Source organism: Salmonella sp. SA15303, assembly GCF_029962125.1.
GTDB lineage: Bacteria > Pseudomonadota > Gammaproteobacteria > Enterobacterales > Enterobacteriaceae > Salmonella > Salmonella enterica.
Genome location: NZ_CP123924.1, coordinates 2014251 through 2475623, shown reverse-complemented (window position 1 = coordinate 2475623; position 461373 = coordinate 2014251). Strand labels below are relative to the sequence as shown.

Below are 461373 nucleotides of genomic sequence, written 5' to 3'. Positions count from 1 at the left end.
TTTCGATCCGCATGTCGGGACGGGCCTCTACGACGATATTCTCGGCCTGATGCGGCGCTATAACCTGTCGCCGACCATCACGCAGGAGGTTGGCGAGGCAATGACTATTATCGGTCTGGTGGCGGCGGGACTGGGCGTCTCGATTCTGCCGGCATCCTTTAAGCGTGTACAGATGAGCGAGATGCGCTGGGTCCCCCTGGCGGAAGAGGACGCCGTATCTGAAATGTGGCTGGTATGGCCAAAGCATCATGAACAGAGTCATGCCGTACAGCGGTTTTGCCAACTGCTATTACTGGCTGCCCGACGGGATTAATTACGCTTAAAAAGGGTGAAAATGTGCAGTTAATCACACGGCTAAGCAAAAAGTTGACGGCGAGTATTGAAGTGTTTCACCATAGCACACAGATTATTTCGGAGCGCGAAAATAAAGGGAGTGAGCGGTGGTTGCTGATAGTCAGCCTGGGCATATCGATCAAATTAAGCAGACCAATGCTGGCGCAGTGTATCGCCTGATTGATCAGCTCGGACCGGTATCGCGAATTGACCTGTCTCGTCTGGCGCAGTTGGCGCCTGCCAGTATTACGAAAATTGTTCGCGAAATGCTGGAAGCGCATTTGGTTCAGGAACTTGAAATTAAAGAGGCGGGCAGTCGCGGACGTCCCGCCGTCGGGCTGATGGTGGAAACGGAAGCCTGGCACTATTTATCTATTCGTATTAGCCGTGGCGAAATTTTCCTTGCACTGCGCGATCTTAGCAGCAAACTGGTGGTAGAAGAGTGTCTGGCGCTGCCGTTAACCGAAGCCACGCCGTTGCTTGAGCGAATTATTACGCACGTTGATCGGTTTTTTACCCGCCATCAGCAGAAACTGGAGCGTCTGACCTCCATTGCCATTACGTTACCGGGCATTATCGATACCGAAAACGGCGTTGTGCACCGGATGCCGTATTACGAAGATGTCAAAGAGATGCCTTTGGGAGATGCGCTGGAGCGGCACACCGGCGTACCGGTTTACATTCAGCATGATATTAGCGCCTGGACGATGGCAGAGGCGCTTTTTGGCGCCTCACGCGGCGCGCGCGACGTTATCCAGGTGGTGATTGATCATAATGTGGGGGCGGGCGTTATCACCGACGGTCATTTGCTTCATGCGGGTAGTAGCAGTCTGGTAGAGATTGGGCATACCCAGGTCGATCCTTATGGTAAGCGCTGTTATTGCGGTAATCATGGCTGTCTGGAGACCATCGCCAGCGTCGATAGCGTGCTGGAACTTACGCAGCTTCGGCTTAATCAGTCGATGAGTTCAATGTTGCACGGCCAGCCGTTAACGGTAGATTCACTGTGTCAGGCGGCGATGCAGGGAGATCTATTAGCAAAAGATATTATTAGCGGCGTTGGCGCGCATGTCGGACGCATTCTGGCTATCATGGTGAATTTATTTAATCCGCAAAAAATTCTTATTGGTTCGCCGCTAAGTAAAGCGGCTGATATCCTTTTTCCAGCCATTGCTGACAGTATCCGTCAACAGGCGCTGCCCGCCTACAGCAGGAATACGGTTGTGGAAAGCACGCAGTTTACCAACCAGGGTACGATGGCCGGGGCGGCGTTGGTAAAAGACGCGATGTATAACGGCTCTTTGTTGATTCGTCTATTACAGGGTTAACATTTTTTAACTGTTGTACAAAAATTTGCGCTAACTCAAGCTGATTGCCCTTGCCATATCTTAGACTTTCTCCACTGTATTATTTTCCTGGCTTATATTTTCGAAGCATAACGGTGGAGTTAGTGATGCTGAAGCGTTTCTTTATTACAGGTACAGACACTTCTGTTGGGAAGACGGTGGTTTCCCGCGCATTACTACAAGCGTTAGCGTCGAGTGGTAAGAGCGTTGCAGGGTATAAACCTGTCGCTAAAGGGAGCAAAGAGACTGCAGAAGGGATGCGCAACAAAGATGCGCTGGTATTGCAAAGCGTCTCTTCGCTGGAGTTGCCGTATGAGGCGATTAATCCGATCGCGTTAAGCGAAGAAGAAAGCAGCGTCGCGCATAGCTGTCCTATAAATTACACCTTGCTGTCCAACGGTCTGGCGAGCCTGAGCGATAAAGTGGACCACGTGGTTGTGGAGGGCACTGGCGGCTGGCGTAGTTTGATGAATGATTTACGTCCATTGTCCGAATGGGTGGTACAGGAACAGTTACCGGTATTGATGGTGGTAGGGATTCAGGAGGGGTGCATTAATCATGCGCTACTGACTGCGCAAGCTGTCGCTAACGATGGACTGCCATTAATTGGCTGGGTGGCGAATCGTATCAATCCTGGCCTGGCGCATTATGCTGAAATTATTGATGTGCTTGGGAAAAAACTGCCAGCGCCGCTGATTGGCGAGTTACCGTACCTGCCGCGCGCCGAGCAGCGTGAGCTGGGGCAGTATATTCGTTTGTCAATGCTCGGCAGCGTGCTGGCGGTAGATAGAATCATGGCGTAACGTTCGCGAGAGCACTGACGCGACTACACAGGCAATCAGCAGACCGGGGAGTAACTGATACTCGCCGGTCATTTCACAAATCATCAGGGTGGACATTATCGGCGCATGGGTTGTCGCCGCCAGTAGCGTCGCCATACCCGCCAGCCCCAATAAAATCGCTATTTCATCCGAGCCTGGCAGCCAGAATCCCCATATCCGACCCAGAAACATTCCAATGGATAATCCGACAAATAATGTTGGCGTAAAGACGCCGCCCGGCGCGCCAGACCCGCTGCTGGCGAGCACCGCCAGGATTTTGCACGCAAAAATTCCGCCAATCAGCGAGAATAGCGGTGGGGAGAGCAGAAATGATTGTACGACGCTATAGCCGTTTCCCCATACCGTGGGCGTGAGTAACGACAGTAATCCGACAATAAGCCCGCCCAACGCCAGTTGCCAGGGCGGCGACAGTTTTAAACGTAAGAAACTATTATGGCTGGCTGTCATCAGCCACATCAGCAACGGGCCGCACAGACCGGCGACCAGGCCGGTACTGACTATCATGACGTACTCCCGCGCGTGGAGATCAACGGTCAGATGTACGGTATAGAGTAGTGAATCGCTACCGTTTAATACATGGGTGGTTAGCAGGGCGACGACGGCGGAAACGACAACCGGGCCGAGGGAAGCCAGCATTAAGGTACCGAACAGGATCTCCGCGATAAACAGGCTGCCCGCCAGCGGCGCATGGTAAGCGCCCGCCATGCCCGCAGCGGCGCCGCTGGCGATCCATAATTTCCATTCCTCACGCGGCGTGAAGCGTCGGGCAAAGCTGGATGCCGCCAGCGCGGCGAGGAGGATCATTGCGCCTTCGCGACCAATTGCGCTGCCGCTGACCACGACCAGCAGCGAGGCCAGCGATTTCACCAGACTGGCGCCAACGTCAAATTGCCCGTCGGTTTGCAATGCTTCCATATAGTCAGTGGGCGCATGGGGACGCTGTTGGTTCATTTTTTGCCACCCCCACAGCAACAGACCAGCGGCCAGGCCGCCAAGCGCTGGCGTAATCAGCCGTCGCCAGGGCGAAAGCCCCTCAGCCGCATTCACCAGACTGCCGGTGTCATTACTCAGGAAAATCCACTCCAGCAATTGCATCGCATGACGGAAGGCGGCGACAGCCAGCGCCGCGAGAATACCGATGAGCGTAGCGATCAGCAGGCGACGAAACATCGCGCGCAGATCCGGGTAAGCGTGTAAACGATGCATGAGCGGGTAAACAGGGAGTTTCAGGATAGCCTATTCTGCGGGGAAATGGCGTCAGACGCAAAAGCACTATGTGCGATATAATATTGCGTACAATAATGATACTGCCGGATAGCGAGAGGCCATCCGGCGGTAGCGTTAGCTGCTTTCGTGAATATTTAGCGCCCGACGCGTGCGGCCTGAGCTGAGATAGTCGGCGATGTAATCCTGAGAGATTTCACCATTATAGCGCCCGTCTTCATCAACGATCGGCATCCAGCTGGTATTACTTTCGTACAATCTGGACAGCACAATACGCAGATTATCTTCCGCTTTGCCCGTAATACGGAAAGGATGGGTGATATCGGCGCAGATTCCGCTGGCGTTCCGCGCCTCCCGGCGCTTCACAAATCCCAGTGGCTTACCGTCGTTGTCAATGACGGTAATGGCGCGAATATCGTGATCATCCATAATGCCGAACGCCTCGCTTAACGGCGTGGAAGGCCGCGCGGTAATGGTTGGCTGTTGGTCGGTAACATCGCCTGCGGAGACCAGTAGCAAACGCTTTAATGTTCTGTCCTGACCGACAAACGACCCGACAAACTCGTTAGCCGGTTTGGCCAGCAGTTCATCAGGACTGGCGCACTGTACAATTCGCCCCTGACGGAACACGGCGATACGGTCGCCGAGTTTTAGCGCTTCGTCGATATCATGGCTGACCAGCATCACGGTCTTTTTTAGCTTACGCTGCATATCCAGAAACTGGTTCTGGATCACTTCGCGGTTAATGGGGTCCACCGCGCCGAAGGGCTCATCCATCAGCAGTACCGGCGGATCGGCGGCCAGAGCGCGGATCACGCCAATGCGCTGCTGCTGTCCCCCGGACATCTCCTTTGGATAGCGATGCAGAAATTTTCTGGCATCCAGCGCCACCATGTCCATCAACTCTTCGGCGCGTTGCTTGCAGCGCGCTTTGTCCCAACCCAACATGCGCGGCACAACGGTAATATTTTCTTCAATCGTCATATTAGGAAACAGGCCGATTTGTTGGATAACATACCCAATATTGCGGCGTAGCGTTACCGTATCCATATCGTTGGTATTCTCGCCGTTGATAAGAATATTACCGCTGCTGGGCGCGATCAGCCGGTTGATCATCTTTAACGTGGTGGTTTTGCCGCAGCCGGAGGGACCGAGTAAGACGCACATTTCGCCTTCCGGCACGTTCAGGTTGACGTTGTCGACGGCTTTTAGCGGCTGACCCTTTTTCTGTACAAATTGTTTGGTGAGATTTTCCAGTTTTATCATTATCGTATCCCCTTAGGTGTCAGTACGACTTGCAGACGATGCAACAGCCAGTCAAGTACAATTGCCAGTAGACAGATCATCAGTGCGCCGGCAATTAACATGCGAATATCGCTGCCGCTAATGCCGTTTAACAGTAGCAGTCCCAGACCGCCGGCGCCGATCACCGCGGCAATCGCCATCACGCCGATATTCATCACTACCGCGGTGCGGATACCCCCGAAAATAACCGGTAGGGCCATTGGGATTTCGACCCAGCGCAGCCGTTGCCAGAAAGTCATACCGATGCCGCGTCCCGCTTCACGCAGACCGGGCGGCAAACTATCAAGCGCAGTATGGGTATTACGGACAATCGGCAGTAAAGAGTAGAGAAAAACGGCCGTCACGGCGGGCAGAACGCCAATACCATGTCCGATCAGCGAAAAAAGCGGGATCATTAATCCAAACAGCGCGATAGACGGAATGGTAAGAAGTAGCGTGGCGGCGCCCAATACCGGCGTTGCCAGCCATTTGTGGCGTACAATCAAAACGCCTAACGGTACGCCGATGATAATCGCCAGACCGACGGCCAGCGCGACCAGCCAGAGATGCTGAAAGGTAAGGCTGGCGAGATAGCCTGCATTATCCAGCATATAATGTATCGTATCCATAGGCGCTCCTTACAGCAGACCTTTGTCCTGTAAAAATTGATGGGCTACCTGTTGCGGCGTGCGATGCTCGATATCGACCTGGGCGTTTAGGGTCGATATCACATCGTTATTGAGCAGGCCGGAAAGGGTGTTTAAGGCGTCATCAAGGCCAGGATTGGCTTCCAGCACTTCTTTACGCACCACCGGCGTGACAGCGTAACTTGGGAAGAAGCCTTTATCATCTTCCAGCACTTTCAGATCAAACCCTTTCACCCGTCCGTCGGTGGTATAGACCAGCCCGGCGTCAACCAGCCCATCCCGAACGGCGTTATAGACCAGCCCTGGGTCCATCTGTCGTATTTGCGGGCGATCGAGCTGCATCTGGTAGGCTTGCTGAAGGGGCTTCATCCCGTCGCTGCGCCCGGCAAATTCCAGATCGAGGCCGAGCATCCAGTTGTGGTCAGGATCGTTCTGCCGGACCTGTTCGATTTTTGCCACCATTTGCGAGATGGTGGTGATATTTTCCGACTCGGCGCGTTTGCGCTGCATCGCGAACGCGTAAGTATTGTTCATGTCAGCCGGTTTGAGCCATACCAGGCCCAGCTTCGCATCCAGGCGTTTTACCGTGTCGTAGGTTTCCTGTGGACTCATGCGCTTATCGATACGGTTGAAAATAATCAGCGATGTACCGGTGTATTCCCAGGTAATATCAATTTGTTTATTCACCATCGCATTACGTGAAATCACCGCGGCGATATTGGTTTGCGGCTGAACCTGAAAGCCTTTCTTCTGCAAATACTGAACGGTCATAGCGGAAAGAATATGCTGCTCGGTAAAGCTTTTGGTGGCGAGAACCAGCGGCGCGGCCTGCGTCTGGCTACTGAACAACAGCGTTGCGGCAAGCCATCCTAACAGGTGTTTTTTGAATCTCATTTAACGCTCCTTATTGTTATTTATGCGTTCAGACGGTATGAGGGCTAAGGCGTCGCCCAAACCAGGCAAGCAGAGTGTCAAGAATCAGTGCGAATAACGCCGTGGCCGTTGCGCCGAGGATCAACATCGGAAAATCGTTGAGATAAATTCCCGGGAAAATCAGCTCGCCGTAGCTGCTGGCGCCGATCAGAAAGGCCAGCGGCGCGGTGCCGACATTGATGGCGGTCGCGATGCGAATACCGGACAGCATCACTGGCCACGCATTAGGTAGCTCTACCTGGCGAAGCCGCTGCCATTTTGTCATCCCAATCCCGTTCGCCGCTTCAATCAGTGAGGCGGGAACGGAACAGAGGCCCGCATAGGTATTGCGGACGATAGGCAGAAGGGAGGCCAGAAATAGCGCGACAATGGCGGGCGTATCGCCGATCCCGATAATCACCATCGCTAAGGCCAGGACGGCCAGCGGCGGCAAGGTATTACCAACATTAAAGATTTGCATGACATATTCAGCAAATCCCTTTGCCGCAGGACGGCTGAGTAAAATCCCACTCGGGATACCGACCAGTAAAGCAAAAAACATGGACGTAAATACCAGCATCAAATGCCGTTGTCCGAGATACAGCAGATCGACCTGACGCGCTTTCAGCGTCTCCAGACCGATTCCCCAGATAAACAGCGCCAGTAACAGCAGAATGACGATAGTGAACCCAAGTACGCGTTTTAGGGTGTGGGTGTGCATTGCGGTGTGTCTCCCTGTTTGCATGTGTTATGGCGACGTTAAGAGTCGCGTGTTGTTATGCCATGTTCCGGCAGGGTACTTTGAGCTATAGCAACAGGTTGGGAAGGATTCCAGCGAAGCGTGATGTTTAATACTATTAAACATCTATTAACAATTATGCTTTGCCCTTATGCGGCTTAGCGTAAACATTCACGATAAAGAATTATCTTAAAAACAGAAACGTAGTGTGACGTTGTCACTTTTTGTAGATAAAAATAGGCCGCAATGGGAGAAAAGGCAGGTAAAATCCTGCCTTTTGTGGGGATTAACGGAATAACGGTTTTACAGCGACGGGAATAATAAGTTGAGCTTGCCATTGCGCCAGAGTCAGACGCGCCAGTTGCCCCAACGCCTGATAAAACGGATGCCCGGCATGATCGATAAATACGTCCAGAAAGCGGGACGACCACGGAAACAGATGCCAGGCCAGGAGTTGTTCGCATTCATGATGACGATCATTCTCGGCAAGCCAGGCCGCCAGCAGCAACAGCGACCCAAAATGATCTTCTGGCTCGTTTTGTTGCATTTCAAACTGAATCCCGTTTTCGCGCATCCACTGACGTAGCGCCAGCGTAGAATCGCCAAATAATACGCTCTCACGATCCAGCCAGACGGAACCCCACGGCGGAGACGGCAGAGCGTAAGGGCCGATAAACAGACGCTGCCAGGCCTGTGGCAACGACTCTTCGCTGTGGGTCTTAAACATAGCCGCCACAGGCGCAAGCGCCTCGGCATCAAGCGGCCACTGCGCCCGCCAGTCGTCGGTTAATAGCGCCTGAACCAGAGGAGCGGTTTCGTGGCTTTCCGGCGAATAATAAAACAACGCGCCAAGAACACGCGCCGTTACTGCAAAATCATCACGTTGTAAAAAAGTGGTCATTCAAACAATCCCGAAAGGTGCGGGTCGCCCCGCACGCATAAATTAACCTGCGACGGCCATACCTACGGTCATATGCAGGCCATAAAAAAGTCCGCGGCCAATAATTTCGCCCGCCAGCACCAGCACGACACCGAGCAGCAAACCAACGGTATGCGGTTCGCGGCGACGGATTAGTGGACATAGCCAGCAACCTAATCCGGCAGCAAGCAAGACAATGCGCCAGACCTGTAGCATACCGTAATCCGGTGCGAGATGGCTGGCCTGTTGCACGGAACTGTGAATAGCTGAGAGGGACAGTCCCTGTAGTACGATGACCGCCACGCACACCACCAACGCCAGGCCGCTAATACTGGCAAACGTCACGCTGCAAAATGGGACGCGCGCGATGCGTAGCAGTAACGCCGCAAACACCGGGCCGCACAGGAATGCCGTGAGGAAAAAGGCCAGCGTGGTGTAGCCATTATACCAGGTTGGCACGGTATCTATCTGATAAACGAGCGTCATTGCCCAGATGAATGCAACGCCGAGCGCCATACTGACCAGCAGCCACACTTTACCCAGCGCCGGGGGCATTTTACCGAGTACCGCCACCAGCCACCAGATGCCGCCTACGGCAAAGAACACCGATCCTGCGGCGATTTCATTACTCAGTGCGGAAGCGCCTACGCGGTTAAGCGAGTTAAACGCGCGCATCGGCGAGCCGAGATGCATAATCGACGCGAGGAATCCCAGTCCCATCACCAGCCACAGAAAAAACATGCTGCGCACGATGCGCTGACGGGCGATGGTATCGTCTTTTGCCGTCAGCCAGCCCAGTCCGCTAACGATTAACGCGCCGACCACGCACTGACCAAAGACCGTGAAGATCATCAACGGCCATTCATGCCATCCACTTCCCATCTTATACCTCCTTCGGATTGGCCAGATAACCGGTAGTGTCCCCGGTCGGGCGGCTGTTGGCGTTGGGTTTAATCACAATATTCGGCTTCGTGAAATGCGCGCGCGGCAACGGCGCGACGGCAGCCAGCTCACCGTGTTTTTTACGCAGTTCGTCTATCGGGCCAAAGTCCAGCGCCCGCAGCGGGCAGGATTCCACGCAGATCGGTTTCTTGCCGTCAGCGACACGGTCATAACAGCCGTCGCACTTGGTCATATGACCTTTGGCCGCGTTGTACTGCGGCGCGCCGTACGGGCAGGCCATGTGGCAGTAGCGGCAGCCGATACAGACCTCTTCGTTCACCACCACAAAACCGTCATCGCGCTTGTGCATCGCGCCGCTCGGGCAGACTTTGGTACAGGCCGGGTCTTCGCAGTGGTTGCATGAAATGGAGAGATAATAGGCAAAGACGTTCTGGTGCCAGACGCCGTTATCTTCCTGCCAGTCACCGCCCGCATACTCATAAATGCGGCGGAAGCTGACGTCGGGAGTGAGATCTTTGTAGTCCTTGCAGGCCAGTTCGCAGGTTTTGCAACCGGTGCAACGACTGGAATCAATAAAAAATCCATACTGGGTTGTCATCGGTTACTCCTTACGCCTTTTCAACCTGAACAAGATTACTGTGTGACGGATTACCTTTCGCCAGTGGGGAAGGCCGGTGCGACGTCAGAATGTTAATGGAGCCGCCGCGATCGACTTTGTCGCCAAACATGTCGGCATTTAACCAGGCGCCCTGGCCGATAGCGGTGACGCCGGGCAATATGCGCGGCGTGACTTTTGCCGGAATGAGCATCTCTCCATTCTGGTTAAAGACCCGCACGGTGTCGCCGTGCTGAATGCCGCGCGCTTGCGCATCAATCGGGTTGATCCAGATCTCCTGCGGACACGCCTGTTGCAGGACGTCGATATTGCCGTAGCTGGAGTGGGTACGCGCTTTATAGTGGAAGCCGGTTAGCTGTAGCGGGTAGCGCTGACGAAGCGGATCGTCCCAACCGTCAAAGCCTGGCGTATAGGCGGGTAAAGGATGGATAATCTCATCTTTCTTCAGCTCCCACGTGTTGGCGAGGGTTGCCAGACGCTCGGAATAGATTTCGATTTTACCGGACGGCGTTTTCAGTGGGTTGGCGGCAGGGTCTTCGCGGAAGGCGCGGAAAGCGACGTAGTGCTCCTCCGGGCATTTTTTCTTGAAAATCCCTGTCTGTTTCATCTCTTCGTAATCCGGCATTTCCGGGTTACGCGCTTTGGTTTTTGCGTGCAGGTATTTGACCCACTCATGCTGCGTGCGGCCTTCTGTGAAGGTCTGGTATACGTCCGGACCAAGCCGTTTAGCCACTTCACTGAGCGTCCAGTAAATGGGCTTTCTTTCAAATTTCGGCGAGGTGGCGGGCTGACCAAGAATGACATAGCCCATATTGCCTGCGGATTCGTGGGAAATCAGATCTTCCTGCTCGGTCGGCATTAAATCAGGCAGCAGAATGTCGCAATATTTTGCCGACGCGGTCATAAAGTGCTCGATACCGACGATCATTTCACATTTACTGTCGTCCTGAAGCACCTCGTGGGTGTGGGCGATATCGCCATGCTGATTGATCAGCGTATTACTGGCGTAGCACCACAAAAATTTGATCGGCACGTCGAGCTTGTCTTTTCCCCGCACGCCGTCGCGTGTGGCGGTCATTTCCGCGCCATGATCGATAGCGTCGGTCCAGGTAAAGACCGAAATCTGGGTTTTTACCGGGTTCTCCAGCATAGAAAACCATTCGACGCCCAGATCCCAGGTGCCTTCGCGCACGCCGGAATTACCGCCATTTATGCCGACGTTACCGGTGAGTACAGACAGCATGGCGATTGCGCGTGCGGTCTGCTCCCCGTTAGAGTGGCGTTGCGGTCCCCAGCCCTGGCAAATGTAAGCCGGTTTCGCCGAGCCGATTTCCCGCGCCAGTTGAATGATTTTTTCCGCCGGAATACTGGTAATCTGCGCGGCCCATTGCGGCGTTTTAGCAATACCGTCGTCGCCCTGACCCAAAATATAGGCTTTATAGTGCGCGTTACGCGGGGCCGAGGCGGGCAGAGTGGTTTCGTCGTAGCCGATGCAGTATTTATCCAGAAACGGTTTATCAATAAGATCTTCGGTAATCAGCACCCAGGCGATTGCCGCCGCCAGCGCGCCATCGGTACCAGGGCGAATCGGCAGCCACTCGTCTTCACGGCCGGCGGCAGTGTCGTTATAACGCGGGTCAATCACGATCATCCGGGCGTTGGAGCGCTCGCGCGCTTGTTCGACATAGTATGTCACGCCGCCGCCGCTCATACGTGTTTCCGCGGGGTTATTGCCAAACATCACCACCAGTTTTGTATTGGCGATATCATCCGGACTGTTGCCGTCGTTGCCGCCGAACATATAGCTCATGGCCGCGCTGATTTGGGCGGTGCTGTAGCTACCGTAACGGCTGAGATAGCCGCCGCAGGCGTTCATCAGGCGATACGGTACGTTAGAATTGGTAATATTGCCGCCGTCCACGCCGGTACCGTAAAGGACATGTACCGCTTCGTTGCCGTAGTCCTTGAGGATACGTTTCAGGTTATCGCCGATGGTATCCAACGCTTCATCCCAACTGATACGTTCGAATTTGCCTTCTCCTCGTTTACCAACGCGTTTCATCGGATATTTCAGGCGATCGGGATGATTCATCCGACGACGAATAGAACGGCCGCGCAGGCAGGCGCGTACCTGATGGTTGCCATATTCATCGTTGCCCGTGGTATCTGATTCAACCCAATATACGGTGTCATCTTTTACGTGCAGGCGCAGCAGGCAGCGACTGCCGCAGTTAACGGTACATGAACTCCAGACCGCTTTTTCTGCCACATTGCCGGATGCGAGGTCTGCTGCGGCGTGGGCGATGCGGGAGAACGGAAGGGTGAAAGCGCTACTGGCAAGCGCAAGGCTACCGATAGCGGAGGTTTTCACCAGGCTTCGTCGGCTGATACTGGCCGCCATTAATGCCTCAGGGTTGGTGATTTTCATAACAGCTCACTATGCTCATCCAAAAAAGAGTTTTAAATGTCGTTGTGTTCGCAAAACGGGGAGCTCCGGGCGCGTAAAAACGTCCCGGAGCAGGCGGCTTAGATTTTTTCGATTTCCACCAGATTTGTATGTTGAGGATTCCCTTTTGCCAGGGGGGAAGGACGCAGCGTCGTGAGCGTATTGATGCAGGCGCCGTGGTCAATTTTATCGCCAGCCATATCCGCATTATGCCATGCGCCCTGACCCATCGCGCTGACGCCCGGCAGAATACGCGGCGTGACTTTGGCGGGTAGACGCACCTCTCCACGATCGTTAAAGACGCGAACCTTATCGCCATTCGCGATACCGCGTTTTTGCGCATCGAGCGGATTTATCCACACCTCCTGGCGACAGGCGGCCTGCAGAACATCAATATTGCCGTAGCTTGAATGGGTACGGGATTTATAGTGAAAGCCAAACAGCTGTAGCGGGAAGGTGCTCCGCTTCGGATCGTCCCATCCTTCAAAAGTAGGGGTATAAATCGGCAGTGGGCTTATCACGTCGCCTTCCGCCAGCTCCCAGGTACTGGCGATGTGAGCGAGTTTGCTTGAGTAGATTTCGATTTTACCGGACGGCGTTTTTAACGGATTGGCCTGCGGATCTTCACGAAATTTTTTATAGGCGACAAAGTGGCCGTTGGGATCTTTGCGTTTATAGATGCCCATTTTTTTCAGATCGTCATACGCGGGCAATGCCGGATCTCTTGCCTGCATTTTGGCGTACAGATATTGCAGCCATTGCGCCTGGGTACGGCCTTCGGTAAACCGCTGATACACATCGTCGCCGAGGCGTCTGGCGATTTCGCTGAGTACCCAGTAGATGGGCTTGCGCTCGAACTTAGGCGTCGTCGCCGGTTGGATAAAAATCAGATATCCCATATTGCCGGCGTAATCATTGGGGATGATATCCTCCTGTTCGACGGTCATGAGATCCGGCAGTAAAATATCAGCGTACTTCGCGGAAGAGGTCATAAAGTTGTCGATGACCACAATCATTTCGCATTTCGCTTCATCCTGAAGAATTTCATGGGTTTTATTAATATCCGAATGCTGATTAATCAGGGTGTTGCCAGCGTAGTTCCATAGAAATTTGATCGGGACATCCAGCTTATCTTTGCCGCGTACGCCGTCGCGCAGGGCGGTCATTTCCGGGCCGCGCGCAATGGCGTCCGTCCAGCTAAAGCAGGAGATGGCGGTTTTAACGGGATTCTCCAGGACCGGCAGACGTTCAATGGTAATGGTGTAAGTGGATTCGCGTGCGCCGCTATTACCGCCATGAATGCCGACGTTGCCGGTCAGAATCGGTAACATGGCGATGGCGCGAGCGGTTTGTTCGCCGTTCGCCTGACGCTGCGGGCCCCAACCCTGACAGATGTAGGCCGGCTTGACGCTGCCTATCTCGCGCGCCAGTTTGATAATCCGATCGGCGGGGATGCCGGTAATATGCGATGCCCACTGCGGCGTTTTGGCGATACCGTCCTCGCCCTGGCCCAAAATATAAGCCTTATAATGGCCATTGGGGGGCGCGTCAGCCGGAAGGGTCTTTTCATCGTAGCCGATGCAATAGTTATCGAGAAAAGGCTGGTCAACGAGATTTTCGTTAATCAATACCCAGGCAATTCCCGCTACCAGCGCGGCGTCGGTGCCGGGGCGAATAGGTATCCACTCGTCTTCACGTCCGGCAGCGGTATCGGTATAGCGCGGATCTATCACGATCATGCGCGCATTTGAGCGTTCACGCGCTTGCTCCAGAAACCAGGTAATGCCGCCGCCGCTCATGCGTGTTTCAGCCGGATTATTGCCGAACATGACCACCAGTTTACTGTTTTCGATATCGGATGTGCTGTTGCCGTCGTTGGAACCATAGGTGTAGGGCATGGCGCAAGAAATTTGCGCGGTACTGTATGAGCCGTATTGATTCAACGAACCGCCGTAGCAGTTCATCAAACGCTTCACCGGCGAGGCGGCAGGCGACGAGCGGGTTATGTTGCCGCCTACGATGCCGGATGAATAGTGGATATAAACGGCTTCATTGCCGTAGGTCTCTACGGTCTTTTTCAGGCTGGCGCTAATGGTGTCCAGTGCTTCCTGCCAGCTAATGCGTTCAAATTTGCCTTCGCCGCGGCGGCCAACGCGTTTCATGGGATAGTTAAGGCGATCCGGATGATTAATGCGCCGACGGATTGAACGGCCCCGCAGACAGGCGCGAACCTGATGATTGCCGTAGACATCGTCGCCAGTGTTATCAGTTTCAACCCACCAGACTTCATTATCTTTTACATGCAGACGCAGGGCGCAGCGACTGCCGCAGTTGACCGAACAGGCGCCCCAGACAATTTTATCTTCTTCGTTGCGCATGGCCTGCTGCACCGCCGCGGCCGCGGTACGCATCCCAAACGGTAAAGATACGCCTCCGGCAGCCAGCGCCAGTGAGCCAAGCGCCGCTGATTTCACTAACGTCCTGCGGCTAACGCCTGTTTGTTGCTTTTCTCCGGGCATCACTCACTCCATTGTCGTTATTATTTCGCTATATATTGATAACTATAACGAAATTATTAACATGCTAATGATGTAATGAGTTTACCCCTTTGGGAGTAAGGATTATTAATCCATGTCAAAGAGCGTTACCCTCCGGACCCGGAGGGCAGGAGGAGGTTATTGCGGTTCGGCGGATGAACCGTCCTGAGCGGGAGAGGTATTGGCTGGCGCATTGCCGCTGTTGGTGCGGGTATAAAGAATTTTATGCGTGTCGTTCGCGCAATGGCCCACCACCTGTGAGTCCGGCTGATCGGCCTGGTCGTTAGGAACGATAGTGAGCGTAAAATTATCCGCCGGCACGCCGTTATTGATGATACGTTGTTCGATATCGCTTTTTACTCTCTCGCACGATCCCGGTGCCGCCATCACCAGCGAGGGGGCGCTAACTAACGCCAGAGCGGCTATTGCAGTTGCGATTTTCATCATGAACTCCTGTGATTAATGACGATGTTCTAAGCTTAGCATTTTTCGTGTAAATAACTGTATTTGCTAATATGATGATAAATATCTTTTCATCCTGGTGATACGTGTGAAGAAACCCCTTTTACTGACGTTATTGTGCATGATACTGGCAGGTTGTGATAACCCGAAATCCCTTGAGTCTTTTACGCCGGAAATGGCCAGTTTTTCGAACGAATTTGATTTTGATCCATTACGTGGTCCGGTAAAGGATTTCAGCCAGACATTGATGAGTGAGAATGGCGAAGTGGCGAAGCAGGTCACCGGTACGCTTTCACAGGAAGGCTGTTTTGATACGCTTGAGTTACACGATCTGGAGAATAATACGGGGCTGGCGCTCGTGCTGGATGCCAATTATTACCGGGATGCTCAGACGCTGGAAAAAAAGGTGCAGTTACAGGGGAAGTGCCAGCTGGCGGCGTTGCCTTCGGCGGGCGTGACCTGGGAAACGGACGACAACGGTTTTGTGGTATCGGCGACGGGCAAAGAGATGAAGGTCGAGTACCGCTATGATAGCGAAGGCTATCCGTTAGGTAAGACAACCATAAACTCGCAGAATACGCTCTCTGTGACGGCAAAACCCTCCGCAGACCCGCGTAAAAAGCTGGATTACACGGCAGTCAGCCGGGTGGATGATCGACAGGTCGGCAACGTCACACAGAACTGCGAATATGATGCGTACGCGAACCCTGTTGACTGCCGGCTTGTTATCGTCGATGAGAGCGTTAAGCCGGCAGTGTCCCACCATTACACCATTAAAAATCGTATCGATTACTACTAAACCGGGCGCGGTGCGACTCTCCGTGACTGCCGCGCCGCGTTTACTGCGCGGTGGGTTTCAGGAGCGTAGAACCGGACGTTTTATGTTCATCCAGATACTGCTGCTGGAAGATACACATGCGGATGGTGTTACGGTATTCGCCGTTAATGAAGAACTCATGAATCAGCTCGCCTTCTACTCTAAACCCGAGTTTACGGTAGATGTGAATCGCTTTTTCATTCTCTTTATCGACGATCAAATACAATTTATAGAGGTTGAGTACGGTAAATCCGTAATCCATCGCCAGTTTGGCCGCGCGTGACGCCAGGCCTTTTCCCTGGTACTCCGGCGAGATAATAATCTGAAATTCCGCCCGCCGATGCACATGGTTAATTTCCACCAGTTCTACCAGCCCGGCGTTTTCACCATCGCATTCGACGACAAAGCGCCGTTCGCTTTGGTCGTGGATGTGTTTGTCGTAGAGATCCGACAGTTCGACAAAAGCCTCATACGGCTCCTCAAACCAGTAACGCATAACGCTGGCATTATTATCAAGCTGGTGGACAAATCGTAAATCTTCACGCTCAAGCGGGCGCAGTCTGACCTTGTAGTCACTTGTCATACTGTATCCTTACACTTCCTTTTAGTTATCCTGCATCAGGGCGTAATAACGCGACCTGTACGACGATCCAGACACCGCAGCGTATTGGGCTCCCAATAGGCGTTGATGTTGGCGCTTTGCTCGCATTTATCGCGGTTATCAAAGGCGGCATCGGCTTTGTCCCACTCTTTTTCTGCGCGGGTATTCACTTTCTGGCGCAGACTGCGAGTGTCGTTCCATTGTTCCTTTTCCATCGCCGCTTCCTGACGACTTTGTGCGCTATCTCCCGATTCAATCACCAGTTTACTGGTTTCAGCGAATGCGGAAGTAGTATATACAACGGCCGCCAACGTAAGCATTGCCGTCAGGCACAGGCGTTTGCTCAGCGTATTGTTCATCACAACATCCTTTCATTAGAGGGGAAAAGCGGTAAACCACCTGTAAATTCTACACCAATCCTTATGCCTGGCATATACACAAGAATGGCCGGATAACCGTAACGATATTCTGTTGTATTATCACTTATCATTTCGTAACCAAATGAATCTCATGCTAAAGACGACTCTGCTTTTCTTTGTCACCGCCCTCTGTGAAATCATTGGATGTTTTCTTCCCTGGCTATGGCTTAAGCGCGGCGCCAGCGTGTGGTGGCTTCTGCCCGCCGCCGCGTCACTCGCGTTATTCGTCTGGCTTTTGACCTTGCATCCGGCGGCGAGTGGGCGGGTTTATGCGGCTTACGGTGGGGTATATGTCTGTACTGCGCTCCTGTGGTTACGTGTTGTCGATGGCGTCCGGCTCACGGTTTATGACTGGTGCGGCGCGCTGATCGCGCTGTGTGGAATGCTGATTATCGTCGTCGGATGGGGACGTACGTAACATTGCCGCGCGACCAGAACATTTTGTGATCTGGCAGCGCTTTTTACATCAATATACTTGTATGGTAGTAGCTCAGTTGGGTAAATTTCCTGCATCCCATAATGCGATGTAAGGAATAAACATGAAGATTGTAGGGGCTGAAGTTTTTGTTACGTGTCCAGGGCGTAACTTCGTCACCTTAAAGATAACCACGGAAGACGGGATCACCGGTCTGGGGGATGCCACCCTGAACGGACGCGAGCTCCCGGTGGCCTCGTACCTTACCGATCACCTGTGCCCACAGCTCATCGGGCGGGATGCTCGCCGCATCGAAGATATTTGGCAGTTCTTCTACAAAGGCGCGTACTGGCGCCGTGGCCCTGTCACCATGTCCGCCATTTCCGCGGTTGATATGGCGCTATGGGATATTAAAGCCAAAGCCGCCAATATGCCGTTGTATCAGTTACTCGGCGGCGCTTCGCGTGAAGGCGTCATGGTGTATTGCCATACCACAGGCCACACCATCGACGATGTGCTGGAAGACTACGCGCGTCATAAAGAGCAAGGGTTCAAAGCAATCCGCGTGCAGTGCGGCGTTCCGGGGATGAAAACCACCTACGGCATGGCGAAAGGCAAGGGGCTGGCCTATGAGCCCGCGACAAAAGGCCAGTGGCCGGAAGAACAATTGTGGTCAACGGAAAAGTATCTCGATTTTACGCCAAAGCTGTTTGACGCCGTGCGTAATACGTTCGGGTTTAATGAACATCTTCTGCACGATATGCATCACCGACTGACGCCTATTGAGGCTGCCCGCTTTGGCAAAAGTATTGAAGACTATCGTTTGTTCTGGATGGAAGACCCGACGCCGGCTGAAAATCAGGCGTGCTTCCGCCTCATCCGCCAGCATACGGTCACGCCGATTGCCGTAGGCGAAGTCTTTAACAGTATCTGGGATTGCAAACAGCTCATTGAAGAGCAATTGATTGACTATATCCGCACCACGCTTACCCATGCCGGTGGTATTACCGGGATGCGCCGCATTGCTGATTTTGCCTCGCTCTACCAGGTGCGTACCGGTTCGCATGGGCCGTCCGATCTGTCGCCGGTTTGTATGGCCGCTGCATTACATTTCGACCTGTGGGTGCCTAACTTTGGTGTGCAGGAGTTTATGGGCTACTCCGAACAGATGCTGGAGGTTTTCCCGCATAACTGGACGTTCGAGGGCGGCTATATGCATCCGGGCGACAAGCCAGGACTGGGCATTGAGTTCGATGAAAAACTGGCGGCGAAATATCCGTACGATCCAGCCTATTTGCCGGTGGCCCGCCTGGAAGACGGCACACTGTGGAACTGGTAAGGAGCGAAAAATGAAAAGCATCGTAATCGAAAAACCGAATACATTAACTATCGAAACGCGCGCGCTTCCGCAGCCTGCGCCGGGTGAAGTTCGTATTAAAGTGAAACTGGCGGGTATCTGCGGTTCCGACAGTCATATTTATCGGGGACATAATCCCTTTGCAAAATATCCCCGTGTCATAGGCCATGAATTTTTCGGTGTCATCGACGCGGTAGGCGACAACGTCAATCACGACCGGATAGGAGAACGGGTATCCGTCGATCCGGTGATCAGTTGCGGGCATTGTTACCCTTGTTCAGTCGGTAAACCCAATGTGTGTACCTCGCTGGTGGTGCTGGGCGTGCATCGTGACGGCGGTTTCAGCGAGTATGCGGTGGCGCCGGCCCGTAATGCTCATCGCATACCGGACAGCATCGCAGATCATCATGCCGTCATGGTTGAGCCGTTTACCATTGCGGCAAATGTGACGGGGCAGGTGAATCCGACCGAGCAGGACGTGGCGCTTATCTATGGCGCAGGCCCGATGGGACTGACGACCGTACAGGCGCTGAAGGGGGTTTATCAGGTTAAAACGGTCATAGTCGTTGATCGCATTGAAGAGCGTTTAGCGATGGCGAAGCAGAGCGGCGCTGACTGGACCCTCAATAATGGTCAACATTCACTGGCGGAATTTCTACAGCAGAAGGCGCTAAAACCGACCTTGATTGTCGATGCCGCCTGTCATCCCGCTATCCTGCAAGAGGCGATTACCCTTGCATCGCCTGCGGCACGCATTATCCTGATGGGATTTTCCAGCGACCCGTGTGAGATTGTACAGCAGGGTATTACCGGAAAAGAGCTGGCTATTTATTCATCGCGTCTTAATGCCAATAAATTCCCGGTCGTGATTGACTGGCTGAATAAAGGGCTTATTGATCCGGATAAGCTGATAACGCATACATTTGATTATCAACATGTCACCGACGCGATTGAGCTTTTCGAGAAAGACCAGCGTCAATGCTGCAAAGTCTTACTCACGTTTGCGAAATAATATAAATAATTGCGAGTAAGTGGTACGCATCTTACCTCTTAGAGATTGCCTATATGACACAAATAAAGCATGAACGATCGACTCAGGATTTAGTGCGCGCTGCCGTATCTGGCTGGTTAGGCACCGCGCTTGAATTTATGGATTTTCAGTTATATTCACTAGGCGCGGCTCTGGTCTTCCATGAGATATTTTTCCCGGAACAGTCTGCCGCGATGGCGCTTATTCTGGCAATGGGCACCTATGGTGCAGGTTATATAGCCAGAATTATCGGCGCCTTTGTTTTTGGTAAAATGGGCGACCGCATCGGACGAAAAAAAGTATTGTTTATTACTATCACCATGATGGGGATCTGCACCACGCTGATTGGCGTACTGCCGACGTATGCGCAAATCGGCATTTTTGCGCCAGTATTACTGGTAACATTGCGAATTATACAGGGGCTGGGCGCCGGGGCGGAAATTTCCGGCGCGGGTACCATGCTGGCCGAGTATGCGCCGAAAGGAAAGCGTGGCATCATTTCCTCGCTGGTCGCGATGGGCACCAATTGCGGTACGTTGAGCGCGACGGCGATCTGGGCGGTGATGTTCTTTGCGCTTGAACGCGAACAACTGATCGCCTGGGGATGGCGTATTCCTTTCCTGGCGAGCGTCGTTGTTATGATATTCGCGATCTGGCTGCGAATGAATCTGAAAGAAAGTCCGGTATTCGAAAAAGTAAGCGAAGGTGAAAAATCGCCAGCGTTAACGCCTGCGTCAGAAAATACATTGGGCGCGATGTTTACCAGCAAATCTTTCTGGCTGGCCACCGGTTTACGTTTTGGACAAGCGGGGAATTCAGGGCTTATTCAAACCTTCCTTGCCGGATATTTGGTTCAGACGTTATTATTTAACAAATCTATCCCAACCGATGCGTTAATGATAAGTTCCGTAATTGGTTTTATCACTATCCCACTCTTGGGGTGGTTGTCCGATAAATACGGTCGTCGGCTGCCGTATATAATATTGAATATCTCCGCGATTATTCTCGCCTGACCGATGCTGTCTATTGTGGTAGATAAAACGTATAGCCCTGGCGTAATTATGGCGGCGCTCATTGTTATTCATAACTTTGCCGTGCTGGGATTATTTGCGCTGGAAAACATCACCATGGCGGAAATTTTCGGATCGCGTAATCGCTTCACCCGGATGGCGATTTCAAAAGAGGCAGGGGGGCTGGTGGCGGTCGGTTTTGGCCCCGTCCTCGCAGGGATCTTTTGTAACATGACCGATTCCTGGCTGCCCATCTTAATTATGCTGGTGCTCTACTCGTGTATTGGTCTGATTTCTGCGCTGTTGATGCCGGAGGTCAGAGATCGCGACCTGAGTCTGCCTGAGGATGCGGCGGAAGCGACAGCGGCAGAGAAGTTACGCCACTCCGCAACCCAGACGAGTTAAATCGTGTCGACGGTATGGCCGGAACGCTAATGCGGTTTCGGCCATGCTGTCCGGTCACTTTTGTTTAATTAGCGTAAATCCAAATGCACCAGGGCAGGCGTTACTCTGCGACTGTTCCGCTTTCAGAATATAGAGGTTATAAAATGCAAAACAGGCTTTTATCGGCAAAGGCGACGCTTCCTGATTACGATCGCGCGGCGCTGGCGGCGCGGATGGTCCATCTCGGTTTTGGCGCGTTTCATCGCGCGCATCAGGGGGTTTACACAGATATTCTGGCTGCGGAGCAGCATAGCGACTGGGGCTATTATGAGGTTAATCTTATTGGCGGCGAACAGCAGATTGCCGATCTAAAGCAGCAGGATAACCTCTATACCGTGGCGGAGATGTCGGCGGAAGCCTGGACGGCGCGTGTGGTGGGCGTCGTCAAAGCGGCGTTGCATGTCCAGGTTGATGGTCTGGAACGTGTGCTGGCGGCGATGTGCGAACCGCAAATAGCGATTGTGTCTCTGACCATTACCGAGAAAGGGTATTGTCATTCGCCAGCCACGGGCCAACTTCTGCTGGAACATCCCATGATTGCCGCCGACCTGCAAAATCCGCATCAACCGCTAACGGCACCGGGTATTATTGTCGAAGCGTTAGCGCGTCGTAAAGCCGCAGGCTTACCGGCATTTACCGTGATGTCCTGCGATAACATGCCGGAAAATGGGCATGTGACGCGTCAGGTTGTGACGGCTTACGCCCGGGAGGTGGATGCGGAACTGGCGATATGGATCGAGCAAAACGTGACATTTCCGTCAACGATGGTTGATCGGATTGTCCCTGCGGTCACGCCGGAGACGCTGGATAAAATCGAACAACTGACCGGCGTGCGCGATCCGGCGGGCGTTGCCTGTGAACCGTTTCGTCAGTGGGTGATAGAGGATACGTTTGTGGCGGGTCGTCCGCTGTGGGAAAACGCGGGCGCGACGTTGGTCGCCGACGTGGTTCCGTTTGAAGAGATGAAACTGCGAATGCTTAACGGCAGTCATTCATTCCTGGCTTATCTGGGGTATCTTGCCGGCTATCAGCATATTAATGACTGCATGGCTGACGACAACTATCGTCTGACCGCGCAGGCGTTAATGTTACGCGAGCAGGCGCCCACGCTGAAAGTCCAGGGGGTAGATTTACAGCGTTATGCCGATCAGTTGATTGCGCGTTACCGTAATCCGGCGCTGCGTCATCGTACCTGGCAGATTGCGATGGATGGCAGCCAGAAACTTCCGCAGCGTATGCTGGACTCCGTTCGCTGGCATCTTGCTAATCATAGCGATTTTGATTTGCTGGCGCTGGGCGTGGCGGGGTGGATGCGTTACGTTGGCGGCGTGGATGAGCAGGGTAAGGCGATCGACGTCAGCGATCCGCTATTGCCGGTTATTCAGCGCGCCGTGGCAAACAGTGAAGAAGGCGCCAGTCGTGTTAAGGCGCTGCTGGGAATGGCTGAAATTTTCGGCAACGATTTGCCGCAGGCGGCGCGGTTTACGCAAAAAGTGCAAGAAGCCTATGACAGTTTACTGACATATGGCGCGAAAGCGAGTGTGGCGAAATATGCCGAGCGGTTGAAATAGCGTAACAGAGACCCGGTAGCATTATGCTACCGGGAAGGCCGGAGCGGTTCTTAGCGGCCAGTGGTATCAGTTCATGCCAAGACGAATCAGTTCGACCGGCGCGAATTTACCTTCACAACCTTCGACAATCACCGTTTTGCCGCGGCGAATTTGACCTGCATCCAGACCTTCGCTCTCAATGGCTTTGATAATCCCGGTATGACCCGTGCCGCTTATCATGACCCGGCTACCGGTAGTGATTGCGTTACGGTTACGATCGTATGTCATCATGGTGTTTTCTCCTTTCAAACTTACAGCCAAAGCCCGCAGGTTTCCCCGCATGACGGGCGACATATAAATACGCTTATCGTTGCGAATTTTTTTTGTTTTTGATCAAGCTCACGGCTTTTTAGGCGGGAATGTGCAGGGTGAGAAAGCGGAGAAGGCGTCTCACCCCGACGTTAAAGGGGGTTACTCTTCGCTAAACCAGCCGCTGTTTTCCTGACGGATAAGCTGAACGGATTCGCTAATTTCCTGCAAATGCTGGGTCATTGCGCTCTCAACCGCATTGCCGTCACGATTTTCCAGCGCGGAGAAAATATCATGGTGCTGGCGCAACAACATCTCCGGCGGAGAAACATGATCCAGACTCATATAGCGAACCCGGTCGATTGTCGCTTTGATATTTTCAATGGTATCCCACGCTAACTGGCAATCGGCGATCTGCGCCAGCTTTTGGTGGAAATCGTCATCAAGCTGGAAAAAATCATCAATCTGTTTGCGCTCGATAGCAATATGTTGCAGGTGCAGGTTTTGCGCCAGTTGATAGCACTGGTTGTCGGTGATCATCGCCGCCGCACGGCGGACCACCGCGCATTCGATCGCCTGCCGAACAAAGCAGCCATTCTGTACCTGAGAAAGCGAAATCTTATTCACATAACTACCGCGCTGAGGGCGGATCTGAATCAACCCATTTTCCGCCAGCTTTATAAAAGCCTCGCGCACCGGTTGACGCGAAACGTTAAAACGGGTTGAGACCTCTTTTTCTGATAGCGGCGTGCCAGGCGGGATAAGACAATGCACGATATCACGCCGAAGAATACGGTAAATTTGCTGGTTGACAGGCTGTGTAGGGTTAAGCTGCGTTTCGACGGTCATTCATTCTTACTTTTTAGGCGGTTGACCCGGATACTCTACCACTTTTCCGTGGTGGTCTATACCGATCATGTTTCTGGTTGCAGATACGTTTGCCAGGGATTACCCGGCCCGCAGACCGGGTATAACCCCTTAGCTACGGTGGACGCTGAGCCCTGCGAAGGATTGGGTAACAGGCATCATTTCAACGGTATTAATATTCACATGCGCGGGGAGCGTGGCCACCCACCATACCGCTTCGGTAATGTCTTCTGGCGTGAGCGCGGTGGTATTTTCGTAAGTTTTACCCGCTTTCTCATCGTCGCCTTTGAAACGGACGCTGGAAAACTCGGTACCGCCAACCAGACCCGGTTCAATGTCGGTCACGCGAACCGCCGTGCCGTGTAAATCCGTGCGCAAATTCAGGCTAAACTGGCGCACAAAGGCTTTCGTCGCGCCATAGACGTTGCCACCAGCATAAGGCCAACTGCCGGCGGTTGAACCGATGTTAATGATATGACCGCGATTACGTTCGACCATTCCTGGCAGCACGGCGCGGGTCATATAAATTAAGCCTTTATTATTAGTATCGATCATAGTTTCCCAGTCTTCTACGCTGGCTTTATGCGCCGGTTCAAGACCCAGCGCCAGACCGGCGTTATTGACCAGCACATCAATATCGCGCCACTGCGCAGGCAGAGAGGCCATCATCTCTTCGATGGCCGCGCGGTTGCGCACGTCCAGTTGGGCGGTCAATACGTTCTCGCCAAGCTCATCTTTTAACGCTTGCAGGCGTTCATGACGACGTCCCGTGGCAATGACTTTATGTCCATTCTCAACAAAACGGCGTGCAATGCACTCGCCAAACCCTGCGGTTGCTCCAGTTACTAAAACGATCATCACACAGTTCCTCAACGCTTTTTGTGTTGTATTACCATAGCACGCGGCGTTTATGAAAGGGTAATCCTGGTTAACACGGTTGCGGTCAGCATAGGGGGAAGCTTACTCTTATGATCAACCTATTTTCAGGAGTGAAAAATGTCGACGAATCCTTTGTTAGACCAGAGTATGTTGCCTTATCAGGCACCGCGTTTTGATCGGATCAAAGATTGCCATTATCGTCCTGCTTTTGATGAGGGCGTGCGGCAAAAACGCGTGGAAATCGAGGCCATCGTCAATCATCCGGCGGCCCCTGACTTTACGAATACGCTTCTGGCGCTGGAGCAAAGTGGGGCGCTTCTGTCACGCGTCACCAGCGTTTTTTTCGCGATGACGGCCGCGCACACTAACGATGAACTCCAGCGGTTGGATGAGGCCTTTTCTGCCGAGCTGGCGGCGCTCTCCAACGATATTTATCTGAATAGCGCGTTATTCGCTCGCGTGGATGCCGTCTGGCAACAGCGTCACTCACTGGGGCTGGATGATGAGTCGCTACGGTTGGTCGATGTGATCCATCAGCGTTTTGTGTTGGCAGGCGCGCAGCTTGCCGAAGAGGATAAAGCGCGACTGAAGGTATTGAATACTGAATCCGCGACCTTAATGAGTCAGTTTAATCAGCGTCTGCTGGCGGCAAGTAAAGCGGGCGGGCTGGCGGTAGATGACGCGCATTGCCTGGCAGGATTAAGCCCGGAAGAAATGACCGTCGCTGCTGAAGCGGCGCGTGAAAAAGGCCTGGAGGAGCGCTGGTTCATTCCGCTCCTTAATACGACGCAACAGCCTGCGCTTGCTACGCTGCGCGATCGCCAGACCCGCGAAAATTTATTCGCAGCGTCATGGACTCGGGCGGAAAAAGGAGATGCCCACGATACCCGCGCTATCGTTCAGCGTCTGGTAGAGATTCGTCGCTGTCAGGCAAAACTACTGGGTTTCCCCAATTATGCCGCATGGAAAATGGCCGATCAGATGGCGAAAACGCCGCAAGCCGCACTGAGCTTTATGCGTGGCATTGTGCCGCCAGCGCGTCAGCGGGTACTCAATGAACAGGCGGAAATTCAGAACGTCATTGATGGTGAGCAGGGCGGCTACACCGTTCAGGCCTGGGACTGGATGTTCTATGCCGAACAGGTACGGCGGGAAAAATATGCGTTAGATGAAGCGCAACTGAAGCCCTATTTTGCCTTAAATACGGTGTTGCAAGAGGGGGTTTTCTGGACCGCCAACCAGCTATTCGGCATCACCTTCGTCGAGCGTTTTGACATTCCGGTGTATCACCCTGATGTTCGGGTGTGGGAGATTTTCGATTCCGATGGTGTCGGCATGGCGTTATTTTATGGCGACTTCTTCGCGCGGGACTCGAAAAGCGGCGGCGCGTGGATGGGGAATTTTGTCGAGCAATCCACACTCAATGAAACCCGGCCCGTTATATACAACGTATGTAACTATCAGAAACCTGTTGATGGGCAGCCTGCATTACTGCTTTGGGACGACGTTATTACACTCTTCCATGAGTTTGGTCATACGTTGCATGGTTTGTTTGCCGTCCAGCGTTATGCCACGCTTTCAGGTACCAATACGCCCCGCGACTTTGTCGAGTTTCCCTCCCAGATTAATGAGCATTGGGCGAGCCATCCACGTGTGTTCGAACGCTACGCGCGTCATGTCGACAGCGGTGAAAAAATGCCTGCTGATTTACAGGAAAGAATGCGCAAGGCGAGTTTATTTAATAAAGGTTACGATATGACTGAATTGCTCGGCGCCGCATTGCTGGATATGCGCTGGCATATGCTGGAGGAGAGCGTAGCAGAGCAGTCTGTCGCTGAGTTCGAGCAGCAGGCGCTGGCCGCCGAGCATCTTGATTTACCGGCAGTGCCGCCCCGCTATCGCAGCAGTTATTTTGCCCATATCTTCGGCGGCGGCTATGCAGCGGGATACTACGCCTATCTGTGGACGCAAATGTTAGCGGATGACGGTTATCAATGGTTTGTAGAGCAGGGCGGCCTGACGCGTGAAAACGGGCAGCGTTTTCGTGATGCTATCCTTGCCCGGGGGAATAGTACTGATTTAGAAACGCTTTATTCAGCCTGGCGTGGACATGAACCGCATATTGACCCCATGTTGCAATATCGTGGGCTCGATCGCTAAGCTGATACGGTTGTTCGGCACTGTCGAACAACCGCCTGAAAATGAATCCTGAACTTCTGATGACAGCCAGTTAAATTTATGGGGTTAAGTTGTCTGAATATAAAGAGGGCGTGCATTCGGATTTTTCTACTTATTTTTCCGTGGTGGCTTGATTGCCAAAGATTTATTACCGCTTCGCTGTTGATGTTTTCAAAAAATATATCTTCCGCCATGTGATGGTATTATGTAAATAATGCAGAAATGAATTTGACACTGCGCACAGGGCGACTAGATTTAGAACTGTATCACATGATATGAGAAGACATATCATATTTAAAACGCAACATCATCATGAGGATTATATTATGGCAGAACATCGCGGCGGTTCCGGTAATTTTGCAGAAGATAAAGAGAAAGCCTCAGAAGCAGGTCGTAAAGGCGGCCAGCATAGCGGTGGGAACTTTAAAAACGACCCACAACGTGCATCTGAAGCGGGTAAAAAAGGTGGCCAAAATAGCCACAGTGGTGGACGGAAATCCGGCAATTAATTTTACTGCTGATATTTCATAAATATATTCTGAAATATTGCACATACGATGCGGGCCATAGGCTCGCATTTTTTTATTCTGACCGGGAGTTATTCTGACCGGTCAGATGAAATTATTGTTTATGCTTTCTTCGTTAACAGAAAAAGCAATTCAGCGAGGGCGAAGCGTACGCATTTTTCCAATACTTCCTGACAATCTCCGTTGAAATGTTGTCGGCTTGTAAAAGTTGTATTGTTAATATTCCAGGCAAACCAAACTGTGCCCGCCGGCGTGCCATCTTCGCCGCCTTCCGGACCGCCATAGCCGCTGATCGCTATGCTGATATTGACCTCAGCCTGATCCTTAGCGCCCTGTGCCATTTCAGTAACAACCGCTTCGCTGACGGCGGTATGTTCGGCAAGACTGTGGCGTTGTACGCGTAAGATTTTTGCTTTGGCTTCATCAGTAAAGGTGACATACCCCACACCGTAAAATGAGGGCGTATCTTCTGCTGCGCACAATGCTGAAGCCAGTTTCCCGCCAGTGCAGGATTCTGCAGTGGTCAGACGGAGTTTCTGGTTAACCAGTAAATCACCAAGTTTTTTTGTCAGGCTATCGACGGATTCGGCTTCATCAAGGGTGACAATATCGTGCTGTTCTAATCTCATCGTTTATTTTTCCGTTACAGAGACAAATGAAATCTGTTCGTTCTTCTCAAGTATGGCATATTTATTTTATGACATTGTCAGTGAATGATTATTTTATCCAGTTACCAACAAACCCGCTGTTGCATAACTTGCTTACTTTCTTACGGCGATGACTGTCATTGATTATGTGGAAGGCCATTATCCTCAAAAAATAAAGCCGATTATTCTGAATTGCTATCCAGACGTTGATGCATATGACTTCAGCTATGTGGCAAGTTAACTATTACGCCGTTACGCTTTCGCGCTCACTGGCGCTGATATCGGTTGCATATTAATCCGGATGGGTTGATTTTATTGCTTAATATTCTGCGGGTAAATTCATGTTTGTAAAAACTAAAAATAGCGGCCAGACTTAATACGTCAAATAGACGTTATTAAGGAGAGAGCATGAAACTACAGGTGGCTGCATTTTTAAGTTTTCTGATAATGCCTTACGCGCTAGCGGATGATCAAGGGGGATTAAAAAAAGACGTGGCACCGCCGCCGCCTCATGCTATTGAGGATGGTTATCGCGGTACGGATGATGCAGAAAAAATGACCATCGAACAGGCAAAAACCCTGCATGATGGCGCGACCGTTTCGCTGCGCGGCAACCTTATTGATCATAAAGGCGACGATCGCTATGTATTTCGTGATAAATCCGGCGAGATTAACGTGATAATTCCTTCCGCCGTATTTGATGGGCGGGAAGTTCAGCCGGATCAAATGATCAACATTAACGGTAGCCTGGACAAGAAAGCGAAGGAACCGCTTGTTCGCGTGAACCGACTGCAAAAATAACGCGCGCTAACCGGCAATCTCCAGGTCAGCCATACGGGGCACGCGGCTGGCCTGATACCATGGGTCTTGTAAAAGCGCCTGGGGGACAAAAGGTCCCATAATGTCTTATTCAGGTCTGGTTGCGTATCGTTTAAGCTTCATTGATATTGACGGTGCTACAGTCGTTAGCGATCCGTTATCCTCGCAAGAATTTGCCCGGTAGCGTATAAGCAAAACACAAATCTATCCATGCAAGCATTTACCGCTGGTGAACCGGCGGTTTTTTTTTGCCTGCCATCCAGACAAAAGCGGCCCCTTGCGCAACGATGCAGCAAGGGGCCGGCTCTGCGAGGGATTATCTCCGTTCATTAATCATCCCATTTGTGACTGAACCAGGCGGCCAGAAATCCGGAAAATAAAATAATTCCTAATACAACGATAAAAAGGTTAATACTGCCTAACATCTCGTTTCTCCTTATTTTAGTGTGCATCCTCTTTTTTAAAAAACCTCGTACAGACTATAGTACTAATTTATACTTAAGCAAAGTCTGAATTGCGTATTTATTTTACTGGAAGGGTAAAGCATTAGAATATTTTCGTCAGCGCCCAGGAATATTCCTGAATTACCGCAGTGACAGCAGATAATTAGCCTGCAATATATAGGGTTAACCCGGTGCGCCAGAAACTGCGCACATCACTGGCTGCAGATAATTAACAGGTAATAGCCTGTTGCGTAGGGGTAATCCGCATTCCTTTTAACATCAGTGCCCAGGCGAACACAATGGCGATTATCAGGACAACGAAAAGCGACCAGGCTGGAAGCGTCGTCAGGATGACGCCGCTGGCCAGCGGGTTTACCGCCGCACCCAGCCAGCCCAGCGATTGCGCTGAAAAATAGCTGGCTTTCATCCCGGCAGGCGCAATGTTGTCAATTAACATATATTCGCCGGGGGCATAAATAATTTCGCCAATCGTGAATACTGCCGCTGAAAGCCCCCAAAAAAACAGATTGTCGCCTGAAAAAATAAATCCGATGAGCCCGGCGATAAAAAAGACGGTGCCGGTCGTCATCATTGGTCGAATATTGACGGCGGTAAGTCGACGGCCCACGGCGTATTGCAAACTGACCACAATAACCGCATTAACCGGCAGGACGACGGCTACCACTTTTTCCGCGAAGCCGCTATCGGCAACGACCATAACGTACTGTGAAATACAGGACGCAAAGGCGCCCCCCACAAAGGAGGCCAGAAATGCCGAAAGCGTAAACCACAATAATGCTTTGTCGCGCAGCAGAACGGAGGGAGACCAGATAGCGGCATTTTTCCCCTCGCTGGCGGCAACCGATCGTGTCACCCATACCTGAATAAAGACCAGCGGGAATGCGGAGCAGATGGCGGCAAGCCAGAAGGGTAAATTGATGCTTTGCATCACCAGCAGCGTGCCGAGCGGCGGGCCAACCGTCCAGCCGATATTGAGTACGGTATAGTTGAGCGAAAAAATCCGTGTTTTTGTTGTCGCGGTGAGATTATCGGCGAACCAGGCCTTCAGGACGGTAGAAAAAACCGAATAGGCGCAGTTAATAAGCGCAAAAAGCAGGACAACCAGTACGACATTATGCACCATTGGGATGGCGATAAATCCGCAGGCGAAGGCGATAATCGCGAGTAACATGTAGCGCTTTTTATCAAACTTGTCCGCCAGAATCCCAAAGCCAAGACTAAAGATGACGCCGATCGTTAACGCGCTGGTCAGCGCGTAGCCAATCAGATCCACGCCTAAACCGTACTGACGGTTAAGATAGATGGTCATAAAGGGGAGCGTGGCGCCGCGTCCAATTGTCAATAACAGCGATGAGGCGAGTAGAGCCAACGTCGAACGTCTCAATCCTGGATTCATTTTTCCTGCCTGAAATGGAGGTTACGTATCGGGACGTTTTAATCTACCGTGCCCGCAAAAGCATGATGTCTATACGCTATAGCGTAGTCTTAACATACCATAACGCAGGATTTTGCCCATCGTGTGTTGTTCAATGCCATGCTCACGGTAAAAAGAAAAGTCCTGTTATGGCGCACTGATTTCCGATAACTTACCTTTTTACAAAATTTTAATAATGACAGGGGCCGATGATGTCGCGTAAAGACGGTTTTTTGGCGTTACTGGTGGTTGTCGTATGGGGGCTCAATTTTGTTGTCATCAAAGTAGGCCTGCACCATATGCCGCCATTATTGCTGGCAGGATTACGATTTTTACTGGTGGCGTTTCCGGCAATTTTCTTTGTCGCCCGGCCTAAAGTCCCGCTTACGCTGTTGCTGGGCTATGGGCTGACGATAAGCTTTGGGCAGTTCGCCTTTCTCTTTTGCGCGATAAAGTTTGGTATGCCCGCAGGACTGGCGTCGTTGGTATTACAGGCGCAGGCCTTTTTTACCATGGCATTGGGGGCGTTTGTTTTTAGCGAGCGGTTACAACGTAAGCAGTTGGCGGGGATCGCCCTGGCGATTATAGGTGTACTGGTATTGATTGAAGCCAGTCTCAACGGACAGCATATAGCGATGTCGGGATTTATGCTGACTCTGGCGGCGGCATTTAGCTGGGCCTGCGGCAATATCTTTAATAAAAAAATTATGCAACATAGTCCGCGCCCGGCGGTGATGTCGCTGGTGGTCTGGAGCGCGCTGATCCCGATCCTGCCGTTCCTGCTGTCATCGCTGCTACTGGAGGGGGCGGATCACATTACGCAAAGCCTTATTACCATCGATATGACGACGATATTGTCGCTGCTTTATCTGGCTTTTGTCGCCACTATACTTGGCTACGGCATCTGGGGCGCGTTACTGGGGCGCTATGAGACCTGGCGCGTGGCGCCGTTATCATTGCTGGTGCCGGTAGTCGGGCTGGCGAGCGCCGCGGTGTTACTCGGGGAAACGTTGACCGGGATGCAGCTTGCGGGCGCAGTACTGATTATGGCTGGACTCTATATCAATGTGTTTGGATTTCGTGTGCGCCGTACTGCGCGTGTCAGCGGATGAGGCATTATGTTACTAAGAAGACAAACGCTAATTTCAGACCATGCCGCGGGGTAATAGCGGCGGACTTGTCATAGCCAGACGGTACTAAAAAAATGCCCCGCAAAACGGGGCAAAGAGGTTAAAGGTGTTGGTCGTTATAATAGGGCACGCCTAATTCATCTGACTTATCGCTGTTCACGCTCACGGGGTGAAGGTCATTTGGCGGATCGCCTACACAGGGCAGCAGCATCACATCGCGGCTATTTTGCGCCACAGGTAACAAAGTTTGTTCTGCAATGCCATATCCGGAGGCGATAAGTAACAGACCCGGCAGGGCGGGAAACAGCATTTTCATGGTGCTCTTCGCGTGGCGCATAAACAAACTAGTAGTTGCCATGGTTCAGCGGCAGCATATACCGTGATTCGCCATGCATATTGGTGATCCGGTATTTGTGTGGCGGCACATCAAAATAGTTTTTGAACGTCCGGGTCAATGTTTGCTGTGACTCAAAGCCATAGCGTTCCGCCAGATAGAGAATGGGCTCGTTGCTCTCTTTTAATTTTTGCGCGATTTCCGTCATTTTACGGCTGCGGATGTATTGGCCTAATGAATGACCGGTCTCTTTTTTAAACATCCGTTGCAGGTGCCATTTGGAATATCCTGAACGCTCAGACACTTTTTCCAGTGAGAGCGGCGACTCCAGGTTATCCTCGATCCAGTCCAAAATGCTATGAATAGTAATAGCGTCAGTGTTGCGTCTGGACATCGTCATACCTCTTTTTTGTCTACGGCAGAATTTTCTTGAGCAAATACTCAAGCGTTGCCACTTCGTCCGCCGTTAAGTTTTTTGTTAATTCCTGATGCAGGTCTTGCCCTGGTCGTTGATGACATTGCTCACAAATTGCCGCGCCGTCCGGCGTTAGCTTCACCAGTACGCCGCGTTTGTCATTAGGATTCGGCAGTCTTTCGATCCAGCCTTTGCACAGCAGGCGGTCGAGCATCCGCGTCAATGCGCCGAGATCGACAGACAGCACTTTTTTAAGTTCAACCGGGGTAATACATCCCGCGCAGCGTATCGAGCAAAGCACTTTAAACTGTGTTGCGGTGATATCCAGCGGGGATAAATAGTTATTTAACAGGCGATCTTTTTTCTGATTTACCATGTAGATCAAGCGACCCAGCGGAATGATTTCATTGAACAGATCACTGGTGCTTTTCAAAATGGTTGCCCCGGCAAGTAATTAATTTCGTCAGATACTATTGCCCAGGCAAGTATAAGTCAACTAAATGAATTGGCCGATGCCACGATTTGCTAAAAGGCGTCCGGGGTATTGTGCTGTGATAACTTGTAACTAATTGATAATTACAGGTTATAGGTTGTAGAGGATATTAACTTGCACACTGGCGAAATGGCGCGCCTGGGCAATTTCACTTTATACTTCCGGTTCATGAAACGCTGATGGGTAAGAGATAGTATTATGATGGATTTGTTTAAAGCGATTGGATTGGGGCTGGTCGTACTGCTCCCGTTAGCCAATCCGCTAACCACCGTGGCGCTGTTTCTTGGCCTTGCGGGCAATATGAATAGTGCGGAACGCAACCGGCAGTCCTATATGGCTTCGGTTTATGTCTTCGCTATTATGATGGTGGCGTACTACGCCGGGCAGTTAGTCATGAACACCTTCGGTATTTCGATTCCAGGGCTACGGATCGCCGGGGGGTTAATCGTGGCGTTTATCGGCTTCAGAATGCTTTTCCCGCAGCAGAAGGCGCATGAGTCGCCGGAAGCGAAAAGCAAATCGGAGGAGCTGGCAGACGAACCGACGGCCAATATTGCGTTTGTTCCACTGGCTATGCCAAGCACCGCAGGACCGGGGACCATCGCAATGATCATCAGTTCCGCTTCCACGGTGCGTCATGGCGGCGAGTTTCCCGACTGGGTCATTATGGTCGCGCCGCCGATTATTTTTCTTGCCGTGGCGGTGATCCTGTGGGGATGCTTACGCAGTTCTGGCGCTATTATGCGGCTGGTGGGTAAAGGGGGGATTGAAGCGATCTCCCGCTTAATGGGATTCCTGCTGGTGTGTATGGGCGTGCAATTTATTATCAACGGCGTGTTGGAAATTATTAAAACGTACCACTAAGGCGCATTTTCGTCTGCCGGAAACCTGTTCCCGGCAGACGAATGTCTTAATGCGGTTGTTCTTCCAGCGTCACTGGCCATTTGCGGAATATGAGCACAGCCCATACCAGCGCGGCACAGGCGGGTATGGCGCCAATATAGCCGATGGCCGACATTGACCAGTGCAAACTCACCTGATTACCTACCAGCGCGCCAGCGCCAATACCAATATTAAAGATGCCTGAAAATAGCGCCATTGCGACATCGGTCGCGTCCGGGGCCAGCGCCAGTACTTTCACCTGCATACCGAGCCCTATCACCATAATCGCGATGCCCCAGAAAATGCTCAGTATGGCCAGATGCGCTTCGCTCTCCGCCGCGGGCAGCAGCAGCAGCAGACAGACAACCAGCAGGGCAATAGCGATACTGACGAGCGACGAGGCATGGCGATTACCCAGTTTACCAAACACGAGGCTGCCGATGATCCCGGCGCCGCCGAGGATCAGTAACAGGACGGTAGCAAAATTCGCACTGAGCCCGGCGACATTCTGAACGAACGGTTCAATATAGCTATAAGCTGTGTAATGCGCAGTCACCACAACGACGGTCAGTACATAGAGGCTCATCAGCGCCGGGCGTCGGAATAGCAAAGGTAAACTTTTTAGTGAGCCGGAATGCTCGCTCGGCAATTTCGGTAGAAGCTTAATCAGACATAGCAGCGTAATTAATGCGCCCATGCCGATGGCAAAAAAGGTGGTGCGCCAGCCAAAATACTGACCAACAACGCGACCTATGGGCAGCCCAAGCACCATGGCCAACGCGGTGCCGGTCGCTATCAGACTTAATGCCTGCGCGCGTTTCCCGGCAGGGGCCAGGCGGATCGCCAGCGAGGCGGTTATCGACCAGAAAATAGCGTGGGCGAAAGCGATACCAATACGGCTAATGACCAGCACGGTAAAGTTCCATGCCAGAAAGGAGAGCACATGGCTGGCAATAAACAAAACAAACAGATAAATGAGTAGCTTACGGCGCTCCATTTGACTGGTAAGAAGCATAAAAGGCAGCGACATGACGGCAACTACCCAGGCGTAAATGGTTAGCATGATGCCGACCTGCGCGGTTTGCATATGAAAGCTTTCAGCAATGTCTGATAGCAAACCAACTGGCACAAATTCTGTGGTATTGAAAATAAAAGCGGCAATAGCAAGCGTAACTACCCGTAGCCACGCGACCTTGCGGGAAACTGGATTGATTGTCATAAAAATATTTCGGGTTAGTTGCGAGAAGGTGAGACCGCGATCTTAAAACGTTTACTGGCGAAAAGACAATCATTTTGTGACCTGCTTCTCATTTACTTCGCAGGCCGTTTCGTCTTCAGTCGGTGCTCGCCAGTTGGGCGTTAAGTAACTCGATAAAGGCCTCAAGCTGACGCGTCATCGCCCCGCGCCGCCACATTAGCCATGTGTTAAGCCAGCGCCACTTCTCCGCCAACGGCCAGGCTTCCACCTGATGATGTCCTGGCATACTGTTGAGCATACTTGCTGGCATCAGCGCAATACCTGCGCCGGCAATTACGCACGCCAACATTCCATGATATGACTCCATTTCGTGAATCGTACCGGGGGTCGCGCCATCGGCATGAAACCAGCTTTCGAAATGCCGTCGGTAAGAACAGTTGGCGCGAAAAGCATAGATGTTATAACCATTCACCTCGCTGGCCCGCGAAACGACGGAATGGCCGTGTGGCGCGACGATCATCATCTCTTCCTGGTAAGCCGGTATACCTTCCAGCCCCGGATGCATTAGCGGGCCATCAATAAAGGCGGCGTTCAGCTTTCCCTCGAGCACGCCATCCAGCATGGCGCCGGAAGGACCGGTCGTTAACGCGAACTGAATTTTAGGGTAACGCTGGTTATAACCCGCCAGCAGCGCGGGGATACGTACGGCGGCAGTACTTTCTAACGCGCCGAGTGAAAACAGTCCTTGCGGTTCCTCTCCGGCAACCACCATGCGGGCTTCATCGACCAGCGCCAGGATCTGCTGGCTGTAACGTAAAAAGTTATGCCCGGCTGGTGACAGCCTGAGTCGCTGGTTTTCGCGAATAAACAGAGAGACGCCCAGGTCGGCTTCAAGCTGACGGATACGCGTGGTCAGGTTGGACGGAACGCGGTGCACTTTTGCCGCCGCCTGCGTAATGCTGCCCGTCAGAGCGACAGCGTTAAACATTTCCAGTTGCGTCAGGTCCATGGTTTTCTCAATTCGTGAATAGTCTGGTTAATATTATTCATTTTTCAGAAAGGGTAAAGGGCGTCATGATGGTACAACTCCCCTGATAACGAGAGAAAGAACATGACCATGATGACTGCAACACAGGCGTTATCCGTGAATCCTGCGACCGGCCAGACGCTGGCGGCAATGCCCTGGGCTAACGCGCAAGAGATTGAACATGCGCTGAGTCTGGCGGCGAGCGGTTTCAAAAAGTGGAAAATGACATCGGTAGCGCAACGGGCGCAAACATTACGCGATATTGGTCAGGCGCTTCGCGCTCATGCAGAAGAGATGGCGCAATGTATTACGCGTGAAATGGGTAAACCCATAAAGCAGGCGCGTGCGGAAGTGACGAAATCCGCCGCGTTATGCGACTGGTATGCGGAACATGGCCCGGCAATGCTGAATCCTGAGCCTACGTTGGTAGAAAATCAGCAGGCGGTGATTGAATACCGTCCGCTGGGCGTCATTCTGGCGATAATGCCGTGGAATTTTCCTTTATGGCAGGTGTTACGCGGGGCAGTGCCGATACTGCTGGCGGGGAATAGCTACTTGTTAAAACATGCGCCCAATGTCACGGGTTGCGCGCAGATGATAGCCCGAATCTTGGCGGAAGCCGGTACTCCCGCTGGCGTCTATGGATGGGTGAACGCTAATAATGAGGGCGTGAGTCAGATGATTAACGATCCGCGAATCGCGGCGGTGACGGTGACCGGTAGCGTGCGCGCCGGCGCGGCGATTGGCGCTCAGGCTGGGGCGGCGCTGAAAAAGTGCGTACTGGAACTGGGTGGCTCGGATCCGTTTATTGTACTCAATGATGCCGATCTCGAGTTGGCGGTAAAAGCTGCGGTTGCCGGACGCTATCAAAACACCGGACAAGTCTGCGCCGCCGCCAAACGTTTTATTGTCGAAGAGGGCATTGCGCAGGCGTTTACCGATCGTTTTGTGGCGGCTGCCGCAGCATTAAAGATGGGTGATCCTCTGGTTGAAGAGAATGACCTGGGGCCGATGGCGCGCTTTGATTTGCGTGATGAACTCCATCAACAGGTGCAGGCTTCCGTCGCCGAAGGCGCACGGCTACTGTTGGGCGGGGAGAAAATCGCCGGGGAGGGCAACTATTATGCCGCGACCGTTCTGGCGGATGTTACACCTGACATGACGGCATTTCGTCAGGAACTTTTTGGGCCTGTTGCCGCCATTACCGTCGCAAAAGATGCGGCGCACGCCCTCGCGCTGGCGAATGACAGTGAGTTTGGCCTGTCGGCGACGATCTTTACCGCCGACGATACGCTGGCCGCGGAGATGGCGGCGCGTCTTGAGTGCGGTGGGGTATTCATTAATGGTTACAGCGCCAGCGATGCGCGTGTGGCATTCGGCGGGGTGAAGAAAAGCGGCTTCGGTCGCGAGCTTTCGCACTTTGGTTTACACGAATTTTGTAATGTGCAGACCGTCTGGAAGAACCGCGTCTAATCGCCCTGACGTCGCGTGGCGCCCTCTGCTATACTCGCAGGCCTTTTCAGACCTGCGAGCAAGGAGCATGTTGTGGCCAGGGCCATGGATAATGCAATTTTAGAGACGATTTTACAGCGCGTTCGCCCCCTCATTGGCCAGGGCAAAGTCGCTGACTATATTCCGGCATTAGCGTCCGTCGAAGGTTCAAAGCTGGGGATAGCGATTTGTACCGTGGACGGGCAGCATTATCAGGCGGGCGATGCGCACGAACGCTTCTCTATTCAGTCTATTTCGAAAGTGCTCAGTCTGGTGGTGGCGATGCGTCATTATCCGGAAGAGGAGATCTGGCAGCGCGTCGGAAAAGATCCTTCCGGCTCGCCGTTCAATTCGTTGGTTCAGTTAGAGATGGAACAAGGCATCCCGCGTAATCCATTTATTAATGCGGGCGCGCTGGTGGTATGCGACATGTTGCAAGGCCGGCTTAGCGCGCCGCGTCAGCGGATGCTGGAAGTTGTGCGCGCGCTTTGCGGCGTATCGGATATTACGTATGACGCTACGGTCGCGCGCTCTGAATTTGAGCATTCCGCCCGTAACGCCGCTATTGCCTGGCTGATGAAATCATTCGGTAATTTTCATCATGATGTGCCTACCGTGTTGCAAAATTACTTTCACTACTGTGCGTTGAAAATGAGCTGCATGGAACTGGCGAGGACGTTTGTCTTTCTGGCGAATCAGGGCGAGGCGTTTCATCTCGACGAGCCGGTAGTGACCCCCATGCAGGCCCGGCAGATTAATGCGCTAATGGCGACCAGCGGGATGTATCAGAATGCCGGCGAGTTTGCCTGGCGGGTGGGATTGCCCGCTAAATCCGGCGTGGGCGGCGGTATTGTCGCCATAGTGCCGCATGAAATGGCGATTGCCGTCTGGAGTCCGGAGCTGGATCCTGCGGGAAACTCTCTGGCAGGTATCGCCGCGCTTGAGCAATTAACACAAACGTTAGGACGTTCGGTATACTGATGAATGCGCTTGAACCGCTCTTTGCCCGCCTGGCGCGATCGACATTTCGTTCGCGTTTTCGTCTCGGGATAAAAGAAAGACAATATTGCTGGGATAAAGGCGCGGAGGTGATTGATAAACACGCCGCCGATTTTATCGCCCAGCGACTGGCGCCAGCTCACCCGGCGAATGATGGTAAGCAAACGCCGATGCGGGGCCATCCGGTATTTATCGCGCAACATGCGACGGCAACCTGCTGTCGCGGGTGCCTGGCGAAGTGGCACCAGATACCTCAGGGAGAACCGCTGAGCGAAGCGCAGCAACAGTATATTGTCAGCGTTATCCATTACTGGCTGGTCATACAAATGAATCAGCGGTAGAGCAGCGCGTCGTTGCTGACGCTTTCCCTGATAAATTACCCTCATACCACTGATAGCAGCCGTTGACCGTCATATATCTCATGCGCTGAAGCGCATATTTAGTTACAACATACAGTTAGTTGTTTTTTTTCAACGCCTGTCAGCACTGTGCAAAAAAATGTTCTACAGGGCAGGGAACCCGTGTATCACCAGAAGCTTGCAACCTTGATCTGGATCACGTTTAATGACAGTGCTTTTTCACCAGCTGAAGATAATCATGATCGTTAGACCACAACAGCACTGGATTCGCCTGATATTTGTCTGGCATGGTTCCGTGTTATCTAAAATCTTTTCACGACTACTCCTTAACTTTCTTCTTTCTATCGCCGTTATTATCATGCTGCCCTGGTACACAATGCTGGGTATTAAGTTTACCCTTGCGCCGTTTAGCATACTGGGCGTCGCTATCGCCATTTTTCTTGGGTTTCGCAATAATGCCTGTTATGCGCGTTACGTCGAAGCCCGACATTTGTGGGGGCAGTTGATGATCGCTTCACGCTCAATACTGCGAGAGGTGAAAACAACCTTGCCTGATGAACGCGGTATCGAGGATTTTGTTCGGTTACAAATCGCTTTTGCCCACTGTTTGCGTATGACATTGCGTCGACAGCCTCAAACGCAAGTTCTGGGAAACTATCTTGACCAGGAGGCGTTACAGAAAGTTGTCGCTTCCCATTCCCCCGCTAACCGTATCTTATTGCTGATGGGAGAGTGGCTGGCGATTCGCCGCCGCAGCGGAAAGCTTTCCGATATTTTATTTCATAGCCTCAACAACCGCTTAAATGATATGTCGTCAGTATTGGCCGGCTGTGAGCGCATCGCCAACACGCCGGTGCCTTTTGCCTATACGTTAATTTTGCATCGTACGGTTTATCTTTTCTGCATTATGTTGCCATTTGCACTGGTGGTTGATCTGCACTATATGACGCCGTTTATTTCGGTGCTGATTTCTTATACGTTTATCGCGCTGGATGCGTTAGCAGAAGAGTTGGAAGATCCGTTCGGTACTGAAAATAATGATTTACCGCTGGATGCGATATGCAATGCGATAGAAATCGATTTACTGCAAATGAATGATGAAAGGGATATTCCGGCAAAACGGATACCGGATAAACGCTATCAACTGACCTGAGCTCGACTTAACTGGCGCAGAATGTTCATCTGCGCCATAACCTGAATAGCAAAGTTTAATAGCCTTCTCCAACGCCGGTTTTGGCTGGACCGGAGTAGTGGACATGAACGATTCGCCATCCTGTGTTTGGTATCTTCGCCCACACCTGGCTTTCGCGGCCTGTCGTGTGTTGAGTCTGCCCATTATCACGGCGTACCGCGGTAAAATGCCAGTCGAACTCTGCAACGGCGGCATTGCCATACACATGAATAGCAGGGGGAGCGTCCAGTTTTAATGTGCGTTTGCTGAAGGTTTTACCCATAGTGGTGCCATAAAAATTTTCAGCGATCTGCGACCATCCGCGTTCGTGACCGCGTGGATGAATAAAACTGGTTTCCGGTGAAACATAAAAGAGCTGCTTGCCTAACGTTGGGTCTGCCTTATCTATTGAATAAAGGTAACGGTTAATGCCTTCTGTAATTTCTTGTTTAACGGTCGACGTAGCTTCATTTTGTGCGGCGGTTGGCGTTGCCGCTGATGCCGATGACGCCATCAGAGTTAACGTTATCGCGGCGGCCGAAAACAATAGTGACGTTTTTTGCATAATAGTTATACCCATATGGTCTGTTTTTGAGACGCTTTATCTTTCCTGTTACGTTCACCTTTATACTAAAGGAGCATGGCTCACGAACAATAAAAAACATCCTTCTATAAAACTACCCCGAAAAGGGAGTAGTGCAATTAAGAATATCGTATTTGTTTGTAACGGCATGACTCAAAATATCAACATTTAGAGTTTCAGTATTGTTGTTGTCCATTGACTTACTTTTATTTTTATTACCACTGGTAAATAGTTAATCTTATGAATAGTGATACACAAATGACCGTTTGCGCTATGTGATAATTAACCATAGTAAAAATACACGAAGCGAAGAAGTGCTATTTCAGTAGTACTGATATTTTCATAACGCTAATTTAAAAATAAATGTAAACGTAACAAATTATACACAAAAATAAGAAGGGCTGTGGCCTCAACTGACTGGATTATGATTCCGTCTTACCGAATGTCAGCCGAATGTTCAGTGCCATTCTCGCCCTGGCATCCCCGACCGTAAGCCTGTTCTCTACTGGTAACCCCCTTGTTATTACAGCAGAAAACAGGGCATATCATTGATGTAGTCATGCTTAACTTGCATTTTAACATCACTAATACATAGCAAGCTAATATTACACTTTGAAACTTAACGCGCGGTAATTGTTAGTGATATTGTCCTGGACAGTTCCGCGAGCAGGCTTTGCGGAAAGTCCAAAAATAAGACAAATAAGGCATATAAAATGAAAAAAGTAGTGGTGTTATCTGCGGTAGCCGCAGCCGTAATGATGGCTGGAGCCGCCAACGCAGCAGAAATCTATAACAAGGATGGCAATAAACTGGATTTGTATGGCAAGGTCGACGGCCTGCATTATTTTTCCAGTAATCATAGTACGGATGGCGATCAATCTTATATCCGTATGGGTATTAAAGGCGAGACTCAAATTACCGATCAACTAACCGGTTTTGGACAGTGGGAGTATCAGGTCAACGCCAATCGTCCGGAAGATGGTGACTCCAGCGGTTCCCCGCAAAGCTGGACGCGTCTCGGTTTTGCTGGTTTGGCATTTGCCGATATGGGGTCTGTTGATTATGGTCGTAACTATGGCGTGTTATACGACATTGGTTCATGGACTGACGTACTGCCTGAATTTGGTAATGATTCGTATGAAGCTTCCGATAATTTTATGACCGGACGCGCGAATGGCGTTCTGACTTATCGCAATAATGATTTCTTTGGTCTGGTTGATGGTTTGAATATTGCGTTGCAGTATCAGGGTAAAAATGACGGCCTGTCGAAAGAAGGCGATCCTTTAAGTAATAATGCCAGAAAAAGTATCGCGTACCAGAATGGCGATGGTTTCGGGGCATCAGCGACATATGATTTGGGCATGGGGGTGAGCCTGGGGGCAGCCTATACCAGTTCCAAACGCACGCTTGATCAGATGACGCAAGATAAATACGACAATGGCGACCGCGCTGAAGCCTGGACTGGCGGCGTGAAGTATGATGCCAATAATATTTACCTGGCGGCAAACTATACCCGTACTTATGATATGACCTATATGGGCGATACATTGGGCGGCTTTGCACATAAAACCGATAACTGGGAAATGGTAGGGCAATATCAATTTGATAATGGCTTACGCCCGTCACTGGCGTTCCTGCAATCCAGAGCCAATGATGTTGATGGACTGGGTTCGTTCGACCTTGTGAAATATATTGATGTGGGTTCCTACTACTACTTCAATAAAAATATGTCCGCGTATGTTGACTACAAAATCAATCTGCTAAAAGATGGCAACCCATCGAATCCTAATACAGACAACACCGTGGCGCTCGGCTTAGTCTACGAGTTTTGATAAAACTTGCTGATTAAGACAGTTTAGGGATACCCTCCTTTTCCCAAAACTGTGTCACTGCTTAACCTTTATTATTGTTAATTTATTCTTTTATTATTTCAGGACGCTTCTGGCGTCCTTTTTTATTGACTATTCGTTGACTATTCGACTTCGATCTCGCGAATGCGCATTCTGCTACTGTCATCTATCTGCACTTTGCCTGAATGACAAAGGGGACAACAGAGTGTGGATGTTTGAGAGGTGAAGGGTTGATTACAGGACAGACACCAACCTTGCGCCGGTGCGATAGTAATGTGGAAACGCGCATTGTCAGCAAGGGTATGACGAGCGGCGACGTCCAGGCCAAAATGCAGCGCCGGCACCTCAACACAGGCCATAACGCCAATCTCCAGCCAGACTTGCTTTACCTTGCTGAACTGGTGATTTACTGCCTGTTCCTCCAGCAATTCGATAATATTTTGCGCCAGGGCTAATTCATGCATGGGCCAGCTCCTTCATTCAACAATATTTACGGCGACACAAGGATCAATTACCTGTAACTGTTGCGACCACAATGAGAGTGGAATAGTGGCCAGTTCGCGAGCAATGACGCCGTCAGGTTGGGCGTGACGTGTGGTAGGCGAGATAATACGGTAATCAAGAATATTGCCTGACGTCGTCAGTCTGGCCTGATGAACTAACCATCCTCGCGCGGTTTCCACTACCGCTATTTTCCATTCGCCATCATCAAAACGATTCCAGCGCAGGGTGGGAAGGGCGCTCAAACTTCGGGCGAGCGTAATGCAGCGGGCCAGCAGACGTAGCGCAGTCGTTTTACCGCTAAGACAACAGGCTGACAGCAGCGGATATTCGATAGCCAGAGGCGAGACATCCAGGGGACCATGGGTTATTAACGTATGGTCCGGGGACGATGCCATCGGTAGTGTAGGTGTAATGATATTCTGTACTGCCGCCAGCCAGCGGGCGGTTTCAGAACGCTCTTGCAAAAACCAGGCTTCCCAGCCCTTTACGCCAGCGGCAAGCCAGGTCTGAGGATCATCGTCAAAAAAGATTGTGCTTGCCAGCGGGGATAACTCTCCGCGACGTAACAACGCCCATTCTTCAGCGGTTGCCTGTCGGTGGCTAAACAGGGGGAGCCAGTCTGTCAACGCGCGACGGAGCGTTTCTCGCGCCAGCTCTTGTTGTGCGGCCTGCATATCTGGCTTCTTTTCAGGAAACAACAGTAAAGCCGCCGCCGCGCTGTGCGCCTGAGCGCACAACGTAAACAAACGTGAAATAAGCGTTTTTGCGTATACCGGCGTTGCGCCCTGTAACAAACGACCGATCGGCGCCTCCTGCCAGATAATCCGTAGCGGGTGAGAATAGACGGTCAATCTTTGCACGAACTATTACCTTCATCGATCACCATAAACCCGGACTTACTGGTTTCGCAAACCGGACAGCACCAGTAATCAGGTAACTGGTTGAAGGGCACGCCGGGTGGAATTTGCCATACATCATCGCCCAGCGCAGGGTCGTAAACCCACCAACATACTTTGCACTCCATGCGCACCACTGGCTCATTTTCTGTGACCGGGTATTCTTTCAACCATTCCAACGTATTTTTTAGCCCCGCGTAGGCATCTTCAATATCGTCGATGCCTGCAACGGCGATATCAGGAATGTCCGCTATCTCAATCATATCTTGCAGTAATGTATTCATATCATTGAAATAGTTGACCCGCCATACGCCGGGAAAATGCGTGCTTACAATCCGGCATTTACCATATCCGCGTGAAAAAATAGCGCTACAGCCTTCGCCTAAAAAATGATCCAGATACTCGCGATCGGCATCGTTTACTGGCAACAGCGTTAAGTTAATGATATGTGGCTCTTTTACCGGCTGTTTTACGCGCTCGGCTATTTCATGCGCGATAAAGGCGCCATTCATCAATCCCGCCGGTTGTGGCGGCAATTCTGGCGTAATCGGCGGCTGCGGATGCGTCTGCCAGATGCTCTCTGGGATCGGGCCAATGATAATTTCATCGGCAACCCGTTGCTGGTCAGCGTTATATTCACGCACACGCCAGACGCCCGTAAAAACCGTCTCCTGAATACGCTGTTCTTTTCCATCGGATAATAGTACCCGGGCGGAGATTTCACCTTCGCCGAGCAGTTGATCCAATAAACCGCTATTCTGTTGCTCAGTGGCATTCAGCTTATAGCTCAGGGGAAAGGGGAGCGTTGCCACCGGGTTATCCATATCGCGAATAAGCGTAGTCAGGATGTGTCTGGCAACACGGAGCTCAGCGGGCAGCGCCTGTTCCGGTAAAACCGGCGTCAGCGGGAGATTAATGCCGGCGGGGATGGGAAGAAAGTTAAAGTCTTCCTCTTCTGGCTGCGATCCTGGTCCGGCAATATTAACGACTGGAATAGTTCTGGAATGATTCACGTGTGTTACCTTTCATTCTATTGCGTGATAACGGGAATATCCTGACGATAGCCCGGTGTGGTCAGCAATGCGGCCACCCGCTGAGAGTATTCTTGCCAGCTATATAATCCCGCCAGACTGCCGACAAAACGGTGCTGGCGAAAGAAAAGCAGCGCCGGATATTTCAGAATGCGATACTCCCGGGCGATCAGTTCACTCTGTTCGCTATCCGCAAATGCCGCGGTATAAGACGTCGCCGGAAATTGCTTGAGGATCTCCGGGATGATGACCCAACTGTCGGCGACTTCCGGATGTTTGTTGGGGTCGCTTTGCAGCAAAACCAGCAGAGTCGGATGCGCATTAATCAACGACGGGAGCGTTTGCGCATCGGTAACCAGAAAGCCTTTATCCGCCAGTGGACAAACAGGATTTTGGGGTGAGATAGTCATTTTTTTAAATGCTCCGGTAATTCAGGCGTGCGAGACAATAAATCGGCAAAACCGGTCAGCGGATCGCTTTGCGTGAGCATGGCCTGTTCCAGTGAGTCCAGCGCCGCCAGTACCTCAGCGGCTTCCGCTTCGTCCATTTCTCGTCGTGCTGCGCCGCCAAATGTCAGCAGCCATGCGCCTGCTAAGGGGGGAGCCACAAGCCGAATATCAACGTCGATAAGCTCGCCGTGTCGGTCGCGGCATTTGGCGAACCACTGACCGGGTGAAATAACCTGCACAGGAACGCCAATACACATTATGATTTCTCTCTCTGTAGCACCCGAATATCGCCGACCCGGCAAGCGCTTTGCGCATCTGGGCGTTCATCTTCGTAGCGTTCCATACACAGGCTGTAATGATTGAGTCTTTCAGTGGGCAAGGCCGCTGAAGAGGCGGTGATACCCCATTGCGCCAGCACTTCCTGCGCGAGATAGACCGCAGGCATCAGTTGCGCCTTTACCTGCGGCGTAAGACTCCCGCCATAGTCATCCAGACATTCCGGCTGCACGCCAATCAGCACAATCTCCGATAACTGGCCGCCGGTTAATTGCAGCAATGCCAGCACTTCAGAAAAACTGGTCTGATGTAAACTGAGTTTTTTCGCCGTCAGATAGGCGGGAACCTGTTCATCACGAAACATCGCCAGCGAACCTGGCGCCATACCAAAATCGATAGCATCCATGATTAACAGTTTTTCGGTCTGTTGCAGCCAGGGCAGCAGCGCCAGCCCCTGCGTACCGCCATCAACAACGTCAACTTTCTCGTTATCGGCATACTGTTCAAACAGCTTTTCCGCCGCTCTGACGCCGAACCCTTCATCTGCCCAAAGCAGGTTGCCAAGCCCTAAGATTGTTACTTCTGCCATTGTTATCACCTGAACCAGCGCCAGCCGCTTATCATGACGGAAATCACGCTTTGTCGGCTCATAATGTCTTCGCGGATAGCGGTATAAACATGCGCAATGACGAAGGCGATAATGAACCACATGCCCAGCCGGTGCCAGAAATGCAGCGCGAGGCTATCGTTGCCAGTCAGGCGAATCATCCAGCCAAACCATTGATACGCCCAACTGTCTGTTCCAAGTCCTTCGCCATAGAGCGCAAAGCCGCTACACACCATCAGTACGGACATCCAGAAATAGAACATTACCGCCAGTCCCGCTACCGGATTATGTCCATAGTAACGATGGGCCTCTTTTTCGAGGAAAAAATACCAGCGGATTTCGCTGATAACGCCTTTGCGCCAGGCGCGGCGCCAGAACGGAACCAGAAACATCTCCCTGGCGTACTCATTGCCGACACATGCCCAGTAAATACGAAACAGCAGCGCGACAGTAAAAATATACGCCGTGGTAAAATGGATCAGTCGTATCCAGCCCATCCAAAACATAAAGGTCGCTTCACCTTGAATCGATGGCAGGGGGCGGCCAATGAAATATCCTGTAACAGCCAGGACGACAATGGATAACGCCGTGATCCAGTGCCATAAACGGACCGGCGCTTCATAGATATAGTACCCCTGGCTGGTTATTTCTTTGAGATGCATTGAGACCTCCGAATCGTCGTCATCGTACCTGAACCCTGACCAGCTCCCCTCCATGATTATCAATAACATGGGTGGAGCAGGCCAGGCAGGGATCGAAGCTGTGCAGAGTACGTAAAATCTCCAATGGTTGATCGGGAACGGCGAGTTTAGTCCCCATTAACGCCGCTTCGTACGCGCCAATTTGACCTTTATCGTCACGTGGCCCGGCATTCCAGGTTGTCGGTACCACACACTGATAGCTGTCGATTTTCTGATTTGCAATTTTTATCCAGTGCCCCAGCGCGCCGCGCGGCGCCTCGCTGAAACCAACGCCTTTTGCCGATGTAGGCCAGGTATCGGGTTCCCAGAGCGTGACGTTTGCCGTCGCCGTATCGCCGGACTTGAGGTTACGCATCAGACGATCGAAGAAATATTGCAGCGTATTGCCTGCCCATACGGATTCCAGCGCACGCGCGGCAGTACGTCCTAATGTAGAAAAGAGCGCTTCTTTAGGCAGCTTTAATACACTCAGCAGTTGATCCACGGGTTCTTTAAATTCCGGTTTATTTTGATGATATCCAATCAGATAACGCGCCAGCGGACCTACCTCCATCGCATGTCCCTTCCAGCGCGGCGATTTAATCCATGAATATTTAGCGGACTCATCCACCTGTTCGATAAAGGTTTTTGTGCCTTTATAGTGTTCGCCCATGACCAGTTGCGGTTCGGTCAGACCATCCCACGGATGCAGGCCCTTATCGTTATTGCCGTTACCATAGGTATACCAGGAGTGAGTGACAAACTCCTGAATCTCATCGGGGGCGGTTAAATCGACAGGATGAATTTCGTCGAAACGACCGTTAATGATAGCCCCACGCGGAAGCAGAAGATTACTGGCGGAATAATCGTTAGGGTTATCCGGAAACTCGCCATAAGCCAGCAGGTTCATGCTCGATAACCCGCCGCCGATTTTTGCCCAGTCTTTGTAATAACTGGCAATCAGCAAGACGTCCGGAAGATAAACCTGTTCGCAGAACTGGCGAGCTTTTTGGATGATGGAACTGACAAGGTTCAGGCGTTCCATATTCACTGCGCCGACCGCGCCCGTTTCGTCAAGGTTGATGGCGCAAGGAACGCCGCCCACCAGCCAGTTAGGATGCGGGTTTTTACCACCGAAAACGGTGTGAATTTTTACGATCTCTTTTTGAAAATCGAGCGCTTCAAGATAGTGGGCGACCGCCAGCAAATTGGCTTCCGGCGGAAGTTTCATCGCCGGATGTCCCCAGTAGCCATTACGGAAAGGGCCAAGTTGACCGGACTCGATAAACCGCTTCAGTCGATTTTGCAAATCGCGGAAATATCCCGGCGAGGATAGCGGCCATGCGGAAAGGCTTTGCGCGATGGCGGAGGTCTGATGCGGGTCGGCTTTCAGGGCGGCAACCACATCAACCCAGTCCAGCGCGTGCAGATGATAAAAATGCACCAGGTGATCGTGAACGTGTAGCGTAGCCTGCATCATATTACGGATACAGTTTGCGTTGTCCGGAATCGCGATTCCCAGCGCATTTTCTACGGCACGGATTGAGGTCAGAGCGTGTGTACCGGTGCAGACGCCGCAAATGCGTTCAACGAATGCCCAGGCGTCTCGCGGATCGCGACCTTTCAGGATAACCTCCAGGCCGCGCCACATGGTGCCGGTCGACACGGCGTTAGTAATGACATTATTACTGTCGATATTCACTTCGCAGCGCATATGCCCTTCGATGCGAGTAACCGGATCGACCACAATTCGCCGTCCGCTATTGTCCAGCGTAAAACCCTGAGTCTGATAAGGATATGCCATAATTATTTTTTCTCTTCCGGAGCGTTTTCTGATGACGTGTTGTTTTTATTGCGGGCATGTTTTATGGCGCTCACCGTGGCGTGAGCGATGGCGGCAGCGCCCGCGACGCCAGCAACGCCCAGTCCGATTTTATCGGCGGTAGCCTCAATGCCGGTTTGCGGAATGCCCGTTGCCCGGCTGTAAAAAGAACCGTAATCCCAGAATCCATCTTCCGAACATCCGAGGCATCCATGACCCGACTGGATAGGAAAAGACACGCCATCATTCCAGCGAACGGTTGAACAGGCGTTATAGGTGGTCGGGCCTTTACAGCCCATCTTGTACAGGCAATACCCTTTTCTGGCGCCTTCGTCATCCCACGCTTCCACAAACTGACCGGCATCGAAATGCGCGCGTCGGTAACATTTGTCATGAATTCGCTGGCCATAAAACATTTTTGGTCGTCCAAGACGATCAAGGGGAGGGATGCGATCAAATGCCAGCATATAGGTGATAACGGCGGACATCACTTCAGGTATAGGCGGGCAGCCTGGCACTTTAATAATGGGTTTATCGGTAATTAACTTGTGAACCGGCGTGGCTTTAGTTGGGTTGGGACGGGCTGCCTGCACGCAGCCCCATGATGCGCAGGACCCCCAGGCGATAATCGCTTTAGCATCCGCGCTGACGCGTTTTAACTTCTCCAGGAACGGCTCGCCAGCCAGTATGCAAAACATCCCATCTTCATTCAGCGGCGCGTTACCTTCCACAGCAACGATATAATTTCCTTTGTACTCACGCATCACATCCGCCAACGCCTGCTCAGCTTGTTGCCCTGCGGCGGCCATAATGGTGTCGTCATAATCCAGGGAAATGAGCGACAAAATGGCATCTTTTGCCAACGGGTGCGCAGAGCGAATGAAAGATTCGGTACAGCAGGTACATTCAAGACCATGCAGCCATATCACTGGCGTACGCGGTTTATTCTCCAGGGCATAAGCTATTTGAGGAATCATCGAACTGCTCAGGCCTAAAGACGTTGCGGTAAGGCTGCAAAACTTGAGGAAGCTACGCCTTGTCACGCCGTGTCTACGCATAACTTGATAAAATGTATCTTGTGTTTGCATAACGTTTATCCCAAACCACTATAGTTAGTGTGGGCATCATATGTTGCATTTCTTGTCTTTCTCAACGTGTTTTAGTAGCAATTATGTTTCTAATTCGTAACAACTGATTACATGTGTGCTACTCACATTACTCAAAAACATAAATTAATTTAATGTTATTGGTGATGTTGAGTAAATATAGCGTTGTGATGGCATCTCTTAATGTTGATAAGAAACCGTGTTTTTTATTTATAACATGATGGGATTTTTTTAAATGGTCACACGGATAACGCGTTTTCATGTTAGCTCGCTCTGTTTAACTCTCCTTTAAACCCGTCAGTTAAATTTATTAGCTTGTAAAATAAGATCACAATTAATTACGTGCTGCATAACCATTGATAGGTTTAATTTAATATATTCATCCAATCCATTTTACAAACAAGGAGAGCATGATGAAAAAAAGTAAAGCAATGTTATTTATCGCTCCGGCGCTGTTTTCATACGCCCTGGCGGCACAGGCCTGCACGACCCTTGCTATTCAGGATAAACAAGGCGATATTTTTCATGGGCGTACGCTGGAATATATGCAGGATTTACCCTCATGGTTAACGTATTACCCGGCGGGAACACAGTTTGATAAAAAAACGCCGGATGGCAGCCAGGGGATAAGCTATCAGGCGAAGTATCCGATACTGGCCATTACTTCCACCATTACTGATGGCGATAGCAGAGACATACTTGAAGGCATGAATAGCGCGGGATTGTCATTTAGTGAAAACATGATCATGAATGCGCAGTTGCCGCCATTGCCCGCGAGTGAATATAAACAGGCAATTCCTGTCACCTCGTTGGGAGAATGGGCGCTGGCCCGTTTTGCTACTGTCGGCGAGGTAAAACAGGCAATAAAAGAGGGCAAATTCTGGTCACCAGAACTGCATCGGTTTGGCGATCTGAAATCGCCATTTCATTACGCGTTTTACGACAAGAAAGGAGGAAGCATTGTCGTTGAAGTGGAAAATGGTAAATTCCATGTCTATGACAATCCCACTCGCGTGATGACAAATGGTCCCGCATTCCCCTGGCATCTGACAAATCTGAATAATTATACGCAATTAACCAATGTGGACCGCTCTTCAGGCACACTGGGCGGGATAAAAGTGATGCAGCCTGATAGCGGGATTGCTATTGCAGACTTGCCATCGTCCGATACGTCGGTTTCCCGTTTTATACGCGGCGTTTATTACACCACATATGCGCCGCAAGCGACATCCGCCCACGATGCAATGAATACGCTTGCGCATATTATGAGCCGTTTCGATCGTCCGAAAAATATTACGGTTGATTATATGGGGAGTGAAGGGGAAGGCAACGCCACCCGCAAACCGGTCTCAGAATATACGGTCTGGACAACGCTGTCTGACTTAATGCACGGTGAGATGATGGTGCGCGGCTACAATGATATCAACTATAAAACCTGGTCTCTTTCTCAGTTTAAGAACGCGACAGCGCCCGTGTTCGAGAAAATCAACGTCAAAGGATAAATAGCTCATCTCGGTTTAGTTTCCCCGGTAGTCTCGGCGAAGGTAATGGAGACTACCGGCGGTTGCTTCTCTTTATCATGCACGGTAATTAATTATCACGATCACCAGCGCCAGGATGGTATGCTAAATCCATTCAAAATCCCCTGGATATGGATTGGAGGGCGCATGGTTATACCTGAGGTCAGGCAGGAGAGGCTCTATCAGAAGATAGCCAACCTCATCATTAAGCTGATCAATGATAATATTTTTCCACCGGGAACTTTTTTACCGCCAGAACGCGAACTGGCAAAACAGCTTGGCGTGAGCCGCGCCTCCTTGCGAGAAGCCCTTATTGTACTGGAGATCTCGGGATGGATCGTGATTCAGTCCGGTAATGGGGTTATCGTTTCAGATAAAAAACACCTTGCCAGCGACTATACCATCGAAGAAATTCTCTCTACTCGCGAGCTGGTCGATAGCCATTGTGCGCGCTTAGCCGCACAAAACGATAACGTTGACGTCATCAACCAAATAGAGGCGATTTATCATCGTATGGATCAAGCCATTAACGATAATAACGTCCACGGCTTTTACTCGCTGGATAAAGAGTTTCACCTTGCGATCTCTGAGGCCAGCCGTAACCGGGTGTTGTTCGATATGTCCCGTATGTTATGGGAACAACGGATTAATATCCCTTATGCTGGGCTCGACGAGCAGTCTGGAGACAGAAATGTTTTACTTAATCTCAACAAACAACATAAAGCGATAGTGGATGCGATGCGACAGTCTGATGCTGACAGCGCCTATGAGGGATCGCTGGAACATTTACGCTATGTGAGAAAGATTGTCGGCGGCTAATTTTGTCGATGAATAACACCGCATGGCGGTCATGCCATGCGGTGGAGCTTGCCGTAAATCAATGGAAAACAGCATTAATCTTTAAGTAGCGCTCCGGATAGCGATCAAGTTCTTTAACTGCATCAGGGATCTCATCAAGATTGACGACCTTACTGACGACATCTTGCGGATTAATCTCCAGCGTAGACAGCATACGTAATGCCTCATCAAATTCACCGGCACTGGTGCGGGAACCGCGTAAATCCAGTTCTTTATAGGTGATCAGGTTCGTCGGCAGCGACGTTTCCTGTTTTGGCCATCCGGTAAACGAAATACGACCAGCAAACGATGCTAAATCAAGCGTATTTCGAATAGCGCTATTTGCGCCGGAAGCTTCTATCACGACCTGCGCCATGGTGCCGTGGGTGATATTTTTAATAGCGTCGATAACCTGATCGTCAGCGGCGTTCAGCACATAAGGAACGCCAAGCTTTTGCGCATAGCGTAGCCTTTCTTCCACAATATCGATCAGAATAGGCGTTGCCTTGTAATGACGCGCGCTTAATGCCGCCATAAGACCAATGGCCCCCGCGCCGATGATGGCAACATATTCCCCGGCCTTAACGTTTGCCCGATGCAACGCGTGCAGAGCGATGGTCAGCGGTTCTGCCAGCGGCGCCATTTCAGAAGGCACATTATCTGGTATTTTATGAATTAAATGTGCGGGATGAGTAACCACCTCCTGCATTGCGCCATCGACATGCACGCCAATGACGTTTAAATTTTCACAACAATTAGTTCTGCCGACAGAGCAAGGGTAGCAGTGACCACAATAAATATAGGGGTCAACAATTACGCGGTCACCTTCTTTAATATTGTCCGGCATTCCGGCGCCTTCCTGAAGAACAATTCCGGTCACTTCATGCCCAATAATTCTTGGGTAAGTAACCAGTGGGTTCGTTCCACGAAAAGCCCCGATATCCGATCCGCAAATGCCTGCAGCATCAACCTTAATTAATACTTCATTTTCTTTCTTATGGGGATAATCCACCCAGCGGGTTTCAACTTCACCAGGCTTATTAATGAACACAGCTTTGACTTTCATTGGCTTTGAATCCTTTACTTTTTACAAACACGAAGACCAACAGGCTTGAAACGATAGCGATAGCACCAGCCAGATAGAACGCATAGTCATATTTACCGCTAAATTGAACGATAAAACCGGTGACAAGCGGACCGATAATGCCGGATATATTAGCCAGGCCATGCATGGCTCCGCCGACGCTCCCTACCTTATCTTTATGAACAACATCCTGAATAACCGCCCAATAAATTGGGCCCGTTAAATAGAGCAGGAAGAGTGAAACTGACATGAGCGTAATTGCGCTACCAATAGTGCTAACAGTACCGGAAACGGCAACACATACCGCTGCGCCTGCCAGACATACGCCCAGAATAAGTCGACGTGAGAGCAGAGCATTACCGGTAATCCGATAAATTACATCGGAACAGACGCCGCCGAGTACCATACCAATGGCGCCGATGACCCAGGGAATTACCGTGGCGATACTAATTTCTTTAATATCGAGATGTAACGAATGGTTCAGGTAACTTGGGAACCAGGTCAGGAAGAAAAAAAGAATATAGTTGTAGCTGAAAAAAGCCAGAGTTGTCGCCCATACCATTGGTTGTTTCATGTAATAGCCGAGTGAAGGCGTAGCCCGGCCATCATCAGATAAAATAACGTCCTCATGATTTTCAAAATCAATGCGTTCTTCCGGCGCCAGGCGTTTACTCATTGTTGGCTTATCGCTAACGATAAAGTACCACAGTAGTACCCAGACCAGGCCAAATAAGAAAATAATGCCAAATGCGGGGCGCCAGCCTAAGGATAACGCCAACAGGCCCACAATCGGCCCGGACACCGCGCCGCCGAGCGGGGAACCGGCGCTAAAAATTCCGATCGCCGTGGCAGACTCCTTTCGGGAAATCCAGTTATTGATGATTTTATTTCCGGCAGCGCTGACCGGCCCTTCAGCCATACCGAAAAGAACGCGCACGATAAGCATTGTCCACAATCCGGTGACTAAACCAGTTAAGCCACAAAATACAGACCATAGTAACGCTGCGATGAGAAAAACCGTTTTTGGCCCAACTTTATCGCTGGCCCAGCCACCAATAAAATTAAACAGGGCGTATCCGATAAAAAACGCGCTGAAGATCATCCCCATCTCCGCGGCGTTAAATCCTAACTCCTTTTCGATCAAGGGGGCAGTTATCGACAATGCTGAACGATCCATATAGTTGAGCATGTAAACTATAAATAGAAGAAAAACGATAAGCCATCCCATTGTTTTTCTTTTCATGATTAATCCTCTTATTGTGGTCTAGCGGCCTGACCACAATATTTTAAGGTTATTTTCAAATCACCTCTCTTGTGGTTAGAACGTGATCAATATAACAAAAATTTATCACAGGGGATTTTTATCCATCGCAAGTGTGATGGATTAAATTCTTTAAAATCAGTTGATTAATTGAAAATTCAATCGGAGCTATCGTTTTCCCCTAATCCACGCCCCGGTAAAGTTTGACATGCGGCGTTAACGGAAGGTGGCGCTGTCTGTGGGTATTTTTCATCGGGCGTAATATAAACCTGACTCGTGGCGACATAGCCATCATTAAAAGTTGCTTCGATATAGGTAGCTTCCCAACCTGTCTTCGGTTCATTTAGCGTAATACTGATCTTATTGTTGACGGGACTATCTATTGTAAGCGGCTGATAGCGGATACCACAGGCATAACGAAAATCACGCGCATTTGGATTGTTGGCTGTCCAGCGAACGACTTTTACCGGCGCTTCTGAGAAATAGACCGTAAGAAGGTGGTGGTGAATAAGGTCGATCAACTGTGGTAATGTTTTTTTACTTTGAAACCGGTTAATAAATGGAACGAGGCTTCCTTCAGCGAACTGGTTAATTGAGTAGTGGTTCATATTAGGCACTATACGTAATGATTTTACGCCAGGAAGTTTGCTATAATAAAAGCGAGTGTTGTCTGGTACGAAAAAATCATCGCCACTTGCATTAATAATATATTTAGGTATTGCAAGGCGGGGTTGGTAAATAGTGTTGAGATATCTTAACGGATCTATTATTTGCCTTAGCTGGGTAAATGCGGGGGATTTTATTTTCTCATCTATGCCTTGCTGGTAGTAGGGGTAGAATGTAATGGGCCAATTTCCACCGTATGATTGATAAATATGCTCAAGTGAAGCATCAATATCAAGTAGATCAATGGCGAAGGGAACAATTGCTTCAACATCAGGATCGGCAATAGCTGACAACCAGGTGGTCCACCCACGCTTTGAAATACCTGTAATGATAAAGGAATTTATATTCCATTGCGTTAACTCCTTTTTTGCTAATCTCATCGCTTGCGATATGGCAGTGACCATAGGAATATTTAAAGGCATTAACTTACGTTGCTCCGGCGCTTCCATAAATAATGCCCAGCTTCGGGAAACGCTTTCGTCCTCTTTCAGTGGTTTTTTATCATCCTGAAAGGTTAAATATTGGTTAGGTATATCACTCACTGATATTACGATGGTATTCGTATCACGGGAGATGCTTGCCAGTGTTTCCTGGGGGAAATCACCGGGTTTACCAGTGATTTGTACGCCTTTATCATAATTAATTCCGTTGTTTACAACCACCAAAGCATGGTGCTCTTTTGCCGTTTCAGGGATATAAATATCAACGTTATGTCGCCATTGCGCAGGGGTTACCATGTCATCTGGCGACCAGTGTTGCGATAATAATTCATAGTGTCTGACTACCACCTGTGCTAATGGAGCTGTATTAATCAAGGTATATTTTAGCGGTGTGCCTGAAATCTGCTCCCGGTAGTCGGGGAGAACATGAGACAAATCACACTCCGGGCTGTTTCGACAAAAGAAGATGTTGTTATGAAGTAGTGTATAAACTTTTGTAGAAATGAAAAACAGTACGATAACAACGAGATATATTTTTTTCATGCTTTCCCCGCGCTTTACAAGGGCAAATGCCAGCCAGCATAATTTCCATAAATACCTCTTAAACATTCAATATAAGTACAATACTTTTGATAAATAACGGAAGAAGGGAACAATAATGTTTGTGACGTTGTCACATTATTCTGTTTCTGGTTTCACTATTAGCACTGAACTTTTTGAAAGGTAAATCATTGCCGTCACCAGACCAATAATGGCGACAGAGATAGCTATACCGATCCAGACGCCATACAGAGCATAACCCAGGACAAATCCGCCCAATACGGGGGATATAAAATCAGCGATTGCGATTAATGCCTGCGCCGTTCCGATGACGATACCTTGTCGGGCAGGCGATACATGGACGGACAAGGCGGCAAGATAAGTGGGTTTGGCTAGCGCATCAGCGATGCTAATACAAACGATAGCAAAAACAAGCACAGGTATGGTCGTGGCGATACCCGCAGTGAGAAATCCAGTACAAAGAAGGGCGAAGATGAGGATAATTAGCTTTCGCTCCGAAAAATATTGGCTCACCCAACCTAACAGAAATAGCTGAACGAAAATATTAATAACCCCATCCGCCATTAACAGATAGCTTAACGCTTTTGGCCCAAAGGGAAGCCCATTCCAGATGAAGGTGTCAGAAAGAAAAACAGGTAATTGTGAAGAGTACATGCCATAGGCGAAGAAATGACAAAGCATTACGATGATTAAGACGCGAAGGACAGGCATCTTTAAAATAGCGCGGGCAGAGAACGCCGCTATTTTATCTGTGGTACGTGATGTTGTGGAAGGGTCTTTTAACCCCCAAATCGCGACCAGGGCAGACCCAAGGACAAGTATAAAGGCGGCGTAGATCGGCGCGCTCAGACTGATACGCGATAACCACCCGGAAACGCCTGCCCCGACAATACCGCCTAAACCAATGCAGCCTGTGAGGATACCGATTGCCTGACGCCGATTTCTGACGTGCGTACAATCGGCAATATAGGCTGCGGCGGCTGACAAATTCCCGGCGCTAATGCCAAAAAGCGTGCGGGCGAGCAGGATAAACAGGATACATTGCGCGTTGGCGAGTAATAGTAAACTTATCGCCGCAATAGCCAGCGTGACAATCAGTATTCGCTTGCGGCCAACGCGATCGGAAAGGTGGCCAATCAGGGGCGCCGCACAAAATTGGCTAAAAGCTTCAGTGGCGATGATGATTCCAATGATAAGCGGCGAACCGCCCATCTCGCGGATATAAAAAGGCAGTACCGACATTACAGCCGCGGTACTGGCGGCGTAAAGGCCGACAAGCAGGAAAACAGGCAAAATACGCCGCTTGTTGAGCGGGGTGATAGTTTCGCTGTCGGTGTTCTCATAGACATTAGTATTCATCTTTAATCCCTATGGCAAAACGAGAGAGATAATTTTCAATATCGTTGCTCTGTTTGCCGTGAAAGAATGCGCCGACATAGCCATCGGGTCGGATCAGCACGCATTGACCCGGCGCCAGATGATAGGATTCCCGGAAGTGCCCCAGGGTATCGATGAGCTCGTCCTGCTCGCCAATGTGATGAATACGCAGTCCTCGCCGCGCATCGATGACCTTACCATGGGTTTCGTAGGCCAACAGATTCCAGTCCGGACCTTGTAGTAACTGAAATAATCGTAATGATTGGCCGCCGGCGCCCAAAAGAGGAGCATCCGGAGCTCTTTCTCCCGCTTGTAACCCATGCTGACGTTCGGGTAACGTGTGGGCTAAGGGGGAGTTGGTATACTGGATGTCAAGTTGTTGAACATCGCGTTCTCGTTTGATGCCTCTCTGTTTTTGAGAGTCAAGTAATCGGGTAGAAAGGTGGAGCAGTGATTCGGCTATCGGGCGGCGTTCCTGTTCATAGCTATCGAGAAGTTCTTCTCCTGCGCCCCGCAGCGAGGCTGCCATTTTCCATCCCAGGTTATAGGCATCCTGGATGCTGGTATTTAACCCTTGCCCACCCGTCGGCGGATGCACATGAGCGGCATCACCGGTTAAAAATACCTTACCCACACGGTAATGTTCCGCTATGCGCGCATTCATCTGGTACTTCGATACCCAGGGAATCGAATGGATGCGAACATCCGTCCGCCCGATTCGTTCAGTAAGAAAAGCCGTGAGCACGTCGGCTGAGAAATTCTGCGAGTCGTCCGGGGCCAACAACGCCTGGATTTGAAAGAGCTGCGTGCCGGCGAGAGGGCAAATCGTTATCATCCGCGCCATATCGCCATCGTTAAAATGGTGCCATACATCCCGGTTCAGACCGGAAAGTGAAGCGTCAGCCACAAGCGCATGGATTCCCAACGTACGACCGGGGAAGCTGACGCCTAATTTTTTTCTGACAAAGCTTCCGCCGCCATCCGCACCTATCAAATAATGCGCGATGATGACCTCTTCTCCAGCCGGCCCGGCAACATACGCGGTGACTGTGCGTGGGGTTTGCGCAAAATGTCGTAACTCGCAGCCGAACTCCACCCGATGTCCCCATGCTTTTAATTGCTCTCGCATAATCGTTTCTGTCACGTTCTGTGGAACCATCAATGGCAGATGGTAGGGTTCGGCGTGGGTCGGTTTTGTATGATGCGCAATATCTGAATCTACATAGCTTCCGTCGTGACGGTAGGTTCGTAGTCGGGGATAGAGCCCGCCGGCGGCGACCACTTTATTGAGTATTCCAAGATCCTCGAAGATTTCTTGCGTTCGCGGCTGAATACCTTTACCGCGGGAGCCGATAAAAGGCGTCGTTCTTTTCTCAATCAGGCGAAATGAGACCCCGTGACGCGCCAGTTCGATGGCTAAAGTAAGCCCGGTAACGCCAGCGCCGCAGATCAGTACATCTGTAGTGGTGTATCTTGTCATCGTCTCTCCGATATGTGTATTATGCACATAAGAGGAGACATGCTATGTCAGAAAATAAAAATGTGCAAGATACACATATTTCCGAGCAAATGAAGGCGCTTCACGGTGCGTTGATTCGCGTGGTGAGCGCGCTTAACCGGCCTCGTAATGATGAGAAATTAATTGCAGAGGCGGGGATACAACTCGATCGTGCGCTATTTTCGATCCTTATTAGTATCGAACGTTTAGGGCCGATTGGCGTTGTTGAGTTAGCCGAACGTGCCGGTCGTGATTATACGACGGTAAGCCGACAGGTCGCCAAACTGGAGAAGCTGGGGTTGATAATACGGCAGCATAATGCCATCGATCGTCGTATACGCGAGGCCGTTATCTCCCGTACAGGAAAGGCGATGACGGAGCGTATAGACGCTGCGCGAGAGCAAATGGGCAACGTTGTTTTTAAAGACTGGCCTCAGGATGAACTTGATGTCTTTGTTCGGCTAATGCAAAAGTTTGCCGATGCAATGGATAGCGATGCTTCAATGCCGGAATAAGCAAAAGAAAAGGGCGGTCAAATCCGATCGTCCAGGCTAATATCGGTATCTGACATTGATTAAATAGCCAGCAAAGTAAATATAACAACAACATTTATCGAGTTAATTTTCACCCTTTGAAAGGCCAACGTATACTGCAGAATACGGCTATATAACAATCGCCGTATCAATGGTTTTTCAAAGGGTAAATATATGCTTACCGAAAAATATGATTTTCGCATTACCGATCAGATGACTATCCCACTCAGACCTCATTGGATAGCCAATGATTCATACAGGGAAAAGTGTAAAATGCTTGTCCTCAACCGGAGTAAAGGGGAAATTCATAAGGTAGACTTTAGTAAATTAACAGATTATATCAAAGAAGGTGATGTAATCTGTTTTAACGACAGTACTATAATAAACCATATGTTTATCTGTAAAACAAGACAGAATAGGTTAATTAAAATTGTTTTAGAGGGATTTTTACCAAATAATAGAGTAATTATTTCCGGACTTTTAAAAGAAAGGCTTAACGCGAATGATGTTTTCTATTTGGTTGATAACCCTGAAATTTCCATTAAGATAGAGCAAAGGTTTAGCGAGGAGAGCCAGTACCGGGCCGTCGTGGAAAATCATGAGGCCTTAATTTGCTATTTAGCCAGTCATGGTGAGCGTCTTGATGAGTATGTGGACTCCAGCTTGTTTTATAAATATCCAGATGCTTACCGTTCCGTTTTTTCTAAAAAATATGGTTCTTTGGAAATACCTTCTGCCGGCATTCATTTTACCTGGGATCTTATCCAAAGAATCAAAGATAAAGGTGGGTTAATATCCTTCATCACTTTACATGTTGCATCAACAGAAATGTTGTCCAACAGAAAAATACAAACAAAATGTGTAGAGGAAGTGACTATCAACGAAGAATACTACGAGGTTCCACAAGCTACAGCGGATATCATTAATACTGCGAAGCAAAATGGCGGACGTATTTTTGCCGTAGGAACTACCGTTACACGATGTCTGGAATCTGCGTATTCGAGGGAACACAATTGCCTCAAAGCAAGTTCTGGCTGGACTGCGCTTTATATACATCCAGGCTATCAACTGAAAGTGGTTGACTGCCTGCTAACGAACTTACATCAGCCAAAAACGACGCATATGGTGTTAACTGGTCAGTTTGCTGGGGTTGATCTACTCATTAAGGCCTATACCTCAGAACATATCCAGTCATGTCAGTTCGATATGTTTGGTGATTGCATGTTAATCATACAAGATGAAGGGCAGGGATGAATAAAATAAAACCGGTACATATAATGCTACCGGTTTTACCGAGAATAAGCATCAGGGGATTCGGGCAATAACCTTTATTTCGAAATCAAAGCCGGCCAGCCAGGTAACGCCAACAGCGGTCCAGTTAGGATAAGGGGGATGGGCAAATATCTCCTGTTTCACCGCCATCACGTCGTTAAGTTGTTGCTCTGGATCGGTATGGAAGGTGGTGACATCCACTATGTCATCGAATGTGCATCCTGCTGCAGTCAGTGTTGCTTTCAGGTTTTCAAAAGCAAGCCTCACTTGTTTTTGAAAATCAGGCTCCGGCGTTCCGTCTGTGTGACTGCCTACCTGGCCTGAAACAAACAGTAAATCACCAGAACGGATGGCTGCGGAATACCCATGTTCCTCATACAGAGAATGGCGGTCAGCAGGAAAAACCGCGATACGTTGCGTCATAATGTTATCCTCAGATAGCGTAAACACTTCGGGCGGGAATAAAATGAATGTCACATACACAACGTAGGCCATAGTTTCATATACGTGGCATATGTCAAGGTGCCGTCACATAAAAGAACTGAGCCTGTTTGTCGTATCGTTTGACGGGAAAGAGAGCATTTTCTGAGTGATTAGCTTCTGTGTCGTGTCATTTTGTAGACGGCATCATTTTCACGCTTTCCAACACCAATGACAGTTACCGTGATAATTTCATCTTCGACGCTGTACACCAGCCTGTATCCTGCACCACGCAGCTTAATTTTGTACTGATCCTTTCTTCCATGTAATTGAGAAGCCGGAACCCGAGGGTTTTCAAGCCGTTCCCTTAGCTTTTTTTTAAACTGTTCCTGTATGGTATGACCCAGTTTTTTCCACTCTTTTAGTGCTGATTCGTTAAATGCCAGCTTATAAGTCATCAATGTTGACCTCAATGACGCGTTCATTCGCACGCTCATCGATAATACGACCGAGTTCTTCATCCTCAAGAATATCCATAAGATGAGCATAAAGTGCCGGAGGCACACAGTAGAAAGCCGGTTCATTGCGGTTAAGAATGGCAACTGGAGCGCCATCTCCGGCATTGAAAGTTCCCATTGGATCACGTTTCAGTTCTGTAATGCTTGCTGCAGTAGTCGTTAAAATTTGAAATGCCATAATTTACCTCCTGGTTGATGACTAAATATAGCACCTTTAATAGTACTAATAAAAGCATCCTTCACGAAGGGGATTCAGCTCCAGCCCGGTCAGTGATGCGGGCAGCTGACGGTTTTTTCAAGGCTAATTTCAGATGTCCAGAACCTAACTTATGACCACTGAAACCGGCGTCAATAACTCGCCAACCCTTATCAAGCGTGATGTAACAACCGAAGTCAGCCTTGCAGATGGTGATATTATTTTACTTGGTGGCCTTGCTGAACAGTCGGATGGATTATTCTGGCCTCTGACGTGTCGCAGATTGCAGATCGTACAGTCAGGGATTACAACCGTATTGCCAGAGGAAGCGATAAAATATGGTAAGTGATACTCTTGAACAGCGGATTTATGAACTGGTAAGAAGCCATGATGGAATTTACCTTTTTAAGAAAAAAGAACTGACACCGTCAACAGATTTGGATTCAGATCTACAGCTGGAAGATGATGAAGTACTGGCATTGATGGATGATTTTTTTACGACATTCAATGTAGATAAAGGGAATTTCTCGATCACAACATACTATCCGCCAGAACCACCGCTAAAACATTTGCTTAATCCGTTTCGCAAAAACGATATTCCTCAGGTGCCGGATTTCACGATAGGTATGCTCATTGCGTCTGCCAGGGCTGGTTGCTGGTTGTATGACTGATTCACGCTGGGGGCTGCTTTCCGCCCTCCGTCATTATTGTCAAGGCTATATGCCCTAACAAGTTATAGGCTCTATAAAGATATATATTGAACGCTAAAATAATGGACTATTAGGTGACACCATGCCCACTTATAAACAAGTTGTGAACCATGTTAAGAAACATGTATTGTGGAAAGATGAGTATTTTGAACGCTATTATCGGCTCAATCCTGAACTGGTTCAGAAGCGTTTGGATAAAATTTATCAAGCTGAAGATGATCTAATGGTGCTTATCAGTACTCAATTATTTTGTTTCTTGCAGGCTAATGGCACGCTCTATTTTGATGGTTGCTATAAAACAGGGAAAGCAGATAACTCATTGCTTTGTACTAATCTTGCTCTATGGAGTATCGAGCTAGCTTGTGATCATTTTGATATTCGGGAAGAGCGGGGACATACCACGAAGTTTAGCGAGCAGGGAGAGAGTTGGTTAACACTATTCGCCTGCAATCAATTCTCTTTAGTTCCTTATTGCTATCCGGCCATTCAGCGCGGGTTTCAAAGCGGCGTATTGAAAGAAATTGTTCCGTTTTATCGTGAACAGAAATTGGGTATCCTGGCGATGGAGATAATGGCGCGTGAACGGGGGGATACAATCAACTGGGAAGCAATGCAAGTGCGTGTTGATCCTGTCTATCTGGACTTTTGCCAAAACATTTTATTGTCATCAGATGATGAACTAGTCCGCACCGGATTAATTACGCTATGTGATAAGCATCTTGAGTGGACCGATTTTCATAATAGCGATAAGCATTGTTGCTTGACTGGCTATGAAATTCAGCGTCAGGATCTATTACTCTGGCCATTTGAATATCAGGCGGTAAAAAACTGGCGAGCACGTCAAGGGTTAAGTACACCAATGATTGAACATCCATTGATGAATAGCCCGATGACGACAGCGAATTGTCCTGACTTTTCGCAGTGGCAGCGTCCAGAGTGGTTCAATCCGTTAGTTGATTTTTTGGCGCAGCGCAGGCCTGAGCTGGCATTTTTACGACATCTCTTTATTTAAGTGAGCGATTATTGTCCAGTTTTCTCTGGGCCTGGCGCGCAACTCCAAGCACATGACCCAGTCTTTTATTATCAACAATTGCGACGGGGTCCACCTCCGACAACCGGTCGAAGGTGGAATAGGGGAGCAGAACGCCATTCAGCCGCAGTTCCTTATGCCCGTCAGGATAATGCCAGACTTCGATATATTTACCGATGGCCCGGCGACTGTGCTCGCTGTCCTCAATCTGTGGATTCAGATTTCACAAACAGTAGGTGCATCAGGCGACTGGTGGCATAGTCAACATAGACCAAAGCAGTACAGGGTCGACCCCAGCTTTCAAACCAGTGGTGGTCGCAGCCATCAATTTGTATCAGCTCGCCAGTACAAGGCCGCCTGTAACGAGGCTGATGAATTTTCGGCGCGCGTTATCTGCGAGGGATCCAGATTCCGGCTTTTATCATGAGGCGTCGGATAGTTTCCTTGCCAAGAACCAGACCGTGAACTTCCTCCAGATTTTCCAGCGCCAGCGTGGGGCCAAAATCACGGTAGTGCTCCCGGATTATACAGAGTGCCTGATCTATCAGTGAAGTTGGCAACAGATGGTTACCAACGCGGCCACGACTATGGTTGTTCATGCCAAGTGGTCCGAGTTGGCGATAACGTTTCAGCAGCCGTCTGCAATGGCGTGGCGTAATGCCGAGCATCTCAGCAGCCTGACCGGGATGTAAATTGCGGTCGATGGCATCCTGAAGGATTTTGAGGCGGTTGATTCCTTTCACGGTGAACATCCCGGCGTCATGTCTGAGAACTATAGTCTGGACAATATGAGCCACAAATAGACATTAGCATTGAGCCTCTACAAGATTGGTGCGCATAATGTATATTATGTTAAATTCACCAGAACATTTAAAAGACATGTTAAAGCGGCTGGATTCGTGTATGTCAAAAAACTTCTGGCCCATAAGTTTGATCCCTTCCCTGCCGTGACGCTGCGCGAATTCTGTTGATTTGCACCCGCTTATCCTGCACACGATTTCACGCAGCACACGCCACGCAGGCATAAAAAAACCGGCCACTGTGACCGGTTCGTCGCGCAGGTTTTTGGCTCAGTGGGTTTTACCCTGGTCCGCTGCTTTTTCTGACTGATGTTCTGCAGCTCTGACAACGGCTATAAACGCTTTGATACCCGGATCCACATCCGGCGACAACATGCGCATTGTTGATTTGGCATTCCTGCCGAACCTCGTCAAAAATCGCAGGATAACCGAACGTGACTTTAATCAGCGTGCGCAGCATCCCTTTGGCCACTTCCATTTCACCCGCCATAATTCGCCGGCGTCCAGGTCGTTATGATACTGACAATACACTGGAAAATCTGACGGTCAAAGCAGCAACCGGGGAAAAACAGTGGCCAGTTAGCACAGCGTTTGCATGAACTGGTGGATAGTTCGGGGAATCAGCGGAAGACCCCCTATTCTCAACCATCTCCTCATAGGCTTTCCTGAACAATGTGATTGTTTGAGTAACTTTACGACAATTGCTTCAAAAACTATCAAATGCCAGACTTCCGCTACCAGACGGTATACACAGTATTACTATTTCTTTTTATATGCCCCATACAAAAGCGATACGGGTGTTTTTTCTAATATCTGGATTTCATTTTTATGTGCTTTATGTTCACTAAAAATATCTGCCAGACTTTTACCTCCAAAGGCCAGGCCAATTCCCGTTGCTGCTGCTGAAAGTAATGTCAATTGCGGCATGGCAAGTGAAGCTATACCTAACGTGGCTGTTCCTGCAAAAATTAATCCAGATGAGATCTTTTTTTTCTTTGAATTCTTAATGGCTGATTCATGCGACTTTCCATACTCTTCGACCACATTGATTAAATGTTTTGAAAAATTATTTGCCGCATCTTGCATTTGATCTGGTGTTTTTCCTTGCAAGTCATGCCTTGAGATTCTTAGTTCATGCCTTAAGGATTCCAGTTGACCTCTTTCTCTAATCTTTTTTAATTCCAGATCGGAAAGCGCAGTAAGGAATTTTACTTCCGCGGCTGAAAGGCCCATTGTAATCGCTTGCTCTTCAGAAGAAAGAGGATTTAATTTACCATAATCCTTGACCAACTGCTCCGTAGTCCATTCATGTAAAAACATATGGTTACTATAAATAACCGGATCAATGCCTAATAGTGTTGCCGATAATTGAGTTGATCGTTGTGCATAAATTGCACCTTCAACCTTACCCAGTAAGGTTGCTATAGCTGACGGCAGATCGTAATCCAGAAGATCTACCTCTCTTGTTGTAAAACTCTTTAAATCTGTATCGTAAACCCAGACTTCTTTTTCGATGTTATTGAAATTATTAAGCAATGTTTTTAATAATTCTTTATTTGTTAGGATCTTCTGGAATGTTTCTTCGTTTCTCCCAAAGTGCTCAAGAAACGCTAAATAAGTAGCGTAATCCATTTTTCTATCTTTAAAAAAGAGCTGGCTTAGAAAAGCGGCAGATTGTTCATGATTGCGTTCTTTATCAAAATCCAGTAATTCAGGAACGATTAGAAAAATTGGATAATCATCATCAATAGTCATAAACGGGATGGCGCGAAATAGATTAGAAACATGTTCAAGTAATACCAACCTGCGCATGCGGACATAACTATTATCTGGTGGCAATGACAAAAATGAATGCAGAGAGCTAAGAGAAGGAAAATGTAATGGATCAACCATTATGATGCTATCAAAATAAATCCCCAGAGATCTAAGGTGATTAGATATGTTATAACCAAAGCGTTGAATCGGAAGTAATAATCGATAACTTTTAGACGCCCGCACTTCTGTTATAAGCGCCGCGGCGTGAGTATCCCAAAATTTATTTAGCAACACGATTAGGTTTGTAAGTTGATTATCTAACTCGGGAGAGCTAATTAGCTCTTTCAGGATGAATCTACGTAATTCTTTTAGTTCTAAATTTCTGAATGCATATTTATATTTTTCAGAAAAAGCGTTTTCCATCAATAAAACATATTCATTCTGTATGCTTTTTGTAATACTACTCATCATCTATCTCCGGAACCACCACGCAACGATTTCCCAGTGTAGTGGTTCTTATCATGTGTATATTGTTAGTCATGTTATCGTAGAAAATTCAGTGGTCAATAACTCATTGAGGTAGCTACTAAAATTTGCAGTTACCAGGATTTAGGATGATTTTAAAAATGTTTATAAATTCAGGCTGCGCCGCAGTGATTGCACTGATTTCCACGTAACATGATAATCAATGGCTTTGATACCCTTTAAACGAACAAATATGAGCTTAACATGGCGACAATAAAGGATGTTGCATCCATGGCCGGTGTATCAACCGCGACTGTATCACGCGTCATTAACCAGACCGCGTGGGTTGAACCCGTCACGCGCGAACGTGTAGAGAAAGCCATGCGCGATCTCAATTATCGCCGGAATGCCGCCGCTATCGCGCTGGCGAAACGCAGCGGCGATATGCTCGGATTGTTAACCGGCAATCTGGCTGATCCTTTTTTTGCCCGCCTTGCTCGCGGCGTAGAAGATGTTTCTCGTAAGCAGCAGTATCGCTTGATGGTATGTAGCGGCGGCCACGACGAAGAAATGGAAAAAGCGGGACTGGATTTTCTGGTTAATCAAGGTTGTGAGGCTATTGTTGTACACGCCAGCCGATTACCGGATAAAGAGCTGCTGCGCTACGCAGCCCACTTTCCAGCGCTGGTTGTTGTGAATCGTTATATAGCCGGTATGGCCAACCGGTGTATCTGGCTGGAAAATCGCAGCGCCGCCAGGGAAGCGACCCGATATCTCCTGGCGAACGGGCATCGGCGCATTGCCTGTGTGACATCTGACTTGCCAATTATTGATCGTCAGGAACGCCTTGATGGTTACCGTGAGGCGCTGGAAGAATATGGTATTTCTCCAGACCCTCGCTGGGTGATTAGCGTTCCGTTTAACGAAGAAGGCGGCGAGCGGGCCGCGCATCAACTTATTAATAGCGGGCTTCCCCTTACGGCAGCGGTCACGTTTAACGATGTGATGGCCGCTGGCATTATGCGTATTCTTCATCAACGCGGCGTTCAGCTTCCGCAACAGCTCTCTATTGTCGGCTTTGATGATGTGGTGCTGGCCCGGTATCTTTATCCGGCGTTAACAACAATGCATTATCCGGTCGAACAAATGGCGCGTTGTGCCGCGCAACTGGCGATACAGTTATACCAGGGCATTACGCCGCCGCCCAGCAGCAATCATTTCAATGCCGAACTGGTGATCCGCGATTCTGTCGCGCCCTATTTTTCACGGTGAATGCGTCGTCAACAGTAAAAACTGTGATGGCTATCAAATTAACCCTTCTCATGTAATCGGTTACATGGACGAAAGTAATGGATCACAGTAGTGGGAAGCGTATCCCCCTACCCTTGAGCTACCTTACTGACCGGAGCTCCATTATGAGTGCATCACAAAACAAGAAGAAAACGCTGTCATTGGGTTTAGCGCTAATCCCAGTCATCTCCATGTTGTTATTGTTGATTATCGGTTACGGCATTATGGGGCTACGTATCGAACCGCTCCTTCTGTGCTCTGCGGCGGTAGCGGCAGGCATTGCATGGTGGCAAGGATACTGTTGGGAAGACATCATCAACTCAGTGGTGGATAAGCTGGCTAAAGCAATGCCGGTTATCATGATCCTGATCTGCGTGGGCGGTTTGATTGGCTCCTGGATGTTTAGTGGCACCATTCCCTACATGGTGTACTGGGGGCTAAAACTCATAAGCCCGGAATATATTTTGATTGCAGCCTTCTTTTTAACCAGCGTGGTCTCCGTCTGTACCGGTACATCGTGGGGATCCGCCGGGACGGTTGGCGTTGCGTTAATGGGGGTTGCCGCCGGGCTGGACGTGTCTCTTGCAGCAGCAGCTGGCGCCGTTGTTTCTGGCGCTTATTTCGGCGACAAAATCTCACCGTTGTCCGACTCGACTAACTTTGCCGCGATTGTCGCAGACACTACTCTGTTTGAGCATATTCAGCATTTACTTTGGACGACCCTGCCAAGTTTCCTGCTTGCCGCCGTGGTTTATCTTATCGCCGGACACAGTAATATGCTGGGCGAGGTGGCTACGCCGCAGCGCGTTACGGACATCATCCACTCGCTGGAGTCGCTATACCATTTTAATATTGTTCTTATTTTGCCGCCGGTGATCGTACTGTGGGGCGCAATTCGCAAAAAGCCTGTCATCCCATTAATGTTAAGCGCCTGCGTACTTGCCTTGTTCCTCGGCGTCATCATGCAGGGACTGAGCATCAAACAGGGACTGGACGCTTTCATTGATGGATTTGATATCGCCATGTTCCCACAAGGCGCAGAAGGTGTCGTGGCCGATGTTCCGCGCCTGCTAAACCGGGGCGGAATGTTCTCGATGATGGGAACAATACTGTTAGTTTTCTGCGCTTTTTCATTTGCCGGAGCGCTAACGTTAACCGGCGCGTTAACAATCATCATTAACCGACTGCTGACCATTATTCATAGCGTTGGTCAACTCATTGCCGCCACTATCGGCACCACAATTTTGGTCACAGGAGCGACCAGCGACGGTAAACTGGCATTGTTAGTTCCCGCCGAACTGTTTAAAGATGCCTATCGTCGTATGGGGCTGGATACTAAAAACCTTTCACGGACGATAGAAGATGCCGGTACCGTTATCGAACCTCTCCTGCCGTGGACCTCGGCTGGCGTCTACATGGCAACCACGCTGGGCGTTAGCACGCTTGATCTTCTGCCCTGGGCTATCCAATGCTATGCGGCAATCTTCTTCGCATTAATTTATGGTTTTAGCGGAATTGGTATTGCCAGAACTGCCTCCGCCTCAGAAAAGTCGCCGCAATCGTCAGTGACGGAATAATAAGGAAACAAGATGGATTTTAACCAGATTATCAATCGCAACAATACTGGTTCGGTAAAGTGGGATTTTATTGAGCGTCACTTTGGCGATGGCGCAGGGAAACTGCTGCCGATGTGGGTTTCTGATTTCGATTTTGCCTGCCCGCCTGAGGTTCAGGCGGCATTGCATCAGCGAATCGAGCACGGCGTATTTGGCTATAGCGAACGCGATGAGGCCTATTTTAACGCCCTGCTTCACTGGTTTTCATCACGCCACCAGCTCACGTTAAAACAAGAATGGGTATGCAGCGTGGAAGGCGTCGTACCAGGGTTGGCGCTCTTAGTGCAAATGTTGACGCATCCAGGCGACGGCGTAGTGGTACAGGGGCCATACTATGGCTCCTTCGCCAAAATAATCACGCTTAATGGTAGAAAACTGCTGGAGAATCCCCTTAGCGAGTCGCCGGACGATGGCTACCAGATGGATTTTTGCCAACTGGAAAGGCTGTTTCGCCATGAGCGCCCTCCGCTGATGATTTTGTGTAATCCACATAATCCAACCGGGCGTTGCTGGTCGGCCAACGAGCTGGAGCAACTGCTTTTATTATGTGAAGCTTATGATGTCACTCTCATCTCGGATGAAATATGGGCCGATCTATTGCTGCCCGGCGAAACCTTTACCTCGGTACTGCATTTAGGGGTGCGCTGGCATAAACGGGTCATCTCCGCCACTGCGGCCAGCAAAACGTTTGGCTTATCGTCGTTGCGAATTTCTAATTTTCTCATTCCCGATCCTACGCTTCGCCAGCGTTTCCTGTCTCGTCTGGACGCTCATGGGCTGGATGTCTTTAACGCCCTCTCCGTTCAGGCGGCGACTACCGCATGGAATGAAAGCAGACAGTGGCTGGATTCGCTACTGGATTACCTGGCGGAAAACCGCCGCTGGTTTGTTGAACATGCGACAGAGCACCTTCCCTGGGCAAGAATTGTCCCGGCGCAGGGAACCTATTTATTATGGATGGATTGTAAAAAACTGGGACTGGATGACGAACAGCTAAAATGGGTAATGGCGGATGTCGCGGGTATTGCTCCTTCAATGGGCAGCGGCTTTGGCCCGGCGGGCAGCGGATTTATCCGTTTAAATCTGGGATGTCCACGTACCTACCTTGAAATGGCAATAGACGGCCTGAAGCGAATATCGGTGAAGACAATCAAAGGAATACCAACAGGCGGATGAATTTTTCGGGCGGTAAACTGACAACGGTGTTATTTCTGCGGCATGATATCGCCTGAGCGCCAGTAAAAAACCGGCCATCAAGGCCGGTTGGGTCCGGAGCGCGGTTTTACTATCAGGGGCGTCTGAATAACACGATACTGCGCCCGGCCAGATCGAAATCCATTTCTTCGGTAATCCGCATTCCCTGCTGCGCGTTATCGGCAGTCGTCAGTTCAAGTACCCAGCCGCCTTCTCCCCACATCGGAATACGGAACGGTACGCTGCCTTCAAACGGATTGAAAAGCAGTAAGGCGTCATGCCAGATCCCCGCTTCCGGCTGAAGATCGGGACGACTAATACATACGCCTATGGTCGATCCCTCATCCCATTGTTCGGATTGCTGCGCCCCTCCGCCGGCGTTAAACCAGCGGATCTCCAGACCGTCACGCCAGCTCTCCCGGCGCAGCAACGGTTGCGTGGCGCGCAGTTGAATCAGATGACGGGTAAACTCCCGTAGCGCATTGGCGGTTTCCGGCAAATTATCCCAGTGGACCCACGATATTTCACTGTCCTGACAGTAGCCATTGTTATTGCCCATCTGACTGCGGCCAAACTCATCGCCCGCTAATAACATCGGCGTGCCGTGCGAGAAAAGCAAGGTGGTCAGGAAATTACGTTTCTGTCGCTCGCGTATCGCATTGATGCCCTCGTCGTCGGTTGGCCCTTCTGCGCCATAGTTACAGGAGCGGTTATCATTATGCCCGTCATTATTATCTTCGCCATTGGCTTCATTATGTTTGTCGTTATAAGACACCAGATCGTTCAGCGTGAAGCCGTCATGGGCAGTAATAAAGTTAACGCTTGACCAGGGGCGACGGCCGCGCAAATCATAGAGATCGCCGGAACCCAGCAGGCGTGCGGCGAAATCATTTGTGACGTTGTCACCTTTCCAGTATTCGCGTACCGTATCGCGGTATTTATCATTCCATTCGCCCCACCCTGGTGGAAAGCCGCCAACCTGATAGCCGCCCGGTCCGATATCCCAGGGTTCGCCAATCAGTTTCAGTTTTGCCAGCACCGGGTCTTGCGTTACCGCATCAAAAAAACCGCCTCTCTGATCAAAGCCTTCCGGCTCACGACCAAGAATGGTGCCCAAATCAAAACGAAAGCCGTCGACATGCATTGACTCCGCCCAATAGCGAAGGGAATCCATCACCATTTGCAGTACCCGTGGATGAGAGGTATTGACGGTATTACCTGTCCCTGTATCGTTAATGTAATAGCGATGCTGATCGGGCATCGTGCGATAGTAAGAGAAGTTATCGATACCTTTAAATGACAGCGTGGGGCCAAGTTCATTCCCTTCTGCCGTATGGTTATAGACCACATCCAGTATCACTTCGATGCCGGCATCATGGAAAGCGCGCACCATATCGCGGAATCCCTGAATACCTTTTGGACCATAGTAGCGCGTCGCCGGCGCAAAAAAGCCCAGCGAGTTGTATCCCCAGAAATTTTTCAGTCCTTTATCGAGCAGATGCTGATCGTCCGGGAACCAGTGAACGGGTAAAAGCTCGACGGAGGTAATCCCCAGACTTTTAATGTAATCCACGCTGGCTTTATGCCCCATGCCTTCAAACGTACCGCGTAGAGGCTCAGGGATCGCGGAATTAAGCTGGGTAAAGCCTTTTACATGCGTTTCATAAATAATGGCGTTCGACCACGGTATGGAAGGCCGTTGTCTATCCTCCCAGTTAGCCTCATCCGGATCAATCACCCGGCATTTAGGCGTAAATGGCGCGCTATCCTGGTCATCAAAGGTCAAATCTTTATCGTCATGAAGTAATTGATACGCGAAATGCGCATCGTTCCACTGAATATCGCCCACCAGCTCACGGGCATAAGGGTCAATAAGCAGCTTGTTGGGGTTAAAACGATGACCATTTTCCGGGTCATAAGGACCGTAAACGCGGTACCCATACAGCGCGCCGGGCTGCAACTTCGGGACATAGCCGTGCCATATTTCGTCAGTATATTCCGGTAACTCCAGACGAGCGATTTCATGCTCCCCGCTCGGATCGTAAAGGCAAAGCTCGACGCGTTCCGCATGGGCGGAAAAAATAGCGAAATTCACGCCTTCGCCGTCATAATTTGCGCCAAGCGTATGGCTGTATCCTGATCTGATTTCAAAAGCCCTGTTTGTTGTCATTCTCTTTCTCCACCCACGGTAAACGTTGTCCTGTCACGGCACATCAACACATAAACTCAGTCGCTCATTAAAACCAGTACGCCGCCCTGGTGTGAGGCCAACGACAGGCGTTCACCAGGCATTAACCTCTCCTGGGTAAGCACATTGCGATAACGATGCTGATTAAGCTGTCCGGGTATAATAATGTCGGTTCCTGACCAGAAACCGCTATGCGATTGTGACAATAAGCCGTCACATTCGGCGAACACCAGTCGGGGCGCAACAACAATCAGCGCATCATCATGATTGACTCTGGCGTAAGCGATGACCTTGTCGGCACGCTGACCAACAGCCCGCAGCGGTATATAGTCGCCAAAACGGAAGAGCTCATGATTCTGCTGACGCAGACGCAGTAATGCGGCGGTGACATACTGATTCACCTGCCCGTTCAGCCAACTCTCTTCGCGCGAGAAAACTCCCGGCGTCAGTTGGTCTAACTGCTGCGCCAGCGTGGCGAAATCCGGTTCGCGGCGGTTGTCGGGATCGACAAGACTAAAATTCAACGCCTCGCTTCCCTGATAGATATCAGGTACTCCCGGCGCGGTTAATTTGATAACGGTCTGCGTCAGGCTGTTAACCAGTCCTGCGCGGATGAAGGGTTGCAAGGAACGATAAAAATCCTGCAAAAATGTCTGATTATCCGGCGCCAGTAAATAACGGGCGTAATCAAGCATTGCCGTTTCGTAAGCCTCATTACTGTCCACCCAATCGGTACGCAGCTTCGCTTCGCGTAGCGCTTTCTCCACAAAGGCTTCAAAGCGTGTTTTCAGCGCGTTTAGGCCTGTTTCATCCTGTGGTTGTAGCACCGGGGGCCAGACGCCGGTCAGCGCCTGATATAACATCCACGTATCCGCCGATTTTGGCGCAGTGCCATCATTCAAAAATTTGACATGGGTCTGGTTCATCTGCCGCCAGCGGGCAAGGCATTCGCTCCACTGCTCCGGCGCTTCGGTAAGCGTATACAGGCGTGCTCGCGCATCCTCGCCTCGCTTGGTATCGTGGGTCGACGTACCGGATAACGCATCAGGCTGTCGCGCCTGTCGGGTTTTCATCTCATGGTGAAAGCGTTCGATGGAGAAGTGATGCGTGACGGGCTCGGCGCCGACTTCATTTAACGCCAGTCCCATGTTTTGACGAAAGAAAAGCGTATCCTCTACCGATTTCGCCATCAGCGGACCGGTGAGTTGCTGGAACCGAACGCGAAACTGTGTCGCCTCCTCCTGGCTGGAGGCGGGAACATCGCCGGTAAGAAGACGGCTCAGAAATGTAAGCGCTTCTGGCTGCGGAGGGGTTTCAAGCGTCTTTACCCGTTCCACAATACGGTGTAACAGGCAAATATCGGTCGGTGGTAGCCCTTCTGCCGTGCCGTAAGTGCGATATACGGGAAAGGCAATTAATAACTCGCGTAACGCCTGCCGAACGACGCTCTCTTCCTGTGCGATCTGTAGCTCGCTGGCAATCGACAGCGCAAGCGCGAGCAGCCGGGTAAATTCCCCCTCGAAATTGCGATCGACCATCAGCAATTTAGCCGCCCGTAATTCCGCCCGCATATCCACTGGCGCGCCTTTTACGGTCTCGTAAGCCTGGCGCAGATTGTCTATCTGCTCATCGTCAACCAGCACCTCCGCCAGCGAGGCGATAAATTCATAGCCTGTGGTGCCGGAAACCGGCCAGTCATCAGGAAGTTGCTCGCCTTTAGCGAGAATTTTTTCCACGGTGATATAGCACGCCGGCCCCACTTCCTGACGTAAACGCGCAAGATAGGCTTTCGGATCGGCAAGGCCGTCGATATGATCGATACGTAAACCGTCAACCGCCCCCGTTCTGACCAGCTCCAGAATCAGCCGATGTGTATCGTCGAAGACGGTTTTATCTTCCACCCGCATTCCTACCAGCCCTGTGACCTCAAAGAAACGCCGATATGAAAGCGAGCGAGCGGCATCGCGCCAGGACATTAATTTCCACGGCTGGCGCTCATGCAAATCAGCAATAGCGGCTTTATCGGTAAGCGCCAGTATTTCAGCCTCGCGCCCCTGCCACGTCGCCGGCGCAAGCGGATAATAGTTATCATAATAGGCGAACGCGGGTTTACCCGTAGCGGGATCGGGCTTGATCGCAATTTCTCCGTTTTCCAGCACGGCGTCAAACGTGTCGCCTAAAAAAGGCAGCGTCAGTCGGCGCGACCAGTCAATATCGAAATGGCGCGCGTAACGGCTCTCCTTGCCATATTCAAGCACGTCGCGCCACCAGGCGTTTTCCAGCGAGCTGGCCATGTGATTAGGCACAATATCGATGATCAATCCCAGACCTTGCGCTTTAAGTTCAGCCACCAGTCTTTCAAATCCTTCGCGCCCGCCAATAGAAGGCTCAATCTCATTCGCATCGGTGACATCATAACCATGCGTTGACGCTTTGGTGGCGGTAAAGATGGGTGAGGCATAAAGATGGCTGATACCCAGATTTTTAAGGTAAGGCACCAGCGCCGCAGCGCGATCGAAGGTCATGCCATTGCGAAACTGAAGGCGATACGTTGCAGTTGGGATCATGATGCAGACTCTCCCTGGGCTAAGCGGACAATAAGAGAATGTTGGGAAAGCGACCCGGTGGATTCATTCGGCCAGGCGAAGAGAGTCTTACCCGGTAAATCGGGCAGCAATACCGTCGTGGCGCTAATATTCAGCGCCAGTGACAGCGTTCCTCCCGGAAAACGCCAGCTAACGGCAATAAACCCGGGCGCGGTTTGCAATACCGTTCCTGAGCTCTCACGGGCAGCGGACAACAGCGGCACGATATGCTTCTGGCGCAAAAGCAGTAGTTCGCGGGTAAACGCCAGCCACGCTTTACCCTCTTCACTGTGCTGTTGCTTCCAGTTAAGTTTTGAGCGTTGAAAGGTCTCTGGCGCATTCGGGTCCGGAACATTTTCCCCTGCATGATCGGCAAACTCTTTTGCGCGACCTTCACGAACGGCGCGGGCTAAATCCCCATGGAAATCGGTAAAAAAAAGAAAAGGACGGCTTTCGCCATACTCTTCGCCCATAAAAAGCAGCGGAATATGCGGTGAAAGCAGCAACGTGGCGAGCAATACTTTTGTTCGTTCAGCACCCGCCAGGGTTATCAGTCTGTCGCCCTGGGCGCGGTTACCGACCTGATCGTGATTCTGAATAAAATCCACAAAAGCGACCGGGGGTTGTCCGGTACTTTTTACGCCGCGAGGTTCGCCGGTTTGCGGTGAAATTTCTCCCTGATAAGCGAATCCTTCGGCCAGCGCTCTTGCGAGGTGTTTTTCCGGGGCATCAGCAAAATCGTTGTAGTAGGCCTGGGTCTCTCCGGTCGCAAAAACGTGGACGGCATTATGAAAATCGTCATTCCATTCGGCGGTAAACAGCGGCGCATTGCCATCCTGATCTCGGGGATGCAGAGAAATAATATTGCGGCTATCTTCGGTGGTCAGATGAATGGGCCTGTCGGTAATGTCTTCCCGAATACGTTGTGCGATTTCAACCAGCACATGCCTGGCGCTACTGTCCTCAATCTGATCGATAGCGTCAAAGCGTAAGCCGTCGAGATGGTATTCTGTCAGCCAGTATAACGGCGCCTCGATGATATAGCGCCGCACGGCGTCGACATCATAGGCGATACCATTTCCCCACGGCGTCATGCGCTCTTTGTGGAAAAACGCCGGCGCCAATAGCGGTAAATAATTTCCTTCCGGGCCGAAATGGTTCAGCACAATATCCAGGACGACGGAAAGACCATACCCATGCGCGGCGTCAATAAACGCCTTGAAATCATCCGGCGTCCCATAGGCAGAATGCGGCGCGTAAAGCAGTACGCCGTCATAGCCCCAGCCACGCTCGCCGCCAAATTGCGCAACGGGCATCACTTCAATAACGGTAACGCCGAGTTCAGCGAGATAAGGCAGCTTCGCTATTGCGGCGCGGAAGGTGCCTTCCGGAGTGAACGTGCCTGTATGCATCTCATACACCACGGCCTGCTCCCAACGGCTACCTTTCCACCCGGTGTTGCGCCACGTGTAGCTGCCTGGATCAACCACATATGACGGACCGTTGACGTCAGTTTTTTGGGCGCGGGAAGCCGGATCGGGGACCACCATGCCATCGCTGAGTACAAAGTTATACTCCGTACCTGGCGTCACCCCGGCGACGTCCAGCGTAAACCAGCCGTCACCGTTCGCCTGCATTTCCTGATCTTTACCCGCAAGCCTGAGCATAACCTTTTGCTGACCGGTGGCCCAAAGACGAAAGCGGACAACATCAGCGGCGATATATTCAGCCCCCCAGCTTTTGCAAAAAATTTTTGAACTCATTTGTCGCTCCGTTTAACCCATAACCTCTACAACATCCGAAGAACAAGCATAGACTATGGGGCTAATCTTTACGTGACGCTGTCACTTAACAGGCATTCTTTTTCGTATCTGCGTGTAAAACCGTGGAATTATTGTCGGGATTGCTCAGATGTACCGAAGTGCGCGGTATCGCCTCGCCCGTGTTCGCCAGAGCCCTGAACACGCTGTAGCTGGATAACCTCTCCCTGCTCCCAGGCGTTAGCCCCCTTAACAACGGGATGTTCAGGCAGATCCTGCCGCTCGCGTTTAATGGCTTGGGTATCAATTCCCAGACGGCGATCCCGATCGGCCAGCAGCGCGGGGTCAAGCTGCCCGTCGCCAGTAAAGCCCATCATCAGCGCAGGGATACCCATTGGCAGGGTTTTATCCCGGTCGGTATGCCAGGTGTGCCAGGTCTTGCCATAAGTATTAACAATCTTACTCATCAACGCTTTATCAGCGACCTGCGGTAAGCCAGGCGCCACCAGGCTACCGGATTTCACCTCGTACTGGTGGCTGTGCCACAGTTTTTTCTCCTCGGGAGGAAGCGTTTTAAATAAACGTTCGCTGATAATGTACTCCACCCCCATCAGGCGCGCGTTTTTCGTATTGCCGTCGTAAATCACCGCCTGCATGACATCTTCGTTCAGGACGGTAACGTAATGGTGCGCTTCCATCTGTCCGTTTTTATCACCGCTATAAAAATGGAACCCGTCAAGGTAGGTACTGATGGCATCGACAGGTGGTCTGGATTGAATAGCCGCCGCGCCTGTTTCCAGGGTACGTAATTTGGCAGAGGTTTTTTCCCCGGGAATAGGTGTTTGCGGCGGCGTATTATTGGCGCCGCATCCGGCCAGAAAAGGAATGATAAAGAGTGCCAGCGGTAAAATTTTCATTAGGTCTCCATATAGTGAAAGGGCTCTAATGAAAATAGTGCAATACCACGTGATTGGTAGAAGAAATGGAAGATGTTATTTGTGACGGTGTCACAAATAGTAAAACCCGACACACAGGCCGGGTTTTGATATCAGTTTACTCTTATTTTGAGAGTTCTTTCTTGATTTCGTCTTTTATTTTGCTTAATTCACTCTGCGGGTTTTTCTTACAAAGCTCAACGGCTAGCGGCACTGCTGTCGTCTCAGTTTCCTGGAAATCTACGTAGTCCCCGCCTTTAAAATCTTCATCTTCATTCAGCACCCAGAAAGCGACTGGCGCCATCGTCTGCGGATTGAGGTCAACAAACTCCTGGCAGCTCATACCTTTAGGCGTAACGTTTGTTTTAGTAGTATCTGTTGCCGCATTCACGCTAACACTGGTTACCAGCGCTGCCACGATAATACCTGCTGTAGCAAGGGAGAATTTATTCATTGTTGTTGCTCCAATAATTATATAAATAACCTCTACATCTGCGCGTTAACCCGTTAATGTAGAACACAGAAAATAATACCCCTCCTCTCTCAGGAATAAAGATCACCCTCCGTGATATGGCTATTATTGATATTTACGTTGACTGATTTTGATGTTTGATGAATAAAGCAACATGGCGAGCAGATTTTAAGGCGAAAAAGTAGGCCACGACAATAGCCGCAGACGTGGTCTACGGCGCGTTGAGGTGATAGAAATACGGCAGGATCTCAGATAGACCGGGAGCGAGTCCTCCGTCTGAAAGTATATTCATCAGCCCGATCAACCCATCGTTACCGGGCTGGAGAGGTTATCAGGCGTTAAGCTGGTAGTCGAGGGTGATTTCCGCATTCAGAACCTGCGATACCGGGCACCCGGCTTTTGCTTTCTGGATGATTTGATCGAAAGTTGAAGCATCAATATCTGCTACCGCGACTTTGCTTTGTAGCGCAATTTTGGTAATGGCGAAGCCCGCCTCCACCTTATCAAGCGATACGTCAGCGGTGGTGTCAATGGATGTCGGCGTAAATCCAGCCTCTCCCAGCATGAGTGATAGCGCCATGGAGAAACAGGCCGCATGTGCGGCGCCAATTAACTCTTCCGGGTTGGTTCCCTGCGCGCCTTCGAACCGGGTATTGAATCCATACGGTTGTTGATTAAGCACGCCGCTTTCTGTTGATACAGTACCTTTACCCCGTTTGATGTCGCCTTCCCAGTGTGCCTGACCTTTCTTATGGATTGTCATTTTTGCTCTCCTGTTGGCTCAAAAAATAAAGTATAGACCATGCTGCTAATCTGCGTTGTCCATGCCGATGGAGGTAGCATGTTGTCGATTACCCGCACTTCAGATATAGAAAATAGTTGTATGTTTTTTCAGTGATGAATATTAAACCAACAGGGCTCCCTTTCTTTAAAGAATATATCCCTCCTTTTGTCCTTACTTTTTCTTCTGGAGGCGTATTCCATTATGTATATTTTATATGTATATTGAGATTTATCCTATCCCATTGTAATAAAGGATAAAAATCACAATAAGTAGCCTTTTAAATGTATATTAATTGACCACTATTTGTATGAGGATATGTAATTGGCAAACGTAATATATTTTCTTCAGGGGTAAACAATTAGAGTTCCGCCTTGCGTTAAAATAACTCCAGGACTAATCTTAACCACAGCCGCAAAAATATTTGCCATGCTGAATACGAATTAATTTTCTGCGAGCCGTACTAAATAAATACATGTTCACGGAGGCATTATATGTTTACTTATCACTCAGCAAATACCTCAGCAGCACAACCGGCCCTGGTCAACGCGATTGAACAAGGATTACGCGCGGAGTTAGGCGTTGTCACTGAAGATGATATTTTAATGGAGCTGACCAAATGGGTTGAGGCTTCCGACAATGACATCCTCAGTGACATCTACCAGCAGACCATCAACTATGTGGTAAGCGGGCAGCACCCGACTCTGTAAAACCTGCTATGCTGTATCGGCAACCTTAGGGGTTACGTTTCTTTCGCGTAAGCGAATTTGTCCTTAAAACTAGCAACAGGATTGAGGAGTTAACATGAAATCGAACCGTCAGGCTCGTCATATACTTGGACTGGATTACAGAATTTCCAACCAGCGTAAGGTTGTTACTGAAGGCGACACCAGCAGCGTGGTGAATAACCCAACCGGCAGAAAGCGCCGCGCCGACAGCCAAAAGTAATCGTACAGTCCTGAAATGACGTTAAACACCATTGCATCTGCAATGGTGTTTTTGTTTATAGGAATGACCTTAACGTCTCACAATGCTTTATACTCAGGGTCGGTTCCCTGGTGGAAGGCAATATATGATGATAAACGACGGTGCCAGGGACAGTTATTCGAAAAAGAGTGAGTAACATGGAAACTACAACCAAGAAAGCACGTTCCCTTTATATCCCTTACGCTGGCCCTGTATTGCTGGAATTCCCCCTGTTAAACAAAGGCAGCGCTTTTAGCGTAGAAGAGCGCCGCAACTTCAATTTGTCAGGGCTGCTGCCAGAGGTCGTCGAGTCGATTGAAGAACAGGCCGAACGCGCCTGGCTCCAGTATCAGGGGTTTAAAACAGAAATCGATAAGCATATTTACCTGCGTAACATCCAGGATACCAACGAAACGCTCTTTTATCGACTGGTGCAAAACCATCTTGAAGAGATGATGCCGGTTATCTATACCCCGACCGTGGGCGCGGCCTGTGAGCGCTTCTCTGAGATTTATCGCCGGGCGCGCGGCGTATTTATCTCTTATCCGAACCGTCACAATATGGACGACATTTTGCAGAATGTGCCTAACCACAACATTAAAGTTATTGTGGTGACGGATGGCGAGCGGATTCTGGGGCTTGGCGATCAGGGCATCGGCGGAATGGGGATACCTATCGGTAAGCTGTCATTATACACCGCCTGCGGCGGCATTAGTCCGGCCTATACCCTTCCCGTTGTGCTGGATGTCGGCACCAACAATCAACAGTTACTCAACGATCCGCTTTACATGGGCTGGCGTCATCCGCGCATTACCGACGATGAGTATTATGCGTTTGTCGATGAGTTTATTCAGGCCGTTAAGCAGCGCTGGCCAGATATCCTGCTACAGTTCGAAGATTTCGCGCAGAAAAACGCAATGCCGCTGTTGACGCGCTATCGTGATGAGATTTGCTCCTTTAACGATGATATTCAGGGCACCGCAGCCGTGACCGTCGGTACGTTGATCGCCGCCAGCCGCGCTGCCGGCAGTCAGCTTAGCGAGCAGAAAATCGTTTTCCTCGGCGCGGGTTCCGCCGGATGTGGGATTGCTGAACAGATCATCGCGCAGACTCAGCGTGAAGGTTTAAGCGAAGATGCCGCTCGACAGAACGTTTTTATGGTTGATCGCTTCGGCCTGTTGACGGACCGGATGCCTAATTTATTGCCGTTCCAGGCAAAACTGGTGCAGAAATGCGACAATCTCCAGCACTGGGATACCGAAAATGACGTGTTGTCGCTGCTGGATGTGGTGCGTAACGTGAAGCCGGATATTCTGATCGGGGTTTCCGGCCAGACCGGGCTCTTTACTGAAGAGATCATCCGCGAGATGCATAAGCATTGCCCTCGCCCGATCGTCATGCCGCTCTCTAATCCCACCTCTCGCGTGGAGGCCACGCCACAGGACATTATCGCCTGGACGGAAGGCAACGCGCTGGTGGCAACCGGCAGCCCATTCTCGCCGGTCATCTGGAAAGATAAGGTTTATCCGATCGCACAATGTAATAACGCCTATATTTTCCCCGGCATCGGACTTGGGGTTATCGCTTCCGGCGCATCGCGCATTACTGATGAAATGCTGATGTCAGCCAGTGAGACGCTGGCGAAACATTCTCCGCTGGTGAATAACGGCGAAGGATTAGTGTTGCCAGCGCTTAAAGACATCCAGGTCGTGTCGCGCGCTATCGCTTTTGCCGTAGGTAAAATGGCGCAGCAACAAGGCGTAGCGGTGAAAACCTCTGCGGAAGCGCTGCAACAGGCGATTGACGATAACTTCTGGAAACCGGAATACCGCGACTACCGTCGGACTTCCATTTAATACGTACCCGGCGGTGAATGCCGCCGGATATCACTTTCTTCTTTAGTTTTGGTGAGTCTGTCGACACACCTGAATTCCTTTCCCTGCTTATTTGTCAAGCTACTAATATTAGCCACCTTTATGTATTGAACGGGGATTTATCAGGATAATCCTGGCTAAACTATTACATTGTATTTCTGCCGCCTTGCATAACTCATCAGAAATATTAATCCTAAAGAGGTAATAGCGCCTTACCTGCTATTACTTACCTGCTATGCAGTTCACTATTAATAAAAGGAGAAGGTTATGAAAGCTGCTGTTGTCACACAAGATCATCAGGTTGATGTTACTGAGAAAACGCTGCGTCCCCTTCGCCACGGTGAAGCTTTGCTAAAAATGGAGTGCTGCGGCGTATGCCATACCGATCTACACGTGAAAAACGGCGATTTCGGTGACAAAACCGGCGTTATTCTGGGACACGAAGGCATTGGCGTCGTGGCGGAAGTCGGTCCTGGTGTCACCTCGCTGAAACCCGGCGATCGCGCGAGTGTCGCGTGGTTTTATGAAGGATGCGGACACTGTGAGTATTGCAATACGGGCAATGAAACCTTATGCCGCAACGTGAAAAATGCCGGTTACACGGTAGATGGCGGTATGGCCGAAGAGTGTATTGTCGTCGCGGATTATGCGGTGAAAGTACCGGAAGGTCTGGACTCTGCAGCGGCAAGTAGTATTACCTGCGCGGGCGTTACCACCTATAAAGCGGTGAAGATTTCTCATATTAAACCTGGCCAGTGGATTGCCATCTACGGTCTGGGCGGTCTGGGTAATCTGGCCTTGCAGTACGCGAAAAACGTTTTCAATGCGAAAGTGATCGCCATTGATGTCAATGATGGACAACTGAAACTGGCCGAGGAAATGGGCGCAGATCTGACCATTAATTCACGTACGGAAGATGCGGCTAAAATTGTGCAGGAAAAAACCGGTGGCGCGCACGCAGCGGTGGTTACCGCGGTCGCTAAGGCGGCGTTTAATTCCGCAGTAGATGCCGTTCGCGCCGGAGGCCGCGTGGTGGCAGTCGGGTTGCCGCCAGAAGCCATGAACCTTGATATCCCTCGCCTGGTGCTGGATGGCATTCAGGTTGTCGGTTCGTTGGTGGGGACACGCCAGGATCTGACCGAAGCCTTCCAGTTTGCGGCGGAAGGAAAAGTCGTGCCAAAAGTCGCTTTACGTCCGCTTGAAGATATCAACGTTATTTTTAAAGAGATGGAACAGGGACAAATTCGTGGCCGTATGGTCATCGATTTCCGTCGTTAAACGATTTGCTGTGGTCGTCTGAGTATACAGACAGCAGATGAAAACAAGGCGCTACCAGGATAGCGCCTTGTTTATCAGATTGCGAAAGAATTACTGAATACCTTCTTCGCTCTCTTTTTTTGCTTCCGCCTTCTCGATTTCACGATACCAGCGTGGATGATGTTTCTTCGCCCAGCGACGGCTGACCTTCCCTTCGATCATGCCTTTAATCGAGCCTTTCACCCAAAATGCCATATACATATGGATGAGGATCGCGTGCATTAAAATAATGCCCGCCGCCGCATGAATCAACAGGCTATAACGCACCACCTGCATGGGGAAATACTGCGCGAAATACGGACGCCAGATAATCACGCCAGTCACCAGCAGCACAAAAATCATGCTCATAATGGACCAGAACATCATCTTCTGTCCGGCATTGTATTTACCGACATCCGCCACCTTATGCTCATTGCCTTTCAATACTTCGACAATATTTTTCAGCCACGGAATATCTTTTTTATCCGGGATGTTGTGGTGGACGAAACGCACGAACATAAACATCAGCGCGATGAAGATGGCAATACCGAAGAACGGGTGCAAAATACGTCCCATCTGCGGCGTGCCGAAAGTTTGCGTCAACCATTGTAGCGTCGGGAAGAAAAACGAAATCCCCGACAGCGCTACCAGGAAGAAGCAGATCACCACCGTCCAGTGACAGGCGCGGTCGACAAATTTCGTGCGCACAATCATTTTCGACTTACTCATGATGATCCTCCTCATCGTCGTCCGTTTCTTTATTCGGGCCAATACCGATGTAGTGGTAAATCAGACCGGCGAAAGTGGCGATAAAGCCCGCTGCGGCCAGCGGTTTTAGCGCCCCTTTCCACAGATTGATTGAGGTATCGATCTGCGGATCTTTCGGCAAGCCGTGGTACAACTCCGGCTGATTGGCATGGTGCAGCACATACATGACGTGCGTACCGCCGACGCCCTGCGGGTTGTAGATACCGGCATGTTCAAAGCCGCGCGCTTTTAACTTCTCCACGCGTTGCTCACCCAGTTCCAGCATCTCTTTTTTGGTGCCGAAGTGAATAGCCCCGGTCGGACAAGTTTTGACGCAGGCCGGTTCCTGGCCCACGCTGACGCGATCGACGCAGAGCGTACATTTATAAACGCGGTTGTCCTCTTTGTTGAGGCGCGGAATATTAAACGGACACCCGGCGATACAGTAACCACAGCCGATACAGTGTTCAGATTGAAAATCAACAATCCCGTTCGCGTACTGGATGATAGCCCCGGCAGATGGACAGGCTTTAAGACAGCCTGGATCTTCACAGTGCATACAACCATCTTTACGAATCAGCCACTCCAGCTTGCCGTTCTGCTCGGTTTCGGTAAAGCGCATCACCGTCCAGGACTTGGCGCTGAGATCGGCAGGGTTATCGTACACCCCGACACAATGACCAACGTTATCGCGAATATCGTTCCATTCAGAACAGGCTACCTGGCAGGCTTTACAGCCGACACAGGAGGAGACGTCGATCAGTTTCGCGACTTCGGCTTTGTAATCACGCGCCTGCGGAGGCGGCGTGATGGCGTTTGTTGCGGACCGTTTAATAATGTCCTGCGTTTCCATAGACATATGTTCGCCTCCCTTACGCCTTCTCGATGTTAACTAAAAACGCTTTGTATTCCGGCGTTTGCGAGTTGGCATCACCGACATTTGGCGTCAGAGTATTGGCGATATAGCCTTTGCGCGCGACACCCTCAAAGCCCCAGTGAATCGGGATCCCCACCGTTTCAACCTGCTGACCGTTGACATGCAGGGTGCGAAGACGACGAGTTACCACCGCGACCGCGCGAATAAACCCGCGTTTACTGCTCACCTTCACATAGTCGCCGTTAGCGATACCTTTCGCTGCCGCCAGCGTCTCACTGATCTCCACAAACTGTTCCGGCTGAGCGATAGCGTTAAGTAGCGCATGTTTGGTCCAGGTATGGAAATGCTCTGTGAGGCGGTAAGTCGTGCCCACGTACGGAAACTGCTCCTTCTTACCCATGCGCAGCGCATCTTCTTCATACAGACGCGCCGCCGGGTTCGAGACCACATTCGGGTGCAGCGGGTTAGTGCCCAGCGGCGTTTCCATCGGCTCGTAGTGTTCAGGGAACGGCCCTTCCGCCATTTTATCAATAGCAAACAGACGTCCCAGCCCTTCCGGCTGCATGATAAATGGATTGGTCCCGCTCCCCGGCGCCGCGTTGTTAAAGTCCGGAATATCGTTCCCTGTCCACTTCGCGCCGTTCCACTGGATCAGCATCCGTTTTGGATCCCACGGTTTACCCTGCGGATCCGCCGAAGCGCGGTTATACAATACGCGACGGTTTAGCGGCCATGCCCACGCCCAACCCAGAGTATTGCCAAGCCCTGACGGGTCGGCGTTATCACGTCTGGACATCTGGTTGCCCTGCTCCGTCCAGCTACCGGTATAAATCCAGCAGGAGGAGGATGTCGTACCGTCATCGCGCAGTAATGCAAAACTGCTCAACAACTGGCCTTTCCTGGCAAGCAGTGTACCGTTGGCGTCATAGAGATCTTCCAGCGCATAGCCGTTGTTCTCTTTCGCCACTTCTTCCGAATGCGGTTCATCCGGCTGCTTGTAGTTCCAGCTCATCTTCAATAGTGGTTCGGCGCCTTTACCGCCTTCTGCGCGATACATTTCACGCAGACGATGGTAAATACCGGCCAGAATCTCGCCGTCGTTACGCGCTTCGCCCGGCGCGTCCTGACCTTTCCAGTGCCACTGTAACCAGCGACCGGAGTTAGCGATAGAGCCATCCTCTTCCGCAAAACAGGTAGACGGCAGACGGAAGACTTCGGTCTGAATCGTTGTCGGATCGACATCATTAGATTCGCCGTGGTTCTGCCAGAACGTTGACGTTTCAGTCACCAGCGGATCGATAACGACCAGATACTTCAGTTTGCTTAAGCTTTGCACCACTTTGTTTTTGTCCGGGAAGGACGCCACCGGGTTAAAGCCCTGACAGAAATAGCCGGTGACTTTCCCGCTATCCATCATGTTGAAATATTTGATCACGTCATAGGACTGATCCCACTTAGGCAGCCAGGCAAAGCCCCAGTCATTCTCTTGCTGCGCCGCATCGCCATAGAAAGATTTCATCAGGCTGACGAAGAACTTAGGATAATTACCCCAGTAGTTGACCTGATCGGCCAGCGTCGCTTTGGGGGTATTCGCTGCCAGATAAGTTTGCAGATCGGCCTGTTTTTCCGATGGCAGCGTCAGATAACCCGGCAGGCTGGTGGAGAGCAGTCCTAAATCCGTTAAGCCCTGAATATTAGAGTGGCCGCGCAAGGCGTTCACACCGCCGCCAGCCATCCCCATATTGCCGAGCAGCAACTGGATCATCGCCATAGTACGGATGTTCTGCGCCCCGACGGTATGTTGCGTCCAGCCCAGCGCATACAGGAAGGTGGTAGTGCGATCCGGAACGCTGGTAGAGGCCAACACCTCACACACCTTCAGGAAATCCGCTTTCGGCGTACCGCAGATGTTTTCCACGACGTCCGGCGTGTAGCGCGAAACGTGCTGCTTCAGCAGATTCCACACACAGCGTGGGTGCGTCAACGTTTCATCACGTTTGGCATAGCCGTTTTCATCAAACTGGTAGTTCCAGGAGGATTTATCGTACTGACGCTTTTGGGCGTCATAGCCGCTGAAAAGACCGTCATCAAAGGCAAAATCATCCCGCACCAGCAGGCTGGCGTTGGTGTAATGCTTAACGTATTCAGCGTTGATTTTGTTATTTTCGATCAGGTACAGCAAAACGCCGGACAGAAAGGTAATGTCTGTACCGGAACGTATTGGCGCATAGATATCCGCCACCGACGCCGTACGCGTAAAGCGTGGATCAACGACAATCAGCGTCGCATCGTTATTGTTTTTCGCTTCCATCGCCCAGCGGAAACCCACCGGATGCGCTTCTGCGGCATTGCCGCCCATCACCATCACGACGTTGGCGTTTTTAATATCCACCCAGTGGTTGGTCATCGCACCGCGACCAAATGTTGGAGCAAGACTTGCTACCGTTGGTCCGTGTCAAACGCGCGCCTGGTTATCTACCGCCAGCATACCGAGAGAACGCGCAAACTTCTGCGTCAGCATACCCGTTTCATTGCTGGCCGCCGAGGCGCACAGCATTCCGGTAGAGAGCCAGCGGTTAACCGTGACGCCCTGCTCATTCTTTTCAATAAAGTTGGCGTCGCGGTCGGCTTTCATTAATTTAGCAATACGAGTGAAAGCGTCATCCCAGCTAATGCGCTGCCACTTGTCGGAACCCGGCGCGCGGTATTCCGGATAGCGTAGGCGATCTTCACTGTGAACATAGTCCAGCAAACCGGCCCCTTTCGGGCACAGCGCGCCACGGCTTACCGGATGATCCGGGTCGCCTTCAATATGGTAAATCGCTTCTTTCGCGTTTTTTGCCCCATCTCCCAGGCTATACATTAATAGCCCGCAACCTACGGAACAGTATGTGCAGGAGTTACGGATCTCTTTTGCGCGCAACAGCTTATAGTTTCGCGCCTGAGCCAGGGCCATTTTAGGGGTAAAACCCAGTGCGGCCACCGTTGTTCCCGCCATACCGCCCGCGCAGATTTTAAAAAATTGTCTGCGGCTGACGTCCATTGCTTTCCTCTTTTTTCCACGGATGCACGCCTCCTTCGAACTGCAGCAAAACCTCAGCCCAGGATGCGTGTATAACTTCGCGAGGAAACTAACAGCAAAATCGATAACTTTTTTGCGTCAAATCAATATTGAAACGGTTCCGCTATTAAATAGCCCTATTTTTAAACTGCAATAACTCCAGGGAGGTACTAAAAAATGACACTGCATGGCATCGCCCTCGGAAAAAGTGCTATAAGTGGCAGTTTATTTTGCGCGGTATTCAGGACAGTCACAAAGCATGACATCACAAAAAGCAACGCTAATAGGGCTTGTTGCCATCGTTCTGTGGAGCACGATGGTTGGGTTAATTCGCGGCGTCAGCGAAGGTCTCGGACCGGTAGGCGGCGCAGCCATGATCTATTCATTAAGCGGTCTGCTGCTGATTTTTACCGTCGGATTACCTGATATCCGCCGTTTCCCGGGGCGATACCTCATCGCAGGCAGCGTACTGTTTGTCAGTTATGAAATATGCCTGGCGCTTTCTCTCGGTTATGCCGCCACTCGCCATCAGGCTATCGAAGTCGGCATGGTTAACTATTTATGGCCCAGCCTGACCATTCTGTTTGCCATTCTTTTTAATGGGCAAAAAACTAACTGGCTTATTGTTCCTGGATTGCTTATTGCACTTACTGGCGTTTGCTGGGTTCTGGGGGGCGAGAATGGTCTTAATCCCGGAGAAATTATCAGCAATGTCGCCACCAGTCCGCTAAGTTATTTACTGGCATTTCTTGGGGCGTTTATATGGGCGACGTACTGCACGGTCACCAATAAATATGCGCGTGGTTTTAACGGTATCACCGTCTTTGTGTTACTCACCGCCGTGGCGCTGTGGTTACACTATTTTCTTACGCCGCAACCTGCCATGATATTTAGCCTACCGGTGATTGCTAAACTTTTTACCGCGGCATTAACGCTGGGGTTTGCCTACGCAGCATGGAATGTGGGCATACTTCATGGCAATGTGACTATCATGGCCGTAGGGTCTTATTTTACCCCCGTCATGTCCTCTGCTCTGGCAGCGCTGTTACTCAGCTCACCACTGTCATTCTCCTTCTGGCAAGGCGCAGTCATGGTTTGCGTAGGTTCGCTACTTTGTTGGCTGGCAACGCGGCGGCGCTAATAGCGACGGGCGGGCCGATATTGATATTAAATCGACCCGCTGTACCTTGACACTCTTCATAACACAACTACGCTTTTATCTATTGCCTGTGCGTATTTAACGATTTTCCATTTTCACGTGCTCCTCCTGCGCCATACCAGGATTGCGCTGGTAAAAATGAATTTTATAAAATCGTTAAATATGTTAATGTAATGATGTAATTATATTAACAAATATATAATTAACGTTAGCTTGCAACTGTTATTAGTGCATATAATAATCAGTGGTTACTACCAAAAATAAAACCATAAACAGCCCAATAGTCCCCTCCGAAAATATATCTTATTAGACAGTCCCTATTTGAATTAATACTCTCAAATGTATTAAGGAGATCTCGATCACACAAATTAAAATAATTTGTAATCTTATGAAACTTATTATTGAACTTATGCCACTCCGTCATTTAAAAATAGTCTGCCATTGACAAACGCCTCGTTTAACAATGGTTGAGGAAACACGCTAAGAAAATTATAAGGATTATTAAAATGAAACTTAAGTTAGTGGCAGTGGCAGTGACTTCCCTGTTGGCAGCAGGCGTTGTAAATGCAGCCGAGGTATATAACAAAGACGGCAATAAACTGGATCTGTACGGTAAAGTTCACGCTCAGCATTATTTCTCTGATGATAACGGAAGTGATGGTGACAAAACTTACGCGCGTCTGGGCTTTAAAGGCGAAACGCAGATCAACGATCAGTTAACCGGTTTTGGCCAGTGGGAATATGAATTCAAAGGCAACCGTACTGAAAGCCAGGGCGCTGACAAAGACAAAACCCGTCTGGCGTTTGCTGGTCTGAAATTCGCTGACTACGGTTCTTTCGACTACGGTCGTAACTACGGCGTTGCTTACGACATCGGCGCATGGACCGACGTTCTGCCAGAGTTTGGTGGCGATACCTGGACTCAGACTGACGTCTTCATGACTGGCCGTACTACTGGTGTTGCCACCTACCGTAACACTGACTTCTTTGGCCTGGTTGAAGGTCTGAACTTTGCCGCGCAGTACCAGGGCAAAAACGACCGTGACGGCGCGTACGAGTCTAACGGCGACGGTTTCGGTCTGTCCGCAACGTATGAGTACGAAGGTTTTGGCGTAGGTGCGGCCTATGCGAAGTCTGACCGTACTAACAACCAGGTGAAAGCAGCGAGCAACCTGAATGCTGCGGGTAAAAACGCTGAAGTCTGGGCTGCTGGTCTGAAATATGATGCGAACAACATCTACCTGGCGACCACCTACTCCGAAACGCTGAACATGACCACCTTCGGTGAAGATGCAGCGGGTGATGCGTTTATCGCGAATAAAACCCAGAACTTCGAAGCGGTTGCTCAGTATCAGTTCGACTTCGGTCTGCGTCCGTCCATCGCTTACCTGAAATCCAAAGGTAAAAACCTGGGTACTTACGGCGACCAGGATCTGGTTGAGTACATCGATGTTGGCGCAACCTACTACTTCAACAAAAACATGTCCACCTTCGTTGATTACAAAATCAACCTGCTGGACGACAGCGACTTCACCAAAGCGGCTAAAGTGTCTACCGACAACATCGTTGCTGTTGGTCTGAACTACCAGTTCTAATTTTGTTGTAGTCTGAATACAAAGCCAGTCCTTTCAGGGCTGGCTTTTTCTCTTGATGTAGACTCGGTCATAAGGAGTATGCCGTGCAGACGTTCACTGGTCGTTGTCTTTGCGGACAGAGCCATTTTACCGTTGACGTCGAAATGCTGGATGTCTATGCCTGCCATTGTACGCTGTGTCAAAAATGGTCGGGTGGAATAGCCATGTATCTGGAAGCCTGCGGGCAACCACAGCTAGCCCCCCTTTCCCCGGAACCGCCATACTTTTCATCCTCTTCGCGCGGCGAACGCTACTTCTGTTCCGGCTGCGGGTGTCCGCTGTGGTTTCGGCTTACCGATACCGATCGCTATTTTATTCCCTGGACCTTACTGGAACTGAACGAAGTTGATCGCCGTCGGCTGATTCTGGCTGCGGAAATTTATACCGAGACCCAACCTGCCTTCTGGCGACTGACGGGGCAATACGCACGCCTCAGCGGTAAAGAGGTTGAGGAAATGGACTCCCCCTGCCAGCTAGCGCATTAAGCGCTTATCTCACCAGGCGTTATGTTATCGGCGTTGGGCTTTTGCCAGGCTGAACCACATCCCTACCGCCAGCAAAAGAAGCATACTCCCGGCGCTGCTTAACGCCACGCTATGCGACCAGATAAAGGCATGTCTGGCGGCGTCCAGTATTGCCTGCCCCTGCGTGGGCGGTAGGCTATTCGCCAACTGCACGGCTTCTCCCATTGAAGATGACGCTCTGGCAATCTCTTGCGCCTCAAGCCCGGCAGGCAGACGGATAGACGCGGAGAAGCTACGGCTTAACAACAGACCGAAAATGGCAATGCCCAGTCCCGCGCCCAGTTCATAAGCCATCGTTTCTATCGCGCCGGCCGCCGCCGCTTTTTCTGCCGGCGCAGCGGCCATAATTGCCGACGTGGAAGCCAGCAATGCGCTGGCGGCGCTAAATCCCAGCAGCGCCATCAGCCCCCAGGCCTGCCATTGTTGGGTGCTGAAATCCGTCATCGCCAGGCCATAAAAACTCAGCGCGCTTAACGCCATGCCGCCCGTCGCGACCAGCCGTAGTCCCAGACGCGAGACCAGCACGCCCGCAATCGGCCCGCTGAATCCACTGGCGACCATTACCGGCAGCATAAATACCCCGGCCTCATAAGGCGATAGCCCGTGAACAAACTGCAGCTCTTGCGCCATCAGCAGCTCAAAACCCACCAGAGTGATCATCGCGGTCATCGCCATCACGACGCCGCTCAGGATAATGCGATGGGTAAATAGTCGCATATCAATCATCGGACGCGATGTCGCAAGCTGTGTGCGGATAAAGAGTCCCAGGAGCAGCGCGCCGGTAAGCAGGGTAAACGAGATAACCCACAGCGACAGATGCCCTTTCAGCGCGGTTTTAGCGCTATAGACCAACAGCAAAATGGCAATAATCAGCATCACCGCATGGCCAAGATTGAGCGGTTGATCGCGACGGCCCGCCTGGCGAGGAACATAGCGGGCGGTTAAGCCCATGACGACCAGCACAATCGGCACGTTGATCAGGAAAACCGATCCCCAGTAAAAATGCTCTAATAATATGCCGCCGATGAGCGGCCCAAACGCCGCTCCGCCCGAACCTACCGCTGCCCAGACGCCCAGCGCCATGTTGCGATGCTTCTCTTCACAAAAGGTAGCGCGTATTCCGGCCAGCGTCGCCGGTACAATCATCGCCGCGCCAATAGCCAGTAATACCCTGGTGGCGATAAGCCAACTGGCGGTATGCGAAAACGCTGCCGCCAATGACGCCAGGCCAAAGAGCGTCCCGCCCAGCATCAGCAGGCGTTTAAAACCGATACGATCGCCAAGTGCGCCCATCGGCAACACCATGCCAGCCATGACCAAAGAATAAATATCAATGATCCACAGCAGCTCGTTGCCGCTGGCCCCCAGTGTCATACTCAGTGTCGGCGCGGCGACATGCAAGACCGTGGCATCAATGGCGACAGGAATATAGACCAGCACAATAATGACTAACGTTAACCACTGACGAAACATAACTCTCCCTTCAAAAACTCAAATTTGGACGCTTGTCCAGCTTCAGGATCCTACGGTAAGTTGAACGAATGTCCAGCTTTTTGTTACACTGCGCGCATTGGCTAATGTGGGGAAAATATGAGTTACCTTAACCGGGATGAACGCCGCGAAGTGATCCTGCAAGCGGCGATGCGCGTGGCGCTGGCAGAGGGGTTTGCCGCCATGACGGTGCGACGAATCGCATCAGAAGCCGATGTCGCCGCCGGCCAGGTGCATCACCACTTCAGCTCGGCGGGCGAGCTCAAAGCGCTGGCCTTTGTCCATTTGATCCGCACCCTGCTTGATGCCGGGCAAGTTCCGCCGCCCGCCACCTGGCGTGCACGGCTTCACGCTATGTTGGGTAGCGAAGACGGCGGCTTTGAGCCTTACATAAAATTGTGGCGAGAGGCGCAAATTCTGGCCGACCGGGATCCGCACATCAGAGATGCTTATCTCCTCACGATGCAGATGTGGCATGAGGAAACGGTCACAATTATCGAGCAGGGCAAACAGGCAGGAGAATTTACGTTTACTGCTAACGCCACGGATATCGCCTGGCGGCTTATCGCACTGGTGTGCGGGCTGGACGGTATGTATGTACTGGGGATTCCGGAAATGGCCGATCCCGCGTTTAAATTCCATCTGGATCGTATGATTACGCTTGAACTCTTTGCGTAAAGTTACAAATAATTTAATAAAAATCGCTTTTAATTTACAAATAGTAACAATTAAGAAACATCATATCTCCTCATCGCGCCGCGCTGGCCTGGTTTTTTATCTATTCTTTCACTCAATATTCTAAAAAAACTTCAATAAGTTCTCAAAAGAGCGCGTGACGCTCTGTCTCTTTTTTGTGTTTTTCTTCAAATGATATGCGCATGTGAGGGGTAAAATGACACGACAAAACGAGAATTATAACCGTTATCTCTTGAGTGACTGGCGACCCGAAAATCCAGCCTTCTGGGAGAATAAAGGGAAAGGCATCGCCAGAAGAAACTTATGGATTTCAGTAAGTTGTTTGCTCCTGGCATTTTGCGTCTGGATGTTGTTTAGCGCTGTTGCCGTCAACCTCAATAAAATTGGATTTAATTTTACCACCGACCAACTCTTTTTATTAACCGCATTACCTTCTCTTTCCGGCGCAATATTACGCGTTCCCTACTCCTTTATGGTGCCACTGTTTGGTGGTCGTAAATGGACCGTATTAAGCACCGTAATATTGATTATTCCCTGCGCCTGGCTGGGATTCGCCGTACAAAATCCCGCCACCCCTTTCGGGGTATTTATGCTCATCGCTCTGTTGTGCGGTTTTGCGGGGGCAAACTTCGCGTCCAGTATGGGCAACATCAGTTTTTTCTTTCCAAAAGCCAGACAAGGTAGCGCGTTGGGTATTAACGGCGGACTGGGAAATCTTGGCGTCAGTGTGATGCAGTTGATTGCGCCGCTGGTTATTTTTCTGCCGATATTTACTTTTTTAGGCGTCCAGGGCGTGCCGCAACCTGATGGCTCCCTGCTCGCCCTCACTAACGCCGCCTGGATCTGGGTGCCGTTACTGGCTGTCGCGACGCTTGCCGCCTGGTTTGGTATGAACGATATCGGCAGTTCAAAAGCGTCTGTCGCCTCGCAATTGCCGGTGCTAAAACGTCTGCACCTGTGGCTGCTTAGCCTGCTGTACCTGGCGACATTCGGGTCATTCATCGGCTTTTCCGCAGGTTTCGCCATGCTCGCCAAAACGCAATTTCCCGACGTAAACATTCTGCAACTGGCGTTCTTTGGCCCCTTTATCGGCGCGCTGGCGCGATCGGCAGGCGGCGTGATCTCCGATAAATTCGGCGGCGTTCGCGTAACGCTCATTAATTTTATCTTTATGGCGCTGTTTACCGCCTTGCTATTCCTCACGCTGCCAGGCTCCGGCGCAGGCAGCTTTAGCGCGTTCTATCTTGTTTTTATGGGCCTGTTTTTGACAGCGGGTCTCGGCAGCGGTTCTACCTTCCAGATGATTGCGGTGATCTTCCGGCAGATCACGCTCTACAACGTCAAACTGCGCGGCGGGAGCGATGAGCAGGCGCAGCGCGAAGCGGTGACGGATACCGCCGCCGCGCTCGGTTTTATCTCCGCTATTGGCGCTGTGGGCGGCTTCTTTATTCCAAAAGCGTTTGGCACCTCTTTGGCCTTGACCGGCTCGCCGGTGGGCGCCATGAAAATCTTTTTGCTGTTTTACCTCGCTTGCGTCCTGCTGACCTGGCTGGTCTACGGGCGTCGTAAGCCTAAACAACAATAACAACATACGCACCTGTAGGACGGCCATCCGGTAATGGTTTAACGCCAAATCGACAGGATGGCGGAAAATTTATCGAAGCAGGAGAAATGTCATGAGTAAACTGTTGGATCGCTTTCGTTACTTTAAACAAAAAGGCGATACCTTTGCCGACGGCCATGGTCAGGTGATGCATACCAACCGCGACTGGGAAGACAGTTATCGCCAGCGCTGGCAGTTTGATAAGATCGTGCGCTCAACCCACGGCGTCAACTGCACGGGCTCCTGTAGCTGGAAAATTTATGTCAAAAACGGTCTGGTGACGTGGGAAACCCAGCAAACCGACTACCCGCGCACGCGTCCCGATTTACCGAACCATGAACCGCGCGGCTGCCCGCGCGGCGCCAGCTACTCCTGGTATCTCTATAGCGCCAATCGTCTGAAATACCCTCTGGTGCGTAAGCGGCTGATAGAACTGTGGCGCGAGGCTCTTTCCCGGCACAGCGATCCGGTGCTGGCATGGGAATCTATAATGAACGACCCGCAAAAATGCCAAAGTTACAAACAGGTGCGCGGACATGGCGGCTTTATTCGTTCGAACTGGAAAGAGCTGAATCAGCTCATTGCCGCCGCTAACGTCTGGACAATCAAAACCTATGGTCCGGATCGTGTGGCGGGGTTTTCACCTATTCCAGCAATGTCGATGGTTTCTTACGCCGCCGGAACACGTTATCTGTCATTGCTTGGCGGTACTTGTCTGAGCTTCTATGACTGGTATTGCGATCTTCCGCCCGCGTCGCCAATGACCTGGGGCGAGCAGACTGACGTGCCGGAGTCCGCCGACTGGTATAACTCAGCCTACATTATTGCCTGGGGCTCTAACGTGCCGCAGACGCGTACCCCGGACGCCCACTTCTTTACCGAAGTGCGCTACAAAGGCACCAAGACGATCGCCATCACCCCGGACTATTCCGAAGTCGCTAAACTGTGCGATCAGTGGCTGGCGCCAAAGCAAGGTACCGACAGCGCGCTGGCGATGGCCATGGGTCACGTTATTTTAAAAGAGTTTCATCTCGATAATCCCAGCGACTATTTTCTTAACTATTGCCGCCGTTATACCGACATGCCAATGCTGGTCCTGTTGGATGAGCGCGCAGACGGCAGTTATGTACCGGGGCGTATGATGCGCGCGTCGGATCTGGTGGATGGACTGGGAGAAGCCAATAATCCGGAATGGAAAACCGTCGCGCTCAACAGTACGGGCGAACTGGTCGCGCCCAACGGTTCTATCGGTTTTCGCTGGGGCGAAAAGGGAAAATGGAACCTGGAACCGGTGGCGGCGGGCGTCGAAACTGAACTGTCGCTCTCTTTACTCGGTCAGCATGATGACGTGGCGGGTGTCGCTTTCCCCTATTTTGGCGGCAACGAAAACCCACATTTTCGCAGCGTGCGGCAGGAACCGGTGCTGGTACGTCAGTTACCGGTGAAACGCCTGGCTCTGGCGGACGGTAGCGAGCGGATGGTCGTCAGTGTTTACGATCTGGTGCTGGCGAATTATGGGCTGGATCGTGGTCTGGATGACGGCCATAGCGCCAATAATTATAACGACGTAAAAGCCTACACGCCGGCCTGGGGCGAACAGATTACCGGCGTGCCGCGTCGACATATCGAAACTATTGCGCGTGAATTTGCCGAGACCGCCCATAAAACTCACGGTCGTTCGATGATCATCCTCGGCGCGGGAGTGAATCACTGGTATCACATGGATATGAATTACCGTGGGATGATTAACATGCTGGTGTTCTGCGGCTGTGTTGGACAAACCGGCGGCGGCTGGGCGCACTATGTCGGCCAGGAGAAGCTGCGGCCGCAAACCGGCTGGCTGCCGCTGGCCTTCGCGCTGGACTGGAATCGCCCGCCGCGTCAGATGAACAGTACCTCGTTTTTCTACAACCATGCCAGCCAGTGGCGCTATGAAAAACTGACTGCGCAAGAGTTGCTGTCGCCGCTGGCCGATCCGGCTAAATTTTCCGGACACCTGATCGATTTCAACGTGCGCGCGGAACGTATGGGCTGGCTACCCTCGGCGCCGCAGCTTAATCTTAACCCGCTCAGCGTGAAAGCGAGCGCCGATAAAGCCGGGCTGTCTGCGGCGGATTATACCGTGCAGGCGTTGAAATCAGGCGCTATCCGTTTTGCCTGCGAACAGCCTGACAGTGGTCATAATCACCCGCGAAATTTATTTGTCTGGCGCTCTAACCTGCTCGGCTCCTCCGGGAAAGGTCATGAGTACATGCTCAAATATCTGCTGGGCACAGACAGCGGTATCCAGGGCGAAGCGCTGGGTTCCAGCGAAGGAATTAAGCCTGAAGAGGTGGAATGGCAGTCCACCGCGATTGAGGGCAAGCTCGATCTGTTGGTCACGCTTGATTTCCGTATGTCCAGTACCTGTCTGTTTTCCGATATCGTTTTGCCGACCGCCACCTGGTATGAAAAAGACGATATGAATACCTCGGATATGCATCCGTTTATCCACCCCCTTTCCGCTGCGGTCGATCCTGCCTGGGAATCCAAAAGCGACTGGGAGATCTACAAAGGTATCGCCAGCGTCTTTTCTGAAGTGTGTGTCGGACACCTCGGACAGGAAACCGATGTGGTGCTACACCCGCTCCAGCATGATTCCCCGGCGGAACTGGCGCAGCCATTTGATATTCTCGACTGGCGTAAAGGCGAGTGCGAACTTATTCCGGGCAAAACCGCCCCCAATATCGTCGTGGTTGAACGCGATTATCCGGCCACCTATGAACGTTTTACCTCGCTGGGTCCCCTGCTGGATAAATTAGGCAACGGCGGTAAGGGGATTGCCTGGAATACGCAAGATGAAGTCGATTTCCTCGGTAAGCTCAATTACACCAAACACGATGGCCCGGCGAAAGGACGTCCGCGAATAGACACCGCGCTGGATGCTTCGGAAGTGATTCTTGCCTTAGCGCCGGAAACTAACGGCCAGGTGGCGGTGAAAGCCTGGCAGGCATTGGGCGAGATGACCGGGCGCGAGCACACCCATCTGGCCATCAATAAAGAAGATGAGAAAATTCGCTTTCGTGATATCCAGGCGCAACCGCGCAAAATTATCTCCAGCCCGACCTGGTCAGGACTGGAAAGCGAGCATGTCTCTTATAACGCCGGATATACCAACGTACATGAACTGATCCCGTGGCGCACGTTGTCGGGGCGGCAACAACTCTATCAGGATCATGCGTGGATGCGCGCTTTTGGCGAAAGCCTGGTGGCATATCGTCCGCCGATTGATACCCGCAGCGTCAGCGAAATGCGAGAAATTCCGCCCAACGGTTTCCCGGAAAAAGCGCTTAACTTCCTGACGCCGCACCAGAAATGGGGAATTCACTCCACCTACAGCGAAAACCTGCTGATGCTGACCTTGTCGCGCGGCGGGCCGATTGTCTGGATCAGCGAAGCCGATGCCCGTGAATTGGGTATTGAAGATAACGACTGGATTGAAGCCTTCAACGCTAATGGCGCCCTTACCGCTCGTGCGGTGGTCAGCCAGCGCGTCCCGCCGGGTATGACCATGATGTACCACGCCCAGGAGCGGATTATGAACATTCCGGGTTCGGAAGTGACCGGGATGCGCGGCGGGATCCATAACTCCGTGACCCGGGTCTGTCCAAAACCGACGCATATGATCGGCGGCTATGCGCAACTGGCTTACGGCTTCAACTATTACGGAACCGTGGGTTCGAATCGCGATGAATTCATCATGATCAGGAAGATGAAAAACATTAACTGGCTGGATGATGAGGGCCGGGATCAGGTACAGGAGGCGAAAAAATGAAAATACGCTCACAGGTTGGGATGGTACTGAATCTCGATAAATGTATTGGCTGTCACACCTGCTCCGTCACCTGTAAAAACGTCTGGACCGGACGTGAAGGGATGGAATACGCATGGTTCAATAACGTCGAAACTAAACCAGGCATCGGCTATCCCAAAAACTGGGAGGACCAGCAGGAGTGGCAAGGCGGTTGGGTTCGTGATGTTAATGGCAAGATAAGGCCCCGTCTGGGCGGCAAAATGGGGGTAATTAGCAAAATTTTCGCCAACCCGGTGATTCCGCAAATCGATGATTACTATGAACCCTTTACCTTCGATTATCAGCATTTACATAATGCGCCGGAGAGTAAGCATCAGCCCACTGCCCGCCCTCGTTCACTGATCGACGGAAAACGGATGGACAAGGTGATCTGGGGGCCAAACTGGGAAGAGCTGCTCGGCGGCGAGTTTGAAAAACGCGCCCGCGACCGCAACTTCGACAACATACAAAAAGAGATGTACGGTCAGTTCGAAAACACCTTCATGATGTACCTGCCGCGCCTGTGCGAACACTGCCTGAACCCCAGTTGTGTCGCCACCTGCCCAAGTGGCGCTATTTATAAGCGTGAAGAAGACGGCATCGTGCTAATCGACCAGGATAAATGCCGAGGCTGGCGTTTGTGTATCAGCGGCTGCCCGTACAAAAAAATCTACTTTAACTGGAAGAGCGGCAAGTCTGAGAAGTGCATATTCTGCTATCCGCGTATTGAATCCGGCCAGCCGACCGTTTGCTCGGAAACCTGCGTCGGGCGCATTCGTTATCTTGGCGTTCTGCTCTACGACGCCGACAGGATTGAAGAAGCGGCCAGTACCGAACACGAGACGGATTTGTATGAACGTCAGTGCGATGTGTTTCTCAATCCGCACGATCCGGCGGTCATCGAAGAGGCGCTTAAACAAGGCATCCCGCAAAACGTCATCGACGCCGCCCAACGGTCGCCGGTGTACAAAATGGCGATGGACTGGAAGCTGGCGCTTCCGCTGCACCCGGAATACCGTACCCTGCCGATGGTCTGGTACGTACCGCCGCTATCGCCCATCCAGTCATACGCTGACGCGGGCGGGTTGCCGCACAATGGCAATATTCTGCCGGCGGTGGAAACGCTGCGTATTCCAGTCCAGTACCTGGCCAATATGCTCAGCGCGGGCGATACCGGCCCGGTCATTCGGGCGCTAAAGCGGATGATGGCGATGCGCCACTACATGCGCTCGCAGACGGTTGAAGGCGTGACGGATACCCGCGCCATTGAGGAAGTCGGTCTGAGCATACAACAGGTTGAAGAGATGTATCGCTACCTGGCGATTGCCAATTATGAAGATCGTTTTGTCATTCCCACCAGCCACCGGGAAATGGCGCGCGATGCCTTTCCGGAGCGCAACGGCTGCGGCTTTACTTTTGGCGACGGTTGCCACGGGTCGGATACCAAATTCAACCTGTTCAACAGTAGCCGTATTGATGCCATCAATATCACCGAAGTACGTGATAAAGCGGAGGGGGAATAATGCAAATCCTCAAAGCGATTGGCCTGTTGATGGAGTATCCGGACGACGAGTTGTGGGAATGTCGGGATGAAGCGCTCACCCTTATCCAACACGATGCGCCAATGCTGGCCGACTTCACTCGCGAGCTGCTTTATGCGCCGTTACTGGATAAACAAGCAGAATGGTGTGAAGTGTTTGACCGCGGGCGCGCCACTTCATTGCTGTTATTCGAGCATGTTCATGCGGAGTCCCGCGATCGCGGCCAGGCGATGGTCGATTTGTTAAGCCAATATGAAACCGTGGGCCTGCACCTCAACTGCCGCGAACTGCCGGATCACCTGCCGCTCTATCTGGAGTACTTAAGCGTGTTGCCGGAAGCGGAAGCGCGCGAGGGATTACAGAATATTGCCCCTATTCTGGCGCTACTGGGCGGTCGCCTGAAACAGCGAGGAGCGCCGTGGTATCAACTGTTTGACGCCCTGCTGACGCTGGCGGGCAGCACGCTTACAAGTGACAGTGTCACCAAACAGATTATTCAGGAATCGCGGGATGATACCCGTCAGGCACTGGATGCCGTCTGGGAAGAAGAACAGGTGAAGTTTATCGAAGATAACGCCACGACCTGTGACAGTTCACCGTTACACCATTATCAACGACGCTTTAGCCAGGACGCGGCGCCGCAGTACGTCGACGTCAGCGCGGGAGGCCCGAAATGATACAGTACCTGAACGTCTTTTTTTACGACATCTACCCCTATATTTGCGCCACGGTATTCTTCCTCGGCAGTTGGCTGCGCTATGACTACGGACAATATACCTGGCGCGCGTCGTCCAGCCAGATGCTGGACAAGCGTGGGATGGTGATATGGTCGAATCTGTTCCATATTGGCATTCTGGGGATCTTCTTTGGCCATCTGTTTGGGATGCTAACGCCACACTGGATGTATGCCTGGTTCCTGCCGATTGCGGTAAAGCAGCAGATGGCGATGATCCTCGGCGGCGTGTGCGGCGTATTAACGTTGATCGGCGGCGCGGGATTACTGTGGCGTCGTCTGACCAATCAGCGTGTGCGGGCGACATCCACTACACCTGATATTATCATCATGAGCATTTTGCTGATTCAGTGCCTGCTTGGCCTGAGCACCATTCCGTTTTCGGCGCAATATCCGGATGGCAGCGAAATGATGAAGTTGGTGGGCTGGGCGCAAAGTATTGTCACCTTCCGCGGCGGGTCTTCGGAAATGCTGAGCGGTGTGGCGTTTGTTTTCCGCGTTCATCTGGTGCTGGGAATGACTATTTTCCTGCTCTTCCCGTTCACCCGTCTGGTTCATGTCTGGAGCGCGCCGTTTGAGTATTTCACCCGTCGCTACCAGATTGTTCGTACCCGCCGCTAATTCTCTTTGCCCGGGGATACGCTTACCGGGCAAAGAAAAACGCCTGGGCGTCGTCATTCGGCAACGCACAGGCTATGATGATTCTTCAGTCAAAGGAGAACATCAATGAAACCGCAGATTTACCATGTTGACGCCTTCACCGGCGACCCCTTTCGCGGCAACTCTGCTGGCGTTGTCTTACATGCGGATACGCTAAGCGACGCGCAGATGCAGCTGATTGCCCGTGAACTTCGTCACTCGGAAACCGCCTTTTTGCTAAAAAGCGAAGAGAGTGATGTGCGCATACGCTACTTTACACCGACAGTAGAAGTCCCCATCTGTGGTCATGCCACCGTGGCCGCGCATTATGTTCGGGCAACGGTACTGGGGTTGGGAAACACCACCGTCTGGCAAACCTCGTTAGCGGGCCGTCATCGCGTTGAAATTCATGCCGAACACAACGACTATCGCATCACGCTGGAACAAGGTCAGCCCTCTTTTGAACCACCGCTAGTCGGAGAGATTCGGGCTGCCATCATCACCGCACTGAACCTGACTGAAGATGATATCGTGCCGGGAGCGCCAATTCAGGTGGCTTCAACAGGACATGCAAAAGTGATGATCCTGCTCAAACCAGACGTTGATATTGATGCCCTTTCTCCTAATCTGGCAGCCCTGACGGCAATCAGCCAGCAAATTGGCTGTAACGGCTTTTTTCCTTTCCAGATTCGTCCGGGAAAAAACGAAACCGATGGGCGAATGTTTTCCCCGGCGATAGGAATTGTGGAAGATCCGGTAACGGGAAACGCCAATGGCCCGATGGGGGCATGGCTCGTCCATCATGGCCTGATGGCGCATGACGGTAAAACGCTGCAGATTCAAGGCCATCAGGGGCGCGCTTTAGGCAAAGAGGGTACTGTTGATGTTACCGTCACCATTCGCGATAACCAGCCGGAAAACGTCACCATCTCCGGCCAGGCGGTCATTCTGTTTCATGCCGAATGGGCCATTACTTTTTAATCTTTGTCAGGCCCGCAAATCCTCGCGGCAAAAAATTATTTTCCCGCCTCTGGATGGGTATCAAATGCAGCCATTACCGCGGCCAGCTCCGCCTCGGTAAAACCGTGCTTTACATCATTTACGCCGAGACCAAACTGCTGCTGAAGTAACTGATACAACGACGGTACATCCGGTACATTGACCTGTTCAACGGCATGTCCCTGGTGGTAACGCGTGAAGTGGAAATTCGTTAATGTCAGCTTGCCGCCATCAGGCAAATGGCGGCACATCAACAAATGATGACGAAAATGGGATTGCGGCCAGTGAGCCGACCAGAAATTGCCCATCACATGATCGCTCTGCTGCTGCACCCCCAGATCAAAACAGTACATCGACTGCCAGTGCTCATGGTGGCGGAATTGTAAAATCCATGTGCTTCCCTCCTGCATCAGGCGGTATTCGCCATGCGGCGTTTGCTGGGCAATTTCAGCCTGCAGACGAAGCGGTGCGGTTAGCGTTTGGCCGCCAAACCCCACGTCCGCGATCCACTGCTCATCCTCAACATCAACCAGCAGCAAACGGTGCGTGCGCGGCGGTAAACTGGCGGGATGAGACAGAATGACCCGCCCCAATAAGCTTCGGACGTTAAAACCGATGTCGCGTAACGCGCGTTCAAACAGGCCATTCAGTTCAAAACAGTATCCACCGCGTCGGGCATAAAGCAGTTTCTCCTCTAATGCCGTCTCATCGAGCTGTATTTCACGAGGCAGTAGCACATCCAGATTTTCAAAAGGAATCGCGCAGTTGTGCGCTAAGTGAAGCGTTCTGAGCGCTTCAACCGTAGGAACCCCCAACGGCTGACAATGTAATCGCGTAAAATAAGCATGTAAAAAAGAGGTCATCTGAGGCTTCCATTAACATTAATGCTTGCGTTCGGCACACAGGCTGAGGCGGATATCGCTGCGCAACAGGATACCCTATCCGTGGAATAGCGTTGGATACTTTTGAAAAAAATAAGACAGGCCGGCTGTCGCGCCGGAGGTACGTGGAATTTTGGCGTACAAACGGAAATCGGGTTCTGAGAATCTCTTTGCGACACGCCGCCAAAATAGCGGCGTGTTAAAATTTTTAACGCCGGCTCAGCGAGTCTGATTTCTAACAAAACTGGCTAAACATAAACGCTTTTTAATAATTGTCCAAATAGTTATGGTAGCGAGCTTTTATGTCGGCCGCCCATTGCGCTTTCGCCTCCTGCATGTTGCTGGCCCGAGCGATATAATATTCTAAACACGGAATGGCGCCTAATGCCTGAGGTAAGGCATTATATGCTGCCATTCGCTCTCTGACGGTTTTATATTTTTCATCAATATCATAATCATAGTACGCTGGCGCTTCAAAAAAGCCCTCTTCCAGTCTCATACAAATCTCTTCAAAGGTCCCCTCAACCTCAACGGTATGTTCCCCATCCGATATCCTGACGATTGGCTTACCTTCAGCTATCAGCGAGAGTTGTTCGAATGTTAACATCCGACCATCAGAAAGCTCGACATCTATAGTAAACAGTCCATCACGTACAGCATCAGCAAGGTGATTATGGATATTCCCTGCATTGGCACAGAACTCCGCAACTTTAGGCGTAACATTACAATAATGTTCAATTACTCGCGTAAATCCGTAGGCCAGTCCTGCGGTAAGCACATACAAGATGCCTTTCATGATTTTTGTTGATAATTTATTTTCATAATCTCCTGCAGCAACATGAGGTAGCTTATTTCCTGATAAAGCTCTGGCATAGGTAGAAACTGATGTATATGGCATATCCTACTCCTTCAAATTTTGCTCAATAGCTTTATATGTCCTACTCCTCTCTCATTATGACGATATGTCAATCAACAAAATTGCTCAAAGGCATACATTTTCAGGAGAAAATGAGAATAACAGGCGCAACGGCCTGATCTTATGCTGCTTCAATATCGTCAGGTGGTTTATCGTTCGAGGTCATATCTATGACCATAAATCCCTGCAGGGATTAACCCTGATTAATTATTGCGCAACGCAATCACTGCCGATTTGTGCTGGCGTCTTATCTGGCTGAATCGTGACCACACCGCACCACATCTGACCACACAAATAAACTCGACATCCTCATTTTGTTCTTTCCGTATGTTTTGCGTCATTTAACAATTGCAGGTAGGATGCTCCGCCGGCGGTTTTATCCCTGTCACAGAATCAGGGAAAAGCGGCATTCGCCATTGCAGGCAATCGATTGGTGAGCGCCCGTCGCGGCATAAGGAATTTTTCTGTCAGGACAGGCTATAACAGGTAACGTAATGAAAACACAGACTACGCACGCCGCAGAACAACATGCGGCGAAACGACGCTGGCTGAACGCCCATGAAGAGGGGTATCACAAAGCGATGGGGAATCGTCAGGTTCAGATGATTGCTATCGGCGGCGCGATTGGCACCGGTTTATTTTTAGGTGCAGGCGCCCGATTGCAAATGGCCGGACCGGCACTGGCGCTGGTCTATCTGATATGCGGCATTTTTTCTTTTTTCATTTTACGCGCGCTGGGCGAACTGGTATTGCATCGCCCTTCCAGCGGGAGCTTCGTCTCCTACGCCCGTGAATTTTTGGGTGAAAAAGCGGCCTACGTCGCAGGCTGGATGTACTTTATTAACTGGGCGATGACCGGGATCGTCGATATCACCGCAGTGGCGTTATACATGCACTACTGGGGCGCATTTGGCGACGTTCCGCAATGGGTGTTCGCGCTCGGCGCGTTAACCATTGTCGGTACCATGAACATGATCGGCGTAAAATGGTTTGCCGAAATGGAGTTCTGGTTCGCGCTGATAAAAGTACTCGCCATTGTTATCTTCCTGGTGGTAGGCACGATTTTTCTCGGTACCGGTCAACCGCTTGAGGGTAATGCCACCGGTTTTCACCTGATTACAGATAATGGCGGCTTTTTCCCGCACGGCCTGTTGCCCGCGCTGGTACTGATTCAGGGCGTGGTGTTCGCTTTTGCTTCGATTGAACTGGTCGGTACCGCCGCTGGGGAGTGCAAAGATCCACAGAAGATGGTGCCAAAAGCCATCAATAGCGTGATCTGGCGTATTGGTCTTTTCTATGTAGGATCGGTCGTATTGCTGGTTTTGCTGCTGCCGTGGAACGCCTACCAGGCGGGGCAAAGTCCGTTTGTCACCTTCTTTTCTAAACTTGGCGTGCCTTATATCGGCAGTATTATGAATATCGTGGTGTTAACCGCCGCGCTTTCCAGCCTGAACTCCGGGCTTTACTGTACGGGGAGAATTTTACGTTCAATGTCGATGGGGGGTTCCGCGCCGAAATTCATGGCGAAAATGAGCCGTCAGCATGTGCCCTATGCGGGTATTCTGGCGACTCTGGTGGTTTACGTGGTCGGCGTGTTCCTGAATTACCTGGTCCCCTCCCGCGTGTTCGAGATCGTTCTTAATTTTGCCTCGCTCGGCATTATCGCGTCGTGGGCGTTTATCATGGTGTGCCAGATGCGTTTACGCCAGGCGATAAAAGAAGGCAAAGCCGCAGACGTCAGTTTTAAACTGCCCGGCGCGCCTTTTACCTCCTGGCTAACACTGCTGTTTTTACTAAGCGTGCTGGTACTCATGGCGTTTGACTACCCGAATGGAACTTATACTATCGCCTCGTTGCCGCTGATCGCTATTCTGCTGGTCGCCGGCTGGTTTGGCGTGCGACGTCGCGTGGCGGAGATCCATCGCACTGCGCCAGTGACGGCGGATTCGACAGAGAGTGTCGTATTGAAAGAAGAAGCAGCGACATAACATTCCCCTTCCCCGGCAGCCCCAGGCCTGCCGGGTTTAATGCGCGTTGCCGCCAACACCGCATCGCGCCCAATGCTTAGTCAGCCTTAATCAACTGCGCCACATCATTGCTGTTAATTTCCCGCTGGTTGCCTTCCTGATCGGTATAACTGGTCATCCCCGTCTCTTTATCTAACTGCGGCTTACCCTGAGTTACGATCGTTTGCCCATTCTTCGTCGTCATCACATAGTTGGTTGTACAACCCGCAAGCATAAAAAACATCATGCCCAAACCTGAGCATATAAATAACTTTTTCATATTTTCCTCGTGAATATAATGAGTTAACTACAGCAAAAAGGCAGTGTAATTCTCACAGAATCATCAGGCTATCGGCGGGGTGTAACGAGGCGTATCGGTGCGTTTAAAGAGATGACTGGAGGGGTTTCCCCCTCCATACCCTATTTACAGAGCAATGCGAATAACATCATCCGGCTGCGTCGCTTCCTGTTCACGTGTCGATTTCTGCTTCACGCTGACGTAGAGCGTTTTACCGTCTGCCGATAGCGCCAGGCTATTCGGGTACGTCGGCGTATCGAACGTTTTAACAACGTTATAGGTCTTCGCATCGATCACGCTGACCTGACCTGCCTGACGATGTGTCACATACGCCTCGTTACGTGTCGGGTTAAACAGGACGGCCAAAGAAGCAGGCGCCGCGATTTTGGCAAGAATATTGCCATTACGGGTATCGACAACCAGAACCTCAGTCGCCTTCGAGTCGGTGATAAACGCGCGATGACCTGCGGTATCGAGACTCAGGTTAATAAAGAAGTGTTCTTTACCGTCATCCAGCAACTTCTTACGACTGAGAATTTTATTGCTGGCGGTATCGATAGTGATAAATTCGCCATCCGCATTGGTGGTGTACAGGCGTTGCGCTTTACTGTCGAGCGCCAGACCCGTACTCATTTTGCCGGTATTTTCGATCGTCGTTTTCAGTTTGATGGTTTCGCCATCCACTACCCAAATAGCACTCTCTTTACCAACACCGCTAATGTAGATCGTGTTGGTCGCCGCATCGGCAACCAGCTCACGGGGCTGTAACGGACGAACCTCTTCAGTACGTTTGCGCGCATCAAGTACCAGACGACCTTTTACATCACCCGTTTTGGCATCAATCGCGGTAACTGCGCTGTTAATGGTATTGCCAAACCACAGCGTTTGGGTCGCGGCATTGATGGTGGCGCCGAACGGCTTGAGATCGTTATGAATCGCTTGCGTGATTTCCAGCGTCACCGGGTCGAGACGATAAACTACGCCGCCTTTATCCAGTTTACGGCTTTGCGATGTAGCCAGCCAGAGCGCGTTTTCTTGCTGACTCCAGGCCATCTCATAAGCGCCTTTGCCTACCGCTTTACGCAGCATGTCTTCCGCCGCCAGCGTGCTAAATGAGGATGCGACGAGGAGCGAACCTAACAATAAAGAACCACGCAGGCGCGGCGAAAAAAGATGACGTAAGTGCATGACGACTCCCTTTGATAAAAACGTGTATAGCTGCTTCACACTACTTCGCTGCGCGGGATCTTCGTTCCGCACTTATTATAAGTTGAGAATAATAATCATTATTTATCAGAAAGTGGAGCTTTTCCTCGCCTGCGAATGTCATGGCTCTTAAATACCGCACATTTTCTTAACTTAATGTGCGATTAAAATTTCAAAACTTTACATATTGACTACCCTTAATGTCACGTTTTCCGTTGATACGCTTACATTTATCCGGCATTTTCATGAAAATTATTTCCGTTAGACAGCGACTTTATCCCGCCCTCTTATTGCCTCTGACCTTCTCCCCGGTCCTTCAGGCCGCCAGCGCGCCCAATGAACAAACCATGATAGTCACCGCAACGCCGCAAACCGTATCCGAGCTGGATACACCTGCCGCCGTTAGCGTCATTGAGGGAGAAGACATGCGTCTGGCGACGCCTCGCGTTAATTTATCTGAGTCTTTAACCAGCGTCCCGGGATTGCAGGTGCAGAACCGGCAGAACTACGCGCAGGATCTGCAAATCTCTATCCGTGGATTTGGCTCGCGTTCCGCCTTTGGCGTGCGCGGCATTCGTCTGTATGTTGATGGCATTCCCGCCACCATGCCGGATGGACAAGGCCAGATTTCGAATATTGATATTAACAGCATACAAGACGTTGAAGTGTTACGCGGCCCCTTCTCAGCGCTATACGGCAATGCTTCCGGCGGCGTAATAAATGTCACCACCGAAACCGGGAGACAACCGCCCACCCTTGAGGCCAGCAGCTACTACGGCAGTTATGGAAGCTGGCGCTATGGACTAAAAGCCACGGGCGCGATGGGTGACGGCACACAGCCAGGCGACGTGTATTACACGGTATCGACTACCCGTTTCACCACCCACGGCTACCGCGATCACAGCGGCGCGCGAAAAAATCTGGCTAATGCCAAACTGGGCGTGCGCCTTGACGATGTCAGTAAACTCTCGCTGATTTTTAATAGTGTGGACATTAAGGCGGACGATCCCGGCGGACTTACCGAATCTGAATGGAAAGCCGATCCGCAACAGGCGCCGCGCGCTGAACAGTACAATACGCGTAAAACCATCAAACAAACTCAGGCAGGATTGCGTTATGAACGTCAGCTCAGCGCGCAGGATGATATCAGCGTGATGGCCTACGCCGGAGAGCGGGAAACCACGCAATACCAGTCTATTCCCCTGGTGGCACAGCTAAAACCAGCCCAGGCTGGCGGCGTAATTACACTGCAACGCCACTATCAGGGCATTGATTCCCGCTGGACTCACCGGGGAGAATTAGGTGTGCCGGTCACCTTCACTGGCGGAGTAAATTATGAAAATATGAGCGAAAACCGCAAGGGTTACAATAATTTCCGTCTCAACAACGGCACCCCTGAGTTCGGGCATAAAGGCGATTTACGGCGGGATGAGCGTAACCTGATGTGGAATGTCGATCCTTATCTGCAAACCCAGTGGCAGCTTACGCAAAAACTCTCGCTGGATGCTGGCGTGCGCTACAGTTCCGTGTGGTTCGATTCTAACGATCACTATATCGCGCCCGGCAATGGCGATGACAGCGGCGACGCCAGCTATCACCACTGGCTACCCGCCGGATCGCTAAAATATGCGTTAACTGACGCCTGGAATCTCTATCTTGCTGCCGGTCGCGGATTTGAAACTCCCACTATCAATGAGCTTTCTTATCGCGCTGACGGCCAAAGCGGGTTCAACTTTGACCTCAAACCGTCGACCAATGATACGGTGGAAGTCGGCAGTAAAACGCGGATTGGCAACGGCTTGTTGACCGCCGCGTTATTTCAAACCGATACCGATGATGAAATTGTCGTCGCCAGCAGTATGGGAGGACGCACTACCTACAAAAACGCGGGCAAAACGCGCCGCCAGGGCGCAGAACTTGCGTTGGACCAGCGCTTCGCCGGCGACTGGCGGGTGAAAGCATCATGGACCTGGCTGGATGCGACCTATCGCAGTAACGTTTGTCAGGGGCAAAACTGTGATGGAAACCGGATGCCCGGCATCGCCCGTAATATGGGATTCGCCTCATTAGGTTTTATCCCGGATGAGGGGTGGTACGCCGGAACAGACGTTCGGTATATGGGCGATATCATGGCCAATGATGAAAATACCGCCAAAGCGCCTTCGTATACCGTTGTTGGACTAAATACAGGGTATAAATTTAATTACAGTCAGCTTACCGTCGATATTTTTGGGCGGGTAGATAATCTATTTGATAAAGAATATATAGGTTCGGTGATCGTTAATGAATCTAATGGCCGATATTATGAGCCAGCGCCAGGGCGTAACTATGGCGTGGGGATTAATCTGGCATGGCAATTTGAATAAATATCCGGCAAATATCCGGCAATAGCGGGGAATCCCCGCTATTGATAAGTCATAGTTTCATGAAAGTTACATGAAGTACTGATTTTTAATCGTCGCTACGTTTTGTTGCAAAACGTTCTGTAGGCAGTGGCGACTGGCTTCTTTATCACCAGTCACTAACGCATTAAGCAATTTTCTGTACAGATTAACGCCGTTTTGATAATCATCAAGTTTAAAATTATCATATAAAAAATGCAGACTTGGCCCCAGGCGTACCCATAATTGCTCGATCATGGCATACAGCGTTGGCATATCCGCGTAGTGGTAGATCTCAAAGCGGAATGCGCGGTTGGCCAAAAGAATTTTCTCCATAACGCCACTTTCCAGCGCCTGTTGAAATTCATCTAATAGCGCATTCAGCGTCTGCTCGCGATCCGGGGTAATCTTACCCGCAGCGGCGACCACCGCCATCTCCTCCAGGGCAGTACGAATCGTATTAATTTCCAGCAAACTTTCCAGCGAGATCTCCGGCACCATAAACGCCTGTGCTGGCGCCACCGCCAAAGCACTGGAAGAGACCAGCCTTAACAGGGCCTCACGCACCGGCGTAATACTGACGCCTAACTCTTGAGCGATATTTTTAGTGATAAGCCTTGCGCCTGGTTTTAATGCGCCAATAGACAATTGATGCTTTAACCGATTTTCAACCTGTGTGGTCAGGCTTATATGTTGTGTTTTTTCCGTACCCGGCATTTTCCTTCCTTCACCTCTTGGCAGAACAACATCGCAATCGAGTCCCGAAGAAGTTTCGGAACTTAATTGTAAAAAAGATAATCCAGGCCTGAACGGCCAAATAAATAAAAGTGATAATTTACTTGCGTGATATTCTCATCTTTTACAACAATACAGGTTTCTTTATGGCAACCGTTTTATCTCCGTCATTCCTTCATGTATCGAGATTTTTGACCGGTTCAGGCCGCTGAGGGAGATAAGCTGCCCCACCGCGATCTGAATGATGAATATAAGTAAAGCCGCAATTTTAAAATTTGCACATTTTTATGGCGACATAATGCCGCCATTTTTTCTTTACGCATCGTCCGCTAAACGTATCACGACTTTGCCAAAGTTCTTCCCCGCCAGCAGCCCCATAAACGCTTCTGGCGCATTTTCCAGCCCATCAGTAATCTGTTCCCGATAATGTATTTTCCCTTCTTTGATCCAACGCCCCATTTCTTGCTGAAACTCATGTATCCGGTGACCATAGTCCTGGTTGATGATAAAACCTTGCAGACGAATACGCTTTTTAAGTAATGTCGCCATCAGCAGAGGCAGTCTGTCTGGACCGTCCGGCAACGCTGTCGCATTGTAGCCGCTGACCAGACCGCAGAGCGGAATCCGCGCCGACGTATTCAGTAGCGGTAAGACGGCGTCAAAGACTTTACCACCGACATTCTCATAATAGATATCGATACCCTGCGGGCAGGCCTGCGCAAGCTGTTGTGGGAAATTATCAGCGTGATGATCAAGGCACAGATCAAATCCCAAAACGTCTGTCGCATGACGGCATTTTTCCGCGCCGCCAGCAATACCCACGACCCGGCAGCCCTTCAGCTTGCCAATTTGCCCAACCGTTGCGCCTACGGGGCCGGTGGCGGCGGCGACAACCAGCGTTTCGCCCTCTTTCGGCTGGCCGATATCCAGTAACCCCATATAGGCGGTAAACCCCGGCATTCCTAAAATACCCAATGACCAGGAAGGATGTTGCGGATTATCACCCAGCTTTACCAACCCTTCGCCATCTGAAATGTCATAATCCTGCCAACCATTGTAACTCAACACCCATTCGTCTGGTCGGTAATCAGGATGATTCGACGCGACAACGCGACTGACCGTACCGCCAACCATAACGCAGCCAGGTTCAACAGGCGGCGCATAAGAGGGTTCATCGCTCATGCGGCCACGCATATAAGGGTCGAGTGATAAAAAAACGGTACGCAATAGCACCTGCCCTTCACCGGGCGTCGCGACGTCATCTTCTTCGAGGCGGAAGTTATCCATCTGCGGCGCGCCGTGGGGACGCGAGGCCAAAACCCAACGACGATTTCGGTTGGTCTGTTGCTTCATTCTATTCTCCTCATGCCTGGCATAATCCATCAATAATAGTCGAACATTAGCTTTCTGAGGGAGTTAAACACTCTCAGATATCAGGCTGTGCGCTTTTATGAACGACTTTCTCCCCCTTCTCGCTAAATATGAATTCTTGCGCTAATTCGTTGATTTATGCCGCCTTCAATAGTATTTCTAACACTATCGTAAACATTCCCTGGGGTTCCCTATGACGATTCGCTTTGCCGATAAAGCAGACTGCGCCGCGATTACCGAAATCTATAACCATGCGGTATTACATACTGCGGCCATCTGGAATGATCGGACGGTCGATACGGATAATCGCCTTGCCTGGTATGAGGCCCGTCAATTACTGGGCTATCCGGTGCTGGTAAGCGAAGAAAATGGCGTGGTGACTGGCTATGCATCATTTGGCGATTGGCGCAGTTTCGACGGTTTTCGCTATACCGTCGAGCACTCGGTTTATGTTCATCCGGCGCACCAGGGGAAAGGACTGGGGCGAAAGCTGCTCAGCAGACTGATCGACGAAGCCCGACGCTGCGGCAAGCATGTGATGGTGGCCGGTATTGAGTCACAGAATGCCGCCTCGATACGCCTACATCATTCGCTGGGATTTACCGTCACCGCGCAAATGCCGCAGGTCGGCGTAAAATTTGGCCGTTGGTTAGATCTTACGTTTATGCAGCTCCAGCTTGATGAACACGCCGCGCCGGACGCCTGCTGATGAACCAGTCGCTGACGCTCATCTTTTTGATCGCCGCCGGTGTCGGGCTGGTGGTACAAAACAGTATTATGGTGCGTATTACGCAGACATCATCGACGATTCTGATCGCTATGCTGTTGAACTCGCTGGTAGGGATCGTTTTATTTGTGACGATATTGTGGTTTAAGCAAGGCGCTACGGGCTTCGGCGAGCTGGTCGCCAGCGTTCGCTGGTGGACATTGATCCCCGGTCTGCTGGGGTCATTTTTTGTATTTGCCAGCATTAGCGGGTATCAGAACGTTGGCGCCGCGACGACTATCGCGGTACTGGTCGCCAGCCAGTTAATCGGCGGACTGGCGCTGGATATCGCGCGTAGCCACGGCGTCACGTTACGCGCAATGGTCGGGCCGGCGTTTGGCGCGCTGTTGCTGGTCATTGGCGCATGGCTGATTGCGAAGCGCCAGTTTTAATGGGTTACAGGATCGTGCCGCCTTTGGTGAGCTGCTCGCGGCGCGCGTCCCGATCTTCTTGATATTGCCTGCCGTGATGCGCGATAGCCGTGCGTAAACGCTGCTGCTGCACATAACGATCTTCGCGACGTAATTCAGCGTCATCGCTCAAGGCAATCAGCAATTCATTCATATGGGCAATTACGCTCTCCGCGATGGCGGCATCCACGCGGGCGCTCACTTCCTCCAGGTGCGACATAAGCTCTCCTACTCTTTATTCTGTAACAGCATGATTCGCCTATTATACGCGTTATTGTCGCCCGATGCGGTAATTCGCCGCCGCCACCCTGATTTAACTTACGTCAAGTGGAAACACGGGGCTTAATAGACCGAGAATTCGCGCCTTTTTGCCTTTCTTCCGCCGTTTGCTTGCGTATAGACCCCGTAAAGTAGACGCGTGAAGAAGTCTAAGGGATAACAACGTGGCAAAATCTCTCTTGCGCAGCGGCAATCTGGATGATTATCAGGCCGTGGGCGGCGGCGGTCAGGCCGTATTTGAATCAGCATTGCAAATTCGCGAAACGCTTCGTCTGCGTAAACAGCAGGCGATGGTTGACTGTCTGGCGATTCCGCAACTTAACGATAATGGCGATCGGGTTGACTGGTATTCGCCGATTGAAGGTCAGGCGATAGCGTGGAAAGCGGCTGACGAAGAGACACGTTCTCGGGCTTTACGTTATTTAGCCAGCACTTTTGAAAGCGCGGCTGCACTCAGTCGCAAAAGTCTGCAATCCGGTAAAACAGCGCTCCAGCTATTTGGTTCGCTACTTGAGAAAGCGACGCAATTTCCCGGTGAAAATCATGTTTTCCTGGTTAACGGCAAACCGGTTATCACCTTCTGGGGATTCGTTAATCTCAACGAAAATACACGCGATGATGTGCTGGACTGCCTGCGGGTAACCGAGGCAATCCCCGACATCCCTCTGGTCGAGCCGGAGCCCGAAGAAAAGCCGCTGGTAGAGGCGGCATTTAGTCAGGCGGATGAACCTTTGTTAACGTCTGTCATTGAGCCGCCGAAAATGCCGGAGGAACCTGCTGCGCCGCCCGTTATCGTTAGCGAGCCGAAGCCTGCCGCACCTATCCCGGTTGCTGAGGCGAAAAGAGCTCGTCGTCTACCGCTGTGGAGCTTACCTGTCGCTGCCGTGGTTATCGCCGCCGTCGCCACGCCTTTTTTCTGGCCATCTTCATCCGTTGACGGGGCCTCTCCTGTTCGCGCCGCGCCTGTCGCTACCGCGAAAACTGACGTTACCCCCTTGCCTGAACTCACCGCGCATTTGCCGCTGCATCGCGCTGAGGTGACGCCCGCCCCCAAAGCGGCGCCGTTGCCGGAAGCGCCTGTTATCATTGCCGCTATCCCCAAAGACGCGCTGGTGATGGACAATACGCAGATGAAGCTTGGAACCACGCGCTTTTTAAACGGTAGCTGGCGCATCAGTGTGGATGTCAAAGATCCGATTACCGGCAAGCCGCCCTCTCTGCGTTATCAGATCCAAAATAACAAAGGCATCGCGCGCGTAGTACATGGCGATAACGTGGTTTGTCGGGCGGAAATTTTCTCTGGTCTGCATCAAACGGGCGAGCTGATGATTAAAAGTCGCGGCAATGCGCGCTGCACCGACGGTTCACGTTATCCGATGCCGGAAATTACCTGTAAAGCAGGCGTCAATGACGTCGCAACCTGTACCGCCCGTTATGGCGACCACGCGGCAATTCCGTTGACGTTTAAAAAGATAGGTGCCTGATTTTATGTTGGTCAATCTGTGTGATTACAAACAGAGCGTCACGCTCATTGCAAACAGCGGCGTCCAGTTTCTTGATTTTGGCTTAACGCCGCAAGAGTCGGCCCACTACGGACGTTTTGTGCGCAAAACGGCAAACGGCCCGCTACTGCGCCTCGATTTTGATCTGACCAGCGGGCGCTACACGTTGCCAGGACGTGCTGGCGGCCAACCCGAAGTCGTGAAACCGGAAAGCACTCAGACGCTGCACTATTCTCTGGATGTACTCGACGGAATCTGGCTCCCCCTGCCGTTCCTGCGTTTTAATCCGCCGCGTACCTTTATTGACGGGCCGGATAACTGGGCGCGCATTCAGGTACGTAAACTCAGCGAGCCAGATAGCGCCGGAAACACACACCGCATCACCCTCGCCTTCGACAGTCAGCTGGCAAAAAATATGCCTGCGGCGTTGGCGCCTTGCGAAAACGATCTGCTCAATGGCACACGTTTTGCGCTCGCCTGGCGCGATGAAGAAGTTGCCGATTTTCTTGACCAGACATGGATTGACGGCTGGCTGCGCGAGTCGTTTCTTCAGTATGCCTCACAGGTGGAAAACCGTTCGGAACAGGCCATTCAGCAAGCGCTGCGTAGTTTTGAGTATCAGGCGCACTGGTTGAATTTACTGACGCTGTTAGGCGAACAGCTTACGGTGCCGGAAGTGAAGTTTGTGACACATACGTTAAGCACGCCCGCAATCCCGGTCGATCTGATTCTGGATGTCGGCAATACGCATACCTGCGGCGTCTTGATCGAGGATCATGGCGATGCGAATGACGGGTTACGCCAGACGGCAGAGCTTCAGGTGCGTTCTTTAAGCGAGCCGCAGTATCTGAACGATCCTTTATTTACCAGCCGGGTAGAATTCTCGGAAGCACGCTTTGGCAAGCAACACTTTTCTGTCGAAAGCGGACGAGACGACGCCTTTGTCTGGCCTTCCATTGTGCGTGTGGGCGACGAGGCTCGCGCCCTTGCTATGCAGCGTGTGGGCACCGAAGGCAGCAGCGGTATCTCCAGCCCACGTCGCTACCTGTGGGATGAAACCCCCGCCTTGCAGGACTGGCGTTTTAGCCAGATCCACGGTAAAACGCAGCGCGAACCGCTTGCCACCGCGTTTCCGCTGATGAATCTGATGAACGATGACGGACAGCCGTTATTCCGCCTGCCGTATGAAGAAAGGCTACCGGTTTTTTCGCCGCAATACAGCCGTAGCACCTTGATGACGCATATGTTGTGCGAAATTCTGGCTCAGGCGCTGGGGCAAATTAACAGCGTCGCCACCCGGCTGCGGCTCGGCTTTCCCGCCTCGCCGCGCCAGCTACGCACCCTGATTTTAACGCTGCCTTCCGCCATGCCGAAACAGGAGCGAGAAATTTTCCGCCAGCGAATGTTTGAAGCGCTGGCGCTGGTCTGGAAAGCCATGGGCTGGCATCCGCAGGATGAGGATTTCACCACGCCTAAGCAGCGTGAAAAAAGCGTGGTGCCGGTACCAGAAATACAGATGGAATGGGACGAAGCAAGTTGCGGCCAACTGGTATGGCTTTATAACGAAGCCATTTCGCATTACGCCGGGCGTACCGAATCCTTTTTTAATGCGCTGGCCAGACCGGATCGCCAGCCTGAACCCGGCGTCGTCCCCGGGCGCGCGTTGCGCGTGGCATCGATTGATATCGGCGGCGGCACGACGGATATGGCGATCGTTCACTATCAGTTAGATGACGGCGTGGGGGCCAATGTAAAAATTACGCCTCATCTCCTGTTTCGCGAAGGTTTTAAAGTCGCCGGGGACGATCTGCTATTAGATATCATTCAGCGTTGCGTACTCCCTTCCCTGCAAACGGCGTTGCAACGGGCAGGCGTTACGGATGCCGCCGCCCTGCTGGCGACCTTATTTGGCGATTCGGGACGAATTGATACTCAGGCCATTTTGCGCCAGCAAACGGCGCTGCAATTATTTATGCCGCTGGGCCATGCGGTACTTTCCGCCTGGGAGCAAAGCGACATTAACGATCCGTTTGCCGGTTTACATGCGACATTTGGCGATCTGCTGATCCGCCGCCCAACGAGCAACGTGATGAACTATATCCAGCAGGCGATCGATCATGCCTTACCGTCTGGTTCGCCGACATTTGATATATTCAATGTGCCGTTGCAAATCCAGTTTAGCCAGCTTCAGGAGTCTCTGCTGGCCGGTCAGTTTACGCTGACAACGCCGCTTCATGCGGTCTGCGAAGCGATATCCCACTATCACTGCGATATCTTGCTGGTGACGGGGAGACCGACCTGTTTACCCGGCGTACAGGCGCTCATCCGGCACTTACAACCGGTGCCGGTTAATCGCATTGTGTGGATGGATAAGTATCAGGTACATGAATGGTATCCCTTCAGTCAACAAGGGCGTATCGGTAATCCAAAATCCACTGCCGCGGTGGGCGCGATGTTATGCAGCCTGGCGCTGGACTTACGTCTGCCGCGTTTCAATTTTAAAGCGGCTGATATCGGCGCGTATTCGACTGTACGTTATCTCGGCGTACTGGATAATACCGTTAATACCCTTCGCGATGAAAACATCTGGTATCACGAAATCGATTTGGATAAACCCGGCGCAACGCTGGACGCTCGCTTGCATTTTCCGCTACGCGGTAACGTGACGTTGGGCTTTCGTCAACTGGCGAACAGTCGCTGGCCAGCAACACCACTTTATTGCCTGAGCATTAATTCCGCCGAACTGGCGAAAACCATCGCTGGCGACGGCGTACTGAATGTGCGACTGAAATTACGCGGCAGTAGCAAAGATAGCGCCCCGGAATCGTTCATATTAAGTGATGCCTGGCTCCAGGACGGGACGCCGGTCGCCGCCGATGCGCTGACATTAAAATTGAATACGCTGGCTGACCGTCGCCACAGCGGCAGCCACTACTGGATAGATAGTGGGAGTGTATACCTGAAATGACAAAACCGTTAAACACCACCCAGGCTGTTATCGAGTGGGTTAACAACACGCGCCGTTACGCAACGCGACTGGATGACGAAGCCGACGCTCTGCTGGCGCAACTTACGCTTGCCGCGGCGGATGAGTCAGCGCTCAACGCCGCCTGCGCATCACATGGCTGCGTTGGTCTGTACGGGTATGCGCAATCCGCAAAAGCGCATCTGTTAACGACGCTATGCGGTAACGAGAATGGCAAGCTGGAAATTATCACGCCGGACCGTGACTATGATTATTTCAGCCACATCAATCCGGGTCATGCGCCAGCGAATATGGCTATTCGCTTTACGCGCGACATTTTTTCAAACGAGAGCGGCTGGCCGTTGCGCCTGCGCTTGATCAGTGAAGCCGAACTGGTGCAGATCTTTATTGCCTGGACCAGCTCGTCCCCCGTTTGTCGCCAGGTCGAAAAATCCATTATCACATCACGCCTGGAGAAATGGCAATCGCTTCGCCAACCGCAGCCCGTCCCCGGCGTTACCGCTGAAGAGGTAGCGACCATCGCGAGTTTCTGGCGCTCTTGCCTGCCGTCCGCCAGACAACATATTGATGATGCGACATGGCAACACTTTGCCTCGCTCTTGCCTGCGCTGGATCTCACGACACGGGCGCACGCCTGGGCATTACTGTGGGGAGAGCAACCGGAGATCACCCAGCAATGGCTGGCGCTGACGCATATGTTGCAACAAACCGGCCATGCCGGGGAACTGGCGGCGCCGCTCAGCCTGCTGGTCGATCATTTTGGCTTACCGGCGGAAAACTTCCTGACGCAAATGGCGCTAACCGCCAACGATACGCAAAGCGATGTGGTGGTGCATCCGGTTAAGGAAGGCCGACTGCTCAATGCGGTCAGCCTTTCGCTTGATTCTCTGGCGCTGCTTACCCGCGAACTGGTGCTAAGCGTTGAAAACAACGTACTGGATAACGTAGATTTACTGGATATTCCGGTCGCGCCAGACAGTCATCCTCATCCGTTATGGCGGGCGAAATTAGGTTGGATGCTGGCCCATTACCGCCAACAGGTACAGCCCGATGTTCTGGTGATTTGCAATGCTCTGGCATCTCGCTCGCAAACGTCCACTGCCGCCCATCACTTACTGGAGTGGGTTAACGCCACGCAGCCGCAGCATGAATCAGCGTTACCCGGCGTCGTCTGGGCTATTACTCCACAGGATGCCCGTTTTGCCACCCAGCAAAATCTGGATGAAGCCGTCCAGCAGTTGATGGGTAAACCTGGCGTGCATTGGGGAACGTTGCAGGCGCTGGATAAACACAGTATGCAGCGTTTGGTGGAATGGTTATCGCAGGCGACATCGGCACCACAGCGACAGGCGCGCTTACAGGCGTTACGCGAACAACTGCGAGGCCGCGTGCGCGATCTGTTACCGATGTTTGATGACGCGCGGCTACCGGTTGAAACCGTGATCCGGCGTCTTCAGGCCCAGGCCGCCAGACATGGCGACCTGCTGGCCGGGCTGTTACCGCCGGTACAGAACTTCGAAGCGTTGCTGAGCACCCGACAGTCACGAGAAGAACAGGTCTGCGGTTTATTTAATGACGCGATCGATCTCTTTGCCGACGAACCAACGCGCGCTTCAGCGTCAGAAGGTCACGAAACAGGCTACCAGGCGCACAAAATGTGGATCAATCATCTGCGCCAGTGGGCCCACTGCCGGGATAATGCGCAGCGTCTGGGACTGGAACCGCAGATGCTCAACGCCGTGGCGGAGATTTTAATTACCGCCAGCTATCGCCTCGGTTTACCTCAGCAGTTACAGAAAACCATGCAGCGCGAGGAGGTGAGCGGCGCGCAGCTTCATGCCATCATTGGTAACTTCATCGCCTGGCTCGGCTACGCCAATATCGAGGAGGCCCAACGCCCGGCCAGCCGCGTTCAGAAAGGCGCAGCCATTTTCGCCGCAACACCGCGTTCGACAATGTTGCGTCTAACAAAGCTTGACGAACAGCCCGTTCACGCCGCCAGCCGCTATGTCTATGACTGGCTTGTTGCGCTGTATACCCTGGCCAATGAGAACGCAGGATATCGGCATCCGCAGGACGTTACCGACGTAGACAGAGCGCAATTAATTGCCCTGATAGCCTGACCTGGCGGAAAAACCATGCCCGGTAACCTGTATCGGGCTTGAGGTCAGAAAAGCGAAAACAGCAATGCGACGGGGAAACTTATCGGCCATGTCGCGCCAACCAAAAAGGCGCTCAGGAAACGAATTCGTTTTTTGTCATGAGTCAAAAACCAGGTGATCAGGGATGATATCACCGCCATGACGGCGTAAAAAATTAATATCTTTTGAAAGAGGGTCATATCAGGCATCCACGCCAACCAGAGGAAAAAACGCGCGCAATATGCTCTTTTTATTTGACGCACATCAAGGTTTATCAGCCTTAACAGCAAAACGTTCTCAATGCACGGCTCCGCTCACAGAATATCCTGTTTAGGTATTATTGCGGATCTCGCCAACCCGTACTATACCCATAGGGGTTATGATGAAAGGTGGCGAAAATGAATGTTTCCAGTAAAACCGTCGTGCTGATTAATGTCTTTGCTGCTGCAGGACTTTTGGGTCTGATCTCGTTGAGATTCGGCTGGTTTGCTTGAGGTGTTCAACCTTTGAGTACTTGCTGCGCATGTTGGCGGGGAGGTCCCCCTCTCCGCCGACACCCGCCTATTTTTTCACGATTTTTCTGAACAGTAAATGATCCTTAATGCTTAACCATGATGTGGCGGACAAGGGTGTAGTCTTCCAGACCATACAATGACATATCTTTGCCGTATCCCGACTGTTTTTGCCCTCCATGCGGCATTTCGCTAACCAACATGAAATGGGTATTAATCCAGGTACAGCCATACTGCAATCTGGCGCTAAGCCGGTGCGCCCGCCCGACGTCCTGAGTCCAGACGGAGGATGCCAGACCATAGCGAGAATCGTTGGCCCACCTCAGAACCTGATCTTCATCATCAAAGACGGTTATACTGACCACCGGGCCGAAGACCTCGCGTTGCACGATGGCATCTTCCTGTTTTGCGTCTGCCAGCAACGTCGGAGCGAAATAGTAACCTTTACCTTCCGTTTGACTTCCGCCAGTAATCACACGGATATGGCTGAGGGCCTTCGCCTCCTCTACAGCCGCTGTGACGCGCTTCAGGTGCGCCAGCGAACTTAACGGCCCCAGCTCTGTCGACTCATCCTCCGGCGCGCCCATTTTCAGGCTGCTCACTGCGTTCCCTAGCTTTTCGACCAGCGCATCATAGATACCGCGCTGCGCGTATATACGGCACGCCGCAGTACAATCCTGTCCGGCATTATAGAAACCAAAAGTCCGGACGCCCTGCGCCACCGCATCCAGATCGGCGTCATCAAAAACAATCACCGGGGCTTTACCACCGAGTTCCATATGCGTACGTTTTATCGCTGGCGCAGTATGGCGCAGAATATGCTCCCCGGTCGCGATAGAACCGGTTAAAGAGACCATGCGTACTTTTTCATGGCCGGTCAATACATCGCCAACAGTTTGCCCTCGTCCGAACAGGACATTGAGCACCCCCGGCGGAAAGATATCCTTCGCCAGCACGGCAAGTTTAAGCGCCGTCAGCGGCGTGATTTCAGAAGGCTTAATCACCACGCAGTTACCTGCCGCCAGCGCTGGCGCCAGCTTCCAGGCCGCCATCATGAGCGGATAATTCCACGGCGCGATAGAGGCAACCACGCCAATCGGATCCCGGCGGATCATCGACGTATGTCCTTCCAGATATTCGCCCGCCGCCAGCCCACTCAAACAACGGGCCGCGCCGGCAAAAAAGCGAAAGACATCCACGATTGCCGGAATTTCATCATTAATTACGCAGTGCAAAGGCTTACCGCAGTTTTGCGATTCAAGCCGGGCGAACTCAAGGGCGTTTTGCTCGATGCTGTCCGCCAGTTTTAACAGACATTCCGCCCGTGCTTTGGGTGTGGTCTGCCCCCATTCGGCAAACGCGTTATCGGCGGCCTGCACTGCGGCGTCAACCTGCGCGGGCGACGCTTCCGCAATCTCAAGTATGACCTCGCCTGTCGCCGGGTTATAAACAGACTGCCTTTCTCCCTCGCCGTCCACCAGCACGCCATTAATCAGTAATTGATATTGCATAGCATTTTCCCATATCGTCATTAATCGATTTCCGGCGAACGGGCCGCCGCTTTCCTAAAAATAGACGGCGCGCCAGATGCTCACCCGGCACACTCGGGAAATTTAGTCAGGTTGTGAGCTGACACGCATTCCACCTCACACAAGGCTTTTAGCGCTCAGCATCTCGCGAATCAGGCTGCCAAGCTGTTTTACGGCCTGTTCTTCCCGTTCTCCCCAATGCCATGCGGTGTTAAAACGAAAGAAACGCGTCCAGGCGCCGGACGTTGAAAACATTTTCCCCGGCGCGATACTGATAAGGTGTTCAAGCGCTTTGGCGCTAAGTTCACCGGCATCAAGCTGCTCAGGTAGCTCCAGCCAAAGAAAATAACCGCTATCGTTATGGTGAATTTTTACTTCCGCCGGGAGATGGCGCAAAAGGGTTTGCCAGGCTTGCTGTTTACGTTCGGCAAGCTGCCTTCGCAATCGTCGCAGATGCGCGTCATATCGACGTGTCGAGAGATAATCCACTAACGCCAATTGCATGGGGGAACTGGTGGATAATGTGCTCATTAACTGCAAACGCTGAATTTGTCTGGCATGGCTTCCTCCCGCAACCCAGCCAATGCGAAAACCGGGAACCAGACATTTGGAAAAAGACGAACAATGCAACACGGTATCGTCGCGATCCCATGCTTTGGCAGGCAGAGGTTTCTCGCGGCCAAAGTAGAGTTCGCTATAAACATCGTCTTCAATTAGCGTCACGTTATGGTGCGTGAGTAACGCAACCAGCCGCGCTTTTTTCTCAGCACTCAGCGTGAACCCTAACGGATTCTGGCTGTTGGTCATTAACCAGCACGCTTTCACCGGATATTCCTGTAACGCCTGTTCCAGCGCCATAAGATCGATACCTTCTTTAACATCGGTAGGTATCGACAACGCTTTCAGGCGCAATCGCTCCAGGGCCTGTAGCGCACCGTAGAAACAGGGGTTCTCCACCACCACCCAGTCTCCCGGCGCCGTCACCGCCTGTAAACTAAGATTCAACGCTTCCAGCGCGCCGGCGGTAATGACAATCTCGTCAGGAGAAACGGTAATCCCCTGCTGCGCGTAACGGCGTGCTATCGCATAGCGCAATTCTGCATTACCTGGCGGCAAGTTTTCGATGACGCTCATTGCCGTCGCGGTTTTGCTGACCTGCGCCAGAGAGCGGTTCAATTGCGGCAAGGGAAACAGACGCGGATCGGGAAACGCTGAGGCAAAGGGCACCACAGAGGTATCACGGCTCGCCTGCAGCATCTCAAAAATATAGGTATTGATATCTACGGCTTCATCCCGAATAACGTGCGCTGCCGTCGCGACTGACCGACAAACCGGATGCGGCGCGACATAATAACCAGATTGCGGACGGGCGATAATCCGTCCCTGACTTTCCAGCAACTGGTACGCATGACCGACAGTCATAAAACTCATGCCGCTACTGGCGACCTGCTCCCTCAGCGAGGGTAATCGATCGCCGGGTTGCCAAACGCCAGAGGCGATTTGTTCTCTAATTTGCTCCGCCAGACGTTGATATTTTTTCATTATTCGATCTCATTGAGCGCTGCTTGCAGGTGGCAACCGCAGTGTATATCAGTTGTTAAAATTAACAATGATTTGCTAACTGTTATGGTGCTTTCCAACAGGCGTAATGATTAGATTTCGCAACAAAACGCCGTTTCAGGGTCTCTGCTTAACGGGAAAGTCAAACCAAGTGTTCGGGTATGGTTCATGAGTAAGAGAGAAGTGCCACCATTCAGTATCCAGTGGCGTAAAACCCGCATCACGCATCAATGTTTGTAATAACAACCTATTTGCGCGTTGCTGAGCGGTAAGTATGACATTATCGGGATGGGATAACGGACTAAAACAGTCAAAGCCGGTACCAAAATCCAGACTATTATCTGGCGAGCGCTGCGCCGCGGACGCAGTACAATTCACCAGTGGTCGTCCGGGATCGTATATTGGTATTTTACTGTCAAGTGGAACAATCGTTAGATCAAGCGTACTTCCCCGACTGTGGCCGGATCTGGCGGCAAGATAACCTTCCTCAAACAGACGATTTTTCTCTACCTGCGGATAAAATTCGTTTTTCATTTGGTTTTGAGAAGGATCTTTGGCCCACGCGATAAAGTCGTTCACTGCGCTTTGCGGACGGTAGCAATCATATATTTTTAAGGTAAGTCCGAAGGGGCGTAAACGATCGGCGACCTGCTTCACTGCGTTCGCGGCTGGTCGTGTTAACAGGCAAACAGGCGCGTTATAGCCTTTAATGGGGCGACCAATAAAGTTATGGGAACTGAAGTATCGCATGTCTACCTGTACGTCGGGGGCGACCGTAGTAATATCGACAAAGTCTTTTGGCTGGTGGAGATCAATATGGTTTTCAGCTGACATTGCCTGAACGGACAACAGGCTGAACAGGAGGAAAGAAGATACGCATTTTACCATATGTTACACCTCGCGAGAGTCACAGGGGTGATTATGTATTTGAGCAGGTAAAGATTAGCGGACACCGCTTAAACAGATGGTTAAAATAAACATCTTTCCCCCTGTAATCTGTGCCTTATCACAAACGGAGAGTTTATATTTTGCTTATACGACCACTGCGCCTCCTGTTCTATACCCAAAATAATTCGAGTTGCGTAAAGGCGGCAAGGGAGTGAGTCTCAGGAGCACAGATAACGATGTGTTTTCACAAAGGCGAGTCTACCTGACCAGAAAGGTCATTTGATAATCAGTAGTACAGTTGTTGTCGCCTTCCATAACTAAATAACATTGTTTCGCCAAAGATAAGACCACTATATAGTCAGGAAGGCAATTAGTGAGGAACACGTCGATTGTCGGCGATAATGCACTGAAATTACGATTCACTGCAGTTGTGCAAACACATAGAATCCCCCTCGAACCGAGATAATTCGGTCTGCTGGTCATAGCCATTATTCAGTAAGACCGCAGGTTGCAGCGGCGGATCACGGGCGTGAAGAAACATCCTGTGCCCCAAATTTTTTGGACAAGCGCTGAACCTGCCGTATACTTTTACTTAACGTACACTCCGCCATAAAAATAAACCCTGCGATGATACCGTAATGCCATAGGCATAACTTAAGGATATGCCATAAATCAAGCGAAGCATGATTTAACTTCTCAGTAATTGCGATAGTCTGTACAAATATTATGGGATGAAATAATAAGATGCCTAACAAAAATATCCCTACCACGATCATGGCAAGTAACTGAAAAAAAGCCCATCCGATAACGAAACGGTAAAGTAACAGCAATAATAGCCGTCCACATTTCCTTAGCCATTCTGACTGCAAAATGCCCCAGGATGCTGTCTTTTCGTGAATTTCACCATCTGATTTCTTCATTTTGAGCCTCCTCGCAGGTTTTTATAATTTTATCGCCCAACTGGAAACAAAGCCGTCAGCTAATCGTTACAACAAATATAATTAAGACAAAAACTAAAGAGTAAGATATTTATATCATAAGCACTATCAGTATTGGCCTTCTGCCCTACCGCTAAACATCTCATTGTTGTTAGCCTAATAATACTTTTAGTTTAACTTCTTATAAGACAATTTCTACACGGTTGAGCAACTATTTACTTTCTCTAAAAATAATATAGTGCGTAATTAATCATTACTCATAGTACATGATGATGTGAGAATTAAGAAAACCGTTTTACTTTCATTCGTTTTATCTGACATATTTCATGGCCAGGAGGCGTGGGCATGACTAAAGCTACGGGTCGATTTGAACAATTGAACAATAATGTTGACGGTTCAGGACAAAGCAAAAATCAGGTGTTTCACCGATAGGCAAACCGATGGGCAACATGGGATAATATTTCGAATACCACCTATTCCAGTAATGAAGTATCATATAATCACTTGTGGTCTACATTATGCCAATTACTATCGGGAGAGGATTTTTAAAGAGTGAGATGTTTTCTCAAAGTGCTATCTCTCAACGCTCTTTCTTTACGTTACTATGGGAAAAGATTAAAGATTTTTTTTGTGACACGCAAAGATCCACTGCCGATCAATATATAAAGGAATTATGTGATGTTGCCTCTCCGCCTGACGCGCAACGTTTATTTGATTTATTTTGCAAGTTATATGAATTATCATCACCGTCATGCAGAGGAAATTTCCATTTTCAGCACTATAAAGATGCTGAGTGTCAGTATACAAATCTCTGTATTAAAGATGGCGAAGATATTCCGTTATGTATTATGATACGTCAGGATCACTACTATTATGAGATAATGAATAGAACAGTGCTCTGTGTTGATACTCAGTCTGCCCACCTGAAAAGATATTCTGATATTAATATAAAAGCTAGCACTTATGTTTGTGAACCGCTATGTTGCTTGTTCCCTGAGCGGTTACAACTCTCGCTATCCGGCGGTATAACATTTTCCGTTGACCTAAAAAATATAGAAGAGACGCTTATCGCCATGGCAGAAAAGGGTAATTTATGTGACTGGAAGGAACAGGAAAGAAAAGCCGCCATCTCCTCCAGGATTAATCTGGGCATCGCCCAGGCAGGTGTAACAGCTATTGACGACGCTATCAAAAACAAAATAGCCGCAAAGGTTATTGAGAATACTAACTTAAAGAATGCAGCGTTTGAACCAAATTATGCACAAAGCTCAGTTACTCAAATTGTTTATTCATGTTTGTTTAAGAATGAGATACTAATGAATATGCTGGAAGAAAGTTCCTCTCATGGCCTGCTATGTTTAAACGAGCTTACTGAATATGTAGCGCTACAAGTTCATAACAGCCTTTTTTCTGAAGATTTATCTTCACTCGTTGAAACAACAAAAAATGAGGCTCATCACCAGAGTTGATCACACCATAAATAGTATGGATTTACAATCCCCTGGCAATACCAAAACCATCTAATACAATAACTTTAAATATATACTCCCAGGGAATAATGGATTTACTATGGAACGAATTGGCTCGTTATTTTTATAATTGACATACTGAGTATAAGTATATTTTCTCATACAACTTATCGCACTTATTGACAAACCGTTTTCGCTAATTTGAAGTGTGGAATAATAACTCAAAGAAATTATTGGCATCATAGCCTCACGACGTAACTGGAAGGTGGCATGATGCTTACAAAAACGTTATCAGTAGTTTTACTGACCTGTGCGCTGTTTTCAGGCCAGTTACTGGCGAAACAGCAAGACCACGCATTCGTATGGTTTGCGACGGGAGGGCACCAGCTTAGACACGAAGCCGACAGCGATGAATTACGGGCGGCAGCGGAAGAATCCGCGGAAGGCTTGCGCGAGCACCACAACTGGCAGAAATCGCGCAAACCAGAAAGCTATTTTCGTTAATTAAACGCCCCTGCGCTTCGGCAGCGTTTTCATCAGCGCTTCAGGGCTCACTGAAGCGACAACGCTGCCGGGCTGGGGCATTTTTAAGATGTGGTTTTTAATTTTGCCAATGACATGCATTTCGCAAGGGCGGCAGTCGAATTTTAGCGTCAGTACCTCATCGCCATGCACCAACTGCATCGGCGTGGCTTTCCAGCTCTTAATATTTCCTTTCGCCTGCTTTGGACAAAGGTTGAACGCAAAACGCAGGCAGTGTTTGGTGATCATGACCGGTACCTCGCCCTTCTCCTGATGCGCCTCATAGGCCGCATCAATCAATTGTACGCCGTAACGGTGATAAAATTCCCGCGCTTTGTGGTTGTAGACATTAGCGAGAAAGCTGAGATGCGTTTGCGGGTAGACCGGCGCAGGCTGCGCCACGGGTTTCCGACGACCTCGTTGATAATGGGCCAGCCGCGCCGCGTCAAGCATATCAATCGCCTCCCGACGGAACTGATTGAGCAGGCTATTTGGCACGAACAACGCCGCCGGTAATGTCACCTGCATATCACGCACGTAGTAAGGCGTCTGTCCCAGCTTCGCCAGTCCGGCTTTTAGGTTATTCAACGCTTTTTCAGAGTTGTTGGCTTCCTCAAATACCCCGTCAAGCGTATGCGTGATGCAGACACCGTCTTCACTGGTCAGCGTCAGAATAAGCTGTTCCTGCCAGCTGCCCAACATGATATCAACCGCCACACGGCGCTCACTGGAGGTTTTTGTCAGCGCTTGCTGCCAGTTATGATCCAGATTACGATTCAACGGATGATGCGGACGGACTTTATGCAGGTCGGCAGGCATATCATTTGGCCAAACGCGGTAGCGGTTATGACCGGTTTTCTCCACCGTATTGGCGCGAAAACCCACCACCTCACGCTTAATCAACACGTTCAGACCATCGCCATTCGCCAACGGCTCCGTCGCTTCTACGTCGAGATAATCCTTCGCCACATTCAGCACCTCGCCTACCGGCAAGCCAATAAATTTTGGTGAATCAAATGCGCCAATATCGCCTTTACGCGCGTTAACAAAATAGTCGGTGCTGCCGCGATGGAAGGTTTTCTCCGTGGAGGGAACAAAAAAGTGTTCGGTCCGACCAACCGACGCACGCGCCAGATCGCCACGTTGCTCGATAATCGCGTCCAGCATCTGACGATAATGCGCGGTGATGTTTTTGACATAGCTCATGTCTTTATAGCGCCCTTCAATCTTGAAGGAACGTACGCCTGCATCGATCAACGCGCCGAGGTTAGCCGTTTGGTCGTTATCTTTCATCGATAGCAAATGTTTTTCGTAAGAGACCACCCGCCCCTGATCGTCTTTTAACGTATACGGTAAGCGACAGGCTTGCGAACAGTCGCCCCGATTGGCGCTGCGCCCGGTTTGCGCATGAGAGATATAACACTGCCCAGAATAAGCGACACACAGCGCGCCATGAATGAAGAACTCAATCGTGGCGTCAGTAGCCTGATGAATAGCCGCTATCTGACTCAAATTAAGCTCGCGCGCCAGTACAATCTGTGAAAAACCGACATCGGCAAGAAACTTCGCTTTTTCCACGCTGCGAATATCACACTGTGTACTGGCGTGAAGCTCAATCGGCGGGATATCCAGTTCCAGAATGCCCATATCCTGCACAATCAGCGCATCCACCCCGGTGTTGTACAAATCGGTGATTAACCGCTGCGCGGGCTCCAGCTCATCATCATGCAGAATAGTATTCAGCGTGACAAAAATCCTGGCGCCGTAACGGTGAGCAAACGGAACCAGATCGGCGATATCGCGCAGACTGTTACTGGCGTTATGACGTGCGCCAAAACCGGGTCCGCCGATGTAGACGGCATCTGCGCCATGCAAAATCGCTTCGCGAGCAATTGCGGCGTCACGGGCCGGACTTAACAATTCGAGATAGTGAGGTTGCTGGCGCATACAGTCGTTCTTATCCAATAGAAGCGAAATGGCGGCTATTGTAGTCAGAAGCGCAAACTAACGAAATAGTTTTCCCGCTTAATCACGTGGGTAATGGATCAGCGAGTGAAAATGAACCGTCTGGTCACTGCTGTTGCGATAGGTATGCGCCGTATCGCCGGCAAAACGCAAACCTTTACCGGCGTCTATGGTTTGCCATACCCCACCAGTACACATGTCCAGCCGACCCTGAATCACCACCACATGTTCGATAACGCCGGCTTTATGCGGCGTTGATTCGCTGACCGTGCCAGGCGCCAGCAATAGGGAAAAATAGTCAAAACAGAGTTCAGGATCCCATGGAAACAACGGTGTGATTACCATCGCTTGCTGCTGGGGATCGAAGGTCGGAGGAAATTCGGCCTGCGGCGGCGAAATAAACACTGAGAATGGAACGTTCAGGCCCGTCGCAATTTTCCACAGCGTTGCGACTGTCGGACTGGATTCATTACGCTCTATCTGCCCCAACATGGCTTTTGAGACGCCGGAGATCTCCGCCAGACGCGATAAACTCCAGCCTCGCTGATGGCGTAACGTTCTTAACGTGGTCGCCAGATAGTGTGTCAGGTTATCCATTTTCCCCCCTGTAAGGCCATAGCGTATCACTTGTACGCTATAACGCACAATGCTACATTGACTGACCGTTATAACGCACAAGAGGCGATCATGCGTCTGTTATCACTGCCGTTACCTACTGTATTATCTGGTCTGGTCGCCGTTCTGGTCGGCTATGCGAGTTCCGCCGCCATTATCTGGCAGGCGGCGCTTGCCGCTGGCGCAACACCCGCAGAGATCGCCGGCTGGATGACCGCCCTCGGTATAGCCATGGGCATAAGCACACTAACGTTAACCTTGTGGTATCGTGCGCCGGTTTTAACCGCCTGGTCAACGCCTGGCGCCGCTCTGTTGGTAACAGGGCTTCAGGGATTATCGTTGCCAGACGCCGTGGGCATATTCATTGTCGCCAATGCCCTGATTGTGCTGTGCGGCGTCACGGGATTGTTTGCGCGTTTGATGCGGATAATCCCCCATTCTCTTGCCGCCGCAATGCTGGCGGGAATACTGCTACGCTTCGGCCTGCAGGCGTTCGGGACGCTCAACGGAGAGTTTGTCATGTGCGGCGGTATGCTATTGGCGTGGCTACTCTTTAAAGTATTCGCGCCCCGCTATGCCGTTATTGCTGCCATGGTAATGGGAATAACGGTGGCGCTCATCCAGGGTAAGGTGGCGATGAGCGGTATTCATTTCGCGCCGGTGTGGCCCACCTTCGTTCCCCCCCACTTTTCATTCGCTCAAAGCCTGAGCGTCGCGGTACCGCTCTTCCTGGTGACGATGGCATCGCAAAACGCCCCCGGCGTCGCCACAATGAAGGCGTCTGGCTATCAGCTTCCTGTCTCTCCGTTAATGATTTTTACCGGGTTGCTGGCGCTGCTGCTTTCGCCATTTGGCGTTTATTCTATCTGCATTGCCGCCATTACAGCCGCCATTTGTCAAAGCCCGGACGCGCACCCCGATCCAACGCGTCGCTGGTTAGCGGCCGCCGCCGCAGGCGTTTTTTATTTACTTGCCGGGTGGTTTGGCGGTTCGATAACCGCGCTGATGGTCGCCCTGCCGGTTAGCTGGGTGCAAATGCTGGCTGGTCTGGCACTGTTAAGTACGATTAGCGGTAGCCTGTATCAGGCGCTTACTCACGAAAGTGAGCGTGACGCGGCAGTTATCGCATTTCTCGTCACCGCCAGCGGGCTAACGCTGATGGGCATCGGATCGGCATTCTGGGGGTTGATCGCTGGCGGAATAGGCTACGCAGTATTAACGAGAACGCGCCGCCCATCGTTGTCTGGCTGATGGTGGCCGCTAATCTGCCGGGGTTTGCGCCATCTTGCGATGGCGCCGCAGAATTATTTTTTATTAACGTCAAACATAGAGGTATCCGTCGCCATATCATCCACGACCTGTTTCAACGTCTCAAACGCCATTGGCGTACTGGAATTGCTCAGGTCTTTACCTTCACCCTGGCGTACTACCTTGACGACCGGCTTGTTGGTCGCGGCATCTATCAGCTCACCTTCAAAATAGAGGTGGGTATCCATGGTCCGGTGGCCCGTCGCCATTTGCGTGCCCGCCACAATCAGCGCTACAGGGATCACCTCATAGAATTGCAGCCCTTCTTTGCTGGTATCCACGCCCGTAATCGCCCCGCGGAAAATCAAACTGCGCGGCCCTGGCGTCGTGACCAGCGGTTTGCGCTGTTCAATTGCTGATTTTACTTTAGTGTTCGTATAAGCCAGCAGTTTATCAAGAACTTGCTGCCCGACCTGGGTCGTTGGTTTGGGGACGGGATAGTATGTTATCGGATTGTAAACAATACTGTCATAGTTAGAGTCATTGAAATGTGGATCTACCCAGCGCAACACCGGTTTCCCCGTGGCGGAGGTAGTTTCCTGCAGGTCCGAATAATTTTTTAAGAATCCAGAATACTTATCCGGCTGTGTGACTTTAGACGCACAGCCGGATAACGCCAGCAAGCCAGTAAGCACTGCAACTTTAAATAAAGTATGAGTACGCATGAAACGATCCCTTTAGTCTTCGCAATGATGCAAAGGAAATAATAGCAAAACGAAATCATTCTGGATGCACTAAAAATGGTAACGACAGCACAATTTGAACGCGGCGCCCGACAAAAAAATGCCGAACGCAGCGAGACTTACAGAACTTGCATCGCTCAGGCCGTTTTTCTCGCCAGCATCGTAGCAAAGCGCAGTTTGATACGGTTGCCATTTTCGTCCGTGCGGTGAAGCTCGCCGACATCTTCGTTGTATTTCAGCATGTCCCATCCTTCGTAATAGCGGCGTAATTCGCCTTCTTTAAAAGCGAACGGGAATCCCACCGTACAGGGAAAGTCCGGCGTATCCATTGCCGCAACAATCAAATTATACCCGCCGGGTTTTGTGCAGCGTTGCATATTGGCAATTAAACCGGGAATGGTTTGCGCCTCAAGAAACATCATAACCACCGTCGAGAGAATAAAATCGTATTCGCCGTCAAAGGTCAATGTATTCAGATCGACAAGGTCGGTTTGCAGATTATCCAGCCCTTCTGCCGCTTTAATACGCTCAAGGTTAGCCATACTGGCCGGATTTTTATCCCACGCGGTAACGTCATAACCGTTCGCGGCCAGATACAGACTATTACGGCCATTGCCACATCCTAAATCCAGCGTTCGGCCTGGCGCGACAACCTTTGCCGCCGCCAGCACATCCGAATGCGTGCGGGTTAAACCGTATTTCTCAGTAAAGTAATTTTCGTCACGAACGGTCATTTTTTTCCTCCGTTTTCAACAGTGCAGCGCGCTCAGTGCGAATAAGCAACGTCCCCTGCACCAGCAATAGAAATGTACGAACCAGCAATAAAGCGATAATAGCGTTAGTGAAAATAAACAGCGGGACGGCCAGAATATGGAAAAGCCCTGATTCACTACCGTGACCAAGATGTAACCCCGTGGTCGCCAGCGCGGAAACGCCGAACGAAAAACTCCAGAAGGAAGCATTAAACGGTTGTGATAAATACCAGGGCATTAATCGCAGCATAAATAAAAGCTGTAACAGACCGTAGCCGAATAGCATTTTCGCCAGCGTGTCGCCCTCCCCGCCATTGACGCTCAGCCAGGCGCTACAGGCGACCAGCGCGGGCGCCAGTTGGATACCCAGCGACGTACGCAGCACCGCCGGTAATTCGCCGCAGCTACGCAGTCGCTGCAAAATAACCGGCTCCAGACTTAACCACGAAAAGACGCCTGCGCCTAAAAACACCAGTCCGGCATCATTGTAACCGAGCGCTCCACAGGCCATAGCGCTGATAAAATTATTCGCTACCGTGGGCAGATAAAGTCCTGGGGTTGTCGCTTCTTCCGGATGCGCTCCGCGCCAAAGTCCCGCCGTCTGCCAGGCGGCATACGCCAGTTGTATGACGACCCCCACGCTGAATAGCGCAACGGCCAACGGGCGATACCAGGGAACGAAACCGATCGCGACCAGCATCGTGGTGGCGGGAAACAGGCTGACAAAACTGCTCATTACCGGATGTCGCACTTCAGCCATCACGCTATGGGGAAAGCGCACCAGACGGCTAAGGAACGCCAGGGTCAAGAGTGCCCAAATAATCATCGCCAGGATCACCATGATGTCGCCGGGCCAGTGGCTTATTCCCCATATCTGGCTGGCATAACGCCAGGCGAATCCCATACCGATAGTGCCAAGGACGATGCCAAAATAGCCCGCAGGCAGATTGAGCACGCGATCGCTCTGCTTGTGATTACGCATTTTGTTTAATTTATAAAGTATATTTGAAATGCATTTTATGGAATTTCTGGTTGTTTCGCCAGTACCTTTGCTACGGTTATCTTAATCGTTCACACGGAATTTCCCTATGACCAAATATCGACTGAGTGAAGAACCTCGTGCTTTTACTTATCAGGTAGACGGTGAGAAGAAAAGCGTCTTATTACGACAAGTTATTGCCGTAACGGATTTTAACGATGTTAAAGCCGGAACCTCCGGCGGCTGGGTTGATGCCGGTAATGTGCTGTCACAACAGGGGGATTGCTGGATTTATGATGAAAACGCGATGGCCTTTGCGGGCACGGAAATTACGGGTAACGCGCGTATCACGCAGCCGTGCTCGCTCTACAATAACGTGCGAATAGGCGATAACGTCTGGATTGATCGCTCTGATATCAGCGATGGCGCGCGGATAAGTGACAACGTCACCATTCAGTCCTCTTCCGTGCGCGGAGAGTGTGCGATTTATGGCGATGCCCGCGTGTTAAACCAGTCAGAAATTCTCGCCGTTCAGGGACTAACGCATGAACATGCGCAGATTTTACAAATTTACGATCGCGCCACCGTGAACCATTCGCGGATTGTCCATCAGGTACAGCTTTATGGCGACGCCACTATCACTCTCGCTTTTATTGAGCACCGGGCGGAGGTCTTTGATTTCGCGCTCATCGAAGGCAACAAAGACAATAATGTCTGGATCTGTGACTGCGCCAAAGTCTATGGCCATGCGCGGGTTATCGCCGGCACAGAGGAAGATGCTATCCCTACCCTTCGCTACAGCTCGCAGGTAGCGGAACATGCGTTAATCGAAGGCAACTGTGTGTTAAAACATCATGTGCTGGTAGGCGGACATGCTGAGATACGCGGAGGCCCGATTTTACTGGACGACCGCGTGCTGATTGAAGGCCAGGCCTGTATACAGGGCGAAATTCTGATTGAGCACCAGGTCGAGATTAGCGGACGGGCGACGGTTATAGCCTTTGACGGCAATACTATTCACCTGCGCGGCCCAAAAGTGATCAATGGCGAGGATCGTATTACGCGTACCCCCTTAGTCGGTTCCCTTTAATCCGCATCAATAATGCGGGCATACATATTAACGTCGTGATAGTCGCCGTTAAGATACTCCGCCTGCTTCATACAGCCCTCCAGCGTAAAATGGTTGCGCCGTGCGACTGCGTTACTGGCCTGATTATCAACGCGGCATTTAATGACGAAGCGCCGAATATCGCCGCGCCGGGCATAATGTGTCATCAGCGCCTGTAATGATTGCGACATTATCCCTTGTCCCTGGAAGGACTCATCCAGCCAGTAACCGATATAGGCGGCTTTGTTTATCGGTTCGATGGCATTAAATGAGAGTACGCCTGCCATCTCATTCTGGCAGAAAATCAGGTACATTTTGGCGTAACCACGCTGGTGCAACAGTATATTACCCTGCACATGCTTACGCGTTTCCTCCTGCGACGTGACATATTGCGGCCAGTCGAGCGACTGTTGTAGCCACGCTTTGTTTTTGAGTACCAGTTGGTGCAGCGCCGGAACATGACTTTCATCTGCCGCTCGCAGTTCCAGCGTCGTGCTAACAGGAATAATTTCCACCATCGCGTTGCCCTTCTTCGTTGTTGGTCGTGATCACATAAATAGCCTGGTTTACCGATAACCCGCAGGTGATATGAGCGTTTTTATTGTATCGCCATCACATTATTTTTTATTGGCCATATTTAGCGTATTTCCGCGTGACACATTTCACACTTATCCAACCATTCTCCGCCTATAAAACGCTCAACGACTGATTGTTTTATCACCACGGAGACGCCAATGACCTTTTCTGTGCAGGAAACGCTTTTTTCTTTACTGCGGCTAAACGGGATTTCAGGACATGAAAACAGTATTGCAAACGTTATGCAGCACGCGTTTGAACAGCAGGCCAAAGACGTCTGGCGGGATCGCTTAGGCAATGTCGTCGCCCGTTATGGCAGCGATAAACCCGACGCGCTTCGCCTGATGATTTTTGCGCATATGGATGAAGTGGGTTTTATGGTACGCAAGATCGAACCCTCCGGTTTTTTACGTTTTGAACGCGTAGGCGGCCCGGCGCAAATTACTATGCCCGGTTCGATTGTGACGCTTGCCGGACGTTCAGGCGATATCATGGGCTGTATCGGTATTAAAGCATATCACTTCGCGAAGGGTGACGAGCGCACCCAGCCACCCGCGCTCGATAAACTCTGGATTGATATCGGCGCAAAAGATAAAGCGGATGCCGAACGAATGGGTATTCAGGTGGGGACGCCAGTAACCCTTTACAACCCGCCGCACTGTCTGGGCAACGACCTGGTATGCAGTAAGGCGCTGGATGACAGGCTGGGGTGTACGGCGCTACTGGGCGTCGCCGAGGCCCTCGCCTCCACACCGCTTGATATCGCGGTATTCCTGGTCGCGTCGGTACAGGAAGAGTTCAATATTCGCGGCATTATTCCCGTTTTACGACGCGTGCGCCCCGACCTGGCGATTGGTATTGATATCACCCCCTCCTGCGACACGCCTGACCTGCAGGATTACTCAGATGTGCGGGTCAACCACGGCGTCGGCATCACCTGTCTGAACTATCACGGACGCGGTACGTTGGCGGGACTGATTACGCCGCCGCGTTTGCTGCGGATGCTGGAGACCACCGCGCACGAAAATAATATTCCCGTACAGCGTGAAGTCGCGCCAGGCGTCATCACCGAAACCGGCTACATTCAGGTTGAACTGGACGGTATTCCCTGCGCCAGTCTTTCTATTCCCTGCCGCTATACCCACTCGCCAGCCGAAGTCGCCAGCCTGCGCGACCTGGCTGATTGTATCCGTTTACTGACTGCGCTGGCCAACATGTCGCCAGAACAGTTTCCCATTGAGCCTGAAACAGGCGCTACACAAGAGGCACGACCATGATGAAAAAGATCCTTGTGGCATGTGGTACCGGCATGTCGACATCAACCATGATTGCACAAAAACTGCAGGACTTTCTTGCGGAGCAAGGCATTGCGGCAACCACGGCGCAATGTTGTCTGAATGAGATCCCGTTGAACTGTAACGGTATGGATCTCATCGTAACGTCCATGCGTACGCACAGTGACTATGGCATCCCGACGCTCAACGGCGCCGCCCTGCTGACAGGCATCAACGACGACGCATTAAAACAAGAAATCAAGGCGCTGTTAACACAATAAAGGGGGCATTATGTTTGATTACATCCTGTCTCTCGGCGGCACCGTTTTTGTGCCCATCATTATGATTATCATCGGCTTAATCTTTCGTATTCCCTGGCTGCAGGCAGTGAAAGCCGGGGTGACGGTCGGCATCGGTTTTGTCGGCATGGGGTTGGTGATCGTCATGGCGATCGACAGTCTCAGTCCGCCGATTAAAGTGATGATTGAGCGTTTTGGCCTGACGCTGCATGTGTTTGACGTCGGCGCCGGGCCCGCATCCGGCGTCGGCTATGCGACGGCCATCGGCGCGATGATCATTCCCGTTATCTTTCTGCTCAACGTCGGTATGCTGGTGACTCGTCTGACCAAAACCATGAACGTTGATATTTATAACTACTGGCACTACGCCATTACCGGAACGGTCGTCCAGTTGATGACCGGCAGTCTGATTTATGGCGTACTGGGCGCGATTTGCCACGCCGCCTTGTCGTTGAAAATGGCCGACTGGACGGCGAAACGGGTACAGAACATTGTGGGTCTGGAAGGGATTTCTATTCCGCAAGGGTATGGCTCCAGTTCCGTGCCGTTGTTCGTATTGCTGGATGCGATATACGAAAAAATACCGTTTATGAAAGGACGCAATATTGATGCTCAGGAGATCCAAAAACGGTATGGGATGGTTGGCGACCCGGTGATCATTGGCGTTGTTCTCGGGCTGATCTTCGGACTTGCCGCAGGCGAAGGCTTTAAAGGGTGCGCAACCTTAATGATTACCGTGGCGGCGATTATGGTGCTGTTTCCGCGCATGATTCGCCTTATCGTTGAGGGATTAATGCCCATTTCCGACGGCGCGCGTAAGTTCTTCCAGAAACACTTTAAAGGGCGCGAAGTCTTTATCGGTCTGGATACCGCAGTGACGTTAGGCCACCCGACCACCATCGCGGTTGGACTGCTGTTAATTCCCATCATGTTAATTCTGGCGAGCATACTGCCGGGCAATAAAGTCCTGCCGCTGGCTGATTTACCGGTTGCGCCGTTTTTTATCTGCATGGCCACGGTTATTCATCGCGGCGATCTGATTCGTACTCTGCTCAGCGGCATCATTGTCATGATTACCGTTCTGCTGATCGCCACCCAGTTCGCACCGTACTTTACCGATATGGCGCTCAAAGGCGGCTTTAGCTTCGCCGCTGAAAACGCGCAAATTACCGCGCTGTCGGTGGGAAATATGTTTGGCTGGTCAATATCTGAATTGATGTCGCTGGGCATGATTGGCGTGGTTATTGTGGTCGGCATTGTCGCCAGCATCATACTTGTCTTACGTAAACGTGAACTACCGGAATAAGGAGCAACCCAGAATGAGTTGGCTAAAAGAGGTAATAGGAACAGAAAAAGCCGTTATCGCCATGTGCCATTTACGGGCGTTGCCGGGCGATCCCGGGTTCGATACCAGGAAAGGCATGAACTGGGTAATTGACCGCGCCCATGACGATTTAATGGCGCTACAAAATGGCGGCGTGGATGCGGTGATGTTCTCCAACGAATTTAGTCTGCCTTATTTAACGAAAGTCAGACCGGAAACGACCGCCGCGATGGCAAGAATCATCGGTCAGTTAATGAGTGAAATCCGCGTACCGTTTGGGGTAAACGTGTTGTGGGACCCTGTGGCCTCGTTTGATTTGGCGATGGCGACCGACGCAAAATTTATCCGCGAAATTTTCACCGGCGCTTACGCCAGCGATTTTGGCGTCTGGGATACGAATGTCGGCGAAACCATTCGCCATCAGCATCGCATCGGCGCAGGCCACGTGAAAACGTTGTTTAACATCGTTCCGGAAGCGGCGGTGTATCTGGGAAACCGCGATGTCTGTTCAATTGCGAAATCGACCGTATTTAACAATAACCCCGATGCCCTGTGCGTCTCGGGGCTGACGGCGGGCGCTCGCACGGATAGCGCCATACTGAAGCGAGTAAAAGAGACCGTCCCCGACACGGTCGTGCTGGCGAATACCGGGGTGTGTCTGGAAAACGTCGAGGAGCAGCTCTGCATTGCCGACGGATGCGTAACGGCAACCACGTTTAAAAAAGACGGCGTCTTCGCCAACTTTGTCGACCAGGCGCGCGTGGCGAAGTTTATGGAGAAAGTACGCCATATCCGACAATAAAATGGGGATAAGCAAAACGCTTATCCCCTGCAGAGAGCGATAACTCTTCTGCCGATCTCCGTCGCCTTCGCCAAAAGACACGCCGGGGATCGGTTCCAGAGTAACCCGAACCGGCAAGGAGTCAACGATCGATGATTAATGATGTTAAGTGGGTTCAGGCGCAACGCCATGCCAGCGACTGGCGACACGCGCTGGATATCGCCGTTCGTCCGCTGATTACGTTCGGCGCGGCGGCCCCCTGCTACCTGGACGGTATTATTGAGAACACCCTTAAATGGGGGCCATATTATCTTATCGCGCCGGGGATTGCGCTGCCCCATGCCAGACCAGAGCAAGGCGCCAACCATAATCAAATCAGCGTCACTACGCTATCAACGCCGGTCGCTTTCGGCAATGCGGATTGCGATCCCATCTGGCTGTTGCTTTGCGCCAGCGCCACGGATGCCGAAGCACATATTCGCACCATTCAACGCATCAGCCAGTGGCTCGACTCGCCGGAAAGCGTCGCGATGTTGCAAGATGCGCCAAATGATGCCGCGCTTTTCGCGCAATTAACCGCATTGCGCTGATGGAGGTTCCGATGATCCTGCACCCTTCACTGGCCTCCGCCGATCCGCTGCGCTATGCCGAGGCGTTGACCGCTTTACACGATGCGCCTCTCGGCTCGCTGCATCTGGATATCGAAGATACCAGTTTCATCAATAATATTACCTTCGGTATGAAAACCATTCAGGCGGTCGCACAATACACTCGCCATCCGCTCTCATTTCACCTGATGGTCTCATCGCCGCAACGCTGGTTACCCTGGCTTGCAGCTATCCGCCCCGGCTGGATTTTCATTCATGCCGAAAGCGTGCAAAACCCCCCGGAGATTCTGGCGGATATTCGCGCTATCGGGGCGAAAGCAGGACTGGCGCTTAACCCGGCAACGCCGCTATTGCCTTATCGTTATCTGGCATTGCAACTGGATGCGCTGATGATCATGACCAGCGAACCCGACGGACGCGGACAGCAATTTATCGCCGCGATGTGTGAAAAAGTGAGCCAGGGCAGAGAGCATTTCCCTGCTGCGGAATGCTGGGCGGACGGCGGTATTACACTTCGCGCCGCACGGCTGCTTGCCGCCGCAGGCGCACAGCATCTGGTGATTGGCCGGGCGTTATTCACGACGGCGAACTATGATGTGACGTTGTCACAATTCACCGCGCTATAAAGGAGTCATATGCTGATGAGCCAACAGCGCCCCGACCGTATCAAACAGATGTTGCATTACCTTTGGCAACACAGGCACCTCTCAACACAGCAAGCTATTGAGCTTTTTGGCTATGCAGAGGCAACCGTGCGCCGGGATTTTCACTATATTGCCAGCCGTTATCCCGGTATGGTTCGCGGCCATGGTTGTATTGACTTCGACGACAGTACGGAAGATAAAGAATATGTTTTCGACGTTAAGCGAACGTTACAAAGCGAGGCGAAACGCGAAATCGCCGCCCTCGCCCGCACGTTCATCAAGGATGGAGACTGCTTTTTTCTCGACTCCGGCTCCACCTGTCTGGAACTGGCAAAATGTCTGGTCGACGCCAAAGTAAAAGTCATTTGCAATGACATCAAAATCGCTAATGAACTGGGTGGCTTCCCACACGTAGAGAGTTACATTATCGGCGGACTGATTCGCCCCGGTTACTTTTCGGTGGGCGAGAGTCTGGCGCTGGAGATGATTAACGCCTTTGCCGTTGAACGCGCCTTTATCTCCTGCGATGCGCTGTCGATTGAAACGGGCATCACCAACGCTACCATGTTTGAAGTGGGCGTTAAAACGCGCATTATTCAGCGCTCACGCGAGGTCATATTGATGGCCGATCACTCAAAGTTTGATACTGTAGAACCCCATGCGGTGGCGACGCTGTCCTGTATTACTACCATTCTTAGCGACAGTGCGCTCCCGTCTGCTATCGCCCGACGTTATCAGCAGGCGGGATGCCGTCTCATCATGTCAGACCCCTCATCAGGAGCGCGTTAATGGACATCAGGCAAATGAACAGAACCCATCTGGATCACTGGCGCGGATTGCGAAAACAGCTCTGGCCTGGTCACCCGGATGACGCCCATCTGGCGGACGGCGAAGAAATTCTGCAAGCCGATCATCTGGCATCATTTATTGCGATGGCAGACGGGGTGGCGATTGGCTTTGCGGATGCCTCAATCCGCCACGATTATGTCAATGGCTGTGACAGTTCGCCCGTGGTTTTCCTTGAAGGTATTTTTGTTCTCCCCTCATTCCGTCAACGCGGCGTAGCGAAACAATTGATTGCAGCGGTGCAACGATGGGGAACGAATAAAGGGTGTCGGGAAATGGCCTCCGATACCTCGCCGGAAAATACAATTTCCCAGAAAGTTCATCAGGCGTTAGGATTTGAGGAAACAGAGCGCGTCATTTTCTACCGAAAGCGTTGTTGAGGGAAATCATACAGGAAAAGGTCGGGTATAGTACCCGACCTTTATATTACTGGGGCAGATCTTTTTCAGTTAACAAGCGTGTCGTTTTCACTTGTTCAATATTTCTGGCGCCACCCAACATCATGTTAATTGTCAGCTCTTTGTTTAGCTGTTCAATCACTGATGCCACACCCTGAGCGCCGCCAAGATTAAGACCGTATAATACAGGCCGGCCAACCGCCACAATATCCGCCCCGCTGGCTAACGCTTTGAATATGTGCGAACCACGGCGTACTCCACTGTCAAAAATAACAGGCACTCGCTTGTTGACGACTTTTGCAATCGCAGGAAGCATATCGAATGAGGACGGCCCGCTGTCTAATTGACGGCCACCATGGTTAGAAACCCATATTCCTGCGGCCCCGGCCTGGATAGCAATTTCAGCATCCTCCGGCGACTGAATGCCTTTTACGATAACCGGCAGACCGGAAATACGATGTACATAGGCAATATCCTCCGGCGTAAAGGCTTGTTTAGCCTGCGCGTAAATTTCACTTATCCCTGCTCCTTTGCCAGTTTTTGAACCATCGTCATTTTTTCTGGCGAACATTTCCAGGTTTGCAAAGCCCAACGGGAACTGGAAGTTATTTTTAATATCTTCTTCCCGATAACCACCGACAGGCGAATCTACGGTCAGAATAATCGCTTTAGCGCCATGCTTTACCGCTTGTGCAAGAATAAATTCGTTAAATTGATTATTCTTACTCATATAAAGCTGGAAGAAGAACGGATTTTTCCCGGAAACGTTAGCCACCTCTTCGATGGTCTTGTTGCCATAGGTGCTCAACGAGAAAATCGAACCGACCTGCGCCATGCCTTTCGCCGTCGCCAACTCTCCGGAGGCGTGGGCCAGGCCCTGCGCCGCCATCGGTGCCTGGATTATAGGCGTTTTAAGCGGAATACCCAGTAGCTACGTTGATAAATCGATCTCTTTTAACTCAATGCCCTGTAATACGCGCGGCATAATATATTTTTTGTCAAAGCTTTCGGTGTTGCTGCGAAGGTTATTCTCATCTTCGGCTCCACCGCGAATATAACCAAATGCCCCTTTCTCCATTTTGGCCTGAACGCGCGCTTCCAGGGAGGCTACGTTCGTCATTTTTATTGCTTTTTCGTCCGTACTGGCTTTGTACTCTTCAGCATAAGCCAGGCCTGATGTTGCCAACATTGCCAGCGAGGCCACTACCCGAATGAGGTGATGAGTTTTCATCATTATTCCCTTTATTGCTTAACCGCTTCTGCCTGGATTTTTATATCGACAACTTTCGTCATCCCCATATCGACCAGATAATCTATCCCCCACTGGGTGCGATCTATTTGCGTGACAAAATCACCACCGCAAACCTGCGCCTTGAATATCGGGCTCATATAACAGCCAAACTTGGTGGTGGTTAAGGTGACGGGCTTCGTTACTCCCTTCATTGTTAGCAAACCGTCAATAGAAACCGGTTTATTATCTTCAAAATGCCATTTTGTTGATTTAAATACCATTTCTGGATATTTTTCCGCATCCAGAATATCGCTACTGCGGATATGGTTATCAAACGCATCCACCCCGGTATTTAAGGCGCTTACGGGAATCGTCACACGCATCTCTGCGACTTGCTTTTCCGGCTGATATTTCAGTTCGCCGCTAATAGCATAAAACCCGCCATGATTGGTTGAGGTCTGGAAATGATCGATATTAAATACCGCATTGGTATGCGTATTATCAAATTTATATACATCTGCATGAGCAGCACTTAATAAACCCAGAGACAGGAGAGCACCAAGAAAACTCTTTTTCATTATATTCACTTTATATCTTAAATAAGGTGAAGCTATCTTAATGTCCCCTGTACGCAGGATCGAGAGGGATAAACAGGAAGGACTGTTGCAAAAATAGAACGATGAAAAGGCCGTGTCACAAAAACAGCAGCTCACGAATGAGTTTATGTCAGGGCTATTTCCGCAACCTGTACCGCCTTTGTGGCGGTACAGAAGGCAAACTGACTAACGCATGATACGATCGTCGACATAACGGCGCTTATCCGGCGCGGGCGGGAAATACTGATACAGCCAGGTTTCGCTGATAGCCTCCCCCTGGCAGCGCAGGAACATACGCATATCCACCGGTGCCGTAGAATCCGAGGTCGGATACCAGTCAAACTGGATACGATAACCGTCGAAAGGCTCAACGTAGAGGATCTCAATCTGCTTCGCCTCACCGCTGGAGAGCGTAATTACCGGCTCAATGCCTTTTGGCGCGGCCGCTTTCAGATCGCCGCCGACAAAATCAATAGCAAAACGGCGCGCCCATTTATCCGGGTAATGTTCGCCCGGCGCCCAACCTTCGGGAAAGCCGCCCATCCCTGTACGGGTCGCCATGACCCGCGCAAGCGGCGATTGTACCGGCGGCTGCGCGCTCCAGTACAAACGATAATTGAACGCCAGCGTATCCCCGGCTTTGATCGCTTTTTCCGGCTGCCAGAAACAGACCACATTATCCAGAGTTTCGCCAGTGGTTGGGATCTCCATCAGGCTAACCGCGCCTTTCCCCCACTTATTGCGCGGCTCCACCCACAGGCTCGGACGTTTGTTGTACCACCCCATCACATCCTGATAATGCGAGAAATCGCGATCGAGTTGCAGCAGGCCGAACCCTTTCGGGTTATCGTCCATATATGCATTGAACTGCAATTTCTGCGGATTATTCAGCGGGCGGCAAATCCACTCGCCGTTACCCCGCCACATCGCCAGCCGATCGGAATCGTGAATTTGTGGATGAATGGTGTCGCATACCCGGCGTTCATTATTCCCACAGCTAAACATACTGGTCATCGGCGCAATGCCAAGTTGCTTAATATCTTTACGGGCGTAGAGATGGTTTTCTACATCCATGATCACCTGCGATTTTTCGCAATGAATCACAAATTTATACGCGCCCGTCACGCTGGCGCTGTCCAGCAGAGCGTAAACGGTAAACGTAGTATCGCCCGGCTTCGCGGTGTCAAACCAGAATGCGGTGAAGTCAGGGAACTCTTCCTGACCGTCAGTATAGGTATCTATCGCCAGCCCGCGAGCCGACAGGCCATACTGATAAGTATCATCTACCGCCCGGAAATAACTGGCGCCCAGGAAGGAGACGACATCGCGCCGCGCCAGTTCCGGCGCTTTAAAGACACGGAAACCGGCGAAACCGAGATCGCTCTGCCCTTCCAGTTGCGTCGTATCGACGCCGGCATCGTTGTATTTAAACAGTTCCGGGCGAAAATGAATCTCGCGAGCAAGATGCGTCGTCGTATCAACGGAAAACATGCGTACGCGACGACGAAAGCCCATCCCTACGTGGAAAAACTGAATATCGAGCTGCCGGTTGGCAACACCGTTCCAGAGTGAATGCGCCGCGTCATACTGAATGCTGTTATAGGCCTGCGGCGTCAGATTGGCGAGCGTATCCGGCAAGGGTCCCGGCGCGCCACCCCAGGGCTTTTTCGCTAACGCCTGGGCCATTGATTGCAGACCAGCAAAATCAAAACGGACAATTTTACCATCCGCAATATCGGATTCCGCGGCAAACGCCGCCTGAGAAAAGAGGGAAGCAATACCGCTGGAACCGCACACGGCGGCCATTGCCATTGAACCTTTAATAAATCGTCTACGATTCATACCTGAAAATGAGTCCTTCTGGTCTTGTGAATGGTCCCGCGCTGGTTTTTTCAGCAGCAAGAATGTGCCCGTTTCTGACCGCTCACTCTAGACAAAATTCATTAATAATCCAATTGTTGGTCGCCTGGAAACTGTGCAAAAGCGTAAATATTTTATGTCGATAAGAACCGACCGAATCGGATGTAAACCTCACGCAGCATTCTTCAGGTTATGAAAAGTTTATTCCAGACTAACGTGATGTTTCATGACTCGTTTAAACAGCGCCAGACGCGCACGCATAAAGCGGTTTTCCACTTTAAAACCGGCAAGTTTGTTCAGCCCAATCCGCAACAGACGATCTCGCCCCCGAATGCTGGCGGGCCAGCGAACCGGGCCGTGCAGCACGTCGCGCGTGCGGCTGGCATGACGAGCGAAATTCACCCAGTAATCCGCCACCTGCGAGGCAAAGGCCAGGTCATTCTCATTCACATAATGGCATGTGGGCTCAGCCCGCGTTAACGTATCGAATACATACGGTATTTCATTGCCATGACAGGCACCATTCGCGTAGGTGTTATGCTCCGCTTCGGCGACATAATCAAACCAGTAACGCCAGCACGGTTCGCCGATCCGCTGCTGCGCTTGCATGACGACATAACCCAACGTGGTAAATACCATATCCCGACAGACCTGCCGCCCTAGCGCTTCGTCGCCTTTCACTCCAGGATAAAGCAGCCGGATTAACCCCAGGCCAACACGCCGCTCACGGCGCATTTTTTGAATTTGACCGGCAATATCGACGCCAAAAACGGCCAATACGCTGGCTTCATCGCTATTCGAGCCGATCATCACCGGTATCGGATGCTGTTTCGCCGCAAAGAAGGTTTCCAGCATCGGATGCGGCAGCACGACGTCGCCGGAAATCGGCGTCGGCGCAATTTTAAAAGGCGCGTCCAGCGGCCAAAACGTCTCTGCCGGTAAAGCGCGTAGCTGTTCGGCAGTGGCATGGGCTAAACCAAGATGTTCCGCCAGCGCAACGCCTTTTTTTAGCGCCACCTCGCGGGGCGTATCCGGCAGCGTATAACCACTCTGAATAATCGCTTTATGAAAAAGCCCCTTCGCCAACGGCGAAGCCATCAACGACAGCACGCTGCGGGCGCCGGCGGATTCGCCAAATAACGTCACATTCTGCGTATCGCCGCCAAACGCGGCAATATTGTCCTGCACCCAGCGCAGCGCAGCGATTTGATCGAGTAAAGCAAAATTATGAATACACTCCGCCTCTTCGCCTTCCAGCGCCGGATGCGCGAAAAAGCCCAGATGGCCAAGCCGATAATTGACCGTCACCACGATCGCGCCGCGCTTCGCCAGCGCTTGACCGTCATAGGGCGGCAAACTCCCCGCGCCAATGGTATAACCGCCGCCGTGTAGCCAGACCATGACCGGCAACGGTTCATGACGCACGGCGGGAGCCCAGACGTTCAGATAGAGACAGTCTTCGGAAAAATTTCCCGGATCGCCGCCGCCGAGTTCGCGACACCAGGTAATATCCTGCCAACTGGCGCAGGAGAAACAATCCGCCTGGCGCACGTCGTGCCAGGGCGTAACAGGCTGCGGCGCACGCCAGCGTAGCTCCCCTGTTGGCGGCGCGGCATAAGGTATACCGCGCCAGATATGGATTTCTTCCTGTACGACGCCCACGATTTTACCGTGACGCGTCTCCACCAACGGGATGGAGGGATTCAACATAACGCCTTCCTTTTACAGTATCCTCACAGCCTGTGAAGCTTACCGCTTTTAAAGCAGACCGCAACGGCGTTTACTGCGTTCTTCCGCTTCCTGATATAACGAAAATTCATCCCGTACTGCACATCCCAGCGCCTGTTCAAAGGCGTCGCGGCTGGCATTGCCGTGGCTTCTGGCCAGCGTTTCATCTCCCAAATTCGACTGAAAAATGCCGGCTGCGCTGACCGGAAGAAAATCTTCATAGGTAATCGGCTGCGCGATTACCCAACCGCGCTCAATAAGCGGCTGCGGATCGTCGCCAGGATGGATCGCCTGACGATGCGCCTCGCCGGAAGGCGTTAAGCGATAGCGGAACCAGGCAAGCCCCTGCTGGCGAAGCAGAAATTCGCTATCCGGAAAGGCGTTAAAGACCTCCCGCAAATGGAGTTGATGCGTGAAGTTATCCTTACCCGTTCCCGCCTTGTGCAACAGTTCGTCATATAATCGACGACCTTTTGGCGTCAGCGCGACGCCACGTTGCTCAATTTCGCCGAAGCGCGCCGTGTGCGTACCCTGCTTTTCATCAACGAAGAGCACCTGCTCTTCCAGAGCTTTGAAACTGGTTTGCCGCAACAGAATAGGCACTTCGCGGCGAGGCGGACCTTCGATAAGAATTTTAGGCGTAATGCCGCACTCCGGCATCATGGCCTGTACCCGGTCGATATCCAGAGTACGCGGCGTCAGATGGTTAATGTGGCATCCCGGAAAACAGACCACGTCGGCAATTAAACGATGCTCACGATGCAGGCTGCGGTACGTTTCTTCATCAACGGTAGCCTGACGATGCCAGCGAAAAGTCTCCAGCGTTTCACGGACGAACTCTTCGGCCTGAGCAGCGCTAAAACCGCCCTGCTCGTCGTACTCATCCAGCAATTGTCGGCAGCGCGATGTAAAAATATCACGCTGCGATAAGATTTCCGCCGCCCGCTGGCGTAATGCCGCGTTTTCAATGAGCTCCAGGCGTAATAGCGAAGTGAACATGCGAAAGGGATTACGCGAGAGCGAAGCCTCGTCAATGGGACGAAATGCCGTGGAGTGCACAGGCACGCCCGCCTGAGAGAGATCGTAATAACTTACTGGGTACATCCCCATGATGGCGAATATCCGACGCAAGGTAGAAAGTTCTTCTGCGGTGCCAACACGAATGGCGCCATGTCGTTCCACGTTCAATCGCGCCAGTTCATCGGCATTAGCCAACTGCTCATGCAGTTTGGGATTATTTTCCAGCACCGCCAGATTCACGTCAGCCACAAGTTCCAGTAACGTACCGTACTGCGGAACTTCCTGCTGGTACATTGCCGACATTGCCTGCGAAAAGTGTTCCCGAATCTCATCTGCCGTGATGGTGTTCGCCATAATGTCATGCCTCCAGTGAATGTTACCTGGAGTGTAGAAAACCTCATCCATTCCGGGGAGAAGAATTTATAAAGTGTGATCCGACCTGAATTCATTATGCAGAACGGATTGACATGAGCTGGCATATCCCCGACCAGATCGCGGCTTAACACGCTTAACGGCAGTTGAATCATCAGTAAAATAAAACAGTTGTAACTTGAAATGGTAAAATGTTAATAATATTTTGCTATCAGGTTATCAAAAACAAACAACTTTACTTGTCACCCGCACGGCTCTGTTTTTAACATCGCTTATGGAAAAAAATGGTCTGTTTAGTCAGCGCATTCGGTTGCGCCACCTTCATACATTTGTCGCCGTTGCGCAACAGGGAACTCTGGGGCGCGCGGCTGAAACTCTTAACCTGAGCCAGCCAGCGCTTTCTAAAACGCTGAACGAACTGGAACAACTCACCGGAACCCGTCTGTTTGAACGCGGGCGACTGGGCGCGCAATTAACGGTTCCTGGCGAACAATTTTTGACTCATGCGGTAAAAGTATTAGATGCATTGAATACCGCCGGGCAGGCGCTGAATCGCAAAGAGGACGCTAGCGCCGATGTGGTGCGTGTTGGCGCGCTCCCCACCGCTGCGCTGGGTATACTCCCGGCGGCTATTGGGCGGTTCCATCAACAGCAAAAATCGACCTCGTTACAGGTCGCGACCATGAACAATACGATGTTGCTTGCGGGTCTTAAATCAGGCGAGATCGATCTGGGTATTGGCCGCATGTCAGACCCGGAATTAATGGGCGGTTTAAATTACGAACTGCTGTTTTTAGAATCGCTTAAATTAGTGGTACGCCCCGGTCATCCCCTGTTACAGGAGACGATCACGCTCAGCCGGGTTATGGAATGGCCGGTAGTCGTCTCGCCAAAAGGCACGGTACCGCGCCAGAATGCGGAAGCCCTGTTGCAAAGCCAGGGGTGTAAAATGCCTGCCGGATGTATCGAAACGCTATCCGCATCGTTATCACGACAACTGACCGTAGATTACGATTACGTCTGGTTCGTCCCCTCTGGCGCGGTTAAAGAAGATCTTCGCCAGGCGACGCTGGTCTCATTACCCGTGCCGACCCAGAGCGCGGGCGAGCCGATAGGTATTCTTACGCGAGTTGATATCCCGCTCTCAACCGGGGCGCAAATGCTGATTGCGGCGATCCGTAAATCGATGCCGCTGTGATAGCGGCTGTCGGAGAATAAACGCGCCCGCGGCTAAAATAGCCCGCTGGCGCGACGCTTACTAAAGGAAGGATGATCGCATCGTCGCGCCAGTATCATGTAAACGAAACGCATCAACGGCTTGCGTCAAGCGGGCAGCCTGTTCTTCAAGCGAAGCTGCCGCCGCGGACGCCTCTTCGACCAGCGACGCGTTTTGTTGCGTAACCCTGTCCATCTCAGAAATAGCCTGACTGACCTGAACAATACCGCGACTTTGCTCATCAGAGGCTGCCGCGATGTCGAGCATAATATCGGTGACGCGTTTGACGGCATCCACAATCTCATTCATGGTGCTCCCCGCAGCGATAACCTCTTCAGATCCTTGTTCAATCAGGCTGACCGATGCGCCGATCAAGCCTTCAATCTCTTTTGCCGCCTGCGCGCTGCGACTGGCGAGGGTACGAACCTCACTGGCGACCACCGCAAAACCGCGTCCTTGTTCCCCGGCGCGTGCCGCCTCGACCGCCGCGTTCAGCGCCAGGATGTTGGTCTGGAAAGCGATACTGTTAATGACGGCGGTAATTTCCGAGATTTTTTTCGAGCTGGTGGAAATATTCCCCATCGTTTGTACGACCCCGGAAACCATCTGGCCTCCGCGGCTGGCTTTACCGGAAGCATCTTCCGCCAGTTTGCTGGCGTGATGCGCATTATCCGCATTCTGCTTAACGGTTGCCGTCAACTGTTCCATACTGGCCGCGGTCTGTTCAATGGCGGCAGCCTGCTGTTCAGTACGAGAAGATAAATCCGTATTACCAGCGGTAATTTCGCTGGTGCCTCGATAAATTTCCTCCGCCCCCTGACGCACCGCCCCTACCGTTTGTTGCAACGCATGCTGCATCTGCTGAAGATGATGGCTCAGGCGACCAATTTCACTGCGTCCTGTGGGCTCGTCAGCCATGGTCAGATCGCCGGCCGCAATGCGTTCGATACGTGACGCAGACTGCTGCAAGGGTTGTATCACCGTGCGACGCAGCACCATGAAGGTCATTAACGTCAATACCAGCGCCAACGTAAATGCGCCAATCATAAACATCATACCGAGCCGGGTACGTTGGTAAGCCTGCTCGCTAAGTAGTCTCGCCCGCTCGGTGCGCAGTTCAATCGCTTTCAACAGGACATGGTTATATGCGGCATCCAGTTGTTTTGCCTGCTCGTTTTCATGATTAATGATCGCTTCGAACATGCCATTTTTGGCAAATTTCAGCATCGGTTGCAGGCCGTTGATATAGGCGGTGTAGCGGGCGTTTAACTCGTTATCTAACGCGTCATCGGCGGGTGTTTTCACCGCTCTGGACATATAAGCGTTAAAGCCGTCCTGAGACTGCTTGATCCGCGTTTCCGCAGCGGCAATATTGGCTTTCATTTCATCCATTTCAGCAATCCGGCTCGCCGCGCCAGCGTGGATCATATTGATACGTGCGGTACGTAAGTGGTTAGCGCTGTTGGATAATCCCATCCGTACCTGAATCTCGTCCGTGACATCACGCTGATCGCGATCGGCCTGTAACAGAAAATAGCCTGCCAGCCCGGCGCTCAAAGCAAAAAGAAGAAGGATGCCACCGAGAATGGAGGAAAACAGCGGAACCAGCCGAATATGATGCAGGAAGCCCAGTTTATGCGAGGCTTGCATCGAGAATGTGTTGCCCATGACCGTCGACTCTCTTGTAGGTTTTATGCGTAAAACACGCCCGTTAGATAGTCATCGGCACTTCGTGACGTTTGCTTATCGCGAAAAGCATCGCCTTCGTCACATTTTCACAACATTCATTCCAGAAAATTCAGAAAAGCGCCAGCGGAAAATCCGCTGGCGGATGAATCAGTTATCGCCAAAGTGGATAACAGTACGGATGGATTTACCCTGATGCATCAGTTCAAAGGCATCGTTAATCTGCTCCAGCGGCAGGCGGTGAGTAATAAAAGGATCTAAACGGATTTTACCGTTCATCGCATCTTCGACCATCCCTGGCAGCTGCGTGCGCCCTTTCACGCCGCCAAAGGCGGAGCCACGCCAGACGCGACCGGTCACTAGCTGGAAGGGACGGGTTTTGATTTCCTGCCCTGCCCCCGCTACGCCAATAATAATGCTTTCGCCCCAGCCTTTATGACAACATTCCAGCGCTGCTCGCATCACGTTAACGTTGCCGATACATTCAAAACTGAAATCTACGCCGCCATCAGTAAGCTCAACAATAACGTCCTGGATCGGTTTGTCGTAATCATTCGGATTAATAAAGTCCGTGGCCCCCATTTCGCCCGCCAGCGTAAATTTTTCCGGATTCGTGTCGACAGCTAAAATACGCCCGGCTTTAGCCTGAACCGCGCCCTGAATAACCGCCAGCCCAATACCGCCTAAACCAAAAACGGCAACGGTGTCGCCCGCTTTCACTTTAGCGGTGTTATGGACGGCGCCAATACCAGTCGTCACGCCACAGCCCAACAGACACACTTTATCCAGCGGCGCCTGCGGGTTCACTTTCGCCAGAGAAATTTCCGCGCAAACGGTATATTCGCTGAACGTGCTGGTTCCCATATAGTGATAAACGGGTTCGCCGTTATAAGAAAAGCGGGTAGTGCCATCCGGCATCAGCCCTTTTCCCTGAGTGGCGCGTACGGCCTGACAAAGGTTAGTTTTACCGGACTTACAGAACTTACACTCGCCGCATTCCGCCGTATACAGTGGAATAACATGATCGCCGGGTTTCAGGCTGGTGACCCCCTCGCCGACCTCGACTACCACGCCGCCGCCTTCGTGACCCAGGACTGCCGGGAATACGCCTTCCGGATCATCGCCGGAAAGGGTAAAAGCATCGGTATGGCAAACGCCGGTATGAGTGATTTTGACCAGAACTTCGCCTTTTTTCGGCGGCGCAACGTCAATCTCGACAATTTTTAACGGCTGACCGGGACCAAAAGCAACTGCTGCACGTGATTTCATATATCTCTTCCTGTTACGGTGAGGGAAATTGTTATTTTAGATAAGCGCGAAGAAGATGGCCGATTTCCGCCATCCGAACCGCGCGCTGATCTGGCGTAGTCTCCCCGCTGACCAGCTCATCTTTCAGATGGATTTCAACCATTTCACTCATCAGGCCATTAGACGCGCCGCGCACGGCGGCAATCTGTTGCAGAATCGCCAGACAAGGTTCGCCAGACTCAAGCGCCCGCTCCAGCGCTTCGACCTGCCCGCGTATGCGACGAACACGGGTAAGGATACGTTTTTTATCTTCAGGTGAATGCGGCATTCGACCTCCATATACTATAGGGGGGTATACTATCAGAATTTTATGTTTATGTAATTGTAAAATTACGCACAATATAAAAATCAATAGCTTATAGATTTCCGGCATAGACCATCAAGAATCAGTTCACATTCAGCATATTCAGCTCATGGGAACTTTTTCAGGCCACAGACAATAAACACCAAAGCTTTCTTTCTAAGCTGCAATGTTCTGCCCGACTGGGGCACAGAGGTAATGCCGGTAAATCCAGTCCCATTACCCAGAAGTAAATATTTGCTTAATAGTTTTTATTTACTCACCAGGTGGTAATGAATAAAGGTTATGATATGCAGATGTCAGTCTTGTAAGAACGTAACATCACAACTGCGATACACCGCCGACGGGTAGCGAAAATATCTCAACCCTGTGTCTTTCCAGGCTTAGTCAATGTGGACAAAAAATCAAATGAGCGTTATTTGAAAGATTTTTAATACCCAAAAGCGTCATCATTATTGTTAATTTGAAATCAATCTCAGGTAATAATCCATGCCTATTTCGATTTGTAAACATGGTGCTCCTTTTGTTGTTCAACATGAAAATCGGTACGGTTCCGGTGCAAGTCAGTCATCATCACTTTCAAAATCAATCCGCCATATTAGCAACTCTCATGAGGAAATAAAATTTATAAGTTGCTATAGTGCAAATGGAGCCTGTTTTTCCAATGCACAGATGCTAGCCAATGCCTCAGGGAGGCCTGTTATAGGTTACTATGGGAAAATAAATAAGTTAACAGCCAGTCTGGATAATAGCGGTCGTATATTCCGCCCACAGCATAAGCTTGCGGCCAATATTTGTTATGTAGGTAATCGGCTTCTGAGCGCTCCAGTTCAACTTGGGTTTGGCCTGAAACATCTGCTAACCTGTCACTCAAATGGTAATGTCAGATAAAGTGTCATGCCATGTCCTTCCCGGCATTGCTATTCCACAGCCTACAGATATGGGCGCTCAGTTCTTTCCTCAATCGTTGCTATGGGAAGTTCTGCCGTCATTTCACGCTCTTGCCAACCAGCATTTTATTAAAGCCTGACTTTTACCAGAGTAATTTCATAAGAGTGCCCATCTTCTGGTCTAAAAATAATAAATCTATTGTTATTTTTAGTAAAGGATTTCGACAAAATAAAACTATCATGATATCTGGCCAGGACGTAGTACCAGCCTCCATCATACAATATCATTTCGTATTCTTTCTTTAATTGTGGTTTATAGATCCCAACAAAAAAAGAAAATATAAAAAAATATATAATAAAACCAAGCATAACTATAGTGAAACAATGCCTTCGCACCCAACTGAGTTGCGTAAAACAAATCACTGGCATCAATTTACTATAAAAACGCATCCCCACCGATAAGCATAAAGCTACCAGTAAAATGATAAAAAAAAGCTCCCACAAAAACGATTCTGTTAAGAGAGAAAACTCGATAACAATTGGAATAAAGAACAAAACCGCTGCCAAAAAAAGACGTAAAAAGCTAATGTCGTGGATACGTGCTTTTTGCTTTACTAGAAAAAATAATAGAATACCCACTCCCCACGCTATTATGAATATAGCCATCAGGCTAATCGCATGGAATAGACTTCGGGCAATGTTGTCAGGGCCGACGCCTACATACCACCACGGGAAACCATAGTACGCGGAGACGCCCCAGCCATAAAAATAGGCGCTTCCCCATCCCAAACCACCTAAATAGGCCAAAAGCATCGAAGAGTTTTTAATAATTGAATCATCATTCATTATAGTTAACTCACTTAAGAAATATTTAATATGAAAATAGAAATCAAAATGTCACATAAAACACTAGCACTTTAGCAATAATAGTCGGATGATAAGTTTGTCTGTTTTTCCTGAGTATCAAGCCAGCTCATACTCACGCCAGCACACTAAAATCAGGAGTGGCTTCTTTTTTAGATCTTTGCCTTAGCCAGGCGCACACTCAATAATGATAGCAGTCAGATAATATGTACCAGGCATTAACCTCACGTTGTTGATGATATATTTACTTCGTTGAAAAACAATAAACATTGTATGTATTTTATTGGCGACGAAAAACTGTTAAAGAAGCGTAATTCCATATACACCATTTACCTGATTACTTTTCTTGCTAATATTTGCTAATTAATTATTTGCTAAAGCGTGTTTAATAAAGTAAGGAGGACACTATGCCATTGAGTGTTGGACAGGGTTATTTCACATCATCTATCAGTTCTGAAAAATTTAATGCGATAAAAGAAAGCGCACGCCTTCCGGAATTAAGTTTATGGGAGAAAATCAAAGCATATTTCTTTACCACCCACCATGCAGAGGCGCTCGAATGTATCTTTAATCTTTACCACCATCAGGAACTGAATCTAACACCGGTACAGGTTCGCGGAGCCTACATCAAACTTCGAGCCTTAGCGTCTCAGGGATGTAAAGAACAGTTTATTATAGAATCACAGGAACACGCCGATAAGTTGATTATTAAAGATGATAATGGTGAAAATATTTTGTCTATTGAGGTTGAATGTCATCCGGAAGCTTTTGGTCTTGCAAAAGAAATCAATAAATCACATCCCAAGCCCAAAAATATTTCTTTGGGTGATATTACCAGACTGGTATTTTTTGGCGACAGCTTGTCTGACTCCTTAGGGCGTATGTTTGAAAAAACACATCATATCTTACCCTCCTATGGTCAATACTTTGGCGGAAGGTTTACTAATGGATTTACCTGGACTGAGTTTTTATCATCTCCACACTTCTTAGGTAAAGAGATGCTTAATTTTGCTGAAGGGGGAAGTACATCGGCAAGCTATTCCTGCTTTAATTGCATCGGTGACTTTGTATCAAATACGGACAGACAAGTCGCATCTTACACCCCTTCTCACCAGGACCTGGCGATATTTTTATTGGGGGCTAATGACTATATGACACTACACAAAGATAATGTAATAATGGTCGTTGAGCAACAAATTGATGATATTGAAAAAATAATTTCCGGTGGAGTTAATAATGTTCTGGTCATGGGGATTCCCGATTTGTCTTTAACACCTTATGGCAAACATTCTGATGAAAAAAGAAAGCTTAAGGATGAAAGCATCGCTCACAATGCCCTGTTAAAAACTAATGTTGAAGAATTAAAAGAAAAATACCCCCAGCATAAAATATGCTATTACGAGACTGCCGATGCATTTAAGGTGATAATGGAGGCGGCCAGTAATATTGGTTATGATACGGAAAACCCTTATACTCACCACGGCTATGTACATGTTCCCGGGGCTAAAGACCCTCAGCTAGATATATGTCCGCAATACGTCTTCAACGACCTTGTCCATCCAACCCAGGAAGTCCATCATTGTTTTGCCATAATGTTAGAAAGTTTTATAGCTCATCATTATTCCACTGAATAAAGTTCCATCGGCTGCGGTACGCCTTGAGCAAAACACAGCTCAATATCATAGTGCCGGTGGCATGAAAATATGATGCTATCTTTGCTGCCGATTGGTCAATAAGTGATACATAGTCTATGTTCAGTAAGACAAAAATGGATAGAGTCGATAAATCGCCACCGTAACTAAAATACTCACTATCACACTGACAATAAAGTATGTTTTGAATGGCTGCTTTTGCGTTTTATGACGGAAGAGTTGTTGACCAACAATCGCCCCAGGCCACCCACCGACAACCCCAAACACCAACAAAGTGGATTCCGGCACTCTGCGCCAGGTTTTACGTGCCGCCGTTTTGTCTATACCGTAGATCGCCAGCGTTAGCACATTGGCGAGCAGGAACCACATCGCGACGGGATGCGATGTAAAAATGCTTCCGACCGCAGCGAAGATCAGGAGTAAATAACAAAAGCGGTTAAGATACATATCATTATGTCATAGCAATAATTAGGGGCATCGGAGCCCATTATACGCGATACATGCGCCTATGTGATGTAGAATTTTTTTCACTCAGCCAACGAGTCATTAAGGATTCATTTTTAATTACCATGGTAATCATAAGGTAATTAACGGCTGTGAACACGATTAAAATGGGTAAAGCCACCGAAAATGTTACCACCTTAACCGTTGCCAGGATAACTTAATGAAGAACCCTCTTTATTGCTGTTTGTTATCCGGTTGGCAGTCTCAGTTTTGGATTTATTAATCGTATTTATATTTATTACATAAGATGTACGATGTTAATTTGAGAATTTTATCTCAACAACCGTATATATTCAGATATTTCTGAATTAAGATTATCATCGATTAAAACAAGTTAACGTTTTGATAAACATAACAACATCGTCAGAAATCATGATTTGTTGTCGTTTGTTCATGAGACAAATAATTTATATGCTTGCAAATATAGATAGCACGCAAATCAACTTAGCTCAAAAAATGTATTTGACAAGAAAAGATAAGTCTTTATATTGGCCCTGGATAGAGTGGTAAGATGATAATTAGAGACATGAAAGGCACCGTCACTGAAGCATTTATCTGCTTATCATGTAAATATGTATGCGTAAATGGAGCATAAACTATGTCCAGTATACTAATGTCTATGGTATCTTTACATTTTCACCTTTCATGGTGTCGCTGCACTCATATCCAGTTGATATCTTATGGTATATTCAATCCATTCCCTTTGATGATTCCTGTCAAACCTCCTGATTAAATTAGTTAACAGCGATGGAATACATAACGTTAAGTACTTTACGCCTGCAAATGTCAGGCTCACGCCCTAATGCTTAATTTATAATACGCATTACCTTACTACAGGAAATAGATAGCATGTTATCCAAAAAATTTGGCTTATCGATGATAGTGTTGGGAATAATGTCGTCTTCAGCGTTTGCTGATAGCATCGTTGAAGGGAGAACACTCAATGTCGCAGTATCACCAGCCTCTCCCCCTATGTTATTTAAAAGTGCTGATGGCAAATTGCAGGGGATAGATCTGGAGCTTTTTTCGTCTTACTGTCAGTCACGGCATTGTAAGCTAAACATCACCGAATATGCCTGGGATGGAATGCTTGGCGCAGTGGCGAGTGGTCAGGCAGATGTAGCATTTTCGGGAATTTCAATCACAGATAAACGTAAGAAAGTTATTGATTTCTCTGAACCTTATTACATCAACTCTTTTTATCTGGTCAGTATGGCCAATCATAAAATAACGCTCAATAACCTCAATGAATTAAATAAATATTCTATTGGATACCCTCGAGGAATGGCTTACTCCGACCTTATCAAAAACGATCTGGAGCCCAAAGGATACTACTCGTTAAGTAAAGTAAAATTGTATCCAACCTATAATGAGACGATGGCTGATCTAAAAAATGGCAATCTTGATCTGGCTTTTATAGAAGAGCCGGTTTATTTTACCTTCAAAAATAAGAAAAAGATGCCGATAGAAAGCCGTTATGTTTTCAAGAATGTTGATCAGCTTGGCATTGCCTTTAAGAAAGGCTCTCCCGTGCGCGATGATTTCAACTTATGGCTTAAAGAGCAAGGGCCACAAAAAATATCTGGCATTGTCGATAGCTGGATGAAATAGTAAGCTATGTCATCAGGTAATATGCTGGCTATCTTTTATTTCCTATTGGAAGGGATTGGTAATACGCTGCTTGTAACATTTACCTGTTTTCTCTCAGCGTTTTTGACCGGGCTTACAGTCGCCGTATTACGGCGACTATCCCCTCTTCCACTACAGAAGATACTCGACGTACTGGTCTTTATTCTTCGGGGAATTCCAATACTTATTGCTGTTTTTCTTGTTTATTTTGGATTGCCATCGATTGGCATATATGTTTCACCACTGGTGGCCATGAACCTCAGCGTCGGCTTAATCAGCGGGAGTTATCTTGCCGAGGTGTTCAGAGGGGCGCTTAAATTAGTTGAGCCATTCGAAATAACGGTAGCGAAAGTGGCAGGAATGCGTCAATTACAGGTTATAATAAATATTGAACTGCCACAGATGTTGCGATTTTCTGTGCCCGGTATTATCAATGAGTTTTCTTCTGTATTAAAAGCGACGCCCTTTGCTTATACTGTAGGCATCGCTGAAATAACGAAGCAGGCAATGTCACTGACAGCCATCACGCTGAACGGGTTACAGATTTATACTCTTGCCGGGGTATTATATTTCATTATTTATAAAGTATTTACTCTTCTGGCCGGAGTGTTTGAGAAAAAATATCGCATCAGTTGAACCATAAAAATAGAGGTGATACTCATGGCTTTACTGAAACTAAAAGAGATAAGTAAGGAATATTCAGGAAAAAAGGTTCTTGATACGGTTAGTCTGAAAATTCAATCGGGAGACATGAAAGTAGTCATGGGGCCATCAGGTTGTGGAAAAACGACGCTTTTACGCTGTCTGCTTCGATTAGAAGAACCTGATTATGGCAATATTTATTTTCACGGGAAAAATATTTACGACAAAGAATTTACTATTCTTGAGTTCAGAAAAAAAGTTGGTTGTGTCTTCCAGAATTACGCTTTGTATCGCCATCTTAACGTCATGGATAATATTACCCTTGCCCTATGTAAAGTGTTTGGCATGCCGGGACAACTAGCCCGGGAGAAAGCCTTACATGAGCTACAAAAACTTGATATGGCCTCGCATAGCGCGAAATACCCTTCGCAATTATCGGGCGGCCAGCAACAGCGCGTCGCCCTGGCCCGAACAATGGTCACCGACCCAGAACTCATTATTTTTGATGAGCCGACGTCTGCGCTTGATCCGCTCATGACTCGTGAAGTCGGAATGTTGATCAAGCAACTTCACGACAATGGCGTCACTATATTATGCGTCACTCATGATATTCGCCTCGCCAGATTACTAAGCGATAACGTAACGTTTCTTAATCATGGCAAAATTCGTGCAGAAGGCGCTTTTACCGATCTTGCCTTACGAGAAACGGATCCAGATATCCACTGTTTTTTTAGCGAGGCACAACGATGATCGCTGGCTGGTCTCTCTTCTTTAATGACCTGACTGAACAACTGCCACTTGTTGTGGACGGTATTAAAGAAACCTGTAAACTTGCGCTGATTGTTTCCATCACCGGTTTTTTGTGGGGAATTATTATTTTCTTTCTGAGCCTGAGCCATCGCCCCGTGGTAAAAGCCATAACTCGACTGTACATGGATTTCTTTATCGGTACGCCACTCATTCTTATTCTATTTGTTATCTATTATGGTTTACCTCAATCTGGCATTCACCTGTCCTCTTTTACCGTGGCGGTTACAGGTTTTACCTTGAATGTCGGCGCATATAATGCCGCGTACATGACAACGGCCTATAACGCATTGAATAAGTATGAAACGGAGGCAGCAGTCGTTCAGGGGTTGAACAAACGGCAGGTCTTTTTGTGGATTATACTGCCTCAGGTATTGCTGTCTTCCATTCCAGCCTTAACGAATCAGGTGATTAATAACCTTAAAGACAGCACCATCGTTTTTCTTATCCAATATACTGAGTTTTTCGCGCGAATTCAGGAGGTTGCTGCAACCAGCTTTAAATTCTTCCATGCTTACCTTTTTGCCGCCATAGTGTATCTTATTGGCGTTACCTTTATCGTCGGTTTGACCCGGTTTTTAGAGCATAGACTGCTTCGCCATTACGGTCAGGGTTACTGAGTTGTACTGCACTATTCTGATTAATTCACCACTGACATTATCAAAGTTATTTTTATTTAGCGTTGATTAAGATTTTAACCTTCATTATTGCGTTAGATGTCCATTCTGGTCTAAGTCTTACTCCATTGAGGATATTATGGCGCTACCACAACTATCAATATGGCAGCCCGGCGATGGGTTAAGAAAAATAAAGTATAAATATCATGTTTGTCTCATTGTCATATTCTCCGTCCTTATACGGTTGCTGTTTTTAACTGACCGCTACCTTTGGTGTGACGAAGCGTCCAGCGTGCTGATTAGTCGACATAGCGTAGATAATCTGCTCTTCCATGCCGCTTTTGACGTGCATCCTCCGCTTTATTATCTGTTACTGCATGACTGGATGATATTATGGGGTGATAGCATTGCAGCGGTACGCTCTCTCAGTCTACTCTTTGGGATCCTGACAGTTGTGCTGGTTATCGCGCTTACGCGATGGCTGGCAAATGAACGTACAGCCTTATTGGCGGGATGGTTCGCCGCCCTGATGCCGATGGCAGTCCATTACAGTCAAGAAACGCGCATGTACGCGTTAATGGGAATGCTAACGCTCGCTGCCGCGTTAGCATTGATGATGTGGATAAAAACACCCACCCATAATCGCTATCTTGTCGCGTATGCTTTACTTATGACGTTCAGCTTTTACACCCATTATTTCACCCTATTTACACTTATTGCCCACTGGATCGCAGTAACAATATTATCCTGCCAAAGCCATAAAACGGCCTGCTACCTTAAACTTCCTGGCTGGTGGTTTGCTAACCTGGCGATTGCTGTCGCTTATCTCCCCTGGTTGCCCGTATTGTTTAATTTACTGACTCATCTGGCGCAGTTGAGAGCCGGTAATGATATCGGTTGGATTCCCCCCGTAACATGGCGTGACCTGCCTGCGATGTACTGGCATTTTTTTACCGGAAACAACGGACAGGGTTTTCCGTCGTTCATTCTGTGGCTGGCTGTAGGAGGTTTTATCGGTACTGTGGGGCGAATATCTTTATGCAACGGAGAATATGAAAGATATCAGCTGATATTATTTTGTAATCTGGTCATCCCTGTAATGCTGGTCTTCATCATTTCCTGGTGGATGCCGTTATTTATCGATCGTTATTTCTTCTTCTCATCGCTGAGCATTCCTCCCCTGCTCGCGGTATTACTTACCCGCGCAAAAAAAGCGGTTTGTGGCTTCTGGTTTATCTTATTCACCTTATTATTCGGCTATGGTTCATATCATAATAACCCTGAGCACATAGACGAGTTTAAACCACTGGTAAACTATATTAATACCCGTCACCAGCCTAATGATGCCGTGGTAGTCAGTAAAATGTTCGATTATTTAAGTTATGTGTATTATAATAAGCGAGATTATCGTACGTTTCTTTATACACCGCCTAACGCACACGGAACATCAGGCAGACCGAATGCCTATGGCTTTGGTTCACTGTTTTATGCGCAAGCCGATCAGACATATATTGATACTCTGACAACGCTTTCAAAAAGTTACCATCGTGTCTGGTTGGTAAGCGGCGGTAACTTTAGTCAGGATTACCCCTTGCCGTCAGAATGGCAAAATATCGCAAAATTCAGAAGTGGTAGATTTCAGGTACAATTATTTGTAATACCAACTCAACAGGCGCGTCAAATGCAATGATTACCGTTTTCTATCCAGTGCAGTGATAAACAGTACTGCCACTGCCAGACCGCCTAAAAGTAAGGTCCAGCCAAACGCTTCAAAAACCTCAATCATATCGCCTCCAGGTAGGTGATATTAAATAAAGATGGCTATCTCAGCGTAACATTTAAAATATCAATTAATGTGCAATAATCGCTTTATGTGTTTGAATAAATATTGTTCTTCCTGCATTTAATTGCATTGTTATTATCAAAGGGCTTAATACGCGTACATCAACGATTATTAATTATCAGCTTATAATAATATGACTGTTCAATTCATTTATCAGCTATTATTATCCTCTATATTCTTTAAGATAACCGCTTAATTCATAATATCGCCTTTATTCGTCGCATTAAATTACTCACTCACCTGATTAATGCTTGCCTAACGATTGCTTCGTTGTTTTAATTCCAGCGCGAAATTATTTAGTGAGAGAACAATGAAGCATACACAACAATCAGGCGCAAAAGTCTATAACCCATTCACGCTTAGCTTATATGACTGGTGGGTACTCAATATCTCAAACAAATATGCCTGGAAGTGTCCTACTGATACGCGACTACTTCCTTTCTTCCTGCATCACATGGGCGAGACTCACCTGGATATTGGCGTAGGTACAGGTTATTACCTGAAACATGCACCTGCGACTCATGCCATTTCGCTGATGGATTTAAATCCGGATAGCCTGAAAATAGCCGCCAGCCGAGTGGGTAATACGAAAATCCGCGCCACACTACAACACGATGTTTTCGACACGTTCCCGGCGGACTGGCACGGGCGCTTCGATTCCGTTTCGATGTACTATCTTCTGCACTGCTTACCTGGTGAGATGACAACAAAAGCGAAGGCAATTAAAAATGCCGGTATGGCGCTTAAACCCGGCGGCACACTTTTTGGCGCCACGATTCTGGGCAAAGAGGTTCCTCACAATGCTTTTGGTAAGAAATTAATGGCTGTTTATAACAAGAAAGGAATATTCAGTAATACCAATGATTCAGCCGATACGTTACGCAGCGTGTTGGACGAACATTTCGCTAAGGTGACTTTGGAGCAACATGGCGCCGTTGCGCTATTTTCCGCCACTACGCCACGCTCATCGTAAGTACAGGCACTTCCGAGCGGTCGGCAGCGCGATCATGTGGGTTTAACCCGTTGATTAAACATTGGATTACGGAATAGTAATTGCTTATTTTATTTGTCATACAAATAAGTATAATACCCGCTTCCGATGTAGACCCGTCCTCCTTCGCCTGCGTCACGGGTCCTGGTTAGACGCAGGCGTTTTCTGTATGGAATACGCCATCCCCTCTGATAGATGCCTTGTTTGCCTTAAGCAGTTAACCCCGCCTGAAGCAAACGTCATACAGGACGGTCAGTCACGCTTACGCGGCATCATCCGTAACAGCGTATTGTCTTTCCAGAAATAGTGATGCATCAAAGCAGCGATGGCATGAAGTCCAATAACAAAATAGCCCAGATTCGCCAGCGTGACGTGCCAGGATTTCAGCATATCTACGCGTTCAAAGTTAGCTTCGGCGGCATGGGGCATAGTAATGCCAAATGCGACCCAGGGATTACCGCGGTTATACATCATGACCAGACCAATAACAGGCAGCGCGATAAATAACAGGTAAATCACCAGATGTCCTAAATGCGCCATTCCGGTCATCATCGGTTTTGGACGAGGAACAATGGGCGGCGTGGGATATTTCAGCCGAATAAACAAGCGTGCCACCATTAAAAGCAAAATAGTGATACCACATGAAACGTGCGTCATATTAAACCAGGGCCGATAACTACGCGGCGCAAAACCGCGCAGCTCCATCGCGGCGTAAGCCACAATAACCAGAAAAAAGACTAACCAGTGAATACCAATTTGCAGGCCGGAATACTTATTGCCCATAGCGCGTCCTGAATGAAAGCCGTAAAGCGACAACATAACCAGCTTTTATAAATAATTCATCAAATTTATGAAATGGTGGTCGCACTTGCCCGTTCACCCTCGCAAACGGGCGATTTTTAGCGTAAAGCTCTCTGTCCTAACGCACTGCGCAGCGTAGTATCTGCCTGCAATACCTGCCATGCGTTTTCAATATCGCGTGGGATATCAACGTGAATGATAAAATCTTTACCACGCGGTCCATACCCTGTTTCATCGTCACGCAAACGGGGCAGCTCGCCGGCAATCAGAGACAGATAACGCTCCACCGTCCAGATGCCCTCTTCAACATTGGCAAAACGTGTACCGTCATTAAGGTGGCGCAGTACCGGAACAAAACCAGGAAAACTCAGCCAGCGCGGCGCATCGGTGTCGTCGTTTGTCACGCGCCGGAATGCCGCGATAGTGCGCCGCTGCATGGTGGGGTCTTGCACAACGATAGCCGTGTTAATGTTTTCTTTCGCCTGACGGATCAGTGCGCAGGAGAAACGGGCATTTTCGCCGCAATTAGTTGACCGATCTTCCAGCCAAATTTTCTCAGCCGGAATATGCCAGAACTGGTTCGCGATATCCGCAAGGATCGCGGCTTCAGCGCGTCCGCTTGTGCGAATAGTGTGGTAGCGCGGATGCCGGGCAATCACGGCGTACAAAAACGGCGTCGAATGACCTATACCGCCGCTAATCAGTAAAGGAACGCCTTGCGCTTTGGCGATGCGACAGGCCGCGTCGATAGTGGGGATCACCGCATTGCCCGCCAGGACGACGCAATCCGACGAATAAGGTTGTTCGCCGGAAAAATCATTTTGCGCCAGCCACTGTCCGACGGTATTCACCGCCAGCAATGTTTCCGCAGAGAGCGCCGGAAATGGCGTTGTATTCATAATTCCTCCTTTTTGTTCCGAACTTGTACCGGATCGCTTTGAAAGACGTCGTCGCCTGGCTTTTTAGGCCGTAATCTGATCCATGGCCTGTAAAATACGCTTATCGGAAATAGGATAAGGCGTACCGAGCTGTTGGGCGAAATAACTGACACGCAGTTCTTCAATCATCCAACGGATCTCTTTAACATCATCATCTTCGCGACGCGCTGGAGGCAATTTATTTATCCATTGTTGCCACGCCTGCTGGACGCTTTCGACTTTCAGCATTTGCGCCCGATCGCGGTGCGGATCGACAGCCAGTTTCTCCAGCCGCTTTTCAATTGCCTGCAGATAACGCAGCGTATCGCCGAGACGTTTAAAGCCGTTGCCAGTCACAAAACCACGGTATACCAGACCGCTCATCTGCGCCTTGATATCGGAAAGCCCCAACGCCATGCTCATATCCACCCGCCCTTTCAGACGCTTATTGATATTGAATACGGTCGTCAGGATCCGCTCGACCTGCTTCGCGATATCCACCACAGTATCATTCAGCTCGGCGCGTACCTTTTCGTGCAGCGCGGTGAAACCTGCTTCGCTCCACACCGGTCCGCCGTTGGCATCTATCAGCTTATCTACCCCGCAGGCGATACAGTCATCAATCAACTCCAGTACTTTGCCGTACGGGTTAAAGTACAGTCCCAGCTTGGCTTTATTCGGCAATTTCTCATGCAGATACTTAATCGGTGAAGGAATATTGAGCAACAACAGACGGCGTAAACCGCACCACATCGCCTGTTGTTGTTCCAGCGGATTATCAAACAATTTGATAGCGACGCTGTCACGCTCATCCACTAACGCCGGCCACGCCTTCACTTTATAATTACCGCGTTTCTGTTCGTAGCTTTCCGGCAGCCCGCCGAAACTCCAGATATGCAGCCCGCTCTGCTCGATGCCGTCATCCGCCACCGCCGAGAGCGTCTCCTGCACTTTGCCTTTCAGCGCATTTTTAAGCTCGGCGAGCGAACGCCCTTCCTGCAGTTTCTTGTTTTTGTCATTCACCACGCGAAACGTGATTTTCAGATGCTCGGGCACCTGATCCCAATGCCAGTCTTCCCGATCGACCGTGACGCCGGTCATCCGGCGCAGTTCACGCTCCAGAGCGTCCAGCAGCGGCAGCTCCAGCGGCGTTACGCGACCTAAAAACGCTTCAGCATAGTTTGGCGCCGGAACAAAGTTGCGACGTACCGGTTTTGGCAACGATTTAATCAGCGCAATAACTAATTCACGGCGCAGCCCTGGGATCTGCCATTCAAAACCGCTCTCGTCAACCTGGTTAAGTAGCGGCAACGGAATATGGACGGTCACGCCGTCAGCATCCGCGCCCGGTTCAAACTGATAGCTCAAACGCAGCTTAAGATTGCCCTGGTGCCAGAAGTTCGGGTAATCCAGTTTGCTGATTTTTTCCGCGCCTTCTTTAATCAGCATACTTTTTTCAAAGTTGAGCAGATCCGGCGTCTCGCGGCTGATTTTTTTCCACCAACTATCAAAGTGGCGGGCGGAAATAACGTCATGGCTAATACGCTGGTCATAAAACTCAAACAGGGTATCGTCATCCACCAGGATATCGCGGCGGCGAGATTTGTGCTCAAGTTCCTCGACTTCCGCACGCAATTTTAGATTCTCACGGAAGAAGGCGTGACGGGTTTGCCAGTCCCCCTCCACCAGCGCATGGCGGATAAACAACTCGCGACACAACGCCGGGTCAATCTGGCTGTAATTCACTTTGCGCGCGGCGACAATCGGCAGACCGTAGACAGTAACCTTTTCCGTCGCCATCACCGCGCCTTGCGCCCGCTCCCAGTGCGGTTCGCTATATGAACGTTTAATCAGGTGCTGGGCTACCGGTTCCACCCATTCTGGCTCAATGCGGGCAGCGATGCGCCCCCACAGGCGGCTGGTCTCCACCAGTTCTGCGACCATTGTCCATTTCGGCGGTTTTTTGAATAAACCGGAACCGGGGAAAATAGAGAATCGGGCGTTACGCGCGCCGGTGTACTCTTGTTTATCGGCATCTTTCATCCCGATATGCGACAACAGTCCCGTTAACAACGCAACGTGAATTTCCCGGTACTCTGCGGGTTCGCTGTTTACCGGAATCCCCAGTTCTTTTACCACCTGACGCAGTTGGGTATAGATATCCTGCCACTCACGCACGCGTAAATAGTTCAGATAGTCGGTGCGACACAGACGGCGGAATTGATTCGACGACAGGGCCTTTTGTTGCTCGCCGAGGTAATTCCACAGGTTAACAAACGCCAGAAAATCGGATTCCTTATCATGGAAACGCCGGTGTTTCTCATCGGAAGCCTGCTGCTTATCCACTGGGCGCTCGCGCGGATCCTGAATAGAGAGTGCGGAAGTAATGATCATCGCTTCGCGCACACAGCCATGTTTTTGCGCTTCCAGAACCATACGCGCCAGGCGCGGGTCGACCGGCAACTGGGATAATTGTCGGCCCAGTGGCGTCAGCTTATATGCCGTTTGCTGTTCGTCGGCGGTAATCGCCCCCAGCTCTTCCAACAAACGCACGCCATCCTGAATATTGCGCTTATCCGGCGCTTCGACAAACGGGAAGGCGGCAATGTCACCCAGCCCCAGGGCGGTCATCTGCAAAATAACCGACGCCAGGTTGGTACGTAGAATTTCCGGGTCGGTAAATTCCGGACGTGACAAAAAGTCATCTTCCGAATACAGACGAATGCAAATCCCTTCCGATACGCGCCCGCAACGCCCTTTACGCTGGTTGGCGGAAGCCTGTGAGATCGGTTCAATCGGCAGGCGCTGCACTTTAGTGCGGTAGCTGTAGCGGCTGATGCGCGCAGTGCCAGGATCGATCACATACTTGATACCCGGCACCGTCAGCGAGGTTTCCGCCACGTTAGTCGCCAGCACGATACGGCGTCCGCTGTGCGACTGGAAAACGCGGTTCTGTTCGCTGTTCGACAAGCGTGCATACAGCGGCAACACTTCGGTATGCCGTAAGTTCAGCTTGTTCAGGGCGTCGGCGGTATCGCGGATTTCCCGCTCTCCGCTCATAAAAATCAGAATATCGCCGGGACTTTCACGCCCCAGTTCATCGACAGCATCGAAAATTGCCTGTAGCTGATCGCGTTCAGTGTCGTCAGCCTCTTCCACAATGGGGCGATAACGAACTTCTACGGGATACGTTCGGCCAGAGACTTCGATAATCGGCGCGTTATTAAAGTGGCGCGAGAAGCGTTCCGGGTCGATGGTCGCAGAGGTAATAATCACTTTCAGATCGGGGCGACGCGGCAGAAGTTCTTTCAGATAGCCGAGCAAGAAGTCAATATTCAGGCTGCGTTCATGCGCTTCATCAATAATGAGGGTGTCATACTGCATCAATAGCCTGTCCTGCTGGATTTCCGCCAGCAGGATACCGTCCGTCATCAGTTTGACCATGGTGTTGCTACTGACATGATCGCTGAAACGAACTTTATAGCCGATGCAGCCGCCAGGCTCCGTTTGCAACTCTTCGGCAATGCGGTTAGCGACGGTGCGCGCCGCCAGACGACGCGGTTGAGTATGTCCAATAAGTCCTTTAATTCCGCGTCCCAGTTCCATACAAATTTTCGGCAACTGGGTGGTTTTACCGGAACCGGTTTCCCCTGCCACGATCACCACCTGATGATCGCGGATCGCTTCCAGAATGTCCTGTTTCTTCTGGCTAACAGGCAAATTTTGCGGATAAGTGATTGAGGGGCGCGCCGCTTCGCGGAGGGCGACCTGCGCCGCAGCCTGTTCAATTTCTTTCGCCATCGTCTGGAAAATGGCCTGTTGCGCATCAGGATTTTTTACTTTCTTTACGCCATGCAGGCGGCGCGCAAAGCGCTGTTTGTCGCGCAGCATCAGTGCATCCAGCCGCTGCTGTAACACCTGAAGCGTCAACGTAGATTGTTCAGTCATAAAGCTCTTGGGCAGGATTCTGCCTGTTTAAAATCGTTTTAAATGATAGGTATAGAGTACCACATTGGGGCTTTTTTTGCGTTGTTCAATAATTTCGAACAAAGGGTTCGATATATTGCGCTATCCCTGCGACATATTTGTGAATAAAGTGTCAACAAGCAACGGGGCACGCCCCTTCAAACACATAAAAGGAAACACCCATGAGCAAGGTATTAGTTCTTAAATCCAGTATTCTGGCAGGGTACTCTCAGTCTGGTCAGTTGACTGACTATTTTATTGAACAATGGCGCGAAAAACACGTCGCAGATGAAATTACTGTCCGCGATCTGGCGGCCAACCCTGTTCCGGTGCTGGATGGCGAGCTGGTGGGCGCGATGCGTCCGGGCGATGCGCCTTTAACGCCACGTCAGCAGGACGCTCTGGCGCTGTCTGATGAACTCATTGCTGAACTGAAAGCCCACGACGTCATCGTTATTGCGGCGCCGATGTACAATTTCAATATCCCGACGCAGCTGAAAAACTACTTTGATCTGATTGCCCGCGCCGGTATCACTTTCCGCTATACCGAAAAAGGCCCGGAAGGTCTGGTAACCGGTAAACGCGCGGTGGTTCTCTCCAGCCGCGGCGGTATCCATAAAGACACCCCGACGGATTTGATTGCGCCTTACCTGAAAGTGTTCCTTGGTTTTATCGGTATCACCGACGTGAATTTTGTCTTTGCCGAAGGCATCGCCTACGGGCCGGAAGTGGCAGCTAAAGCCCAGGCCGATGCAAAAGCCGCGATTGACAGCGTCGTGGCCGCTTAAATATTTTTGCCTCCCGTTTCGACGGGAGGTGACTTCTTAGGTTTGTAGCGCAAATATCCTACCACGCCGCTACTGCCGCCATCGCTGGGATGCGTTACCCCATCATTGACTTCAACGCAGGCGAAATCAAAAGGCGACATATTTTCGATGCACGCCACATTGACCCCATATTGATCGGGATTGGATCGACGCTGATGAAAAGTATATATCCCGCATACCGAACAGAAAAAATGCACCGCCTTGCCCGTATTGAAGCGATATTCGGTAAGCTTATCCTGCCCTTTTAGCACTTTAATACCCGACAGCGGCGCAGACACTGCCACCGCTCCGCGCATCCTGCAAAAGGAACAGTTGCAGCGCCTGGCGGTATGAAAGCCATCGCTAAGTTGAACGGTAAACACGACGCTGCCACAATGGCAGGCAGCAGATAATTTTTCAGACGTCATACCTGGTTACTCTCGCGAATAGTGATACCAGCCAACAGTATAGAAATAGCCTTCCGGTTCGCCTAATGTAAATACGACCTTCGTATTCAGAAATTACCCATATAAAAATGCATTTTGCGGTAAAAAAATTGTCGGGAAGCGGTTATTTACGCATCCATTTGCCATTAATTCCCTGGACATATTCTCCCGGCCTGGCGCGCTCAACCAGTTTTTGCCCTGCCATCTTCGCCACCTCGTCCACGGGAAGATGATTGCTATCCGCTAACTGCTGATAACTGGCGCGGCGGGCATGATTAATATCAAGCACCAGTTTCTGGGTTTCGGCATCATTCTTTAAGGCCACCAGATAGCCATTCAGCGTTTCCCCGACCCGGCCCTGCGTGCGCGCTTCGTCCAGGGTTAAGGCCCACACAGAAGGTGTGAGCAAGCTCAGCGTCAGCACCCATAGTATTAAATACTTTTTCATTATGGCCTCAGAATAGATCGCTGCGTGATTTCAGGAGTTCTTCAACGTCTTTATCGACTTTGATATGTATTTCATGCTCGATCTTTACATTCATGTTGATGGTAATCGGCTGTTCCGGCGCGGCGACTTCAATACGTGGCGTGCACCCCACCACGATAAATGACGCAAGCGCTGACAGCATGGCAATACTCATTTTCATTATTTATCCTCACAGTCCTTGTCTTTCCGGCAAGGAGGTTGCGGCAACGCTGTATTTTGTTCAAGCCATGCCTGTAAATTGTCGCCAAAACGCAAACTGCGCCACAGCGTAAACACATTTTCTTCATGGGTATAGTTCAAGTTAACGATCGCGGTTTTACCATCTACCCGGCTTTTGCCGGTAATAGCCGCCTGCATCGTTAGTACGCCCAGGTTATCAACGTTAATTTTCGTCCACGAATGCGTAATCTCCATATAACGTAGCCAGTTGATCGCCGAGCCTGCCGTGACATTATCCTTCACCACCGCATCCGCAGTATCTTTATCGATACGCAACGTCATTGGCCCAGGATTCGTAAGCCAGCCATCTTTGATTATCCATTTTTCATTGTTCAGCCACAGCGGCAGCGCGCCGCTGACCGGACCAGACATGGCGAATTGCTTTGGATTTATGGCGCTAATCAATTCGCTGGATGAAATATTTTGCACCCGCAAAAGCGCCGGGTCGTGCTGCGGCATTCGCAACTGTTTCATAATGATTTGACCGCCCAGCACGTCTACGCTGACATCGCTTAGCAGTAATGGATTCGACTCGCTCCAGGGATAACCGCCCTGTAAATCAGCGGTGATATTTTTCGCCGTGACCTGGTTAACTATCCCGGCGATACGCAGCGAGATGGGCCCGCGCGTCCCCAATTGCCACGCGCCGTTGTGGAAGCGAAATGGCAGAATGAAATCGACGCCGTTGATTTTGTTATCAGGCATCCAGGCGCTGCCGCCTTTTAACACGCCGTGTCCACCTGCTTCAAATCCCTGCCCCTGCGCAGCGGAAAAAGCCACCTGCGCATACAGTGAGCCTTCGCGCAGCGTCATTTTCCAGTCCGGTGGAAGCAACGGCTGGAAAACGATAAGCGACTGCTTCGGCCACCAGGCCTGTCCACGAAGGCGTTCGCCATCCCAGCGCCCATTCAGCCGTACCGGCCCTATCGCCCCCGCCCGAAGGTCGCCTTTAAACTGGAACAGGGTTGGCTCTCGCCCTTCAACGCTAAAATTAAGGGTAGAAGGCGGCAGCACGCTCCCACTGGTAAATACGGTTTTCCCCGCCACCAGAGACAGCGCGCCCTGTAGCGACGGCGTTGTGGCGTCGCGAACCCAGACAATAGGTTTATTCAGCGCCAGTCTTGGCGATGTGACGGTCATTGCGCCATAGTGCAACTGATCAAAACCGGTGGACAAACTGGTCAACCTGATGGTGTTATCATGCCATTCGCCCTGTCCGGCAATATCCCAGTGGGCGCGCATTGGCGTAAAGCTTCCTTGCCCCCAATAGCGCCACCGCCAGCGACCAGCATCAGGGAGAAAATCATTGGCCAGGCCATCAAGATGAAGAACGAAATCGCCCATCTCATTTTCGTGCGCCCGTAAAATAGCCTGTAATCGGCCATCAACGCCGCGCGGCGTCACCTTAACGCCCGCCAGCGGCCAACGAATTTCATCAATATCTAACGCATCAATCACCCGCCCGCGCGAGCGTAGCAATGCGCCAGGTGCAAAGGTGAGCTGCGGATCGGCCAGACTGCCGCGGAACATAGCGGGCAATACGGCATAAAAGATTAAATCCTTCTGTTTAGCCTCGCCGGTAAGCTGTAGAGGCATCTCACTGCTATCCATGCTGAGTTTTCCCGGGCCGATAGTCAGTACAGCGTTCGCTTTACCGGCATCGCCCTGGGTCAGAATATTCAGGCGTCCACTGACTTGCGCATTATCCGGCCCGGCTTGCCAGTTATCGATATTAAAAGCCAGACGTCCGCTCAAGGGGAATCCCTGATATGGCCAGTTCCAGCGGCCATCGCTGATGGTAAGCCGCTGACGCGTTACCGCCCAGGGGAGATCGAGAATCGGGTCAGGATTACCTCGCGCCATCACGATGAGCTGTCCGGCGTTATCACGCCACTCCAGTTCCGCATCCACCAGCGACGGTTCCTGCGGCAGACGCAAGGTCGCTGCCGCATGACCGCTGACCGGCAGGCCATCCGGTACCAGCGGCAACACAAATTCCCCCGCCAGGCTAACGGGAGGCTGGTTGGCCAGCGCGGCGATCTCCAGTTGGCTCACCGTCAATGCCTGACCGCGTAGCTGCCCTTGAAATTTTACTTTTTCGCCCTGATAACGTATCTGCTGAATGACCGGCGTCATGGAGATCGCCAGCTTGCCCTGCCATTCCGGCCAGGGCGCGAGAATGACATTATCGATGTTAATCCAGGTATTGGGCAGCATTGACTGCCACTGCGCCAGCGTACGCGGCGCGGCGGGAGAAGCTTCCGTAGCGGGCAGTTTCGCCAGGCACGCGGCATCCAGTTTAAGGCTTTTAATATTCAGCAACCAACGGCTGGGATGCGTCAGTTCCGCCTGGGTAATATGCGCTAACGAACAATCATTGACCAGATAGCGAAGATCGGGAATCACTAACCCATGACGTGTCAGGCGTGGACTTTGTTCCAGAGCGATACGGGTACCGACGGGTAGCCAAATTCCCGCCAGAGTGGGAACCCACAGCCCGAGGGTCATCAGTAGCGTCAGAGGGATAAGAATCAGCAGTAACAGTAGCGCAAGGGCGGCTTTATATTTACCCTTCATGGGCCATTAATTTCCTGATTTAACGAAAAATTCAGTCGGCTATCTCTTTATTTTGGCATGATTGCCCGTACATAGCCTAATAGTTCATGTTGCAGGGGCGCCCTCCGGCTATTTGAGGCGTTGTGGAGAATGATAACCTAAAATTATTCATTATATGTATGACTATCAATTATTTTTGATTTTTTGTAAGATAATTTTAAGCATATTTGTGTGATTCAAACATCACTGGAGAAGGTCATATGAAACTCGCCGTCTATAGTACCAAACAGTATGACAAGAAATATCTACAGCAAGTGAACGAAGCGTTCGGTTTTGAACTGGAGTTTTTTGATTTTCTGCTAACCGAGAAAACGGCGAAAACCGCCAATGGATGTGAAGCAGTTTGTATCTTCGTGAATGACGACGGGAGCCGACCGGTACTGGAAGAGCTGAAAAAACACGGCGTGAAATACATCGCGCTGCGTTGCGCCGGATTTAATAATGTCGACCTGGATGCCGCTAAAGAGCTCGGTTTGCAGGTGGTCCGCGTGCCGGCTTATTCTCCGGAAGCCGTCGCTGAACATGCGATTGGCATGATGATGACATTGAACCGCCGTATTCACCGCGCTTATCAACGCACCCGCGACGCTAACTTTTCCCTTGAGGGGCTGACCGGCTTTACCATGCACGGAAAGACCGCTGGCGTCATCGGTACCGGTAAAATCGGCGTCGCCGCGCTGCGTATCCTGAAAGGCTTTGGAATGCGTTTACTGGCGTTTGATCCCTATCCCAGCACCGCCGCGCTTGACCTCGGCGTCGAGTATGTGGATCTGCAAACGTTGTTTGCCGAATCGGATGTCATTTCCCTGCACTGCCCGCTCACGCCGGAAAACTACCATTTGCTGAACCATGCGGCATTCGATCAAATGAAAAATGGCGTTATGGTCATTAATACCAGTCGTGGCGCGCTGATTGATTCCCAGGCGGCTATCGAAGCTCTGAAGAATCAGAAAATCGGCTCGCTGGGGATGGATGTGTATGAAAACGAACGCGACCTGTTCTTTGAAGATAAGTCAAACGATGTTATCCAGGATGATGTTTTCCGCCGTCTGTCGGCCTGCCATAACGTACTGTTTACGGGGCACCAGGCATTCCTGACCGCAGAAGCGCTGATCAGCATCTCTGAAACCACGTTACAAAACTTAAGCCAGCTTGAGAAGGGCGAAGCCTGCCCGAACGCGCTGTTCTAATCCTGTCGCTCCCCTGCGCTCAGGGGAGCATTTTCGGATAACCCCTGAAGATCTATCCGGTCATATCATTACTATAGTCAGTGTTAACTATCAGATTACAGAGAATATCAATGAAGAAAATCGTCACGCTGGTCGCCCTGAGCATCATAATGACAGGGTGTGTGAGCAGTGGAAAAGTGTCCGTCAAACGCGAGCAACTGGAGCACCACCGCTTTGTTCTGGAAAGCGTAAACGGTAAAACGGTCACCGGCCCGGAGCTCAGCTTTGGCGAGGACATGACGGTATCCGGCAAAATGTGCAATCAATTCACCGGCGAAGGAAAACTGTCGGACGGCGAATTAAAAGTGAAAAATTTAGCGATGACCCGAATGATGTGCGCAGATCCACAGCTTAACGCGCTGGACGGCACCCTCAGCGAGCTCTTCAGCAAGGGCGCGCAGGTCGATTTAACCGCGAACCAATTAACGCTGGCGACGGCAGAAACAACGCTAATGTATAAACTGGCGGATTTAGCGCACTAAGCCATTAAGTGAAAAGTTATACGCGTCAGGCGAAACGCCGCGCTTAATAACTCCCGCAGCTTCCGGCGGCAAGCGACTGTTCGCTACAACGTTTGCCGTTGGGTAGCGCGCACATACCAATTACTGAACCATCAAGCTGCCGGGCCGCTGAAAGCGAACCGCCAATCATAGCGCAATTCGCTTCGCCGGCGCTGGACATCGCCGCTTTCATCCCTGGCGAAACATGTGCCGCGGTTGCCTGCTGAACAGGTTCGCTACTGCAAGCCGACAATAATAACGCGGCACATCCCACCCAAAACGCTGCGCGCATTTCTCTCCCCTCTGTTTATTCATCCAAACGACACCGCCCTAAATAATAGGCAGCAGAAACTGACGCGTCGAGAGGCAAAGCGCGCATTTATGCGCTTCATTAACATTTATTGGCAATTTTTTACGTCTTTTCGGCAAGAAATCGCCATTCTCCTCCCGCCAGGGACACAAAAGCGAAAATGGGGCTTGAAGGGCTTTGCTAAAATAAAAGGATAACTACAGGATGCGCTCACGATTATGCGTGTCCCTCTTTTTTGCGCAATGTAAGGGTGTCATATGCAAACAATTGACGGTAATGGCGCAGTAGCGTCGGTGGCGTTCCGTACCAGCGAGGTTATCGCCATTTACCCGATTACGCCCAGTTCAACAATGGCTGAACAAGCGGATGCCTGGGCCGGCAATGGGCTTAAAAATGTCTGGGGCGATACGCCGCGTGTGGTAGAGATACAGTCGGAAGGCGGCGCGATCGCCGCCGTTCACGGTGCGTTACAAACCGGTTCGCTTTCTACGTCATTTACATCATCGCAGGGGCTGCTGCTGATGATTCCAACGCTGTATAAACTGGCGGGGCAGCTCACGCCGTTTGTACTGCACGTTGCCGCGCGCACTGTCGCCACACACGCGCTTTCTATTTTTGGCGACCATTCCGATGTGATGGCGGTCCGCCAGACAGGCTGCGCGATGTTATGCGCCGCCAGCGTTCAGGAAGCGCAGGATTTTGCGCTGATCGCACACAGGGCTACGCTGAAAAGCCGCGTTCCGTTTATTCATTTTTTTGATGGCTTCCGTACATCGCATGAAATCAACAAAATTATACCGCTAACGAATGAAACCATTCTGAACCTGATGCCGCAGGCGGAGATCGACGCTCACCGCGCCCGCGCGCTGAATCCGGAACATCCGGTGATTCGTGGAACTTCAGCGAATCCGGACACCTACTTCCAGTCTCGCGAAGCGACCAACCCGTGGTACAACGCCGTTTATGATCATGTTGAAGAGGCGATGAAGGCATTTGGCGACGCTACGGGCCGTCAGTACCAGCCATTTGAATATTATGGCCATCCCCAGGCTGAACGCGTCATCATAATGATGGGCTCCGCCCTCGGCACCTGCGAAGAGGTCGTGGACGAGCTACTGATACGCGGAGAAAAGGTCGGCGTTCTGAAAGTCCGTCTGTTCCGCCCCTTCTCCGCCAAACATTTGTTACAGGCATTACCGGAAACCGTTCGCGCTATCGCCGTGCTGGATCGCACCAAAGAGCCTGGCGCCCAGGCCGAGCCGCTTTATCTGGACGTGATGACCGCACTGGCGGAGGCCTTTAATAATGGCGAGCGCGAAACGTTGCCGCGCACCATTGGCGGCCGTTATGGGCTATCATCCAAAGAGTTCGGCCCGGCGTGCGTACTGGCGGTCTTTAATGAACTCAGCCGTGCGAAACCCAAGCCACGGTTTACGGTGGGCATTTATGATGACGTTACTAACCTCTCGCTGCCATTACCGGAAAATACCCTGCCCGGCAGCGCTAAACTTGAAGCGTTATTTTACGGTCTGGGAAGCGACGGCAGCGTATCCGCCACGAAAAATAATATTAAAATTATCGGTAATTCTACACCGTGGTATGCGCAAGGTTATTTCGTTTATGACTCTAAAAAAGCTGGCGGGCTCACGGTATCGCACCTGCGCGTCAGCGAGAAACCCATTCGTTCCGCTTACTTAATTGCTCAGGCGGATTTTGTCGGCTGCCACCAATTACAGTTTATCGATAAATATCAGATGGCGGAGCGTCTAAAGCCCGGCGGTATCTTTCTGCTTAATACGCCGTACAGCGCCGACGAGGTCTGGTCGCGTCTGCCGCAAGAAGTTCAGGCGGTGTTGAATCAGAAAAAGGCGCGTTTTTACGTGGTTAACGCGGCGAAAATCGCCCGCGAATGTGGACTTGGCGCCCGCATCAATACCGTCATGCAAATGGCTTTCTTCCACCTGACGCATATTCTTCCGGGCGATAGCGCCCTGGTTGAGCTGCAGGGCGCGATTGCCAAAAGCTATAGCAGCAAAGGACAGGATCTGGTTGAGCGTAACTGGCAGGCATTGGCTCTGGCGCAGGAATCGCTGGCGGAAGTGCCGTTGCAGGCGGTTAATCCGCATAGCGCGCATCGCCCGCCGGTCGTCTCCGACGCCGCGCCGGATTTCGTGAAAACCGTTACCGCCGCCATGTTGGCGGGCCTCGGCGACGCACTGCCTGTTTCCGCCCTGCCGCCGGACGGAACATGGCCAATGGGCACCACCCGCTGGGAAAAACGCAATATCGCCGAAGAGATTCCTGTCTGGAAAGAGGAACTGTGTACACAATGTAATCACTGCGTCGCTGCCTGCCCTCACTCGGCAATTCGTGCGAAAGTCGTTTCCCCGCAGGCGATGGAGAACGCGCCAGCCAGTCTGCATTCGCTGGACGTGAAGTCCCGCGATATGCGCGGCCAGAAATATGTGCTGCAGGTCGCGCCGGAAGACTGTACTGGCTGTAATTTATGCGTAGAGGTCTGCCCGGCTAAAGATCGGCAAGATCCACAGATTAAGGCGATTAACATGATGTCACGCCTTGAGCATGTGGAAGAAGAGAAAGTGAATTATGACTTCTTCCTCGACTTACCGGAAATCGAACGCAGCAAACTGGAACGAATTGATATCCGCACATCGCAGCTCATTACGCCGCTGTTTGAATATTCCGGCGCCTGTTCCGGCTGCGGCGAAACGCCGTATATTAAACTGCTGACTCAGTTATATGGCGACAGAATGTTAATCGCTAACGCCACGGGGTGTTCCTCTATTTACGGCGGTAACTTACCCTCAACGCCTTATACCACCGATGCCAACGGACGCGGCCCGGCATGGGCGAATTCGTTATTTGAAGATAACGCGGAATTTGGTCTCGGTTTCCGTCTGAGCGTGGATCAGCACCGGGCGCGCGTCATGCGTTTACTGGCGCAATTCGCCGATCGCATCCCGGCGGAATTAAACGATGCGCTGCATGCCGAAGCAACGCCTGACGTTCGGCGTGAGCAGGTCGCCGCATTACGCCAACATCTGAAATCGGTTGCGGGCGCAGAGGAACTGTTAAAGGATGCTGATGCGCTGGTAGAAAAATCAATCTGGCTGATTGGCGGCGATGGTTGGGCATACGACATCGGCTTTGGCGGTTTAGACCATGTGTTAAGCCTGACGGAGAATGTCAATATTCTGGTTCTGGATACGCAGTGTTACTCCAATACTGGCGGCCAGGCGTCGAAGGCGACGCCGCTTGGCGCCGTCACTAAGTTTGGCGAACATGGCAAGCGTAAAGCCCGTAAAGATCTTGGTGTCAGCATGATGATGTATGGTCATGTTTATGTCGCGCAAATCTCGCTGGGCGCGCAGTTAAACCAGACGGTGAAAGCCATCCAGGAGGCCGAAGCCTGGCCAGGACCGTCGCTGATCATTGCCTATAGCCCCTGTGAAGAACATGGCTACGATCTGGCGCTAAGCCATGACCAGATGCGCCAGTTAACGGCGACCGGTTTCTGGCCGTTATACCGCTTTGATCCCCGCCGTGCGGATGAAGGCAAGCCGCCGCTGGCTCTGGACTCTCGGCCACCGTCTGATGCCCTGGCGGAAACGTTGCTTAATGAACAGCGTTTCCGTCGCCTGAATGCGCAACAGCCTGAAGTAGCTGAACAATTATGGCGAGATGCCGCATTGGATTTGCAAAAACGCTATGACTTTCTTGCCTTGCTGGCAGGAAAAGCGGAAAAACCCGGCGCAGATTAAAAAATATTCTAAGGATTAACCTGGAAACAAAAAAAGCCCGAACATCCGTTCGGGCTTGTCAATTTATACGCTGGAAAGCAAAGGTTAACGCAATGGCCCAGCGACAAAATGAATATGTGACAATAAAGGCATATAACAGGCGTAGAATATCGTAACCGAATGATATTGTATAATTTTTATTTTGTATAATACCCCCAAAAGCATTCGTATAAATTATATCTATTTCACTGCGAATTATTTCATTAATTATTGAATTAAACGGTAACATCTCTTTTTAGGTCTTTCCTGACAAGGCAGAAATAACGTTTTAACGTCAACTCGCTGATTATTTACGTGGAATACGCGTAATATTACGTCGCCCTCCCCTGTAGGTAGTCCCCGCAGAGTATCGTGGAGCAGCACCTAAAATGTGACGTATGTCATTGTACATAAAGTGCCTTTAGGGAGTAGAATTTCAGTGGATACTTAAACAGGAGGTTTTATGAACAGAACGATTCTTGTACCCATCGATATTTCAGATTCAGAATTAACTCAACGCGTGATTTCGCATGTTGAAGCTGAAGCAAAGATTGACGACGCTAAAGTGCACTTTTTGACTGTAATCCCGTCTTTGCCCTATTACGCTTCACTGGGACTGGCTTATTCAGCAGAGCTTCCCGCAATGGACGATTTGAAAGCCGAAGCCAAATCTCAACTGGAAGCGATTATCAAGAAATTCAACCTTCCCGCGGACCGCGTGCAGGCGCACGTTGCAGAAGGCTCTCCTAAAGATAAGATTCTGGAAATGGCAAAAAAATTACCGGCCGATATGGTGATTATCGCCTCGCATCGCCCGGATATTACTACCTATCTGTTGGGTTCCAACGCCGCAGCCGTTGTGCGTCATGCGGAATGCTCCGTACTGGTGGTACGCTAAATACCCGAGCCCGCATAAGAGAGTGCGGGCTCAAATCAATCATCATCGCCTAGTGACTGACACTTTTTGAAAACAGATTGATTACGATTACGCCGCAGATGATAAGCAACATGCCAATAATAGCCGGCACATCCAGTTTTTGGCCAAGAAACAACCATCCTATCAATCCAATAAGAACAATCCCTACCCCAGACCAAATGGCATAAATGATACCCGCAGGGATGGTTCGCATTGGGATGGTAAGACACCAGAACGCAATACAATATCCGATGATAGTAACGAGGCTCGGTACCAGACGCGTAAAACTATCTGATAATTTTAATGAGATCGTGGCGATAACTTCTACCACGATGGCGATAAATAGAAAGATTACAGCTTCTTTAGTCATACATCTCTTCGTTCCAATATTTTTCGGGTCGTGATGATATCTTAAGTAATACGGATGACAGAATAAAGACGCTTTTGAACCATTGCATATCTTGCCATAAAAACGTGCTGGCATTCGTCGCCGTAATCCGTACCATACGCGACATACTTTTGCCTGCTGGCTGTTGACGGCAGGAGCGAACCCGGCATTTATCGCCAGCCAAATGGGGCATGAAACTGCGCAGATGGTGTATGAAATTTACGGTATGTGGATTGATGACATGAACGACGAACAAGTAGCGATGTTGAATGCGCGGTTATCGTAATTGCAAAGTTTGCCCCCAATTTGCCCCATTTAGTACCAGAGAACTGAAATAATGCAAGAAATTCAAAAGAATACAAAGAAAGAGCAATACAACCTCAACAAGTTGCAAAAGCGCCTGCGCCGTAACGTTGGCGAAGCGATTGCCGATTTTAATATGATTGAAGAAGGCGATCGCATTATGGTTTGCCTTTCTGGCGGCAAAGATAGCTATACGATGCTGGAAATTTTACGTAATTTGCAGCAAAGCGCCCCGATCAATTTTTCACTGGTCGCCGTCAACCTCGATCAAAAGCAGCCAGGTTTCCCGGAACATATCCTGCCAGCCTACCTTGAGCAGCTGGGCGTAGAATATAAAATCGTCGAAGAAAACACCTACGGCATTGTGAAAGAGAAGATTCCGGAAGGAAAAACCACCTGCTCGCTGTGCTCGCGTTTGCGTCGGGGTATCCTGTATCGTACGGCGACTGAACTGGGCGCGACCAAAATCGCCCTGGGCCACCACCGCGACGATATTCTGCAAACCCTGTTTCTGAATATGTTCTATGGCGGAAAAATGAAAGGGATGCCGCCGAAGCTGATGAGCGATGACGGCAAACATATCGTGATCCGCCCGCTGGCTTACTGCCGCGAGAAAGATATTATCCGTTTTGCTGAGGCCAAAGCCTTCCCTATCATTCCTTGTAATCTGTGCGGTTCGCAACCAAACCTGCAACGCCAGGTGATTGCCGACATGCTACGCGACTGGGATAAGCGCTATCCTGGACGGATCGAGACGATGTTTAGCGCCATGCAGAATGTCGTGCCGTCTCACCTTTGTGACACTAACCTGTTCGATTTCAAAGGAATCACTCACGGTTCCGAGGTCGTCGACGGCGGCGATTTAGCGTTCGATCGTGAAGAGATTCCCTTGCAGCCCGCTGGCTGGCAGCCGGAAGAAGATGACACCGCCTTAGAGGCGTTGCGGCTTGATGTTATCGAAGTGAAATAATCTGCAGGCGTCTCAGCACTCCGCTGAGACGCCATGCTATCGATCATTTTAATAGCCGTACCCGGCATGACTTGCCTTTGATCTTCCCGTTTTGCAACTGCTTCCAGGCTTTTTGCGCTACTGCTTGACGTACGGCGACGTAAACGTGCATTGGATGCACGTTAATTTTGCCAATATCCGCCCCGTCTAATCCAATATCGCCGGTCAGCGCGCCCAAAATATCTCCCGGACGCATTTTCGCTTTTTTGCCGCCGTCAATGCATAGGGTAGCCATCTCTGCGGCCAGAGGGAGTAACGGCTGCCGGGCGGGCGCATTCAGCCAGTTCAGCTTGAGTTGCAGCATTTCTGAAAGAATATTCGCCCGCTGCGCCTCTTCCGGCGCGCAGAAACTGATCGCCAGGCCGCTGCTTCCCGCGCGCGCCGTACGGCCAATACGATGGACATGCACCTCCGGGTCCCAGGCCAGTTCATAGTTAACCACCAGTTCGAGCGATTTAATGTCTAACCCTCGCGCGGCAACGTCGGTGGCAACCAGAATGCGCGCGCTGCCATTTGCAAAACGCACCAACGTCTGGTCGCGGTCGCGTTGTTCCAGATCGCCGTGGAGCGCCAACGCGCTTTGTCCTACCGCATTAAGCGCATCACAAACGGCCTGACAATCTTTTTTGGTATTGCAAAATACCACGCAGGACGCTGGCTGATGCTGGCTAAGCAACGTTTGTAGCAGCGAAATTTTTTCATGCGCAGACGTTTCGAAGAACTGTTGTTCGATAGCCGGTAGCGCATCTACCGTATCGATTTCAATACGTATTGGCTGCTGCTGTACACGACCGCTAATCGCCGCGATGGCCTCAGGCCAGGTTGCTGAAAACAATAACGTCTGGCGCGTCGCAGGCGCAAAGCGGATCACCTCATCAATGGCGTCACTGAATCCCATGTCCAGCATTCGGTCTGCTTCATCCATTACCAGAATATGCAGCGCATCCAGCGATACGGTTTCTTTTTGTAAATGATCCAGCAGGCGCCCCGGCGTCGCGACAATGATATGCGGAGCGTGCTGAAGCGAGTCGCGCTGTGCGCCAAAGGGTTGCCCGCCACACAAGGTCAGAATTTTGGTATTTGGCAGAAAACGGGCCAGGCGACGTAACTCTCCGGCAACCTGATCCGCCAGCTCCCGCGTCGGGCACAGCACTAATGCCTGTGTCTGGAACAGAGTGACGTCAATTCGATGCAAGAACCCAAGACCAAACGCCGCCGTTTTGCCGCTACCGGTCCTGGCCTGCACACGCACATCATTACCCGCCAGAATGACGGGTAATGCTGCGGCCTGAACAGGCGTCATCTCAAGATAGCCCAGCTCAGTAAGGTTATTGAGCTGGGCGGCGGGCAAAACATTCAGGGTTGAAAAAGTGGTCACAATTTACTCTCGCGGTAACGACTCATAGTCAGCAGGCGCGTATCCTCGCAGATCCGGGCGTTTGATGCGACATTTTAATCGGTTCTTCGTCCGGCGGCGGGTCGGGCATCGGCTGAGGACGGGGAAGCGGCTCAGGAATGGGAACAGGGTCAGTGGGAATCGGGTCCGACAAGGACGAGTGTAGATATAATAAGGTCAAAAGACAGCTCATATTACCCTCCAGAATGTCATTCAGACTCTTAAAGGGTAGACGCAGATAGTCTACAGGCAAAAAAAAGCCGACTAATCTAAGTCGGCGTCGTACGAATCAATTGTGCTATGCAGTAATTCAAAAAAGGAAGTAAGACAATATGGAGCGCAACGCCCATCGCTTGACGTTGCATTCACCTGCGAGAGAGATATTGCCCCGAATAGGTAGATGGTTTATTGACTTCGCTCAAATTTCTCGGCGTTTTTTCACCCGAAATGGTCTGAAAAGCGCTTTTGTTACAACCATTTACTGCGATGCAACCATAAAGTAACACCACCGATCAGGACAACTAACAGAATACAAAACAGAGAAAAGCCGAACCGCCATCCGCCGCCGGGAATACCGCCCAGGTTAACGCCAAATAACCCCGTTAAGAAGGTGCTGGGCAGAAAAACCATCGCCATAAGCGACATGGTATAAGTTCTGCGCGCCAGAGACTCCTGCATCACCTGGGCAATTTCATCCGCCATGATGCCAGTACGCGCGATACAAGCGTCAATTTCATCCAACCCCCTTCCCAGCCTGTCGGCGATATCCTGCATTCTGCGCCGGTGATCGTCGCTCATCCACGGCAGCCGTTCACTCGCAAGCCGGGCATAGACGTCGCGCTGCGGCGCCATATAGCGGCGCATAACAATTAGCTGTTTACGTAGCAATGCGAGGAAACCGCGCGGTGGGATTTGCTGGTCGAGAAGATTATCTTCCAGATCGATAATTTTATCGTGTAGCTCTTCAATAAATTCACTGGCGTGATCGGTTAACGCATCGCACACATCCACTAACCAGCCGCCGCAATCTACGGGCCCGGTGCCCTCCTGCAAATCACTGACCACATCGTCCAGCGCCAGAACCTTTCGCTGACGGGTAGACACAATGAATCGCTCGTCCATATATAAACGCATTGCCACTAATTGATCCGGGCGTTCGTCAGTACTGCCATTAATACAGCGCAGCGTAATGAGCGTCCCTTCCCCCATACGACTTACGCGCGGGCGCGAGCTTTCACCAGCCAGCGCATCACGCACGTTATTGGGGAGTAAAGGCGTTGAAGCCAACCAGCGGGCGCTGTCCGGGTGGGTATAATTAAGATGTAGCCAACAGGGATGCTGACTATCGATCACATCATTATCTTCGAGCGGTTTTACTCCACCACGACCATCCAGTAGCCATGCGAAAACGGCATCCGGCACGTTCACATCCGATCCCTTAATGGCTTCCACAGCGCCTCCACGTTACAACTCTCATGCCGTTAGTCTAGCTTTCGGGAAAGGTTAAGCAATCTCTCATTTTCTCATTGCGCAAAAAGAATGACGGGAACGTGCGAAAAAAGCGCCTTAGCAACAGGCGCTTACCAAACATGTATTATCAGGCCTGGCCGCGCCTGGTGATGGTCGAAAGAGATGATACATGAGAGTGCGACAGCGCATGTTCACTGTAACCCGGCTGGCTTAAACGAAATTTGTCGGTTTTAGTCTGTAACTCGATCACCTGCGCCTTTAAAACATCCGAAGAAGCAGATAGCGCTTCAACCATTAAGACATTGCTATGGGTTGCGCTTTCCAGATCGCTCAACGCCAGGGTTATCTGGTTAATGCCTTTTTCCTGCTCCCGCGTGGTGGTGGAAATTTCACTCATCAGCACGTTTAATTGCCCGGAGCCGCCAACAATCTCCTGCATATTTTTTTCAGCCTCCTGCACTATGGCGGCCCCCTGCCGCACATTGTCATGCGTAACGTCGATCAGCGCCTTGATACTTTTTGCCGCCTCGGCGCTACGATGCGCCAGATTACGCACTTCCCCGGCCACCACGGAGAAACCTTTTCCATGATCGCCCGCCCGTGCAGCCTCTACCGCCGCGTTAAGCGCCAGAATATTAGTCTGGAATGCGATACCGTCAATCAATGAAATAATCTCCGTCATCTGCGAGGCACAGTCGGTAATAGAACGCATATTTTCTGTAACCCGCACCATTAATTCACCGCCTTTACGGGCGCATTGGGTTGCACAATCCGCCTGTATGCTCGCCATTCGGGTATTATCCGCATTGTTTTTGGTACTCGCCGCCATTTCATCTATACTGGCGGCAGTTTGAATTAACGAGGCCGACTGCTGTTCCGTCTTTACGGATAGCGACAGACTGCGCGCCGCCAGTTGTTCGGAAAGGGTCATTGCCGTTTGCGAAGAGGATCTGATTTCACGTACCAACGCGGGGTAATGACTCCAACTTATTGATAGTGTTTTATGTTCAGATAATGCCCGATGACTTTGTCATGCAGCTCCACCGATTTTGAGAACGACAGCGACTTCCGTCCCAGCCGTGCCAGGTGCTGCCTCAGATTCAGGTTATGCCGCTCAATTCGCTGCGTATATCGCTTGCTGATTACGTGCAGCTTTCCCTTCAGGCGGGATTCATACAGCGGCCAGCCATCCGTCATCCATATCACCACGTCAAAGGGTGACAGCAGGCTCATAAGACGCCCCAGCGTCGCCATCGTGCGTTCACCGAATACGTGCGCAACAACCGTCTTCCGGAGCCTGTCATACGCGTAAAACAGCCAGCGCTGGCGCGATTTAGCCCCGACGTATCCCCACTGTTCGTCCATTTCCGCGCAGACGATGACGTCACTGCCCGGCTGTATGCGCGAGGTTACCGACTGCGGCCTGAGTTTTTTAAATGGCGGAAAATCGTGTTGAGGCCAACGCCCATAATGCGGGCGGTTGCCCGGCATCCAACGCCATTCATGGCCATATCAATGATTTTCTGGTGCGTACCGGGTTGAGAAGCGGTGTAAGTGAACTGCAGTTGCCATGTTTTACGGCAGTGAGAGCAGAGATAGCGCTGATGTCCGGCAGTGCTTTTGCCGTTACGCACCACCCCGTCAGTAGCTGAACAGGAGGGACAGCTGATAGAAACAGAAGCCACTGGAGCACCTCAAAAACACCATCATACACTAAATCAGTAAGTTGGCAGCATCACCGACGAAGAGTTTTATCAACTGGATGGCTGAATTGAGCGCTATACGCAGTCTGTTGATGGCTATATTGGGATGGAAAGCTATACCGATGCCGCCAGCGGAAGAATAGTTAACAATTATTACTGGCAGACCCGCGAATCAATGGAGCTATTGATAAATAATTTACAGCACCAGCAGGCCAAATCACAAAGTCATAAGTGGCTTTCCGGTTACCAGACGATTATTGCAGAAATTCAGGGGTGCCATAACGTTAACCTGCCCCATCCGCTGGCATCATTTTCAGTTCCTTATGCGTAATGCAATAGTATATATATTAAATGTGAGGGCACACAAGAGAATGCCTGCGCCCCTGCATTGCCGGTTATTCGGTTCTCTGTGCAGGGGCGGTGCTGATATAAGTGATTAGTAAACAGGAAGATGAGTGATATCTCGTGGTACACTAACACGCGTAACCACATTGTTTTCATCGCACTCTATCAACGCTCTGGCAAAAATACTGAGCTCATTAATTTTCAGCCCGGAATTATCCAAAAACTGGCGGCAAGCGTAGTCAGAAACAAAAATTATGCCGGGATGAATATCATGTTCCCGAATAAAACGGGCCTGAGCAAATGGCGTATCCATACTCAGCACATATACCGCCCGGGTTGAGTGGCTACCCGCTGATTTAAGGCGGTCACTATAGTCTTTTACCTGCCATTCACAAACTGGCGTATCCAGTGACGGAACGACAATAATCTGCTTTTTTATCCCCGGGATACAGTAACCCGGTAATAAATTATGGCTCACCAGCCCCTTTGTGCAGGGTAATGGTTCGCCTTCAGCCAGTATACCGGGTTTGAGGGTCAGTTGCGTTTTGCCAAAGGTGACAGCGTGTTCCTGACCCAATGAGATATAATCCTGTGTTGTTGTTGGCGTCATAAAAACTTCTCCTTTTAACGTTTGTATTATTTTAGCCATAATAATTATTTAGCAATCCGCTAAAAAACCAGGTGAACATCCATAATAAGATGATGGTGATAAAAAGAATTATATTAGACATAATAATTAATATAGTTTTATAGTCTTCCTCTGATGGAAATTTCTTTCGTGAAACTCATTGCATATTTAAAAGATATGTCAATACGTTCATTACTATGCCCACGATAGGTTATAACTTGTGTATATTTACCTGGAACATTTTCTTTCTTAAGAGGGCCATAATCCCATAAGCCTTTTAAATTTTCACGCGCTACAGTCTTATTAATGTGAACTTCATTTACAGGATTCCCGTCGATATCCTTAACAATAGTTGTGATGGTGGCACTTTCACCCGGCGATAATACAGACTTATCTATACTCATAACTGTTAAATCTGGGCTTGGCGTATTAGATATAGTTTCTGTTTCAATATACTGGAACTCAGATACCGATGGCACAGGCGTGTACCCTGACGCTGAAGCCATATCCGTTTCATTATAAATTTCTAGTTTAATCTTTGAACCCCGATGTTCCTTTTGGATATTAAATTTATGCTCACATGGCTTTTCTCGTTTAAGTATATGCTGAGAGTTATCTTTATTGATCTGATAATACGTACATACTGTAGTAAAAGTTTCCGCAGACTGATAGTTATTATCCGGATCTCTGATGCCTACATTTCTGGCATTCCTCGCAATAGTCATTCCCGGAAAAGGTGTATACTTTTCAATAAAAAAGCCAAGTCCATTAAACTGCAATTCGTAGCCATCGCGAGGTGTTCCAGGCCTGTGCCCAACGCTCGGCGCCGTAGGAGGAGAAAACATCCCGACGGTTGCCGCGGACGTTGTCGACGAATCCGCCAAGACGCTTATCGGCGCAGCCGCCAGAAGCAGGCTATAGATAATAAGATTATGTTTCGACATACGCACTGTTGATCCTTTTTAAAACATTAATTCGCATCAGAGGTTGCGGTATTACCCTTAGCATTTCCCTTATCAGAAATAATTCTGACGCGGATATATTTATTCTGAAGCGATTCCCCATTAAGACTATAAGGAAGAAGCCAGGTGGCCTTTGTCGCACCCGGTACGGATTGCCAGGATTTCATTTCATCCGAGATTTCCCACTGATAATTAAACGCATCAGTACAGTCCGTGTTATTTACACAAAGCGTTCTGGCTCGCATTTCTGTTCCGACGACTGGCGCAGTAACGCTTCCGTTGGCCTCTTCAGTACCCGGCGTAAAAAGCACCTCCACAGAAGTGACCTTCTGCGCAATACTGTCTGACTGCGCTTGTAGTAGTACGGTACCCTTCACCGGATGTTTATCGTCTGGTCCGCTTGCTTCAATATGTAATTTGAGCGAGCGGGCATCATCGCCGATATGGGTCACCAGAACCCGTTCAACCCAATGGCCGTCACGCTCTGTACCACCGAGCGCTTTAAATGCCAGACCCGGCGTATCTGATTGATACTTAATATGACGTGGTTTGAGCGACGCCCACTCCTCTTCAGAACGCTCGCGCACGTAGTGCCACTCAATAACCTTCCCCTCTTCTCCGGCAGGAAGCGGCGTATTGATGACAAAGTTGCCGTCCTCAACCTGAACATCGTCATTGATAACATTTATCCAGGAACGGAAACTGGTCTCATCCTGTGTCACCCTTACCGGGATACGCTCGGAGGTCACGCGAGTACCCCGGCTGTCAGTCACCGTTAAATAAAGGCTATACTCCTGACCGTCGGTCGCCGTCAGCGGAAGTTGTGGAAGGATAAGGCCGCTGCCCAGACTCCCCTGAAGCTGGAGTCCGGCGAGAAGCTCCGCATCACCCGACCACTCAACCTTCTCAACCGGGTAACGGCTATCTACCGTCGCCATTAATGTCACCAGCGTCCCGGACAGGCCTGACACCGGCATTGCCGTAATGCGGATTTTGCTGGCCTGCTCCCGATACGCCATGACGATATCGTAATTACGATCAACAAAGGCACGCCGGTTAGTCGTATTCGACGGCGCCCCAACGTTGCGGTAATCAAGCTGTTCATGTAACGGCGTACCGAAGGAATAATTGACTCTCAGACCGCCCTCTGCCTGCGAGCCGCCGTTACCGGCGTCCCGATATCCTGCTCTGACCTCAAGCAAGGGGACAGGATTCCAGACCAGAGCCGCACCTGCGGCGCGGGGATTCCGGCTTAATGTACCGTTACCCAATAGATCAACTTTATCCCCGTAATACTGTTCATATGTCAGCTCTCCACTGAACCAGGGAAAATCGGGGAGCGTGCCTTTTGTTCGCAGATCAAAGCCATATGCCGGACGCTCATCATGTAATTCATGCGCTGCTGACATTTTCCAGCCGGTGAGAGGGAAATAATAGTTGCCGGAAAAGGCCAGACTGTCTTTATAGACTTCCCCGCCAATGCCGCCACGCAAGTGGGAATAACGGATGTCGGCATCCAGAAACGTATTGACGCCGAGCAGCCATCCATTGACCTCCTGGCGGTAACCCATACCAACGTTAACATAGGTGCGGCCATCGAAACTGCTGTTGTCGTGGTCGCGAAAGCCAAGCTGACCAAAGAGTAAAGACGATGTTGTTTCCTGGACGGGAATAAACATATCGAACTCTGATGAGCGATATTTCGCGCCATCTTCAAGATTGACGCTACCACGGAAAATAATCTCCGGAAAAGCGCTCTTTATCCCCTCGTTCACCAGATGATTAGCGGCCTGCCCTGGTAACGCCTTTATTTTTCCTTTGGCATAATCCTCCAGCGTCCCCTCCTGCAGATGCGGAGAAATAGACGATGCCGTCCCCGCAATCCACGACTGAATTTCATTATCGCTATCAGCAATGACCGGCAGTGGAATCTGACTGGTAACAATGGCCCAGGTTATATATTTAGTAATGGGTTTTTTAGAAAAAACCACTGTATTGTCTCCTGCTATATCCCCCTGCCTGGCAGAGGGAGTATTTAAATAAGATGTTTATTTGGCGATAACCATCAGCGACGGATAGCGCGTTTATTCTCCGGCGTGGCTTTCGTCGTTTTAGGCGTAACGTGGACACGGAACAGTTTATTCTGCTCAGTTCCCTTAATAATATATTTATGCTTTTCAGCGTTGGTATTATTCAGATCGGTGAACTTATCTGGTGTCCCGGCATCCGCCATCTGCCAGGTAAAGTTATAATTACTGACCTCACACTCAGCCGCCGCTGTGGCGGCACATTCCAGTACCGCTTCAAGGGTGCCGCCTACCACTGGAGTGTTGGCGTCATTGGTACCGTTGAGTTCATCAGTCGGTTTACCACTTTCATTCACCACATTGATAGTGACAGAACGTAGCTTATTAGAAATTGTACCGTCTGCGGCGGAGTCGCCGCTCACCCCAGAAGATGCAGAAGTTAATAAGACAGTGGCAGGCAAGAATGCACTATCCGGCGTCCCCGTTGCCGTCTTAATCCGGTAAACGATTTTAATTTTTTTACCGCCTGCATCAGCAGGAATGGTAAAAGCCGTCCCGGTTGCCGCCGGGGTTCCAGAAGGATCGGCGGCCTCATTATCCACCAGATACCATTTAATATCGTCGGCATTATTCATTTTATCCAGCGATAAGGGATCCCCATCCTCATCCCTAATAAAAACATCCGCTATCTGGAGGGTTGAACCGGTCGTCAGTTCCCCAGACACTTCTATTTTTTTTGCATTAGTAGTTGCCACAGGACGGTGACCAACAGAAGCAGGTGTAGCAGAAGAAGCCATATCATTGGCTCTGGTATTCGCCACCGCCTCTACTGAGACCACGGATGCACAAATTGCTAACGTTAATAAAGATCTTTTGAAGTACAAAACAATTCCCTTTTATTAAATCATTAGAAATAATTACGAGATTTATAATCTCACGGGCTAAAAATTCAGGGTTATTCAATCATTTTAACCGCCTGTGAAATTATGCCCTTCGCCATGCTAATTACTTAGCTTTACTGGCAAAATCCGATCTCCAAGTGTAAAGTTTATTCAGAAACGTCAAGCAATTTAAATCTTTCTTGTTTTGCCAGAAAAGCTAACAACCCCCCACTGGTTTAATAACACAGTATATCAAACACCTTAAATGTTTATATTTTCGGCTTCAATAAAGAGGAATGATGATGAAAAAAGCCATAATAATCTCAGTATTAGAGCAAATAGAAAAAAATCTTGAAGAGAGGATTGATATTGAAAAGCTGGTTGTTATAACAGGTTATTCGCGAAGGAGTTTGCAGGATTTTTTTAAAGAAAAGTGTGGCGTCTCTATCGGAAAATATATCAGACAACGCAAGTTGAGCAGAAGCGCCACTCTGCTAAAGCTGACCTCTCAGTCGGTCACAGATATCGCGTTCAGAATGGGGTTTGATTCAGTGCAGTCCTATAGTCGAGAGTTCAAAAAAACATTTGGCGTCAATCCCAATAACTATCGCAAGGCTGATTTCTGGGATCTCAGAAACCTACGGCCTCCCTACTGGCTTGACTGTGATGAGCATTATCAGTTCGAAATTTGTCAGCTTACGTCAAAAGAAATTTTCGGATTTCAAACGTCTCATCAGATCGCAACAAATGACCTTCCTAAAAAAGCGTCGCCTATAAAATGGAAAATCATTCATGAGACGCTCAGAACGTGGGGCGAAAATGTGTATTGTCTCTCGTCTTTTAAGCCGGATAATACCAAAGACCAGGTCATCGCCGTAAGCAGTTTTTTTGGTATGGAACATAATTCCGTCGATGGAGGAAAAATACCCATGTCGAGGGTAATAAAATGTGGTAAATATGCAAAATTCCATTTTGTTGGTCATAAGGAACAATATCAACAATTTTCCAATACAATATATATGTGTATATTACCAAAACTGAATCTTATCAGGAGAGAAGGAGAAGATATTGAATACTTCCATTTGGCATCCGTCCAAAAGCAACAGAATAATGAATCCATTGTCGATCTTTATTATTACATCCCTGTACTGTAATGACTTCGTACCATCCACGCATTTCATCTGAAAAGTCTTCTCTTTTCAGAACGGTAATAAAACTCTCAGTATTGATTCTGGTAAAATAAGTGACTATTAATATAGTTAACGTTTTGAAAGAATTGAAAAAAATAAATTGCGTGCACGCGACACCGGAGACAGATTACTGACAGTACTGTACGGTGTAGTGATCAGGTAATATTGGCTACAGTTTACGGTAAAAGCAAAGTCCATACTTTAACTATTAATGGGAGTATGCTGGCCGGGCGGCTTGCGGGGCCTTCATGCTCCCACATTTACAATGTTGGTATGATTACATTCTCTCTATACTTTACTGTGCTAACCTTTTATCTCGTTGAGATAACGTTTAATTAAAATGCTCTCTTTTTGATGTACATTATAAGAGGAGACATTATTCATATTTTCGAAATCAGGGCAGACGATATGTATACAACCATCAGAAACACAGCGCTAGCAATGGTAGCTTGTTTTTCGTATATCGCACATGCCAGTACCCACCCTCCTCTTATTATCACCAGGGGAGCCGGAGGAGACGCCTCCGGAGCCACAGTCATTCATGATAATTGGCGGCATGGCACTCCTGACCTGGTCAATCTTACCGATATCCCCATAGATAAAATCAGACCAGAAAAATACAGTTGCATACTGATTATTGGGCAAGGAGCTATAAAAGAGATGCTTCTTGCGAACAATGCCTCAGCAATACTTTCCGGAAAAACGGTTGGTCTGTATAGTCATCTGATCGATCAGAACACGCTCAGATTACTTCGGCAATTGCAGAACAAAGTGAGATTCAATCTCTTTTTTACCCGCTCGCAGATAACTCTACTAAAACTAAGGAATATTTCAGAATATAATTTTTTGAGTTCTAAAGTAAATAATGTCTGGGGACAAGACTCACTAGCAATTGAAACAGTGGCACCTGACAGGGGTAATATACCGGAAAAAGCGCTTCCCCTCAAAACAACAGATTATGTGATCTGGCTGGGTGGAAACTATACTACTTCCTCTGGTACGCAGCGTATCTTCACAAACGATCAGATTGTTGTAGCCCTGAAACCACTACATAATGTTATTTCATCAAATGCATCGATTGCTATTATGCTTTCACCACGTTTTTTTGATAATAGCGTGAGTAAAGAAGCAAAAGTTAAACGACTGAAGGCAGTGCTTAACACCTTTTCGCGAAACAGGGTCACATTTTATATGAGTAAGGAGATGCTTGCTAATCTGAAAGAATTTGATTTGCCAGTTCAACTATCCCCTTCTTACGCAGAGCTGATGCGAATGCCCTGGGCCAGCGCTACCCGGCATTTTGCCTCTGTGGATCAATATAACCTGTTTGCTGATCTCATACCTAAAGTTACGCCGTTTCTTCTTGAACCGAATGATGCCGATCAAGCTCTCTATGCGACGGATTATCTTAATACCCGGCGTGTAAGTCTGACCCAAAATATTCTTAACCACGGTTGTGACTAAATAAAACGCGCAGAATCCGGGATAGTTAGCAATCCAAAACAGACCGTTAGCCATGAGTACTGTTTATCTTCACTATACAGGGAACAACCAAATAACTGACAACACAAATCAAGCCGAGACCCGGAATTCGGCTATACAGGCGCTCTATTCAATTCAGGCCCAGAAACAGTCCGGTACCCATACTGGACACGGCCTCCCAACTGCTTTAGCGCATTACCAGTCCAGCTTCGATGCGCCTTCTGTCGTCTGCACTATTTCACTGGTTTTCATAACGCGATGATAACCATAAACATCAGCGTATTTCGTCATTCCGGTTGCGGTGTCAACCTCCGGCTTACCCTGCGTTTCAATAATCTCTCCCGTCCGGGTCGTCATGGTATAGGTCGTTGTACATCCGGCTAGCATCAACACTGATAAGCTAAGTACCGTAATAAGACTACATTTTTGCATTTCTCGTTTCCCTGGCACCTCTATTTTTGATGTACTTTACCGAATACCGCAACGGCAAGATGGATGATTAGGGCTATTGCTCCCTGTTTGTCCGTATCTGACTGGCTCAGGTTTTTTGATGCGCTGCGTTAATCCGGCAGTAATCGCTCCAGCACATCCCCAGCCAGAAGCACGCTCTCCTGAAGACGCTCCAGGCCATACCCCGCTCGCGCCTTGGCGGAAAGCCCCGCCATTAGCGTCCCCATAAAGTCCGTCGTCCGGTCAGCCTCTTGCGGATACCGCATGGCGACATAAGTGCGAATCAGGTTTTCAGCAGCGATGTAAAACTCGCAGGCGGCCTCTCGTGCCGGTTTATCGTTACAATGAGCGCCCTCCAGAACCAGACACCCAGTGGCATCAGGATCGGCAGCGTAACGTCTTGCCGCTTCCATCAGCACATCGATAAGGCACTTCGCGGTCGGGCGATCGTGACGCAGAAGCGCCCCGAGCGGAATCGCGTCGGTCATCCTGTAACGCTTTAATACGCGAGTATACAGCCCCAACTTGCTACCAAACGCCGCATAGAAACTGGGAGGATTGATCCCGAACGCTTTTGTCAGATCCGCTACGCTCACCGCGTCGTAGCCGCGCGAATGAAATAAATGTTGAGCGGTTTCAATGGCTTGCTCCGGATCGAACTGGCGAGGGCGACCCGGCGTTCGGCTATGTTTTGTAGTCATTACTACATAACTCCTTGACGGCATGATTTCATTACGCATATTGTAGTGGCTACTACAATATCATAAAGGACATCCTGATGACGCTATTTCGCAACAAATCTGTACTGGTTTTAGGGGGAAGTCGTGGTATCGGCGCGGCTATTGTACGACGCTTTAGCGCTGACGGCGCATCGGTCGTTTTCAGCTACGCCGGATCGCGTGAAGCCGCCGAAAAACTGGCAACGGAAACCGGAAGCATCGCCATCCAGACGGATAGCGCCGATCGTGATGCCGTCATCAGCCTCGTGCGTGAGTACGGACCGCTGGATATTCTGGTCGTCAATGCGGGCGTCGCTCTCTTCGGCGATGCGCTGGAACAAGATAGCGATGCGATAGATCGTTTGTTCCGTATTAATATCCATGCGCCTTACCATGCGTCAGTCGAAGCAGCCCGCAACATGCCGGAAGGTGGACGCATTATTATTATCGGTTCCGTGAATGGCGATCGGATGCCCGTACCGGGAATGGCCGCGTACGCCGCCAGTAAATCAGCCCTGCAAGGGCTGGCGCGCGGCCTGGCCCGTGATTTTGGCCCCCGCGGGATTACGATAAATGTGGTGCAGCCAGGCCCGATTGATACCGACATCAATCCGGAAGATGGCCCCATGAAAGAGCTGATGCACAGTTTCATGGCGATCAAACGACACGGAAGACCTGAAGAAGTGGCTGGAATGGTGGCATGGCTTGCCGGTCCGGAAGCCTCTTTCGTCACCGGCGCGATGCACACCATCGATGGTGCCTTCGGCGCCTGACGGCCAGGCGAATATCACACGGTTGCCGTCTACGCTCCGGCAACCGTGTTAGAAGCTGTTCATGCGAGAAAACATCCGCAAGCGCCGGGATCAATCGTGGATTTTAACGCCAAGACAACCGCGAACAAATTCAGGATTAAAATGCTTCACCGCTTCGCCAACGTAGCCTAAATCAAGGGCGTTGATTTGAGCCATTTCGTTATCCGTTAGTGAGAAATCCCAGATAGCAAAGTTCTCTTCAATACGTTCCTGTCGAGTGGATTTAGGAATAACCGTGACGCCACGCTGCACGTTCCAACGCAGGACAACCTGCGCGATGGTTTTTTGATGGGCATCGGCAATCCCTTGAAGCATGACATTTTCATACGGTTTATGTCTCCCGCCGCCTAACGGCGCCCACGCTTCAGGCTGAACGTTATAATGCTTCATGGTTTCCAGCGCGGCGGGTTGTGCAAAGTATGGATGCAATTCGACCTGGTTTACCATTGGCGTAATTCTGACGGTTTCACAGAAGTTGGCTAACACATGCGCATAGAAGTTGGACACGCCAATGGCTTTTAGTTTACCGGCTTCATAAGCGTCCTCCAGCGCGCGCCACGCGCTAAAATAATCACCCATTGCCTGATGCAATAAATAGAGATCAAAATAATCTAACCCGGATTTTTTCAGCGACGCTTCAATACCTGCTTTGGCCAGATCGTAGTTAGCCATATCTTGCACCCACAGTTTAGAAGTAATAAATAACTCCTCACGGGTACACAGACCTGTCGCGATGGCTTCACGAACAGCGTCACCAACGGCATCTTCATTGCCGTATACCGCAGCGGTATCGATAAGACGATAACCGCTGCGAATAGCGCTTAACACTGACTGCTGACATTCTTCTTTGTCGGTTACCTTAAAAACGCCAAAACCAACCATAGGCATTTTAAGGTTGTTACTTAATATTGAATATTCCACGCTAAAGCACCCTTTCGTCGTAAAGACGCCATGATAAGAGCAAAATACAGGTACAATGAGTATTGTTAAATACGATTATATTTATACAAAAAGTTCATTAATAACAGTTGTACAGATTTTTTATTGCATCTAAACGTTCAGTGCTTGCTATATCCTCGCCGTGTAGCACCTGTTTGATAATGACTTTTCTTATGCGTCAAAACCAGTACCGTCATTTTGACCGTCTGTGAAAAAGTTTTCTGAACAGGCAATGCGATATCCGGAATAATATTTTTAGCGAAGAGGCGCCGGCTGGCTCAGCGCCGTTTTGCACCAGTCATAAAAAGCGCGTACCGCAGGCGGCAGAAACCTGTTTTGCGGATAGACCAGCGCAAGCGGCAAATCATAAGAATGGTTGTCCATGCAGGTCACCAGCGCCCCGCTGTGCAGATACGGCGCAACCAGATAGCTGGCGACGCGAATTAACCCCAGTCCCTGTATTCCGGCCTGAATATAAGCGTCCGTATCATCGACAACCAGCGTCTCCTGCACCCGTATCGCGTAATCCTTCCCTTCACGCGTAAAAAACCAGTCGATGGTACGCCCGGTGCGGTGGTTCAGGTAGCCGACCGCATGGTGCTTTTGCAGATCATCTAAATTTTCAGGGCTACCGTAACGCTCAATGTAAGTGGGCGATGCTGCTATCACCCAGTTAAAGCTGGCAAGTGGACGGGCAACCAGCGTGGTGGAATCATCGATCCTGCCGGCCCGAATCACGCAGTCATACCCTTGAAGGATAATATCCTCCACGCTATCGCTGGAACAAAGTATCAGCTCCAGCTCCGGATACTGGCGCAAAAAGGCCGGGAGCGTGGGAATAATGCAATGTCGGGCGAGAGATTGCGGCATCCCCACTTTAAAACGCCCTTTGGGTTGTGCCGCCCGGCCGGGAAATGACGACTCCATGGCCGCGATATCTGCCAGCACTCTTTTGCACTCTTCGTAGTAACGCCGCCCCTCTGCGGTCACACTAAGTTTGCGAGTTGTACGTTGCAAAAGTTGAATCTTAAGCCAGGATTCCAGTTCTTTAACCACTCGCGATACCGTTGAGCGCGGCACGCCCAGCACTTCGGCGGCTCTGATAAAACTATGGGTATCCACTACGCAAACATAGACCTGCATCGCTTCCAGCTTGTCCATTTTCCCCCCGCCAATTATCCCATTTATCAGAACAGTCTAACCCGTCTTCGGCGTCTTATCGAACGCAGATCCCTGACGTAATCTCTATCTACAGGTGAATCAACACAGAGAGGCGCAAATGAAACAATCCAATAATCAGGTGGGTGAAAAAGTATTGGTGCTGGGCGCGGGACAACTGGGGGCGTCAGTGCTGGCGTCGTTGGTTCCGGCGGTCACACAGCGTAATGGTTCCGTTAGCGTTATTGTGTCAGGGCGATCCAGGGATAAACAGAGCAAACGACGTTCCAGCATTCATCAACAACTGGCAGATGCCGGTGCGCGGTTTATCCCGGTCGACATCGCAGGCAGTTCGGTTGCAGCGTTAAAAGATCAATTCCACGGTTTTGATACGATCATCAATTGTATGGGGTTTGTCGCCGGTGCGGGTACCCAGATAAAAATCACCCGCGCGGTACTGGAGGCGGGCGTTAAGCGCTATTTCCCCTGGCAGTTTGGCGTGAATTACGATGTGGTCGGCAAAGGCAGTGGCCAGCCGGTGTGGGACGAACAGTATGACGTCAGGACGCTTTTGCGCGAGCAAAACGTCACAGAGTGGGTGATTGTTTCAACTGGTATATTTACCTCTTTTCTCTTCGAACCAGCCTTTGGTGTGGTCAACTTAGCCAAAAAAACCATCAATGCCCTCGGCGGATGGGAAATGCAGGTCACCGTCACGTCGCCTGCGGATATTGGTCGCCTGACCACTGAAATTTATCTGCATCAGCCGCGTATCACTAACGAAGTCGTCTTTGTCGCGGGGGAAACGACCTCTTATGCAAAACTGGCGGAAACGGTCGAACGCGTGACGCAGCAAACTTTTACCCGAGGCGTATTGACGCTACCTGACTTACAGGAGCAACTCCGTTTACATCCGCATGACCCAATGCTGCGCTATCGCGTCGCCTTCGCGCGTGGTGACGGTATGTGGTGGCCGATGAGTGACACCTGGAATGCACAACATCATCTGCCGACACAGGATATTGCCGCCTGGCTGAAAACACAGCAATGAGAACGGCGGCATCAGGCGCTCGCTTAATCCCCATGCCTTCTGCCAGCATCAGGCGGCGGGCGTGGCTACCTTGCGTTAACAAGAAACCAGTACGCATCAGTGCTTCACGATATACATTGTACGGCTATAGGCCACATCTTCCGGGTTAGTAATGGGGTATCCCTTTACCCACGGTTTAATTAACCGGCCATTGGTATACTGATAAATAGGCGCTATAGGCGCTTGTTCCGTTAAAATTTTCTCCGCTGCATTGTAATCCGCGTTACGCGCTTCGGCAGTATTTTCCATCGTCGCTTGCGTCAGGATTTTGTCATAAGTCGGATTAGTAAAGCGTGAAATATTCCCCGTATGCGTGGACGTTAATAAGGATAAGAAAGTCGACGGTTCGTTGTAATCACCCACCCAGGAGGCGCGAATAACATCAAAATTACCGGTATTCCGGCTGTCGATATACGTTTTCCACTCCTGGTTTTGCAATTTCACATCCACCCCCAGATTTTTCTTCCACATTGACGCCACCGCAATCGCGATTTTCTGATGGTTTTCTGAGGTATTGTAAAGCAGGGTTAATTTAAGCGGCTTCTGCGATCCGTAGCCTGCTGCACGCAGCAATGTTTTCGCCTGGGCATTAAGTTCTTCCTGGCTCATTTGTTCAAACGGTGAAGGATCGGGCGTAAATCCTGCCGTGACATCCGGTGTAAAATGCCAGGCCGGTTTTTCACCGGTACCTAAGACTTTTTCCGCCATCAAACGGCGATCAATGGTCATACTTAGCGCCAGACGAACGCGGGAATCCGCCGTCGGCCCTTTCTGCGTATTAAACGCATAATAATAAGTCCCTAATTGCGGCGGTGTATAAACTTGCCCTGGAATATCCTTCAATAATTTCTGGTACATATTTTTAGGGAAAGATTCGGTGATATCAATATCACCGGCAAGGTAACGTTTCGTCGCAGCCGATTCCTGGTTAATGGGTAAAAATGTTACTTTTTGCAGTACCGTTTTCGCGTTATCCCAGTAATGCGTATTAGGCACGACCACCAGTTTTTCATTTACCACGCGCTCTTTAAGAACATACGCGCCATTGCCAATCAGTTTTCCCGGCTTCATCCAGTCTTTGCCGCTTTCAACATTCGCTTTTTGGACCGGATAAAAGGCAAAACTGGCGGTCAGACTGGCAAACCAGGGCAACGGCTTGTCAAGCTGAACACGCAAAGTGTGCGCGTCCACGGCACTGACGCCAAGCTGATCCGGCGTGACTTTACCGTCGATAATGGCTTGTGCATTAGTGATGCCAGCCAGAGCGGCAAACCAGGCGAAGGGGGAAAGCGTTTTGGGATCAACGAGGCGTTGCCAGCTATAGACAAAATCCTGGGCGGTCACCGGCGTTCCATCGGCCCATTGCGCATCATCCCGCAACGTAAACGTCCAGATACGATTATCATTGCTCTTCCACTGGCTGGCGACGCCAGGGATAATTTCACCCTTTTCGTTCTGGTTAACCAGCCCTTCAAACAGATCGCGGATCACCTGAATTTCAGGCAGCCCAACGGCTTTCGCTGGATCTAACGAAGCGGGCTCATCTTTGATATGACGCACCAGTTCTTGTTTTTCTGCCAGTACCGTTCCGCCGGGAACATCCGCAGCATATGCCAGGGAAAAGCTGCTAACCAACAGCGCACAACAGGTTACTGAAACAGAATGCCTCATAGAAGTTCCTCAAAGATGAGTTAAATGACAACGTAATTATTTGTTTCAGCAGAAAGAAATGCAATTATCTTCCGCCAGAAAGTTGATATCGCGCCATACAAGAGGGTAAATAGAAACCATTTGATAATCGGCGGGTTTTACACAACACTACGATGATTACCCTACTGGTCTCAGCTTCGGGAAACGCGTATGACTGTCACCCGCCCCCGTGCCGAGCGCGGCGCATTTCCGCCAGGCACTGAACATTATGGACGTTCGCTACTAGGCGCGCCGCTAATCTGGTTTCCGGCGCCTGCCGTCAATCGCGAAAGCGGCCTGATACTGGCTGGCACCCACGGGGATGAAACCTCATCCGTGGTGACGCTCTCCTGTGCGTTACGCACCTTAAATCCAACCCTTCGCCGTCATCATGTCGTACTTGCCGTTAATCCTGATGGCTGTCAACTGGGGTTAAGGGCAAATGCGAATGGCATTGATCTAAACCGTAACTTTCCCGCCGCCAACTGGAAAGCGGGTGAGACAGTTTATCGCTGGAATAGCCGCGCGCAAGAGCGTGATGTCGTGCTGCTAACCGGCGACCATCCCGGCTCAGAACCGGAAACCCAGGCGCTTTGCCAGTTAATTCATCGACTCCAACCCGCCTGGGTCGTCTCTTTTCACGATCCGCTAGCCTGCATTGAAGATCCACGTCGCAGCGAGCTAGGCGAGTGGCTGGCCGATGCGTTTGCGTTGCCGCTGGTGACCAGCGTAGGTTACGAAACGCCCGGTTCGTTTGGCAGCTGGTGCGCCGACCTCAACCTGCACTGCATTACCGCCGAGTTTCCCCCTGTTTCCGCCGATGAAGCCAGCGAAAAATACTTGCTGGCGATGTCGAATCTGCTCCGCTGGCATCCTAAAGATGGAGTTGACCCGTCGTAAAGCGTAGCGCGGGCTCAACATCAACCGCCAGCCATGTTGGGCCATCAAGATCGGCGAAGCTCACCTGCGGCATAAGCGGCAGCGCGGCGCTAATCGCTCTTGATGTACAGAGCATACAGCCCAGCATCAGGCCGAATCCTTGCTCCCGCGCCTCCGTTGCCAGCGCCAGCGCCTCGGTCAGACCGCCGGTTTTATCCAGCTTAATGTTGATCATATCGTAGCGCCCCGTCAGGGCTTTCAGACTACTGCGAGTATGGCAGCTCTCATCTGCACAGATGGGCAACGGATGAATAAAATTTTCCAGGGCGGCGTCATCCTGCGCGGGCAGCGGTTGCTCCAGCATCGCGACATTCAGATCCGCCAGTAACTGGCAACGCGCCGCCAGCCCCTCCGGACGCCACGATTCATTGGCGTCCACAATGAGCGTCGCCTCCGGCACCGCCGAGCGGATCGCCACCATACGTTCGCTAATCAAACGAGCATCGAGTTTAATTTTCAGCAACGTCGCCCCTTTTTCCCATAGTGCCGCCGCACTGGCTGCCATCTGTTCCGGCGTGCCTATCACTACCGTTTGCGCGGTAGTAAAAACCGGGGCCAGCGTCACGCCGAGCAGCCCGGCAAGGCTTTGCTGCCGCTGGCGGGCTTGCAAATCCCATAAGGCGCTATCCACCGCGTTGCGCGCCGCGCCTGCCGGCAACAGTTTCTGCAATGCTTCGCGAGTCAGCCCGTTTTCCAACTGAGGCACAATACTCATGATTTGCGCCATGACCGAGGCATCACTTTCACCATAACGTGGATATGGCGTACATTCCCCGATGCCTTTCACGTCCTCTTCTTCCAGTTCGACAACGACAACATGCGCTTCGCTTCGGCTACCACGCGCAATAACAAAAGGCGTATGTAACGGCCAGGTTTCCTCATATACCTTAACAGATCTCATCTCTTCCCCTCTGATAGCGCCGGACGCGGCTTGCTACAAATAGTATTTGCCGTGTTAATGAATAATGACTTAAACTGGATTTCGACGTTAACTATAAGTAAATAGGAACATAATTATGTCACAGACTGTACATTTCCAGGGTAACCCGGTCACCGTTGCCAACGTTATTCCGCAGGCTGGTAGCAAAGCACAGGCTTTTACTCTTGTCGCAAAAGATTTGTCTGACGTTTCCCTCAGCCAATATGCAGGCAAACGCAAAGTGCTGAATATTTTCCCAAGCATTGATACTGGCGTATGCGCCGCATCAGTTCGTAAGTTTAATCAACTGGCCACAGAAGTGGAGAATACCGTCGTATTGTGCGTTTCTGCTGACCTGCCTTTTGCACAGTCGCGTTTTTGCGGCGCGGAAGGCCTGAGCAACGTTATTACGCTTTCCACTCTGCGTAATAACGAGTTTCTGAAAAACTACGGCGTCGAAATCGTTGACGGCCCGCTGAAAGGTTTGGCGGCGCGCGCAGTCATCGTGCTTGACGAAAACGACAACGTTATTTTCAGCCAGTTGGTGGATGAAATCACCCACGAGCCGGATTACGACGCCGCGCTTAATGTCCTGAAGGCATAAGCCAGCGCCTGCTGGCGCTACGTTTGTCAGTGCTACAGGCGGTGCTCTTTTGTCACAAGAAGGCCTCTATCCGGAGGCCTTCTTGTTTTCTACTCTTCACCCTTCTTCTGGCTCAGACCATATTCACGCAGCTTATTGGCAATCGCGGTATGCGATACCCCCAACCGTTTCGCCAGTTTACGCGTACTCGGATAGCTACGATAAAGCTGGGTCAGGACAGAACGTTCAAAACGACTGGTAATGTCATCCAGCGAGCCTTCCATCGCATCCTCGCCGACTGCCACCGTCGCGGCATCGTAGTCAGGCAGCAGGATATCCTGCGGACGCAGCTCATACCCTTCCAGTTGCGTCAGCGCCCGGTAAATCGCATTTTTAAGCTGGCGAACGTTACCCGGCCAGCCGTAACGAGTGAGGACCGTACTCAGATCGGCAGACAGTTTCGGTCGCGGAACGCCCTGTTCGTCGGCAAAACGCGCCACGAACAGTTCGGTCAACGGCATAATATCCTGCGGACAATCGCGCAACGGCGGCAAATTAAGCGTCAGAACGTTAAGTCGATAATAGAGATCTTCGCGGAACAGTCCTTTTTGCACCAGCTCCACCAGATTTTTCTGCGTGGCGCAGATAACACGGACATCAACATGAATTTCGTGATCTTCGCCGACGCGACGGAACGTACCATCGTTGAGAAAACGCAGCAGCTTCGCCTGCATACGCGGCGACATTTCGCCAATTTCATCCAGCAGCACCGAACCGCCATTCGCCTGTTCAAAGAAACCTTTTTTACCTTCCGGCGCATGGCCAAATAGTTCGCTTTCTACCGCATCTTCCGGGATCGAAGCGCAGTTGAGCGCCAGATACGGTTTCGCTGAACGAGGGCTTGCCTGGTGACAGGCATAGGCGAAAAGATCTTTGCCGGTTCCCGTATCGCCGGTAATCAGCAGCGGCGCGCTGAGCATCGCCAGTTTGCGCGCCTGCTCAACGACGTGCTTCATCTTTGCGCTCACGGCAATAATCTGACTAAACGCGCTCAGATCCTGCGTGGACAAATTCTGTAGCTGCTGCCCCATACGAATCGTGGAACGCAACATCACGACCGCCCCGGTCAACACGTATTCGTCATTTTCGTTTTGTAAATGTACCGGCGTAATCTCCATCAGGAAGTTTTGCCCGTTGATCACGACATGTTCGTTATGGGAGCTTTGCGGGTTACCGTCCAGCCAGCGCTGAAAATTGAAGCCGTTGATTAATTGTGCGGCGGTATGGTGCCGCATTCGCTCCTGGCTCTGGGCAAAAAGTTGACAACTCGCCGGGTTCGCCATCTCCACTTTACTCTTCATATCCAATGAGAGCACCGGCTCCGGCAACGCCTCAAGCAGCGCGCTCAGGGCCAGATGTTCACGTTCGGACGGCATCCAGGGAACGGTACGGACATCCGTTACGCCGGAAATACGGCGGATTTCGGCCATCAGGCTGCTGAAGTCGGTGAATTCCAGCTCAGCAAAATTAAGATAAATTCGCCCAATGGGATCAATCTCGATTCCGCGTAAATCAATGCTACGTAACACCAGTAAATCAAGTAATTCGCGGGTCAGACCAAGTCGGTCTTCACAAAAGACTTCCAGACGCATGGGAACCTTCACCTGAATAATGAACCATTAAATAGATGATAAGCCACTATTCGGCTGGCAGGAAGGATTCTGTCAACAAATATTGACAGCATGGCGGAAAAACGGGCGCTGCGGCGTAAAGCCAGGCCGTCAGCGCCATGTGAAAGGTCATTTCTCAGGCGACGACTTACTCTTTTGCAGCGTCTCTTTTAGCTGACCGATAAGCTGACGACGAAAATCACCGAGACGTGGTTTATCGTTATCGATCCACGGCAATGGTCGACATAGCTCCATCGCTTTTATTCCCAGTCGAGCGGTAAGGAGACCTGCGCCAATCCCCTGCGCCGCACGCGTGGACAAGCGTGCGGCCAGATCCTGAGACATCCAGTCCATACCGACTTCACGCACCAGCTCACTGGCTCCCGCAAACGCGATATTCAGCAACACCAGACGGAACAGACGAAGGCGGCTGTAATAACCAAGTTCAATGCCATACAGCGTTGCGATGCGGTTAATCAGGCGTAAATTACGCCAGGCAATAAACGCCATATCCACCAACGCTAACGGGCTGACGGCGATCATCAGAGTCGATTCCGCGGCGAAACGGCTAATCTCACGTCGCGCCTGCGCGTCAAGTACCGGCTGTACCAGATTCGCATACAAACCGACGATTTCCCTGTCGTTTTGCGTTTCGTGAATAGCGGCATACCAACGTTGTAATGCCGGATGTGATTGATCAATCCCCGCCTGCTGCGCCAGTTTTTCGCAAAATGCGCGACCTTTCCCGACGCTATGGCTATGTAACAGTTCACGCGCTTCATCGCGTTCATGCGCCCGCTGGCGCAAGCGCCATAATCGCCGCCACTCCGTGACCACCGATCCCACGCCAGCGCCAACGATCAGCGCGCCTGCGGCACAGCCGCCTAAAGCGACCCAGTCCTGAGTTTGCCAGGCATTCATTGTCCACTGTACGCCTTGCCCGACCACGCTCGCGCCAAACAGCGCCAGTCCTCCCATCACCATTTTACGCCACAGGCTGCGTTTGGGGCGCAGCGCGGCATCGACCGCCGCTTCTGCCGCGCCTTCGTCTTCCGGGCGCTCATCGATAGCTGCAGGCGCAAATGTACGCGACTCCGCTTCGCTGAAAGTTTGCTGCGCTTTGAAGGCCGACGTAGGTTCCTCCTTTAGCGGTTCTGCAAAATCAATACGCGGTTTTAACGGTTCGCTCATCGCAGCTTATCTCCTATTAAAAACTCCAGCGCAGCGTCCAGACGAATATGCGGTAACGGTTTATCAACATCCATCACCTGCGGACGAAAGGCTTCGAACTGAAAACCCTGACTATCCCAAAACGCTTGCCCCGGCAAACGCGAAGGCACTTCGCCGGGGTACACGGTTAACGGCGCGCCGTCACTCAAACGGTTTCCACGTAAAGCCGGGATTTTTTCGCCGTTGACCTCAATCACACCGCTGGTGGTCGCCTGTACCGACGCCAGCCCCAGGCAATCCATACTAATGCCTTCAAACGCGGCATTTTGCCAGGCATCCTGAATAAGCTGCTGGAGCAAGGCCACCATATTGGCATGTTGGTCGAGGGTGACATGGTCGGCTTTCGTCGCGGCGAACAGCAATTTATCAATCACCGGCGAAAACAAACGACGAAACAGAGTCCGCTGGCCATAGTGAAAACTTTGCATCAGCTGCGTTAAGGCGAGACGCATATCATTAAACGCCTGCGGCCCGCTATTAAGCGGTTGCAGACAGTCGACCAGCACAATCTGGCGATCAAAGCGTAGAAAATGATTTTTGTAGAACCCTTTGACCACTTTTTCGCAATAGTAGTTAAAGCGTTCGCGCAGCATTCCAGCGTTGGTCTGTTTATCCGCCTGCGCCAGTTTTGACTCGCCGAAGGCGTCCACATCCGGCCACGGGAAAAACTGCAATGCTGGCGCGCCCGCCATATCGCCCGGCAAAACAAACCGTCCAGGCTGAATAAAATGCAATCCCTGCGATTTACACTGATGCAAATAATCCGTCCAGGCGGCGGCAATCTCCGCCAGCCGGTTTTCATCGGCGGGCGCCAGCGGATCGAGCCCGTCGCAAAGTTGCCGCCATTTTGCGGCCCACTCAGCGCGTTGTCCTTGTAACAAGCCGTTCATCTGACGGGACCAGCTTAAATAATCCTGAGCCAGCATGGGCAGATCGAGTAACCATTCCCCTGGGTAGTCCACAATCTCCAGATACAATGTCGAGGTATCTTTAAAATGGCGCAGCAGCGAGTCGTTGGAGCGATAGCGCAACGCCAGCCGAATCTCACTGACGCCGCGCGTCGGTGTGGGCCAGGCGGGAGGATTGCCATAAAGCTGAAGTATCCCCTCGTCGTAGGTAAAACGGGGAATACCAAAATCACGTTGAGGCACACGCTTTACGCCAAGCAGGCGTTCTTCGCGTACCGCGCTGAGCAACGGTAAGCGCGCGCCCGCGTGGACATTAAGCAACTGGTTAACCATCGCCGTAATAAACGCCGTTTTACCGCTGCGGCTCAACCCGGTTACGGCAAGACGCAAATGCCTGTCTACCCCACGATTGACCAGCGCGTTGAATTCAGTTTTAAGTCGCTTCATTGACATCCTGTTGAGCCTGAAGAGAAGAAAAAATAATAATGAGCCTGCGTTATAGATATGTGCAAAAACGTTATTATCAACTACCCGGAGAGATCAACAACGGCGCATTAAGCGCCGCGGTTAGTATGAGTATTGAGCAATAGATTATCTATTTTTTTACTTTCGGCATATCAAGACGACTGATACCGCCCATATTCATCGCGTGCGTATACCCCATATCAAGCAACATTTGTTTTGCCATGCCCGACTGTCGCCCGGAGTTGCAATATAACTTTACCGTATCGTTCCTGTCTGGAACTACCGTTTCGATATGAGATTTAATCTCCTTCAATGGGATATTAATCGCGCCCTGAATATGCTCTCGCTGATATTGTTCCGGAATGCGGACATCTATCCAGTATTCTGCGGCATAAAGCGGCATGGCTATGAATAACGCTAACGCAAATATTCCTTTTTTCAACATACTTCCGTCCTGACACGTAATGTATTTCGCACACACTATACGCCAGAGCTTAACGAAATATTATGACCAGACTCGCTATTTGTAACGCTGCGAAATTTTATTCGCCGCCTTACGAAGTACTGGCTCCAGCGCAAACGCCAGCAACATTTTTAGCGGACGACGGGCGACGGATTTTACCGCCCATCCCGCCACGCCGGCAGGCCCGTAGCGTAACGCGGTCAACAGAACCAGCTTACCTGCTATTTTGAAGCCGGGCTTCACCTTCTGCCCGGCGCGTTGCCAGCGAGTATTCATCTTCACCTTCCCGATATATCACTTACAGTTGACGGAAACGACTACGCAGTGTGAACGTATCTGACGTGACGTAGCGTTCCATTTCTCGCAAACGCTTTTCGCCTGCGGCAAGCTCTCTGTCTACGGTATCCAGCAGTTCGCCGCTGGTCGGCTGCGGTTTGCCTGCGGCCAGATTATCCGGCATAGGGTCCAGTACAAAAGACAGAACGATATAGGCCACTACGGTAAAAAACGCCAGCCCAAAGAAAATCGACAGCACGACCAGAATACGCACCAGTTTTACCGGTACATCAAGGTAGTCGGCGATCCCGGCGCAAACGCCACGCACCATGCCCTTTTGCGGCATACGCCATAGTTTTTTATTCAGATTGATTCCACCCATTAGCGCTCTCTCCAGTTCGGATGCTCTGCATCAAGAATGTCTTCCAGCGCCTGAATGCGCTCGCGCATACGTTGCGCATCGTCTGTGAGTTGCAGTAAGCGTTGCTGCTCGCTTTGCGACAGTTCTCCCCGACCGGCGCGGTTGCTGTAATGCAGCCACAGCCAAATCGGTAACACAAACAACACAAAAATGGTTAACGGGATGGCCAGAAATAGCGCGCTCATGCGTTCTCCTTACACCTAAAGCTGATGAGCGACGGCGCGTATCGGCGCCGCCATTGTCATTATTGATTATCTTGCTTCATTTTGGCTTTCAACTGCGCCAGCTGCTCGCTGATTTCATCATCGGCTTTCAGGTTGGCAAACTGTTGGTCCAGCGATTGCTGCTTACCAAAACGATGGCTTTCCGCTTCCGCTTCCATTTGATCGATACGACGTTCAAAGGATTCAAACCGCGCCATGGCTTCATCCAGTTTGCCGCTGTCAAGCTGACGACGGACATCGCGGGAAGAACTCGCCGCCTGATGACGCAGCATCAGCGCCTGCTGGCGAGCGCGTGTTTCGCTGAGTTTGTTTTCCAGCTCGCCAATCTCTTTCTTCATGCGCGCCAGCGTGTCATCCACCAGCGTGACTTCCTGTTCAAGCGTAGCAATTAAATCGGTCAGCTTTTGTTTTTCAATCAATGCGGCGCGCGCCAGATCGTCTTTATCTTTGCGCAGGGCCAGTTCCGCTTTTTCCTGCCACTCGATCTGCTGAGCCGTAGCCTGTTCAATACGACGGGATAACTGTTTCTTTTCCGCTAAAGCTCGCGCGGAGTTCGAGCGAACCTCCACCAGCGTATCTTCCATCTCCTGAATCATCAGGCGCACCAGCTTCTGCGGATCTTCCGCTTTTTCCAACAACGCATTGATATTGGCGTTCACGATGTCGGCAAAACGAGAAAAAATACCCATAATTCAATCCTCACATAATGTTCTGATAACGGGCGATGCCCTGCTATGTGATTAATACAATTTGCGTGCCAACTTTTCATACCACTGATAATAAAGAAATTGTTTCGTTTTACCTCGCCAGCAAAAAAGGATAAAGTGGTGAAAAACACTAACAAGTGGCGATTTTCATCATGGCTGAATTTAAAGATAACCTGCTCGGCGAGGCAAACCGTTTTCTTGAAGTACTGGAACAAGTCTCCCGGCTCGCGCCGCTGGATAAGCCAGTGCTGATTATTGGCGAACGCGGGACGGGTAAAGAACTTATCGCCAATCGACTGCATTATCTCTCTTCACGCTGGCAGGGGCCGCTTATCTCGCTTAACTGCGCGGCGCTTAACGAAAATCTGCTGGACTCCGAACTGTTTGGCCATGAAGCGGGCGCTTTTACCGGGGCGCAAAAACGTCATCCCGGTCGCTTTGAACGCGCCGATGGCGGCACGCTGTTTTTGGATGAACTGGCGACAGCGCCGATGCTGGTACAGGAAAAGCTGCTGCGGGTGATTGAATATGGCGAGCTAGAGCGCGTCGGCGGCAGCCAGCCGTTACAGGTTAATGTGCGATTAGTATGCGCCACTAATGCCGATTTACCCGCCATGGTGAAGGAAGGGACATTTCGTGCCGATCTGCTCGACAGGCTGGCTTTTGATGTTGTACAACTGCCGCCGCTGCGCGAACGCCAGAGCGATATCATGCTGATGGCCGAGCACTTTGCTATTCAGATGTGTCGTGAGCTACGTCTGCCCTTATTTCCCGGTTTTACCGATCGGGCAAAAGAAACGTTGTTGCATTACGCCTGGCCAGGTAATGTCCGCGAGCTGAAAAACGTAGTCGAACGTTCAGTGTATCGCCACGGCAGTAGTGAACAACCTTTGGATGAAATTGTTATCGATCCTTTTCAACGCCATCCCGCTGAACCGCCCGCGCCCGCCCTGCCAGCGGCATCCGTCACGCCTGACCTGCCGCTCAAATTACGTGAGTTTCAACTGCAACAGGAAAAAGCGCTGCTGCAACGTAGCTTACAGCAGGCGAAGTTTAACCAGAAACGAGCCGCCGATTTGCTGGCGCTCACCTACCACCAGTTTCGCGCCTTGCTTAAAAAGCATCAGCTTTAGCTATTTCTCCGGCTAATTGACGACATTTACGCCAGTTATCCACCGACATTTTTACGTGGCGGGCCGAAGTGCGATACACTTTGCAAATTGAACTTCAAAAACTTAACTATTATGCGCCTGGTTTTATCGTCTCTGATCGTGATAGCGGGTCTACTAAGTAGTCAGGCTACGGCTGCGACTGCGCCCGAACAAACTGCGAGTGCAGATATTCGCGATAGCGGCTTTGTGTATTGTGTCAGCGGGCAGGTCAACACCTTTAATCCGCAAAAAGCGAGCAGCGGCCTCATCGTCGATACCCTGGCCGCCCAGTTATATGATCGCCTGTTGGATGTCGATCCCTATACTTATCGTTTAGTCCCAGAGCTGGCAGAAAGCTGGGAAGTGCTGGATAACGGGGCAACGTACCGTTTTCACCTGCGCCGCGACGTTTCCTTTCAAAAAACCGCCTGGTTTACGCCGACCCGAAAACTCAATGCTGATGATGTCGTCTTTACCTTTCAGCGGATTTTCGATCGTCGACATCCGTGGCATAACATCAACGGCAGTAGCTTCCCCTACTTTGATAGCCTACAGTTCGCCGACAATGTAAAAAGCGTGCGTAAGCTGGACAATAACACCGTTGAGTTTCGCCTGACGCAGCCAGACGCCTCCTTTTTATGGCATCTGGCTACACACTACGCTTCCGTCATGTCCGCTGAGTACGCCGCGCAGCTTAGCCGAAAAGATCGTCAGGAACTGCTAGACCGCCAACCGGTCGGTACCGGGCCTTTCCAGCTTTCGGAGTACCGTGCCGGGCAGTTTATTCGTCTCCAGCGCCACGATGGGTTTTGGCGCGGCAAACCGCTGATGCCGCAAGTGGTGGTGGATTTAGGCTCCGGCGGTACCGGGCGTTTATCGAAATTACTGACCGGTGAATGCGATGTTCTGGCCTGGCCCGCCGCCAGCCAGCTAACTATTTTACGCGACGATCCGCGTTTACGTCTGACGTTGCGCCCGGGGATGAATATCGCCTATCTGGCCTTTAACACCGATAAGCCGCCGTTGAATAATCCCGCAGTGCGCCATGCGCTGGCCTTATCGATCAACAACCAGCGCCTGATGCAGTCGATTTATTACGGCACGGCGGAAACCGCAGCCTCCATTTTACCGAGAGCCTCATGGGCTTACGATAACGATGCCAAAATTACGGAGTACAATCCGCAAAAATCGCGCGAACAGCTAAAAGCGCTGGGCATTGAGAATCTTACGCTGCATCTCTGGGTGCCGACCAGTTCTCAGGCCTGGAACCCAAGTCCGCTAAAAACGGCGGAGCTTATTCAGGCGGATATGGCGCAGGTTGGCGTAAAAGTGGTCATTGTGCCGGTTGAAGGTCGTTTTCAGGAGGCGCGCCTGATGGATATGAATCACGATCTGACCTTATCCGGCTGGGCCACGGACAGCAACGATCCGGATAGCTTTTTCAGACCGCTGTTAAGCTGTGCGGCCATCAATTCGCAAACCAATTTCGCCCACTGGTGTAACCCTGAATTTGACAGCGTGCTGCGTAAGGCACTGTCGTCGCAGCAGTTGGCTTCGCGCATAGAAGCGTATGAGGAAGCGCAGAATATCCTGGAGAAAGAGCTGCCGATACTGCCGCTGGCATCATCACTACGCCTGCAGGCTTACCGCTACGATATTAAAGGGCTGGTGTTAAGCCCGTTCGGCAATGCGTCTTTTGCCGGCGTCTCCCGCGAAAAACACGAAGAGGTGAAAAAACCATGATTATCTTCACCCTGCGTCGGTTATTGCTGTTGCTGGTGACGCTCTTCTTCCTGACCTTTATCGGCTTTAGCCTGAGCTATTTTACGCCGCATGCGCCGCTACAAGGCGCATCATTATGGAATGCCTGGGTTTTCTGGTTCAACGGTCTGCTGCACTGGGACTTTGGCGTGTCCAGCATTAACGGCCAGCTGATCTCCGAACAGCTTAAAGAGGTGTTTCCCGCCACGATGGAGCTGTGCATTCTCGCCTTTGGTTTTGCGCTGATGGTCGGCATCCCGGTCGGGATGCTGGCGGGCGTGACGCGTAGCAAATGGCCGGATCGTTTTATCAGCGCGCTGGCACTATTAGGTTTCTCAATTCCGGTTTTCTGGCTGGCGCTTCTGCTCACACTGTTCTTTTCGCTCACGCTGGGGTGGCTGCCGGTATCCGGGCGATTTGACCTGCTTTATGAAGTTAAACCGGTTACCGGTTTCGCCATCATTGACGCCTGGATTTCAGATTCGCCATGGCGTGATGAAATGGTGATGAGCGCCATACGGCATATGGTTTTACCGGTGCTCACGCTCTCCGTCGCGCCGACCACAGAAGTGATCCGCCTGATGCGAATCAGCACTATTGAGGTCTACGATCAGAACTACGTTAAAGCGGCGGCCACGCGCGGCTTATCGCGCTTTACGATTTTACGCCGTCACGTGTTGCATAATGCGCTGCCGCCGGTCATTCCCCGTCTTGGTCTGCAGTTTTCAACCATGTTAACGCTGGCGATGATTACCGAAATGGTTTTCAGCTGGCCTGGGCTGGGACGATGGTTAATTCACGCCATTCGTCAGCAGGACTATGCCGCTATTTCCGCTGGCGTGATGGTCATTGGGTCGCTGGTTATTGTGGTCAATGTGATTTCCGATATTTTGGGTGCTATGGCTAACCCTCTGAAACATAAGGAATGGTATGCCTTACGATAGCGTATACAGCGAAAAGCGCCCGCCAGGCACCCTGCGCACTGCCTGGCGTAAATTTTATAGCGACGCGCCTGCGATGGTGGGTCTGTATGGATGCGCCGGTCTGGCGTTGCTGTGTATTTTTGGCGGCTGGATCGCGCCCTATGGTATCGATCAGCAATTTCTGGGCTATCAGCTACTGCCACCCTCCTGGTCACGCTATGGCGAAGTCTCCTTTTTTCTGGGGACTGACGATCTGGGGCGCGATGTGCTGAGCCGCCTGTTAAGCGGCGCGGCGCCCACGGTCGGCGGCGCGTTTATCGTAACGCTGGCGGCTACGCTATGTGGATTAGTCCTCGGCGTAGTGGCAGGCGCGACGCACGGTTTACGCTCTGCCGTGCTGAACCATATTCTGGACACGCTGCTTTCCATCCCTTCGCTCTTGCTGGCGATTATCGTCGTGGCATTTGCCGGCCCACATCTGTCACACGCGATGTTTGCCGTCTGGCTGGCCCTGTTGCCGCGAATGGTACGTTCCGTCTACAGCATGGTGCATGATGAACTGGAAAAAGAGTACGTCATTGCCGCCCGTCTGGATGGCGCGACAACGCTGAATATTCTGTGGTTCGCCATTTTACCGAATATTACCGCCGGTCTGGTCACCGAAATTACCCGGGCGCTGTCGATGGCGATTCTGGACATCGCCGCGCTGGGATTTTTAGATCTCGGCGCGCAGCTTCCCTCTCCTGAATGGGGCGCCATGTTGGGGGATGCGCTGGAGCTAATCTATGTCGCGCCGTGGACCGTTATGCTACCCGGCGCGGCGATAACGCTCAGTGTTTTACTGGTAAACCTGCTCGGAGATGGGATTCGTCGTGCGATTATTGCGGGGGTGGAATAATGCCGTTACTGGATATCCGCAATCTCACCATTGAATTTAAAACCAGCGAAGGTTGGGTAAAAGCGGTCGATCGCGTCAGTATGACATTAAGCGAAGGTGAAATTCGCGGCCTGGTAGGTGAATCGGGTTCCGGAAAGAGCTTGATTGCTAAAGCTATTTGCGGCGTCGCGAAAGACAACTGGCGAGTCACTGCCGACCGTATGCGTTTTGATGATATCGATCTGCTGCGCCTCTCCTCACGTGAACGGCGTAAGCTGGTCGGACATAATGTGTCGATGATCTTCCAGGAGCCGCAGTCGTGCCTTGATCCTTCCGAACGCGTCGGCCGCCAGTTAATGCAAAATATTCCCGCCTGGACCTATAAAGGCCGCTGGTGGCAGCGTTTAGGCTGGCGTAAACGGCGTGCAATTGAATTACTGCACCGGGTGGGAATTAAAGATCATAAAGACGCGATGCGCAGTTTTCCCTATGAACTGACCGATGGTGAGTGTCAGAAAGTTATGATCGCTATCGCGCTGGCGAATCAACCGCGACTCCTGATCGCTGATGAACCCACCAACTCAATGGAACCAACGACGCAGGCGCAAATTTTTCGCCTGCTGACCCGACTGAATCAAAACAGTAATACCACCATTCTGTTGATTAGCCACGACCTGCAAATGCTGAGTCAGTGGGCTGATAAAATCAACGTTTTATACTGCGGCCAGACGGTAGAAACCGCGCCAAGTAAAGATCTGGTGACGATGCCACATCATCCTTATACGCAGGCGCTTATCCGCGCGATTCCGGATTTTGGCAGCGCGATGCCGCATAAAAGCCGTCTGAATACGCTGCCAGGCGCGATCCCGCTACTGGAGCAGTTACCGATAGGTTGTCGTCTGGGGCCACGCTGCCCTTACGCGCAACGAGAATGCATTATCACGCCACGCTTAACCGGCGCGAAAAATCATCTCTATGCCTGTCATTTTCCGCTGAATATGGAGAGAGAGTGATATGGTGGAAACTCTGCTTGAAGTGCGCAACCTGAGTAAAACCTTTCGCTACCGGACAGGATGGTTTCGTCGCCAGACCGTCGACGCCGTGAAACCATTAAGCTTTACGCTTCGTGAGCGTCAGACCCTGGCCATTATCGGCGAAAACGGTTCCGGCAAATCCACGCTGGCGAAGATGCTGGCCGGCATGATTGAACCCACCAGCGGCGAGCTTCTTATTGACGATCATCCCCTGCATTACGGCGACTATTCGTTTCGAAGCCAACGTATTCGAATGATTTTTCAGGACCCCTCAACGTCACTGAATCCACGTCAACGTATTTCGCAGATCCTTGACTTCCCCCTGCGCCTTAATACCGATCTGGAGCCGGAACAGCGGCGCAAACAGATTGTCGAGACGATGCGTATGGTGGGGCTATTGCCCGATCACGTAAGCTACTACCCGCATATGCTGGCGCCGGGGCAGAAACAGCGTCTGGGCCTGGCCCGCGCGCTGATTTTACGCCCTAAAGTCATTATCGCGGACGAAGCGCTGGCTTCGCTTGATATGTCCATGCGCTCGCAGCTCATCAATCTGATGCTTGAATTGCAGGAAAAGCAAGGCATCTCCTATATCTATGTCACGCAGCATATCGGCATGATGAAGCATATTAGCGATCAGGTATTAGTGATGCATCAGGGGGAAGTGGTTGAACGCGGCAGCACCGCCGATGTGCTCGCCTCTCCGCTACATGAGCTTACCCGCCGTTTAATCGCAGGCCATTTTGGCGAGGCGCTGACCGCTGACGCATGGCGAAAGGATCGCTAAGCGAAACAAATACCCTCAGTTCGATTCTCTGAGGGTGTTCATGCGACTGCCCAACAGCAATGTTTCAACCTCTTCTAACGCAACGGAAGGAAATAACGTGCCCTGGGTTGCCCAAATGCCTGCCGTTTTTAACACCGGCAAATAGCGTGTGTTTTCCTGGCTCCCCACCACGATCTTGTCACAATAACGCCGGATATGTTTGACAAGCAGCGGAAACGTCATTTTTTCAATTTGTGAGACAAAAAAGCTGCGATCAAGTTTTACGCCGCTAAAACACCCGCAAACTAATGGCGCAGCAGTTGCATTCCCTACGCCCAGGTCGCCCAGCCATAATGGATTAGGTTGCTTATGAAGCGCGTGTATTAAAGGATCGATTAAGGCGTTATCTTGACATGAAAAATGTTCAGCGACCTGCAGCTCCACAAATAGCATGGCGTGTAGTAATGCGCGAATATCTTTATCCTGAAGGACAAGCTGCGCCATACCCCGATCAATATTTACGATACAGAATAGGCCGTGGCGTAGAAACCAGCCATGTTTGGCCGCGATTGTCCGCAACAGATCAAGCAGAAAACGGCGCTTCTGCGAATTGTCCCATGACGAGATAACAAACTCAGGATGTAGCGGACGAGCGGGCGACGATGCAAAATGGGTAGTGATTTCGACACCCAGTAAATCCCCCTCCATTGCCCTTATCGGCTCTGCCATAAAAAAATAGCGCATGTGACCACTCCACTTGATCTTAACTCCCTGATAATGCGCTTTTAACGCAAATCAATCAATAAAAACGATCAATATATAAAAAATGATCGAAAAAAACAATATATGTTAACTTCATGATAACTTGCTAATTTTATGTTTTGAGAATGTTCTTCTATTGCTATAAGGAAATTTACATACTACGCCGAACAACGCTAATACGACGGCATGAGACCATCCGTAAAGCCAGGTTTTTCTTGTCAGGCAGAGGGGAAAAATCAAGGCGAGTTAATGTTGTTACACCATTGCGAGGCATTTCACCCACTATGGCAGCGCGGCATCGCCAACCCTAGTGGCGAGTTGCATCTCCGCTACAGGCTGTCCAGATCCCCCGAACGACCTTTAAGCGAATAGCAACTCTCAATAATTGATCGGTAAATCTGTAGCGAATGTGCCCCCGGCGATTCGCAGAAAAGAACGGAACTAAATGCTATTTTTTTAATTCATCCTTTAATACCTTAGCCACAAGAGTCCCTTCCTCCGGCGCGGCTAGTTTAAAACGTCTTCCTGGCGCAGGTGTCTGTTCTTCCTCTCCGATTAACGCATCAAGATCCGTAATAAGTGACTTATAATATTCAACATCTTCAGTATTTCCTTCGGTCTCGGCCCGCTTTAATTTTATCATGTGATGGGCCTTAATTTGCTCTTCCAGTTGCCTTGTTGCAAGAGAAACGCTTCGCTGTTGCCGTGATTCTTGTGATAACACGATTTGATCGCCATCCACAAAGAAAAGAACCCCCTCTTTAACCAGAATATTACCTAAGATATTTATATCATGCATATAAACCCCCCGGGATTTAAGAAGCGCCTCCGCCATTCGATAGTTATCTTCATCTTCAACATCGAACTCCTGACCTTGAATATATTTTGAAACTAAAACCGTAACGTCTTTACCATTAATATTCATGATGGCCGAACGAGAAAAATTCTTGTCGTCATTGGCCATATTCAAATACTTACTGACACGATCAGGATGACAATTACGATGCTCCGGAGAGTTAACATCCACTTTTATTCCCCGCTCATTAACTGGAATCTTAACAACAAAGTCATCATGTAACCGATAGACTGTCCCATAACTTCCGCTACCTATTTTATTTTTTTCAATATCACGCATGCGAATATTTTTCTGAAACTCCGGCGAGTTAATAAACGCCTCTATTGCCGCTGGTTGTGATGCATCCGTCTGATCAATAGCGTCGCTCTCATAACCAGACGCCGTGGCGGGCGTGGTCAGGAAGTCTATCAAACGTTGCTCAAAAGCCTCATAGATTCCATTACTACCTGCCTCGCTCGGCGGTAGATTATCATTACCCAAAGCGGCAAGCGTAATTTCCCCGTTATTATAATTAAACATCGTTTCTTTTAAAAAATCGACGCAACGTTCAGAACACTCCGTCTCGGTCACTAATACTCCATCGTAAAACATCTGTAGTAGTAACATATTTTCTTGATGTGCTAATACCTCTACAGTGTATTTATCTATTGTTTCAGGTCTGGAGGCATCAATAAGTTTAATATATCCAAGAAGGGGGCGCCATCGTGTACAGTCTTCATCTCGCTTCGAAAATGGTCCTGGAGAGAAAGGCCCTTTAATATCGGGATGCTCTTTTTTTTGGCACAGTAGATTATAGATTTCTCTATAATCAGAAATTAAACTTCGCCTGGTAAATATATTCCTGAAAAAATCTATAAATTTCTCACACGTTGAAAAAACATGTTCTCTTTTATTATCGATGATATCTCTTAAATACCTTTCTGATATCTGGCAATTATGATTTCCGATCTGAAATGTAAACGGCATATGTCTCATCCTCTGAAAATTTATTATAATACACATGCAAACATATAAAAACCTGATTTGTAACTACTGTAATCACCTGATTTCCAAAATTTTTCATATTCAGTATTACTCTGCATCAATAAATAGAGAAAACCTTCAGCACCTAAAAAAGAAATTATTTTTGTTAAGCATTTGCTGGTTAAAGTTACATGTCCATAACATCGCTAATAGGTGAGGTAAACCATTTGGATGAATATTCAGGCTTCCTACAGAACCTTTATTTGTCTGGTGGAAAGCGCATCGCTATCGTACTTGCTATCCGTCCCGGTGTCTCTGGTTGGATGAGGCGAACCTTACACCAGCTGGTATACTGCACCGTAGGGCCTGTCCCATTAGACTCTTTGATTTGCCAGTTTGGCCCTGGGGAGTGCTCAAAATCCTCAGGGACTTCGTTACCGTGTGGTTTTAGAACGTCACCTGCCGGAGATAGCGGCGGAAAAATAGCGTGACACACGGGGCCAGGAGTGGGATATAATTTCAGACTAATTTCGAATAATGTTGAAAAGTTGCTGTTAACCATTGTTCGTAAAAGCAAAAAATAAGCAATGACTATAAGGATTAAAGCTATGGGTTTTCTTTCCGGTAAGCGCATTCTGGTCACTGGCGTGGCCAGTAAACTGTCCATCGCCTACGGTATCGCACAGGCGATGCACCGCGAAGGAGCTGAACTGGCGTTCACCTACCAGAACGACAAACTGAAAGGCCGCGTAGAAGAATTTGCTGCCCAGCTGGGTTCCAGCATCGTTTTACCGTGTGATGTCGCTGAAGATGCCAGCATTGACGCTATGTTTGCGGAGCTGGGTAACGTTTGGCCGAAATTTGACGGTTTTGTACACTCGATCGGTTTCGCGCCTGGCGATCAGCTGGACGGCGATTATGTTAATGCGGTTACCCGCGAAGGCTTTAAAATCGCTCACGATATTAGCTCTTACAGCTTTGTTGCCATGGCGAAAGCCTGCCGCACCATGCTGAATCCGGGTTCTGCGCTGTTGACCTTGTCTTATCTGGGAGCGGAGCGCGCCATCCCGAACTACAATGTCATGGGTCTGGCGAAAGCCTCTCTGGAAGCCAACGTGCGTTATATGGCAAATGCAATGGGGCCGGAAGGCGTTCGCGTCAACGCCATCTCTGCGGGTCCAATCCGCACGCTGGCGGCGTCCGGTATTAAAGACTTCCGTAAAATGCTGGCGCATTGTGAAGCCGTTACGCCAATTCGTCGCACCGTGACCATTGAAGATGTGGGTAACTCAGCGGCGTTTCTGTGTTCCGATCTCTCGGCAGGCATTTCTGGCGAAGTCGTCCATGTTGACGGCGGGTTCAGCATTGCGGCAATGAATGAACTGGAACTGAAGTAAGCGCATTAAGTTTATTAGCGGGCGGCACGGCTGTGCTGCCCCATTCCCCTCACTCACCGCTCATCTCGTTATATAGCGTTCTGATATTTGTTATCACCTAACAATCTTTCATCCCTTTCCCGCATACGCCAGGATAATCCAGCATAAACGATCCGACGCCGAATCATTATCGATCGCCATTTCATCCTCGGGAAACCCTATGGAACAATGCCGAAAAGCGGGTAAAAGCCACTGGTATCATGAAACACAATCCACTATGTCGTCACAACCCCCGCTTTCGCTGATGCCGGAAGCCGCGTATGTTAACGATCGTTTTTTACTGGATTTAACGGTATCAGAAACCGCGTTGACGCCTTTTGAATCATGGTTAAAGCCCGCTCGCCAGTTGGCGGATGTCTTATTTCCTCGCACGGTTCTCAACGACCGGCTTCATACGTTTAGCGCCTATGAACGTATGAGCACCGCCCTTACCGCCGCTCAGGTATTTGGGGTTCAGCGTTTGTGTCGCTATTATGCCGCGCGTCTGGCGCCGCTACCTGGCCCTGACGCCTCAAGAGAGAGCAATCAACGGCTGGCGCAAATTACGCAATACGCTCGTCAGCTTGCCGGCTCCCCCTCCGTTATCAATACGCGAGCCCGCGAACAGCTTGCAGAGGTGGGATTAACCGCCCGGGATACCGTACTCATCAATCAGATCATTGGGTTTATCGGTTTTCAGGCGCGAGTAGCGGCGATATTTCAGGCGTTTTGCCGTCTGCCCGTGCGCGAGCTGCCCGGCCAGGAGATGCAGCGCTTTGCCAGGGCCGCGCGGTTTCAAAACCCCCAGACAACATGGCGGCCCGCCGCCAGTCTGGTAGAATATTCTCCCGCCCATACCAAAGTTCGGCGGCAATATTCGTCTTCACAATGCCAAATAATGGCGCCGGTACTCATGCGCGATCCGTCTTCATTCGCGTTACTCGAACGCATACTGACCAGCACATTACACACTGCGTCGCTCCCTTCTTTACTTCCACTTATCACGCTCCTCACATCACGTATCAACGGCAGCGCCGCCTGCTTTAACGAACAGGCAACCCAACCTGGCGCGTGGCGCCGCGCTGTCATCACGTTACGCCAGGAAGACGACGACATCGCTCGTTGGGAACTTGAGCCTGCGCTGACACAGGCGATACAATGGCTCACCAGAGCGCCCGATCGCTTTAGCGCCGCGCATTTTTTCCCGCTACTCACCAGGGGAGTTTCATCGGAGCAGGCCATTAATATGTTAGGCTGGTGTGGCGTGTGCGGATGGTTAAATCGTTTAAAAATCGCGTTGGGCGAAACCTATTAACTCATCCATTACTGAAAGAGCGCTTGCTGCGCCAGGCAGAATCGCGTAAAACTGTCAGCCGCTCTTTTGGCTACGAAAATAGACGAATATGTTTCAGGACAACCCGCTGCTAGCGCAGCTTAAACAGCAACTGCATTCCCAGACGCCGCGCGCTGAAGGGGTCGTAAAAGCCACGGAAAAAGGCTTTGGCTTCCTTGAAGTTGACGCGCAAAAAAGCTACTTCATTCCTCCGCCGCAGATGAAAAAAGTGATGCATGGCGATCGTATCGTCGCGGTCATCCACACGGAAAAAGAACGTGAGTCTGCCGAGCCGGAAGAACTGATCGAACCGTTCCTGACGCGTTTTGTGGGAAAAGTTCAGGGTAAAAATGACCGCCTGTCCATCGTGCCGGATCATCCGTTGCTGAAAGACGCGATTCCCTGCCGCGCCGCGCGCGGCGTTCAGCATGAGTTCAAAGAAGGTGACTGGGCGGTTGCCGAAATGCGCCGCCATCCGCTTAAAGGCGACCGTTCGTTTTACGCCGATTTAACGCAGTACATCACCTTTGCCGACGATCACTTTGTTCCCTGGTGGGTTACGCTTGCCCGCCATAACCTGGAAAAAGAAGCGCCGAACGGCGTAGCGACGGAGATGCTGGACGAAGGGCTGGAGCGCCAGGATCTTACCGCGCTGAATTTCGTCACTATCGATAGCGCCAGCACTGAAGATATGGATGACGCGCTTTATGCTGAGGAATTAGCGGACGGCAGACTCCAGCTTACGGTGGCTATCGCCGATCCTACCGCCTGGATTGCCGAAGGCAGTAAGCTGGATAACACAGCGAAAATTCGCGCCTTCACCAACTACCTGCCGGGCTTCAATATTCCTATGCTGCCACGTGAGCTGTCTGACGATCTGTGCTCACTGCGCGCCAACGAAGTGCGTCCGGCGCTCGCCTGTCGCATGATCATCGCCGCAGACGGCACCATTGACGATGATATCGCCTTTTTTGCGGCCACCATCGAATCGAAGGCCAAGCTGGCGTACGACAATGTCTCCGACTGGCTGGAAAATAACGGCACCTGGCAGCCGGATAACGAAGGCATTGCCCAGCAGATTCGTCTGTTGCACCGTATTTGTCTAAGCCGCAGTGAGTGGCGTCATCATCATGCGTTAGTCTTTAAAGACCGCCCGGATTACCGCTTTGTGCTTGGCGAAAAAGGCGAAGTACTGGATATTGTGGCGGAACCGCGCCGTATCGCTAACCGTATCGTAGAAGAGTCGATGATCGCCGCTAACCTTTGCGCCGCGCGCGTACTGCGCGATAAGCTCGGTTTCGGTATTTACAACGTACATACGGGCTTCGATCCCGCGAATGCCGACGCGCTGGCCGCGCTGCTGAAAACGCATGGTCTGCATGTCGATGCCGAAGAGGTGCTGACGCTGGAAGGCTTCTGTAAACTGCGTCGCGAACTGGATGCGCAGCCCTCCGGTTTCCTTGACAGCCGCATTCGTCGCTTCCAGTCTTTTGCGGAAATCAGCACCGAGCCGGGGCCGCATTTCGGTCTTGGCCTTGAGGCTTACGCCACCTGGACTTCTCCCATCCGTAAGTATGGCGATATGATTAACCATCGCCTGCTGAAAGCGGTCATCAAGGGGGAAGCTATTGCGCGTCCGCAGGAAGATATCACCCAGCAAATGGCGGAACGCCGTCGCCTGAACCGCATGGCGGAGCGCGATGTCGGCGACTGGTTATATGCACGCTTCCTTAACGATAAGGCGGGGACAAATACCCGTTTCGCGGCAGAAATTATTGACGTCAGCCGCGGAGGTATGCGTGTGCGACTGGTCGATAACGGCGCTATCGCCTTTATCCCAGCTCCGTTCCTGCACGCCGTTCGCGATGAACTGGTATGCAGCCAGGAAAACGGTACGGTACAGATTAAAGGTGAGACGGTTTATAAAGTGACGGATGTCATTGATGTCACTATTGCGGAAGTTCGCATGGAAACCCGCAGCATTATTGCCCGACCGGCAGCGTAACCACGCTTAGCTCACTCAACGGCCTTTGCTGAGAAGGCAAAGGCCGTTTCTTTTCTTCTTCTCCCTTCCGTCATGCTCTAAGTTTAATCTTATTCAAGCGCCCCATTTCTTGTTATTTTTAGCTGGCGACTATGCTTTTTCCAGAATCTGGATTACATATGAATACATAGATAAAACAATACGTTCAGCCATAATTACCCTTATTTATAACATGGCTAACCTTTATTTTCGGGCACCTGGCGCTTAAATGGGATGGTACGCATGATGAAACAGATTCAGGAACAAACGGCGCTAAATCCCCTTCACTCTCACTGGCGTCTGGCTGATGACCGCAACGTGCTGTATCTCTCCCCGACAGGTGAAACGGATGCAGAAAAAACGGTTGAGCTATCGCCGGAACAAGCCGGGCGTATCCGGGAAATAACGGCGATTACGTCCAGTCTGCTGATAACGTTGTTGATAGAAAAACAGGTTACCGCTGTGCACCTGGTAGGCCGTAAGATTAATAACCGTGAATGGGCTGGCAGCCTGGCAACCTGGCCTGATACGCCTGCCGTCGCGCCAACGCAGGCGCAGGAGCTCTCTTTTGCCGAGCAAATCGTATCAGAAGCCAACTCAGTCATTGCGATACTGGATAGTCGGGGAAAAATCTGTCGATTTAATCGGTTATGCGAAGAGTACACGGGCTTAAAAGAGCGAGATGTAATTGGTCAAAGCGTCTTTAAATTATTTATGAGTCGCCGGGAGGCGGTTGCCTCCCGGCACTACATTGAGAATTTTTTTCGCAATGGCAATGCCTATGAAATCGAACGCTGGATAAAGACCCGTAAAGGCCAACGCCTGTTCTTATTTCGTAATAAATTTGTCCATAACGGTAGCGGAAAAAACGAAATTTTCCTGATCTGCGCAGGCACGGATATCACCGAAGAAAGGCGGGCTCAGGAGCGTTTACGCATACTGGCGAATACAGACACCGTCACCGGCCTGCCCAATCGCAATGCTATCCATGAATTTATTAATCATGCTATTGCCTCGGCTGGCGAGTCGCAAGTGGGTATCGTTTATCTCGATCTGGATAACTTCAAGAAAATTAATGACGCCTATGGGCATATGTTTGGCGATCAGCTCTTACAGGCCGTTTCGCTGGCGCTGTTGAGTTGTCTGGAGGAAGATCAATTGCTGGCCAGACTGGGGGGAGATGAATTCATTGTCCTCGCTGCCCATACGTCTCAGGCCGCGCTGGAAGCAGTAGCCTCACGAATCCTTACCCGTCTGCGGCAACCGTTTCGCATTGGACTCATTGAAGTTTACACGGGATGCGCCATTGGCATTTCGTTGGCCCCCCGGCACGGACAGGACAGCGAAAGTCTCATTCGCACTGCCGACACCGCAATGTATAACGCCAAAGAAGGCGGCCGCGGTCAGTTCTGCGTTTTTTCGCCGGAAATGAATCAGCGCGTATTTGACTATCACTGGCTGGATACAAACCTGCGAAAAGCGCTGGAAAACGACCAGTTACTTATTCACTATCAGCCCAAAATTACCTGGCGCGGCGAAGTACGTAGCCTGGAAGCGCTGGTACGCTGGCAATCGCCGGAACGCGGATTAATTCCGCCGCTGGAGTTCATCTCATACGCCGAAGAGTCAGGACTCATCGTCCCGCTGGGCCGCTGGGTGATTCTGGATGTAGTTCGCCAGATTGCGAAATGGCGCGATAAGGGGATTAACTTGCGCGTAGCCGTTAACTTTTCGGCGCGACAACTGGCCGACCAGACGCTTTTTACTGCGCTTAAACAGGCTTTGTACGATCTGAATTTTGAGTATTGCCCAATCGATGTCGAGCTAACGGAAAGCTGCCTGATCGAAAACGACACGCTGGCGCTATCGGTTATCCAGCAATTTAGTCAGCTCGGCGCCCAGATTCATCTGGATGATTTTGGCACAGGGTATTCTTCGCTTTCTCAACTCGCCCGGTTCCCTATTGATGCCGTTAAACTGGATCAGGCTTTCGTCAGAGATATCCATAAGCAACCGCTGTCGCAATCTCTGGTTAGGGCGATTGTCGCGGTGGCTCAGGCGCTAAATTTACAAGTGATTGCCGAAGGTGTAGAAAATGCTAAAGAAGATGCCTTCCTGACAAAAAACGGCGTCAATGAACGACAGGGCTTTTTATTCGCCAAACCTATGCCCGCCGTTTCTTTTGAACGCTGGTACAAACGTTATCAGACGAAAAAAATGCGTTAATGGCGACGATAATAGGGAGAACAGCCTATGCAGACAGGCATAGCCCTATTTTTCCCTTCTCTTTTCAGATTAATTTCTGCATCATGAATTGAAACCTTTTCTGACATTAAGGATGACAAACATGTCTGATATCGAAGCACAACGAATTGCCGCACGCATTGATACCGTGCTGGATATCCTTGTTGCTGGCGATTACCACTCGGCCATCAATAACCTTGAAATATTGAGAGCAGAGCTGTTAGATCAGGTTAAAGACGGTATCTCGCCATCCCAGGCTCCCGGGTCGCCCTGGGAAATCTGATAGCGATTATTTGTCCGGGATGGCCGTTAGCCCTTCCCGGCTCTCTGACTGTCTGTTGACTCCTCTTAACGAATAAAATTAATACTATGAACTCCCGACAACAATCAATTTTGCAAATGGTGGTTGATAAAGGCCAGATGAGCGTTGCTGAACTGGCGAAAATTACCGGCGTATCTGAAGTCACGATTCGTCAGGATCTGAATACCCTGGAAAAACAGAGCTATTTACGCCGTGCGCACGGTTTCGCCGTTTCGCTTGAGAGCGATGACGTAGAGACTCGCATGATGACGAACTACACGCTAAAACGCCGACTGGCGGAGTTCGCCGCCTCGCTGGTCAGTCCAGGGGAATCCGTTTTTATTGAAAATGGCAGCAGCAATGCGCTATTGGCCCGGACGCTGGCGGAACAAAAAGATGTCACGATCATCACCGTGAGCAGTTATATCGCGCATCTGCTGAAAGAAACCCCTTGCGAAGTCATTCTCCTCGGTGGAATCTATCAGAAAAAAAGTGAAAGCATGGTAGGGCCGTTGACGCGACAGTTTATCCATCAAGTGCATTTCAGCAAAGCATTTATCGGTATTGATGGCTGGCAGGCTGATACCGGCTTTACCGGACGCGATATGATGCGATCGGATGTGGTTAACGCTGTTCTGGAAAAAGGCTCAGAAGCGATTGTCCTCACCGACAGCTCCAAATTTGGCTGTGTGCATCCCTATCCCCTGGGCCCGCTCTCTCGCTTCCATCGTGTCATTACGGATTCCAGAATTTCCGCCAGCGATCAAATGCAGTTAGAGCATGCAGGGCTGCTAGTCAATGTTATTGGCTCATCCGTTTAAAATATTTCCCGATGGTTTGCCCTATGGCAAATCATCCTCTCTCTAAGACTTTTCTGACATCCCAATTAAGACTATTTACCTGTTGTAACGAGCGTAACGTCGTAAAATTAATATTAGCGAAATAACAGGAAGTGACTATCACCTGCGTGATATACCCCTGCGCAATCAGGTTTTACGGAAAATCTCTTAACAGGTTTTATTTTAACTATAGTTATAGTGAGCTTAATTCCGTGAATCGTTAATTCAGGAGAGAGTATTATGTTTATGACGAGCAAAAAAATGGCCGCTGCTGCGCTGGCAATCACCGTAGCAATGTCTCTAAGCGCCTGCTCAAACTGGTCCAAGCGCGATCGCAACACGGCTATTGGCGCAGGTGCGGGGGCGTTAGGCGGCGCAGTGTTAACGGACGGCAGTACATTAGGCACCCTGGGCGGCGCGGCGGTCGGCGGCGTGATTGGTCACCAGGTTGGAAAATAATCCAGACGTTTAAATATTGAACGGCTCAAAATAATACGTTTATTCTTTTCAGGTCTGGATTACAAAAATAGACAAAGTTGACTTTTACGCCACGGTAATTTACAACCGTGGCGTTTTCATTAGCCGCCAGCTAATTTTACTTTCATTCCTTTAGCTTCCAGCAATGATTTTATCAAGTCGCGTTTATCACCCTGAATTTCAATAATCCCTTCTTTTACTGCCCCGCCACAGCCGCATTTTTTCTTCAGTTCAGCCGCCAGTTTGGTTAATTCCGCATCATTCATCTCGATACCGGTAATCAAACATACGCCTTTACCCTTACGGCCACTGGTTTGACGCTGAATGCGAACGATACCATCCCCTTTGGGACGAACCGGCGCCGTTTTAGGTTCTTCAATGCGCCCCGTCTGTGTTGAATAAACCAGACGACTATTGGAATCGCTCATTATGCCTCCCGTTTCAGTGACGCGTTAATATCCTTCAGCGTTTGCGCCGGATCTACCGATTGCGTAACCGGGCGGCCAATCACCATATAGTCGACGCCAGCGGATAATGCCTGTTCGGGCGTCATAATGCGTCGCTGGTCGCCTGCCTCGCTGCCTGCGGGCCGAATGCCCGGCGTCACCAGCTTAAATGCAGCGCCAAAGGCCTGTTTAAATCTGACAGCTTCCTGAGCGGAACAGACCACGCCATCCAGCCCGCATTGCTGCGTCAGGCGCGCCAGCCGCTCCGCATGTTCCGCCGGTGACAACGTCACGCCCAGATCGTGTAGATCGCTGGTTTCCATACTGGTCAACACGGTCACGGCAATGAGCAACGGCGCATCTTTACCGAATGGCGCCAGCGCGTCGCGCGCTGCGGCCATCATTCTCGCCCCACCAGACGCGTGAACGTTTACCATCCAGACGCCCAGGTCTGCCGCTGCGGCGACTGCCCGGGCCGTGGTGTTGGGAATATCATGAAATTTTAGATCAAGAAAGACATCAAACCCACGTTGCTGGAGATCCCGAACGAGTTGTGGACCAAACAGCGTGAACATCTCTTTGCCCACTTTTAAGCGACAATCGCGAGGATCGATTTTGTCGACAAACGCCAGGGCTTTATCGCGTTCATGGTAATCCAACGCCACAACGACAGGCGATTCAGTAATAGCGCAGGAAGAAGATGAAGCAGTAAACGTCATGACCAGACCTTCTTGATGATGGGCACCGGAAGTGGCGCAAATTGGATAAACGGCGTGCATTCTACCTGCGGCGCAGGGAAATTAACAGGTTCGATTGACAACCTGATAAGCCCTGGCCGCCGATGCCAGCGTCGTTTCTAGCTTTACGTCATCAAGTATGTTGTAACTAAATTGAAGCTTTTTTTATATACTACTGCCCATCAAGTCCGCGAATAGGTTTAATGGTCGACCATGCCCGGCAGGACGGACAGTGCCAGTACAAGGTATAGGCGGTAAAACCGCATTTCTGACAACGATACCGCGGTTTACTGCGCACCTGCTCGCCAACCATATCACGCAGTACCATCAGGCTTTCTTTCGCTCGCCCTTCTTCCGCCTCGTTGAGATGGTAATCCATCAGCTTATGGAACACCCGCATGGTAGGATGTCGCTGTAGCTGACGCGTGATATAGACTTGAGCTGCGTCACTACCTTCACGTGCTTCCAGAATATCGGCAAGCATTAACTCAGCGCCAGCACCGGTATTCTCCTCAACGGCGCGACGTAAAAACTCCGCCCACTCGGCATTTTTACCGAGCTGTTGATAACAGGTTTGCAGCATCTCCAGCGTTTCGCTGACCAGCTCTTTATCCTGAACGATCACACGTTGCAGGCTTTCGACCGCTTTGGCGTAATCCCCTCTCGCCATATAAACGCGCCCCATCATGATAGACACCCGGGCGCTATTTTTATCTGCGGCGGCACCTTTTTTCAGCAACGCCATCGCGCGATCCATGTCGTCGTTGCCCATCTGCTGTAAAGCTAACTCACAGTAAAAATGGGCGATTTCGATACGCTGTTTATCTTTGCCCAGTTTCACCAGCCGTTCTGCTACTTCGATCGCCTTTTGCCAGTCGCTGGTTAGCTGATAGATTTGCAAGAGCTGCTGTAACGCGCCTACGCGAAATTCCGTTTCGTCGGTAAGTTGGTTAAACATATCTTCCGCGCGGTCATATAAACCGGCGGCCATATAGTCGCGCCCCAGTTGCTGAACAGCCAGTAAACGCTGTTCATAGGTCAATGAAGCGCTTTCCATGAGCGTTTGATGAATACGAATGGCGCGATCGACTTCGCCGCGTGAGCGAAACAGATTACCGAGAGTGAGATGAGCCTCAACGGTGCCCGTATCCTCTTTAAGCATATCGAGGAACAGATCCACCGCTTTATCTTGTTGGTTACTCAGCAGGAAGTTAACCCCTGCGACATAATCGCGCGACAGGCGGTTAGCTTCATCCTGTTTTGTTTGTTGCGCACTTCTGCGACCCATATACCACCCATAGGCAGCGGCTACAGGCAACAGCAGAAATAACAACTCCAACATAAATGATTATTCCTTTACAACCGACGAATCGGCAGGGACCGCAACGTCGGTTGCTGGCGAGAGCTTGTTTTCCAGTCGTTTAATTTTACGTTCAGCGCGGGCAAGGGAAACGCGGACCCGCAGCCAGAACAGGCCGCAAATCAGCCAGCCAATCGCAAAACCGACGGCGAACAATACAGCAAGCAACGTGGAGATACGATACTCCCCTTGCGCCAGCAGGTAGTTAAACGTCACCTGTTGATCATTCTGCGCGCCCAGCGTCACCGAAATAACAAAAATCGCCAATACCAGTAAGAAAATGAGTAAATATTTCACATTACTTCCCGTTATGTGGTTTGCGCGAATAAATCGTGTCCAACTTACCGCATCCAGCCTTCTAAATTACCATTTTCCCGCCTCGCGCGAAATGGAAATGCGCCCGCCATCAGATGATTTAAGGGCAATAGTCAGAAAATCAACCGTTGTCAGCTTTCCTGCTCGCGTTCAGCAATTTCTTGCGCTTCTTCACGAGGCGGCATAAGCGGCCCGCAAATTCGCTGCGCCAGCCAGGTCGCCAGGGTAACTAATAGCCAGGAGATGAGCGTGGCGACCACTAAATCTCGCGGCCAGTGCATTCCCAGAAGCAAACGGCTGCCCATTACGCCGGTCGCCCAGACTAACAAAAACGCGATGGTGAAAGTCCGTCTGCGCGGCCATAACAGACCCACGGCCAAAAGCGCCCAGCTCGCTGCAAACATGGTGTGTCCGGAGGGAAACGCAAAGCCCGTCTCTTTTTGCCAGTGCTGACGCAGGAAAACGGGGATGTTCTGTTGCCCGGCCAACTGCTCTTTCACTAAATGTCCGCGTTCTGTACGCTTTAAAGTGTAGAACTCATCGACGGGAATATGGTGCGTTTTTTCAAGCCAGACCACAAATGGCCGCGGCTCCTGTACGCGCTCCTTTACCCATGACTTCACGCCCTGCCCGACGATAATCGCCCCACCGAGAATCGCAAACAGCATAATGGCGGCGCGCAGGCGAAATCGCAGGCACCATAAGAACCATCCACAAAGAATCACATGCGTGATAACGCCCCAGGGTTTGGTCACGGTTTCCGTTATCCAGAATAGCGTTTTTAGCCACCAGACCTGATGTCCTGGCTGCCACTGCCAGCCTGATACCCATACGGCAAGCGGCATGATAAGCAACAGGGCGGCGCCTGCCGCGGTGCGCCTCGCAATTGAAAGCATGGATGCTCCTTTTATAAGTAAGTATCACAATCATAACTGAAAATTCTCGCCGGACTGGAAAATTGACAAATTTGTGCCATTCCTGAGCAATTACGTGGTAGTGATTAGGTGATGTCCGCCGCCTTATGGCAAAATAGCGGGATACAAGCCAACAGGCGACGACACCGCAGGCGTCAGCATAATCTGGAGAAATACATGCAGCTTAAACGTGTGGCAGAAGCCAAACTGCCAACCCCATTGGGTGACTTTCTGATGGTGGGATTTGAAGAACTGGCAACCGGACACGACCATGCCGCGCTGGTTTTTGGCGATATTTCAGGTAAAACGCCGGTACTGGCTCGCGTTCATTCCGAATGTCTTACCGGGGACGCGCTTTTTAGTCTGCGCTGTGATTGTGGTTTTCAACTGGAAGCCGCGCTGACGCATATTGCGGAAGAAGGACGCGGTATTCTGATTTACCACCGTCAGGAAGGCCGCAATATCGGCCTGCTTAATAAAATTCGCGCTTATGCGTTACAGGATCAAGGCTATGACACGGTGGAGGCCAATCATCAGCTCGGCTTTGCCGCCGATGAGCGTGATTTCACCCTTTGCGCGGATATGTTCAAATTACTCGGCGTGGATGAAGTTCGCCTGCTGACCAATAATCCGAAGAAAGTCGAAATACTGACCGAGGCGGGAATTAATATCGTGGAACGCGTTCCGCTCATTGTGGGTCGTAATCCAAATAATGAGCATTATCTCGATACTAAAGCGGCCAAAATGGGCCACCTACTAAGTAAGTAAGCCACCGGTATTAAAGCGCGGGCCTGCCTGTTTACGGCAGGCCCGATAAACGGCTTTAGTTCAGCATATTTCTAATGACATAGTGCAAGATGCCGTCATTCTGGTAGTAAGTCAGCTCGGTGGCGGTATCAATGCGACAGCGGCAAGGCACCGTTTCTTTGCTGCCGTCCGATCTCGTTAACGTCACCGGAATGGTCGCGCCAGGGCGCAGGTTTTGCAGATCCGCGATATCAATCACCTCTTCCCCGGTCAGTCCAAGCGTTTTACGCGTTACGCCCTGTGGAAACTCCAGCGGCAGGATCCCCATCCCAATCAGGTTTGAGCGGTGGATACGTTCGAACGACTCGGCGATCACCACGCGGATACCTAACAGCCGCGGACCTTTTGCCGCCCAGTCACGGCTCGATCCCGACCCATACTCTTTCCCGGCAATTACCGCCAGCGGCGTTTTTTCCTGCTGGTAGAGCATCGCAGCATCATAAATCGACATCGCTTCCGTACCCGGTAAATGCCGCGTCATGCCACCTTCGACGCCGGGCAGCATTTCGTTGCGAATACGAATATTGGCGAACGTACCGCGCATCATCACTTCATGGTTGCCGCGCCGTGATCCATAGGAGTTAAAATCCTTCCGCTCAACGCCGTGGTTTTGCAGATAGCGTCCGGCGGGACTGTCCGGCTTGATACTGCCGGCCGGGGAAATATGGTCGGTCGTCACCGAATCGCCCAGCATCGCCAGGATACGCGCGCCGTGGATATCTTTGACTGGCGCAGGCTGGGCCTGCATTTCATCAAAGAAAGGCGACAGGCGAATATAGGTTGAATCCGACTGCCAGCCGTAGGTATCGGACGATTCAACCTGAATCGATTTCCATTCTTCCGTGCCCTCAAACACTTCCGCATACTCTTTACGGAACATATCTGATGATACCAGTTCAACGGCGCGGGCAATTTCCTGCGCCGAAGGCCAGATATCCTTCAGGTATACCGGATCGCCTTTACGATCGTACCCCAGCGGGTCTGTCGCGAGGTTAATATTCATGTTTCCGGCCAGCGCATACGCGACCACCAGCGGCGGCGACGCCAGCCAGTTCGTTTTCACCAGCGGATGGATACGCCCTTCAAAATTTCGGTTACCGGAAAGCACGGCCCCTACCGTCAGATCGCCTTTTTTAATCGCGGTCTCAATAGGCTCCGGCAACGGACCGGAGTTCCCGATACAGGTCGTACAGCCATAACCGACCAGGTTAAAACCGAGCTCATCCAGATAAGGCGTAAGTTTGGCCTGCGCCAGATAGTCAGATACCACTTTTGACCCCGGCGCCAGAGAAGCCTTGACCCACGGTTGACGCTTCAACCCCAGCGTTACTGCCTTTTTCGCCAGTAATCCCGCCGCCATCAGCACGCTGGGGTTCGAGGTATTCGTACAGGAGGTGATGGCGGCAATGACGACAGCGCCATCCGGAAGCTGATATGGCTGTCCGTTCATCGTATAGTCAACCGGCTGGCGATCTCTTTGCGCGGTATTCAGCTCCAGCTCGGCGCTGGCGGCAAAGGCTTTCGGCACATCGCCTAACGCCACGCGATCCTGCGGGCGTTTCGGCCCGGCCAGGCTGGCCTCGACATCGCCCATATCCAGTTCCAGCGTACTGGTAAATACCGGTTCGTCACCGGGATTACGCCACATTCCCTGCGCCTTCGCGTAGGTTTCAACCAGCTCGACCAGATCGTCGCTACGTCCGCTTAATCGCATATATTCCAGGGTGATGGCGTCAATGGGGAAGAAACCACAGGTGGCGCCATATTCCGGCGACATATTAGCGATAGTCGCGCGATCCGCCAACGGCAGCGAATCCAGACCGTCACCATAAAATTCAACAAATTTACCCACGACGCCATGCTTACGCAGCATTTGCGTGACGGTGAGCACCAGGTCAGTGGCGGTGATCCCCTCCCGAAGCTTACCGGTTAACTTAAAGCCGACGACATCCGGGATAAGCATCGACACGGGCTGACCAAGCATCGCCGCTTCCGCTTCAATACCACCCACACCCCACCCCAATACGCCCAGACCATTAATCATGGTCGTATGGGAGTCAGTCCCCACCAGCGAGTCCGGGTAAGCAATCCACTCCCCGTCCTGTAATTCGCTCCAGACGGCTTTACCCAGGTATTCCAGGTTAACCTGATGGCAAATGCCGGTGCCGGGCGGCACCACGCTGAAACGGCTGAATGCCTGCTTTCCCCATTTCAGGAACATATAACGCTCATGGTTACGTTCCATTTCCAGCCGCACGTTTTCTTCAAACGCATCATCATCGCCGAAATGATCGACCGTCACAGAGTGGTCAATAACCAGATCAACCGGCGATAACGGGTTCACTTTCGACGTATCGCCGCCGAGGCGTTTAACGGCTTCACGCATCGCTGCCAGGTCGACAACGGCAGGCACGCCGGTAAAGTCCTGCATCAGGACACGGGCGGGCCGCCAGGCAATTTCACGATCGGCATGGGCATTTTTAAGCCAACCGGCCAGCGCCTGAATATCTTCATCAGTCACAGATTCGCCGTCCTGCCAGCGCAACAGGTTTTCCAGTAACACTTTAAGTGATTTGGGCAAACGGGCGATATCGCCCAGGGATTTGGCAGCCAGCGGCAGACTGTAGTAATGATACGTTTTATCTTTGGCCTGCAATGTATCCTTACTGGCTTCTCGTAGGGTTGACGACATAGCTCCTCCTTAAATGACAGGGTTGCGTTACCCTGATTCTCCACAGGGTTGTATTAAAGATAACACAAACAAAATGTAACGTTTTGATAACAACCCAAATTGCTAAAAGAGGAGAAACCTAACAGGCGAGAAGCGAAGATGAAAAAGCCCGATAAATAACGCATTATCGGGCTTTGACGAGATTAGACGGCAATCCAGATTAACTCGGCCCAGAACAGTAGCGATAATATAAACGCGCCAGTCCATGACCAATACTTTATATTTGACGTTAACATAGGCGACACCAACTGTGTTTAATCAATACTGAGAGGCGCTCAGCACACGGTTGCTGCGGTGTAATAAGACAGCGTTAATAAAACAGTAACGCCAATAAAAAGACGAATATTATTTTTGTGACACCTCGTCAGCAAAAGCATCAATAAATGCCCGCTGCTGCGGTGTGGGCGTCCAGTGTTGCGGAACAGACCGAAAAACGGTCGTATCCGGGGTGTTATCATCGTCACCAGATTGAATCGGGGGCGCGACCACGCGCTCGCGTTCCGACGTAATGCTCACTTAGCCCCACCAATGCCAGATAACAAGCGCTACCACTACCCAGAACAACGCAGAACCCACAAAAACCGCCAGCCATGCTTTACGTTTGAGCTCAGGGTCGCGGCGCGGTTCCTGGTTTTCAGAAGGCATTACTAACCTCATGCTATCGGTATCACTTATCATTTCAGCACCAAACAATCGGTACAATTAATCATCAGATGAGACAAATCCTAAATAAACTTTAGTCAAAAATCCAGTCAATTTACGAATCGTTGCCAGTGAATAAATCAATCTTTTGACTCAAGATAACTATTTGGAAAAAGAAACTGGCGGGACGGGTAATTCAACACTATTTTGCTGATCATTACCCGTAATACTTCGAGGGATATTGCAAAAGGCGGCTTTGTCTGCCATGCCACTACGACACAAACCGACGGTGATATTACTTTTCAGGCAGCTTTATATCCTGAAACATCGCTTCAATTTCTTCATTAGAACGCAACGCCACCGCCGTATCCACCACATCACGCGTCAGATGTGGCGCAAAACGCTGGATAAAATCATACATATAGCTGCGTAAAAAAGTACTACGGCGAAAACCAATTTTTGTGGTGCTGTGGCTAAAAATATCGTGCGCGTCAATCCGCACTAAATCAGGATCGGCAAGCGGATCGACCGCCATGCTGGCAATGACGCCAACGCCCAGTCCCAACCTGACATACGTTTTAATCACATCCGCATCGGTTGCAGTAAAGACGATCCGCGGCGTTAATCCTGCGCGATTAAAAGCGGTATCCAGTTCGGAACGCCCGGTAAAGCCGAAGGTATACGTCACCAGCGGATACTGCGCCAGCGCTTCGATCGTTACGGAAGACGTTGCCGCCAATGGATGATCCGGCGTCACCACTATCGAACGGTTCCAGTGATAGCATGGCAACATCACCAGATCGTCATATAAATGCAGCGCTTCCGTGGCAATCGCGAAATCGGCGTTCCCTTTCGATACCGCTTCCGCAATCTGCGTTGGCGACCCCTGGTGCATATGCAGCGAAACGCGCGGGTAACGCTCGATGAAGCCTTTAATCACGCCTGGCAATGCATAACGCGCCTGAGTATGGGTAGTGGCAATATAGAGCGAGCCTTTATCCGGCCAGGTGTGCTCGCCGGCGACCGACTTAATGGCATCGACTTTGGAAAGCACCTCACGCGCAATACGAATAATCTCCTGACCTGCGGGCGTCACCTGAGTCAGATGCTTACCACTGCGGGCGAAAATCTGGATGCCAAGCTCATCTTCCAGCATCCGAACCTGCTTGCTGATCCCCGGCTGGGAAGTATACAACCCCTCAGCGGTAGAGGAGACGTTAAGGTTATGATTAACCACTTCAACAATGTAACGAAGCTGCTGCAATTTCATAATACATCATCCAGATTAGCGCCATCAGGCCATCGTTTATCTGCAGACTTAATCGGGCTGCTAATACGATTTAATAATAAAAAAGGTGTTAACTATAACCACTATATCATTTATATCTGAACTGTATAGCCAGCGCGATAAAATAATAAGCCCGCTATACCCAAAATAATTCGAGTTGCTTAAAGGCGGCAAGGGAGTGAGTTCCCAGAAGCATAGATAACGATGTGACTGGGGTGAGCGACAAATCTGCCGGGAGCAGATTTGAACGTCGCGTGCGACGGCCCGTCAGGGCGAGCCCATGGATGGGCCGAGTAATCCGTAGCCAACACATAAGCCACTTTAAATATGAAGGGGATATAAAAAAGGGCCGCTTACGCGGCCCGCTTGACTATAGTGACGACAGGCAGGGGTTATTTCTTGCCTTCAACCCACTTGCCGTCGACGAAGAACGCTGACCATCCCGTCGCCTTCCCGTCTTTTTCCGCCGCAACGTACTGCTGTTTTGTTTTGCGGCTAAAGCGAACAACGGTTTTATTACCTTCCGGGTCCTGCTGCGGCGCATCCGCCAGATAACGCAGTTTTTCCGGCAGGCGATCGCGGAACCGGTACAGCTCCTCGACTAATGGCGCGCGAGTTTCGCGTGATTTCGGGAACGTATTGGCCGCCAGGAATATCCCTGCGGCGCCATCGCGCAGCACAAAGTACGCGTCCGATTTTTCACACGGCAGTTCCGGTAATGGAACAGGATCTTCCTTCGGCGGCGCAACTTCGCCGTTACGCAAGATCTTACGGGTATTTTTACATTCGTCGTTAGTACAGGCCATGTACTTACCAAAACGCCCCATTTTCAGGTGCATTTCGGAACCACATTTCTCACACTCAACGATCGGACCGTCATACCCTTTGATGCGAAACTCGCCTTCTTCAATCTCGTAGCCGTCACAGGTCGGGTTATTACCACACACATGCAATTTACGCTTCGGATCGATCAGATAGCTGTCCATCGCCGTACCGCACTTCTGACAGCGCCGCTTGGCGCGCAGGGCGTTGGTTTCGGCGTCGTCGCCTTCCAGCACGTTCAGAACTTCATTTTCCGGCACCAGGTTAATGGTCGTTTTACAACGCTCTTTCGGCGAAAGCGCATAACCTGAACAACCAAGGAAAACCCCCGTACTGGCAGTACGAATTCCCATTTTACGGCCACAGGTTGGACAGTCGATGCTGGTCAGCACCATCTGGTTAGGACGCATCCCCCCTTCTTCCGGATCTTTCTCGGCTTTATCGAGCTGCTGAGTAAAATCGCTGAAGAAGTTATCCAGTACCGCTTTCCACTCGGCCTGGTGATTCGCAACCTGATCCAGACTATCTTCCATCTGCGCGGTAAAATCGTAGTTCATCAATTCGCGGAAGTTTTCTTCCAGCCGGTCGGTGACGATTTCACCCATTTTTTCCGCATAGAAGCGACGGTTTTCAACGCGAACATAGCCGCGATCCTGAATGGTCGAGATAATCGACGCATAGGTAGACGGACGACCAATACCACGCTTCTCAAGTTCTTTAACCAGAGAAGCCTCGCTGAAACGGGCTGGCGGTTTAGTAAAGTGCTGAGCAGGCGTCAATTCAAGTAGCGTCAGCGCATCGCCCTTATTCACGGCAGGCAATGTGCGATCTTCATCGCCTTTACGCAGCGCCGGCATCACTTTTGTCCAGCCGTCAAAGCGCAAAATACGCCCACGCGCTTTCAGACGGAATTCGCCTGCGCCAACGGTAAGCGTAGTGGAGTCATATTGTGCTGGCGTCATCTGACAGGCGACAAACTGACGCCAAATTAGCTGATACAACTTCTGCGCGTCAGCCTCCATGTCTTTCAGAGACTCCGCCATGACAGCAACGTCGGAAGGACGGATCGCTTCGTGCGCTTCCTGAGAGTTTTCTTTGCTGGCGTACTGGTTCGGGTTATCCGGCAGGTATTTCTTGCCGAAATTATCGCCAATATAACCGCGCACCATGTTGACCGCATCCTGACTCAGGTTGGTGGAGTCGGTACGCATATAGGTGATGTAGCCCGCCTCATACAGACGCTGCGCCATCATCATGGTTTTCTTCACGCCAAAGCCCAGCCGGGTGCTGGCCGCCTGTTGTAGCGTGGAGGTGATAAACGGCGCGCCAGGTTTGCTGCTGGTCGGTTTGTCTTCACGCTCCAGTACGCTATAGCGCGCTTTTTCCAGCAAGCTGACGGCGGCAAGCGTCTGCTCGCGATTTACCGGCCGGAATGGCTTGTCGTTCTGATGCGTCACCTGTAGCGGTAGTGCCTCGCCAGACGGCGTCGTCGTATTAGCGTCAATTTCCCAGAACTCTTCCGGAACAAACGCTTTAATCTCGCGCTCGCGTTCAACGACCAGACGGACCGCGACAGACTGAACGCGACCTGCCGACAAACCACGGGCGATCTTTTTCCACAGCAGCGGCGAGACCATATAGCCTACCACGCGATCCATAAAGCGGCGCGCTTGCTGGGCGTTGACCCTGTTAATGTTCAGCTCGCCCGGCTGTTCAAACGCCTGGCGAATGGCATTTTTGGTTATTTCGTTAAAGACTACGCGACTGTAGCGCGCGTCATCGCCGCCGATCACTTCCCGCAGGTGCCATGCAATGGCTTCCCCTTCGCGGTCAAGGTCGGTTGCGAGATAGATGTGGTCGGCTTTTTCCGCCAACTGTTTCAGTTCAGAGACGACCTTCTCTTTACCGGGCAGCACTTCATAGTGCGCATCCCAGTTGTGCCACGGGTCAACCCCCATACGGTTGACGAGAGCGCCACGTTCATCCTTTTTGGGCTTTTTAGCCGTTTTGGTGGAGGTAGAGTCGGCGCTCTTTTTAGCTGCTGAGCCACTGGTCGGCAAATCACGGATATGACCCACGCTGGATTTCACCACGTAGTCATTACCCAGATACTTGTTGATCGTTTTGGCTTTTGCCGGGGACTCAACGATGACAAGAGCTTTACCCATATTCACCTTTACCTAAGTTGATTCTTCCAGGAATGCGTCGCACGTTGATTCACCTTCCACTGGCGACGAGACAACGATATATGGTCTCTGCGTCTGCGGATATCAACCCCTTGTACTGGCTTTGTGTACGAAATGTAACCCTCAGGTGACTGAGTTAACAGGCTTTTTTGCACACACGCGCTATAGCACGACGGAATTTTGGTCGAATGTCAAGCAATTCTGTTGCCAGATTGACGAAAGCGTCACACTGTACCTGATAAAATTCGATACGCAACTTTATTAGCATGCAAAAACAAATCTTGCCAGTGAACGCAACATGACAAATCCATCAATTTCCTGTGAGAATATTTGCCCATCAGAAGTGCTCAGCGTAGACTAATCTCCTTGTTTAAGGAGTAAAAAATGCATAAAGAGACGCAACCTATCGATCGCGAAACACTGTTGCTTGAAGCCAACAAAATTATTCGGGAACATGAAGACACGATGGCAGGTATTGTCGCCACCGGCGTAACGCAGAGAAATGGCGTGCTGGTTTTCAGCGGCGATTACTTTTTAGACGAGCAAGGGTTACCGACCCCTAAAAGCACCGCGGTGTTTAACATGTTTAAACACCTGGCGCATGTGCTGTCTGAGAAGTATCACCTGGTTGATTAATCCATGCCGGATGGCGCTGAATGCCATCCGGCAATAGCGGTTTACATCAACGGCTTTTGTCCACGCTGCCACCAGCGCAGCAGCAGCCGATCCGCGCTTTCCGCCGCGCTGCCGGTAACACGATCGATCAGTTTTTTACGCTGCATATAGCGCACATTCAGCACCTCGCGCCCTTCCATCAGGCCGAGGATAACCTCATCGCTGGTGTTAATCTCATCAACCAGTCCCTTCTCCAGCGCCTGCTGACCGTACCAGTGTTCGCCTGTGGCGACCTGTTCAATGTCCAGAGCCGGACGCATCCGCTGCACAAACTCTTTGAACAGATGGTGCGTTTCGTTGAGATCTTCACGAAACTTCTGCCGCCCTTCTTCCGTATTCTCGCCTAACAAAGTCAGGGTACGTTTGTACTGCCCTGCGGTATGCAGTTCAATATCAATGTCTTTACTTTTGAGAAAGCGGTTAAAGTTCGGGATTTGCGCGACAACACCAATTGACCCCACAATAGCAAACGGCGCCGCGATAATTTTTTCCGCCACGCAGGCCATCATATAGCCTCCGCTTGCCGCGACTTTATCCACCGTCACGGTCAGCGGAATATTTTTATCGCGCAGGCGCTGCAATTGCGATGCCGCCAGGCCATAGCCGTGCACAACGCCACCGGGGCTTTCCAGACGCACAACCGCCCGATCGCCGGGTTTCGCCACTGCCAGCACCGCCGTGACCTCTTCGCGTAACGCATTAACTTCGTGAGCGTCCATACTGCCTTTGAAATCTATCACCCATACGCGCGGTTTGTCCGATGTCGCAATGTCCCCCAGCTTCGCTTTCGCTTTGGCGGCTTTCGCCTCCTGCTTATGCTTTTTTTTCTGCGCTTTATGCCACAGTTTTTGCTGATGGCCATCCATCAACGCCGCAGCAAGGTCATCCTTCATCTCCTGATACTGCTCACTCAAATTGGTCACGCGCAGCTCGCCGCGCTGACGTTTGCGTTGCGTAGCATTCACGATCAGCAGCACAATGACGGCAATGGCCACCACAACGGTGACGATTTTTGCCAAAAATAAGCCATATTCAGACAACAATTCCACGACTCCCACCTTGATTAAATAACGCGACTTGCGCTCAGTGTACAACAGGCATCGAAGTCAGTCTCTCTTCATCCGTATGCCTGTTGAGGAAGAAAAAGTATGACAAGACGTTCATTTTACGGCGTTATCGCCCCTGTCTGATTGAAAAAAAAGGCGCTTTCAGGCATAAACCCGAAAAGTTAACGCGAAGATAAGACAACCTGGCAGGACGGTGCACCACACCGTTGAGGAGTAGCCATGCATTACCAACCGAAACAAGATCTATTGCAAAACCGCATTATTCTGGTCACTGGCGCCAGCGATGGCATTGGGCGGGAAGCCGCGCTCACGTATGCGCGTTACGGCGCAACGGTGATTCTGCTGGGACGCAACGAAGAGAAACTGCGTCGGGTCGCGCAGCACATTGCTGACGAGCAACATGTTCAACCACAGTGGTTTACGCTCGATCTGCTGACCTGCACCGCTGAAGAGTGCCGGCAAGTGGCCGACCGCATCGCCGCGCACTATCCCCGCCTGGATGGCGTCCTGCACAATGCCGGGTTACTGGGGGAAATCGGCCCAATGAGCGAACAAGATCCGCAGATCTGGCAGGATGTCATGCAGGTAAACGTTAACGCCACCTTTATGCTCACCCAGGCGCTGTTACCGTTATTATTGAAGTCCGATGCCGGCTCGCTGGTCTTTACGTCATCAAGCGTTGGCCGTCAGGGACGCGCCAACTGGGGCGCCTATGCCACCTCGAAGTTTGCTACTGAAGGAATGATGCAGGTGCTGGCGGACGAATACCAGAACCGTTCTCTGCGTGTTAACTGCATTAACCCGGGCGGCACGCGCACCAGTATGCGCGCCAGCGCCTTTCCGACGGAAGATCCACAGAAATTAAAAACGCCTGCCGATATTATGCCGCTTTACCTGTGGCTTATGGGCGACGACAGTCGCCGTAAAACCGGTATGACCTTTGACGCCCAACCGGGCCGTAAACCAGGAATCGCCCAATGAGTGATGAACGTTATCAGCAGCGCCAGCAGAAGGTAAAAGATCGGGTTGACGCCCGTGTCGCCCAGGCACAGGAAGAGCGCGGTATTATTATCGTGTTTACTGGCAATGGTAAGGGCAAAACCACGGCGGCTTTCGGAACTGCCGCCCGCGCCGTAGGACACGGTAAAAACGTAGGCGTGGTGCAATTTATTAAGGGCACCTGGCCCAACGGCGAGCGTAATCTGCTGGAACCGCATGGCGTCGAATTTCAGGTGATGGCAACGGGATTTACCTGGGAGACGCAAAATCGCGAGGCAGACACCGCAGCATGTATGGCCGTTTGGCAGCATGGGAAACGGATGCTGGCCGATCCGCTGCTTGATATGGTAGTACTGGATGAGCTGACCTATATGGTGGCGTATGACTATTTACCGCTGGAAGAGGTCATAAGCGCGCTAAACGCGCGCCCTGGTCACCAGACGGTGATTATTACAGGTCGCGGCTGTCACCGGGATATTCTTGATCTTGCGGATACCGTCAGCGAACTGCGTCCGGTTAAACATGCTTTTGACGCGGGCGTAAAAGCCCAGATGGGAATTGATTATTAACCGTAGGCCGGATTAAGGCGTTTGCGCCGCCATCCGGCACAAACCCTCTTGTCTGATGATCCTCGGCCTATAGACCGCGGTAGAGATTACCCGTTGTTATTACGCCCACCGGAGCGGCGTCCGCCAGCTATCTGGCTGTGGCGTTTTACCGCCCGACGGATCTGGTTCGCTTTCATACGACGACGGTCTTTTTCGACGGCAACCTTCGACGAGGTTTCCGGCGGGAGCTCTACCAGACCACGCAGATAGTTCGTTTGCGCGAGGTCGAGCTCAGTCCAGCCGCCGCGCGGCAGGCCTTTCGGCAGCGGGATATCGCCGTAACGAACGCGGATCAGACGGCTGACCTGAACGCCTACCGCTTCCCACAGTCGGCGAACTTCGCGGTTGCGCCCTTCCGTCAGCGTCACGTTATACCACTGGTTAATGCCTTCGCCGCCGCTGAATTTAATGGTCTTAAATGCCGCCGGGCCATCTTCCAACTGTACGCCACGGCTTAAATCACGCAGTTTCGATTCATCCACCTGACCGAACACGCGCACGGCATATTCACGTTCAACTTCGCGACTAGGATGCATCAGGCGGTTCGCCAGTTCACCGTCGGTGGTAAACAACAATAGCCCGCAGGTGTTGACATCCAGACGTCCTACCGCAATCCACCGCGCGCCGCGCAGTTTCGGTAAGCGATCAAAAACGGTTGGCCGCCCTTCAGGGTCATTGCGGGTACACAGTTCACCTTCTGGTTTGTAATAGGCCAGAACGCGGCAAATTTGTTCCGCCGACTCTTTCACCGAAATCAGGTGACCGTCGATACGGATTTTCAAACCGGGAGTGACTTCAACACGATCGCCAAGCGTGGCGATTTTACCGTCAACGCTGACACGTCCCGCTTCAATAATGGATTCGATTTCACGGCGAGAGCCGTGGCCAGCGCGCGCCAGCACTTTTTGTAACTTTTCGCTCATAGAGCTTCCTTCAGGTGTCGCCTTCACAGGCGTCGAACAGGAGAATGAACGGCGCGTTGCCGCGCCATTTTAAGGCCGCGTAGTATACAGGCTTACGCCCTTATAAGAAAGGTGTAACGTCGCCGACGCCTTCGCGCAGCACCACCGGGGAGTCATTGGTCAAATCGATTACCGTGGTAGGCTGTTGACCGAGGTAACCACCGTGGATGATCAGATCCACCTGCTTCTCCAGCCGATCTTTAATCTCCTCCGGGTCCGACTCGGTAAAATCGCTGCCAGGCAGCATCAACGACGTCGAGAGCATCGGTTCGCCCAGCGTATCCAATAACGCCAACGCAATCGGGTTTGACGGTACGCGCAGGCCGATAGTTTTACGCTTTTCCTGCAACAGACGGCGCGGCACCTCTTTTGTCCCCTTCAGGATAAAGGTGTAATTACCCGGCGTATTGTTTTTCATCAGACGAAATGCCACGTTGTCGACGTAGGAGTAGGTCGACAACTCGGACAAATCGCGGCACATCAGCGTGAAGTTGTGGCCGTCCGGCAGATGACGGATGCGGCAAATGCGCTCCATTGCGCCTTTGTCTTCAATTTTACAACCAAGGGCATAGCCGGAATCGGTTGGATAAACAATAACACCGCCTTTACGCACAATGTCGACGGCCTGATTAATCAGCCGTTGCTGTGGGTTATCCGGATGGATATAAAAAAACTGGCTCATACTTCCCTCACTGTGATATTTGCGGCTGTTCCCATGTCTGCCATACGCCTTCAACGCCAGCGGGCAGCCAGAGTTTACGCCCCAACTCAATCCACGGGCAGGGCTGATGGAAATCAGATCCAAGCGATGCCCATAAATGATGCTGACGCGCAAGCGTCGCCAGTTGGGTGCGTTCATTGGGCGATTGTTGGCACTGCGCCACTTCCATCGCGTCGCCGTGATGGTCGGCAAAATGCGCCACTAATCTTTTCAGCCACTTAGCGCTAAGGTCGTAGCGTCCCGGATGGGCCAACACCGCCTTACCGCCAGAATGATGAATGACATCAATAGCTTGTTCTATTGTACACCACTGCGGCGGAACGTAACCGGTTTTCCCACGCGCGAGATATTTTTTAAAAACATCCGCCATGGTCGCGGCTTTGCCGCACTCCACCAGAAAGCGGGCGAAGTGGCCGCGCGTCACCGCGCCGCCATTGGCCAGTCTCAATGCCCCTTCCCACGCGCCGGGAATATGGGCTTTTTCCAGACGCTCCGCAATGAGCCGACCGCGTGCCTGACGCCGCTCTGTCTGCTGCGCCAGAAAATCGCGCATTGCCGGATGCGCAATATCAATATTCAGACCCACAATGTGAATCTCATGATTCTCCCAGACCGTTGAAATCTCCACGCCGGGAATAAGATTCAGGGCCAGTCCGGAACGTGAAATTTCTTCTCTTGCCGCAGGAATCGCGGCTGTGGTGTCATGATCGGTAATCGCCAGCGTGCCGACTCGCATCTCTACCGCACGGTGTACTAATGTTTCTGGCGTCAACAGTCCATCGGACGCCGTGGTATGACTGTGCAGATCGTAAATCACTGCGTAATTCGTGTCGCTCAAGGCGGCTCCCATAGAGATAAAGTTATGTCATGTACATCATAACGGTTCCGGCAAATATACTGAAATAGGTGTTGACATTATTCCATCGAACTAGTTAACTAGTACGAAAGTTCACATGAAGAGGGTATCTAAAATGGCAGCGACATTTGCATTACACGGTTGGTGGCGCACTTCCTGATAGCGGGCGGTGTATGAACAGCTGTAATCAGCCAAACGATACCCGGCCCGCCTGTTAAGCGGGCTTTTTTTTGAACAAAATAATGAGAATAACCATGCAAACACCAAAACCCACGCTCGAACTGTTGACCTGCGATGCCGCCTATCGGGAAAACCCAACGGCGCTTTTTCACCAGGTCTGCGGCGATCGCCCGGCAACGCTGCTGCTGGAATCCGCGGATATCGACAGTAAAGATGATTTAAAAAGCCTGCTGCTGGTAGATAGCGCGCTGCGCATTACCGCTTTAGGTGACACTGTCACCATTCAGGCGTTATCTGATAATGGCGCCTCGTTATTGCCGCTACTGGATACCGCCCTGCCCGCTGGCGTGGAGAACGATGTCCTGCCTGCCGGTCGCGTTCTACGCTTCCCGCCCGTCAGCCCATTATTAGATGAAGACGCCCGTTTATGCTCTCTGTCGGTATTTGATGCGTTCCGTCTGTTACAGGGAGTGGTGAACATACCGACGCAAGAGCGGGAGGCTATGTTTTTCGGCGGTCTGTTTGCCTACGACCTGGTCGCTGGCTTTGAAGCGCTGCCACACCTTGAGGCTGGCAATAACTGCCCGGACTACTGCTTTTATTTAGCGGAAACGCTGATGGTTATAGATCATCAGAAAAAAAGCACCCGTATTCAGGCCAGTCTGTTCACCGCCAGCGACCGGGAAAAACAGCGCCTCAACGCCCGCCTGGCGTACCTTAGCCAACAGTTAACCCAGCCTGCGCCGCCGTTGCCGGTGACGCCGGTGCCGGACATGCGCTGTGAATGCAATCAGAGCGATGACGCGTTCGGCGCGGTGGTACGCCAGTTGCAAAAAGCCATCCGCGCGGGCGAGATATTTCAGGTGGTGCCGTCGCGCCGCTTTTCACTGCCCTGCCCGTCGCCGTTGGCTGCCTACTACGTGCTGAAAAAGAGCAACCCCAGCCCGTATATGTTCTTTATGCAGGATAATGATTTCACGCTTTTCGGCGCGTCGCCGGAAAGCTCGCTGAAATATGACGCAGCCAGCCGTCAGATTGAGATTTATCCCATCGCGGGTACCCGTCCACGCGGTCGCCGCGCCGATGGTACGCTGGACAGAGATCTCGACAGCCGTATTGAGCTGGACATGCGTACCGACCATAAAGAGCTTTCCGAACATCTGATGCTGGTCGATCTGGCGCGCAATGACCTGGCGCGCATCTGTACGCCGGGCAGTCGCTACGTTGCCGATCTGACAAAAGTTGACCGCTATTCATACGTGATGCATCTGGTTTCCCGGGTGGTGGGCGAACTGCGTCACGATCTCGACGCGCTGCACGCCTATCGCGCCTGCATGAACATGGGCACCCTGAGCGGCGCGCCGAAAGTACGCGCCATGCAGTTGATTGCCGATGCGGAAGGACAGCGCCGCGGCAGCTATGGCGGCGCGGTCGGTTACTTCACCGCCCACGGCGATCTGGACACCTGTATTGTTATCCGCTCCGCGCTGGTGGAGAACGGTATCGCCACCGTACAGGCGGGCGCCGGAATTGTGCTGGACTCTGTTCCGCAGTCTGAAGCCGATGAAACCCGTAATAAAGCGCGCGCCGTATTGCGTGCTATCGCCACCGCGCATCATGCACAGGAGACCTTCTGATGGCTGATATTCTGCTGCTCGATAACATCGACTCGTTTACCTGGAACCTGGCAGATCAGCTACGGACCAACGGTCATAACGTGGTGATTTACCGTAACCATATTCCGGCGCAGACGCTTATCGATCGCCTGGCGACAATGAAAAATCCGGTGCTAATGCTCTCCCCCGGTCCGGGCGTTCCCAGCGAGGCAGGCTGTATGCCGGAGCTGCTGACCCGACTACGCGGCAAGTTACCGATCATCGGCATTTGTCTGGGGCATCAGGCGATTGTCGAAGCTTACGGCGGTTATGTCGGTCAGGCGGGAGAAATCCTGCATGGCAAAGCCTCCAGCATTGAGCATGACGGTCAGGCGATGTTCGCCGGGCTGGCGAATCCGCTACCGGTCGCGCGTTATCATTCGCTGGTCGGCAGTAATGTTCCTGCCGGGCTGACCATTAACGCCCATTTCAACGGCATGGTGATGGCGGTACGTCATGATGCGGATCGCGTTTGCGGTTTTCAATTTCATCCTGAGTCCATCCTGACGACACAGGGCGCGCGTCTACTGGAGCAAACATTAGCCTGGGCGCAGCAAAAGCTGGAACCGACCAACACCCTACAGCCGATTCTGGAGAAACTCTATCAGGCGCAAACACTGACGCAACAAGAGAGCCATCAGTTGTTTTCGGCGGTCGTCCGCGGCGAACTTAAGCCTGAACAGCTCGCCGCCGCGCTGGTGAGCATGAAAATTCGCGGCGAGCATCCCAATGAAATTGCCGGCGCCGCCACTGCGTTACTGGAAAATGCCGCCCCGTTCCCGCGCCCGGAGTATCTGTTTGCGGATATCGTTGGTACCGGCGGCGATGGCAGTAACAGTATCAATATCTCTACCGCCAGCGCCTTTGTCGCGGCGGCCTGTGGACTGAAAGTGGCGAAACACGGCAACCGTAGCGTGTCCAGCAAATCGGGGTCATCCGATCTGCTGGCGGCGTTCGGTATTAATCTGGATATGAACGCCGATAAATCACGTCAGGCGTTAGATGAACTGGGCGTCTGTTTCCTGTTTGCGCCGAAATATCACACCGGATTCCGTCACGCGATGCCGGTTCGCCAACAGTTAAAAACGCGAACCCTGTTCAACGTACTCGGCCCGCTGATCAACCCGGCGCATCCGCCGCTGGCGTTGATTGGCGTCTATAGCCCGGAACTGGTGCTGCCGATTGCGGAAACCTTACGGGTACTGGGCTATCAGCGCGCGGCGGTGGTACATAGCGGCGGCATGGATGAGGTTTCGCTCCATGCGCCGACGATTGTCGCGGAGCTGCATGATGGCGAAATTAAAAGCTATCAACTTACGGCGGAGGATTTTGGCCTGACGCCTTACCATCAGGATCAGTTGGCTGGCGGCACGCCGGAAGAAAACCGTGACATTCTGACGCGGTTATTACAAGGTAAAGGCGATGCCGCGCATGAGGCCGCCGTCGCCGCCAACGTGGCGATGCTGATGCGTCTGCATGGTCAGGAAGATCTCAAGGCCAACGCGCAAACCGTGCTTGATGTTCTGCGCAACGGCACCGCATATGACAGAGTCACCGCACTGGCGGCAAGAGGGTAAATAATGCAAACCGTTTTAGCGAAAATCGTCGCAGACAAGGCGATTTGGGTAGAAGCCCGCAAACAGCAACAGCCGCTGGCCAGTTTTCAAAATGAGATCCAGCCAAGTACACGCCATTTTTATGATGCGCTCCAGGGCGCGCGTACCGCCTTTATTCTGGAGTGTAAGAAAGCATCGCCATCAAAAGGCGTGATTCGCGACGATTTCGATCCGGCGCGTATTGCCAGTATTTATCAACATTACGCCTCGGCGATCTCGGTGCTCACCGACGAAAAATATTTTCAGGGGAGCTTCGATTTTCTGCCGGTCGTTAGCCAAAGCGCGCCGCAGCCGATTCTGTGTAAGGATTTTATTATCGATCCCTATCAGATCTACCTTGCCCGTTACTATCAGGCCGATGCCTGTTTACTGATGCTCTCGGTTCTGGATGACGAACAGTATCGCCAACTCTCCGCCGTCGCGCACAGTCTGAAAATGGGCGTGCTCACGGAGGTCAGTAATGACGAAGAACGGGAGCGCGCGATAGCGTTAGGCGCAAAAGTGGTAGGTATCAACAATCGCGATCTGCGCGATCTGTCGATTGATTTGAATCGCACCCGCCAGCTGGCGCCAAAACTGGGCCACGGCGTGACTGTCATCAGCGAGTCCGGGATTAACACCTATGGTCAGGTACGCGAACTGAGCCACTTCGCCAACGGTTTTTTAATTGGCTCCGCGTTAATGGCGCATGACGATCTTAACGCCGCCGTCCGTCGCGTGCTGCTTGGCGAAAATAAAGTCTGCGGCCTGACCCGCGCCCAGGACGCTAAAGCGGCCTGTGACGCTGGCGCAATATATGGCGGGTTGATTTTTGTGCCCTCATCTCCGCGCGCGGTTAGCGTTGAGCAGGCGCGAGAAGTGATAAGCGGCGCGCCATTGCAGTATGTCGGCGTTTTCAAGAACGCTGATATCGCCGATGTTTGCCAGAAAGCCGCCGTCCTGTCGCTTTCTGCCGTACAGCTACATGGCAGCGAAGACCAGGCGTATGTCAACGCGCTGCGCGAGGCGTTGCCGAAACAGGTGCAAATCTGGAAGGCGCTGAGCGTTAGCGATGCCCTTCCCGCACGCGATTATCACCATGTCGATAAATACATTTTCGACAATGGGCAAGGCGGCAGCGGGCAGCGCTTCGACTGGTCACTGCTACAGGGGCAACCGCTGGATAATGTGTTACTGGCGGGCGGGCTGGCGGCCGATAACTGCGTCCAGGCGGCGCAAGTCGGCTGTGCCGGTCTCGATTTTAATTCAGGTGTGGAGTCACAGCCGGGCATCAAAGATGCTCGTCTTCTGGCCTCAGTTTTTCAGACACTGCGCGCATATTAAGGAAAAAACATGACAACACTTCTCAACCCCTACTTTGGTGAATTCGGCGGCATGTATGTGCCGCAGATCCTGATGCCTGCGCTGAACCAGCTTGAAGAGGCCTTCGTCAGCGCGCAAAAAGATCCTGAATTTCAGGCGCAATTCGCCGATCTGCTAAAAAACTACGCGGGACGCCCCACCGCGCTGACGAAATGCCAGAACATTACCGCCGGTACGCGTACCACGTTGTATTTAAAGCGCGAAGATTTACTGCACGGCGGCGCGCACAAAACCAATCAGGTACTGGGTCAGGCGCTGCTGGCCAAACGGATGGGTAAAAGCGAGATTATCGCTGAAACCGGCGCCGGTCAGCACGGCGTCGCCTCTGCGCTCGCCAGCGCCCTGCTGGGTCTGAAATGCCGTATCTATATGGGCGCCAAAGACGTTGAGCGCCAGTCGCCGAACGTCTTCCGTATGCGTCTGATGGGCGCTGAGGTCATCCCGGTTCATAGCGGCTCCGCTACGCTAAAAGATGCCTGTAACGAGGCGCTGCGCGACTGGTCCGGTAGTTACGAAACCGCGCACTATATGCTCGGCACGGCGGCAGGACCGCATCCCTATCCCACCATCGTTCGCGAGTTCCAGCGCATGATTGGCGAAGAGACGAAAGCGCAAATCCTCGACAAAGAGGGCCGTCTGCCAGATGCCGTTATCGCTTGCGTCGGTGGCGGCTCAAACGCTATCGGGATGTTTGCCGATTTTATTAATGATACCAGCGTCGGGCTAATAGGCGTTGAACCTGGTGGTCATGGTATTGAAACCGGCGAGCATGGCGCGCCGCTTAAACATGGTCGCGTTGGCATCTATTTCGGGATGAAAGCGCCGATGATGCAAACAGCAGACGGGCAAATTGAAGAGTCCTATTCCATTTCCGCCGGGCTCGATTTCCCGTCCGTTGGGCCGCAACATGCGTACCTGAACAGCATCGGACGCGCGGATTATGTCTCCATTACCGATGATGAGGCGCTGGAAGCCTTCAAAACGTTGTGCCGCCATGAGGGAATTATCCCGGCGCTGGAGTCCTCCCACGCGTTGGCGCACGCTCTGAAAATGATGCGCGAGCAGCCGGAAAAAGAGCAACTGCTGGTGGTCAATCTCTCTGGCCGCGGAGATAAAGACATCTTTACCGTACACGATATCCTGAAAGCGCGAGGGGAAATCTGATGGAACGCTACGAAAATTTATTTGCCCAACTCAACGATCGCCGGGAAGGCGCTTTTGTCCCCTTCGTGACCCTGGGCGACCCTGGCATTGAACAGTCACTGAAAATTATTGACACACTGATTGACGCTGGCGCCGACGCTCTGGAACTGGGGGTTCCCTTCTCCGATCCGCTGGCCGATGGCCCTACCATCCAGAATGCGAACTTACGCGCCTTCGCCGCTGGCGTCACGCCGGCTCAGTGTTTTGAAATGCTGGCGCTGATTCGTGAAAAACACCCGACCATTCCGATTGGCCTGCTAATGTACGCGAATCTGGTGTTCAATAACGGCATAGATGCGTTCTATGCCCGTTGTGAACAGGTTGGCGTAGATTCCGTGCTGGTCGCAGATGTCCCGGTTGAAGAATCGGCCCCCTTCCGCCAGGCAGCGTTACGGCATAATATCGCGCCGATCTTCATCTGCCCGCCAAATGCGGATGACGATCTTCTGCGCCAGGTCGCATCTTACGGCCGCGGTTACACCTACCTGCTTTCGCGTTCGGGTGTCACCGGCGCGGAAAACCGTGGCGCATTGCCGTTGCATCATCTCATTGAGAAGCTTAAAGAGTACCATGCCGCGCCTGCGTTACAGGGCTTCGGTATCTCCTCGCCGGAACAGGTGTCTGCGGCCGTGCGTGCCGGGGCGGCTGGCGCTATCTCCGGCTCAGCCATTGTCAAGATTATCGAGAAAAACCTCGCGTCTCCCAAACAGATGTTGGCGGAGCTCAGGTCCTTTGTCTCAGCCATGAAAGCCGCCAGCCGCGCATAACGGGTTAAGCCGTCAGCATAACGCTGGCGGCTTAATGAGTGGCTGGCGCCGAACCAGAATCACGATTCAGACGTACATCATCAATCTTTTTGGTGTTATTCCCCGTCCAGCTTTCAAAAAGTCTGAAGTCAATTTTTGCTAAGAAAACTCCTAATCACGCCGAAAAATTTAGCGTTTTCACGTCAATTTCCCCCGCCTTTATGTAAAGAAATGTCAACAAACAATGCATTAACGTTTCCAGGGCCGCAGATAGTGACGATTGTTATTAATAACAATGCAAAGCATTTCCTGTTAAATCGCTTATTCTAAAAGAAAATATAGAATATATTATCTCTAAACCATTTTTTGTGCGTTATTTACGCGGTAAATCACAACTATTTCCGTCAATTTGACTAATCGGTTTAACCAACTAATTTTAATAGGGTGTCGACACGGTTAAAACCGATTTTTTCAGCAAGCAACGAGACAGGAGAAATAATATGGCCGAACATCGTGGTGGTTCAGGAAATTTCGCCGAGAATCGTGAAAAAGCATCTGAAGCGGGCCGCAAAGGCGGTCAGCATAGCGGCGGGAATTTCAAAAACGATCCGCAACGAGCTTCTGAAGCCGGTAAAAAAGGTGGTCAGAATAGTCACGGCGGACGTAAATCCGATAATTCCTGATTTACTGTAATGTAAATATAACACATGCTTTTATCAAGCAATCTGCGAGTCTTCTGGCTCGCAGTATTTTGCCCAGGAGAATTAGATTTATGAATATCAAAACCGTTGAAGACCTTTTTATCCATCTACTTTCAGATACCTATAGTGCAGAAAAACAATTAACCAAGGCTCTTCCTAAACTTGCCAGAGCCACGTCCAATGAAAAATTAAGCCAGGCCTTTCAATCTCATCTTGAAGAAACCCAGGGTCAGATTGAACGTATTGATCAGATCGTCGAATCTGAATCTGGCATTAAACTGAAAAGAATGAAATGCGTCGCTATGGAAGGGCTGATTGAAGAAGCCAATGAAGTCATCGAAAGTACGGAGAAAAACGAAGTACGCGATGCAGCGCTTATCGCCGCGGCGCAAAAAGTCGAGCATTACGAAATCGCCAGCTACGGCACGCTAGCCACCCTGGCCGAGCAGCTCGGCTATAGCAAAGCATTAAAACTGCTCAAAGAAACCCTCGACGAGGAAAAACAAACTGATTTAAAACTTACCGATTTAGCAGTCAGCAATGTTAATAAAAGTGCTGAACGCAAATCGAAATAATATTTTTAATTATCAGCTTGCATGATTCCGATTTTATTATCGGAGCAGATTATCACGCATTGAGGAATGTAAAATGAATTATACTGAACATTATCATGACTGGCTTCGTGACGCCCATGCCATGGAAAAACAGGCAGAATCGATGCTTGAATCTATGGCCAGCCGTATTGAAAATTATCCTGATATAAAAGCCAGAATTGAACAACATATTAGTGAAACCAAACATCAAATTACCATGCTCGAAGAAGTGTTGGACCGTAATGGCATTTCCCGTTCGGTGTTGAAAGACTCCATGAGTAAAATGGCAGCAATGGGGCAATCTATCGGTGGCATGTTCCCTTCCGATGAAATTGTCAAAGGTTCAATTAGCGGTTATGTTTTCGAGCAGTTCGAAATTGCTTGTTATACCTCCCTGCTGGCGGCGGCAAAAAAAGCTGGCGACACTGCCTCAATTCCGACGATTGAAGCCATTCTGAAAGAAGAAATGCAAATGGCTGACTGGCTTATCAAACATATTCCGCAGACAACGGAACAATTTTTACTGCGATCTGAAGCAGATGGCGTTGAAGCCAAAAAATAAATAATAAGCAGGAGGCAATATGTTTCGACACGTAAAACAACTTCAATATACTGTGCGAGTGAGCGAACCTAATCCTGGATTAGCGAACCTGCTGCTGGAACAGTTTGGCGGCCCGCAGGGCGAACTGGCGGCCGCCTGCCGCTACTTCACGCAAGGTTTAAGCGATGATGATGCCGGTCGTAGAGAAATGTTAATGGACATCGCCACCGAGGAGCTGAGTCATCTGGAAATTATCGGCTCACTGGTAGGAATGCTTAATAAAGGCGCTAAAGGCGAGCTGGCGGAAGGTACCGAAAACGAAGCGGAACTTTATCGCTCGCTGACGCAGAATGGTAATGATAGCCATATCACCTCTCTGCTGTATGGCGGCGGCCCGGCGTTGACAAACTCCGGCGGCGTACCGTGGACCGCGGCTTATATTGATACTATCGGCGAAGTCACAGCCGATCTACGCTCAAACATCGCGGCAGAGGCGCGAGCGAAGATCATTTATGAACGCCTGATTAATCTGACCGACGATCCTGGCGTAAAAGACACACTCAGTTTCTTAATGACCCGTGAAGTCGCGCACCAGCTCTCTTTTGAAAAGGCGCTGTATTCGATTCGTAACAACTTCCCGCCGGGTAAATTACCGCCGGTAGAACAGTATACCGACGTGTACTACAACATGTCGCAAGGCGACGATCCGCGAGGTAGCTGGAATAGCGATGAGAACTTCAACTATGTCGCAGAACCGATGCCTGCTGTTGATGGCGGCGATGGCCTGGCGACAGTGAAATTGCCGCGCGAGCAGATGGCGCTGCTCAAAGCGATGGCAGAAAGAACGAAATCGGACCCCACCGTTGATCCTCTCACTGGCGCAGAACTAGGCTGCGGCGAACCGAAAGAAGACAAGTGAGTTCCGACAAGTAAAATCCGTGTGTCATGTCCTTTTTTGACCCCGCCTGGCGGGGTCTTTTTTCGTCACAACATCACGCGATTAGAAACGATAGCCTGCCGAGAACATAAATACCCATGGGTCCAGACGCACGCTGTCATGATGCTGAACGCCGCCCATTTTATAATTGGCGGTAGTATCAATATCCATGTACCAGACAGAGGCGCCAATTAACCAGTCGCGGTTAATCAGGTAATCTACCCCAACTTGCCCTGCCGCGCCCCAGGAATCCTTAAAGCTCAGATCGGACAGCCCGGCATTTTTACCATTATCGTTAAAGTCGTTATCGAAGAAGGTGGTGTAGTTCACCCCCACGCCGACATAAGGACGCACTTTGCTGCTGGAATCGCCGAAGTACCACTGCGCCATTAACGTTGGCGGTAACAGGTGGACCGTGGCGATATCGCCCGTCGCGCCCGTACCCACCTTATGGCGGAACGGCGTAGCCGCCAGCAATTCAACCCCGATATTGTCCGTCGCCATGTAAGTGAATGTCAGGCCGAGTTGCGTGTTATTACTCACATCAAACCCGTTTAAATGCCCCAGCGTACCACCCGCCCCTTCTGTAGGTCTGACGGTTGCCGGACCTGCACGCATAAAGAATTCTCCGGCTTCGTGCGCGAACGCGCTGCCTGAGAGAAGAGTTGTTAACGCCAGTGCCGCCACTGTAAATTTTTTCATACCCGCTCCATCGTTATGGTTATAAAAGCGTGATGAATATACCCACAATGAAGTAATAAGTGATCTAATACAGATCACATTTGTTCTTATAATTTAACATTTATTGATCCAGATTAATTTAGAACTTGTATTGAAAATCCTGGTTATAGGAATTCAGATCAATTTTGACATATTCACGCTATGCAAATATTTGTCTGCTCCTGTTGCCCTGGCGATAAAGGCTGGCTAAGGTAATCAATGTCCCGCAATGGCGCGTGGCGTTAAGATTCGCGAACACTGCGGGACAGATTAATTTCCGTTGTAATCTATTGATACGTTAGTTTTTTGCAGGTGAATCATGAGCGTTCTTAACCCATGCATGACATGCGGTGCCTGTTGTGCCTATTTTCGTGTCTCCTTTTATTGGGCTGAAGGCGACGATGCCAGCGGACGCGTTCCGGCGTCATTAACCGAGCCTGTTACCCCTTTTTTACGTTGTATGGCCGGTACCAACCAAAAACAGCCGCACTGTAAAGCGCTAATTGGCACGCCGGGTGAAAACGTCAGTTGCGCTATTTATGAAAACCGCCCTTCAACCTGTCGCGAATTTTCGATATCGGGCGAAGGAGGCGAAGTGAATGAGGCGTGTAATCGCGCCCGCGCGCGATACGGATTACCGCCGCTTTACAAAGATATGCTTTTCCATACAACTGCTGATGCTGCCACTGTAGAGTTATCCAGGGTACAATTGCCCGCAAATTAACACCTGCAAAACTCAAGGAGAGTGCATGTCTATCACGGCGAAGTCCGTTTACCGTGACGCCGGAAATTTTTTCCGAAATCAATTTATTACTATCTTGCTGGTTTCGTTGCTGTGCGCATTTATCACGGTGGTCTTAGGTCATGCCTTTTCACCCAGCGATGCGCAAATCGCGCAACTCAGTGAAGGAGAACATCTGGCAGGCAGCGCTGGCCTGTTTGAGCTGGTACAAAATATGACGCCGGAGCAGCAACAGATCCTGTTGCGCGCCTCTGCCGCCTCGACGTTTTCCGGGCTTATCGGCAACGCTATTCTGGCCGGCGGTATCATCCTGATGATTCAGTTAGTTTCAGCGGGACATCGGGTTAGCGCGCTGCGCGCTATCGGCGCCAGCGCCCCTGCATTGCCTAAACTGTTTATTCTTATTTTTCTGACTACCCTGTTAGTGCAAATCGGTATAATGCTGATTGTCGTTCCGGGGATTATTATGGCCATTGTGCTGGCGCTTGCGCCAGTGATGTTGGTTGAAGAGAAAATGGGCGTGTTTGCCGCAATGCGCAGCAGTATGCGTTTAGCCTGGGCTAACATGAGACTGGTCGCGCCCGCGGTGATAGGCTGGTTACTGGCTAAAACATTGCTATTGCTGTTCGCGCCCAGCTTCGCTGTACTGACCCCAAATGTAGGCGCTGTACTGGCGAATACGTTGAGCAATCTGATTTCCGCAGTATTGCTTATCTACTTATTCCGCCTGTATATGTTGATTCGCCAATAATCCGCAATGCGCCGTTACGCGGCGCATTCGACGCTCGTTGATGATGGAATCGAAGAATGAAGCAGTTTCTGGATTTTTTACCGCTGGTTGTCTTTTTTGCGTTTTATAAACTTTATGACATCTATGCGGCGACCTCCGCACTGATTGTCGCGACGGCAATCGTGCTGATTTATAGCTGGGTGCGCTATCGGAAAATAGAGAAGATGGCGCTGATTACCTTTGTTCTGGTTGCCGTCTTCGGCGGTCTGACGCTCTTCTTCCATAACGATGAATTTATTAAATGGAAGGTGACGGTTATTTATGCGCTGTTCGCCGGCGCGCTGTTAATAAGCCAGTGGGTGATGAAAAAACCGTTAATTCAACGTATGTTAGGTAAAGAACTGGCGTTGCCGCAGCAGGTCTGGTCAAAGCTGAACCTGGCGTGGGCGCTGTTTTTTATTGCGTGCGGTCTGGCTAACATTTATATCGCCTTCTGGTTGCCGCAAAATATCTGGGTCAACTTTAAGGTCTTTGGACTCACGGCGCTGACGCTCATTTTTACCCTGCTGAGCGGCGTCTATATCTACCGGCATCTGCCACAGGAAGATAAATCATAACCCTCCCGTGACTTATCATCGCCAGACTGCGAACGCCTGGCGATATTTTCTCCGCCTTTACGCCCTGCGCTTTCCCGTCAGTACCTTTATTCCCACTATTCTCCACACAAAATTCATAGTAGCATCGCGGCTGTAATTTTTTCTGATAGTCGGTTTTACAATGACAACAATGGATAATACTCCTCAGGGCGAGCTGGTTTTACGTACATTGGCCATGCCTGCCGATACCAATGCGAACGGCGATATTTTTGGCGGCTGGCTGATGTCGCAAATGGATATTGGCGGCGCGATACTGGCCAAAGAGATCGCGCACGGTCGGGTTGTAACCGTACGCGTGGAAGGAATGACATTTCTGCGCCCCGTCGCGGTTGGCGATGTCGTATGCTGCTACGCGCGCTGCGTTAAACGCGGTACGACGTCTATTAGCATAAATATTGAAGTCTGGGTGAAAAAAGTCGCGTCAGAACCGATTGGGCAGCGCTACAAGGCCACCGAGGCGCTGTTTATTTATGTTGCCGTCGATCCGGACGGTAAACCTCGCCCGCTCCCGGTTCAGGGTTAAGTATACCCGCTTACGCCGCCAGCAGGTGATGGTATATTCCTGGCTGGCGGCGCCAGAGATTACTCAATCTGCGCCGTACCGTTCAGACGGAAGATAATATTGACCACCAGCCCGGAACCCGGCTTGCCTGCTTCATAGCGCCATTTTCGCATCGCATTCTTAACTTCACGCTCAAACATATTGGCTGGCTGCGCGGATAGAATCTGTACATTTTCCACTCGCCCAGCAGAGGTCACGTCAAACTTCACCTTTACGCGGCCTTCAATACGTAACGCCTGTGCTCGCGCCGGATACTGCGGCTGGTTACGGCTCAGAGCGCGAGGTCCAGTGGGCACGCTCACCGCGGGCTTGCTGGTCGCCGATGCGGTGCTGCTTGTTGGCCGCACCGGGGCGCTATTTTCAAACGGTGAGGCAGGACGCGGCGCGGCTGGTTTGACTTCGCGCTTCGGCTGCTCTTCAACCTTTTTCACCGGTTTCGGTTTTGGCTTGGGTTTTGGCTTAGGTTTGGGTTTCTCAATCACCACGGGCGCTTCTTTAGGCGGTTCAGGGATCGGCTCTGGCTCCGGTTCGGGTTCGGGTTCAACCACCGGCTCCGGCGGCGGCTGAACCGCCTGGGGCGGCTCCAGGTCAGCGGGTGAAACCATTGTCACCGTGATAGGCTGCGCTGGCGCAGGCAATTCAATAACCTGATGTACCGAGGTATAGAGCAAACCTGCCACTACAGCACCATGAATGCCTACGGAAAGGAGTGTCGGCCAGGGAAAGCGACGAGGTAAATCAAGGGTCATTGAAGTCATAATCGTTTCAGTTGAAAAACCAGAGCTGAATTTTAAATGCAAATAGCAATCATATTCAATAAGGCATTGCCGATAGCGGCATTTAAAAGATGATATCGCACAAAAACACCACACAAAATGTGCATGTTTAACAAAGTCGGTATCTTTACATTGCAGTTAAATGCCCTTTCCAATAACGTAATCAGCAACTTTTACCGATTAAGGAGCTCTACCCGTGCTGTATGTTATTTACGCTCAGGACAATGCCAACTCGCTTGAAAAACGCCTCTCGGTACGGCCCGCGCATCTGGCGCGCCTGCAACTTCTGCATGATGAAGGGCGATTATTAACTGCCGGGCCGATGCCCGCAGTGGACAGTAACGATCCTGGGGTAGCCGGATTTACCGGGTCAACGGTGATTGCTGAATTTGAATCTTTAGAAGCAGCGCAATCCTGGGCTGATGCGGACCCCTACGTCGCCGCGGGCGTCTATGCGCAGGTTTCGGTCAAACCGTATAAGAAGATCTTTTGAAAAGGATGGCCTGTTGGGCACCGCATACGGTGCCCTTTCTGGCTCACACACCGTGAATCGCAAAGAGTAATGAATTACGCTGACGATTAAAGATGCATTTCCTGATGGTATGGATACGCATATTACGGCGTGATTGCCCTTCAAGCCAACGCGCTTTACGGCGGCTCGCCTGACGTAGCATTCGCCAGCGCCCCACTTCCGTTCTACTACGCTTCATGTTTACGACTCTCACTGTAACAGAAGCGCCATTATACCCCCTCGCCGGATGCAGACCAGCGCTTTTCCCGTGTTTTTATTTGCCATGTGAATCCTGACGCGTAAACTCTTAACAACACGCTTTCTAAAGGATTTTTAAAGTTATGACAACCTTCTACACCGTGGTGAGTTGGCTGGTCATTTTGGGATACTGGGTTCTCATTGCCGGCGTCACATTACGTATTCTAATGAAACGGCGCGCAGTTCCCTCCGCAATGGCCTGGTTGTTAATCATCTATATCCTTCCGCTGGTCGGGATCATCGCCTATTTGTCCGTGGGCGAATTGCATTTAGGCAAACGTCGCGCCGAGCGTGCCCGCGCCATGTGGCCGTCTACCGCCAAATGGTTGAATGACCTCAAAGCCTGCAAACACATTTTCGCGCAAGAAAACAGTAGCGTCGCATCGTCCTTGTTTAAGCTGTGCGAACGACGTCAGGGGATTGCGGGCGTCAAAGGCAACCAGTTGCAATTGCTTACCGACTCCGATGATGTCATGCAGGCGCTTATTCGCGATATCCAACTGGCGCGGCATAATATCGAAATGGTGTTTTACATCTGGCAGCCAGGCGGCATGGCGGATCAGGTCGCTGAATCGCTAATGGCCGCCGCCCGCCGCGGCATCCATTGCCGGCTTATGCTGGACTCCGCGGGTAGCGTCGCTTTCTTCCGCAGCCCCTGGGCGGCCATGATGCGTAACGCTGGCATTGAAGTCGTAGAGGCGCTGAAGGTGAATCTGATGCGCGTCTTTTTACGCCGTATGGATCTTCGCCAGCACCGTAAAATGGTGATGATTGACAATTACATCGCCTATACCGGCAGTATGAATATGGTGGACCCGCGTTTTTTCAAACAGGATGCCGGCGTTGGACAATGGGTCGATTTGATGGCGCGGATGGAGGGGCCCGTGGCGACAGCAATGGGGATTGTTTACTCCTGCGATTGGGAAATCGAGACGGGTAAACGCATTCTGCCTCCCCCGCCGGATGTGAATATTATGCCGTTTGAGCAGGCCAGCGGGCATACCATTCATACCATTGCTTCCGGTCCTGGATTTCCGGAAGATCTCATTCACCAGGCACTATTAACCGCCACCTATGCTGCGCGCGAATATTTAATTATGACCACGCCATATTTCGTCCCCAGCGACGATCTGCTGCACGCTATTTGTACCGCTGCGCAGCGCGGCGTGGATGTCAGTATTATCCTGCCCCGTAAAAATGATTCACTGCTCGTCGGCTGGGCCAGTCGCGCCTTTTTTAGCGAGTTACTGGCGGCGGGCGTGAAAATCTATCAGTTCGAAGGCGGGCTGTTACATACCAAAAGCGTGCTGGTCGATGGCGAACTGAGCCTGGTCGGTACCGTGAATCTCGACATGCGTAGCCTGTGGCTTAATTTCGAGATTACGCTGGTCATTGATGATACGGGTTTCGGCGCCGATCTGGCTGCGGTACAGGACGATTATATTTCGCGCTCCCGCCTGTTAGATGCACGTTTGTGGGTAAAACGTCCGTTATGGCAGCGTATTACCGAGCGATTGTTTTACTTCTTTAGTCCATTGCTGTAAAACGTGACCAACATGAGTAAACAGGTAGTCACTATGGAAATGGATCTGAACAATCGCCTGACTGAAGACGAAACGCTTGAGCAGGCTTACGATATTTTTCTTGAGCTGGCGGCGGATAATCTTGATCCGGCTGATATCATTCTGTTCAATTTGCAATTCGAGGAGCGCGGCGGCGCGGAGTTGTTTGATCCCGCTGAAGACTGGCAAGAGCACATCGATTTTGACCTGAATCCAGACTTTTTTGCCGAGGTGGTAATTGGCCTGGCGGATACCGAAGACGGCGAAATTAACGACATTTTTGCCCGCGTTCTGCTGTGCCGGGAAAAGGACCACAAGCTGTGCCATATTCTCTGGCGCGAATAAGCGGTTCAGGCCGGATGGCGTCTGATTGCGCCCTCCGGCAAGCCTGTTTAATCCGGTAGCTTACTGCCGCATCGGTTACAATATTGCGCGCTATGTTCATGCTGGCTTTGCTGGCACTGCGGACATTTTCGCTGCCAGTGACGTTTTTGAAACGCGCTGCTCATGTGCGTGGTAATCAGTCCTGTAGGAATCGCAATCACCGAATAGCCAATCAAAATAAGCACCGACGCGACAATACGTCCCAGCGGCGTATGCGGCGTAATATCACCGTACCCCACGGTTGTGACTGTCACTATCGCCCAATACACCGAGGCATTAAGCGTCGTGAAGCCATATTTCGGTCCTTCAATAAGATACATCAGGGCACCGAAAATAATCATCACGATCGCAATAAATGAATAGAACAGAATAAGCTGATGACGCGCGCTAATAATGGCGCTCCAGAATACCCGCAGCGATGGCATAAAGCGTAGCAGTTTAAGAATACGCAGCACGCGAATCGCTCGCATAGCGCGCCAGGCAAACATATAGTTCAGGCTAATTTCCGGCCACAGCCACATGACGTACAGCGGCAAAATCGTCACCAGATCAATAAATCCCCAGAAACTAAAAACGTATTTTGCCGGTTCGGGCCAGCTAAACAGTCTGAGCAAGTATTCACCGGTAAATATCAGGGTAACGCAGAGCTCCAGCCAGACAAAAATATGCCATTCATCAAATGTCAGGTGATATTCCGTTCCTACGCCTGATTCAACAAAAATGACCAGTACGCTAAGCAGCGCAAACAGCGCGCATAACCCTTCAAAACGGCGACCTGAGCGCGTAGTCAAATCGAACAGATTATGATAAAGACGACGGCGAACCGACGACAAAGAAAGTGACACGGTAACCTCACCTAAAAGAAGGGCTGACGAATTGTCAGCCCTTGCGATTATAACGGGTCTACTTTAAGGCAGGAAACGGCATGGCGAAAACTCCCTTCCAGCACCGGTCGCGTTTGCGCGCATTCTGGCCCGGCTATCGGACAGCGTGTACGGAACACGCAGCCGGAAGGCGGGTTAATGGGCGAAGGTAATTCGCCCTCCAGCAATTGTATCTTCTTATTTCGCTCCAGATCGGGATCGGGAATCGGTACCGCCGACATCAGCGCTTTGGTATAAGGATGCAGTGGATTATGGTACACCTCATCATAGGTGCCCAATTCTACTGCATGACCGAGATACATCACCAGGACACGATCGGATATGTGCTTTACGACCGCCAGATCGTGCGCAATAAAAATCAACGACAGCCCCATCTCTCGCTGTAACTGCTGGAGCAAATTCACCACCTGCGCCTGAATAGAAACGTCCAGCGCCGACACCGGCTCATCGCAAATAATGAGCTTAGGTTCCAGGATCAATGCCCGGGCGATACCGATGCGCTGGCACTGCCCCCCGGAAAATTCATGGGGATAACGGTTGATGAGGTTCGGCAACAGCCCCACTTTCAGCATCATGGCTTTCACGCGGTCACGCACGTCCTGGCGCGAAAGTTTAGGATGATAAGTGCGCAGCGGTTCAGCGATAATTTCGCCAATCGTCATTCGCGGGTTGAGTGACGCCAGCGGGTCCTGGAAAATCATCTGGATATCGCTGCGCACCTCGCGCCACTCATCCGCTTTCATGCCCAGCAGATCTTTTCCCAGCCAGGCGACTTTACCATCTGTCGCCTTCACCAGACCAATAATCGCGCGCGCAAACGTCGACTTGCCGCAGCCGGATTCGCCCACCACGCCCAGCGTTTCGCCTTCATACAGGCGTAGCGTAACGCCGTCCACCGCTTTCAGGGTTTTCGGCGGTTGCCAGAACCACTGCTTCCCTTCTTTGATATCAAAATGTACTTTCAGATCGGCGATTTCGAGGAGAACTTTACGTTGTTCAATCACAGCATTCATAGCAGTTCCTCCACCGGTTTAAAACAGGCGCGCAAGCGACCAGGACTAAACGCTTCAAGTGGCGGCGCATTATTGCAGATCTCCATCGCATGAGGACAACGCGGCTGGAACGGACAACCTTTAGGCAAACGCAATAAATTGGGAGGATTGCCCGGAATCGTCAGCATTTCCGCCCCCTCGCTATCCAGACGCGGCACCGCATTAAGCAGGCCTATCGAATACGGATGAACGGGCTGATAAAAGACATCGCGCGCCTTACCGTATTCCATGGTACGCCCGGCATACATTACCAGGACCTTATCGCAAATACCCGCGACCACGCCCAGATCGTGGGTAATCATGATAATGGCGGTATTAAATTCGCGCTTTAGCTCATTAAGCAAGGTCATAATCTGCGCCTGCACGGTAACATCAAGCGCGGTGGTAGGCTCATCGGCAATAAGCAGTTTCGGCCTGCACAACAGCGCCATCGCAATCATCACACGTTGACGCATTCCGCCGGAAAATTCGTGCGGGTACATTTTCATCCGTTTGCGCGCTTCCGGCATTTTTACGGCATCCAGCATTCTGACGGACTCTTCAAAAGCTTCCGCTTTGCTCATCCCTTTATGCAGCATCAGGACTTCCATTAACTGCTCCCCAACGCGCATATAAGGATTTAGCGAGGTCATCGGGTCCTGAAAAATCATCGAAATCTGTTCTGCGCGCAGCGTATTCAGTTCGCGCTCAGGTAGATTAAGAATTTCACGTCCGTTGAAGGTCGCGGAACCGCCGATTCGACCATTCGTCGCCAGCAGTCCCATTAATGCGAACGCCGTTTGCGATTTCCCCGATCCAGACTCGCCAACAATACCTAACGTTTCTCCAGCGCGAAGCGTAAAGTTCAGATCGTTGACCGCCGTCACATCGCCATCAGGCGTAGCGAACGTAACACGAAGATCGTTTACCTCCAGCAGTACATTCGCCGGTTGCGGCGCCTGAGTTGCGGTTTCTGATAAGCTCATGGCTGTACTCCTTAACGATCTTTCGGGTCGAGGGCATCACGCAGGCCATCGCCAATAAAGTTAAAACAGAATAACGTCACCACGAGAAAGCCAGCCGGAAACAGCAGCAGCCACGGTGAGACTTCCATTGAATTTGCGCCATCGCTCAATAACGCTCCCCAACTGCTTAACGGTTCCTGCGTCCCAAGCCCTAGGAAACTGAGGAAAGACTCAAACAGAATCATGCTGGGCACCAGCAACGATGCATACACTACCACTACGCCCAGGACGTTAGGCACAATATGGCGGATCACAATGCTGGCAGTCGACACACCACCCACCTGCGCGGCTTCGATGAATTCTTTACGTTTAAGACTTAGGGTTTGGCCACGCACGATACGCGCCATATCAAGCCAGGAGACCATGCCGATGGCGACGAAAATCAACAGAATGTTCTGCCCAAAAAACGTCACCAGCAAAATCACAAAGAACATAAACGGGAACGAGTTGAGGATCTCCAACAAACGCATCATCACAGAATCAATTTTGCCGCCCAGATAGCCGGACAGCGAGCCATACAGCGTTCCGACAATGACCGCCACCAGCGCGGCGGCAATCCCGACCATTAATGAGATACGCCCGCCGATGGCAACGCGCACCAACAGATCGCGCCCGGAAGAGTCAGTGCCGAAATAGTGACCGGACGCCATATCCGGCGCACTGGACATCATGCCCCAGTCGGTATCGAAATAGGTAAATTGCGACAGCATAGGCGCCACTGTCACGAACAGGGCTATCAGAAACAGGACAATAAGACTGGCCACCGCCGCACGGTTATGCATAAAGCGCCGACGGGCATCTTGCCAAAGGCTGCGACCTTCCACCTCCAGCTTTTCACTGAAATTTTCCAGCGTCTCGCTGTTTTTCTTACTTAACATCATCGCGAGCTCCAGTATCAATAGCGAATTTTCGGGTCGATAACGGCATAGAGCACATCGACAATGGCGTTAAATAATATGGTCAGCGCCCCGACTAGAATGGTCAAACTTAACACCAGCGAGTAATCGCGGTTGAGCGCGCCATTAACGAAAAGCTGCCCAATGCCCGGTAAGCCATAAATAGTTTCAATCACCATTGAGCCGGTAATAATGCCGACAAAGGCTGGCCCCATATAGGATAAAACCGGCAGCAGCGCAGGTTTTAACGCATGGCGGAAGATAATTCTGCGCATCGGTAATCCTTTTGCCCGCGCGGTACGAATAAAGTTCGAATGCAGAACTTCAATCATTGAGCCGCGCGTAATACGAGCGATGCTGGCAATATAGGCCAGTGAAAGCGCAACCATCGGCAGGATCATAAATTTTAACGCCCCGCCGTTCCAGCCGCCGCCAGGCAGCCATTGCAAGGTTATCGCAAAGACCATCACCAGTAGCGGCGCCACCACAAAACTGGGGATAACGACGCCGGTCATGGCAAATCCCATCACCGTATAATCCCATCGCGTATTTTGCTTTAGCGCGGCAATCACGCCAGCGCTGACACCAATAATGACCGCCAGCAAAAAAGCGGCGGCGCCAAGTTTCGCCGAAACGGGGAAGCTGGCGGCAACCAGATCGTTGACCGTGTAATCTTTATATTTAAACGATGGTCCAAAATCGCCATGCGCCAGCTGCTTCAGGTAGCTGAAGTACTGCGTCATGATGGGATCGTTCAGATGATATTTTGCTTCAATATTGGCCAGCACTTCCGGCGGCAATGCGCGCTCGCCGGTAAAAGGACTCCCCGGCGCGAGGCGCATCATAAAGAAAGAGATGGTAATAAGAATAAACAGCGTCGGAATCGCTTCCAGACAGCGGCGTAAAATAAATTTCAACATTGCCCGTACCTTCTGGCCTGTGCCTTTACTTCCCGGACGTGACAAAAGATCCGCCAGGGAAAGTTATAGTGCGATGAAAAAAGACACCATGGGACAACCGCAGTTGTCCCATGTCTTGCCATTAATGTTTGATAATATATAAGTTTTTCACATAAATATTATCCAGCGGGTCTTTACCGGTATACCCGCCCACCCAGGGTTTCACCAGGCGCGCGTTAACGTAGTAATACACCGGCACAATAGCCGAGTCTTTATCTAACTGCTGCTCCGCTTTAGCGTAGAGTTCGCTGCGCTGCGTATCGTCCGCCACTTTCAGCGTGTCGGCAATCAGCTTATCAAACGCCGGGCTCTTATAATGCGCGGTGTTATTTGAACTGTCGGACAACATGGTATTCAGGAACGAGGTCGGTTCATTATAATCTGCGCACCACCCGGCTCTGGCAACATCAAAGGTGCCCTGATGACGGGTATCCAGGAAGGTTTTCCATTCCTGATTCTCCAGATTCACATTGACGCCCAGATTTTTCTTCCAGATAGACGCCACGGCAATGGCCAGTTTTTTATGCAGATCGGAGGTGTTATACAGCAGGTCGAATGTTAAGGGCTTATCCGCCGTAAAGCCGGCTTCAGCCAACAATTTCTTCGCTTCTTCATTACGCTTTTGCTGGGACCATTTGAACCACTCAGGCTCTACCAGTTTTGCGCCATCGGTATACGGCGGCGTGTAGCTATAAGCGGGTAAATCGCCCTGATTTTTAACCTTATTAACAATAATGTCGCGATCTAACGCCAGTTTCAGCGCGGTACGCACGCGGACATCGTTAAACGGCGCTTTTTGATTATTAATTTCGTAATAATAGGTACACAAATAAGGGTCTACGCGGACTTCATTCGGGATCTCTTTCTTCAGTTTCTGGAATAATTCGATCGGCATATTGTTATAAGTCATATCGATCTCGCCGCTGCGGTAGCGGTTGACATCCGTCACCTCCGAAGAGATAGGCAAATAAGTTACCTGATTGATGACGGTTTTGGCGTTATCCCAGTATTGCGGGTTACGCTCCAGCACGATACGTTCGTTCACCACCCAGTTTTTTAACTTATAAGCGCCGTTAGTGACAATATTGGCCGGTTGCGTCCATTTATCGCCAAATTTTTCGACCGCTGATTTCGGTACAGGAGACACTGAAGGGTGGACCAACAATTTGTAGAAATAAGGCACCGGCTCACTTAAGGTCACTTCAAAGGTGTGATCATCAAGCGCTTTTACCCCCAGATCGGTGGCGGGTTTTTTACCGGCGATAATGTCATCGATATTAGCGATATGACCGTATTGCAGATAGCTGGCGTACGGCGATGCCGTATTAGGATCGGCCAGGCGTTGCCAGCTATAAACGAAATCATGGGCGGTGACGGGCGTACCATCTGACCATTTCGCATTTTCACGTAGATGGAATGTCCAGACTTTAAAATCTTTATTTTCCCATTTTTCCGCGACGCCCGGTGAAGGATGCCCCTCGACATCACTAATTAATAAGCCTTCGAAGAGGTCACGGCTGACGTTCGATTCCGGCACGCCTTCAATTTTATGCGGGTCGAGAGACTGCACTTCTGATCCGTTATTACGTACCAACGTTTGCTTGTCGGCTAACTGAACGCCGGCGGGCACGTCTGCCGCAGTCGCGGCGCTGGCGGCGATGAGCGCAGTGAGTATTCCCGCTGCAATCAAACTTTTTTTCGTGATGTTAGACATTGTGTTTGTACTCCACTCATTATAATTACTGGTTTTTACCAGCCTGTTTAATCCCGTCAGGGTTCCTGTGCAGCACTGGTGGTGTACTGCCAGGTCTGTCACTGCTTTTGCTATCACCGACTTTATTTATTCTGACGATTCGTTCGATCGCCTTTCGTCGATTCGGTATACGACGTACCTGCCCACGTCGCACGTTATTTCTGACAACCATCTAAATGAAAATACTTATCAACAATGTGAAATCTTCTACAAAAATGTTTGGCCGAAAAGTATCAAATGCGTTTCTGAACCGCCAATTCATTTTACAATTTTGTTAACCAATTCTCTTTTATGGAAAAATCCCTGCCCAAAAAAACAGTTAAACAATGTTAAAAATCTTTGATTTATTCTTTATAATCAATAAGTTGAAAGAAAAATATCTCTCTGTCGCATCGTAGGTTATGCCTGCGCCAGAAAACACACACAAATTTAACAAATGCTCATTATTTAGCACATTCATCTACGATGGAGCTGAAACAACTAATAACATTTCAATAATCCTTCATCAAGCCCCAGAGTATGGTGTGAATAAAATAACAGACCTACCGCCTCTCACGGTCTCAGTAATGTTGATAATAGTTTGATTAATAAAAATAAATAGCGTTAGATTATATTAGTATTTTTTATCATTTAAACGCTGAATGCTTATCAAAGTAAGAAGTGTTACGTGGGAATGTCACAAGGCGGCCCCTTAGGGCGCCGCCTGTAAATCAGCAGGTGGGAGTTTAGTTGAGCAAGCCGGGGAAAATGCCTTTTATTCCTGTGACAATAAATTCGATGCCGAGCGCCATTAACAACAACCCCATGATTCGGGTAATAACGTTGATACCAGTTTGCCCCAGCAAACGAACCAGCCACGGCGCCATACGGAACACGCCCCAGCAGCAAAGCGCAAAAAGCGCAATGGCAACTGAAAAGCCAAGCAAATGCGCGATGCTGTGATAACGCGTCCCCCAGACGATAGTGGAGCTGATCGCCCCTGGCCCCGCCATTAACGGCAGCGCTAACGGCACAACGCCAATGCTCTCGCGTATGGCCGTCTCTGACTTTTCTTGCTTGTTTTGTTTATCTTCCCCCAGCTTCCCGCTGATCATCGACATTGCAATGGTGACAACCAGGATACCGCCCGCAATTCTGAACGAATCAATAGAAATACCAAAGAGTTGCAGGATGCCATCGCCGAGGAATAAGGAACTCCACAAGATAATCGCAACCGACAGATTCGCGGTGAGGTTAGTTTTATTACGCGCCGTGGCCGTCTGGTAGCTGGTCATGCTGATGAAAACGGGGATAATCCCCACCGGGTTAACCAGCGCAAAGAGCCCGATAAAGAACTTAAAGTAAACAGGAAAATCAAAAAGCGGTTGAATCACGGTTAGCTCCGAAGCGTTAGCCGGATGAAGTCAATGTTCGTTAATGATCAAAACGCGCAGAAGATACGCCTTTTATTCGCATAGTTCACCTCTTATCTACGCCTAATTTCATCCATTCATCGCTGTTATTTATATGTACTCGTTATGCTAATCCACTCACTCTTCATGATAACGATTTCTTAACAATTTACATAAAAGGCTAAAATGGCCTGCTGAAAGGTGTCAGCTTTGCGTAATCTTGATTTAGATCACACAATCGCTACTCAGAAGTGAGTAATCTTGCTTACGCCACCTGGACGTAACGCGTTAGAGTTAAATGATACTAACGCAGAAGCTCTTTTAGTAAATCAGAGCGAAACGGACGTTAAGTAACCACCTGAATTTCAGGCATTTATACAAAGTATCGTCGATCTGTCTATACTCACGTATCGCGCAGATGATTTACTAAAAAAGTTTAACATTATCAGGAGAGCATTATGGCTGTTACTAATGTCGCTGAACTTAACGCACTCGTAGAGCGTGTAAAAAAAGCCCAGCGTGAATATGCCAGTTTCACTCAAGAACAGGTCGACAAAATCTTCCGCGCCGCCGCTCTGGCTGCCGCTGATGCCCGCATTCCGCTGGCCAAAATGGCCGTCGCCGAATCCGGTATGGGTATCGTGGAAGACAAAGTGATTAAAAACCACTTCGCTTCTGAATATATTTACAACGCCTATAAAGATGAAAAAACCTGCGGCGTGCTGTCTGAAGACGACACCTTCGGGACCATCACCATTGCTGAACCTATCGGCATTATTTGCGGTATCGTTCCAACCACTAACCCAACCTCTACCGCGATCTTCAAATCGCTGATTAGCCTGAAGACCCGTAACGCCATCATCTTTTCTCCGCATCCGCGCGCTAAAGAAGCAACCAACAAAGCGGCAGACATCGTTCTGCAAGCGGCTATCGCTGCCGGCGCGCCGAAAGATCTGATTGGCTGGATCGATCAACCTTCCGTAGAACTGTCTAACGCGTTGATGCACCACCCGGATATTAACCTGATCCTCGCCACTGGCGGTCCAGGCATGGTTAAAGCTGCATACAGCTCCGGTAAACCGGCTATCGGCGTAGGCGCAGGCAACACTCCGGTTGTCATTGATGAAACCGCTGATATCAAACGCGCTGTGGCGTCTGTTCTGATGTCTAAAACCTTCGATAACGGCGTAATCTGTGCTTCTGAACAGTCTGTTGTCGTTGTTGATTCCGTCTATGATGCCGTTCGCGAACGTTTCGCCAGCCATGGCGGCTACATGCTGCAGGGCCAGGACCTGAAAGCGGTTCAAAACGTTATCCTGAAAAATGGCGCTCTGAACGCCGCTATCGTCGGCCAGCCAGCCTACAAAATCGCTGAACTGGCAGGCTTCTCCGTACCAGAAACCACCAAGATTCTGATCGGTGAAGTTACGGTCGTTGACGAAAGCGAACCGTTCGCACACGAAAAACTGTCTCCGACTCTGGCGATGTATCGTGCGAAAGATTTCGAAGAAGCGGTAGAAAAAGCAGAAAAACTGGTCGCTATGGGCGGTATCGGTCACACCTCCTGCCTGTACACTGACCAGGATAACCAGCCAGAACGCGTTGCTTACTTCGGTCAGATGATGAAAACCGCGCGTATCCTGATCAACACCCCGGCCTCTCAGGGTGGTATCGGTGACCTGTACAACTTCAAACTCGCACCTTCCCTGACGTTGGGTTGTGGTTCCTGGGGTGGTAACTCCATCTCTGAAAACGTTGGTCCGAAACACCTGATCAACAAGAAAACCGTTGCTAAGCGAGCTGAAAACATGTTGTGGCACAAACTTCCGAAATCTATCTACTTCCGCCGTGGCTCTCTGCCCATCGCGCTGGATGAAGTGATTACTGATGGCCACAAACGTGCGCTCATCGTGACTGACCGCTTCCTGTTCAACAACGGCTATGCAGACCAGATCACCTCTGTGCTGAAAGCGGCTGGCGTTGAAACCGAAGTCTTCTTCGAAGTTGAAGCAGACCCGACGCTTTCCGTTGTTCGCAAAGGCGCTGAGCTGGCTAACTCCTTCAAACCGGACGTGATCATCGCGCTGGGCGGCGGTTCCCCGATGGACGCCGCGAAAATCATGTGGGTCATGTACGAACATCCGGAAACTCACTTCGAAGAACTGGCGCTGCGCTTTATGGACATCCGTAAACGTATCTACAAGTTCCCGAAAATGGGCGTGAAAGCGAAAATGATCGCCGTCACCACCACTTCCGGTACCGGTTCTGAAGTCACACCGTTTGCGGTTGTGACCGACGATGCAACCGGTCAGAAATATCCGCTGGCTGACTACGCCCTGACCCCGGATATGGCGATTGTCGACGCCAACCTGGTGATGGATATGCCGAAGTCCCTGTGTGCGTTCGGTGGTCTGGATGCGGTAACTCACGCTCTGGAAGCTTATGTTTCCGTACTGGCTTCTGAGTTCTCTGACGGTCAGGCTCTGCAGGCTCTGAAACTGCTGAAAGAAAACCTGCCGGCGTCTTACCACGAAGGTTCCAAGAACCCGGTTGCGCGTGAACGTGTTCACAGCGCCGCGACTATCGCCGGTATCGCGTTTGCCAACGCCTTCCTCGGTGTATGTCACTCCATGGCGCACAAACTGGGCTCTCAGTTCCACATTCCGCACGGTCTGGCGAACGCCCTGCTGATTTGTAACGTTATCCGCTACAACGCGAATGACAACCCGACCAAGCAGACCGCTTTCAGCCAGTACGATCGTCCGCAGGCACGCCGTCGTTACGCTGAAATTGCTGACCACCTGGGCCTGAGCGCGCCGGGCGACCGTACCGCTGCTAAGATTGAAAAACTGCTGGCATGGCTGGAAAGCATTAAAGCTGAGCTGGGTATTCCTAAGTCTATCCGTGAAGCAGGCGTACAGGAAGCTGACTTCCTGGCACACGTTGACAAACTGTCTGAAGATGCCTTCGATGACCAGTGCACCGGCGCTAACCCGCGTTATCCACTGATCTCCGAACTGAAACAGATTCTGCTGGATACCTACTACGGTCGTGATTTCACCGAAGGTGAAGTTGCAGCGAAGAAAGACGTCGTTGCCGCACCGAAAGCAGAGAAAAAAGCGAAAAAATCCGCTTAATTCGTTATCTGTTTTAGCATGACAATAACGGCCTCAATTGAGGCCGTTTTTTTGTTTTACCTGTTTATCTGATGCCTGAAGGCGCTATGCTGATCATCTGGCCTACGTGCTCACGGCACGCCCTTCGTCAGGAGGCCTGAATAATGACCTCCAAAGCGCTACAGGGCGTTTTATAAGCCGCTCTTTACCTCAGGTATCATATGTGCCGATGACGCTCCTGAATCGCCGTCAGTGAGCCCTCCTCCAGCGCGTCCTTATAATGCTTACGGCAAACTGAAACGTAGCGTTCATTCCCGCCAATAACCACCTGTTCGCCTTCGTTATAAGGCCTGCCGTCCTGATCAAGGCGCAGAACCATACTGGCTTTACGACCGCAGAAACAGATAGTTTTTAATTCCACCAGCTTATCTGACCATGCCAGCAAGTATTGGCTGCCGACAAAGAGCTCCCCACGAAAGTCTGTTCGTAGCCCATAGCAAAGTACTGGAATATCTAATTTGTCGACAACCTCGGATAATTGATAAACCTGCTGGCGAGTCAAAAACTGGCTTTCGTCGACTAACACGCAATGTATTGTCTGCCGCGCGCTCTCGGCACGAATCTCTTCAAACAAGGATGTATTTTGGTTAAACAATTTTGCCGGCGACGACAAACCGATACGAGAGCTGACTTTGCCTGCGCCGAAACGATCGTCGATTTCCGCCGTATATACGACGGTACGCATCCCGCGTTCCTGATAATTGTATGAAGATTGCAGCAGTGCAGTCGACTTACCCGCATTCATTGCCGAATAGTAGAAATATAGCTGTGCCATTGGTCGCAGGACCTCACCTGAGTGAAATAAAGATTGGCGGGATTGTACCATAATTTACCGACGCGACGGCGCGGCTCGCGCTCCGGTGAGTATTAAGAATTGTACAAACATCGCTCACTATACCCAAAATAATTCGCGTTGCTTAAAGGCGGCAAGGGAGTGAGTCCCCAGGAGCATAGATAACTATGTGACTGGGGTGAGCGAGCGTAGCCAACACATAAGCAACTTGAAGTATGAAGGGTATATACACATTCCTTCACAAATTATGCCGTTAAAATTCATCAACAATGCTTATCATCACCCGCCAATATGAAAACCTTGTACTTATTGTTACCGTTACTCATACCCGGTGCAAAGTAATAGGGTTTTCTTGTAAGGAAAGCTAATACAAGAGATTGATATCTCTGCAATGAGATCGTATTTCATCATGATAAAATGTGACCTGACTCCTAAATTTTTAGCGACAGACGGTGAGTATCCCCCCTGCCAATAAGCTCTTTTTTGTGCGGTGCCTCAAGGAAAATTTAAGTTGAGATAATTAAAACGTGTGCTTAATAAAGCGTAATTTTGAATTCCTTACATTCCTGGCTATTGCACAACTGAATTTATCGCTCTATTATTAGCTCAACAAACCACCCCAATATAAGTTTGAGATTACTACAATGAGCGAAGCACTTAAAATTCTGAACAACATCCGTACTCTTCGTGCGCAGGCAAGAGAATGTACTCTGGAAACGCTTGAAGAAATGCTGGAAAAATTAGAAGTTGTCGTTAATGAGCGTCGTGAAGAAGAAAGCGCTGCTGCTGCTGAAGTGGAAGAACGCACTCGTAAACTGCAACAGTATCGTGAAATGTTAATTGCCGACGGCATTGACCCGAATGAACTGCTGAATAGCATGGCTGCCGCTAAATCCGGTACCAAAGCTAAACGCGCAGCTCGTCCGGCTAAATATAGCTATGTTGACGAAAACGGTGAAACTAAAACCTGGACTGGCCAGGGTCGTACACCGGCTGTAATCAAAAAAGCAATGGAAGAACAAGGTAAGCAACTGGAAGATTTCCTGATCAAGGAATAATTTACTTCCTGGATGCTTAAAATCCCGCCGCTGGCGGGATTTTTTTTGCCTGAGTTCTCCGCTGACGACCCCAGGCATAAAAAAAGCGCCGGATTTACCAGCGCTTCTGTTAAAAAATTTATAACGTATCGTTACTTCTTAATACCCATTTCTTCTTCAAGCCAGGCTTTAAATTCAGCACCCAGCGAATTATGACGGATGCCATATTCAACGAATGCCTGCATATATCCTAACTTATTACCACAGTCATGGCTTTTACCCTTCATGTGGTAGGCTTCAACCGTTTCTTTTTCGATCAGCATATCGATAGCATCGGTCAACTGAATTTCATCCCCGGCGCCCGGAGGGGTTTTCGCCAGCAACGCCCAGATATCCGCGCTCAACACATAACGCCCGACAATCGCAAGGTTAGACGGCGCGACATCCGCTTTTGGTTTTTCAACCACGCCAACCATCGGCACACTTTCGCCCGGCGCCAGCTCAACGCCTTTACAATCGACCACGCCGTATGCAGTCACATCTTCTACCGGCTCAACCATAATCTGGCTATTGCCGGTTTCGTCAAAACGGCGGATCATTTCAGCCAGGTTATCCTGAGACAGGTCGGACTCATATTCGTCAAGAATAACGTCTGGCAGAATAACAGCGACAGGTTCGTTTCCGACAACGGGATGCGCGCACAATACGGCATGGCCCAGGCCTTTTGCCAGCCCTTGACGTACCTGCATAATAGTGACATGCGGAGGGCAAATAGACTGAACCTCCTCCAGAAGCTGACGCTTAACGCGTTTTTCCAGCATCGCTTCCAGCTCAAAACTGGTATCAAAGTGGTTTTCAATAGAGTTTTTAGACGAGTGCGTAACAAGCACGATTTCAGTAATGCCAGCAGCGATACATTCGTTCACGACGTACTGAATTAATGGCTTATCAACCAGCGGCAGCATCTCTTTCGGGATAGCTTTGGTCGCTGGCAGCATCCTGGTTCCCAATCCCGCGACCGGGATAACGGCTTTTTTGACTTTCGAATTAAGGGCAGCCATTTAAAATTCTCCTGGACTGTTCATGTATTGAACGTGTTCATTAATCTGTATCGTGTTCCAGTATATCAGTACCAGAACAAGCCTCAGGTCCAAAAAGGACTTATATTGGTATAATTAAGACAAATACTTATAAATCTGCCGCAGATAGTAACACTCGTCGGGAAAGGCCGGTAAAGCAATTTCCGCTCACTCTTCCGTTTGGTCATTCCGCAGACAACATCAATCGCAGACGCCCTCCTGCGCCCCATATTTGACACTGCCACGAGTCGCAACGCTGGCTTAATTGGTTAAGGTAGGCGTTACCCAATGTTCCTAGCGGCACGCCGCTGCTAATTTGAACCTGATGAGCGCCCGTATTTAAGGTGGCGTTCAATCCGGCGGAGACGAGAATCAAATTTTTGAGCTCACTGTGATAGTAGCCGACAAATAGCGGGAATTGCCCAGGTAAATTGGCTTGTCTGAGCAGATGATTTACCTGTTTTAATAGCGCGCCTAACTCCGGTAAACGGTGCTTTTGTTGGCCTAGCTGATCCTGCAATAAGCCGTTAAATAGCGCCCGCAGCAACAATGCGGCTAACACGCCGTTATCGCCCGCCCGGGTGACATCCAGGCAATAAAATGCCAGTTCGTTATCAGATAGCGGCGCAATATCCAGCACCAGTCCAGGCTGATCGGCGGAGACGAGCTGCCGGTAATTAATGCGGCAATGAGAAATCACCTGCTGTACCGGGGGCTGCAATTCCTGCAACAATTGCGCTGCGGCGGTCGGATTACTCACCATTGCATCCCAGTCACGAAACAGGCGTTCTTCTTCTTCAACCCGCGAGTTAAACATATTAGGGTATAAGCAAGCGAATACGGTTTCCCGCAAGCGGTTGAGATCTTTTACCGGCTTCAGCAAGACATCTTCAACCCCAAGGCGCAACGCTTTGGCGATATCCGCCATATTTTCTGTTGCGGAAATAACCAGAATAGGCGTCTGGTCTCCGCGATTACGTAAGTTTTCTACCAGTTTGAGACCGTTCATTCTCGGCATAGCGATATCACATATCATGAGATCAGGGGTAAAACGCCCCATCAACTCCAGGGCATCCACCCCGTCGCCTGCCAATGCCGTTGTCGCTCCCAAAGAGGAAAACCACGAATCCAGAAGCGAGCGAAATACAGGCTCGTCTTCAACAATAAGAATCTGTTTTCCGACCAATGGCTGCGTCATGTTCTCTCCCCTGACTGGCTTTAATCAATAGTGGCATGGTATTGCCGCTTGCGCCTGTCAGAATTTGCTTAAGTGATCGTAAAAGGTACATTAAACGTCGGTACGCACCAAGGGTATAAGTTCGTCCATCTTTTTCTCTACGGCTAACTGACCCGCCGCAATAGCGGCATGGGCGCGATGAAAATCCAGCGTAGAGATTTGCGGACAGAATGGTTGAATGAGAATATCAGGCGGATCGCCAGCCATACGGTTACGTTTAAGACGATTTTCCAACACCTGGATGGAGGTTGTCATGATTTCCATTGCCCCAGGCGAACTCACGCCACGGCGTGAAGTCAGGCTACTGAAACGTTCTTTTAAACGCTTATGCCAGGGCAGCGCATCATCGCTCTCTTCATTGATATTCCCGACATTTACAGAGAGCAAATCTTGCTGCATGAGGTGGGCATCATGTTGCAGGTCTACCGCAATAACGATATCAGCCCCCAGCGCCCTGGTTAACGAAACAGGTACCGGATTAACGACTGCGCCATCTACCAGCCAGTAACCGTTATGTTCAACCGGAGACATCAGCCCTGGCATACTGCACGACGCGCGTACAGCAAGGTGTAGATCGCCTTCAGTAAACCATAGCTCTCGTCCCGTGCTAAGATTCGTCGCGACCGCGCCAAAACGTCTTGAACAGTGGTCAAAATCCGTGACGGGCATAATATCCCGATAGTGATTAAATACGCGTTCGCCGCGAAGCAACCCTCCTCTGCCCCAGGATACATCCATCAGGCGTAAAACATCCCAGTAGCGGAATGAACATACCCACTGTTCAAGCGCCGATAATTTATTACAGGCATACGCGGCGCCGACCAGTGAACCTATTGAGCATCCTGCAACGATATCAATATCAATGCCTGCTTGCTTGAGGGCTTTGATGACCCCAATATGAGACCATCCTCTCGCTGCGCCAGATCCCAGCGCCAGCCCTATTTTCATTTTTCTCATCGTACTTAACGACTTCCCCTGGCTTCAAGACGTAGCAACATCGCCACTGCTCAGTTAACATAATGCCACCCTGGCGTTCAACGCCGTTTTTTATATTCAGGGAGATTATTGTGTCTCAGCCTTGTCCCTGTGGTAGCGCTGACGAGTATAGCCTATGTTGTGGTCGTATTGTGTCCGGAGAACGAGTAGCACCCGATCCGTCACATCTCATGCGCTCTCGTTACTGCGCTTTTGTGATGAAAGACGCAGATTACTTAATTAAGAGCTGGCATCCAACCTGCAATGCGGCCGCGTTTCGTGATGATATCATCGCCGGATTTGCCAATACCAGGTGGCTCGGCCTGACTATTTTTGAACATACCTGGTCAGAAGCAGAAAATACAGGGTATGTTAGTTTTATCGCGCGTTTTTCCGAACAAGGGAAAAACGGGGCGATTATCGAACGTTCTCGTTTTATCAAAGAAAACGGTCAGTGGTATTATATTGACGGTACCCGCCCGCAGTTGGGTCGAAATGATCCCTGCCCGTGCGGTTCAGGCAAAAAATTTAAAAAGTGCTGCGGCCAGTGACGCCTGACAGTATCGATACAGCAAACACTCTCAACAGGATTTTTCCGGCAATGCAATCACTACAACGTAAAGTTCTGCGTACTATTTGTCCCGATCAAAAAGGCCTTATCGCGCGGATTACCAACATTTGCTATAAGCATGAGCTTAATATTGTGCAAAACAATGAATTTGTTGACCATCGCACCGGACGCTTTTTTATGCGGACCGAGCTGGAAGGCATCTTCAATGATTCCACTCTTCTGGCCGATCTGGACAGCGCCTTACCGGAAGGCTCTGTTCGTGAACTCAATCCCGCCGGACGCCGTCGGGTAGTGATTCTGGTTACCAAAGAGGCGCATTGTCTGGGCGACCTGCTGATGAAAGCCAACTATGGCGGGCTGGATGTTGAAATCGCCGCGGTCATTGGCAACCATGAAACGTTACGCTCGCTGGTTGAACGTTTTGAGATCCCTTTCGAACTGGTCAGCCATGAGGGATTAACGCGTGAAGAGCATGACACGAAGATGGCGGACGCCATTGATGCCCATCAACCGGACTATGTGGTGCTGGCCAAGTATATGCGTGTTTTGACGCCAGGTTTTGTGGCGCGCTTCCCGAACAAAATTATCAATATCCACCACTCATTCCTGCCGGCGTTTATCGGCGCGCGTCCTTATCATCAGGCCTATGAGCGCGGCGTGAAAATCATCGGCGCTACCGCGCACTATGTGAATGATAATCTGGATGAAGGCCCAATCATTATGCAGGACGTGATTCATGTCGATCACACTTACACCGCAGAAGATATGATGCGTGCCGGGCGCGACGTTGAGAAAAACGTATTAAGCCGCGCGCTGTATCAGGTTCTGGCACAGCGAGTCTTTGTTTACGGCAATCGGACGATTATTCTTTAATCGTCAGTAATATGAATTGATTAGCTTTAATCCGTTACGGATGAAAAGTACGCAAACAGTTCATTTCAGGCAAAGGAATGCTTTACAGCGGCGTGTCATTTGATATGATGCGCCCCGCTTCCCAAAAGGAAGCGGGCCAGTATTAAGCATTACCCCGTGGTGGGGTTCCCGAGCGGCCAAAGGGAGCAGACTGTAAATCTGCCGTCATCGACTTCGAAGGTTCGAATCCTTCCCCCACCACCATTATTCACTACAGCGATGTAGTTAACTCGATGAGCAATGCAGAAGTTTGCACTTGTCGGGGAAGGGTGAGAACCTTCGATTAAGGTTCGACTCGAGCGAAAGAACGTTGCCAACGGTAACGGCCCGTAGGGTGAGGAGTGAAGCGACGAATAATCCTTCCTCCACCACCATCTTCAAGCTTTACCTACAATTTGAATTACCCCTGGTGGGGTTCCCGAGCGGCCAAAGGGAGCAGACTGTAAATCTGCCGTCATCGACTTCGAAGGTTCGAATCCTTCCCCCACCACCATCGCTTCCGTCGCGTATCTTATCCCCGTTAAGCATAGTGTCTCATATCTCTCTGTACGGGAAGGATGAGAAGCTTCTACCAGGGTTCGATTCGAGCGCAGCGAGAAAGCGTTGCCGCAGGCAACGACCCGAAGGGCGAAGCGCGCAGCGCTGAGTCATCCTTCCCCCACCACCATCACTCCCGTCGCGTATCTTATCCCCGTTAAGCACACTGTCTCATATCTCTCCGTACGGGAAGGATGAGAAGCTTCGACTAAGGTTCGATTCGAGCGCAGCGAGAACGCGTTGCCGCAGGCAACGACCCGAAGGGCGAAGCGCGCAGCGCTGAGTCATCCTTCCCCCACCACCATCACTCCCGTCGCGTATCTTATCCCCGCTAAGCACAGTGCCTTATATCTCTCTGTACGGGAAGGATGAGAAGCTTCGACTAAGGTTCGATTCGAGCGTCAGCGAGAAAGCGTTGCCGCAGGCAACGACCCGAAGGGCGAAGCGCGCAGCGCTGAGTCATCCTTCCCCCACCACCATCACTCCCGTCGCGTATCTTATCCCCGTTAAGCACAGTGTCTCATATCTCTCTGTACGGGAAGGATGAGAAGCTTCGACCAAGGTTCGATTCGAGCGCAGCGAGAAAGCGTTGCCGCAGGCAACGACCCGAAGGGCGAAGCGCGCAGCGCTGAGTCATCCTTCCCCCACCACCATAATCTCCCGGCAGCGCCTCAATCAATCTTCATCGCCCCCACAGGCAGACTTCACTCCATGGCGCCATGGCTTATTGGTTATCTTATCAATACTTCTTCCTGGCAATCTTTTTCGCCTCCTTTGACTGATCAATTTTTCGCCAGATGAGATTAAAGGCGGCATATGTCTCGCTAAGTTGATCTGGGGTGAGCGTTCCCTTGAGTCGGTTTCTTTCGGCAATGAGCGCTGAACAATCATCCTTAGATTTTTCCGTATACATACTTGCCATGTAATACCAAATATAGGCCTGCTTATTATCTTTAGGCACACCCTGGCGCCCATGAGCATAAATTTCCCCAAGCGCTGATTGTGCCGGAGTAAACCCCTGCTCTGCCGCTTTGAGGTACCACTTCAGCGCATTCCGGCTATTTTCAGGCACGCCTCTTCCCGTGCTATATGCTACGCCAAGCTGATATTGCGCTTTCGCAAAATCCTGTTTTGCTGCTTTTCGATACCATGCGATAGCCTGTCTGTCGCTTTGCGCGACGCCGCGACCAAATGCAGACATGATGCCCAGATGCGTTTGCGCAGCAGGCAGCCCCTGGCGAGCGGCTTTGCGATACCACGCCAGCGCCTGTTGGTAGTCCTGAGAAACGCCCTCACCCTGCATAAACATCACGCCGATCGCATCCTGCGCCTCGGCCAATCCTTGCGCTGCGGCTCTGCGATACCACTCCAGCGCCAGGTTGTGATCTTTCAATAAGTGATAACCGTTGTAATACCATACGCCAAAATTGTACTGTACCTTTGCCATCACGCGTTGCGCTGTTTTTCGATACCACGTCTGAGAGTGAACCCGGTCAGCGGGATGCGCTTTATCATAGAGCGCATTCAGCGGAATGTGGCCTGGCGTATAGCTGCCTGGTATACCTTCATTAAGCCAGTAAACTGCCTGACGATAATCCTGAGGCACGCCTTCACCATAAAAATAGGCAACGCCGAGATAAAGTTGCGCGGGGTAGTACATATTTTCCGCCGCTTTACGCATCAAGATCGCCGTTTGCTGATAATCCTGAGGAACGCCCTGACCGTGGGCGTACATTACTCCAAGCTTAAATTGTGCTGACGAAGCTGAACCCTGTCCGCGGACAACGCCCGCATCATTGGTTGGAGAGGCGGCTTTTCGATACCACTCCAGCGCTAGCTGGGTATTTTGGGGAAACCCATCGCCATACATATAGGCGTCACCGAGGATTTCTTGCGTACTACTATCCCCTAGCTCTGCCGCCTTGCGATACCACTCCAGCGCTTTTTGTCGACTAAGTGGAAAATTTTCACCATAGTTGTAATGATAGCCAAGGATGAAATAGGAAAAATCAGAACCTTGTTTACCCGCTTTCTCCAGCCATTTTATGGCTAGTTTATAATCAGGCTTAACGTATCGCCCCTCCGCATACCAGCTTCCAAGCGAGAACTGCGCGCTTTCATCTCCTTGTTCCGCTTTTTGCTCTAATTCCTGAACGTACTGGCATTCTTCTGAGTCGGCGGGATAGCGCTCCTCGCAGACAGCAGCGTGAGCCATTTTTGAAATAAATATATTTAATATTATTATTTTGAAAATTGATGAAAAACGCATACAACTATCCTTATTGTCGTTTATGGCGTGATTATATGCTGCATCATCATTTTTCTGCTTACAAAAAACTCGCACAGATGCTGAATAAACCCAAAAACAAAGAGTACGGATTCAGATGCCAGACATGGCAGACCCGCTGTAAACGAAACAAGGCGGCGGTCGATAAGGCATTTATGCCGCACTCCGGCAAACAGCCATAAAAAAACTCCGCCGAAGCGGAGTTTAGGGCATCGAGAGAAAATCAGTGACGTGCACGAACAATCTGGTATTTGCGGGTCAGATACTCGACCGGCACGCTCCAGATATGCACCAGGCGCGAGAATGGGAACAACAGGAACAGCGTCATCCCCAGTACCAGGTGCATACGGAAGATAAAGGCTACACCATCCAGATGTGCGGATGCGCCACCGTGGAAGGTCACAACTGACTGCGCCCACCCGACCAGCTTCATCATTTCACTCCCGTCCATATGCTGGGCGGAGAACGGAATGGTCAGCAGGCCCAGCGCGCACTGAATCACCAGCAGCGAGAGAATCAAAATATCTGCGCCGGTAGTGGTGGCGCGGACACGTGGGCTAAACAGACGACGCTTGAGCAGTAAAATACCGCCAACCAGCGTCAGCACGCCGCAGGCGCCGCCGGCAATCATCGCCATCTTCTGCTTCACGTCGACCGGCAGAAAAGCTTCATACATCCAGTGCGGCGTTAACATGCCCAGGAAGTGACCGGCGAAAATACCCAGAATCCCAATGTGGAACAGGTTTGACGCCAGGTTCATTCCTTTGCGATCCAGCATCTGACTGGAAGCCGCCCGCCAGGTGTACTGGCCGTAGTCGTAACGTAACCAACTACCGATCAGAAATACCGATCCGGCAATGTACGGGTAGATATCAAAGAAGAACATATTCAGGAAGTGCATTAGTGCTGTCCTCCGGTGGTGATATTCAGATATTGCGGCGCCACGGCCCCGGCAAAACGACGCTGGTGAGCGGAGATTTCCGACTCGCCACACCCTTGATCGGCGAAGAATTTCACCTGCTCTTCTTCCCAGACCGCATCCAACGCCTGCGGGGTATCATCACGTGCTTCATTCGCAATTTTTTCAGCCACTTTATCGCTGTCGATAACGGTATTCGCCAGTTTTAACAGCAGATCGAACAGCACCGCATAACGGCTGTCACGCTGTTGCAAACGTGCGCTGAGCAGCGCCAGAATCGGCGCGATATCCTGTAAACCCCCTAACGCTTCGCTTTTCGGCAATTGCGCAAGGTATTCCAGATACAGCGGCAGATGATCGGGAAGTTCGCGACTGTCGAGCTGCAAACCGTGCTGCTCATACTGTGCCATCAGGTCAACCATCGCCTGACCGCGATCGCGGGATTCCCCGTGTACATGTTCAAACAGCAGCAGCGATGTGGCGCGACCACGGTCAAACAGTTCGCTATAAGCGGCCTGTACATCCAGCAGGTCCTGCGCGGTTAAATCGCGCAGGAAAACGCCCAGAGTCTGGGCATCCTCTTTATCCAGGTTCTCAGATGACGCGAGCGCATCGAACAACTCCTGCTGATGCTGCCACAGGGCAGCATCCGGGTACTCGAGCAGACGCGAAACAATGACGAGTTCAATCATGCGTGCGGCTCCGTTTTGCTGGTCACATCAACAGCGTCGATGCGGCGGCTGTTGAACAGATTGAATTTGGTATCAGACCCGTGGCAACCATCGCCGAAGGTAAAGCCACAACCGCTTTTCTCCGGGAATGCGTCACGCGCCAGTTCACGATGGCTGCTCGGCACCACAAAGCGATCTTCATAATTAGCAATTGCCAGGTAACGATACATTTCCTGCGCCTGGGCTTCGCTTAAACCCACCTCTTCCAGCGCGCGGGTATCCACTTTACCGTCTACGGTTTCCGCACGTTTGTAGTGACGCATCGCCAGCATCCGTTTCAGCGCCAACAGTACCGGCTGGGTGTCGCCAGCAGTCAACAGGTTCGCCAGGTACTGCACCGGGATACGCAGACTGTCTACATCCGGCAGAATACCGTTGCTGCCAAGTTCGCCCGCATCGGCGGCAGACTGAATCGGTGACAAAGGCGGTACGTACCAGACCATCGGTAGCGTGCGGTATTCCGGATGCAGCGGCAGCGCCAGCTTCCAGTCAATCGCCATTTTGTACACTGGCGATTGCTGCGCCGCATCGATCACGCTCTGCGGCACGCCGTCCTTCAGCGCCTGCTCAATGACAGCCGGATCGTTTGGATCGAGGAACACGTCCAGTTGACGCTGGTACAGATCTTTTTCGTTTTCCGTACTGGCGGCGCTTTCAATGGCATCGGCGTCATACAGCAGTACGCCAAGATAACGGATACGACCCACGCAGGTTTCCGAGCAAACAGTCGGCTGACCAGCTTCGATACGCGGGTAGCAGAAGATGCACTTCTCGGACTTGCCGCTCTTCCAGTTGAAGTAAATCTTCTTGTACGGGCAGCCGGTGATGCACATCCGCCAGCCGCGGCACTTGTCCTGGTCGATCAGCACGATGCCATCTTCTTCACGCTTGTAGATAGCACCGCTCGGGCAGGTCGCCACGCACGCCGGGTTGAGACAGTGCTCGCACAGGCGCGGCAGGTACATCATGAAGGTGTTTTCGAACTGGCCGTACATCGCCTTCTGCATGTTTTCAAAGTTCTGGTCTTTAGCGCGTTTTTCGAACTCGCCGCCCAGAATCTCTTCCCAGTTTGGCCCGCTGGTAATTTTGTCCATCCGCTGGCCGGTAATCAGCGAGCGCGGACGCGCGATCGGCTGATGTTTGCTTTCCGGCGCGGTATGCAGGTTCTGGTAGTCGTAATCAAACGGCTCGTAGTAGTCGTCGATGCCCGGCAGATGCGGGTTAGCGAAGATTTTACCCAGCAGCAGCGCCCGGTTGCCCATGCGCGGCTGTAGCTTGCCGTTAATTTTGCGGATCCAGCCGCCTTTCCATTTTTCCTGATTTTCCCAGTCATTCGGAAAACCAACGCCAGGCTTACTTTCTACGTTGTTGAACCAGGCGTATTCCATACCTTCGCGACTGGTCCAGACGTTTTTACAGGTGACTGAACAGGTATGACAGCCGATGCACTTATCGAGATTCAGCACCATGCCGACTTGTGAACGAATTTTCATTTTACGCTCTCCTGTACCTGGTCATTGCCTTCGCCATCCAACCAGTTAATGTTCTTCATCTTACGTACCACCACAAACTCATCGCGGTTGGAGCCGACGGTACCGTAGTAGTTAAAGCCGTAGGCTAACTGCGCATAGCCGCCGATCATATGGGTCGGTTTCGGCGTAATGCGCGTCACCGAGTTATGAATACCGCCGCGCTGCTGGGTAATTTCCGACCCCGGCAGGTTTACGATACGTTCCTGCGCGTGGTACATCATGGTCATGCCCGCCGGTACACGCTGGCTGACCACTGCGCGTGCGGTCAATGCGCCGTTGCTGTTGAAGACTTCGATCCAGTCGTTATCTTCAATGCCCAGATCTTTGGCGTCGGTTTCGCTCATCCATACAATCGGGCCGCCACGCGACAAGGTCAGCATCAACAGATTATCGCTGTAGGTCGAGTGGATACCCCATTTCTGGTGCGGCGTCAGGAAGTTGAGCGCCTTCTCCGGATTACCGTTGGATTTACGCCCCATCACCGCTTTCACCGAGCGGGTGTCGATCGGTGGGCGATACACCAGCAAACTTTCGCCGAAGTCGCGCATCCACTGGTGATCCTGATACAACTGTTGGCGACCAGACAGCGTACGCCATGGGATCAGCTCGTGAACGTTGGTATAACCGGCGTTATAAGAAACGTGCTCATCTTCCAGACCAGACCAGGTCGGGCTGGAGATAATTTTGCGCGGCTGGGCCTGAATATCGCGGAAGCGGATTTTCTCTTCTTCTTTATTGGTTGCCAGATGCGTATGGTCGCGACCGGTAAACTCGCTCAGCGCCGCCCAGGCTTTCACCGCCACCTGACCGTTGGTTTCCGGCGCTAACGTCAGGATCATCTCTGCCGCGTCAATCGCCGTGTTGAGCATCGGCTGGCCTTTCGCCGGACCGTCCGCTTTGGTGTAATTAAGCTTACGCAGCAAGTCCATTTCGCTCTGCGTGTTCCAGGCAATCCCTTTCCCGCCGTTGCCGATTTTCTCCATCAGCGGGCCGATAGAGGTAAAGCGTTCGTAAGTCGCCGGGTAATCGCGCTCAACGGTCATGATGTGCGGCGCGGTTTTCCCTGGAATCAGATCGCATTCGCCTTTTTTCCAGTCTTTCACGTCCAGCGGCTGCGCCAGTTCAGCGGCAGAATCGTGCTGGATCGGCAGCGTCACGACGTCAGTCTCTTTACCCAGGTGGCCTACACAGACTTCGGAGAATTTCTTCGCAATGCCTTTGTAGATTTCCCAGTCGCTTTTCGATTCCCAGGCCGGATCTACGGCGGCAGACAGCGGATGAATAAACGGATGCATATCCGAGGTATTCATATCGTCTTTTTCATACCAGGTGGCGGTCGGCAGTACGATATCGGAGTACAGGCAGGTGCTCGACAGGCGGAAGTCCAGCGTCACCACCAGATCCAGTTTGCCGTCCAGACCATTGTCACGCCACTCCACTTCTTCCGGCTTCACACCGCCCTGTTTACCCAGATCCAGCCCCTGAATACCATGCTCAGTACCCAGCAGATACTTCAGCATGTACTCATGGCCTTTACCGGAAGACCCAAGCAGGTTAGAACGCCAGATGAACAGGTTACGCGGGTGGTTTTTACCGTTTTCCGGCTGCTCGGCGGCAAAGCGAATCGAACCCTCTTTCAGGGATTTGACGGTATAGTCTACCGGCGTCATACCGGCTTTTTCCGCTTCACGCGCAATATACAGCGGGTTAGTGCCTAACTGCGGCGCCGACGGCAACCAGCCCATACGTTCGGCGCGCACATTGAAGTCAATCAGATGGCCGCTATAGCGGGATTTGTCCGCCATCGGCGACAGTAATTCCTCGGCGGTCACCGTCTCGTAGCGCCACTGGCTGGAGTGGTTATAGAAGTAAGAGGTGCTATTCATGTGACGCGCCGGACGCTGCCAGTCAAGGGCAAACGCCAGCGGCTGCCAGCCGGTCTGCGGACGCAGTTTTTCCTGGCCGACGTAGTGCGCCCAGCCGCCGCCGCTCTGACCAACGCAACCACAGAACACCAACATATTGATCAGCCCGCGATAGTTCATATCGAGGTGATACCAGTGGTTCAGACCGGCGCCAACGATAATCATTGAACGCCCGTGCGTTTTGTCCGCGTTATCGGCGAACTCCCGTGCGATACGGATGATCTGCGCCCGCGGCACGCCGGTGATCTGCTCGGCCCATGCTGGCGTATACGCTTTGGTATCATCATAACTGGCGGCACAATTTTCATCGTTCAGGCCGCGTTCCAGACCATAGTTCGCCATGGTCAGGTCATACACGGTGGTGACTAACGCTGAAGAACCATCGGCCAGTTGCAGACGTTTTGCCGGCAGTTTATGCAGCAGGACGTTATCCAGCGCCACATGATTAAAGTACTCTGAACCCTCGCCGCCGAAATACGGGAAGCCCACGTCAGCAATCTCATCCTGGCTGCCCAGCAAGCTGAGCTGCAATTCAGTTTCTGCACCGGTAGTCCCGTCGCGCTGTTCGAGGTTCCATTTGCCTTTTTCGCCCCAGCGGAAACCAATTGAACCGTTTGGCGCTACCATTTCACCGTTGCTGTTGATAGCGACGGTTTTCCATTCCGGGTTATTTTCCTGCCCCAGCGAATCAACGAGATCGGCAGCGCGCAGCATACGACCTGCGGCATAATAACCATCACGCTCTTCAAGCATCACCAGCATTGGCATGTCGGTATAGCGACGGACATAATCGGTGAAGTACTGGCGCGGGTTGTCGAGGTGGAACTCGCGCAGCATGACGTGGCCCATCGCCAGCGCCATCGCCGCATCGGTCCCCTGCTTCGGCGCCAGCCACAGATCGCACAGTTTGGCGATTTCAGCATAGTCCGGCGTCACCGCGACGGTTTTAGTGCCTTTGTAACGTACTTCGGTAAAGAAGTGGGCGTCCGGCGTACGGGTTTGCGGCACGTTAGAGCCCCAGGCGATAATATAGCTGGAGTTGTACCAGTCAGCGGATTCCGGCACGTCGGTCTGCTCGCCCCAGGTTTGCGGGGAGGCTGGCGGCAGGTCGCAGTACCAGTCGTAGAAGCTCAGGCAGGTACCGCCAATCAGCGAAAGATAACGTGCGCCGGAAGCGTAGGAAACCATCGACATCGCCGGGATGGGTGAGAAGCCCGCGACGCGGTCAGGGCCATAGGTTTTCACGGTGTACACGTTGGAGGCGGCGATCAGCTCGTTCACTTCCTGCCATGAGGAGCGAACAAAGCCGCCACGACCACGCGCCTGTTTGAAGCTTTTGGCTTTATCGGCATCTTCAATGATGGAGGCCCATGCCTCTACCGGATCGCGATGCAGTTTTTTCGCCTCGCGCCACATCTTCATCAGACGTTTGCGCATTAGCGGATATTTCAGTCGGTTAGCGCTGTAGAGATACCAGGAGTAGCTTGCCCCGCGCGGGCAGCCGCGAGGTTCATGGTTTGGCATGTCAGGACGGGTGCGCGGGTAATCGGTTTGCTGTGTTTCCCAGGTCACCAGACCATTTTTGACATAAATTTTCCAGCTACAAGAACCGGTGCAGTTCACCCCATGGGTTGAGCGCACAATTTTGTCATGCTGCCAACGTTGGCGGTATCCGTCCTCCCAGTCCCGGTTTGTTTCGAGAAGCTGGCCGTGCCCATCGGCAAAGGTTTCGCCCTTCTGCTTGAAGTAGCGAAACCGGTCCAGGAATTTACTCATCGGGTTTCTCCTGTGTGGAACCTTACGGCTCTCTGATAAATCGACATTGCTTAACTAAGGGCGAAGGTAACGCGCTGAATGGGCGTGAGAATTGATAACGATCAAGGCGGACAGGGATGCAAATGGCGCGCAAACCTCCTGCATACTCCTTTGGGAGGAGGAGTTTTATTTATATATATTACTGATTTAATTACATAAAATTAAATTTACGCACGACATGAATGTTAAATTTTCAACAAGTGGGTATTAAGGGGTATCCCCCTGGATGACCGATAAAGATGTGCGTGGTTAGCCCTGCCGCGTCTCTCTTCTTGATTATAAGTATGTTGTAACTAAATACAGATAAAAAAAAGCGCGGTCTAACGCCGCGCAAAGGATAATCAAAAGTTACTTTTTATTTTTAGAATGACGTCCATATACCGCCCAGGTAATAACGACGCAGGCGATATAGAAAATAAGAAAGACTTTCATCGCGCCGACTGGAGAACCGGTTAATGCTAAAGATGAACCAAACGCTTTCGGAATAAAAAAGCCGCCAATCGCGCCAATCGCGGAAATAAAGCCCAGCGCCGCCGCCGTATCAGTTGCCGCTTCACGCATGGCTCTTTCTTCCGACCCGCCTTCCGCTTTTACCCGGTCCATTGTCAGTTTACGGAAGATAACGGAGATCATCTGGAAGGTAGAACCACTCCCCAACCCAGCCGTCAGGAACAGCGCCAGAAATACCCCGTAGAACGCGATAAAGCTACCGCCAACGCCGCCAGTAGGTAATGTCAGGAACAGCAGACCGCTGAAAATCGCCATCAGGACAAAGTTGATAAGCGTGACGCGAGTCCCCCCCAGACGGTCAGAAATTGCGCCGCCTGCCGAACGCGCCAGCGCGCCGATCAACGGACCGAAAAACGCATAATGCAGGATCTGCACATCCGGGAATTGCGTTTTAGACAGCATCGCGAACCCCGCGGAGAAACCGATAAACGATCCGAAGGTCGCCAGATACAGCAGACTCATGATCCACAGATGACCACGTTTGAGCACCGGCAGTTGCTCTTTTAGCGAGGCCTTAGACGTCGCCAGTTCGTTCATGCCGAACCACGCCGCCAGCGTAAAAATGGCCAGGAAAGGCACCCAAATCCAGGCCGCGTTCGCCAGATAGAGCTGAGAACCGTCCGGCTGCTCTACACCGTGGCTGCCAAAGGCGGCAAAGATAGAGAGCGAAACCACCAGCGGCGCAACCAGTTGCATCACGCTCACGCCCATATTGCCCAGACCACCGTTCAGACCCAGCGCGCCGCCCTGCTTTTGTTTAGGAAAGAAAAAGCTGATGTTCGCCATACTGGAGGCAAAGTTCGCGCCGGCAAAACCACACAGCAAGGAAATAATAATGAAGGTGCTAAATGGCGTACTGGTATCCTGAACGGCAAAGCCTAACCATACGCAGGGCACGATGAGGATACCGGTACTGAACGCTGTCCAGCGACGTCCGCCAAATAGCGGCACCATAAAGGAGTAAGGCACCCGTAGCAGCGCGCCGGAAACAGATGGCAGCGCAGTCAACATAAAGAGCTGATCGGTCGTAAAATTAAATCCCACTTTCGGCAGGTTCACCGCCACTGCGCTGAATAGCATCCAGACGCAAAACGCCAGCAGTAAACACGGCACAGAAATCCACAAATTACGGCTGGCGACACGATGGCCGCGCTGCTGCCAGAATGCCGGATCTTCCGGACGCCATTCCGTGATAACAGCGCCAGTTGCCCTTTCCGGGGCGGATAAGTGACTCATAGACACCTCTGATTCTTGATTTGATGTCTGCCACATTAGGGTTTACTGCCGAAGGTAAGTTGATATAAATCAAAGGAAAAGTCGTCATCACCGGCGACTAAAAATAGTTATTACCCTTAATGAGTAGGCTATTTTGGTAAAAAAGCTGTGGTTTTTCACCATGCTGTGTCTGTCTACTCCTTCCCGTCGCAGATACCTCTCTACAGCGGCAATTAAGGAGTAACTCGTTATAGGTATGGGTATACTCCGCTGTATCGTTGAGAATAGCGGCACAGCCGATTGACGCCCCTCTTTTTTGCTACGTTTTTTCGGCGACATTACCCCGAAGAAAGAAGGTAACATGTTTAAACGGTGTTTCTCTCCTCTTACGCTGGTTAACCAACTGGCGCTGATTGTCATGCTCTCTACCGCTATCGGCGTGGCGGGGATGGCGGTTTCCGGCTGGCTGGTTCAGGGTGTGCAGGGTAGCGCTCATGCGATTAATAAAGCGGGCTCATTGCGTATGCAAAGCTATCGACTACTGGCAGCTGTCCCGCTGGATGCTAAAGATCAAAAGCTGCTGGATGAGATGGAGCAAACGGCATTCAGCCCTGAACTGACCCGCGCCGCTGAGCGAGACGGGCAGCAGAAGCAGCTTAAAGCGTTGCAGGATTACTGGCATAACGAACTCTCGCCAGGGCTACAGCACGCGCAAAACGCGCACGCGGTCGCAGAAGATGTCACGCGCTTTGTGGCGGGCCTGGATCGCCTGGTGACGTCGTTCGACCATACGACTGAATTGCGTATCGAACGCGTGGTATTAGTTCACCGGGTAATGGCGATCTTTATGGCGCTATTGCTGGTATTTACGATTATCTGGCTACGTGTTCGCCTTTTGCAGCCCTGGAAACAGTTGTTATCAATGGCGCGCGCCGTCAGTCAGCGCGACTTTACCCAACGTGCCAATATCAGTGGACGCAATGAGATGGCCGCGTTGGGTTCTGCGCTCAATAATATGTCTGAAGAACTGGCCGAAAGTTATGCGGTACTGGAACAGCGCGTACAGGAAAAAACAGCCGGTCTGGAACATAAAAACCAGATTCTCTCGTTTTTGTGGCAAGCCAACCGCCGACTGCATTCACAGGCTCCGCTATGTGAGCGTCTTTCACCGGTACTGAATGGCCTGCAAAATTTAACCCAGTTGCATGATATTGAGCTGCGGGTCTATGACCTGGAAGATGAAGATAATCACCAGGAATTTACCTGTCAGTCGGACATCAGTTGCGATGATAAAGGCTGCCACCTTTGCCCACGTAGCGCCCTGCCGATGATTAACGGCGGCACCACCTTAAAATGGCGGCTCACCGACTCTCACACCCAATACGGTATTTTGCTGGCGACGCTGCCCTATGGACGCCATCTCAGCCACGATCAACAACAGTTGGTGGACACGCTGGTTGAACAGCTTACCGCGACTCTGGCGCTCGACAGGCATCAGGAGCGCCAGCAGCAGTTGATTGTCATGGAAGAGCGTGCCACCATTGCCCGCGAACTGCATGATTCTATTGCCCAGTCGCTCTCTTGTATGAAGATGCAGGTGAGCTGCCTGCAAATGCAGGGCGACGTGTTACCGGAAAGCAGCCGTGAGTTACTCAGCCAAATTCGCAATGAGCTAAACTGCTCCTGGGCGCAACTGCGCGAACTGTTAACCACTTTCCGGTTACAGTTGACGGAACCCGGGCTACGTCCGGCGCTGGAGGCAAGCTGCCAGGAGTTCAGCGCCCGGTTTGGCTTTACGGTAAAACTGGATTATCAGCTTCCCCCCCGCCTGGTGCCTTCACACCAGGCGATACACCTGTTGCAAATTGCCAGGGAAGCCCTCAGCAACGCCCTTAAACACTCTCATGCCGACGATGTGGTGGTGACAGTGACGCAATGTGGCAAACAGGTCAAACTAAAAGTGCAGGATAATGGCTGCGGCGTCCCGGAAAACGCCGAACGCAGTAATCACTACGGCATGATCATCATGCGCGATCGGGCGCAAAGTTTGCGCGGCGATTGCCAGGTACGCCGACGCGAGACTGGCGGAACAGAGGTCACTGTTACTTTTATTCCAGAAACAAACTTCACAGAAACCCAGGGAGATACCCATGAATAATCAGGAACCGGCAACCATCCTGTTAATCGATGACCATCCGATGCTACGCACGGGTGTAAAGCAGCTTGTGAGTATGGCGCCCGATATCAGCGTGGTCGGAGAAGCCAGCAACGGTGAGCAGGGTATTGACCTGGCGGAATCGCTCGATCCCGATCTGATCCTCCTTGATTTGAATATGCCGGGAATGAATGGTCTCGAAACGCTGGATAAATTACGCGAAAAAGCGCTGTCAGGACGTATTGTCGTTTTCAGCGTATCCAACCATGAAGAAGATGTCGTCACGGCGCTAAAGCGCGGCGCGGACGGTTATCTGTTGAAAGACATGGAGCCGGAGGACTTGCTCAAAGCGTTACAACAGGCCGCCGCCGGCGAAATGGTATTAAGTGAAGCGTTAACGCCGGTACTGGCGGCCAGCCTGCGGGCCAACCGCGCCACCACCGATCGCGATGTAACGCAACTCACCCCGCGTGAGCGCGATATTCTGAAGCTCATCGCGCAGGGATTGCCGAATAAGATGATTGCCCGGCGTCTGGATATCACCGAAAGTACGGTCAAAGTGCACGTGAAACATATGCTCAAGAAAATGAAGCTGAAATCGCGCGTGGAGGCCGCCGTCTGGGTACATCAGGAACGCATCTTTTAATTATTGCTCCTGGAACGGTTGCCAATGCGGATTATCGTCCGGCATCGTGATAAACGGTTCAGTCAGCGCGAGCGTGATCTCATTGGAAGAGACACGCTGACCTTTTTCATCCTCAACCACCACCGATAAACGCCAGCGATTTGCCGCGCCTTCGCGGTGATCCCAGGCCGGCATAATGATTGTCCAGCCCTCGGTACTGCGGGTGTCCGTTCCTGCCGTCAAACTTAATGCCTGTGTATCGCCCTGCCAGCTCAAATGACGAATACCGTGCACGCTGCGCACCTGCAATTTTAACGCAACCGTCTCACCAGGCGTAAGATCCCAGGGCGGCGTCGCCAGAAAAACCGTTAACGTTTTACGCTGCCGATACTCCATTGTCGGCAGCGAGTTACGTTGCGGCGTATCATAGCGGCTACCGCGTAATGACTGGCTTTGCGCCACTTCACTGGCGGCAAGCTGCTTTTTGAGCGGCACGCCGAAGCGGTAGTTAAGCGTCAGCCCCAGGTTATTTTGACTGACCCCGCTCTCGCCCTGTTTGTGCTGGGCGGTCATGGTAAGCAAAGGTACTGGCGTATAGTTGAGACCCAGTTTTAACGCGACAGGATTGTGATACCCCGTTCCGGAGTCAAACAGATCCACGCTATCGCCAAAGTACTGCTCCAGACTAACGCTGGTATTGATATGCTGGTAAAACGGCAGGCGCATTTGCGCGTTGATATCATATCCGCGCGCCATTCGCTGTTCTAAGGTCGCCGTATGCGTCTGCCAGTCGGCAAAAGGCTGATAATAGTTGGCGGATAAACGCAAATATTCTCCCCACGCCTCCGCGCCAAAGCCGGCGCGCTGTAGATTTTCATCCAGCAGATTATCGTAAAAGGTATTATAGCCAAGAAGCCAGCCATCCTGCGCCCAGCGCTGTCCTACGCCAATGTTGCTTACCAGTCCGTCAGTCTGTTGCGTAAGACCAAGCTGGCTCCAGGTCAGATAGCGCTGTTTATCCTGTAAAGGGATAAACCAGCTTCCGCGACTGCCGTTAAAATGACCTTCGTTATCGACGTTAATATCCACGCTGGCGCTGCCCCAGGCTGATAGCCAGCTTTCAAGCTGCTGGTTAACCTGCTCGCTGACCACATCGCGTACCTGTCCGAAAGCGAATTGCCGCGCCTGTTCACCAGTATCCAGATCGTTATTTTTCATGCTGGCTTCGCCAAACGCTTTGGCCATCTCGGCAAAATGCTTTTCCCCTTCGTGGGATTCCGGCATCATGCCTAAATCCGGCAGACGGTTTTGCGTGAAAGGATCTTGCGCCTGCGCACGGATCGTACCGCTGGCAGCCAGCAAGAGAAGCGAGAGTGAGAATGAACGAAAAACAATACGGCTCAACGTGTCGGCAACTTCTACAACAAAAGATAAGAGGAATGACATCAGAGTAAACCATAACGTGTCCGGACAGGTTTTGCAGCCTTTTCTCGTGCTTCCAGGAATATCCTTATTTTTTCCGCAGAGCGTCCCGGGATTTTATCCACGCATTTGGCGGTACCCGGTTCCCGAGGTAACATAACGCCATTGCCGACAAAATTTCTCAAGGAGAAGGGTTATCCATGCAAAATATCGTCATTATCGCTAACGGCGCCGCCTACGGCAGCGAATCATTATTTAATAGCCTGCGTCTGGCCATTGCGCTGCGCGAGCAGGAAAGCCATCTCGATTTACGCCTGTTTTTGATGTCAGATGCCGTAACCGCAGGGTTACGCGGTCAAAAACCAGCCGAAGGCTACAATATTCAGCAAATGCTGGAAATTCTGACCGCGCAAAACGTACCGGTAAAATTATGCAAAACCTGTGCGGACGGACGTGGTATCACTCCCCTGCCGCTGATTGACGGTGTGGAAATCGGAACGCTGGTCGAGCTGGCGCAATGGACGCTGGCAGCGGACAAAGTGCTGACATTTTGAATCTGTACGCGGGAAAAGCTCCCGCGTCAGGATAGACTTCCGGCAAGAAAATCAGGCTAACACGCGAGTAATACCGCGTTTATTTTTTCTTATGCCATTTATCATCCTCGCCTTTTTCATAATCGTTTTTAACCGCCGCCCAGGCGACTTTGTGTGCGGTTTCCTCGCGGCTGGCGTCATCACGACGATCGGCTTTATCTTTATATTGCTCCCAGGCGCTATTAAACGCTTCTTTGTAAATGTCCTGGGCATGGGCTGGAAGAACATTCCGCACATTATCGGGTAAATCACTTTTGGCTTTATACGGCATCAGCGCCTCCGTCTTCAGGGAAAACATTAAGTGTGGTAAACAATGCGTTATTACGCCAGTCGAGGAGGATTTTTGCTTTTTACGGAAATTAACTTTTTGTTATTTAAACACTGTTAAAACAAGATGCTTGTTTTACTGACCTTGAAAGAAAAAAATCGTCTACGCCGTAAAACTACGTAAAAAACCACTAAAAAAATACAAATTTCTGCTATTTTTACCTTCTTTACTCTTTCCAAAATATTAACACCTGCACAAGGGAGACCCTCATGACACATGCCTGTGAGGCGGTGAAAACCCGCCATAAGGAGACTTCGCTTATTTTCCCGGTTCTTGCGCTGGTAGTGCTGTTCCTTTGGGGAAGCAGCCAGTCACTACCAGTGGTTATTGGCATCAATATCCTTGCACTTATTGGTATTTTAAGCAGCGCATTTAGCGTGGTCCGTCATGCCGATGTATTAGCGCATCGACTCGGCGAACCCTATGGATCGCTTATTTTAAGCCTGTCCGTCGTTATTCTTGAGGTGAGTTTAATTTCCGCGCTGATGGCTACCGGCGATGCTGCGCCAACGCTTATGCGCGATACGCTCTACTCTATTATTATGATTGTCACCGGGGGACTGGTCGGTTTCTCGTTGTTGTTGGGCGGGCGTAAATTCGCAACGCAATATATGAATTTATTTGGGATTAAGCAGTATCTTATCGCGCTGTTTCCGCTAGCGATTATTGTGCTGGTTTTTCCAATGGCATTGCCGCAAGCCAATTTCTCTACCGGTCAGGCATTATTGGTCGCGTTAATTTCCGCCGCGATGTACGGCGTATTTTTGTTGATTCAAACCAAAACGCACCAGAGCTTATTTATCTATGAACATGAAGATGAAGGCGATGATGACAATCCACACCACGGTAAACCCTCCGCGCACAGTAGCGGCTGGCATACGGTCTGGTTACTCATTCATTTAATTGCGGTCATTGCCGTTACCAAAATGAATGCCAGCCCGCTGGAGGCGTTGCTGACCAGCATGAACGCCCCGGTCGCCTTTACCGGTTTCCTGGTCGCGCTGTTAATTCTCTCGCCGGAAGGACTGGGCGCGCTGAAGGCGGTACTGAATAATCAGGTTCAGCGGGCAATGAATCTGTTCTTCGGATCGGTGTTGGCGACGATTTCATTAACCGTGCCGGTCGTCACGCTCATCGCCTGGGCGACAGGTAATGATCTGGTGTTTGGTTTAGGCGCGCCGGAAATGGTAGTGATGGTGGCCTCGTTAGTGCTGTGCCATATTTCGTTCTCTACCGGACGCACCAACGTGCTAAACGGCGCGGCGCATCTGGCTTTATTTGCCGCCTATCTGATGACGATTTTTGCCTGATATAAAAAAGCCGGATAGTATCTTATCCGGCCTACACAAGCTAAAAACCGCAATCAGTTCTCGGTATCCAGCTCGTCGAAGCTTTTCACCAAATCATCAATCGCTTTTATCTGGGTCAGGAACTGCTCCAGTTTCGCCAGCGGCAGCGCGGAAGGACCGTCGCACTTCGCGTTAGCCGGGTCCGGATGCGACTCCAGGAACAGGCCCGCCAGACCGACAGCCATACCGGCGCGCGCCAGCTCGGTCACCTGACCACGACGACCGCCAGAGGCGGCGCCAAATGGGTCGCGGCATTGCAGCGCGTGGGTGACGTCGAAAATCACTGGCGAGTTGCCGGAGACCTTTTTCATCACGCTAAAGCCCAGCATATCCACCACCAGGTTGTCATAGCCGAAGTTCGCGCCGCGGTCGCACAGAATCACCTTATCGTTACCGCCCTCATGGAACTTATCCACAATATTGCCCATCTGACCCGGGCTTACGAACTGCGGCTTTTTCACGTTAATCACAGCGCCGGTTTTCGCCATCGCTTCCACCAGGTCGGTCTGGCGCGCCAGAAACGCCGGGAGCTGAATCACGTCAACCACATCAGCAACAGGCTGCGCCTGGCTGGCTTCATGGACGTCAGTGATCACTTTTACGCCAAATGTCTGCTTGAGTTCCTGGAAGATTTTCATCCCTTCTTCCAGACCCGGCCCACGGTAAGAGTGAATAGAGGAACGGTTGGCTTTATCAAAAGAGGCCTTGAACACGTAAGGAATACCCAGCTTCTGGGTAACGGTTACGTAGTGCTCACAAATGCGCATTGCCAGATCGCGTGACTCCAGCACGTTCATACCGCCAAACAGCACAAACGGCAGGTCATTTGCCACCTTAATGTCGCCAATGTTAACCACTTTTTGTTTCATAGGATCGCCTTACACTTATAGGTAAAATGTCGGTTAATTAATGTAGAACAATTTGCTTGTGCGCAATGGTGTTGATCTGCGCACGAATCATTTCGCTGATCGGGTCTTCCGGACACTGTTCAACGAAGTAGCTTAAATCAGTCAGCGCAACGTGTTCACACTCAAGCTGCGCGTAGATCAACCCGCGGTCACGGATTTCGTAAGGATCTTCCGGGTTAAATTGCAACAATGCTTCGCTAACGCGCAGCGCCAGCTCCATTTGCCGTTCCTCCATCAGCGAGGATTTCAGCGTATCCAGTAGCTTACGAATCACTTCGGCGTTATCCGCTTCGTCCAAATCTTCATTAAACAACTCGGCGACCGGACTAATATTGCCTTTTAACCAGACTTCCAGAGTATGTTCATCAAGCGTTTCACCGTTGAACGGGTTAATCAGCCACATTTCCCCTTCCAGCGATTCAATACGCAAAATCAACTGCGTTGGGAAGATAACGGGCACCAACGGCAAATCAAGACGGTTTGCTATCCATAATAAAATAGCGCCCAACGATACCGCGCTCCCCTGGCGTTTTTTCAGGACTTTATCGAGCCATAAAGCATCAGAAAGACGGTAGACGCCGCGGGAATCCGTGAACCCCCACTCGCCGTAAAAAAGTGCCAGCAATTTTTCCAGTTGCTCATCCTGAGACAGGAGCTGGCTAATTTCTTCCTGCGCCAGACTGACCAGACGTTCCAGTTCGTCGTAGACAAACTGCGTGGGAAAATCCAGGCGAATCATCTCTGATGCCAGGATCATGCCATCACACAGCGGCGCATTGTTAAATTCGAAATCAGCTAACGACCTCATGACTTACCCCAGTAACGGTATTTTTGTGGTGGCGAGTTTAATGATGATGTACAGCACCACCAGCGCCAGCGGGAAAGCGATAAAACGCGCCTGCTGGCTGCGCGCCTGACGATAATCAAGCGCAATAAAACCCAAAACGATGTAGATGATAACGCCAAACAGTTTTTCAGTCAGCCATGAGCCCGACTCCGTGAATGGCAGGATGTGCGTTTTAACGATTAACCCAATACCGCTAAGCAGTAACAGGGTATCTATGACGGGAGGCACGATTCGTGTCCAGCGCGCGGCGGCCAACGCATGGCCGCAATAGCGCCACCAGTAACGAGCGACAAACAAACTGACGGAGAGCGCAACACAGATAAGATGAAGCGTGAGCAACATTGCAATTGTCATGGCGTAAAACGTCCGCAGGTCACGCGTTCATTACCACCATAATCACGACACGTTTCTACATCCGAGTAACCAGACCGCCTGAAAACCGCTCTTACCGCTTCGCCCTGCTGCCAACCGTGTTCCAGCAGCAGGAAGCCGCCGGGCGTTAACATCTGGCGGGCGTTATCGATAATATGCGTAAGATCCGCCATACCGTTTTCGTCCGCCACCAACGCTGAGCGCGGTTCAAAGCGTACATCGCCTTCGCTAAGGTGCGGGTCCTGCGCGTCAATGTAGGGCGGATTGCTGACAATCATGTCGAACTGCTGCCCCGATAGCGCGCTGAACCAACAACTTTGCAGTATACGCACATTCCGGATAGCCAAATGTTCCGCGTTGCGTATCGCCAGCGCAACCGCATCAGGCATACGATCGACCGCAGTCACCTCGCAATCCGGTCGCTCGCAGGCCAGCGCCAGCGCAATCGCGCCGGTTCCGGTGCCTAAATCCAGAATACGACAGGTTTTTACCGGCAATCGCGCCAACGCCTGTTCCACCAGACATTCGGTATCCGGGCGCGGGATTAGCGTGGCGGGAGAAACGAAGAGCGGCAGCGACCAGAATTCGCGTAAGCCCGTCAGGTACGCAATAGGTTCGCCCTGTTTACGCCGCTGCAGCAGGTCCGCGAGCTGTTGTTGCTGGACGTCGGTAAGCGGCGTTTCGCCAAAGGCCATGATATACGTCCGCCCCTTGCCCGTAACGTACTCTAGCAGGATCTCGGCGTCGCGCCGGGGGCTGTCGCTGTCCCGGAGCTGGTTTACCGCCTCATGCAGCCAGTGCTGAAAATCCATTATTCCTGCTCGGATAAGGCGGCTAACAGGTCAGCCTGGTGTTCCTGAACAATCGGCTCAATCAGCATATCCAGCTTACCTTCCATCGTTTCATCAAGGCGATATAACGTCAGATTAATACGATGATCGGTCACGCGCCCCTGCGGGAAATTATAGGTCCGGTTACGATCGCTGCGATCGCCGCTGCCAAGCAGATTGCGTCGCGTTGACGCCTCGGCCTGCTGGCGTTTTGCCGTTTCGGCGGCGTGAATGCGCGCCCCGAGCACCGAGAGCGCTTTCGCTTTGTTTTTATGCTGCGAACGCTCGTCCTGGCATTCCACCACGATGCCGGTCGGCAAGTGGGTAATACGGATAGCGGAGTCGGTGGTGTTAACGTGCTGACCGCCCGCGCCGGAAGAACGAAACGTATCAATGCGCAGATCCGCCGGGTTAATATCCGGCAGCTCGGCTTCCGGCAGCTCCGGCATCACGGCGACGGTACAGGCGGAGGTATGGATACGCCCCTGCGACTCGGTCGCCGGAACACGCTGTACGCGGTGTCCGCCGGACTCAAATTTCAGTCGGCCATACACGCCGTCGCCGCTGATTTTGGCGATGATCTCTTTATAACCGCCATGCTCGCCTTCGCTCATGCTCATGATCTCCACGCGCCAGCGGCGCGCTTCGGCATAACGACTGTACATGCGGAACAGATCGCCGGCAAACAGCGCGGCTTCGTCGCCGCCGGTACCGGCGCGAACCTCAAGGAACGCGTTTCGTTCATCGTCCGGATCTTTCGGCAGCAGCAGTACCTGTAACTGTTGCTCCAGTTGTTCGCTTTTTTCTTTCGCTTCGCGCAGTTCTTCCTGCGCCATTTCTCGCATTTCAGGATCGTCGAGCATCATCTGAGCCGTCTCGATATCGTCCTGAACCTGTTGCCAGTCCGTAAAACAGCGAGAAACGTCGCTTAATTGCGCATATTCGCGCGACAATGCGCGAAAGCGGTCCTGGTCGGCGATAATTCCCGCATCGCCCAGCAACGCCTGAACTTCCTCATGGCGTTCGTGCAGGGCTTCCAGTTTGGCAACGATAGAAGGCTTCATAGGCGTAAATTCACCCTGTAAAAAAGTGTGGTGTGTGCTGCTACTCCAGCCCGAGGCTGTCGCGCAGAATATTCAGGCGTTCGTCATCCCCGTCACGGGCAGCCTGTTGAAGTGATTTCGTTGGCGCATGAATCAGGCGGTTGGTCAGTTTCCATGCCAGATCCTGCAAGATGGCTTGCGCATCACCGCCCTGTTGAAGGGCCGACAGCGCTTTGGTAGTCAGTTCGTCACGAATCTGCTCCGACTGACTACGGTATTCCCGAATGGTCTCGCTGGCCCCCTGGGCGCGTAGCCAGGCCATAAACTCGCTGGCTTCCTGCTCAACAATCGTTTCCGCTTCTACTGCCGCAGCCTGACGCTGCGCCAGATTATGCGAAATGATGCTCTGTAAATCATCGACGCTATAAAGATAAGCGTTCGCCAGTTTGCCGACTTCCGGTTCAACGTCGCGCGGTACGGCAATATCCACCAGCAGCATCGGCTGGTTGCGACGGCTTTTTAATGCGCGCTCCACCATGCCTTTACCGATAATCGGCAGCGGGCTGGCGGTCGAACTGATAATAATATCGGCATCCTGCAAACGGGCGTCGATATCGCTGAGCGAGATAACCTCAGCGCCTACCTCATCCGCCAGGGCTTGCGCGCGCTCGCGGGTTCGGTTGGCGATAATCATCTTTTGTACTTTATGCTCGCGCAGGTGACGCGCCACCAGTTCAATGGTTTCGCCCGCGCCAACTAACAGTACGGTGACCGTCGAGAGCGATTCAAAGATTTGGCGGGCGAGCGTACAGGCGGCAAACGCGACGGAGACGGCGCTAGCGCCGATATCGGTTTCAGTCCGCACTCGCTTAGCGACGGAAAAAGACTTCTGAAACATTCGCTCCAGCGCGCTGGCGTTAAGGTGGCCTTTTTGCGAATCCGCAAACGCTTTTTTCACCTGACCGAGGATTTGCGGTTCGCCCAGCACCAGTGAATCCAGACCGCTGGCGACGCGCATCAGGTGGCTGACGGCGTCATTGTCCTGATGCCAGTACAGACTGTTGCGCAGATCGTCCTCGTTCAGGTTATGGTAATCGCATAACCAGCGGATCAGCGCTTCTTGCAGGTTATCCTGCTCTTCCACGCTCAGATACAGCTCTGTACGGTTACAGGTTGACAGCACGACCCCGCCCTGCACCATTGGCTGCGCAAGCAGGCTGTCCAGCGCCTGATCAAGCGTGTCCGGCGAAAACGTTACGCGTTCTCGCAGCGATACAGGTGCCGTTTTATGGTTAATACCGAGCGCTAAAAGGGTCATGTCTGCGGGAGTAGTACCAGCGTTGATATGGTTAGTCTGCTTGCATCATACAGGATGCGCGTGGTCAATAAAAGAGAGAGCCCCCTTTTGGAGTAATTGGCAGCGCTCGCTAATTTGATGATTTAAGACAACTTGAAAGTAGACGATGTCACCAGGCGGCGCTAGCATTAAAGGCTATAACTGTAACCGATAGCAAAAATTTGCCGAATCGCGGCGCGAACGTTTTTACAGCCTGCAGGTTCAGTTTTCAGGCCTGATAAGCGTAACGCCATCAGGCAATTATTGCACCGTATCACAAGGATTCGTCATCACTATGACCCTGCCCGATTTTCGCCTGATTCGTCTACTGCCGTTAGCAAGCCTGGTTCTCACCGCCTGTACGCTTCCTGGGCATAAAGGCCCGGGCAAGAGCCCGGATTCCCCTCAGTGGCGCCAGCATCAGCAAGAGGTGCGTCATCTGAATCAATACCAGACGCGCGGCGCCTTTGCTTACATCTCAGATGATCAGAAAGTCTATGCGCGTTTCTTCTGGCAACAGACCGGACAGGATCGCTATCGCCTGCTGCTCACCAATCCGCTGGGCAGCACCGAGCTGGAGCTTAACGCCCAGCCGGGCAACGTTCAGTTGGTGGATAACAAAGGCCAGCGTTATACCGCCGATGACGCCGAAGAGATGATCGGCAAACTCACCGGGATGCCGATTCCGTTAAACAGCCTGCGGCAGTGGATCCTCGGTCTGCCTGGCGATGCCACCGACTACAAACTGGACGACCAGTATCGCCTGAGCGAAGTGAACTATCGCCAGGATGGTAAAAACTGGAAAGTGGTTTACGGTGGCTATGACAGCAAAACGCAGCCTGCCATGCCTGCCAATATGGAGCTTTCAGACGGCAGTCAGCGCATTAAGCTGAAAATGGATAACTGGATTGTGAAATGATGACCCATTGGCCTTCTCCGGCAAAATTAAATCTGTTTTTATATATCACCGGACAGCGAGCAGACGGCTACCACACGCTGCAGACGCTGTTTCAGTTTCTGGATTATGGCGACACACTCCACATCGAACCGCGTCACGATGGCGAAATCCATTTATTAACGCCGGTTAACGGCGTTGAAAATGAAGACAATCTGATCGTCCGTGCCGCGCGGCTGTTGATGAAAGTCGCCTCGGAGAGTGGGCGCCTGCCCGCCGGAAGCGGTGCGGATATCAGCATTGAGAAGCGCCTTCCCATGGGCGGCGGTCTGGGCGGCGGCTCATCTAACGCCGCGACCGTTCTGGTGGCGCTCAATCATCTTTGGCAATGCGGGCTTTCCATTGATGAACTGGCGACGCTCGGCCTGACGCTCGGCGCCGACGTCCCGGTCTTTGTTCGTGGCCACGCCGCGTTTGCCGAAGGCGTAGGCGAAATATTAACGCCGGTGAATCCGCCGGAAAAATGGTATCTGGTCGCGCACCCTGGCGTAAGCATTCCCACACCGGTTATCTTTAAAGATCCTCAATTGCCGCGTAATACGCCAAAAAGGTCAATAGATACGTTACTAAAATGTGAATTCAGCAATGATTGCGAGGTTATCGCAAGAAAACGTTTTCGCGAGGTTGATGCGGCGCTTTCCTGGCTGTTAGAATACGCGCCGTCGCGCCTGACTGGGACAGGGGCCTGTGTCTTTGCTGAATTCGATACAGAGTCTTGTGCTCGCCAGGTGCTTGAGCAAGCCCCGGAATGGCTCAATGCTTTTGTGGCGAAGGGTGTCAACCTCTCCCCATTGCATCGAGAGTTACTCTAACGCATTCGGGTTTCAGGAAGATGGCGAAATGACGAGTCGCCGGTCATATATGCCGTATTTGACCGGTGTGAGGCATCGATACCAGCGCACATGAAACGTGAATGAAGACGAGTAAGCCGGGCAAGCTGAGCTTCGGTGACAACGTCACCTTGTTCCAGACGTTGCATCGCGCTCTTTAATACACCGCCTGGATAGGATTTTGCCTGGCCCGCACAGTTTTCGGCAGATTCTTTCCACCAATGGACGCATGCCTGAGGTTCTTCTCGTGCCTGATATGAAGCTTTTTGCTGGTAACGCTACCCCGGAACTAGCACAACGTATTGCCAACCGCCTGTACACTTCTCTCGGCGACGCCGCCGTAGGTCGCTTTAGCGACGGCGAAGTCAGCGTACAAATCAACGAAAATGTACGCGGTGGTGATATTTTCATCATCCAGTCCACTTGTGCCCCAACCAACGACAACCTGATGGAATTGGTCGTTATGGTTGATGCCCTGCGTCGTGCTTCCGCAGGTCGTATCACCGCCGTTATCCCCTACTTTGGCTATGCACGTCAGGACCGTCGCGTACGTTCCGCCCGTGTGCCGATTACCGCAAAAGTTGTCGCTGACTTCCTGTCCAGCGTCGGCGTTGACCGCGTTCTCACCGTAGATCTGCATGCTGAACAGATCCAGGGCTTCTTTGACGTTCCGGTTGATAACGTGTTCGGTAGCCCAATCCTGCTCGAAGATATGCTGCAACTGAATCTGGATAACCCGATCGTGGTTTCCCCGGATATTGGCGGCGTGGTTCGTGCCCGCGCTATCGCTAAGCTGCTGAACGATACCGATATGGCTATCATTGATAAACGTCGTCCGCGCGCGAACGTTTCTCAGGTGATGCACATCATCGGCGACGTCGCTGGCCGTGACTGCGTGCTGGTTGATGATATGATCGATACCGGCGGTACTCTGTGCAAAGCAGCAGAAGCATTGAAAGAACGTGGCGCTAAACGCGTGTTTGCCTACGCGACGCACCCGATCTTCTCAGGCAATGCGGCAAACAACCTGCGCAACTCCGTCATTGATGAAGTCGTTGTCTGCGACACCATTCCGCTGACCGACGAAATCAAAGCGCTGCCGAACGTGCGTACCTTGACCCTGTCAGGTATGCTGGCCGAAGCGATTCGCCGTATCAGCAACGAAGAATCGATTTCCGCCATGTTCGAGCATTGATCGAACCCGGATCTGAAACCCGCTGCGGCGGGTTTTTTTGTCTGTAACACCCTTTTGTATGACTTATGCCTCCTTCACCTGCCATTTAGTTGACAGATGATGCGCTCATGGATGAAACATTATTGTGAACAAATTATTTTCCTCACATGTGATGCCTTTCCGCGCTCTCATCGATGCTTGCTGGAAAGAAAAATATACCGCCTCCCGGTTCACCCGTGATGTGATAGCCGGGATCACCGTCGGGATTATTGCTATCCCGCTGGCGATGGCGCTGGCAATTGGCAGTGGCGTTGCGCCGCAGTATGGCCTCTATACCTCCGCTGTCGCCGGGATCGTGATCGCGCTAACCGGCGGCTCGCGCTTTAGCGTTTCCGGCCCTACCGCCGCGTTTGTGGTGATTTTGTATCCGGTATCGCAACAGTTTGGTCTGGCGGGCCTACTGGTCGCCACGCTGATGTCGGGCTTCTTCCTGATCCTTTTCGGCCTGGCGAGACTGGGGCGATTGATTGAATATATCCCGGTGTCGGTCACGTTGGGTTTTACCTCAGGGATTGGTATTACCATCGGTACCATGCAGATTAAAGATTTTCTTGGTCTGCAGATGGCCCATGTGCCAGAGCACTATTTGCAGAAAGTCGGCGCGCTGTTTATGGCGTTGCCCACCGTCAATATTGGCGATGCCGCCATTGGCGTGGTAACGCTGGGAACGTTGATTTTCTGGCCGCGTCTCGGTATTCGTCTGCCAGGACATCTTCCCGCGCTGCTGGCTGGTTGCGCCGTGATGGGGATCGTTAATCTGCTGGGCGGCAATGTGGCGACTATCGGCTCACAGTTCCATTATGTTCTGGCTGACGGCACTCAGGGCAACGGCATCCCGCAGCTCCTGCCGCAACTGATGCTGCCGTGGAGTCTTCCTGGCTCCGATTTCACGCTAAGCTGGGATTCACTGCGCGCGCTGCTGCCAGCGGCCTTCTCGATGGCAATGCTGGGGGCAATCGAATCATTGCTCTGCGCCGTCGTGCTGGACGGCATGACCGGCACCAAACATAAAGCTAACAGCGAACTTATCGGCCAGGGGCTGGGGAATATGGTCGCGCCGTTCTTTGGCGGCATCACCGCCACCGCCGCGATTGCCCGCTCTGCCGCCAACGTCCGCGCTGGCGCGACCTCTCCCATCTCGGCGGTAATTCACGCTATCCTGGTCATTCTGGCGCTACTGGTCTTGGCCCCGCTACTCTCCTGGCTGCCGCTTTCCGCGATGGCGGCGCTACTGCTGATGGTGGCATGGAATATGAGTGAAGCCCATAAAGTGGTGGATCTGTTACGCCATGCGCCGAAAGACGACATTATCGTTATGCTGCTGTGCATGTCATTAACGGTTCTGTTTGATATGGTCATCGCCATCAGCGTGGGGATTGTCCTTGCTTCCCTGCTGTTTATGCGCCGTATTGCGCGTATGACTAGACTTGCGCCGGTCAATGTCGATGTGCCTGATGATGTGCTGGTGCTGCGTGTTATCGGTCCGCTCTTTTTCGCCGCGGCGGAAGGGCTGTTTACCGACCTTGAGTCACGTATTAAGGGCAAACGTATCGTCGTTCTGAAATGGGACGCAGTACCAGTGCTGGATGCAGGCGGGCTTGATGCTTTTCAGCGTTTTGTGAAGCGTCTGCCGGAAGGTTGCGAATTGCGTATCAGTAACCTGGAGTTCCAACCGCTGCGCACAATGGCGCGTGCCGGTATCAAACCTATTCCTGGGCGTCTGACCTTCTTCCCGAACAGGACGGAGGCGTTAGCGGATTTACTCAGTTAATGGACAATGCCCGGTGGCGATAACGCTTACCGGGCCTGAACCGGTTAGCTATGACGACGATTGTCGTTACGGCGGCAACGTTTGTCATAGTGACGTACCCACCAATATTTGTCGCTCACCTGCTCATGCCCCCCTACACGAGCCCCCGCCAGCCAAAGAACTGCACCGACAAAAATGCTCAGTATTGCGCCATGCGCAAAAAATTGCGGCAAATTAAACTGCGGCAGTTGGTTTAAAATAGAGTAACCCACGCCGACAACCATCACGACCAGCCCCAACCCCATCAGCACGTTACCGAATAACGAAGCGTTTTTGCGTTTCATATGTCACCTCCGGAACTTTTGGGTTGTTTTTAGGAAATCCCCCTAAACTTTATGTGTAAAGTATAGACAACACTTTCGTTTGTAAGTGCGGGTGCGATCACAAATGTAAAGTTTCATTTAACAAAACTTTACAAATAACACACTGAACAGTTTACATTTTTAATAATCAATGCTGGCAATTATTTAATTTACTTCAGAGTGTCGCTGTGTTTTGTCAAGCGGGCAGACAGACAGTAAACTACGCGCCAGTTATGGATCTACTCAGGACAAAAAACGTGGCAATTAAATTGATTGTTGGTCTGGCGAATCCCGGTGCGGAATATGCCGCGACGCGACACAATGCAGGCGCATGGTACGTCGATTTACTGGCGGAGCGCCTGCGCGCGCCGTTGCGTGAAGAGCCTAAATTCTTTGGCTATACCTCACGCATCACGCTGGAAGGGGAAGATGTTCGCCTGCTGGTACCCACCACGTTCATGAACCTCAGTGGTAAAGCAGTTGGCGCAATGGCCAGTTTTTACCGTATTCAGCCGGACGAAATTTTGGTCGCTCACGACGAGCTGGATCTCCCTCCGGGCGTCGCGAAATTTAAACTTGGCGGCGGCCACGGCGGCCACAATGGTCTGAAAGACATCATCAGCAAGCTGGGCAATAATCCCAACTTTCACCGATTACGCGTTGGAATTGGTCATCCAGGCGATAAAAATAAAGTTGTTGGTTTCGTGCTGGGTAAACCCCCTGTTTCTGAACAAAAATTAATTGATGAGGCCATTGACGAAGCGGCACGCTGTACGGAATTGTGGTTCAAAGAGGGTCTGGCCAAAGCAACAAGCCGTTTGCATACCTTTAAGGCGCAATAACCAGTGATGTGCGGCATTTTTGCCGCACGCCGTGTATAATAGGCGAAGTTATTTCCATTTCTGCAATCTGTTTTCTATAACAGGTTGATTATTAAGATATTAAGGTGAGTTAAATCATGGGATTCAAATGCGGTATCGTCGGTCTGCCCAACGTCGGGAAATCCACCCTGTTCAACGCGCTGACAAAAGCCGGTATTGAAGCGGCAAACTTTCCGTTCTGCACTATCGAACCGAATACCGGTGTCGTGCCGATGCCCGATCCGCGTCTGGACCAGTTGGCTGAGATTGTTAAACCGCAACGCATTCTACCAACCACGATGGAGTTCGTGGATATCGCCGGTCTGGTAAAAGGCGCGTCCAAAGGCGAAGGGTTGGGTAACCAGTTCCTGACCAATATCCGTGAAACTGAAGCTATCGGTCACGTGGTTCGCTGCTTTGAGAACGACAATATCATCCATGTGGCGGGTAAAGTAAACCCGGCAGAAGATATTGATGTTATCAATACCGAACTGGCGCTGGCTGACCTCGATACCTGCGAGCGCGCTATCCATCGCGTACAGAAGAAAGCCAAAGGCGGCGATAAAGACGCCAAAGCGGAACTGGCCGCGCTGGAAAAATGCCTGCCGCACCTGGCCGAAGCGGGGATGCTGCGTTCGCTGGACCTGACGGACGAAGATAAAGCGGCTATCCGTTATTTAAGCTTCCTGACGCTGAAGCCGACAATGTATATCGCTAACGTCAATGAAGACGGTTTTGAAAATAACCCGTATCTGGACCAGGTTCGCGAAATCGCCGCCAAAGAAGGTTCGGTCGTGGTTCCGGTGTGTGCCGCCGTCGAAGCTGATATTGCTGAGCTGGATGATGACGAGCGCGACGAATTTATGGCTGAACTGGGTCTGGAAGAGCCGGGGCTGAACCGCGTTATTCGCGCTGGTTATCGCCTGCTGAACCTCCAGACCTACTTCACCGCCGGGGTGAAAGAGGTTCGCGCATGGACTATTCCGGTTGGCGCAACCGCGCCGCAGGCAGCAGGTAAAATCCATACCGACTTCGAAAAAGGCTTTATCCGCGCCCAAACTATCGCTTTTGACGACTTTATTACCTATAAAGGTGAACAAGGCGCGAAAGAAGCCGGTAAGATGCGAGCGGAAGGCAAAGATTATATCGTTAAAGATGGCGATATAATGAACTTCCTGTTCAACGTCTAAATAAAATTTGTTGTCTCGTGAGGTTTTGCTGAATCTCATAAGAGGCAAAGAAAGTCATAAAATCCACGCAGCCGCGTGGATTTTTTATTTCATAATATCTCAACTCATACTGACAGGCTCAATTAACGCAGAGCTAACAGGGTAAGTTCTTTTCTTAATTACCAGTCGACATTCACTGTATGGTTATAAAAAGGATGCTGATCCTTTAGCGGCGTCTCATAACTTGGGATCGCATCATAATCATCTTTTCCCCGAACGGAATACCTTCCCGCTTCGATATCAAAACGATGTTTGAGCCATCCCGCAACATGACTTGCGAAAGCCTCTTTTCTTCTTAATGGCCAATCGACAGAAGCCAAATTAACATCTAATAAGTACCGCCCTTCTTTATTAACCTTGATCATTCCAGCCTGCAGTAACGCCCGTACCACCTGGGATTGGTTATCATGAATCCAGACCCAGGCATTTCCAAATTCCATTGCATAACTATCATTTAAAAAATCTTTTTTTGAATATAATTCACTTACATAATCATTGATAGAGTCAGCATAATTTTTTACTTTAGATGCAGATAAATCAAAAAAAGATTCAAATTCGAAAGTATTGTCATTAATACAGGACAGTAACGCACCCGGTTCCGAGAGCTGGGTCCATGATTGTAAACTCTCTACAGCTATAATGAATTTGAAAGTATTTCTTCCAATGACACCCCGGTCAATTAAAGTTAAAATATCGTGAGCTACGGTAGGGATATCTTCTGCAAACGGGACGATTATCCCCGCACCACTTATTTCGCTTGATCTAAAATCAAATCCTGGGGTACTTTCAATGTTTTCCGGAATACCATACTCTTTAATATGATTAAGGAAATTATTAATATCGCCACGATATGGCCATCGCCATTCACGTTCATGTGTCCAGTCAATCTTACCTGGAACATAAGTAACATATCTATATTGTTCAATCAAAGGAAGAGCCGTTTCATCAAGAATACGTTCCCCGTTTCTGCCTTGCGAGCATCGAGCATTGTTATGCTGATCCAACCCATATATGACTGGCCTTGCCCCATAATTAAACATTTGCTCTTTAGGTAAAACGATTGCATATAAACCGATTTTTTCATTTCGTTCTAATCGGCGAACACCAGTCTCTAAATAAGCTGCAATCGGCATATCTGTAAAGCATACCACCGGGGAGTCACCATATACGGTTCGTTGCCCATTTCGGTATGACCAGGACGAGAAAATTTTATGACTGCGTAAAGATAATCGAAGTAAATATTTAGCATCAATGAAACATGCGTGGTGCTGATTATTAAAACCACAGTGCTCAGGCAAATAAATATGGCTACCGGTCTCTAAATTAACGTCCCGAAAAAAATGAATCAAATAATCGGATAAGTCAAATCTGATGTTATTTTTCATGGGACGCCCTCTTTCAAACAGTCTCTTTTTTGCATTCCTTTAAAACCAGCATCACTATTTTATATAAAAATCATCACGAAGTATGCTTCTTTTAACGATGACCTCAAATCCTCCCCCCTTTTGCATCAACTTACGCATCCCTGAAATGGCGAGAACAGGCTAAATCTACCCGAGGTCACTCGCTAAAAACCTCATCCTGGAACAAGCTCAACCGCCCTTCCCCGCTACGGCCCTTTCGCCGAAAAACCGATAATGGGTATAAATATACCGCTATAAGCTATACCCACACACTTCACATTGTTTCTTATCGTTAATCCGATACGCTTTTTTCACATTATTTCTGGCGGTATACGCCGGTGCAAAGTGAATCGGGCTCGTTTCCGCGCTCGCGCGTAACACAATGATTTACCTTGCTGGCGGAACGTCAACGGACCCGCAAAAGCGCCTTATGCCCCTGGCGGAGCGTGGTGCAAAAAGGAGAAAAAATACGCGTTATGAATAACGAGGAGACCTTTTATCAAGCCATGCGTCGTAAGGGAGTGACCCGACGCAGCTTTCTCAAATTCTGTAGCCTTGCCGCCACATCGCTGGGACTGGGCGCCGGAATGACGCCAAAGATCGCCTGGGCGCTGGAGAATAAACCGCGAATTCCGGTGGTCTGGATTCATGGACTGGAATGCACCTGCTGTACCGAATCCTTTATCCGTTCCTCGCACCCGCTAGCCAAAGATGTGATCCTCTCGCTGATTTCCCTTGATTATGACGACACCCTGATGGCCGCCGCCGGCGCACAGGCCGAAGAAGTCTTTGACGATATTACCACTCGCTACGCCGGGAAATACATTCTGGCGGTGGAAGGCAATCCGCCGTTAGGAGAGCAAGGAATGTTCTGTATCAGCGGCGGCCGCCCGTTTATTGAAAAACTGAAGAAAGCCGCCGCGGGCGCCAGCGCTATTATCGCCTGGGGAAACTGCGCCTCCTGGGGTTGCGTCCAGGCCGCCCGCCCCAATCCGACCCAGGCAACGCCTATCGATAAAGTGATCACCGACAAGCCGATCGTGAAAGTCCCTGGATGTCCGCCAATCCCGGATGTCATGAGCGCCATTATCACCTATATGGTGACGTTTGATCGTCTGCCGGAACTCGATCGCATGGGCCGTCCACTGATGTTCTATGGTCAGCGTATCCACGATAAATGCTACCGCCGCGCCCATTTTGACGCCGGTGAATTTGTCGAGAGCTGGGATGATGACGCCGCCCGCAAGGGATACTGCCTGTACAAGATGGGCTGTAAAGGGCCAACCACCTATAACGCCTGCTCCTCCACACGCTGGAATGACGGCGTCTCCTTTCCTATCCAGTCCGGTCACGGATGTCTGGGATGCTCAGAAAATGGTTTCTGGGATCGCGGCTCGTTTTATAGCCGCGTGGTGGATATTCCCCAGATGGGTACCCATTCAACCGCCGATACGGTGGGGCTGACCGCGCTGGGCGTGGTCGCGGCGGGCGTTGGCGGTCACGCTGTCGCCAGCGCGCTCAACCAACGTAAACGCCACAAACAACAGTTAGCGCAAGCCGAACAACAGCCGGACAATGAGGATAAACAGGCATGAGTAACCAGTATCAAACCCAGGGTTATACCGTTAACGACGCCGGCCGTCGTCTGATCGTGGACCCGATTACCCGCATCGAAGGGCATATGCGCTGCGAAGTGAACATTGATGAGCAAAACGTCATTACCAATGCCGTTTCCTGCGGCACAATGTTCCGCGGGCTGGAGATCATTCTGCAAGGCCGTGACCCGCGTGACGCCTGGGCGTTTGTTGAACGTATTTGTGGTGTATGTACCGGGGTACATGCTCTGGCATCGGTGTACGCTATCGAAGATGCGATTGGTATCCAGGTGCCGGATAACGCCAATATTATACGTAACATCATGCTGGCTACGTTGTGGTGTCACGATCATCTGGTCCATTTTTATCAGTTAGCCGGTATGGACTGGATTGATGTTCTGAATGCGCTGAAAGCCGATCCGCGCGCCACCTCGCAGTTGGCGCAAAGCCTTTCCGCCTGGCCGATGTCATCGCCGGGCTACTTCTTTGACGTACAAAATCGATTAAAGAAATTTGTCGATGGCGGTCAGCTTGGGATATTCCGTAACGGCTATTGGGGACATCCACAGTACAAATTGTCGCCAGAGGCTAATCTGATGGGCTTTGCCCACTATCTTGAAGCCCTCGACTTCCAGCGCGAGATCGTCAAAATCCATACCATATTTGGCGGTAAGAACCCCCATCCTAACTGGATCGTTGGCGGGATGCCGTGCGCGATCAATCTCGATCAAAGCGGCGCGGTCGGGGCTATCAATATGGAGCGCCTCAACCTGGTGCAGTCGATCATCACCCGCACCGCCGACTTTATTAACAACGTGATGGTTCCGGACGCGCTGGCTATCGGCCAGTTCAATAAAGCATGGAGTCAAATTGGCACCGGTCTGTCGGATAAATGCGTGCTGAGCTACGGCGCATTTCCGGACATTGCCAACGACTTCAGCCAGCAAAGCCTGTTAATGCCGGGCGGCGCGGTGATCAATGGCGATTTTAAAAATGTTATGCCGGTAGATTTGGCCGATCCGCAGCAGATACAGGAGTTTGTGGATCACGCCTGGTACCGCTATCCGGACGATCGGCTGGGCCGTCATCCTTTTGACGGCATTACCGATCCCTGGTACAACCCGGGTGATGTCAAAGGCAGCGATACGCATATCCAGCAGCTCAACGAGCAGGAACGCTACTCCTGGATTAAAGCGCCGCGCTGGCGGGGTCATGCCATGGAAGTCGGCCCGCTTGCCCGAACGCTTATCGCGTATCACAAAGGGGATGCCGCCACCATAGAGTCGGTAGATCGCATGATGTCTGCCCTTAAACTGCCGCTCTCCGGTATCCAGTCTACGCTTGGCCGTATTTTATGCCGCGCGCACGAAGCGCAATGGGCCGTCGGTAAGCTGCAGTATTTTTTCGACAGGCTTATGACCAACCTGAAAAACGGCGACCTGGCCACCGCCAATACCGAGAAATGGGAACCGGCCAGTTGGCCGCAGCACTGCCGCGGCATCGGTTTTACCGAAGCGCCTCGTGGAGCGTTGGGACACTGGGCGTCAATCCGCGATCAGAAGATTGAACTCTATCAGTGCGTGGTCCCCACCACCTGGAACGCCAGCCCGCGCGATCCTAAAAAACAGATCGGCGCCTATGAAGCGGCATTGATGGGAACGCAAATGGCGATTCCCGACCAACCGTTAGAAATCCTGAGGACGCTGCACAGCTTCGACCCCTGCCTCGCCTGTTCAACCCACGTGCTCGGCGACGACGGCAGCGAACTGATTGCCGTCCAGGTACGCTAAGCGTTAAGGAAAAGAACGATGACTGGAAAGCTATCTCCACGCGTCGGGGAGGCGCGTGATACTGCCGTCAGCCACTATGTGTTTGAAGCGCCGGTACGCCTGTGGCACTGGCTAACGGTGGCCTGCATGTTGGTACTGATGGTAACAGGCTACTTCATTGGCCGGCCCTTGCCGTCGGTGAGTGGCGAGGCGACCTATCTGTTTTACATGGGCTATATCCGGCTGATCCACTTTGCCGCCGCGATGATCTTTACCGTGTTACTGCTGGGGCGAATTTATTGGGCCTGTGTCGGCAACCGCTATTCACGAGAGCTGTTTATTGTCCCGGTCTGGCGTCGTAGTTGGTGGCAAGGCGCTTTCACCGTGGTCCGCTGGTATCTGTTTCTGGAGAAAAAACCGGGGAGCGACATCGGACATAACCCTGTCGCGCAGGCCGCGATGTTCGGCTATTTCCTGTTGTCGGTATTTATGATCCTCACCGGTTTCGCTCTGTTTGGCGAGCATAGCCAGTACGCCATCTTTGCGCCGTTCCGCTATGTGGTTGAATTTTTCTACTGGACCGGCGGCAACTCCATCGATATTCACAGTTGGCACCGACTGGGCATGTGGCTGATCGCCGCCTTCATCGTCGGGCACGTTTACCTCGCTATCCGGGAAGACATTATGTCCGACGATACGGTGATCTCCACCATGATCAATGGCTATCGCAGCCATAAATTCCCCAAACCGCACGACAAGGAGCCCTCATGAATGCGCAACGCGTAGTGGTGATGGGGTTAGGAAACCTGCTGTGGGCCGATGAAGGATTCGGTATCCGGGTCGCGGAGCGTTTGTATGCCCGATATCACTGGCCTGAAGAGGTAGAAATTGTGGACGGCGGTACGCAAGGGCTAAACCTGTTAGGTTATGTTGAGCAAGCCAGCCATCTCCTGCTCCTTGACGCGATCGATTACGGCCTGGCGCCGGGCAGCCTGCGAACCTATGCCGGCGAGAAAATCCCCGCGTATCTCAGCGCCAAAAAAATGAGCCTGCATCAAAACAGTTTTTCCGAAGTTCTGGCGCTGGCCGACATCCGCGGGCATCTGCCCTGTCACATTGCGCTGGTCGGCCTGCAACCGGCGCTACTGGACGACTACGGCGGTAGCCTGAGCGAAATAGCTCGCAGCCAGCTACCGGCGGCAGAACAGGCCGCCCTGGCGCAACTGGCCGCCTGGGGGATCGTGCCGCAGGCAAATGAGGTCGCACGCTGCCTGAACTATAAATGCCTGTCGATGGAAAATTATGAGGGAGTGCGCATACGTCAGTATCAGACACGTCTGGAGGGCAAAAGAAGTGGCGAATGACACCCCGTTCTCTGCGCTATGGCAACGCCTGTTAACCCGTGGATGGCAACCGGTAGAGGCTTCTACGGTAGACGACTGGATCAAACGGGTTGGAGATGGCGTCATCCTGTTAAGTAGCGATCCGCGGCGTACGCCGGAAGTCAGCGATAACCCGGTGATGATTGCCGAACTCCTGCGTGAGTTCCCGCAGTTTGACTGGCAGGTGGCGGTGGCCGACCTTGAACAAAGCGAAGCTATCGGCGATCGCTTTAATGTACGTCGGTTTCCGGCGACGTTGGTTTTTACAGACGGCAAGCTACGCGGCGCGCTCAGCGGCATTCATCCCTGGGCTGAACTGCTCACGCTGATGCGTTCGATAGTTGACACTCCCGCAGCGCAGGAGACAGTACAATGAGCAACGCCTTTTTTCATCTGCTGGGGCCAGGTACGCAGCCTGATGACGCCAGTTTCTCGATGAATCCCTTACCGCTCACCTGTCAGGTCAATGGCGACCCAAGTATGGCGGCGCTGGAGCGCTGCGCTCACAGCCCGGCGGTGATGGCATTGTTGACCGATCTGCGAGGTCAGCTTGCCCGGCGCATCCCGGAAGTCGGCGACGTGCTGGGATGGGAGTTATCTCCCCTGAATGCCGATGATCTCTCATTCCTCAATACGCTATTGGGCGAAGGCGAAGTCTCGGTACGCATTCAGCATCCGGACGGGAGTGAAAGCGAGATCCAGGAGACCATCTTCTGCGGCCTGTGGCGGGTACGCCATCTGCATAACCGACGTCTGCTGACGGATCGTCTGGAAGCGGGTAGCGCGCCCCTGACATTATGGCAAGCGGCGACTGCCGATACGCTGCCTGACGACTCTCTGCTGCCTCCGCCTGTCGCTGGCCTGATGAATGGACTGCCGCTGGCCCATGAATTATTGGCGCACGTACGCGATCCGGCGTTGCAACCACACAGCATCAATTTGACCCAACTGCCGCTCAGCGAGGCCGATCGTCTTTTTCTGGCGCGTTTATGCGGACACGGGAACATCCAGATTCGCATCTCCGGGTATGGCGAAAGCCAAATCAACGCCACAGCATTGCGCCATCTCTGGCATGTGCGCTGTCTGGACGCCCTTAAAGGGCCGTTGCTCGATAGCTATGAGATTTGTCCTTTGCCGGAGCTGGTACTGGCGGCCCCGGAAGATCTGGCCGATTCGCGCCAGCGCCTGGATGAAGTCTGCCGATGGCTGGAGACGCGCTAGCGCTCTCAACAGGAACGTCACCGGAGTCCGGTACTGATTAGCTTTTTACTCTCTTTCTGCCTACAGGAGTTAGCATGTGGGATGTCATTGACTTATCGCGCTGGCAGTTTGCGCTGACCGCGCTGTATCACTTTTTATTTGTTCCTCTTACGCTTGGGCTGATTTTTTTGCTGGCCGTCATGGAGACGATCTATGTGGTGACGGGGAAAACCGTCTACCGCGATATGACGCGTTTCTGGGGCAAGCTCTTCGGGATCAATTTTGCTCTCGGTGTGGCTACCGGCCTGACCATGGAGTTTCAGTTCGGGACTAACTGGTCGCTCTATTCCAACTATGTGGGCGATATCTTCGGCGCGCCGCTGGCGATGGAAGCGTTACTGGCCTTTTTTCTCGAATCCACTTTTGTCGGTCTGTTCTTTTTCGGCTGGCAGCGGCTGAATAAATACCAACACCTGCTGGTCACCTGGCTGGTGGCCTTCGGCTCCAATATTTCAGCATTATGGATTCTGAATGCCAATGGCTGGATGCAGTATCCTACCGGCGCTCATTTCAACATCGATACGTTACGGATGGAAATGAGCAGCTTCAGCGATCTGGTCTTTAACCCGGTGAGCCAGGTGAAATTCGTCCATACCGTCATGTCCGGTTATGTCACCGGCGCCATGTTTATTATGTCCATCAGCGCCTGGTATCTGCTACGTGGCCGCGAGCGTGAGGTGGCCTTGCGCTCGTTTGCTATCGGCTCAGTATTCGGCACCCTGGCCATTCTGGGAACCCTGCAACTGGGGGACAGTTCGGCCTACGAAGTCGCCCAAATTCAGCCGGTGAAACTGGCGGCGATGGAAGGCGAATGGCAAACCGAACCCGCGCCCGCGCCGTTTCATCTGATTGCCTGGCCGCAGCAGGAACAGGAGCGTAATGCATTTGCCGTGAAGATCCCTGCTCTGCTGGGTATTCTGGCCACCCATTCGCTGGATACACCGGTTCCGGGGTTAAAAAACCTGATGGACGACGCTCTGCCGCGCCTGAAGCGTGGCCGGGAGGCCTGGTTACTCATGAAGGAGATAGCGCAAGGCAATCGCTCGCCGCAGGTACTGAATGCGTTTCACGCCGTTGAGGGCGATCTGGGGTACGGCATTCTGCTGGCGAAATATGCCCCGGATATGAACCATGTGACGCCGGAGCAGTATCGTGCGGCCCAGCGTGGCGCTATTCCTCAGGTGGCGCCGGTGTTCTGGAGTTTCCGTATTATGGTCGGCTGCGGTTCGCTGCTGTTAGTGGTGATGTTGATTGCGTTGATACAGACGCTGCGAATGCGTATCGACCAGCATCGCTGGGTATTGCGTATGACGCTGTGGAGCCTGCCGTTACCGTGGATTGCCATTGAAGCCGGTTGGTTTATGACGGAGTTTGGCCGTCAGCCCTGGGCGATTCAGGACATTCTGCCGACCTGGTACGCTCACTCCGCGCTGACGCCGGGCCAGCTGGCCTTCTCAATGGGACTTATCCTCGGACTTTACACCCTGTTTTTAATCGCGGAAGTCTATCTGATGCAGAAGTACGCGCGTCTTGGGCCGAGCGCCATGCAACATCAACAACAAGCGCAACAACAGGGATAAAGGAGACAATCATGTTGGATTATGAAACGTTGCGGTTCATTTGGTGGCTGCTGATCGGCGTCATCCTGGTGGCATTTATGGTAACTGACGGGTTTGATATGGGTGTCGGTTGCCTGCTCCCGCTGATAGCGCGCAACGATGACGAACGCCGGGTATTGATCAATAGCGTGGGCGCCCACTGGGAAGGAAACCAGGTATGGTTGATTCTCGCGGGCGGGGCATTATTCGCCGCCTGGCCACGGGTCTATGCCGCCGCGTTTTCCGGTTTTTATGTGGCGATGATCCTGGTGCTGTGTGCCCTCTTCTTTCGCCCGCTGGCCTTTGATTATCGGGGAAAAATCGCCAATGCCCGCTGGCGCGCGCTGTGGGATACCGGTCTGGTTATCGGCAGCCTGGTTCCCCCAGTCGTATTCGGCATCGCGTTCGGCAACCTGTTTTTAGGCGTGCCGTTTGCCTTCACGCCGCAGCTTCATGTTGACTATTTTGGCACCTTCTGGCAGTTACTCTCGCCCTTTGCCCTACTGTGTGGATTATTGAGTCTGTCGTTGGTGATTATGCAAGGAGGCGTCTGGTTACAGTTGAAAACGGAGGGCGTTATTCGTCAACGGGCTCTGTCGGCCACCCGCTACAGCGCGCTGCTGATCGTGATCTGCTTCCTGCTGGCCGGTTACTGGCTGTGGGCCGGCGTTGATGGCTTTGTCTTGCTCACGCAGGATGCCAACGGCCCTTCCAATCCGCTCTTAAAAGGCGTGGCGATACTCCCTGGCGCATGGATGAACCACTTTATACGCTCGCCGCTACTGCTCATCATCCCGTTGCTCGGTATGATCCTGCCGATTCTGGCTTTCTATGCCTGCCTTCGCGGTCAGACTATTCGTGGATTTCTGTTCGCTTCCCTGACCCAGGCCTGCGTCATCTTTACCGCCGGCATAACGCTATTTCCTTTTGTGATGCCGTCGAGTGTTAGTCCTCTCTCCAGCCTGACGGTGTGGGACAGCACCTCCAGCCAGATGACGCTCGAAATCATGCTGGTGATTGTGCTGATTTTTCTGCCGATCGTACTGCTCTATACGCTATGGAGCTATTACAAAATGTTGGGGCGTATCAACCTGGGGACCCTCCGCCGCAACGATCATGAACTTTATTAGGGAGCGGGAGCGATGTGGTATTTACTGTGGTTTGTCGGCATTCTGCTGATGTGCTCACTGTCGACACTGGCGCTGGTATGGCTTGAGTCGCGTCAACAATAAAGAGGTAAACCGGGGTCAGCGCCGTCTGACTCCGGTTATTTTTATCTTTTTACGCGCCTGGTGAAGACGTTTCCCCGCCGACAGGACGACATAACATTGATACATGTCGTTATCATAACGTTTACTTTTAGAGGTGCGTCATAATTATGACAAATAGCCACCTTGCACATATTTCGCATATTTAAGCAATTAATTGCATAATTAGCAATATATCACCTCTTATAGCGGATAGTTAACCACTTCCCATCCAAAATCATAACGAAAATCCAACTGCCTGCCATTTTTGATCTGAGTTAATTGTTTAAAAAAGTGTTAAATTTATCGCTGCATGGTGTGATCTACTATGTACCACGGTCAATTAAAGAACATATTACTTTTATCACTAAGGTTTATCATGGATAAGTTATCTTACGCTTCAGATAGCAGCACATCTGCCTGGAATACCTACCTGCAACAAATCGAGCGTGTGGCCCCTTATCTGGGCGAGTTATCCCCCTGGGTGGATACTCTGCGCCACCCAAAACGCGCTCTGATCGTCGATATTCCGGTACAAATGGATGATGGCACTATTCGTCATTTCGAAGGATATCGCGTGCAGCACAACCTCTCCCGAGGTCCGGGTAAAGGCGGTGTTCGCTACCATCCTGACGTTGATCTCAATGAAGTGATGGCCCTGTCAGCATGGATGACCATCAAATGTGCCGCGCTGAACCTGCCATACGGCGGCGCTAAAGGCGGTATCCGCGTCGATCCGTTCTCGCTGTCGGAAGGTGAACTGGAGCGTTTGACCCGCCGCTATACCAGCGAGATCGGCATTATCATCGGGCCGCAGAAAGATATTCCTGCGCCGGATGTCGGCACCAACGGTAAAGTGATGGCCTGGATGATGGATACGTATTCCATGAATCATGGCACGACGGTCACTGGCGTCGTCACCGGTAAGCCTATCCATCTTGGCGGTTCGCTGGGCCGTGAAAAAGCGACGGGGCGCGGCGTTTTCGTCAGCGGGCTGGAAGCCGCACGTCGGGCGAATATTGCTGTTGAAGGCGCTCGCGTTGCGGTTCAGGGTTTCGGTAACGTCGGCAGCGAAGCCGCGCGTCTGTTTGCAGGCGCTGGCGCCCGTGTCGTGGCGATTCAGGATCATACCGCGACCCTGTTTAACGCCACCGGTATTGACATGAAGGCGCTCACGGCATGGCAGACAGAACACAAACAGATAGCCGGTTTCCCGGGCGCGGAAACTATCGCCAGCGATGCGTTCTGGCGTCTGGAGATGGATATTCTGATCCCGGCGGCGCTTGAAGGTCAGATAACTCGTCAGCGCGCGGAAGCCCTGACGTGTAAGCTGGTGCTGGAAGGGGCTAACGGCCCAACCTATCCGGATGCTGATGATGTTCTGGCCAGCCGTGGTATCCTTGTGGTGCCTGACGTGGTCTGTAACGCAGGCGGCGTAACCGTCAGCTACTTCGAATGGGTACAAGATATGGCCAGCTTCTTCTGGAGCGAAGAAGAGATCAATGCGCGCATGGACAAAATCATGACCGACGCGATTGTCCATGTCTGGGAGAAAGCGGCTGAGAAATCCTGCTCTCTGCGCACCGCAGCCTATATTGTCGCCTGTGAGCGCATTCTGCTGGCCCGTAAAGATCGCGGTATCTATCCAGGTTAAGGCGACAAATCATTGCGCTAAAATCCACGTCCCGGCGTGGATTTTTTGTCTGTATACCCCGTTTTCCACGCGCGCGCCGATAAATTCTGTCTCAATAAAATGTCTGTTTGTTCGCAAAATAGCGGTTCAATCACGCGTATCTGGTCATCGTAGACTAAGGTTTTGTCATGGTAAATGCCGTTGGCTTTGGCTCACCGCTAAGGAGATAACTTGATGATACCCCCAGAGATTCGCCGTTCTGTTCTACTGCAGAAAGCCATAAAACTGGCGCTGGCAGGGACGCTGCTGACGTTTGCATCGTTTTCGGCGACTGCCGCAGACCCGTCTTCCGACACTGAAACTCCGCAGCCGCCGGATATTTTGCTTGGCCCGCTCTTTAATGATGTCCAGAATGCAAAACTCTTCCCCGATCAGAAAACCTTTGCTGACGCCATACCTAATAGCGATCCGCTCATGATTCTTGCGGATTATCGTATGCAGCGGAACCAGTCCGGCTTCGATTTACGTCATTTTGTTGATGTTAACTTCACCCTGCCGAAAGCGGGTGAAAAATATGTCCCGCCTGCCGGGCAGTCATTGCGTGAACATATTGATGGCCTGTGGCCGGTGCTGACACGTTCAACTAAAAACGTCGAAAAGTGGGACTCGCTCTTGCCGTTGCCTGAATCCTATGTCGTGCCGGGTGGTCGATTCAGAGAGATTTACTACTGGGACAGCTACTTTACGATGCTGGGGCTGGCGGAAAGCGGGCACTGGGATAAGGTGGCGGATATGGTGGCGAACTTTGGTTACGAAATTGACGCCTGGGGGCATATTCCTAACGGCAACCGTACCTACTACCTGAGTCGTTCGCAGCCGCCTTTCTTTGCGTTTATGGTTGAGTTACTGGCGCAACATGAAGGTGACGATGCGCTGAAAGAATACCTGCCGCAACTGCAAAAAGAGTACGCCTACTGGATGGAGGGCGTTGAGACATTGCAGCCAGGGCAACAAAACCAACGCGTCGTCAAACTGGAAGACGGCAGCGTTCTCAACCGCTACTGGGACGATCGGGATACGCCCCGCCCTGAATCCTGGGTTGAAGATATCGCTACCGCCAAAAGCAACCCCAACCGCCCGGCAACGGAGATCTATCGAGACCTCCGTTCTGCTGCCGCCTCCGGCTGGGATTTCAGCTCCCGCTGGATGGATAATCCGCAGCAGCTCAGTACCATTCGTACCACCACTATTGCCCCTGTCGATCTTAACGCTCTGCTGTATCAACTGGAGAAAACCCTCGCCCGCGCCAGCGCTGCGGCGGGCGATCGGGCCAAAGCCTCGCACTATGACGCGCTGGCCAACGCGCGGCAAAAAGCCATTGAAATGCATCTGTGGAATAACAAAGAGGGTTGGTATGCCGACTACGATCTGAAGAACAATAAAATCCGTGACCAACTCACCGCTGCCGCGCTGTTCCCGCTCTATGTAAACGCCGCCGCGAAAGATCGCGCCGCGAAAGTGGCGGCGGCGGCCCAGGCGCATCTGCTACAGCCTGGCGGGCTGGCTACCACCTCGGTTAAAAGCGGACAGCAATGGGATGCGCCAAACGGCTGGGCGCCGTTACAATGGGTCGCTGCCGAAGGATTGCAAAATTATGGGCAGGATGACGTGGCAATGGAAGTCACCTGGCGCTTTTTAACCAATGTGCAGCACACCTACGATCGCGAGAAAAAACTGGTCGAAAAATATGATGTCAGCAGCACCGGAACCGGCGGTGGCGGCGGCGAATATCCACTTCAGGACGGCTTTGGCTGGACCAACGGCGTGACGCTGAAAATGCTCGATCTGATTTGTCCGCAGGAAAAACCGTGCGATAGCGTACCGTCTACTCGTCCGGCATCGTTAAGCGCAACGCCGACAAAAACGCCGTCTGCAGCGACGCAGTAACGCGTGTTTATAGTAGGTTGACCCGGTGCTGACCGGGTCAACGCTTACACGTTCTGCAGCGGTTAGCCGCGTCGCAGAAGGCGGAAAATCACCAGCACCACGATCGCGCCCACCACGGCGACCAGGAAACTGTGCAGATTAAAGCCGCTGATACTGCCGCCAATACCAAACATCGTCGCCAGCCATCCGCCAACGACCGCCCCGACGATACCGAGAATACAGGTCAGGATAAATCCCCCGCCATCGCGCCCCGGCATAAGCAATTTGGCGATAACGCCGGCAATCAAACCAAAAACAATCCAGGCGATAATTCCCATTTGCGAACCCTCTTTCCAGTAAAAACGTTTTAAGTATAGGCAAAGTCGAGCGTCGCATTTCTGAACACTGATTTATCTCGCGGACATAAAAATTTATTTATCGCTATTAAGTTCTTTCTACCGATGCCGATAACCCAACGATAGTCTGCGTATCAGGGGTTATTTCGTGTGAGTGGTTACAATGAGCAGTTCCTGAAAAAAAATCCATTAGCGATATTAGGCGTGCTACGGGATTTAAATAAAAATCAGGTTCCACTGCGTATTTCATGGGCGCATGGTCAATTCATCAGTAAAATTTTGGCGGTAGACCCGGAAAAACTCATCGTGGATTACGGCAGCCAGGAATACGAAAATAGCGCCGTATTACGTGCCGGGCAGGTAGCCATTATCGCAGAAACGCAGGGCGCAAAAGTCGAGTTCACGTTGCCGCAACTCGTTACAGGCGAATATCAGCGGCTGCCGGCCTTTATCACGCCCCTGCCGTCGTCACTGTGGTTTGTCCAGCGCCGGGAGTATTTTCGCATTGGCGCGCCGCTGTATCCGCCTTATTACGGCGTCACCACGCTACCGGACACCCGTACGTTACGTTTTCGCCTGTTTGATCTTTCCCTGGGCGGCATGGGCGCGCTACTGGAATCCGCCATCCCCGACGGACTAATCGAAGGCGCACGCTTTTCGCAGGTTGAACTGAACATGGGGCAATGGGGGATTTTTCACGTTGACGCCCAGCTTATCTCCATCAGCGAGCGTAAGGTGATTGATGGGAAAAATGAAACGATCACCACTCCCCGCCTGAGCTTTCGTTTCCTTAACGTTAGCCCGGCGGTGGAGCGGGAGTTGCAGCGGATTATTTTTTCGCTTGAGCGCGAGGCCCGAGAAAGAGCGAATAAAGTGCGAGAATAATCTTCACGCTAAACTACATGGCGTCCAGCGCCTGCTGAAGCTTCCAGATATAGCGCGGCGCCTGCGGCGCGGGATGATTATCAACAACATGTTCAAAAAACTCGTCCGCATCCAGATCGTTAATTTTTTCTATCGCCTTCTTCCTGTCGGATGAAAAAGTACGCAATAACGCGCCTGCGCCGTTAGCATAAGAGACGACCAGCGCATATTGCATCACCTGCGGATCTTTGATGCCGGCCAGCGGCCCATTTTCCAGAATGCTCAGATACGCCGCGCCCATTGAGATGTTACGCTCAGGGTTTTTCAGCTCGCTGGTGGTCGGTTCGCCACGCCAGCCCATACGACGGTAAACGTCGCGCCCGGAGGTCGACGCCTTTAACTGCATCAGGCCAATCGCATTAGATTTACTGACCGCGTTAGGGTTGCCGCCGGATTCAATGGCGATAATCGCGGTGATTAAATGCGGATCAACCCCCCATGCCGCCCCGGCTTTTTCACTGATGGGCATCCACTGCATCGCACGCTTTACAGGCACTTCGGCATTCCACGGCGGATTCCTGTAATCCTGTTTTGAGCTACAGCCAGCCAGTATTACTACCAAAAAAGCAAACCATCTTAATTTCACGTCATCTATCCTTATAGCCGTAACTTATCTGCCGAAGAGGTCATACCGCCCCGGCCAGGCACTTAGGTTGCCTCCCTGGTGCGCATCCAGAAACGTCGCACAACGAGGGACATCGCCTAATATATGCGGCATGATATACATTTGCATTCTATTGTCAGCAAGGAATTACCATGTCTCTGTTTCATTTAATCGCCCCGTCGGGCTACTGTATTAACCAACAGGCCGCGTTACGCGGCGTTCAGCGCCTGACTGACGCGGGTCATCAGGTGGAGAATGACGAGGTGATTCGTCGCCGCTTTCAGCGTTTTGCCGGTACGGACGCGGAACGGCTGGCCGATGTTAATTCGCTGGCCTCGCTAACGTCGCCGGATACAATCGTCATGCCGGTTCGCGGCGGCTATGGCGCCAGCCGCTTGTTGGATCGTATCGACTGGCAGGCGCTCGCCTCCCGGCAACAGCGCGATCCCTTACTGATTTGCGGTCATAGCGATTTTACGGCGATTCAGGCTGGACTCCTGGCGCAGGCCAATGTCATCACCTTTAGCGGTCCTATGCTGGCGGCAAATTTTGGCGCCGAAACGCTGAATACGTTCACCGAGCAACATTTCTGGCTGGCGCTACGCAAGGCGCAATTTACCGTAGAGTGGCAAGGCGACGGCCCTCAGTGCGACGCACAGGGCACCTTATGGGGCGGAAATCTGGCGATGTTGATTTCCCTTATCGGTACGCCCTGGATGCCGACTATCGATAAAGGAATTTTAGTGCTGGAAGATGTCAATGAGCATCCTTTCCGGGTGGAGCGTATGCTTTTGCAACTGGAGTACGCCGGAATTTTAAACCGCCAGAGCGCCATCGTTCTCGGCAGCTTTAGCGGCGCGGCGCCCAACGAGTATGACGCCGGTTATTCTCTGGAGAGCGTCTACGCGTTTTTACGTTCCCGTCTGTCCGTTCCGCTGATTACCGGTCTCGACTTCGGGCATGAACAACGTACGGTAACGCTCCCTATCGGGGCAAACGCGATGCTTAAAAATACGCGCCAGGGGACTCAACTCACTTTATCTGGCCATCCTACGCTGCAATTGTAAAAAAAGTCCCCGACAGGCTAAGTAAAACGCTGCCCTGGCCGTTATTATGTTAATGTTAAATAATACGAAGTCGTGTGAGTCAGGAGATATAAAACGTTGGATGCTGCAACAATTATTAGTCTATTTATTTTAGGTTCCATCCTTGTAACCAGCAGTATCCTGTTAAGTTCATTCTCATCGCGACTGGGTATCCCGATTCTGGTCATTTTCCTCGCCATCGGGATGTTAGCGGGTGTGGATGGCATTGGCGGTATTCCTTTCGATAATTATCCTTTCGCTTATATGGTCAGTAACCTGGCGCTGGCGATTATTTTACTCGATGGCGGAATGCGCACCCAGGCCAGCTCTTTCCGGGTAGCGCTGGGCCCCGCGCTGTCGCTGGCGACGCTCGGCGTACTGATCACGTCGGGGTTAACAGGTATGATGGCCGCCTGGCTGTTTCATCTGGATCTTATCGAAGGTCTGCTTATCGGCGCGATAGTCGGTTCCACTGACGCCGCAGCGGTCTTTTCTCTGCTTGGCGGCAAAGGGCTAAACGAACGTGTAGGCTCCACGCTGGAGATCGAATCGGGAAGTAACGACCCGATGGCCGTTTTTCTGACCATTACATTAATTGAGATGATCCAGAAGCATGAAACCGGCCTGGACTGGATGTTTGCCGTCCATATTATCCAACAGTTCGGTCTCGGTATTGTTTTTGGCCTGGGCGGCGGTTACCTGCTACAGCAGATGATCAACCGTATTTCTCTGCCCAGCGGCCTGTATCCGATGCTGGCGCTCAGCGGCGGTATTCTGATTTTTGCTTTGACGACCGCGCTTGAAGGCAGCGGCATTCTCGCGGTCTATCTGTGCGGATTCCTGTTAGGAAACCGCCCGATTCGCAACCGTTACGGCATCCTGCAAAACTTTGACGGACTAGCCTGGCTGGCGCAGATCGCGATGTTCCTGGTTCTGGGGCTGCTGGTGACGCCTTCCGATCTGTGGCCGATTGCCGTCCCTGCGCTTATTCTCTCCATCTGGATGATTTTCTTCGCCCGCCCACTGTCGGTGTTTACCGGCCTGCTGCCATTTCGCGGCTTCAATCTTCGGGAGCGCATTTTCATCAGTTGGGTCGGACTGCGCGGTGCGGTGCCGATTATTCTCGCCGTTTTCCCGATGATGGCCGGGCTTGAAAACGCTCGCCTGTTCTTTAATGTCGCTTTCTTTGTGGTACTGGTGTCGCTGCTCCTGCAGGGAACATCGCTGTCATGGGCGGCGAAGAGAGCCAAAGTGGTCGTGCCTCCGGTTGGCTGGCCAGTATCGCGCGTGGGGCTTGACATCCATCCTGATAATCCGTGGGAGCAATTCATTTATCAGTTGAGCGCCGACAAATGGTGCGTCGGCGCGGCGTTGCGCGACCTGCATATGCCGAACGAAACCCGCATTGCCGCGCTATTTCGCAATAATGAACTGTTTCACCCCACGGGTAGCACTCGCCTGCAGGAAGGCGACGTACTCTGCGTGATTGGCCGGGAGCGCGATCTGCCAGCGCTGGGCAAATTGTTTAGCCAGTCGCCGCCGGTTTCGTTAGATCAGCGTTTCTTTGGCGATTTTATCCTCGAAGCGAATGCGAAATTCGCCGACGTGGCGCTTATCTACGGTCTGGAAGAAGGAACGGAATACCGGGATAAACAACAAACTCTGGGTGAAATCATACAGCAGCTGCTGGGCGCTGCGCCGGTCGTCGGCGATCAGGTGGAGTTTGGCGGCATGATTTGGACGGTAGCTGAAAAAGAAGATAACGTGGTACGCAAGATTGGGGTACGCGTCGCCGAAGACGAAGCAGAATAAGGTCGCCTGGCAACGTCGACCCGCCCCCAAGTGGACCGGTCGACGCCTTAGCCTGAATTAGGTTACGTTGTCACAAACGGCACACGCGGCGCTACGGCGCACAGTAGCTCATAGCCCAGCGTGCCTGCCGCAGAAGCGACATCATCGACCTTAATTTCTTTGCCCCATAATTCAACCGGCGTGCCGATTCCCGCCTGCGGACACGGCGTCAAATCCACCGCCAGCATATCCATTGAAACGGTGCCTACTGTTCTGGTACGGATACCGTCCACCAGCACAGGCGTCCCGGTCGGCGCATGGCGTGGATAGCCATCGGCATAACCCGCCGCGACGATGCCAATGCGTTGTTCCTGAGTCACAGAATACCCTCCGCCATAGCCTACCCTTTCACCCGCGCTCAGCGTCTGCACGCCAATAATTTCGCTACTCAGCGTCATCACAGGTTTTAGTCCGGTATCGGCAATATCCCGCCACTGTCCTGACGGCGACGCGCCGTACAAAATAATGCCCGGCCTGACCCAGTCATAATGCGCCTGGGGATGCCACAGCGTCGCTGCCGAATTTGATAACGAGTATGCACACTGAAGACCTTCCGTCGCCAGCGCAATACGCCTCATCGCCTCCCCGATACCTTCCGGATGATCGGCCTGAGCAAAATGTGACATCAGGGTCATTTCACCGACATTGCGCATTGCCCGCAATTGCTGCCAGACGGTCTGCGCCCGCTCAGGCTGAAAACCGAGTCGGTTCATGCCGCTGTTGACTTTGACATAGATATCCAGCGGCGCGTTAAGCCGCGCATTTTGCAGCGCTTTCAACTGCCAGTTACTGTGGATGCAGGTGGTCAGCCGATAAGTGTCATACGCCTCCAGGTCTTGCGCATGGAAAAACCCCTCCAGCATCAATATCGGCCCTTTCCACCCGCGCTCACGCAGGGTAATCGCCTCTTCAAGGTTGAGCATAGCGAAACCATCTGTGGCGCCCAGCGCGCTCCAGACGCGTTCAATACCGTGGCCGTAGGCGTTGGCTTTCACTACCGACCAGACGCGCGCCTCTGGGGCCGCCCGGCGCACAATAGCCAAATTTTGTTTCATTACCTGTAAATCAAGGCTGGCCTGTATAGGGCGGGTCATTTCACTTCCTTTATCAGTTATGCGCGCTATGCAAACGTTGCGGGGGGGTGGGCGTAAAATCGGAACGGTATCGCGCCACGCTCAGATCGTCGTAGGGTATCGCTGGCGTGCGACCCGACAAGATATCGCTTAACAACTGGCCTGAACCGCAGGCCATCGTCCAGCCTAAGGTGCCGTGTCCAGTATTAAGCCACAGATTTTTATAACGGGTGCGTCCTACTACCGGCGTGCCGTCCGGCGTCATGGGGCGCAGGCCGGTCCAGAATGTGGCCTGCTCAATATGACCGCCGCGCGGAAAGAGATCGCGCACAACCATCTCCAGCGTCTCGCGGCGCGGTTGCAGTAAGTCGGTATTAAAGCCCACGATTTCCGCCATTCCCCCCACGCGAATACGCTTATCAAAACGCGTAATAGCGATTTTGTAGGTTTCATCAAGAATCGTCGATACTGGCGCGCCGTCTGGCTCGACGATTGGGATGGTTAATGAATAGCCTTTCAGCGGATACACCGGGATATCAACAATGCCTTTAAGCATCGCCGTCGAATACGATCCAAACGCCATAACATACGCATCTGCTTTAATGATCTCATCGGCGCATTTCACGCCGTAAATCTGATCATTTTCGTACAGTAATTTTTCCACGGGAGTATTAAAGCGAAAGGTTACGCCCGCCTGCTCCGCCATGCGCGCCAGACGCTGGGTAAAGAGCTGACAGTCCCCGGTTTCATCATTCGGTAAGCGCAGTCCGCCGGTTAATTTATGCGCAACCTCAGCCAGAGCGGGTTCAACTTCCGCCAGTCGGCTGGATTCCAGGAGCTGATACGGCACCCCGGCATCTTCCAGCACGGCGATATCACGGGTGGCGTTCTCATACTGTTGCGCGGTGCGGAAGAGTTGTAGCGTTCCCCCCTGGCGGCCTTCATATTCGATACCGGTCGCGGCGCGTAGCGTTTTCAGACAGTCGCGACTATATTCCGCCAGGCGCACCATGCGGCCTTTATTTTCCATATAATGCCGGGTATCGCAGTTACGCAGCATTTGCCACATCCACTTCAGTTGAAATGGAGTGCCATCCAGACGCACCGCCAGCGGCGCATGGCGCTGGAACATCCATTTTATCGCCTTCAGCGGTACGCCAGGGGCCGCCCAGGGCGCCGCATATCCCGGTGAAATTTGTCCGGCATTCGCCGCGCTGGTTTCTTGCGCCGGGCCGGATTCGCGATCGATGACGGTGACATCATGCCCCGCCTGACTCAAGTACCAGGCGCTGGTCACGCCAACTACGCCACTCCCCAGGATGACAACTCGCATAGCCACTCCGTTAATAGTAAAAGAACAATCTTCTGATTACATCTTGATAACCCAGATGAAAATATTATTCAACATATGACTTTTTTATGGTGACGTGCTTCACATATACCCTAAAGACAAGCGATCCCACTGGTTTGGGATCTCCTGCTACGCGGCATGGCTATACAGCATAAAATGATGCCAATACCCGATTTTTTGCCGTTCAATGTGGAGGAAACCGCAAAGAAAAGTTTTCACGATCAAGTCGTTTTTTAACATGGTGTTCTATGCTTGAAAGGAGGCGCTCCATACAGAGAGCGTCGCCAACAATGAGGGTGCGCGAATGGCAATGATTGATTCCATGAACAAGGACACCACACGTTTGAGCGATGGACCCGACTGGACATTTGAGCTGCTGGATGTCTATCTGGCAGAGATAGACCGCGTGGCGAAGCTCTACCAACTGGATACTTACCCGCACCAAATTGAAGTCATCACTTCCGAACAGATGATGGACGCCTACTCCAGCGTCGGGATGCCGATCAACTATCCGCACTGGTCGTTTGGCAAAAAGTTCATTGAGACGGAACGTCTGTATAAGCATGGTCAACAAGGACTGGCTTATGAAATTGTGATCAACTCTAATCCCTGCATTGCCTACCTGATGGAAGAGAACACCATCACCATGCAAGCGCTGGTCATGGCGCACGCCTGTTACGGCCACAACTCCTTTTTTAAAAATAATTATCTCTTCCGGAGCTGGACGGATGCCAGCTCTATCGTCGATTACCTGATTTTCGCCCGAAATTACATTACCCGCTGTGAAGAACGCTACGGAGTGGATGAAGTAGAAAAACTGCTCGACTCCTGCCACGCGCTGATGAATTACGGCGTCGATCGCTATAAGCGCCCGCAGAAAATCTCGTTGCAGGAAGAGAAAGCGCGACAAAAAAGCCGGGAAGAGTATCTACAAAGCCAGGTGAATATGCTGTGGCGCACGCTGCCAAAACGCGAAGAAGAAAAAACGGTCGCCGAAGCACGCCGCTTTCCCGCTGAACCGCAGGAAAACCTGCTCTATTTTATGGAGAAAAACGCCCCGTTGCTCGAGCCGTGGCAGCGCGAAATTCTGCGCATCGTGCGTAAAGTCAGCCAGTATTTTTATCCGCAGAAACAGACGCAGGTCATGAACGAGGGCTGGGCGACCTTCTGGCACTACACCATCCTGAACCATCTGTATGATGAAGGCAAAGTGACGGAACGCTTTATGCTGGAGTTTTTACACAGCCATACCAATGTCGTATTTCAGCCGCCCTATAATAGCCCCTGGTATAGCGGAATTAACCCCTATGCGCTCGGCTTTGCCATGTTCCAGGATATCAAACGTATTTGTCAGTCCCCCACGGATGAAGATAAATACTGGTTTCCGGATATTGCCGGTTCCGACTGGCTGGAAACGCTGCACTTCGCCATGCGCGATTTTAAAGATGAAAGCTTTATCAGCCAGTTCCTGTCGCCAAAAGTGATGCGTGATTTCCGTTTCTTCACGGTACTTGATGATGACAGGCATAATTATCTGGAGATCTCCGCCATTCATAACGAAGAAGGTTATCGGGAGATTCGATCAAAACTGTCGTCACAGTATAACCTGAGCAATCTGGAGCCGAATATTCAGGTCTGGAATGTGGATTTACGCGGCGACAGATCGCTGACGTTGCGTTATATCCCGCATAACCGCGCACCGCTGGATAAAGGCCGCAAAGAGGTGCTGAAACATGTGCATCGGTTATGGGGCTTTGATGTGATGCTGGAGCAACAAAATGAGGATGGCAGCGTAGAACTGCTGGAGCGTTGTCCGCCGCGCATGAACATGCTGTAATCGAGATGCTGCCCGGTAGTGTTTGCGCTTACCGGGCATCGCGGGATTATCGTCCCTGAATCGCTAAATCGCCGGGCAGATTTTTCTGCATCCGATGCCAAATCTCGCCGCTGTCATGCCCGTAACGTCGCACCGTTTCATACACCTGGTCGTGCGCGCCCTGCTCGCATAACGACGATAATTTATGATAGAAACCCAGTGCCAGACTGCGCGCTTCCGGATTGGCGAAATAGTGGCGACCAATGCGGGTGTATAACCCTTTCATGCCGTTCAGGATCAAGCCGTAAATAGGATTGCCGGAGGCGAATGCCAGACCACGAAAGATGTTATAGTCCAGATCGGCGAATGCATCGGCATGGTCGGCCACTTCGTGGGCAGTGGCCAGTACTTCCTGCGCCTTATCCGGGTGTTGACGCAACGCGGTACGAATAAAGATAGTAGAAATATTGGTACGCACCGACAACAAATTGTCGATCAGTTGCGGAACGCTTTCATGATCAAGGCGGGCCAGCGTTTCAAGGATATTCAGCCCTGACGTTTCCCAAAAATTATTAACCTTTGTCGGTTTGCCATGCTGAATGGTCAGCCAGCCATCTCGCGCCAGCCGCTGTAACACCTCGCGTAATGTCGTGCGCGTCACGCCGATCAGTTCGGAGAGTTCTCGTTCTGCCGGTAAGATCGTGCCAGGAGGAAAGCGGTTATTCCAGATACTTTCAATAATATACTCTTCCGCGAAACCCGCCGGGCTCTGCGCCTTAATGACCATAGTGAGATTTCCATTACACAGCAAAACATAGTTGCACTCATCATACCAGACGGGCGTAACACCTGATAGCGGACGCAATGAAGAAAAAGGGGATCAAGGCACCATTTCTGATATCGCCTGCCAATATCGTTAAGGACTTGCTTGCATTCGTCGCGCTCGCTACTCTCTGTGTTTAAACATAAAAACGCTATTTCATTTTTCTAGGTAAGGAAAAATTTCATGGAGATCTCATGGGGTCGCGCCATGTGGCGCAACTTTTTAGGCCAGTCGCCCGACTGGTACAAACTGGCACTACTTGTCTTTTTAATTGTTAACCCATTCATTTTCTTAGCTAATCCCTTTATTGCCGGTTGGCTGCTGGTGGCAGAGTTTATCTTCACTCTGGCGATGGCGTTAAAGTGTTACCCCCTGCTGCCCGGCGGGTTACTGGCCATTGAAGCCGTTATCATCGGTATGACCAGCGCCGCCCATGTACGTGAAGAGGTTGCCGCCAACCTGGAAGTCTTGCTGCTGCTGATGTTTATGGTGGCAGGCATCTACTTTATGAAGCAGTTATTGCTGTTTATTTTTACCCGTCTGTTACTCAGTATCCGCTCGAAGATGGTTCTGTCGCTGGCCTTTTGCGTCGCCGCCGCATTCTTGTCGGCTTTCCTTGACGCGCTTACCGTCGTTGCGGTGGTGATCAGCGTCGCCGTCGGTTTTTACGGGATTTACCATCGTGTGGCCTCATCGCGCGGCGAAGAGAACGATATGCTGGACGACAGCCATATCGATCCGCATTACAAAACGGTGCTGGAGCAATTCCGCGGATTCTTGCGTAGCCTGATGATGCATGCAGGCGTGGGGACGGCGCTGGGCGGCGTCATGACCATGGTCGGGGAGCCGCAAAACCTGATCATCGCTAAAGCGGCTGGCTGGCATTTCGGCGACTTCTTTTTGCGGATGTCGCCTGTCACCGTCCCGGTACTGGTATGTGGACTGTTAACCTGTATGCTGGTCGAGAAAATGCGCTGGTTTGGCTATGGCGAAACGTTGCCCGAAAAAGTCCGCGACGTTTTACAGCAATTCGACGATCAAAGCCGTAAGAAGCGCACCCGCCAGGATAAAATTAAACTCATAGTCCAGGCGATTATTGGCGTCTGGCTGGTTACCGCCCTCGCCCTCCATCTCGCGGAGGTGGGACTGATTGGTCTGTCGGTCATTATTCTGGCCACCGCGTTAACGGGTGTAACCGATGAACACGCCATCGGCAAAGCGTTTACCGAGTCGCTGCCGTTTACTGCGCTGTTAACCGTTTTCTTCTCCATTGTGGCGGTTATTATCGATCAACATCTTTTCGCGCCGATTATTCAGTTCGTCTTGCAAGCCTCTGAACACGCGCAGCTAACGCTGTTCTATCTCTTTAACGGCCTGTTGTCTTCCATCTCAGATAACGTCTTTGTCGGCACCATTTATATCAACGAAGCGAAGGCGGCAATGGAAAACGGCGCTATCAGCTTAAAACAGTTTGAGCTTTTAGCCGTGGCCATCAATACCGGTACTAACCTGCCATCGGTAGCGACGCCAAATGGTCAGGCGGCATTCTTATTCCTGCTGACCTCCGCGCTGGCGCCGTTAATCCGTCTCTCCTATGGCCGTATGGTCTGGATGGCGTTACCGTACACTATCGTACTGACCCTGATAGGGCTACTGTGCGTCGAATTCACTCTTGCGCCGGCCACCGAATGGATGACTCAGGCAGGATGGTTAGCAACGCTTTCGTAACGTTTGGCCGGGCAATACACCGCCCGGCTCCGATTTTTGCCTGATAATTATCCAATTACACATTATTTCATTTCCCGCTAGTGGCGCACGAATTGAATTGGTTTACACTGCGGTCTCTACGCATGTTGCAGGGAAATTATTATGTTGCGATTTTTAAACCAGTGCTCACGGGGTCGGGGCGCATGGTTACTGATGGCGTTTACCGCCCTGGCGCTGGAAATGGTGGCGCTGTGGTTCCAGCACGTCATGTTACTTAAACCTTGCGTGCTATGTATTTATGAACGTTGCGCCCTGTTTGGCGTGATGGGCGCGGGTCTGGTCGGCGCAATAGCGCCGAAAACGCCGCTGCGATACGTGGCAATGGTTATCTGGATTTACAGCGCCTGGCGGGGTCTACAACTGGCGTATGAACATACGATGATTCAGTTGCATCCCTCGCCGTTCATGACCTGTGACTTTATGGCGCGCTTTCCAGACTGGTTGCCGTTGGGTAAATGGCTGCCACAGGTGTTTGTGGCATCCGGTGATTGCGCCGAACGCCAGTGGTCGTTTTTAACGCTGGAGATGCCGCAATGGCTGTTGGGGATCTTTGCCGCTTACCTTGTGGTGGCGATAGCCGTCGTCATAGCCCAGGCATTTAAGCCTAAAAAACGCGACCTGTTCGGTCGTTGATACACACGCTCCTTCGGGAGCGTTTTTTTTGCCCGAAGCGTTGTTTGCCAGTGATTAAAAGGTGTATATTAAATACATCTTTTAATCACCACATCAGGGAGATGTCTTATGTCCCACTTACGCATCCCGGCAAACTGGAAAGTTAAACGCTCTACCCCCTTTTTCACCAAAGAGAATGTTCCGGCGGCACTGCTCTCTCATCACAACACAGCGGCAGGCGTTTTCGGACAACTCTGCGTGATGGAAGGCACCGTGACCTACTATGGCTTTGCGAATGAAACCGCGACAGAACCCGAAGTGAAAGTGGTGATTAATGCCGGGCAATTCGCCACCAGTCCGCCGCAATACTGGCATCGGGTAGAGCTGAGCGATGATGCGCGGTTCAACATTCATTTTTGGGTAGAGGAAGACCATCAGGGCGAGGAAATGTATCAACAGAAAAAAGCCTGACATCGGTAAACCAGTCACCACTGGGCGGCGTCCCGCCCAGTAGCCAGGTGATTAATGGCGCTAATTAAACGCTAGAGTAGTTTAATTTTAACGTGGTATCCCTCAAGCCCTTTCATCGTTTCTCGCGGCGCGAACTCTATTTCGGAAACCTCTTGCCCGGTTTTCTTCCGTAGTTCGGCAACCTTTTTGCTAATGAGTGCCGCGATTTCCTCTTCTGCTTTATGTGTCAACTCTTCGCTGTTCATTGATTTCCTCCTTTGAACTCGCAAACGGCTAAGCGCAATAAGACAGTGTCGTCATGGACGCGCTACTATTTTAACGTACAAAAAATTATAGGCTATCTTTCTGAGGATTATCAGGATGTTTCGCTTTAGAAGATGTAAAAAACCGCCTGGCACAGACGGTGCATCAGGCGGTTGGTTAATAGCACAAGACGCTATCTACGAGGATCTTCAACCTCATTCTGGGTATCCGGGTCGAGAGGATCGTCTCCCTCTGGTGTATCCGGAATATTTTCACCAGGAAGCGGCTCATCCTCTGGTAATGGATCGACTAAATCAGGACGTTCAGACATAAAGCCTCCAACGAACCATAGTTATTAAAGATACCCTACAGCACTACTTTTGGTTTTTCTTTGGATTTTTTCCTTCGTCTTCGGGTGTCTTATCAGGCTTCCTGGGCTGATCCTTTGAAACGCGCAACGGTTGGTTATTCATGGGGTAACTCCTCAGGATAGGCAGCGATATACTGCTTTGAAAGTATAGAGTCGCCGCCATACGTGCGCGAGCGCAGCGACAAGGCGCGTCAGGGAAGAAGAGAAGGCAGTGATAACGCCAGGTGACGGAATTTGCACGCAATTCCTGGCTTCAGGGGCCGCCCAGCGTAAATTAAAGAATTGTAAACAATCAGCCGTTTTGCCGAAGACTTATTCTGCCCACGACGGTTTATTTAAAATATGATCCTGCCAGTCCCGTACTTCAGATTCTTTAACCGCGATATGACGGACAGAAATTCGCTCGCCATGCATAGCAGCTTTCGATCCAGTCAGCAGCGGATGCCACGTCGGCAAGGGCTTACCTTCCGCCAACAAACGGTAGGCGCAGGTCATCGGCAACCATTCAAAGTCTGGCAAGTTTTCGCGAGTGAGTTTGATACAGTCGGGTTCAAATTCAAAACGGCGCTCATAATGACGGCACTGGCACGTTTTGATATTTAATTGCCTGCACGCCACGTTGGTGAAGTAGATTTCATCTGTATCTTCATCCATCAGCTTATGCAGGCAGCATTGACCGCAGCCATCGCACAGCGACTCCCACTCGGCATCGGTCATTTCATCCAGGGTTTTACGTTGCCAGAAAGGTGTATCGCTCATTAAAGTATCCGCCATTGCACTAAAGCTGCACCTTATAACCAGTCTGGCCTGCAGATGCAAGTTTTACCGCCGCTGAAGGCGGCAAGCAGATTTTACAGAACGCGGGTAGACAACGTTTCGCCATTAAAACGAATGTCCAGCTCATCGCCGCTTAATAATGGCCCCACGCCTGCCGGCGTGCCGGTTAGCACCACGTCCCCGGCTTTGAGCGTAAAATAGCGGCTCATATAGGCGATAAGGGGCACAATAGGATGAATCATATCCGCGGTCGACCCTTGCTGGCGAACCTCGCCATTAACGTTAAGTCCGATAACCGTATTTTGCGGATCGCCGCAGAAGGCCGCGACAGGGATGAAGCCTGAAATCGGACATGCGTTATCAAAACCTTTGGCTTTTTCCCAGGGCTGTCCGGCCTTTTTCATTTTCCCTTGAATATCGCGCAGGGTTAAATCAAGCGCCACGCCATAACCGGCTATCGCTTTACGTACATGATCTTCGGTCGCCTGGCGGAGCGTTGCGCCAATCAGCACAGCAAGCTCAACTTCATGATGAACAGCCCCCATATCCGCCGGAATCGCCAGCGGCTGGCGAATATCACACAATGCGGTTTCCGGCTTGATAAAAAGCACGGGTTCTTCCGGCGTCGCGCTGCCCATCTCCTTGATGTGATTTGCGTAATTACTGCCCACGCAGACCACTTTACTTACCGGGTAATCAAGCAAGGCGCCTTGCCAGTTACGATGTTGATACATATTTTCCCCTAAGATCATGATGGAATTCAGGCGCGGCGCCGAATACCGTTTAACGGTCAGCGGGCGACGTATTTTGTCCTACCGAAGAAAGATGTTGTTTCAGCAAATCTTCCGGCGGCGGCGGCAATTGTAAATAATAGCCCTGCTCGCTTAACGCCTGTTTTACTTTTTCGAGCTCGGCATTGACTAATTTTTTACGTCCATCAAGCGGCAGCATCATCGCTAACTGCGGCTGACCGAATCCTTTCATCAACGCTTCAGGCACCCGCGAAAAATCGTCTTTTTTTTCGACATACAAATAGGTTTGATCGCGCTTGCTACTTCTATAGATCACACAAAACATACTTTTACTCTGAATTAACGGGATGGTGACTTGCCTCAATATAATACTGACTATAACATGCCTTCTGGACTTCGGAATATCACTCCGTATCGGAGATGATAAATAGCAAATTGAGTAAGGCCAGGATGTCAAACACGCCAATCGAGCTTAAAGGCAGTAGCTTCACCTTATCAGTGGTTCATTTGCATGAAGCGGAACCAGAGGTTATTCGTCAGGCGTTAGAAGACAAAATAGCGCAGGCTCCTGCGTTTTTAAAACACGCCCCTGTCGTTATTAACGTTAGCGGTCTTGAAAGCCCGGTAAACTGGCCGGAACTGCATAAGATCGTGACCTCAACCGGCTTACGCATTATCGGCGTGAGCGGCTGTAAAGACGCCAGCCTGAAAGTAGAAATCGATCGGATGGGTCTTCCTTTACTGACTGAAGGTAAAGAGAAAGCGGTTCGGCCTGCGCCCGTTGAGCCGGCAACGCCCAGCGAACCGCCGCAAAACGCTAATCCCATCACAAAAACGCGATTAATTGATGTTCCGGTTCGTTCCGGTCAGCGCATTTATGCTCCACAATGTGATCTGATTGTTACAAGTCACGTCAGCGCTGGCGCAGAGCTTATCGCTGACGGCAATATCCATGTCTATGGCATGATGAGAGGTCGCGCGCTGGCAGGAGCGAGCGGCGATCGGGAAGCGCAAATTTTTTGTACCCATCTGACGGCAGAACTGGTCTCTATCGCAGGTGTTTACTGGCTGAGTGATAAAATCCCGGCAGAATTTTATGGCAAAGCGGCGCGCCTGCGTTTAGCAGACAACGCTTTGACAGTTCAACCGTTGAATTGATCCCTTTTTAACAAGGAATTTTTATGGCACGCATTATTGTTGTTACTTCGGGTAAAGGGGGCGTTGGCAAGACCACCTCCAGCGCGGCCATCGCTACAGGTTTGGCCCAGAAGGGAAAGAAAACTGTCGTCATTGATTTTGATATCGGACTGCGTAACCTCGATCTGATTATGGGGTGCGAACGTCGTGTCGTTTACGATTTTGTAAACGTCATTCAGGGCGATGCGACACTGAATCAGGCGCTGATCAAAGATAAGCGTACTGAAAATCTCTTCATTCTTCCGGCGTCGCAGACCCGGGATAAAGACGCGCTAACGCGCGAAGGCGTCGCTAAGGTACTGGACTCACTGAAAGCGATGGACTTTGAGTTCATCGTTTGCGACTCGCCGGCGGGTATCGAAACCGGGGCGCTGATGGCGCTCTATTTTGCCGATGAAGCGATCATCACGACCAACCCGGAAGTCTCTTCTGTCCGTGACTCGGACCGTATTCTGGGTATTCTGGCATCGAAATCTCGTCGCGCAGAAAATGGCGAAGAACCGATTAAAGAACATCTCCTGTTGACGCGCTACAATCCAGGCCGCGTCAATAAAGGCGACATGCTCAGCATGGAAGATGTACTGGAGATTCTGCGTATTAAACTCGTCGGTGTGATCCCGGAAGATCAATCCGTACTGCGCGCATCGAACCAGGGCGAACCGGTGATTCTTGACGCCACTGCGGATGCGGGTAAAGCCTATGCAGATACCGTAGATCGTCTGTTGGGAGAAGAACGTCCTTTCCGCTTCATTGAAGAAGAGAAGAAAGGTTTCCTCAAACGCCTGTTCGGAGGATAAATTATGGCATTACTGGATTTTTTTCTCTCGCGGAAAAAGAGTACCGCTAATATTGCAAAAGAGCGGTTGCAAATCATTGTCGCGGAACGTCGCCGTAGCGATGCCGAACCGCATTATTTACCGCAGTTACGTAAAGATATTCTTGAGGTCATTTGTAAATACGTACAAATCGATCCGGAAATGGTTACCGTCCAGCTTGAGCAAAAAGATGGTGATATCTCCATCCTTGAACTTAACGTAACGCTGCCGGAAGCCGAAGAGTCAAAATAAGCTCTTTTATGGGAAAATTCCTGGATTAAAAAAGGCAGAAGAATCTGCCTTTTTTATTTTTTTACATTATTCCGAATACGGACATTTATTTCACTGGCCGTTTTCCCGGCAATTACCGTCGTTAAAGCGGATACTCCTGCAACAGAAGAGTTAACTTCTCCTCCATCAGTTCGGCGCGCCAGCCGGAAATCAATTCCGGTTGCCCATTTTGCGGTTTTAATTTCCAGTGCCAGTTAAGCAACTGATTAATCTGCCGACGCGATGCCAGTAGCTCGCCGCTGACGTGATGCGACGCGCTCACCTCCGCCACCAGCGCTTTGATGGCTTTAAACGCTTTGCGATAGCCCGGCATGTCCATCAGATTCAACAGGGGTTCCGGCAATGCCTCTTCCGGTAGCGCCTGTGCTTTCGCCACCAGCGATATCAACGTCTTGCCATGAAAACGAATCTCGCTGCCGGAAAGCCCCAGGCTATCCAGCTCACCGAGACTGCCCGGCATATAACGCGCGACCGCCCACAGATTTTCTTCACGCACAACAAAGTTCACCGCCATATCGCGCTCACGCGCCTTACGTAGCCGCCAGTCAGCTAAAAGTTGCAGACAGGCTAACTGGCGAGTACGCAGTTGCCAGGCATTGGTGATATCCCGCCATGCTTCTTCCGGCGCCTGAATCTCCTGACGGCGCTGCTGCATCAACCGACACTCATCAAGCGCGGCAGGCAGCCATCCTGCGGCTTCAGTTTCAATCATCAGCTTTTTGGCGATCGGTAACAGATACCAGACATCCGCCGCCGCGTATTCACACTGACGTTCGCTTAAAGGCCGGGCTAACCAGTCGGTACGAGACTCGCTTTTGTCCAGCGCCACGCCCGTATACTCTTCTACCATCGACGCAAAACCCCACGACAGCGGACGCCCGCAAAACGCCGCCAGAATTTGCGTATCAATCAGGGGTTCCGGCAGTTCGCCAAACGCATTCAGAAATACTTCCAGATCTTCGCTACCCGCGTGCAGAAATTTGGTGATTCCCGTATCGCGCAACACCGCTTTTAACGGCGACCAGTCGCTGATGCCGAGCGGATCGATCAGGGCGACATTTGCCCCGTCAAATAACTGGATCAATCCTAACTGCGGGTAATAGGTGCGGGTACGGACAAATTCCGTATCTAAAGCAATAGCCGGACATGCGCGGACAGCCTCACACAGGCTCGCCAGCGCATCGTCCGTTTCAATCATTTGGTAATTCAAATCGTGTTCTCTTTGGTTCGCGCCAAAAAAAACGCCGGCTTAACCGGCGTCTCTCGTTAGCTGACTTAACGCTCAGGCTTTATTGTCTACTTTGCCACGGGCTTCGTCACGCAGTTCTCGTCGTAAAATTTTCCCAACGTTAGATTTTGGTAATTCCTCGCGAAACTCGACCTGTTTGGGCACCTTATATCCGGTCAGATGGCGACGGCAGAAGGTGATCAACGCATCGTCAGTCAATGCCGGATCTTTCTTAACCACAAAAAGCTTCACCGCTTCGCCGCTACTACCGGAAGGCACGCCAACCGCCGCGACTTCCTGCACGCCAGAATGCTGCATCACCACATCTTCAATTTCGTTTGGATAAACGTTGAAACCAGAAACCAGAATCATATCTTTCTTACGATCGACAATCCGCAGAAAGCCGTCTTCATCCATAACCGCAATATCGCCCGTATGCAGCCAGCCATCTTTAATGATTTCATCCGTCGCGTCAGGACGCTGCCAGTATCCCAGCATAACCTGCGGGCCTTTCACGCAAAGCTCTCCGGCCTCACCCGGCGCGACTTCGTTGTCATCGTCATCCACCAGTTTGGCTTCTGTTGACGGTACTGGCAGGCCGATACTGCCGCTGTGATAATCAATATCATGCGGGTTGACGCTCACCAGCGGGGCGCACTCGGTCAGCCCGTAGCCTTCCAGCAGGTATTGCCCGGTCAGCTTTACCCAACGTTCCGCAACGACGTTTTGCACCGGCATCCCGCCGCCGGCTGACAGATGCAGCGAAGAAAAATCCAGCTGTTGAAACTCTTTATTATTGAGCAGGGCGTTGAATAACGTATTAACGCCAGTCATCGCCGTAAATGGATATTTCGCCAGCTCCTTGACCAGACCGGGGATATCACGCGGATTGGTAATCAGCAGGTTTTGCCCACCCAGCTCGATAAAAAGCAGACAGTTCATGGTTAAGGCAAAAATGTGATACAGCGGCAGCGCGGTCACTACCAGCTCTTTCCCCGGGTGCAGCAGCGGCCCATAGGTCGCTTTCACCTGCTCCAGATTCGCCAGCATATTGCGGTGGGTCAACATCGCGCCTTTCGCCACGCCCGTCGTACCGCCGGTATATTGCAGGAAAGCCAGATCTTCAGCGACAACCTCGGGTTTGACATACTGCATACGGTAGCCATGCTGTAGCGCGCTGCGAAACGAGATCGCATCTGGCAAGTGGTATTTTGGCACCAGACGCTTGATGTATTTCACGACAAAGTTAACAACCGTACCTTTGGCGGTAGAAAGCTGGTCGCCCATCCGCGTCAGAATAACGTGCTGTACCGACGTTTTCTCGACTACTTTTTCCAGCGTATGGGCAAAGTTAGAAACAATAATGATTGCCGCCGCGCCGCTATCGTTAAGCTGATGCTCAAGTTCGCGCGGCGTGTACAGCGGGTTAACGTTCACCACAATCATGCCAGCGCGTAAAATACCAAATAGCGCGACAGGATACTGCAACAGGTTTGGCATCATCAGCGCCACACGGTCGCCTTTTTTGAGTCCCAGCCCTTGTTGTAAATAAGCCGCAAATGCCCGACTACGTTCTTCTAATTTACGGAAGGTCATTACCTCCCCCATATTGACGAACGCAGGCTGATCGGCATAGCGCGTCGCCGCATGTTCAAACAGTTCAACCAGGGATTGATAACGGTCAGGGTTGATCTCCGCCGGAACATCAGCAGGATAACGGTTAAGCCAAACCTTCTTCAATGCATCACCTCTAAAATGAGTGTTCGTCGTCATCACAACCCCAGTTAATAAACAAGTCGTTAACATTATATTAACTCAGCGTACCAGTTTATTAATTACGCAACTGAAAGGTTGCGAAGCGCGTCACTATTTATTTTTATTATGTCTCTATGAATGCAGAAACAGCGGACCAGCCGCTGTTTCTTTTATTGATAAAACAAAGAGTTACTCTGTTACTATCGTCTGAACCTCCGCGGGTCCAGGGTTATACCATCCCCAACCGCCATAGCCATAAGGCCAGGCGCGTCCGCCGTAAAACCACGGATCGATCGGCTGTGGAGGCATGACGACCTGCTGAACAAGATGCCAGCGTTTATAGCCGGTAGCCTGCATCAGCATAAATTTATACGGCGTATTGCCGATTTTACCGTCAACCGTGCCGGTTATCGGGCCGACAACGGTAACTAACTGGCCACGGAAGTCCACCGGGTCCAGAAAACCGTTCACATCGGCAAAAATTCTGCCGCGCGAGGCTTCGCCCAGAACAGGACGCGCGCCGCTATCAAGCGGTACGGTCGCGATTTCAAGCCGGGTTTTTCCCTGCTGATTTTGCACCGCCACAACTTTGCCGCCAAAACGCGCCTCTTGCCCGATATAGAGCTGCGGCGCATTCATCACCCGCACCAAATCCTGCTGCGGCGTCGGACTCGAACCTTTAATGGCATCCGGGATAGTCACGCAACCGCTCAGCATAAGCGCAAAAGCGCACGCCAGCGCCCCTTTTATTAACCGTTTTTGAACCGCCATGATGCGACTCCTTTTTCTCGACCTCTATTCCACCCCACAGCATAAAGTATGGGGGGTAATAGTAGTGAGAGTCATTCTTTGCCGGGAAGTTTCTTCCACGCCACTTCGTTACGCAAATAAACCGGCTCGGCATGTTCCACGGCAACGGTCTCTCCTGCCGCCAGCTTTTGACTGGCGATGGGCAACATATCTTCCGCTGCCGGGAGCGACACCTCCCCATCATGAAGCGTCAGGCCGCATTCCTTCGCCAGATCGGGCCACGCGGACCAACCCGTTCCTACGGTCGCCCACTCGCCGGAAAGCTGTTTCAACCGCTCGCCGACCCGTTCCGGTTTCAGCACCGCTTCCGTCTCTTCGCCCTGCCAGACGCCCTGCGCATCACGCTGGTATTCCGCCCAGTACACTTCGCCCATCCGCGCATCAATCGCGGCGAGTACGCGGGTCGCGCCGGTTTTACGCCATGCACCCTGCGCCATCGTGGCAAGCGTTGAAACACCGATCATCGGCAGATTTGCCCCTAACGCCAGCCCTTGCGCAATACCAATGCCGATACGCACGCCGGTAAAGCTGCCCGGACCGCGCCCAAACGCCAGCGCATCTATCTCATTGAGCGAGGCGCCGCTGGCGGCCAGAATCTCCTGCACCATGGGCAGGATACGTTGAGTGTGTTCTCGTGGACAAAGCTCAAAGTGAGCATTGATAGTACCGTTGTTCCACAGGGCGACAGAACAGGCCTCTGTGGCGGTATCGATAGCCAGAATTCGCATGAGGTTTCGTGCTTAGATCAATAAAATAGCGCGCATCTTACCATACTCCGTAACAAATTACTCGGCGGATGGAATCGCAAGAAAGCGAACGGCACGGGCGATATCACGCGTGCGCGGCGCAGGAGGCAGGCTGGCGAGAAACGTGGCGCCATAGGGCCGCATCACCAGCCGGTTATCACAAATCACTAACACCCCGCGATCGTCCGCATCGCGAATCAGCCGCCCCACCCCCTGCTTCAGCGTAATCACCGCGTCGGGCAGTTGAACCTCATCAAACGGATCGCCACCGCGCAAACGACAGTCTTCCATTCGCGCTTTTAACAGCGGGTCGTCCGGGGAGGTAAACGGCAATTTGTCGATAATCACCAACGATAACGTATCGCCGCGCACGTCCACCCCTTCCCAGAAGCTGCTGGTGGCGACGAGCAGCGCGTTGCCGGCGCTAACAAATTGCTGTAACAGTTGGCCTTTACTGGTTTCCCCTTGCAACAATACCGGCAGCGTCATGGTGGCGCGAAACTGCTCCGCCAAATCGCGCATCATGGCGTGTGAGGTGCACAGCATAAAACATCGCCCGTTATTGGCTTCGATAATCGGCCTGAGCATAGCCGCCAACTGTCGCGCCGCGCCGGGCTGGTTGGTTTGCGGTAGGTTACGCGGTACGCAGAGTAACGCCTGGCGCGTATAGTCGAATGGGCTGGGCAGTAGCATGGATTCTGCCTGTTCAATTCCAAGACGGGCGGTAAAGTGGTGAAGATCATCATTTACCGACAACGTGGCTGAGGTAAAAATCCAGCTACCGGGCTTCTGTTCCATCACCTCTTTGAATTTGTCCGCCACGGTGAGCGGCGTCAGCGCCAGGGTGAAATGGCGCGAGGTGCACTCATACCAGTAGCTGTATCCCGGCTGATTGATCTCTTTTAAGCGTTTCAGCCGTGAACGGTATAGCGTGGCGCGTTCAAAAGCCGCATCCAGCAGCGCCGAACGGCCCAGCGACAGCTTCGCCACGTCGTAACAAAGCTCCAGCGTATCATCCAGCAGTAAAAATGCCCGTTGGATACGTGAGTCGGCTAACAGTTCACGCAAATTTCCCCGGTAGCCGGGCTCCCCCAGTTGCAGACGAAAATCCTGGGCGCTCTGGGCAAGGCGATCGGCGCATTTTTGCAACTGTTGAGTGTCTTTCAGTTCCGTCCGGTAGGCGATGGTGATGTCTTTTGCTAAATCCAGCAACTGACGGCTGGAGAGCGATTGTCCGAAATACTGGCTGGCGATGTCAGGCAGTTGGTGGGCTTCATCGAAGATCATTACTTCAGCCTGAGGGATAAGTTCGCCAAACCCGCTCTCTTTAACCACCATATCCGCAAGAAATAGGTGGTGGTTTACAATCACCACATCCGCGTCCATCGCCTTTTTACGCGCTTTCACCACAAAGCACTCTTTGTAGAGCGGGCAATCGCTGCCAAGGCAGTTGTCGTTGGTACTGGTGACCAACGGCCAGGCCTGGGAATCCTCCGCCACGCTGACGCAGGTGCTGATATCGCCATCCCGCGTCTGATTTGACCAGGAGCGCAGCAATATCACGTCGCTTAACGTTTGTACCGGTAAATCGCCGCCCGCCAGCGCTTGTTGTTCCAGCCGCTCCAGGCAGAGGTAGTTTGAACGTCCTTTCAACAGGGCCGTCTTACCGGTAAACGCCAACGCTTTTGCTACCGTCGGCAGATCGCGGCTGTAGAGTTGATCCTGCAACGCTTTCGACCCGGTCGAAATAATGACTTTTTTCCCGGCGCGCAACGCCGGAGCGAGGTAAGCATAGGTCTTCCCGGTTCCGGTGCCGGCTTCAACAACCAGAGGCTGCGCATTTTCAATCGCTTGTGTTACGGCAACCGCCATTTGTCGCTGTGGTTCGCGCGGTTTAAAGCCGGTTATCGCTTTGGCCAGTTGGCCATCTGCTGCAAAATCGTCCGTCACACTGCCCCCTGTTAATTTGCACAGGGATTATGTCAGGGTAGAAAGGCTTACGCCAGTTACAGAGGTGACGGCGGCGCCACATTGTGGCAGTCTTGAACCATTCAAATGAAAAGCAAATGAGGAATAAGTAATGTCTATCGTGCGTATTGATGCCGAAGATCGTTGGTCAGACGTGGTGATCTACAATAATACGCTGTGGTATACCGGCGTGCCGGAAAACCTGGACGCCGATGCTTTTGAGCAAACGGCGAATACTCTGGCGCAAATTGATGCGGTGCTGGAAAAACAGGGCTCCAGTAAGTCACGTATTCTGGATGCCACTATTTTTCTGAGCGATAAAGCGGATTTTGCCGCCATGAATAAGGCGTGGGATGCGTGGGTCGTCGCAGGCCATGCGCCGGTACGCTGTACCGTACAGGCCGGGTTGATGAACCCGAAATATAAAGTTGAGATTAAGATTGTCGCGGCGGTATAAGCCGGTTATTCGTCTTCATCCTCAAAACGCGCCACTATCCGTTCGCCGGTATGGTTGGCGCGAAGTTCGCCCGCCACCTGGGCAATCGCTTCTCCGCTACTCATACCTTGCGACATCAATTCCTGGATACGTTCTACGGCTTTTTGCTGTTGTTCATGACTGAGTGAAGGTAAACCTGCAAACATGATTAACTCCTGCTAAATTGTTAGCGCTAATTATTTCACGCTACCCGGCGGTAAGCCAGTAGTGTTGTAACGAGTCAGGAATGATGAAGACGTTATCTCCCACTGTTATCACCTTACCCTGGCGTCCGGACGCCGCTGAACACTATTTTGCGCCCGTAAACCATTTGCCCTGGGCGATGCTGCTGCATTCAGGTGATGCTATTCATCCCTATAACCGTTTTGATATTCTGGTCGCCGATCCTGTCACCACACTGACCACGCGCGCGCAGGAAACCACGGTATGTACTGCGCGCACGACTACCGTCACTCTCGACGATCCGTTACACGTTTTGCAGACTCAACTGGAGGCGCTGCCTTTTCATCCTCAGCCTGACCCTGACTTACCCTTTCAGGGCGGCGCGCTGGGTCTGTTTGGTTATGATTTAGGGCGGCGTTTCGAAATTTTGCCCGATACTGCCGCGCGCGATATCGCTTTACCCGATATGGCGATTGGCCTTTACGACTGGGCGCTGATTGTCGATCACCAAAAACAGGTGGTGTCGCTGATAAGCTATCACGATGCAGACGCCCGATATCGCTGGCTCACCAGCCAGCGCGCGCCGACCCGCACGCCCTTCAGGCTTACCTCAGCCTGGCAATCCAATATGACGCGTTGCGAGTATGGCGAGAAGTTTCGTCAGGTGCAGGCCTGGCTGCACAGCGGGGACTGCTATCAGGTCAATCTTTCCCAGCGTTTTCAGGCGAGCTACGAGGGTGATGAATGGCAGGCTTTCGAACGCCTTAACCGCGCCAATCGCGCCCCGTTCAGCGCCTTTCTTCGTTTACATGACGGCGCCATATTGAGCCTTTCTCCCGAGCGTTTTATCCAACTGGAGAATGGTCATATCCAGACGCGCCCGATCAAAGGTACGCTTCCACGGCTTAACGATCCGCAGGCGGATCGTCAGCAGGCGCAGAAACTGGCTAATTCAATGAAAGATCGCGCTGAAAATTTGATGATTGTCGATTTGATGCGTAACGATATTGGCCGGGTCGCCGTACCAGGTTCGGTGAAAGTGCCGGAACTGTTCGTCGTCGAACCATTTCCTGCCGTTCACCATCTGGTTAGCACCATTACCGCCCGTTTACCGGACTCGCTTCATGCTACCGACCTGCTGCGCGCGGCTTTCCCCGGCGGCTCCATTACCGGCGCGCCTAAAGTGCGGGCAATGGAAATTATCGACGAACTGGAGCCGCAGCGACGCAACGCCTGGTGCGGTAGCATCGGTTATCTGAGTTTCTGCGGCAAGATGGATACCAGTATTACTATCCGCACCGTCACGGCAACGCAGGGCCAACTCTATTGCTCAGCCGGCGGCGGTATCGTGGCCGATAGCAACGAAGAAGCGGAATATCAGGAAACTTTTGATAAAGTTAATCGTATCCTGCACCCACTGGAGAACTAATACGTGGATACCAGCCGTCTGACGCTCGATCATTTCTTATCGCGCTTTCAGCTTTTGCGCCCGCAGATGACTCATGAAACGTTAAATCAACGTCAGGCCGCCGTACTGATCCCTGTGGTTCGCCGCCCCCAGCCGGGGCTGCTGTTGACCCAGCGGGCTATTCATTTGCGCAAACACGCCGGACAGGTCGCCTTTCCCGGCGGGGCCGTGGACAGTACCGATGCTTCGCTTATCGCCGCAGCGCTTCGCGAAGCGCAGGAGGAAGTCGCCATCCCGCCGCAAGCCGTGGAAGTGATTGGCGTTTTACCGCCGGTAGACAGCGTGACCGGTTTTCAGGTCACCCCGGTGGTCGGCATTATTCCGCCAAATCTCCCCTGGCGCGCCAGTGAAGACGAAGTGTCTGCGGTGTTTGAAATGCCGCTGGCGCAAGCGTTGCAACTGGGGCGATATCATCCGCTTGATGTTTACCGTCGCGGCAATTCGCACCGCGTATGGCTCTCCTGGTATGAGCATTATTTCGTCTGGGGCATGACCGCAAACATTCTTCGTGAGCTGGCGCTGCAAATTGGCGTAAAGCCCTGACTGTACACAACGCCATTCACGTTGCCTCAAGGCGGTAACAATCGCCTCCCCCAAAGAGGCAGCCTGAAGGGCAACGTGTATATACTTAACTTTACGCGCGTAAGACACGACTTGAGATTACTGTCGCAATATTAGTAAAAACGCGGTTATTCATTAGTTTAATTCATGTGAATAGTTAAGCTGATGCCAGCGTTCCCTCTTACACTATGCGCAGTTATAACATCGTAACCGGAAGCCCCGGTTGCCCTGTCAGGAGTATTATCGTGATTAGCCTATTCGACATGTTTAAGGTAGGGATTGGTCCCTCCTCTTCCCACACTGTTGGCCCGATGAAGGCCGGTAAACAGTTCGTCGATGACCTGGTCGAAAAAGGATTACTGGATAACGTTACCCGCGTCGCTGTCGATGTCTACGGCTCGCTGTCGCTGACGGGGAAAGGTCACCATACCGATATCGCCATTATTATGGGTCTGGCGGGTAATGAACCCGCTACCGTGGATATTGATAGTATCCCCGGTTTTATTCGCGACGTCGAAACGCGCGAGCGTCTGTTACTGGCCCAGGGACGTCACGAAGTCGACTTCCCGAAAGATGACGGAATGCGTTTTCACAACGGCAATTTGCCGCTGCATGAAAACGGGATGCAGATCCACGCCTGGCATGACGACACGGTCATTTATAGCAAGACGTACTATTCCATCGGCGGCGGCTTTATCGTTGATGAAGAGCATTTCGGCCAGGAAGCGACGAATGAGGTTACTGTACCTTATCCGTTTAAATCGGCGAAAGAAATGCTGGAGTATTGCAACAGTACCGGCCTTTCACTCTCCGGCATGGTGATGCAAAACGAACTGGCGCTGCATAGCAAGAAAGAGATTGAAGAGTATTTCGGTCACGTCTGGCAGACCATGCAGGCCTGTATTGATCGTGGTATGAATACCGAAGGCGTGCTGCCGGGGCCGCTGCGCGTACCGCGTCGCGCCTCTGCGCTGCGTCGTATGCTGGTTTCCAGCGATAAGCTTTCCAGCGATCCGATGAACGTCATTGACTGGGTGAACATGTTTGCTCTGGCGGTGAACGAAGAGAACGCCGCAGGCGGCCGCGTCGTGACGGCGCCAACCAACGGCGCGTGCGGTATCGTTCCTGCGGTACTGGCTTACTACGACCATTTTATTGAATCAGTCAGCCCGGATATTTACACCCGCTACTTCCTGGCGGCAGGCGCTATTGGCGCGCTGTATAAGATGAACGCGTCTATTTCCGGCGCGGAAGTCGGCTGTCAGGGCGAAGTCGGGGTCGCCTGTTCGATGGCGGCGGCAGGCCTTGCTGAACTGTTGGGCGCCAGCCCGGAGCAGGTTTGCGTTGCCGCTGAAATCGGCATGGAGCATAACCTGGGGCTGACCTGCGACCCGGTTGCCGGTCAGGTGCAGGTGCCGTGTATCGAGCGTAACGCCATTGCTTCGGTTAAAGCGATCAACGCTGCGCGTATGGCCATGCGTCGAACCAGCGCGCCGCGCGTCTCGTTGGATAAAGTCATCGAAACGATGTACGAGACCGGAAAAGACATGAACGCAAAATACCGCGAAACGTCGCGCGGCGGGTTGGCTATTAAAGTCCAGTGTGATTAAACGCCGTTTCCCCTCCCTTCGCCCATCTGCTACGGATGGGCGAAATTTTTATCTCTTCCTCGTCGACTCCACGTTTCCCCACTACACTTGCTGTGTCGCGGTTGGCTTTTGTCGCCAACGCTTATTGGGCGGCCCGCATGCAAACAGCACAACGGATCATCAATCATTATCGCCGTAATCGTTTCATTGTTTGCACGATTTGTGCACTGGTCACGCTCATTCTTACGCTGAGCATCCGATTTATTTCGGAGCGGAACTTAAATCACCATCGCACGGTTGCATTCGCGAATCATGCCGTTGATGCGCTGGATAATGTGCTGCATCCTCTCCTGGTCGGACGAAACATACTGCTCCCCTTGCTTGAGCTTCCGTGCGCGACCGCGCATTTGCCGTTGCGTAAGCAAGCCGCCCGCCTACAAACCATTCGTTCTATCGGGCTGGTAAAAGAGGGAATTCTCTATTGCTCAAGCATTTTTGGCGCCCGTAATACTCCCATACGCCAGCTTCAGCCCGATCTTCCCGCAGTCGGCGATCTGCTGCTACTTTCCACAGACCAATCGTTACTCAAGGGAAGCCCGATCCTCATTCAGTGGTATCCCGCCTCTGCCGATGGCCAGGATGGCGTGATGGAAATTGTGAATATTGACTTGCTGACGACTATGCTACTTGAGCCGCAGCAGCCGCAAATTACCAGCGCCAGCCTGACGGTCGGCAAACGACACCTGTTATATGGTCGGGGCGTGGTCGATACTCTTCCGGAATTAAAAAAAGATGAAGAGCGTTACCAGCTTTCATCGCGACATTTCCCTTTTACTATCAGCGTCAGCGGGCCGTCGGCAGGCGTACTGGCGTTCAAACATCTCCCGACGCAGTTACCGCTGGCCGTATTGCTTAGCCTGTTGATCGGTTATATCGCCTGGCTGGCAACGGCCAGCAGAATGAGCTTTTCCTGGGAAATTAATCTGGCCCTTGCCGAACGGGAGTTTGAGCTATTTTGTCAGCCGTTGCTTAATGCCCGCACGCAGCAGTGTACCGGCGTTGAGATCCTGTTACGCTGGAACAACCCGCGCCAGGGCTGGATCTCACCGGATGTTTTTATTCCTATCGCCGAGGAACATAACCTGATAGCGCCGCTGACCCGCTATGTGATTGCGGAAACCATTCGGCAGCGGCACTACTTCCCCATCAACCATCAGTTTCATATCGGCATCAATGTAGCGGCAAGCCATTTCCGACACGGCGTGCTTCTCAAAGATCTTAATCAGTACTGGTTTAGTGCGGAACCTGTTCAGCAACTGGTGCTGGAGCTCACGGAACGCGACGCGTTGCTTGACGTTGATTACCGCCTGATGCGCGAGCTGCATCGTAAAGGCGTGAAGTTAGCCATCGATGATTTTGGCACAGGAAACAGCTCGCTCTCCTGGCTGGAAAAACTGCGGCCGGATATTTTGAAAATCGATAAATCCTTCACCGCCGCCATCGGTACCGATGCGGTCAATTCAACGGTGACCGATATTATTATCGCGCTGGGGCAAAGACTGAATATTGAACTGGTGGCGGAAGGGGTCGAAAACCAGACGCAGGCACAGCATTTGCGCCAGCATGGCGTGCAAATGTTACAGGGCTATCTCTATGCGAAGCCGATGCCCATTAGCGAATTTCCACAGTGGCTGGCGGGCAGCGCGCCGCCGCCCGCCCGGCATAACGGACAGATTATGTCCGCGATGCCGCATCTATAGACTTGATTCCTGCGTGTGACGTTATTCCTCTTCGTCGTGGGCAGGCTGTTCTTTAACAATTCGAACCAGATCGACACGATAGTCGTTGGCCTCGACAATGGTGATCCGCAGGGGCGGAACATCAATGACATCGCCTACACGAGGAATATGGCCATTAGCGGCGATCACTAACCCCGCGACCGTCGCAATATCGCCCTCTTCGTTCACCAGATGGTCAACTTCCAGCGCCTGCTGTAGCGCATGGAGATCGGTGCCACCCTTCACTATCCAGCCCTCGGCATCGGCAACGATTTCCGGCGTTTCATCGGCATCCGGGAACTCACCGGCAATCGCTTCCAGCACATCCAGCGGCGTAACCAGCCCCTGCACCACGCCGAACTCGTTAGTGACGATAACGAAACTGCCGCGCGCGCGGCGCAAAACGCCTAACAGATTGATAGGATCAAGCGTTTCCGGCACCACTATCGCCGGGGAAGACGCGGCGATAGCCGCAACATCCGCGCCCTCTTCCAGCGCCACCAGCAACTCTTTCGCGCGAACGATACCGATAATTTCATCCAGCTCGCCCCGACATACCGGGAACAGGCTATGCGGAGAAGAGAGTAACTGCTGACGGATTTCAGCTACGCTGAGATTCGCATCCACCCAACTAATTTCGCCTCGCGGCGTCATAATGCCGCGCAGGGAGCGCGACGCCAGAGTCAGTACGCCGTTAATCATGTAGCGTTCTTCTTCGGCGAAGGCGCCTTCCGACACCGATATCGCGGCCGGGCTATCCGTTTCATGTTGCGTACTCGCCTGGCGTTTACCGCCCATCAGACGCAGGATAGCGTCCGCAGTACGCGCGCGCAGCGGCAACGTGGACTGATGACGAATAAAGTTGCGGCGCGCAATCTGGTTAAACACCTCGATAACGATCGAGAAACCAATTGCCGCGTACAGGTAGCCTTTCGGAATATGGAAACCAAACCCTTCCGCCACCAGGCTCAAGCCGATCATCAGCAGGAAACTCAGACAGAGCACCACCACCGTCGGATGCTGGTTGACAAAACGGGTCAGCGGTTTTGACGCCAGTAGCATCACCGCCATCGCAATCACCACCGCCGCCATCATAACCGGCAGATGGTTTACCATACCTACCGCCGTAATCACGGCGTCCAGCGAGAAGACCGCATCCAGGATGACAATCTGCGTGACTACCACCCAGAAGCTCGCATAGCCTTTACCGTGTCCGGTGTCATGCTCGCGGTTTTCCAGACGTTCATGCAGCTCGGTGGTCGCTTTAAACAGCAGGAATATACCGCCCAGCAGCATAATTAAATCGCGGCCGGAGAAGGTAAAATCCCAGACGGTAAAGAGCGGCTTTGTTAAGGTCACCAGCCACGAAATAATGGACAGCAGCGCCAGACGCATAATCAGCGCCAGCGAGAGCCCGATAAGACGCGCTTTGTCACGCTGCTTTGGCGGCAATTTATCGGCGAGGATCGCGATAAAGACCAGGTTATCGATACCCAGAACAATTTCCAGGACGACGAGCGTGAGTAAACCCACCCAAATTGAGGGATCCATTAATAATTCCATGACAAGCTCCTGCTTAAGGAATGACTAAACGGCGCCCACAACATCTCAAAGGATGCAGGCGGTAACGCAATAAACAAAGTAAGGCTATGGCAAGATATGCCAGATTGACAGGCGCAAAACGGCCAAAGAGTGAAATGACGTCGGTGACGATCCATACAACGGGCTGCTGCCCTATACCCCATTCTAATTAAACGGAAGCTAAACATAACAGAGACAACTGGTTTTTGGCAAAGATTTACCTTCCTTTGCAAAGAGATGTAACCAGGATATTTTACACTTCGAAATTTCTCATTATCGAAAACAAAATTACGGATCTCCATCACACAAAATATTTTTTTCGATATCTAAAATAATTCACGAAAATCATGCGTTTTTCGTTGTAACCCTCATCTGAATCGATTCGCTTGCGGACGGCGATTCAAAAAATACATCTGTCAAGTTGATGTGTTGACAATAATAAAGGAGGTAGCAAGTGACCATTGCTATTGTTATAGGCACACATGGTTGGGCTGCAGAGCAGTTACTTAAAACAGCCGAAATGCTGTTAGGCGAGCAGGAAAACGTCGGCTGGATCGATTTCGTTCCAGGCGAAAATGCCGAAACGCTGATCGAAAAGTACAACGCTCAGTTGGCTAAACTCGATACCAGTAAAGGCGTGCTATTTCTCGTTGATACATGGGGAGGCAGTCCGTTTAATGCTGCCAGCCGCATTGTCGTCGATAAAGAGCGCTATGAAGTTATTGCCGGCGTCAACATCCCGATGCTGGTCGAAACGTTTATGGCTCGTGACGACGATCCGAGCTTTGACGAGCTGGTCGCACTGGCGGTAGAAACCGGTCGTGAAGGCGTAAAAGCGCTGAAAGCGAAACCGGTAGAAAAAGCCGCGCCAGCGCCAGTCGCCGCCGCGCCAAAAGCGGCCGCACCGGCAAAACCGATGGGCCCGAATGATTATATGGTTATCGGGCTTGCCCGTATTGATGACCGCCTCATTCACGGTCAGGTCGCTACCCGCTGGACCAAAGAGACCAATGTCAGCCGTATTATTGTTGTGAGCGATGAAGTGGCGGCGGATACCGTTCGTAAAACGCTGCTGACGCAAGTTGCGCCGCCGGGCGTTACGGCGCATGTGGTTGACGTCGCGAAGATGATTCGCGTCTACAATAACCCGAAATACGCCGGCGAACGCGTGATGCTTCTGTTTACCAATCCTACCGACGTCGAGCGCATCGTTGAGGGCGGCGTGAAAGTCACTTCCGTGAACATTGGCGGTATGGCCTATCGTCAAGGTAAAACGCAGGTGAACAACGCCGTTTCCGTCGATGAAAAGGATATCGAAGCCTTTAAAAAGCTCAACGAGCGCGGCATCGAGCTTGAGGTGCGTAAAGTTTCCACCGATCCGAAACTGAAAATGATGGATTTAATTGCCAAAGTGGCGAAATAACCGCCGGCATTTAATTAGCTTTCACACTTAAGATAGCAATAGGAGAAGTACAATGGAGATTACCACTCTTCAGATTGTGCTGGTGTTCATCGTCGCATGTATCGCGGGTATGGAGTCGGTACTTGATGAATTTCAGTTCCACCGTCCGCTGATCGCCTGTACCTTAATCGGCGCCGTTCTGGGGGACATGAAAACCGGTATTATCATCGGCGGTACTCTGGAAATGATCGCTCTGGGCTGGATGAACATCGGTGCTGCCGTTGCGCCTGATGCCGCACTGGCGTCCATCATCTCTACCGTTCTGGTCATCGCCGGGCATCAAAGCATTGGCGCCGGTATCGCGCTGGCGATTCCGCTGGCGGCGGCAGGCCAGGTACTGACCATTATCGTTCGTACCATCACCGTGGCATTCCAGCACGCGGCGGACAAGGCGGCTGAAAACGGCAACCTGACGGCGCTCTCCTGGCTGCACGTTTCTTCTCTGTTCCTGCAGGCAATGCGTATCGCTATCCCGGCGGTTATCGTTGCCATCTCCGTAGGCACCAGCGAAGTACAGGGAATGCTGAATGCGATTCCTGAAGTCGTCACAGGCGGTCTGAACATCGCCGGCGGCATGATCGTCGTGGTTGGTTATGCGATGGTTATCAATATGATGCGCGCAGGCTACCTGATGCCGTTCTTCTACCTCGGTTTCGTCACCGCGGCTTTCACAAACTTCAACCTGGTCGCACTGGGTGTCATCGGCGCAGTGATGGCTATTCTTTACATCCAGCTGAGCCCGAAATACAACCGTGTAGCGGGCGCGCCTGCAGCGGCTGCTGGCAATAACGATCTCGATAACGAACTGGACTAACAGGTGAGCGAAATGGTTGATATGACTAAAACTACCACCGAGAAAAAACTCACTCCGAGCGATATTCGCGGCGTATTTCTTCGTTCTAACCTGTTCCAGGGGTCATGGAACTTCGAACGTATGCAAGCGCTGGGCTTCTGCTTCTCTATGGTGCCGGCGATTCGTCGCCTGTATCCGGAGAATAATGACGCGCGTAAACAGGCGATTAAACGTCACCTGGAGTTCTTTAACACTCATCCTTACGTTGCGGCGCCGGTACTGGGCGTGACCCTGGCAATGGAAGAAAAGCGTGCGAACGGTGCAGAGATTGACGATGGCGCTATCAACGGTATCAAAGTCGGTCTGATGGGACCGCTGGCAGGCGTCGGCGACCCTATCTTCTGGGGTACCGTCCGTCCCGTATTCGCGGCGCTGGGCGCAGGTATTGCAATGAGCGGCAGCCTGCTTGGTCCGCTGCTGTTTTTCATCCTGTTTAACCTGGTGCGTCTGGCGACCCGTTATTATGGCGTGGCTTATGGCTACCGCAAAGGCGTCGATATCGTTAAAGATATGGGCGGCGGCTTCCTGCAAAAACTGACTGAGGGGGCGTCAATCCTCGGCCTGTTTGTCATGGGGGCATTGGTTAACAAGTGGACGCATGTGAATATCCCGCTGGTGGTTTCCACCATCACCGGTCAGGATGGTCAGACACGCGTTACCACCGTGCAAACCATTCTCGACCAGCTGATGCCGGGTCTGGTTCCGCTACTGTTGACCTTTGCCTGTATGTGGCTGCTGCGTAAGAAAGTTAACCCGCTGTGGATTATCGTGGGCTTCTTCGTCATTGGTATCGCCGGCTACTCCGTAGGACTGCTGGGCCAGTAAGGCTGTTGTACACTACCGGGGCCAAACGGCCCCGTTTTTTATTTCTCTGGAGGATAAATGACTATCACGGACCTGGTGCTGATTCTCTTTATTGCCGCATTATTGGCTTACGCTCTCTACGATCAGTTCATCATGCCCCGTCGCAATGGCCCCACTCTGCTTTCTATAGCCCTGCTCCGCCGCGGTCGCGTAGACAGCGTTATCTTCGTTGGGCTGGTCGCCATCCTTATTTATAACAACGTAACCAGCCACGGAGCGCAGATGACCACATGGTTATTAAGCGCGCTGGCGTTAATGGGGTTTTATATATTCTGGATCCGCACGCCACGGATCATCTTTAAACAACGTGGCTTTTTCTTCGCCAATGTCTGGATAGAATATAACCGTATTAAAGAGATGAATTTATCGGAAGACGGCGTACTGGTGATGCAATTAGAACAACGACGCTTGCTTATCCGTGTACGCAATATCGACGATCTGGAAAAAATATATAAACTTCTTATTGAAAATCAATAGCTTAAGATATAGCCTCAACTATGTTTTTCGAATTTTATTTCGAATCATAATATAGCTAAGGCTATATTTTCTATTGACCAATTGTTATTTAATTTAACGTTTTATTGATGAATAAATCTAAATGAAAATCGTTTTCAATTGAAAGACAAATAATATTTTATCGCTGTTGTTTTATATTCTAAAAATATGTTAATGTTGCGCCGTCAATTGGGGAGTAGCCGATTTCCAGACTCCGGAAATGTACGTGTCAACATACTCGTTGCAAAACGTGGCGCGTACGGACCAGCCGCCGCTGGTCAGGCGAGACCATAGGCGCATCAACTGCTGTGTATTTCGTCACAGAATGGCGACATGCATGTTTGCTGGGGGCAGTGATGTGTTTAATGGATACCCCGGTCAGGACGTTGTCATGCACTTTACTGCTACTGTTCTTCTCGCTTTCGGCATGTCGATGGATGCTTTCGCGGCATCAATTGGCAAAGGCGCCACCCTACATAAACCCAAATTCTCAGAAGCGTTGCGTACCGGTCTTATCTTTGGCGCGGTTGAAACGCTAACCCCGTTGATCGGCTGGGGGCTGGGGATATTGGCGATTAAATTCGTTCTGGAATGGAACCACTGGATAGCCTTTGTTCTGCTGATCTTTCTGGGCGGACGCATGATCATCGAAGGTATCCGCGGCGGTAGTGATGAAGATGAAACACCGTTACGTCGTCACAGCTTTTGGCTATTAGTCACGACGGCTATCGCGACCAGCCTCGATGCGATGGCGGTTGGCGTCGGTCTGGCGTTTTTGCAGGTAAACATCATCGCTACCGCATTAGCTATCGGTTGCGCCACGCTTATCATGTCCACCCTAGGGATGATGATCGGTCGCTTTATCGGCCCAATGCTGGGTAAGCGTGCTGAAATTCTCGGCGGGGTCGTACTGATAGGAATTGGCGTCCAGATCCTCTGGACGCATTTTCACGGTTAACGGTTACGCTGCCAGAGATGAAGGTTGAAATCCGTCTGGCAGCTAAGTCCGGCGCTGGCAGCCAGTTGTTCCCACACGTCTGGCCTGGCGCGCCAGGCAAATGGCGTCATTTGCAACAGTGCTACAGCCGCTTCGGCGGTGAGCTGCATGTGATAAGCAAGGCGGGTACTCTGCTGCAATGTGAATCCGTCGAGCTGCTCGGTATACGGCGCATGTAAACGCACCTCATCATAAATGAGCCCTTTTAGTTCCATCAGATGATGCGGCCCTGGCGTGGCGGTAACGACCCAACCACCAGGTTTCACCACACGCGCCAATTCCTGCGCCTTACACGGGGCGTAGATTCTGATCACCGCATCCATTGACGCATCGGCAAAGGGCAGTCGATGGCTTGACGCCACACAAAACTTCACCTGCGAATAGCGTTTCGCCGCCGCTTTGATCGCCGTTTTAGCAACGTCCAGTCCAAACGTGGTGACTCCCGGCAACGCCTCGGCAAAAGCATGAGTGTAATACCCCTCGCCGCAGCCGATATCCAGAATCGCCGTGGCCGACTGATCCAGCCGCTCGCGCAACAGGTTAATCACGGCATCGCGCAGCGGCTGATAATGGCCTGCATCAAGAAACGCTCTCCTCGCCTGCATCATTTCGGCGCTGTCGCCCGGATCGCGCGAACGTTTATGCTGTACCGGCAGCAGATTGATGTAACCCTCTTTCGCCACATCAAACTGATGGCGCTGTGGACATATAACGCTGTTATTAATCTGCGTAAGCGGCTGATGGCAAAGCGGACAGGTAAACGACATGACAACTCCGGACTGGGGCGCTAAAGGGCGCAAGTGTAACGCGAATTGCGCCCCGGGAAAATCCTTTACGAACCCGGAACCGCAACGTGGCTGCCATGCATCACCAGAAGGTGATCTGAATCGGCTGGCATACCGTCTGGCTCAACATTTTCCAGCCGCAGCACATCGCCCATGATCTGGCTGAATACGGGCGCAGATACCGCACCGCCATAATAAGCCCCATTTTGCGGATTATTAATCACCACCACCAGCGCAAATCTGGGGTTACTTGCCGGCGCGACGCCTGCGGTATATGCCACATACTTATCGACGTATTTACCATCATCGCCAATTTTTTTCGCCGTCCCGGTTTTGACCGCAATACGGTAGTCTCTTACTGCGGCTTTTGTTCCGCCGCCGCCAGGCAACGCGACGCTCTCCATCATATGTTCCACCTCGTGCACCAGTTCTTCCGGCATTACCCGCGTGCCGATCACGGGCGGATCAACTTTGGTGATCGATAACGGACGGTAGATACCAAAGCTGCCAATCGTGGCATAAACATGCGCCAGTTGCAGCGGCGTCACCATTAATCCATAGCCAAAAGCAAAGGTAGCGCGATCTAAATCACTCCAGTAACGGCGTTTCGGTAATAACCCGCTGCTCTCTCCGGTGAGACCCAGTCCGGTAGGCACGCCGAAACCAAAGCTTTTATAAGTATCCATTAATTTCTGCACCGGCATCGCCAGAGAAAGGTGAGAAACGCCGGTATCGCTGGATTTTTGCAAAATGCCGGTTAATGTCAGTTCCGGATAGTAACCGACGTCGCGGATACGGTGTCCATCGAGAGTAAAAGGATGGGTATCGATAACGCTGTCCGGCTGCACGATGCCCTGCTGTAACGCAGTCATAATGACCAATGGCTTCACAGTAGAACCGGGTTCGAAGGTGTCGCTAATCGCGCGGTTACGAAAATCGTCCAACTGCGCGCCTTCACGGTTGTTCGGGTTGAAATCCGGGTAGCTCGCCATCGAGAGAATTTCACCCGTTGGGATGTTAATCAATACGGCAGCGCCGGATTCCGCTTTGTTCCAGATGACGGCGTTATCCAGCGCATCTTCGGTAACCGTTTGCAGACGTTCATCAATGCTAAGCTGAAGTTCATGAGCAGGAACCGGATTCACTTCCGTAATGTTCTCAATAACGTGACCAAATTTATCTTTACGCACCAATCGGGAGCCCGGTTTTCCCGTCAGTTGCGCGTTAAAGCTCTTTTCAATACCTTCTATTCCCTGCCCGTCGATATTGGTAAAGCCGATCAAATTGGCCGCTACGTGTCCGGCAGGGTAAAAACGGCGCGACTCTTCCCGCAGGTTAATACCCGGTAGATTCAGTTTATCTATCCATTCGGCTTGCTGGGGTGAAACCTGGCGCGCAAGGTAGATAAAACGGCCTGCCGGGTTACTGTTTACCCGTTCCGCAAGCGTACTGAGAGACAGATGCAGGGCGCTGGCCAGCGCCTGCCAGCGCTCATTGTAGCCAACGCCGCCTTTGCTTATGATAGTCTTCGGATCGGCCCAGACAGCATTAACCGGAACGCTCACCGCTAAGGGTCGCCCTTCTCTGTCGGTGATCATGCCGCGTGGAGAGGCCGTGGTCACTTCACGAAGCGAGCGCATATCTTCTTGTTTCACCAGTTTCGACGGCGTAACAATTTGCAGCCATGCCACCCGCCCTAACAACAATGCCATACTGAGCAGAATGGCAGTGCAAAGTAGTGCAAAACGTATGGGCGTAAAATTACGGGTATCGCCGTCGCTTTTCTTTTTCACCTGATCTCCAGCCGAATCATTTTTCAGGTGATTGATTTAACGGGAAACGGCCGGAAAAACCAGAAAAAACAATGCTAATAACATCGCGCCTTTGCAACAAATCGCTAACGAGAGCGCATCCAGACACATTTTGAAGGATATTGAATTAAAAAGCCCCGCTTTTAGCGAGGCTTTATATCTGAGGCTGACGCGACAAACGCATCAAATCAGTGGTGTCGATCAGATAGCTGTTACGTTAACAGCAGCCGGACCTTTCTGGCCGTCCTGAATTTCGAACTCAACGTTCTGGCCTTCAGCCAGAGTTTTGAAACCATTGCCCTGGATAGCGGAGAAGTGTACGAACACATCTTTGCTGCCGTCAGCCGGAGTAATGAAGCCAAAACCTTTGGATTCGTTGAACCACTTAACTTGACCTTTAATCTTTGCCATTTGCAAAATTCCTTAGAGTGTTTTCTTTGCCCGTAGGCATAACATAGATAAAACTGAGACATTACTGCTTGAGGCACTAATATAAGGTTCGGCAGAGAAGCGGTATTCAACGTCAACGTGTTTACTCAGGACTTCTTTACTGAAAATGCCACACATAAACAGAACTGTACCTCGTTTAACCCAAAGCCTGTTATCACATACAACGTTAATTATGGCAAGCCATTTTTAAACGTGTCTCGATCCGTCGCACAAATTACGAGAACCTTCACAAATTGACAGCACGTTTATGCAACAAAATTGCGAAAGATATATCCTCACGCGCTGACGGACTCCTGACAACGTCACTGCTGAAAAGCCATTTTTCTACCATAGCTCAATAACTTCGCTTCTTCCAGTGCATCAAATCACATTTAAAAGCTGTATTTTTCATATCACTTTTTATGCTGAGTTATGCATAAATTGTCACAATGATAAAAAACACCTTTTAATCAAAATAATAGAAAAGAAAAGCGATTTTCGGCACCGCTTTTTGTGATGTTCTGCGTCTTTACAGAATGCCTTAAAATAATGAACAAACAATGACAATCCATAAAGAGAGAGAAACGTTTCGCTTTTAATAGAGAATGAGCGGTATCACAAAAATGCCATATGTCCATTTGTTATACATATAAAACTATGTTGCATATAAAGCCATATATTATGTAAGGTGTTGATGCTGTAGTATCAGTTGCAAACGGCAACGCGGAGAGATCCGACGGGGAAATGGGGCGTATGGCACTGGCGCCATTTGCGCCCCGGTAAGCATTATCGTTCTGCAACCAGACGAATGATGTCCTCATCCTCTTTTGGTTCGCTTGCCGCTGTTGCGGGTTCCGCTTCTTTTTCTGGTTCGTTTGCTTCGCAAAGGCGACGTAACAACGCGTTTTGCCGCTTCTGTTGATCCAATAACGCTTCGAGCAATTCTATCTGCTCGTTGGCACGGGAGCTTGCCCGGTTGACAAAGAACCAGAGCGCCAGCCCCACCACCAGAACCACCATTGATACTATTAAAGATGCAAGAGAAAACGCACCAGAGTTTAAAACGTCGTTCATTTCACCACCTCAATGTAGAGACGTCATTCTACCACTGCTACACGGGAAGGAAATCTCTGGTGTAAAACGTTTACCAGGGAATAAATTTATTGATGGCGCAAATACCGCTGAAAAATTGTACATCCTGATCGCACATGATATTAAACACCTGCGCCCACAGCAACAGGCATACTACCACCACGATGCCGAGAACGACCCATCGAAATTTTTTCACTCCACTCTCCGATCTTACATCTTATGTCGCTAAATTATCATGAGTTACTTAAACCAGGAGTAACTGTAGCGGCATTATATGTTTTTAGGAATGATTCACTTGTTTCAATCAATGTACACGCTACTCTTATTCTAACTAAAAAAGAAAAGAGGTAGTAATGCGTTTGATCATTCGCGCAATTGTATTGTTTGCCCTGGTGTGGATAGGCCTGCTGATGAGCGGCTATGGCATCCTGGTGGGAAGTAAAGTGAACGCTGCGGGGCTGGGTTTACAGTGCCATTACCTGACCGCACGCGGCACCAGCACGGCGCAATATCTCCATACCAACAGCGGCATTATTGGCTTTTCCGACTGTCCCATTTTCAGAAAAATCGCCACCGTGGTGGATAATGGCTAAGCGGCAATAAATAATTTCACAGTGAAACTATCACCAATAATTCCCCTATATTGGCTGTTGTTCATAAGTACTGTTAAATAATATTTTAATAACCGTTAAATAAGCCGACAGATATTATCTACTTTTACGATTTCATCCCACCCGATGTTATAAAAAAAGCAGCTACATTTTTCGTAGCTGCTTTTTTTTAACGTCATGCTAATAACGTTGCTTAGAAGGGATAATCGTTGTAACCCATTTGTTCAGAAATTTTACGCGCGGCGGCGTGTAACATAGCCACATATTCCTGTAGGCGTTCTTCTGAAAAACGCAGCGTCGGGAACGAAATGCTTAACCCTGCGATGACTACGCCAAAACGGTCAAATACCGGTACGCCGATACAACGTAATCCTTCTTCCTGTTCTTCGTTATCTTCACCGTATCCTTGCGCACGCACTTCATCCAACAGCGGCAGCAACGCTTCAGTGCTGGTAATCGTGCGTCCCGTGCTTTGCTTATACTCTACGCCGTCGAGAATCTGCTTAACCTCATCACGGTCGCGCCAGGCCAGAAGCACTTTACCGATGGCCGTACTGTACAGCGGATTACGACGCCCAATACGTGAGTACATCCGCAGATTGTACATAGAGTCAATTTTATGGATATAGACAATGCTGTCTTCATCCAGCGCGCCAAGATGGATAGTTTCTTTTGTCAGACGAGACAGTTCGCGCATCTGAATGTCCGCACTGCGGATGAGATCAACATTTTGCAAAGCTCGCGCGCCCAGCTCAAACAGCTTTAGCGTCAGAGAGTATTTTTCAGACTCCCCCTCCTGAGCCACGTAGCCCAGCGTTTTCATGGTTTGCAAAAAGCGATAAACGGTGCTTTTCGACATCATGACGCGCTGCGATAGCTCGGTAATCCCTATTTCACGCTCTTCACCCAGCGCCTGCAGAATGCCGAAAACTTTCAGCACAGAAGATACAGAATCAGGCTGCTTATCCAGATCTGCGTTTGCCATTTATCACCTCATTACGAGCGTTTTATAAAATTCAGAACGAGTTTTTATTATAATTTCACGCCAGGTCGCCCGCAATCCATCTTTGCTTACTTCGTTACAAATCTGCGACATAACAACTCAGTATTAATGCTAACATTATTATTCAGCTCATAATTCCCCTTATTACAAAATACTTATGGAAAAAACACGGGCCGATGGCCTGCCCCTCCCGCAGAGATACGGCGCTATCCTGACGATTATTATCGGTATTTCGATGGCGGTTCTGGATGGCGCAATCGCTAATGTCGCGCTGCCAACCATTGCGACTGATTTACATGCCTCCCCTGCCAGCTCTATCTGGATTGTCAATGCGTACCAAATCGCCATTGTCGTCTCACTGCTTTCCCTGTCTTTTTTAGGCGACATGTTTGGTTATCACCGGATCTATAAATGTGGTTTAGTGGTATTTCTGCTTTCATCATTGTTTTGCGCGCTTTCAGACTCGCTGCAGATGCTGACGCTGGCGCGCATCGCGCAGGGATTTGGCGGCGCGGCGCTAATGAGCGTAAACACGGCGCTGATTCGTCTTATCTACCCCCAGCGTCATCTGGGACGAGGCATGGGAATTAACTCTTTTATCGTCGCCGTCTCTTCCGCCGCGGGTCCGACGATCGCCGCGGCGATTTTATCCATCTCATCATGGAAATGGCTGTTTCTGATTAATGTCCCGTTAGGTATCATCGCGTTAATTCTGGCCATCCGCTTTTTACCAGCAAACATCGCCCATGACACTAAGCCGCGCTTTGACTTACCGAGCGCGGTAATGAATGCGCTCACATTTGGCCTGCTGATTACCGCATTGAGCGGATTTGCCCAGGGACAGTCGCTAACGTTGATTGGCGCAGAGCTGCTCGTTCTGGTCGTGGTCGGGTTTTTCTTCGTGCGCCGCCAGCTTTCTTTGCCCGTCCCTTTGTTACCCATCGACTTGTTACGCATTCCGCTTTTTTCACTCTCGATCGGCACGTCAATTTGCTCGTTCTGCGCGCAAATGTTAGCCATGGTCTCGCTACCTTTTTATCTGCAAACCGTGCTGGGCCGTAGCGAAGTAGAAACCGGCCTGTTATTGACGCCCTGGCCGCTGGCAACGATGGTGATGGCGCCGCTGGCGGGATACCTGATAGAACGTCTTCATGCCGGTTTGCTGGGGGCGCTGGGAATGGTGATAATGGCAGCCGGGTTGTTTGCGCTGGTCATGTTGCCTGCCTCCCCCTCCGATCTGAATATTATCTGGCCAATGATCCTTTGTGGCGCAGGGTTTGGCCTGTTCCAGTCGCCGAATAATCACACCATTATCACTTCCGCGCCGCGTGAGCGCAGCGGTGGCGCCAGCGGGATGCTGGGCACGGCGCGACTGTTAGGCCAAAGTACTGGCGCCGCGCTGGTAGCGCTGATGTTGAACCAGTTTGGCGATAGCGGTACGCATCTTTCGCTGCTCGCAGCGGCGATCCTGGCGACTCTCGCGGCGGTAGTGAGCGGTTTACGTATTACGCAACCACGCGTTCAGGCGTAAAAAAAGCGCGTCATTCGACGCGCTTTTCATACTTGCCAGTGGGCTTATTATTTCAGGTACTCGCCGCTACGCAGCGCTTCAATGCGTTTATCCAGCGGTGGGTGCGTCATAAACAGCTCGCTTAACGATTTCGATTTACCGTTAATACAAAACGCCATCATGCTGGTCGCTTCTTGCGGCTCGTAGCTGGTTTTCAGGCGCTGCAACGCGGCAATCATTTTTTCACGACCAACCAGCTTCGCCGATCCCGCATCGGCATGAAACTCACGGTAACGGGAGAACCACATGGTGATAATGCTTGCCAGAATACCGAAGACCAGTTCCAGCACCGTCGCAACGGCGAAATAGATTAGCGGATTACCGTTACTTCCTTCGCCTTCATCACGGTTGCCGCCCAGAAAACCTGCAGCAATTTGCGCGATAATGCGCGAAATAAAGATAACGAAGGTGTTAACCACCCCCTGAATCAACGTCATCGTCACCATATCGCCATTGGCAATATGGCTGATTTCATGCGCAATGACGGCTTCCGCCTCGTCAGGGCTCATATTTTGCAACAGACCGGTGCTCACAGCGACCAATGAGGCGTCACGGCGGGCGCCCGTCGCAAACGCGTTAATGTCCGGCGCATGGTAGATAGCAACCTGCGGCATGGCGATACCGGCCTGGCGCGCTTGCGTTGCTACGGTGTTCATCAACCAGCGTTCTCTTTCATTGCGAGGCTGTTCAATAACTTCCCCTCCTACGGATTTTAACGCCATCCATTTGGACATCAGCAATGAAATAAAAGAACCGCCAAAACCAAACAGCAGCGCCATGATCAGCAAGCCTTGCACGCTGCTCGACTGTATCCCCGTCAGGCTCAGAACCAGCCCGAAAACGACCATCACGGCCAGGTTCGTCAGCAGGAAGAGCGCGATTCGCATCATAATTTTCTTTTAACCTCAATTTAACAAAGCGCACTATGCGATTACCCACATCGTATGGGTCTTATGGCTATTTTCAAGCATCACCAGGCGGTAAGTCACGAGAAAAACACAACTTTACATTTTGTAGCATTATCCTGACGACTTCTGCGCTTGTTAAAAAAAAACAGGCACAATTTTTTGTGCCTGTTTAGCGTTACTTATTGGCTGCCGCCTGCTCCGCTGGTTTTTCTTTTTCAAGATGCGCCAGGTCCAGAGCAATCTTCACCGTTTCATCAAGGTATGGGTCCGGCTCCTGGTAATCCTTTGGCAGATCGTCCAGTTTCTTCAGCAACGGTTTACCCTCGCGTTTAAACCGATCGTTAATACGCGCCAGACGCAGAGCGTCTTCTTCATTGTTCTCTTTCTCACGCTGCGCATAATTCAGAGAGACGATGTTGCGCTTATCCTTCATGGCATTGAAACGTGCGATATCCTTCATGATGTACTGGAACTCAGGATCTTTGGCGATACGCGCGTTGTGTTCTTTCAATAATTCCGGGCCAAACGGGGCCAAATCGTCCGATTTCACGTATTTCGCCGCATCAATGCTATCCCACGGCAAGGCGTTATCTTCAAATTTTTCTCCGGTTTCCGTCTCTTCATTGCCAGTCGGCATGATGATATCCGGCGTGACCCCTTTACGCTGCGTACTACCGCCGTTGACACGGTAAAACTTCTGAATGGTGTACTGCACCGAACCCAGCGCAGGCCATTCCGGGCGAAGCATCTGATCGTAAATTCGGTTTAGCGAACGATATTGCTGTACCGTACCTTTACCGAAGGTCGGCTCACCGACAATCAGCGCGCGGCCATAATCCTGCATCGCGGCAGCGAAGATTTCCGATGCCGAGGCACTGAAACGATCGACCAGCACCACCAGCGGGCCTTTGTAGTAGACCACGCCGTCGGTGTCGCTATCCTCACGCACTTTACCGTTATTGTCGCGCACCTGAACTATCGGACCAGAAGGGATAAACAGACCGGAAAGCGAAACGGCTTCCGTCAGCGCCCCACCGCCGTTTGAACGCAGATCGATAACGATGCTGTTAACGTTCTGTTTTTCCAGCTTCTGAAGCTGAACTTTGACATCATCGGTCAAGCCAACATAGAAGCCTGGAATATCCAGTACACCAACTTTTTCCTTGCCGACGGTTTTCACCGACATTTTAACCGCGCGATCTTCAAGACGAATCCGTTCACGCGTCAGCGTGATAATACGCGTTTTCGTCCCTTTGCCAGCCGGCAGTATTTCCAGTCGAACCTTGCTGCCTTTCGGCCCTTTGATCAGCGCCACCACATCGTCAAGACGCCAGCCAATAACGTCGACCATCGGTTTTCCGGCCTGCCCTACGCCGACGATACGATCGCCGACGCTAATCGACTTGCTCTTCGCTGCCGGGCCGCCGGCAACCAATGAGTTAATGACAGTATAATCGTCATCCATTTGCAGCACCGCGCCGATACCTTCCAGAGACAGGCTCATTTCGGTATTAAACTGCTCGGTATTGCGGGGAGAAAGATAATTCGTATGCGGGTCGATTTCACGCGCAAAAGCGGTCATCGCCAGCGAGAACACATCTTCACTGTTGGTCTGCGCCAGGCGACGAATAGCGAATTTGTAGCGACGCGTCAGCGTTTCGCGAATTTCTTTGTCGCTCTTGCCGGTGAGTTTCAGGCTGAGCTCATCGAATTTCACTTTACCATCCCACAGCGCATTTAGCTCAGCCTCATCTTTCGGCCAGGGCGCTTTACTGCGGTCCAGGTTAAACGTATCGTTTCCGGTGAAATCCATTGGCCGTTCCAGCACTTTTAGCGCGTACTGGTAACGTTCAAACCGGCGCTTTTGCGCCAGGTTATAAAGATCGTAAAAAACATCCAGCTTACCCGTGCGCAGCTCATCGCCCAACACGGTTTTCTTTTTCGCAAACTGCTCGACATCGCTCGCCAACAAAACGTTGTGGCTATAGTCGAGAAGATTCAGATAGCGATCAAAAATCTTTGCCGAAAATGCCTCATCCAGATCGAACTGGCGATAATGGGAGCGGGTAAAACGCGACGTTACGCGCTCGCTCACCGTCGCATGTTGCGTCTCTTCCTTTAGTACGGGAATTTGATCGGCACGCGTAATATCTTCCACGGCGAAGGACTGGCCTGCTAATGCAAGCAGGCCAGCTAACGCGGTAAGCCTAAAAAAAGTGTTCATGCCAGGCCTGGCCTCCGTTTCAGAACACCAGGTGTTCTGCGCGTACAATCAAAGACATACCCGAATTCAGCTGTACACGGACACCATCTTTGGTGATTTCTAATACGGTGGCATCCATCGCATTATTACCCGCTTTCACCTTGAGGGACTGCCCTACGGTCAATACTGAAATATCAGAAACCGGCGTGTGCTTCTCTTCGCGAGGCGCACGCGGCGCTTTCGTCGTCGGTTTATCAGCGCGAGGTTTACGTTCAGCGCCTTCTTTACGACGCGCTACCGGGCGAGGTTTACGCTCGCGTCGCGGCGCGTCTTCTTTTTCGCCAGCCGCCGCGGCAGCTTCGCGTTTTTTCGCTTGCTGCTCTGCGCGCTGCGCCTGAACACGGGCTTTGGCTTCTTCAAGCTGCTTACGCGCATGTTCGACATGCTGTTCTTCCAGCTCGCCGCACGGATTGCCATCAAGGTCGACGCGCGTTGCGCCCGGCTTAACGCCGTACAGGTAACGCCAGCTTGAAGTATAAAGACGTAAAGCGGAACGAAGTTGCGTTTTGCTGAGGTTCATTTCGCCCCCAACTCGCTCTACCAGATCCTGAAAAATACCAATTTTCAGCGGGCGAGCTTCGCCTTCCGCACTAAAACAGTGAGGAAAACGCTCGGCCAGAAACGCGATAACTTCTTTACTGCTATTCAACTTAGGTTGATTTTCCATGAAATTTCCTGATTACAACGGACGTAGCCAACAAGCAGCAGGCATGAACAGGCGTCATTATAATGACGCCATCAGTAATTGCTACGTTATCCGTTGATTATCCTGCGACGCTCGCAAAGAATTTTTTGTAATCCGTCGTTGCAAGCACGGTTTCAAGCTGTGCGACCAGCGTACGCAGGCCGTGTTCATCTTCTTCGGTAAAACGGCCAAACGCCGTGCTATCTATATCCAGCACGCCGATAATCCGTTCGCCAACCGTGACAGGCAGCACAATTTCGGCGTTGCTGGCGGCATCACAGGCAATATGGCCGTCAAACGCATGAACATCATCAATACGTTGAACCTTATTCTGCGCTACCGCTGCGCCACACACGCCGCGACCAACCGGAATCCGCACACAGGCGATTCGCCCCTGAAACGGCCCCAACACCAGCGTATCGCCTTCGAGGAGATAAAATCCCGCCCAGTTCACCTCGGTAAGGCGTTCGAACAGTAGCGCGCTGGTATTCGCCAGCGTGGCCAGAAAGCTGGTTTCACCTGCCATTAACGACTGAAAATCGCGGTTTAACGCCGCGTATAGTTCTGTTTTGCTCATTATATAATCACTTCGTGGTCTTACTCCTAAACACAGGCTATTAAAATAAGCATTAAATGCGTTCTTGCTCAAGATTATTCCTGTCATGAGTTAAGATTACATTATTCTAACACTTTGATTCACGATACATGGCTCTGAACACCTCACACGTCACGCCAACAAAAAAGCTAACGATCAGGTCAATTAGCGAAGCGCTGCCGCGCAGCCACTACCAGCGCTGCCCTGAATGCGACATGCTGTTCAGCTTGCCGGAGATGAGCGCTCATCAAAGCGCTTATTGTCCTCGTTGCCAGGCCAAAATTCGCGATGGGCGCGACTGGTCGCTGACGCGGCTGACCGCGATGGCGGTAACCATGCTGCTATTGATGCCGTTTGCCTGGAGCGAACCGTTACTCCATATCTACCTGTTGGGCGTACGCATTGATGCCAATGTGATGCACGGCATCTGGCAAATGACGCAGCAGGGCGATCCGTTAACCGCCGCAATGGTGCTCTTTTGCGTGGTGGGCGCGCCGCTTATTCTGGTTTTTTCAATTGCTTACCTGTGGTTTGGCAGCCTTCTCGGCATGAATCTGCGTCCAGTCCTGCTGATGCTGGAAAAACTGAAAGAGTGGGTGATGCTGGACATCTATCTGGTCGGTATTGGCGTTGCCTCTATCAAAGTGCAGGACTATGCCTTTCTGCAGCCGGGCATCGGGCTTTTAGCGTTCGTCTCGTTGGTGGTTCTTAGCATTCTGACTATGATTCATCTGAATGTGGAGCAACTATGGGAACGATTTTATCCGCAGCGCCCTGCTCAACGTGCGGACGAAAGATTGCGCGTCTGTCTTGGCTGCCACTTTAGCGGCTATCCGGATGCGAAAGGACGCTGCCCGCGTTGTCATATTCCGCTACGGTTACGCAGAAAACAGAGCATACAGAAGTGTTGGGCGGCCTTGCTGGCGTCTATTGTCTTTTTGCTGCCGGCAAACCTGCTGCCTATCTCGGTAATCTACATTAATGGCGGGCGTCAGGAAGATACTATCCTGTCGGGCATTATGTCGCTTGCCAGCAGCAATATCGCCGTCGCCGCCGTCGTTTTTATCGCCAGTATTTTGGTGCCGTTTACCAAAGTCATCGTGATGTTTACGCTACTGTTGAGTATCCATTTTAAATGCCAACAGGGACTGCGGACGCGAATTCTGTTGCTGCGTCTGGTGACATGGATAGGCCGCTGGTCGATGCTTGATCTTTTCGTTATCTCGTTAACCATGTCTCTGATTAATCGCGATCAGATTCTGGCTTTTACTATGGGACCGGCTGCGTTTTATTTCGGCGCAGCGGTAATTTTGACTATTCTTGCAGTGGAATGGCTGGATAGCCGCTTACTTTGGGATGCACATGAGTCAGGAAACGCCCGCTTCGAAGACTGAAGCGCAAATTAAAACCAAACGCCGTATTTCACCTTTCTGGCTGCTACCGCTTATCGCGCTAATGATCGCGGGGTGGCTGGTATGGGATAGCTACCAGGATCGCGGCAATAGCGTGACTATCGATTTTATGTCGGCGGACGGTATCGTACCGGGCCGTACTCCCGTGCGTTATCAGGGAGTAGAAGTCGGCACCGTGGAAGATGTCAGTCTGAGCAAAGATCTGCGCAAAATTGAAGTTCGCGTCAGTATCAAATCAGATATGGAAGATGCGTTGCGCGAAGAGACGCAATTCTGGCTGGTGACGCCCAAAGCCTCGCTGGCGGGCGTTTCCGGCCTGGATGCGTTGGTCGGCGGGAATTACATCGGTATGATGCCAGGTAAAGGCAAGCCCAGAGATCATTTCGTCGCCCTGGATACACAGCCTAAATACCGGCTTAGCAACGGCGATCTGATGATTCATCTCCATGCGCCGGATCTCGGTTCGCTTAATAGCGGTTCACTGGTCTATTTCCGTAAAATCCCTGTCGGACGGGTGTATGACTATTCGATTAACCCTAACAAACAGGGCGTGACGATTGACGTTCTGATTGAGCGACGGTTTACCGATCTGGTGAAAAAAGGCAGCCGTTTTTGGAATGTCTCCGGCATTGACGCCGATCTAAGCCTGAGCGGCGCGAAGGTGAAACTGGAGAGCCTCGCGGCCCTGGTCAATGGCGCGATTGCGTTTGACTCACCGGACAATTCCAAACCCGCCGCCCAGGATGACACGTTCGGCTTATATAAAGATTTAGCCCACAGCCAACGAGGGGTAATCGTTAAACTTGAGCTGCCCAGCGGAGACGGTCTGAAAGCGGAATCTACGCCGCTAATGTACCAGGGACTGGAGGTGGGTGAGCTTTCTAAACTGACGCTCAACCCTGGCGGTAAAGTCACCGGAGAGATGACCGTCGATCCCAGCGTTGTTCCGCTGATGCGGGAAAATACGCGTATTGAGTTACGCAATCCCAAACTGTCGCTAAGTGACGCGAATATCAGTTCGTTGTTAACCGGAAAAACCTTCGAGCTGGTGCCGGGCGACGGCGAACCGCGCAGTGAATTTGTGGTGGTGCCGGGTGAAAAAGCCCTGCTGCATGAGGCGAATGCCTTAACCCTGACGCTGACGGCCCCGGAAAGTTACGGCATCGAACCGGGCCAGCCGTTAATTTTACATGGCGTAAAAATTGGCCAGGTCATTGAGCGCAACTTATCCAGTAAAGGCGTGTCATTCATCGTCGCGATTGAACCGCAGCACCGGGATTTGGTACAGGGCGACAGTAAATTCGTGGTTAACAGCCGGGTGGATGTCAAAGTTGGCCTTGACGGCGTAGAGTTCCTCGGCGCCAGCGCCAGCGAGTGGATTGACGGCGGAATTCGTATTTTACCCGGTACGAGCGGGAAGATGAAATCCACCTACCCGCTCTATGCTAACCTGGAAAAAGCGCTGGAAAATAGCCTCAGTGACTTACCGACTACCACCTTAACGCTGACGGCCGAAACGTTGCCGGATGTCCAGGCAGGTTCCGTCGTGCTGTATCGAAAATTTGAAGTAGGCGAAGTCATCACCGTTCGCCCACGCGCCAATACCTTTGACATCGACCTGCATATTAAGCCGGAGTATCGCCACCTGTTAACCAGCAATAGCGTGTTCTGGGCGGAAGGCGGCGCGAAAGTGCAACTTAACGGCAGCGGCCTAACGGTACAGGCCTCGCCACTCTCCCGCGCGCTGAAAGGGGCCATTAGTTTTGATAACCTGAGCGGCGCCAGCGCCAGCCGGCGCAAAGGCGATAAACGCATTCTTTATGCTTCAGAAACCTCCGCCCGCGCGGTAGGCGGACAAATTACGCTGCACGCGTTCGACGCCGGAAAATTGGCGGAAGGGATGCCCATTCGTTACCTCGGTATTGATATCGGCCAGATCCAGACGCTGGAATTGATCACCGCACGTAATGAAGTGCAGGCAAAAGCCGTACTTTATCCGGAGTATGTACAGACATTTGCCCGCGCCGGGACACGTTTTTCCGTTATCACGCCACAAATTTCCGCGGCGGGCGTCGAGCATCTGGATACGATTCTCCAGCCCTATATTAACGTTGAGCCAGGACGCGGCGCGGCACGGCGCGACTTTGAACTGCAGGAAGCCACGATTACCGACTCACGCTATCTGGATGGGTTAAGCATCGTCGTGGAGGCGCCAGAAGCAGGCTCGCTTAATATTGGTACACCCGTCCTGTTCCGCGGTATCGAAGTGGGAACCGTCACCGGAATGTCCCTGGGGTCGCTCTCCGATCGGGTGATGATCACCTTGCGTATCAGTAAGCGTTACCAATATCTGGTGCGGAATAACTCCGTATTCTGGCTTGCCTCCGGCTATAGTCTCGACTTTGGTCTGACAGGCGGCGTGGTGAAAACGGGGACATTTAATCAGTTCATCCGTGGCGGTATCGCCTTCGCTACTCCACCAGGTACGCCGCTGGCGCCAAAAGCGCAAGCCGGTAAGCATTTCCTGTTACAAGAGAGCGAACCGAAAGAGTGGCGTGAATGGGGCACCGCTCTGCCACGTTAAACACCAGGCTCCGGCGTACTCGCGCCGGAGCGTTTTATGCTACACTGCGCGCCTGTTTTTTTGCCGGCGATACACCTGTGGCTCAACACGCTGTCTATTTTCCTGACGCTTTTCTGACGCAAATGCGTGAAGCAATGCCTTCCACGCTCTCTTTTGATGAATTTATTTCGGCCTGCCAACGCCCGTTGCGCCGCAGTATACGCATCAATACGCTTAAAATATCCGTGGCTGATTTCCTTGCCCTAATCGCGCCCTACGGCTGGTCGCTCACGCCAATTCCGTGGTGTCATGAAGGATTCTGGATCGAGCGCGATGATGAAGAGGCATTGCCGCTTGGCAGTACCGCTGAGCATTTAAGCGGCCTGTTTTACATTCAGGAGGCCAGTTCGATGCTGCCGGTCGCGGCCCTGTTCGCCGATGATAATCATCCGCAGCGGGTCATGGATATGGCAGCGGCGCCTGGCTCCAAAACCACGCAGATCGCTGCCCGCATGGGGAACCGCGGCGCCATTCTGGCCAACGAATTTTCGGCCAGCCGCGTCAAAGTTCTGCACGCTAATATCAGCCGATGTGGAATCGCCAATACCGCACTGACGCATTTCGATGGCCGCGTATTTGGCGCTGCGTTACCGGAGATGTTTGACGCTATCCTGCTGGATGCGCCCTGCTCTGGCGAAGGCGTAGTACGTAAAGATCCTGATGCGCTAAAAAACTGGTCGCCAGAAAGCAATCTGGATATCGCGGCGACACAGCGGGAACTGCTCGACAGCGCTTTTCATGCTTTACGACCCGGCGGCACGCTGGTCTACTCCACCTGCACGTTAAATCGCCAGGAAAACGAAGCGGTCTGCCTCTGGCTGAAAGAGACCTACGCCGACGCCGTTGAATTTTTGCCGCTGGGTGATCTGTTTCCTGACGCTGACCGCGCCCTCACCCCGGAAGGCTTCCTGCACGTCTTCCCGCAAATTTACGACTGCGAAGGATTCTTCGTCGCACGTCTGCGTAAAATGTCATCCCTTCCAGCCATGCCCGCGCCGGGGTATAAAGTGGGGGCGTTTCCTTTTACCCCCCTCAAAGGCCGCGAAGCATTACACGTTACCCAGGCGGCCAACGCCGTCGGACTGTTATGGGATGAAAATCTCCATCTTTGGCAGCGTGAAAAAGAGGTCTGGCTGTTCCCGGCAGAGATTGAATCACTGATCGGAAAAGTCCGTTTTTCCCGGCTCGGCATTAAGCTGGCCGAAAGTCATAATAAAGGCTATCGCTGGCAACATGAGGCGACGATAGCCCTTGCCTGCCCGACTCATGCTCACGCGTTCGAACTTTCTGTGCAAGAGGCGGAGGAGTGGTATCGCGGTCGGGATATTTATCCGCAAACACCCCCTGCCGCTGATGATGTCCTGGTGACGTTCCAGCATCAGCCACTTGGTCTGGCAAAACGTATCGGCGCCAGAATAAAGAACAGTTACCCGCGTGAACTGGTACGTGATGGCAAACTCTTTACTGGTAATAGTTAAAAGGCGCACAAAAAAACCGCACTTTTTGACTGGCGCTTTTGCCTACGTTGACTACGCTGAAAAATGGACGGCTAAACTGGTCGTACCACAATTAGCGTATTAACGGAGAGCACGATGATGAAAACCAGTGTGCGCATTGGCGCTTTTGAAATCGACGATGCCGAATTACATGGCGAATCGCCGGGGGAGCGAACGTTAACAATCCCCTGTAAATCCGATCCGGATTTATGTATGCAACTGGACGCCTGGGATGCCGAAACCAGCGTTCCCGCCATTCTCAACGGGGAACATTCCGTTTTGTTCCGTACTCATTACGATCCTAAATCTGATGCCTGGGTCATGCGTCTTGCCTGACTCAAAAAGAACCCGTCGCCAGGCGGGTTATTTATTCTTCCTTTTCTCATTTCCCCCCTGCGCTAACCTCTCCTACACTATCGTGTAAAGTAGTTAACATTGAGGATGTAATGTTCGCGCTGGTACTTTTTGTATGTTACCTGGATGGAGGATGCGAGGATATTGTCGTGGACATCTACGATACCGAGCAGCATTGTCTTTATTCGATGGACGATCAACGGATTCGCCATGGCGGCTGTTTTCCGGTAGAGGATTTTATCGACGGCTTCTGGCGACCTGCGCAGCAATATAGCGATTTTTAACCCTGGTCGCTGATACCGCTATTGTATCCGCGCTAACGTCAATTGCCCGCCAAATACCGCGCCCGTATCAATATAGTGTACGTTGGCAAAATCCATGCGCCGACGCAACGGCGTATGGCCAAACCAAAAATGATCGGCTCCGCTAATCCCGCCGCGCTTATTTATGAGCCGTTCGCGGCTCCAGAGAACCTGATGTAAGTCGACCTTTTTTTGCCATTGATAGGTTAACGCGGGATAATCTGCATGAGCGATCACATGCGTGCTATGGCGGCAACGAACTTCCAGTATCCAGGGCAGCCGCTGACAAAGAATAAAAAGCGCTTCAGCTTGCGCAGCGTGTTCAGCCGTCAGGCGGGTAAACCAGTCGCCACCATTCATCAACCACAGCGTCGACTGCGATGAGGCCCGCGCATCCAGCGCCATTTGTTCATGATTGCCGCGAACCGCCGTCATCCAGGACTCACGCAGTAAAGCCAGGCAGCCCAGGCTGTCCGGGCCTCTATCAATGAGATCGCCCACAGAAACTAACAAGTCTTGTTGCGGATCAAATCGACACTCACGTAACCTTTTCATTAACATTGAAAAACAGCCGTGAATATCGCCAACCACCCAGACATGCCGCCAATTCTTTGCCTCTATTCGCTGATAAATCTCTTCAGGCCGCATCATGTTTTTCCTGTCGTTCATTATCCAGGACAGATATAAAAAGATAGCGTGTGCAGATTTTTTTGCTTAGTAAGCGTGCGCTGTTGTAAATAGCGAATTTCACCATTAGCGAGTAAATGCTTTGTTATCATCGCAATAAAATATAACTGGCTGCGCCAGGGGAGGGTTATCCCCTGGCGCAGCGAGCTACTCACTATCGCCTGTTCACCTTCAATACTCTTCCTCCTTAAAAACATATCGGAAACATAAACCACATCGCCTCAGCACACGATATAGCACACTCTTTAGCGGAGTGATCCTCAAGGCAAACCAGCGCCAATGCAGGTGTCGTTACCGTGGCGACCATCGCCCCCACAAACAGGCGCAGCACAATTTTTTTTAAAGGCGGCATAACCTCTCCTGACAGTTAACAGACCATTAATCCTTATCGAGACATCATCCGTGCGCGGGTATCATAGACTTAACAACACGCAGCGTTACAAAAAAAGCTGTCTGGTTGTGCAGGTATTTAGAGTAATAACAATTATTTTAAGTTTTAAGGTTATCCATTTGATTTTTATATTAAAATAAAGATGACGACGTTTTGTTAAAAGCGTCGCCATAAAAACGAATATATAGTTTCAGAAAATCTGCTATTAATTCATATGGTTAATAGCAGTATTGTATTTACTACCATCAGGAGGCATTCTGAAGATACTTATTCGCAATATTTTCTATAGTTAACTGAAATTGTTGTGGCGTTGGCATCGTCCCCTTATTAAACAGCGGCGTAACCTCTTTCATAACGATTTTCTCAGCATACGCTTTAAAAGATACCTGCTGATTATGATTTATAAACATATGCGGATATTTAATACTCGCGGAAGCAATGAGGGGGACGACAAAAGGATTCGCCCCTGCCCCACCTGGAGTAAATACGCCATTTTTTATCTCCCCAGGTAGCCCCGCATTCTGCGCAGCCTCTCCTATCTCTTTCAAAAAGGGGGTAATACTGACCCCTTTACTGATGAGTAATTTACAACATTGATCTTTATTATTACTGTACACGGCTGATAATATGGCTTCGCATGTCTGACGAGCATAGGCCGGATCTTTACTCGCATTACCTTTGATATCCAGACTATTGAGCTTTTGCAGCATAAAATCTTTAACAGTTTTACTGGTTAATACCGCCCTACCCTCAGAAGCGTTCCCACGATGAAAATGGGTAGTCGGTATGTCTGTTTGTTGATGCAGGCTAAAACGATCTGACAGACTCGTCGACAGGCTGATAAAGCTATTTCTAACGGCAGTAATACTTTTTGCAAAAATGTCCTTCTCCGTTGTTTTTTCTTTTACTGGTTCAACGTCACTTCTATGGATTCTGTAGTGCTGGGTGGATAGTGTTATGTTAGTCACGGTAGTTCTCCTTTTAGATAACTATGCATAGCTACACTTTGTTTATATTTCTTGCTTTCAAAAAATAGCCACCTTCTCCACAACCATTTTTACTCATTGATATTTATAAATTTTATTTTCCTGATGGATTTTGTTCTTCTGTCACTTAGCCTGTTTTTTTTCGGCGCAAGGTGATCGACTTTTATCGAGGAACATTTTTATCGGGACAATCCTGAACAGGTAAAACATCACTTCAATTCAACTACTGCGTCACATAAAACATTCATGAATATTATTATTTATGCTGATGTTGTTACGATTTTGCCCCCATTCGCAGGCTGGCTACCAATTATCCTGCCAGCGAGTTAGCCGCTTTTTCAAAACCTATAAAGTCGCCACGCCAAACCTCTCCGTCACTGTAATCCTTATCTAAACATCAATTAATTAACTGATTTTTATATATTATGACTTTTCATGACGTTCAGAAAAACTACAAATGAAATGGATTGACGCATCTATTAGTGGTCAAAAAAACGCGCTACGAGAAATAATCAGTAACAATTGCAACACTATTCCAATCATAACGTAAACTATATGATACCAGGTGATTATTATTGCTTTTAGGTAACATATCTGTATGGCTGCTTTTAAGCAACAATACTCTAACACAACATATAACATTATAACTTACAATAGGTTAACAAATGGAATTACAGCTTATGCTTAACCACTTTTTCGAGCGCGTCAGAAAGGATGCAAATTTCAACGCATTTCTAATCGATCTGGAATATAATAATATCGCTTATTACATCTATTTTGTTGCTACCGGCAATGTGAAAATTATCACTCATGCAGGCCACTTCATTTCTATTAAAAGCAATAGAAAGCTGATTAAAGTCAATTCAACACCGAATACGCAATTAATAAAATTGATTTCAGCTAAACACTTTTCGGGGGAGCATTCCTATGAAAAATACTGTACTGATCTGGCAACGGCAGGCGTTTTTAAATGGATTGTTGAATTAAACCAAAAAACTCGACAATACTGGTCGAAAGACAACCAATTATTATATATAGAAAATGTGGTCATGCCGCTTTAACAAGCCAGGGTAATAATAGCGTCAGTCGTGACATCCGGCGTGTTACGACTGCGGGTTATCCAATTTAGAGACCATAATGAGAGTCTGACTGCGAGAGTTACCCTGTGCAGTCCGACCGACGCAGCAACGTTTGACACGATTCTCGACAACAGCATCTCCTGGTGCAGGAGAAATGATATTCAAAGCGATATCGACTAAAAGCTCAAAATATTTGCCTTCTATTTATATTCTATCTAATTAATACCCTCCAGGAAGTGTGGCATAATTGCAGAATCTGTCAGGATTCCGGGAGCATACCGGAGCGTAATCGAAAAAACATCTGGAGATGTATGAGCAAGGATGAAATCAGTTATCAAATTCTTTACCGGTACTCTCTGGAAAAGCTATACAGTACTCTTGCCAGAAGAGTAGATAACGTGCTGTCATTCGCCCTCGTTTTTCTCGGGGTCGGCGTCACCATAAACGTCGGGAGTCCCTTTATTCTGGGGCCAGGCATTGTGGGTATCGCCATACTAAAAAGAGTACTCCGCTTCGGCACGCGATCAGCACAGGCCGACCGGCAGTCCCGCGCCTGGCTGAAACTTTTTAATACTCAGCACCGCTTTCCTTCAGATAAAACACTGTTCCTTGCCTTCACATCGCTTGAGCAAGACGCGAGTGAAGTATGGTCCATGCTTATTGGTCCTGCCATCGTCATGACTGAGACCGCCCTCGGAAAAACGCCCATTGAGCCATTGACGGCGGGTGAAAAACTCTGTGCATTTTTGAGCGGCGCGACGAAATCCCAGCTAGCAGATCGCAATTGAACTGTCTTCTAAACGCCTGCGCCATACCACAGAGATTTAGTATAAAATTAATTAATGGAGTACTAACGCTGTCAGCAGGTTTCTCTGAGTGAAAGATTCGTATTATACGCACAGCCCAGTTTACAGTTTATATAACAGCGCTATATGTTTTTGTATCCGTACCATGCCGCCTACAAGCGGCTGTCTGAGTACCTCTAGCCGTGCCAGGGGGTATTAGCTCAAATGTGAGCTGACATATCTATGGCACAGCGCCAAACCTAATCTGACTGTCCGCCCTGTGCCAGAAGCGGACGCTGATCATGGTGTGTACAGGCCAACAATACGATATATTTTAAAGCTACCTGATTACAGCTTTCATAAAGCTATGGGTATTCAAATGCAGCAAAGCTATAAACCGGGCTTAATTAAATAATGCCTTTGCGAACCTACTTTAGGAAAGTCCGGTAGCGACATTTGAAGTATATACCCCTGTTTTTCATAAAAAGGGAGAGCCTGGAAGCTAAAGGTATCTACAAGTCCATGAACACAGCCTTTCCGCAAACCTTCTTTTTCGGCCATCGCCATAAGTTTGCTCCCCAGACCGCAGTTCCTTGCAGATTCCCTTACCCAAAGATAGTCGATGCAGAGCCACGGACCTTTTCTGTCAGCAATTAATCCGCCTACCATTTCGCCGCTTTCGTTTCTGCAGTAGACCCCAAGCTGCCCATTTTTACTAAAATCGACGAACTGAGCATTGTAGCTTCTTAATCCGGTTAATAGTTCTTCTTTATCAAATTCAGTAACTTGATGTGTGATTTGAATGTCCATACATGCCCAATTGAACAAGTTTGTATTTGGAATATAACGTTATAAATAAGTTAATTAAATGTATCAATAGAAAGTTTGTTTTTACTCCTGGGGGCAGGTCACGTCCGCTACTCGCTTAAAGCAAACTGTCAGTTGGAGTCTGAGCTGGTACAATTAATGTGCCACTGGTTAGAAATCAGTAATACGATTTTATCAGGCTGGTGCTCTGGCCTGTCAGGATTTGAGGTATCCACCCGGTTTACCAGCCCCCTGTATTTGGCACCAGTGGAACCCACTTCCCGATCCAGGATATCCAGTACCCACCACCGAACCTCTTTCCCCAAAAGACATGAGCAACCTCAAGCGCCTTGTCTGGATGATAACCACGGTATGAAGTTTGATAACACGTGGAATCAGGGCGTATGGTTCGCTCTCCGTTCAGCAACTGGACGCCCTTCTCCCCAGCCTTTCAGCGTTGAAGATTTGCCAGCGCTGGGTGAAGAGTATAGGCGAATTATGAAAATCATTTCTGCCGTTTATACTTCGAAAAAGACGTTATCAAAAAGGTGGTTCGCAAGCGCGGAGTTATTAAACCTTTACTTAACGAAATACGGTTTAAGTTGCTTGAATTGCAGCAGAAAGAAAACGACGGCTTGCTGATGCTGGACAAATTAAGCAAGCATGGCATCAATGGACTGATACGCCGTCAATAAAAGGAAGGGTGCATGGACGATCCCGTCACATCACCAATCACAACAGAAGAGCACAAAACAACATTTCACAGTGTAAAGGATAAAACACGATGCCATTTTCAATCAAAAACATATGTTCAGGTCCAAAAGGACATTGCCCAGAAATCTCCAGCCCTATACAGGACAAGCCAGTACCGAGGAATTGCACACTGACCTCAACAACATGCAATATACAGAGCTATACAGTATTCAGCAGATGGTCCTGCAGTTATGAAATGCGCCCACCCGGTGCAGAAGAAAGAACCCCACGACTAAAATTCTCAGCAACGGAGCTCTCATGGCTATCTAAAACAATAGAAACAGAGAGGCGCAACACAAAAGAATGAGCCTGTCAGTAATTCTGTGTAACTGCCCAGTTATTAAAGGTGATCGCTCAGGCGGTCACCGAACTCGATAATAAAACGGCTCATCGCCAGCCGCCAGTTCTGGATCGGCATACTCCATTTTTTGACGCATCCTTGATCGCCAGATAAATAACTTTTCGTACTGAGTCATCCGTCGGGAACACCTTGCGTTTCTTAATCGCGGCACGGATCACGCAGTTCAGGGATTAGATTGCGTTTGTGGTGTAGATGGCCTTGCGGATATCCGGCGGATAACTGAAGAGCGTATTGAGGTTTTCCCAGTGCGCACGCCAGCTTTTGCTGATTTGCGGATATTTATCGTCCCGGGCTTTCGCGAACGCATCCATCGCCATCAGTGCCGCCTCTTCGGTCGGAGCCTGAGGCCGCTGGTGGCGACTTTGTAGCCTTTCCAGGCTACGTATTTCAGACTGTTACGCACCATATGGATAATGCACAGCTGGATATGGGGCTGCGGGAAGACGCTGTTTATCGCATCCGGGAAACCCTTCAGACCATCCACACAGGCAATCAGGATGTCCTGAACGCCCCGGGTTTTCAGCTCCGTCAGCACGCTTAGCCAGAACTTTTCGCCTTCATTTTCGGCCAGCCACATACCCAGTAACTCTTTCTGGCCTTCGGTGTTGATACCCAGTGCCAGGAAGACGGCTTTGTTGATTACGCTGCCATTCTGACGGACTTTGACGACAATGCAGTCCATATAAACAATGGGGTACAGCGCATCCGGTTGCCGGTTTTGCCTCTCAGTGACCTGCTCTTTTACGGCGTCGGTGACTTTAGATATCAGCGAGGGTGACACATTGGCGTCGTACATCTCTTTGAAGGTGGCGACGATTTCGCGGGTAGTCATGCCTTTGGCGTAGAGGGATAAAATTTGGCTGTCCATCTGCGTAATGCGCGTCTGGTGCTTCTTAAGCAGCTGTGGTTCGAAGGTGTTTTCACGGTCACGCGGTGTGTTGAGTTCTATCTCGCCGTCATCGCACAACACCGTTTTGGACGAGTAGCCATTACGGGTGTTTGAGCCTGTTTTGGGCGCATTTTTCTCATACCCGGGGTGGTCAGCCAGCTCCGCATTGAGCACCGTTTCGACGGTTAATTTCGCCAGCATACGGGAAAACGAATTGAGGTCGGCTTCGGTTTTAAGGCCTTTAGCCAGTTCAACCGCAAGGGCTTTGAGTTTCTTTTCGTCCATAATTGCCTGTCTCCGTTACTGGAGTGAACATATCAAAGACAGGCAATTACACAATTTTACTTACAGTCTCAGTTCAGTCACATTATTGATGAGCGACTGTACGTTAAGCAAATCAAGACCGGGATGAAAATCGCTCTGCCACTTTCGCTCAACCTTCCTTCCATGGGTTTACGCCTCAGTACGGTGATTGAGCGTTGCCGCCTGGTAAGCCGTAGCGAATACCTTATCAGCGCTGGCATACGCAAAAACAGCCCGAACGGGAGTATTCATCCTAATAGCCTGACTAAAAAATTTGTTGCGGCACGAAAATTGACCGGAATAAATTTCAGTGAAAACCCACCGCCGTTTCACGAGATCCGCAGCTTATCCGGACGACTGTATAAAGACGCTTACGGCGAAGGGTTTGCTCAGAAACTCCTGGGACATACTTCAGAGAACACCACGAAACTCTATCTCGATGAACGCGATAATAAAGCTTACGTGATGCTCTGATTTTGCTGTAAAAGAAATGTTAAACTGGATTTGGATCTGATATAACGAAAAAGCCCGGAATACAGAAATTCTGGAAAATTTCGGAAATTTCGGAAATTTCGGATTATTGATCATAAGCAACTGATTTATAAGAAAAAAAGAGACCGAATACGATTCCCGCTTACGGCAACCATTGATATTTCTCTTTAAATTCATAATGTTACATATTAATTAAGTGATTTTAACGATTGGAATATGTTATTTTTGATTCTAATAGATTCAATTAGTTATCACTTTTTACGTTTTAATTCGGACATATTTCGGGCCATTTTGCGTATAAATCCCCCGACCAAACAAATTAACTGCCCAATACATCACTCCCCTCTTCCATTGGGGGACTCCCGATGCCAAATACCCATGTAGACGAAGGCTTAATAGTGATGCCAACAAAAGCGATCGCGAAAAGTTGAACAGGTGGCTAGTTTCAGATTAAACACATTGGTTAGTCATCTTGAACAAGTAAAATCCGCCGCAACTGGCAACCATTCAATACTCGCACTATCGAACGATCGCCAGCTTGCCGCAGCCCGTTCTTGCATACGATGTGGCTGCGGTTCCATCACATCAGGAATGTGAAAATCGGGATAAACCTGCCACTTAACCTGAAGCAGGTCTTCATAGCGGGTGGTATACCGAGGCGAAAGCATTTCTCTTAAGGTCGCCATATAAAAACATTCTATTACAACGAGTTATCTCCTCCTGCCTCCGCCCCGGCGCAAAGCTATAGTTTTTTCTATCTCCTTGTGAAACAAACAATTATTCTTGCTATGGCGCTGATTAACAATCGTTCGCGGGCAACGTACATTCAGCGAGTTTCAGAGCTTCCTGACGGAATTCAGCCGGTGCTGTTTCTGGGGCTTCTTACTGGTTGATACAGATCCTGCCTCTTACTTGAGAATTTACTCATTTAGCCGTATGTCCATTATGGGTGGATAAGATCATTTATCATCGTAAGGGTTGAAAGCGATAAGTTAAACTTGTCCTGGCTCAACAAGGGACCCGACTAATGATGAGCTCTTCATCTTCAAGGCGTTTTATGCCTTCCAGCAAGAATAGACATTAAATCGACAACTGCTGCCAGGTCTTACAGGCGCAGTGGACAATCGTGTGGTAACAGCCTGAGTCATTTATTATTTTTCTCATTCAGCATAACTGCGTCTTCTGATAGAGAAATTTTTATCTAAACATATAAAAAACACAGTGAAGAAAACGCTACTTTTTTCTAGCTAAAAAGCTAAATTAATTTTTTTACGGAGAGGATCTTATGCGCAAGGTGTCGATATCTATATTATTCATGCTAGTTTCACTGACTTGGGGGACTACATGGTTGGCCATGCGAATTGCCGTTGAAACTATCCCTCCAGTGTTTGCAACCGGAATGAGGTTTATGTTTGCAGCACCTTTTTTAATCATCATTGCATGGTTAAGAAAAAAAACACTGTTGTTTCCTCCCGGACAACGATTATTCCAGTTTGTGATATGCATCTTTTATTTTTGCATTCCTTTCTCACTAATGATTTATGGTGAAACCTATGTCAACTCTGGGCTTGCCGCCATTATCTTTGCGAATATGCCTGTGGCCGTTTTGATAGCATCGGTTTTGTTTCTAAATGAAAAAGCGAAACTAATGCAGATCGCGGGCTTAACTATCGCAATCACTGCATTGACGGGGATACTTCTTGAAGAAACGAATACAAGTACAGAGAGTCACTGGCAGGGTATCACTGCGCTTATTTCTGCTGTGTTAATCCATGCCATAATATATACACAATGTAAGAAAAGAAGTTGTACTGTCTCTGTTATCACATTTAATGCGCTCCCGTGCCTTTTAGCTGGGTTGATACTTTCTGCGACAGGATGGTTTTTTGAAAGACCACAAGTATCAACCTTCTCAGTACACTCAATATTAGCTACCCTGTATCTCGGGGCTTTTGCCGGAGTTTTTGGTATCCTGTGCTACTTTGCGCTTCAGCAAAAGGCTAATGCCTTCCAGGCTTCGCTTGTATTTCTTATCTTTCCGCTGATTGCGGTAAGTCTGGAAGACTATATTTATGGATATGCTATTTCAACACACTCAATGCTGCTTATTATACCATTAGTTATCGGGATATTTCTTACTCTTGTCGCCAGAAATCTCCCTGTAACCAGCAGATGCCGGGATAACTCATCACAGAAATAATCGATTTATAATAACGCAAATAATTCCTGATGCCTTACTGAGCTCCGGCTAATGCGGGGTGGATAAGCTGGAATACAGACCCGGTAATACACAGCGATTATATTAACAAGCAATGTAATAAAGGAGTTTTTTATGTTCATGTTTCTGCCATTCTTGCTTGCACTGAGCGTGGCAATGGGGGCCATAAACAGAAAGGATAAAGTCAGCTACATTCTGTGGGCCGTTTTACTCATCGTCACTATTTTATCATTCATTCATCATATGACCAATTCGCTGACTTTGTCATTTTAAGGAGTGTGTATGAAAACGCATCATCATCCAACAACATTTGTTCATCTGATTAATCAGGTGGGACTCCTTGGGATATGCGTTGCTCTGGTTGTAGCCTTTTATTATCAACTCGTCAGGCATGAGCTGCCTTGTCCAATTTGCTTATTACAGCGGGCTGGCCTCATCATCGCCGGTTTTGGCTTTTTATTTAACCTCTGCTTTGGTCTACGAGGTATACATTACGGGATGGTAATTATTGGCAGTATCCTGACCGGAGTTATGGCATCCCGGCAAATATGTTTGCATATCATGCCCGGTGACACAGGATATGGTTCTGCATTTTTTGGATTACACTTTTATACCTGGACTCTGATTACGTCAATTCTGATTATTATTGCTGTTGCGGTAATTCTGGCAATCAGTAGCATGAATGTTGCATTTCGTTCATTGAATATTAATCCGGACCTGTTCAGTATTGTCGGTTGGGTATTTCTGTTACTGATTACTGCCAACCTTATTTCAACTGTACTGGAATGTGGCGGAGGGGAATGTGCTGCTAACCCGGTCACATATAAGCTACTGTCGAAACAGGATATTGCCTTTCTGAAAACAGGCCTCCTGACGAGGACAGTTCTCCGGTTATGACGCACTTTTAAAATGACTGATTGGTAAATATATAGCAAGCACCTGTCTTGTAGAAATTGGAATGGTTATGGGCTAACACGGAAGTTACAGTAACATTGAAATGTTGCAATAACAGGAATCAAACTTACAACCTTCGCATTACAAATTAGTAGAATCACATTTAACTAACTGTTTCAAATACACATTTCCGCATTCACATTGCTCAACTCAATGGCACATGATGTTAGAAATAGAATGATGCTTCACCATGTTTGACACAAAAATGGCACACCCTATAAAGCATCCACAGCACATATTTGGGTGGCACGCACCGTGGAAATACTGCATTACCCTAACACAGGGAATTTTCTGTACAGCGTCGACAGCCCCGCATCATAAATAATCGCTACCTGCTGTCGCGGTACTCCTGCCCTAATAAGGCACCCTGCCTGCGCCCATTGCTCCGGCGTCAGTTTTGGCCTACGGCCACCAATGTAGTGGCACTGTAGTGGCACACTGGGTACTGAAGCAATGGCCACAACTGGCGCTTGATGCTATCAGCCAGATAACCTTCCAGATGGATAACAAACATAGCAGCTATCCTGTCTGTATCGGAATTGTAAAACCAGACGTTGACCATCTTCATCAAGGTTAAAGGAACAAAGAGCTCTTTAAAGTAACTCTTTGTTCCATTACGATAGTTTAAATATGATGTTCTGAATGGGCCTTCACTACATGAACAGGAAAGGCTCAGGATAACCACTTCTCAGACATTAAAAGCAAATGAGAAAACCAAGGGGGCCTAAACCTGCCGCCAGGGAACAAACCTTTGCACAGTCTGCAGTGCTACCACCGTCCCCTATGCACCCCAGGGCGAACGCTGGCTGGGCAGCAGACGACAACAGCAGAAGAGTTGTTATGAATAAAACTTTACGTGATTTAATAAGAGAAAACATATTATTACCCTCATAGTAAGCAGTATTAAATAAGCCGGGATATATCTGATGTTCAATCAGTCCCTCATATAGGGTTAGCACCATAGCGAGTCGTTTTCACAAAAAACACAGACTGTTGAAACTTTATTTATCACTTTGACATTTGCAATACATGACACATGATTAGCTTCAGCCGCCATTATAGGGAAAGCTCCATTTCCATACTCATTTACTCACTTCTCCCTGCGGAAAAAGAAATGCAGTATAGCCAGCGTGGTGCTTTTGCTGAAACCAGGCGCGAGCAACACGGCAATGATGATCGGCGTCAGAATGAGTTCGGAATCGGCATTGGCAAACAAGGCGCACAGTCGTTAATACCCACCAGCAGTTCCGCCAAGAGTGCGACAATGTCGTAAGAGAGGCCTTCAGCCAGGCAAAACAGCGCTACGGTGCGCCCCGGCTTGCTGAGGAAGTGAACCTGGGGCCTGAGGTACAATGTAAAAACGATAGCGTCCAGCCTGTGCCATCAGGGTCTGCGGCGATCTCAGTCCGGAACAATTTGAAAACCAGAACCTCGCTTAAGGCTGTGTCCACAATACGCGGACAGGATCAAAACTGTTAGTGTGGCTGGCTTACAAGAATGAAGTGAAGTTGATTGATATAACAAACACTCCTGATAATGTTAACTGGCCTGTTCCTCCGGGGGTGCGAGCCAGCCATGATTTGAAAAGCACATGAAATCACTTTCACATGAATTAATTTACATTGGAAATAAAATATAATAGTGCTTATCATTTTTATTTAAGTTAAATATTTTATAAATGGTTTTTATTTACTCACCTGATGGTAATGAATAACGTTTAATATCTATAGTAAAGGATGCTGTAACCGTAAGGATAGTGTGCCACAATTTAACAGGTAACATATTATGAAACACGTCAAGAGCGTATTTTTAGCAATGGTTTTAATATTACCATCTTCACTATATCCTGCTCTTACAATAGCGGCAGACTCTCAAGATCATAAAAAAGAAGAAACAATTAAGCCAATGCCTCAAAAGTGGTGTAATCTTTGGCCTGCTGGCATACCCTTCCCTGAAGATTGGTTTAAAATGTGTAGAGGTTATTGAGTATAAATTTAATATACTAGCCAGTAACCATATCAGTTATGACAGACAGGCCTTCTTCATATTTGCTATAAATAAGGCCTGAGCTTTCCTGACAAATTATAAACTACTGGCTGGTTTCTCCGGCCAGACAGGCTTTAAAGTATCAACACGGTTTACCTGTACCCGGTACTTTCTCCATGCCAGAAGAGAAGCTTTTTCTTTATTGGTTGCTTCGTCCAGATCCACTGCATCCTGTAACGGCGCGATTTTTTCAGACGCTATTTGCAGGAGTCTGTTTTTCGTTCCTTCAGCTTCACGAAGTCTGGCTGCGGCCTCCGCAGCTTCATCATTCATCCAGACCTGAGCCTTACTATCCCATTTTTTGTATCCACCACCTGGTGAAACTGATGTGACGTTTTCAGGTAGCGGACCAAGATCGGAGATATAAACCTGATTGCCGGTTGTTGTGTCGTAAACCGTCTCGCCGCGGTGATCCTCCTGCAGACTCCACGTTTGGGTTTCAGCGTCAAAAACAGCAATATGACTGGAGGGAATATCAGGAGGGGCTATATCAGTACAATTTGCCGGGCGACGCTGTCCGGGGGGGACCTGACCACATCCGGCCCCCATTGCAGGTAATGCAACAGATGTAATTTTCCGGTCTTCTCCGGCGCTTTTATTGTGCTGAAAAATTGCCAGTAACGCAGCCCGTGTTGCATTATAAACCGCGTCGGTGCCGTCAATAATCAGCGGAACGCGCATCGTCGGGGCGGGAACCAGCCACGGATGTTTACTGTTACCCGTTTCAATAACAAAGGCGGTGCCGACGGGCTGTTCCCCCAGGTATTCACGGATGATATTTTGCTGTACCCGTTCCTGTAATTGCGACCCGAAATATGCCGTAATAGCAGCATCCACACCGCCGTCCATAAGACCAAAGGTTTCCGCATTACCGTCTGCGTCCACAATAACGACGTGTCCGTGTGGACCGATATACATGGTGTGCTCGTGTCCTCCGATATAAACTGTATGCGCATGGTCGCCAGCGGCCTGTGTCCACGCACCACCTCCTAGCTGAAATGAAGTGTGATTGGAATCTCCCCAGTATGAATTGATATAACCGCCGAACTGGTTAGTATGATTGCCCGTGGTATTAACGCCCCTTTTCGGAGTCAAACCAGTTCTTACGCTCTTTTGGAGTCATTTTATTCGGGTCCTGATGTTCAGCAGCCTGGGAAACGGGCGTTTCCATCAGTACGCGGATCACATCCGTCAGGAGATACAGCTTGTTTTTTTCATTGCTTCCCAGTGCCAGGGGAACGCCCGAGAGGCGACTGACAACCGTCTGTCGATGTAACCCTGTAATAGCGGCAAGCTGACTGATATTGCATTTGAGGTTCTTCAGTTCGCCGTCCATTTTTACCTCTGGGGCTGTTTCTTAGCGCGCCCTCCCCCGGAAAAACAAAATATAATGAACAAAAAACATACAAACCATCATCTTTTAAAAATAAATTACATTAAAACAGAGAGTTACAACATGATGATGATGCATGAAAAATCAAAAATGCGCCAAATCCCGCGCCGCTGCCGCCCCGTGGCAGGCCGCCCCGCCGGGAGTACCTTTTTAAAATGCGAACAATTATCAACAACTACCACTTAATGATTATTTATTTCATTTTGCGATATTGATTATCATTTTCAATAACAACACACAGAGAACATAAATGAAAAATATCATCACTATTATCGTAGCCATTATTATCGTTTTTTATGCAGGTATGTGGTCGCAGAAATTCCTGATGGAAGATGAGTGCCTTGATTCAGGTGGTTCATACAATGAAAATGGAATTTGCAATATTGCAGGCAGTCATCAGGATGTTCCCCCTAAGTAAGCAGAATGCTTTTTAAATTCGTTACCCACCTCTACAGATAAGGAGGCGAATGGTCACTAAAAGTAAAATCCATTGCAGAAGAATTTCCGGAAAGTTGTTATTCCAGCACCCCGACAGGTTATTCAGACAGATTTCAGCTATATCAAAACTGAGTGAGTACTTATCAGTTTCATCTGGTGAAAAACCTGCTCTTATTCATCTGGTTCCATCTGATGATATGTAGTCACTTTTTTACAGCAATATTACAGGGGGAGTTTCAATGCCTCCTGTAATTATTTGACTCTCTCACCGAATCATATACTCGTTCACACGTCATTCCTGCCCGGTAGCGCTCGTCAGCGATTCCAGCATAATGTTTAGCTGCTTCTGCAATATCTCCGAGCATGTTGGCAAGCATTCTGGCGTCGGCGTTGGTTGTTTTGCTTCTGACGGCAGCGGCAAGATTTGCGGTGTGCTTTGCGGCGTCCAGGCGGGTGGCAAGTTTTTTTGCTTCGGTACGCAGCTGGCTAACAGTGGCAGACAGGCCAGCAGCAGTGGCAGCAGATTTAGCGGCTTGCGCTTGTGCATCTTTCACAGCCTCATCACGGGCAATAACGCGGCCCTGTTCAATAATACGGGCGGCGGTCTGGGCGTTGACTTCCTGAGAGGATTCAGCGCTGTCGCGATCTGCCCATTTTTTTTGCCAGCCCCTGTCACTCCAGACATTACCGGCGATAAACGCACCAGCCATCAGCAAAATAAACACCAGCTGCAACCAGTATCTTTTCAGAAGAGCAGATAACAGATTCATACCAGCACCGATTTTGCTTTCTCAAAGCGCTCCCGCCGATCACCGATGCCGTTCTACCCTCCGTTGATGATCTGCGTAACACGTACCAGGTCGCCGGAATATTTCAGACACCCTTTAGTCACAAAAAGCCACGCTGCGGATCGGGCGGCATGACGTTCTAGCTCAAGCTGTCCTGGATTCGCCACTAGATCCAGTTTCAGTGCAACGCCACATCTGGTGTAATTCTCCAGCCCGGTAATCCTGATCTTCGCCGAACGTGGTGCGAAAGCTTTCTTGCCGTTCATGGCGTTCGCGATCCGGACTGGTACGAATATGTGCCTGATAACACCCCAACAACCCATGAAGAAAATGCAGCAAGGCTTAGTCAGGCGGGCAAATGTCTGCGGGATATTGAGGCAGGGAGATTTCAGTGTGATGAAGAAAAACAGCAACCGACAGGCGAACTGGCAGATGAACCAGCAACGCCTGAAGCAGTGGAACAGGACACAACTGAACATCATCCGGACCCACAGCCGCTGGAGAATGAACCACCTGTAAGCCAGACAGAAGCAGGCTACCAGAAAATACGGGCAGAACTGCACGAAGCACGTAAAAACATTCCACCCAAAAACCCGGTTGATGTTGGTAAACAACTGGCAGCCGCGCGCGGTGAATATGTCGAAGACATCAGCGACCCGAACGATCCGAGGTGGGTTCATAACAATTACAGCGCCTCAAATCAGGGTGAAAAAGAAGAAGTGGTGCCGGAGGGAAAACAACCAGCAGCAGAGCCGGAGGCTGTCACCAGAAACGCGGACGGGACTTTCGATGTATCAGCGCTATTCCTGCCCCCCTCAAACCAGACCGAAAAAACGGAAGCCAGAACAGAAAGAGATGGAGAAACGCCGAAAGAGAGCAACCAGCAGGAAACGGCTGGCGATACAGGACAGGAAATTACAACGGACGGTGGATCAGGTACAACTTCATAGCGCAAAACCACACGCCAGTGGCGCTTATTGAAAAACTAAAAGGAACGGACTCATTCACTGTGTCCGCATGGATTGATCGCTATGAGGTTTTATTACAGCGCCGGAATCTGTCGGTTAATACCTACAAGATTCGCAGTAATCAATTAGCGACCGTACGCGAAAAAATGGGAGAAATAATACTGGCAGAAGTAACAACCCGGCACATTGCCAAGTTTCTTGAGTCGTGGATAACCGAGGGAAAAAACACTATGGCGGGAGCAATGAGATCAGTTCTATCTGACATGTTCAGAGAGGCTATTGTCGAAGGGCATATTGTGAAAAACCCGGTGGAAGCAACCCGGATACCAGAGATTAAGGTGGCCAGGGAACGCCTGCAACTGGAAACGTATAACGCCACACGAGCGGCAGCAGAGCATATGCCTGCATGGTTCCCTCTCGCGATGGATTTAGCGCTCGTTACTGGTCAACGTAGGGAGGATATCGTAAATATGAAATTTAGTGATGTTTTTGACAACCGCTTATACGTCACTCAGATTAAAACCGGAATGAAAATAGCCATTCCCCTCTCCCTGACACTTCGGGCGACGGGGTTACGTCTGGGAACGGTAATCGATCGCTGCCGACTTGTAAGCCGCACTGATTTCATGATCAGTGCCGGAATCAGGAAAAATAGCCCGACCGGGAATATTCATCCGGATGGATTGACAAAGACATTTGTAAAAGCAAGAAAAGCCTCCGGTGTTAACTTCAGCAATAATCCACCGACATTTCACGAGATCCGAAGTCTGGCCGGGCGGCTGTACAAAAACGAGCACGGCGAGGTGTTCGCCCAAAAACTCCTGGGCCACACATCAGAGAACACCACGAAACTCTATCTCGATGAACGCGATAATAAAGCTTACGTGATGCTCTGATTTTGTTGTAAAAGAAATGTTAAACTGGATTTGGATGTGATATAACCAAAAAGACCGGAATACAGAAATTCGAGGAAATTTCGAGGAATTTCGAGGGGAAACACATAACCCATTGATTTATAATCTAAATAAAAAGAGACCGAATACGATTCCTGTATTCGGTCCAGGGAAATGGCTCTTGGGAGAGAGCCGTGCGCTAAAAGTTGGCATTAATGCAGGCTAAATCGCCTTGCCCTTTAAGAATAGATGACGACGCCAGGTTTTCCAGTTTGCGACGAAGGTGATTGAAAAAACCTGGCGTTTTGTCTGTTATCAGAGATAAAAAAACCGTAAGCCTTTTCGTGAAGGTTTACGGTTTTTTATTAAAAATCAGTCAGCTATTGGATGGATCACAAAGCTTTTGCGCACGTTCGATAAACGGCGCCAGACTCATTTTCTCACCGGGCTTCGCCGGGTTATCGATTTGAATGACGGCAATAGGCTGAGCGCGCGTTTTACCCTCCGCTACTTGCTGTTCGGCAATGGCATTCAAGGGATACTGCACCAGCGTACTGGGGTTGATCACATAGAGCGCCTGGCCAGGCCGACAGGTCAACATGACCTCTTCCCGATTAAACGCCCACTTGTCTTTTCCTACTTCAAAACGACTTACGGTAATCACCTGCGGCGCCGCCAACGCTACGCCCGAAGTGGCCAGCAGAAGCGCCGGAAGGAGTATTTTTTTCATTCGTTATGCCAGTCCATCAAAAAGGTTCGAGGGTTGCAAACAGGCTGACGATCGCCAGAACTATGCCTCCAACTCCCCATTCAATTTGCGTCATCCTGACAAACCATAGGTCAGTCCGGGGATTTTCCTGTCGCATACGTGGTACGAGAACATACCGATTCGTCAGCGCAATTGCTACCATAAGCACGACCAGCGCACATTTTAACAAAAGCAACTGTCCATAGGTGGTCTGCCAGATAGCGGTAAATCCCGTGATAAATAGCGTGTTGCCAATGCCTGTGAGCAATACGCCCGCCACAAAAAAGTGACCATAACGAGAAAAACGCATCATGGCGCTAATAGCATGTTGACGCCAGCGTCCCTGAGCCATGCGCATACAATAAACCACTGGCAACAGCCCGCCAAACCAGGCTGCGGCACAGAGTAAATGCAGAGCATGGTTAATCTGCTGTAATGTTCCCGCTACACCGTCGCGCATCGTCGCATGTCCAACGCCTGCCAGCAGGATAAACTGAGCAACGGTTAGAATAAGAAGCCGTCGTTGCATTTTTACCGGCGCAATGACTACCACCGCCAGCGTGACCAGCGCGAGGATAATTTGCCATATCCAGACCGCGCCAAAGCGGGTTTGCAGTACCGCGCCCCACACCGAGACGAAAAAAACATCGGGCCAGCCGCCGCCCATCAGTCCGCCCTGAACCGCCAGCATGAAAGCCGCGCTGATAACGCTCCAGGCGGCGGCATGTTGTTGCAGATGTAAAAATCGACGCGTCATTAAACGACGAATTGATGCGGGTGCCAGCCAGGCACCGTAAAGCGCGCAGCCGTAGACCAGCATCACACTAGCAAAATGAATAAATCGGAGAGTTATCCAGACGAATGTCAGCATCATTTATTTCACGCTGAAGGTGTATTTCCCTTTTGTTTTATGTCCATCCACCGACACAACGTGCCAGTCTACCGTGTAAGCGCCAGATTTTAACGGCTGCTCAAGCGGGATAATCAACTGCGTTTTATCCTGTTCATTTCGCTTTGCCGGGCGCGTTTTGATGAGCTCTTGCTGAGGGCCAGTAATGGTTGCGCCGCTGAACCCTGGCTCAATCCCTTCAGAAAAGTTCAGGGTCAGCGCCTGTGGCGAGGCCGTAACGGCAGCATTCGCCGCTGGATACTGATGCGTCAGGTGCGCATGTGCCCAGGCCGCTGGCGTCGCAAATGTCGATGCCAGCAGCAGTAAAGCTAAACGTCGCGATGGTGCAGAAGAAGCCATATTCACTATTCCTTTTTGTTATACCTACGTTACAAAGAATAACCTTCAACAATCAATGAGTCGAGGATCATCATTTCCATCTTGCCATTACCGCGGACTCTTAGTACCTTCTGGCGGCAACAAAAAAGGAGACACGTATGAAAACAAATCTGGCTCAGCTTGAACAAGCGGAAATGGATAAAGTCAATGTGGACCTGGCGGCAGCCGGGGTGGCATTTAAAGAGCGCTACAATATGCCAGTTGTCGCGGAGGCGGTCGAACGTGAGCAGCCAGAGCATCTACGCGCCTGGTTTCGCGAGCGGCTGATTGCCCATCGTCTGGCTTCCGTATCACTATCCCGACTCCCTTACGAACCCAAAGTTAAATAAAAATTATATAACGTTACACTTCCTTACATGCAGACGACTACATTATAAGGCGATTCTTAACCTATGCTTTTTAGAATGGCTGTAGAGACTATGAAAAGGAAGTCATTATGTCCTCCTGGAAAATTGCTGCTGCGCAGTATGCGCCCCTGAACGCCTCGCCGGCGGAGCATGTCGCCCATCATCTGGAATATATTGAGCTTGCGGCTCGTCAACAGTGCGAACTGCTGGTCTTTCCGTCACTGTCGCTATTAGGCTGCGACGAAAGGAATAAATCGTTGCCCGCCCCGCCTGACGAGGCGCTTTTACAGCCGCTCACTCATGCGGCCGATACCCACCATATGACTATCATTGTGGGTATGCCTGTTGAGCATAACTGCCGCTTCGTAAAAGGCATCGCTATTTTTGCCCCATGGCTAACGTCGCCGCTCATGTTTCACAAAAGTCATGGCGCCTGTATTGCCAGGCAGCGAAGCGCTATCAACGTGGTGGATGAGCAGCCAGAAGGTGGTGATATAGATCCCTCATTTACGTTATTCACAACCAGTCAATGTCTTAACGAACCTGAACTCCATGCTTCTACCTCACGCTTACAACGTTTTTCGCATAAATATGCGCTGGCCGTACTGATGGCCAATGCCTGTGGAAGTAGCGCTCTGTGGAATGAAAGCGGGCAACTTATTGTTCGTGCCGATTGCGGTTCGCTATTACTGACGGGCCTGCGCACAACGGAGGGTTGGCAAGGCGATATCATTCCATTACGCTAAGGTCTTTCGGTGAGGAATGAATCATGTTGCGGATTATAGACACGGAAACCTGCGGGCTGCAGGGCGGGATCGTAGAGATAGCCTCTGTTGATGTCATTGATGGCAACATTGTCAATCCCATGAGTCACCTGATACGCCCCGATCGCCCTATTACGCCGCAGGCGATGGCGATACACCGTATTACCGAAGCCATGGTCGCCGATAAGCCGTGGATTGAAGATGTCATACCGCTTTATTACGGTAGTGAGTGGTATGTCGCTCACAATGCCAGTTTCGACAGACGCGTATTACCTGAATTGCCGGGTGAGTGGATCTGTACCATGAAGTTGTCGCGACGCCTGTGGCCGGGAATAAAATACAGCAATATGGCGCTCTATAAATCGCGCAAACTAAGCGTACAAACGCCGCCGGGGCTGCACCATCACCGGGCGCTTTATGATTGCTATATCACCGCCGCCTTGCTGATTGATATTATGCGAACCACCGGCTGGACCGCGGAAGAGATGGTCAATATTACGGGCCGTCCTGCGCTGTTAACCACTTTCCCGTTCGGTAAATACCGCGGTAAGGCGGTATCTGAAGTCGCAAAACGCGATCCGGGCTATTTACGCTGGCTTTTTAATAACCTTGATAATATGAGCCCGGAGCTTCGCCTGACGCTTAAACACTACCTGGAAGATGTTCAGGCTGGCGAGCAACGCAGCAATGGAACACCACAATAACCCGCGACGCTCACAAGCCGTTGCGGGCGCGCGTCTATGCGCTATGTAAGGTTCCCTGCGCCAGGCCGATTAAAAAGGCGAACTCCAGCGCGACGCCTTCGTAGGATTTAAACCGCCCCGACTTACCACCGTGCCCGGAGTCCATATCCGTACATAACAGCAGCAGACGTTGGTCCGTTTTTAGCTCGCGTAATTTTGCCACCCACTTCGCCGGTTCCCAGTATTGCACCTGGGAGTCGTGCAATCCTGTCGTCACCAGCAGGTGCGGATAGTCCTGCGCTTTGACATTGTCATAAGGACTATAGCTTTTCATATAGTCATAATACTCAATATCCTGCGGGTTCCCCCACTCTTCAAACTCTCCTGTCGTTAGTGGGATCGACTCATCCAGCATCGTGGTTAATACATCAACAAAGGGTACCTGGGCAATAACGCCGTGGAAAAGCTCGGGGCGTTCGTTGATAGCGACGCCCATTAGCATTCCGCCCGCGCTCCCGCCCATCCCATAACACAGCGACGGCGAACCGTAACCCAGTTTTAATAAGGCATCGCAGGCATCAAGATAGTCATTAAAAGTATTCCGCTTTTTGAGGAACTTGCCATCTTCATACCACTGCTGCCCCAGCTCACCGCCGCCGCGAACGTGTACGATTGCGTAAACAAAGCCACGATCCAGCAAGCTCAGTCGGCTGCTGCTGAAGTCGGCGTCAATACTGGAACCGTAAGATCCGTAACCGTAAACCAGAAGCGGATTTTGCCCTTTACGAAAATACTTCTGATGATAAACCAGCGATACCGGCACTTCGACGCCGTCGCGTGCGGTGATCCACAGGTGTTCGCTCTGATAACAGCCAGAATCAAACCCAGGCACTTCCGTCTGTTTAAGTACCCGTCGTTCTCCGGTATCCATATCCAGTTCAAACAAGGTATCTGGCGTCGTCATTGAAGAATAGCCGTAACGCAGCCGGGAGGTCTCAGGTTCGGGATTATAGGCAAGCCACGTCACGTAAGCCGGATCGTCAAAGGCGATGCCTATCACTTCACGGGTTTTACGGTTAATTTGCCGCAGGCTGGTAAGCCCCCGTTGACGCTCTTCGACCACTAACCAGTCGGTAAACAGGGTAAACCCTTCCAGCATAATATGCTCGCGCGGAGGGATCAGCTCTTCCCAGGCGTTTTCATTGCGCACGCGGGTACGGTACAACCCAAAGTTTTTACCGTTCCGGTTAGAACGCAGGTAAAACTTATGTTGATAGTGATCGAGACTATATTCATGGTCTTTGCGGCGCGGTAAAAATGAAAACGGCTCGGCATCGGCCAGTTCCGCGTCAAGTAATAGCACTTCGCTAGTGGTGGCGCTGGCAAGGTGAATCACCACATAATGCTGCGAAGTGGTTTTATGCAGGCTGACATAAAAGGTATCGTCTTTCTCCTCATATACCAGTTCATCTTGCGATGACGGAGTGCCAATCGTGTGCCGCCAAACCTGATAGGGCAGCAGCGTCTTCTTATGCTTACGCACATAGTAAAGGGTCAGGGAATCATTGGCCCAGACAAATTCAGGCGCAACGTTATCCAGCAGTTCCGGATACCAGTTACCGCTTTCGAGGTTACGAAAACGCAACCCATACTGACGACGGGATAAATAATCTTCTGCCAGCGCCATGATGGTATTATCCGGCGTAATGGCAAGTCCACCGAGCGTATAAAATTCGCTGTGCGCGGCCCGCTGGTTCGCATCGAGCAAGGTTTCCCACACATCCCACTCTTCGCTTAACGCCGATTGTCGTTGATAGATGGCATATTCGCAGCCGGGTTCATAGATATAACGGTAGCGATAGCCATTTTTCACATACGGAGCGGAAACTTCTCTGGGCGGGATGCGATCGATAATTTCTTTTAGAATGCGGTCCTGTAACGCCTGCTGAGAGGTCATGACCTTCCGGCCATACTCATTTTCCTGATGCAGGTAATCAAGGACTTCCGGCTGCGAGCGAGTGTCATCTCGCAGCCAGTAATAATTATCAATGCGCGTATCGCCATGTACGGTCATGGCATAGGGAATTCGATTGGCTTTTGGCAACATGTCGTTTTTTCTTTTGCGTTAATATTTGTTATATATCACGCGGCAAACACAGCGGCGTAGCATGGTAGTCCCGGTCGCTCACCTCGGTAAGCGCCTGAGATGTCACTGCTTCGCCGCTATCTTGCAACATGAATGACGTAAACTATCCATCCTATAAGGGTGGCAAAAGACACGCATGATGCAAGCGAAACATGTTACTTAATGGCAGGTTATCAGCCTGGTAGCGCCTGTTTTTGCTGCTGCAAGTCCTGCTCGATACCGTCCCGAACCTCCTGAGGAATTTTTAGCGCGTCTCCTAACGCATTCAGATAGCTACGTTCCATAAAGTGGTCAATATCAATGGCGGCGCAGCTCAGGAAGTAGATTTCCAGGGCTTCTTCTTCATTGCGAATGCCCTGTGCCAGACGTTGTGGATCAAGCGGCTGCTCAATAGCTTTTTCGATAAACACACGCCCTTGCTCTTCAACACCTGATTCTCGCAGTTGGTGCTCAATCGCCGCGCGTTCTTTGGCATCAATATGCCCATCGCTTTTTGCAGCAAAAACCAGCGCCAGGATCAGTCGCTCAGTGCGAACATCCAGCGGCGTACTTTGGCTGCCGAATTGCGGCTCCCCCTGATGCGCGGCGCGTACTTTATCTTTGTACTTATTCCACAATACGGAACCCGCCACCGCGCCGCCGCCCACCAGCAAAGCGCCAGTACCGTATTTGGTTAATAATTTGCGCGAAGACTTATTGGCGACCAACAGTCCAGCCAGACCGCCCAGCGCGCCGGGAACCAGCAGTTTATTTAACCCCTGTTCACCGGAAGGCGATGCGGAAGCGCCTTTTTGCCCAAGAAGTGATTGTAATTGGTTCAACCAGTTAGCCATAGTACCCCTCAAATACAGACCAATAATGGTCAAGCGTACCTGAGGGGATGTCAGGAATTGTCTGTTCCGGCAAAAGAAGCGCAAATTACGCTGCTAGCGGGGCTTATATTCCGCCTTGCCGGCTTTGCAATCAACGATGACCTGATAATGAATATCGGCGCTTTTACCGCGAACAGTTAGCGGAACTGTCCATTTATCATTTTGACCCACAACGTCCTGCACATTAACCCACGCGACCGGGTCAGCCTGCCCGACCTTTTTTTGGTCGTCGGCCCACCGCACGATACGATTTTGCTGGTAGTCGCGCTTCACGCTTGCCGCAATCCCGGCGGCATCCAGCCCTTCGCACTGCGGAAACTTAACCGATTTACTCTCGGTGGATGCCGCAAATGCCGATACGCTGGCGGATAAAAACAGCAGGCTCAACAACGCTCCTCTTTTATTCATACTTTTCTCCTTAGCACAATGATTCAGGAAAAGCATGGTACAAAACGCCGGGAGCGCAAGTGTGGGTTCAGGCGGCTTGCTTTTTCGTTTTACTCGCGGCGTCCTTTTCAACCGCCTGCGGAGAAGGCAACTTACCGGTTTTGAGGATAGTGCTTAACACCTCTTTATGTTCCGCCAGCCACAGCGACAACGCTTCGCGCTGCCCATCTTCCAGCACGACTGGCGACTGCTCAAGCCAGGTATCAAGAAGATCGGCAGTATCGAGCATTTTGTCCCAGGCGTCGGCTTCCTTTTTACTGGTAAATGACATCTTCTCCTCACCCTCGCGAATGACTACGTATTTAACTTCAACCGCCATTTTGCAGCCCCTTATTTACCTGTGTTTATATACAGTATATTGCAAGGCAGCAAGAAAAGCAATTTATTCGAAAAGACATACGCAAACGTTTTCGTATATACTGCGCGCAGGTAAATAAGGGGACAGAAATATGACGCTATTAGGCACTGCGCTGCGTCCGGCAGCAACGCGAGTGATGTTATTAGGGGCAGGAGAATTAGGAAAAGAGGTGGCGATTGAATGCCAACGCCTGGGGATCGAGGTTATCGCCGTCGATCGCTATCCTGATGCTCCCGCCATGCATGTGGCTCACCGTTCACACGTCATTAATATGCTGGACGGCGAGGCGCTACGTCATGTGATTACAGAGGAAAAACCGCATTATATCGTGCCGGAAATAGAAGCGATCGCCACCGATACGCTGCGCGAGCTGGAGGGCGAAGGGCTGAATGTCGTGCCTTGCGCCCGTGCAACGCAGCTCACGATGAACCGCGAAGGGATCCGTCGCCTGGCCGCAGAAGAATTAGGACTGCCGACATCGACGTATCGCTTTGCCGACAGTGAGGCCAGTTTTCATGATGCGGTAGCCGCAGTGGGTTTTCCTTGCATCGTCAAACCGGTCATGAGCTCTTCCGGCAAAGGCCAGAGCTTTATCCGCTCGGCCGAACAGCTCGCGCAGGCATGGGAGTATGCTCAACAGGGCGGACGCGCTGGCGCGGGTCGCGTGATTGTGGAAGGCGTGGTTAAATTTGATTTTGAAATTACGCTGCTCACCGTTAGCGCCGTCGATGGCGTGCATTTCTGCGCGCCGGTCGGTCATCGTCAGCAAGATGGTGACTATCGCGAATCCTGGCAGCCACAGCAGATGAGCGAACTGGCGCTGAAGCGGGCGCAAGAGATTGCTCGTCATGTGGTACTGGCGTTAGGCGGTCATGGCCTGTTCGGCGTTGAACTCTTCGTCTGTGGCGATGAAGTCATTTTCAGCGAAGTCTCCCCTCGCCCGCACGATACCGGAATGGTCACGTTGATTTCTCAGGATCTCTCTGAGTTTGCGCTGCATGTGCGCGCCTTTCTGGGAATGCCCGTAGGCGCTATTCGCCAGTATGGTCCCGCTGCCTCGGCCGTGATTCTGCCGCAGCTTACCAGTCAAAATGTGACGTTTGATAATGTACACGCGGCGGTAGGAGCCGGAGTGCAGGTACGGCTGTTTGGTAAGCCTGAGATCGACGGCACCCGTCGTCTTGGTGTAGCGTTAGCGACAGGTGAAAACGTTGAAGAAGCGGTGATAAGAGCGAAAAAGGCCGTCAGCCGCGTGACGGTAAAAGGCTAATGCGCCATCGCCTGATGGCGACGTTAGCGCATTTTTATCAGACCTGCCTGATCGCCACTCGTAAGCCCGATAAGCAAGCGCCATCGGGCATTTAACGGCTTACTGCTTCGCGCCTTCTACCGCTTCGCGCGCCAGTTTGGTGATGCGATCGTAATCACCCGCTTCCAGCGCGTCGGCCGGCACCAGCCAGGAACCGCCGATGCACAACACGCTTTTCAGCGCCAGATAGTCACGATAGTTTGCCGGAGAGATGCCGCCAGTTGGGCAGAAACGTACCTGAGAGAACGGACCGGCAATCGCCTGCAACGCTTTAGTGCCGCCATTCGCTTCCGCCGGGAAGAATTTGAACTCTTTCAGACCATAGTCCATGCCCAACATCAGTTCAGAAACGGTGCTAATACCGGGAATCAATGGGATAGTGCCTGCCGTCGCGGCTTTCAGCAGTGGCTCAGTCAGTCCCGGGCTAATCGCAAATTGCGCGCCCGCTTCCGTCACCTCCGCCAACTGCTGCGGATTGAGAACGGTTCCGGCGCCGACAATCGCTTCCGGCACTTCTTTAGCGATAGCGCGAATAGCATCCATCGCGCAGGCCGTACGTAAAGTCACTTCCAGAACGCGAACGCCCCCGGCCACCAGCGCTTTAGCCATCGGCACCGCGTGCTCCAGTTTATTGACTACAATGACCGGGACAACCGGGCCGGTGGTCAGGATTGCTTCTGCACTTGTTTTCCAGTTTTTCATCGGAATTCTTCTCTCGCCTGATTACTAGTGTGTCATCTTAAAAAGTGATACAGGTTGCGCCCTGCTCCGCACCCGACAGCTTTTCGCGCAGCGCGCCAAACAACTCACGCCCCGTTCCGACGCGCGACGCGCTCAGGTCCGGAATATGAGGCTGACGAGCGGCAAGTTCCGCCTCGTCGACCAGCAGAGTTAACTCACCTGTCTGCCCATTCACGCGAATGATGTCGCCATCGCGCACTTTTGCCAGTAAGCCGCCATCGTAGGCTTCCGGCGTTACGTGGATAGCTGAAGGCACTTTACCCGAAGCGCCTGAAAGTCGTCCATCAGTAACTAACGCGATTTTGAAACGGCGGTCCAATAATACACCAAGTGGCGGCATGAGTTTATGTAATTCTGGCATTCCATTCGCTTTTGGTCCCTGATGACGCACGACAACGACACAATCCCGGTCAAGCAGGCCCGCGTCAAACGCAGGCAGCACATCATGCTGACTTTCAAATACCATGGCAGGCGCTTCAATGATCTGGTTTTCAACCGGTACCGCAGACGTCTTCATTACTGCGCGCCCCAGATTACCGCTTAGCACCTTAGTACCGCCGTGAGGAGAGAACGGCTTATCAAAAGAGGCAATGACATCGTTATCCAGTGACCTTTCCGCGCCTTCACGCCAGTCCAGCTCGCCGTTGTTGAGCCAGGGCTCCAGCGTATAGCGTTTCAGGCCGAAGCCTGCGACAGTATTAACGTCTTCGTGCAGCAATCCGGCATTGAGCAGCTCACGCATCAATACCGGTACGCCGCCCGCCGCCTGGAAGTGGTTAATGTCCGCCGGACCGTTCGGATACAGACGCGCCATCAACGGAACCACTTCCGACAAATCCGAGAAGTCATCCCAGTTGATCAGAATGCCCGCCGCGCGCGCCATTGCAACCAGATGCATGGTGTGGTTGGTGGAGCCGCCGGTAGCCAGCAGCGCGACAATGCCGTTCACCACGACTTTTTCGTCGATCATTTTACCGAGCGGCATCCACGTATTGCCGTTGCCGGTAAGACGTGTTACCTGACGTGCGGCAGCGGCAGTCAATGCCTCGCGCAGCGGCGCATCCGGATGCACAAACGAAGAACCCGGCAACTGCATTCCCATAAACTCCACCACCATCTGGTTGGTGTTGGCGGTGCCGTAAAATGTACAGGTGCCCGGCGCATGGTAAGAGGCGGCTTCCGACTCCAGCAGCGCCATTCTGTCTACTTTTCCTTCCGCATATAGCTGACGAATACGGACTTTTTCTTTATTCGGCAGGCCGCTCGCCATCGGGCCTGACGGAACAAAAATCGCGGGTAAATGACCAAAAGAGAGCGCGGCCATCGCCAGCCCCGGAACGATTTTGTCGCATACGCCGAGGAATAACGCGCCGTCAAACATATTGTGAGAGAGGCCTACTGCTGCCGACATCGCTATCACTTCGCGGCTGAGTAATGACAACTCCATGCCATCCTGCCCTTGCGTAACGCCATCGCACATTGCCGGTACGCCGCCTGCGACCTGACCTACCGCATTCACGGAATGCAGGGCCTGACGAATAATCTGCGGATAATGTTCATACGGTTGATGCGCAGAGAGCATGTCATTGTAGGAGGTAATAATGGCGATATTATTGCGCAACATACTTTTCAGCGAGGCTTTGTCCTCTGGCTGACAGGCAGCGAAGCCATGCGCCAGGTTGCCGCAGGCCAGTTGAGATCGGTGGACCGTGGCGGTTTTCGCCTGCTCAATGCGGGCAAGATAGGCTTCTCGGGTCTGCTGCGAGCGTTCGACAATACGCTGTGTTACGCGTAACAAATTAGGATTCATAGAGGCTCCTGAAATTTATCTGTCCGGCTACCGGGTTTACCATGCGTTTCATCAATGTGGAAAGACAGTGAAATACATGATGTCCGGTGATAATGGGGCAAAATCGTTTCAGGCAGTGTAATAAAAAAAGCCTCGCAGGTGAATCCACACGAGGCTTAAAAGTGCAAAAATGATTCTACAATCTGTGTTAGATCATGTTACCGGTAAAATACCACCTAAGAGTGAGTGGCAAATTTACTCAAACTCATTCCACGAACGACCGTCACGGGTAATCATCGCCACGGACGCTACCGGTCCCCAGGTGCCCGCCTGATACGGCTTCGGCGCGTCGTTGTCCATCGCCCATGCTTCGGTAATGGAGTCCACCCACTTCCAGGCTTCTTCCACTTCGTCACGGCGGACAAACAGCGCCTGAATGCCACGCATCGTTTCCAGCAGCAGGCGTTCATAGGCATCCGCCAGGTGCGTCTGATTAAAGGTCTCGGAGTAGCTCAGATCAAGCTTCGTGATCTGCAGATTATGCTTATGATCCAGCCCCGGTACTTTGTTAAGCACCTGAATATCTACGCCTTCATCCGGCTGCAGGCGAATCGTCAATTTGTTCTGCGGCAGGTCTTGCCAGGACTCTTTAAAGAGGTTCAGTTCAGGCGTCTTGAAATAAACCACGACTTCAGAGCACTTGGTTGGCAGACGCTTGCCGGTGCGCAGATAGAATGGCACGCCCGCCCAACGCCAGTTATCGATGTCGACGCGGATCGCGACGAATGTTTCGGTGTTGCTGCTTTTATTCGCGCCCTCTTCTTCCAGATAGCCCGGCACCTTTTGCCCCTGCGCAAAGCCCGCGGTGTATTGACCACGAACCGTTTTTTCACGCACGTTGGAGCGATCAATCCGGCGCAGCGATTTCAACACTTTGACTTTTTCATCGCGAATACTGTCGGCGCTCAGGTCAGACGGCGGTGACATGGCAATCATGCAGAGAATTTGCAGCAAGTGGTTCTGGATCATATCGCGCATCTGACCGGCCTGGTCAAAGTATCCCCAGCGCCCTTCAATCCCCACCTCTTCCGCTACGGTAATCTCAACGTGATCGATAGTGCGGTTATCCCAGTTATTAACGAATAACGAGTTGGCAAAACGCAGCGCCAGCAGGTTGAGAACCGTTTCTTTACCCAGATAGTGGTCGATACGATATACCTGGCACTCTTCAAAGTATTCGCCGACCCGATCGTTAATCTCACGCGAGGTCGCCAGCGAAGTACCCAACGGTTTTTCCATCACGACGCGCGCCGGTTTGGCGTTGAGTTTAGCCTCTCCTAACCCTTTGCAAATAGCGCCAAAGGTGCTGGGCGGCATCGCAAAATAGTTAATGGTGGTGCGGTTTTTTTGATCCAGCATATCGCCCAGGCGACTAAACGCAGGCGTATCGTTAACGTCAAGATTACAAAAATCCAGACGGCCGCTCAGCGTATCCCACAAGCCTTCATCAATTTTTTCCTTCATGAAGGTTTCCAGCGCTTCACGCACAACGTGGGTATAGGCTTCTTTATCCCAGTCCGCGCGCCCCACCCCAATGATACGGGTATCCGGATGGATCTGGCCGGCTTTCTCAAGCTGATACAGGGAAGGCAGCAATTTCCGGCGCGCCAGGTCGCCTTTCGCGCCGAAAATGACCAGGTCACATGCCTGGGCTGTTTGCGTTACCGCCATGTCATTCTCCTTAGTTAATCTCCTGGTACTTTAGCCAGGATATCGTTGTAATTTTATTACACAGCACTGTACTGCTTTTACGAGATTACGGAAACCGTAAACGCCTTTTCATGGATGAACCGGCGTTTGATTGGCAATATAATCGGCAAAACGCCTAATAAAATTGTCGCTTTTCCACACAAGCTGGAACTTAAAATCCGACGTCGGTCATGTAATGAAAAAAAACGACACCTTTTTTAGCCATTTTGCCCCCTTCGGCAGTCGCCAGGAGTAATATCTAACAAAACGCGCTCGGTTTCGCGCATCATTGAAATCGCTAATACCCATGAGCCTTGCTAATCATGAATATGCTGGAAAAAGTCCAGTCTCAACTGGAACATTTAAGCAAATCTGAACGAAAAGTCGCCGATGTTATTCTGGCCGCCCCAGGCAGATCGATTCACTTAAGCATTGCCATGCTGGCCCAGGAAGCTAACGTTAGCGAGCCAACGGTGAACCGTTTCTGTCGCAGCATGAATACCCGCGGCTTTCCTGATTTTAAACTGCATCTGGCGCAAAGTCTGGCAAATGGCACCCCCTATGTTAATCGCAATGTGGATGAAGATGACAGCGTCGAGGCCTATACAGGGAAAATCTTCGAGTCCGCTATGGCCAGTCTCGACCATGTTCGCCAGTCGCTGGATAAATCGGCCGTCAACCGCGCCGTCGATTTACTGACCCAGGCAAAAAAAATCGCCTTTTTTGGTCTTGGTTCCTCCGCCGCGGTCGCGCATGACGCCATGAATAAGTTTTTTCGCTTCAATGTACCGGTGATTTACTCCGACGATATCGTGCTGCAACGGATGAGCTGTATGAATTGTAGCGATGATGACGTCGTCGTGCTCATTTCGCATACTGGCAGAACCAAGAGCCTGGTGGAACTGGCGCAGTTGGCGCGGGAAAACGATGCGATGGTGATCGCCCTGACCTCCGCTGGAACGCCGCTGGCGCGCGAAGCCACGCTGGCCATTACCCTCGACGTACCGGAAGATACAGACATTTATATGCCCATGGTCTCTCGACTTGCTCAGCTGACCGTGATAGATGTGCTGGCAACGGGATTTACTTTGCGTCGCGGGGCAAAATTCAGAGATAACTTGAAGCGTGTCAAGGAAGCGCTCAAGGAATCGCGTTTTGATAAAGAATTACTCATCAAGAGTGATGACCGCTAAAAGCAATAACAATGTTCTACCCTTTTCGTCATCCGGGGACGTTCATTTTATACCGTTAAGGTTTCAGAACGACCGGATCAATGTTCACGCAACACCAAGTTGTTTTAGTCAACGGAGTATTACATGTCCAGAAGGCTTCGCAGAACCAAAATCGTTACCACGTTAGGCCCGGCAACTGACCGCGATAACAACCTTGAGAAGGTTATCGCCGCGGGCGCAAACGTAGTACGTATGAACTTCTCTCACGGCTCGCCGGAAGATCATAAAATGCGTGCTGATAAAGTCCGTGAGATTGCCGCCAAACTGGGGCGTCATGTGGCTATTTTAGGCGACCTGCAAGGGCCAAAAATTCGCGTTTCCACTTTTAAAGAAGGCAAAGTGTTCCTCAACATCGGGGACAAATTTCTGTTAGACGCTAACCTGGGTAAAGGCGAAGGCGACAAAGAAAAAGTCGGCATTGATTACAAAGGGTTGCCGGCAGACGTCGTTCCTGGCGATATCCTGCTGCTTGACGATGGTCGAGTGCAGTTGAAAGTGCTTGAAATCCAGGGCATGAAAGTCTTTACCGAGGTCACCGTCGGCGGCCCGCTGTCTAACAATAAAGGCATTAACAAGCTCGGCGGCGGGCTTTCTGCTGAAGCGCTGACCGAAAAAGACAAAGCCGATATTCAAACCGCTGCGCTGATAGGTGTTGACTATCTGGCCGTCTCCTTCCCGCGCTGCGGCGAAGATCTGAACTATGCACGCCGCCTGGCGCGCGACGCCGGCTGCGACGCGAAAATTGTGGCTAAGGTCGAACGCGCCGAAGCGGTATGCGACCAAAACGCCATGGACGATATCATTCTGGCCTCTGACGTTGTGATGGTCGCACGTGGCGATCTGGGCGTTGAAATCGGCGATCCGGAGCTGGTTGGTATCCAGAAAGCGCTGATTCGCCGTGCGCGTCAGCTAAACCGCGCAGTCATCACCGCAACGCAAATGATGGAGTCGATGATCACCAACCCGATGCCGACCCGTGCGGAAGTGATGGACGTGGCGAACGCCGTCCTGGATGGCACGGATGCGGTTATGCTGTCTGCCGAAACCGCAGCCGGTCAGTATCCTTCTGAAACCGTTGCCGCAATGGCGCGCGTCTGCCTGGGCGCAGAAAAAATCCCCAGCATCAATGTGTCTAAACACCGTCTCGACGTGCAGTTCGACAACGTTGAAGAAGCCATTGCCATGTCTGCGATGTATGCGGCAAACCATCTGAAAGGCGTTACCGCGATCATCACCATGACGGAATCCGGTCGTACCGCGCTAATGACTTCCCGTATCAGCTCCGGCCTGCCGATTTTCGCCATGTCGCGCCATGAACGCACGCTGAACCTGACCGCGCTCTATCGCGGAGTAACGCCGGTGCATTTTGATAGCGCGGCTGATGGCGTTGTCGCGGCACATGAAGCTGTTAATCTGCTGCGCGATAAAGGGTATCTGGTTTCCGGCGACCTGGTTATCGTGACCCAGGGCGATGTCATGAGCACCGTCGGTTCAACCAATACCACGCGTATTTTGACCGTTGAGTAAAACTCCCCCACGCCTGTTCATCAGGTAGTACAGGGTTTGTCAGCATAAAGCCTCTCTTACGAGAGGCTTTATTTATTTGATGGGATAAAGATCTTTACGCTTATACGGCTGAATCTCGCCTGGCTTGCGGGTTTTGAGCAGCTTCAGGATCCAGGTGTACTGTTCCGGATGCGGGCCGACAAAAATTTCGACCTCTTCGTTCATCCGTCTGGCGATAGTGTGGTCGTCAGCCGTGAGCAGATCGTCCATTGGCGGGCGAATCTGGATAGTCAGGCGATGCGTTTTACCATTATACACCGGGAAAAGCGGTATCACGCGTGCGCGGCACACTTTCATCAGCCGACCAATTGCAGGCAGCGTCGCTTTGTATGTCGCAAAGAAATCAACGAATTCACTATGCTCCGGGCCGTGATCCTGGTCCGGCAGGTAGTAACCCCAGTAGCCCTGACGAACAGACTGAATAAAGGGTTTAATCCCGTCATTACGCGCATGCAAACGTCCGCCGAAACGCCGACGCACTGTGTTCCAGATATAGTCAAAAACCGGATTACCCTGATTATGAAACATCGCCGCCATTTTTTGCCCCTGAGAGGCCATCAGCATGGCTGGAATGTCGACGCCCCAGCCATGCGGTACGAGAAAAATGACTTTTTCGTCGTTACGACGCATCTCCTCGATAATCTCCAGACCTTCCCAGTCAACACGCTGTTGAATTTTTTTCGGACCGCGCATCGCCAACTCAGCCATCATCGCCATTGCCTGTGGCGCGGTGGCGAACATCTCATCGACAATCGCTTCGCGCTCAGCTTCGCTACGCTGCGGAAAGCACAACGACAGATTAATTAGCGCCCGGCGACGAGAACTCTTCCCCAGCCGTCCGGCAAAACGCCCCAGCGTCGCCAGCAAAGGGTCGCGGAATGATGCCGGTGTTAATGCGATCCCCGCCATTGCCGCCGCGCCCAACCAGGCGCCCCAATACTGTGGATAGCGAAAGGATTTTTCGAATTCAGGGATATACTCACTATTATTTTTTTTGGTTTCCATGCTTTTCCAGGGTCTGCTGACGCGAAAAGGAATTGTGAATAGTGTAGCGACGTCTGCGTCTCACACAAAACAAAAAAGCCGGCACACATCGCGTACCGGCTCTGTCAGCGCATTTGTTAATCGAAGCGCAGTTGCGGCAGAACCTCTTTCACCTGTGCCAGGTATTCACGACGATCTGACCCCGTCAGACCTTCCGTGCGCGGCAATTTTGCTGTCAGAGGGTTAACGGCTTGCTGGTTGATCCATACCTCATAATGCAGATGCGGCCCTGTGGAACGCCCGGTGTTACCAGAAAGCGCAATACGATCGCCACGTTTCACTTTTTGCCCCGGTTTCACCAGCAGCTTACGCAAGTGCATGTAACGTGTGGTGTAGGTGCGTCCATGACGAATCGCAATGTAGTAACCGGCAGCGCCGCTACGTTTAGCGACCACGACCTCGCCATCCCCCACCGACAGCACCGGCGTACCCTGCGGCATCGCAAAGTCAACGCCACGATGCGGCGCAACGCGTCCGGTAACCGGGTTCAGACGACGCGGATTGAAGTTGGAGGAGATGCGGAACTGTTTAGCGGTCGGGAAGCGTAAAAAGCCTTTCGCCAGACCAACCCCATTACGGTCATAGAATTTACCGTCAGCGGCGCGAATGGCGTAGTAATCTTTACCATCGGAACGCATCCGCACGCCCAACAACTGACTCTGTTCACGCTTGCCATCCAGCATCTCGCGCGACATCAGAACCGAAAATTCATCGCCCTTTTTCAGCTTGCGAAAATCCATCTGCCACTGCATGGCTTTTATCACTGCGCTGATTTCGCTGCTGGTTAAACCGGCCTCTTTCGCGCTGGCGACAAAGCTACCCCCTACCGTACCTTTCAGCAGACTGTTGACCCAGTCCCCCTGCTGCATTTCACTGCTCATTTTAAAACCGTTGGCAGTGCGATCGTAGGTACGCGTTTCACGGCGGGAGACTTCCCATGTCAGACGCTGTAAATCGCCATCAGCGGTCAGTGTCCAGGAAAGCTGTTGGCCAATTTTCAGATTGCGCAGCTCCTTATCAGAAGCGGCAAGTCGGCTAATATCGCTCATATCGATGCCGTACTGATTCAGAATGCTGCTTAACGTATCGCCTGTGGAGACGACGTATTCATGGACGCCGACTTCGCCTGCGGTTTTATCGTCCAGCTCATCCTGAGGAATAGCTTCATCTTCCTGCGCGGCCTGATCGATGGGTTCGCTGGCCTCCGGTAAGAGGGAACGAATCTCGCTTTTCTCCAGTTCAATAGTTTTAACGATTGGCGCGGATTCTGGGTGGTAAACATAGGGCCGCCATACGGCGACGGCCAGTGTCAGAACGGTAAGTGACCCCAGCATAACGCGGTGGGGTCGGGGCAGATTATTAAATGCCAGGGCGACAGAGCGGGCTATCTGTTGCACGTATTCACTTCCTCGTTAATCTCCTTTCAGGCAGCTCGCATACTGGTTGGCTAATTGGCTTAAAAACGCTGAATAGCTTGTTTTACCCAGTTTAATGTTCGTCCCGAGGGGGTCCAGTGTTCCCATTCGAACGGATGTCCCTCTCGCCACGGCTTCCACGACCGCTGGCCTGAATTGTGGCTCAGCAAAAACGCAGGTTGCTTTTTGCTCAACCAACTGTGTTCTTATTTCATGTAAACGCTGCGCGCCAGGTTGTATCTCAGGGTTCACGGTAAAGTGACCGAGCGGGGTGAGTCCGTAGTGTTTTTCGTAGTAACCGTAGGCGTCATGAAAAACGAAATACCCTTTCCCCTTGAGCGGCGCGAGCTCGTTACCGACCTGTTTATCGGTTGCGGCTAATTGTGCCTCAAAATCCTTCAGGTTGGCGTCGAGTTTGGCTCGACTTTGCGGCATAAGTTCCACTAATTTTTCATGGATTGCAACCGCTGTAGCCCGCGCTATCTCTGGGGAGAGCCAAAGATGCATGTTATATTCGCCGTGATGGTGATGTACGTCACCTTTTTCCTCATCGGCGCCCGTATGCGCATGTTCATCCTCATCATCATCCGCGCCCTTCATGAGTAACGGTTTTACATCGGCAAGTTGCGCAATGGTAACCTGCTTATTATCAGGGATATTCCTGACCGACTTCTCCATAAAGGCTTCCATTTCCGGGCCAACCCAGACGACTAAGTCCGCGCCCTGTAAGCGTTTTACGTCTGATGGACGCAATGAATAATCATGCTCGGAAGCCCCATCCGGAAGTAATACTTGCGTATCCGTAACGCCATCAGCAATGGCGGAAGCGATGAACCCAAGCGGTTTAAGCGAAGCGACAACGGCGGCGTCGGCAGCCTGGGTTGCACTCCCCCAAAGCGCGGCGGATAATGCTGCGAAAAGAAGCGTATTTTTCTGTAACATAATGCGACTAATCATCGTAATGAATGTGTGAAATGTGATATTATAACATTCTATCACTTCTGCAAGCCTAAAATTAACATGACAAGTTTAGTTTCACTGGAAAACGTCTCGGTCTCATTTGGTCAACGCCGCGTCCTCTCTGACGTGTCGCTTGAATTGAGCCCCGGAAAAATTTTAACGCTTCTCGGCCCTAACGGCGCGGGGAAGTCAACGCTTGTACGCGTGGTTTTAGGACTGGTAGCCCCTGATGAAGGGGTGATCAAGCACAACGGGCAACTCCGTATCGGCTATGTCCCGCAAAAGCTCTATCTCGATACCACGCTTCCGCTGACGGTAAACCGATTTTTACGTTTACGTCCCGGCACGCAAAAAACGGATATTCTCCCGGCGCTTAAACGCGTTCAGGCCGGACATTTGATTGACGCGCCCATGCAAAAACTCTCCGGCGGTGAGACACAGCGCGTACTGCTGGCGCGTGCTCTGCTTAACAGGCCTCAGTTGCTGGTACTTGATGAGCCGACGCAAGGCGTGGATGTCAACGGCCAGGTCGCGTTATACGACCTTATCGATCAGCTGCGTCGCGAACTCGATTGCGCCGTGCTGATGGTGTCACATGACCTACATCTGGTCATGGCAAAGACGGATGAAGTGTTATGCCTGAACCATCATATTTGCTGTTCCGGCGCGCCGGAAGTGGTGTCTATGCATCCGGAATTTATCTCTATGTTTGGCCCGCGAGGCGCGGAGCAATTAGGGATTTATCGCCATCATCATAATCATCGCCACGATTTACAGGGTCGTATTGTACTGCGCCGGGGAAATGGTCACTCATGATTGAATTATTACTGCCCGGCTGGCTGGCCGGGATGATGCTGGCCTGCGCCGCTGGTCCTTTGGGCTCATTTGTGGTCTGGCGTCGGATGTCCTATTTTGGCGATACGCTGGCTCACGCGTCGCTTCTGGGCGTGGCGTTTGGCCTGTTGCTGGACGTTAACCCCTTTTATGCGGTAATCGCCGTTACGCTGCTGCTGGCCGCCGGTCTGGTATGGCTGGAGAAACGCCCTCACCTCGCGATTGATACCTTACTGGGCATTATGGCGCACAGCGCCTTATCTTTAGGACTGGTCGTGGTCAGCCTGATGTCCAACGTCCGCGTTGATTTAATGGCTTATCTGTTTGGCGATTTGCTGGCCGTCACGCCGGAAGATCTTATCTCGATCGCTATTGGGGTCGTTATTGTGCTGGCCATTCTCTTCTGGCAGTGGCGCAACTTGCTGTCAATGACTATCAGTCCGGATCTTGCCTTTGTCGATGGCGTGAAGTTACAGCGCGTGAAGCTGCTATTGATGCTGGTAACGGCGTTAACTATTGGCGTGGCGATGAAGTTTGTCGGAGCGCTGATCATTACGTCGCTGCTGATTATCCCCGCCGCAACCGCGCGTCGCTTTGCCCGTACGCCGGAGCAGATGGCGGGCGTCGCCGTTGGTGTAGGTATGATAGCGGTTACAGGTGGACTGACCTTCTCAGCCTTTTATGATACCCCGGCAGGGCCATCCGTAGTGCTGTGTGCCGCGCTGCTGTTTATCTTCAGTATGATGAAAAAGCAGGCAAGCTAAGCGTGTGTTGCCCGGTGGCGCTGCGCTTACCGGGCCTACAAAATCGCCCAGGTCTGATGAGCGCAGCGACTTCAGGCGCTAAGGCATCTCTGGCGGCGTGATCCCGAAATGGTTCCAGGCGCGCACCGTTGCCATACGCCCACGCGGCGTACGCTGCAAAAAGCCTTGCTGAATCAGATACGGCTCCAGCACATCCTCAATGGTTTCACGCTCTTCGCCAATCGCCGCCGCCAGGTTATCCAGTCCCACCGGACCACCGAAGAATTTATCAATAACCGCCAGCAGCAGCTTGCGATCCATATAGTCAAACCCTTCCGCATCGACGTTCAGCATATCCAGCGCCTGCGCGGCAATTTCCGCTGAAATAGCCCCGTCATGCTTCACCTCAGCAAAATCACGCACACGTCTGAGCAGACGGTTGGCTATACGCGGCGTACCGCGCGCCCGACGCGCCACTTCCAGCGCGCCGTCATCGCTCATCTCAAGCCCCATGTGCCTTGCGCTGCGCCCAACGATGTGCTGCAGATCGGGCACCTGGTAGAACTCCAGGCGCTGCACAATACCAAAACGGTCACGTAGCGGGGACGTTAACGACCCGGCGCGCGTCGTCGCGCCAATGAGCGTAAACGGCGGCAGATCGATCTTAATTGAACGTGCGGCAGGCCCTTCGCCAATCATAATATCCAACTGGTAATCTTCCATCGCCGGATAGAGTACCTCTTCCACCACCGGTGAAAGCCGGTGAATCTCATCAATAAACAGCACATCATGCGGTTCAAGATTGGTGAGCATAGCCGCCAGATCGCCTGCTTTTTCCAGCACCGGGCCGGACGTGGTTCGGAGATTGACGCCCATTTCATTGGCAACGATATTCGCCAGAGTCGTTTTACCTAACCCTGGCGGGCCGAAAATCAGCAAGTGATCTAGTGCGTCGCCACGCCGTTTTGCCGCCTGAATAAAGATCTCCATCTGGGAGCGCACCTGCGGTTGGCCGACATATTCCGCCAATAACTTCGGGCGAATGGCGCGATCGGCGACGTCTTCTGCGATCGTGGCGCCTGCTGAAATCAGGCGATCTGCTTCTATCATCCTTTACCTCATAACGCGGCGCGTAACGCGTCGCGAATCAGTGTTTCACTGCTTGCATCCGGACGGGCGATCTTGCTTACCATCCGACTGGCTTCTTGCGGTTTATAACCCAGCGCCACCAGCGCAGCAACTGCTTCTTGTTCTGCATCTTCCGAGGTTGGGCTGGCCGGCGACGTCAATACCAGATCGACCGCTGGCGTAAAGAGATCGCCATGTAGCCCTTTAAAGCGGTCTTTCATTTCGACAATCAATCGTTCGGCAGTTTTCTTGCCGATACCCGGCAGCTTCACCAGCGCACCAAGCTCTTCGCGCTCAACCGCATTGACGAACTGTTGCGCCGACATGCCGGAGAGGATCGCCAGCGCCAGCTTAGGCCCGACGCCATTCGTTTTAATTAGCTCTTTAAATAGCGTGCGCTCTTGCTTATTGTTAAATCCGTACAGCAACTGCGCATCTTCACGCACCACGAAGTGGGTGAAGACGATTGCCTCCTGCCCGGCCTCCGGCAGCTCGTAAAAGCAGGTCATAGGCATATGTACTTCATAGCCTACGCCCCCTGTCTCCAGCAGCACGATCGGGGGTTGTTTTTCGAGAATAATGCCTCTGAGTCTGCCTATCACATGACGCTCCTGCGTAAAGGGCTGAAAAGATAATGCACTATCATAAAAAAAGACTGGATGTTTATCCAGATGAAAAACACGTTATTCGCCTATCTCAATGGCCTTCCCTTCGAATCGGTCGCGCAACACCACCGGGTGCCGCCGCGCCCCATGATGTGGAGATATAATAAGTGTCTATAATAAATATAATTCAATAACATTTTCTGTAAGAATAATAAATAAAAAGTCCAGATACGCATTATCACTATAGCTTGAATTTCCTCCGGTGAAAGCACATCCTTTATAAACATTTTTAATCATCTTGTTATTTAATCATTCAGGACAGAAATTCAATGTTATTGAAAAATATTGTCATAGGTGCATTAATGGCTATTCCTGCGCTGGCGTCAGCTAATAGCCTCACGGAAACACGGGAAAGAATGGCCATTGAGCAACAAGCTATCGCCTATACTGTCAGCCAAAAGTGGGACAAGCTGGACGCTATGTTTCAGGAATACAATACCGGATTCCCGACAACCAGCGGCGGAACTCATAAACTGGTTATCGCATGGGGAGGGATCTATAATCTTTTTTCAGTAGATGTTTCCGACAATGGTATTTCTGGCGTGGCAAAAGAGTGGCTTAAAGCAAACCCCAAATCCACGGGTGCAAGGCTGCTGCAAGCAATGGTTTTTGATGCTAAAGCCGTGAATTTACGCGGTGAAGGTGCGGCCAGCACGGTGGACTCTGATATATGGCCGAAATATAAAAAGCTGATGATTCAGGAAAAAGAGTATCTGTTAAAGAACAAAGATATTGCCGACAAAGATGTGACCTGGTATCAGGAAATGGAAATGGTCGCACGCAATCTTGAGGATAAAGAGCTGCTCTATAGCACTTTGGAAGAAGCCAGCAAAAAATATCCCGCCTATCAAAATATTTATATCGAGGCCATGGTTGCTCGTTTGCCTAAATGGGGTGGTTCTCCGGAAGAAGTCGAAAAAATCGCCAGAATGGCCGCAGAAAAAAACAAAGATCAATCGGGACTTTCTTACTACGCTTATATCTGGAGTAATGCAATCCATTACCAACCTGAATTAATGGCTTTACTGAATAAACGTCAGATTGTCTCCTGGGACGATATGCTGCAAGGTTGGAGAGATCGCTACAAACAGTTCCCATCAACCCGCACGCTTAATAATATTCTGATAAGCTCCTGCATTGCCCGCGATAAAGACTCCTTTGTGAAAGCAGATAAAATGATTCAAGGGGAAACGGAGCGGGATACCTGGCCACAAGGGTTAAATTATCGGGAATGCCAGCAGTCCTTCCAATAATTGCCAGATTACCATCACAGTTTAATGCACAGCATTAATTGAATTAAGCCGCCTCTGCCGTTATATGCAGAGGTGGTTTAATGGGAAATGTCCTTCAACCTCTGGACCATGAACGAGATAAACGGTACCGTTGTTAATCACTTCCTTACCCTTTACAAGAATAATAATCAGCGATTGATGAACAGTACAGACTCGATATTTTTTTGCATTGCAACCTAACCTTTTGCACTTTCGCCTCCTGTTCCCCCTGGCGCTTAATATAACGCAGAGTCAGCCAAATATTTGCGCCAACCACTCTTGCCAGATCACACCTCAAATGCCTATTAAAAACAAAAGCAATAAGCATGAAGAGAAACACAACCAGACAATAACATAGACTCAAAAAAATATATGGCGATACAAACAATTATATAATATTGAAAGGACAGTCCACTTATTCCCTGCGTTCGTCTATCTTCCCTTTCACTTTCACCTCTGGAAAGAGATAAAAACATTATCACCGTAAATTATAATATTCATGATGGATATTTATTGATAATAATATCTTGTCATTATGTGAGTATAATGCTAATTATCCAATAGCGTAAAATAAAGGATATTATTTTAGGTAATAATGGAACGTGAACATGAAAAAACATTATTCTGTCCAATATGAAACCGGGGATATCGTCTTTACCTGTATAGGTGCCGCGCTTTTCGGCCAGATATCCACCGCTTCACAGTGCTGGAGCAACCATGTTGGGATTATTATTGGTCATAATGGTGATGACTATCTGGTGGCGGAAAGTCGCGTCCCCCTCTCAACCGTCACCACGCTGTCACTGTTTATACAACGTTCAGCCGGACAACGTTACGCGGTTCGTCGCCTGTGCGGCGGCCTGACGGTCGAACAGAAACTCGCCATCATGGAACAGGTTCCCGCCCGGCTGAATAAGTTTTATCACACGGGGTTTAAATATGAGTCATCGCGCCAGTTCTGCTCGAAATTTGTGTTTGATATCTATAAAGAAGCATTGTGTATTCCGGTAGGCGATATTGAGACATTCGAAGAATTGCTTCACAGCAATCCTGATGCGAAACTCGCCTTCTGGAAGTTCTGGTTTTTAGGTTCAATCCCGTGGGATCGTAAGACGGTGACGCCCGCCAGCCTGTGGCATCATCCCAATTTAGAATTAATTAGCGCCTGTGGAATTGAAACCCCTCAACGCGAGGCTGAGGGAGAATGATTTAGCGCAACCTTCCCCGCGCCAGATTGAGTCGGCTCTCGCTCATTTGCATCGCGTTCTGGCTAACATGGCAATGCGTAATGGCGATAGCCAGCGCATCCGCGGCATCGGCCTGCGGGTTAGCGGGGAGCTTTAGCAACGTACGAACCATATGCTGTACCTGGCTTTTTTCCGCGCTACCAATACCGACGACGGTTTGCTTCACCTGACGCGCCGCGTATTCAAACACGGGCAGTTCCTGATTGACCGCGGCGACAATCGCGACGCCGCGCGCCTGTCCCAGCTTGAGGGCTGAATCGGCGTTCTTCGCCATAAACACTTGTTCGATAGCAAAATAGTCCGGCTGGAACTGCGTGATGATTTCCGTCACGCCTGCGTATATGAGCTTCAAACGAGACGGCAAATCATCGACTTTGGTGCGAATACATCCGCTGCCCAGATAGGTCAGTTGTCTGCCTACCTGGCGGATAACGCCATAACCGGTAATGCGCGAGCCGGGGTCAATACCGAGAATAATCGACACGCTATACCCCCTGCCCGCCGGCGTTTAACAGCACCATTACAGGGTCGCCGCCACCTCATCAGAGATCTCACCGTTATGGTAGACTTCCTGGACATCGTCACAGTCTTCCAGCATATCGATCAGACGTAGCAGTTTCGGCGCGGTTTCCGCATCCATATCCGCTTTGGTTGACGGGATCATGGACACTTCGGCGCTGTCCGCTTTCAGACCCGCCGCTTCCAGCGCGTCACGCACTTTGCCCATCTCTTCCCAGGCAGTGTAAACATCAATCGCGCCATCATCATAGGTCACAACATCTTCCGCGCCAGCTTCCAGAGCAGCTTCCATGATGGTGTCTTCATCGCCTTTCTCAAAGGAGATGACCCCTTTCTTACTGAACAGGTACGCCACTGAGCCATCGGTACCCAGATTACCACCGCACTTGCTGAAAGCATGACGCACTTCCGCTACGGTACGGTTACGGTTGTCACTCAGACACTCAATCATAATGGCCGTGCCGCCAGGACCATAACCTTCATAGATGATGGTTTCCATGTTCGAGTCTTCATCACCACCCACACCGCGAGCGATGGCACGGTTCAGAGTGTCGCGGGTCATGTTATTGGCCAGCGCTTTATCTACAGCCGCGCGCAGACGCGGGTTGGCATCCGGATCGCCGCCGCCCAATTTAGCTGCCGTTACCAGTTCACGAATAATTTTAGTGAAGATTTTACCGCGCTTGGCATCCTGCGCAGCTTTACGATGTCTGGTGTTGGCCCATTTACTATGACCTGCCATAAATATTTCCTCAAAAAAAGCGCGCCTTTTCAGGCGACGTTAATGACAAACTCTTCAATCGCTTGCCGGTTACTCCAGGACTTGGTAAGCGCCGCCGCGTCAGGCGCATCAAGCCACTGGTACGTCAGATGTTCAGTGAATATCACCTGCCGCTCATGCGGTAACGCAAGGCAGAACCAGAATTCTGTATTGTGCATAACGCCCGGCGCATAGCGATGACGTAAATGTGAAAAAATTTCAAACTCCACCGTACGTTGGCAGTCGATTAAGGTCAGTTGCTCTGCCGCAACATCAATCGTGACCTCCTCTTTGACTTCACGCACGGCGGCCTGCAACGCGGTCTCCCCTTCTTCTATGCTGCCAGTCACTGACTGCCAAAAATCCGGGTCGTCGCGTCGCTGCAACATTAGCACCCGTTTCGTATCCTGCGCGAAAATAACCACCAGGACCGAAACGGGGCGCTTGTACACTTTATCCTTCACGCGACCTCGTTGTTGGCTGTTGGGTGACGCCGCGCATTGATGAGGCTCCCCCTTGCGGGCCGCCGCGATATCACGCGAATGATGTCGTGTACATTGTTCATATCAGTTATTCTCGGCTTTCTTCACAACCTGAATACCCAACTCCGTCAACGCTGCCAGGTTGGCGAAACTCGGCGCTTCGGTCATCAGACACGCGGCGGCGGTCGTTTTCGGGAAGGCGATAACATCACGAATATTGTCGGTGCCGGTCAACAGCATGGTCAGACGGTCCAGACCAAACGCCAGGCCCGCGTGCGGCGGCGTACCGTATTTCAACGCATCCAACAGGAAGCCGAACTTCTCGCGCTGCTCCTGCTCATTGATACCGAGAATACCAAATACGGTTTGCTGCATTTCACCGTTGTGAATACGCACCGAACCGCCGCCCACTTCATAGCCGTTAATCACCATATCGTAAGCGTTAGCGACGGCTCCTTCCGGCGCAGTTTTCAGTTCAGACGCCGTCATGTCACGCGGGGCGGTGAACGGATGGTGCATCGCGGTCAGACCGCCTTCGCCGTCGTCTTCGAACATCGGGAAGTCAATCACCCACAGCGGCGCCCATTTGTCTTCGTCGGTCAGGCTCAGGTCTTTGCCCAGTTTCAGACGCAGCGCGCCCAGCGCATCGGCAACCACTTTGTTGTTATCTGCGCCGAAGAAGATCATGTCGCCGTCCTGCGCGCCGGTACGTTCAAGGATAGCCTCGACGATGTCGGCGGTCAGGAACTTGGCCACCGGACTGTTAATCCCGTCCAGACCTTTCGCGCGCTCGTTAACTTTGATATACGCCAGTCCTTTCGCGCCGTAGATCTTAACAAAGTTACCGTAATCGTCGATCTGCTTACGGCTAAGCTGTGCGCCGCCAGGCACACGCAGCGCTGCCACGCGGCCTTTCGGATCGTTAGCCGGGCCCGCGAAGACCGCGAACTCTACCGATTTCAGCAGGTCAGCGACATCTACCAGTTCCATCGGGTTACGCAGGTCTGGTTTGTCGGAACCGTAACGACGTTCCGCTTCGGCAAACGTCATGACCGGGAAATCCCCCAGATCCACGCCTTTCACTTCCAGCCATAAATGGCGCACCAGCGCTTCCATCACTTCGCGCACCTGTGGCGCGGTCATGAAGGAGGTCTCGACGTCGATCTGAGTAAACTCCGGCTGACGGTCAGCACGTAAGTCTTCATCACGGAAGCATTTGACTATCTGATAGTAACGGTCGAAACCGGACATCATCAGGAGCTGTTTGAACAGCTGCGGCGACTGCGGCAGCGCGTAGAATTTACCTTTGTGCACGCGCGAAGGCACCAGATAGTCGCGCGCGCCTTCCGGCGTGGCTTTGGTCAGCATCGGCGTTTCAATATCAAGGAAACCGTGATCGTCCATAAAACGACGCACCAGGCTGGTAATTTTGGCGCGGGTTTTCAGGCGCTGCGCCATTTCCGGACGACGTAAATCCAGATAGCGGTACTTGAGACGCGCCTCTTCGGTATTAACGTGGTTAGCGTCAAGCGGCAGTGAGTCTGCGCGGTTGATGATAGTGAGAGAGGACGCCAGCACTTCAATTTCGCCGGTCGCCATATCCGCATTGACGTTTTTCGCGTCACGCGCACGCACGGTGCCCGTAACCTGAATGCAGAACTCATTACGCAGTTCAGAGGCCAGCTTTAACGCGTCCGCACGATCCGGATCGAAGAACACCTGCACAATACCTTCGCGGTCGCGCATATCGATAAAGATCAGGCTGCCAAGATCACGACGACGGTTGACCCAACCACACAGAGTCACCTGCTGCCCCACGTGGGACAGACGTAGCTGTCCGCAATATTCTGTACGCATGAGATATCCCTTAACTTAGCCGCAGGCGGATTGTTGCCTGCCATGCAGGCGACGAAGTCGCAGCTTTAGCTGTATGTCACAACTGGATGAAAAAAGGCGGCTATTATACTGGAAATTCTGCCGCACGATAAGAGTCAATCCAGCATGGGAGCGATAACTTGCCCGTTTCATGCGGTATCGACACTTGGTTCATACTGACTGTACCCGGGTTTTTCACGCGGGTATTGCGTATGCTCACAAAAATTAACAATATTTGTCGCCGCTTTCCTCTTTAATCGCGCTTAAGGTGTAGTGAAATCCGCTATTTTTAGGAGAGTGATTATCATGCTGAAACTCAACGCGACCACAACCGCCCTGGTGGTTATTGATTTACAGGAAGGAATTCTTCCGTTTGCCGGCGGCCCGTATACGGCAAATGAGGTGGTCGCCCGCGCCGCGCGGCTGGCGGAAAAGTGTCGTGCCAACGGCTCGCCCGTGGTTATGGTACGCGTCGGATGGTCTGATGATTATGCCGAAGCGTTAAAACAACCCGTGGATGCCGCAACGCCTGCGCACGCGTTGCCGGAAAACTGGTGGACCTGGCCTACGGCATTGGGTAAAAAGGACAGCGATCTGGAAGTGACTAAACGCCAGTGGGGCGCGTTTTACGGCACCGATCTGGAATTACAGCTTCGCCGCCGGGGTATCGACACCATCATATTGTGCGGGATCTCAACCAATATCGGCGTCGAATCCACAGCGCGTAACGCCTGGGAGTTGGGGTTTAACCTTATTATTGCCGAAGATGCCTGTAGCGCCGCCAGCAGTGAGCAGCATCAGAGCAGTATGACACATATTTTCCCGCGCATTGGCCGGGTACGCAGCGTAGAGGATATTTTAAACGCCTTATGATCTACATTGGCTTGCCGCAATGGTCGCACCCGAAATGGGCGCGGCTCGGCATCACCAGTCTGGAAGAGTATGCCCGCCACTTTAACTGCGTGGAGGGCAACACCACGCTTTACGCGCTGCCGAAAGCGGAAATTGTCGATCGCTGGTATGCGCAAACTACGGACGATTTCCGTTTTTGCTTTAAATTTCCCGCCACCATTTCTCACCAGGCCGCGCTGCGCCATTGCGACGATCTGGTACAGGCGTTTTTTACCCGCCTGGCGCCGCTGGAAACGCGTATTGGCCAATACTGGCTGCAGTTGCCCGCCGCCTTTGGACCGCGCGATCTCCCCGCCTTATGGCAGTTTCTTGATGCGCTCCCCGCCACGTTTACCTATGGCGTAGAAGTTCGTCATCCGTGTTTTTTTGACAAAGGTGAGGATGAACAGCGGCTCAATCGCGGGTTACACGCGCGCGGCGTAAACCGCGTGATCCTGGATAGTCGTCCGGTACATGCCGCCCATCCCCACAGCGAGGCCGTCCGCGACGCGCAGCGAAAAAAACCCAAAGTTCCGGTACATGCTGTCGTGACGGCCAGCCATCCAATGGTGCGTTTTATCGGTAGCGATAATATGGCGCAAAACCGTGAATTTTTCGCCGCCTGGTTGCAGAAACTCCCGCAGTGGCGGCAGACCACCACGCCTTTTCTGTTTTTACATACTCCGGATATCGCGCAGGCGCCGGAACTGGTGAATACGCTTTGGCATGATTTACGCAGCGTCTTACCGGAAATCGGCACTGCTCCGTCCATTCCACAGCAATCTTCTCTTTTCTGAAAATGCCCCCTATCATAGACAGTGCCATCAGCCATTTTAAAAGGGAGTTTGTATGGTAAGCGCGCTGTATGCCGTTTTGGGTGCGTTATTATTAATGAAGTTCTCTTTTAATGTCGTTCGCTTGCGAATGCAGTACCGTGTCGCCTATGGCGACGGCGGTTTTAGCGAATTGCAAAGCGCCATCCGTATTCATGGCAACGCGGTGGAATATATTCCTGTCGCGCTGGTGCTGCTGCTGTTTATGGAAATGAACGGCGCCGAAACGTGGATGGTGCATATCTGCGGCATCATTTTAATCGCCGGTCGGCTGATGCATTATTACGGTTTTCACCACCGCCTGTTCCGCTGGCGGCGGGCGGGGATGAGCGCGACCTGGTGCGCATTGTTGCTGATGGTGCTGGCAAACCTGTGGTATATGCCCTGGGAGTTGGTTTTCTCCCTGTATTAGCGCACAATATGCGCCTTTATTTTTCCCGGATGTATACGTTATGTCTCACCGCGACACGCTTTTTTCTGCGCCTATCGCCCGTCTCGGCGACTGGACTTTTGATGAACGAGTAGCCGAAGTTTTCCCCGACATGATTCAGCGTTCGGTACCAGGCTACTCCAACATCATCTCCATGATCGGCATGTTAGCTGAACGCTTTGTGCAGCCGAACACGCAGGTCTACGATCTGGGCTGCTCGCTGGGCGCCGCGACGCTGTCTGTTCGGCGTAATATCCGCCATGAGCATTGTCGCATTATCGCCGTCGATAACTCCCCGGCCATGATTGAACGCTGCCGCCGTCATATTGATGCGTATAAAGCGCCTACGCCGGTTGAAGTCGTTGAAGGCGATATCCGCGATATCACTATTGAAAACGCCTCGATGGTGGTGCTGAATTTTACCCTGCAATTCCTTGAACCTGCCGAACGCCAGGCATTGCTGGATAAGATTTACCTGGGGTTGAATCCCGGCGGCGCGCTGGTACTGTCGGAAAAATTTAGCTTTGAAGACGCGAAAGTGGGCGAGCTGTTATTCAACATGCACCACGATTTTAAACGCGCTAATGGGTACAGCGAACTGGAGATCAGCCAGAAGCGCAGTATGCTGGAAAACGTGATGCTCACCGACTCGGTGGAAACACATAAAGCGCGCCTGCGTCAGGCGGGTTTCGAACACAGTGAACTGTGGTTCCAGTGCTTTAATTTCGGGTCGCTTGTCGCGTTAAAAGCCGGAGTTGCCGCATGATCGAGTTTGGTAACTTTTATCAGCTCATTGCTAAAAATCATCTCTCCCACTGGCTGGAAACATTGCCCGCGCAGATTGCCTCCTGGCAACGCGAGCAGCAGCATGGCTTGTTTAAACAGTGGTCGAACGCGGTAGAATTTTTACCGGAAATGACGCCCTGGCGGCTGGATTTACTGCACAGCGTCACGGCGGAAAGCGAAACGCCGCTCAGCGAAGGTCAGCTAAAGCGTATTGATACATTGCTGCGTAATCTGATGCCGTGGCGTAAAGGCCCGTTCTCGCTTTATGGCGTAGATATTGACACCGAATGGCGCTCCGACTGGAAGTGGGATCGCGTACTGCCGCATCTGTCAGATTTAACTGGCCGGACGATCCTTGATGTCGGCTGCGGCAGCGGCTATCACCTGTGGCGGATGATTGGCGCGGGCGCACATCTGGCGGTCGGCATCGATCCTACGCAGCTTTTCCTCTGCCAGTTTGAGGCGGTGCGTAAACTGTTGGGTAACGATCAGCGCGCGCATCTGCTGCCGTTGGGCATTGAACAACTCCCGGCGCTGAAAGCATTTGATACCGTCTTCTCGATGGGGGTGCTTTATCACCGTCGCTCGCCGCTGGAGCATCTGTGGCAGTTAAAAGATCAGTTGGTCAACGAGGGTGAGCTGGTACTGGAAACGCTGGTCATCGACGGCGACGAAAATACCGTACTGGTGCCGGGTGACCGCTACGCGCAGATGCGTAACGTCTATTTTATTCCTTCCGCGCCGGCATTAAAAAAATGGCTGGAAAAATGCGGCTTTATTGATGTGCGTATCGCTGACGTTTGCGTCACTACCACCGAAGAGCAGCGCCGTACCGAATGGATGGTTACCGAGTCGCTGGCCGATTTTCTTGACCCGAACGATCGCAGCAAGACGGTGGAAGGCTATCCCGCCCCGCAGCGCGCGGTGCTGATTGCGCGTAAACCGTGATGGATTGCCGAATGACCGTTACGTATAGCACCGTTTCTCCAAAATAGTTCAAGTTGCAGCAAGGCGGCAACGCAGCAAATCCCCGGGAACGTAGGTAGCTACGTGGCCGGGGTGCGCGAGGCGGCCAACGCTGCTGCGGCTTGAAATATGAAGGAGAATAAATATCCTCCGGCATAGCCGGAGGTTTTTCAGATGCGCCTATAAGGCTCTCTTACCAGCCGCGCCCTAACAGGCGCATACGATCTGACATTTGCATCAAACTTCGTTACTTACGGCCCGTAAACGGGCTGCCCGGATACGGGATCGATAATTGCTCACCCATTTTATCCTCTTCAAGCTGGTGCTTTATGTAGTCCTGTATCTTCGCCGTGTTCTTACCCACCGTATCGACATAGTACCCTCTGCACCAGAACTCCCTGTTCCTGTATTTGAATTTTAGATCCCCAAACTGCTCGTAAAGCATCAGACTACTTTTACCCTTCAGATATCCCATGAAACTCGACACACTCATCTTCGGCGGGATCTCCAGAAGCATGTGAATATGATCTGCACAACATTCTGCTTCCAGAATTCGTACGTTTTTCCATTCACACAATTTTCTTAATATGCTGCCTACTGCCCTACGCTTCTCTCCATAGAACGCTTGTCTTCGGTATTTGGGCGCGAAAACTATGTGATATTTACAGTTCCATCGGGTGTGCGCTAAGCTCTTTTCGTCCCCCATTGGGACCCCCTTTTGATTTCTTGTTGAACTTTTGCAGTTGCCAGACCGCAAGATGTTTTAACAAATCAAAAGGGGTTTTAATAACTGGCTTAAAGCTGAAAGCTTTCCGGAACCCCCAGCCTAGCTGGGGGTTTTCCATAGACAAAAAAAGGCCCCTGTTGAATTGGCAGGGGCCTGGTACGAGCAAGCATCATATTGGGCGACATGATGCAACGGTAAAAATCATTTGGCCTGATGGCGAACAATGATTCCTTTCATTTCAGCGACCGCCGCACCCTCTACTCTATAGCGAGAATACTCGTCCGCCTGTATATCGGCAGACATCGATAACCCCTGATTGCGATAGCGCATCGGCGAAGGCAGTAAGACTCCGGCGGAACTGTGTACTTCCCGTACTCCGGCATCGAGGAAATTCTGCAGGTTATTTGCACGAACCCCCGCACCAGCCATAATGGTTGGAGCATCCCCCTGGGCAATAAGTTCCATAATTATTGATAAACCTTGCGCCGCATCGGCTTTTTGTCCGGAAGTCAGTACTCTTGCTACGCCTGCGTCAGCCAGATTCTTTAGCGCATTGAAGGGATTAGCGCACATATCGAAGGCGCGGTGGAATGTCACCGCCAGCGGCCCGGCCGCCGCCATTATTTTTTCCATTCGCGACATATCGACATCCCCATCAACGGTCAACACGCCAGTAACCAGCCCGGGAAAACCCAACTCTCTGACGAGGCGGATATCTTCCAGCATGGCGGCAAATTCGCCGTCAGTGTAGTAAAAATCCCCGCCGCGAGGACGAATAATCGGATGTACGGGAATCGTAATATGCTCGCGTACGCTGCGTAAGACGCCGAAAGAAGGCGTAAGCCCCCCTTCTTTCGGCGCGGCGCACAGTTCGATACGATCCGCGCCGTTTCGCTGCGCGGTGAGCGCGCATTCCATGCTGTAACAACAGATCTCAAGTAACGCCATATTCACTCCGCTCGGCAGGTTAATGGGCCGCCTGTTCGCTGGCGACAATCGCTTCAATCGACCATGGATGAAATTTTACCGTGATGCGACCATCGGTCACGGCCAGCGTAGGGTTTGGCAAACGTTCATGCTCGCCCTGTGGCGAACTGGTTTTAACCACTATCCCCGGCTGACTAAGCCCCTCATCCGACAACAACGCCAGGGCCCTCGCGTTCAAGGTCTCCGGCTCGCCGGGCAGCACGATTTCAATATGCTCCCACCCCTCGTGTGGATAGCGTTTTTCTCCCGGCCACGGTAATTCAATAACAGAAAACCGCCAGTGTTCCACACATACCGGTTCATGCAGTTTAAACAGACAAATCGGCCTGCCGTTGATGATATTTTCCGACAGTAGCTCGCCGCATTGTTCAAAACCGCGACGCCAACGCTCCGCCGTCGTATTCTGGTGACAGCGCAATGAAATGTGATCGGCCTCAAGGGCGCTAATCTGCAGACCAAGGCGAGTGGAAAGTTCTCTGAACGCCAGAGTGAATCGCGGTAAATCTGCGGAAATATCATGCAGTTCATCAATGTGTTGCCAGTTCGCCATATCAGGACGCTCTTCTTGCTGTGAAAACCGCTAATTTACGCTGTTGCGCCCCGGCAACCAACCTTTGATTTGATTGGGCGTTTATTGAATGCTTATGCAGATTATTGTTGCGTATATTTCAGGCGACGCGCCGCGCGCGCAATGCTGACGCCAACGGGCATTTGCAGTATACTCCCGCCCTAATTCTTAAACTGGCGCGGGCAATACAGCCCGCTTCATAAACGTAAGGTATTCCGGTGAATATTCAGGCTCTTCTCTCAGAAAAAGTTAGTCAGGCCATGATTGCTGCAGGCGCGCCTGCAGATTGCGAGCCCCAGGTTCGTCAGTCAGCCAAAGTTCAGTTCGGCGACTATCAGGCCAACGGCATGATGGCAGTTGCGAAAAAACTGGGTATGGCCCCCCGACAACTTGCAGAGCAGGTGCTGACTCATCTGGATCTCAGCGGCATCGCCAGCAAGGTTGAAATCGCCGGCCCTGGCTTTATCAATATTTTCCTCGAACCGGCTTTTCTCGCTGAACAGGTGCAACAGGCGCTGGCCTCCGATCGTCTGGGCGTTTCTCAGCCGACTCGTCAGACGATTGTCGTCGACTACTCCGCGCCCAACGTCGCGAAAGAGATGCACGTTGGTCATCTACGCTCCACGATTATCGGCGATGCGGCAGTGCGCACGCTGGAGTTTCTGGGCCATCATGTTATTCGCGCTAACCACGTCGGCGACTGGGGCACCCAGTTCGGTATGCTTATCGCCTGGCTGGAAAAACAGCAGCAGGAAAACGCGGGCGACATGGCGCTGGCGGATCTCGAAGGATTCTACCGCGATGCGAAAAAGCATTATGACGAAGATGAAGCGTTTGCCGAGCGCGCGCGTAACTACGTCGTCAAATTGCAGAGCGGTGATACCTATTTCCGTGAGATGTGGCGTAAGCTGGTTGATATCACGATGACGCAAAACCAGATCACCTATGATCGTCTGAACGTCACTCTGACGCGTGACGATGTGATGGGCGAAAGTCTGTATAATCCGATGCTGCCGGGCATCGTCGCCGATCTGAAAGCCAAAGGACTGGCGGTTGAAAGCGAAGGCGCAACGGTGGTTTTCCTTGATGAGTTTAAAAACAAGGAAGGCGACCCGATGGGCGTCATTATTCAGAAGAAAGATGGCGGTTATCTGTATACCACTACCGATATCGCCTGCGCCAAATACCGTTACGAAACGCTGCACGCCGACCGCGTGCTCTACTACATTGACTCCCGTCAGCACCAGCACCTGATGCAGGCCTGGACCATTGTGCGTAAAGCCGGTTATGTGCCGGATTCCGTTCCGCTGGAACACCACATGTTCGGCATGATGTTGGGTAAAGACGGTAAACCGTTTAAAACTCGCGCGGGCGGTACGGTGAAACTGGCGGACCTGCTGGATGAGGCGCTGGAGCGCGCGCGTCGTCTGGTGGCGGAGAAGAACCCGGATATGCCGGCTGACGAGCTGGAAAAACTGGCTAACGCCGTCGGTATTGGCGCGGTGAAATACGCCGATCTGTCAAAAAACCGCACCACTGACTATATCTTCGACTGGGATAATATGTTGGCTTTCGAAGGCAATACCGCACCTTATATGCAGTATGCCTATACGCGTGTGCTGTCTGTTTTCCGTAAAGCGAACATCGACGAGCAGGCGCTGGCGAGCGCGCCGGTTATCATTAGCGAAGATCGCGAAGCGCAGCTTGCTGCCCGTCTGCTGCAGTTTGAAGAAACCCTGACGGTGGTCGCGCGTGAAGGTACGCCGCACGTCATGTGCGCATATCTGTATGACGTCGCCGGGCTGTTCTCCGGCTTCTACGAGCACTGCCCTATTCTCAGCGCCGAGAATGACGCGGTTCGCAATAGCCGCCTAAAACTGGCGCAACTGACGGCGAAGACGCTGAAACTGGGTCTGGATACGTTGGGTATCGAAACCGTAGAACGCATGTAAACGCGCCGTCGTTAACATCATCAGGCCTGACTCCGGATAACGGACTCAGGCCTTTTTATTGCCACAGCGGTATATCTGTAACAAATCACAAGGAATGACACATTTCTATAGAGAGATGGAACATCTTTTACCTGTGCTGGCGCTGACCGCCCCGTATCATTAGGCGGCGGATTGTTCAGGTACAGGTAATGACTTTTAAAGACTTTGATGCGGAAGAGAAACTCTTCCTGAGACGTGTGATTGTGGCGTTTGGTGTAGTGGTTGTCTGCTTTGGTATCCTGATCTTCAACCTCTATAACTTGCAAATCCGCCAGCACCACTACTACACCACCCGTTCGAATGAGAACGATATCAAGATGCTACCCGTCGCGCCCACGCGCGGCATCATTTACGATCGCAACGGCATTCCGCTGGTGCGTAACGTAACCTGGTATGATATCGCGGTTACGCCCTATAAAATTGCCGATATGGATGCGCTGCTAAAACAGCTCACCCCTATTGTTGATCTCTCCCCCGACGATATCTCCGACTTTCGCCGTGCGCTAAAATCCAGTAGCCGCTATCGTCCGGTGGTGCTCAAAAACGCGCTAACGGATGTTGAAATCGCACGCTTTGCGGTCAATCAGTTTCATTTCAACGGCGTCACGATCAATAGCTATCAGGATCGGCAGTATCCTTACGGCGCGGAGCTGGCGCATGTTCTCGGTTACGTGTCAAAGATAAACGATAACGACCTTAAAGCGCTGGATAAAAAAGGGCTGGCAGAGAATTACGCGGCGGACCATAACATCGGTAAACAGGGGATTGAGCGTTACTACGAAAACGATCTTCATGGTAAAACCGGTTATCAGGAGGTCGAGGTGGATAATCACGGGCGTATTGTCCGCCTGCTGAAAGACGTTCCTCCCATCGCGGGTAAGAACATTCACCTGACGCTGGATCTCCATTTACAAGAGTACATTGAAAGTTTGCTGGCCGGGCAGCGTGCTGCCGTACTGGTTGAAGATCCGCACGATGGTTCAGTGCTGGCGATGGTATCTATGCCCAGCTACGACCCGAACCCCTTTGTAAAAGGCATTAGCTATCAGGATTACGGCAAACTGCTGCACGATAAAAATCTGCCGCTGATCAACCGCGTGACGCAAGGGCTTTATCCTCCGGCGTCAACGGTTAAACCCTATATGGCAATGTCCGCGCTGTTATGCGGGATTATTACGCCGCAAACCACCTTCTTTGGCGCGCCAACCTGGACGCTTCCCGGCACGCAGCGGCATTACCGGGACTGGAAAAAAACCGGACACGGTATGCTGGATGTCACTAAAGCGATTGAGGAATCTGCGGATACCTTTTTCTATCAGGTCGCTTATATGATGGGTATTGACCGTATCGACACGATGTTGTCTCAGTTCGGCTATGGCAAACCGACGGGCATCGACCTTAATGAAGAATATGACGGGCTGCTTCCCAGCCGCGCATGGAAACAGCGGGTCCATAAAAAAGCCTGGTATCAGGGCGATACCATTTCTGTCGGCATCGGCCAGGGTTACTGGATTGCCACCCCCATCCAGATGGTAAAAGCGATGGTGGCGCTCATCAACAACGGTAAGGTGATTGCCCCTCACCTGTTACTCAATGAAGAGAGCGGCAAAACGGTGGTTCCGTATCGTCCTTCAGGAACACCGGCACAGATAGCCGATCCGGCGTCGCCATACTGGGGACTGGTGCGTCAGGCGATGTATGGCATGGCGAATGCACCCAACGGAACGGGCTATAAGTTCTTTCACACCGCGCCCTACGGCATTGCGGCCAAAAGCGGCACGTCGCAGGTATTTAGCCTGAAAGAAAATCAGACCTACAACGCGAAAATGATCCCCATTCGCCTGCGCGATCATGTGTTTTATACCGCTTTTGCACCGTATAAAAACCCTAAGGTCGCTATTGCCTTGATTCTGGAAAACGGCGGAAGCGACGGCGTTACCGCCGCACCCATCATGCGAAAAATCCTTGACCACCTGTTTGATCCACAGGCTGATACCACACAGCCGGATCAGGCGCCATAGTCAAATAAGCAAAGCGCCATCAGACAAGGATACGGCCGGAATATCTGCATACATCAGAAATAGTTACGCAGATATTCCGTCAAACACAGCATTGCCATCGCCTGCCCGTAAGGCATAGAGGTCAACGGAATATGACGGTAAAAATCGAGATCGTGGCCCATGCCAGTGCCAAATGACGTTTGCAGCAGTTCACCTTCCGGCGAGATATGTTTCACTATCCCCCGAATAGCTTTTTCCGCCACCTGCGCATAGTGCCGTTCGACATAGCGTTTGCGCACCGCTTTAAGAATACCGTAGGCAAAACCCGCCGTCGCCGACGCCTCAAGATAAGAGTGCGGATCGTCAAGCAGCGTATGCCACAAACCGCTTTCATCCTGACATTTCGCCAGCGCGGCGATCTGCGCATTCAGTACCTGGACCAGATAACGGCGCACGGCATTATTTTCCGGCAAGTCCAGCAGTTCAAGAAAATCCGGGATCACAATGGTCAGCCAGCTGTTGCCGCGCGCCCAGCGAGCGTTAGCGAAGTTATGATGACCGTCATAGCTCCAGCCGTGGAACCACAGCCCCGTCTCTTTATCCATCAAATTCTGCACGTGCAGCAGGAACTGATAGGTTGCCTCTTCCACGTATTCCGGCCGGTTCAACAGTTTACCGATTTTCGCCAGCGGCAGCACCGTCATCATTAGCGTGTCGTCCCACATCTGCTGATGATTTTCCTCCGCCAGCGTGATGTGCTGCATTCCGCCGTGATCGGTACGGGGCATTTCATTCATCGCCCATTCGGCCCACGTTTCCAGCCACGGTAAATACGCTGGATTACGCGTCTCTTCATAGCGATACGCCAGCGTTAAAAACGGCGCCATCGTATTAACGTTTTTCGTCGTCGCGCCTTCCGCAAAACGATCGGCAAACCAGTCATCAATGATCTTACGCATCGTCTGGTCGCCGGTCTGTTGGTAATAGTGATACATTCCGTACAGGCCCACGCCGTGCGTCCACTCCCATCCGGCCCAGCCTTTAGTATCGATCACGCGTCCGTCGTCCAGTCGCAATAAAAATTCGCCTGTCTCATCTTTAATATTGACCAGGTTATGCGTCACCTTTTGCACCAGGGCTTTTAGTTCATCTCTGGCGATAAAATGCTCAGGCTGACGCAATAGCGGACTGTGTTTGACTGAATAAACCATCATTTGCTTAACCTCTGTGTAATGTCGAATTCAGTGCTGCGTGCAGTTTTACCGCCGACGCAGTCGATTCGCTACAGTAAAAGCTAAGCTGGGCGGAAACCTTTTTGTTTCTGCCATTGCCAGAGCGTAAATGGCAAAAACGCAAAGAGTCCGGCAACCTACCTCACCATTTTATAAAACAGCGTTTCTATTTATTCAAAAAGAGAGTCAGGTCTGCTACCTGGCAAAGAAAGGGGCGGTTAGCGGTAGTTCACAATCACCTGATTGCTCCGCACTTTTAACGCCGGGATAAGTCGGCCGCCGCCGGGGACTTCCCAGACAAAGCGGAGCGGCTCGACTGCGGGAACATGAGCAAAACCGTGGGTCGTGCCACTCTGACCATCAAGTTCTACGCAACGGGACTGGGAACATAAACGTACCCGTAAGCCCGCGGGAGTCGGGCCATTCAGTTCATAACGCCAGGCGACCAGCGTCATCACACCGGAAACCGGCTGGCGCGCCGACAATGGCGAAGACGATGCGGAAACACCCCGGTAATTTAAGGTTACACCCATACCGCTATCCTGCCACGCGCCTTCGCCTGCGGCCTGAACCGTCAGGGGAAAGAGCAACAACGCCAGCCATTTACGCATTATTTTCCTCCAATGGTCGCCGTCATGCGGATATGACGGTTATCGGAAAGCTCAAGGTTCGACAACACCACCAGCTGCGGTAAACTGCGCCGCAAAAAGCGGGACAATAATGGACGTAGCGCATGGTTAACCAGTAATACCGGCGGCGCGCCAAGCATTTCCTGGCGAGAAAGCGCTTCTTGGGTCTGCGCCAGCAGGCGATCCGCCAACCCAGGCTCAAGTCCACCGCCGCCCTGCAATGCCTGAAGCAGCAAACGCTCCAGCGCGGTATCCAGGCCAATCACCTGCACTTCTTCATTACCGGGGAACCACTGTTGCGTAATCGCTCGTCCTAATGCCACGCGTACCACGGCGGTTAATTCATGCGGATCGCTTTGTAACGGCGCATGTTCCGCCAGCGTTTCCAAAATGGTGCGCATATCGCGAATCGGGACTTTTTCCGCCAGTAAGTTTTGCAGGACTTTGTGTAAAGTCGTGAGGGTCACGACGCCGGGGACCAGATCTTCCGTGAGTTTAGGCATCTCCTGAGAGACACGATCCAACAGTTGCTGCGCTTCCTGGCGGCCAAACAGTTCGGCGGAGAATTGGCCAATCAAGTGGTTAAGGTGCGTCGCCACAACGGTACTGGCTTCCACGACGGTAAAGCCCTGAATTTGCGCCTGCTCTTTCAGGGCGCTTTCAATCCAGATGGCATCAAGGCCAAAAGCTGGATCGACGGTTTTCTCGCCCGGTAGCGTTCCCGCCGCCGTGCCGGGGTTAATAGCCAGCCAGCGTCCCGGATAGGCGTCCCCGCTGCCAATCTCTACCCCTTTCATCAAAATACGGTAGCGCGCAGGCTGTAAATCCATATTGTCGCGAATGTGGACCACCGGCGGCAGGAACCCCATATCCTGCGCGAATTTTTTACGAATACTGCGAATACGTCCGAGCAATTCGCCATCCTGTTGAAAATCCACCATCGGGATCAGGCGGTAGCCCACTTCCATTCCCAGTGAATCCTCAAGCTGTACGTCATTCCAGGTGGCTTCGACCACCGAGTTATTTTCCGGCATTTTTACCGACTGCGGCTCCTCCGGCGCTTTTTCTTCACGCCCGCGCAGCCACCATGCCAGGCCGAGCAAAGCGGCGGTAAAAAGTAAAAATACCAGGTTAGGCATTCCTGGCACCATGCCAAGCAGCCCCAGCACCGCCGCCGCCAGCAGCATCACCCTTGGATTACTGAACAGTTGGCCAACCATCTGCTCGCCAACATCCTGATCGGTACTAACGCGGGTCACAATGACGCCCGCCGCCGTGGAGATAACCAGCGCCGGGATCTGGGCGACCAGGCCGTCGCCAATGGTCAGCAGGGTGTAGCTTTCCGCCGCGCTGCCTATGCTCATTCCGTGCTGCAATACGCCGACCAGCAGCCCGCCGACCACGTTAATGACCATGATGAGAATACCGGCGATGGCGTCGCCGCGTACAAATTTACTTGCCCCGTCCATCGAGCCGTAGAAGTCGGCTTCCTGAGTGACTTCCGAACGCCGTTTTTTGGCCTCGTCTTCACCAATCAGACCGGCATTAAGATCGGCGTCAATCGCCATTTGCTTACCGGGCATACCATCCAGCACAAAGCGCGCGCCGACTTCGGCAATACGTCCGGCGCCTTTGGTGATGACCATGAAGTTGATAATGACGAGGATGATAAAAACCACAATCCCGATCGCGAAGTTACCGCCGACCAGGAAATGACCGAACGCCTCCACTACCTTTCCCGCCGCCGCCGCGCCGGTATGCCCTTCCATCAAAATAATGCGCGTTGAGGCAACGTTAAGCGCCAGACGCAGTAGCGTGGTAAACAGCAGGATGGTCGGAAACGCGGCAAAATCCAGAGTACGCTGGGTAAACATCGCCACCAGCAGCACCATAATTGATAGCGCAATATTAAAGGTAAACAATAAGTCGAGGATAAAAGCAGGTAGCGGCAGCACCATCATCGACAAAATCAGCAGAATGAGGATCGGCCCGGCAAGAATTTGCCATTGCGTCGATTTCAGGTTGCTGGGCAGGCGCAGCATCGCGACCAGATTAGCCATCAGTATTCTTCTCGTTCATAAAATCCAGCGCTTCTGGCACCGGAAGGTTCTCAGGTTGTGGAGGACGTTGCCCGCCCGCAAGCCGCCAGCGTTTAAGCTGCCAGACCCAGGCCAACACTTCCGCAACGGCAGCATATAACTGCCCGGGAATTTGCTGACCGATTTCGGCGTGGCGATATAATGCCCGCGCCAGCGGCGGCGCTTCTAAAGTGGGAACCCGATGTTCAGCGCCGATCTCGCGAATGCGCAGCGCTATTAATCCAGCCCCCTTCGCGACCACTTTCGGCGCGCTCATTTTGTTTTCGTCATACTGCAGCGCCACGGAATAGTGCGTCGGGTTAGTGACAATGACGTCCGCTTTCGGCACATCTTCCATCATGCGGCGCTGCGCGGCGGCGCGTTGCATCTGGCGAATTTTGCCCTTAACATGCGGATCGCCTTCGCTCTCTTTAAATTCGTCGCGAATGTCCTGCCGCGACATGCGTAATTTTTTCAGGTGGCTAAAGATCTGGAAAAACACGTCAAATCCCACCATCGGAATCACGCCCAGTACCACCAGTAACGCGCAGAGTCCAACCAGATCCAGCGCATTCCCCATTGCGACGATCGGCGACTCCGCCATCAGGCGCATCATTTGCGGCCAGTGATGCCAGAGATAAAAGCCGGTAACGCAGCCGACCAGCGTGGATTTCAACACCGCTTTTAGCAATTCCGCGCCGGTCTGCGCCGAAAACATGCGCTTAATTCCCGGCAGCGGGTTTAATTTAGAAAATTTTGGCTGTAGCGACTTACCGCTAAAAATCAGGCCGCCAAGCATAACCGGCGAGATAAGCGCCACCAGCACCACGCCCGCGATGAGCGGTAGCAGTGCCATCATCGCCGCTTTAATCAGCAAAATTATCTGCCCCAGGATCAGGTTAGGATCGTTCACCATACGGTGATCGAAGTGCAGGCCTGCTGAGAGCATTCCCGCCAGCTGCCGCGCTAACGACTCGCCGCCGAACCAAATAATACAAACGCCCACCAGCAATATCAGCAGTGAGGTCAGTTCTCTGGAACGGGGGATCTGCCCTTCTTCCCGCGCTTTTTCAAGTCGGTGGGGTGTGGGGGCTTCTGTTTTGTCGTCGTCGCTCTCTTCTGCCACGCAGCAAACCCTGGATAGATTGATAAGAGAGAATGATGCCAGAACCGCTTTACGCCAATGGGCAGAGTAAGCGGTAAAAAAGGCGGGGTTTATGGCGTTAATAGAGATAGCCGGATACGATAAGAAAGTCTCGTATCCGGCCGGGTTGACGGATTCGAACCCGATAAGCGCAGCGCCATCAGGTCAAAAAAGCTTAAAAGCCAAGACTGTCCAGCAGGTCGTCCACCTGATCCTGACTGGCAACGACGCCAGCTTTCGAGGTATCCACCTGCGGGCCGTTGAGCAAGCTTTCGTTCTCGCGTTTTGGTCGCGCGCTCTGTTCCGGGATGTTTTCCAGCAGCACCATTAACAACTGGCGTTCAATCTCCTGAATCACGTCCATCATGCGTTTGATCACCTGACCCGTCAGATCCTGGAAATCCTGCGCCATCATGATGTCCAGCAGTTGCGCGTTAGTAAAGCTGGTATGGCCCGGGACATCCCTGAGAAACTGGCGCGTATCCGTCACCAGTTCACGGGCGTCGGAAAGCTCGATCGGATTGTCAAACCACTCGTCCCAACGTTGGGTTAGCGCTTTCGCCTCTTTTTCCATCGCATCCTGATGCGGCTGCGAGGCTTCGACACTGTTTAGCGCGCGTTCCGCCGCCTGCGCCGTCATCTGGACGACATAATCCAGACGGTCGCGCGCATCAGGGATCGCCTCCGCCGCTTCGGCAATCGCCTGGTCCAGCCCCAGTTCACGCAGGCTGTCGCGCAGCATTCGGGTCAGACTACCGATGCGCGCAATGATGTCTCCTGCTGAGCCTTCATCAGCAGGCTTGATAGATGGTTGCATCATCATCGCATCCTCACATGCCCAGTTTCTCAAAGATTTTGTTGAGCTTCTCTTCCAGAGTCGCTGCGGTGAACGGTTTTACGACATAACCGCTGGCGCCAGCCTGTGCGGCGGCGATAATATTCTCTTTTTTGGCTTCCGCCGTGACCATCAACACGGGTAACGCCGACATGGCGCTATCGGCGCGAATGGTTTTCAGCAGCTCCAGGCCATCCATGTTCGGCATGTTCCAGTCGGAGATAATAAAACCAAAGCCGCCCGCCTGGAGCTTGTTCAGCGCATCGACGCCGTCTTCGGCCTCTTCCACATTGTTAAATCCAAGCTCTTTTAAGAGGTTGCGCACGATACGACGCATGGTCGAAAAGTCATCCACAACCAAAAATTTAAGCTCTTTATCCGCCATAAAATACTACTCCTGGTTCAAATACGTATCGCCTGTCCGGCACTGATTTTCGCCAACATCTGCTGGCTTACCTGGCTAAGATCGACCACTTCGCTTACGCCACCCATATTGATGGCCTCGCGCGGCATGCCGAACACCACACAACTTGCTTCGTTTTGCGCAATGGTCCAGGCGCCAGCCTGGTACATCGCTAACATTCCAGCGGCGCCATCGTTGCCCATCCCCGTAAGAATGACGCCTACGGCGTTGCGCCCCGCGTGTTTCGCCACCGAATGAAACAGCACATCCACGGAAGGCCGATGCCGGTTTACCGGCGGGCCATCATGAATTTTGATTTGATAATTCGCCCCGCTACGCGCCAGCTCCATATGCTTGTCGCCGGGCGCAATGTAGGCATGACCTGGCAATACGCGTTCGCCGTCCTCGGCCTCCTTCACGCTGATTTGACAGAGTTTATTCAGACGCTCGGCAAACGAGCGGGTAAAGCCAGGCGGCATATGCTGCGTAATAATCACTGCCGGACTGGAAAGCGGCAGCGGTTGCAGCACATGTCGGATAGCTTCAGTACCGCCCGTTGAAGCGCCGATAGCAATCAGTTTTTCCGAACTGAGCAGCGGACCCGCTTTTAAGGTTGTCGGGGCCGCCATCGGTTTATGTGCGGCGATGCGGGCCCGCGCGGCGGTACGCACTTTTTCGGCGATCATCTCGCTATACGCCAGCATACCTTCACGAATGCCAAGCTGCGGTTTGGTGACAAAATCGATGGCCCCCAACTCCAGCGCCCGTAGCGTCACTTCGGAACCTTTCCCGGTCAGCGAAGAGACCATCACCACCGGCATCGGTCGCAGGCGCATCAGTTTTTCCAGAAAATCGAGGCCGTCCATACGCGGCATCTCAACGTCCAGGGTCAATACGTCCGGATTAAATTTTTTGATGAGATCCCTGGCGACCAACGGGTCCGGCGCAGTCGCCACCATCTCCATATCGCTATGGCTATTAATAATTTCAGTCATGATTTGGCGCATTAGCGCGGAATCATCAACTGACAATACCCTGATTTTACTCATGCTTTATCCTTACTTAGCGCATACACCGTCTGTCCGCGCAGGCTAAACTCGCGCACGAGGTTGCTAAAGTTTTCTGAGTGACCGGCAAACAACAGTCCGTCAGGTTTAAGGAGTGGAACAAAACGGCGCAGAATGTCCTCCTGAGTCGTTTTATCAAAATAGATCATGACGTTACGGCAAAAAATCGCGTCAAAGGGACCGGGTACGTTGTACTGCTTTTCCAATAAATTAACGGAGGAAAATTCAACATAATTGGCCAGTTCCTGACGCACGCGCACCAGTCCTTCATGCGGCCCCGTACCGCGCATGAAGTAACGTTGTAGCTGCTGCGGCGATAACGTTTTCAGTTCGCTGAGGCGATAAATACCGCTTCTCGCTTTTTCCAGCACTTCAGTATCAATATCGCTGGCGAATACTTTCCAGCGACCGGGGGCCATCCCTAACGCATCCGCCAGCGTAATGGCGATACTGTAAGGTTCTTCTCCTGTCGATGCCGCCGCACTCCAGACGCGGTACTCGCCGTGGCGGCGACGCGCATGTTCCGCAAGGATGGGAAAATGGTGCGCCTCGCGAAAAAAAGCGGTCAGGTTGGTAGTCAGAGCGTTGATAAAAGCCTGCCACTCAGCGCTGTTTTGATTAGCCTCCAGCATACTGAGATAACGGCCAAAATCATCCAGTCCCAGGGCACGCAGCCGACGGACCAGGCGGTTATAAACCATATCCCGCTTATGGTCGGCCAGCACGATCCCTGCGCGCTGGTAGATTAATTGACATATCCGACGAAAATGCGCGTCGGACAGCGCGAGGCGCTGTGTCATCTGTAACAATACTGACGTTTGCCCGGAGGGCAGAGATGATGTCATAGCGCCTTCTTAATCACATTCAAAGTACAACGGGCGCGCCCTGCGGCAGCGCCATGCTTCCCGTATTACACATTTTTTGCTTTTATCTATGCGAACCAGACGAAAGGTATCGGCGGGTTCGCAAATTAATCGATAACCGACAGCGCACGTCGATCAGAAGGTTTCCCAGTTCGCATCATCCCTGGCGGCTAATGACTGCGGCGTATTGCCGGACTGAGCGTTCACTGACAAACGCATCTCAGGTTTATTTACCGCCAGCGGTCGCGATGCCAGGCGGAAAGCCGATACCGCCTGGGTCAGACGGCTGGCCTGCTCTTCCAGCGCGGCGGCGGCCGCTGCGGATTCCTGAACCAGCGAGGCGTTCTGTTGCGTTACGCGATCCATTTCGGAAACGGCCAAAGCGACCTGATCGATACCCCGGCTTTGCTCATCCGAGGCGGAGGCGATTTCGCCCATGATATCCGTGACGCGCGTAACGGCATTGACGATGTCAGTCATGGTTTCCCCGGCGCTTTCCACCAGCACAGAACCGGTATCGACACGCGAGACGGAATCTTCAATCAACGCTTTTATTTCTTTCGCCGCCTGGGCGCTGCGGCTGGCCAGATTACGCACCTCGCCTGCCACGACCGCAAAACCGCGCCCCTGCTCTCCCGCGCGCGCCGCTTCTACCGCCGCGTTCAGCGCCAGAATGTTAGTCTGGAAGGCAATACCGTCGATAACGCTGATAATGTCAGCGATTTTTTTCGAACTGTCGGCAATTTCGTGCATAGTGTTTACTACGCCGTCGACCACTTTGCCGCCATGACGCGCGGTCTCGGAGGCGCTTTGCGCCAGTTGCGAAGCCTGGCGGGCGTTATCGGCGTTTTGCTTCACGGTGGCCGTCAGTTGTTCCATGCTGGCAGCCGTCTCCTCCAGAGCGGAGGCCTGCTGTTCGGTACGGGAAGAGAGGTCGGTATTACCGGCGGCAATTTCACTGGTGCCGGAATAAATCGCATCCGAACCTTCACGAACCTGCGTTACGGTGTCAATCAGCGAGCGTTGCATATGTTCAACCGTTCCCGCCAGTTCGCCAATTTCATTACGTCCTGAGACGGTGAGCGTTTTCGTCAGATCGCCGCTGGCAATTTCACGGATATGAGTAATCACTCGCGCTAATGGGTTAAGCAGGGCATGACGAATGCCGAACCAAACCACCATCAAAATCAGCACCAGCACGACCGCAAGAACCCCCAGTTGCCATTGCGCAAAACGGTAGTCATGAGCACTTTGATCAAATGTCTGGCGGTACAGGTTTTCGCTCACCCGGGCGTAATTGCCCAGCGCCTCGCCCAACGCGTTTTGCATTCCCTGGGTTGGCTGGGCGAAGTAGGCATCCATATTGCCATTGTCCAGAAACTGAATAAGTTCGGCTAATGCGGCCTGATAGCGCTGATATTTTTCATCGACGTTCGCGCTGGCCTCCGCCATCGCTGGCAATGGCGTCATATTTTTGAAATTGGCGTAGTGCGCCGCCGCCTGTGCGAGAGTCGTTTTTGCATTCTGGAGTAAATCCGTTTTGGCGCTGCTCTGCTGGTTAGAAGCGTCCATCATCATGCGTGCGGCGGAGCGGCTCAGGTTAATGCGCGTTTGCAGCATTAAGTCCCATGTCGACGTGAGTTCGCTTTGTTGCTGACGTAATTCGTTAGAAATAACAAAACCTTGCTGGTTATGCTGTAATGAAGAAAACAGCAAACCACCGGAAACAAGCTGTAGCAGTGCGAAAACCCCCAGCACCATCATCAGCATTGTGACAACGCGGATACGGTTAAACATAAGGCACCTTCCTGATAACGAGTTATCAACGTTATCGGCACCTGCGGTGATAACTTTACTTTTGCAAAAAGGAAATACGCTGTTCCGGAAGACGACATTGCCAATGACAGTGTCGCAGCGGCGATGCCGGCGCAAAATGCAGGGGCTGGGCGCGGGCGATGAAGAGGCACTCTCACCGCTGGCGGAAGCATAACGGTGAATATTGCCGGATGGCGCGACGCCATCCGGCAACGTTATTACGCGACGTGTGATGCTGCGATATCCAGCAGCGCCATCTCTTCGCTGTTAAGCAGTTTTTCGATATTCACCAGAATCAGCATACGCTCGCCGAGCGCGCCCAATCCCGTCAAATATTCTGTTGACAAGGTCACGGCAAATTCTGGCGCCGGACGGATCTGTTCCGCCGTTAACGACAGTACGTCAGACACGCCGTCTACCACTATCCCGACGACGCGTTGCCCCAGATTCAGTACGATCACTACCGTATTGTCATCGTACTCAACGTCGCCTTCGCAGAATTTCACGCGCAGATCGACAATGGGGACAATCACGCCGCGCAGGTTAGTCACCCCTTTTATAAAGGCCGGTGTATTGGCGATGCGCGTCACCTGGTCATAGCCACGGATCTCCTGCACTTTCAGGATATCGATGCCGTACTCTTCATTTCCCAGTGTAAACACCAGGAATTCCTGACCTGACGGCTCGCCGGCCAGTTTGCTTACATTACTCATACCGGTCATATTATTCCCTTCTCACTCAATCAGGCGGCTGTGATCGCCATACGTTGTTCGCGGTTTAAACCCTGCAATGCGGAAACATCAACAATCAGCGCGACGCTGCCGTCGCCCAGGATCGTCGCGGCGGAAATCCCCGGTACCTTGCGATAATTGCTTTCCAGATTTTTGACCACCACCTGGTGCTGACCGATGAGCTGATCGACCAGCAGCGCGTAACGGCGTCCCGCGCTTTGCAGGATCACAACAATGCCCTGCGTGGCTTCGGTTTTCGCCCCGTCCACGTCAAACACTTTCCACAATTCGACCAGCGGCAAATACTCGCCGCGAACTTCCAGAACCCGTTCGCCGCCCGCCAGCGGATGAAGATCCTCTTCACGCGGTTGCAGCGACTCCATCACCGCATTCAACGGCAGGATAAAAACTTCCCCCGCCACGCGAACCGACATCCCATCGAGGATGGCCAGCGTCAGCGGCAGCAGAATACGAATCGTGGTGCCGGAGCCTTGTTTTGACTGGATCTCAACGTGACCGCCCATCTCCTGAATGTTACGTTTCACCACATCCATGCCAACGCCGCGACCGGAGACATCCGTGACCTGTTCCGCAGTTGAGAATCCCGGCGCGAAGATCAACATGCCTACTTCATCGTCGGTCATGTTTTCATTCACCGCCATCCCCTGCGACATGGCCTTCGCCAGGATACGCTCACGGTTAAGCCCCGCGCCGTCATCGGTCACTTCAATACAAATATTCCCGCCCTGATGTTCTGCGGAAAGAATCAGATTGCCGACAACATTTTTCCCCGCCTCAAGGCGTTTTTCCGGCATTTCAATCCCGTGGTCGAGACTGTTGCGCACCAGGTGCGTCAGCGGGTCGATAATGCGTTCGATCAGGCTTTTATCAAGTTCAGTGGAGCTCCCCACCAGCGTCAGCTCTACCTGCTTGCCCAGTTTGCCCGCTAAATCGCGTACCAGACGCGGGAAACGGCTGAAGACGTACTCCATAGGCATCATACGAATCGACATCACCGACTCTTGTAAGTCGCGGGCGTTACGTTGTAACTGACCCATACTGGTAATGAGATCGCCGTGGTTTACCGGGTCCAGCTCGTTAGAACGCTGGGCCAACATTGACTGGGTAATCACTAACTCGCCGACCAGGTTTATGAGCTGATCCACTTTCTCTACCGCCACGCGAATGCTGGTGGACTCGCGTTCACGCGCAGGTTTTTCACGCCCCGCATGATGTTCATGGGCCGCGCTTTTGGCGGCTGGCGCAACGACTGCCGGAGGCGCTACCGGCGCTACCTCGGTTTTCTCTTGCGCTTTTTCAACCGGCGCGGCGACCACTTTTTCAAAAGCGATCTGATCGGCCTCGATGACAAAACAGAGCACCGCGACAATGTCATCTTCCGCGACGCTGCCATCCAGAGTTGCCGACAGTGAATCCGCCCCCTTAACGACATCCGTCAGAGTAGCCAGATTGCCCAACTCTTCTTCAAGCAGATCGACCTCATTGGCTTTCAACCGTGAAAGTACAATGCGCAGTTTACTCTCGTCACGAGGCGATTCGGTTTCGGCTACGCTCTCTTCCTGGATCGCCGCGCTTAGTGCCGCGGTTTCTACGACCGCCGGCGTGGTTTCGCCTTTCGCCTCCAGCGCCAACTGGCGTAGCGCATTGCAGATATATTCGAAGCTTGCGGCATCCGGCTCTTCGGAGTTTTTATAGGCGTCGAGCTGTTCCTGCATAATATCTTTCGTTTCCAAAAACAGGTTGATAATGTCGGTATTGAGCTGCATTTCACCGCGTCGGGCTTCATCCAGCAGGTTTTCCATTAAATGCGTGGTTTCCTGCAGAATAGTGAAGCCGAATGTGCCCGCGCCGCCTTTAATGGAGTGCGCCGCGCGAAAAATGGCGTTCAGTTGTTCAGCGTCCGGGGACTCCGGCACCAAATCCAGCAGATGCTGCTCCATATCAGCCAACAGCTCGTCAGCTTCATCAAAAAATGTCTGATAAAAATCGCTAATATCCATGCTCACGCTATCACCTCGGTTCCGCTTTTGGCGATGTGGGTACGCTTGCCGGCGGGGCTGCCGCAGGCTGTTGTAATACACTTACCGGCTCATTCTGGCTTTCAGCGTTTTCATGCAAAATGGCCTGTTCCGCCTGTTTGTTTAACACCAGCAGGCTTATACGGCGGTTGATGGCGTCATCAGGACCGCGATCGCTCAGCCGCATCGTGGCGGCCATGCCAACCACCCGTAATACTTTTCCGTTATCCAGCCCGCCAGCGACCAGTTCGCGACGAGAGGCATTGGCGCGATCGGCGGATAACTCCCAGTTGCTATAGCCTTTTTCGCCGTTCGCGTAGGGAAAGTCATCGGTATGGCCGGCCAGGCTAATGCGATTAGGTATACCGTTTAACACTGGCGCAATCGCACGCAGGATATCGCGCATATACGGCTCAACTTCGGCGCTGCCGGTTTTAAACATCGGGCGGTTCTGGCTGTCGATAATCTGGATGCGCAACCCCTCCTGAACTAAATCAATTTTCAGATGCGGACGTAACGCGCGCAGTTTGGGATCGGATTCGATCAGTTGATCCAGATCGCCGCGCAGTTTGTTTAAGCGACTCTGCTCCATCCGTTTTTTCAGCTCGTCGATATTCGGCTGCTTTTCCACTTCACCCTGCTGTTGGGTGTAATCATCGCCGCCGCCTGGTATCGGGCTCTCGCTATTGGCAATCCGATTCCCCCCCGTTACCGCGGTGGCCAACGGCGTACGAAAATATTCGGCAATCTGAATTAATTCTTTAGGGCTGGAGATGGAAATCAGCCACATCACCAGAAAAAAAGCCATCATCGCCGTCATAAAATCGGCGTAGGCAATTTTCCAGGAACCGTGCGCCCCGCCGCCGTGCGGTTTGTGCCTGCGGCGTTTTACGACGACAATGGGATGAGCCTGATTTTTCATGCTTCCTCAGTCGTCTGCTGCTGGTTTGGGTTTCTCACTGCGCGAACGTGTTCTTCCAACTCAATAAACGATGGACGCTCACTGGAATAAAGCGTTTTACGACCAAATTCCACGGCAATCGGCGGCGCATAGCCGTTCAGATTAGACAGCAGTGTGATTTTTACGCACTGCATCATCTTGGTGGTTTCGGCGCTCTTCTGGCGCAAAACGGTCGCTAACGGTGAAATGAATCCATAAGCCAGTAAAATACCGAGGAACGTACCTACCATGGCATGGGCAATCAGCGCCCCCAACTCCGCTGCCGGACGATCGGCTGAAGCCAGAGCGTGAACCACCCCCATTACCGCCGCGACGATACCAAAGGCAGGCAGCGAATCCCCCACCATCGCCAGACTGTTGGCCGGGACTTCCGCCTCGCTTTCATGGGTTTCAATCTCTTCATCCATCAACGCTTCAATTTCGAACGTATTCATGTTGCCGCTGATGATCAGGCGCAGATAATCGACAATAAAATCAAGCATTACCGCATCGGCCAGAATACGCGGATAACTGGCGAAGATTTCACTCTCTTTTGGATTTTCAATATCGCGTTCAAGGGAGAACATCCCCTGCTGGCGTGATTTGGCCATCAGGCGATAGAGCAACGCCAGCAAATCCATGTACATAGATTTTGTGTATTTCGAACGACGAAATAACAACGGGATAGCTTTCATCGTGCCTTTGATGGCCTTCCCGTTGTTGCCGACAATGAACGCCCCTATCCCCGCGCCGCCAATGATGACCAGTTCAGCAGGTTGATAGAGTGCCCCAAGGTGTCCGCCGGTCATGACATAACCGCCGAAAACTGTACCGATAACCACCAGGTAACCTAATAAGATAAGCACGACATCATCCTTCCGCTGTTGACTATGACAGGATGCGCAGTCGGGCGATTAACGCGAAGGCAAGGCAAAAAAAAGCAGCGGTAATGACTTACCGCTGCTGGAGTGTTTGTCCACACCGTTTCGGTTAAACAGCCTGTTCGATCTGTTCATCCAGCAGTTGTGGAATAATATCGGCAGCATCTCGGGAAAGTTTACGTCTTTTTACTGCGCGGGATGGCGGCTGGCATAAACTACACGCAAAGCTGCCTACGGGCTGATGCGCATGGGTAATAAAGTTCCCACCGCAGCAGTTACAGCTCGACAATTCAAGCAACCCACTTTCAACAAAACGCACCAGCGTCCATGCGCGAGTCAGCGCCAACAACGGCCCTTCAGGCGGTTGCGGACACTGCTCAAGATAAAGCCGATAAGCTTTAATCACCGCATCCACACCGCTGCATAAGCCGGTCTTCAGTAAAAATTGCCAGGCGTTGCAGAACATGGAGGCATGAATATTTTGCTCCCAGGTCATAAACCAGTCTGTCGAAAATGGCAGCATCCCTTTAGGCGGCGGGCTACCGCGTAATTCTTTGTACAGCCTGATGAGGCGACCACGGCTGAGCTGTGTTTCGCTTTCCAGCATTTGTAGACGAGCGCCAAGATTAATCAACTCCATCGCCAACTGGATATCGCGAGCTTCCTGAACAATGCTTTTTTCACTCATTATCATGCCCTTTTCTTACGCGCCGTATCGTCCACTTCATTGAGCAGACGCGTTGAAAGCATGATACCTGTGTGAATCTGCTGTAAGTCATCGACGCGCGAATCCTGAGTCAAACGGGTGATCGTCTGATGATCGTCAAACCGGAAATGACAAACTAACTGGTTCGTCTCCGCCAGTTTGACCATCTGCGGCAGGGTCAACGCGCCCAGTGTGTTTGCCATCTCTTCGTTGATACCGAGGCGGAACATCGCAGATGCTTTGTCCTGGACGATCAAACGCTGTGCAAGGAGTAAATATGACAAATTGATGTCATAAATGTGTTTTAGCAACTCGGATGTATGCATTGTTCCCATCCAGAATAACCAACTTTATTTTTGTGCGACGTAGCCGCACCCCGTGATGTCGCCGGGAAGGCCCGGTAAAAGAAGCAAAAAGGTCAAATGCATAGCAGCGCTCAGACATTATGGACATTGTGACGTATAACGCAGCCTCCCACTGAGATTCGCCTTACACGTTTACATCAATTTTTACAAATGCCTAAGATTTTTCCTAATTCGACGCAACTCTACTCGTCAGCTTCGTGACATACAACGGAGCGGGACGGCGATTTTAGAAAATATGTGATGCAGATCACATATTTTAACGGAATACTTACGATAAAACCATCAGCATGGCTTTTACTTTGTTTAATTAATAACCTAATGTTCACTTTTTCTATTCCACACTGCTGAATAGGGGTACGTCAACACCAAATTCTTTTTTGTTTCTCTCTGTTAAAATAACGCCAGGATAATAGATAACAGGCTATTATTTCTATTTTAGAAACGCTTTTATTTTACCTTTAGTAAACAGTAGCTTAAATATTAAACGTTATTAATTAATCTCGTCACAGCATACGCCCTCCGCTGTTAAAAATAAGCTCATTTGATTTAACTTTTAGCTTTCCTTGTTCACCCATTTAAATGAAGCATCCGGGTGGTGTGTAAAAAGTGTCTTATGCCACGATTCTTTACATAAGAATAATTAATGATTAATTATGATGTCCTTCACATTAATGTGGCATTAGCGCATTGCAGAAATGCGATAAACAGAGTAAAGCTAAAGCACAATCTCATATTCTTGCAATCAAGGAGCGAGTTATGAGCTACACCCATATTCTTGTCGCCGTTGCCGTCACCCCGGAAAGTCACCAGCTACTGGCTAAAGCGGTCTCTATCGCCCGCCCTGTTCAGGCGAAAGTAAGCCTGATTACTCTCGCTTCCGATCCTGAACTGTATAACCAGTTCGCCGCGCCCATGATGGAGGATTTACGCGCGGTTATGCATGAAGAGACCGAGAATTTTCTTAAGATGCTGGGGGAAAAGGCGGATTATCCGATTGAACAAACTTTCATCGCATCAGGTGAGTTAAGCCAGCATATTTTGGCTGTGTGCCGCAAACACCATGTTGATCTGGTCATTTGCGGCAACCATAACCACAGTTTCTTTTCGCGCGCGTCCTGCTCGGCAAAAAGTGTCGTCAGCGCCAGCCAGGTAGATGTGTTGCTGGTGCCCTTAGCGGGCGACTAGTCGCCGCTCGCGATATTTCAGGCCAGCTTAGGGAACGTCGCCACGTTGTTCTGCTGCTGACGCTCAGGGCTACGCGGCGTGACCTCCTTTAGGTCATGAATAAAACGCTCCTGCCAGCGGTTAATGTCATTTTTAACGATCACGTCCAGCATCTCCGCATGACGCGAAATACGCTCGGCAAGGGGCATCGTTAGCGCACGATTGAGCGCCGCCGCCACGTCATCCCGATCGTAAGGATTGACGATTAACGCCGACGTCAGTTCATTCGCCGCGCCGGCAAACTGTGACAGTACCAGTACGCCAGGGTTAGCGGGGTCCTGCGCGGCGACAAACTCTTTCGCCACCAGGTTCATCCCGTCACGCAACGGGGTGACGAGCCCGACGTCTGAATAACGGAATATCTTCATTAACAGTTTACGGTCGAAATGTTGATTCAGATAATAGAGCGGCGTCCAGCCCAATTGTCCATATTTCCCATTAATCCGGCCTGCTTCCGTCTCAAGCTGGTGGCGAATATCCTGATATGCCTGTACTTCGCCGCGTGACGTAGGCGCAATTTGGGTATAACGAATTTTTCCCCGATGCTGCGGATAGTTTTCCAGTAGCGCTTCATACGCCAGAAAACGTTCCGGCAGCCCTTTCGAATAATCCAGCCGCTCAACGGAAAAAATATTCTTCACATTTTTCAGTTCCGCCTTGAGCTGCGCCAGTTTAGGCGGCAACGGCCCGGCAGCCTGCAGAGCAATCTCATCGGGCTCAATACCGATAGGATACACTTCTGTCTGGAAGTCTTTACCCCACGCGATATGCTGCTTGCCGCTGCGAGTCGTGACTCGCGTTTGACTCGAAAGGCTATCCAGAAAAGCCAGGCGATCATTTTCGGTCTGGAACCCTAGCAGATCAAAGTCACACAACTGCTCCAGCAGTTCATCATGCGGCGGTAAGGCGTTAAAAATCTCCGGGGTCGGGAATGGAATATGCAGGAAAAAACCAATTCGGTTGTTCACGCCGCGTTTACGCAGCTCGCTGGCGAACGGTAACAGGTGGTAGTCATGCACCCAAATGATGTCGTTCTCTTTAATGAGGGGCAATAACTTATCCGCTAATAACGCATTCACCCGCATATAGCCTTCCCATGCAGGACGCTGAAACTGTACCAGGTCCAGACGATAGTGGAACGCAGGCCAGAGAACCGCATTGGAAAATTGACAGTAATAATCTTCGTAATCTTGTTCGCTCAGGTTAAACGATGCCCAGGTAATATTACCTTTTGTCACCTTTTTTAATGGCTCATCCTCGTTACCTGTCTCGCCACTCCAGCCGAACCACAACCCGCCAGCCGCTTTTAGCGCGCCAAGCACGCCAACGGCGAGGCCGCCGGCGCCGCCTTTATTATCCGGGGGGGCAATTCGATTAGATACTACGACTAAACGACTCATAGCCATCTCTCCTGTTATTCATTACTTGTTGTTCTTGTTGTGGATAATTGATTTGTTCCAGCCAGCGCCAGACATCGGGTACGCTTTCCAGCCGCCATGCCGCCTGGGTTGCCCCGACGCCCACTTTTACGGAAATTCCGCCAGCGTGATTCACCACGCCAAAGCCAGCCTCATCGGTCAAATCGTCGCCCACAAAAACGGGAATCCGTCCCGCAAAGGGCGCCTCCTGCATAAAGGCGGCAATGGCTTCGCCTTTATTGGTTCCCTTAGGTTTGATTTCCACAACACATTTACCAGGCTGCAACGCCAGTTGCGGCCAGTGCTGCGTAACGTGTTGCGCAAGCGCCAACAGCGCCGCTTCATGTTCCGGAGCCTGACGGTAGTGCAGCGCAAATGCCATCCCCTTCGACTCCAGCTCCGTTCCGGGCAGCGCTACAAGCGTCGAACGTAATAACGCCTCTACCTCACGGACTACCGCTTCAGGAAGGCGCACGATATGGGTTTTACCATTGATGTCACGACGCTCTGCCCCGTGAACGCCAGCGAGTGGAAAGCGAAAAGGCTTCGCCAAAGCATCCAGCTCAGTCATTGAACGCCCTGAAATCAATGCCAGTGCCCCTGCGTTGTGCGCCGCGAGACGGTCTAACAACTGAAGGATTTTATGCGGTACCACTACCTGATCGGGATGAGGCTTTATCTCTGCCAATGTGCCATCAAGGTCAAAAAAATACGCATAGTTCGCAGTGAGTTCGGGGGATACGGTTAACGGTTCTGCCACCCTGGTCTCCTCCTTATCATCATATTGAGACTCACAAACGGTCTCATTAGTCATGTAAGTATAGACAGTGTGACGCTGCTCGCCATTTAGAAAGACCATCGCCAGCCGGGGTAGCGGCTGGCGATGACGTGAAGCTATACTGTTTAGTTGAGTGTTAATTCATCAAATCGTACGCTTCGCTTTTTGCTTATAATGGTCGAAGATAACTGTTGTCAGAAGGATTCAGCCGCGAACCATACACTGTGCAAAAGGTGAAATGTTGAGCAGGTTCATCGCGCTCTCCACCGCTCCTGATATCAGTACGCTCGCCACCACATATGAGACTTTTCCGAGGCCGCCTTTCAGGAATCCCCCCCTAAGACACACGCAGAAATAACGATTAACTCATAACCCAGGGAAGTCATTGACCTGCTTTAGCGTTTTTTATGTAGGGTAAAATCAAACGATTCTTGTTAGAGAAGACGTAAAACGGTGCACTGTCTTTCATTCATTAGATAAATGCTGATGGCAGGAATAGTTTTAGCGGAAAATGACATAACCCAGAGCGAATTCATCAGCCAAAAGGCAGGAAAGCCAGCACATTAATCCATAACATCAGCCAGCTAATCCTTACGGCCCTGGGTGAATAACGATTACCAGGGATAATAGATATGTTCAGCCTGTTCGCGAACCGGCGCATCGTCTCCCAGCAGTCTGGCGGAAAGGGTTAGCGCGAAATCAAAGACATGACCCAACCCTTTGCCGCTAATTAAATTACCATCTTCAACCACGGGCGCATCCACATAGACACCTTCCGGAACCGCTTTCCACAGATCGCCGGAACAGACATAACGACGCCCCTTCAGCAATCCGTGAGCACCCAGCACCCTTGCCGCCGCGGAACAGATAGGACAAATTAATTTGCCTGCCGCATCATGACGCGCAACGAAAGCGATCACCGCCGGATTAGCCGCCAGATTAGCGCTCCCCTGCGGACCGCCCGGTAGCACTACCGCATCGAAAAGCGCCTGCTGGCGTTCACTCAGCGTGCTGTCCGCAACCATAGGAATATCATGGTAACTCACCACCGCCCGTGATTCAGCACACGCCAGCGTTTCGACGTCGATATGCAAACGTCGCAGAATATCAAGAGTAACAATGGCCTCTGCTTCTTCAAATCCTGGTGCCAACAGCACCGCGACCTTTTTCATTGACTGCTCCTTGTTAACGAGTCACCCAGCAAAACTGCGCTCAACCGAATAACGTGCTCGTATGATTAATGATATTAAAAATGATCTACCGCAAAATCGGCTAGTTTATAAAAACAGGCATATTTGCTCTCAACCGTTTATGCGTGTGATATCCAGACTGACTAATGTTTATTTTATTGAAATTAACATACTTGAAAGGCTTAACCCATGATCTGAAACAATGTTTCATAAATTACAAATCTATATAATATCATTTAACTTTCAAAGGGTTGCAACTGCTCCTCATCTAAAATCATTACACCTGAAAAAATCACACCGCTGAAAATGTAAAAAAAGATAAACAATTGCATTTAAGGATTTTCTTATTTTTATTGACGCGCTATTCTCATTACCGATCGATAAACAGGAAATGAGATCGAATAAGGGACTGGCGGAACGGAGTTCTTCTGCTAAGAGTATTTATTGTGCATAGAGGTAAGAATGTGACAACGGCCCGTTGCATTCTCGTCTGTCATGCACATCAACACTTTCTGGAAATAAGGATATTGTTATGGCAGCTGTAGGAATGGTTCAAAAGCTCAACACGCCAATGAACCTTGAGTTTTACGCATCAAATCTTTACCTCCATCTAAGCGAATGGTGTTCTGAACACAGTTTAACAGGCACCGCCACCTTTCTTCGTACCCAGGCGCAAGGCAACGTGACGCAAATGATGCGCATGTTTAATTTTATGAAAAACGCCGGCGCCCCCCCTATCGTTAAAGCCATTGACGTTCCGGGTGAAGAGCTCTGCTCTCTGGAAGAATTGTTCCAGAAAACCCTGGAGGATTATCAGCAACGCGCCAGCACGCTGTCGCGTCTGGCAGATGAAGCGAAAGCGCTGAATGATGCCTCAACGCTTGATTTTCTCCATACCCTGGAAAAAGAGCAGCAGCAGGATGGCGTACTTTTACAAACTATTCTCGAAGAAGTTCGCAGCGCTAAACGAGCAGGGCTATGCCTGGCGCAAACCGATCAGCATCTCCTTAACGTCGTGACCTATCAGCATCACTGATAGCGGCACCCCGAGCGACAATATTGAGACGTTATTAGCCGGATAGCAACGCGAAGCAGCTTATCCGGCCTACACCGTTTCTGATCTGTTTGCCAGAGGTGGTGCCTGTCGCTACTGGCGTATTATCGGCACATCATGCCAGCCGACAGGCGCGAAACGCCTCTGTCTTGTCTGGGCATTACCCCAGCATCTCACGTACAAACGCTTCTATTTCTTTATTCTGGCCGTTTTCAAACAAACATTGCTGGAAACGCGGCCCTGAAACCGCCGTTTTAACCAGTTCAGGATCGATAGCCCGTAGTGTATCCAGATAATTCTCTTTGACGACCGCGGCCTTAACCTGGTTCAAAATGCCCGCATTGCGTACCTGCGGCGCTTTGCGCTCAGGCGGATACCCCTCGCCTTTACGCCCGGTAAACGCTTTTTCAAAGATGAAACGCACGTTCAGCTCAGCGCCCCAGCCAAAGCCTTTCGCAAATGGCAGGGACAACGCATTGCCGTTGTTGATCTGCGCAAACAGAAAAGCATCTGCCGGATCGATGCAATAGCCACAAATGACACCTGGATGAATATTTAACGACATCAGCGCGCCCTGACCAGTGCCACAGCCAGTAACCACAAAATCAACCGCGTTTGCATTAAGCAGAATACTCGCCATGATGCCTAAATGAATGTACGTCAGGTGATGGTCATTTTCGTCGCACATGCCGACGTTAAAAACGGGAAATCCCTTTTCATTGGCGACGGCGCTAAGTTCGTTATAAATGATGGCATTTTTGCTGGCCTGGCTATTTTCCATCATCAGTGCAATTTTCATCGTGTTTCTCCTGAATGCAGACGGTCGCGCCTGCGTAAATCATGACGTTTTACCCACATTACACATTTGAGAACACACATTCAAATTTAATAAAACCAGGTTTCATTAAATGAAAAGACGCTCACACATTTTCTGTTCCCGCTGTAAATCCCCTGCCGTTACCTTTAATCAAGGCGAATCCGTAAGTTATTCCAGCCATTGACAGTGCAAGACACGAGGTAGCATGGTCTGATACCGAACTGTCGGAGCGATTTTATGAAGCCTCTTATTTTTACTCTTTCACTGCTAGCCCTGACGGGATGCACCATTACTCGACAAGCGCAGGTCAGCGAAGCCAGCCCGATAAGCGGCATCGTGCGCCTGACGTATAACCAGCCGCTATTTTTTACTTCACGGACAGATGATTATGTATCTCACGGGACCGCAACACGCGAATGCCAGCAGATGGGCTATGCCGATGCCGTTTCGTTTGGTCAGCCGGTAGGAACCTGTAGCATTTATGCGGGCTCGTTGTGTCTGAACACCCGATTTACCCTCTCCTGGCAGTGCCGGGGCGTTGCCGTCCCGCAAATCATGCCGCTTTATTATTAAGGCGGCTGGCTTAACGTCGACACCATCTACAATGGAGGAGAGTGCAGGGTCGCTATTGCCAGCATGAAGGTGCTGGCTTTCCTTTATTTTTATACGCTATACACTGGCGTTAATGCGTTTTATTCCCATTCGTATTTTTAATAATTAAATTTAATATTTTACCTTTTGCAAATAATAAAATAACAAATTATAGTGGCGCCACATTACCGTATATCTTTTGCTATTTGTGGAGCGGAACCATGCTGAAAACAGAAATGATCGACAAACTGAATGAGCAAATGAATCTGGAGTTGTACTCCTCCCTGCTCTATCAACAAATGAGCGCGTGGTGTAGCTATCACAGTTTTGAAGGCGCGGCCGCATTTCTTCGTCGCCATGCGCAAGAAGAGATGACGCATATGCAGCGCCTGTTTGACTACCTTACCGATACCGGAAGCCTGCCGCGCATTCATACCGTTTCTTCGCCCTTCGCTGAGTACGCCTCGCTGGATGAGCTGTTCCGCGCGACCTATGAGCATGAGCAGCTTATTACGCAAAAAATTAATGAACTGGCTCATGCCGCAATGACCAGCCAGGATTATCCGACATTTAATTTCTTGCAGTGGTATGTGGCAGAACAGCATGAAGAAGAAAAATTATTCAAATCTATTATTGATAAATTAACGCTGGCGGGAAAAAGCGGCGAAGGGCTTTATTTCATTGATAAAGAACTCTCCACCCTGGATACGCAAAATTAATCCAACACGTCCTTACACGGTGAGACGCGCTCTCACCGTGGCGTATTAATGGCGGCAGATTTTACTCTCATGCGTTGAAAAACCGTCCTCCACCGCAATAAACTTTCCTTTCGCCGCCAGAAACGCGACCAGTTCCGCCGCCGTCATATCTGATGCTGAACAAGTGTGAAATCGTGCCCGCTCGCCAAAGCGCGCTTTTATTGCCGCCTCCAGCGAGGTATGCGTGTACTGCTCGCCAGACTCAATCATCATGTTGAGCACTTCGTGACCATGAATGGAATCCATAACCCCTCCTGAATAAAACTCGTAGCCTAATGTGTCCGTGTACAAGCGACTTTGCGCTAGCGCAGGTTTACGGCGGTTGTCCGCGTCTCCTTCCATATTCGCTTTTATGCCCGGAACTGTAAATTTTACAGTACACCCATTGTAACGACCATTTGACGAAAATAGCGTAATGCCTTACCCTGCGCCGCGGATATCACCGTTCTTTGTTACCGGGGTAGTAGAAAGCGTGAAAAACAGAACTCTGGGCAGTATTTTTATCGTGGCAGGCACCACTATCGGCGCCGGGATGCTGGCAATGCCGCTGGCAGCGGCTGGCGTTGGTTTCAGCGTCACGCTGGGATTGTTGATTGGTCTGTGGGCGCTGATGTGTTATACCGCGCTACTATTACTGGAGGTATATCAACACGTTCCGGCGGATACCGGGCTGGGCTCGTTGGCAAAACGCTATCTTGGGCGTTACGGACAGTGGCTTACGGGATTCAGTATGATGTTCTTAATGTATGCGCTCACTGCCGCCTACATTTCCGGAGCCGGAGAATTACTGGCATCCAGTATTAATAACTGGCTTGGCGCCACGCTCTCGCCCGCTGCCGGAGTACTGCTGTTCACCTTTGTTGCCGGTGGGGTGGTATGTGTGGGCACCTCGCTGGTCGACCTTTTTAACCGCTTCCTGTTTAGCGCAAAGATCATTTTTCTGGTCATCATGCTTGCGTTGCTCACGCCACATATTCATAAAGTAAATCTTCTTACGCTTCCTTTACAGCAGGGGCTGGCATTGTCCGCCATACCGGTCATTTTCACCTCGTTTGGTTTTCACGGAAGCGTACCGAGTATTGTGAGTTATATGAACGGCAACATTCGCCGGCTGCGTTGGGTCTTTATGACGGGTAGCGCCATTCCGCTAGTGGCCTATATTTTTTGGCAGCTCGCCACGCTGGGAAGTATCGACTCGCCGACATTCAGAGGGCTACTGGCCAGCCATGCCGGGTTAAATGGCCTGCTGCAGGCGCTCAGAGAAGTGGTCGCTTCGCCACATGTCGAACTGGCGGTCCACCTGTTCGCCGATCTGGCGCTGGCGACCTCTTTTCTGGGCGTAGCGCTAGGATTATTTGATTACCTGGCCGATCTATTCCAGCGCCGCAGTACGGTGTCCGGACGCCTGCAAACCGGGCTGATTACCTTTCTGCCGCCGCTGGCGTTTGCGCTTTTCTACCCACGTGGATTTGTGATGGCATTAGGCTATGCCGGCGTAGCGCTGGCAGTGCTGGCACTACTCATCCCTGCCATGCTGGTCTGGCAATGCCGTAAACAGAGCCCTCAGGCGGGATATCGTGTGGCAGGCGGCACGCCAGCGCTGGCGCTGGTGTTTATCTGCGGCATTGTCGTGATTGGCGTCCAGTTTTCGATCGCACTGGGGTTCCTGCCCGATCCAGGTTAACGCCAGGCAAAGATTACCGGGCCCGGACGCCGTCCAGGCTCGATAATCATCACGCTATGGCCGTTTACGAGCCATTAATGCAGGCAGCACTGCTTAAATTTTTTGCCGCTCCCG

The 461373-nt window shown here is 51.2% G+C and carries 441 protein-coding genes, 2 tRNA genes, 5 other RNA genes, 22 pseudogenes and 1 other annotated feature (2 of these 471 running past the window's edge); of the genes and pseudogenes, 219 read left to right on the top strand and 251 right to left on the bottom strand.

Annotation, left to right across the window (positions count from 1 at the left end):
* The 3 genes from QEN31_RS12100 to bioD form a co-directional block, all read left to right on the top strand.
* A protein-coding gene (locus QEN31_RS12100) for a LysR family transcriptional regulator (RefSeq protein ID WP_001019577.1) crosses the window boundary here: on the top strand, window positions 1-313 show its 3' end. 587 nt of this gene lie to the left of the window's left edge; only the last 313 of its 900 coding nucleotides appear in the window; its start codon lies off the left edge, out of view; its stop codon occupies window positions 311-313.
* Between the two features lie 127 nt (window positions 314-440).
* On the top strand, window positions 441-1661 hold the full coding sequence (gene mlc, locus QEN31_RS12095) for a sugar metabolism global transcriptional regulator Mlc (protein WP_000225092.1): 1221 nt from the start codon (window positions 441-443) through the stop codon (window positions 1659-1661).
* A gap of 125 nt (window positions 1662-1786) precedes the next feature.
* Window positions 1787-2482, top strand: coding sequence for a dethiobiotin synthase (gene bioD, locus QEN31_RS12090; protein ID WP_000919233.1), 696 nt, complete (start codon window positions 1787-1789; stop codon window positions 2480-2482).
* On the opposite strand, the gene clcB is transcribed toward bioD, so the two are convergent.
* The 11 genes from clcB to QEN31_RS12035 all read right to left on the bottom strand — a co-directional run bounded on the left by clcB (window position 2438) and on the right by QEN31_RS12035 (window position 15195).
* Window positions 2438-3727: a voltage-gated ClC-type chloride channel ClcB gene (gene clcB / locus QEN31_RS12085; RefSeq protein ID WP_000554908.1), complete on the bottom strand. Its 1290-nt coding sequence runs from the start codon at window positions 3725-3727 to the stop codon at window positions 2438-2440. The two genes, bioD and clcB, sit on opposite strands and share 45 nt — an antisense overlap.
* Window positions 3728-3862: 135 nt before the next feature.
* Window positions 3863-5011 carry an osmoprotectant ABC transporter ATP-binding protein OsmV gene (gene osmV, locus QEN31_RS12080; protein WP_000593093.1) on the bottom strand — a complete coding sequence of 383 codons (1149 nt, stop codon included), beginning with the start codon at window positions 5009-5011 and terminating at the stop codon, window positions 3863-3865.
* On the bottom strand, window positions 5011-5658 hold the full coding sequence (osmW, locus tag QEN31_RS12075) for an osmoprotectant ABC transporter permease OsmW (protein ID WP_000379677.1): 648 nt from the start codon (window positions 5656-5658) through the stop codon (window positions 5011-5013). The genes osmV and osmW overlap by 1 nt, the downstream gene beginning before the upstream one ends.
* 9 nt (window positions 5659-5667) lie before the next feature.
* Window positions 5668-6570 carry an osmoprotectant ABC transporter substrate-binding protein OsmX gene (gene osmX / locus QEN31_RS12070; protein ID WP_001211193.1) on the bottom strand — a complete coding sequence of 301 codons (903 nt, stop codon included), beginning with the start codon at window positions 6568-6570 and terminating at the stop codon, window positions 5668-5670.
* Window positions 6571-6598: 28 nt separating this feature from the next.
* Entirely contained in the window at window positions 6599-7309 is a 711-nt protein-coding gene (gene osmY, locus QEN31_RS12065) for an osmoprotectant ABC transporter permease OsmY (RefSeq protein WP_000556890.1), read from the bottom strand.
* A gap of 304 nt (window positions 7310-7613) precedes the next feature.
* Window positions 7614-8228 carry a Tat proofreading chaperone DmsD gene (dmsD, locus tag QEN31_RS12060; protein WP_000206569.1) on the bottom strand — a complete coding sequence of 205 codons (615 nt, stop codon included), beginning with the start codon at window positions 8226-8228 and terminating at the stop codon, window positions 7614-7616.
* A gap of 42 nt (window positions 8229-8270) precedes the next feature.
* Window positions 8271-9128, bottom strand: coding sequence for a dimethyl sulfoxide reductase anchor subunit family protein (locus tag QEN31_RS12055; protein ID WP_000534696.1), 858 nt, complete (start codon window positions 9126-9128; stop codon window positions 8271-8273).
* Between the two features lies 1 nt (window position 9129).
* Window positions 9130-9747, bottom strand: coding sequence for a dimethylsulfoxide reductase iron-sulfur subunit DmsB (gene dmsB, locus QEN31_RS12050; RefSeq protein WP_000213064.1), 618 nt, complete (start codon window positions 9745-9747; stop codon window positions 9130-9132).
* 10 nt (window positions 9748-9757) lie between these two features.
* Window positions 9758-12193, bottom strand: a complete 2436-nt coding sequence (ynfF, locus tag QEN31_RS12045) for a selenate/tellurate reductase subunit YnfF (RefSeq protein ID WP_000705276.1) — start codon at window positions 12191-12193, stop codon at window positions 9758-9760.
* 98 nt (window positions 12194-12291) lie between these two features.
* Complete coding sequence (gene ynfE, locus QEN31_RS12040) at window positions 12292-14730, bottom strand: selenate/tellurate reductase subunit YnfE (protein ID WP_001117604.1); 2439 nt, start codon at window positions 14728-14730, stop codon at window positions 12292-12294.
* Window positions 14731-14886: 156 nt separating this feature from the next.
* On the bottom strand, window positions 14887-15195 hold the full coding sequence (locus tag QEN31_RS12035; RefSeq protein WP_000975514.1) for a DUF1161 domain-containing protein: 309 nt from the start codon (window positions 15193-15195) through the stop codon (window positions 14887-14889).
* Window positions 15196-15298: 103 nt separating this feature from the next.
* On the opposite strand from QEN31_RS12035, the gene QEN31_RS12030 reads away from it, so the two are divergent.
* Entirely contained in the window at window positions 15299-16009 is a 711-nt protein-coding gene (locus QEN31_RS12030) for a YnfC family lipoprotein (protein WP_000743119.1), read from the top strand.
* Between the two features lie 40 nt (window positions 16010-16049).
* Here the strand turns inward: QEN31_RS12030 and speG are convergent, their stop codons facing one another.
* Entirely contained in the window at window positions 16050-16610 is a 561-nt protein-coding gene (gene speG, locus QEN31_RS12025; RefSeq protein WP_000199997.1) for a spermidine N1-acetyltransferase, read from the bottom strand.
* 35 nt (window positions 16611-16645) lie between these two features.
* The gene (locus QEN31_RS12020) at window positions 16646-16987 is read right to left on the bottom strand and encodes a DUF1283 family protein (RefSeq protein ID WP_001066440.1); all 342 of its coding nucleotides are present in this window, start codon (window positions 16985-16987) and stop codon (window positions 16646-16648) included.
* Between the two features lie 151 nt (window positions 16988-17138).
* On the opposite strand from QEN31_RS12020, the gene QEN31_RS12015 reads away from it, so the two are divergent.
* The 5 genes and pseudogenes from QEN31_RS12015 (at window position 17139) to QEN31_RS11995 (ending at window position 22874) form a co-directional block, all read left to right on the top strand.
* Window positions 17139-17465: a YnfA family protein gene (locus tag QEN31_RS12015; protein WP_000921389.1), complete on the top strand. Its 327-nt coding sequence runs from the start codon at window positions 17139-17141 to the stop codon at window positions 17463-17465.
* 121 nt (window positions 17466-17586) lie between these two features.
* A complete protein-coding gene (gene rspA, locus QEN31_RS12010; RefSeq protein WP_000706269.1) occupies window positions 17587-18801 on the top strand; it encodes a starvation-sensing protein RspA in 1215 nt (404 codons plus the stop codon).
* A gap of 10 nt (window positions 18802-18811) precedes the next feature.
* Window positions 18812-19831: a Zn-dependent oxidoreductase gene (locus QEN31_RS12005; protein ID WP_064047159.1), complete on the top strand. Its 1020-nt coding sequence runs from the start codon at window positions 18812-18814 to the stop codon at window positions 19829-19831.
* 53 nt (window positions 19832-19884) lie between these two features.
* Window positions 19885-21264 (top strand): annotated as a pseudogene (locus tag QEN31_RS12000) (MFS transporter).
* 143 nt (window positions 21265-21407) lie between these two features.
* A complete protein-coding gene (locus QEN31_RS11995; protein WP_001181258.1) occupies window positions 21408-22874 on the top strand; it encodes a mannitol dehydrogenase family protein in 1467 nt (488 codons plus the stop codon).
* A gap of 66 nt (window positions 22875-22940) precedes the next feature.
* Here the strand turns inward: QEN31_RS11995 and ydfZ are convergent, their stop codons facing one another.
* The 3 genes from ydfZ to ydfG all read right to left on the bottom strand — a co-directional run bounded on the left by ydfZ (window position 22941) and on the right by ydfG (window position 24887).
* Window positions 22941-23144, bottom strand: coding sequence for a putative selenium delivery protein YdfZ (ydfZ, locus tag QEN31_RS11990; RefSeq protein ID WP_000989267.1), 204 nt, complete (start codon window positions 23142-23144; stop codon window positions 22941-22943).
* Between the two features lie 180 nt (window positions 23145-23324).
* On the bottom strand, window positions 23325-24011 hold the full coding sequence (locus QEN31_RS11985; RefSeq protein WP_000215563.1) for a GntR family transcriptional regulator: 687 nt from the start codon (window positions 24009-24011) through the stop codon (window positions 23325-23327).
* A gap of 129 nt (window positions 24012-24140) precedes the next feature.
* Window positions 24141-24887: a bifunctional NADP-dependent 3-hydroxy acid dehydrogenase/3-hydroxypropionate dehydrogenase YdfG gene (gene ydfG / locus QEN31_RS11980; protein WP_000636564.1), complete on the bottom strand. Its 747-nt coding sequence runs from the start codon at window positions 24885-24887 to the stop codon at window positions 24141-24143.
* Between the two features lie 138 nt (window positions 24888-25025).
* On the opposite strand from ydfG, the gene dcp reads away from it, so the two are divergent.
* Both dcp and QEN31_RS11970 read left to right on the top strand, forming a co-directional pair.
* On the top strand, window positions 25026-27068 hold the full coding sequence (gene dcp / locus QEN31_RS11975; RefSeq protein ID WP_000106265.1) for a peptidyl-dipeptidase Dcp: 2043 nt from the start codon (window positions 25026-25028) through the stop codon (window positions 27066-27068).
* A 344-nt stretch (window positions 27069-27412) separates the two neighbouring features.
* Window positions 27413-27595, top strand: coding sequence for a general stress protein (locus tag QEN31_RS11970; protein WP_000807642.1), 183 nt, complete (start codon window positions 27413-27415; stop codon window positions 27593-27595).
* A gap of 119 nt (window positions 27596-27714) precedes the next feature.
* On the opposite strand, the gene QEN31_RS11965 is transcribed toward QEN31_RS11970, so the two are convergent.
* Entirely contained in the window at window positions 27715-28242 is a 528-nt protein-coding gene (locus QEN31_RS11965) for a 2-oxo-tetronate isomerase (protein ID WP_001235357.1), read from the bottom strand.
* A gap of 426 nt (window positions 28243-28668) precedes the next feature.
* On the opposite strand from QEN31_RS11965, the gene QEN31_RS11960 reads away from it, so the two are divergent.
* Window positions 28669-29061, top strand: coding sequence for a YdeI family stress tolerance OB fold protein (locus QEN31_RS11960; protein ID WP_000776348.1), 393 nt, complete (start codon window positions 28669-28671; stop codon window positions 29059-29061).
* A 347-nt stretch (window positions 29062-29408) separates the two neighbouring features.
* Here the strand turns inward: QEN31_RS11960 and mgtS are convergent, their stop codons facing one another.
* Together mgtS and ydeE are read right to left on the bottom strand one after the other, a co-directional pair.
* Window positions 29409-29504 carry a protein MgtS gene (mgtS, locus tag QEN31_RS11955; protein ID WP_000901531.1) on the bottom strand — a complete coding sequence of 32 codons (96 nt, stop codon included), beginning with the start codon at window positions 29502-29504 and terminating at the stop codon, window positions 29409-29411.
* A gap of 247 nt (window positions 29505-29751) precedes the next feature.
* Window positions 29752-30939, bottom strand: coding sequence for an efflux MFS transporter YdeE (gene ydeE, locus QEN31_RS11950; RefSeq protein WP_001068050.1), 1188 nt, complete (start codon window positions 30937-30939; stop codon window positions 29752-29754).
* A 227-nt stretch (window positions 30940-31166) separates the two neighbouring features.
* Between ydeE and eamA the strand changes: the two genes are divergently transcribed.
* Window positions 31167-32069 carry an O-acetylserine/cysteine exporter gene (gene eamA / locus QEN31_RS11945; RefSeq protein WP_000987751.1) on the top strand — a complete coding sequence of 301 codons (903 nt, stop codon included), beginning with the start codon at window positions 31167-31169 and terminating at the stop codon, window positions 32067-32069.
* 118 nt (window positions 32070-32187) lie between these two features.
* On the opposite strand, the gene marB is transcribed toward eamA, so the two are convergent.
* Genes marB through marR form a run of 3 tightly spaced genes read right to left on the bottom strand, consistent with a single transcriptional unit; the run spans window position 32188 to window position 33269 of the window.
* Window positions 32188-32403, bottom strand: coding sequence for a multiple antibiotic resistance protein MarB (marB, locus tag QEN31_RS11940; protein ID WP_000783049.1), 216 nt, complete (start codon window positions 32401-32403; stop codon window positions 32188-32190).
* A gap of 28 nt (window positions 32404-32431) precedes the next feature.
* A complete protein-coding gene (gene marA / locus QEN31_RS11935) occupies window positions 32432-32815 on the bottom strand; it encodes an MDR efflux pump AcrAB transcriptional activator MarA (RefSeq protein WP_000091194.1) in 384 nt (127 codons plus the stop codon).
* Between the two features lie 19 nt (window positions 32816-32834).
* Window positions 32835-33269 carry a multiple antibiotic resistance transcriptional regulator MarR gene (gene marR, locus QEN31_RS11930; RefSeq protein WP_000843434.1) on the bottom strand — a complete coding sequence of 145 codons (435 nt, stop codon included), beginning with the start codon at window positions 33267-33269 and terminating at the stop codon, window positions 32835-32837.
* A gap of 258 nt (window positions 33270-33527) precedes the next feature.
* On the opposite strand from marR, the gene QEN31_RS11925 reads away from it, so the two are divergent.
* Window positions 33528-34193, top strand: coding sequence for a MarC family NAAT transporter (locus tag QEN31_RS11925; RefSeq protein ID WP_000968968.1), 666 nt, complete (start codon window positions 33528-33530; stop codon window positions 34191-34193).
* 46 nt (window positions 34194-34239) lie between these two features.
* Here the strand turns inward: QEN31_RS11925 and QEN31_RS11920 are convergent, their stop codons facing one another.
* Both QEN31_RS11920 and ptrR read right to left on the bottom strand, forming a co-directional pair.
* On the bottom strand, window positions 34240-35430 hold the full coding sequence (locus QEN31_RS11920; protein WP_000154625.1) for a sugar transporter: 1191 nt from the start codon (window positions 35428-35430) through the stop codon (window positions 34240-34242).
* A 115-nt stretch (window positions 35431-35545) separates the two neighbouring features.
* Window positions 35546-36418 (bottom strand): putrescine utilization regulator PtrR, encoded by an 873-nt coding sequence (gene ptrR / locus QEN31_RS11915; protein WP_000366538.1) that lies wholly within the window; start codon window positions 36416-36418, stop codon window positions 35546-35548.
* 102 nt (window positions 36419-36520) lie between these two features.
* Here ptrR and sad point away from each other — a divergent pair, with 102 nt between their 5' ends.
* The 4 genes from sad to QEN31_RS11895 all read left to right on the top strand — a co-directional run bounded on the left by sad (window position 36521) and on the right by QEN31_RS11895 (window position 40438).
* The gene (gene sad / locus QEN31_RS11910; protein WP_000178397.1) at window positions 36521-37909 is read left to right on the top strand and encodes a succinate-semialdehyde dehydrogenase; all 1389 of its coding nucleotides are present in this window, start codon (window positions 36521-36523) and stop codon (window positions 37907-37909) included.
* A 72-nt stretch (window positions 37910-37981) separates the two neighbouring features.
* Window positions 37982-38908: a glutaminase B gene (glsB, locus tag QEN31_RS11905; RefSeq protein WP_000090081.1), complete on the top strand. Its 927-nt coding sequence runs from the start codon at window positions 37982-37984 to the stop codon at window positions 38906-38908.
* The gene (locus tag QEN31_RS11900) at window positions 38908-39267 is read left to right on the top strand and encodes a DUF4186 domain-containing protein (protein WP_000992449.1); all 360 of its coding nucleotides are present in this window, start codon (window positions 38908-38910) and stop codon (window positions 39265-39267) included. Before glsB ends, QEN31_RS11900 begins: the two co-directional genes overlap by 1 nt.
* Window positions 39268-39523: 256 nt before the next feature.
* Window positions 39524-40438 carry a bestrophin family protein gene (locus QEN31_RS11895; protein WP_001670736.1) on the top strand — a complete coding sequence of 305 codons (915 nt, stop codon included), beginning with the start codon at window positions 39524-39526 and terminating at the stop codon, window positions 40436-40438.
* A gap of 55 nt (window positions 40439-40493) precedes the next feature.
* Here the strand turns inward: QEN31_RS11895 and QEN31_RS11890 are convergent, their stop codons facing one another.
* On the bottom strand, window positions 40494-41036 hold the full coding sequence (locus QEN31_RS11890; RefSeq protein ID WP_000513122.1) for a YybH family protein: 543 nt from the start codon (window positions 41034-41036) through the stop codon (window positions 40494-40496).
* 716 nt (window positions 41037-41752) lie between these two features.
* Between QEN31_RS11890 and ompC the strand changes: the two genes are divergently transcribed.
* Window positions 41753-42871, top strand: a complete 1119-nt coding sequence (gene ompC / locus QEN31_RS11885) for a porin OmpC (RefSeq protein WP_000758335.1) — start codon at window positions 41753-41755, stop codon at window positions 42869-42871.
* 140 nt (window positions 42872-43011) lie between these two features.
* Here ompC and hypA read toward each other — a convergent pair whose 3' ends face one another.
* From hypA to QEN31_RS11840, 9 genes are read right to left on the bottom strand one after another with little or no spacing between them, the layout of a single operon-like run.
* Window positions 43012-43353 (bottom strand): hydrogenase maturation nickel metallochaperone HypA, encoded by a 342-nt coding sequence (gene hypA / locus QEN31_RS11880; protein ID WP_000544773.1) that lies wholly within the window; start codon window positions 43351-43353, stop codon window positions 43012-43014.
* 12 nt (window positions 43354-43365) lie between these two features.
* Window positions 43366-44253: an ATP/GTP-binding protein gene (locus QEN31_RS11875; RefSeq protein WP_001189401.1), complete on the bottom strand. Its 888-nt coding sequence runs from the start codon at window positions 44251-44253 to the stop codon at window positions 43366-43368.
* Window positions 44241-45302, bottom strand: a complete 1062-nt coding sequence (locus QEN31_RS11870; protein WP_001016743.1) for a hydrogenase expression/formation C-terminal domain-containing protein — start codon at window positions 45300-45302, stop codon at window positions 44241-44243. Before QEN31_RS11870 ends, QEN31_RS11875 begins: the two co-directional genes overlap by 13 nt.
* Before the next feature lie 17 nt (window positions 45303-45319).
* Window positions 45320-45730: a hydrogenase gene (locus QEN31_RS11865; protein ID WP_000155978.1), complete on the bottom strand. Its 411-nt coding sequence runs from the start codon at window positions 45728-45730 to the stop codon at window positions 45320-45322.
* Entirely contained in the window at window positions 45727-46026 is a 300-nt protein-coding gene (gene hypC, locus QEN31_RS11860) for a HypC/HybG/HupF family hydrogenase formation chaperone (protein ID WP_000334904.1), read from the bottom strand. The genes QEN31_RS11865 and hypC overlap by 4 nt, the downstream gene beginning before the upstream one ends.
* The gene (gene hybD, locus QEN31_RS11855) at window positions 46026-46634 is read right to left on the bottom strand and encodes a HyaD/HybD family hydrogenase maturation endopeptidase (protein ID WP_000852664.1); all 609 of its coding nucleotides are present in this window, start codon (window positions 46632-46634) and stop codon (window positions 46026-46028) included. Before hybD ends, hypC begins: the two co-directional genes overlap by 1 nt.
* Window positions 46635-46639: 5 nt before the next feature.
* Entirely contained in the window at window positions 46640-47383 is a 744-nt protein-coding gene (gene cybH / locus QEN31_RS11850) for a Ni/Fe-hydrogenase, b-type cytochrome subunit (protein ID WP_000924456.1), read from the bottom strand.
* Window positions 47334-49136 (bottom strand): nickel-dependent hydrogenase large subunit, encoded by a 1803-nt coding sequence (locus QEN31_RS11845; protein WP_000331199.1) that lies wholly within the window; start codon window positions 49134-49136, stop codon window positions 47334-47336. The genes cybH and QEN31_RS11845 overlap by 50 nt, the downstream gene beginning before the upstream one ends.
* A gap of 2 nt (window positions 49137-49138) precedes the next feature.
* Window positions 49139-50242, bottom strand: coding sequence for a hydrogenase small subunit (locus tag QEN31_RS11840; protein WP_001194448.1), 1104 nt, complete (start codon window positions 50240-50242; stop codon window positions 49139-49141).
* A gap of 428 nt (window positions 50243-50670) precedes the next feature.
* On the opposite strand from QEN31_RS11840, the gene QEN31_RS11835 reads away from it, so the two are divergent.
* Both QEN31_RS11835 and QEN31_RS11830 read left to right on the top strand, forming a co-directional pair.
* On the top strand, window positions 50671-51762 hold the full coding sequence (locus QEN31_RS11835; protein WP_000976498.1) for a choloylglycine hydrolase family protein: 1092 nt from the start codon (window positions 50671-50673) through the stop codon (window positions 51760-51762).
* Between the two features lie 45 nt (window positions 51763-51807).
* On the top strand, window positions 51808-52599 hold the full coding sequence (locus QEN31_RS11830; protein WP_001518759.1) for a FadR/GntR family transcriptional regulator: 792 nt from the start codon (window positions 51808-51810) through the stop codon (window positions 52597-52599).
* A 58-nt stretch (window positions 52600-52657) separates the two neighbouring features.
* Here QEN31_RS11830 and QEN31_RS11825 read toward each other — a convergent pair whose 3' ends face one another.
* The 5 genes from QEN31_RS11825 to QEN31_RS11805 form a co-directional block, all read right to left on the bottom strand.
* A complete protein-coding gene (locus tag QEN31_RS11825) occupies window positions 52658-53683 on the bottom strand; it encodes a zinc-binding alcohol dehydrogenase family protein (protein ID WP_000864924.1) in 1026 nt (341 codons plus the stop codon).
* Complete coding sequence (locus QEN31_RS11820; protein WP_000824240.1) at window positions 53658-54944, bottom strand: MFS transporter; 1287 nt, start codon at window positions 54942-54944, stop codon at window positions 53658-53660. The genes QEN31_RS11825 and QEN31_RS11820 overlap by 26 nt, the downstream gene beginning before the upstream one ends.
* 176 nt (window positions 54945-55120) lie before the next feature.
* Window positions 55121-56677, bottom strand: coding sequence for a PhoPQ-activated pathogenicity-related family protein (locus QEN31_RS11815; RefSeq protein WP_000476912.1), 1557 nt, complete (start codon window positions 56675-56677; stop codon window positions 55121-55123).
* 69 nt (window positions 56678-56746) lie between these two features.
* Window positions 56747-57988, bottom strand: coding sequence for an MFS transporter (locus tag QEN31_RS11810; RefSeq protein ID WP_001095738.1), 1242 nt, complete (start codon window positions 57986-57988; stop codon window positions 56747-56749).
* Window positions 57978-59486: an FAD-dependent oxidoreductase gene (locus tag QEN31_RS11805; RefSeq protein ID WP_099949671.1), complete on the bottom strand. Its 1509-nt coding sequence runs from the start codon at window positions 59484-59486 to the stop codon at window positions 57978-57980. The genes QEN31_RS11810 and QEN31_RS11805 overlap by 11 nt, the downstream gene beginning before the upstream one ends.
* 44 nt (window positions 59487-59530) lie before the next feature.
* On the opposite strand from QEN31_RS11805, the gene QEN31_RS11800 reads away from it, so the two are divergent.
* Entirely contained in the window at window positions 59531-60019 is a 489-nt protein-coding gene (locus tag QEN31_RS11800; protein ID WP_001293638.1) for a MarR family winged helix-turn-helix transcriptional regulator, read from the top strand.
* 192 nt (window positions 60020-60211) lie between these two features.
* Window positions 60212-61291 (top strand): S-adenosylmethionine:tRNA ribosyltransferase-isomerase, encoded by a 1080-nt coding sequence (locus QEN31_RS11795; protein WP_000954688.1) that lies wholly within the window; start codon window positions 60212-60214, stop codon window positions 61289-61291.
* 51 nt (window positions 61292-61342) lie between these two features.
* On the opposite strand, the gene QEN31_RS11790 is transcribed toward QEN31_RS11795, so the two are convergent.
* From QEN31_RS11790 to QEN31_RS11780, 3 genes are all read right to left on the bottom strand, one after another.
* Window positions 61343-61732 (bottom strand): RidA family protein, encoded by a 390-nt coding sequence (locus tag QEN31_RS11790; RefSeq protein ID WP_000194089.1) that lies wholly within the window; start codon window positions 61730-61732, stop codon window positions 61343-61345.
* Window positions 61733-61902: 170 nt separating this feature from the next.
* Window positions 61903-62187 carry a type II toxin-antitoxin system RelE family toxin gene (locus QEN31_RS11785; RefSeq protein WP_000221343.1) on the bottom strand — a complete coding sequence of 95 codons (285 nt, stop codon included), beginning with the start codon at window positions 62185-62187 and terminating at the stop codon, window positions 61903-61905.
* Window positions 62177-62425 carry a type II toxin-antitoxin system Phd/YefM family antitoxin gene (locus QEN31_RS11780; protein ID WP_000885424.1) on the bottom strand — a complete coding sequence of 83 codons (249 nt, stop codon included), beginning with the start codon at window positions 62423-62425 and terminating at the stop codon, window positions 62177-62179. Before QEN31_RS11780 ends, QEN31_RS11785 begins: the two co-directional genes overlap by 11 nt.
* 264 nt (window positions 62426-62689) lie before the next feature.
* Between QEN31_RS11780 and QEN31_RS25410 the strand changes: the two are divergent.
* The 3 genes and pseudogenes from QEN31_RS25410 to QEN31_RS11765 all read left to right on the top strand — a co-directional run.
* A pseudogene (locus QEN31_RS25410) lies at window positions 62690-62788 on the top strand (STM2901 family protein); the annotation flags it as partial.
* Entirely contained in the window at window positions 62782-63114 is a 333-nt protein-coding gene (locus tag QEN31_RS11770; protein ID WP_000253154.1) for a DUF1493 family protein, read from the top strand. The pseudogene QEN31_RS25410 and the gene QEN31_RS11770, both read left to right, overlap by 7 nt.
* Before the next feature lie 142 nt (window positions 63115-63256).
* Window positions 63257-64165, top strand: coding sequence for a hypothetical protein (locus QEN31_RS11765; RefSeq protein WP_010989018.1), 909 nt, complete (start codon window positions 63257-63259; stop codon window positions 64163-64165).
* Window position 64166: 1 nt separating this feature from the next.
* On the opposite strand, the pseudogene QEN31_RS11760 reads toward QEN31_RS11765, so the two are convergent.
* Window positions 64167-64935: pseudogene (locus tag QEN31_RS11760) on the bottom strand (helix-turn-helix domain-containing protein); the annotation flags it as partial.
* 807 nt (window positions 64936-65742) lie between these two features.
* Complete coding sequence (locus tag QEN31_RS11755; RefSeq protein WP_000987828.1) at window positions 65743-67209, bottom strand: hypothetical protein; 1467 nt, start codon at window positions 67207-67209, stop codon at window positions 65743-65745.
* A gap of 258 nt (window positions 67210-67467) precedes the next feature.
* Here QEN31_RS11755 and QEN31_RS11750 point away from each other — a divergent pair, with 258 nt between their 5' ends.
* The 3 genes from QEN31_RS11750 (at window position 67468) to QEN31_RS11740 (ending at window position 71285) form a co-directional block, all read left to right on the top strand.
* Window positions 67468-68475, top strand: coding sequence for a LacI family DNA-binding transcriptional regulator (locus QEN31_RS11750; protein ID WP_000201080.1), 1008 nt, complete (start codon window positions 67468-67470; stop codon window positions 68473-68475).
* Window positions 68476-68618: 143 nt separating this feature from the next.
* Complete coding sequence (gene nhaC / locus QEN31_RS11745) at window positions 68619-70070, top strand: Na+/H+ antiporter NhaC (RefSeq protein ID WP_001276616.1); 1452 nt, start codon at window positions 68619-68621, stop codon at window positions 70068-70070.
* A gap of 12 nt (window positions 70071-70082) precedes the next feature.
* On the top strand, window positions 70083-71285 hold the full coding sequence (locus QEN31_RS11740) for a MalY/PatB family protein (protein ID WP_000347159.1): 1203 nt from the start codon (window positions 70083-70085) through the stop codon (window positions 71283-71285).
* A gap of 112 nt (window positions 71286-71397) precedes the next feature.
* Here QEN31_RS11740 and glgX read toward each other — a convergent pair whose 3' ends face one another.
* From glgX to QEN31_RS11710, 6 genes are all read right to left on the bottom strand, one after another.
* A complete protein-coding gene (gene glgX, locus QEN31_RS11735; protein WP_000210601.1) occupies window positions 71398-73473 on the bottom strand; it encodes a glycogen debranching protein GlgX in 2076 nt (691 codons plus the stop codon).
* Window positions 73474-73529: 56 nt separating this feature from the next.
* Window positions 73530-76058, bottom strand: a complete 2529-nt coding sequence (gene treY / locus QEN31_RS11730; protein WP_000613145.1) for a malto-oligosyltrehalose synthase — start codon at window positions 76056-76058, stop codon at window positions 73530-73532.
* Entirely contained in the window at window positions 76055-77839 is a 1785-nt protein-coding gene (treZ, locus tag QEN31_RS11725; RefSeq protein ID WP_000095534.1) for a malto-oligosyltrehalose trehalohydrolase, read from the bottom strand. Before treZ ends, treY begins: the two co-directional genes overlap by 4 nt.
* Before the next feature lie 128 nt (window positions 77840-77967).
* Complete coding sequence (locus tag QEN31_RS11720) at window positions 77968-78753, bottom strand: OBAP family protein (RefSeq protein WP_000698598.1); 786 nt, start codon at window positions 78751-78753, stop codon at window positions 77968-77970.
* A gap of 142 nt (window positions 78754-78895) precedes the next feature.
* Window positions 78896-79225, bottom strand: a complete 330-nt coding sequence (gene hdeB, locus QEN31_RS11715; protein WP_001032161.1) for an acid-activated periplasmic chaperone HdeB — start codon at window positions 79223-79225, stop codon at window positions 78896-78898.
* A gap of 349 nt (window positions 79226-79574) precedes the next feature.
* Complete coding sequence (locus QEN31_RS11710) at window positions 79575-80006, bottom strand: OsmC family protein (RefSeq protein WP_000152297.1); 432 nt, start codon at window positions 80004-80006, stop codon at window positions 79575-79577.
* 512 nt (window positions 80007-80518) lie between these two features.
* On the opposite strand from QEN31_RS11710, the gene bdm reads away from it, so the two are divergent.
* The 4 genes from bdm to adhP all read left to right on the top strand — a co-directional run bounded on the left by bdm (window position 80519) and on the right by adhP (window position 84142).
* Entirely contained in the window at window positions 80519-80734 is a 216-nt protein-coding gene (bdm, locus tag QEN31_RS11705; RefSeq protein WP_000495700.1) for a biofilm-dependent modulation protein, read from the top strand.
* A 94-nt stretch (window positions 80735-80828) separates the two neighbouring features.
* Window positions 80829-80972 (top strand): stationary-phase-induced ribosome-associated protein, encoded by a 144-nt coding sequence (sra, locus tag QEN31_RS11700; RefSeq protein ID WP_000841559.1) that lies wholly within the window; start codon window positions 80829-80831, stop codon window positions 80970-80972.
* 176 nt (window positions 80973-81148) lie between these two features.
* The gene (locus QEN31_RS11695) at window positions 81149-82846 is read left to right on the top strand and encodes an NAD-dependent malic enzyme (protein WP_000450511.1); all 1698 of its coding nucleotides are present in this window, start codon (window positions 81149-81151) and stop codon (window positions 82844-82846) included.
* Between the two features lie 285 nt (window positions 82847-83131).
* The gene (gene adhP, locus QEN31_RS11690; RefSeq protein WP_000642447.1) at window positions 83132-84142 is read left to right on the top strand and encodes an alcohol dehydrogenase AdhP; all 1011 of its coding nucleotides are present in this window, start codon (window positions 83132-83134) and stop codon (window positions 84140-84142) included.
* 90 nt (window positions 84143-84232) lie between these two features.
* Here the strand turns inward: adhP and fdnI are convergent, their stop codons facing one another.
* From fdnI to fdnG, 3 genes are read right to left on the bottom strand one after another with little or no spacing between them, the layout of a single operon-like run.
* The gene (fdnI, locus tag QEN31_RS11685) at window positions 84233-84889 is read right to left on the bottom strand and encodes a formate dehydrogenase-N subunit gamma (protein WP_000045657.1); all 657 of its coding nucleotides are present in this window, start codon (window positions 84887-84889) and stop codon (window positions 84233-84235) included.
* Window positions 84882-85766 carry a formate dehydrogenase subunit beta gene (gene fdxH / locus QEN31_RS11680; protein WP_000061599.1) on the bottom strand — a complete coding sequence of 295 codons (885 nt, stop codon included), beginning with the start codon at window positions 85764-85766 and terminating at the stop codon, window positions 84882-84884. The genes fdnI and fdxH overlap by 8 nt, the downstream gene beginning before the upstream one ends.
* A 13-nt stretch (window positions 85767-85779) precedes the next feature.
* On the bottom strand, window positions 85780-88827 hold the full coding sequence (gene fdnG / locus QEN31_RS11675; RefSeq protein ID WP_010989019.1) for a formate dehydrogenase-N subunit alpha: 3048 nt from the start codon (window positions 88825-88827) through the stop codon (window positions 85780-85782).
* 277 nt (window positions 88828-89104) lie between these two features.
* Here fdnG and yddG point away from each other — a divergent pair, with 277 nt between their 5' ends.
* The 3 genes from yddG (at window position 89105) to QEN31_RS11660 (ending at window position 92123) form a co-directional block, all read left to right on the top strand.
* Window positions 89105-89986, top strand: coding sequence for an aromatic amino acid efflux DMT transporter YddG (gene yddG / locus QEN31_RS11670; RefSeq protein WP_000203799.1), 882 nt, complete (start codon window positions 89105-89107; stop codon window positions 89984-89986).
* Window positions 89987-90510: 524 nt separating this feature from the next.
* A complete protein-coding gene (gene ompD, locus QEN31_RS11665) occupies window positions 90511-91599 on the top strand; it encodes a porin OmpD (RefSeq protein WP_000769035.1) in 1089 nt (362 codons plus the stop codon).
* Between the two features lie 143 nt (window positions 91600-91742).
* Entirely contained in the window at window positions 91743-92123 is a 381-nt protein-coding gene (locus QEN31_RS11660) for a GFA family protein (RefSeq protein ID WP_014343841.1), read from the top strand.
* 24 nt (window positions 92124-92147) lie between these two features.
* On the opposite strand, the gene smvA is transcribed toward QEN31_RS11660, so the two are convergent.
* Window positions 92148-93635, bottom strand: a complete 1488-nt coding sequence (gene smvA, locus QEN31_RS11655; protein ID WP_000489731.1) for a methyl viologen efflux MFS transporter SmvA — start codon at window positions 93633-93635, stop codon at window positions 92148-92150.
* Between the two features lie 117 nt (window positions 93636-93752).
* Here smvA and QEN31_RS11650 point away from each other — a divergent pair, with 117 nt between their 5' ends.
* The 7 genes from QEN31_RS11650 (at window position 93753) to QEN31_RS11620 (ending at window position 103678) form a co-directional block, all read left to right on the top strand.
* Window positions 93753-94331, top strand: coding sequence for a TetR family transcriptional regulator (locus QEN31_RS11650; RefSeq protein WP_000121043.1), 579 nt, complete (start codon window positions 93753-93755; stop codon window positions 94329-94331).
* A gap of 214 nt (window positions 94332-94545) precedes the next feature.
* Window positions 94546-95934, top strand: a complete 1389-nt coding sequence (locus QEN31_RS11645) for a NarK family nitrate/nitrite MFS transporter (protein ID WP_000198251.1) — start codon at window positions 94546-94548, stop codon at window positions 95932-95934.
* Between the two features lie 91 nt (window positions 95935-96025).
* Window positions 96026-99766 carry a nitrate reductase subunit alpha gene (locus tag QEN31_RS11640; protein ID WP_000040398.1) on the top strand — a complete coding sequence of 1247 codons (3741 nt, stop codon included), beginning with the start codon at window positions 96026-96028 and terminating at the stop codon, window positions 99764-99766.
* Window positions 99763-101307 (top strand): nitrate reductase subunit beta, encoded by a 1545-nt coding sequence (narH, locus tag QEN31_RS11635; protein ID WP_000702596.1) that lies wholly within the window; start codon window positions 99763-99765, stop codon window positions 101305-101307. Before QEN31_RS11640 ends, narH (QEN31_RS11635) begins: the two co-directional genes overlap by 4 nt.
* A complete protein-coding gene (gene narW, locus QEN31_RS11630) occupies window positions 101307-102002 on the top strand; it encodes a nitrate reductase molybdenum cofactor assembly chaperone (RefSeq protein WP_001166296.1) in 696 nt (231 codons plus the stop codon). Before narH (QEN31_RS11635) ends, narW begins: the two co-directional genes overlap by 1 nt.
* On the top strand, window positions 101999-102679 hold the full coding sequence (gene narI / locus QEN31_RS11625) for a respiratory nitrate reductase subunit gamma (protein ID WP_000617106.1): 681 nt from the start codon (window positions 101999-102001) through the stop codon (window positions 102677-102679). The genes narW and narI (QEN31_RS11625) overlap by 4 nt, the downstream gene beginning before the upstream one ends.
* Before the next feature lie 105 nt (window positions 102680-102784).
* Window positions 102785-103678 carry a PhzF family isomerase gene (locus tag QEN31_RS11620; RefSeq protein WP_000804282.1) on the top strand — a complete coding sequence of 298 codons (894 nt, stop codon included), beginning with the start codon at window positions 102785-102787 and terminating at the stop codon, window positions 103676-103678.
* 35 nt (window positions 103679-103713) lie between these two features.
* On the opposite strand, the gene nhoA is transcribed toward QEN31_RS11620, so the two are convergent.
* Both nhoA and steA read right to left on the bottom strand, forming a co-directional pair.
* The gene (gene nhoA, locus QEN31_RS11615; protein ID WP_000200329.1) at window positions 103714-104559 is read right to left on the bottom strand and encodes an N-hydroxyarylamine O-acetyltransferase; all 846 of its coding nucleotides are present in this window, start codon (window positions 104557-104559) and stop codon (window positions 103714-103716) included.
* Window positions 104560-104842: 283 nt separating this feature from the next.
* Window positions 104843-105475 carry a type III secretion system effector SteA gene (gene steA, locus QEN31_RS11610; protein ID WP_001147134.1) on the bottom strand — a complete coding sequence of 211 codons (633 nt, stop codon included), beginning with the start codon at window positions 105473-105475 and terminating at the stop codon, window positions 104843-104845.
* 512 nt (window positions 105476-105987) lie between these two features.
* Between steA and ansP the strand changes: the two genes are divergently transcribed.
* Window positions 105988-107481 carry an L-asparagine permease gene (gene ansP / locus QEN31_RS11605; protein WP_000857101.1) on the top strand — a complete coding sequence of 498 codons (1494 nt, stop codon included), beginning with the start codon at window positions 105988-105990 and terminating at the stop codon, window positions 107479-107481.
* Window positions 107482-107557: 76 nt separating this feature from the next.
* Here the strand turns inward: ansP and QEN31_RS11600 are convergent, their stop codons facing one another.
* Window positions 107558-107779: a YgdI/YgdR family lipoprotein gene (locus QEN31_RS11600; RefSeq protein WP_000732362.1), complete on the bottom strand. Its 222-nt coding sequence runs from the start codon at window positions 107777-107779 to the stop codon at window positions 107558-107560.
* Window positions 107780-107923: 144 nt separating this feature from the next.
* On the bottom strand, window positions 107924-108985 hold the full coding sequence (gene yncE / locus QEN31_RS11595; protein ID WP_000550636.1) for a 7-bladed beta-propeller protein YncE: 1062 nt from the start codon (window positions 108983-108985) through the stop codon (window positions 107924-107926).
* A 263-nt stretch (window positions 108986-109248) separates the two neighbouring features.
* Here yncE and pqqU point away from each other — a divergent pair, with 263 nt between their 5' ends.
* Window positions 109249-111369, top strand: a complete 2121-nt coding sequence (gene pqqU, locus QEN31_RS11590; protein ID WP_000692042.1) for a TonB-dependent receptor PqqU — start codon at window positions 109249-109251, stop codon at window positions 111367-111369.
* Between the two features lie 66 nt (window positions 111370-111435).
* Here pqqU and mcbR read toward each other — a convergent pair whose 3' ends face one another.
* Both mcbR and QEN31_RS11580 read right to left on the bottom strand, forming a co-directional pair.
* Window positions 111436-112101 (bottom strand): colanic acid/biofilm transcriptional regulator McbR, encoded by a 666-nt coding sequence (mcbR, locus tag QEN31_RS11585; RefSeq protein WP_001119592.1) that lies wholly within the window; start codon window positions 112099-112101, stop codon window positions 111436-111438.
* 333 nt (window positions 112102-112434) lie between these two features.
* The gene (locus QEN31_RS11580) at window positions 112435-113472 is read right to left on the bottom strand and encodes an NADP-dependent oxidoreductase (RefSeq protein ID WP_001517827.1); all 1038 of its coding nucleotides are present in this window, start codon (window positions 113470-113472) and stop codon (window positions 112435-112437) included.
* A gap of 211 nt (window positions 113473-113683) precedes the next feature.
* Here QEN31_RS11580 and mddA point away from each other — a divergent pair, with 211 nt between their 5' ends.
* On the top strand, window positions 113684-114199 hold the full coding sequence (gene mddA, locus QEN31_RS11575) for an L-methionine sulfoximine/L-methionine sulfone acetyltransferase (RefSeq protein WP_000155373.1): 516 nt from the start codon (window positions 113684-113686) through the stop codon (window positions 114197-114199).
* Entirely contained in the window at window positions 114199-114648 is a 450-nt protein-coding gene (locus tag QEN31_RS11570; protein ID WP_001076571.1) for a DMT family transporter, read from the top strand. The genes mddA and QEN31_RS11570 overlap by 1 nt, the downstream gene beginning before the upstream one ends.
* Window positions 114649-114652: 4 nt before the next feature.
* On the opposite strand, the gene QEN31_RS11565 is transcribed toward QEN31_RS11570, so the two are convergent.
* Window positions 114653-114886, bottom strand: a complete 234-nt coding sequence (locus QEN31_RS11565; RefSeq protein WP_000018720.1) for a YdcY family protein — start codon at window positions 114884-114886, stop codon at window positions 114653-114655.
* A gap of 223 nt (window positions 114887-115109) precedes the next feature.
* On the opposite strand from QEN31_RS11565, the gene srfA reads away from it, so the two are divergent.
* From srfA to srfC, 3 genes are read left to right on the top strand one after another with little or no spacing between them, the layout of a single operon-like run.
* A complete protein-coding gene (gene srfA / locus QEN31_RS11560; RefSeq protein ID WP_001129948.1) occupies window positions 115110-116429 on the top strand; it encodes a virulence-associated effector SrfA in 1320 nt (439 codons plus the stop codon).
* A gap of 4 nt (window positions 116430-116433) precedes the next feature.
* Window positions 116434-119415 (top strand): virulence factor SrfB, encoded by a 2982-nt coding sequence (locus QEN31_RS11555; protein WP_000960833.1) that lies wholly within the window; start codon window positions 116434-116436, stop codon window positions 119413-119415.
* Window positions 119412-121556, top strand: coding sequence for a virulence-associated effector SrfC (gene srfC, locus QEN31_RS11550; protein ID WP_099949670.1), 2145 nt, complete (start codon window positions 119412-119414; stop codon window positions 121554-121556). The genes QEN31_RS11555 and srfC overlap by 4 nt, the downstream gene beginning before the upstream one ends.
* Before the next feature lie 44 nt (window positions 121557-121600).
* On the opposite strand, the gene QEN31_RS11545 is transcribed toward srfC, so the two are convergent.
* The gene (locus QEN31_RS11545) at window positions 121601-121774 is read right to left on the bottom strand and encodes a GhoT/OrtT family toxin (protein ID WP_000171943.1); all 174 of its coding nucleotides are present in this window, start codon (window positions 121772-121774) and stop codon (window positions 121601-121603) included.
* Window positions 121775-121972: 198 nt separating this feature from the next.
* Here QEN31_RS11545 and yncL point away from each other — a divergent pair, with 198 nt between their 5' ends.
* Complete coding sequence (gene yncL / locus QEN31_RS11540; RefSeq protein ID WP_001103198.1) at window positions 121973-122068, top strand: stress response membrane protein YncL; 96 nt, start codon at window positions 121973-121975, stop codon at window positions 122066-122068.
* A 104-nt stretch (window positions 122069-122172) separates the two neighbouring features.
* Here the strand turns inward: yncL and patD are convergent, their stop codons facing one another.
* From patD to ugtL, 5 genes are all read right to left on the bottom strand, one after another.
* Window positions 122173-123618 carry an aminobutyraldehyde dehydrogenase gene (patD, locus tag QEN31_RS11535; RefSeq protein WP_000158107.1) on the bottom strand — a complete coding sequence of 482 codons (1446 nt, stop codon included), beginning with the start codon at window positions 123616-123618 and terminating at the stop codon, window positions 122173-122175.
* A gap of 114 nt (window positions 123619-123732) precedes the next feature.
* The gene (gene ycdR, locus QEN31_RS11530; protein WP_000760692.1) at window positions 123733-125157 is read right to left on the bottom strand and encodes a GntR family transcriptional regulator YdcR; all 1425 of its coding nucleotides are present in this window, start codon (window positions 125155-125157) and stop codon (window positions 123733-123735) included.
* A 135-nt stretch (window positions 125158-125292) separates the two neighbouring features.
* Window positions 125293-126063 carry a M15 family metallopeptidase gene (locus QEN31_RS11525; protein WP_000237715.1) on the bottom strand — a complete coding sequence of 257 codons (771 nt, stop codon included), beginning with the start codon at window positions 126061-126063 and terminating at the stop codon, window positions 125293-125295.
* A 258-nt stretch (window positions 126064-126321) separates the two neighbouring features.
* Window positions 126322-126552, bottom strand: coding sequence for a hypothetical protein (locus QEN31_RS11520; protein ID WP_001597849.1), 231 nt, complete (start codon window positions 126550-126552; stop codon window positions 126322-126324).
* Window positions 126553-126584: 32 nt separating this feature from the next.
* Window positions 126585-126983: a regulatory protein UgtL gene (ugtL, locus tag QEN31_RS11515; protein WP_099949669.1), complete on the bottom strand. Its 399-nt coding sequence runs from the start codon at window positions 126981-126983 to the stop codon at window positions 126585-126587.
* A 536-nt stretch (window positions 126984-127519) separates the two neighbouring features.
* Here ugtL and sifB point away from each other — a divergent pair.
* Together sifB and QEN31_RS11505 are read left to right on the top strand one after the other, a co-directional pair.
* Entirely contained in the window at window positions 127520-128470 is a 951-nt protein-coding gene (sifB, locus tag QEN31_RS11510; protein WP_001122926.1) for an SPI-2 type III secretion system effector SifB, read from the top strand.
* 273 nt (window positions 128471-128743) lie between these two features.
* A complete protein-coding gene (locus tag QEN31_RS11505; RefSeq protein ID WP_000956438.1) occupies window positions 128744-128974 on the top strand; it encodes a DUF2554 family protein in 231 nt (76 codons plus the stop codon).
* On the opposite strand, the gene QEN31_RS11500 is transcribed toward QEN31_RS11505, so the two are convergent.
* On the bottom strand, window positions 128975-130939 hold the full coding sequence (locus QEN31_RS11500; protein WP_001249762.1) for a peptidase U32 family protein: 1965 nt from the start codon (window positions 130937-130939) through the stop codon (window positions 128975-128977). It abuts the gene before it with no gap.
* Window positions 130940-131017: 78 nt separating this feature from the next.
* A complete protein-coding gene (locus QEN31_RS11495) occupies window positions 131018-131554 on the bottom strand; it encodes a helix-turn-helix domain-containing protein (RefSeq protein WP_000369555.1) in 537 nt (178 codons plus the stop codon).
* 90 nt (window positions 131555-131644) lie between these two features.
* Between QEN31_RS11495 and QEN31_RS11490 the strand changes: the two genes are divergently transcribed.
* Window positions 131645-132823 (top strand): benzoate/H(+) symporter BenE family transporter, encoded by a 1179-nt coding sequence (locus tag QEN31_RS11490; protein WP_001238501.1) that lies wholly within the window; start codon window positions 131645-131647, stop codon window positions 132821-132823.
* 53 nt (window positions 132824-132876) lie between these two features.
* On the opposite strand, the gene QEN31_RS11485 is transcribed toward QEN31_RS11490, so the two are convergent.
* The 3 genes from QEN31_RS11485 to tehA all read right to left on the bottom strand — a co-directional run bounded on the left by QEN31_RS11485 (window position 132877) and on the right by tehA (window position 135297).
* Window positions 132877-133545 carry a DUF3313 domain-containing protein gene (locus QEN31_RS11485; protein WP_001259025.1) on the bottom strand — a complete coding sequence of 223 codons (669 nt, stop codon included), beginning with the start codon at window positions 133543-133545 and terminating at the stop codon, window positions 132877-132879.
* 155 nt (window positions 133546-133700) lie between these two features.
* Entirely contained in the window at window positions 133701-134297 is a 597-nt protein-coding gene (tehB, locus tag QEN31_RS11480; RefSeq protein ID WP_000218280.1) for a tellurite resistance methyltransferase TehB, read from the bottom strand.
* Window positions 134284-135297, bottom strand: a complete 1014-nt coding sequence (tehA, locus tag QEN31_RS11475) for a dicarboxylate transporter/tellurite-resistance protein TehA (protein WP_001244002.1) — start codon at window positions 135295-135297, stop codon at window positions 134284-134286. Before tehA ends, tehB begins: the two co-directional genes overlap by 14 nt.
* Window positions 135298-135403: 106 nt before the next feature.
* On the opposite strand from tehA, the gene ydcK reads away from it, so the two are divergent.
* On the top strand, window positions 135404-136384 hold the full coding sequence (gene ydcK / locus QEN31_RS11470) for a YdcK family protein (protein WP_000170589.1): 981 nt from the start codon (window positions 135404-135406) through the stop codon (window positions 136382-136384).
* Here ydcK and rimL read toward each other — a convergent pair.
* Entirely contained in the window at window positions 136381-136920 is a 540-nt protein-coding gene (rimL, locus tag QEN31_RS11465; RefSeq protein ID WP_000229304.1) for a 50S ribosomal protein L7/L12-serine acetyltransferase, read from the bottom strand. The two genes, ydcK and rimL, sit on opposite strands and share 4 nt — an antisense overlap.
* Before the next feature lie 216 nt (window positions 136921-137136).
* On the opposite strand from rimL, the gene QEN31_RS11460 reads away from it, so the two are divergent.
* From QEN31_RS11460 to QEN31_RS11425, 8 genes are all read left to right on the top strand, one after another.
* Window positions 137137-138255, top strand: a complete 1119-nt coding sequence (locus QEN31_RS11460) for a M42 family metallopeptidase (RefSeq protein WP_000144617.1) — start codon at window positions 137137-137139, stop codon at window positions 138253-138255.
* The gene (gene sgcB, locus QEN31_RS11455; RefSeq protein WP_000976132.1) at window positions 138252-138533 is read left to right on the top strand and encodes a PTS sugar transporter subunit IIB SgcB; all 282 of its coding nucleotides are present in this window, start codon (window positions 138252-138254) and stop codon (window positions 138531-138533) included. The genes QEN31_RS11460 and sgcB overlap by 4 nt, the downstream gene beginning before the upstream one ends.
* Before the next feature lie 10 nt (window positions 138534-138543).
* Window positions 138544-139857, top strand: coding sequence for a PTS sugar transporter subunit IIC SgcC (gene sgcC, locus QEN31_RS11450; RefSeq protein ID WP_000460835.1), 1314 nt, complete (start codon window positions 138544-138546; stop codon window positions 139855-139857).
* Window positions 139858-139870: 13 nt separating this feature from the next.
* The gene (sgcQ, locus tag QEN31_RS11445) at window positions 139871-140677 is read left to right on the top strand and encodes a BtpA family protein SgcQ (protein WP_000118615.1); all 807 of its coding nucleotides are present in this window, start codon (window positions 139871-139873) and stop codon (window positions 140675-140677) included.
* A 131-nt stretch (window positions 140678-140808) separates the two neighbouring features.
* The gene (sgcA, locus tag QEN31_RS11440; RefSeq protein WP_000606458.1) at window positions 140809-141246 is read left to right on the top strand and encodes an SgcA family PTS sugar transporter subunit IIA; all 438 of its coding nucleotides are present in this window, start codon (window positions 140809-140811) and stop codon (window positions 141244-141246) included.
* Between the two features lie 11 nt (window positions 141247-141257).
* Window positions 141258-141890 (top strand): ribulose-phosphate 3 epimerase family protein, encoded by a 633-nt coding sequence (locus QEN31_RS11435; RefSeq protein WP_000600616.1) that lies wholly within the window; start codon window positions 141258-141260, stop codon window positions 141888-141890.
* Window positions 141891-141905: 15 nt separating this feature from the next.
* Window positions 141906-142697, top strand: coding sequence for a DeoR/GlpR family DNA-binding transcription regulator (locus tag QEN31_RS11430; RefSeq protein ID WP_001670738.1), 792 nt, complete (start codon window positions 141906-141908; stop codon window positions 142695-142697).
* Window positions 142697-143134 (top strand): aminoglycoside 6'-N-acetyltransferase AAC(6')-Iaa, encoded by a 438-nt coding sequence (locus tag QEN31_RS11425; RefSeq protein ID WP_000354865.1) that lies wholly within the window; start codon window positions 142697-142699, stop codon window positions 143132-143134. Before QEN31_RS11430 ends, QEN31_RS11425 begins: the two co-directional genes overlap by 1 nt.
* A 46-nt stretch (window positions 143135-143180) precedes the next feature.
* Here QEN31_RS11425 and QEN31_RS11420 read toward each other — a convergent pair.
* From QEN31_RS11420 to hglS, 5 genes and pseudogenes are all read right to left on the bottom strand, one after another.
* A pseudogene (locus QEN31_RS11420) lies at window positions 143181-144383 on the bottom strand (lactate oxidase).
* An 11-nt stretch (window positions 144384-144394) separates the two neighbouring features.
* Complete coding sequence (locus QEN31_RS11415) at window positions 144395-144970, bottom strand: YceI family protein (protein ID WP_001024311.1); 576 nt, start codon at window positions 144968-144970, stop codon at window positions 144395-144397.
* 195 nt (window positions 144971-145165) lie between these two features.
* Window positions 145166-146821, bottom strand: coding sequence for a glucan biosynthesis protein D (locus QEN31_RS11410; protein ID WP_001081943.1), 1656 nt, complete (start codon window positions 146819-146821; stop codon window positions 145166-145168).
* A 219-nt stretch (window positions 146822-147040) separates the two neighbouring features.
* Complete coding sequence (locus QEN31_RS11405; protein ID WP_000933996.1) at window positions 147041-148549, bottom strand: carboxylesterase/lipase family protein; 1509 nt, start codon at window positions 148547-148549, stop codon at window positions 147041-147043.
* 48 nt (window positions 148550-148597) lie between these two features.
* Entirely contained in the window at window positions 148598-149941 is a 1344-nt protein-coding gene (gene hglS, locus QEN31_RS11400; protein WP_000024091.1) for a 2-oxoadipate dioxygenase/decarboxylase HglS, read from the bottom strand.
* A gap of 292 nt (window positions 149942-150233) precedes the next feature.
* On the opposite strand from hglS, the gene QEN31_RS11395 reads away from it, so the two are divergent.
* A complete protein-coding gene (locus QEN31_RS11395; protein ID WP_000414259.1) occupies window positions 150234-151157 on the top strand; it encodes a LysR substrate-binding domain-containing protein in 924 nt (307 codons plus the stop codon).
* Between the two features lie 60 nt (window positions 151158-151217).
* On the opposite strand, the gene QEN31_RS11390 is transcribed toward QEN31_RS11395, so the two are convergent.
* The 3 genes from QEN31_RS11390 to QEN31_RS11380 form a co-directional block, all read right to left on the bottom strand.
* Window positions 151218-152843: a methyl-accepting chemotaxis protein gene (locus QEN31_RS11390; protein ID WP_000528484.1), complete on the bottom strand. Its 1626-nt coding sequence runs from the start codon at window positions 152841-152843 to the stop codon at window positions 151218-151220.
* Window positions 152844-153011: 168 nt separating this feature from the next.
* Window positions 153012-154130 carry an S-(hydroxymethyl)glutathione dehydrogenase/class III alcohol dehydrogenase gene (locus tag QEN31_RS11385; protein WP_000842141.1) on the bottom strand — a complete coding sequence of 373 codons (1119 nt, stop codon included), beginning with the start codon at window positions 154128-154130 and terminating at the stop codon, window positions 153012-153014.
* 31 nt (window positions 154131-154161) lie between these two features.
* Window positions 154162-154437, bottom strand: a complete 276-nt coding sequence (locus QEN31_RS11380) for a metal/formaldehyde-sensitive transcriptional repressor (RefSeq protein WP_001120770.1) — start codon at window positions 154435-154437, stop codon at window positions 154162-154164.
* 522 nt (window positions 154438-154959) lie between these two features.
* Between QEN31_RS11380 and steB the strand changes: the two genes are divergently transcribed.
* Window positions 154960-155361, top strand: a complete 402-nt coding sequence (steB, locus tag QEN31_RS11375) for a type III secretion system effector SteB (protein WP_001540100.1) — start codon at window positions 154960-154962, stop codon at window positions 155359-155361.
* A gap of 128 nt (window positions 155362-155489) precedes the next feature.
* Here steB and QEN31_RS11370 read toward each other — a convergent pair whose 3' ends face one another.
* On the bottom strand, window positions 155490-156206 hold the full coding sequence (locus tag QEN31_RS11370; RefSeq protein ID WP_000997195.1) for a membrane protein: 717 nt from the start codon (window positions 156204-156206) through the stop codon (window positions 155490-155492).
* Between the two features lie 425 nt (window positions 156207-156631).
* Between QEN31_RS11370 and sseJ the strand changes: the two genes are divergently transcribed.
* Complete coding sequence (gene sseJ / locus QEN31_RS11365) at window positions 156632-157858, top strand: SPI-2 type III secretion system effector SseJ (protein ID WP_001131430.1); 1227 nt, start codon at window positions 156632-156634, stop codon at window positions 157856-157858.
* A 120-nt stretch (window positions 157859-157978) separates the two neighbouring features.
* On the opposite strand, the gene QEN31_RS11360 is transcribed toward sseJ, so the two are convergent.
* On the bottom strand, window positions 157979-158323 hold the full coding sequence (locus tag QEN31_RS11360; protein WP_000281185.1) for a DUF1294 domain-containing protein: 345 nt from the start codon (window positions 158321-158323) through the stop codon (window positions 157979-157981).
* A 906-nt stretch (window positions 158324-159229) separates the two neighbouring features.
* Between QEN31_RS11360 and QEN31_RS11355 the strand changes: the two genes are divergently transcribed.
* The 6 genes from QEN31_RS11355 (at window position 159230) to QEN31_RS11330 (ending at window position 164891) form a co-directional block, all read left to right on the top strand.
* Window positions 159230-159991: a transporter substrate-binding domain-containing protein gene (locus QEN31_RS11355; RefSeq protein WP_000949370.1), complete on the top strand. Its 762-nt coding sequence runs from the start codon at window positions 159230-159232 to the stop codon at window positions 159989-159991.
* 6 nt (window positions 159992-159997) lie between these two features.
* The gene (locus QEN31_RS11350; RefSeq protein ID WP_000094453.1) at window positions 159998-160645 is read left to right on the top strand and encodes an amino acid ABC transporter permease; all 648 of its coding nucleotides are present in this window, start codon (window positions 159998-160000) and stop codon (window positions 160643-160645) included.
* 24 nt (window positions 160646-160669) lie between these two features.
* Window positions 160670-161401 (top strand): amino acid ABC transporter ATP-binding protein, encoded by a 732-nt coding sequence (locus QEN31_RS11345; RefSeq protein ID WP_001196340.1) that lies wholly within the window; start codon window positions 160670-160672, stop codon window positions 161399-161401.
* A complete protein-coding gene (locus tag QEN31_RS11340) occupies window positions 161398-162078 on the top strand; it encodes an amino acid ABC transporter permease (protein ID WP_000560166.1) in 681 nt (226 codons plus the stop codon). The genes QEN31_RS11345 and QEN31_RS11340 overlap by 4 nt, the downstream gene beginning before the upstream one ends.
* Window positions 162079-162214: 136 nt before the next feature.
* Complete coding sequence (locus QEN31_RS11335) at window positions 162215-163765, top strand: glycosyltransferase family 39 protein (protein ID WP_001520091.1); 1551 nt, start codon at window positions 162215-162217, stop codon at window positions 163763-163765.
* A gap of 463 nt (window positions 163766-164228) precedes the next feature.
* A complete protein-coding gene (locus tag QEN31_RS11330; protein WP_001520112.1) occupies window positions 164229-164891 on the top strand; it encodes a class I SAM-dependent methyltransferase in 663 nt (220 codons plus the stop codon).
* A 270-nt stretch (window positions 164892-165161) separates the two neighbouring features.
* On the opposite strand, the gene cybB is transcribed toward QEN31_RS11330, so the two are convergent.
* The 3 genes from cybB to hrpA all read right to left on the bottom strand — a co-directional run bounded on the left by cybB (window position 165162) and on the right by hrpA (window position 170575).
* Window positions 165162-165692 carry a cytochrome b561 gene (gene cybB, locus QEN31_RS11325; protein WP_000527273.1) on the bottom strand — a complete coding sequence of 177 codons (531 nt, stop codon included), beginning with the start codon at window positions 165690-165692 and terminating at the stop codon, window positions 165162-165164.
* A gap of 116 nt (window positions 165693-165808) precedes the next feature.
* Window positions 165809-166609: a YdcF family protein gene (locus QEN31_RS11320; protein WP_001098498.1), complete on the bottom strand. Its 801-nt coding sequence runs from the start codon at window positions 166607-166609 to the stop codon at window positions 165809-165811.
* A 63-nt stretch (window positions 166610-166672) separates the two neighbouring features.
* A complete protein-coding gene (hrpA, locus tag QEN31_RS11315) occupies window positions 166673-170575 on the bottom strand; it encodes an ATP-dependent RNA helicase HrpA (RefSeq protein WP_099949668.1) in 3903 nt (1300 codons plus the stop codon).
* Window positions 170576-170775: 200 nt separating this feature from the next.
* On the opposite strand from hrpA, the gene azoR reads away from it, so the two are divergent.
* Window positions 170776-171381: an FMN-dependent NADH-azoreductase gene (azoR, locus tag QEN31_RS11310; protein ID WP_000048924.1), complete on the top strand. Its 606-nt coding sequence runs from the start codon at window positions 170776-170778 to the stop codon at window positions 171379-171381.
* Here the strand turns inward: azoR and QEN31_RS11305 are convergent.
* From QEN31_RS11305 to QEN31_RS11290, 4 genes are all read right to left on the bottom strand, one after another.
* Window positions 171378-171827, bottom strand: coding sequence for a GFA family protein (locus QEN31_RS11305; RefSeq protein WP_001521629.1), 450 nt, complete (start codon window positions 171825-171827; stop codon window positions 171378-171380). The two genes, azoR and QEN31_RS11305, sit on opposite strands and share 4 nt — an antisense overlap.
* A gap of 142 nt (window positions 171828-171969) precedes the next feature.
* The gene (locus QEN31_RS11300) at window positions 171970-172293 is read right to left on the bottom strand and encodes a YdbL family protein (protein ID WP_000760345.1); all 324 of its coding nucleotides are present in this window, start codon (window positions 172291-172293) and stop codon (window positions 171970-171972) included.
* Between the two features lie 7 nt (window positions 172294-172300).
* Window positions 172301-172492, bottom strand: a complete 192-nt coding sequence (locus tag QEN31_RS11295) for a YnbE family lipoprotein (protein ID WP_000784063.1) — start codon at window positions 172490-172492, stop codon at window positions 172301-172303.
* Window positions 172492-175128, bottom strand: a complete 2637-nt coding sequence (locus tag QEN31_RS11290) for a YdbH family protein (protein ID WP_000677012.1) — start codon at window positions 175126-175128, stop codon at window positions 172492-172494. Before QEN31_RS11290 ends, QEN31_RS11295 begins: the two co-directional genes overlap by 1 nt.
* 239 nt (window positions 175129-175367) lie before the next feature.
* Between QEN31_RS11290 and ldhA the strand changes: the two genes are divergently transcribed.
* Together ldhA and hslJ are read left to right on the top strand one after the other, a co-directional pair.
* Window positions 175368-176357 (top strand): D-lactate dehydrogenase, encoded by a 990-nt coding sequence (gene ldhA, locus QEN31_RS11285; protein WP_000762206.1) that lies wholly within the window; start codon window positions 175368-175370, stop codon window positions 176355-176357.
* A gap of 110 nt (window positions 176358-176467) precedes the next feature.
* Entirely contained in the window at window positions 176468-176878 is a 411-nt protein-coding gene (gene hslJ, locus QEN31_RS11280) for a heat shock protein HslJ (RefSeq protein WP_000725242.1), read from the top strand.
* Between the two features lie 43 nt (window positions 176879-176921).
* Here the strand turns inward: hslJ and QEN31_RS11275 are convergent, their stop codons facing one another.
* Complete coding sequence (locus tag QEN31_RS11275; RefSeq protein WP_001200680.1) at window positions 176922-177188, bottom strand: putative hemolysin; 267 nt, start codon at window positions 177186-177188, stop codon at window positions 176922-176924.
* Between QEN31_RS11275 and QEN31_RS11270 the strand changes: the two genes are divergently transcribed.
* The 3 genes from QEN31_RS11270 (at window position 177104) to uspF (ending at window position 181904) form a co-directional block, all read left to right on the top strand.
* Window positions 177104-177403, top strand: coding sequence for a hypothetical protein (locus QEN31_RS11270; RefSeq protein WP_001137722.1), 300 nt, complete (start codon window positions 177104-177106; stop codon window positions 177401-177403). The genes QEN31_RS11275 and QEN31_RS11270 overlap by 85 nt on opposite strands.
* 60 nt (window positions 177404-177463) lie before the next feature.
* Window positions 177464-180988, top strand: coding sequence for a pyruvate:ferredoxin (flavodoxin) oxidoreductase (nifJ, locus tag QEN31_RS11265; RefSeq protein ID WP_327258395.1), 3525 nt, complete (start codon window positions 177464-177466; stop codon window positions 180986-180988).
* A 481-nt stretch (window positions 180989-181469) separates the two neighbouring features.
* The gene (gene uspF / locus QEN31_RS11260; RefSeq protein WP_001082296.1) at window positions 181470-181904 is read left to right on the top strand and encodes a universal stress protein UspF; all 435 of its coding nucleotides are present in this window, start codon (window positions 181470-181472) and stop codon (window positions 181902-181904) included.
* A 49-nt stretch (window positions 181905-181953) separates the two neighbouring features.
* Here the strand turns inward: uspF and QEN31_RS11255 are convergent, their stop codons facing one another.
* Window positions 181954-182292 (bottom strand): SMR family transporter, encoded by a 339-nt coding sequence (locus tag QEN31_RS11255; protein WP_000159242.1) that lies wholly within the window; start codon window positions 182290-182292, stop codon window positions 181954-181956.
* On the bottom strand, window positions 182285-182437 hold the full coding sequence (locus QEN31_RS11250; RefSeq protein ID WP_000089153.1) for a hypothetical protein: 153 nt from the start codon (window positions 182435-182437) through the stop codon (window positions 182285-182287). Before QEN31_RS11250 ends, QEN31_RS11255 begins: the two co-directional genes overlap by 8 nt.
* Here QEN31_RS11250 and QEN31_RS11245 point away from each other — a divergent pair.
* Window positions 182393-182596 (top strand): annotated as a pseudogene (locus QEN31_RS11245) (tyrosine-type recombinase/integrase); the annotation flags it as partial. The gene QEN31_RS11250 and the pseudogene QEN31_RS11245 overlap by 45 nt on opposite strands.
* A 51-nt stretch (window positions 182597-182647) precedes the next feature.
* A complete protein-coding gene (gene ttcA, locus QEN31_RS11240; RefSeq protein WP_001156208.1) occupies window positions 182648-183583 on the top strand; it encodes a tRNA 2-thiocytidine(32) synthetase TtcA in 936 nt (311 codons plus the stop codon).
* 43 nt (window positions 183584-183626) lie between these two features.
* Here ttcA and dbpA read toward each other — a convergent pair whose 3' ends face one another.
* The 5 genes and pseudogenes from dbpA to QEN31_RS11220 all read right to left on the bottom strand — a co-directional run bounded on the left by dbpA (window position 183627) and on the right by QEN31_RS11220 (window position 188173).
* Window positions 183627-185000, bottom strand: a complete 1374-nt coding sequence (gene dbpA, locus QEN31_RS11235) for an ATP-dependent RNA helicase DbpA (protein WP_099949667.1) — start codon at window positions 184998-185000, stop codon at window positions 183627-183629.
* A 28-nt stretch (window positions 185001-185028) separates the two neighbouring features.
* Window positions 185029-185211 (bottom strand): proline-rich small protein YnaL, encoded by a 183-nt coding sequence (gene ynaL, locus QEN31_RS25405; RefSeq protein WP_001670836.1) that lies wholly within the window; start codon window positions 185209-185211, stop codon window positions 185029-185031.
* A 275-nt stretch (window positions 185212-185486) separates the two neighbouring features.
* Entirely contained in the window at window positions 185487-186470 is a 984-nt protein-coding gene (zntB, locus tag QEN31_RS11230; protein WP_000387373.1) for a zinc transporter ZntB, read from the bottom strand.
* Window positions 186471-186615: 145 nt separating this feature from the next.
* Window positions 186616-187458, bottom strand: a pseudogene (locus QEN31_RS11225) (methyl-accepting chemotaxis protein); the annotation flags it as partial.
* Between the two features lie 17 nt (window positions 187459-187475).
* Window positions 187476-188173, bottom strand: a protein-coding gene (locus QEN31_RS11220; RefSeq protein ID WP_095033700.1) for an IS1-like element IS1B family transposase whose coding sequence is annotated in 2 segments (ribosomal slippage) — window positions 187476-187924 and window positions 187924-188173 — 699 coding nt in all. Because the reading frame shifts where the segments join, the coding sequence is not laid out codon by codon here.
* A 49-nt stretch (window positions 188174-188222) separates the two neighbouring features.
* On the opposite strand from QEN31_RS11220, the pseudogene QEN31_RS11215 reads away from it, so the two are divergent.
* Window positions 188223-188522 (top strand): annotated as a pseudogene (locus tag QEN31_RS11215) (hypothetical protein).
* Window positions 188523-188627: 105 nt separating this feature from the next.
* Here QEN31_RS11215 and QEN31_RS11210 read toward each other — a convergent pair.
* From QEN31_RS11210 to zirU, 4 genes are all read right to left on the bottom strand, one after another.
* Entirely contained in the window at window positions 188628-189185 is a 558-nt protein-coding gene (locus QEN31_RS11210; protein ID WP_001062625.1) for a redoxin family protein, read from the bottom strand.
* Window positions 189186-189283: 98 nt separating this feature from the next.
* Window positions 189284-190114, bottom strand: a complete 831-nt coding sequence (gene zirS, locus QEN31_RS11205; RefSeq protein WP_001242913.1) for a two-partner-like secretion system exoprotein ZirS — start codon at window positions 190112-190114, stop codon at window positions 189284-189286.
* Between the two features lie 20 nt (window positions 190115-190134).
* On the bottom strand, window positions 190135-192117 hold the full coding sequence (zirT, locus tag QEN31_RS11200; protein WP_099949666.1) for a two-partner secretion translocator ZirT: 1983 nt from the start codon (window positions 192115-192117) through the stop codon (window positions 190135-190137).
* A 74-nt stretch (window positions 192118-192191) separates the two neighbouring features.
* A complete protein-coding gene (gene zirU, locus QEN31_RS11195; protein ID WP_000273696.1) occupies window positions 192192-193037 on the bottom strand; it encodes a two-partner-like secretion system exoprotein ZirU in 846 nt (281 codons plus the stop codon).
* Window positions 193038-193330: 293 nt separating this feature from the next.
* Here zirU and QEN31_RS11190 point away from each other — a divergent pair, with 293 nt between their 5' ends.
* Both QEN31_RS11190 and QEN31_RS11185 read left to right on the top strand, forming a co-directional pair.
* A complete protein-coding gene (locus tag QEN31_RS11190; protein ID WP_010989022.1) occupies window positions 193331-194188 on the top strand; it encodes a GyrI-like domain-containing protein in 858 nt (285 codons plus the stop codon).
* Between the two features lie 390 nt (window positions 194189-194578).
* Window positions 194579-195688 (top strand): hypothetical protein, encoded by a 1110-nt coding sequence (locus QEN31_RS11185; RefSeq protein ID WP_000275493.1) that lies wholly within the window; start codon window positions 194579-194581, stop codon window positions 195686-195688.
* Window positions 195689-195901: 213 nt separating this feature from the next.
* Here the strand turns inward: QEN31_RS11185 and QEN31_RS11180 are convergent, their stop codons facing one another.
* Window positions 195902-196138: a YgdI/YgdR family lipoprotein gene (locus QEN31_RS11180; protein WP_001168019.1), complete on the bottom strand. Its 237-nt coding sequence runs from the start codon at window positions 196136-196138 to the stop codon at window positions 195902-195904.
* A gap of 128 nt (window positions 196139-196266) precedes the next feature.
* A complete protein-coding gene (locus QEN31_RS11175; protein WP_000208473.1) occupies window positions 196267-196857 on the bottom strand; it encodes a TetR/AcrR family transcriptional regulator in 591 nt (196 codons plus the stop codon).
* Between the two features lie 77 nt (window positions 196858-196934).
* On the opposite strand from QEN31_RS11175, the gene bdcA reads away from it, so the two are divergent.
* On the top strand, window positions 196935-197648 hold the full coding sequence (gene bdcA, locus QEN31_RS11170; protein WP_000171963.1) for an SDR family oxidoreductase: 714 nt from the start codon (window positions 196935-196937) through the stop codon (window positions 197646-197648).
* A gap of 90 nt (window positions 197649-197738) precedes the next feature.
* Here the strand turns inward: bdcA and QEN31_RS11165 are convergent, their stop codons facing one another.
* A complete protein-coding gene (locus QEN31_RS11165; RefSeq protein ID WP_000456774.1) occupies window positions 197739-198608 on the bottom strand; it encodes an aldo/keto reductase in 870 nt (289 codons plus the stop codon).
* Between the two features lie 273 nt (window positions 198609-198881).
* Entirely contained in the window at window positions 198882-199787 is a 906-nt protein-coding gene (locus QEN31_RS11160; protein WP_000359201.1) for a LysR family transcriptional regulator, read from the bottom strand.
* A 118-nt stretch (window positions 199788-199905) separates the two neighbouring features.
* Between QEN31_RS11160 and QEN31_RS11155 the strand changes: the two genes are divergently transcribed.
* Entirely contained in the window at window positions 199906-200835 is a 930-nt protein-coding gene (locus QEN31_RS11155; protein ID WP_000814362.1) for an aromatic alcohol reductase, read from the top strand.
* Between the two features lie 96 nt (window positions 200836-200931).
* Here QEN31_RS11155 and QEN31_RS11150 read toward each other — a convergent pair whose 3' ends face one another.
* Window positions 200932-202545, bottom strand: coding sequence for a peptide ABC transporter substrate-binding protein (locus QEN31_RS11150; protein WP_001216554.1), 1614 nt, complete (start codon window positions 202543-202545; stop codon window positions 200932-200934).
* A gap of 189 nt (window positions 202546-202734) precedes the next feature.
* Between QEN31_RS11150 and mpaA the strand changes: the two genes are divergently transcribed.
* Window positions 202735-203463, top strand: coding sequence for a murein tripeptide amidase MpaA (gene mpaA / locus QEN31_RS11145; RefSeq protein WP_000219126.1), 729 nt, complete (start codon window positions 202735-202737; stop codon window positions 203461-203463).
* Here mpaA and ycjG read toward each other — a convergent pair.
* Complete coding sequence (gene ycjG, locus QEN31_RS11140; RefSeq protein WP_001258061.1) at window positions 203438-204403, bottom strand: L-Ala-D/L-Glu epimerase; 966 nt, start codon at window positions 204401-204403, stop codon at window positions 203438-203440. The two genes, mpaA and ycjG, sit on opposite strands and share 26 nt — an antisense overlap.
* A 115-nt stretch (window positions 204404-204518) precedes the next feature.
* On the opposite strand from ycjG, the gene tpx reads away from it, so the two are divergent.
* Complete coding sequence (gene tpx / locus QEN31_RS11135; protein ID WP_000084401.1) at window positions 204519-205025, top strand: thiol peroxidase; 507 nt, start codon at window positions 204519-204521, stop codon at window positions 205023-205025.
* Window positions 205026-205114: 89 nt separating this feature from the next.
* On the opposite strand, the gene tyrR is transcribed toward tpx, so the two are convergent.
* From tyrR to pspA, 8 genes are all read right to left on the bottom strand, one after another.
* A complete protein-coding gene (gene tyrR / locus QEN31_RS11130) occupies window positions 205115-206656 on the bottom strand; it encodes a transcriptional regulator TyrR (RefSeq protein ID WP_001235493.1) in 1542 nt (513 codons plus the stop codon).
* Window positions 206657-206803: 147 nt separating this feature from the next.
* Window positions 206804-207865: a YcjF family protein gene (locus tag QEN31_RS11125; RefSeq protein WP_001294459.1), complete on the bottom strand. Its 1062-nt coding sequence runs from the start codon at window positions 207863-207865 to the stop codon at window positions 206804-206806.
* On the bottom strand, window positions 207862-209259 hold the full coding sequence (locus tag QEN31_RS11120) for a YcjX family protein (protein ID WP_000825847.1): 1398 nt from the start codon (window positions 209257-209259) through the stop codon (window positions 207862-207864). The genes QEN31_RS11125 and QEN31_RS11120 overlap by 4 nt, the downstream gene beginning before the upstream one ends.
* Window positions 209260-209407: 148 nt before the next feature.
* Window positions 209408-209722: a thiosulfate sulfurtransferase PspE gene (gene pspE / locus QEN31_RS11115; RefSeq protein ID WP_000913428.1), complete on the bottom strand. Its 315-nt coding sequence runs from the start codon at window positions 209720-209722 to the stop codon at window positions 209408-209410.
* Between the two features lie 75 nt (window positions 209723-209797).
* Window positions 209798-210016, bottom strand: coding sequence for a phage shock protein PspD (pspD, locus tag QEN31_RS11110; RefSeq protein WP_001097607.1), 219 nt, complete (start codon window positions 210014-210016; stop codon window positions 209798-209800).
* A 22-nt stretch (window positions 210017-210038) separates the two neighbouring features.
* On the bottom strand, window positions 210039-210398 hold the full coding sequence (gene pspC, locus QEN31_RS11105; protein WP_000508938.1) for an envelope stress response membrane protein PspC: 360 nt from the start codon (window positions 210396-210398) through the stop codon (window positions 210039-210041).
* Complete coding sequence (gene pspB / locus QEN31_RS11100; RefSeq protein ID WP_001274953.1) at window positions 210398-210622, bottom strand: envelope stress response membrane protein PspB; 225 nt, start codon at window positions 210620-210622, stop codon at window positions 210398-210400. Before pspB ends, pspC begins: the two co-directional genes overlap by 1 nt.
* A gap of 59 nt (window positions 210623-210681) precedes the next feature.
* Window positions 210682-211350: a phage shock protein PspA gene (gene pspA / locus QEN31_RS11095; RefSeq protein ID WP_000510996.1), complete on the bottom strand. Its 669-nt coding sequence runs from the start codon at window positions 211348-211350 to the stop codon at window positions 210682-210684.
* A 170-nt stretch (window positions 211351-211520) separates the two neighbouring features.
* Here pspA and pspF point away from each other — a divergent pair, with 170 nt between their 5' ends.
* From pspF to sapF, 6 genes are all read left to right on the top strand, one after another.
* A complete protein-coding gene (gene pspF / locus QEN31_RS11090) occupies window positions 211521-212501 on the top strand; it encodes a phage shock protein operon transcriptional activator (protein ID WP_001738297.1) in 981 nt (326 codons plus the stop codon).
* A 111-nt stretch (window positions 212502-212612) separates the two neighbouring features.
* Window positions 212613-214262, top strand: a complete 1650-nt coding sequence (gene sapA / locus QEN31_RS11085; RefSeq protein ID WP_001241629.1) for a peptide ABC transporter substrate-binding protein SapA — start codon at window positions 212613-212615, stop codon at window positions 214260-214262.
* The gene (sapB, locus tag QEN31_RS11080; protein WP_000583298.1) at window positions 214259-215224 is read left to right on the top strand and encodes a peptide ABC transporter permease SapB; all 966 of its coding nucleotides are present in this window, start codon (window positions 214259-214261) and stop codon (window positions 215222-215224) included. The genes sapA and sapB overlap by 4 nt, the downstream gene beginning before the upstream one ends.
* Window positions 215211-216101, top strand: a complete 891-nt coding sequence (gene sapC / locus QEN31_RS11075) for a peptide ABC transporter permease SapC (RefSeq protein ID WP_001146150.1) — start codon at window positions 215211-215213, stop codon at window positions 216099-216101. Before sapB ends, sapC begins: the two co-directional genes overlap by 14 nt.
* The gene (gene sapD, locus QEN31_RS11070; protein WP_001128868.1) at window positions 216101-217093 is read left to right on the top strand and encodes a peptide ABC transporter ATP-binding protein SapD; all 993 of its coding nucleotides are present in this window, start codon (window positions 216101-216103) and stop codon (window positions 217091-217093) included. The genes sapC and sapD overlap by 1 nt, the downstream gene beginning before the upstream one ends.
* Before the next feature lies 1 nt (window position 217094).
* A complete protein-coding gene (gene sapF / locus QEN31_RS11065) occupies window positions 217095-217901 on the top strand; it encodes a peptide ABC transporter ATP-binding protein SapF (protein WP_000230462.1) in 807 nt (268 codons plus the stop codon).
* A gap of 15 nt (window positions 217902-217916) precedes the next feature.
* Here sapF and QEN31_RS11060 read toward each other — a convergent pair whose 3' ends face one another.
* On the bottom strand, window positions 217917-218624 hold the full coding sequence (locus QEN31_RS11060) for a hypothetical protein (protein ID WP_064239767.1): 708 nt from the start codon (window positions 218622-218624) through the stop codon (window positions 217917-217919).
* Window positions 218625-219090: 466 nt separating this feature from the next.
* Window positions 219091-220464 (bottom strand): SPI-2 type III secretion system effector kinase SteC, encoded by a 1374-nt coding sequence (gene steC, locus QEN31_RS11055; protein ID WP_327258393.1) that lies wholly within the window; start codon window positions 220462-220464, stop codon window positions 219091-219093.
* Between the two features lie 34 nt (window positions 220465-220498).
* Between steC and QEN31_RS11050 the strand changes: the two genes are divergently transcribed.
* The 9 genes and pseudogenes from QEN31_RS11050 (at window position 220499) to osmB (ending at window position 229075) form a co-directional block, all read left to right on the top strand.
* Window positions 220499-220678 carry a hypothetical protein gene (locus QEN31_RS11050; protein WP_010989024.1) on the top strand — a complete coding sequence of 60 codons (180 nt, stop codon included), beginning with the start codon at window positions 220499-220501 and terminating at the stop codon, window positions 220676-220678.
* The gene (locus QEN31_RS11045; RefSeq protein WP_010989025.1) at window positions 220653-220952 is read left to right on the top strand and encodes a hypothetical protein; all 300 of its coding nucleotides are present in this window, start codon (window positions 220653-220655) and stop codon (window positions 220950-220952) included. Before QEN31_RS11050 ends, QEN31_RS11045 begins: the two co-directional genes overlap by 26 nt.
* A 117-nt stretch (window positions 220953-221069) precedes the next feature.
* Window positions 221070-221858, top strand: coding sequence for an enoyl-ACP reductase FabI (gene fabI / locus QEN31_RS11040; RefSeq protein WP_000506501.1), 789 nt, complete (start codon window positions 221070-221072; stop codon window positions 221856-221858).
* A gap of 199 nt (window positions 221859-222057) precedes the next feature.
* Window positions 222058-223035 (top strand): annotated as a pseudogene (locus tag QEN31_RS11035) (carboxymuconolactone decarboxylase family protein); the annotation flags it as partial.
* A 244-nt stretch (window positions 223036-223279) separates the two neighbouring features.
* Complete coding sequence (locus QEN31_RS11030; protein ID WP_000485055.1) at window positions 223280-225214, top strand: exoribonuclease II; 1935 nt, start codon at window positions 223280-223282, stop codon at window positions 225212-225214.
* A 261-nt stretch (window positions 225215-225475) separates the two neighbouring features.
* The gene (pdeR, locus tag QEN31_RS11025) at window positions 225476-227458 is read left to right on the top strand and encodes a cyclic di-GMP phosphodiesterase (protein WP_023193234.1); all 1983 of its coding nucleotides are present in this window, start codon (window positions 225476-225478) and stop codon (window positions 227456-227458) included.
* 121 nt (window positions 227459-227579) lie between these two features.
* Window positions 227580-227759: a YciZ family protein gene (locus tag QEN31_RS11020; RefSeq protein WP_001279854.1), complete on the top strand. Its 180-nt coding sequence runs from the start codon at window positions 227580-227582 to the stop codon at window positions 227757-227759.
* Between the two features lie 86 nt (window positions 227760-227845).
* Window positions 227846-228598: a DNA-binding transcriptional regulator YciT gene (gene yciT / locus QEN31_RS11015; RefSeq protein ID WP_001088594.1), complete on the top strand. Its 753-nt coding sequence runs from the start codon at window positions 227846-227848 to the stop codon at window positions 228596-228598.
* A gap of 258 nt (window positions 228599-228856) precedes the next feature.
* Complete coding sequence (gene osmB / locus QEN31_RS11010) at window positions 228857-229075, top strand: osmotically-inducible lipoprotein OsmB (RefSeq protein WP_099949663.1); 219 nt, start codon at window positions 228857-228859, stop codon at window positions 229073-229075.
* A gap of 119 nt (window positions 229076-229194) precedes the next feature.
* On the opposite strand, the gene yciH is transcribed toward osmB, so the two are convergent.
* From yciH to pgpB, 5 genes are all read right to left on the bottom strand, one after another.
* Window positions 229195-229521 (bottom strand): stress response translation initiation inhibitor YciH, encoded by a 327-nt coding sequence (gene yciH / locus QEN31_RS11005; RefSeq protein WP_001285199.1) that lies wholly within the window; start codon window positions 229519-229521, stop codon window positions 229195-229197.
* On the bottom strand, window positions 229521-230258 hold the full coding sequence (gene pyrF, locus QEN31_RS11000) for an orotidine-5'-phosphate decarboxylase (protein WP_001675160.1): 738 nt from the start codon (window positions 230256-230258) through the stop codon (window positions 229521-229523). Before pyrF ends, yciH begins: the two co-directional genes overlap by 1 nt.
* A 190-nt stretch (window positions 230259-230448) precedes the next feature.
* Window positions 230449-231618: a lipopolysaccharide assembly protein LapB gene (gene lapB, locus QEN31_RS10995; protein ID WP_000891378.1), complete on the bottom strand. Its 1170-nt coding sequence runs from the start codon at window positions 231616-231618 to the stop codon at window positions 230449-230451.
* Window positions 231619-231624: 6 nt separating this feature from the next.
* A complete protein-coding gene (locus QEN31_RS10990) occupies window positions 231625-231933 on the bottom strand; it encodes a LapA family protein (RefSeq protein ID WP_000876301.1) in 309 nt (102 codons plus the stop codon).
* A 149-nt stretch (window positions 231934-232082) separates the two neighbouring features.
* Window positions 232083-232847 carry a phosphatidylglycerophosphatase B gene (gene pgpB, locus QEN31_RS10985; RefSeq protein ID WP_000948651.1) on the bottom strand — a complete coding sequence of 255 codons (765 nt, stop codon included), beginning with the start codon at window positions 232845-232847 and terminating at the stop codon, window positions 232083-232085.
* A gap of 195 nt (window positions 232848-233042) precedes the next feature.
* Between pgpB and ribA the strand changes: the two genes are divergently transcribed.
* Window positions 233043-233633, top strand: a complete 591-nt coding sequence (gene ribA / locus QEN31_RS10980; RefSeq protein WP_001176284.1) for a GTP cyclohydrolase II — start codon at window positions 233043-233045, stop codon at window positions 233631-233633.
* 55 nt (window positions 233634-233688) lie between these two features.
* Here ribA and acnA read toward each other — a convergent pair whose 3' ends face one another.
* From acnA to topA, 6 genes are all read right to left on the bottom strand, one after another.
* Window positions 233689-236364, bottom strand: coding sequence for an aconitate hydratase AcnA (acnA, locus tag QEN31_RS10975; RefSeq protein ID WP_000099475.1), 2676 nt, complete (start codon window positions 236362-236364; stop codon window positions 233689-233691).
* Between the two features lie 182 nt (window positions 236365-236546).
* Window positions 236547-236639 carry a small membrane protein YmiC gene (gene ymiC / locus QEN31_RS10970; protein WP_223148964.1) on the bottom strand — a complete coding sequence of 31 codons (93 nt, stop codon included), beginning with the start codon at window positions 236637-236639 and terminating at the stop codon, window positions 236547-236549.
* A 109-nt stretch (window positions 236640-236748) separates the two neighbouring features.
* The gene (locus QEN31_RS10965) at window positions 236749-236919 is read right to left on the bottom strand and encodes a hypothetical protein (RefSeq protein ID WP_000029029.1); all 171 of its coding nucleotides are present in this window, start codon (window positions 236917-236919) and stop codon (window positions 236749-236751) included.
* Entirely contained in the window at window positions 236920-237060 is a 141-nt protein-coding gene (locus QEN31_RS10960) for a YmiA family putative membrane protein (RefSeq protein ID WP_213083417.1), read from the bottom strand. It lies immediately after the preceding gene.
* A 280-nt stretch (window positions 237061-237340) separates the two neighbouring features.
* Window positions 237341-238315 (bottom strand): HTH-type transcriptional regulator CysB, encoded by a 975-nt coding sequence (gene cysB / locus QEN31_RS10955; protein ID WP_000776233.1) that lies wholly within the window; start codon window positions 238313-238315, stop codon window positions 237341-237343.
* Between the two features lie 410 nt (window positions 238316-238725).
* Window positions 238726-241323, bottom strand: coding sequence for a type I DNA topoisomerase (gene topA, locus QEN31_RS10950; protein ID WP_000513593.1), 2598 nt, complete (start codon window positions 241321-241323; stop codon window positions 238726-238728).
* Between the two features lie 402 nt (window positions 241324-241725).
* On the opposite strand from topA, the gene QEN31_RS10945 reads away from it, so the two are divergent.
* Window positions 241726-241977, top strand: a complete 252-nt coding sequence (locus QEN31_RS10945; protein ID WP_000548616.1) for a YciN family protein — start codon at window positions 241726-241728, stop codon at window positions 241975-241977.
* A 41-nt stretch (window positions 241978-242018) separates the two neighbouring features.
* Here QEN31_RS10945 and sohB read toward each other — a convergent pair whose 3' ends face one another.
* Entirely contained in the window at window positions 242019-243065 is a 1047-nt protein-coding gene (gene sohB, locus QEN31_RS10940) for a protease SohB (RefSeq protein WP_000422082.1), read from the bottom strand.
* 237 nt (window positions 243066-243302) lie between these two features.
* Here sohB and QEN31_RS10935 point away from each other — a divergent pair, with 237 nt between their 5' ends.
* Window positions 243303-244064, top strand: coding sequence for a YciK family oxidoreductase (locus QEN31_RS10935; RefSeq protein ID WP_000559310.1), 762 nt, complete (start codon window positions 243303-243305; stop codon window positions 244062-244064).
* Complete coding sequence (cobO, locus tag QEN31_RS10930; RefSeq protein WP_001278856.1) at window positions 244061-244651, top strand: cob(I)yrinic acid a,c-diamide adenosyltransferase; 591 nt, start codon at window positions 244061-244063, stop codon at window positions 244649-244651. Before QEN31_RS10935 ends, cobO begins: the two co-directional genes overlap by 4 nt.
* An 86-nt stretch (window positions 244652-244737) precedes the next feature.
* Here the strand turns inward: cobO and rluB are convergent, their stop codons facing one another.
* From rluB to rnm, 3 genes are all read right to left on the bottom strand, one after another.
* Complete coding sequence (rluB, locus tag QEN31_RS10925; protein WP_001291233.1) at window positions 244738-245613, bottom strand: 23S rRNA pseudouridine(2605) synthase RluB; 876 nt, start codon at window positions 245611-245613, stop codon at window positions 244738-244740.
* 100 nt (window positions 245614-245713) lie between these two features.
* Complete coding sequence (locus QEN31_RS10920) at window positions 245714-246334, bottom strand: L-threonylcarbamoyladenylate synthase (protein ID WP_000077250.1); 621 nt, start codon at window positions 246332-246334, stop codon at window positions 245714-245716.
* Window positions 246335-246341: 7 nt separating this feature from the next.
* Window positions 246342-247223 carry an RNase RNM gene (gene rnm, locus QEN31_RS10915; RefSeq protein ID WP_000500442.1) on the bottom strand — a complete coding sequence of 294 codons (882 nt, stop codon included), beginning with the start codon at window positions 247221-247223 and terminating at the stop codon, window positions 246342-246344.
* Between the two features lie 121 nt (window positions 247224-247344).
* Here rnm and trpL point away from each other — a divergent pair, with 121 nt between their 5' ends.
* From trpL to QEN31_RS10865, 10 genes are all read left to right on the top strand, one after another.
* On the top strand, window positions 247345-247389 hold the full coding sequence (gene trpL / locus QEN31_RS10910; protein ID WP_010989026.1) for a trp operon leader peptide: 45 nt from the start codon (window positions 247345-247347) through the stop codon (window positions 247387-247389).
* Window positions 247366-247461, top strand: a sequence feature (Trp leader region). Its footprint overlaps the gene before it by 24 nt.
* A gap of 22 nt (window positions 247462-247483) precedes the next feature.
* Complete coding sequence (locus QEN31_RS10905) at window positions 247484-249046, top strand: anthranilate synthase component 1 (RefSeq protein ID WP_001194371.1); 1563 nt, start codon at window positions 247484-247486, stop codon at window positions 249044-249046.
* Window positions 249046-250641, top strand: a complete 1596-nt coding sequence (gene trpD / locus QEN31_RS10900) for a bifunctional anthranilate synthase glutamate amidotransferase component TrpG/anthranilate phosphoribosyltransferase TrpD (RefSeq protein ID WP_000763492.1) — start codon at window positions 249046-249048, stop codon at window positions 250639-250641. Before QEN31_RS10905 ends, trpD begins: the two co-directional genes overlap by 1 nt.
* Window positions 250642-250644: 3 nt before the next feature.
* A complete protein-coding gene (trpCF, locus tag QEN31_RS10895) occupies window positions 250645-252003 on the top strand; it encodes a bifunctional indole-3-glycerol-phosphate synthase TrpC/phosphoribosylanthranilate isomerase TrpF (protein WP_001195296.1) in 1359 nt (452 codons plus the stop codon).
* Between the two features lie 9 nt (window positions 252004-252012).
* Window positions 252013-253206, top strand: a complete 1194-nt coding sequence (trpB, locus tag QEN31_RS10890) for a tryptophan synthase subunit beta (RefSeq protein WP_000209485.1) — start codon at window positions 252013-252015, stop codon at window positions 253204-253206.
* The gene (trpA, locus tag QEN31_RS10885) at window positions 253206-254012 is read left to right on the top strand and encodes a tryptophan synthase subunit alpha (RefSeq protein WP_000443030.1); all 807 of its coding nucleotides are present in this window, start codon (window positions 253206-253208) and stop codon (window positions 254010-254012) included. The genes trpB and trpA overlap by 1 nt, the downstream gene beginning before the upstream one ends.
* A 479-nt stretch (window positions 254013-254491) precedes the next feature.
* Window positions 254492-254674, top strand: a complete 183-nt coding sequence (locus QEN31_RS10880) for a general stress protein (protein WP_000807657.1) — start codon at window positions 254492-254494, stop codon at window positions 254672-254674.
* Window positions 254675-254763: 89 nt separating this feature from the next.
* Entirely contained in the window at window positions 254764-255267 is a 504-nt protein-coding gene (locus QEN31_RS10875) for a YciE/YciF ferroxidase family protein (protein ID WP_001022822.1), read from the top strand.
* 73 nt (window positions 255268-255340) lie between these two features.
* Window positions 255341-255847: a ferritin-like domain-containing protein gene (locus QEN31_RS10870; RefSeq protein ID WP_001109977.1), complete on the top strand. Its 507-nt coding sequence runs from the start codon at window positions 255341-255343 to the stop codon at window positions 255845-255847.
* Window positions 255848-255866: 19 nt separating this feature from the next.
* Window positions 255867-256745 (top strand): manganese catalase family protein, encoded by an 879-nt coding sequence (locus QEN31_RS10865; protein ID WP_000488349.1) that lies wholly within the window; start codon window positions 255867-255869, stop codon window positions 256743-256745.
* A gap of 81 nt (window positions 256746-256826) precedes the next feature.
* On the opposite strand, the gene ompW is transcribed toward QEN31_RS10865, so the two are convergent.
* Entirely contained in the window at window positions 256827-257465 is a 639-nt protein-coding gene (gene ompW, locus QEN31_RS10860) for an outer membrane protein OmpW (RefSeq protein WP_000714799.1), read from the bottom strand.
* A 337-nt stretch (window positions 257466-257802) separates the two neighbouring features.
* Here ompW and QEN31_RS10855 point away from each other — a divergent pair, with 337 nt between their 5' ends.
* The 4 genes from QEN31_RS10855 to yciA all read left to right on the top strand — a co-directional run bounded on the left by QEN31_RS10855 (window position 257803) and on the right by yciA (window position 260134).
* The gene (locus QEN31_RS10855) at window positions 257803-258207 is read left to right on the top strand and encodes a YkgJ family cysteine cluster protein (protein WP_000114955.1); all 405 of its coding nucleotides are present in this window, start codon (window positions 257803-257805) and stop codon (window positions 258205-258207) included.
* 25 nt (window positions 258208-258232) lie between these two features.
* The gene (locus QEN31_RS10850; RefSeq protein WP_000028507.1) at window positions 258233-258976 is read left to right on the top strand and encodes a YciC family protein; all 744 of its coding nucleotides are present in this window, start codon (window positions 258233-258235) and stop codon (window positions 258974-258976) included.
* A gap of 56 nt (window positions 258977-259032) precedes the next feature.
* On the top strand, window positions 259033-259572 hold the full coding sequence (locus tag QEN31_RS10845; RefSeq protein WP_000808682.1) for a septation protein A: 540 nt from the start codon (window positions 259033-259035) through the stop codon (window positions 259570-259572).
* A gap of 160 nt (window positions 259573-259732) precedes the next feature.
* Entirely contained in the window at window positions 259733-260134 is a 402-nt protein-coding gene (yciA, locus tag QEN31_RS10840; RefSeq protein ID WP_000210317.1) for an acyl-CoA thioester hydrolase YciA, read from the top strand.
* Window positions 260135-260193: 59 nt separating this feature from the next.
* Here the strand turns inward: yciA and tonB are convergent, their stop codons facing one another.
* Window positions 260194-260922, bottom strand: a complete 729-nt coding sequence (tonB, locus tag QEN31_RS10835; protein ID WP_001520573.1) for a TonB system transport protein TonB — start codon at window positions 260920-260922, stop codon at window positions 260194-260196.
* A 223-nt stretch (window positions 260923-261145) separates the two neighbouring features.
* Here tonB and QEN31_RS10830 point away from each other — a divergent pair, with 223 nt between their 5' ends.
* Window positions 261146-261442, top strand: coding sequence for a YciI family protein (locus tag QEN31_RS10830; RefSeq protein WP_000967605.1), 297 nt, complete (start codon window positions 261146-261148; stop codon window positions 261440-261442).
* A 43-nt stretch (window positions 261443-261485) separates the two neighbouring features.
* On the opposite strand, the gene QEN31_RS10825 is transcribed toward QEN31_RS10830, so the two are convergent.
* Window positions 261486-261659 (bottom strand): YciY family protein, encoded by a 174-nt coding sequence (locus QEN31_RS10825; RefSeq protein ID WP_001531561.1) that lies wholly within the window; start codon window positions 261657-261659, stop codon window positions 261486-261488.
* 142 nt (window positions 261660-261801) lie between these two features.
* Here QEN31_RS10825 and cls point away from each other — a divergent pair, with 142 nt between their 5' ends.
* Window positions 261802-263262: a cardiolipin synthase gene (cls, locus tag QEN31_RS10820; protein ID WP_000206886.1), complete on the top strand. Its 1461-nt coding sequence runs from the start codon at window positions 261802-261804 to the stop codon at window positions 263260-263262.
* Window positions 263263-263295: 33 nt separating this feature from the next.
* Window positions 263296-263625, top strand: coding sequence for an HI1450 family dsDNA-mimic protein (locus QEN31_RS10815; RefSeq protein ID WP_000425069.1), 330 nt, complete (start codon window positions 263296-263298; stop codon window positions 263623-263625).
* A 47-nt stretch (window positions 263626-263672) separates the two neighbouring features.
* On the opposite strand, the gene QEN31_RS10810 is transcribed toward QEN31_RS10815, so the two are convergent.
* The 7 genes from QEN31_RS10810 to QEN31_RS10780 form a co-directional block, all read right to left on the bottom strand.
* Complete coding sequence (locus tag QEN31_RS10810) at window positions 263673-264509, bottom strand: ion transporter (RefSeq protein WP_000059074.1); 837 nt, start codon at window positions 264507-264509, stop codon at window positions 263673-263675.
* 47 nt (window positions 264510-264556) lie between these two features.
* Complete coding sequence (oppF, locus tag QEN31_RS10805) at window positions 264557-265561, bottom strand: murein tripeptide/oligopeptide ABC transporter ATP-binding protein OppF (RefSeq protein WP_000994696.1); 1005 nt, start codon at window positions 265559-265561, stop codon at window positions 264557-264559.
* Entirely contained in the window at window positions 265558-266565 is a 1008-nt protein-coding gene (locus QEN31_RS10800; protein ID WP_000058857.1) for an ABC transporter ATP-binding protein, read from the bottom strand. The genes oppF and QEN31_RS10800 overlap by 4 nt, the downstream gene beginning before the upstream one ends.
* Window positions 266566-266576: 11 nt before the next feature.
* Complete coding sequence (oppC, locus tag QEN31_RS10795; protein ID WP_000979653.1) at window positions 266577-267485, bottom strand: oligopeptide ABC transporter permease OppC; 909 nt, start codon at window positions 267483-267485, stop codon at window positions 266577-266579.
* A 14-nt stretch (window positions 267486-267499) separates the two neighbouring features.
* Entirely contained in the window at window positions 267500-268420 is a 921-nt protein-coding gene (gene oppB / locus QEN31_RS10790; protein ID WP_000911097.1) for an oligopeptide ABC transporter permease OppB, read from the bottom strand.
* Window positions 268421-268541: 121 nt separating this feature from the next.
* Window positions 268542-270173 carry an oligopeptide ABC transporter substrate-binding protein OppA gene (oppA, locus tag QEN31_RS10785; RefSeq protein ID WP_001521098.1) on the bottom strand — a complete coding sequence of 544 codons (1632 nt, stop codon included), beginning with the start codon at window positions 270171-270173 and terminating at the stop codon, window positions 268542-268544.
* Between the two features lie 764 nt (window positions 270174-270937).
* Window positions 270938-271585 (bottom strand): YchE family NAAT transporter, encoded by a 648-nt coding sequence (locus QEN31_RS10780; RefSeq protein WP_000615840.1) that lies wholly within the window; start codon window positions 271583-271585, stop codon window positions 270938-270940.
* Window positions 271586-272061: 476 nt separating this feature from the next.
* On the opposite strand from QEN31_RS10780, the gene adhE reads away from it, so the two are divergent.
* Window positions 272062-274740, top strand: a complete 2679-nt coding sequence (adhE, locus tag QEN31_RS10775) for a bifunctional acetaldehyde-CoA/alcohol dehydrogenase (protein WP_099949662.1) — start codon at window positions 272062-272064, stop codon at window positions 274738-274740.
* Between the two features lie 196 nt (window positions 274741-274936).
* Here adhE and tdk read toward each other — a convergent pair whose 3' ends face one another.
* The gene (gene tdk, locus QEN31_RS10770; RefSeq protein ID WP_000068097.1) at window positions 274937-275554 is read right to left on the bottom strand and encodes a thymidine kinase; all 618 of its coding nucleotides are present in this window, start codon (window positions 275552-275554) and stop codon (window positions 274937-274939) included.
* A 662-nt stretch (window positions 275555-276216) separates the two neighbouring features.
* Between tdk and hns the strand changes: the two genes are divergently transcribed.
* Complete coding sequence (gene hns, locus QEN31_RS10765) at window positions 276217-276630, top strand: histone-like nucleoid-structuring protein H-NS (protein ID WP_001287383.1); 414 nt, start codon at window positions 276217-276219, stop codon at window positions 276628-276630.
* A gap of 131 nt (window positions 276631-276761) precedes the next feature.
* On the opposite strand, the gene galU is transcribed toward hns, so the two are convergent.
* The 3 genes from galU to rssA all read right to left on the bottom strand — a co-directional run bounded on the left by galU (window position 276762) and on the right by rssA (window position 279882).
* Complete coding sequence (gene galU, locus QEN31_RS10760) at window positions 276762-277670, bottom strand: UTP--glucose-1-phosphate uridylyltransferase GalU (RefSeq protein WP_000729450.1); 909 nt, start codon at window positions 277668-277670, stop codon at window positions 276762-276764.
* A 202-nt stretch (window positions 277671-277872) separates the two neighbouring features.
* Window positions 277873-278886 (bottom strand): two-component system response regulator RssB, encoded by a 1014-nt coding sequence (gene rssB / locus QEN31_RS10755; protein ID WP_000193432.1) that lies wholly within the window; start codon window positions 278884-278886, stop codon window positions 277873-277875.
* A 90-nt stretch (window positions 278887-278976) separates the two neighbouring features.
* Window positions 278977-279882 (bottom strand): patatin-like phospholipase RssA, encoded by a 906-nt coding sequence (gene rssA, locus QEN31_RS10750; RefSeq protein ID WP_001230572.1) that lies wholly within the window; start codon window positions 279880-279882, stop codon window positions 278977-278979.
* 110 nt (window positions 279883-279992) lie between these two features.
* On the opposite strand from rssA, the gene QEN31_RS10745 reads away from it, so the two are divergent.
* From QEN31_RS10745 to QEN31_RS10705, 9 genes are all read left to right on the top strand, one after another.
* A complete protein-coding gene (locus QEN31_RS10745; RefSeq protein WP_001682412.1) occupies window positions 279993-280451 on the top strand; it encodes a YchJ family protein in 459 nt (152 codons plus the stop codon).
* Between the two features lie 50 nt (window positions 280452-280501).
* Entirely contained in the window at window positions 280502-281344 is an 843-nt protein-coding gene (gene purU / locus QEN31_RS10740) for a formyltetrahydrofolate deformylase (protein ID WP_001191156.1), read from the top strand.
* A 158-nt stretch (window positions 281345-281502) separates the two neighbouring features.
* A tRNA-Tyr gene (locus QEN31_RS10735) sits at window positions 281503-281587 on the top strand.
* A gap of 44 nt (window positions 281588-281631) precedes the next feature.
* Window positions 281632-281757: non-coding RNA, RtT sRNA (locus QEN31_RS10730), on the top strand.
* A gap of 34 nt (window positions 281758-281791) precedes the next feature.
* Window positions 281792-281876: transfer RNA gene (locus QEN31_RS10725), tRNA-Tyr, on the top strand.
* A gap of 43 nt (window positions 281877-281919) precedes the next feature.
* A non-coding RNA gene (locus QEN31_RS10720) (RtT sRNA) lies at window positions 281920-282050 on the top strand.
* A gap of 43 nt (window positions 282051-282093) precedes the next feature.
* Window positions 282094-282224: non-coding RNA, RtT sRNA (locus QEN31_RS10715), on the top strand.
* A gap of 43 nt (window positions 282225-282267) precedes the next feature.
* A non-coding RNA gene (locus tag QEN31_RS10710) (RtT sRNA) lies at window positions 282268-282399 on the top strand.
* A gap of 43 nt (window positions 282400-282442) precedes the next feature.
* A non-coding RNA gene (locus tag QEN31_RS10705) (RtT sRNA) lies at window positions 282443-282573 on the top strand.
* An 86-nt stretch (window positions 282574-282659) separates the two neighbouring features.
* On the opposite strand, the gene QEN31_RS10700 is transcribed toward QEN31_RS10705, so the two are convergent.
* The 6 genes from QEN31_RS10700 to QEN31_RS10675 form a co-directional block, all read right to left on the bottom strand.
* Window positions 282660-284189, bottom strand: coding sequence for a tetratricopeptide repeat protein (locus QEN31_RS10700; protein WP_001212712.1), 1530 nt, complete (start codon window positions 284187-284189; stop codon window positions 282660-282662).
* A 241-nt stretch (window positions 284190-284430) separates the two neighbouring features.
* Complete coding sequence (narI, locus tag QEN31_RS10695; protein WP_000545594.1) at window positions 284431-285108, bottom strand: respiratory nitrate reductase subunit gamma; 678 nt, start codon at window positions 285106-285108, stop codon at window positions 284431-284433.
* Window positions 285108-285818: a nitrate reductase molybdenum cofactor assembly chaperone gene (gene narJ / locus QEN31_RS10690; protein WP_000571667.1), complete on the bottom strand. Its 711-nt coding sequence runs from the start codon at window positions 285816-285818 to the stop codon at window positions 285108-285110. Before narJ ends, narI (QEN31_RS10695) begins: the two co-directional genes overlap by 1 nt.
* The gene (gene narH / locus QEN31_RS10685; RefSeq protein WP_000702625.1) at window positions 285815-287350 is read right to left on the bottom strand and encodes a nitrate reductase subunit beta; all 1536 of its coding nucleotides are present in this window, start codon (window positions 287348-287350) and stop codon (window positions 285815-285817) included. The genes narJ and narH (QEN31_RS10685) overlap by 4 nt, the downstream gene beginning before the upstream one ends.
* On the bottom strand, window positions 287347-291090 hold the full coding sequence (locus tag QEN31_RS10680; RefSeq protein ID WP_000032881.1) for a nitrate reductase subunit alpha: 3744 nt from the start codon (window positions 291088-291090) through the stop codon (window positions 287347-287349). Before QEN31_RS10680 ends, narH (QEN31_RS10685) begins: the two co-directional genes overlap by 4 nt.
* A gap of 387 nt (window positions 291091-291477) precedes the next feature.
* Entirely contained in the window at window positions 291478-292875 is a 1398-nt protein-coding gene (locus QEN31_RS10675; protein ID WP_099949661.1) for a NarK family nitrate/nitrite MFS transporter, read from the bottom strand.
* 340 nt (window positions 292876-293215) lie between these two features.
* On the opposite strand from QEN31_RS10675, the gene narX reads away from it, so the two are divergent.
* Both narX and narL read left to right on the top strand, forming a co-directional pair.
* Entirely contained in the window at window positions 293216-295012 is a 1797-nt protein-coding gene (narX, locus tag QEN31_RS10670) for a nitrate/nitrite two-component system sensor histidine kinase NarX (protein WP_000476244.1), read from the top strand.
* Window positions 295005-295655 carry a two-component system response regulator NarL gene (gene narL, locus QEN31_RS10665; RefSeq protein ID WP_001064598.1) on the top strand — a complete coding sequence of 217 codons (651 nt, stop codon included), beginning with the start codon at window positions 295005-295007 and terminating at the stop codon, window positions 295653-295655. The genes narX and narL overlap by 8 nt, the downstream gene beginning before the upstream one ends.
* On the opposite strand, the gene QEN31_RS10660 is transcribed toward narL, so the two are convergent.
* On the bottom strand, window positions 295656-297080 hold the full coding sequence (locus tag QEN31_RS10660) for a YchO/YchP family invasin (RefSeq protein WP_000008985.1): 1425 nt from the start codon (window positions 297078-297080) through the stop codon (window positions 295656-295658). It abuts the gene before it with no gap.
* 176 nt (window positions 297081-297256) lie between these two features.
* Between QEN31_RS10660 and QEN31_RS10655 the strand changes: the two genes are divergently transcribed.
* Window positions 297257-297610 carry a DsrE/DsrF/TusD sulfur relay family protein gene (locus QEN31_RS10655; RefSeq protein WP_001179794.1) on the top strand — a complete coding sequence of 118 codons (354 nt, stop codon included), beginning with the start codon at window positions 297257-297259 and terminating at the stop codon, window positions 297608-297610.
* A 79-nt stretch (window positions 297611-297689) separates the two neighbouring features.
* Here the strand turns inward: QEN31_RS10655 and chaB are convergent, their stop codons facing one another.
* Window positions 297690-297920 carry a putative cation transport regulator ChaB gene (gene chaB / locus QEN31_RS10650; protein ID WP_001146392.1) on the bottom strand — a complete coding sequence of 77 codons (231 nt, stop codon included), beginning with the start codon at window positions 297918-297920 and terminating at the stop codon, window positions 297690-297692.
* Between the two features lie 266 nt (window positions 297921-298186).
* Here chaB and chaA point away from each other — a divergent pair, with 266 nt between their 5' ends.
* Window positions 298187-299287, top strand: a complete 1101-nt coding sequence (gene chaA, locus QEN31_RS10645) for a sodium-potassium/proton antiporter ChaA (RefSeq protein ID WP_000148418.1) — start codon at window positions 298187-298189, stop codon at window positions 299285-299287.
* A gap of 53 nt (window positions 299288-299340) precedes the next feature.
* Here the strand turns inward: chaA and kdsA are convergent, their stop codons facing one another.
* From kdsA to hemA, 6 genes are read right to left on the bottom strand one after another with little or no spacing between them, the layout of a single operon-like run.
* A complete protein-coding gene (kdsA, locus tag QEN31_RS10640) occupies window positions 299341-300195 on the bottom strand; it encodes a 3-deoxy-8-phosphooctulonate synthase (protein ID WP_000811046.1) in 855 nt (284 codons plus the stop codon).
* A 37-nt stretch (window positions 300196-300232) separates the two neighbouring features.
* Window positions 300233-301042, bottom strand: coding sequence for an invasion regulator SirB1 (gene sirB1 / locus QEN31_RS10635; protein ID WP_001257065.1), 810 nt, complete (start codon window positions 301040-301042; stop codon window positions 300233-300235).
* 3 nt (window positions 301043-301045) lie between these two features.
* On the bottom strand, window positions 301046-301435 hold the full coding sequence (gene sirB2, locus QEN31_RS10630) for an invasion regulator SirB2 (protein WP_000150667.1): 390 nt from the start codon (window positions 301433-301435) through the stop codon (window positions 301046-301048).
* Window positions 301432-302265 (bottom strand): peptide chain release factor N(5)-glutamine methyltransferase, encoded by an 834-nt coding sequence (prmC, locus tag QEN31_RS10625; RefSeq protein ID WP_000347310.1) that lies wholly within the window; start codon window positions 302263-302265, stop codon window positions 301432-301434. The genes sirB2 and prmC overlap by 4 nt, the downstream gene beginning before the upstream one ends.
* Window positions 302265-303347 (bottom strand): peptide chain release factor 1, encoded by a 1083-nt coding sequence (prfA, locus tag QEN31_RS10620; RefSeq protein ID WP_000804703.1) that lies wholly within the window; start codon window positions 303345-303347, stop codon window positions 302265-302267. The genes prmC and prfA overlap by 1 nt, the downstream gene beginning before the upstream one ends.
* A gap of 40 nt (window positions 303348-303387) precedes the next feature.
* Entirely contained in the window at window positions 303388-304644 is a 1257-nt protein-coding gene (hemA, locus tag QEN31_RS10615; protein ID WP_000173208.1) for a glutamyl-tRNA reductase, read from the bottom strand.
* 313 nt (window positions 304645-304957) lie between these two features.
* Here hemA and lolB point away from each other — a divergent pair, with 313 nt between their 5' ends.
* The 4 genes from lolB (at window position 304958) to dauA (ending at window position 309452) form a co-directional block, all read left to right on the top strand.
* The gene (lolB, locus tag QEN31_RS10610; protein ID WP_000174484.1) at window positions 304958-305581 is read left to right on the top strand and encodes a lipoprotein insertase outer membrane protein LolB; all 624 of its coding nucleotides are present in this window, start codon (window positions 304958-304960) and stop codon (window positions 305579-305581) included.
* A complete protein-coding gene (gene ispE, locus QEN31_RS10605; RefSeq protein WP_000988246.1) occupies window positions 305578-306429 on the top strand; it encodes a 4-(cytidine 5'-diphospho)-2-C-methyl-D-erythritol kinase in 852 nt (283 codons plus the stop codon). The genes lolB and ispE overlap by 4 nt, the downstream gene beginning before the upstream one ends.
* 265 nt (window positions 306430-306694) lie before the next feature.
* Window positions 306695-307642, top strand: a complete 948-nt coding sequence (gene prs, locus QEN31_RS10600) for a ribose-phosphate diphosphokinase (RefSeq protein ID WP_001518537.1) — start codon at window positions 306695-306697, stop codon at window positions 307640-307642.
* Window positions 307643-307766: 124 nt separating this feature from the next.
* Window positions 307767-309452 carry a C4-dicarboxylic acid transporter DauA gene (gene dauA / locus QEN31_RS10595; protein ID WP_001037181.1) on the top strand — a complete coding sequence of 562 codons (1686 nt, stop codon included), beginning with the start codon at window positions 307767-307769 and terminating at the stop codon, window positions 309450-309452.
* Window positions 309453-309496: 44 nt separating this feature from the next.
* Here the strand turns inward: dauA and ychH are convergent, their stop codons facing one another.
* On the bottom strand, window positions 309497-309775 hold the full coding sequence (gene ychH, locus QEN31_RS10590; RefSeq protein ID WP_000823878.1) for a stress-induced protein YchH: 279 nt from the start codon (window positions 309773-309775) through the stop codon (window positions 309497-309499).
* A 275-nt stretch (window positions 309776-310050) separates the two neighbouring features.
* Between ychH and pth the strand changes: the two genes are divergently transcribed.
* Both pth and ychF read left to right on the top strand, forming a co-directional pair.
* A complete protein-coding gene (pth, locus tag QEN31_RS10585) occupies window positions 310051-310635 on the top strand; it encodes an aminoacyl-tRNA hydrolase (RefSeq protein ID WP_000985595.1) in 585 nt (194 codons plus the stop codon).
* Between the two features lie 116 nt (window positions 310636-310751).
* Entirely contained in the window at window positions 310752-311843 is a 1092-nt protein-coding gene (ychF, locus tag QEN31_RS10580; protein WP_000505850.1) for a redox-regulated ATPase YchF, read from the top strand.
* Window positions 311844-312001: 158 nt separating this feature from the next.
* Here ychF and QEN31_RS10575 read toward each other — a convergent pair whose 3' ends face one another.
* The gene (locus QEN31_RS10575) at window positions 312002-313267 is read right to left on the bottom strand and encodes a DUF4427 domain-containing protein (RefSeq protein WP_000794388.1); all 1266 of its coding nucleotides are present in this window, start codon (window positions 313265-313267) and stop codon (window positions 312002-312004) included.
* Window positions 313268-313761: 494 nt separating this feature from the next.
* Here QEN31_RS10575 and hyaA point away from each other — a divergent pair, with 494 nt between their 5' ends.
* From hyaA to QEN31_RS10520, 11 genes are all read left to right on the top strand, one after another.
* Window positions 313762-314880, top strand: coding sequence for a hydrogenase 1 small subunit (hyaA, locus tag QEN31_RS10570; protein ID WP_001058312.1), 1119 nt, complete (start codon window positions 313762-313764; stop codon window positions 314878-314880).
* Complete coding sequence (gene hyaB, locus QEN31_RS10565; RefSeq protein ID WP_000070978.1) at window positions 314877-316670, top strand: Ni/Fe-hydrogenase large subunit; 1794 nt, start codon at window positions 314877-314879, stop codon at window positions 316668-316670. Before hyaA ends, hyaB begins: the two co-directional genes overlap by 4 nt.
* Window positions 316671-316688: 18 nt before the next feature.
* Window positions 316689-317420 carry a Ni/Fe-hydrogenase b-type cytochrome subunit gene (gene hyaC, locus QEN31_RS10560; RefSeq protein WP_000147036.1) on the top strand — a complete coding sequence of 244 codons (732 nt, stop codon included), beginning with the start codon at window positions 316689-316691 and terminating at the stop codon, window positions 317418-317420.
* A complete protein-coding gene (hyaD, locus tag QEN31_RS10555; RefSeq protein WP_000993803.1) occupies window positions 317417-318013 on the top strand; it encodes a hydrogenase 1 maturation protease in 597 nt (198 codons plus the stop codon). Before hyaC ends, hyaD begins: the two co-directional genes overlap by 4 nt.
* A complete protein-coding gene (gene hyaE / locus QEN31_RS10550; RefSeq protein WP_001262581.1) occupies window positions 318003-318407 on the top strand; it encodes a hydrogenase-1 operon protein HyaE in 405 nt (134 codons plus the stop codon). Before hyaD ends, hyaE begins: the two co-directional genes overlap by 11 nt.
* A complete protein-coding gene (locus QEN31_RS10545) occupies window positions 318404-319252 on the top strand; it encodes a hydrogenase expression/formation protein (RefSeq protein WP_000063377.1) in 849 nt (282 codons plus the stop codon). The genes hyaE and QEN31_RS10545 overlap by 4 nt, the downstream gene beginning before the upstream one ends.
* 74 nt (window positions 319253-319326) lie before the next feature.
* Window positions 319327-320871: a cytochrome bd-II oxidase subunit 1 gene (appC, locus tag QEN31_RS10540; RefSeq protein WP_000263610.1), complete on the top strand. Its 1545-nt coding sequence runs from the start codon at window positions 319327-319329 to the stop codon at window positions 320869-320871.
* Window positions 320872-320882: 11 nt separating this feature from the next.
* Window positions 320883-322019: a cytochrome d ubiquinol oxidase subunit II gene (gene appB, locus QEN31_RS10535; RefSeq protein ID WP_000888114.1), complete on the top strand. Its 1137-nt coding sequence runs from the start codon at window positions 320883-320885 to the stop codon at window positions 322017-322019.
* A gap of 12 nt (window positions 322020-322031) precedes the next feature.
* Window positions 322032-322121: a cytochrome bd-II oxidase subunit CbdX gene (gene cbdX / locus QEN31_RS10530; RefSeq protein ID WP_000270301.1), complete on the top strand. Its 90-nt coding sequence runs from the start codon at window positions 322032-322034 to the stop codon at window positions 322119-322121.
* A 394-nt stretch (window positions 322122-322515) separates the two neighbouring features.
* A complete protein-coding gene (locus tag QEN31_RS10525; RefSeq protein WP_001526439.1) occupies window positions 322516-323790 on the top strand; it encodes a Glu/Leu/Phe/Val family dehydrogenase in 1275 nt (424 codons plus the stop codon).
* A gap of 213 nt (window positions 323791-324003) precedes the next feature.
* Complete coding sequence (locus QEN31_RS10520; protein ID WP_000612821.1) at window positions 324004-325716, top strand: alpha,alpha-trehalase; 1713 nt, start codon at window positions 324004-324006, stop codon at window positions 325714-325716.
* Between the two features lie 62 nt (window positions 325717-325778).
* Here the strand turns inward: QEN31_RS10520 and QEN31_RS10515 are convergent, their stop codons facing one another.
* The gene (locus QEN31_RS10515) at window positions 325779-326033 is read right to left on the bottom strand and encodes a GlsB/YeaQ/YmgE family stress response membrane protein (RefSeq protein WP_000511323.1); all 255 of its coding nucleotides are present in this window, start codon (window positions 326031-326033) and stop codon (window positions 325779-325781) included.
* A 168-nt stretch (window positions 326034-326201) separates the two neighbouring features.
* On the opposite strand from QEN31_RS10515, the gene ycgR reads away from it, so the two are divergent.
* Window positions 326202-326936, top strand: coding sequence for a flagellar brake protein YcgR (gene ycgR / locus QEN31_RS10510; RefSeq protein ID WP_000017421.1), 735 nt, complete (start codon window positions 326202-326204; stop codon window positions 326934-326936).
* A 13-nt stretch (window positions 326937-326949) separates the two neighbouring features.
* Here ycgR and emtA read toward each other — a convergent pair whose 3' ends face one another.
* Complete coding sequence (emtA, locus tag QEN31_RS10505) at window positions 326950-327561, bottom strand: membrane-bound lytic murein transglycosylase EmtA (RefSeq protein ID WP_000776974.1); 612 nt, start codon at window positions 327559-327561, stop codon at window positions 326950-326952.
* Between the two features lie 170 nt (window positions 327562-327731).
* Here emtA and ldcA point away from each other — a divergent pair, with 170 nt between their 5' ends.
* Window positions 327732-328646, top strand: a complete 915-nt coding sequence (ldcA, locus tag QEN31_RS10500) for a muramoyltetrapeptide carboxypeptidase (RefSeq protein WP_000051601.1) — start codon at window positions 327732-327734, stop codon at window positions 328644-328646.
* 96 nt (window positions 328647-328742) lie between these two features.
* Window positions 328743-330410 (top strand): annotated as a pseudogene (locus QEN31_RS10495) (potassium/proton antiporter); the annotation flags it as partial.
* Window positions 330411-330413: 3 nt separating this feature from the next.
* Here QEN31_RS10495 and QEN31_RS25400 read toward each other — a convergent pair.
* The 3 genes and pseudogenes from QEN31_RS25400 to QEN31_RS10485 all read right to left on the bottom strand — a co-directional run.
* Window positions 330414-330506 (bottom strand): annotated as a pseudogene (locus QEN31_RS25400) (hypothetical protein); the annotation flags it as partial.
* A gap of 32 nt (window positions 330507-330538) precedes the next feature.
* Window positions 330539-331609, bottom strand: a complete 1071-nt coding sequence (dadX, locus tag QEN31_RS10490) for a catabolic alanine racemase DadX (protein ID WP_000197903.1) — start codon at window positions 331607-331609, stop codon at window positions 330539-330541.
* Between the two features lie 13 nt (window positions 331610-331622).
* Window positions 331623-332921: a D-amino acid dehydrogenase gene (locus QEN31_RS10485; RefSeq protein ID WP_001266937.1), complete on the bottom strand. Its 1299-nt coding sequence runs from the start codon at window positions 332919-332921 to the stop codon at window positions 331623-331625.
* Window positions 332922-333243: 322 nt separating this feature from the next.
* Here QEN31_RS10485 and QEN31_RS10480 point away from each other — a divergent pair, with 322 nt between their 5' ends.
* Window positions 333244-334776 (top strand): SpoVR family protein, encoded by a 1533-nt coding sequence (locus tag QEN31_RS10480; protein WP_001240769.1) that lies wholly within the window; start codon window positions 333244-333246, stop codon window positions 334774-334776.
* 46 nt (window positions 334777-334822) lie between these two features.
* Here the strand turns inward: QEN31_RS10480 and fadR are convergent, their stop codons facing one another.
* Window positions 334823-335542 carry a fatty acid metabolism transcriptional regulator FadR gene (gene fadR, locus QEN31_RS10475; protein ID WP_000234826.1) on the bottom strand — a complete coding sequence of 240 codons (720 nt, stop codon included), beginning with the start codon at window positions 335540-335542 and terminating at the stop codon, window positions 334823-334825.
* 219 nt (window positions 335543-335761) lie between these two features.
* On the opposite strand from fadR, the gene nhaB reads away from it, so the two are divergent.
* The 3 genes from nhaB (at window position 335762) to QEN31_RS10460 (ending at window position 338428) form a co-directional block, all read left to right on the top strand.
* Window positions 335762-337306, top strand: coding sequence for a Na(+)/H(+) antiporter NhaB (nhaB, locus tag QEN31_RS10470; RefSeq protein ID WP_000406435.1), 1545 nt, complete (start codon window positions 335762-335764; stop codon window positions 337304-337306).
* Between the two features lie 141 nt (window positions 337307-337447).
* Window positions 337448-337978, top strand: coding sequence for a disulfide bond formation protein DsbB (dsbB, locus tag QEN31_RS10465; protein WP_000943475.1), 531 nt, complete (start codon window positions 337448-337450; stop codon window positions 337976-337978).
* Window positions 337979-338086: 108 nt separating this feature from the next.
* Window positions 338087-338428: a DUF1971 domain-containing protein gene (locus tag QEN31_RS10460; RefSeq protein ID WP_000018967.1), complete on the top strand. Its 342-nt coding sequence runs from the start codon at window positions 338087-338089 to the stop codon at window positions 338426-338428.
* 71 nt (window positions 338429-338499) lie between these two features.
* On the opposite strand, the gene QEN31_RS10455 is transcribed toward QEN31_RS10460, so the two are convergent.
* The 5 genes from QEN31_RS10455 to QEN31_RS10435 all read right to left on the bottom strand — a co-directional run bounded on the left by QEN31_RS10455 (window position 338500) and on the right by QEN31_RS10435 (window position 340895).
* Window positions 338500-338673: a GnsA/GnsB family addiction module toxin gene (locus QEN31_RS10455; protein ID WP_001083582.1), complete on the bottom strand. Its 174-nt coding sequence runs from the start codon at window positions 338671-338673 to the stop codon at window positions 338500-338502.
* 191 nt (window positions 338674-338864) lie between these two features.
* A complete protein-coding gene (locus QEN31_RS10450) occupies window positions 338865-339002 on the bottom strand; it encodes a hypothetical protein (protein ID WP_001519337.1) in 138 nt (45 codons plus the stop codon).
* Between the two features lie 351 nt (window positions 339003-339353).
* Window positions 339354-339800 (bottom strand): YcgN family cysteine cluster protein, encoded by a 447-nt coding sequence (locus tag QEN31_RS10445; RefSeq protein ID WP_001285703.1) that lies wholly within the window; start codon window positions 339798-339800, stop codon window positions 339354-339356.
* A gap of 92 nt (window positions 339801-339892) precedes the next feature.
* Window positions 339893-340552 (bottom strand): fumarylacetoacetate hydrolase family protein, encoded by a 660-nt coding sequence (locus tag QEN31_RS10440; RefSeq protein ID WP_001519895.1) that lies wholly within the window; start codon window positions 340550-340552, stop codon window positions 339893-339895.
* Window positions 340553-340601: 49 nt separating this feature from the next.
* Complete coding sequence (locus QEN31_RS10435) at window positions 340602-340895, bottom strand: YcgL domain-containing protein (RefSeq protein ID WP_001525604.1); 294 nt, start codon at window positions 340893-340895, stop codon at window positions 340602-340604.
* Window positions 340896-341020: 125 nt separating this feature from the next.
* Between QEN31_RS10435 and minC the strand changes: the two genes are divergently transcribed.
* From minC to minE, 3 genes are read left to right on the top strand one after another with little or no spacing between them, the layout of a single operon-like run.
* The gene (gene minC, locus QEN31_RS10430; protein WP_000072527.1) at window positions 341021-341728 is read left to right on the top strand and encodes a septum site-determining protein MinC; all 708 of its coding nucleotides are present in this window, start codon (window positions 341021-341023) and stop codon (window positions 341726-341728) included.
* Between the two features lie 23 nt (window positions 341729-341751).
* Window positions 341752-342564, top strand: coding sequence for a septum site-determining protein MinD (gene minD / locus QEN31_RS10425; RefSeq protein WP_000101047.1), 813 nt, complete (start codon window positions 341752-341754; stop codon window positions 342562-342564).
* A gap of 3 nt (window positions 342565-342567) precedes the next feature.
* Window positions 342568-342834, top strand: coding sequence for a cell division topological specificity factor MinE (gene minE, locus QEN31_RS10420; protein WP_001185666.1), 267 nt, complete (start codon window positions 342568-342570; stop codon window positions 342832-342834).
* A gap of 121 nt (window positions 342835-342955) precedes the next feature.
* Here the strand turns inward: minE and rnd are convergent, their stop codons facing one another.
* The 5 genes from rnd to QEN31_RS10395 all read right to left on the bottom strand — a co-directional run bounded on the left by rnd (window position 342956) and on the right by QEN31_RS10395 (window position 349362).
* Window positions 342956-344083: a ribonuclease D gene (gene rnd / locus QEN31_RS10415; protein WP_001109130.1), complete on the bottom strand. Its 1128-nt coding sequence runs from the start codon at window positions 344081-344083 to the stop codon at window positions 342956-342958.
* A gap of 72 nt (window positions 344084-344155) precedes the next feature.
* Window positions 344156-345841 carry a long-chain-fatty-acid--CoA ligase FadD gene (fadD, locus tag QEN31_RS10410; protein ID WP_000758418.1) on the bottom strand — a complete coding sequence of 562 codons (1686 nt, stop codon included), beginning with the start codon at window positions 345839-345841 and terminating at the stop codon, window positions 344156-344158.
* A 204-nt stretch (window positions 345842-346045) separates the two neighbouring features.
* Window positions 346046-346627 carry a Slp family lipoprotein gene (locus QEN31_RS10405; RefSeq protein WP_000290594.1) on the bottom strand — a complete coding sequence of 194 codons (582 nt, stop codon included), beginning with the start codon at window positions 346625-346627 and terminating at the stop codon, window positions 346046-346048.
* 71 nt (window positions 346628-346698) lie between these two features.
* Window positions 346699-347394, bottom strand: a complete 696-nt coding sequence (gene tsaB, locus QEN31_RS10400) for a tRNA (adenosine(37)-N6)-threonylcarbamoyltransferase complex dimerization subunit type 1 TsaB (protein WP_001221014.1) — start codon at window positions 347392-347394, stop codon at window positions 346699-346701.
* A gap of 57 nt (window positions 347395-347451) precedes the next feature.
* Window positions 347452-349362: an ATP-dependent DNA helicase gene (locus tag QEN31_RS10395; protein ID WP_000128807.1), complete on the bottom strand. Its 1911-nt coding sequence runs from the start codon at window positions 349360-349362 to the stop codon at window positions 347452-347454.
* A gap of 130 nt (window positions 349363-349492) precedes the next feature.
* Here QEN31_RS10395 and QEN31_RS10390 point away from each other — a divergent pair, with 130 nt between their 5' ends.
* On the top strand, window positions 349493-349837 hold the full coding sequence (locus QEN31_RS10390) for a RidA family protein (RefSeq protein ID WP_000029550.1): 345 nt from the start codon (window positions 349493-349495) through the stop codon (window positions 349835-349837).
* A 5-nt stretch (window positions 349838-349842) separates the two neighbouring features.
* Here the strand turns inward: QEN31_RS10390 and QEN31_RS10385 are convergent, their stop codons facing one another.
* Window positions 349843-350022 (bottom strand): YoaH family protein, encoded by a 180-nt coding sequence (locus QEN31_RS10385; protein WP_000457328.1) that lies wholly within the window; start codon window positions 350020-350022, stop codon window positions 349843-349845.
* 80 nt (window positions 350023-350102) lie between these two features.
* On the opposite strand from QEN31_RS10385, the gene pabB reads away from it, so the two are divergent.
* From pabB to QEN31_RS10365, 4 genes are all read left to right on the top strand, one after another.
* A complete protein-coding gene (gene pabB, locus QEN31_RS10380; RefSeq protein WP_000978464.1) occupies window positions 350103-351467 on the top strand; it encodes an aminodeoxychorismate synthase component 1 in 1365 nt (454 codons plus the stop codon).
* Between the two features lie 3 nt (window positions 351468-351470).
* Window positions 351471-352049, top strand: coding sequence for a CoA pyrophosphatase (locus tag QEN31_RS10375; RefSeq protein WP_000381544.1), 579 nt, complete (start codon window positions 351471-351473; stop codon window positions 352047-352049).
* 263 nt (window positions 352050-352312) lie between these two features.
* Complete coding sequence (gene sdaA, locus QEN31_RS10370) at window positions 352313-353677, top strand: L-serine ammonia-lyase (protein ID WP_000624277.1); 1365 nt, start codon at window positions 352313-352315, stop codon at window positions 353675-353677.
* A gap of 137 nt (window positions 353678-353814) precedes the next feature.
* Complete coding sequence (locus QEN31_RS10365) at window positions 353815-355416, top strand: EAL domain-containing protein (RefSeq protein ID WP_001192525.1); 1602 nt, start codon at window positions 353815-353817, stop codon at window positions 355414-355416.
* A gap of 21 nt (window positions 355417-355437) precedes the next feature.
* Here the strand turns inward: QEN31_RS10365 and yoaE are convergent, their stop codons facing one another.
* Both yoaE and QEN31_RS25395 read right to left on the bottom strand, forming a co-directional pair.
* On the bottom strand, window positions 355438-356997 hold the full coding sequence (gene yoaE / locus QEN31_RS10360; protein WP_000421815.1) for a CNNM family cation transport protein YoaE: 1560 nt from the start codon (window positions 356995-356997) through the stop codon (window positions 355438-355440).
* Window positions 356985-357152, bottom strand: a complete 168-nt coding sequence (locus QEN31_RS25395; protein WP_370739650.1) for a protein YoaL — start codon at window positions 357150-357152, stop codon at window positions 356985-356987. Before QEN31_RS25395 ends, yoaE begins: the two co-directional genes overlap by 13 nt.
* A gap of 317 nt (window positions 357153-357469) precedes the next feature.
* On the opposite strand from QEN31_RS25395, the gene manX reads away from it, so the two are divergent.
* From manX to mntP, 5 genes are all read left to right on the top strand, one after another.
* Window positions 357470-358438 carry a PTS mannose transporter subunit IIAB gene (gene manX / locus QEN31_RS10355; protein ID WP_000150521.1) on the top strand — a complete coding sequence of 323 codons (969 nt, stop codon included), beginning with the start codon at window positions 357470-357472 and terminating at the stop codon, window positions 358436-358438.
* Between the two features lie 52 nt (window positions 358439-358490).
* Window positions 358491-359291, top strand: coding sequence for a PTS mannose transporter subunit IIC (gene manY / locus QEN31_RS10350; RefSeq protein ID WP_000406918.1), 801 nt, complete (start codon window positions 358491-358493; stop codon window positions 359289-359291).
* A 12-nt stretch (window positions 359292-359303) separates the two neighbouring features.
* Window positions 359304-360155, top strand: coding sequence for a PTS mannose transporter subunit IID (locus QEN31_RS10345; RefSeq protein ID WP_001518647.1), 852 nt, complete (start codon window positions 359304-359306; stop codon window positions 360153-360155).
* A 57-nt stretch (window positions 360156-360212) separates the two neighbouring features.
* Window positions 360213-360671: a DUF986 family protein gene (locus QEN31_RS10340; protein ID WP_000156280.1), complete on the top strand. Its 459-nt coding sequence runs from the start codon at window positions 360213-360215 to the stop codon at window positions 360669-360671.
* 409 nt (window positions 360672-361080) lie between these two features.
* Entirely contained in the window at window positions 361081-361647 is a 567-nt protein-coding gene (mntP, locus tag QEN31_RS10335; protein ID WP_152031901.1) for a manganese efflux pump MntP, read from the top strand.
* Here mntP and rlmA read toward each other — a convergent pair.
* The 6 genes from rlmA to mgrB form a co-directional block, all read right to left on the bottom strand.
* Window positions 361644-362453, bottom strand: a complete 810-nt coding sequence (rlmA, locus tag QEN31_RS10330; RefSeq protein WP_000010923.1) for a 23S rRNA (guanine(745)-N(1))-methyltransferase — start codon at window positions 362451-362453, stop codon at window positions 361644-361646. The genes mntP and rlmA overlap by 4 nt on opposite strands.
* 65 nt (window positions 362454-362518) lie before the next feature.
* Entirely contained in the window at window positions 362519-364264 is a 1746-nt protein-coding gene (ftsI, locus tag QEN31_RS10325; RefSeq protein ID WP_000730322.1) for a peptidoglycan glycosyltransferase FtsI, read from the bottom strand.
* A 219-nt stretch (window positions 364265-364483) separates the two neighbouring features.
* A complete protein-coding gene (gene cspE, locus QEN31_RS10320; protein ID WP_001062678.1) occupies window positions 364484-364693 on the bottom strand; it encodes a transcription antiterminator/RNA stability regulator CspE in 210 nt (69 codons plus the stop codon).
* Between the two features lie 12 nt (window positions 364694-364705).
* On the bottom strand, window positions 364706-364849 hold the full coding sequence (locus tag QEN31_RS10315; protein ID WP_001537930.1) for a DUF2627 domain-containing protein: 144 nt from the start codon (window positions 364847-364849) through the stop codon (window positions 364706-364708).
* A gap of 648 nt (window positions 364850-365497) precedes the next feature.
* On the bottom strand, window positions 365498-365785 hold the full coding sequence (locus QEN31_RS10310; RefSeq protein ID WP_001000660.1) for a YebO family protein: 288 nt from the start codon (window positions 365783-365785) through the stop codon (window positions 365498-365500).
* Between the two features lie 70 nt (window positions 365786-365855).
* Window positions 365856-365999: a PhoP/PhoQ regulator MgrB gene (gene mgrB / locus QEN31_RS10305; protein ID WP_000714547.1), complete on the bottom strand. Its 144-nt coding sequence runs from the start codon at window positions 365997-365999 to the stop codon at window positions 365856-365858.
* Window positions 366000-366156: 157 nt separating this feature from the next.
* Between mgrB and yobH the strand changes: the two genes are divergently transcribed.
* Window positions 366157-366396, top strand: a complete 240-nt coding sequence (gene yobH, locus QEN31_RS10300; protein WP_001236777.1) for an invasion protein YobH — start codon at window positions 366157-366159, stop codon at window positions 366394-366396.
* Window positions 366397-366607: 211 nt separating this feature from the next.
* Here the strand turns inward: yobH and kdgR are convergent, their stop codons facing one another.
* Window positions 366608-367399, bottom strand: coding sequence for a DNA-binding transcriptional regulator KdgR (gene kdgR, locus QEN31_RS10295; RefSeq protein WP_001262195.1), 792 nt, complete (start codon window positions 367397-367399; stop codon window positions 366608-366610).
* Window positions 367400-367574: 175 nt separating this feature from the next.
* Between kdgR and QEN31_RS10290 the strand changes: the two genes are divergently transcribed.
* Window positions 367575-368948 (top strand): MFS transporter, encoded by a 1374-nt coding sequence (locus tag QEN31_RS10290; RefSeq protein WP_000416128.1) that lies wholly within the window; start codon window positions 367575-367577, stop codon window positions 368946-368948.
* 47 nt (window positions 368949-368995) lie between these two features.
* On the opposite strand, the gene htpX is transcribed toward QEN31_RS10290, so the two are convergent.
* The 4 genes from htpX to QEN31_RS10270 form a co-directional block, all read right to left on the bottom strand.
* Complete coding sequence (gene htpX, locus QEN31_RS10285) at window positions 368996-369877, bottom strand: protease HtpX (protein WP_000984498.1); 882 nt, start codon at window positions 369875-369877, stop codon at window positions 368996-368998.
* Between the two features lie 193 nt (window positions 369878-370070).
* Window positions 370071-372119, bottom strand: a complete 2049-nt coding sequence (gene prc / locus QEN31_RS10280; RefSeq protein ID WP_001091237.1) for a carboxy terminal-processing peptidase — start codon at window positions 372117-372119, stop codon at window positions 370071-370073.
* A 19-nt stretch (window positions 372120-372138) separates the two neighbouring features.
* Entirely contained in the window at window positions 372139-372825 is a 687-nt protein-coding gene (proQ, locus tag QEN31_RS10275; RefSeq protein WP_000431401.1) for an RNA chaperone ProQ, read from the bottom strand.
* Window positions 372826-372922: 97 nt separating this feature from the next.
* On the bottom strand, window positions 372923-373420 hold the full coding sequence (locus tag QEN31_RS10270) for a GAF domain-containing protein (protein WP_001518229.1): 498 nt from the start codon (window positions 373418-373420) through the stop codon (window positions 372923-372925).
* A 128-nt stretch (window positions 373421-373548) separates the two neighbouring features.
* Between QEN31_RS10270 and yebS the strand changes: the two genes are divergently transcribed.
* The 5 genes from yebS to QEN31_RS10245 all read left to right on the top strand — a co-directional run bounded on the left by yebS (window position 373549) and on the right by QEN31_RS10245 (window position 379607).
* A complete protein-coding gene (gene yebS, locus QEN31_RS10265; RefSeq protein WP_001207294.1) occupies window positions 373549-374832 on the top strand; it encodes a membrane integrity lipid transport subunit YebS in 1284 nt (427 codons plus the stop codon).
* The gene (locus QEN31_RS10260) at window positions 374801-377434 is read left to right on the top strand and encodes a PqiB family protein (RefSeq protein ID WP_001535256.1); all 2634 of its coding nucleotides are present in this window, start codon (window positions 374801-374803) and stop codon (window positions 377432-377434) included. Before yebS ends, QEN31_RS10260 begins: the two co-directional genes overlap by 32 nt.
* A gap of 77 nt (window positions 377435-377511) precedes the next feature.
* Window positions 377512-378951, top strand: a complete 1440-nt coding sequence (rsmF, locus tag QEN31_RS10255; protein WP_001542138.1) for a 16S rRNA (cytosine(1407)-C(5))-methyltransferase RsmF — start codon at window positions 377512-377514, stop codon at window positions 378949-378951.
* 117 nt (window positions 378952-379068) lie between these two features.
* Complete coding sequence (locus tag QEN31_RS10250; protein WP_024131108.1) at window positions 379069-379305, top strand: YebV family protein; 237 nt, start codon at window positions 379069-379071, stop codon at window positions 379303-379305.
* Window positions 379306-379415: 110 nt separating this feature from the next.
* On the top strand, window positions 379416-379607 hold the full coding sequence (locus tag QEN31_RS10245; protein WP_000457836.1) for a YebW family protein: 192 nt from the start codon (window positions 379416-379418) through the stop codon (window positions 379605-379607).
* 18 nt (window positions 379608-379625) lie between these two features.
* Here QEN31_RS10245 and pphA read toward each other — a convergent pair whose 3' ends face one another.
* From pphA to sopE2, 4 genes are all read right to left on the bottom strand, one after another.
* On the bottom strand, window positions 379626-380276 hold the full coding sequence (gene pphA / locus QEN31_RS10240; RefSeq protein WP_099949659.1) for a protein-serine/threonine phosphatase: 651 nt from the start codon (window positions 380274-380276) through the stop codon (window positions 379626-379628).
* Window positions 380277-380293: 17 nt separating this feature from the next.
* On the bottom strand, window positions 380294-380509 hold the full coding sequence (locus QEN31_RS10235) for a hypothetical protein (RefSeq protein WP_001574231.1): 216 nt from the start codon (window positions 380507-380509) through the stop codon (window positions 380294-380296).
* Window positions 380500-380664 (bottom strand): membrane protein, encoded by a 165-nt coding sequence (locus QEN31_RS10230; protein ID WP_001134856.1) that lies wholly within the window; start codon window positions 380662-380664, stop codon window positions 380500-380502. The genes QEN31_RS10235 and QEN31_RS10230 overlap by 10 nt, the downstream gene beginning before the upstream one ends.
* A 284-nt stretch (window positions 380665-380948) precedes the next feature.
* Window positions 380949-381671: an SPI-1 type III secretion system guanine nucleotide exchange factor SopE2 gene (gene sopE2, locus QEN31_RS10225; RefSeq protein WP_000182072.1), complete on the bottom strand. Its 723-nt coding sequence runs from the start codon at window positions 381669-381671 to the stop codon at window positions 380949-380951.
* 683 nt (window positions 381672-382354) lie between these two features.
* Here sopE2 and QEN31_RS10220 point away from each other — a divergent pair.
* Together QEN31_RS10220 and QEN31_RS10215 are read left to right on the top strand one after the other, a co-directional pair.
* Window positions 382355-382750: a DUF1398 domain-containing protein gene (locus QEN31_RS10220; protein ID WP_000422882.1), complete on the top strand. Its 396-nt coding sequence runs from the start codon at window positions 382355-382357 to the stop codon at window positions 382748-382750.
* A gap of 329 nt (window positions 382751-383079) precedes the next feature.
* Window positions 383080-383556 carry a hypothetical protein gene (locus QEN31_RS10215; protein ID WP_000030934.1) on the top strand — a complete coding sequence of 159 codons (477 nt, stop codon included), beginning with the start codon at window positions 383080-383082 and terminating at the stop codon, window positions 383554-383556.
* A gap of 387 nt (window positions 383557-383943) precedes the next feature.
* On the opposite strand, the gene QEN31_RS10210 is transcribed toward QEN31_RS10215, so the two are convergent.
* Complete coding sequence (locus QEN31_RS10210; RefSeq protein ID WP_099949658.1) at window positions 383944-384363, bottom strand: GNAT family N-acetyltransferase; 420 nt, start codon at window positions 384361-384363, stop codon at window positions 383944-383946.
* A gap of 369 nt (window positions 384364-384732) precedes the next feature.
* Between QEN31_RS10210 and QEN31_RS10205 the strand changes: the two genes are divergently transcribed.
* A complete protein-coding gene (locus tag QEN31_RS10205; protein ID WP_001752421.1) occupies window positions 384733-385002 on the top strand; it encodes a hypothetical protein in 270 nt (89 codons plus the stop codon).
* Window positions 385003-385167: 165 nt separating this feature from the next.
* On the top strand, window positions 385168-385308 hold the full coding sequence (locus tag QEN31_RS10200) for a hypothetical protein (RefSeq protein ID WP_099949657.1): 141 nt from the start codon (window positions 385168-385170) through the stop codon (window positions 385306-385308).
* A gap of 145 nt (window positions 385309-385453) precedes the next feature.
* On the opposite strand, the pseudogene QEN31_RS10195 reads toward QEN31_RS10200, so the two are convergent.
* A pseudogene (locus QEN31_RS10195) lies at window positions 385454-386648 on the bottom strand (IS256 family transposase).
* A gap of 69 nt (window positions 386649-386717) precedes the next feature.
* On the opposite strand from QEN31_RS10195, the pseudogene QEN31_RS10190 reads away from it, so the two are divergent.
* The 4 genes and pseudogenes from QEN31_RS10190 to QEN31_RS10175 all read left to right on the top strand — a co-directional run.
* Window positions 386718-387140: pseudogene (locus QEN31_RS10190) on the top strand (tyrosine-type recombinase/integrase); the annotation flags it as partial.
* A 1303-nt stretch (window positions 387141-388443) separates the two neighbouring features.
* A complete protein-coding gene (locus tag QEN31_RS10185; protein ID WP_001233446.1) occupies window positions 388444-389358 on the top strand; it encodes a DMT family transporter in 915 nt (304 codons plus the stop codon).
* Between the two features lie 132 nt (window positions 389359-389490).
* On the top strand, window positions 389491-389649 hold the full coding sequence (locus tag QEN31_RS10180; protein WP_000480735.1) for a DUF5993 family protein: 159 nt from the start codon (window positions 389491-389493) through the stop codon (window positions 389647-389649).
* A gap of 9 nt (window positions 389650-389658) precedes the next feature.
* Complete coding sequence (locus QEN31_RS10175; protein ID WP_000848069.1) at window positions 389659-390273, top strand: disulfide bond formation protein B; 615 nt, start codon at window positions 389659-389661, stop codon at window positions 390271-390273.
* Window positions 390274-390599: 326 nt separating this feature from the next.
* Here QEN31_RS10175 and QEN31_RS25390 read toward each other — a convergent pair.
* A pseudogene (locus QEN31_RS25390) lies at window positions 390600-390746 on the bottom strand (helix-turn-helix domain-containing protein); the annotation flags it as partial.
* A 674-nt stretch (window positions 390747-391420) separates the two neighbouring features.
* Entirely contained in the window at window positions 391421-391546 is a 126-nt protein-coding gene (locus QEN31_RS10165; protein ID WP_000457876.1) for a hypothetical protein, read from the bottom strand.
* On the opposite strand from QEN31_RS10165, the pseudogene QEN31_RS10160 reads away from it, so the two are divergent.
* Window positions 391537-391726: pseudogene (locus QEN31_RS10160) on the top strand (IS3 family transposase); the annotation flags it as partial. The gene QEN31_RS10165 and the pseudogene QEN31_RS10160 overlap by 10 nt on opposite strands.
* 389 nt (window positions 391727-392115) lie before the next feature.
* Window positions 392116-392316, top strand: coding sequence for a vesicle-borne virulence factor PagK (gene pagK, locus QEN31_RS10155; RefSeq protein WP_010989029.1), 201 nt, complete (start codon window positions 392116-392118; stop codon window positions 392314-392316).
* Window positions 392317-392412: 96 nt separating this feature from the next.
* Here the strand turns inward: pagK and QEN31_RS10150 are convergent.
* From QEN31_RS10150 to QEN31_RS10135, 4 pseudogenes are all read right to left on the bottom strand, one after another.
* Window positions 392413-392925: pseudogene (locus tag QEN31_RS10150) on the bottom strand (tail fiber assembly protein); the annotation flags it as partial.
* A 27-nt stretch (window positions 392926-392952) separates the two neighbouring features.
* A pseudogene (locus QEN31_RS10145) lies at window positions 392953-393225 on the bottom strand (macro domain-containing protein); the annotation flags it as partial.
* A 9-nt stretch (window positions 393226-393234) separates the two neighbouring features.
* Window positions 393235-393459, bottom strand: a pseudogene (locus QEN31_RS10140) (tail fiber protein); the annotation flags it as partial.
* Window positions 393452-393712, bottom strand: a pseudogene (locus tag QEN31_RS10135) (DUF1441 family protein); the annotation flags it as partial. The pseudogenes QEN31_RS10135 and QEN31_RS10140, both read right to left, overlap by 8 nt.
* A 54-nt stretch (window positions 393713-393766) precedes the next feature.
* Between QEN31_RS10135 and QEN31_RS10130 the strand changes: the two are divergent.
* Together QEN31_RS10130 and QEN31_RS10125 are read left to right on the top strand one after the other, a co-directional pair.
* Window positions 393767-393955 (top strand): hypothetical protein, encoded by a 189-nt coding sequence (locus QEN31_RS10130; RefSeq protein ID WP_001521334.1) that lies wholly within the window; start codon window positions 393767-393769, stop codon window positions 393953-393955.
* 64 nt (window positions 393956-394019) lie between these two features.
* The gene (locus QEN31_RS10125) at window positions 394020-394187 is read left to right on the top strand and encodes a lytic enzyme (RefSeq protein WP_000789530.1); all 168 of its coding nucleotides are present in this window, start codon (window positions 394020-394022) and stop codon (window positions 394185-394187) included.
* Between the two features lie 256 nt (window positions 394188-394443).
* Here QEN31_RS10125 and QEN31_RS10120 read toward each other — a convergent pair whose 3' ends face one another.
* Together QEN31_RS10120 and QEN31_RS10115 are read right to left on the bottom strand one after the other, a co-directional pair.
* Entirely contained in the window at window positions 394444-394977 is a 534-nt protein-coding gene (locus tag QEN31_RS10120; protein WP_001050882.1) for a DUF2514 domain-containing protein, read from the bottom strand.
* A gap of 53 nt (window positions 394978-395030) precedes the next feature.
* Window positions 395031-395222, bottom strand: a pseudogene (locus QEN31_RS10115) (glycoside hydrolase family 19 protein); the annotation flags it as partial.
* Here QEN31_RS10115 and QEN31_RS25385 point away from each other — a divergent pair.
* Together QEN31_RS25385 and QEN31_RS10105 are read left to right on the top strand one after the other, a co-directional pair.
* A pseudogene (locus QEN31_RS25385) lies at window positions 395211-395936 on the top strand (exonuclease VIII); the annotation flags it as partial. The pseudogenes QEN31_RS10115 and QEN31_RS25385 sit on opposite strands and share 12 nt — an antisense overlap.
* A pseudogene (locus QEN31_RS10105) lies at window positions 395936-396859 on the top strand (tyrosine-type recombinase/integrase); the annotation flags it as partial. The pseudogenes QEN31_RS25385 and QEN31_RS10105, both read left to right, overlap by 1 nt.
* 373 nt (window positions 396860-397232) lie before the next feature.
* On the opposite strand, the gene QEN31_RS10100 reads toward QEN31_RS10105, so the two are convergent.
* The 3 genes from QEN31_RS10100 to yobA are packed head-to-tail and all read right to left on the bottom strand — an operon-like array spanning window position 397233 to window position 398853.
* Window positions 397233-397586 carry a YebY family protein gene (locus QEN31_RS10100; RefSeq protein ID WP_000722368.1) on the bottom strand — a complete coding sequence of 118 codons (354 nt, stop codon included), beginning with the start codon at window positions 397584-397586 and terminating at the stop codon, window positions 397233-397235.
* A 16-nt stretch (window positions 397587-397602) separates the two neighbouring features.
* Window positions 397603-398478 carry a copper homeostasis membrane protein CopD gene (gene copD, locus QEN31_RS10095; RefSeq protein WP_000979702.1) on the bottom strand — a complete coding sequence of 292 codons (876 nt, stop codon included), beginning with the start codon at window positions 398476-398478 and terminating at the stop codon, window positions 397603-397605.
* Window positions 398479-398853: a CopC domain-containing protein YobA gene (yobA, locus tag QEN31_RS10090; RefSeq protein WP_000168393.1), complete on the bottom strand. Its 375-nt coding sequence runs from the start codon at window positions 398851-398853 to the stop codon at window positions 398479-398481. It lies immediately after the preceding gene.
* 137 nt (window positions 398854-398990) lie between these two features.
* On the opposite strand from yobA, the gene QEN31_RS10085 reads away from it, so the two are divergent.
* From QEN31_RS10085 to exoX, 3 genes are all read left to right on the top strand, one after another.
* On the top strand, window positions 398991-399221 hold the full coding sequence (locus QEN31_RS10085; RefSeq protein WP_000856224.1) for a DNA polymerase III subunit theta: 231 nt from the start codon (window positions 398991-398993) through the stop codon (window positions 399219-399221).
* Window positions 399222-399328: 107 nt separating this feature from the next.
* Entirely contained in the window at window positions 399329-399985 is a 657-nt protein-coding gene (locus QEN31_RS10080) for a carbon-nitrogen hydrolase family protein (protein WP_000100258.1), read from the top strand.
* A 23-nt stretch (window positions 399986-400008) separates the two neighbouring features.
* On the top strand, window positions 400009-400707 hold the full coding sequence (gene exoX / locus QEN31_RS10075) for an exodeoxyribonuclease X (RefSeq protein ID WP_000944282.1): 699 nt from the start codon (window positions 400009-400011) through the stop codon (window positions 400705-400707).
* A 34-nt stretch (window positions 400708-400741) separates the two neighbouring features.
* Here exoX and ptrB read toward each other — a convergent pair whose 3' ends face one another.
* From ptrB to yebG, 4 genes are all read right to left on the bottom strand, one after another.
* Window positions 400742-402793, bottom strand: a complete 2052-nt coding sequence (gene ptrB / locus QEN31_RS10070) for an oligopeptidase B (RefSeq protein WP_000936999.1) — start codon at window positions 402791-402793, stop codon at window positions 400742-400744.
* A 212-nt stretch (window positions 402794-403005) separates the two neighbouring features.
* The gene (locus tag QEN31_RS10065; protein WP_000024706.1) at window positions 403006-403665 is read right to left on the bottom strand and encodes a tellurite resistance TerB family protein; all 660 of its coding nucleotides are present in this window, start codon (window positions 403663-403665) and stop codon (window positions 403006-403008) included.
* Window positions 403666-403758: 93 nt separating this feature from the next.
* The gene (gene yebF / locus QEN31_RS10060) at window positions 403759-404112 is read right to left on the bottom strand and encodes a protein YebF (RefSeq protein ID WP_001042119.1); all 354 of its coding nucleotides are present in this window, start codon (window positions 404110-404112) and stop codon (window positions 403759-403761) included.
* Between the two features lie 67 nt (window positions 404113-404179).
* Complete coding sequence (gene yebG / locus QEN31_RS10055; RefSeq protein WP_000257723.1) at window positions 404180-404470, bottom strand: DNA damage-inducible protein YebG; 291 nt, start codon at window positions 404468-404470, stop codon at window positions 404180-404182.
* A 130-nt stretch (window positions 404471-404600) separates the two neighbouring features.
* On the opposite strand from yebG, the gene purT reads away from it, so the two are divergent.
* Window positions 404601-405779: a formate-dependent phosphoribosylglycinamide formyltransferase gene (gene purT, locus QEN31_RS10050; protein ID WP_000173431.1), complete on the top strand. Its 1179-nt coding sequence runs from the start codon at window positions 404601-404603 to the stop codon at window positions 405777-405779.
* A 99-nt stretch (window positions 405780-405878) separates the two neighbouring features.
* Here purT and kdgA read toward each other — a convergent pair whose 3' ends face one another.
* The 3 genes from kdgA to zwf all read right to left on the bottom strand — a co-directional run bounded on the left by kdgA (window position 405879) and on the right by zwf (window position 410079).
* Entirely contained in the window at window positions 405879-406520 is a 642-nt protein-coding gene (gene kdgA / locus QEN31_RS10045) for a bifunctional 4-hydroxy-2-oxoglutarate aldolase/2-dehydro-3-deoxy-phosphogluconate aldolase (protein WP_000800497.1), read from the bottom strand.
* Window positions 406521-406557: 37 nt separating this feature from the next.
* Entirely contained in the window at window positions 406558-408369 is a 1812-nt protein-coding gene (gene edd / locus QEN31_RS10040; protein WP_001069113.1) for a phosphogluconate dehydratase, read from the bottom strand.
* A gap of 234 nt (window positions 408370-408603) precedes the next feature.
* Window positions 408604-410079, bottom strand: coding sequence for a glucose-6-phosphate dehydrogenase (gene zwf, locus QEN31_RS10035; RefSeq protein WP_000301711.1), 1476 nt, complete (start codon window positions 410077-410079; stop codon window positions 408604-408606).
* Window positions 410080-410420: 341 nt separating this feature from the next.
* On the opposite strand from zwf, the gene QEN31_RS10030 reads away from it, so the two are divergent.
* Entirely contained in the window at window positions 410421-411290 is an 870-nt protein-coding gene (locus tag QEN31_RS10030) for a MurR/RpiR family transcriptional regulator (protein WP_001056720.1), read from the top strand.
* 123 nt (window positions 411291-411413) lie between these two features.
* Window positions 411414-412856 carry a pyruvate kinase gene (gene pyk, locus QEN31_RS10025; protein ID WP_099949655.1) on the top strand — a complete coding sequence of 481 codons (1443 nt, stop codon included), beginning with the start codon at window positions 411414-411416 and terminating at the stop codon, window positions 412854-412856.
* 72 nt (window positions 412857-412928) lie between these two features.
* Here the strand turns inward: pyk and lpxM are convergent, their stop codons facing one another.
* The 3 genes from lpxM to znuA form a co-directional block, all read right to left on the bottom strand.
* Entirely contained in the window at window positions 412929-413900 is a 972-nt protein-coding gene (gene lpxM, locus QEN31_RS10020; protein WP_000448401.1) for a lauroyl-Kdo(2)-lipid IV(A) myristoyltransferase, read from the bottom strand.
* Window positions 413901-414016: 116 nt separating this feature from the next.
* Complete coding sequence (gene mepM, locus QEN31_RS10015; protein ID WP_001184028.1) at window positions 414017-415336, bottom strand: murein DD-endopeptidase MepM; 1320 nt, start codon at window positions 415334-415336, stop codon at window positions 414017-414019.
* A 15-nt stretch (window positions 415337-415351) separates the two neighbouring features.
* Window positions 415352-416296 (bottom strand): zinc ABC transporter substrate-binding protein ZnuA, encoded by a 945-nt coding sequence (znuA, locus tag QEN31_RS10010; protein ID WP_000939597.1) that lies wholly within the window; start codon window positions 416294-416296, stop codon window positions 415352-415354.
* 78 nt (window positions 416297-416374) lie between these two features.
* Between znuA and znuC the strand changes: the two genes are divergently transcribed.
* Window positions 416375-417130, top strand: a complete 756-nt coding sequence (gene znuC, locus QEN31_RS10005; RefSeq protein ID WP_000203014.1) for a zinc ABC transporter ATP-binding protein ZnuC — start codon at window positions 416375-416377, stop codon at window positions 417128-417130.
* Window positions 417127-417912, top strand: coding sequence for a zinc ABC transporter permease subunit ZnuB (znuB, locus tag QEN31_RS10000; RefSeq protein ID WP_000571508.1), 786 nt, complete (start codon window positions 417127-417129; stop codon window positions 417910-417912). The genes znuC and znuB overlap by 4 nt, the downstream gene beginning before the upstream one ends.
* Before the next feature lie 78 nt (window positions 417913-417990).
* Here the strand turns inward: znuB and ruvB are convergent, their stop codons facing one another.
* Both ruvB and ruvA read right to left on the bottom strand, forming a co-directional pair.
* Window positions 417991-419001 carry a Holliday junction branch migration DNA helicase RuvB gene (ruvB, locus tag QEN31_RS09995; protein ID WP_000568508.1) on the bottom strand — a complete coding sequence of 337 codons (1011 nt, stop codon included), beginning with the start codon at window positions 418999-419001 and terminating at the stop codon, window positions 417991-417993.
* Between the two features lie 8 nt (window positions 419002-419009).
* Window positions 419010-419621, bottom strand: a complete 612-nt coding sequence (gene ruvA, locus QEN31_RS09990) for a Holliday junction branch migration protein RuvA (RefSeq protein WP_000580335.1) — start codon at window positions 419619-419621, stop codon at window positions 419010-419012.
* Window positions 419622-420040: 419 nt separating this feature from the next.
* On the opposite strand from ruvA, the gene QEN31_RS09985 reads away from it, so the two are divergent.
* Together QEN31_RS09985 and QEN31_RS09980 are read left to right on the top strand one after the other, a co-directional pair.
* Window positions 420041-420937 carry a DUF4034 domain-containing protein gene (locus QEN31_RS09985; RefSeq protein WP_010989032.1) on the top strand — a complete coding sequence of 299 codons (897 nt, stop codon included), beginning with the start codon at window positions 420041-420043 and terminating at the stop codon, window positions 420935-420937.
* 626 nt (window positions 420938-421563) lie between these two features.
* Window positions 421564-422163, top strand: coding sequence for a YebB family permuted papain-like enzyme (locus tag QEN31_RS09980; RefSeq protein WP_000716748.1), 600 nt, complete (start codon window positions 421564-421566; stop codon window positions 422161-422163).
* Window position 422164: 1 nt separating this feature from the next.
* On the opposite strand, the gene ruvC is transcribed toward QEN31_RS09980, so the two are convergent.
* The 4 genes from ruvC to aspS all read right to left on the bottom strand — a co-directional run bounded on the left by ruvC (window position 422165) and on the right by aspS (window position 425820).
* Complete coding sequence (gene ruvC, locus QEN31_RS09975) at window positions 422165-422686, bottom strand: crossover junction endodeoxyribonuclease RuvC (RefSeq protein WP_000022509.1); 522 nt, start codon at window positions 422684-422686, stop codon at window positions 422165-422167.
* A 36-nt stretch (window positions 422687-422722) separates the two neighbouring features.
* Entirely contained in the window at window positions 422723-423463 is a 741-nt protein-coding gene (locus tag QEN31_RS09970; RefSeq protein WP_000907242.1) for a YebC/PmpR family DNA-binding transcriptional regulator, read from the bottom strand.
* Window positions 423464-423492: 29 nt separating this feature from the next.
* Window positions 423493-423945: a dihydroneopterin triphosphate diphosphatase gene (gene nudB, locus QEN31_RS09965; RefSeq protein WP_000653693.1), complete on the bottom strand. Its 453-nt coding sequence runs from the start codon at window positions 423943-423945 to the stop codon at window positions 423493-423495.
* 102 nt (window positions 423946-424047) lie between these two features.
* Complete coding sequence (aspS, locus tag QEN31_RS09960) at window positions 424048-425820, bottom strand: aspartate--tRNA ligase (protein WP_001258636.1); 1773 nt, start codon at window positions 425818-425820, stop codon at window positions 424048-424050.
* A gap of 324 nt (window positions 425821-426144) precedes the next feature.
* On the opposite strand from aspS, the gene QEN31_RS09955 reads away from it, so the two are divergent.
* From QEN31_RS09955 to cmoB, 5 genes are read left to right on the top strand one after another with little or no spacing between them, the layout of a single operon-like run.
* Entirely contained in the window at window positions 426145-426711 is a 567-nt protein-coding gene (locus tag QEN31_RS09955) for a hydrolase (protein WP_000916144.1), read from the top strand.
* On the top strand, window positions 426708-427526 hold the full coding sequence (locus QEN31_RS09950; protein ID WP_000639226.1) for a DUF72 domain-containing protein: 819 nt from the start codon (window positions 426708-426710) through the stop codon (window positions 427524-427526). Before QEN31_RS09955 ends, QEN31_RS09950 begins: the two co-directional genes overlap by 4 nt.
* 52 nt (window positions 427527-427578) lie before the next feature.
* A complete protein-coding gene (locus tag QEN31_RS09945; protein WP_000252975.1) occupies window positions 427579-427974 on the top strand; it encodes an MAPEG family protein in 396 nt (131 codons plus the stop codon).
* 40 nt (window positions 427975-428014) lie between these two features.
* Window positions 428015-428758, top strand: a complete 744-nt coding sequence (cmoA, locus tag QEN31_RS09940) for a carboxy-S-adenosyl-L-methionine synthase CmoA (protein ID WP_000019609.1) — start codon at window positions 428015-428017, stop codon at window positions 428756-428758.
* Entirely contained in the window at window positions 428755-429726 is a 972-nt protein-coding gene (cmoB, locus tag QEN31_RS09935; protein WP_000569041.1) for a tRNA 5-methoxyuridine(34)/uridine 5-oxyacetic acid(34) synthase CmoB, read from the top strand. Before cmoA ends, cmoB begins: the two co-directional genes overlap by 4 nt.
* 265 nt (window positions 429727-429991) lie before the next feature.
* Here cmoB and tnpA read toward each other — a convergent pair whose 3' ends face one another.
* From tnpA to QEN31_RS09920, 3 genes are all read right to left on the bottom strand, one after another.
* Window positions 429992-430450, bottom strand: a complete 459-nt coding sequence (tnpA, locus tag QEN31_RS09930) for an IS200/IS605-like element IS200F family transposase (protein WP_000502119.1) — start codon at window positions 430448-430450, stop codon at window positions 429992-429994.
* A 222-nt stretch (window positions 430451-430672) separates the two neighbouring features.
* Entirely contained in the window at window positions 430673-431419 is a 747-nt protein-coding gene (gene cutC / locus QEN31_RS09925) for a copper homeostasis protein CutC (RefSeq protein ID WP_001185770.1), read from the bottom strand.
* Window positions 431420-431438: 19 nt separating this feature from the next.
* Complete coding sequence (locus QEN31_RS09920; protein WP_000024794.1) at window positions 431439-432008, bottom strand: VOC family protein; 570 nt, start codon at window positions 432006-432008, stop codon at window positions 431439-431441.
* 236 nt (window positions 432009-432244) lie between these two features.
* On the opposite strand from QEN31_RS09920, the gene argS reads away from it, so the two are divergent.
* Window positions 432245-433978 (top strand): arginine--tRNA ligase, encoded by a 1734-nt coding sequence (gene argS, locus QEN31_RS09915; RefSeq protein ID WP_001025361.1) that lies wholly within the window; start codon window positions 432245-432247, stop codon window positions 433976-433978.
* A gap of 188 nt (window positions 433979-434166) precedes the next feature.
* Window positions 434167-436038, top strand: coding sequence for a penicillin-binding protein 2 (gene mrdA, locus QEN31_RS09910; protein WP_000142877.1), 1872 nt, complete (start codon window positions 434167-434169; stop codon window positions 436036-436038).
* Between the two features lie 53 nt (window positions 436039-436091).
* Here mrdA and bglB read toward each other — a convergent pair whose 3' ends face one another.
* The 15 genes from bglB to flhD form a co-directional block, all read right to left on the bottom strand.
* Window positions 436092-437231 (bottom strand): beta-galactosidase BglB, encoded by a 1140-nt coding sequence (gene bglB, locus QEN31_RS09905; protein WP_064239777.1) that lies wholly within the window; start codon window positions 437229-437231, stop codon window positions 436092-436094.
* A gap of 236 nt (window positions 437232-437467) precedes the next feature.
* Window positions 437468-437860, bottom strand: coding sequence for a flagellar protein FlhE (gene flhE / locus QEN31_RS09900; RefSeq protein WP_001233619.1), 393 nt, complete (start codon window positions 437858-437860; stop codon window positions 437468-437470).
* A complete protein-coding gene (flhA, locus tag QEN31_RS09895; RefSeq protein WP_064239778.1) occupies window positions 437860-439938 on the bottom strand; it encodes a flagellar biosynthesis protein FlhA in 2079 nt (692 codons plus the stop codon). Before flhA ends, flhE begins: the two co-directional genes overlap by 1 nt.
* Entirely contained in the window at window positions 439931-441082 is a 1152-nt protein-coding gene (gene flhB / locus QEN31_RS09890) for a flagellar biosynthesis protein FlhB (protein ID WP_000797081.1), read from the bottom strand. The genes flhA and flhB overlap by 8 nt, the downstream gene beginning before the upstream one ends.
* A gap of 193 nt (window positions 441083-441275) precedes the next feature.
* Entirely contained in the window at window positions 441276-441920 is a 645-nt protein-coding gene (gene cheZ / locus QEN31_RS09885; protein WP_000983586.1) for a protein phosphatase CheZ, read from the bottom strand.
* A 10-nt stretch (window positions 441921-441930) separates the two neighbouring features.
* Window positions 441931-442320 (bottom strand): chemotaxis response regulator CheY, encoded by a 390-nt coding sequence (gene cheY / locus QEN31_RS09880; protein ID WP_000763861.1) that lies wholly within the window; start codon window positions 442318-442320, stop codon window positions 441931-441933.
* A gap of 17 nt (window positions 442321-442337) precedes the next feature.
* Window positions 442338-443387, bottom strand: coding sequence for a protein-glutamate methylesterase/protein glutamine deamidase (gene cheB, locus QEN31_RS09875; protein WP_000036392.1), 1050 nt, complete (start codon window positions 443385-443387; stop codon window positions 442338-442340).
* Complete coding sequence (gene cheR, locus QEN31_RS09870) at window positions 443384-444250, bottom strand: protein-glutamate O-methyltransferase CheR (protein ID WP_000204362.1); 867 nt, start codon at window positions 444248-444250, stop codon at window positions 443384-443386. Before cheR ends, cheB begins: the two co-directional genes overlap by 4 nt.
* 153 nt (window positions 444251-444403) lie before the next feature.
* Window positions 444404-446065: a methyl-accepting chemotaxis protein II gene (tar, locus tag QEN31_RS09865; protein WP_000483274.1), complete on the bottom strand. Its 1662-nt coding sequence runs from the start codon at window positions 446063-446065 to the stop codon at window positions 444404-444406.
* A 236-nt stretch (window positions 446066-446301) separates the two neighbouring features.
* Window positions 446302-446805, bottom strand: coding sequence for a chemotaxis protein CheW (cheW, locus tag QEN31_RS09860; protein ID WP_000147295.1), 504 nt, complete (start codon window positions 446803-446805; stop codon window positions 446302-446304).
* 20 nt (window positions 446806-446825) lie between these two features.
* Window positions 446826-448841 (bottom strand): chemotaxis protein CheA, encoded by a 2016-nt coding sequence (gene cheA / locus QEN31_RS09855; RefSeq protein ID WP_000061302.1) that lies wholly within the window; start codon window positions 448839-448841, stop codon window positions 446826-446828.
* A gap of 4 nt (window positions 448842-448845) precedes the next feature.
* Window positions 448846-449775 carry a flagellar motor protein MotB gene (gene motB, locus QEN31_RS09850; protein WP_000795653.1) on the bottom strand — a complete coding sequence of 310 codons (930 nt, stop codon included), beginning with the start codon at window positions 449773-449775 and terminating at the stop codon, window positions 448846-448848.
* Window positions 449772-450659, bottom strand: a complete 888-nt coding sequence (gene motA, locus QEN31_RS09845) for a flagellar motor stator protein MotA (protein WP_000906312.1) — start codon at window positions 450657-450659, stop codon at window positions 449772-449774. The genes motB and motA overlap by 4 nt, the downstream gene beginning before the upstream one ends.
* A gap of 124 nt (window positions 450660-450783) precedes the next feature.
* On the bottom strand, window positions 450784-451368 hold the full coding sequence (gene flhC / locus QEN31_RS09840; RefSeq protein WP_000605987.1) for a flagellar transcriptional regulator FlhC: 585 nt from the start codon (window positions 451366-451368) through the stop codon (window positions 450784-450786).
* Entirely contained in the window at window positions 451365-451706 is a 342-nt protein-coding gene (flhD, locus tag QEN31_RS09835; RefSeq protein WP_001518146.1) for a flagellar transcriptional regulator FlhD, read from the bottom strand. Before flhD ends, flhC begins: the two co-directional genes overlap by 4 nt.
* A 682-nt stretch (window positions 451707-452388) precedes the next feature.
* Here flhD and QEN31_RS09830 point away from each other — a divergent pair.
* Window positions 452389-452505, top strand: a complete 117-nt coding sequence (locus QEN31_RS09830; RefSeq protein WP_001617301.1) for a hypothetical protein — start codon at window positions 452389-452391, stop codon at window positions 452503-452505.
* Window positions 452502-452930 carry a universal stress protein UspC gene (uspC, locus tag QEN31_RS09825; RefSeq protein ID WP_000122606.1) on the top strand — a complete coding sequence of 143 codons (429 nt, stop codon included), beginning with the start codon at window positions 452502-452504 and terminating at the stop codon, window positions 452928-452930. Before QEN31_RS09830 ends, uspC begins: the two co-directional genes overlap by 4 nt.
* 17 nt (window positions 452931-452947) lie before the next feature.
* Here uspC and otsA read toward each other — a convergent pair whose 3' ends face one another.
* The 4 genes and pseudogenes from otsA to QEN31_RS09805 all read right to left on the bottom strand — a co-directional run bounded on the left by otsA (window position 452948) and on the right by QEN31_RS09805 (window position 456337).
* Entirely contained in the window at window positions 452948-454369 is a 1422-nt protein-coding gene (gene otsA / locus QEN31_RS09820; protein ID WP_000089042.1) for an alpha,alpha-trehalose-phosphate synthase, read from the bottom strand.
* Window positions 454344-455147 carry a trehalose-phosphatase gene (otsB, locus tag QEN31_RS09815; protein WP_000830111.1) on the bottom strand — a complete coding sequence of 268 codons (804 nt, stop codon included), beginning with the start codon at window positions 455145-455147 and terminating at the stop codon, window positions 454344-454346. The genes otsA and otsB overlap by 26 nt, the downstream gene beginning before the upstream one ends.
* A gap of 222 nt (window positions 455148-455369) precedes the next feature.
* Window positions 455370-455551 (bottom strand): annotated as a pseudogene (gene araH, locus QEN31_RS09810) (L-arabinose ABC transporter permease AraH); the annotation flags it as partial.
* Window positions 455552-455779: 228 nt separating this feature from the next.
* On the bottom strand, window positions 455780-456337 hold the full coding sequence (locus tag QEN31_RS09805) for a DJ-1/PfpI family protein (protein ID WP_000754800.1): 558 nt from the start codon (window positions 456335-456337) through the stop codon (window positions 455780-455782).
* A gap of 550 nt (window positions 456338-456887) precedes the next feature.
* Between QEN31_RS09805 and QEN31_RS09800 the strand changes: the two genes are divergently transcribed.
* Entirely contained in the window at window positions 456888-457391 is a 504-nt protein-coding gene (locus tag QEN31_RS09800; protein WP_001739487.1) for a non-heme ferritin-like protein, read from the top strand.
* 178 nt (window positions 457392-457569) lie between these two features.
* Here QEN31_RS09800 and QEN31_RS09795 read toward each other — a convergent pair whose 3' ends face one another.
* Window positions 457570-458208, bottom strand: a complete 639-nt coding sequence (locus QEN31_RS09795) for an RpiB/LacA/LacB family sugar-phosphate isomerase (protein WP_000684804.1) — start codon at window positions 458206-458208, stop codon at window positions 457570-457572.
* Window positions 458209-458463: 255 nt separating this feature from the next.
* Between QEN31_RS09795 and QEN31_RS09790 the strand changes: the two genes are divergently transcribed.
* Window positions 458464-458799 (top strand): YecR-like lipofamily protein, encoded by a 336-nt coding sequence (locus QEN31_RS09790; protein WP_000803229.1) that lies wholly within the window; start codon window positions 458464-458466, stop codon window positions 458797-458799.
* A 239-nt stretch (window positions 458800-459038) separates the two neighbouring features.
* Entirely contained in the window at window positions 459039-459536 is a 498-nt protein-coding gene (gene ftnA, locus QEN31_RS09785; RefSeq protein ID WP_000920611.1) for a non-heme ferritin, read from the top strand.
* Between the two features lie 45 nt (window positions 459537-459581).
* On the opposite strand, the gene QEN31_RS09780 is transcribed toward ftnA, so the two are convergent.
* The gene (locus tag QEN31_RS09780; protein WP_000377238.1) at window positions 459582-459821 is read right to left on the bottom strand and encodes a YecH family metal-binding protein; all 240 of its coding nucleotides are present in this window, start codon (window positions 459819-459821) and stop codon (window positions 459582-459584) included.
* A 226-nt stretch (window positions 459822-460047) separates the two neighbouring features.
* On the opposite strand from QEN31_RS09780, the gene tyrP reads away from it, so the two are divergent.
* Complete coding sequence (tyrP, locus tag QEN31_RS09775) at window positions 460048-461259, top strand: tyrosine transporter TyrP (RefSeq protein ID WP_001562965.1); 1212 nt, start codon at window positions 460048-460050, stop codon at window positions 461257-461259.
* 74 nt (window positions 461260-461333) lie between these two features.
* On the opposite strand, the gene QEN31_RS09770 is transcribed toward tyrP, so the two are convergent.
* Window positions 461334-461373 carry the 3' portion of a YecA/YgfB family protein gene (locus QEN31_RS09770; protein ID WP_000781520.1) on the bottom strand. The gene runs 626 nt beyond the window's last position, so only the last 40 of its 666 coding nucleotides appear in the window; its start codon lies beyond the right edge, outside the window — the gene reads right to left on this strand; it ends in the stop codon at window positions 461334-461336.

Excerpts from the sequence above, each read along its gene's own strand:
- QEN31_RS09945 (WP_000252975.1), top strand. The coding sequence starts at position 427,579 with ATGGTAAGCGCGCTGTATGCCGTTTTGGGTGCGTTATTATTAATGAAG.
- QEN31_RS10205 (WP_001752421.1), top strand. The coding sequence starts at position 384,733 with ATGAAGTTTGATAACACGTGGAATCAGGGCGTATGGTTCGCTCTCCGT.
- QEN31_RS12005 (WP_064047159.1), top strand. The coding sequence starts at position 18,812 with ATGAAAAGCATCGTAATCGAAAAACCGAATACATTAACTATCGAAACG.
- yebS (WP_001207294.1), top strand. The coding sequence starts at position 373,549 with ATGGCTCTGAACACCTCACACGTCACGCCAACAAAAAAGCTAACGATC.
- narI (WP_000617106.1), top strand. The coding sequence starts at position 101,999 with ATGATACAGTACCTGAACGTCTTTTTTTACGACATCTACCCCTATATT.
- QEN31_RS09955 (WP_000916144.1), top strand. The coding sequence starts at position 426,145 with ATGCTGAAACTCAACGCGACCACAACCGCCCTGGTGGTTATTGATTTA.
- QEN31_RS11970 (WP_000807642.1), top strand. The coding sequence starts at position 27,413 with ATGGCAGAACATCGCGGCGGTTCCGGTAATTTTGCAGAAGATAAAGAG.
- mddA (WP_000155373.1), top strand. The coding sequence starts at position 113,684 with ATGACGATTCGCTTTGCCGATAAAGCAGACTGCGCCGCGATTACCGAA.
- QEN31_RS10290 (WP_000416128.1), top strand. The coding sequence starts at position 367,575 with ATGGAAAAAACACGGGCCGATGGCCTGCCCCTCCCGCAGAGATACGGC.
- dcp (WP_000106265.1), top strand. The coding sequence starts at position 25,026 with ATGTCGACGAATCCTTTGTTAGACCAGAGTATGTTGCCTTATCAGGCA.
- sapD (WP_001128868.1), top strand. The coding sequence starts at position 216,101 with ATGCCGTTACTGGATATCCGCAATCTCACCATTGAATTTAAAACCAGC.
- ymiC (WP_223148964.1), bottom strand. The coding sequence starts at position 236,639 with ATGTTAACGTCAAATATAAAGTATTGGTCATGGACTGGCGCGTTTATA.
- QEN31_RS25395 (WP_370739650.1), bottom strand. The coding sequence starts at position 357,152 with ATGGATCGTCACCGACGTCATTTCACTCTTTGGCCGTTTTGCGCCTGT.
- treZ (WP_000095534.1), bottom strand. The coding sequence starts at position 77,839 with ATGAGTTCAAAAATTTTTTGCAAAAGCTGGGGGGCTGAATATATCGCC.
- QEN31_RS11150 (WP_001216554.1), bottom strand. The coding sequence starts at position 202,545 with ATGAGGCATTCTGTTTCAGTAACCTGTTGTGCGCTGTTGGTTAGCAGC.
- trpCF (WP_001195296.1), top strand. The coding sequence starts at position 250,645 with ATGCAAACCGTTTTAGCGAAAATCGTCGCAGACAAGGCGATTTGGGTA.
- ttcA (WP_001156208.1), top strand. The coding sequence starts at position 182,648 with ATGCAAGAAATTCAAAAGAATACAAAGAAAGAGCAATACAACCTCAAC.
- QEN31_RS09795 (WP_000684804.1), bottom strand. The coding sequence starts at position 458,208 with ATGAAAATTGCACTGATGATGGAAAATAGCCAGGCCAGCAAAAATGCC.
- sirB1 (WP_001257065.1), bottom strand. The coding sequence starts at position 301,042 with ATGAGGTCGTTAGCTGATTTCGAATTTAACAATGCGCCGCTGTGTGAT.
- QEN31_RS10850 (WP_000028507.1), top strand. The coding sequence starts at position 258,233 with ATGTCTATCACGGCGAAGTCCGTTTACCGTGACGCCGGAAATTTTTTC.
- sifB (WP_001122926.1), top strand. The coding sequence starts at position 127,520 with ATGCCAATTACTATCGGGAGAGGATTTTTAAAGAGTGAGATGTTTTCT.
- QEN31_RS09805 (WP_000754800.1), bottom strand. The coding sequence starts at position 456,337 with ATGAAAAAGGTCGCGGTGCTGTTGGCACCAGGATTTGAAGAAGCAGAG.
- QEN31_RS11810 (WP_001095738.1), bottom strand. The coding sequence starts at position 57,988 with ATGAATACTAATGTCTATGAGAACACCGACAGCGAAACTATCACCCCG.
- oppF (WP_000994696.1), bottom strand. The coding sequence starts at position 265,561 with ATGAATGCTGTGATTGAACAACGTAAAGTTCTCCTCGAAATCGCCGAT.
- QEN31_RS10920 (WP_000077250.1), bottom strand. The coding sequence starts at position 246,334 with ATGAGCCAGTTTTTTTATATCCATCCGGATAACCCACAGCAACGGCTG.
- QEN31_RS11890 (WP_000513122.1), bottom strand. The coding sequence starts at position 41,036 with ATGGGTATAACTATTATGCAAAAAACGTCACTATTGTTTTCGGCCGCC.
- sgcC (WP_000460835.1), top strand. The coding sequence starts at position 138,544 with ATGTTTGATTACATCCTGTCTCTCGGCGGCACCGTTTTTGTGCCCATC.
- ompC (WP_000758335.1), top strand. The coding sequence starts at position 41,753 with ATGAAAAAAGTAGTGGTGTTATCTGCGGTAGCCGCAGCCGTAATGATG.
- QEN31_RS11490 (WP_001238501.1), top strand. The coding sequence starts at position 131,645 with ATGCGTCTGTTATCACTGCCGTTACCTACTGTATTATCTGGTCTGGTC.
- QEN31_RS10485 (WP_001266937.1), bottom strand. The coding sequence starts at position 332,921 with ATGCGAGTTGTCATCCTGGGGAGTGGCGTAGTTGGCGTGACCAGCGCC.
- eamA (WP_000987751.1), top strand. The coding sequence starts at position 31,167 with ATGATGTCGCGTAAAGACGGTTTTTTGGCGTTACTGGTGGTTGTCGTA.
- flhE (WP_001233619.1), bottom strand. The coding sequence starts at position 437,860 with ATGCGTAAATGGCTGGCGTTGTTGCTCTTTCCCCTGACGGTTCAGGCC.
- QEN31_RS11620 (WP_000804282.1), top strand. The coding sequence starts at position 102,785 with ATGAAACCGCAGATTTACCATGTTGACGCCTTCACCGGCGACCCCTTT.
- hglS (WP_000024091.1), bottom strand. The coding sequence starts at position 149,941 with ATGGCGAACACCATCACGGCAGATGAGATTCGGGAACACTTTTCGCAG.
- QEN31_RS10120 (WP_001050882.1), bottom strand. The coding sequence starts at position 394,977 with ATGAATCTGTTATCTGCTCTTCTGAAAAGATACTGGTTGCAGCTGGTG.
- QEN31_RS12055 (WP_000534696.1), bottom strand. The coding sequence starts at position 9,128 with ATGGGAAGTGGATGGCATGAATGGCCGTTGATGATCTTCACGGTCTTT.
- yciT (WP_001088594.1), top strand. The coding sequence starts at position 227,846 with ATGAACTCCCGACAACAATCAATTTTGCAAATGGTGGTTGATAAAGGC.
- ompW (WP_000714799.1), bottom strand. The coding sequence starts at position 257,465 with ATGAAAAAATTTACAGTGGCGGCACTGGCGTTAACAACTCTTCTCTCA.
- cmoB (WP_000569041.1), top strand. The coding sequence starts at position 428,755 with ATGATCGAGTTTGGTAACTTTTATCAGCTCATTGCTAAAAATCATCTC.
- QEN31_RS11505 (WP_000956438.1), top strand. The coding sequence starts at position 128,744 with ATGCTTACAAAAACGTTATCAGTAGTTTTACTGACCTGTGCGCTGTTT.
- QEN31_RS10125 (WP_000789530.1), top strand. The coding sequence starts at position 394,020 with ATGAAAAATATCATCACTATTATCGTAGCCATTATTATCGTTTTTTAT.
- QEN31_RS10065 (WP_000024706.1), bottom strand. The coding sequence starts at position 403,665 with ATGGCTAACTGGTTGAACCAATTACAATCACTTCTTGGGCAAAAAGGC.
- QEN31_RS11335 (WP_001520091.1), top strand. The coding sequence starts at position 162,215 with ATGGCGCTACCACAACTATCAATATGGCAGCCCGGCGATGGGTTAAGA.
- yciA (WP_000210317.1), top strand. The coding sequence starts at position 259,733 with ATGACAACAATGGATAATACTCCTCAGGGCGAGCTGGTTTTACGTACA.
- nhaC (WP_001276616.1), top strand. The coding sequence starts at position 68,619 with ATGAGTGCATCACAAAACAAGAAGAAAACGCTGTCATTGGGTTTAGCG.
- pphA (WP_099949659.1), bottom strand. The coding sequence starts at position 380,276 with ATGATGCGGCCTGAAGAGATTTATCAGCGAATAGAGGCAAAGAATTGG.
- hypC (WP_000334904.1), bottom strand. The coding sequence starts at position 46,026 with ATGTGTATTGGCGTTCCTGTGCAGGTTATTTCACCCGGTCAGTGGTTC.
- QEN31_RS10545 (WP_000063377.1), top strand. The coding sequence starts at position 318,404 with ATGAGCAACGCCTTTTTTCATCTGCTGGGGCCAGGTACGCAGCCTGAT.
- QEN31_RS11710 (WP_000152297.1), bottom strand. The coding sequence starts at position 80,006 with ATGACAATCCATAAGAAAGGTCAGGCACACTGGGAAGGCGACATCAAA.
- ynaL (WP_001670836.1), bottom strand. The coding sequence starts at position 185,211 with ATGAGCTGTCTTTTGACCTTATTATATCTACACTCGTCCTTGTCGGAC.
- ydfG (WP_000636564.1), bottom strand. The coding sequence starts at position 24,887 with ATGATCGTTTTAGTAACTGGAGCAACCGCAGGGTTTGGCGAGTGCATT.
- QEN31_RS10230 (WP_001134856.1), bottom strand. The coding sequence starts at position 380,664 with ATGCCGCCTTTAAAAAAAATTGTGCTGCGCCTGTTTGTGGGGGCGATG.
- QEN31_RS11790 (WP_000194089.1), bottom strand. The coding sequence starts at position 61,732 with ATGACGCAACGTATCGCGGTTTTTCCTGCTGACCGCCATTCTCTGTAT.
- sgcA (WP_000606458.1), top strand. The coding sequence starts at position 140,809 with ATGATTAATGATGTTAAGTGGGTTCAGGCGCAACGCCATGCCAGCGAC.
- hybD (WP_000852664.1), bottom strand. The coding sequence starts at position 46,634 with ATGGCAGAAGTAACAATCTTAGGGCTTGGCAACCTGCTTTGGGCAGAT.
- srfC (WP_099949670.1), top strand. The coding sequence starts at position 119,412 with ATGACAAAACCGTTAAACACCACCCAGGCTGTTATCGAGTGGGTTAAC.
- QEN31_RS11345 (WP_001196340.1), top strand. The coding sequence starts at position 160,670 with ATGGCTTTACTGAAACTAAAAGAGATAAGTAAGGAATATTCAGGAAAA.
- QEN31_RS11965 (WP_001235357.1), bottom strand. The coding sequence starts at position 28,242 with ATGAGATTAGAACAGCACGATATTGTCACCCTTGATGAAGCCGAATCC.
- QEN31_RS10345 (WP_001518647.1), top strand. The coding sequence starts at position 359,304 with ATGGTTGATATGACTAAAACTACCACCGAGAAAAAACTCACTCCGAGC.
- pspD (WP_001097607.1), bottom strand. The coding sequence starts at position 210,016 with ATGAATACTCGCTGGCAACGCGCCGGGCAGAAGGTGAAGCCCGGCTTC.
- QEN31_RS11645 (WP_000198251.1), top strand. The coding sequence starts at position 94,546 with ATGACACGACAAAACGAGAATTATAACCGTTATCTCTTGAGTGACTGG.
- sapB (WP_000583298.1), top strand. The coding sequence starts at position 214,259 with ATGATTATCTTCACCCTGCGTCGGTTATTGCTGTTGCTGGTGACGCTC.
- treY (WP_000613145.1), bottom strand. The coding sequence starts at position 76,058 with ATGATCCCAACTGCAACGTATCGCCTTCAGTTTCGCAATGGCATGACC.
- QEN31_RS10385 (WP_000457328.1), bottom strand. The coding sequence starts at position 350,022 with ATGTTTGCAGGTTTACCTTCACTCAGTCATGAACAACAGCAAAAAGCC.
- yncE (WP_000550636.1), bottom strand. The coding sequence starts at position 108,985 with ATGCACTTACGTCATCTTTTTTCGCCGCGCCTGCGTGGTTCTTTATTG.
- ldhA (WP_000762206.1), top strand. The coding sequence starts at position 175,368 with ATGAAACTCGCCGTCTATAGTACCAAACAGTATGACAAGAAATATCTA.
- ansP (WP_000857101.1), top strand. The coding sequence starts at position 105,988 with ATGAAAACACAGACTACGCACGCCGCAGAACAACATGCGGCGAAACGA.
- ydfZ (WP_000989267.1), bottom strand. The coding sequence starts at position 23,144 with ATGATGACATACGATCGTAACCGTAACGCAATCACTACCGGTAGCCGG.
- QEN31_RS12020 (WP_001066440.1), bottom strand. The coding sequence starts at position 16,987 with ATGAACAATACGCTGAGCAAACGCCTGTGCCTGACGGCAATGCTTACG.
- rluB (WP_001291233.1), bottom strand. The coding sequence starts at position 245,613 with ATGAGCGAAAAGTTACAAAAAGTGCTGGCGCGCGCTGGCCACGGCTCT.
- aspS (WP_001258636.1), bottom strand. The coding sequence starts at position 425,820 with ATGCGTACAGAATATTGCGGACAGCTACGTCTGTCCCACGTGGGGCAG.
- manY (WP_000406918.1), top strand. The coding sequence starts at position 358,491 with ATGGAGATTACCACTCTTCAGATTGTGCTGGTGTTCATCGTCGCATGT.
- QEN31_RS10880 (WP_000807657.1), top strand. The coding sequence starts at position 254,492 with ATGGCCGAACATCGTGGTGGTTCAGGAAATTTCGCCGAGAATCGTGAA.
- fdnI (WP_000045657.1), bottom strand. The coding sequence starts at position 84,889 with ATGAGTAAGTCGAAAATGATTGTGCGCACGAAATTTGTCGACCGCGCC.
- narW (WP_001166296.1), top strand. The coding sequence starts at position 101,307 with ATGCAAATCCTCAAAGCGATTGGCCTGTTGATGGAGTATCCGGACGAC.
- QEN31_RS11845 (WP_000331199.1), bottom strand. The coding sequence starts at position 49,136 with ATGGCATATCCTTATCAGACTCAGGGTTTTACGCTGGACAATAGCGGA.
- QEN31_RS10660 (WP_000008985.1), bottom strand. The coding sequence starts at position 297,080 with ATGTCATTCCTCTTATCTTTTGTTGTAGAAGTTGCCGACACGTTGAGC.
- QEN31_RS11060 (WP_064239767.1), bottom strand. The coding sequence starts at position 218,624 with ATGCGCTATTTTTTTATGGCAGAGCCGATAAGGGCAATGGAGGGGGAT.
- cheY (WP_000763861.1), bottom strand. The coding sequence starts at position 442,320 with ATGGCGGATAAAGAGCTTAAATTTTTGGTTGTGGATGACTTTTCGACC.
- QEN31_RS10245 (WP_000457836.1), top strand. The coding sequence starts at position 379,416 with ATGTTCGCGCTGGTACTTTTTGTATGTTACCTGGATGGAGGATGCGAG.
- sapC (WP_001146150.1), top strand. The coding sequence starts at position 215,211 with ATGCCTTACGATAGCGTATACAGCGAAAAGCGCCCGCCAGGCACCCTG.
- yobA (WP_000168393.1), bottom strand. The coding sequence starts at position 398,853 with ATGGCTTCTTCTGCACCATCGCGACGTTTAGCTTTACTGCTGCTGGCA.
- bglB (WP_064239777.1), bottom strand. The coding sequence starts at position 437,231 with ATGATGGTTTATTCAGTCAAACACAGTCCGCTATTGCGTCAGCCTGAG.
- acnA (WP_000099475.1), bottom strand. The coding sequence starts at position 236,364 with ATGTCGTCAACCCTACGAGAAGCCAGTAAGGATACATTGCAGGCCAAA.
- proQ (WP_000431401.1), bottom strand. The coding sequence starts at position 372,825 with ATGGAAAATCAACCTAAGTTGAATAGCAGTAAAGAAGTTATCGCGTTT.
- pabB (WP_000978464.1), top strand. The coding sequence starts at position 350,103 with ATGATGAAGACGTTATCTCCCACTGTTATCACCTTACCCTGGCGTCCG.
- QEN31_RS09790 (WP_000803229.1), top strand. The coding sequence starts at position 458,464 with ATGAAGCCTCTTATTTTTACTCTTTCACTGCTAGCCCTGACGGGATGC.
- fabI (WP_000506501.1), top strand. The coding sequence starts at position 221,070 with ATGGGTTTTCTTTCCGGTAAGCGCATTCTGGTCACTGGCGTGGCCAGT.
- QEN31_RS12015 (WP_000921389.1), top strand. The coding sequence starts at position 17,139 with ATGCTAAAGACGACTCTGCTTTTCTTTGTCACCGCCCTCTGTGAAATC.
- QEN31_RS10440 (WP_001519895.1), bottom strand. The coding sequence starts at position 340,552 with ATGTATCAACATCGTAACTGGCAAGGCGCCTTGCTTGATTACCCGGTA.
- yebF (WP_001042119.1), bottom strand. The coding sequence starts at position 404,112 with ATGAATAAAAGAGGAGCGTTGTTGAGCCTGCTGTTTTTATCCGCCAGC.
- sapF (WP_000230462.1), top strand. The coding sequence starts at position 217,095 with ATGGTGGAAACTCTGCTTGAAGTGCGCAACCTGAGTAAAACCTTTCGC.
- QEN31_RS10515 (WP_000511323.1), bottom strand. The coding sequence starts at position 326,033 with ATGGGAATTATCGCCTGGATTGTTTTTGGTTTGATTGCCGGCGTTATC.
- QEN31_RS10100 (WP_000722368.1), bottom strand. The coding sequence starts at position 397,586 with ATGAAAAAAATACTCCTTCCGGCGCTTCTGCTGGCCACTTCGGGCGTA.
- yciH (WP_001285199.1), bottom strand. The coding sequence starts at position 229,521 with ATGAGCGATTCCAATAGTCGTCTGGTTTATTCAACACAGACGGGGCGC.
- prfA (WP_000804703.1), bottom strand. The coding sequence starts at position 303,347 with ATGAAGCCTTCTATCGTTGCCAAACTGGAAGCCCTGCACGAACGCCAT.
- rlmA (WP_000010923.1), bottom strand. The coding sequence starts at position 362,453 with ATGTCGTTTACCTGTCCGCTTTGCCATCAGCCGCTTACGCAGATTAAT.
- QEN31_RS11390 (WP_000528484.1), bottom strand. The coding sequence starts at position 152,843 with ATGGGCAACACATTCTCGATGCAAGCCTCGCATAAACTGGGCTTCCTG.
- pyrF (WP_001675160.1), bottom strand. The coding sequence starts at position 230,258 with ATGACGTTTACTGCTTCATCTTCTTCCTGCGCTATTACTGAATCGCCT.
- hyaC (WP_000147036.1), top strand. The coding sequence starts at position 316,689 with ATGACTGGAAAGCTATCTCCACGCGTCGGGGAGGCGCGTGATACTGCC.
- QEN31_RS10030 (WP_001056720.1), top strand. The coding sequence starts at position 410,421 with ATGAATATGCTGGAAAAAGTCCAGTCTCAACTGGAACATTTAAGCAAA.
- QEN31_RS09980 (WP_000716748.1), top strand. The coding sequence starts at position 421,564 with ATGAAAAAACATTATTCTGTCCAATATGAAACCGGGGATATCGTCTTT.
- QEN31_RS10480 (WP_001240769.1), top strand. The coding sequence starts at position 333,244 with ATGGCAATGATTGATTCCATGAACAAGGACACCACACGTTTGAGCGAT.
- QEN31_RS10800 (WP_000058857.1), bottom strand. The coding sequence starts at position 266,565 with ATGAGCTTATCAGAAACCGCAACTCAGGCGCCGCAACCGGCGAATGTA.
- mpaA (WP_000219126.1), top strand. The coding sequence starts at position 202,735 with ATGACTGTCACCCGCCCCCGTGCCGAGCGCGGCGCATTTCCGCCAGGC.
- mgtS (WP_000901531.1), bottom strand. The coding sequence starts at position 29,504 with ATGTTAGGCAGTATTAACCTTTTTATCGTTGTATTAGGAATTATTTTA.
- QEN31_RS11155 (WP_000814362.1), top strand. The coding sequence starts at position 199,906 with ATGAAACAATCCAATAATCAGGTGGGTGAAAAAGTATTGGTGCTGGGC.
- QEN31_RS10680 (WP_000032881.1), bottom strand. The coding sequence starts at position 291,090 with ATGAGTAAATTCCTGGACCGGTTTCGCTACTTCAAGCAGAAGGGCGAA.
- pqqU (WP_000692042.1), top strand. The coding sequence starts at position 109,249 with ATGAAAATTATTTCCGTTAGACAGCGACTTTATCCCGCCCTCTTATTG.
- QEN31_RS11580 (WP_001517827.1), bottom strand. The coding sequence starts at position 113,472 with ATGAAGCAACAGACCAACCGAAATCGTCGTTGGGTTTTGGCCTCGCGT.
- QEN31_RS11330 (WP_001520112.1), top strand. The coding sequence starts at position 164,229 with ATGAAGCATACACAACAATCAGGCGCAAAAGTCTATAACCCATTCACG.
- QEN31_RS11395 (WP_000414259.1), top strand. The coding sequence starts at position 150,234 with ATGGAAAAAAATGGTCTGTTTAGTCAGCGCATTCGGTTGCGCCACCTT.
- adhP (WP_000642447.1), top strand. The coding sequence starts at position 83,132 with ATGAAAGCTGCTGTTGTCACACAAGATCATCAGGTTGATGTTACTGAG.
- ruvB (WP_000568508.1), bottom strand. The coding sequence starts at position 419,001 with ATGATAGAAGCAGATCGCCTGATTTCAGCAGGCGCCACGATCGCAGAA.
- QEN31_RS09800 (WP_001739487.1), top strand. The coding sequence starts at position 456,888 with ATGGCAGCTGTAGGAATGGTTCAAAAGCTCAACACGCCAATGAACCTT.
- chaA (WP_000148418.1), top strand. The coding sequence starts at position 298,187 with ATGACACATGCCTGTGAGGCGGTGAAAACCCGCCATAAGGAGACTTCG.
- cobO (WP_001278856.1), top strand. The coding sequence starts at position 244,061 with ATGAGTGATGAACGTTATCAGCAGCGCCAGCAGAAGGTAAAAGATCGG.
- cybH (WP_000924456.1), bottom strand. The coding sequence starts at position 47,383 with ATGTTATTGATAATCATGGAGGGGAGCTGGTCAGGGTTCAGGTACGAT.
- lpxM (WP_000448401.1), bottom strand. The coding sequence starts at position 413,900 with ATGGAAACCAAAAAAAATAATAGTGAGTATATCCCTGAATTCGAAAAA.
- QEN31_RS11600 (WP_000732362.1), bottom strand. The coding sequence starts at position 107,779 with ATGAAAAAGTTATTTATATGCTCAGGTTTGGGCATGATGTTTTTTATG.
- QEN31_RS09950 (WP_000639226.1), top strand. The coding sequence starts at position 426,708 with ATGATCTACATTGGCTTGCCGCAATGGTCGCACCCGAAATGGGCGCGG.
- hdeB (WP_001032161.1), bottom strand. The coding sequence starts at position 79,225 with ATGAATAAATTCTCCCTTGCTACAGCAGGTATTATCGTGGCAGCGCTG.
- QEN31_RS11640 (WP_000040398.1), top strand. The coding sequence starts at position 96,026 with ATGAGTAAACTGTTGGATCGCTTTCGTTACTTTAAACAAAAAGGCGAT.
- ldcA (WP_000051601.1), top strand. The coding sequence starts at position 327,732 with ATGTCTCTGTTTCATTTAATCGCCCCGTCGGGCTACTGTATTAACCAA.
- motB (WP_000795653.1), bottom strand. The coding sequence starts at position 449,775 with ATGAAAAATCAGGCTCATCCCATTGTCGTCGTAAAACGCCGCAGGCAC.
- QEN31_RS11500 (WP_001249762.1), bottom strand. The coding sequence starts at position 130,939 with ATGCGCCAGCAACCTCACTATCTCGAATTGTTAAGTCCGGCCCGTGAC.
- smvA (WP_000489731.1), bottom strand. The coding sequence starts at position 93,635 with ATGTTTCGTCAGTGGTTAACGTTAGTCATTATTGTGCTGGTCTATATT.
- steB (WP_001540100.1), top strand. The coding sequence starts at position 154,960 with ATGCCTATTTCGATTTGTAAACATGGTGCTCCTTTTGTTGTTCAACAT.
- minD (WP_000101047.1), top strand. The coding sequence starts at position 341,752 with ATGGCACGCATTATTGTTGTTACTTCGGGTAAAGGGGGCGTTGGCAAG.
- topA (WP_000513593.1), bottom strand. The coding sequence starts at position 241,323 with ATGGGTAAAGCTCTTGTCATCGTTGAGTCCCCGGCAAAAGCCAAAACG.
- lapB (WP_000891378.1), bottom strand. The coding sequence starts at position 231,618 with ATGTTGGAGTTGTTATTTCTGCTGTTGCCTGTAGCCGCTGCCTATGGG.
- QEN31_RS11410 (WP_001081943.1), bottom strand. The coding sequence starts at position 146,821 with ATGAATCGTAGACGATTTATTAAAGGTTCAATGGCAATGGCCGCCGTG.
- cheZ (WP_000983586.1), bottom strand. The coding sequence starts at position 441,920 with ATGATGCAACCATCTATCAAGCCTGCTGATGAAGGCTCAGCAGGAGAC.
- cbdX (WP_000270301.1), top strand. The coding sequence starts at position 322,032 with ATGTGGTATTTACTGTGGTTTGTCGGCATTCTGCTGATGTGCTCACTG.
- QEN31_RS10905 (WP_001194371.1), top strand. The coding sequence starts at position 247,484 with ATGCAAACACCAAAACCCACGCTCGAACTGTTGACCTGCGATGCCGCC.
- QEN31_RS10455 (WP_001083582.1), bottom strand. The coding sequence starts at position 338,673 with ATGAACAGCGAAGAGTTGACACATAAAGCAGAAGAGGAAATCGCGGCA.
- pspE (WP_000913428.1), bottom strand. The coding sequence starts at position 209,722 with ATGTTGAAAAAAGGAATATTTGCGTTAGCGTTATTCATAGCCATGCCG.
- ompD (WP_000769035.1), top strand. The coding sequence starts at position 90,511 with ATGAAACTTAAGTTAGTGGCAGTGGCAGTGACTTCCCTGTTGGCAGCA.
- QEN31_RS11185 (WP_000275493.1), top strand. The coding sequence starts at position 194,579 with ATGTACATTATAAGAGGAGACATTATTCATATTTTCGAAATCAGGGCA.
- purU (WP_001191156.1), top strand. The coding sequence starts at position 280,502 with ATGCAATCACTACAACGTAAAGTTCTGCGTACTATTTGTCCCGATCAA.
- clcB (WP_000554908.1), bottom strand. The coding sequence starts at position 3,727 with ATGCATCGTTTACACGCTTACCCGGATCTGCGCGCGATGTTTCGTCGC.
- cheW (WP_000147295.1), bottom strand. The coding sequence starts at position 446,805 with ATGACCGGTATGAGTAATGTAAGCAAACTGGCCGGCGAGCCGTCAGGT.
- QEN31_RS11800 (WP_001293638.1), top strand. The coding sequence starts at position 59,531 with ATGTCAGAAAATAAAAATGTGCAAGATACACATATTTCCGAGCAAATG.
- QEN31_RS10085 (WP_000856224.1), top strand. The coding sequence starts at position 398,991 with ATGAAAACAAATCTGGCTCAGCTTGAACAAGCGGAAATGGATAAAGTC.
- rspA (WP_000706269.1), top strand. The coding sequence starts at position 17,587 with ATGAAGATTGTAGGGGCTGAAGTTTTTGTTACGTGTCCAGGGCGTAAC.
- QEN31_RS11740 (WP_000347159.1), top strand. The coding sequence starts at position 70,083 with ATGGATTTTAACCAGATTATCAATCGCAACAATACTGGTTCGGTAAAG.
- QEN31_RS10935 (WP_000559310.1), top strand. The coding sequence starts at position 243,303 with ATGCATTACCAACCGAAACAAGATCTATTGCAAAACCGCATTATTCTG.
- QEN31_RS11995 (WP_001181258.1), top strand. The coding sequence starts at position 21,408 with ATGCAAAACAGGCTTTTATCGGCAAAGGCGACGCTTCCTGATTACGAT.
- bioD (WP_000919233.1), top strand. The coding sequence starts at position 1,787 with ATGCTGAAGCGTTTCTTTATTACAGGTACAGACACTTCTGTTGGGAAG.
- QEN31_RS11275 (WP_001200680.1), bottom strand. The coding sequence starts at position 177,188 with ATGCGCGCAGCGTTTTGGGTGGGATGTGCCGCGTTATTATTGTCGGCT.
- QEN31_RS11695 (WP_000450511.1), top strand. The coding sequence starts at position 81,149 with ATGGAAACTACAACCAAGAAAGCACGTTCCCTTTATATCCCTTACGCT.
- tehB (WP_000218280.1), bottom strand. The coding sequence starts at position 134,297 with ATGACCGTTCGTGACGAAAATTACTTTACTGAGAAATACGGTTTAACC.
- QEN31_RS10130 (WP_001521334.1), top strand. The coding sequence starts at position 393,767 with ATGAACAAAAAACATACAAACCATCATCTTTTAAAAATAAATTACATT.
- QEN31_RS10460 (WP_000018967.1), top strand. The coding sequence starts at position 338,087 with ATGTCCCACTTACGCATCCCGGCAAACTGGAAAGTTAAACGCTCTACC.
- hns (WP_001287383.1), top strand. The coding sequence starts at position 276,217 with ATGAGCGAAGCACTTAAAATTCTGAACAACATCCGTACTCTTCGTGCG.
- cutC (WP_001185770.1), bottom strand. The coding sequence starts at position 431,419 with ATGGCGTTACTTGAGATCTGTTGTTACAGCATGGAATGCGCGCTCACC.
- glgX (WP_000210601.1), bottom strand. The coding sequence starts at position 73,473 with ATGACAACAAACAGGGCTTTTGAAATCAGATCAGGATACAGCCATACG.
- QEN31_RS10655 (WP_001179794.1), top strand. The coding sequence starts at position 297,257 with ATGCAAAATATCGTCATTATCGCTAACGGCGCCGCCTACGGCAGCGAA.
- QEN31_RS11180 (WP_001168019.1), bottom strand. The coding sequence starts at position 196,138 with ATGCAAAAATGTAGTCTTATTACGGTACTTAGCTTATCAGTGTTGATG.
- QEN31_RS11370 (WP_000997195.1), bottom strand. The coding sequence starts at position 156,206 with ATGAATGATGATTCAATTATTAAAAACTCTTCGATGCTTTTGGCCTAT.
- QEN31_RS11120 (WP_000825847.1), bottom strand. The coding sequence starts at position 209,259 with ATGAAGCGACTTAAAACTGAATTCAACGCGCTGGTCAATCGTGGGGTA.
- zwf (WP_000301711.1), bottom strand. The coding sequence starts at position 410,079 with ATGGCGGTAACGCAAACAGCCCAGGCATGTGACCTGGTCATTTTCGGC.
- adhE (WP_099949662.1), top strand. The coding sequence starts at position 272,062 with ATGGCTGTTACTAATGTCGCTGAACTTAACGCACTCGTAGAGCGTGTA.
- ugtL (WP_099949669.1), bottom strand. The coding sequence starts at position 126,983 with ATGAAGAAATCAGATGGTGAAATTCACGAAAAGACAGCATCCTGGGGC.
- QEN31_RS10450 (WP_001519337.1), bottom strand. The coding sequence starts at position 339,002 with ATGTCTGAACGTCCTGATTTAGTCGATCCATTACCAGAGGATGAGCCG.
- osmX (WP_001211193.1), bottom strand. The coding sequence starts at position 6,570 with ATGAGATTCAAAAAACACCTGTTAGGATGGCTTGCCGCAACGCTGTTG.
- sirB2 (WP_000150667.1), bottom strand. The coding sequence starts at position 301,435 with ATGACAATTGCAATGTTGCTCACGCTTCATCTTATCTGTGTTGCGCTC.
- QEN31_RS10435 (WP_001525604.1), bottom strand. The coding sequence starts at position 340,895 with ATGTTTTGTGTGATCTATAGAAGTAGCAAGCGCGATCAAACCTATTTG.
- oppA (WP_001521098.1), bottom strand. The coding sequence starts at position 270,173 with ATGTCTAACATCACGAAAAAAAGTTTGATTGCAGCGGGAATACTCACT.
- QEN31_RS11825 (WP_000864924.1), bottom strand. The coding sequence starts at position 53,683 with ATGAAAGTCAAAGCTGTGTTCATTAATAAGCCTGGTGAAGTTGAAACC.
- osmB (WP_099949663.1), top strand. The coding sequence starts at position 228,857 with ATGTTTATGACGAGCAAAAAAATGGCCGCTGCTGCGCTGGCAATCACC.
- QEN31_RS10080 (WP_000100258.1), top strand. The coding sequence starts at position 399,329 with ATGTCCTCCTGGAAAATTGCTGCTGCGCAGTATGCGCCCCTGAACGCC.
- ptrB (WP_000936999.1), bottom strand. The coding sequence starts at position 402,793 with ATGTTGCCAAAAGCCAATCGAATTCCCTATGCCATGACCGTACATGGC.
- osmV (WP_000593093.1), bottom strand. The coding sequence starts at position 5,011 with ATGATAAAACTGGAAAATCTCACCAAACAATTTGTACAGAAAAAGGGT.
- QEN31_RS10405 (WP_000290594.1), bottom strand. The coding sequence starts at position 346,627 with ATGGCGGTTCAAAAACGGTTAATAAAAGGGGCGCTGGCGTGCGCTTTT.
- osmY (WP_000556890.1), bottom strand. The coding sequence starts at position 7,309 with ATGCACACCCACACCCTAAAACGCGTACTTGGGTTCACTATCGTCATT.
- uspC (WP_000122606.1), top strand. The coding sequence starts at position 452,502 with ATGAGCTACACCCATATTCTTGTCGCCGTTGCCGTCACCCCGGAAAGT.
- QEN31_RS11320 (WP_001098498.1), bottom strand. The coding sequence starts at position 166,609 with ATGAATACAACGCCATTTCCGGCGCTCTCTGCGGAAACATTGCTGGCG.
- QEN31_RS10235 (WP_001574231.1), bottom strand. The coding sequence starts at position 380,509 with ATGTTTTTAAGGAGGAAGAGTATTGAAGGTGAACAGGCGATAGTGAGT.
- QEN31_RS11555 (WP_000960833.1), top strand. The coding sequence starts at position 116,434 with ATGTTGGTCAATCTGTGTGATTACAAACAGAGCGTCACGCTCATTGCA.
- oppC (WP_000979653.1), bottom strand. The coding sequence starts at position 267,485 with ATGATGTTAAGTAAGAAAAACAGCGAGACGCTGGAAAATTTCAGTGAA.
- otsA (WP_000089042.1), bottom strand. The coding sequence starts at position 454,369 with ATGAGTCGTTTAGTCGTAGTATCTAATCGAATTGCCCCCCCGGATAAT.
- cheB (WP_000036392.1), bottom strand. The coding sequence starts at position 443,387 with ATGAGTAAAATCAGGGTATTGTCAGTTGATGATTCCGCGCTAATGCGC.
- hemA (WP_000173208.1), bottom strand. The coding sequence starts at position 304,644 with ATGACCCTTTTAGCGCTCGGTATTAACCATAAAACGGCACCTGTATCG.
- nhaB (WP_000406435.1), top strand. The coding sequence starts at position 335,762 with ATGGAGATCTCATGGGGTCGCGCCATGTGGCGCAACTTTTTAGGCCAG.
- QEN31_RS10445 (WP_001285703.1), bottom strand. The coding sequence starts at position 339,800 with ATGAGCGATACACCTTTCTGGCAACGTAAAACCCTGGATGAAATGACC.
- hyaB (WP_000070978.1), top strand. The coding sequence starts at position 314,877 with ATGAGTAACCAGTATCAAACCCAGGGTTATACCGTTAACGACGCCGGC.
- uspF (WP_001082296.1), top strand. The coding sequence starts at position 181,470 with ATGAACAGAACGATTCTTGTACCCATCGATATTTCAGATTCAGAATTA.
- QEN31_RS10365 (WP_001192525.1), top strand. The coding sequence starts at position 353,815 with ATGCAAACAGCACAACGGATCATCAATCATTATCGCCGTAATCGTTTC.
- QEN31_RS12035 (WP_000975514.1), bottom strand. The coding sequence starts at position 15,195 with ATGATGAAAATCGCAACTGCAATAGCCGCTCTGGCGTTAGTTAGCGCC.
- QEN31_RS11920 (WP_000154625.1), bottom strand. The coding sequence starts at position 35,430 with ATGACAATCAATCCAGTTTCCCGCAAGGTCGCGTGGCTACGGGTAGTT.
- QEN31_RS11485 (WP_001259025.1), bottom strand. The coding sequence starts at position 133,545 with ATGCGTACTCATACTTTATTTAAAGTTGCAGTGCTTACTGGCTTGCTG.
- fadR (WP_000234826.1), bottom strand. The coding sequence starts at position 335,542 with ATGGTCATTAAGGCGCAGAGCCCGGCGGGTTTCGCGGAAGAGTATATT.
- QEN31_RS10390 (WP_000029550.1), top strand. The coding sequence starts at position 349,493 with ATGTCTATCGTGCGTATTGATGCCGAAGATCGTTGGTCAGACGTGGTG.
- narH (WP_000702625.1), bottom strand. The coding sequence starts at position 287,350 with ATGAAAATTCGTTCACAAGTCGGCATGGTGCTGAATCTCGATAAGTGC.
- QEN31_RS11830 (WP_001518759.1), top strand. The coding sequence starts at position 51,808 with ATGGAGACTACCGGCGGTTGCTTCTCTTTATCATGCACGGTAATTAAT.
- hyaD (WP_000993803.1), top strand. The coding sequence starts at position 317,417 with ATGAATGCGCAACGCGTAGTGGTGATGGGGTTAGGAAACCTGCTGTGG.
- narX (WP_000476244.1), top strand. The coding sequence starts at position 293,216 with ATGTTTAAACGGTGTTTCTCTCCTCTTACGCTGGTTAACCAACTGGCG.
- cybB (WP_000527273.1), bottom strand. The coding sequence starts at position 165,692 with ATGGGCAATAAGTATTCCGGCCTGCAAATTGGTATTCACTGGTTAGTC.
- tdk (WP_000068097.1), bottom strand. The coding sequence starts at position 275,554 with ATGGCACAGCTATATTTCTACTATTCGGCAATGAATGCGGGTAAGTCG.
- QEN31_RS11175 (WP_000208473.1), bottom strand. The coding sequence starts at position 196,857 with ATGACTACAAAACATAGCCGAACGCCGGGTCGCCCTCGCCAGTTCGAT.
- ptrR (WP_000366538.1), bottom strand. The coding sequence starts at position 36,418 with ATGGACCTGACGCAACTGGAAATGTTTAACGCTGTCGCTCTGACGGGC.
- QEN31_RS10250 (WP_024131108.1), top strand. The coding sequence starts at position 379,069 with ATGAAAACCAGTGTGCGCATTGGCGCTTTTGAAATCGACGATGCCGAA.
- dmsD (WP_000206569.1), bottom strand. The coding sequence starts at position 8,228 with ATGACCACTTTTTTACAACGTGATGATTTTGCAGTAACGGCGCGTGTT.
- ydeE (WP_001068050.1), bottom strand. The coding sequence starts at position 30,939 with ATGAATCCAGGATTGAGACGTTCGACGTTGGCTCTACTCGCCTCATCG.
- QEN31_RS11435 (WP_000600616.1), top strand. The coding sequence starts at position 141,258 with ATGATCCTGCACCCTTCACTGGCCTCCGCCGATCCGCTGCGCTATGCC.
- ychF (WP_000505850.1), top strand. The coding sequence starts at position 310,752 with ATGGGATTCAAATGCGGTATCGTCGGTCTGCCCAACGTCGGGAAATCC.
- QEN31_RS10340 (WP_000156280.1), top strand. The coding sequence starts at position 360,213 with ATGACTATCACGGACCTGGTGCTGATTCTCTTTATTGCCGCATTATTG.
- hypA (WP_000544773.1), bottom strand. The coding sequence starts at position 43,353 with ATGCATGAATTAGCCCTGGCGCAAAATATTATCGAATTGCTGGAGGAA.
- QEN31_RS10200 (WP_099949657.1), top strand. The coding sequence starts at position 385,168 with ATGTTCAGGTCCAAAAGGACATTGCCCAGAAATCTCCAGCCCTATACA.
- QEN31_RS10855 (WP_000114955.1), top strand. The coding sequence starts at position 257,803 with ATGAGCGTTCTTAACCCATGCATGACATGCGGTGCCTGTTGTGCCTAT.
- QEN31_RS10675 (WP_099949661.1), bottom strand. The coding sequence starts at position 292,875 with ATGAGTCACTTATCCGCCCCGGAAAGGGCAACTGGCGCTGTTATCACG.
- patD (WP_000158107.1), bottom strand. The coding sequence starts at position 123,618 with ATGACGATATGGGAAAATGCTATGCAATATCAATTACTGATTAATGGC.
- pspC (WP_000508938.1), bottom strand. The coding sequence starts at position 210,398 with ATGGGTGGAATCAATCTGAATAAAAAACTATGGCGTATGCCGCAAAAG.
- QEN31_RS11425 (WP_000354865.1), top strand. The coding sequence starts at position 142,697 with ATGGACATCAGGCAAATGAACAGAACCCATCTGGATCACTGGCGCGGA.
- QEN31_RS11780 (WP_000885424.1), bottom strand. The coding sequence starts at position 62,425 with ATGGCATTTCAAATTTTAACGACTACTGCAGCAAGCATTACAGAACTG.
- QEN31_RS10960 (WP_213083417.1), bottom strand. The coding sequence starts at position 237,060 with ATGAGGTTAGTAATGCCTTCTGAAAACCAGGAACCGCGCCGCGACCCT.
- yebG (WP_000257723.1), bottom strand. The coding sequence starts at position 404,470 with ATGGCGGTTGAAGTTAAATACGTAGTCATTCGCGAGGGTGAGGAGAAG.
- znuB (WP_000571508.1), top strand. The coding sequence starts at position 417,127 with ATGATTGAATTATTACTGCCCGGCTGGCTGGCCGGGATGATGCTGGCC.
- hyaA (WP_001058312.1), top strand. The coding sequence starts at position 313,762 with ATGAATAACGAGGAGACCTTTTATCAAGCCATGCGTCGTAAGGGAGTG.
- kdgA (WP_000800497.1), bottom strand. The coding sequence starts at position 406,520 with ATGAAAAACTGGAAAACAAGTGCAGAAGCAATCCTGACCACCGGCCCG.
- cysB (WP_000776233.1), bottom strand. The coding sequence starts at position 238,315 with ATGAAATTGCAGCAGCTTCGTTACATTGTTGAAGTGGTTAATCATAAC.
- QEN31_RS10175 (WP_000848069.1), top strand. The coding sequence starts at position 389,659 with ATGAAAACGCATCATCATCCAACAACATTTGTTCATCTGATTAATCAG.
- QEN31_RS11865 (WP_000155978.1), bottom strand. The coding sequence starts at position 45,730 with ATGACTATCTCACCCCAAAATCCTGTTTGTCCACTGGCGGATAAAGGC.
- QEN31_RS11385 (WP_000842141.1), bottom strand. The coding sequence starts at position 154,130 with ATGAAATCACGTGCAGCAGTTGCTTTTGGTCCCGGTCAGCCGTTAAAA.
- narH (WP_000702596.1), top strand. The coding sequence starts at position 99,763 with ATGAAAATACGCTCACAGGTTGGGATGGTACTGAATCTCGATAAATGT.
- mrdA (WP_000142877.1), top strand. The coding sequence starts at position 434,167 with ATGACTTTTAAAGACTTTGATGCGGAAGAGAAACTCTTCCTGAGACGT.
- pyk (WP_099949655.1), top strand. The coding sequence starts at position 411,414 with ATGTCCAGAAGGCTTCGCAGAACCAAAATCGTTACCACGTTAGGCCCG.
- bdm (WP_000495700.1), top strand. The coding sequence starts at position 80,519 with ATGTTTACTTATCACTCAGCAAATACCTCAGCAGCACAACCGGCCCTG.
- exoX (WP_000944282.1), top strand. The coding sequence starts at position 400,009 with ATGTTGCGGATTATAGACACGGAAACCTGCGGGCTGCAGGGCGGGATC.
- kdsA (WP_000811046.1), bottom strand. The coding sequence starts at position 300,195 with ATGAAACAAAAAGTGGTTAACATTGGCGACATTAAGGTGGCAAATGAC.
- QEN31_RS11835 (WP_000976498.1), top strand. The coding sequence starts at position 50,671 with ATGATGAAAAAAAGTAAAGCAATGTTATTTATCGCTCCGGCGCTGTTT.
- rnm (WP_000500442.1), bottom strand. The coding sequence starts at position 247,223 with ATGGGAGCCGCCTTGAGCGACACGAATTACGCAGTGATTTACGATCTG.
- flhC (WP_000605987.1), bottom strand. The coding sequence starts at position 451,368 with ATGATAATGAGTGAAAAAAGCATTGTTCAGGAAGCTCGCGATATCCAG.
- QEN31_RS10315 (WP_001537930.1), bottom strand. The coding sequence starts at position 364,849 with ATGTGTGGCATTTTCAGTAAAGAAGTCCTGAGTAAACACGTTGACGTT.
- QEN31_RS11525 (WP_000237715.1), bottom strand. The coding sequence starts at position 126,063 with ATGGTAAAATGCGTATCTTCTTTCCTCCTGTTCAGCCTGTTGTCCGTT.
- QEN31_RS11250 (WP_000089153.1), bottom strand. The coding sequence starts at position 182,437 with ATGTCGCGTATGGTACGGATTACGGCGACGAATGCCAGCACGTTTTTA.
- QEN31_RS10815 (WP_000425069.1), top strand. The coding sequence starts at position 263,296 with ATGGAAATGGATCTGAACAATCGCCTGACTGAAGACGAAACGCTTGAG.
- QEN31_RS11340 (WP_000560166.1), top strand. The coding sequence starts at position 161,398 with ATGATCGCTGGCTGGTCTCTCTTCTTTAATGACCTGACTGAACAACTG.
- QEN31_RS11360 (WP_000281185.1), bottom strand. The coding sequence starts at position 158,323 with ATGTATCTTAACCGCTTTTGTTATTTACTCCTGATCTTCGCTGCGGTC.
- oppB (WP_000911097.1), bottom strand. The coding sequence starts at position 268,420 with ATGTTGAAATTTATTTTACGCCGCTGTCTGGAAGCGATTCCGACGCTG.
- QEN31_RS11795 (WP_000954688.1), top strand. The coding sequence starts at position 60,212 with ATGCTTACCGAAAAATATGATTTTCGCATTACCGATCAGATGACTATC.
- QEN31_RS11755 (WP_000987828.1), bottom strand. The coding sequence starts at position 67,209 with ATGATGAGTAGTATTACAAAAAGCATACAGAATGAATATGTTTTATTG.
- tar (WP_000483274.1), bottom strand. The coding sequence starts at position 446,065 with ATGTTTAACCGTATCCGCGTTGTCACAATGCTGATGATGGTGCTGGGG.
- QEN31_RS10865 (WP_000488349.1), top strand. The coding sequence starts at position 255,867 with ATGTTTCGACACGTAAAACAACTTCAATATACTGTGCGAGTGAGCGAA.
- QEN31_RS10875 (WP_001022822.1), top strand. The coding sequence starts at position 254,764 with ATGAATATCAAAACCGTTGAAGACCTTTTTATCCATCTACTTTCAGAT.
- flhA (WP_064239778.1), bottom strand. The coding sequence starts at position 439,938 with ATGGCTAATCTGGTCGCGATGCTGCGCCTGCCCAGCAACCTGAAATCG.
- copD (WP_000979702.1), bottom strand. The coding sequence starts at position 398,478 with ATGATGCTGACATTCGTCTGGATAACTCTCCGATTTATTCATTTTGCT.
- yncL (WP_001103198.1), top strand. The coding sequence starts at position 121,973 with ATGAATGTTTCCAGTAAAACCGTCGTGCTGATTAATGTCTTTGCTGCT.
- trpA (WP_000443030.1), top strand. The coding sequence starts at position 253,206 with ATGGAACGCTACGAAAATTTATTTGCCCAACTCAACGATCGCCGGGAA.
- QEN31_RS11300 (WP_000760345.1), bottom strand. The coding sequence starts at position 172,293 with ATGAAAAAGTATTTAATACTATGGGTGCTGACGCTGAGCTTGCTCACA.
- marB (WP_000783049.1), bottom strand. The coding sequence starts at position 32,403 with ATGAAAATGCTGTTTCCCGCCCTGCCGGGTCTGTTACTTATCGCCTCC.
- lolB (WP_000174484.1), top strand. The coding sequence starts at position 304,958 with ATGACCCTGCCCGATTTTCGCCTGATTCGTCTACTGCCGTTAGCAAGC.
- rimL (WP_000229304.1), bottom strand. The coding sequence starts at position 136,920 with ATGGTGGAAATTATTCCTGTTAGCACGACGCTGGAACTGCGAGCGGCA.
- QEN31_RS10575 (WP_000794388.1), bottom strand. The coding sequence starts at position 313,267 with ATGAAAAATAACATCAGATTTGACTTATCCGATTATTTGATTCATTTT.
- znuA (WP_000939597.1), bottom strand. The coding sequence starts at position 416,296 with ATGTTACAGAAAAATACGCTTCTTTTCGCAGCATTATCCGCCGCGCTT.
- QEN31_RS11785 (WP_000221343.1), bottom strand. The coding sequence starts at position 62,187 with ATGACTTATAAGCTGGCATTTAACGAATCAGCACTAAAAGAGTGGAAA.
- QEN31_RS11495 (WP_000369555.1), bottom strand. The coding sequence starts at position 131,554 with ATGGATAACCTGACACACTATCTGGCGACCACGTTAAGAACGTTACGC.
- ispE (WP_000988246.1), top strand. The coding sequence starts at position 305,578 with ATGATGACCCATTGGCCTTCTCCGGCAAAATTAAATCTGTTTTTATAT.
- galU (WP_000729450.1), bottom strand. The coding sequence starts at position 277,670 with ATGGCTGCCCTTAATTCGAAAGTCAAAAAAGCCGTTATCCCGGTCGCG.
- QEN31_RS11570 (WP_001076571.1), top strand. The coding sequence starts at position 114,199 with ATGAACCAGTCGCTGACGCTCATCTTTTTGATCGCCGCCGGTGTCGGG.
- znuC (WP_000203014.1), top strand. The coding sequence starts at position 416,375 with ATGACAAGTTTAGTTTCACTGGAAAACGTCTCGGTCTCATTTGGTCAA.
- appC (WP_000263610.1), top strand. The coding sequence starts at position 319,327 with ATGTGGGATGTCATTGACTTATCGCGCTGGCAGTTTGCGCTGACCGCG.
- QEN31_RS10270 (WP_001518229.1), bottom strand. The coding sequence starts at position 373,420 with ATGAGCAAAACAGAACTATACGCGGCGTTAAACCGCGATTTTCAGTCG.
- QEN31_RS10260 (WP_001535256.1), top strand. The coding sequence starts at position 374,801 with ATGAGTCAGGAAACGCCCGCTTCGAAGACTGAAGCGCAAATTAAAACC.
- QEN31_RS11925 (WP_000968968.1), top strand. The coding sequence starts at position 33,528 with ATGATGGATTTGTTTAAAGCGATTGGATTGGGGCTGGTCGTACTGCTC.
- ynfE (WP_001117604.1), bottom strand. The coding sequence starts at position 14,730 with ATGCCCGGAGAAAAGCAACAAACAGGCGTTAGCCGCAGGACGTTAGTG.
- tnpA (WP_000502119.1), bottom strand. The coding sequence starts at position 430,450 with ATGGGGGACGAAAAGAGCTTAGCGCACACCCGATGGAACTGTAAATAT.
- QEN31_RS10700 (WP_001212712.1), bottom strand. The coding sequence starts at position 284,189 with ATGCGTTTTTCATCAATTTTCAAAATAATAATATTAAATATATTTATT.
- cheR (WP_000204362.1), bottom strand. The coding sequence starts at position 444,250 with ATGACATCATCTCTGCCCTCCGGGCAAACGTCAGTATTGTTACAGATG.
- yoaE (WP_000421815.1), bottom strand. The coding sequence starts at position 356,997 with ATGGAATTATTAATGGATCCCTCAATTTGGGTGGGTTTACTCACGCTC.
- sgcQ (WP_000118615.1), top strand. The coding sequence starts at position 139,871 with ATGAGTTGGCTAAAAGAGGTAATAGGAACAGAAAAAGCCGTTATCGCC.
- edd (WP_001069113.1), bottom strand. The coding sequence starts at position 408,369 with ATGAATCCTAATTTGTTACGCGTAACACAGCGTATTGTCGAACGCTCG.
- QEN31_RS11355 (WP_000949370.1), top strand. The coding sequence starts at position 159,230 with ATGTTATCCAAAAAATTTGGCTTATCGATGATAGTGTTGGGAATAATG.
- QEN31_RS10215 (WP_000030934.1), top strand. The coding sequence starts at position 383,080 with ATGAGCAAGGATGAAATCAGTTATCAAATTCTTTACCGGTACTCTCTG.
- QEN31_RS11460 (WP_000144617.1), top strand. The coding sequence starts at position 137,137 with ATGACCTTTTCTGTGCAGGAAACGCTTTTTTCTTTACTGCGGCTAAAC.
- pdeR (WP_023193234.1), top strand. The coding sequence starts at position 225,476 with ATGATGAAACAGATTCAGGAACAAACGGCGCTAAATCCCCTTCACTCT.
- QEN31_RS11720 (WP_000698598.1), bottom strand. The coding sequence starts at position 78,753 with ATGAAAATTTTACCGCTGGCACTCTTTATCATTCCTTTTCTGGCCGGA.
- cls (WP_000206886.1), top strand. The coding sequence starts at position 261,802 with ATGACAACCTTCTACACCGTGGTGAGTTGGCTGGTCATTTTGGGATAC.
- osmW (WP_000379677.1), bottom strand. The coding sequence starts at position 5,658 with ATGGATACGATACATTATATGCTGGATAATGCAGGCTATCTCGCCAGC.
- pgpB (WP_000948651.1), bottom strand. The coding sequence starts at position 232,847 with ATGCTTTCAATTGCGAGGCGCACCGCGGCAGGCGCCGCCCTGTTGCTT.
- QEN31_RS11900 (WP_000992449.1), top strand. The coding sequence starts at position 38,908 with ATGAATGCGCTTGAACCGCTCTTTGCCCGCCTGGCGCGATCGACATTT.
- nhoA (WP_000200329.1), bottom strand. The coding sequence starts at position 104,559 with ATGACCTCTTTTTTACATGCTTATTTTACGCGATTACATTGTCAGCCG.
- QEN31_RS11805 (WP_099949671.1), bottom strand. The coding sequence starts at position 59,486 with ATGACAAGATACACCACTACAGATGTACTGATCTGCGGCGCTGGCGTT.
- cmoA (WP_000019609.1), top strand. The coding sequence starts at position 428,015 with ATGTCTCACCGCGACACGCTTTTTTCTGCGCCTATCGCCCGTCTCGGC.
- sapA (WP_001241629.1), top strand. The coding sequence starts at position 212,613 with ATGCGCCTGGTTTTATCGTCTCTGATCGTGATAGCGGGTCTACTAAGT.
- QEN31_RS09970 (WP_000907242.1), bottom strand. The coding sequence starts at position 423,463 with ATGGCAGGTCATAGTAAATGGGCCAACACCAGACATCGTAAAGCTGCG.
- chaB (WP_001146392.1), bottom strand. The coding sequence starts at position 297,920 with ATGCCGTATAAAGCCAAAAGTGATTTACCCGATAATGTGCGGAATGTT.
- prmC (WP_000347310.1), bottom strand. The coding sequence starts at position 302,265 with ATGGATTTTCAGCACTGGCTGCATGAGGCGGTAAACCAGCTCCGGGAC.
- QEN31_RS10520 (WP_000612821.1), top strand. The coding sequence starts at position 324,004 with ATGATACCCCCAGAGATTCGCCGTTCTGTTCTACTGCAGAAAGCCATA.
- QEN31_RS11750 (WP_000201080.1), top strand. The coding sequence starts at position 67,468 with ATGGCGACAATAAAGGATGTTGCATCCATGGCCGGTGTATCAACCGCG.
- QEN31_RS11660 (WP_014343841.1), top strand. The coding sequence starts at position 91,743 with ATGCTGGATGTCTATGCCTGCCATTGTACGCTGTGTCAAAAATGGTCG.
- QEN31_RS11305 (WP_001521629.1), bottom strand. The coding sequence starts at position 171,827 with ATGACGTCTGAAAAATTATCTGCTGCCTGCCATTGTGGCAGCGTCGTG.
- narL (WP_001064598.1), top strand. The coding sequence starts at position 295,005 with ATGAATAATCAGGAACCGGCAACCATCCTGTTAATCGATGACCATCCG.
- tsaB (WP_001221014.1), bottom strand. The coding sequence starts at position 347,394 with ATGCGAATTCTGGCTATCGATACCGCCACAGAGGCCTGTTCTGTCGCC.
- flhD (WP_001518146.1), bottom strand. The coding sequence starts at position 451,706 with ATGCATACATCCGAGTTGCTAAAACACATTTATGACATCAATTTGTCA.
- QEN31_RS09830 (WP_001617301.1), top strand. The coding sequence starts at position 452,389 with ATGATTAATTATGATGTCCTTCACATTAATGTGGCATTAGCGCATTGC.
- rssA (WP_001230572.1), bottom strand. The coding sequence starts at position 279,882 with ATGAGAAAAATGAAAATAGGGCTGGCGCTGGGATCTGGCGCAGCGAGA.
- ynfF (WP_000705276.1), bottom strand. The coding sequence starts at position 12,193 with ATGAAAATCACCAACCCTGAGGCATTAATGGCGGCCAGTATCAGCCGA.
- QEN31_RS10945 (WP_000548616.1), top strand. The coding sequence starts at position 241,726 with ATGCATAAAGAGACGCAACCTATCGATCGCGAAACACTGTTGCTTGAA.
- pspB (WP_001274953.1), bottom strand. The coding sequence starts at position 210,622 with ATGAGCGCGCTATTTCTGGCCATCCCGTTAACCATTTTTGTGTTGTTT.
- QEN31_RS11255 (WP_000159242.1), bottom strand. The coding sequence starts at position 182,292 with ATGACTAAAGAAGCTGTAATCTTTCTATTTATCGCCATCGTGGTAGAA.
- QEN31_RS10210 (WP_099949658.1), bottom strand. The coding sequence starts at position 384,363 with ATGGACATTCAAATCACACATCAAGTTACTGAATTTGATAAAGAAGAA.
- purT (WP_000173431.1), top strand. The coding sequence starts at position 404,601 with ATGACGCTATTAGGCACTGCGCTGCGTCCGGCAGCAACGCGAGTGATG.
- tonB (WP_001520573.1), bottom strand. The coding sequence starts at position 260,922 with ATGACCCTTGATTTACCTCGTCGCTTTCCCTGGCCGACACTCCTTTCC.
- sseJ (WP_001131430.1), top strand. The coding sequence starts at position 156,632 with ATGCCATTGAGTGTTGGACAGGGTTATTTCACATCATCTATCAGTTCT.
- rssB (WP_000193432.1), bottom strand. The coding sequence starts at position 278,886 with ATGACGCAGCCATTGGTCGGAAAACAGATTCTTATTGTTGAAGACGAG.
- QEN31_RS11290 (WP_000677012.1), bottom strand. The coding sequence starts at position 175,128 with ATGAAGGGTAAATATAAAGCCGCCCTTGCGCTACTGTTACTGCTGATT.
- prc (WP_001091237.1), bottom strand. The coding sequence starts at position 372,119 with ATGAACACTTTTTTTAGGCTTACCGCGTTAGCTGGCCTGCTTGCATTA.
- QEN31_RS11650 (WP_000121043.1), top strand. The coding sequence starts at position 93,753 with ATGAGTTACCTTAACCGGGATGAACGCCGCGAAGTGATCCTGCAAGCG.
- mntP (WP_152031901.1), top strand. The coding sequence starts at position 361,081 with ATGCACTTTACTGCTACTGTTCTTCTCGCTTTCGGCATGTCGATGGAT.
- ychH (WP_000823878.1), bottom strand. The coding sequence starts at position 309,775 with ATGAAACGCAAAAACGCTTCGTTATTCGGTAACGTGCTGATGGGGTTG.
- QEN31_RS10870 (WP_001109977.1), top strand. The coding sequence starts at position 255,341 with ATGAATTATACTGAACATTATCATGACTGGCTTCGTGACGCCCATGCC.
- QEN31_RS11840 (WP_001194448.1), bottom strand. The coding sequence starts at position 50,242 with ATGCAAACACAAGATACATTTTATCAAGTTATGCGTAGACACGGCGTG.
- hslJ (WP_000725242.1), top strand. The coding sequence starts at position 176,468 with ATGAAGAAAATCGTCACGCTGGTCGCCCTGAGCATCATAATGACAGGG.
- minE (WP_001185666.1), top strand. The coding sequence starts at position 342,568 with ATGGCATTACTGGATTTTTTTCTCTCGCGGAAAAAGAGTACCGCTAAT.
- QEN31_RS10310 (WP_001000660.1), bottom strand. The coding sequence starts at position 365,785 with ATGAACGACGTTTTAAACTCTGGTGCGTTTTCTCTTGCATCTTTAATA.
- QEN31_RS11020 (WP_001279854.1), top strand. The coding sequence starts at position 227,580 with ATGTCTGATATCGAAGCACAACGAATTGCCGCACGCATTGATACCGTG.
- QEN31_RS11350 (WP_000094453.1), top strand. The coding sequence starts at position 159,998 with ATGTCATCAGGTAATATGCTGGCTATCTTTTATTTCCTATTGGAAGGG.
- dmsB (WP_000213064.1), bottom strand. The coding sequence starts at position 9,747 with ATGACAACCCAGTATGGATTTTTTATTGATTCCAGTCGTTGCACCGGT.
- QEN31_RS11030 (WP_000485055.1), top strand. The coding sequence starts at position 223,280 with ATGTTTCAGGACAACCCGCTGCTAGCGCAGCTTAAACAGCAACTGCAT.
- tyrR (WP_001235493.1), bottom strand. The coding sequence starts at position 206,656 with ATGCGTCTGGAAGTCTTTTGTGAAGACCGACTTGGTCTGACCCGCGAA.
- QEN31_RS11565 (WP_000018720.1), bottom strand. The coding sequence starts at position 114,886 with ATGTCGCACCTGGAGGAAGTGAGCGCCCGCGTGGATGCCGCCATCGCG.
- QEN31_RS09780 (WP_000377238.1), bottom strand. The coding sequence starts at position 459,821 with ATGGATTCCATTCATGGTCACGAAGTGCTCAACATGATGATTGAGTCT.
- cspE (WP_001062678.1), bottom strand. The coding sequence starts at position 364,693 with ATGGCAAAGATTAAAGGTCAAGTTAAGTGGTTCAACGAATCCAAAGGT.
- mcbR (WP_001119592.1), bottom strand. The coding sequence starts at position 112,101 with ATGCCGGGTACGGAAAAAACACAACATATAAGCCTGACCACACAGGTT.
- ribA (WP_001176284.1), top strand. The coding sequence starts at position 233,043 with ATGCAGCTTAAACGTGTGGCAGAAGCCAAACTGCCAACCCCATTGGGT.
- trpB (WP_000209485.1), top strand. The coding sequence starts at position 252,013 with ATGACAACACTTCTCAACCCCTACTTTGGTGAATTCGGCGGCATGTAT.
- trpD (WP_000763492.1), top strand. The coding sequence starts at position 249,046 with ATGGCTGATATTCTGCTGCTCGATAACATCGACTCGTTTACCTGGAAC.
- fdxH (WP_000061599.1), bottom strand. The coding sequence starts at position 85,766 with ATGTCTATGGAAACGCAGGACATTATTAAACGGTCCGCAACAAACGCC.
- pspA (WP_000510996.1), bottom strand. The coding sequence starts at position 211,350 with ATGGGTATTTTTTCTCGTTTTGCCGACATCGTGAACGCCAATATCAAT.
- QEN31_RS11895 (WP_001670736.1), top strand. The coding sequence starts at position 39,524 with ATGATCGTTAGACCACAACAGCACTGGATTCGCCTGATATTTGTCTGG.
- pspF (WP_001738297.1), top strand. The coding sequence starts at position 211,521 with ATGGCTGAATTTAAAGATAACCTGCTCGGCGAGGCAAACCGTTTTCTT.
- ycdR (WP_000760692.1), bottom strand. The coding sequence starts at position 125,157 with ATGAAAAAATATCAACGTCTGGCGGAGCAAATTAGAGAACAAATCGCC.
- htpX (WP_000984498.1), bottom strand. The coding sequence starts at position 369,877 with ATGATGCGAATCGCGCTCTTCCTGCTGACGAACCTGGCCGTGATGGTC.
- QEN31_RS11160 (WP_000359201.1), bottom strand. The coding sequence starts at position 199,787 with ATGGACAAGCTGGAAGCGATGCAGGTCTATGTTTGCGTAGTGGATACC.
- QEN31_RS11380 (WP_001120770.1), bottom strand. The coding sequence starts at position 154,437 with ATGCCGCATTCACCTGAAGATAAAAAACGTATCCTTACCCGTGTTCGT.
- marA (WP_000091194.1), bottom strand. The coding sequence starts at position 32,815 with ATGTCCAGACGCAACACTGACGCTATTACTATTCATAGCATTTTGGAC.
- steC (WP_327258393.1), bottom strand. The coding sequence starts at position 220,464 with ATGCCGTTTACATTTCAGATCGGAAATCATAATTGCCAGATATCAGAA.
- yobH (WP_001236777.1), top strand. The coding sequence starts at position 366,157 with ATGCGTTTGATCATTCGCGCAATTGTATTGTTTGCCCTGGTGTGGATA.
- speG (WP_000199997.1), bottom strand. The coding sequence starts at position 16,610 with ATGACAAGTGACTACAAGGTCAGACTGCGCCCGCTTGAGCGTGAAGAT.
- QEN31_RS11125 (WP_001294459.1), bottom strand. The coding sequence starts at position 207,865 with ATGAGCGAACCGTTAAAACCGCGTATTGATTTTGCAGAACCGCTAAAG.
- appB (WP_000888114.1), top strand. The coding sequence starts at position 320,883 with ATGTTGGATTATGAAACGTTGCGGTTCATTTGGTGGCTGCTGATCGGC.
- steA (WP_001147134.1), bottom strand. The coding sequence starts at position 105,475 with ATGCCATATACATCAGTTTCTACCTATGCCAGAGCTTTATCAGGAAAT.
- QEN31_RS10185 (WP_001233446.1), top strand. The coding sequence starts at position 388,444 with ATGCGCAAGGTGTCGATATCTATATTATTCATGCTAGTTTCACTGACT.
- QEN31_RS10220 (WP_000422882.1), top strand. The coding sequence starts at position 382,355 with ATGGAATTACAGCTTATGCTTAACCACTTTTTCGAGCGCGTCAGAAAG.
- minC (WP_000072527.1), top strand. The coding sequence starts at position 341,021 with ATGTCAAACACGCCAATCGAGCTTAAAGGCAGTAGCTTCACCTTATCA.
- QEN31_RS09920 (WP_000024794.1), bottom strand. The coding sequence starts at position 432,008 with ATGGCGAACTGGCAACACATTGATGAACTGCATGATATTTCCGCAGAT.
- QEN31_RS11405 (WP_000933996.1), bottom strand. The coding sequence starts at position 148,549 with ATGTTGAATCCCTCCATCCCGTTGGTGGAGACGCGTCACGGTAAAATC.
- narI (WP_000545594.1), bottom strand. The coding sequence starts at position 285,108 with ATGCACTTCCTGAATATGTTCTTCTTTGATATCTACCCGTACATTGCC.
- dsbB (WP_000943475.1), top strand. The coding sequence starts at position 337,448 with ATGTTGCGATTTTTAAACCAGTGCTCACGGGGTCGGGGCGCATGGTTA.
- ycjG (WP_001258061.1), bottom strand. The coding sequence starts at position 204,403 with ATGAGATCTGTTAAGGTATATGAGGAAACCTGGCCGTTACATACGCCT.
- QEN31_RS09985 (WP_010989032.1), top strand. The coding sequence starts at position 420,041 with ATGGCCATTGAGCAACAAGCTATCGCCTATACTGTCAGCCAAAAGTGG.
- bdcA (WP_000171963.1), top strand. The coding sequence starts at position 196,935 with ATGACGCTATTTCGCAACAAATCTGTACTGGTTTTAGGGGGAAGTCGT.
- QEN31_RS10180 (WP_000480735.1), top strand. The coding sequence starts at position 389,491 with ATGTTCATGTTTCTGCCATTCTTGCTTGCACTGAGCGTGGCAATGGGG.
- QEN31_RS11960 (WP_000776348.1), top strand. The coding sequence starts at position 28,669 with ATGAAACTACAGGTGGCTGCATTTTTAAGTTTTCTGATAATGCCTTAC.
- sad (WP_000178397.1), top strand. The coding sequence starts at position 36,521 with ATGACCATGATGACTGCAACACAGGCGTTATCCGTGAATCCTGCGACC.
- sra (WP_000841559.1), top strand. The coding sequence starts at position 80,829 with ATGAAATCGAACCGTCAGGCTCGTCATATACTTGGACTGGATTACAGA.
- QEN31_RS10845 (WP_000808682.1), top strand. The coding sequence starts at position 259,033 with ATGAAGCAGTTTCTGGATTTTTTACCGCTGGTTGTCTTTTTTGCGTTT.
- QEN31_RS11295 (WP_000784063.1), bottom strand. The coding sequence starts at position 172,492 with ATGAAAATGAGTATTGCCATGCTGTCAGCGCTTGCGTCATTTATCGTG.
- QEN31_RS11210 (WP_001062625.1), bottom strand. The coding sequence starts at position 189,185 with ATGGCTAAAATAATACAAACGTTAAAAGGAGAAGTTTTTATGACGCCA.
- QEN31_RS10525 (WP_001526439.1), top strand. The coding sequence starts at position 322,516 with ATGGATAAGTTATCTTACGCTTCAGATAGCAGCACATCTGCCTGGAAT.
- QEN31_RS11770 (WP_000253154.1), top strand. The coding sequence starts at position 62,782 with ATGGTAAGTGATACTCTTGAACAGCGGATTTATGAACTGGTAAGAAGC.
- narJ (WP_000571667.1), bottom strand. The coding sequence starts at position 285,818 with ATGATTGAACTCGTCATTGTTTCGCGTCTGCTCGAGTACCCGGATGCT.
- ftnA (WP_000920611.1), top strand. The coding sequence starts at position 459,039 with ATGCTGAAAACAGAAATGATCGACAAACTGAATGAGCAAATGAATCTG.
- kdgR (WP_001262195.1), bottom strand. The coding sequence starts at position 367,399 with ATGGCAAACGCAGATCTGGATAAGCAGCCTGATTCTGTATCTTCTGTG.
- QEN31_RS11190 (WP_010989022.1), top strand. The coding sequence starts at position 193,331 with ATGATGATGAAAAAAGCCATAATAATCTCAGTATTAGAGCAAATAGAA.
- QEN31_RS11520 (WP_001597849.1), bottom strand. The coding sequence starts at position 126,552 with ATGGCTATGACCAGCAGACCGAATTATCTCGGTTCGAGGGGGATTCTA.
- tehA (WP_001244002.1), bottom strand. The coding sequence starts at position 135,297 with ATGCGTAATCACAAGCAGAGCGATCGCGTGCTCAATCTGCCTGCGGGC.
- QEN31_RS11430 (WP_001670738.1), top strand. The coding sequence starts at position 141,906 with ATGAGCCAACAGCGCCCCGACCGTATCAAACAGATGTTGCATTACCTT.
- QEN31_RS11545 (WP_000171943.1), bottom strand. The coding sequence starts at position 121,774 with ATGACCCTCTTTCAAAAGATATTAATTTTTTACGCCGTCATGGCGGTG.
- yddG (WP_000203799.1), top strand. The coding sequence starts at position 89,105 with ATGACATCACAAAAAGCAACGCTAATAGGGCTTGTTGCCATCGTTCTG.
- ydcK (WP_000170589.1), top strand. The coding sequence starts at position 135,404 with ATGACCAAATATCGACTGAGTGAAGAACCTCGTGCTTTTACTTATCAG.
- pagK (WP_010989029.1), top strand. The coding sequence starts at position 392,116 with ATGAAACACGTCAAGAGCGTATTTTTAGCAATGGTTTTAATATTACCA.
- QEN31_RS11050 (WP_010989024.1), top strand. The coding sequence starts at position 220,499 with ATGCAAACATATAAAAACCTGATTTGTAACTACTGTAATCACCTGATT.
- sgcB (WP_000976132.1), top strand. The coding sequence starts at position 138,252 with ATGATGAAAAAGATCCTTGTGGCATGTGGTACCGGCATGTCGACATCA.
- QEN31_RS11985 (WP_000215563.1), bottom strand. The coding sequence starts at position 24,011 with ATGACCGTCGAAACGCAGCTTAACCCTACACAGCCTGTCAACCAGCAA.
- azoR (WP_000048924.1), top strand. The coding sequence starts at position 170,776 with ATGAGCAAGGTATTAGTTCTTAAATCCAGTATTCTGGCAGGGTACTCT.
- tpx (WP_000084401.1), top strand. The coding sequence starts at position 204,519 with ATGTCACAGACTGTACATTTCCAGGGTAACCCGGTCACCGTTGCCAAC.
- QEN31_RS10825 (WP_001531561.1), bottom strand. The coding sequence starts at position 261,659 with ATGAAGCGTAGTAGAACGGAAGTGGGGCGCTGGCGAATGCTACGTCAG.
- QEN31_RS11815 (WP_000476912.1), bottom strand. The coding sequence starts at position 56,677 with ATGTTTAAGAGGTATTTATGGAAATTATGCTGGCTGGCATTTGCCCTT.
- QEN31_RS11045 (WP_010989025.1), top strand. The coding sequence starts at position 220,653 with ATGTCCATAACATCGCTAATAGGTGAGGTAAACCATTTGGATGAATAT.
- dadX (WP_000197903.1), bottom strand. The coding sequence starts at position 331,609 with ATGACCCGCCCTATACAGGCCAGCCTTGATTTACAGGTAATGAAACAA.
- nifJ (WP_327258395.1), top strand. The coding sequence starts at position 177,464 with ATGCAAACAATTGACGGTAATGGCGCAGTAGCGTCGGTGGCGTTCCGT.
- hrpA (WP_099949668.1), bottom strand. The coding sequence starts at position 170,575 with ATGACTGAACAATCTACGTTGACGCTTCAGGTGTTACAGCAGCGGCTG.
- QEN31_RS11820 (WP_000824240.1), bottom strand. The coding sequence starts at position 54,944 with ATGAAAAGAAAAACAATGGGATGGCTTATCGTTTTTCTTCTATTTATA.